Origin of the sequence: Lysinibacillus parviboronicapiens (genome assembly GCF_003049605.2) — a bacterium.
In the GTDB taxonomy this organism is placed as follows: Bacteria; Bacillota; Bacilli; order Bacillales_A; family Planococcaceae; genus Lysinibacillus; species Lysinibacillus parviboronicapiens.
The window spans coordinates 1952811-2414183 of record NZ_CP073713.1 but is presented as its reverse complement, the minus strand read 5'-3'; the positions used below and the strand labels follow the sequence as shown (position 1 = coordinate 2414183).

The 461373-nt window shown below is 37.2% G+C and carries 457 protein-coding genes, 24 pseudogenes, 3 riboswitches and 2 other annotated features (1 of these 486 cut by a window edge); of the genes and pseudogenes, 112 read left to right on the top strand and 369 right to left on the bottom strand.

Annotated features, from left to right (window positions below; translation table 11 throughout):
- Positions 1-214: 214 nt before the first annotated feature.
- The gene (locus C9J31_RS11545; protein ID WP_107951576.1) at positions 215-946 is read right to left on the bottom strand and encodes a polysaccharide deacetylase family protein; all 732 of its coding nucleotides are present in this window, start codon (positions 944-946) and stop codon (positions 215-217) included.
- 262 nt (positions 947-1208) lie between these two features.
- Between C9J31_RS11545 and C9J31_RS11540 the strand changes: the two genes are divergently transcribed.
- From C9J31_RS11540 to C9J31_RS11525, 4 genes are all read left to right on the top strand, one after another.
- Complete coding sequence (locus C9J31_RS11540; protein ID WP_238602223.1) at positions 1209-1502, top strand: hypothetical protein; 294 nt, start codon at positions 1209-1211, stop codon at positions 1500-1502.
- Between the two features lie 622 nt (positions 1503-2124).
- Positions 2125-2277, top strand: a complete 153-nt coding sequence (locus C9J31_RS11535; RefSeq protein WP_107951575.1) for a YjcZ family sporulation protein — start codon at positions 2125-2127, stop codon at positions 2275-2277.
- Between the two features lie 291 nt (positions 2278-2568).
- On the top strand, positions 2569-2883 hold the full coding sequence (locus tag C9J31_RS11530; RefSeq protein WP_107951574.1) for a DUF3784 domain-containing protein: 315 nt from the start codon (positions 2569-2571) through the stop codon (positions 2881-2883).
- Between the two features lie 16 nt (positions 2884-2899).
- A complete protein-coding gene (locus C9J31_RS11525; RefSeq protein WP_054768124.1) occupies positions 2900-3079 on the top strand; it encodes a hypothetical protein in 180 nt (59 codons plus the stop codon).
- Between the two features lie 121 nt (positions 3080-3200).
- Here the strand turns inward: C9J31_RS11525 and C9J31_RS11520 are convergent, their stop codons facing one another.
- The 9 genes and pseudogenes from C9J31_RS11520 to C9J31_RS11480 form a co-directional block, all read right to left on the bottom strand.
- A complete protein-coding gene (locus C9J31_RS11520) occupies positions 3201-4406 on the bottom strand; it encodes an EAL domain-containing protein (protein WP_107951573.1) in 1206 nt (401 codons plus the stop codon).
- Between the two features lie 160 nt (positions 4407-4566).
- Positions 4567-5463 (bottom strand): DegV family protein, encoded by an 897-nt coding sequence (locus C9J31_RS11515; RefSeq protein ID WP_107951572.1) that lies wholly within the window; start codon positions 5461-5463, stop codon positions 4567-4569.
- Between the two features lie 205 nt (positions 5464-5668).
- Complete coding sequence (locus tag C9J31_RS11510) at positions 5669-6772, bottom strand: TFIIB-type zinc ribbon-containing protein (protein ID WP_107951571.1); 1104 nt, start codon at positions 6770-6772, stop codon at positions 5669-5671.
- Positions 6773-6786: 14 nt separating this feature from the next.
- The gene (locus C9J31_RS11505; RefSeq protein WP_107951570.1) at positions 6787-8115 is read right to left on the bottom strand and encodes an SPFH domain-containing protein; all 1329 of its coding nucleotides are present in this window, start codon (positions 8113-8115) and stop codon (positions 6787-6789) included.
- A gap of 187 nt (positions 8116-8302) precedes the next feature.
- Positions 8303-8677, bottom strand: coding sequence for a DUF423 domain-containing protein (locus C9J31_RS11500; RefSeq protein WP_107951569.1), 375 nt, complete (start codon positions 8675-8677; stop codon positions 8303-8305).
- An 11-nt stretch (positions 8678-8688) separates the two neighbouring features.
- Positions 8689-9114, bottom strand: coding sequence for an acyl-CoA thioesterase (locus C9J31_RS11495; RefSeq protein WP_054768127.1), 426 nt, complete (start codon positions 9112-9114; stop codon positions 8689-8691).
- 409 nt (positions 9115-9523) lie between these two features.
- Positions 9524-9855: pseudogene (locus tag C9J31_RS11490) on the bottom strand (hypothetical protein); the annotation flags it as partial.
- A 127-nt stretch (positions 9856-9982) separates the two neighbouring features.
- A pseudogene (locus C9J31_RS11485) lies at positions 9983-11305 on the bottom strand (IS3 family transposase); the annotation flags it as partial.
- Positions 11306-11830: 525 nt separating this feature from the next.
- Positions 11831-12043 (bottom strand): hypothetical protein, encoded by a 213-nt coding sequence (locus tag C9J31_RS11480; RefSeq protein WP_107951568.1) that lies wholly within the window; start codon positions 12041-12043, stop codon positions 11831-11833.
- Positions 12044-12176: 133 nt separating this feature from the next.
- Between C9J31_RS11480 and C9J31_RS11475 the strand changes: the two genes are divergently transcribed.
- Positions 12177-12599, top strand: a complete 423-nt coding sequence (locus tag C9J31_RS11475; RefSeq protein WP_107951567.1) for a hypothetical protein — start codon at positions 12177-12179, stop codon at positions 12597-12599.
- 34 nt (positions 12600-12633) lie between these two features.
- On the opposite strand, the gene C9J31_RS11470 is transcribed toward C9J31_RS11475, so the two are convergent.
- Together C9J31_RS11470 and C9J31_RS11465 are read right to left on the bottom strand one after the other, a co-directional pair.
- On the bottom strand, positions 12634-13077 hold the full coding sequence (locus C9J31_RS11470; RefSeq protein WP_107951566.1) for a hypothetical protein: 444 nt from the start codon (positions 13075-13077) through the stop codon (positions 12634-12636).
- A 102-nt stretch (positions 13078-13179) separates the two neighbouring features.
- Complete coding sequence (locus tag C9J31_RS11465; protein ID WP_107951565.1) at positions 13180-13773, bottom strand: recombinase family protein; 594 nt, start codon at positions 13771-13773, stop codon at positions 13180-13182.
- Between the two features lie 207 nt (positions 13774-13980).
- Between C9J31_RS11465 and C9J31_RS11460 the strand changes: the two genes are divergently transcribed.
- From C9J31_RS11460 to C9J31_RS11445, 4 genes are all read left to right on the top strand, one after another.
- The gene (locus C9J31_RS11460) at positions 13981-14367 is read left to right on the top strand and encodes a lactococcin 972 family bacteriocin (protein WP_107951564.1); all 387 of its coding nucleotides are present in this window, start codon (positions 13981-13983) and stop codon (positions 14365-14367) included.
- Positions 14368-14431: 64 nt separating this feature from the next.
- Positions 14432-16606 (top strand): DUF1430 domain-containing protein, encoded by a 2175-nt coding sequence (locus C9J31_RS11455; protein WP_107951563.1) that lies wholly within the window; start codon positions 14432-14434, stop codon positions 16604-16606.
- 7 nt (positions 16607-16613) lie between these two features.
- A complete protein-coding gene (locus C9J31_RS11450) occupies positions 16614-17243 on the top strand; it encodes an ATP-binding cassette domain-containing protein (protein WP_107951562.1) in 630 nt (209 codons plus the stop codon).
- A 1-nt stretch (position 17244) separates the two neighbouring features.
- Positions 17245-17445, top strand: a complete 201-nt coding sequence (locus tag C9J31_RS11445; RefSeq protein ID WP_338016401.1) for a bacteriocin-like WGxF protein — start codon at positions 17245-17247, stop codon at positions 17443-17445.
- 914 nt (positions 17446-18359) lie between these two features.
- Here the strand turns inward: C9J31_RS11445 and C9J31_RS11440 are convergent.
- The 7 genes from C9J31_RS11440 to C9J31_RS11410 all read right to left on the bottom strand — a co-directional run bounded on the left by C9J31_RS11440 (position 18360) and on the right by C9J31_RS11410 (position 21773).
- Positions 18360-18686 carry a hypothetical protein gene (locus tag C9J31_RS11440; protein WP_107951561.1) on the bottom strand — a complete coding sequence of 109 codons (327 nt, stop codon included), beginning with the start codon at positions 18684-18686 and terminating at the stop codon, positions 18360-18362.
- Between the two features lie 37 nt (positions 18687-18723).
- A complete protein-coding gene (locus tag C9J31_RS11435; protein WP_193767237.1) occupies positions 18724-18864 on the bottom strand; it encodes a hypothetical protein in 141 nt (46 codons plus the stop codon).
- Positions 18865-18941: 77 nt separating this feature from the next.
- Positions 18942-19397: a hypothetical protein gene (locus C9J31_RS11430; protein ID WP_107951559.1), complete on the bottom strand. Its 456-nt coding sequence runs from the start codon at positions 19395-19397 to the stop codon at positions 18942-18944.
- 678 nt (positions 19398-20075) lie between these two features.
- Positions 20076-20243 (bottom strand): hypothetical protein, encoded by a 168-nt coding sequence (locus tag C9J31_RS11425; protein WP_193767196.1) that lies wholly within the window; start codon positions 20241-20243, stop codon positions 20076-20078.
- Positions 20244-20665: 422 nt separating this feature from the next.
- Positions 20666-20806 (bottom strand): YczI family protein, encoded by a 141-nt coding sequence (locus C9J31_RS23650; protein ID WP_274520212.1) that lies wholly within the window; start codon positions 20804-20806, stop codon positions 20666-20668.
- Positions 20807-21227: 421 nt separating this feature from the next.
- Positions 21228-21419, bottom strand: coding sequence for a DUF7167 family protein (locus C9J31_RS11415; protein ID WP_107951557.1), 192 nt, complete (start codon positions 21417-21419; stop codon positions 21228-21230).
- A 36-nt stretch (positions 21420-21455) separates the two neighbouring features.
- Positions 21456-21773 carry a hypothetical protein gene (locus C9J31_RS11410; RefSeq protein ID WP_107951556.1) on the bottom strand — a complete coding sequence of 106 codons (318 nt, stop codon included), beginning with the start codon at positions 21771-21773 and terminating at the stop codon, positions 21456-21458.
- Between the two features lie 178 nt (positions 21774-21951).
- Here C9J31_RS11410 and C9J31_RS23980 point away from each other — a divergent pair, with 178 nt between their 5' ends.
- Positions 21952-22074: a hypothetical protein gene (locus C9J31_RS23980; RefSeq protein WP_274520211.1), complete on the top strand. Its 123-nt coding sequence runs from the start codon at positions 21952-21954 to the stop codon at positions 22072-22074.
- A 241-nt stretch (positions 22075-22315) separates the two neighbouring features.
- On the opposite strand, the pseudogene C9J31_RS11405 reads toward C9J31_RS23980, so the two are convergent.
- From C9J31_RS11405 to C9J31_RS11385, 5 genes and pseudogenes are all read right to left on the bottom strand, one after another.
- Positions 22316-22732 (bottom strand): annotated as a pseudogene (locus tag C9J31_RS11405) (substrate-binding domain-containing protein); the annotation flags it as partial.
- Between the two features lie 937 nt (positions 22733-23669).
- Positions 23670-24419 (bottom strand): MerR family transcriptional regulator, encoded by a 750-nt coding sequence (locus C9J31_RS11400; protein ID WP_238602220.1) that lies wholly within the window; start codon positions 24417-24419, stop codon positions 23670-23672.
- A gap of 52 nt (positions 24420-24471) precedes the next feature.
- A complete protein-coding gene (locus C9J31_RS11395) occupies positions 24472-24804 on the bottom strand; it encodes a DUF4870 domain-containing protein (RefSeq protein ID WP_107951554.1) in 333 nt (110 codons plus the stop codon).
- Positions 24805-25183: 379 nt separating this feature from the next.
- Entirely contained in the window at positions 25184-25969 is a 786-nt protein-coding gene (gdh, locus tag C9J31_RS11390; RefSeq protein ID WP_107951553.1) for a glucose 1-dehydrogenase, read from the bottom strand.
- A gap of 16 nt (positions 25970-25985) precedes the next feature.
- Positions 25986-26843 (bottom strand): RhaT/GlcU family sugar-proton symporter, encoded by an 858-nt coding sequence (locus C9J31_RS11385; RefSeq protein WP_107951552.1) that lies wholly within the window; start codon positions 26841-26843, stop codon positions 25986-25988.
- A gap of 1308 nt (positions 26844-28151) precedes the next feature.
- On the opposite strand from C9J31_RS11385, the gene C9J31_RS11380 reads away from it, so the two are divergent.
- Both C9J31_RS11380 and C9J31_RS11375 read left to right on the top strand, forming a co-directional pair.
- The gene (locus tag C9J31_RS11380; protein WP_054768131.1) at positions 28152-28493 is read left to right on the top strand and encodes a hypothetical protein; all 342 of its coding nucleotides are present in this window, start codon (positions 28152-28154) and stop codon (positions 28491-28493) included.
- Positions 28494-28594: 101 nt separating this feature from the next.
- Positions 28595-28756, top strand: a complete 162-nt coding sequence (locus C9J31_RS11375; protein ID WP_193767236.1) for a hypothetical protein — start codon at positions 28595-28597, stop codon at positions 28754-28756.
- A gap of 90 nt (positions 28757-28846) precedes the next feature.
- Here C9J31_RS11375 and C9J31_RS11370 read toward each other — a convergent pair whose 3' ends face one another.
- The 3 genes from C9J31_RS11370 to C9J31_RS23645 form a co-directional block, all read right to left on the bottom strand.
- The gene (locus C9J31_RS11370; protein ID WP_238602226.1) at positions 28847-30070 is read right to left on the bottom strand and encodes a VanZ family protein; all 1224 of its coding nucleotides are present in this window, start codon (positions 30068-30070) and stop codon (positions 28847-28849) included.
- 619 nt (positions 30071-30689) lie between these two features.
- A protein-coding gene (locus C9J31_RS11365; protein WP_211634924.1) for an IS3 family transposase occupies positions 30690-31840 on the bottom strand; the annotation gives its coding sequence in 2 pieces (ribosomal slippage) (positions 30690-31567 and positions 31567-31840; 1152 coding nt in all).
- A 283-nt stretch (positions 31841-32123) separates the two neighbouring features.
- Positions 32124-32264: a DUF3953 domain-containing protein gene (locus tag C9J31_RS23645; protein ID WP_274520217.1), complete on the bottom strand. Its 141-nt coding sequence runs from the start codon at positions 32262-32264 to the stop codon at positions 32124-32126.
- A gap of 826 nt (positions 32265-33090) precedes the next feature.
- Here C9J31_RS23645 and C9J31_RS11355 point away from each other — a divergent pair.
- The gene (locus tag C9J31_RS11355; protein WP_107924382.1) at positions 33091-33549 is read left to right on the top strand and encodes a hypothetical protein; all 459 of its coding nucleotides are present in this window, start codon (positions 33091-33093) and stop codon (positions 33547-33549) included.
- Between the two features lie 222 nt (positions 33550-33771).
- Here the strand turns inward: C9J31_RS11355 and C9J31_RS11350 are convergent, their stop codons facing one another.
- Together C9J31_RS11350 and C9J31_RS23975 are read right to left on the bottom strand one after the other, a co-directional pair.
- Positions 33772-34572 (bottom strand): alpha/beta fold hydrolase, encoded by an 801-nt coding sequence (locus C9J31_RS11350; protein WP_107951719.1) that lies wholly within the window; start codon positions 34570-34572, stop codon positions 33772-33774.
- 247 nt (positions 34573-34819) lie between these two features.
- A complete protein-coding gene (locus C9J31_RS23975; RefSeq protein ID WP_274520216.1) occupies positions 34820-34942 on the bottom strand; it encodes a hypothetical protein in 123 nt (40 codons plus the stop codon).
- 122 nt (positions 34943-35064) lie between these two features.
- Here C9J31_RS23975 and C9J31_RS11345 point away from each other — a divergent pair, with 122 nt between their 5' ends.
- Both C9J31_RS11345 and C9J31_RS11340 read left to right on the top strand, forming a co-directional pair.
- Positions 35065-35505 carry a hypothetical protein gene (locus tag C9J31_RS11345; RefSeq protein ID WP_107951718.1) on the top strand — a complete coding sequence of 147 codons (441 nt, stop codon included), beginning with the start codon at positions 35065-35067 and terminating at the stop codon, positions 35503-35505.
- 492 nt (positions 35506-35997) lie between these two features.
- A complete protein-coding gene (locus C9J31_RS11340; RefSeq protein WP_107951717.1) occupies positions 35998-37152 on the top strand; it encodes a Ger(x)C family spore germination protein in 1155 nt (384 codons plus the stop codon).
- 78 nt (positions 37153-37230) lie between these two features.
- Here C9J31_RS11340 and C9J31_RS11335 read toward each other — a convergent pair.
- The 6 genes from C9J31_RS11335 to C9J31_RS11310 form a co-directional block, all read right to left on the bottom strand.
- Positions 37231-38561 (bottom strand): IS3 family transposase gene (locus C9J31_RS11335; RefSeq protein WP_211634920.1). Its coding sequence is split into 2 segments (ribosomal slippage): positions 37231-38183 and positions 38183-38561, totalling 1332 coding nucleotides; the frame shifts between segments, so codons are not numbered across the junction.
- A 280-nt stretch (positions 38562-38841) separates the two neighbouring features.
- Complete coding sequence (locus C9J31_RS11330; RefSeq protein ID WP_193767095.1) at positions 38842-38997, bottom strand: hypothetical protein; 156 nt, start codon at positions 38995-38997, stop codon at positions 38842-38844.
- Positions 38998-39195: 198 nt separating this feature from the next.
- Positions 39196-39699 (bottom strand): MepB family protein, encoded by a 504-nt coding sequence (locus tag C9J31_RS11325; protein ID WP_107950317.1) that lies wholly within the window; start codon positions 39697-39699, stop codon positions 39196-39198.
- A 556-nt stretch (positions 39700-40255) separates the two neighbouring features.
- A complete protein-coding gene (locus tag C9J31_RS11320; protein WP_235616269.1) occupies positions 40256-40612 on the bottom strand; it encodes a YhjD family protein in 357 nt (118 codons plus the stop codon).
- Positions 40599-40940, bottom strand: a complete 342-nt coding sequence (locus tag C9J31_RS11315; protein ID WP_107950319.1) for a YolD-like family protein — start codon at positions 40938-40940, stop codon at positions 40599-40601. Before C9J31_RS11315 ends, C9J31_RS11320 begins: the two co-directional genes overlap by 14 nt.
- A 12-nt stretch (positions 40941-40952) precedes the next feature.
- Positions 40953-41729, bottom strand: coding sequence for a DinB/UmuC family translesion DNA polymerase (locus C9J31_RS11310; protein ID WP_244854916.1), 777 nt, complete (start codon positions 41727-41729; stop codon positions 40953-40955).
- Between the two features lie 89 nt (positions 41730-41818).
- Here C9J31_RS11310 and C9J31_RS11305 point away from each other — a divergent pair, with 89 nt between their 5' ends.
- Together C9J31_RS11305 and C9J31_RS11300 are read left to right on the top strand one after the other, a co-directional pair.
- On the top strand, positions 41819-42616 hold the full coding sequence (locus C9J31_RS11305) for a hypothetical protein (RefSeq protein WP_107950320.1): 798 nt from the start codon (positions 41819-41821) through the stop codon (positions 42614-42616).
- Between the two features lie 865 nt (positions 42617-43481).
- Complete coding sequence (locus tag C9J31_RS11300; RefSeq protein WP_107950322.1) at positions 43482-43805, top strand: helix-turn-helix domain-containing protein; 324 nt, start codon at positions 43482-43484, stop codon at positions 43803-43805.
- Between the two features lie 14 nt (positions 43806-43819).
- Here the strand turns inward: C9J31_RS11300 and C9J31_RS24260 are convergent, their stop codons facing one another.
- Positions 43820-44020: a hypothetical protein gene (locus tag C9J31_RS24260; protein ID WP_425312823.1), complete on the bottom strand. Its 201-nt coding sequence runs from the start codon at positions 44018-44020 to the stop codon at positions 43820-43822.
- Between the two features lie 7 nt (positions 44021-44027).
- Between C9J31_RS24260 and C9J31_RS11290 the strand changes: the two are divergent.
- A pseudogene (locus C9J31_RS11290) lies at positions 44028-44324 on the top strand (transposase); the annotation flags it as partial.
- 121 nt (positions 44325-44445) lie between these two features.
- Here C9J31_RS11290 and C9J31_RS11285 read toward each other — a convergent pair.
- From C9J31_RS11285 to C9J31_RS11260, 6 genes and pseudogenes are all read right to left on the bottom strand, one after another.
- Positions 44446-44728 (bottom strand): annotated as a pseudogene (locus tag C9J31_RS11285) (Tn3 family transposase); the annotation flags it as partial.
- 653 nt (positions 44729-45381) lie between these two features.
- Positions 45382-45531 (bottom strand): hypothetical protein, encoded by a 150-nt coding sequence (locus C9J31_RS11280; protein ID WP_193767096.1) that lies wholly within the window; start codon positions 45529-45531, stop codon positions 45382-45384.
- A gap of 87 nt (positions 45532-45618) precedes the next feature.
- Entirely contained in the window at positions 45619-46722 is a 1104-nt protein-coding gene (locus C9J31_RS11275; protein WP_107950324.1) for a response regulator, read from the bottom strand.
- Positions 46719-49781, bottom strand: coding sequence for an ATP-binding protein (locus C9J31_RS11270; RefSeq protein ID WP_107950442.1), 3063 nt, complete (start codon positions 49779-49781; stop codon positions 46719-46721). The genes C9J31_RS11275 and C9J31_RS11270 overlap by 4 nt, the downstream gene beginning before the upstream one ends.
- A gap of 215 nt (positions 49782-49996) precedes the next feature.
- Positions 49997-50155: a hypothetical protein gene (locus C9J31_RS11265; RefSeq protein ID WP_193767097.1), complete on the bottom strand. Its 159-nt coding sequence runs from the start codon at positions 50153-50155 to the stop codon at positions 49997-49999.
- 517 nt (positions 50156-50672) lie between these two features.
- Positions 50673-51149 carry an NUDIX hydrolase gene (locus tag C9J31_RS11260; RefSeq protein WP_107950326.1) on the bottom strand — a complete coding sequence of 159 codons (477 nt, stop codon included), beginning with the start codon at positions 51147-51149 and terminating at the stop codon, positions 50673-50675.
- Positions 51150-52016: 867 nt separating this feature from the next.
- Between C9J31_RS11260 and speD the strand changes: the two genes are divergently transcribed.
- Positions 52017-53522 (top strand): adenosylmethionine decarboxylase, encoded by a 1506-nt coding sequence (gene speD, locus C9J31_RS11255; RefSeq protein ID WP_107950327.1) that lies wholly within the window; start codon positions 52017-52019, stop codon positions 53520-53522.
- Between the two features lie 486 nt (positions 53523-54008).
- Here speD and C9J31_RS11250 read toward each other — a convergent pair whose 3' ends face one another.
- Complete coding sequence (locus C9J31_RS11250; RefSeq protein WP_107950329.1) at positions 54009-54929, bottom strand: LysR family transcriptional regulator; 921 nt, start codon at positions 54927-54929, stop codon at positions 54009-54011.
- Positions 54930-55236: 307 nt separating this feature from the next.
- Between C9J31_RS11250 and C9J31_RS11245 the strand changes: the two genes are divergently transcribed.
- Together C9J31_RS11245 and C9J31_RS11240 are read left to right on the top strand one after the other, a co-directional pair.
- Positions 55237-55785, top strand: coding sequence for a cupin domain-containing protein (locus C9J31_RS11245; protein ID WP_107950331.1), 549 nt, complete (start codon positions 55237-55239; stop codon positions 55783-55785).
- 206 nt (positions 55786-55991) lie between these two features.
- Positions 55992-56789 carry a dihydrodipicolinate synthase family protein gene (locus tag C9J31_RS11240; RefSeq protein WP_107950333.1) on the top strand — a complete coding sequence of 266 codons (798 nt, stop codon included), beginning with the start codon at positions 55992-55994 and terminating at the stop codon, positions 56787-56789.
- A 159-nt stretch (positions 56790-56948) separates the two neighbouring features.
- Here the strand turns inward: C9J31_RS11240 and C9J31_RS11235 are convergent.
- Positions 56949-57050, bottom strand: a pseudogene (locus C9J31_RS11235) (MOSC domain-containing protein); the annotation flags it as partial.
- 505 nt (positions 57051-57555) lie between these two features.
- Complete coding sequence (locus C9J31_RS11230) at positions 57556-60207, bottom strand: tetratricopeptide repeat protein (protein ID WP_107950335.1); 2652 nt, start codon at positions 60205-60207, stop codon at positions 57556-57558.
- A 122-nt stretch (positions 60208-60329) separates the two neighbouring features.
- On the opposite strand from C9J31_RS11230, the pseudogene C9J31_RS11225 reads away from it, so the two are divergent.
- Positions 60330-60586: pseudogene (locus C9J31_RS11225) on the top strand (phage tail protein); the annotation flags it as partial.
- 591 nt (positions 60587-61177) lie between these two features.
- Here the strand turns inward: C9J31_RS11225 and C9J31_RS11220 are convergent.
- Genes C9J31_RS11220 through C9J31_RS11205 form a run of 4 tightly spaced genes read right to left on the bottom strand, consistent with a single transcriptional unit; the run spans position 61178 to position 63338 of the window.
- Complete coding sequence (locus C9J31_RS11220) at positions 61178-61525, bottom strand: YhjD family protein (RefSeq protein WP_107950337.1); 348 nt, start codon at positions 61523-61525, stop codon at positions 61178-61180.
- On the bottom strand, positions 61518-61850 hold the full coding sequence (locus C9J31_RS11215) for a YolD-like family protein (RefSeq protein WP_107950339.1): 333 nt from the start codon (positions 61848-61850) through the stop codon (positions 61518-61520). Before C9J31_RS11215 ends, C9J31_RS11220 begins: the two co-directional genes overlap by 8 nt.
- A 10-nt stretch (positions 61851-61860) precedes the next feature.
- Positions 61861-63120, bottom strand: a complete 1260-nt coding sequence (locus tag C9J31_RS11210; RefSeq protein ID WP_107950341.1) for a Y-family DNA polymerase — start codon at positions 63118-63120, stop codon at positions 61861-61863.
- Positions 63117-63338: a transcriptional regulator gene (locus C9J31_RS11205; protein ID WP_107950343.1), complete on the bottom strand. Its 222-nt coding sequence runs from the start codon at positions 63336-63338 to the stop codon at positions 63117-63119. Before C9J31_RS11205 ends, C9J31_RS11210 begins: the two co-directional genes overlap by 4 nt.
- A 315-nt stretch (positions 63339-63653) precedes the next feature.
- On the opposite strand from C9J31_RS11205, the gene C9J31_RS11200 reads away from it, so the two are divergent.
- Entirely contained in the window at positions 63654-63980 is a 327-nt protein-coding gene (locus tag C9J31_RS11200; protein ID WP_107924387.1) for an antibiotic biosynthesis monooxygenase family protein, read from the top strand.
- Between the two features lie 405 nt (positions 63981-64385).
- Here the strand turns inward: C9J31_RS11200 and C9J31_RS11195 are convergent, their stop codons facing one another.
- From C9J31_RS11195 to C9J31_RS11155, 9 genes are all read right to left on the bottom strand, one after another.
- A complete protein-coding gene (locus C9J31_RS11195; protein ID WP_107924388.1) occupies positions 64386-65606 on the bottom strand; it encodes a CynX/NimT family MFS transporter in 1221 nt (406 codons plus the stop codon).
- 236 nt (positions 65607-65842) lie between these two features.
- Positions 65843-66412 (bottom strand): helix-turn-helix domain-containing protein, encoded by a 570-nt coding sequence (locus tag C9J31_RS11190; protein ID WP_107950344.1) that lies wholly within the window; start codon positions 66410-66412, stop codon positions 65843-65845.
- Positions 66413-67044: 632 nt separating this feature from the next.
- On the bottom strand, positions 67045-67260 hold the full coding sequence (locus C9J31_RS11185; RefSeq protein ID WP_107924436.1) for a DUF3955 domain-containing protein: 216 nt from the start codon (positions 67258-67260) through the stop codon (positions 67045-67047).
- Positions 67261-67276: 16 nt separating this feature from the next.
- Positions 67277-67495 carry a helix-turn-helix domain-containing protein gene (locus C9J31_RS11180; protein WP_107924390.1) on the bottom strand — a complete coding sequence of 73 codons (219 nt, stop codon included), beginning with the start codon at positions 67493-67495 and terminating at the stop codon, positions 67277-67279.
- A gap of 13 nt (positions 67496-67508) precedes the next feature.
- Positions 67509-67988, bottom strand: coding sequence for a DUF2975 domain-containing protein (locus C9J31_RS11175; RefSeq protein WP_107924391.1), 480 nt, complete (start codon positions 67986-67988; stop codon positions 67509-67511).
- A 431-nt stretch (positions 67989-68419) separates the two neighbouring features.
- Positions 68420-69466 carry a phosphotransferase family protein gene (locus C9J31_RS11170; protein WP_107950346.1) on the bottom strand — a complete coding sequence of 349 codons (1047 nt, stop codon included), beginning with the start codon at positions 69464-69466 and terminating at the stop codon, positions 68420-68422.
- A 12-nt stretch (positions 69467-69478) separates the two neighbouring features.
- On the bottom strand, positions 69479-70255 hold the full coding sequence (locus tag C9J31_RS11165; RefSeq protein WP_107950348.1) for an SDR family oxidoreductase: 777 nt from the start codon (positions 70253-70255) through the stop codon (positions 69479-69481).
- The gene (locus tag C9J31_RS11160) at positions 70252-71487 is read right to left on the bottom strand and encodes an acyl-CoA dehydrogenase family protein (RefSeq protein ID WP_107950350.1); all 1236 of its coding nucleotides are present in this window, start codon (positions 71485-71487) and stop codon (positions 70252-70254) included. Before C9J31_RS11160 ends, C9J31_RS11165 begins: the two co-directional genes overlap by 4 nt.
- 227 nt (positions 71488-71714) lie before the next feature.
- Positions 71715-72599, bottom strand: coding sequence for a LysR family transcriptional regulator (locus tag C9J31_RS11155; RefSeq protein WP_107950352.1), 885 nt, complete (start codon positions 72597-72599; stop codon positions 71715-71717).
- A 128-nt stretch (positions 72600-72727) separates the two neighbouring features.
- Between C9J31_RS11155 and hutG the strand changes: the two genes are divergently transcribed.
- A complete protein-coding gene (gene hutG / locus C9J31_RS11150; protein ID WP_107950354.1) occupies positions 72728-73690 on the top strand; it encodes a formimidoylglutamase in 963 nt (320 codons plus the stop codon).
- Positions 73690-74874, top strand: coding sequence for a sodium/glutamate symporter (gltS, locus tag C9J31_RS11145; protein ID WP_107950356.1), 1185 nt, complete (start codon positions 73690-73692; stop codon positions 74872-74874). Before hutG ends, gltS begins: the two co-directional genes overlap by 1 nt.
- Positions 74875-74955: 81 nt before the next feature.
- Here the strand turns inward: gltS and C9J31_RS11140 are convergent, their stop codons facing one another.
- Entirely contained in the window at positions 74956-76224 is a 1269-nt protein-coding gene (locus C9J31_RS11140; RefSeq protein WP_238602134.1) for a polysaccharide deacetylase family protein, read from the bottom strand.
- 489 nt (positions 76225-76713) lie between these two features.
- A complete protein-coding gene (locus C9J31_RS11135; protein ID WP_107924397.1) occupies positions 76714-77547 on the bottom strand; it encodes a D-alanyl-D-alanine carboxypeptidase family protein in 834 nt (277 codons plus the stop codon).
- Positions 77548-77938: 391 nt separating this feature from the next.
- Here C9J31_RS11135 and C9J31_RS23640 point away from each other — a divergent pair, with 391 nt between their 5' ends.
- A complete protein-coding gene (locus C9J31_RS23640; protein WP_238602135.1) occupies positions 77939-78433 on the top strand; it encodes a hypothetical protein in 495 nt (164 codons plus the stop codon).
- 169 nt (positions 78434-78602) lie between these two features.
- Here the strand turns inward: C9J31_RS23640 and C9J31_RS11125 are convergent, their stop codons facing one another.
- The 5 genes from C9J31_RS11125 to C9J31_RS23630 all read right to left on the bottom strand — a co-directional run bounded on the left by C9J31_RS11125 (position 78603) and on the right by C9J31_RS23630 (position 82409).
- Entirely contained in the window at positions 78603-79214 is a 612-nt protein-coding gene (locus C9J31_RS11125) for a histidine phosphatase family protein (protein ID WP_107950358.1), read from the bottom strand.
- 56 nt (positions 79215-79270) lie between these two features.
- Positions 79271-79693 carry a DUF3995 domain-containing protein gene (locus tag C9J31_RS11120; RefSeq protein WP_107950360.1) on the bottom strand — a complete coding sequence of 141 codons (423 nt, stop codon included), beginning with the start codon at positions 79691-79693 and terminating at the stop codon, positions 79271-79273.
- Between the two features lie 103 nt (positions 79694-79796).
- Complete coding sequence (locus tag C9J31_RS11115) at positions 79797-80309, bottom strand: TetR/AcrR family transcriptional regulator (RefSeq protein ID WP_107950362.1); 513 nt, start codon at positions 80307-80309, stop codon at positions 79797-79799.
- Positions 80310-80720: 411 nt separating this feature from the next.
- Positions 80721-81521: an AAA family ATPase gene (locus C9J31_RS23635; protein WP_238602136.1), complete on the bottom strand. Its 801-nt coding sequence runs from the start codon at positions 81519-81521 to the stop codon at positions 80721-80723.
- A 57-nt stretch (positions 81522-81578) separates the two neighbouring features.
- Positions 81579-82409, bottom strand: coding sequence for an MORN repeat-containing protein (locus tag C9J31_RS23630; RefSeq protein ID WP_238602137.1), 831 nt, complete (start codon positions 82407-82409; stop codon positions 81579-81581).
- 93 nt (positions 82410-82502) lie between these two features.
- On the opposite strand from C9J31_RS23630, the gene C9J31_RS11105 reads away from it, so the two are divergent.
- Positions 82503-82931 (top strand): DUF5301 domain-containing protein, encoded by a 429-nt coding sequence (locus tag C9J31_RS11105; RefSeq protein ID WP_107924400.1) that lies wholly within the window; start codon positions 82503-82505, stop codon positions 82929-82931.
- Between the two features lie 44 nt (positions 82932-82975).
- Here C9J31_RS11105 and C9J31_RS11100 read toward each other — a convergent pair whose 3' ends face one another.
- The 7 genes from C9J31_RS11100 to C9J31_RS11070 form a co-directional block, all read right to left on the bottom strand.
- A complete protein-coding gene (locus tag C9J31_RS11100; protein ID WP_054768397.1) occupies positions 82976-83953 on the bottom strand; it encodes a helix-turn-helix transcriptional regulator in 978 nt (325 codons plus the stop codon).
- 224 nt (positions 83954-84177) lie between these two features.
- Complete coding sequence (locus tag C9J31_RS11095; RefSeq protein WP_107950364.1) at positions 84178-84495, bottom strand: YbjQ family protein; 318 nt, start codon at positions 84493-84495, stop codon at positions 84178-84180.
- A 12-nt stretch (positions 84496-84507) separates the two neighbouring features.
- Positions 84508-84987 (bottom strand): nucleoside 2-deoxyribosyltransferase, encoded by a 480-nt coding sequence (locus C9J31_RS11090; protein ID WP_211634936.1) that lies wholly within the window; start codon positions 84985-84987, stop codon positions 84508-84510.
- A 12-nt stretch (positions 84988-84999) separates the two neighbouring features.
- Positions 85000-85434 (bottom strand): GNAT family N-acetyltransferase, encoded by a 435-nt coding sequence (locus tag C9J31_RS11085; RefSeq protein WP_211634935.1) that lies wholly within the window; start codon positions 85432-85434, stop codon positions 85000-85002.
- 886 nt (positions 85435-86320) lie between these two features.
- A complete protein-coding gene (locus tag C9J31_RS11080) occupies positions 86321-86905 on the bottom strand; it encodes a hypothetical protein (protein WP_238602138.1) in 585 nt (194 codons plus the stop codon).
- 367 nt (positions 86906-87272) lie between these two features.
- On the bottom strand, positions 87273-88766 hold the full coding sequence (locus C9J31_RS11075) for a serine hydrolase domain-containing protein (RefSeq protein WP_107950366.1): 1494 nt from the start codon (positions 88764-88766) through the stop codon (positions 87273-87275).
- Between the two features lie 372 nt (positions 88767-89138).
- Complete coding sequence (locus tag C9J31_RS11070; protein WP_107950368.1) at positions 89139-91748, bottom strand: cation-translocating P-type ATPase; 2610 nt, start codon at positions 91746-91748, stop codon at positions 89139-89141.
- An 815-nt stretch (positions 91749-92563) separates the two neighbouring features.
- Between C9J31_RS11070 and C9J31_RS11065 the strand changes: the two genes are divergently transcribed.
- Both C9J31_RS11065 and C9J31_RS11060 read left to right on the top strand, forming a co-directional pair.
- Positions 92564-93214, top strand: coding sequence for a cupin domain-containing protein (locus tag C9J31_RS11065; protein WP_054768392.1), 651 nt, complete (start codon positions 92564-92566; stop codon positions 93212-93214).
- Between the two features lie 328 nt (positions 93215-93542).
- Complete coding sequence (locus tag C9J31_RS11060; RefSeq protein WP_107924403.1) at positions 93543-94037, top strand: DUF3231 family protein; 495 nt, start codon at positions 93543-93545, stop codon at positions 94035-94037.
- Positions 94038-94213: 176 nt separating this feature from the next.
- On the opposite strand, the gene C9J31_RS11055 is transcribed toward C9J31_RS11060, so the two are convergent.
- Together C9J31_RS11055 and C9J31_RS11050 are read right to left on the bottom strand one after the other, a co-directional pair.
- On the bottom strand, positions 94214-94495 hold the full coding sequence (locus tag C9J31_RS11055; RefSeq protein WP_054768391.1) for a hypothetical protein: 282 nt from the start codon (positions 94493-94495) through the stop codon (positions 94214-94216).
- A gap of 223 nt (positions 94496-94718) precedes the next feature.
- Complete coding sequence (locus C9J31_RS11050; RefSeq protein WP_107924440.1) at positions 94719-95888, bottom strand: MFS transporter; 1170 nt, start codon at positions 95886-95888, stop codon at positions 94719-94721.
- A 64-nt stretch (positions 95889-95952) separates the two neighbouring features.
- A riboswitch (purine riboswitch) is annotated at positions 95953-96053 on the bottom strand.
- Positions 96054-96229: 176 nt separating this feature from the next.
- Here C9J31_RS11050 and C9J31_RS11045 point away from each other — a divergent pair.
- Positions 96230-96436: a hypothetical protein gene (locus C9J31_RS11045; RefSeq protein WP_107924404.1), complete on the top strand. Its 207-nt coding sequence runs from the start codon at positions 96230-96232 to the stop codon at positions 96434-96436.
- A gap of 99 nt (positions 96437-96535) precedes the next feature.
- On the opposite strand, the gene lepB is transcribed toward C9J31_RS11045, so the two are convergent.
- From lepB to C9J31_RS10995, 10 genes and pseudogenes are all read right to left on the bottom strand, one after another.
- Positions 96536-97093 carry a signal peptidase I gene (gene lepB / locus C9J31_RS11040; RefSeq protein WP_107950370.1) on the bottom strand — a complete coding sequence of 186 codons (558 nt, stop codon included), beginning with the start codon at positions 97091-97093 and terminating at the stop codon, positions 96536-96538.
- Between the two features lie 150 nt (positions 97094-97243).
- The gene (locus tag C9J31_RS11035; protein ID WP_238602142.1) at positions 97244-97351 is read right to left on the bottom strand and encodes a transcriptional regulator; all 108 of its coding nucleotides are present in this window, start codon (positions 97349-97351) and stop codon (positions 97244-97246) included.
- A 351-nt stretch (positions 97352-97702) separates the two neighbouring features.
- Positions 97703-98632, bottom strand: coding sequence for an LCP family glycopolymer transferase (locus C9J31_RS11030; RefSeq protein ID WP_107950371.1), 930 nt, complete (start codon positions 98630-98632; stop codon positions 97703-97705).
- Positions 98633-99064: 432 nt separating this feature from the next.
- Entirely contained in the window at positions 99065-99499 is a 435-nt protein-coding gene (locus C9J31_RS11025) for a MarR family winged helix-turn-helix transcriptional regulator (protein ID WP_107950373.1), read from the bottom strand.
- 29 nt (positions 99500-99528) lie between these two features.
- Positions 99529-100282, bottom strand: a pseudogene (locus tag C9J31_RS11020) (SDR family NAD(P)-dependent oxidoreductase).
- Between the two features lie 89 nt (positions 100283-100371).
- Positions 100372-101805: a D-alanyl-D-alanine carboxypeptidase/D-alanyl-D-alanine endopeptidase gene (gene dacB / locus C9J31_RS11015; RefSeq protein ID WP_107950375.1), complete on the bottom strand. Its 1434-nt coding sequence runs from the start codon at positions 101803-101805 to the stop codon at positions 100372-100374.
- A 317-nt stretch (positions 101806-102122) separates the two neighbouring features.
- A complete protein-coding gene (locus tag C9J31_RS11010; RefSeq protein ID WP_107950377.1) occupies positions 102123-103859 on the bottom strand; it encodes an ABC transporter ATP-binding protein in 1737 nt (578 codons plus the stop codon).
- On the bottom strand, positions 103856-105598 hold the full coding sequence (locus C9J31_RS11005) for an ABC transporter ATP-binding protein (protein ID WP_107950380.1): 1743 nt from the start codon (positions 105596-105598) through the stop codon (positions 103856-103858). The genes C9J31_RS11010 and C9J31_RS11005 overlap by 4 nt, the downstream gene beginning before the upstream one ends.
- 436 nt (positions 105599-106034) lie before the next feature.
- A complete protein-coding gene (locus C9J31_RS11000) occupies positions 106035-107543 on the bottom strand; it encodes a hypothetical protein (protein WP_107950381.1) in 1509 nt (502 codons plus the stop codon).
- Positions 107544-107558: 15 nt separating this feature from the next.
- The gene (locus C9J31_RS10995; RefSeq protein ID WP_107924411.1) at positions 107559-108356 is read right to left on the bottom strand and encodes a cupredoxin domain-containing protein; all 798 of its coding nucleotides are present in this window, start codon (positions 108354-108356) and stop codon (positions 107559-107561) included.
- A 288-nt stretch (positions 108357-108644) separates the two neighbouring features.
- On the opposite strand from C9J31_RS10995, the gene crcB reads away from it, so the two are divergent.
- The 3 genes from crcB to C9J31_RS10980 are packed head-to-tail and all read left to right on the top strand — an operon-like array spanning position 108645 to position 109722.
- Complete coding sequence (gene crcB, locus C9J31_RS10990) at positions 108645-109007, top strand: fluoride efflux transporter CrcB (RefSeq protein ID WP_107950383.1); 363 nt, start codon at positions 108645-108647, stop codon at positions 109005-109007.
- Positions 109004-109333, top strand: a complete 330-nt coding sequence (locus C9J31_RS10985) for a fluoride efflux transporter FluC (RefSeq protein ID WP_107950385.1) — start codon at positions 109004-109006, stop codon at positions 109331-109333. The genes crcB and C9J31_RS10985 overlap by 4 nt, the downstream gene beginning before the upstream one ends.
- Positions 109334-109374: 41 nt before the next feature.
- On the top strand, positions 109375-109722 hold the full coding sequence (locus tag C9J31_RS10980; protein ID WP_107950386.1) for a hypothetical protein: 348 nt from the start codon (positions 109375-109377) through the stop codon (positions 109720-109722).
- 30 nt (positions 109723-109752) lie between these two features.
- Here C9J31_RS10980 and C9J31_RS10975 read toward each other — a convergent pair whose 3' ends face one another.
- Positions 109753-110454, bottom strand: coding sequence for an SIR2 family NAD-dependent protein deacylase (locus C9J31_RS10975; protein WP_107950388.1), 702 nt, complete (start codon positions 110452-110454; stop codon positions 109753-109755).
- A gap of 781 nt (positions 110455-111235) precedes the next feature.
- Between C9J31_RS10975 and thiD the strand changes: the two genes are divergently transcribed.
- Entirely contained in the window at positions 111236-112054 is an 819-nt protein-coding gene (gene thiD / locus C9J31_RS10970; protein ID WP_107950390.1) for a bifunctional hydroxymethylpyrimidine kinase/phosphomethylpyrimidine kinase, read from the top strand.
- Between the two features lie 55 nt (positions 112055-112109).
- Here the strand turns inward: thiD and C9J31_RS10965 are convergent, their stop codons facing one another.
- Positions 112110-112658, bottom strand: a complete 549-nt coding sequence (locus C9J31_RS10965) for a DUF2812 domain-containing protein (protein WP_235616265.1) — start codon at positions 112656-112658, stop codon at positions 112110-112112.
- Positions 112658-112975 (bottom strand): PadR family transcriptional regulator, encoded by a 318-nt coding sequence (locus C9J31_RS10960; protein ID WP_107950393.1) that lies wholly within the window; start codon positions 112973-112975, stop codon positions 112658-112660. The genes C9J31_RS10965 and C9J31_RS10960 overlap by 1 nt, the downstream gene beginning before the upstream one ends.
- A 202-nt stretch (positions 112976-113177) precedes the next feature.
- Here C9J31_RS10960 and C9J31_RS10955 point away from each other — a divergent pair, with 202 nt between their 5' ends.
- Positions 113178-113864 carry an ArsR/SmtB family transcription factor gene (locus C9J31_RS10955; protein ID WP_107924417.1) on the top strand — a complete coding sequence of 229 codons (687 nt, stop codon included), beginning with the start codon at positions 113178-113180 and terminating at the stop codon, positions 113862-113864.
- 49 nt (positions 113865-113913) lie between these two features.
- Here C9J31_RS10955 and C9J31_RS10950 read toward each other — a convergent pair whose 3' ends face one another.
- The 14 genes from C9J31_RS10950 to C9J31_RS10885 all read right to left on the bottom strand — a co-directional run bounded on the left by C9J31_RS10950 (position 113914) and on the right by C9J31_RS10885 (position 127231).
- The gene (locus C9J31_RS10950; protein ID WP_107950394.1) at positions 113914-114792 is read right to left on the bottom strand and encodes a DMT family transporter; all 879 of its coding nucleotides are present in this window, start codon (positions 114790-114792) and stop codon (positions 113914-113916) included.
- Between the two features lie 314 nt (positions 114793-115106).
- Complete coding sequence (locus C9J31_RS10945) at positions 115107-116585, bottom strand: Lsa family ABC-F type ribosomal protection protein (RefSeq protein WP_107950395.1); 1479 nt, start codon at positions 116583-116585, stop codon at positions 115107-115109.
- A 492-nt stretch (positions 116586-117077) separates the two neighbouring features.
- On the bottom strand, positions 117078-118142 hold the full coding sequence (locus C9J31_RS10940; RefSeq protein WP_107950396.1) for a Cfr family 23S rRNA (adenine(2503)-C(8))-methyltransferase: 1065 nt from the start codon (positions 118140-118142) through the stop codon (positions 117078-117080).
- A 93-nt stretch (positions 118143-118235) separates the two neighbouring features.
- A complete protein-coding gene (locus tag C9J31_RS10935) occupies positions 118236-118397 on the bottom strand; it encodes a hypothetical protein (protein ID WP_167395942.1) in 162 nt (53 codons plus the stop codon).
- A gap of 292 nt (positions 118398-118689) precedes the next feature.
- Entirely contained in the window at positions 118690-119877 is a 1188-nt protein-coding gene (locus C9J31_RS10930; RefSeq protein ID WP_107950397.1) for an MFS transporter, read from the bottom strand.
- Between the two features lie 280 nt (positions 119878-120157).
- Positions 120158-120523 (bottom strand): VOC family protein, encoded by a 366-nt coding sequence (locus C9J31_RS10925; protein WP_238602139.1) that lies wholly within the window; start codon positions 120521-120523, stop codon positions 120158-120160.
- A gap of 369 nt (positions 120524-120892) precedes the next feature.
- Positions 120893-121762, bottom strand: a complete 870-nt coding sequence (locus tag C9J31_RS10920) for a metal ABC transporter permease (protein ID WP_107950398.1) — start codon at positions 121760-121762, stop codon at positions 120893-120895.
- On the bottom strand, positions 121759-122631 hold the full coding sequence (locus C9J31_RS10915; RefSeq protein ID WP_107950399.1) for a metal ABC transporter permease: 873 nt from the start codon (positions 122629-122631) through the stop codon (positions 121759-121761). Before C9J31_RS10915 ends, C9J31_RS10920 begins: the two co-directional genes overlap by 4 nt.
- An 11-nt stretch (positions 122632-122642) precedes the next feature.
- Entirely contained in the window at positions 122643-123371 is a 729-nt protein-coding gene (locus C9J31_RS10910; RefSeq protein WP_107924424.1) for a metal ABC transporter ATP-binding protein, read from the bottom strand.
- 9 nt (positions 123372-123380) lie between these two features.
- Positions 123381-124298, bottom strand: coding sequence for a metal ABC transporter solute-binding protein, Zn/Mn family (locus C9J31_RS10905; protein WP_107950400.1), 918 nt, complete (start codon positions 124296-124298; stop codon positions 123381-123383).
- Between the two features lie 707 nt (positions 124299-125005).
- Positions 125006-125854, bottom strand: a complete 849-nt coding sequence (locus C9J31_RS10900) for a DUF2935 domain-containing protein (protein WP_107924426.1) — start codon at positions 125852-125854, stop codon at positions 125006-125008.
- Positions 125855-126001: 147 nt separating this feature from the next.
- Positions 126002-126151, bottom strand: coding sequence for a DUF3916 domain-containing protein (locus C9J31_RS10895; RefSeq protein ID WP_107950445.1), 150 nt, complete (start codon positions 126149-126151; stop codon positions 126002-126004).
- Between the two features lie 4 nt (positions 126152-126155).
- Positions 126156-126530: a PH domain-containing protein gene (locus tag C9J31_RS10890; RefSeq protein WP_107924428.1), complete on the bottom strand. Its 375-nt coding sequence runs from the start codon at positions 126528-126530 to the stop codon at positions 126156-126158.
- Positions 126531-126637: 107 nt separating this feature from the next.
- Positions 126638-127231 (bottom strand): TetR family transcriptional regulator, encoded by a 594-nt coding sequence (locus C9J31_RS10885; protein ID WP_107950401.1) that lies wholly within the window; start codon positions 127229-127231, stop codon positions 126638-126640.
- Positions 127232-127391: 160 nt separating this feature from the next.
- Here C9J31_RS10885 and C9J31_RS10880 point away from each other — a divergent pair, with 160 nt between their 5' ends.
- Positions 127392-128129, top strand: coding sequence for an SDR family NAD(P)-dependent oxidoreductase (locus tag C9J31_RS10880; protein WP_107950402.1), 738 nt, complete (start codon positions 127392-127394; stop codon positions 128127-128129).
- A 150-nt stretch (positions 128130-128279) separates the two neighbouring features.
- Here the strand turns inward: C9J31_RS10880 and C9J31_RS10875 are convergent, their stop codons facing one another.
- The gene (locus C9J31_RS10875) at positions 128280-129257 is read right to left on the bottom strand and encodes a bile acid:sodium symporter family protein (RefSeq protein ID WP_238602140.1); all 978 of its coding nucleotides are present in this window, start codon (positions 129255-129257) and stop codon (positions 128280-128282) included.
- A 165-nt stretch (positions 129258-129422) separates the two neighbouring features.
- Between C9J31_RS10875 and C9J31_RS10870 the strand changes: the two genes are divergently transcribed.
- Together C9J31_RS10870 and C9J31_RS10865 are read left to right on the top strand one after the other, a co-directional pair.
- Positions 129423-130448, top strand: a complete 1026-nt coding sequence (locus C9J31_RS10870) for an S-layer homology domain-containing protein (RefSeq protein ID WP_107950403.1) — start codon at positions 129423-129425, stop codon at positions 130446-130448.
- A 359-nt stretch (positions 130449-130807) separates the two neighbouring features.
- Complete coding sequence (locus C9J31_RS10865) at positions 130808-131860, top strand: NAD(P)/FAD-dependent oxidoreductase (RefSeq protein WP_107950404.1); 1053 nt, start codon at positions 130808-130810, stop codon at positions 131858-131860.
- 82 nt (positions 131861-131942) lie between these two features.
- On the opposite strand, the gene C9J31_RS10860 is transcribed toward C9J31_RS10865, so the two are convergent.
- Positions 131943-132830, bottom strand: coding sequence for a LysR family transcriptional regulator (locus C9J31_RS10860; protein ID WP_107950405.1), 888 nt, complete (start codon positions 132828-132830; stop codon positions 131943-131945).
- A 114-nt stretch (positions 132831-132944) separates the two neighbouring features.
- Here C9J31_RS10860 and C9J31_RS10855 point away from each other — a divergent pair, with 114 nt between their 5' ends.
- Entirely contained in the window at positions 132945-133502 is a 558-nt protein-coding gene (locus C9J31_RS10855) for a flavodoxin family protein (protein WP_054768448.1), read from the top strand.
- A 412-nt stretch (positions 133503-133914) separates the two neighbouring features.
- Positions 133915-134340 (top strand): HEAT repeat domain-containing protein, encoded by a 426-nt coding sequence (locus tag C9J31_RS10850; RefSeq protein WP_107925855.1) that lies wholly within the window; start codon positions 133915-133917, stop codon positions 134338-134340.
- Positions 134341-134428: 88 nt separating this feature from the next.
- Here the strand turns inward: C9J31_RS10850 and C9J31_RS10845 are convergent, their stop codons facing one another.
- The 3 genes from C9J31_RS10845 to C9J31_RS10835 all read right to left on the bottom strand — a co-directional run bounded on the left by C9J31_RS10845 (position 134429) and on the right by C9J31_RS10835 (position 138102).
- Positions 134429-135337 (bottom strand): hypothetical protein, encoded by a 909-nt coding sequence (locus C9J31_RS10845; protein ID WP_107950406.1) that lies wholly within the window; start codon positions 135335-135337, stop codon positions 134429-134431.
- Positions 135338-135416: 79 nt separating this feature from the next.
- On the bottom strand, positions 135417-137099 hold the full coding sequence (locus tag C9J31_RS10840; RefSeq protein WP_107950407.1) for a methyl-accepting chemotaxis protein: 1683 nt from the start codon (positions 137097-137099) through the stop codon (positions 135417-135419).
- Between the two features lie 565 nt (positions 137100-137664).
- A complete protein-coding gene (locus C9J31_RS10835; RefSeq protein ID WP_107950408.1) occupies positions 137665-138102 on the bottom strand; it encodes a hypothetical protein in 438 nt (145 codons plus the stop codon).
- 124 nt (positions 138103-138226) lie between these two features.
- On the opposite strand from C9J31_RS10835, the gene C9J31_RS10830 reads away from it, so the two are divergent.
- Positions 138227-138583 carry an FtsX-like permease family protein gene (locus tag C9J31_RS10830; RefSeq protein ID WP_107950409.1) on the top strand — a complete coding sequence of 119 codons (357 nt, stop codon included), beginning with the start codon at positions 138227-138229 and terminating at the stop codon, positions 138581-138583.
- 153 nt (positions 138584-138736) lie between these two features.
- Here the strand turns inward: C9J31_RS10830 and C9J31_RS10825 are convergent, their stop codons facing one another.
- The 6 genes from C9J31_RS10825 to C9J31_RS10800 all read right to left on the bottom strand — a co-directional run bounded on the left by C9J31_RS10825 (position 138737) and on the right by C9J31_RS10800 (position 144170).
- On the bottom strand, positions 138737-139261 hold the full coding sequence (locus tag C9J31_RS10825) for a tubby C-terminal domain-like protein (RefSeq protein WP_107950410.1): 525 nt from the start codon (positions 139259-139261) through the stop codon (positions 138737-138739).
- Positions 139262-139393: 132 nt separating this feature from the next.
- Positions 139394-140497, bottom strand: coding sequence for a DUF4179 domain-containing protein (locus C9J31_RS10820; RefSeq protein WP_107950411.1), 1104 nt, complete (start codon positions 140495-140497; stop codon positions 139394-139396).
- Positions 140481-141023, bottom strand: coding sequence for a sigma-70 family RNA polymerase sigma factor (locus C9J31_RS10815; protein WP_107950412.1), 543 nt, complete (start codon positions 141021-141023; stop codon positions 140481-140483). Before C9J31_RS10815 ends, C9J31_RS10820 begins: the two co-directional genes overlap by 17 nt.
- Positions 141024-141338: 315 nt before the next feature.
- A complete protein-coding gene (locus C9J31_RS10810; protein WP_107950413.1) occupies positions 141339-142055 on the bottom strand; it encodes a toast rack family protein in 717 nt (238 codons plus the stop codon).
- A gap of 426 nt (positions 142056-142481) precedes the next feature.
- Positions 142482-142880: an SRPBCC family protein gene (locus C9J31_RS10805; RefSeq protein ID WP_244854913.1), complete on the bottom strand. Its 399-nt coding sequence runs from the start codon at positions 142878-142880 to the stop codon at positions 142482-142484.
- Between the two features lie 90 nt (positions 142881-142970).
- Complete coding sequence (locus C9J31_RS10800) at positions 142971-144170, bottom strand: MFS transporter (RefSeq protein ID WP_107950416.1); 1200 nt, start codon at positions 144168-144170, stop codon at positions 142971-142973.
- 149 nt (positions 144171-144319) lie between these two features.
- On the opposite strand from C9J31_RS10800, the gene C9J31_RS10795 reads away from it, so the two are divergent.
- Positions 144320-145195, top strand: a complete 876-nt coding sequence (locus tag C9J31_RS10795; RefSeq protein ID WP_107950417.1) for a LysR family transcriptional regulator — start codon at positions 144320-144322, stop codon at positions 145193-145195.
- Positions 145196-145318: 123 nt separating this feature from the next.
- Here the strand turns inward: C9J31_RS10795 and C9J31_RS10790 are convergent, their stop codons facing one another.
- The 24 genes and pseudogenes from C9J31_RS10790 to C9J31_RS23620 all read right to left on the bottom strand — a co-directional run.
- Positions 145319-146308 carry a sensor histidine kinase gene (locus C9J31_RS10790; RefSeq protein ID WP_107950418.1) on the bottom strand — a complete coding sequence of 330 codons (990 nt, stop codon included), beginning with the start codon at positions 146306-146308 and terminating at the stop codon, positions 145319-145321.
- A complete protein-coding gene (locus tag C9J31_RS10785; RefSeq protein WP_107950419.1) occupies positions 146305-146976 on the bottom strand; it encodes a response regulator transcription factor in 672 nt (223 codons plus the stop codon). Before C9J31_RS10785 ends, C9J31_RS10790 begins: the two co-directional genes overlap by 4 nt.
- Positions 146976-147974 (bottom strand): alpha/beta fold hydrolase, encoded by a 999-nt coding sequence (locus C9J31_RS10780; RefSeq protein ID WP_107950420.1) that lies wholly within the window; start codon positions 147972-147974, stop codon positions 146976-146978. Before C9J31_RS10780 ends, C9J31_RS10785 begins: the two co-directional genes overlap by 1 nt.
- Before the next feature lie 116 nt (positions 147975-148090).
- Positions 148091-148214: pseudogene (locus tag C9J31_RS10775) on the bottom strand (sigma factor); the annotation flags it as partial.
- A gap of 191 nt (positions 148215-148405) precedes the next feature.
- Positions 148406-149139: pseudogene (locus C9J31_RS10770) on the bottom strand (alpha/beta fold hydrolase).
- A gap of 89 nt (positions 149140-149228) precedes the next feature.
- Positions 149229-151043 carry an ABC transporter ATP-binding protein gene (locus tag C9J31_RS10765; protein ID WP_107950421.1) on the bottom strand — a complete coding sequence of 605 codons (1815 nt, stop codon included), beginning with the start codon at positions 151041-151043 and terminating at the stop codon, positions 149229-149231.
- Positions 151040-152773, bottom strand: a complete 1734-nt coding sequence (locus tag C9J31_RS10760; RefSeq protein WP_107950422.1) for an ABC transporter ATP-binding protein — start codon at positions 152771-152773, stop codon at positions 151040-151042. Before C9J31_RS10760 ends, C9J31_RS10765 begins: the two co-directional genes overlap by 4 nt.
- 283 nt (positions 152774-153056) lie before the next feature.
- Positions 153057-154097: a ribonucleotide-diphosphate reductase subunit beta gene (locus C9J31_RS10755; protein ID WP_107925890.1), complete on the bottom strand. Its 1041-nt coding sequence runs from the start codon at positions 154095-154097 to the stop codon at positions 153057-153059.
- A gap of 12 nt (positions 154098-154109) precedes the next feature.
- Entirely contained in the window at positions 154110-156323 is a 2214-nt protein-coding gene (locus C9J31_RS10750) for a ribonucleoside-diphosphate reductase subunit alpha (RefSeq protein ID WP_107950423.1), read from the bottom strand.
- A gap of 162 nt (positions 156324-156485) precedes the next feature.
- Positions 156486-156673: riboswitch (cobalamin riboswitch) on the bottom strand.
- Between the two features lie 106 nt (positions 156674-156779).
- Positions 156780-157466, bottom strand: a complete 687-nt coding sequence (locus tag C9J31_RS10745) for a hypothetical protein (RefSeq protein WP_107950424.1) — start codon at positions 157464-157466, stop codon at positions 156780-156782.
- Positions 157463-157957, bottom strand: coding sequence for an ECF transporter S component (locus C9J31_RS10740; protein ID WP_107950425.1), 495 nt, complete (start codon positions 157955-157957; stop codon positions 157463-157465). The genes C9J31_RS10745 and C9J31_RS10740 overlap by 4 nt, the downstream gene beginning before the upstream one ends.
- A 95-nt stretch (positions 157958-158052) precedes the next feature.
- Positions 158053-158445 (bottom strand): bifunctional adenosylcobinamide kinase/adenosylcobinamide-phosphate guanylyltransferase, encoded by a 393-nt coding sequence (locus tag C9J31_RS10735; protein WP_054768443.1) that lies wholly within the window; start codon positions 158443-158445, stop codon positions 158053-158055.
- Positions 158397-158993, bottom strand: a complete 597-nt coding sequence (locus tag C9J31_RS10730; protein ID WP_107950426.1) for a histidine phosphatase family protein — start codon at positions 158991-158993, stop codon at positions 158397-158399. The genes C9J31_RS10735 and C9J31_RS10730 overlap by 49 nt, the downstream gene beginning before the upstream one ends.
- Complete coding sequence (gene cobS / locus C9J31_RS10725; RefSeq protein WP_107950427.1) at positions 158966-159742, bottom strand: adenosylcobinamide-GDP ribazoletransferase; 777 nt, start codon at positions 159740-159742, stop codon at positions 158966-158968. Before cobS ends, C9J31_RS10730 begins: the two co-directional genes overlap by 28 nt.
- A 59-nt stretch (positions 159743-159801) precedes the next feature.
- Positions 159802-160377, bottom strand: a complete 576-nt coding sequence (locus C9J31_RS10720) for a bifunctional adenosylcobinamide kinase/adenosylcobinamide-phosphate guanylyltransferase (RefSeq protein ID WP_107950428.1) — start codon at positions 160375-160377, stop codon at positions 159802-159804.
- A gap of 12 nt (positions 160378-160389) precedes the next feature.
- Positions 160390-160998, bottom strand: a complete 609-nt coding sequence (locus C9J31_RS10715) for a histidine phosphatase family protein (RefSeq protein WP_107925900.1) — start codon at positions 160996-160998, stop codon at positions 160390-160392.
- A 5-nt stretch (positions 160999-161003) separates the two neighbouring features.
- A complete protein-coding gene (locus tag C9J31_RS10710; protein WP_107925901.1) occupies positions 161004-162089 on the bottom strand; it encodes a pyridoxal phosphate-dependent aminotransferase in 1086 nt (361 codons plus the stop codon).
- Positions 162076-163032, bottom strand: a complete 957-nt coding sequence (gene cbiB, locus C9J31_RS10705) for an adenosylcobinamide-phosphate synthase CbiB (protein WP_107950429.1) — start codon at positions 163030-163032, stop codon at positions 162076-162078. The genes C9J31_RS10710 and cbiB overlap by 14 nt, the downstream gene beginning before the upstream one ends.
- A complete protein-coding gene (locus C9J31_RS10700; RefSeq protein WP_235616367.1) occupies positions 163029-163715 on the bottom strand; it encodes an adenosylcobinamide amidohydrolase in 687 nt (228 codons plus the stop codon). Before C9J31_RS10700 ends, cbiB begins: the two co-directional genes overlap by 4 nt.
- A gap of 279 nt (positions 163716-163994) precedes the next feature.
- Positions 163995-164177: a hypothetical protein gene (locus C9J31_RS10695; RefSeq protein ID WP_107950430.1), complete on the bottom strand. Its 183-nt coding sequence runs from the start codon at positions 164175-164177 to the stop codon at positions 163995-163997.
- A 101-nt stretch (positions 164178-164278) separates the two neighbouring features.
- On the bottom strand, positions 164279-165637 hold the full coding sequence (locus C9J31_RS10690; RefSeq protein ID WP_107950447.1) for an aspartate kinase: 1359 nt from the start codon (positions 165635-165637) through the stop codon (positions 164279-164281).
- A gap of 741 nt (positions 165638-166378) precedes the next feature.
- Positions 166379-167128, bottom strand: coding sequence for a nuclease-related domain-containing protein (locus tag C9J31_RS10685; RefSeq protein WP_193767101.1), 750 nt, complete (start codon positions 167126-167128; stop codon positions 166379-166381).
- A gap of 481 nt (positions 167129-167609) precedes the next feature.
- Positions 167610-167771, bottom strand: a complete 162-nt coding sequence (locus tag C9J31_RS23625; protein ID WP_238602144.1) for a topoisomerase C-terminal repeat-containing protein — start codon at positions 167769-167771, stop codon at positions 167610-167612.
- Positions 167772-168038: 267 nt separating this feature from the next.
- A pseudogene (locus C9J31_RS23620) lies at positions 168039-168715 on the bottom strand (DNA topoisomerase); the annotation flags it as partial.
- A gap of 242 nt (positions 168716-168957) precedes the next feature.
- On the opposite strand from C9J31_RS23620, the gene C9J31_RS10675 reads away from it, so the two are divergent.
- Complete coding sequence (locus C9J31_RS10675) at positions 168958-171132, top strand: DNA topoisomerase III (RefSeq protein WP_107950432.1); 2175 nt, start codon at positions 168958-168960, stop codon at positions 171130-171132.
- Between the two features lie 344 nt (positions 171133-171476).
- Here the strand turns inward: C9J31_RS10675 and C9J31_RS10670 are convergent, their stop codons facing one another.
- From C9J31_RS10670 to C9J31_RS10625, 10 genes are all read right to left on the bottom strand, one after another.
- The gene (locus C9J31_RS10670) at positions 171477-171599 is read right to left on the bottom strand and encodes an ATP-binding protein (RefSeq protein WP_425312816.1); all 123 of its coding nucleotides are present in this window, start codon (positions 171597-171599) and stop codon (positions 171477-171479) included.
- A gap of 208 nt (positions 171600-171807) precedes the next feature.
- Positions 171808-173169, bottom strand: a complete 1362-nt coding sequence (locus C9J31_RS10665) for an amino acid permease (RefSeq protein WP_107950434.1) — start codon at positions 173167-173169, stop codon at positions 171808-171810.
- An 81-nt stretch (positions 173170-173250) separates the two neighbouring features.
- Positions 173251-173502 (bottom strand) — a binding site (T-box leader).
- An 861-nt stretch (positions 173503-174363) separates the two neighbouring features.
- Positions 174364-175269, bottom strand: coding sequence for a hypothetical protein (locus tag C9J31_RS10660; protein ID WP_193767102.1), 906 nt, complete (start codon positions 175267-175269; stop codon positions 174364-174366).
- A gap of 794 nt (positions 175270-176063) precedes the next feature.
- Complete coding sequence (locus C9J31_RS10655; RefSeq protein ID WP_107950435.1) at positions 176064-176315, bottom strand: hypothetical protein; 252 nt, start codon at positions 176313-176315, stop codon at positions 176064-176066.
- A 78-nt stretch (positions 176316-176393) separates the two neighbouring features.
- Positions 176394-177218 (bottom strand): sugar phosphate isomerase/epimerase family protein, encoded by an 825-nt coding sequence (locus C9J31_RS10650; protein ID WP_107950436.1) that lies wholly within the window; start codon positions 177216-177218, stop codon positions 176394-176396.
- Complete coding sequence (locus C9J31_RS10645) at positions 177215-178189, bottom strand: DUF6005 family protein (RefSeq protein WP_107950437.1); 975 nt, start codon at positions 178187-178189, stop codon at positions 177215-177217. Before C9J31_RS10645 ends, C9J31_RS10650 begins: the two co-directional genes overlap by 4 nt.
- Before the next feature lie 13 nt (positions 178190-178202).
- Positions 178203-178460 carry a petrobactin biosynthesis protein AsbD gene (asbD, locus tag C9J31_RS10640; protein ID WP_054768441.1) on the bottom strand — a complete coding sequence of 86 codons (258 nt, stop codon included), beginning with the start codon at positions 178458-178460 and terminating at the stop codon, positions 178203-178205.
- Positions 178457-179695 carry an AMP-binding protein gene (locus tag C9J31_RS10635; protein WP_244854911.1) on the bottom strand — a complete coding sequence of 413 codons (1239 nt, stop codon included), beginning with the start codon at positions 179693-179695 and terminating at the stop codon, positions 178457-178459. The genes asbD and C9J31_RS10635 overlap by 4 nt, the downstream gene beginning before the upstream one ends.
- Positions 179692-181446 (bottom strand): IucA/IucC family protein, encoded by a 1755-nt coding sequence (locus C9J31_RS10630; protein ID WP_107950439.1) that lies wholly within the window; start codon positions 181444-181446, stop codon positions 179692-179694. The genes C9J31_RS10635 and C9J31_RS10630 overlap by 4 nt, the downstream gene beginning before the upstream one ends.
- Positions 181418-183241, bottom strand: a complete 1824-nt coding sequence (locus tag C9J31_RS10625) for an IucA/IucC family protein (protein WP_107950440.1) — start codon at positions 183239-183241, stop codon at positions 181418-181420. Before C9J31_RS10625 ends, C9J31_RS10630 begins: the two co-directional genes overlap by 29 nt.
- A 369-nt stretch (positions 183242-183610) precedes the next feature.
- On the opposite strand from C9J31_RS10625, the gene C9J31_RS10620 reads away from it, so the two are divergent.
- Entirely contained in the window at positions 183611-184009 is a 399-nt protein-coding gene (locus tag C9J31_RS10620) for a glucosamine 6-phosphate synthetase (protein WP_107950441.1), read from the top strand.
- Positions 184010-184097: 88 nt separating this feature from the next.
- On the opposite strand, the gene C9J31_RS10615 is transcribed toward C9J31_RS10620, so the two are convergent.
- A protein-coding gene (locus C9J31_RS10615) for an IS3 family transposase (protein WP_211634924.1) occupies positions 184098-185248 on the bottom strand; the annotation gives its coding sequence in 2 pieces (ribosomal slippage) (positions 184098-184975 and positions 184975-185248; 1152 coding nt in all).
- A 124-nt stretch (positions 185249-185372) separates the two neighbouring features.
- Positions 185373-185657: a hypothetical protein gene (locus C9J31_RS10610; RefSeq protein ID WP_244854909.1), complete on the bottom strand. Its 285-nt coding sequence runs from the start codon at positions 185655-185657 to the stop codon at positions 185373-185375.
- A gap of 463 nt (positions 185658-186120) precedes the next feature.
- Here C9J31_RS10610 and C9J31_RS10605 point away from each other — a divergent pair, with 463 nt between their 5' ends.
- Positions 186121-187302, top strand: coding sequence for a multidrug effflux MFS transporter (locus C9J31_RS10605; protein ID WP_193767059.1), 1182 nt, complete (start codon positions 186121-186123; stop codon positions 187300-187302).
- A gap of 159 nt (positions 187303-187461) precedes the next feature.
- Here the strand turns inward: C9J31_RS10605 and C9J31_RS10600 are convergent, their stop codons facing one another.
- The 14 genes from C9J31_RS10600 to C9J31_RS10535 all read right to left on the bottom strand — a co-directional run bounded on the left by C9J31_RS10600 (position 187462) and on the right by C9J31_RS10535 (position 199046).
- Positions 187462-187971 (bottom strand): hypothetical protein, encoded by a 510-nt coding sequence (locus C9J31_RS10600; RefSeq protein WP_107925919.1) that lies wholly within the window; start codon positions 187969-187971, stop codon positions 187462-187464.
- A 180-nt stretch (positions 187972-188151) separates the two neighbouring features.
- Positions 188152-188868, bottom strand: a complete 717-nt coding sequence (locus C9J31_RS10595; protein ID WP_107949165.1) for an SDR family NAD(P)-dependent oxidoreductase — start codon at positions 188866-188868, stop codon at positions 188152-188154.
- 161 nt (positions 188869-189029) lie between these two features.
- The gene (locus C9J31_RS10590; RefSeq protein ID WP_107949163.1) at positions 189030-189497 is read right to left on the bottom strand and encodes a GNAT family N-acetyltransferase; all 468 of its coding nucleotides are present in this window, start codon (positions 189495-189497) and stop codon (positions 189030-189032) included.
- A gap of 15 nt (positions 189498-189512) precedes the next feature.
- The gene (locus C9J31_RS10585; protein ID WP_107949179.1) at positions 189513-190397 is read right to left on the bottom strand and encodes a GNAT family N-acetyltransferase; all 885 of its coding nucleotides are present in this window, start codon (positions 190395-190397) and stop codon (positions 189513-189515) included.
- A 447-nt stretch (positions 190398-190844) separates the two neighbouring features.
- Positions 190845-191138: an RNA polymerase alpha subunit C-terminal domain-containing protein gene (locus tag C9J31_RS10580; RefSeq protein ID WP_107949161.1), complete on the bottom strand. Its 294-nt coding sequence runs from the start codon at positions 191136-191138 to the stop codon at positions 190845-190847.
- Between the two features lie 139 nt (positions 191139-191277).
- Positions 191278-191697 carry a GNAT family N-acetyltransferase gene (locus tag C9J31_RS10575; protein WP_193767058.1) on the bottom strand — a complete coding sequence of 140 codons (420 nt, stop codon included), beginning with the start codon at positions 191695-191697 and terminating at the stop codon, positions 191278-191280.
- Positions 191698-191923: 226 nt separating this feature from the next.
- The gene (locus C9J31_RS10570) at positions 191924-192097 is read right to left on the bottom strand and encodes a hypothetical protein (RefSeq protein WP_193767057.1); all 174 of its coding nucleotides are present in this window, start codon (positions 192095-192097) and stop codon (positions 191924-191926) included.
- Between the two features lie 291 nt (positions 192098-192388).
- Positions 192389-192808, bottom strand: coding sequence for a type II toxin-antitoxin system HicB family antitoxin (locus tag C9J31_RS10565; protein WP_107949158.1), 420 nt, complete (start codon positions 192806-192808; stop codon positions 192389-192391).
- 122 nt (positions 192809-192930) lie between these two features.
- Positions 192931-193965 (bottom strand): serine hydrolase domain-containing protein, encoded by a 1035-nt coding sequence (locus C9J31_RS10560; protein WP_107949156.1) that lies wholly within the window; start codon positions 193963-193965, stop codon positions 192931-192933.
- Positions 193966-194480: 515 nt separating this feature from the next.
- On the bottom strand, positions 194481-194954 hold the full coding sequence (locus tag C9J31_RS10555) for a hypothetical protein (RefSeq protein ID WP_107949154.1): 474 nt from the start codon (positions 194952-194954) through the stop codon (positions 194481-194483).
- A 124-nt stretch (positions 194955-195078) separates the two neighbouring features.
- Positions 195079-195786: a DNA alkylation repair protein gene (locus C9J31_RS10550; protein ID WP_107949152.1), complete on the bottom strand. Its 708-nt coding sequence runs from the start codon at positions 195784-195786 to the stop codon at positions 195079-195081.
- A gap of 722 nt (positions 195787-196508) precedes the next feature.
- The gene (locus tag C9J31_RS10545; protein ID WP_107949148.1) at positions 196509-196979 is read right to left on the bottom strand and encodes a DinB family protein; all 471 of its coding nucleotides are present in this window, start codon (positions 196977-196979) and stop codon (positions 196509-196511) included.
- A 385-nt stretch (positions 196980-197364) separates the two neighbouring features.
- A complete protein-coding gene (locus C9J31_RS10540; RefSeq protein WP_107949146.1) occupies positions 197365-198294 on the bottom strand; it encodes a PD-(D/E)XK nuclease family protein in 930 nt (309 codons plus the stop codon).
- An 11-nt stretch (positions 198295-198305) separates the two neighbouring features.
- Positions 198306-199046, bottom strand: a complete 741-nt coding sequence (locus tag C9J31_RS10535; RefSeq protein ID WP_107949144.1) for a sulfite exporter TauE/SafE family protein — start codon at positions 199044-199046, stop codon at positions 198306-198308.
- A 93-nt stretch (positions 199047-199139) separates the two neighbouring features.
- Here C9J31_RS10535 and C9J31_RS10530 point away from each other — a divergent pair, with 93 nt between their 5' ends.
- Positions 199140-199643 carry a hypothetical protein gene (locus C9J31_RS10530; protein ID WP_107926961.1) on the top strand — a complete coding sequence of 168 codons (504 nt, stop codon included), beginning with the start codon at positions 199140-199142 and terminating at the stop codon, positions 199641-199643.
- Positions 199644-199663: 20 nt separating this feature from the next.
- Here the strand turns inward: C9J31_RS10530 and C9J31_RS10525 are convergent, their stop codons facing one another.
- The 6 genes from C9J31_RS10525 to C9J31_RS10500 all read right to left on the bottom strand — a co-directional run bounded on the left by C9J31_RS10525 (position 199664) and on the right by C9J31_RS10500 (position 201947).
- Positions 199664-200296: a hypothetical protein gene (locus C9J31_RS10525; RefSeq protein ID WP_107949142.1), complete on the bottom strand. Its 633-nt coding sequence runs from the start codon at positions 200294-200296 to the stop codon at positions 199664-199666.
- A gap of 9 nt (positions 200297-200305) precedes the next feature.
- Positions 200306-200473 carry a hypothetical protein gene (locus tag C9J31_RS10520; protein ID WP_167396038.1) on the bottom strand — a complete coding sequence of 56 codons (168 nt, stop codon included), beginning with the start codon at positions 200471-200473 and terminating at the stop codon, positions 200306-200308.
- The gene (locus C9J31_RS10515) at positions 200466-200642 is read right to left on the bottom strand and encodes a helix-hairpin-helix domain-containing protein (protein WP_193767056.1); all 177 of its coding nucleotides are present in this window, start codon (positions 200640-200642) and stop codon (positions 200466-200468) included. The genes C9J31_RS10520 and C9J31_RS10515 overlap by 8 nt, the downstream gene beginning before the upstream one ends.
- Positions 200643-200852, bottom strand: a complete 210-nt coding sequence (locus C9J31_RS10510; protein WP_244854907.1) for a hypothetical protein — start codon at positions 200850-200852, stop codon at positions 200643-200645. It abuts the gene before it with no gap.
- A 180-nt stretch (positions 200853-201032) separates the two neighbouring features.
- Positions 201033-201476, bottom strand: coding sequence for a GNAT family N-acetyltransferase (locus C9J31_RS10505; protein WP_107949141.1), 444 nt, complete (start codon positions 201474-201476; stop codon positions 201033-201035).
- A gap of 27 nt (positions 201477-201503) precedes the next feature.
- The gene (locus C9J31_RS10500) at positions 201504-201947 is read right to left on the bottom strand and encodes a GNAT family N-acetyltransferase (protein WP_107949176.1); all 444 of its coding nucleotides are present in this window, start codon (positions 201945-201947) and stop codon (positions 201504-201506) included.
- Between the two features lie 111 nt (positions 201948-202058).
- On the opposite strand from C9J31_RS10500, the gene pdxR (C9J31_RS10495) reads away from it, so the two are divergent.
- A complete protein-coding gene (gene pdxR, locus C9J31_RS10495; protein ID WP_107949139.1) occupies positions 202059-203441 on the top strand; it encodes a MocR-like pyridoxine biosynthesis transcription factor PdxR in 1383 nt (460 codons plus the stop codon).
- 531 nt (positions 203442-203972) lie between these two features.
- Here the strand turns inward: pdxR (C9J31_RS10495) and C9J31_RS10490 are convergent.
- From C9J31_RS10490 to C9J31_RS10470, 6 genes and pseudogenes are all read right to left on the bottom strand, one after another.
- On the bottom strand, positions 203973-204287 hold the full coding sequence (locus C9J31_RS10490; RefSeq protein WP_054768505.1) for a TIGR04104 family putative zinc finger protein: 315 nt from the start codon (positions 204285-204287) through the stop codon (positions 203973-203975).
- A 130-nt stretch (positions 204288-204417) separates the two neighbouring features.
- Entirely contained in the window at positions 204418-205641 is a 1224-nt protein-coding gene (locus C9J31_RS10485) for a GNAT family N-acetyltransferase (RefSeq protein WP_107923718.1), read from the bottom strand.
- Complete coding sequence (locus C9J31_RS10480) at positions 205638-206366, bottom strand: AAA family ATPase (protein WP_107923719.1); 729 nt, start codon at positions 206364-206366, stop codon at positions 205638-205640. The genes C9J31_RS10485 and C9J31_RS10480 overlap by 4 nt, the downstream gene beginning before the upstream one ends.
- Positions 206367-207623: 1257 nt before the next feature.
- Positions 207624-207887 carry a hypothetical protein gene (locus C9J31_RS10475; RefSeq protein WP_054768504.1) on the bottom strand — a complete coding sequence of 88 codons (264 nt, stop codon included), beginning with the start codon at positions 207885-207887 and terminating at the stop codon, positions 207624-207626.
- A 406-nt stretch (positions 207888-208293) separates the two neighbouring features.
- Positions 208294-208416 (bottom strand): annotated as a pseudogene (locus C9J31_RS23615) (DUF4440 domain-containing protein); the annotation flags it as partial.
- 169 nt (positions 208417-208585) lie between these two features.
- Positions 208586-208795, bottom strand: a complete 210-nt coding sequence (locus C9J31_RS10470; RefSeq protein ID WP_054768499.1) for a hypothetical protein — start codon at positions 208793-208795, stop codon at positions 208586-208588.
- A gap of 363 nt (positions 208796-209158) precedes the next feature.
- On the opposite strand from C9J31_RS10470, the gene C9J31_RS10465 reads away from it, so the two are divergent.
- Both C9J31_RS10465 and fumC read left to right on the top strand, forming a co-directional pair.
- A complete protein-coding gene (locus C9J31_RS10465; protein WP_107949137.1) occupies positions 209159-209377 on the top strand; it encodes a hypothetical protein in 219 nt (72 codons plus the stop codon).
- Between the two features lie 465 nt (positions 209378-209842).
- The gene (gene fumC / locus C9J31_RS10460; protein WP_107949134.1) at positions 209843-211234 is read left to right on the top strand and encodes a class II fumarate hydratase; all 1392 of its coding nucleotides are present in this window, start codon (positions 209843-209845) and stop codon (positions 211232-211234) included.
- Between the two features lie 75 nt (positions 211235-211309).
- Here the strand turns inward: fumC and C9J31_RS10455 are convergent, their stop codons facing one another.
- The 8 genes from C9J31_RS10455 to C9J31_RS10420 form a co-directional block, all read right to left on the bottom strand.
- A complete protein-coding gene (locus tag C9J31_RS10455; protein WP_107949132.1) occupies positions 211310-211855 on the bottom strand; it encodes a GNAT family N-acetyltransferase in 546 nt (181 codons plus the stop codon).
- Positions 211856-211881: 26 nt separating this feature from the next.
- Positions 211882-212412: a cysteine hydrolase family protein gene (locus tag C9J31_RS10450; protein ID WP_107949130.1), complete on the bottom strand. Its 531-nt coding sequence runs from the start codon at positions 212410-212412 to the stop codon at positions 211882-211884.
- A gap of 378 nt (positions 212413-212790) precedes the next feature.
- Positions 212791-213723 (bottom strand): stalk domain-containing protein, encoded by a 933-nt coding sequence (locus C9J31_RS10445; RefSeq protein ID WP_107949128.1) that lies wholly within the window; start codon positions 213721-213723, stop codon positions 212791-212793.
- Positions 213724-213845: 122 nt separating this feature from the next.
- Positions 213846-215621, bottom strand: a complete 1776-nt coding sequence (locus C9J31_RS10440; protein WP_107949126.1) for a glycerophosphodiester phosphodiesterase — start codon at positions 215619-215621, stop codon at positions 213846-213848.
- Positions 215622-216150: 529 nt separating this feature from the next.
- Positions 216151-217734 carry an amidohydrolase gene (locus C9J31_RS10435; RefSeq protein ID WP_107949124.1) on the bottom strand — a complete coding sequence of 528 codons (1584 nt, stop codon included), beginning with the start codon at positions 217732-217734 and terminating at the stop codon, positions 216151-216153.
- A gap of 13 nt (positions 217735-217747) precedes the next feature.
- Positions 217748-218299, bottom strand: a complete 552-nt coding sequence (locus tag C9J31_RS10430; RefSeq protein WP_054768496.1) for a biotin transporter BioY — start codon at positions 218297-218299, stop codon at positions 217748-217750.
- Between the two features lie 152 nt (positions 218300-218451).
- Positions 218452-219123 carry a TIGR04104 family putative zinc finger protein gene (locus C9J31_RS10425; RefSeq protein WP_107949122.1) on the bottom strand — a complete coding sequence of 224 codons (672 nt, stop codon included), beginning with the start codon at positions 219121-219123 and terminating at the stop codon, positions 218452-218454.
- The gene (locus tag C9J31_RS10420; RefSeq protein ID WP_107923729.1) at positions 219110-219625 is read right to left on the bottom strand and encodes a sigma-70 family RNA polymerase sigma factor; all 516 of its coding nucleotides are present in this window, start codon (positions 219623-219625) and stop codon (positions 219110-219112) included. Before C9J31_RS10420 ends, C9J31_RS10425 begins: the two co-directional genes overlap by 14 nt.
- Positions 219626-219779: 154 nt before the next feature.
- On the opposite strand from C9J31_RS10420, the gene purU reads away from it, so the two are divergent.
- Entirely contained in the window at positions 219780-220688 is a 909-nt protein-coding gene (purU, locus tag C9J31_RS10415; RefSeq protein ID WP_107949120.1) for a formyltetrahydrofolate deformylase, read from the top strand.
- A gap of 67 nt (positions 220689-220755) precedes the next feature.
- Here the strand turns inward: purU and C9J31_RS10410 are convergent, their stop codons facing one another.
- Positions 220756-222207 (bottom strand): tetratricopeptide repeat-containing diguanylate cyclase, encoded by a 1452-nt coding sequence (locus tag C9J31_RS10410; protein ID WP_107949118.1) that lies wholly within the window; start codon positions 222205-222207, stop codon positions 220756-220758.
- A 298-nt stretch (positions 222208-222505) separates the two neighbouring features.
- Between C9J31_RS10410 and C9J31_RS10405 the strand changes: the two genes are divergently transcribed.
- Complete coding sequence (locus C9J31_RS10405; protein ID WP_107949116.1) at positions 222506-222946, top strand: MerR family transcriptional regulator; 441 nt, start codon at positions 222506-222508, stop codon at positions 222944-222946.
- Positions 222933-223286, top strand: a complete 354-nt coding sequence (locus C9J31_RS10400; protein ID WP_054768494.1) for a DUF4260 domain-containing protein — start codon at positions 222933-222935, stop codon at positions 223284-223286. Before C9J31_RS10405 ends, C9J31_RS10400 begins: the two co-directional genes overlap by 14 nt.
- A gap of 130 nt (positions 223287-223416) precedes the next feature.
- On the opposite strand, the gene C9J31_RS10395 is transcribed toward C9J31_RS10400, so the two are convergent.
- The 7 genes from C9J31_RS10395 to C9J31_RS10365 all read right to left on the bottom strand — a co-directional run bounded on the left by C9J31_RS10395 (position 223417) and on the right by C9J31_RS10365 (position 229870).
- The gene (locus C9J31_RS10395) at positions 223417-224355 is read right to left on the bottom strand and encodes an MBL fold metallo-hydrolase (protein WP_193767055.1); all 939 of its coding nucleotides are present in this window, start codon (positions 224353-224355) and stop codon (positions 223417-223419) included.
- A 107-nt stretch (positions 224356-224462) separates the two neighbouring features.
- Positions 224463-224684, bottom strand: coding sequence for a hypothetical protein (locus C9J31_RS10390; protein ID WP_054768491.1), 222 nt, complete (start codon positions 224682-224684; stop codon positions 224463-224465).
- Positions 224685-224694: 10 nt separating this feature from the next.
- Positions 224695-225768: a LolA family protein gene (locus C9J31_RS10385; RefSeq protein WP_107949112.1), complete on the bottom strand. Its 1074-nt coding sequence runs from the start codon at positions 225766-225768 to the stop codon at positions 224695-224697.
- Positions 225769-225770: 2 nt separating this feature from the next.
- Complete coding sequence (locus C9J31_RS10380; RefSeq protein WP_107949111.1) at positions 225771-227216, bottom strand: HAMP domain-containing sensor histidine kinase; 1446 nt, start codon at positions 227214-227216, stop codon at positions 225771-225773.
- A complete protein-coding gene (locus tag C9J31_RS10375) occupies positions 227213-227911 on the bottom strand; it encodes a response regulator transcription factor (RefSeq protein ID WP_107923735.1) in 699 nt (232 codons plus the stop codon). Before C9J31_RS10375 ends, C9J31_RS10380 begins: the two co-directional genes overlap by 4 nt.
- 306 nt (positions 227912-228217) lie before the next feature.
- Positions 228218-229234: an inorganic phosphate transporter gene (locus tag C9J31_RS10370; protein ID WP_107949107.1), complete on the bottom strand. Its 1017-nt coding sequence runs from the start codon at positions 229232-229234 to the stop codon at positions 228218-228220.
- 15 nt (positions 229235-229249) lie between these two features.
- Entirely contained in the window at positions 229250-229870 is a 621-nt protein-coding gene (locus C9J31_RS10365; protein WP_107923737.1) for a DUF47 domain-containing protein, read from the bottom strand.
- Positions 229871-230296: 426 nt separating this feature from the next.
- Between C9J31_RS10365 and C9J31_RS10360 the strand changes: the two genes are divergently transcribed.
- Together C9J31_RS10360 and nhaC are read left to right on the top strand one after the other, a co-directional pair.
- Positions 230297-231067, top strand: coding sequence for a sulfite exporter TauE/SafE family protein (locus C9J31_RS10360; RefSeq protein ID WP_107949105.1), 771 nt, complete (start codon positions 230297-230299; stop codon positions 231065-231067).
- 200 nt (positions 231068-231267) lie between these two features.
- Positions 231268-232650 (top strand): Na+/H+ antiporter NhaC, encoded by a 1383-nt coding sequence (gene nhaC, locus C9J31_RS10355; protein WP_107949103.1) that lies wholly within the window; start codon positions 231268-231270, stop codon positions 232648-232650.
- A 526-nt stretch (positions 232651-233176) separates the two neighbouring features.
- Here nhaC and C9J31_RS10350 read toward each other — a convergent pair.
- Both C9J31_RS10350 and C9J31_RS10345 read right to left on the bottom strand, forming a co-directional pair.
- Complete coding sequence (locus C9J31_RS10350; protein ID WP_107923740.1) at positions 233177-233500, bottom strand: YnfA family protein; 324 nt, start codon at positions 233498-233500, stop codon at positions 233177-233179.
- A gap of 359 nt (positions 233501-233859) precedes the next feature.
- A pseudogene (locus tag C9J31_RS10345) lies at positions 233860-234511 on the bottom strand (LysR family transcriptional regulator).
- A gap of 111 nt (positions 234512-234622) precedes the next feature.
- Here C9J31_RS10345 and C9J31_RS10340 point away from each other — a divergent pair.
- Together C9J31_RS10340 and C9J31_RS10335 are read left to right on the top strand one after the other, a co-directional pair.
- Positions 234623-235390 carry a sporulation protein gene (locus C9J31_RS10340; RefSeq protein WP_107949102.1) on the top strand — a complete coding sequence of 256 codons (768 nt, stop codon included), beginning with the start codon at positions 234623-234625 and terminating at the stop codon, positions 235388-235390.
- 207 nt (positions 235391-235597) lie between these two features.
- Positions 235598-235801, top strand: a complete 204-nt coding sequence (locus C9J31_RS10335; RefSeq protein WP_107923865.1) for a DUF6366 family protein — start codon at positions 235598-235600, stop codon at positions 235799-235801.
- 140 nt (positions 235802-235941) lie between these two features.
- Here the strand turns inward: C9J31_RS10335 and C9J31_RS10330 are convergent, their stop codons facing one another.
- The 8 genes from C9J31_RS10330 to C9J31_RS10295 form a co-directional block, all read right to left on the bottom strand.
- Positions 235942-236889 carry an ABC transporter permease gene (locus C9J31_RS10330; RefSeq protein ID WP_238602087.1) on the bottom strand — a complete coding sequence of 316 codons (948 nt, stop codon included), beginning with the start codon at positions 236887-236889 and terminating at the stop codon, positions 235942-235944.
- Positions 236858-237778: an ABC transporter ATP-binding protein gene (locus C9J31_RS10325; protein ID WP_107949098.1), complete on the bottom strand. Its 921-nt coding sequence runs from the start codon at positions 237776-237778 to the stop codon at positions 236858-236860. The genes C9J31_RS10330 and C9J31_RS10325 overlap by 32 nt, the downstream gene beginning before the upstream one ends.
- A gap of 5 nt (positions 237779-237783) precedes the next feature.
- Positions 237784-238479 carry an ATP-binding cassette domain-containing protein gene (locus tag C9J31_RS10320; protein ID WP_107949096.1) on the bottom strand — a complete coding sequence of 232 codons (696 nt, stop codon included), beginning with the start codon at positions 238477-238479 and terminating at the stop codon, positions 237784-237786.
- A 10-nt stretch (positions 238480-238489) separates the two neighbouring features.
- The gene (locus C9J31_RS10315) at positions 238490-238846 is read right to left on the bottom strand and encodes a GntR family transcriptional regulator (RefSeq protein ID WP_107949094.1); all 357 of its coding nucleotides are present in this window, start codon (positions 238844-238846) and stop codon (positions 238490-238492) included.
- Complete coding sequence (locus C9J31_RS10310; protein ID WP_238602086.1) at positions 238843-239631, bottom strand: hypothetical protein; 789 nt, start codon at positions 239629-239631, stop codon at positions 238843-238845. The genes C9J31_RS10315 and C9J31_RS10310 overlap by 4 nt, the downstream gene beginning before the upstream one ends.
- A 150-nt stretch (positions 239632-239781) precedes the next feature.
- Complete coding sequence (locus tag C9J31_RS10305; RefSeq protein WP_107949090.1) at positions 239782-240639, bottom strand: patatin-like phospholipase family protein; 858 nt, start codon at positions 240637-240639, stop codon at positions 239782-239784.
- Positions 240640-240669: 30 nt separating this feature from the next.
- Positions 240670-241770, bottom strand: coding sequence for a DUF2812 domain-containing protein (locus tag C9J31_RS10300; protein ID WP_238602092.1), 1101 nt, complete (start codon positions 241768-241770; stop codon positions 240670-240672).
- 5 nt (positions 241771-241775) lie between these two features.
- Positions 241776-242069, bottom strand: a complete 294-nt coding sequence (locus C9J31_RS10295) for a PadR family transcriptional regulator (protein ID WP_054768485.1) — start codon at positions 242067-242069, stop codon at positions 241776-241778.
- Positions 242070-242443: 374 nt separating this feature from the next.
- Here C9J31_RS10295 and C9J31_RS10290 point away from each other — a divergent pair, with 374 nt between their 5' ends.
- Positions 242444-243310: a pentapeptide repeat-containing protein gene (locus tag C9J31_RS10290; RefSeq protein WP_107949085.1), complete on the top strand. Its 867-nt coding sequence runs from the start codon at positions 242444-242446 to the stop codon at positions 243308-243310.
- 362 nt (positions 243311-243672) lie between these two features.
- On the opposite strand, the gene C9J31_RS10285 is transcribed toward C9J31_RS10290, so the two are convergent.
- The 10 genes from C9J31_RS10285 to C9J31_RS10240 form a co-directional block, all read right to left on the bottom strand.
- Positions 243673-244005: a DUF3139 domain-containing protein gene (locus tag C9J31_RS10285; RefSeq protein ID WP_193767054.1), complete on the bottom strand. Its 333-nt coding sequence runs from the start codon at positions 244003-244005 to the stop codon at positions 243673-243675.
- A gap of 261 nt (positions 244006-244266) precedes the next feature.
- Positions 244267-245985, bottom strand: a complete 1719-nt coding sequence (locus C9J31_RS10280) for an FTR1 family iron permease (protein ID WP_107949081.1) — start codon at positions 245983-245985, stop codon at positions 244267-244269.
- On the bottom strand, positions 245960-247219 hold the full coding sequence (efeB, locus tag C9J31_RS10275) for an iron uptake transporter deferrochelatase/peroxidase subunit (RefSeq protein ID WP_107949079.1): 1260 nt from the start codon (positions 247217-247219) through the stop codon (positions 245960-245962). Before efeB ends, C9J31_RS10280 begins: the two co-directional genes overlap by 26 nt.
- Before the next feature lie 6 nt (positions 247220-247225).
- Positions 247226-248092 carry an iron uptake system protein EfeO gene (gene efeO / locus C9J31_RS10270; protein ID WP_107949077.1) on the bottom strand — a complete coding sequence of 289 codons (867 nt, stop codon included), beginning with the start codon at positions 248090-248092 and terminating at the stop codon, positions 247226-247228.
- A gap of 308 nt (positions 248093-248400) precedes the next feature.
- Entirely contained in the window at positions 248401-249600 is a 1200-nt protein-coding gene (locus C9J31_RS10265; protein WP_107923756.1) for an MFS transporter, read from the bottom strand.
- 12 nt (positions 249601-249612) lie between these two features.
- Positions 249613-250032, bottom strand: coding sequence for a MarR family winged helix-turn-helix transcriptional regulator (locus tag C9J31_RS10260; RefSeq protein WP_107949075.1), 420 nt, complete (start codon positions 250030-250032; stop codon positions 249613-249615).
- A 201-nt stretch (positions 250033-250233) separates the two neighbouring features.
- Positions 250234-251241: a FecCD family ABC transporter permease gene (locus C9J31_RS10255; protein ID WP_107923758.1), complete on the bottom strand. Its 1008-nt coding sequence runs from the start codon at positions 251239-251241 to the stop codon at positions 250234-250236.
- A complete protein-coding gene (locus C9J31_RS10250; RefSeq protein WP_107923759.1) occupies positions 251234-252235 on the bottom strand; it encodes a FecCD family ABC transporter permease in 1002 nt (333 codons plus the stop codon). Before C9J31_RS10250 ends, C9J31_RS10255 begins: the two co-directional genes overlap by 8 nt.
- A 23-nt stretch (positions 252236-252258) precedes the next feature.
- A complete protein-coding gene (locus C9J31_RS10245; protein WP_107949074.1) occupies positions 252259-253185 on the bottom strand; it encodes an iron-hydroxamate ABC transporter substrate-binding protein in 927 nt (308 codons plus the stop codon).
- Between the two features lie 13 nt (positions 253186-253198).
- A complete protein-coding gene (locus tag C9J31_RS10240) occupies positions 253199-253987 on the bottom strand; it encodes an ABC transporter ATP-binding protein (RefSeq protein WP_107923761.1) in 789 nt (262 codons plus the stop codon).
- Between the two features lie 148 nt (positions 253988-254135).
- Between C9J31_RS10240 and C9J31_RS10235 the strand changes: the two genes are divergently transcribed.
- Positions 254136-255185 (top strand): NAD(P)/FAD-dependent oxidoreductase, encoded by a 1050-nt coding sequence (locus tag C9J31_RS10235; protein WP_107949072.1) that lies wholly within the window; start codon positions 254136-254138, stop codon positions 255183-255185.
- Between the two features lie 444 nt (positions 255186-255629).
- Here C9J31_RS10235 and C9J31_RS10230 read toward each other — a convergent pair whose 3' ends face one another.
- Positions 255630-255872, bottom strand: coding sequence for a hypothetical protein (locus C9J31_RS10230; protein ID WP_107949070.1), 243 nt, complete (start codon positions 255870-255872; stop codon positions 255630-255632).
- 295 nt (positions 255873-256167) lie between these two features.
- Here C9J31_RS10230 and C9J31_RS10225 point away from each other — a divergent pair, with 295 nt between their 5' ends.
- Positions 256168-256875 (top strand): class I SAM-dependent methyltransferase, encoded by a 708-nt coding sequence (locus C9J31_RS10225; protein ID WP_244854904.1) that lies wholly within the window; start codon positions 256168-256170, stop codon positions 256873-256875.
- Between the two features lie 259 nt (positions 256876-257134).
- Here the strand turns inward: C9J31_RS10225 and C9J31_RS10220 are convergent, their stop codons facing one another.
- From C9J31_RS10220 to C9J31_RS10210, 3 genes are all read right to left on the bottom strand, one after another.
- Positions 257135-257743 carry a hypothetical protein gene (locus C9J31_RS10220; protein ID WP_107949066.1) on the bottom strand — a complete coding sequence of 203 codons (609 nt, stop codon included), beginning with the start codon at positions 257741-257743 and terminating at the stop codon, positions 257135-257137.
- A gap of 75 nt (positions 257744-257818) precedes the next feature.
- On the bottom strand, positions 257819-258136 hold the full coding sequence (locus C9J31_RS10215) for a DUF5713 family protein (RefSeq protein WP_107949064.1): 318 nt from the start codon (positions 258134-258136) through the stop codon (positions 257819-257821).
- 104 nt (positions 258137-258240) lie between these two features.
- Positions 258241-258858, bottom strand: coding sequence for an NUDIX hydrolase (locus tag C9J31_RS10210; RefSeq protein ID WP_107949062.1), 618 nt, complete (start codon positions 258856-258858; stop codon positions 258241-258243).
- Positions 258859-259304: 446 nt separating this feature from the next.
- Between C9J31_RS10210 and C9J31_RS10205 the strand changes: the two genes are divergently transcribed.
- Both C9J31_RS10205 and C9J31_RS10200 read left to right on the top strand, forming a co-directional pair.
- On the top strand, positions 259305-259988 hold the full coding sequence (locus C9J31_RS10205) for a hypothetical protein (RefSeq protein ID WP_238602084.1): 684 nt from the start codon (positions 259305-259307) through the stop codon (positions 259986-259988).
- 222 nt (positions 259989-260210) lie between these two features.
- A complete protein-coding gene (locus C9J31_RS10200; RefSeq protein ID WP_193767053.1) occupies positions 260211-261815 on the top strand; it encodes a glycosyl hydrolase family 18 protein in 1605 nt (534 codons plus the stop codon).
- Positions 261816-262129: 314 nt separating this feature from the next.
- Here C9J31_RS10200 and C9J31_RS10195 read toward each other — a convergent pair whose 3' ends face one another.
- The 5 genes from C9J31_RS10195 to queF form a co-directional block, all read right to left on the bottom strand.
- On the bottom strand, positions 262130-262648 hold the full coding sequence (locus C9J31_RS10195; protein ID WP_107949058.1) for a VUT family protein: 519 nt from the start codon (positions 262646-262648) through the stop codon (positions 262130-262132).
- Between the two features lie 47 nt (positions 262649-262695).
- A complete protein-coding gene (queE, locus tag C9J31_RS10190) occupies positions 262696-263424 on the bottom strand; it encodes a 7-carboxy-7-deazaguanine synthase QueE (RefSeq protein ID WP_107949056.1) in 729 nt (242 codons plus the stop codon).
- Positions 263417-263890, bottom strand: coding sequence for a 6-carboxytetrahydropterin synthase QueD (gene queD, locus C9J31_RS10185; RefSeq protein WP_107949054.1), 474 nt, complete (start codon positions 263888-263890; stop codon positions 263417-263419). The genes queE and queD overlap by 8 nt, the downstream gene beginning before the upstream one ends.
- Positions 263891-263893: 3 nt before the next feature.
- Positions 263894-264553, bottom strand: a complete 660-nt coding sequence (queC, locus tag C9J31_RS10180; protein ID WP_107949052.1) for a 7-cyano-7-deazaguanine synthase QueC — start codon at positions 264551-264553, stop codon at positions 263894-263896.
- Between the two features lie 208 nt (positions 264554-264761).
- The gene (gene queF, locus C9J31_RS10175) at positions 264762-265262 is read right to left on the bottom strand and encodes a preQ(1) synthase (RefSeq protein ID WP_107949050.1); all 501 of its coding nucleotides are present in this window, start codon (positions 265260-265262) and stop codon (positions 264762-264764) included.
- A 123-nt stretch (positions 265263-265385) separates the two neighbouring features.
- Positions 265386-265432: riboswitch (PreQ1 riboswitch) on the bottom strand.
- A 759-nt stretch (positions 265433-266191) separates the two neighbouring features.
- On the opposite strand from queF, the gene C9J31_RS10170 reads away from it, so the two are divergent.
- The 3 genes from C9J31_RS10170 to C9J31_RS10160 are packed head-to-tail and all read left to right on the top strand — an operon-like array spanning position 266192 to position 269056.
- On the top strand, positions 266192-267325 hold the full coding sequence (locus tag C9J31_RS10170) for a DUF418 domain-containing protein (RefSeq protein WP_420798416.1): 1134 nt from the start codon (positions 266192-266194) through the stop codon (positions 267323-267325).
- Between the two features lie 13 nt (positions 267326-267338).
- A complete protein-coding gene (locus C9J31_RS10165) occupies positions 267339-268454 on the top strand; it encodes a sensor histidine kinase (protein ID WP_342345587.1) in 1116 nt (371 codons plus the stop codon).
- Entirely contained in the window at positions 268451-269056 is a 606-nt protein-coding gene (locus C9J31_RS10160; protein WP_107949048.1) for a response regulator transcription factor, read from the top strand. The genes C9J31_RS10165 and C9J31_RS10160 overlap by 4 nt, the downstream gene beginning before the upstream one ends.
- A gap of 137 nt (positions 269057-269193) precedes the next feature.
- Here the strand turns inward: C9J31_RS10160 and C9J31_RS10155 are convergent, their stop codons facing one another.
- Together C9J31_RS10155 and C9J31_RS10150 are read right to left on the bottom strand one after the other, a co-directional pair.
- Entirely contained in the window at positions 269194-269337 is a 144-nt protein-coding gene (locus C9J31_RS10155; RefSeq protein WP_107923775.1) for a YrzO family protein, read from the bottom strand.
- Positions 269338-269363: 26 nt separating this feature from the next.
- The gene (locus C9J31_RS10150; RefSeq protein ID WP_420798417.1) at positions 269364-270317 is read right to left on the bottom strand and encodes a DMT family transporter; all 954 of its coding nucleotides are present in this window, start codon (positions 270315-270317) and stop codon (positions 269364-269366) included.
- A gap of 150 nt (positions 270318-270467) precedes the next feature.
- On the opposite strand from C9J31_RS10150, the gene C9J31_RS10145 reads away from it, so the two are divergent.
- Positions 270468-271334, top strand: coding sequence for a LysR family transcriptional regulator (locus tag C9J31_RS10145; protein ID WP_107949047.1), 867 nt, complete (start codon positions 270468-270470; stop codon positions 271332-271334).
- A 216-nt stretch (positions 271335-271550) separates the two neighbouring features.
- Here C9J31_RS10145 and C9J31_RS10140 read toward each other — a convergent pair whose 3' ends face one another.
- The 9 genes and pseudogenes from C9J31_RS10140 to C9J31_RS10100 all read right to left on the bottom strand — a co-directional run bounded on the left by C9J31_RS10140 (position 271551) and on the right by C9J31_RS10100 (position 278419).
- Positions 271551-272636, bottom strand: coding sequence for a hypothetical protein (locus C9J31_RS10140; protein ID WP_107949045.1), 1086 nt, complete (start codon positions 272634-272636; stop codon positions 271551-271553).
- A gap of 28 nt (positions 272637-272664) precedes the next feature.
- A pseudogene (locus C9J31_RS10135) lies at positions 272665-273377 on the bottom strand (ankyrin repeat domain-containing protein).
- A 620-nt stretch (positions 273378-273997) separates the two neighbouring features.
- Entirely contained in the window at positions 273998-274138 is a 141-nt protein-coding gene (locus C9J31_RS10130; protein ID WP_193767227.1) for a hypothetical protein, read from the bottom strand.
- 148 nt (positions 274139-274286) lie between these two features.
- On the bottom strand, positions 274287-275654 hold the full coding sequence (locus C9J31_RS10125) for a PepSY-associated TM helix domain-containing protein (protein ID WP_107949043.1): 1368 nt from the start codon (positions 275652-275654) through the stop codon (positions 274287-274289).
- Positions 275655-275883: 229 nt separating this feature from the next.
- On the bottom strand, positions 275884-276066 hold the full coding sequence (locus C9J31_RS10120) for a hypothetical protein (protein ID WP_054768457.1): 183 nt from the start codon (positions 276064-276066) through the stop codon (positions 275884-275886).
- A 695-nt stretch (positions 276067-276761) separates the two neighbouring features.
- Positions 276762-277019, bottom strand: coding sequence for a hypothetical protein (locus tag C9J31_RS10115; RefSeq protein WP_054768455.1), 258 nt, complete (start codon positions 277017-277019; stop codon positions 276762-276764).
- Positions 277020-277152: 133 nt separating this feature from the next.
- The gene (locus C9J31_RS10110) at positions 277153-277812 is read right to left on the bottom strand and encodes a hypothetical protein (protein ID WP_054768454.1); all 660 of its coding nucleotides are present in this window, start codon (positions 277810-277812) and stop codon (positions 277153-277155) included.
- 97 nt (positions 277813-277909) lie between these two features.
- Positions 277910-278065 (bottom strand): hypothetical protein, encoded by a 156-nt coding sequence (locus tag C9J31_RS10105; protein ID WP_193767050.1) that lies wholly within the window; start codon positions 278063-278065, stop codon positions 277910-277912.
- A gap of 114 nt (positions 278066-278179) precedes the next feature.
- Positions 278180-278419 carry a M23 family metallopeptidase gene (locus tag C9J31_RS10100; RefSeq protein WP_425312815.1) on the bottom strand — a complete coding sequence of 80 codons (240 nt, stop codon included), beginning with the start codon at positions 278417-278419 and terminating at the stop codon, positions 278180-278182.
- Between the two features lie 751 nt (positions 278420-279170).
- Between C9J31_RS10100 and C9J31_RS10095 the strand changes: the two genes are divergently transcribed.
- The 4 genes from C9J31_RS10095 (at position 279171) to C9J31_RS10080 (ending at position 281709) form a co-directional block, all read left to right on the top strand.
- Complete coding sequence (locus tag C9J31_RS10095; protein WP_238602082.1) at positions 279171-279323, top strand: YesK-like family protein; 153 nt, start codon at positions 279171-279173, stop codon at positions 279321-279323.
- A 675-nt stretch (positions 279324-279998) separates the two neighbouring features.
- Positions 279999-280370 carry a hypothetical protein gene (locus tag C9J31_RS10090; RefSeq protein WP_107949041.1) on the top strand — a complete coding sequence of 124 codons (372 nt, stop codon included), beginning with the start codon at positions 279999-280001 and terminating at the stop codon, positions 280368-280370.
- Positions 280371-280485: 115 nt separating this feature from the next.
- Positions 280486-281040, top strand: coding sequence for a TFIIB-type zinc ribbon-containing protein (locus C9J31_RS10085; RefSeq protein ID WP_107923782.1), 555 nt, complete (start codon positions 280486-280488; stop codon positions 281038-281040).
- A 303-nt stretch (positions 281041-281343) separates the two neighbouring features.
- The gene (locus C9J31_RS10080; protein ID WP_107949039.1) at positions 281344-281709 is read left to right on the top strand and encodes a VOC family protein; all 366 of its coding nucleotides are present in this window, start codon (positions 281344-281346) and stop codon (positions 281707-281709) included.
- A 77-nt stretch (positions 281710-281786) separates the two neighbouring features.
- Here C9J31_RS10080 and C9J31_RS10075 read toward each other — a convergent pair whose 3' ends face one another.
- On the bottom strand, positions 281787-283481 hold the full coding sequence (locus C9J31_RS10075) for a methyl-accepting chemotaxis protein (protein ID WP_107949037.1): 1695 nt from the start codon (positions 283479-283481) through the stop codon (positions 281787-281789).
- Between the two features lie 802 nt (positions 283482-284283).
- On the opposite strand from C9J31_RS10075, the gene C9J31_RS10070 reads away from it, so the two are divergent.
- Positions 284284-285627 carry a C40 family peptidase gene (locus C9J31_RS10070; protein WP_107949035.1) on the top strand — a complete coding sequence of 448 codons (1344 nt, stop codon included), beginning with the start codon at positions 284284-284286 and terminating at the stop codon, positions 285625-285627.
- 152 nt (positions 285628-285779) lie between these two features.
- Here the strand turns inward: C9J31_RS10070 and C9J31_RS10065 are convergent, their stop codons facing one another.
- Together C9J31_RS10065 and C9J31_RS10060 are read right to left on the bottom strand one after the other, a co-directional pair.
- Positions 285780-287165 carry a UDP-N-acetylmuramoyl-tripeptide--D-alanyl-D-alanine ligase gene (locus tag C9J31_RS10065; RefSeq protein WP_107949033.1) on the bottom strand — a complete coding sequence of 462 codons (1386 nt, stop codon included), beginning with the start codon at positions 287163-287165 and terminating at the stop codon, positions 285780-285782.
- Between the two features lie 218 nt (positions 287166-287383).
- The gene (locus tag C9J31_RS10060; RefSeq protein ID WP_244854902.1) at positions 287384-288784 is read right to left on the bottom strand and encodes a Mur ligase family protein; all 1401 of its coding nucleotides are present in this window, start codon (positions 288782-288784) and stop codon (positions 287384-287386) included.
- A 145-nt stretch (positions 288785-288929) separates the two neighbouring features.
- On the opposite strand from C9J31_RS10060, the gene C9J31_RS10055 reads away from it, so the two are divergent.
- Entirely contained in the window at positions 288930-290135 is a 1206-nt protein-coding gene (locus C9J31_RS10055; RefSeq protein ID WP_193767060.1) for an ATP-grasp domain-containing protein, read from the top strand.
- Positions 290136-290284: 149 nt separating this feature from the next.
- Here the strand turns inward: C9J31_RS10055 and C9J31_RS10050 are convergent, their stop codons facing one another.
- The 6 genes from C9J31_RS10050 to C9J31_RS10025 form a co-directional block, all read right to left on the bottom strand.
- The gene (locus C9J31_RS10050; RefSeq protein ID WP_107949031.1) at positions 290285-292453 is read right to left on the bottom strand and encodes a YheC/YheD family protein; all 2169 of its coding nucleotides are present in this window, start codon (positions 292451-292453) and stop codon (positions 290285-290287) included.
- Positions 292454-292566: 113 nt separating this feature from the next.
- Complete coding sequence (locus C9J31_RS10045; RefSeq protein ID WP_107949029.1) at positions 292567-292998, bottom strand: CotY/CotZ family spore coat protein; 432 nt, start codon at positions 292996-292998, stop codon at positions 292567-292569.
- Between the two features lie 260 nt (positions 292999-293258).
- Positions 293259-293603: a DMT family transporter gene (locus C9J31_RS10040; protein ID WP_107949027.1), complete on the bottom strand. Its 345-nt coding sequence runs from the start codon at positions 293601-293603 to the stop codon at positions 293259-293261.
- A gap of 13 nt (positions 293604-293616) precedes the next feature.
- A complete protein-coding gene (locus C9J31_RS10035) occupies positions 293617-293943 on the bottom strand; it encodes a DMT family transporter (RefSeq protein WP_107923789.1) in 327 nt (108 codons plus the stop codon).
- Between the two features lie 224 nt (positions 293944-294167).
- Entirely contained in the window at positions 294168-294866 is a 699-nt protein-coding gene (locus C9J31_RS10030; protein ID WP_107949025.1) for a class I SAM-dependent methyltransferase, read from the bottom strand.
- A gap of 125 nt (positions 294867-294991) precedes the next feature.
- Positions 294992-295414 carry an Rrf2 family transcriptional regulator gene (locus tag C9J31_RS10025; protein ID WP_107949024.1) on the bottom strand — a complete coding sequence of 141 codons (423 nt, stop codon included), beginning with the start codon at positions 295412-295414 and terminating at the stop codon, positions 294992-294994.
- Between the two features lie 552 nt (positions 295415-295966).
- Between C9J31_RS10025 and C9J31_RS10020 the strand changes: the two genes are divergently transcribed.
- A complete protein-coding gene (locus tag C9J31_RS10020) occupies positions 295967-296146 on the top strand; it encodes a histone protein (RefSeq protein WP_153062523.1) in 180 nt (59 codons plus the stop codon).
- A gap of 318 nt (positions 296147-296464) precedes the next feature.
- On the opposite strand, the gene C9J31_RS23605 is transcribed toward C9J31_RS10020, so the two are convergent.
- From C9J31_RS23605 to C9J31_RS10005, 3 genes are all read right to left on the bottom strand, one after another.
- The gene (locus tag C9J31_RS23605) at positions 296465-296911 is read right to left on the bottom strand and encodes an ABC transporter permease subunit (RefSeq protein ID WP_244854898.1); all 447 of its coding nucleotides are present in this window, start codon (positions 296909-296911) and stop codon (positions 296465-296467) included.
- Between the two features lie 461 nt (positions 296912-297372).
- On the bottom strand, positions 297373-298890 hold the full coding sequence (locus C9J31_RS10010; RefSeq protein WP_107949022.1) for an ABC transporter permease/substrate-binding protein: 1518 nt from the start codon (positions 298888-298890) through the stop codon (positions 297373-297375).
- The gene (locus tag C9J31_RS10005; protein WP_107949020.1) at positions 298883-299836 is read right to left on the bottom strand and encodes an ABC transporter ATP-binding protein; all 954 of its coding nucleotides are present in this window, start codon (positions 299834-299836) and stop codon (positions 298883-298885) included. Before C9J31_RS10005 ends, C9J31_RS10010 begins: the two co-directional genes overlap by 8 nt.
- A 510-nt stretch (positions 299837-300346) precedes the next feature.
- Between C9J31_RS10005 and C9J31_RS10000 the strand changes: the two genes are divergently transcribed.
- Together C9J31_RS10000 and C9J31_RS09995 are read left to right on the top strand one after the other, a co-directional pair.
- The gene (locus C9J31_RS10000; protein ID WP_238602077.1) at positions 300347-300877 is read left to right on the top strand and encodes a MerR family transcriptional regulator; all 531 of its coding nucleotides are present in this window, start codon (positions 300347-300349) and stop codon (positions 300875-300877) included.
- A 255-nt stretch (positions 300878-301132) separates the two neighbouring features.
- Positions 301133-301777, top strand: a complete 645-nt coding sequence (locus C9J31_RS09995) for a methyltransferase family protein (protein ID WP_107949019.1) — start codon at positions 301133-301135, stop codon at positions 301775-301777.
- 300 nt (positions 301778-302077) lie between these two features.
- On the opposite strand, the gene C9J31_RS09990 is transcribed toward C9J31_RS09995, so the two are convergent.
- From C9J31_RS09990 to C9J31_RS09970, 5 genes are all read right to left on the bottom strand, one after another.
- Positions 302078-302692 carry an ABC-2 transporter permease gene (locus tag C9J31_RS09990; protein ID WP_107949017.1) on the bottom strand — a complete coding sequence of 205 codons (615 nt, stop codon included), beginning with the start codon at positions 302690-302692 and terminating at the stop codon, positions 302078-302080.
- Complete coding sequence (locus C9J31_RS09985; RefSeq protein ID WP_107949015.1) at positions 302685-303554, bottom strand: ABC transporter ATP-binding protein; 870 nt, start codon at positions 303552-303554, stop codon at positions 302685-302687. The genes C9J31_RS09990 and C9J31_RS09985 overlap by 8 nt, the downstream gene beginning before the upstream one ends.
- A complete protein-coding gene (locus C9J31_RS09980) occupies positions 303554-303931 on the bottom strand; it encodes a GntR family transcriptional regulator (RefSeq protein WP_107923800.1) in 378 nt (125 codons plus the stop codon). The genes C9J31_RS09985 and C9J31_RS09980 overlap by 1 nt, the downstream gene beginning before the upstream one ends.
- Before the next feature lie 732 nt (positions 303932-304663).
- A complete protein-coding gene (locus tag C9J31_RS09975) occupies positions 304664-304879 on the bottom strand; it encodes a hypothetical protein (protein WP_107949013.1) in 216 nt (71 codons plus the stop codon).
- Between the two features lie 309 nt (positions 304880-305188).
- A complete protein-coding gene (locus C9J31_RS09970; protein WP_107949011.1) occupies positions 305189-305491 on the bottom strand; it encodes a hypothetical protein in 303 nt (100 codons plus the stop codon).
- Positions 305492-305902: 411 nt separating this feature from the next.
- On the opposite strand from C9J31_RS09970, the gene C9J31_RS09965 reads away from it, so the two are divergent.
- Positions 305903-306043 (top strand): hypothetical protein, encoded by a 141-nt coding sequence (locus C9J31_RS09965; RefSeq protein ID WP_193767048.1) that lies wholly within the window; start codon positions 305903-305905, stop codon positions 306041-306043.
- A gap of 269 nt (positions 306044-306312) precedes the next feature.
- Complete coding sequence (locus tag C9J31_RS09960; protein ID WP_107949009.1) at positions 306313-307080, top strand: glucosaminidase domain-containing protein; 768 nt, start codon at positions 306313-306315, stop codon at positions 307078-307080.
- A 204-nt stretch (positions 307081-307284) separates the two neighbouring features.
- Here the strand turns inward: C9J31_RS09960 and C9J31_RS09955 are convergent, their stop codons facing one another.
- The 16 genes and pseudogenes from C9J31_RS09955 to C9J31_RS09885 all read right to left on the bottom strand — a co-directional run bounded on the left by C9J31_RS09955 (position 307285) and on the right by C9J31_RS09885 (position 321588).
- Positions 307285-307686: a hypothetical protein gene (locus tag C9J31_RS09955; RefSeq protein ID WP_107949007.1), complete on the bottom strand. Its 402-nt coding sequence runs from the start codon at positions 307684-307686 to the stop codon at positions 307285-307287.
- A 733-nt stretch (positions 307687-308419) separates the two neighbouring features.
- On the bottom strand, positions 308420-309238 hold the full coding sequence (locus tag C9J31_RS09950) for a C40 family peptidase (protein ID WP_107949005.1): 819 nt from the start codon (positions 309236-309238) through the stop codon (positions 308420-308422).
- Positions 309235-310020 (bottom strand): serine hydrolase, encoded by a 786-nt coding sequence (locus C9J31_RS09945; protein ID WP_107949003.1) that lies wholly within the window; start codon positions 310018-310020, stop codon positions 309235-309237. Before C9J31_RS09945 ends, C9J31_RS09950 begins: the two co-directional genes overlap by 4 nt.
- A 7-nt stretch (positions 310021-310027) precedes the next feature.
- On the bottom strand, positions 310028-310960 hold the full coding sequence (locus C9J31_RS09940; protein WP_107949001.1) for a S66 peptidase family protein: 933 nt from the start codon (positions 310958-310960) through the stop codon (positions 310028-310030).
- A gap of 3 nt (positions 310961-310963) precedes the next feature.
- The gene (locus tag C9J31_RS09935; RefSeq protein WP_107949000.1) at positions 310964-311905 is read right to left on the bottom strand and encodes an ATP-binding cassette domain-containing protein; all 942 of its coding nucleotides are present in this window, start codon (positions 311903-311905) and stop codon (positions 310964-310966) included.
- Entirely contained in the window at positions 311895-312956 is a 1062-nt protein-coding gene (locus C9J31_RS09930) for an ABC transporter ATP-binding protein (protein WP_107948998.1), read from the bottom strand. Before C9J31_RS09930 ends, C9J31_RS09935 begins: the two co-directional genes overlap by 11 nt.
- Positions 312957-312969: 13 nt before the next feature.
- A complete protein-coding gene (locus C9J31_RS09925; protein WP_107948996.1) occupies positions 312970-313944 on the bottom strand; it encodes an ABC transporter permease in 975 nt (324 codons plus the stop codon).
- A complete protein-coding gene (locus C9J31_RS09920) occupies positions 313944-314888 on the bottom strand; it encodes an ABC transporter permease (RefSeq protein WP_107948993.1) in 945 nt (314 codons plus the stop codon). The genes C9J31_RS09925 and C9J31_RS09920 overlap by 1 nt, the downstream gene beginning before the upstream one ends.
- A gap of 111 nt (positions 314889-314999) precedes the next feature.
- Positions 315000-316823 carry a peptide ABC transporter substrate-binding protein gene (locus C9J31_RS09915; protein ID WP_107948991.1) on the bottom strand — a complete coding sequence of 608 codons (1824 nt, stop codon included), beginning with the start codon at positions 316821-316823 and terminating at the stop codon, positions 315000-315002.
- 25 nt (positions 316824-316848) lie between these two features.
- Positions 316849-317916 (bottom strand): dipeptide epimerase, encoded by a 1068-nt coding sequence (locus C9J31_RS09910; RefSeq protein ID WP_107948989.1) that lies wholly within the window; start codon positions 317914-317916, stop codon positions 316849-316851.
- A 23-nt stretch (positions 317917-317939) separates the two neighbouring features.
- Positions 317940-318734, bottom strand: a complete 795-nt coding sequence (locus C9J31_RS09905; protein WP_107923810.1) for a M55 family metallopeptidase — start codon at positions 318732-318734, stop codon at positions 317940-317942.
- Positions 318731-318988 (bottom strand): annotated as a pseudogene (locus tag C9J31_RS23600) (M15 family metallopeptidase); the annotation flags it as partial. The gene C9J31_RS09905 and the pseudogene C9J31_RS23600, both read right to left, overlap by 4 nt.
- Before the next feature lie 15 nt (positions 318989-319003).
- Positions 319004-319246 carry a M15 family metallopeptidase domain-containing protein gene (locus C9J31_RS23595; protein ID WP_238602075.1) on the bottom strand — a complete coding sequence of 81 codons (243 nt, stop codon included), beginning with the start codon at positions 319244-319246 and terminating at the stop codon, positions 319004-319006.
- A gap of 17 nt (positions 319247-319263) precedes the next feature.
- Positions 319264-319476 (bottom strand): hypothetical protein, encoded by a 213-nt coding sequence (locus tag C9J31_RS09895; protein ID WP_153062791.1) that lies wholly within the window; start codon positions 319474-319476, stop codon positions 319264-319266.
- Between the two features lie 282 nt (positions 319477-319758).
- A complete protein-coding gene (locus C9J31_RS09890; RefSeq protein ID WP_107948985.1) occupies positions 319759-320814 on the bottom strand; it encodes a DmpA family aminopeptidase in 1056 nt (351 codons plus the stop codon).
- A gap of 54 nt (positions 320815-320868) precedes the next feature.
- Entirely contained in the window at positions 320869-321588 is a 720-nt protein-coding gene (locus C9J31_RS09885) for an aspartate/glutamate racemase family protein (protein WP_107948983.1), read from the bottom strand.
- A gap of 744 nt (positions 321589-322332) precedes the next feature.
- Here C9J31_RS09885 and C9J31_RS09880 point away from each other — a divergent pair.
- Entirely contained in the window at positions 322333-323730 is a 1398-nt protein-coding gene (locus C9J31_RS09880; RefSeq protein WP_107948981.1) for an alanine/glycine:cation symporter family protein, read from the top strand.
- Between the two features lie 33 nt (positions 323731-323763).
- On the opposite strand, the pseudogene C9J31_RS09875 reads toward C9J31_RS09880, so the two are convergent.
- The 3 genes and pseudogenes from C9J31_RS09875 to C9J31_RS09865 form a co-directional block, all read right to left on the bottom strand.
- Positions 323764-323905, bottom strand: a pseudogene (locus tag C9J31_RS09875) (IS5/IS1182 family transposase); the annotation flags it as partial.
- A gap of 294 nt (positions 323906-324199) precedes the next feature.
- Complete coding sequence (locus C9J31_RS09870) at positions 324200-326161, bottom strand: methyl-accepting chemotaxis protein (protein WP_107948979.1); 1962 nt, start codon at positions 326159-326161, stop codon at positions 324200-324202.
- A 370-nt stretch (positions 326162-326531) separates the two neighbouring features.
- Complete coding sequence (locus C9J31_RS09865) at positions 326532-328211, bottom strand: methyl-accepting chemotaxis protein (RefSeq protein WP_107948977.1); 1680 nt, start codon at positions 328209-328211, stop codon at positions 326532-326534.
- A 346-nt stretch (positions 328212-328557) separates the two neighbouring features.
- On the opposite strand from C9J31_RS09865, the gene C9J31_RS09860 reads away from it, so the two are divergent.
- Positions 328558-329112 carry a delta-aminolevulinic acid dehydratase gene (locus tag C9J31_RS09860; protein ID WP_107948975.1) on the top strand — a complete coding sequence of 185 codons (555 nt, stop codon included), beginning with the start codon at positions 328558-328560 and terminating at the stop codon, positions 329110-329112.
- A gap of 268 nt (positions 329113-329380) precedes the next feature.
- Here C9J31_RS09860 and C9J31_RS09855 read toward each other — a convergent pair whose 3' ends face one another.
- From C9J31_RS09855 to C9J31_RS09835, 5 genes are all read right to left on the bottom strand, one after another.
- A complete protein-coding gene (locus C9J31_RS09855) occupies positions 329381-329917 on the bottom strand; it encodes a DUF1572 family protein (protein ID WP_107949167.1) in 537 nt (178 codons plus the stop codon).
- 426 nt (positions 329918-330343) lie between these two features.
- Positions 330344-330949: an SCO family protein gene (locus C9J31_RS09850; protein ID WP_054768154.1), complete on the bottom strand. Its 606-nt coding sequence runs from the start codon at positions 330947-330949 to the stop codon at positions 330344-330346.
- A gap of 102 nt (positions 330950-331051) precedes the next feature.
- Positions 331052-331174 (bottom strand): YvrJ family protein, encoded by a 123-nt coding sequence (locus C9J31_RS09845; protein ID WP_107948973.1) that lies wholly within the window; start codon positions 331172-331174, stop codon positions 331052-331054.
- A gap of 188 nt (positions 331175-331362) precedes the next feature.
- Positions 331363-331587 (bottom strand): DUF2922 domain-containing protein, encoded by a 225-nt coding sequence (locus C9J31_RS09840; protein ID WP_107948971.1) that lies wholly within the window; start codon positions 331585-331587, stop codon positions 331363-331365.
- A 32-nt stretch (positions 331588-331619) separates the two neighbouring features.
- The gene (locus C9J31_RS09835; RefSeq protein ID WP_107948969.1) at positions 331620-331835 is read right to left on the bottom strand and encodes a DUF1659 domain-containing protein; all 216 of its coding nucleotides are present in this window, start codon (positions 331833-331835) and stop codon (positions 331620-331622) included.
- Positions 331836-331946: 111 nt separating this feature from the next.
- On the opposite strand from C9J31_RS09835, the gene C9J31_RS09830 reads away from it, so the two are divergent.
- Positions 331947-332387 (top strand): DUF2621 domain-containing protein, encoded by a 441-nt coding sequence (locus C9J31_RS09830; protein WP_193767047.1) that lies wholly within the window; start codon positions 331947-331949, stop codon positions 332385-332387.
- A 76-nt stretch (positions 332388-332463) separates the two neighbouring features.
- On the opposite strand, the gene C9J31_RS09825 is transcribed toward C9J31_RS09830, so the two are convergent.
- The 5 genes and pseudogenes from C9J31_RS09825 to C9J31_RS09805 form a co-directional block, all read right to left on the bottom strand.
- Entirely contained in the window at positions 332464-332655 is a 192-nt protein-coding gene (locus C9J31_RS09825) for a hypothetical protein (RefSeq protein ID WP_054768152.1), read from the bottom strand.
- Positions 332656-332833: 178 nt separating this feature from the next.
- A complete protein-coding gene (locus C9J31_RS09820; RefSeq protein WP_107948967.1) occupies positions 332834-333331 on the bottom strand; it encodes a CcdC family protein in 498 nt (165 codons plus the stop codon).
- 25 nt (positions 333332-333356) lie between these two features.
- Positions 333357-333743, bottom strand: a complete 387-nt coding sequence (locus tag C9J31_RS09815; protein ID WP_054768150.1) for a response regulator — start codon at positions 333741-333743, stop codon at positions 333357-333359.
- Positions 333744-333777: 34 nt separating this feature from the next.
- A complete protein-coding gene (locus C9J31_RS09810) occupies positions 333778-334488 on the bottom strand; it encodes a cytochrome c biogenesis CcdA family protein (RefSeq protein WP_054768149.1) in 711 nt (236 codons plus the stop codon).
- A 276-nt stretch (positions 334489-334764) separates the two neighbouring features.
- Positions 334765-334914 (bottom strand): annotated as a pseudogene (locus tag C9J31_RS09805) (biotin/lipoyl-containing protein); the annotation flags it as partial.
- A 583-nt stretch (positions 334915-335497) separates the two neighbouring features.
- On the opposite strand from C9J31_RS09805, the gene C9J31_RS09800 reads away from it, so the two are divergent.
- The 4 genes from C9J31_RS09800 to C9J31_RS09785 all read left to right on the top strand — a co-directional run bounded on the left by C9J31_RS09800 (position 335498) and on the right by C9J31_RS09785 (position 339800).
- Entirely contained in the window at positions 335498-336226 is a 729-nt protein-coding gene (locus tag C9J31_RS09800) for a FadR/GntR family transcriptional regulator (RefSeq protein ID WP_107948963.1), read from the top strand.
- 597 nt (positions 336227-336823) lie between these two features.
- Positions 336824-337540 carry a (Fe-S)-binding protein gene (locus tag C9J31_RS09795; RefSeq protein WP_107948961.1) on the top strand — a complete coding sequence of 239 codons (717 nt, stop codon included), beginning with the start codon at positions 336824-336826 and terminating at the stop codon, positions 337538-337540.
- A gap of 116 nt (positions 337541-337656) precedes the next feature.
- Entirely contained in the window at positions 337657-339084 is a 1428-nt protein-coding gene (locus tag C9J31_RS09790) for a LutB/LldF family L-lactate oxidation iron-sulfur protein (protein ID WP_107948959.1), read from the top strand.
- Positions 339084-339800, top strand: a complete 717-nt coding sequence (locus C9J31_RS09785; protein WP_107948957.1) for a LutC/YkgG family protein — start codon at positions 339084-339086, stop codon at positions 339798-339800. Before C9J31_RS09790 ends, C9J31_RS09785 begins: the two co-directional genes overlap by 1 nt.
- Positions 339801-340206: 406 nt before the next feature.
- On the opposite strand, the gene C9J31_RS09780 is transcribed toward C9J31_RS09785, so the two are convergent.
- A complete protein-coding gene (locus tag C9J31_RS09780) occupies positions 340207-341487 on the bottom strand; it encodes an MFS transporter (RefSeq protein WP_107948955.1) in 1281 nt (426 codons plus the stop codon).
- Positions 341488-341614: 127 nt separating this feature from the next.
- Here C9J31_RS09780 and C9J31_RS09775 point away from each other — a divergent pair, with 127 nt between their 5' ends.
- On the top strand, positions 341615-342862 hold the full coding sequence (locus C9J31_RS09775) for a helix-turn-helix domain-containing protein (protein WP_107948953.1): 1248 nt from the start codon (positions 341615-341617) through the stop codon (positions 342860-342862).
- An 85-nt stretch (positions 342863-342947) separates the two neighbouring features.
- Here the strand turns inward: C9J31_RS09775 and C9J31_RS09770 are convergent, their stop codons facing one another.
- Entirely contained in the window at positions 342948-344849 is a 1902-nt protein-coding gene (locus C9J31_RS09770) for an endonuclease MutS2 (RefSeq protein WP_107948951.1), read from the bottom strand.
- A gap of 694 nt (positions 344850-345543) precedes the next feature.
- On the opposite strand from C9J31_RS09770, the gene C9J31_RS09765 reads away from it, so the two are divergent.
- Together C9J31_RS09765 and tyrS are read left to right on the top strand one after the other, a co-directional pair.
- Positions 345544-345885 (top strand): hypothetical protein, encoded by a 342-nt coding sequence (locus C9J31_RS09765; RefSeq protein ID WP_107923826.1) that lies wholly within the window; start codon positions 345544-345546, stop codon positions 345883-345885.
- A gap of 156 nt (positions 345886-346041) precedes the next feature.
- Positions 346042-346283, top strand: a binding site (T-box leader).
- 75 nt (positions 346284-346358) lie between these two features.
- On the top strand, positions 346359-347573 hold the full coding sequence (tyrS, locus tag C9J31_RS09760; RefSeq protein WP_107948949.1) for a tyrosine--tRNA ligase: 1215 nt from the start codon (positions 346359-346361) through the stop codon (positions 347571-347573).
- Between the two features lie 80 nt (positions 347574-347653).
- On the opposite strand, the pseudogene C9J31_RS09755 reads toward tyrS, so the two are convergent.
- The 13 genes and pseudogenes from C9J31_RS09755 to C9J31_RS09695 form a co-directional block, all read right to left on the bottom strand.
- Positions 347654-348090 (bottom strand): annotated as a pseudogene (locus C9J31_RS09755) (GNAT family N-acetyltransferase).
- Between the two features lie 93 nt (positions 348091-348183).
- A complete protein-coding gene (gene rarD / locus C9J31_RS09750) occupies positions 348184-349089 on the bottom strand; it encodes an EamA family transporter RarD (protein ID WP_107923828.1) in 906 nt (301 codons plus the stop codon).
- Between the two features lie 463 nt (positions 349090-349552).
- On the bottom strand, positions 349553-350089 hold the full coding sequence (locus tag C9J31_RS09745; protein WP_107948947.1) for a hypothetical protein: 537 nt from the start codon (positions 350087-350089) through the stop codon (positions 349553-349555).
- A 168-nt stretch (positions 350090-350257) separates the two neighbouring features.
- A complete protein-coding gene (locus tag C9J31_RS09740; protein ID WP_107948945.1) occupies positions 350258-351427 on the bottom strand; it encodes a toxic anion resistance protein in 1170 nt (389 codons plus the stop codon).
- A 372-nt stretch (positions 351428-351799) separates the two neighbouring features.
- Positions 351800-353005 carry an ABC transporter permease gene (locus C9J31_RS09735; RefSeq protein ID WP_238602074.1) on the bottom strand — a complete coding sequence of 402 codons (1206 nt, stop codon included), beginning with the start codon at positions 353003-353005 and terminating at the stop codon, positions 351800-351802.
- Between the two features lie 22 nt (positions 353006-353027).
- Positions 353028-353933 carry an ABC transporter ATP-binding protein gene (locus C9J31_RS09730; protein WP_107923832.1) on the bottom strand — a complete coding sequence of 302 codons (906 nt, stop codon included), beginning with the start codon at positions 353931-353933 and terminating at the stop codon, positions 353028-353030.
- A gap of 12 nt (positions 353934-353945) precedes the next feature.
- Entirely contained in the window at positions 353946-354476 is a 531-nt protein-coding gene (locus tag C9J31_RS09725) for a DUF2812 domain-containing protein (RefSeq protein ID WP_107948941.1), read from the bottom strand.
- A 12-nt stretch (positions 354477-354488) separates the two neighbouring features.
- Positions 354489-355019, bottom strand: a complete 531-nt coding sequence (locus tag C9J31_RS09720) for a DUF2812 domain-containing protein (RefSeq protein ID WP_107948939.1) — start codon at positions 355017-355019, stop codon at positions 354489-354491.
- Positions 355020-355034: 15 nt separating this feature from the next.
- Positions 355035-355571, bottom strand: coding sequence for a DUF2812 domain-containing protein (locus C9J31_RS09715; protein ID WP_107948938.1), 537 nt, complete (start codon positions 355569-355571; stop codon positions 355035-355037).
- 1 nt (position 355572) lies between these two features.
- Positions 355573-355887: a PadR family transcriptional regulator gene (locus C9J31_RS09710; protein WP_107948936.1), complete on the bottom strand. Its 315-nt coding sequence runs from the start codon at positions 355885-355887 to the stop codon at positions 355573-355575.
- Between the two features lie 78 nt (positions 355888-355965).
- On the bottom strand, positions 355966-356124 hold the full coding sequence (locus C9J31_RS09705) for a hypothetical protein (RefSeq protein ID WP_193767044.1): 159 nt from the start codon (positions 356122-356124) through the stop codon (positions 355966-355968).
- A gap of 65 nt (positions 356125-356189) precedes the next feature.
- The gene (locus C9J31_RS09700) at positions 356190-356597 is read right to left on the bottom strand and encodes a DUF4275 family protein (protein ID WP_238602073.1); all 408 of its coding nucleotides are present in this window, start codon (positions 356595-356597) and stop codon (positions 356190-356192) included.
- A gap of 226 nt (positions 356598-356823) precedes the next feature.
- The gene (locus tag C9J31_RS09695) at positions 356824-357384 is read right to left on the bottom strand and encodes a TetR/AcrR family transcriptional regulator (RefSeq protein ID WP_107948934.1); all 561 of its coding nucleotides are present in this window, start codon (positions 357382-357384) and stop codon (positions 356824-356826) included.
- Between the two features lie 230 nt (positions 357385-357614).
- Between C9J31_RS09695 and C9J31_RS09690 the strand changes: the two genes are divergently transcribed.
- The gene (locus tag C9J31_RS09690; RefSeq protein WP_107923839.1) at positions 357615-358373 is read left to right on the top strand and encodes an SDR family oxidoreductase; all 759 of its coding nucleotides are present in this window, start codon (positions 357615-357617) and stop codon (positions 358371-358373) included.
- A 50-nt stretch (positions 358374-358423) separates the two neighbouring features.
- Here the strand turns inward: C9J31_RS09690 and brnQ are convergent, their stop codons facing one another.
- On the bottom strand, positions 358424-359770 hold the full coding sequence (gene brnQ / locus C9J31_RS09685) for a branched-chain amino acid transport system II carrier protein (RefSeq protein ID WP_107948932.1): 1347 nt from the start codon (positions 359768-359770) through the stop codon (positions 358424-358426).
- 458 nt (positions 359771-360228) lie between these two features.
- Positions 360229-360981, bottom strand: coding sequence for an alpha/beta hydrolase (locus tag C9J31_RS09680; protein ID WP_107923841.1), 753 nt, complete (start codon positions 360979-360981; stop codon positions 360229-360231).
- Between the two features lie 301 nt (positions 360982-361282).
- Here C9J31_RS09680 and C9J31_RS09675 point away from each other — a divergent pair, with 301 nt between their 5' ends.
- Positions 361283-362164 (top strand): LysR family transcriptional regulator, encoded by an 882-nt coding sequence (locus C9J31_RS09675; RefSeq protein WP_107948930.1) that lies wholly within the window; start codon positions 361283-361285, stop codon positions 362162-362164.
- 36 nt (positions 362165-362200) lie between these two features.
- On the opposite strand, the gene C9J31_RS09670 is transcribed toward C9J31_RS09675, so the two are convergent.
- Positions 362201-363001, bottom strand: coding sequence for a DUF1835 domain-containing protein (locus tag C9J31_RS09670; RefSeq protein ID WP_107923843.1), 801 nt, complete (start codon positions 362999-363001; stop codon positions 362201-362203).
- Between the two features lie 15 nt (positions 363002-363016).
- Entirely contained in the window at positions 363017-363640 is a 624-nt protein-coding gene (locus tag C9J31_RS09665) for a LysE family translocator (protein ID WP_107948928.1), read from the bottom strand.
- 379 nt (positions 363641-364019) lie between these two features.
- Here C9J31_RS09665 and C9J31_RS09660 point away from each other — a divergent pair, with 379 nt between their 5' ends.
- From C9J31_RS09660 to C9J31_RS09635, 7 genes are all read left to right on the top strand, one after another.
- Positions 364020-364403 carry a sodium:proton antiporter gene (locus C9J31_RS09660; protein WP_107923844.1) on the top strand — a complete coding sequence of 128 codons (384 nt, stop codon included), beginning with the start codon at positions 364020-364022 and terminating at the stop codon, positions 364401-364403.
- Positions 364404-364770: 367 nt separating this feature from the next.
- Positions 364771-365856 (top strand): glutamate 5-kinase, encoded by a 1086-nt coding sequence (gene proB / locus C9J31_RS09655; RefSeq protein ID WP_107948926.1) that lies wholly within the window; start codon positions 364771-364773, stop codon positions 365854-365856.
- 21 nt (positions 365857-365877) lie between these two features.
- Entirely contained in the window at positions 365878-367128 is a 1251-nt protein-coding gene (locus C9J31_RS09650; RefSeq protein ID WP_107948924.1) for a glutamate-5-semialdehyde dehydrogenase, read from the top strand.
- A 175-nt stretch (positions 367129-367303) separates the two neighbouring features.
- Complete coding sequence (locus C9J31_RS09645; RefSeq protein ID WP_107948923.1) at positions 367304-368182, top strand: DMT family transporter; 879 nt, start codon at positions 367304-367306, stop codon at positions 368180-368182.
- 11 nt (positions 368183-368193) lie between these two features.
- Positions 368194-368334: a PfkB family carbohydrate kinase gene (locus C9J31_RS23970; RefSeq protein WP_274520170.1), complete on the top strand. Its 141-nt coding sequence runs from the start codon at positions 368194-368196 to the stop codon at positions 368332-368334.
- Positions 368335-368348: 14 nt separating this feature from the next.
- On the top strand, positions 368349-369155 hold the full coding sequence (locus C9J31_RS09640; protein ID WP_274520174.1) for a carbohydrate kinase family protein: 807 nt from the start codon (positions 368349-368351) through the stop codon (positions 369153-369155).
- 339 nt (positions 369156-369494) lie between these two features.
- Complete coding sequence (locus C9J31_RS09635; RefSeq protein ID WP_107948921.1) at positions 369495-369884, top strand: RDD family protein; 390 nt, start codon at positions 369495-369497, stop codon at positions 369882-369884.
- Positions 369885-370002: 118 nt separating this feature from the next.
- Here the strand turns inward: C9J31_RS09635 and C9J31_RS09630 are convergent, their stop codons facing one another.
- From C9J31_RS09630 to C9J31_RS09615, 4 genes are all read right to left on the bottom strand, one after another.
- Entirely contained in the window at positions 370003-370305 is a 303-nt protein-coding gene (locus tag C9J31_RS09630) for a hypothetical protein (RefSeq protein WP_107948919.1), read from the bottom strand.
- Positions 370281-370484 (bottom strand): hypothetical protein, encoded by a 204-nt coding sequence (locus tag C9J31_RS09625; RefSeq protein ID WP_107948917.1) that lies wholly within the window; start codon positions 370482-370484, stop codon positions 370281-370283. The genes C9J31_RS09630 and C9J31_RS09625 overlap by 25 nt, the downstream gene beginning before the upstream one ends.
- A 132-nt stretch (positions 370485-370616) precedes the next feature.
- Positions 370617-371246, bottom strand: coding sequence for a YczE/YyaS/YitT family protein (locus tag C9J31_RS09620; RefSeq protein ID WP_238602072.1), 630 nt, complete (start codon positions 371244-371246; stop codon positions 370617-370619).
- Between the two features lie 7 nt (positions 371247-371253).
- The gene (locus tag C9J31_RS09615) at positions 371254-371694 is read right to left on the bottom strand and encodes a GNAT family N-acetyltransferase (protein ID WP_107948914.1); all 441 of its coding nucleotides are present in this window, start codon (positions 371692-371694) and stop codon (positions 371254-371256) included.
- 330 nt (positions 371695-372024) lie between these two features.
- Here C9J31_RS09615 and C9J31_RS09610 point away from each other — a divergent pair, with 330 nt between their 5' ends.
- Entirely contained in the window at positions 372025-372477 is a 453-nt protein-coding gene (locus C9J31_RS09610; RefSeq protein ID WP_107923851.1) for a MarR family winged helix-turn-helix transcriptional regulator, read from the top strand.
- A 44-nt stretch (positions 372478-372521) separates the two neighbouring features.
- On the opposite strand, the gene C9J31_RS09605 is transcribed toward C9J31_RS09610, so the two are convergent.
- Positions 372522-373880, bottom strand: coding sequence for an aspartate aminotransferase family protein (locus tag C9J31_RS09605; protein WP_107948912.1), 1359 nt, complete (start codon positions 373878-373880; stop codon positions 372522-372524).
- A gap of 126 nt (positions 373881-374006) precedes the next feature.
- On the opposite strand from C9J31_RS09605, the gene C9J31_RS09600 reads away from it, so the two are divergent.
- Positions 374007-375644 (top strand): PucR family transcriptional regulator, encoded by a 1638-nt coding sequence (locus C9J31_RS09600; RefSeq protein WP_107948910.1) that lies wholly within the window; start codon positions 374007-374009, stop codon positions 375642-375644.
- Here C9J31_RS09600 and C9J31_RS09595 read toward each other — a convergent pair.
- From C9J31_RS09595 to C9J31_RS09470, 26 genes are all read right to left on the bottom strand, one after another.
- A complete protein-coding gene (locus C9J31_RS09595) occupies positions 375633-376460 on the bottom strand; it encodes an ABC transporter permease (protein ID WP_107948908.1) in 828 nt (275 codons plus the stop codon). The two genes, C9J31_RS09600 and C9J31_RS09595, sit on opposite strands and share 12 nt — an antisense overlap.
- Positions 376461-376472: 12 nt before the next feature.
- A complete protein-coding gene (locus tag C9J31_RS09590) occupies positions 376473-377414 on the bottom strand; it encodes an ABC transporter permease (RefSeq protein WP_107948907.1) in 942 nt (313 codons plus the stop codon).
- Between the two features lie 16 nt (positions 377415-377430).
- A complete protein-coding gene (locus C9J31_RS09585) occupies positions 377431-378984 on the bottom strand; it encodes an ABC transporter substrate-binding protein (RefSeq protein WP_107948905.1) in 1554 nt (517 codons plus the stop codon).
- A gap of 20 nt (positions 378985-379004) precedes the next feature.
- Positions 379005-379970, bottom strand: a complete 966-nt coding sequence (locus C9J31_RS09580; protein WP_107948903.1) for a P1 family peptidase — start codon at positions 379968-379970, stop codon at positions 379005-379007.
- Positions 379971-380068: 98 nt separating this feature from the next.
- Entirely contained in the window at positions 380069-381046 is a 978-nt protein-coding gene (locus C9J31_RS09575; RefSeq protein WP_107948902.1) for an ABC transporter ATP-binding protein, read from the bottom strand.
- On the bottom strand, positions 381021-382049 hold the full coding sequence (locus tag C9J31_RS09570; RefSeq protein WP_107948901.1) for an ABC transporter ATP-binding protein: 1029 nt from the start codon (positions 382047-382049) through the stop codon (positions 381021-381023). The genes C9J31_RS09575 and C9J31_RS09570 overlap by 26 nt, the downstream gene beginning before the upstream one ends.
- Before the next feature lie 15 nt (positions 382050-382064).
- Entirely contained in the window at positions 382065-383519 is a 1455-nt protein-coding gene (locus C9J31_RS09565) for an aldehyde dehydrogenase family protein (RefSeq protein WP_054768139.1), read from the bottom strand.
- Between the two features lie 10 nt (positions 383520-383529).
- Positions 383530-384276: an SDR family NAD(P)-dependent oxidoreductase gene (locus tag C9J31_RS09560; protein ID WP_107948900.1), complete on the bottom strand. Its 747-nt coding sequence runs from the start codon at positions 384274-384276 to the stop codon at positions 383530-383532.
- A gap of 1 nt (position 384277) precedes the next feature.
- On the bottom strand, positions 384278-385372 hold the full coding sequence (locus C9J31_RS09555) for a tartrate dehydrogenase (protein ID WP_425312814.1): 1095 nt from the start codon (positions 385370-385372) through the stop codon (positions 384278-384280).
- Positions 385369-386598 (bottom strand): M20 family metallopeptidase, encoded by a 1230-nt coding sequence (locus C9J31_RS09550; protein ID WP_107948893.1) that lies wholly within the window; start codon positions 386596-386598, stop codon positions 385369-385371. The genes C9J31_RS09555 and C9J31_RS09550 overlap by 4 nt, the downstream gene beginning before the upstream one ends.
- 451 nt (positions 386599-387049) lie before the next feature.
- The gene (tsaA, locus tag C9J31_RS09545) at positions 387050-387511 is read right to left on the bottom strand and encodes a tRNA (N6-threonylcarbamoyladenosine(37)-N6)-methyltransferase TrmO (RefSeq protein ID WP_107948891.1); all 462 of its coding nucleotides are present in this window, start codon (positions 387509-387511) and stop codon (positions 387050-387052) included.
- Positions 387512-387590: 79 nt separating this feature from the next.
- Entirely contained in the window at positions 387591-387758 is a 168-nt protein-coding gene (locus tag C9J31_RS23590; RefSeq protein ID WP_238602071.1) for a hypothetical protein, read from the bottom strand.
- A 50-nt stretch (positions 387759-387808) separates the two neighbouring features.
- Positions 387809-388735 carry an ABC transporter ATP-binding protein gene (locus C9J31_RS09535; RefSeq protein WP_107948888.1) on the bottom strand — a complete coding sequence of 309 codons (927 nt, stop codon included), beginning with the start codon at positions 388733-388735 and terminating at the stop codon, positions 387809-387811.
- A gap of 11 nt (positions 388736-388746) precedes the next feature.
- Complete coding sequence (locus C9J31_RS09530; protein WP_107948886.1) at positions 388747-389958, bottom strand: ABC transporter permease; 1212 nt, start codon at positions 389956-389958, stop codon at positions 388747-388749.
- Positions 389959-389974: 16 nt separating this feature from the next.
- Entirely contained in the window at positions 389975-391099 is a 1125-nt protein-coding gene (locus tag C9J31_RS09525; RefSeq protein ID WP_193767043.1) for an ABC transporter, read from the bottom strand.
- A 533-nt stretch (positions 391100-391632) separates the two neighbouring features.
- Positions 391633-391800, bottom strand: coding sequence for a hypothetical protein (locus C9J31_RS09520; protein ID WP_193767041.1), 168 nt, complete (start codon positions 391798-391800; stop codon positions 391633-391635).
- 196 nt (positions 391801-391996) lie between these two features.
- The gene (locus tag C9J31_RS09515; RefSeq protein WP_107948882.1) at positions 391997-392269 is read right to left on the bottom strand and encodes a hypothetical protein; all 273 of its coding nucleotides are present in this window, start codon (positions 392267-392269) and stop codon (positions 391997-391999) included.
- Positions 392270-392480: 211 nt separating this feature from the next.
- Positions 392481-392762, bottom strand: coding sequence for a hypothetical protein (locus C9J31_RS09510; protein WP_107948880.1), 282 nt, complete (start codon positions 392760-392762; stop codon positions 392481-392483).
- An 800-nt stretch (positions 392763-393562) separates the two neighbouring features.
- The gene (locus tag C9J31_RS09505) at positions 393563-394687 is read right to left on the bottom strand and encodes a conserved virulence factor C family protein (protein WP_107948878.1); all 1125 of its coding nucleotides are present in this window, start codon (positions 394685-394687) and stop codon (positions 393563-393565) included.
- Between the two features lie 12 nt (positions 394688-394699).
- Positions 394700-396586 (bottom strand): ABC-F family ATP-binding cassette domain-containing protein, encoded by a 1887-nt coding sequence (locus C9J31_RS09500; protein WP_107948876.1) that lies wholly within the window; start codon positions 396584-396586, stop codon positions 394700-394702.
- A gap of 700 nt (positions 396587-397286) precedes the next feature.
- Positions 397287-398437 (bottom strand): IS3 family transposase gene (locus tag C9J31_RS09495; protein ID WP_211634924.1). Its coding sequence is split into 2 segments (ribosomal slippage): positions 397287-398164 and positions 398164-398437, totalling 1152 coding nucleotides; the frame shifts between segments, so codons are not numbered across the junction.
- 451 nt (positions 398438-398888) lie between these two features.
- Entirely contained in the window at positions 398889-399749 is an 861-nt protein-coding gene (locus tag C9J31_RS23965) for an excalibur calcium-binding domain-containing protein (RefSeq protein ID WP_193767004.1), read from the bottom strand.
- 145 nt (positions 399750-399894) lie between these two features.
- Entirely contained in the window at positions 399895-400920 is a 1026-nt protein-coding gene (locus C9J31_RS09485; protein ID WP_107947930.1) for a trypsin-like serine peptidase, read from the bottom strand.
- Between the two features lie 533 nt (positions 400921-401453).
- On the bottom strand, positions 401454-402080 hold the full coding sequence (locus tag C9J31_RS09480; protein WP_107947932.1) for a DUF3885 domain-containing protein: 627 nt from the start codon (positions 402078-402080) through the stop codon (positions 401454-401456).
- Positions 402081-402549: 469 nt separating this feature from the next.
- Complete coding sequence (locus tag C9J31_RS09475) at positions 402550-403311, bottom strand: DUF817 domain-containing protein (protein WP_107948257.1); 762 nt, start codon at positions 403309-403311, stop codon at positions 402550-402552.
- A gap of 598 nt (positions 403312-403909) precedes the next feature.
- Positions 403910-404524 (bottom strand): HD domain-containing protein, encoded by a 615-nt coding sequence (locus tag C9J31_RS09470; RefSeq protein WP_107925745.1) that lies wholly within the window; start codon positions 404522-404524, stop codon positions 403910-403912.
- Between the two features lie 347 nt (positions 404525-404871).
- On the opposite strand from C9J31_RS09470, the pseudogene C9J31_RS24255 reads away from it, so the two are divergent.
- The 4 genes and pseudogenes from C9J31_RS24255 to C9J31_RS09455 all read left to right on the top strand — a co-directional run.
- Positions 404872-405074: pseudogene (locus C9J31_RS24255) on the top strand (hypothetical protein); the annotation flags it as partial.
- Positions 405075-405111: 37 nt separating this feature from the next.
- Complete coding sequence (locus C9J31_RS09465) at positions 405112-405975, top strand: YwqG family protein (protein ID WP_107947933.1); 864 nt, start codon at positions 405112-405114, stop codon at positions 405973-405975.
- A 92-nt stretch (positions 405976-406067) separates the two neighbouring features.
- Positions 406068-407303: a DUF6138 family protein gene (locus C9J31_RS09460; protein WP_107947935.1), complete on the top strand. Its 1236-nt coding sequence runs from the start codon at positions 406068-406070 to the stop codon at positions 407301-407303.
- Between the two features lie 11 nt (positions 407304-407314).
- On the top strand, positions 407315-407863 hold the full coding sequence (locus tag C9J31_RS09455; protein ID WP_107947937.1) for a hypothetical protein: 549 nt from the start codon (positions 407315-407317) through the stop codon (positions 407861-407863).
- 401 nt (positions 407864-408264) lie between these two features.
- On the opposite strand, the gene C9J31_RS09450 is transcribed toward C9J31_RS09455, so the two are convergent.
- From C9J31_RS09450 to C9J31_RS09430, 5 genes are all read right to left on the bottom strand, one after another.
- The gene (locus C9J31_RS09450; RefSeq protein WP_054768703.1) at positions 408265-408708 is read right to left on the bottom strand and encodes a carboxymuconolactone decarboxylase family protein; all 444 of its coding nucleotides are present in this window, start codon (positions 408706-408708) and stop codon (positions 408265-408267) included.
- Between the two features lie 447 nt (positions 408709-409155).
- A complete protein-coding gene (locus C9J31_RS09445) occupies positions 409156-409533 on the bottom strand; it encodes a peptidylprolyl isomerase (RefSeq protein ID WP_107947938.1) in 378 nt (125 codons plus the stop codon).
- Between the two features lie 321 nt (positions 409534-409854).
- Positions 409855-411774, bottom strand: coding sequence for an N-acetylmuramoyl-L-alanine amidase (locus C9J31_RS09440; protein WP_107947940.1), 1920 nt, complete (start codon positions 411772-411774; stop codon positions 409855-409857).
- Between the two features lie 506 nt (positions 411775-412280).
- A complete protein-coding gene (locus C9J31_RS09435) occupies positions 412281-413000 on the bottom strand; it encodes a YrpD family protein (protein WP_107925754.1) in 720 nt (239 codons plus the stop codon).
- Between the two features lie 286 nt (positions 413001-413286).
- Complete coding sequence (locus C9J31_RS09430; protein ID WP_107948259.1) at positions 413287-414816, bottom strand: lipase family protein; 1530 nt, start codon at positions 414814-414816, stop codon at positions 413287-413289.
- A gap of 476 nt (positions 414817-415292) precedes the next feature.
- Here C9J31_RS09430 and C9J31_RS09425 point away from each other — a divergent pair.
- A pseudogene (locus C9J31_RS09425) lies at positions 415293-415643 on the top strand (ABC transporter permease); the annotation flags it as partial.
- Between the two features lie 494 nt (positions 415644-416137).
- Positions 416138-417163, top strand: coding sequence for an ETX/MTX2 family pore-forming toxin (locus C9J31_RS09420; protein ID WP_193767003.1), 1026 nt, complete (start codon positions 416138-416140; stop codon positions 417161-417163).
- A gap of 108 nt (positions 417164-417271) precedes the next feature.
- Here C9J31_RS09420 and C9J31_RS09415 read toward each other — a convergent pair whose 3' ends face one another.
- Positions 417272-417520, bottom strand: coding sequence for a hypothetical protein (locus tag C9J31_RS09415; protein WP_153062517.1), 249 nt, complete (start codon positions 417518-417520; stop codon positions 417272-417274).
- 363 nt (positions 417521-417883) lie between these two features.
- On the opposite strand from C9J31_RS09415, the gene C9J31_RS09410 reads away from it, so the two are divergent.
- The 3 genes from C9J31_RS09410 to C9J31_RS09400 all read left to right on the top strand — a co-directional run bounded on the left by C9J31_RS09410 (position 417884) and on the right by C9J31_RS09400 (position 420275).
- Positions 417884-418063 (top strand): response regulator, encoded by a 180-nt coding sequence (locus C9J31_RS09410; protein WP_238602023.1) that lies wholly within the window; start codon positions 417884-417886, stop codon positions 418061-418063.
- Between the two features lie 306 nt (positions 418064-418369).
- A complete protein-coding gene (locus C9J31_RS09405) occupies positions 418370-419047 on the top strand; it encodes a response regulator transcription factor (RefSeq protein ID WP_107947943.1) in 678 nt (225 codons plus the stop codon).
- On the top strand, positions 419040-420275 hold the full coding sequence (locus C9J31_RS09400; protein WP_107947945.1) for a sensor histidine kinase: 1236 nt from the start codon (positions 419040-419042) through the stop codon (positions 420273-420275). Before C9J31_RS09405 ends, C9J31_RS09400 begins: the two co-directional genes overlap by 8 nt.
- Positions 420276-420331: 56 nt before the next feature.
- Here the strand turns inward: C9J31_RS09400 and C9J31_RS09395 are convergent, their stop codons facing one another.
- From C9J31_RS09395 to C9J31_RS09300, 20 genes and pseudogenes are all read right to left on the bottom strand, one after another.
- A complete protein-coding gene (locus C9J31_RS09395) occupies positions 420332-420892 on the bottom strand; it encodes a ferric reductase-like transmembrane domain-containing protein (RefSeq protein WP_107947947.1) in 561 nt (186 codons plus the stop codon).
- Positions 420882-421790, bottom strand: a complete 909-nt coding sequence (locus C9J31_RS09390) for an FAD:protein FMN transferase (protein WP_238602021.1) — start codon at positions 421788-421790, stop codon at positions 420882-420884. The genes C9J31_RS09395 and C9J31_RS09390 overlap by 11 nt, the downstream gene beginning before the upstream one ends.
- Positions 421791-421804: 14 nt before the next feature.
- Positions 421805-422056: a hypothetical protein gene (locus C9J31_RS09385; protein WP_107947951.1), complete on the bottom strand. Its 252-nt coding sequence runs from the start codon at positions 422054-422056 to the stop codon at positions 421805-421807.
- Between the two features lie 16 nt (positions 422057-422072).
- Positions 422073-422708, bottom strand: coding sequence for a copper amine oxidase N-terminal domain-containing protein (locus tag C9J31_RS09380; RefSeq protein ID WP_193767002.1), 636 nt, complete (start codon positions 422706-422708; stop codon positions 422073-422075).
- Positions 422709-423576: 868 nt separating this feature from the next.
- A complete protein-coding gene (locus C9J31_RS09375; protein ID WP_107947957.1) occupies positions 423577-425538 on the bottom strand; it encodes a methyl-accepting chemotaxis protein in 1962 nt (653 codons plus the stop codon).
- Positions 425539-426722: 1184 nt separating this feature from the next.
- Positions 426723-427766 carry an S-methyl thiohydantoin desulfurase domain-containing protein gene (locus C9J31_RS09370; RefSeq protein ID WP_107947959.1) on the bottom strand — a complete coding sequence of 348 codons (1044 nt, stop codon included), beginning with the start codon at positions 427764-427766 and terminating at the stop codon, positions 426723-426725.
- 15 nt (positions 427767-427781) lie between these two features.
- Positions 427782-429356: an OPT/YSL family transporter gene (locus C9J31_RS09365; RefSeq protein WP_107925758.1), complete on the bottom strand. Its 1575-nt coding sequence runs from the start codon at positions 429354-429356 to the stop codon at positions 427782-427784.
- A 21-nt stretch (positions 429357-429377) separates the two neighbouring features.
- Positions 429378-430130, bottom strand: coding sequence for an IclR family transcriptional regulator (locus C9J31_RS09360; RefSeq protein WP_107925760.1), 753 nt, complete (start codon positions 430128-430130; stop codon positions 429378-429380).
- A 14-nt stretch (positions 430131-430144) separates the two neighbouring features.
- Positions 430145-431824, bottom strand: a complete 1680-nt coding sequence (locus C9J31_RS09355; RefSeq protein WP_107947961.1) for a hydantoinase B/oxoprolinase family protein — start codon at positions 431822-431824, stop codon at positions 430145-430147.
- 3 nt (positions 431825-431827) lie between these two features.
- Positions 431828-433864, bottom strand: a complete 2037-nt coding sequence (locus C9J31_RS09350; RefSeq protein ID WP_107947963.1) for a hydantoinase/oxoprolinase family protein — start codon at positions 433862-433864, stop codon at positions 431828-431830.
- A 358-nt stretch (positions 433865-434222) separates the two neighbouring features.
- Positions 434223-434657: a GNAT family N-acetyltransferase gene (locus C9J31_RS09345; protein ID WP_238602019.1), complete on the bottom strand. Its 435-nt coding sequence runs from the start codon at positions 434655-434657 to the stop codon at positions 434223-434225.
- Between the two features lie 3 nt (positions 434658-434660).
- Entirely contained in the window at positions 434661-435050 is a 390-nt protein-coding gene (locus C9J31_RS09340) for a GNAT family N-acetyltransferase (protein ID WP_107947965.1), read from the bottom strand.
- A 27-nt stretch (positions 435051-435077) separates the two neighbouring features.
- The gene (locus C9J31_RS09335; RefSeq protein ID WP_107947967.1) at positions 435078-435509 is read right to left on the bottom strand and encodes a GNAT family N-acetyltransferase; all 432 of its coding nucleotides are present in this window, start codon (positions 435507-435509) and stop codon (positions 435078-435080) included.
- A gap of 115 nt (positions 435510-435624) precedes the next feature.
- Entirely contained in the window at positions 435625-435933 is a 309-nt protein-coding gene (locus C9J31_RS09330) for a hypothetical protein (RefSeq protein WP_054768692.1), read from the bottom strand.
- A 512-nt stretch (positions 435934-436445) separates the two neighbouring features.
- Entirely contained in the window at positions 436446-437114 is a 669-nt protein-coding gene (locus tag C9J31_RS09325) for a DNA alkylation repair protein (RefSeq protein ID WP_107947969.1), read from the bottom strand.
- A gap of 509 nt (positions 437115-437623) precedes the next feature.
- The gene (locus tag C9J31_RS09320) at positions 437624-438529 is read right to left on the bottom strand and encodes an NAD(P)/FAD-dependent oxidoreductase (protein WP_107947971.1); all 906 of its coding nucleotides are present in this window, start codon (positions 438527-438529) and stop codon (positions 437624-437626) included.
- A gap of 108 nt (positions 438530-438637) precedes the next feature.
- Positions 438638-438796, bottom strand: a pseudogene (locus tag C9J31_RS09315) (cytidine/deoxycytidylate deaminase family protein); the annotation flags it as partial.
- 122 nt (positions 438797-438918) lie between these two features.
- Positions 438919-439185, bottom strand: coding sequence for a hypothetical protein (locus tag C9J31_RS09310; RefSeq protein WP_107947973.1), 267 nt, complete (start codon positions 439183-439185; stop codon positions 438919-438921).
- Positions 439164-439616, bottom strand: a complete 453-nt coding sequence (locus C9J31_RS09305; protein ID WP_107947975.1) for a sigma-70 family RNA polymerase sigma factor — start codon at positions 439614-439616, stop codon at positions 439164-439166. Before C9J31_RS09305 ends, C9J31_RS09310 begins: the two co-directional genes overlap by 22 nt.
- A gap of 369 nt (positions 439617-439985) precedes the next feature.
- Entirely contained in the window at positions 439986-440615 is a 630-nt protein-coding gene (locus tag C9J31_RS09300) for a CPBP family intramembrane glutamic endopeptidase (protein ID WP_107947976.1), read from the bottom strand.
- 179 nt (positions 440616-440794) lie between these two features.
- Here C9J31_RS09300 and C9J31_RS09295 point away from each other — a divergent pair, with 179 nt between their 5' ends.
- Together C9J31_RS09295 and C9J31_RS09290 are read left to right on the top strand one after the other, a co-directional pair.
- Positions 440795-441244, top strand: a complete 450-nt coding sequence (locus tag C9J31_RS09295) for a LytTR family DNA-binding domain-containing protein (RefSeq protein ID WP_235616407.1) — start codon at positions 440795-440797, stop codon at positions 441242-441244.
- 4 nt (positions 441245-441248) lie between these two features.
- Positions 441249-441686, top strand: a complete 438-nt coding sequence (locus C9J31_RS09290; RefSeq protein ID WP_107927033.1) for a DUF3021 domain-containing protein — start codon at positions 441249-441251, stop codon at positions 441684-441686.
- An 87-nt stretch (positions 441687-441773) separates the two neighbouring features.
- Here the strand turns inward: C9J31_RS09290 and C9J31_RS23960 are convergent, their stop codons facing one another.
- From C9J31_RS23960 to C9J31_RS09270, 5 genes are all read right to left on the bottom strand, one after another.
- Entirely contained in the window at positions 441774-441896 is a 123-nt protein-coding gene (locus C9J31_RS23960; RefSeq protein ID WP_274520148.1) for a hypothetical protein, read from the bottom strand.
- A gap of 24 nt (positions 441897-441920) precedes the next feature.
- Positions 441921-442196 (bottom strand): hypothetical protein, encoded by a 276-nt coding sequence (locus C9J31_RS09285; protein ID WP_107947978.1) that lies wholly within the window; start codon positions 442194-442196, stop codon positions 441921-441923.
- A 57-nt stretch (positions 442197-442253) separates the two neighbouring features.
- Entirely contained in the window at positions 442254-442649 is a 396-nt protein-coding gene (locus tag C9J31_RS09280) for a GNAT family N-acetyltransferase (RefSeq protein ID WP_107947980.1), read from the bottom strand.
- 149 nt (positions 442650-442798) lie between these two features.
- Positions 442799-442981, bottom strand: a complete 183-nt coding sequence (locus C9J31_RS09275; protein ID WP_107947982.1) for a hypothetical protein — start codon at positions 442979-442981, stop codon at positions 442799-442801.
- Positions 442982-443227: 246 nt separating this feature from the next.
- Positions 443228-443686, bottom strand: coding sequence for a VOC family protein (locus C9J31_RS09270; RefSeq protein ID WP_107947984.1), 459 nt, complete (start codon positions 443684-443686; stop codon positions 443228-443230).
- A 451-nt stretch (positions 443687-444137) separates the two neighbouring features.
- Between C9J31_RS09270 and C9J31_RS09265 the strand changes: the two genes are divergently transcribed.
- Together C9J31_RS09265 and C9J31_RS09260 are read left to right on the top strand one after the other, a co-directional pair.
- A complete protein-coding gene (locus C9J31_RS09265) occupies positions 444138-445382 on the top strand; it encodes an MFS transporter (RefSeq protein ID WP_107947986.1) in 1245 nt (414 codons plus the stop codon).
- Between the two features lie 14 nt (positions 445383-445396).
- Positions 445397-446656, top strand: a complete 1260-nt coding sequence (locus C9J31_RS09260) for an ATP-grasp domain-containing protein (RefSeq protein WP_107947988.1) — start codon at positions 445397-445399, stop codon at positions 446654-446656.
- 526 nt (positions 446657-447182) lie between these two features.
- Here C9J31_RS09260 and C9J31_RS09255 read toward each other — a convergent pair.
- Both C9J31_RS09255 and C9J31_RS09250 read right to left on the bottom strand, forming a co-directional pair.
- Positions 447183-447704, bottom strand: coding sequence for a GNAT family N-acetyltransferase (locus tag C9J31_RS09255; protein ID WP_107947990.1), 522 nt, complete (start codon positions 447702-447704; stop codon positions 447183-447185).
- Positions 447705-448176: 472 nt separating this feature from the next.
- Positions 448177-449358 (bottom strand): MFS transporter, encoded by a 1182-nt coding sequence (locus tag C9J31_RS09250; RefSeq protein WP_107947991.1) that lies wholly within the window; start codon positions 449356-449358, stop codon positions 448177-448179.
- A 91-nt stretch (positions 449359-449449) separates the two neighbouring features.
- Here C9J31_RS09250 and C9J31_RS09245 point away from each other — a divergent pair, with 91 nt between their 5' ends.
- Positions 449450-450319 carry a LysR family transcriptional regulator gene (locus C9J31_RS09245; protein WP_107927016.1) on the top strand — a complete coding sequence of 290 codons (870 nt, stop codon included), beginning with the start codon at positions 449450-449452 and terminating at the stop codon, positions 450317-450319.
- Between the two features lie 649 nt (positions 450320-450968).
- Here C9J31_RS09245 and C9J31_RS09240 read toward each other — a convergent pair.
- The gene (locus C9J31_RS09240) at positions 450969-451928 is read right to left on the bottom strand and encodes a proline dehydrogenase family protein (protein ID WP_107948265.1); all 960 of its coding nucleotides are present in this window, start codon (positions 451926-451928) and stop codon (positions 450969-450971) included.
- 125 nt (positions 451929-452053) lie between these two features.
- Between C9J31_RS09240 and pdxR (C9J31_RS09235) the strand changes: the two genes are divergently transcribed.
- Positions 452054-453460 carry a MocR-like pyridoxine biosynthesis transcription factor PdxR gene (pdxR, locus tag C9J31_RS09235; RefSeq protein ID WP_107947993.1) on the top strand — a complete coding sequence of 469 codons (1407 nt, stop codon included), beginning with the start codon at positions 452054-452056 and terminating at the stop codon, positions 453458-453460.
- 128 nt (positions 453461-453588) lie between these two features.
- On the opposite strand, the gene C9J31_RS09230 is transcribed toward pdxR (C9J31_RS09235), so the two are convergent.
- The 9 genes and pseudogenes from C9J31_RS09230 to C9J31_RS09195 all read right to left on the bottom strand — a co-directional run.
- Complete coding sequence (locus C9J31_RS09230; RefSeq protein WP_107947995.1) at positions 453589-453999, bottom strand: hypothetical protein; 411 nt, start codon at positions 453997-453999, stop codon at positions 453589-453591.
- A gap of 203 nt (positions 454000-454202) precedes the next feature.
- Positions 454203-455174, bottom strand: a complete 972-nt coding sequence (locus tag C9J31_RS09225; RefSeq protein ID WP_193767001.1) for an anti sigma factor C-terminal domain-containing protein — start codon at positions 455172-455174, stop codon at positions 454203-454205.
- Positions 455158-455670, bottom strand: a complete 513-nt coding sequence (locus C9J31_RS09220; RefSeq protein WP_107947998.1) for an RNA polymerase sigma factor — start codon at positions 455668-455670, stop codon at positions 455158-455160. Before C9J31_RS09220 ends, C9J31_RS09225 begins: the two co-directional genes overlap by 17 nt.
- 476 nt (positions 455671-456146) lie before the next feature.
- Positions 456147-456575, bottom strand: a complete 429-nt coding sequence (locus tag C9J31_RS09215; RefSeq protein WP_342345583.1) for a hypothetical protein — start codon at positions 456573-456575, stop codon at positions 456147-456149.
- A 9-nt stretch (positions 456576-456584) separates the two neighbouring features.
- Positions 456585-456704 (bottom strand): annotated as a pseudogene (locus C9J31_RS24250) (nucleotidyltransferase domain-containing protein); the annotation flags it as partial.
- Positions 456705-456741: 37 nt separating this feature from the next.
- A pseudogene (locus tag C9J31_RS09210) lies at positions 456742-457226 on the bottom strand (IS110 family transposase); the annotation flags it as partial.
- Positions 457227-458037: 811 nt separating this feature from the next.
- Complete coding sequence (locus tag C9J31_RS09205) at positions 458038-459183, bottom strand: DUF418 domain-containing protein (protein ID WP_107948002.1); 1146 nt, start codon at positions 459181-459183, stop codon at positions 458038-458040.
- Between the two features lie 369 nt (positions 459184-459552).
- A pseudogene (locus C9J31_RS09200) lies at positions 459553-460772 on the bottom strand (TolB family protein).
- Between the two features lie 368 nt (positions 460773-461140).
- Positions 461141-461373: the 3' portion of a hypothetical protein gene (locus C9J31_RS09195; RefSeq protein ID WP_054768552.1), read on the bottom strand. 178 nt of this gene lie beyond the right edge of the window; the window shows 233 of its 411 coding nt (coding positions 179-411); its start codon lies off the right edge, out of view; it ends in the stop codon at positions 461141-461143.

The window sequence follows — 461373 nt, the reverse complement described above, 5'->3', positions numbered from 1 at the left end:
CATTTAGCTAAGCTGAATTGAATCGATAGCGCGCAGTGGCTTTGGCTATTCAATGATAATTCTCAATTCACCTGTTAAAATTTTCTTTAATGATTTTTTGGGGCCTTATTAACAGGTTTTGTTCTTCATATGTTATAATGCTTTTACTGACTAACCTTAAAAGGGTTTAAAACAATTTTGCTGTAGCGAGTGACGACGCTACAGCATTTTCATTTCATTTACTATTTTCCTTTTGTGCCTCAAGTAATTCAGGAATTGTAACAAATTTATATCCTTGCTTTTCAAGTGCTGGCAGGATTTTTTTCAAAGCTTTTACCGTTTGTTCGCGATTTCCCCCACCGTCATGAAAAAGCACGACATTGCCTTCCTTCACACCCTCTAACACAGTATCTACAATTTGATTAACTCCAGGACTTTTCCAATCCAGAGTATCTAGATGCCAAGACCACATAACTACTTTATAGCCTTCCTTTACAATTGCATCAATCATGGCATCGGTATATTGTCCTTCTACTGGTCTGAATAAAATCGGCGAATACCCGCTAATACTATAAATGGTATCATGTGTCTGTTTTATTTCCTTTATTAAGTTAGGAACGTTCGTTTTTAATGGATGTGTATAAGTGTGATTAGCTATTTCGTGGCCTTCTTCATACATTCGTAAAACTACTTCAGGGTTTTTTTCAGCATTTTGGCCCACAACAAAAAATGTTGCTTTTGCATCGTATTTGGCTAATAAATCTAAAATCTCAGGCGTGTACTTTTTATGCGGACCATCATCGAAGGTTAAGGCAATAATTTTTTCTTGTGTTTTTACTTCCCACACAATTTGCCCTGCTTCTTCATAATACTTTCTTCCTTTATCTGCGGATGAGCTTTCACTTGCATAAAATATGGAGATAACCAAAATACATAGGGGTATTAAAAATAGATAAAATCTTTTCAAGTTATCACTTCCCACACAATTTATTTAGTTCTTATTATTTGTTCATTCATCTTAAAAATGCTTTAATTTTTGCATTAATAAATGTTTATATTTTAAATAGTTGTATTCCTAATCACTGGAGATTTACGAATCCTTCTATTTTATATGTTCCCTCTCAGTCTATAGAGTCATCATTGACTTGTGCGCAAGCATTTAATGTTTTGCAGCATCCGTTTAGTCATTAAAAAATACTTATAGCATAAAATAAATTGGATATGTCATTATGACTGAGGTAATTAGTTTGCATGAAAATAACAAAAGATTTGGTCAAAGTGATCGTAACTTAACACTTCAGGCAGCTGAGCTAGCCGTTGTCGGTGAAGTATTATCCACACTCGGAGATACAATATCGACTATTTCAACAGTACTTGCATTAGAAGCAGAACTTCAGCAACAAAATGAAAAAGAAAATGATAAGAAAGATAATAAAGACATGCAAAAACAAATTGACTATTTAACCACTGAATTAGAAAATCTTAAGAACCAAGTCAATAGACATTACCCTCGTGGAAGATAGTGTAAATCATTTCTCTGCATGAATGCCTTCACCCTTCAAGTGTTATTTCCACACTCGCTTGCTACGAGCGCTCACTTTTAGCAAGTAGTGGAACCACTCCAACTTGGCATTGATTTCATTCGATTGATCCGCAATTTGATTTTTGTGAAGCTGTATTCCACAGACTTGTCCTGTTTTTTTACCAATGCTGTTAGGCTCGATGGGTACTGTCGACAACAAATACAACTATTTTAAGAAATAGTGGCGATTCGATAAAAAAACGGACATTAGCATAAACCTTCAAACAAAACCCAATACATTACCATTACATAAAATTCGAGGCTGTAGCGTTTTCTCACGACTATAGCTTTTTAATTTATTTAATCTATTTCACAGGCAAATGGCTAGACAAAACAGCTATCACATCATATTACTAATAGTGTAAAGCTAATTAAACCATATACCTCCAAACCTTGGGGTCACTTTCGTCCGAGTGATCCTTTTGTGTTTTATTCCCCACCCTACATCAATCACATTAATTTTTTCATTAAATTTCAAAACAAAAGGGACTTTTGATTAGATGAATCCCCCCCTCTTTTCAGCAGCAATACATACTATAGGTTGTAGAAAAGAGGGGATTTTTATGGGATACTCCGGAAATGTAGGTAATTACAACAACAATTGTTATGACGGAGGCTATGACAAAGGCTATAGTGGTTCAACATTTGCTCTAATCGTTGTATTATTCATTCTACTAATTATTGTCGGCGCTACTTTCATGCGTGGTCAGTATTAACTCGTCCAGTTTTTTGTTTTAAAAATTGACCATTCACTTGTACTTTTCGGTGACAGGTTGCGCCTTCATTTGGTTAAATCAATAGTCACCTCCCCTTTTACATGTTGTAATAATAGTCGTGTAATGCTAATCTGCTGGCCTTATACACTCCTGTTATGACCAAAGGGTCACTATCCAGCTTAGTGACCCTTCGACTAGTTTTATTTCCTCACATAGTTCAGTAATGAATGATGAAACCTTTTTAATAGCATCCGTAAACTTATTAGAACCCAAAACATGAGGTGACGTAAAATGATTGTTGGATTTATTACTTGTATAGTTCTTGCTGCAATTATTAGTTTTATGGGTTATCAAATCCATATAAAAAAGAAACTGTGGCTTATTGCAGGTTATCAAGAAGAAAGTTTTACTGGCGATAAAGATCAACTTGCTAAACTATTTGGTATTTTCTCTTACATAGTAGGTATTGCTACTTTCCTATTACCTTTCGGGCTTGAGTACTGGGGATTCATTAGCAATATTATATATGCCGTATGTATATGTGTAGGTTCAGTAGTCATTTTGGTATGGAAACAAATTATTAATAAACAAATTAAAGAGTCTTGAGAAGGCTCTTTTTATTATGCTTGACTCTTCCATTGTTGGTTCTGAACTAGAAGAAATCGATTATGTATTTATCACCGCTAATTTAAAATCAATCAGTAGTGGTTATATTGTGAAAATGTTTCATACATTAAAAACGAAGCATCAAATTGAACGATTTTCAGCTCATATTCTAAGACAATCTTATGTGAGTATTTAAATTGCTGAGGGTACTGCAGTAACAACAGTAGCAAAAATTATTGGGGACAAAATTGGGGTACAATGAGGGATACAAAGTACATTTGCACCCCTCAAACTTTGGTATATCAGTATTTATAAGTCTATCTAAATATATTATGTTCATAGAGAAAATCATAGGAAAGATCGACAAACAAGTATTCATGTTCATTAATGGCAATCGAAAAGGTACGTGTAATTTCGCCTGTCTCAATATCTCGATAAAGTTCCGAAATTTCCCCACTTTGATCATTTCTCATTTTAATAATCGTTTGTAGGAAATATGGACGCCAACTCCAGTTTTTATTGATTGCACTTGGTTGTAATTCCCACTGTCCCTCTACACGCATCACGTTTGGCGTTAGCTGAAATCCGTCCTCATTACAAATATATAATCGGAAAGAATAGCTATCTAACAGCTGTGCTAAATGTTCTAAATGGGCAATGTTATCACTAGAAGGTTTGACACGATGGACAATTGCCTCTAGCTCCTCCTGCAACTTCTTTAGTTCAAAATACTGCGCCTCAAGCATTTTCTTTTCTGAGGTAATGAATCGCTGACATTCTTGTTTAAATCTTTCCTTCAGCACATCCTTTTCCACAAAAGTTATAGCTGCATTTGCCAAGTAAGATCCTTGGTAGAAACGTCCGCCATTTTTCCAGGCAAATTGCAGTTGATATACAGTCTCGATACCTTCAAATAATAAGTTCGCGCCAATTTTATAAGCTAAACTTCCAATTGCTGAAATCATGTCTGATTGGGCTGACCATGAATCATAATTTAAGTCACGAATATTCACTTTTAAAATCTGTGGAGAAAGGAGTGCAATGTGCTCTAAATGACTTTCAGCTCCTACCTCCTGTACAGCAATTTTTACACCGTACGTTGTAAAATAGCGCAGTGCATGATGTAATTTATTGATATCCCCTAAAAAGCGATGTTCAGACACAACTAACACAATGCGATGTAAATCTTCTTCTTGTAAATATTGTTGAATAATATTGAAATGACTTTCACCGAAATCTTGCATCAACAAATTGGGGTTACTTGGAATATAGATATCAATTTCATTTGGTACTTCCGCTATTTTTGCTAAAGCAGCGTGCAAAATTTTATGTTCCATATCAATTCTATATTCTTCTGGAATATCTTCATTATTCACAAAATCATTTAAGTTAATTTGTTGACCTTCAATTTGTAAATGTCCGGAAATTTCGTAGGCAATCACCGTATGCGCATCTGCGCTAAATATAGGTTGAAAATACCCATGTATTTGATCTAAATTTGTTAACACTTCAATTGCATCCATTGTCGAAACCTCCATACTTGAATAACCAAGCTACTGTTATTCAAAAATAACATCACATTCACAGTTCATTAAATGAAAAAGCTCTCTGACTGTATAATAATTTGTTTATAGGAAATTCGCAACTTCACATGCCGTTATTTAGAAAATATATGCTTTATATTTATTGTGTCACTAATACTTTTTCCTGTTGCTTATACGGGGCAAGCTCGGGTTGACATACCCAGCTCAAGCCAAGTGTTCCTTCCCCTGCATGAACGCCAACACATGCACTCAGTGGCAGAATATGAAAAGTGATAAGTGGGTAGGCTTTTTCAAGTGAAGCTTGCCAACATTTAGCACCTTCTGCATTGTTACAGTGAATAACAGCCACCTCGGGAATAATACTTGACTCTACATCTATATTTAACAGGTTTTCTACATATGCTTTCGCTTTAGTTGCTGTCCGTATTTTTTCTTTCACCACAACTTTTCCATTATCAAAGGAAATAACGACTTTAATGTTTAAAAGGTTGCTTAAAAAGGCCTGTGTTCCTGTTACCCGTCCACTTTTATGCAATTGCGATAAACTCGATGGGATAAAAGATAATTTACTGTGGTCTGCAAGCTCATTAATTCTTTCTACGATAGCGGCAGGTTCAAAGCCCTCTTTTTCTAATTGCTGCCCCAGTTCAATCATTTTCATCATTGGAAAAGAGCCAATTTTTGAATCGACTGGGTACACTTCAAATTGTGCTTGCTCTGCAGCTGTGAAAGCGCTTAAATAAGTGCCCGATAAATGCTGTGATGTATGAATAGCGATTGCACAAGCATAGCCTTGTTGCTTTAATGATTGATATAATTCCACCACTTCACCAATGGCAGGTTGCGACGTCTTTGGATGTGTTTTAGCAGTGCGTAATTTGTCGTAAAACTCATCATGTGTCATATCAACAGTTTCACGTAATGCCCCTTCTTTAAATACAATGTTTAGTGGTAATACGTGAACTTGATTGTCCTGTATGAATTTTTCGTCTAACAATGCTGCTGTATCTGTAACCCATGCAATTTTCTTTTTCATTAAATGCTGTGCTCCTCGTCTATCGTAAAATATTATTATCTATATAACTTATGCAACTATACATAGAGAGTACCATGATGAATAGTGACATTTATCATACTCGCTTAATTTATTTACATCATTCGACATTATTCCGACAATTTTCTTAATAAAAAAAGCAATATGCCCGCAGTATGTTAACGATACTACGGGCATATTACCTTGACTATTCAGACATAAAGAAATACCAGATACATGCAATAACGATGAATGATAAGAGAACTGTAATCGTTACGCGTAACGGTGAAATCGGGGCATCGCCACCTACACGGCCTGTTTGTCCATTCACCATAAAGCGGTAAATTTTCTCTTTATAGCGGAAGGACGATAGCCAGATTGGTAACATTAAATATTTATATGTAATGTCATCATGGGTCGTAGAGAAACGTAAATTTGACACAACGTCGGCGTTTTTTTCTCGACGGATTTTCATTGTTATTTGCGCATTTAGCTGATCTTGGATTTCCCTCTTCGCCTGATGCCAGCCATCCTGTAAACCTATGCTATAACGTTCCGATAGAAAACCTGTCACATACTCAGGCTTATAGGATTTATTATTGAGCAAATTAAAGGGTTCGATTTTACGCATCATCTCTCGATCATATCGAGTCGTAGCACTTACTAAATGATCATCGATAAATTCCTGATAGAAGCCACTTGTCGAATACCAATCTGTCTCCGTACGCGTATTGCCATCTTTATCTGTCACGGTTCGATGTTTACCATAGCTAGCCGAATATCGTGAACTAGTTTTTGTATCGAACGTCCAATACGGTAAATAAACACCTTTAAAGGAATCTGGCTTTGCACTAATTTTCGCAGCTTTTGGTGTAAACCATCTTCCTTTAATCCATTTTTGAAAATGAACCCCTGCTTGCTTGTCTGTCACCTCAAATGTACAAACCCCATTTGGCGCAAGTGTATTATCTGCACTAGCCTCCATTACTTGGTTGGAACCACAGTAGGGGCAACTGTCGGCGACTTGTAATGCATCGTAAATCGTCTCTGCTGCACAGGCTTTACAAATAACAGTTTTTTTCTCAACACCCCAATTAAAATTTCCACGTTCCTCAGCTTGTGCAAAATCCATTTCCTGTGCAACTTTGTCTTCTTCTTTTTCTGGGATGGCAATCGCTGTTTCAAAGCCACAATAAGGGCAAGTTAACTTCCCTGTTGCTGGGTTAAATTCAATGGATGCACTACATGATGGACATTCAGCGTCGAATTCAAGCTTAGCCTCTTTGACGTTTTCTGCTTCTTGTGTCGTCATCATTAGTCATCCCCTTACTTACTATCATTTTCATCGAATACATCGCCACACTCTGGACAGAATTTAGGTGGGTTGGCCGCATTTTCTGGCTCCCAACCACATTTATCGCAAGCATATTGTAATGCGCCAACTGGTTTTTTTGCCCCGCATTCGCTACAGAATTTTCCTTTGTTGGTTGTCCCACATGTACATGTCCAGCCTTCTGCCATCGGTTTTGATGCCCCGCAGTTTGAACAGAACTTGCCAGTATTTTCATGCCCACAAGCACATGTCCATGCACCGGGCGCCGCCGTTGATTGTGCCTGCATTGATTGTGGCATTTGCGCTTGTTTATGTTGCTCGTTCAGTTGGAATAGCTGTCCTGCATTGACGCCGCCAGCTTGCGTCGCCATGTTCAAGCCCATAAAGCCCGCCATTGCGCCACCTTCATTTTTAGCAGCTGCAATCATTGCCTCAGCCTGTGCTCCTGTTAAATGAGCGGCTGCCATACCAGGATCACGCATCACTGCGTTCCGTTGTAATTGTTTTAGCATTGTTTCATCTTCTTCAGATGCTTTTAAAGAACTTATTCCGAATGATACAACTGCCAGCCCTCGTGTTGCTAACCATTTTTCTGATAACACCTTATTTAATGCATCTGCTAAGGCAATTGTATGTGCTGGTATTTCACTGTAACGTACACCACTTGCTGAGATTTGCGCGAAGGCCGGTTGTAATGCCGTCATAAGTTCTGTTTTTAATTGGCTGTCAATGGCATCACGTGTGAATTCACGTTCCACATTCCCACATACATTTGTATAGAATAATAATGGGTCAACAATTTTATACGAATATTCCCCATGACATCGTATAGCGATATCAATATCTAAACCAATGTTTCTATCTATGACACGGAATGGAATAGGAGCGGGTGTACCATACTTATTGCCGATAATTTCCTTTTTATTAAAGTAATACACGCGTTGATCCTTTGCTGTTTCACCGCCAAATGTAAATCGTTTTCCGATTTGTTTAAACGTTTCCATAATGCTCGTAGAAAGGTCATTACCATACATAATTGATGGCTCTGTTGATGTATCATATAGATATTCCCCAGACTCGGAAGAGAACTCCACCACTTTTCCTTGCTCGACAATCATCATGCATTGACCTTCATTAATCGCAATAATGGAGCCATTACTAATAATGTTATCATTCCCTTTGTTTGAACCACGTTTAGAAGAACGCTTTACACCCTTCGTTACGAGAACGTCTGCTGTTAGCGACTCACAGTAGAAATATTCACGCCATTGATCCTCTAATACGCCTGCTAATGCACCAATGCCTGCCTTTAATAAACCCATATTTATTCCCACCTTCAAAAATTTACTTAAGCTCATTTTATCATTAAAAATAATTTGCTCACTATTGTATTACGCAGGAAAGGACATTTTGTTTCATTAATTTCAATCAATCGAAACCCCTTCTTGTTTATTTCTAGCCTCCGATGAAATAAAAAAAGATGCTGCACAAAGTGTACAGCATCACTGATTAAGCAAAAGCTTCGATGGCTACAAGAATCCAAGCGACAATAAATAACATACCACCAATTGGAGTTATAGCTCCTAATTTCTTAACGCCCGTAACTGCAAGCATATATAAACTGCCTGAGAAGAAAATAATGCCCGCAAACATTAAATAGCCCGCCCAAGAAAGCATACTAGATGTCCCTAAAAGAACATCACTCGATAACATACCAAGTACAAGTAGACCTAATGAATGGTACATATGATATTGCACGGCTGTTTCCCAAATCGCCGCATAGCGTGGCGTCGAAAATTTATCTTTTAATGCATGAGCGCCGAAAGCACCGAGTGCCACCCCAAGACAAGCCATAATAGCGCTTAAACCTAGTAAAATTTCCATGTGCTGTTCACCTATTTTTGCTCAAGAGCAATTTCTTTATATTTTGCATCCCAAACAGCATCAATTTTACTCAGAGAGACAGGTCTTAGCGTTTCTTTATGAGCTAAAATATGTACTGACTGGGCAGTAGCAGCAACTGTGCCATCCTCATGTAAAATCTCATAGCCGTATGTTGTCCGTAAACGGTCGTGTTTTTCCACCCATGTGCGCACTGTTGCTACCTGGCCGTAGTGCATAGCTGCCTTATATGAAATGGATAAATCCATCACTGGCGATACATAGCCTTCTTTCTCCAACGCGGCATACTCAAATCCCGCATCGCTCACTAGTTGTGTTCGTCCAATCTCCATCCAAATGATGTAGTTTGCGTGGTACACAACGCCCATCTGATCCGTTTCGGCATATCGAATCTCAATCTGTTTTTCACTTACAAACATTTTCTTCACCTCGCATATCATTATAGCGTAAAAATATTGATTTGGCGGGGTTTTTGCTCTATTGATTAGAAAAGATAAAAATTCTACTTTTACAAAAATTTGAAATTTCGTTTTAAAAAATATTTGGTAATAAATATTAGTTTCCGTTTTCACCCGTTGTACCCCACTTAATTGGGGTACAAACTGGGGTACACCAAAAATAAAAATTATATAACACCGGGCAGGTGCAAATGATTAATTAAAAGAAAAAATCACTCAATTATCTTCAAGTTTTAATCCAAACTCGACATTAGCGAGTGCCTTGTATTTATCATTGCTTAAATGCTTACCCACTAGCATTGTAAAAGGATTTTCTTTATATCCCAAAATAACAACATCAGCTATTTTAAAATGCTTATATTTTAACTAATTTTGACGCATCATAAATCGTTTTTAATAGGACGTAGTCCTGAAAATCTGCTTCTTCACGTATCGCTTGTTTCTCACTATTTTGGAGCAATTTATAATAACCACTGGGGCTTACATTTGCCAAATAACATAAATAACGTGTCATATTTTTCAACTGATACAGTCGAATGGTATCATTAATTGCTTGACTGGTCCCTTTCCAGCTAGATTTTCTTTGACCGCATAGACTTTAAATTCCGGTGTATATTGAATAGAACGATCTGATACAGATGCTACAAATCGATTTGCTTCTATTTGTCGTATTTGATATTCGTTAAAAATGATTTTACTCATGATAATTTCTCCCGTTCTTAATTTCGTATATTTTAGTATAATGAGATTTTTTTGTGAAATGAACAAAAAACCCCGTATAGGGTCACTTTTTTGAAGTGACCCCTAAAAGTTAGACACGGTTATTTCATTAGGCAGCGGGTTGGGCATGAGTCCGATATTGTATTGGACTCATGCCTTTTAATTTTGCCTTAATACGTTTTGTGTTGTAATACGTTATATACTTATCTAATTCTTTTTTAAAATGTTCCACACTCACAAATTCTTTAAGATATAGAAACTCTGATTTCAGATGCCAAAGAAATTCTCCATGATGGAATTATCATAACAGTTGCCCTTACGGGACATACTTTGCGCAATTCCTCTTTTTTGTAAGGCATGCCGGTACTGCTTCATTTGATAATGCTAGCCTTGATCTGAATGCATAAGTAGCTGGTGGTCTTCAGGCAAACGTTTTAAAGCTTTCTCCAACATTTCTGATAAAAGAGAATATTGTTAGACGAGAGCCAATCGTATATGTAATGATTTCGCCATTAAACAATTCTAAAACAGGCGATAAATAAAGCTTCTCACCAAATAATTTAAACTCTGTAATATCTGTCACCCATTTTTGATTTGGCCTATCTGCTGTAAATTTGCGGTCTAAAATATTTGGCGCAATTTTACCCACTGTCCCTTTATACGATCGATATTTTTTCATACGCACAATACACTTTAAACCAAGCTCTTTCATAATGCGTTGAACCTTCTTATGATTCACTTTTTTGCCACGATTGGTCAGCTCATCACGAATGCGACGATAGCCGTAACGACCTTCATGTTCCTCATAAATCGCTTTTATCTCCGTTTTTAAATTGACATCTGGATCTGGACGATTCATCTTCTTTATTAAATCGTAATACGTGCTACGTGGAATTTGGACGAATGCCACAAGCGCCTTCACCGAATATTTGTGCCTTAATTCAAAGATGACCTTCACTTTGTCTTCTTTGGTGATTTTTCCTTGCTTCGAACTAAGGCATTCAACTTTTTTAAATACTCATTTTCCATACGTAAACGTTCGATTTCTGCTTGAAGTACTTCTGTAGAACCTGCTACGGGTGTTTGTTTTGGTTGTTTATTTGATTCTTTTTTCATGGAAGGTCGCCCCTTTTTCTTTGATTGAAGAACGTCCATTCCTTGAGTTTCAAATTGTTTTTTCCAAACTCTTATCGAGGTAGGAGCAGTTATTTTAAAAGTCGCTGCAGTTTCAATTAAGGACGTACCATGTTCAATCATAAAATTTAGTACGTTTAGTTTAAACTGTTGTGTGTAATTTGTATATGATTTCGAAAAAGCTTCTACGCCGTTATGCTCGTATTGTTTAACCCATTTAACGATTGATTTATGATCTACACAGATTGATTTCCCGATTTTCTCTATAACTTTCTTTGCCGTTTAAATAGCGTAAAACAGTTACGGAATAAAGACTTCAGTTATTATTTTCCATAATACCTAAATAGCCTTCAATTAAAGCATGCTCCTTATGTATGTTATCCAATAATACTCTTACTTTGCAGTCATATATGCCTTTGTTATTTCCTAACTTTAATTTCGTAAAAATTAATAGCATGTGTTGTGACATTATTATCGTAAAAATGTGTGGCAAGTAATCTCGCATTGTCATTCATATTTATATTATCGAGTTTTGTTGGTTGCTGCTGGAGATTGGCTTTATTGATAATAGTGCGGATAATAGGCTTTTTGAATCGAAGTTTGAGGCTATTGTTGATGGGATTTCGAAAGCGATTCTTGAAGGAATTGGCATGAAAAAGGTTAGTAAGTGTTCGACTTGTGGGCAAATGATTGTATAAGAATACAATAGCAGCTCTTTAATAGGGCTGCTTTCACAGAGATCTCCTTCTAACTATTCAAAATAAGATTTAACTACATAACAAAAAATAATTGTTTCATTTAAAACAAAATATTTTCTTGCTTTTTAAAATAGCGCATACAATTTTAACTTACATATGAAATAATTTCTTTGGCGTATATACATTCTTTGCAACTCAAATGAAATGACCCGAAATAAAAAAAGAAGTTGCTCTTTCAAGCCTAGTGATTTATCAAACTTCCAAAAGATTAATAAAAAAGCGACAATCGGAAATCCTGTGTTGCTAATCAAGCCAATTAAAAATTCATATTCTCCCATCAAACCCCCTCCTTTATTTAGTAAAGGGAAATTCATAGATAGTTTAACAACCATTTTTCAAAAACCCTTTAAAAAGTACCTTAATTCCTAAAATTTGTTATAATTTCTGTAAATAGAAAAAGAGGGGGTCTATATGAAGAAAATCATAATTATATTGTCTTTACTTATAATCGTCGTCGCTATTGGTTTTTTAATCGCAAAGAAAGACCAAAGCTACTCTGCAACAGATGTATTAGAGAACGCTGATTTTAACGTTAAAAATCCAACTATAACCATTCATACCGTCGATACAGACAAAGAAGATATATATACGAAAATTGAAATTCCAGAAGAAACGCAAAAAAAGCTTATACAAGCTTTTCAGAATGCAAAATTTGATAAAACAACAATAAATCCAGTTGATTACGATTACCGAATCACCATTTCATTAAATACAGGTTATACAATGTACCTTGTTTCAGATAAAAAGTCATTGAATCTTCTTAGTAACCATGAAAATTATGCCATTGTAAACGATAACGATTTTTTTAGCATTTTAGAAAAGGCAACAAAATAAGAGGCACTTACTCAATTGTAAGTGCCTTTTTTTATTAAGCTGGATATGTTACTTGTCCACCAGGTGTTGTGAAGCTATTTACTTTTCGAGATTTGATAAAGGCAAAGTCGTAATTAGGACGTTCAACGTTAACAGTAAGTGTCATATTACATTTAGCCCAACCACCATTCACCATCGTAAAGTGAGATTCTAAAAGCTGTGTGTATCCAGTATTTACATCGTTCTGCAACCATGATTTTTCAGCAGCGTTCAAAGTTGTTAAAAGACTCATAAACCCTGCTGCTACAGAAGCCGCTGTGCTTGCAACAAATACAAGTCCTAAAACAGCTCCCCCATATGAAGCATATGTGTTGGATACGATAGATTTACTTACATTCTTGTCTGCAAGCAGCTCTACTACTTTCTTTTGTGCACGAACCATTTCTGCGATTTGTGCTGTAGTTACATCAACCGTTCTTGTATCTGAATAAAGACCCATTTTGATTCCCCCTATTGTTTTGTGTTTTTTGTTAGCTAACACTCTATAAAGGAAATTTTGATTTAATTTAACAACCTTTTTTCAAAAAAAGTTTTAAAAAAATTATTCACGTGCATACATTTCGACTTTACATAACATTATCTTTTCTTTTCGCTTTTTACTTTCTCTTTTTAACGTACTAATCGAAATACCTGTGATTTCAGCAATTTGTTTAAATGAATGAGTATCTTGTAAACTCATCGCATGGTCTAACTGTCTTTTCGTGTATTTATTGGGCCTGCCTTCCCGGAATCCTGGTTGCTGTTTAGCAATCGCTTTTCCTTCTTGGGTACGTTCAACAATAAGATTCCTCTCCATTTCAGCTACAGCGAGTAACGTCTGTAAAAAGAAACGCCCCATTGTCGTATCTTCAAGCAATCCAATGTTAAGCACATGTACTTTTACGCCTTTTGCAAATAACTGTTCAATAATCTCGATGCCTTCTTTAGTATTACGAGCCAATCGATCCAATTTGGTTACAACAAGCTTGTCACCTTCTTTTAATTTAGACAGTAGCTCATTTAATTGTGGTCGGTCTGTTTTCGTTCCTGTGAATTTCTCTTTATAAATAACAGTTGCCCCTTCATTCTCTAATGCTTGCAGCTGAACATCTAATTCTTGTGACACAGTTGATACCCTCGCATAACCATAAATCATAAAAAACCTCTCATTTCTATACTATCATTAAGAACCTAAGTTATGACACCGCACAATACCTTGATAATACTACACCGACCAAACGGTATCAATACTATTAAATTATGACACCAAACATAATTTGCATTTACAAAAATTGACTTTAAAAGCAAAATATGTTAATATTTCACTTGTTCCAAAAAATAGTATAAAAAGGTGGAATTTGTAATGAAAAAGTTTTTAGCAGGATTAGCAGTTTGTGCATGTTTAAGTGCATCAGCAGGAGGAGCTTCTGCAGCAGAATTATCTACAGATGAGGGCGGTATTGATTTAGATGCATTAATAGCCCAAGAAGAAACAGGTTCTTTCTTAATTGATGATACTAATGGCATCGCTTTAAGAGCAGCTGTATCAGCTGGAGGCGGTACATTTAATGTGATTTGGGGATTGGATCGTCATACTTCAGAGTATAACCATCCCTCAAAAGTACATAGATCAAGCGCAGGTAATAGCAATACCAATCTTCGTAGTGAATGGCAACAACCAGGTAACTTAGCATCTGTATGGATTAAATCTTCACTTTGGGGTAATACAGCAAATTGGGATGTTAAATAAATATTAAACAAAACAAAGTGTAGGGATTCCCCCTATACTTTGTATTTATTGAAAGGATATATTCATGAGAAAAATAATATATCTACTTTTAACTATTGTGATAATCACATCTAATTTATTTATTTTTTCTATATATTCAAATAATAAAGTAATGGATTTTTTATATCAAAGAAATCAAATTGTTACGATTGACTATAGTTATGCCAAAATAAACTTCAATATTAATGATCTTACTGAACATTTAGTTCAATTCTCAAAGAAAAATAATATTAATATTTCTCAATATAATTTCACAAGCGAAAATTCTTTAAATATTTACTCTACGAACGTTTTAAAAGATCCTTATATAAAATTAAAATCTGGAGAATTTCCGATTGAGAAGCGTTTTATCTCTAATCGCTTAAAAGAAAATGAAAAAAACCAATCAGGTATTTTTTACTTTCCTCTATCTAATTGGGAATTTAATATATATGATTTTAAACAGATAAAAAATATAGGATTCAAAAATGATTTCTATTTGAGTAGTGTAGATAAAGAAATTCTCCATTCTTTTACTCAAGAATTCTCTCCATACGGTAACATACAAACCAAAAAAGAAAACATAAATAGCTTAGTATTAACAAATATCTCTTTATTAATGGTGGTTATTCTTTCTTTTGTCATGTATATAATAGGGATGTTTTATTTTTTAATCCAAAAAAGAAAAACTTTACTATTATATTATATGTGGGGGCATTCAAAAACGAAAATTGTATATTCTTTTTTAAAACCCTTTTTATGGTACTTAACTATTATATTAACATTAATATTAGTAGGAACAACTGTAAATTCAGTAATTTTTAAACAAATTTATTTTTTAGAATATTTTTACCCACTACTAGTGAATATTTCAATTTTTATGATTCTTATATTTTTCGCAGTACTAGGTATTTTATTAATTTTCAAATTTAATAAGTATAATCATAGTGTTAAAGGTGCTTTACCATTTGGAAAGATCCAGTGGATGTCGATCATTTTAAAGACATTGGTATCTATCGTCCTTTTTAGTATGATTAGTTTTACTTTTATAAAGTATAATAATTTAACCTACAAATTAAATAGTTTAAGTTACTGGGACGATACTCAAAATGTATTTCGTATTCAAGTAGGCGTTCTAAATAATAATATTTCGGATGACTTAAAACTCGATAGAGATTTAAATGATAGATTAAGTCTCTTTTATGAAAAAATCAAAAAAAATAACCAGGCCTTTCTTATAGAAGCCGAAAAATTTAGTGTTATAGATTATAAAGATGGAAAACCTATATATAGCTATATGTCAGGGATTAAAAATACAAATGAAATTTATACTCCCCAAGGAAGGCGTATTCTCATTGATGAAAATTATCTAATAGTGAACCCTATTCAAAGTAGTAATGGTGTGCCAATTATTAAACAGTTGAAGAAGGATAAAAACACCTTGAATGTGTTAGTACCGGAACAATTGAAGGTTGTTGAAAGGGATATTGAGAGTTCATATAAAGAATGGTTTTATTTCCAAAGCGTTGAAATTGTCAATATGTATAATAAAGAACTTAGTCAACCATTAGTGGAAAAGGAAATAAATGATTTAAAAATTAATATAATCTATACTAAAAAAGGACAAGAATATTTTACATATAGTAATTATAGAGGAAACCAAAAAAATAGAGTGATAGATCCTATCGCTATTTTATATTCAGAAAGCCTGGATACCTCTACAATAGGAGCATATGCGACACATTCATTATTTTTCTTAGATAATTCGAATGGAAGTGCCTATGAAAATATTGCTTCATCATTAGAAGAAGCAAACGTTAAAGAAATAAATAACGTAGTGTCTGTTTATAGCGAAGCAAACGATCAATTAATTGAACTAAAGTGGGAATTATTCCAACAACTAGTTGCTTTAATTATTGTTATTATATTTTCATTTCTACTTTTTATTGCATATATTTGGTCTTACTATAATGCACATCTTTATCAATTAACCCTGAAATATTTGTTCGGTTATTCTTATTGGAAACGAAATAAAACTATTATTTTTATAGCTAGTTTCTCTAATATTTTAGCAGCTATATTGGCGCTTTATTTCTTCAAAAGTACTAATGTTATACTATTACTACTTTTAGGAACTTTATTTTTGGAACTTCTATTTTTTAATATATTTATAAATTTTTTGAATAAGAAAAATATAAACAAAGTAGTAAAAGGGGATTGAGTATCTAATGATTGAACTCAAAAATATAAGTAAAAGTTTTTTTGGAAAAACGATACTTACAAATTTTTCATTGAACATTAGTAAAGGAGAATTTGTTTCTATTATTGGTGAAAGTGGTGCAGGTAAAACGACAGTTTTAAATATGATTGGGCTATTAGATAAGCCTGAAAAAGGTACTGTATCTATAGATGGTCATCTAAATCCAAATAGTAAAGTTACTATGTATTTACGAAGGAATAAATTTGGATATATATTTCAAAATTATGTGTTAATGAATAATGAAACAGTTAAAGATAATTTACTAATTTCGCAGGCATATAGTAACAATTTTAATAGTGAAACAATGATAAATAATTTAGAACTAGTCGGCTTGGATGCTACATATTTAGAAAAGAAAGTTTACCAGCTAAGTGGTGGTGAACAACAGAGGATTGCTATAGCAAGAGTAATGCTAAAACCTTGCGAAATAATATTAGCAGATGAGCCAACAGGAAATCTTGATGATTTAAATAAAGAAGTTATCTTAAATTTATTTACACATTTAAAAGATACCGGAAAAACTATTATTTGTGTAACTCACGATAAGGAAGTAGCTGAACGTTCAGATAGAATAATCAATATAGAGAGGAGAGAATGAGATGATGAAAATCATAGCATTATCTATAATTAATTGTATATTAATTTTACTAACTGTAGTTATACATAAAATTATTTATAGAGTAATGTTGTTGGGGTATGATAATCTAGTTACATATTGGGGACTATTTATAGCAATTTTTTTAGTATTAAATTTGCTTGTAAATATAATGTTTTATAAAGAAAATAATAAGATACGGTAATACTCCATATAAAAAGAGTAAGTAATTTATCAACTGCCATAAGTTATGACCGTTTTTTGAAACTGAAAAAAAGTGCATTAATTTTAAAGATAATTTAATATATAAAACTAAAAGGACAAGAATAGTTAACTAACTATTCTTGTCCTTTTTTGTTATTTTCTTTTTCTTTGGATACCTAGGGAAACCATAGTGTTCAGATTGCTTTTTTACACCCTCAATGATTTTACGTTTTTTTCATCAACTGCACTCATTTTCTCATCACCTCGGTTTTATTTAAGCGTTATTCATATCCATACAAAACAACTTTACATAACATTAGAAAAAGGCAGTAACGACAAAAGATAAACCCTTGTCATTACTGCCTTTTCATCTTTGGCATCTATTATTGTCTATGCATAATTTTATACATCGTTGAGTTTACAGCATTTTTCCACTGTTATACAGGCTGCAGCCTGTATAAAATATTGCATATTTCACCTGCTACTTCACCCATTAAATCAGCTCCAGCAGCCTCCTCGTCCCTTAAACATAATTAACTGAATTGCTGGCATATCATTGTGATTGTTGTCAATAAACCACCAACTGCTACTACAAAACGTGCTGATAACTTCAATTTCAATTCTTTATAGTATAATTCCATATACTCTACCTCCTAAATTGCAATATTCTTTCGTACCACAAAAGTGTCTTTGTGGTGCGAAAATCAATAAATATTTCGTACAGTACCATTGAAAAAATACTTATATAATAAATATCAAGAGAAACATCAAACACTTTTATCCAGAATGAAATTTATTTTTCTCCCATCCCATATATGTACAAAGCCCAGATAGAACATCATCTCTACAAAACCACCCTCTTACGCTATGCTCAGTCCGGTACCACTACGGTATATGGACTTGACCTCATATGCGTTAATTACCCATATACCGCATAGCCAATGCCCATCGATTCTTGCCATGTCCTAGTTCTGAATGGATTTGATCCATCGCTTCCCTTGCAGCTGCATATAGTTGCTTATCATGTTCGCTCAGAATACCATAGTCTGCCGCACGTCCTATTTTTCTATTTTCCAACACACGATTCATGATCTGTTTCTGCTCACTAGGCATTAACTGATGCATACGCTCACGGGCATATGCATGCCTAAAACCATGACACTCTCGGCCAGCTTGTGTCACTCCAGCTCGTTTGCACGCTACATTTACACCTTCTCGTACCGTTGAATAAGATACATTCACTATTCGCTCTCCTGGAGATTTTTTTACCATCCAACCTTCAAGTCGTTGTTCTTAAGCGCTGTGGTACATCTACCTGTCTAAAACGACCGCCTTTTGTAATCCCTGTACCTTTTTCGATGGTCAAACACCAACCAATACCCCTTTCATTAGGAACAAAATGTTCTACTCGCTCGTTCACAGCCCCTTTGATCCGCAATCCCATTTCTCGCATCAAATCAATAGCTTTGGTTACCTCATCTGAACAATTATCGCGAATTAATTGCACTTCATTTTCAATGTAAGATCGATTTTGGGCATCAGAGCCCATTGCATTAGAGGATTCTCTAGACGTTTCTCAGGGCAAAACCTTACTAAAGCAGACGGACTATCTTCAAAGCGCTTAGAACGCTCTTTAAATCCCTTTTCGAGCAAACGAAGAGATGTTTCAACATTCACACGGTGCCCTTGTGAAACTTCCTTCTCCCTCAAATAAACAAGGTAGGACACATAATGCCCTTCATTCAACTCATTGATTGACTTCACTCCAAGCTCACTACGGCACCATTTTACAAAGTTTTGAGCATCAGACATTGTATTGGCCATCTGCTTTTTAGAGTGAATACCACTAGTTCCAGTTTTTTTCGCCTCACATTTTGATTCGCCAATTTTATCTATCGCCTGCAGTGACTCTTTTACCTCACGAACAATGGATGTGCGTCCTCGTCTCGCCATTGTACTCCCCCTTTTCTTCTAACTACAGCGTCATTTTTGCCCTCGCTTTGCTCGGGCGCTCCACCTTAGGAGATCGTTGTCTACGCCAACAGACCTCCTAAGGTGTCGGATGCATTTGTGTTCCGTTATGTATTCGATTATCAATGTGCATGCTTCAACTTTACGCGCTTTGTTATCGGAGTGCGCCATATAATCTCCGCCCATTGACACGACAACCACTATTCGTTTTCCCTGATTTGTTTCTGGAAAGGATAAATAGCTTGGATTGCTCCAAACACTTAAAAGCTGTAGAGATTGTATTTAATCCAACCTCTAATTTGTTACTCAAATGCTCTCGGCTTACTTTGATAATGCCGTTGTATGTAAGATCATAAATCAATTTTTCTAGCACTTTTTCTTCTAGTTGCTCCTTTTTTGAAGCAAAAAAGCGTTTCACATAGTAGACCAAGTCTCTCTGTAAAAGCCAGTAATAGTACGTTTGGCTTCCACAAGGGGGCTGGGCTAAAGTCCTTCACGCCCCTAAAACATAATAAAAATAGCTCTCTATATAAATCCTTAAAGAAAACAAAAGAACAGGAAATATGAAATATGTAAATTCCATGCAACTAATTATCAGTCTAGCATTTATTATTTCTCTCTCTTCATAATGTTCCTTTTCTTTATCCATTTGATGCTTCGCTACAATGTATGCACCAAAAGCTCCTCCAAACATACTAAGGACTCACCAAAAATAGTTGCTACAATTGTGCCGTCGATGATAAACAAATGGCTTATTAATGAATATAAACCACCTAAAAATATTGCTATGAGCACTAATAATATACTAATAAAAACTTTATTCACCATTAAATCCCTCCTCCTAAATAATAAATCAGGAAGGGGTGGTTTATCATTGACTTTCTATCTTCAGCAGCAAGTACTATCGTTTGAACTAAGGAACTAAGGGTAGACTCGATAATGCCCACTGTTCAAAATAAATTACACTCTCAAAACCACACCAAACTCGGCCCTCTCAACTCATAGTGTTTTGGCTGTTTGATGCAGTTTTCAAAGCATAATAAAAACCCTCATCCCTGCTCAGGATGAAGGCTCGTCTATTGTGGTAAACCTATTTAGTTGTCGATAGCTCACTTTTGAAACTGCGGTGGTGCGTCACCGCGTTATTACTGGAAAGCAAATTGTGTTAGTGCATTTCCGTGCACTTAGAAAGTTTGACTGAAAAATATTTGGAAAGTGGACGAAGTTCACATATTAATCAGCTCCTTTATTTACATCCATACGAAACTTTGAATTGACACATATACTGAAAATAAAAATAGCCCAATCAGTAACCAACCATAAACTTTGTTCTCTCTCTGAAATTCTTCAATCCCTCGAGTTAACATGACTAAACCCGAAAAGAATACCATTAAAAAAATCAGATCGTAATCACGTGTTATAAGTAGATAAGCTGAGAGAGAGACTACTATGATTACAAAAACAATTTGTAAAATATTCAGCATAATATTCCACTCCTCTTTAAATTTCATTTTTATTTATCATACAATAAAAAAGAGGTAGTGGAAATCATTGTAAAGTTTCAGCCCTTTATATTATTTAGATACCTAATCTCTTTAAAAAATATGGGCCGGCCATGTTTGTCACGCTCGGAACTAGTCTGCCAAGCACAGGTCGGTCGTCGGTCTGTCTTTCCCTAATATTTAGGATTTTATAAATACCAAGAAAAGAAACATTTACCTGTCCGACCTCCCCTTTAGTTTACCCCTCTTGTTTCTTTATCACCTAATGTTGAAAGTATGGCAACTTTGGAAAGTGTGAAAACTTTGTTCTTTATTCGTTAAAACTCCATCTGCCATCAATGTAACTTGCAGCCCATTCTCTCCATTCTTGCTCCAAAAACGCTTCTAAATCCTTATCGTGTTCTGGATTATAAGCTAATTCTTCAAGAGTAAATTCCTCTTCCCAGTTAGCTCCTACATATCCGATACCTAAATTAAAATGTACTTTTTTATTTAAATCCATTTCGATCACCCCATCATTTGTTTAACAATGTTTTCTTTAATATTTCGTACATGCGTATGTTGCTATCCAACGTTGAGATTTGCCGTCCAACATCCAGTTAAGGACTTGTAACTCTCTATCTCCTGTTACTCTATCGAGAAGCATTTGAACCTCTAATAACTTTTTCTCGTACTCTCCAACACGTTTGTTGTTCTTTGAACGTCTAATAGCCTCCTGCATAATTGGATATCCTACACCGCCTACTGCTTTAGGTAAAGTAGCTTCGATGCCGTATTGTGCTGTTTTTGCCCCGACAACCATTTCTGCTCGCATTTCTTTGATTGCATTAACCATCCAGTGGTAGTCCGTAATCATTGCGTCTAACTATCCTGTGTAAATGTTAATACTTGCCCATGTTTGCCCATATCGGTAGCCTCCTGTTATAATACTAGTAATCAAAGGGCATGAACCAATTCTGGACTGTAGCGTGTGAAGACGCTGCGGCTTTTTTGTGTGTTATAATTACATTAACAAATATTAGGGGGGTATACCAATGCTTGGTATCACGTACGTAGTCTTCACCTTTGCCATGGCAGCGACAGTCATTGCCGTACTTAATGACATGAAGATCAAGAAATTAGAAAAACGCATCGAAGTACTTGAAAGAAATAAGTGATTTTAATATATAATTGAATATAGAGCTATGTTTTAATTGCTCTTTTTTCTTTTAATCCTCATATTATTGTTCATTAAGGTTCTTTGTTGTTATGACACTCTCCAATGAAAAACAGAATATGTTAACTAAAATAAAAATTTATTTTAACCTATAACCATACCATTATTTGGAGGTGTTTTTTTGTCTGAAAAGATCAATTTCATTGTCTGGCTGCTTAAAGTCATTCATTGGTCATAATGGGAGCAATTTTCGACAATGCCTCATTTTGCTCTGCATCCGCATTGTAATAACTATTTATAATCAGATCCGGTTTTAAAGTTAGAATCATCTCTAAATCACCTGGATGTCCAACATCAACTATTCCTGCCGTTTTACCTTCATAGTAACTATGATTAGCATGGATAAGATTACTACCAACGATTGGAATATCCATCACCAAGAAATCACCAAGCGTCGGACCAATATAAACGACCCGTTTGGGATGTGCAGGTATTTCAACTTGTTCACCTTTAATCGTTGTATATTGTATTGTTTTCTCGCTTTCCTCTACCTGCACATCAGATGCATTGCCTCCAGAATTACTACATGCCGATAATATTAGCAACAGGAGGAACACCCCCGCCCATATTATAATTCGCTTTCCACGATGCTTCTTCACACTTTGTTGCCCCTTTCCTTCTTACACTTAATTGAAAATGATTATCATTTACGGCATTATTATAGCTTGTGGGAAATGGGGAAACAATGGAAAAAACGCAATGATTTATTTGGATAAATGTCAATAGCATGAATAGAAAAAGCTTCAATTTGTCCCGTATAAAAAAATATTTAACAGCTTCGATGTCATTCTCAGTGTCCAACCATCTTTAATGTTCTAGAAACGCTCACATGAAAAGTGAATAATTCACAAATTAGATGCATTATGCATCTGGGAAAAAAACCAAACTAAAAATAATCAAAGCCCAAGCTCAACATGAATTGAGACCTGGGCTTTTGAGGGTTGGTTACCCTATGACAAGATTACCTTATTAGATTACTACATCGTTCTGAACAAATAATGAACAAAAAGGTTGATTATTTACAAGTAACAGTCCAAGAAAGTGACATAAAACCTCTTGCTACGATGGCAAAGCCATTGTTTTCATAGCTTAGATGCATATATATTTCGTCATGAACAAAGTAGGAGTTAATGAATATACCAATAACTATAGCCCAATAAATATTAAAGAAACTATAATAAAAAAAGCTATTATTAAACTTTTTACTTATTTTAAAGATATCTTTCTTCTCTAACTCCTCAAATACTTGATTTAGTATCTATTTCTTCTCCTCCTTTATATTGTGTGGATTTGGATAACAAAGAGTGTTAGGATTTTATTCACTTTTTCGTTGTCTTTAATTATGGATTTTATTCTCTTGAGCATGCGAAGTTATATCCACAATATTAACCGCAGCAGTATCATTAGTTGTACCATATTGGCCAGAGAAATCACGGTTGTCTATTACTGGGTAACCACCTGCTCTCGAACGTGTTTATGGTCAGTCGTGGTCTGTCTATTCTTAATTTTTATCGCCTGTTCCTATACATAATTAAATTAGTATGAATTATTTCTATAAAACTCCATAGCCTCTTTTAAAAATTTTTGCTCCTTTGCTGTAAAAGGATTTGGAAATGACAATGATTCTGTGGATGGCAGCTTTTCTTCAACCAAATCCAAATTTCCTTTCAAAGTTTCATCCATAAGCAATAGCAGTGTTTCAATAGTTTCTTGTGTTTCTTTCGAAGACGGTATAGCATCAGTAGACGTTAAATGTTTGATTTCAGATAAAACTTTCGTCCATTTTTTATCTAAATCAATTTCTTCGGATTTTTTTATATTAAATAATTCATCAGTTATATCTTTAGAAAAGTGCTCTTTAAACCATTTTTCTGTATCTGCTACAAACATTAATTTTTGAAGCATCGCACAAAATATTTCAATATTGATGATTTCCTCATCTTCTATTGTTTCCATAAGATGGTTTAAATCGGATAATATATTAGTAATCTCAAGCTTTTTTGCTTCAAATAAGTGCTTTTGGTGTTTTAAAGATTTTAATATAACCTCGCCTTCAACAGTGTTTTTTTGAAGCATGATTTTAATATCCTTTAAAGATAATCCGAGAAACTGCAAGGATTTAATGTTTTGTAGAATAGTTAAATCCTCTTTTGAATATCGTCGATGTCCACCCTCTGTATAATCTCGCGGTTTAAGTAGGTCTATACTGTCATAATATCTAAGCGTTCTAATGCTAACACCAGACTTTTGCACAAGTTCCCCAATTGTAAATACACCTTTTCCCAACAAATAACCTCTCCTTTTGTTCCTAAATTGAACCTAAAAATCCTTTGTTTTTTCAGACTTTAAAGTAACGTATAACGGGGTAAGAAAACTTTTTCCCTTTTAACGTATAAATTGCTGCAATTATAATTAATATTGTTTCAAGTATAATAAGTGCAAATGAAAGAACAGAAGCCGCACTCCATTTTGTAGAAATAAGAGTTAACAACAAAAAGACTGGGAAGAAAGTAAAATGAAGGTTCATCCCTTCTTTTGCATGATCGGCAAAATATTTATTTCTATCCTTTGATACCAAGTATACTAATATAGGTAACACAAAAGTTAATAATAGCGAGAACAGATGCATTAAACTTGCCAATCCTCTATTTAATAGACTCTCTTTTTTCATAAAACTGCGCCTCCAATAGCGTAAATTATTTAGTTGTTACCTTTTAATTTAGTAACTTCATTCATCATAAAAGGTGACGCTACTGGAGATTCAAGTACAAAATTAATTTTAATCTAATCAATCTTTATTTAACCACTTCTTTGTTGGTCAGATGTGCTAATAAAAAACGCCGAACATGACTTCAACATCATGTCTATGTCTAATTGAACACTAAGAAAAGAATTGGATGCCTATATTCATTCCTATAATCACAACGTATATAGGCAAAATTAAAAAATCTAAGTCCTTAGTTCAATACCGGACTCAGATTTAGAAGTTGCTTAAATTATTTGTCTAACTTTTTTTGGGGTAGATCAGTTTTGCTCACAGTCTTTTTTACTTATCCACGACCAGCTTGGAATGAAGGATATAAAGTCATTCCACCATCAGCGAATAAAGTAATGCCGGTTACATAACTAGCTTGTGATGAAGCAAGCCATGCTGCTACTGCGGCAATTTCTTCTGGTTTTCCAATATAGCCCATCGGTATCATACTTTCAACATCCGCTCGTTTTTCTGGATCAGCAAATTTTTCAGCATTTATGGGCGTATTGATCGCCCCAGGACCGATATTATTTACACGAATTCCCTTTGGAGCATACTCTAACGCTAATGTTTCTGTCATTAACTTAATGCCTCCTTTACTGGCGGCATAGTGAACAAACAACGGCCAAGGAATTTTCTCATGAACACTAGACATATTGATAACTGTTCCTTTAATATCATTCTCAACAAAATATTTAATTGCTTCTCGACTTCCTAAAAATGCGCCTGTTAAATTTGTATTTATCACTTTATTCCAATCATTTAGTGGCATTTCATGTGAAGCTACTGGGTTTTCTATCCCAGCATTATTTATCATCACATCAAGCGTACCAAACTCATCCACAGCTGTACGAATCAGGTTTATCACGTCCATTTCCACTGTAACATCACCTTTAACAGCAATGGCTTCACCACCAGCTTTTATAACTTCTTCAACCACTTCATTTACTTCTGCTTCATTGGAACGATAATTAATGACAACTTTTGCTTTTTCTGTTCCAAAGCGTATTCCCATCGCTTTTCCTAATCCCGTTGCAGCTCCAGTAATAACAACTACTTTTCCCTCTAAATCTGGATACATAATTTAGTCCTCCTTTTTATCCTTTAGCAATTCCTAACATGATGCCAGCAGCGACTATAAAAACAATACCAATAATGATTGCTATGAATTGCCGTTTTGTTTTTTTCTCCCCTAATATAAAAATCCCGCCCAAAGTCGAGATTACTATGCCCATTTGAGAAAGGGAAAAGCTAGTTGCTACTCCTACACGTGGCTGAGAAATAAATAAAAACATATTTCCAGCCGCCCAAATTAAACCAGGAATTATATTGCGAATGGCATATTTATTAAATGGTTTATGCTTAAATGTTAATAAAATTCCGCCAAGAACCATTCCGATTGCTTGCGGCAATAAAGCAGACCATCCACTTACATTAAATAGACGTATAATTACTACATATACTAAATAGCCAAAGGTTGAAACTAATAAAATCATAATTCCTTTTTTCAAATTATTGACTTGTTCTTTTTCTTTCTCTTCAGGATTTTGAAGCGTTGTGAGAATGATACCAACAATGATACTAAAAAGTGCAAGAATACCTAACACAACTGATATTGTTGTAGACCATTCATGAAATACAATCACTCCGAATAAAGTTGTTGATACCAATTGAAGCCCAGTCGAAATAGGCATTGTTTTGGAAACACCCATTAAATCAATACTTTTCAATTGATTTGCTTGTCCTAATGCCCAAAATAAACCTGATACAATTCCTACACCGATAACTAAAGGTGTTAAAACAGGTTTTACAAAAATATAAATGGCTATAGAGAAAATAAGGGCGCCCAAAGTTGTACCTAAAACTTGACTATATGGTCCTCCGCCAAGTTTAACATTAAATAACACAATGCTTCCCCAAAATAGAGCAGGTAAAATTGCTAGGAAGATATCCATTTATATAGACCTTTCTATATTTAAATTTCATATTTCTAAGAAGGATTGAACAATATTTTTCACTTCTCCCCTTTAATAAATTTCTCACCTCATTCCACATTCCTATTCTTTCACTGTTTTTGATTTCTAAACAAAAAATCTTTTTATCTTATTAAACCCTAAATGGTAAATTTTTTAGATTTTAAATTGATTAAGTACAGCTTAAGCTCTCCTACTTCAAAGTATCGCATCTTCTATTTATTTGGCTGTTGTTCGGTTTTGTTACTACCCTGTCCTAAAATATGGACAGGGTTATTTTTTTTACTTCATCATCATATCAATTACTCTTTCACGCACTCACTGTACGCTGTCACTATAAACCTGTTAACGAATCTAGTTATCTTTCATTCTCATGTACTTACACAATTTAAATCTGTTTGCCCTTCTAAGTTGTGGTATAATACTGTAGTATGCAACATCAAAGGGCATAATCAATTCTAGGCTGTAGCGTTTGATCACGCTACGGTTTTTTTATGTTAAAATTTACATAAATTACATATTAAGGTGATTTAAATGATATTTATCAGAAAATACTTATATATTTTTTACTTCGTACTATTGTTTTTACTTTTATCAGTTGGAGATTATTTCAAAAAAGGTAATTGGGATTTGCGAGAAAATTTTTTTTATTCCTTATTTGCGACAATTGTTTATGCATTTATAACATGGGCATGGGATAGTAAAAAATATGAAAAGAAATAGCATGTTGTTCAGTTAATCTCTAGGCTGGAGCGTTTGATCACACTGCGGTTTTTTTCGTGCTTTCAAACTATGCTCTCCCTTCCCCAATTTATTTCTTCTGCTACACAATATCTTTCGATTAATCTTCAACACGCTCCCAAACAACTTCTTCATCAATAACTCTAAAGCCACGATACGCCATGTACTTCTTGTCCTTCAACCGTCACCCCTGCACGCATCAAATTATGACGAAGGCTTTATGTCCTTTTCGCTCTCGAAATCAATGTCCACCATCACCTTAAATGCTTATCGCCCTTTCTCCTGTACAATTTATTCCATCCTAATATTGGTAGTTATCTAATAGATCTCTCGCTGTATTAGGTGTTTCTACTACGGAATTATGTCTTGGTATATAAATTCACCTTCGTTAACAATTTTTCTTTTGAAAAAATTTCTACTAATTAAACCATTTATTTCTTTAATATATAAAATTGTGATTAATAAGACTAGAGAGTGTAACAGTGTACTACATATTATGAAAATGTAATCTGCAGATTATAATTTTTTATTTGCAAGGAGGTGAATTAAATGCCTTTAACTACTGGTCCAATTGAAAATACAGGAAATCAACCAGCTAATGCAACTAGTGTTCGTGTCAAAATTCTCAATCTTAGTGGAGGTTTATTAACTGGAGTAGTAAGAGTTTTTAGACTAAACGGCTCAAGACGATTATTGTCAACAACTCCTTTTGCCGCAATTGCTAATGGTTCTACTTTTGTAACTCCTGGTGTAGGAGGTGCTGCTCAATATGAAGTTGAAATTGTCCCAAATCAAAATGGCGGAATATATAGCGTTTATGGACGAACAGCTTCAGGTGTTATCATTACTGCCCAACGGTTTGTAAACTCAGAATTAACGCAGATTCTTTAATGTTAAAGTTAATATCGAAAAGCCTTATACTGTTATAAGGCTTTTCATTTATAGTCATCTATAGTCATCTTCTTTCTCTTGTTTTACGTCGAGATACGCAATTGAAAAAATATTGTAGAAATGCTGTTGTGGATGAACAAGTTGACTTAGAAACACCAGTTACATTAGTTGTAAATCAAGAATTTGGTGGTAAAGCATTAGGTCGACAAGATTATGAAGTAAGCAATAGAAATAAAAAAAGTCACTCATTCCTTTTCAAATGAGTGACGACTTTTTAATGCTCCGTTATTTTACTTTTTACTAGTTGTCTTAAAACGATGTTCGAATAGAATAACTCTTGAGATGCTTTAAGCCTAGTTTCGGCGTGCCTGAATTAATGTAAACCAATCTGAATCCCCATTAAATATTCCACTCACTCTATATACAGGCTGATAGAATTCCTTTGTGTCATACATGAATGTAAGCTCCATCCCGGTTATTTCTAGTTTATCGCCCTTTTTTATAACCATCATATTATGGGTTAAAATTGCATTCCTTTTTATGAGAGGAAATTCCCCTTTCTTTATACGTTCATACACATCTTTAGGGGTTAAGATATCCACTTCCCGTATAAAGTGATGTTCTTGAAGCCCATATGACACTGCGTAAATACTGCCATCTTTTTTTAACCCAAGTGATAGATCCCCAGACCAATAATCTTTATTTATATGGGGTGTATCTGAGAGTGACCACTGAAACTGGTCTCCCTCTTCTGTTATAAGATCAGCTTTTTGAGGAAGTATATCTAGATTATCCATTATAGCCATTGCCTCTTGACGCATTGGTCCTTGTTTCGTCCATGTAGCTTGCTGAGGTGTATAATTGCTGTCGGTTAATGTCCAATTTCCTTGTGTCGATTGAAATAAAGTATATTGAGACCCTGATTTATCTTCTAATAGAATCCCACGGTCCCTTTCCTTAGCTGCTGTCTTCACTTCAGTTAACCCTAACTTCCGATACAATATATCCCCCACTTCATCCGAATGGTTTACTTTCTTATATACGGATGCCATTGTGGGTACTGAATTTAGTTGCATGGATGTTGTCAAATGTACGTCTGTCATATCCCATTTAGAATATGAATTAATCGGCAGATTTCCGAACTCCTGCTTAGCATAAGCAATAGTTATACCCGCAAAAATGAAAACCATGAGCAGAGGTATGGCTAAACTTCCTAACAGACTTTTCATGCGAACTTTTTTGTGCTGAATAATAGACGTGTATAGTCTATAGAACTGGTATCCAATTACTCCTCCCAGCGTATTGTTAAATAAATCATCCAGCTCAAAAATCCCTGCGCCAGTAACTAACTGGTAGATTTCTATGAATAGTGTAAAACATACGACAACAACTATGAGCCATTTAAATGTTGTAAGCTTTCGACTAAGAAGAGGAAGCAACATTCCCATTGGGATAAACATGAGTATATTATAAATACTGGGCTGAAGTTTTTTATAAGAATAGCTATTCCATGCTTCCACATAGCCACTAAACAGATGAAGATTCATCTCCTTATAATGCGAGCTTCCCCGACTGATAATTGTTAGATTAAGGACTAAAGCAATATATCCGATGAATAGAGCGATCCAAATAAGCTTCTTTATATGAATTTAGAGGTTTTCCCTCTAATTGTTGCTTTCTATAATAGCAAAAATAATATAGAGCAATGCATATGCATTCAAAAGCAACAAATGCCATTATTGGCAAGATGGAGAATTCTAGTAGATAATAAAATATGTGCATAATTCTTAAGTTTAAATCCTCCTCACAAATAGTTAATGAAAGGTACCCTCTATTTTATTGAGCTACAATCATTCATTGAACATGGTATTAAGATAATGATATTCATTTTTCAAGATATTCTTTTTAATTTTGTAAAAATTGCCCATCATGAATGAATTAAAAGTTGAGTTATTTCATCTCCCTTTTTACTTGCTACTTTCTAAGTTACTTCAGTATAAATGACAAATCTTAATAAATAATGTATAAAATTCTTAATTTTTCTTAATAAAGTAGCATTAGGTAAAAAAACAAACATTTTTTAATAATTAATTTTATCAACATAAAATAATGTTGAGATTGTCTCTGTGGAAATAAAAAAACAGGCTCAACATTCGGGACTGACCCCTGTATATAAGACAGAGATCAAAAAAGCATTTACCCAACCAGTTGTCGATATTGTACCGGCGACTGGTTGTTTAGTTTCGCTTGTATTCGGATATAGTTATAATACTTTACATAGTCTTTGACAGTTTGTTCTACGATTGCCGTCGTAGTACGCCTTAAATTGTCTAAGTAAAATGTTTCAGACTTTAATGCAGAATGAAATGATTCAATTGGGGCATTGTCAGCGGGCGTACCTTTACGGGACATGCTCATGATAATGCCTTTCCCTTTTACGGCCTGTTGATATCGATAAGACGTGTACACCGAACCTTGGTCACTGTGTAGTGTACACCCATCGGGTAAAGTACCTAGTTGGGATAAGGTATTCAACACAAAATCAGTATCTTGGCAATCACCAATCGAGTAGGCGATAATCTCGCCATTATATAAATCTTGAATACTTGAAAGATACAATTGTTTCTGACCAAATGGCAAGTAAGTAATATCGGTAACGAGCTTTTGTAAAGGTGCAGTTGCCTCAAAATTACGGTTCAATAAATTATCTGCGATATAGTAGGGTTGTCCAGTTTGTTTCCGTTTTTTTACTTTTACTCGACACTGCCAACCATATTTTTGCATGATACGTTGCACGACTTTATGATTCACGCGTATTTCTTGGCGTAAGAGTGCAGTAATTTTCCGATAACCATATCGGAATTTATGCGCACGACAGAGTTCTCCAATATGTCGTTCAATCGCCTGACGAGACCTTGCATCCGCAGATGCCTGTTTCCAACGATAGTAGGTAGATCGTGCAATTCCTAAATGTGCACATATATCCTTCACGCACAACGTTTCTTTTAGCGTCTCTACTAACTGTACAGCTACTTCTCCAACCACTTCCTCTCCAACTCTGCGTACTTTTTTAAAACCTCAATTTGTTGCTTTAAATAACGGTTCTCCATTACTAATTTTGTTTGTTCATTCTCATATTCAGGACCTTTACCAAAGGTATATTGTTTACCTACAGGTTGTTCAAATCGGTGTATTTCTCCGTTTCTATACCAACGCATCCATGTTTCCACTTGTGTTTTATGCCTTATATTTAATTCAATTAAAACCTGCTTCGTTGGTATACCAGCCAATCGCATCTCAATAGCCTTCATTTTTACTTCGTATGGATAACTCACTCTTGTTCCCATAGAAAAAACACCTCCTAATTGAAGTTTAGGTATCTAAACCCGAATTCAATCGAAGATGCTTTTTTTATTTGTCTATACTTTTGGGGTCAGTTCCTTCATTGAGTACCTGAACTTTTTTGGGTTGGTTTCCCTATAACAAGATTGCAATGTTAGATTACTACTCACTTTCATAGATTACTTAGTCCACCAAAATTGTGTTAACACATTTCCGTGCACTTAGTAAGTTTGACTGAAAAATATTGGGACAGTGGCTAAAGCTCACATATTAATCAGCCCTTCTATGTTAGAGATAAATGAAATTTTGAATGGATACAAATAGTGTAAATAAGCAAACAGCGATTAGTAGCCAACCATAAATACTTCTCTCTCTCTGAAATTCTTTAATTCCTAAAATTAACATAAATAACCCTAAAAAGAATATCATTAAAAAATTCAGCTGATAATCCCGTGTGATTAAGCCATAAGCTGAGAGTGATATGACTATGATTGAAGAAACAAGTTGTAAAATTTTCAGCAACACTTTCCGCTCCTCTTTTAAATTACACTTTTATGATAAGAATTTTGAAATTTTGTTATTTTTATTATACAATAAAATAAATCACATGGATATAAATACCAATTTATTTTCTTAATCGTCTATCTATCAGTCTAAACGTAAATATTACAGACATAATGTCTAATATTGATACAGTATAATTAGACTGGTTGGAATTAGAAAAACGTACCGAAGAGCTTGAAAATAGAATTAGATTATCACAAGGGGGTTGTTATTTGAAAACTATAGCGGGAACAATCTCTCTATCTGTTTCTTTTACTTTATTTATTTGTTTGGATTAAAAATGGAACATTCCATTAAATATGATGCAGGGTTCTTCTTTTTTCCTATAATTTTATTGATTCTTTCTTTCATTTTTTTCAGAATAGATTACAAGCATAATACAAAAAAATAACTACAAATTTACTGCACAATAATTTTCAAATAGGCTTTACATCAATTATCAGAATAGTTGTACTATTGATACAACCTTCCATAAAACCTCGAGTATAACTTTGTCCTCGAGGTTTTTTATTGTTTAACTTCCTCTACTAATCTCTTTCTCTTTACCTGACAACCCCGTTATGATTAAAGCATAAAATACAGAAAAGCACCTGAGCGGGGTCAATACAAAAAAACTCTACTGACAGCAACTGGTATTAATGATATAATTCAAATAATACAAATATATACAATAAAGGGAGTCAGTCACACATTGAAAAAACTATTTTTAAGCACTGCTCTTGTGCTATCACTTGGTCTTGCTGGGTGCGGTGATGATTTGAGTAAAGAGGCGCCCGTAGAAAAGAAAACAGAACAAAAGACTGGCAAAAAAGAAATGACTTCTGTACCTAACTACACAATAGAAGAAGAGCATATAGACGGAAGCATTTGGTATGTAACATTGTTAACACCTTCAACTTCCGAAGAAGAATTAAATGCCTTGGTGGAACACACTGCTGAGTTAGCAAAAAAGGAATCCCTAATAATAGATTCCATTTTTGTTAAAGTGAAAACGAAGGATAGCGTCGCTAAATCATATGCTGCTACTGGTAAAGTTGCATTGAGTAATAGGGGTAAAGCCCAAACCGGATTGGCGGACACTAATAAATTTGAGTTTGAGTATTATGTAGATAAACGCTTGCATGTATTAAACAACGTTGTAAATAATTAAAATAGCAAAAAGTCACTCATCTGTAGTGACCTCAAAAATTAGCTACTTTATTTTGTAAGGATTGAGTTCGGTATTGTACCGGACTTAATCCTTTTAACGTTACGTTAATTCGTTAGCATTCCATATTTTGTTTCAAGCTCTTGTTAAGCATTCCATGTCTTCTATGCTTAAATTCAACTGCGTCAAACGGTTGTTACTTGAGCTATAGCGCTTAGAGAACTTCTATAAGCGCTTGTTTTGCAACGCATTTATAACAGAATGTTTCTGGATAAAGGTATCAATCTTTTCGTTTAATTTAACGACTGCTTTTGTCGGAATTTGATGCTTTTCGTTTTCTAAAAACACGAATTCATTATGAGGTAACTTTTCATGTAGTAGATGGGCATATTGATGAAATGCTTTGTCTTTCGTACCAAAAACAAGCAGAACGGGCGAATTTATATCTTGAAGTCGACTTGTACAATTATAGCGTAGACTATAATTGTAGTACTGCTGGATATTTCGTGCATCTCCGTAGGATGCATCTTTATATAGTTTCCTAAAAACTTGTCGTGTGTTAGAATTTCCCCATGCAACCGCAAGTGTCAGAACAGAAATAGCCTTTTTATTTGCTAGTTTAACTGCTAAAGCAATTCGTTGTTTTAAATAGAAATCCTTCACTTCAGACATTCCGCTAATTATGATACCACCCAATCCCCTACTCGGATTCATCAATAAAAACTCTAATAAAATCGAGCCACCAGTTGAATATCCACAAATAAACGCTTTCTCTATCTTTAAATAATCCAATAAATTAACAATATCATTAACAATGAGTGGATACGTGATCGCTTGTTTGGAATACACACTTTTTCCATGACCTCTAATATCAAAGGTAATCACTTTAAATGTTTTTGATAATTGTTCTAATTGATAAACAAAATTTGTGCTTGTTAATAATGGAGGATGAATGAAGACGATTGGCGTCCCCTCGCCCTTTACTTGATAGTATATGTTACTACCTTCTACATCTAACATTGGCAATTCTAATCACCCCGAATTAACAAATTCTTTTTGAGCATGCTGATTGGTTAGTAGTATGTATCGTCAAGAATTATAATATTCTTTTACATGTTGAATACTTGCTCTTATTTATTTCAAAGGGTGGGTAATGTTGCCTTAGTTAGTCAAAAGAGATACTACTATGAGAAACAAAAAAACCAAAATCGCTATTTGCAATCTGGATCCATAAACATGCCTTGGAATACACTTTAAAAATGCAAAATCTACATTAATGGTCATCGTTTTGATGATCATTTTGGTTATCATCTTGATTTTCTTGCTGTTCAGATGGTTCTTCTGTTGAATCTGGCTCTTGTTCATCATCAGCTCTTCCACATCCGAACCCGAACAATAATCCTGAAGATATTCACCTCATTTAGGGAATTTTTATTCCTCGAGATACTTATTTCAATACATTTTGGTTAAGCTAGTGAATGTTACAAATATATACTACTTAAGGAGATGAAAAAGTTTATGGGTAAAGCTATTGAAGTTGGACTCCACGCAATTGTGGTCCTAAATACTGGTGATGATGAAGAGAATGATGAATTAGAAATTCGTGGCACCCTTATTGCACAGGCAGGACTTTCACCAACCAACATTCGAGAAACACGTGAATTGTGGCACATAGGAGATCATGACATTATTGGTATCGAACAAGGTGACAATCATGTAAGCCTCATTGGTAATTTCCAAACTATGGTTCTTGAAGATTATGAAATATTGGTCATTGGTGGTCACATAGAAGAGGATGATACTTTCAGTGAGGATGATTATATGAGCCACAATTTCCAAGTCATAACTCAGGCGGAAATTGACACTTTTCACCCTAACGGAAAACATTTCCCTATATTCTTTTCCCAATCTAATCAGCAAGTTCGAGTTGATTATACGATAAGAAAAATAAATATTTAAGCTCTATGTATGTCTGCTCAATCTTTGGATTGTTTTATCCAGATTTAATCTACCTACAAAGATTTTTTAAAGTTTTTAATCCGTTACTAATAGAAAATCATTCACCAGGCACTCATTATAAAAGTGAGTCCTGGTTTTTATCTTTTCAACCCGCCCAGCTACAAATGGATGCTTTAAAGGTACTCATTTATGGCTTTTTCCTTATTAACATTGAATTAAGTTAGAAATCGTTGATTTATTAATTTTCGGATTTCCTCAGTAATGGAAGGCCTTCTTCTGTCTATTTGGCAATGTACGCATTGATGTCTTGTAGTTTTGATATATTCATATGTCCGCTCTTTCATTCCGTAATTCTTTACAAGGCATTATTCTTTTCCCTTTTCTAGAGAAATTTTTATTTACACATAATCCTCTCATTTTTTGTCTAAGCTTAAAATGTACCAATTAAGCAATCGCTCCTCATACAACGAACTTCTAAAAGTAGGGAAAAAAATGAAGAAAAAAATTTTATTAATTATAAGTTTATCAGCAACACTTCTTCTTTCTGGATGTTGGGATGTATCAGAACCACAAAGAATGTATTACATTCTTGGAGTCGGTATTGATTTCAAGGATGATGAATATGAAATATTCATGCAAATTATCGACTTTTCAAACGTTGCTAAATCTGAGCAACCAAATCCAAATCCAACACAGGCTGAGATAGGACGTGCGAAAGGTAAAACGATGGAGGAAGCTTTTTTTAAATTATATCGTTCCATCGATCAAAAAGTATTTTGGGGACATATGACCTACCTTATTTTATCGGAAGAGGCCATGAAAAGTGAGCATGCTATACCAATTATCGATAGCTTTTTACGTCATCGGGAAACAAGATATCAAATTTGGGCTTATTGCACACAGGAATCCATTGAAGAAATTCTCTTAGTAACACCCATTATAAATAAGTCACTAACTGCATCCAAACTGAGTAATCCACTCACTTCAGGTGCACAAGAGTCATTTATTGAACCCATCAATTTACGAAAATCTATCATTGGTTTGAATGAACCAAGCCATGAAATTAGTATTCCTTTAGTGACGATTAATAAAAATTGGCAGACTACAGACCAGTCGGCCGAAGAAACTGCCTTGACAGGTGTCGGCATACTTTCAAAAGATGGTTTTAAAGGCTTTATTAAAGGGGAAGCTGCGAAAGGTTTGCAATGGATGCAGGAGAAAAAGAGCCGAGGGGCAGTAACCTTTAAATTAGAAGATGGTGAAGATCACTTAACAGTAGATTTAGTAGAAATAAACCTAGACGTTGAACCAATTGTAAAAAATAATCAGGTTAAGTTTGAAATAGATATTACTTTTGATGCCACAATTAATGGCTTTAAAGGAAAAGTTACTTCAGATGAAATAAGAAAAAATATTATAGCAGAGGTTAAAAAAAACATAAAAACAGCCTATGAAGAGGGTTTAAAATTAGATGTCGACATTTATCGTTTTTCAGAATATTTATATCGAAAAGACATAAAAGCGTGGAAGAAATTGGAGAATAACGGCAAAATACCATTAGACGAAGATTCAATTAGTAAACTAGACATTCAGGTAAATAAAGTTAATCCTGGACGAAAAACATTTGCTGAAACAATTGAAGAGTAACTATAAAAAGACCGAGTACTTGTGGAAATGAACTGAACCCTATAAAGTAGACAGTTTAATAAAAGACCATTCTCTACATTAAACAGCGATTAGATGACTTCGGTATGCTGCCGGAGTCATTTTTTTTAATGTCCATTGCTTTCTTGTATTGTTGTAGTGCTCCATATAATTATCTACCATATATTCTAATTCTGCTAAGCTTTCAGCTTCTTTATAGTCTATTTCATCTTTAAAATGCCCAAAGAATGATTCCATTGGCGAATTATCTAGGCAGTTTCCTCGGCGAGACATTGACTGAAGTAATCCCATTTCTTTGACGCATTTTTGAAATGCTGGGTGTGTATAATGAAAACCTTGATCTGAATGAATCATCGCTTCTGGATGTAAATTGTCATTGATATGCTCTTCTAATTTCTTTAGCGTACGATAAACAAACTCCATGCGTAAACTTGTCGATACGTCATATGCAACGATTTCTCGTGTTGCAACATCCTTTATACACGATAAATACGCTGTTTGTCCGCCACGGTATTGTAAATACGTAATATCTGTTAAAAACACTTTGCCTGGCTCTGTTTGATGAAAATCACGATTTAGATGATTAGGTACTTGACGATGGATTTCTGTAGCTTTGGCAAGATTTCGATAAGGGTTTGCACGTCTTACTTTCGAATATAGATTGAATTTACGCATTAATCGTAGAATTTTTTTATGATTCATCGGGACTTCAAGTAGTTCTTCTAGTGCCATGTAAAGTCCTCGATAACCCACTTTTCCTTTTGACGCATCATAAATCTTTTTTAATAGGACGTAGTCCTGAAAATCTGCTTCTTCACGTATCGCTTGTTTCTCACTATTTTGGAGCCATTTATAATAACCACTGGGGCTTACATTTGCCAAATAACATAAATAACGTGTCATATTTTTCAACTGATACAGTCGAATGGTATCATTAATTGCTTGATACTTTTCCCTTGGCATTAAAATTGCCGTTTCTTTGCCTGCCTTTCCATCTCGTCTAGCTTTTTTAACAGTGTTAATTCAGCTTCAAGTAAACGAATACGTACCTCTGCTTTTTCTAATTTCTTTTCAGCCGATAGGTTTTCTTTCTTTGGTCGACCAGAACCTCCTTTTCCGCGTCTTTCCTCCGAAAATGCTTGTTCTCCATGAGTTTTAAAAGATGCTCTCCATCGTTTAATCGATGATCTTGCTTTTTCCACACCAATCACTTCTAAATCAAATCCGTTTTCTTTAAAGATTTGTACTGGTCCCTTTCCAGCTAGATTTTCTTTGACCGCAAAAATTTTAAATTCCGGTGTATATTGAATAGAACGATCTGATACAGATGCTACAAATCGATTTGCTTCTATTTGTCGTATTTGATATACGTTAAAAATGATTTTACTCATGCTAATTTCTCCCGTTCTTAATTTCGTATAGTTCAGTATAACGGGTTTTTTAGTGAAATGAACAAAAAAACCCGAATAGGGTCACTTTTTAAAGTGTCCACTATTCGGGGTTCAGTTCAAAATCTCAAGTATCCGGTCTTTTGATTTATTTCACAATAGACCTTTGTAGCTCTAATGATAAGTAATCGTCAATGCTGCTGAGTTGCTATGACATCTGCATGGCTATATCTTACCGTTATTCTATCCCTCATTCGTTTGATGTGACATACAAAAAAAGACATCACTTAGACGTCTTTAATGTTTTATCAATATCCTCAATTAAACGGTCTACTTGTTCCTTCGTAATTTTAATGACATATAATCCTTTATGCTCTTCGTTATGACGTCGCTTCTGGTGTTTGGGATATTGATAATCGAATGACGTATCTTTTTCCATAAAATCACCTCTTAAAGCTATATTCAATATAAAGTATAACAAACTTTCAATAAAAAGGAAATTAACTATACATATTTTCACCCGGACGAACAGCTCATTACGTGTCGTTAATGCTAGATTTTTTCTACCCTTCGGTGATAACAAACTAATACTATCATTTCGGCTTATAACCGTTTTTTAACTGTATGTGTTATTTTTTTACGAATATAGTTCCACTACTCGTTGATGATTCACTTTAGTCTTATCAGTTATATCTATAAAGTATGGTATTTGCCATTTTTGAGTAGTTATTGCTTGCTTATTTGTTGGTTTATCCCAGCTAGGATAGACTCTGATAGCCATCTTACCTTTCTTTTCATCCGTTTGTAGAATACCTTTTTTCAACAGAAGTTCTTTTGGAAAAACAAACTGACCGACCCTATTACCATTAAAGGTTGTGATAACTAATAAGTCTGGGAAGTCTCTATATTGATAGGGCTGATTTTTATGACTGCGATCTTTCTCCCAAAAAGCTACGAATTGGCCAATTTTAGTGGGCGTTATTTTGGCAACCCTAAAGCGAATCGATTTCAAATTTAACTGGAACTTTCCTGCTCCATATTGTGAGTTTTGCTGTTCTTCTTGAATATTTTCAATTATTAGGTTATTTGGTTCGTATATTTTATTATTAATAAAAGTTACAGCATTATAAAATGTGTTCATGATTTCTTTCTTCCTTGTTAACTGTAATTTGTATTTTCTTTGTCTAGTATTAGCTAGCCTTGTTATTAAATTGTTGTTACGGTGTTCTTAAAGATGGTGAGGTTTTTGCTAACTGTTGAGCCTCCTTTGGGCGAGATGGAGGAAATCACCTAAATTTGAAGCAACCTTTGTCAGTTGTCTTTTTAACATTGTACTACTAAGGACAATTTCTTTATATAAACAACAATTAAAAAGGTCACTTCCATTTAGAAAGTGACCCAAAACAGGAGAGTTTTTTGTAAGGCTAGATTAGCTTTACACTACTATTATTATGCGCTGAAAGCTATTTTTGACTAGTCATTTGTCTGTAAAGTAGATTTAAAAATAAAAAAACTAACATTTTGTTATATACAATTAGAAGTGAGTTCATAAAAATGAATTTACTTTCAGGCATTTTATCTATACTACCCGCCTTACTTCTATTGTTGCTCATGTTCACATACAATGCAATACTATATGTCTTTTATTGTTTATTCTTTTGCGTCATATTACTACTATTTTCGTAGCGGAAGACCACTCATGTGAGTGGCTTTTTTATATGACTAAAAAGTAGTTGTTCCACTTCTGTTTTTAAAGCTTGGTTGGCATAGCGTAACCATTCATCATTACCTGCCGTGGCAACTTGAATATCGCTAAAATATTCATTTATTCGATGCCAACCGACTACACGTATTTGTTGACTTGCAAGCTGTCGTTTCAGGCTAAATGAGTCTTTCCGTAAATCCTTTAGTAAGGAATCCAGTAAAGGTAAATAGACGGTTTTCATTTTTAAGTGCTCTATCGTTTTATAATCTTGTTGAAGTGATCTTACAGCTAAATCCAGTAGCAGAAACTGATGCAGTAATTGTCTTTGTTCACTGTTAATCACAACCATCATCCTCTAAACGTGCAGCGTGGATATATGCTAAGGGGATATGTTTCATTTTTGTGTTTGTTTCGAGTATTAGCTCTTGAGCATCCTGGTTTAAAGATGCAATTGTTCCAGTCCACTGCAAATACCTAGAGCCTTCCCACACCGTTAAAGTAATGATCTTATGTTGACATACAGCACAATCTATTGTTTGTTGTAATTCTTCTAGTTCCCATTCTGTAAGTTCACGCGATGCCTCAGCAAAATCCTCTTGTTTCCATTCTCTAATGAGCTGCACATGCTCAGGTAACATCATTGCTGTCCATTTCATCGTACCTCTATCACGTATCATTCAAACACTCCCCTATGCCAAATGGCCACCTACTAAACGATTTCTTTTAATAGCTGTACCTACATTTGTGTAAGATACAGCACGTAATAAGGCATTAGCACCAAACTTATTGCGTATAGCATCCATTGTGTGCCCTATTACTTGTCGTTGCGCTTTTCGTTCATCAAATAAATCCAATTGAATGCTCTTTTCTGGTTCTAGATTGGTTAGGCGAACTGATAATTGACGGGCTGGCTCACCAGCAAAGTACTGATCTAATAAATCCAAACACACGTTATACATGACAAGTGTCTCACCAGTCGGTACATGAATGGTTTTTGAACGGTGAAAACCTTTCGTCATCGCATTACGACTGTAGGATAACCCTAAAGTGATCGTGCGGCCAACATAACCAGCTTCACGCGTTCGTTTCATAATATCTTCACACATTTCAAGTAGCACTACGGCTATATCCTTTCGAGTGTGATAATCCTTCATCAACATCTGCCCTTTGCCAAAGCTTAAAGCTGAATTTGTCACTAAAGGCTCTCCAAATGTAGACAGGTCTATCCCCCATGCATGGTGATATAATTGATTTCCCATAATACCAAAACGTTTTTCTAACTCTTTTAAATTGGCTTGCGCTAAGCCACCCACTGTTAAAATACCCATCGCATTTAAATTTGCCTCCATTTGTTTACCAATCCCCCACATTTCAGACAATGGTCGAACAGACCAGAGTTTTTGAGGAATATCCTCATAAGCCCATTTAGCAAAACCAGATTTTTTAGCATCGAGATCTAATGCCAAGAGTACCAAATACTGTACATAAATATGTGTACATAACCCGCTCTTAATGATAGAATATTCAAAAAATAACTTCATTAGGGGCATTGATAATGGAACATGTACCTTTTAAACCAAAAGAATTTGATAATAGTATTTATCGATTTTGTTTAGGCAGCGCACTTGTTAAAAATAATAACAGGGCTACTCCTACTCACAGAAAACACGCTTTAATTTTACTTAAAAATACATCTTCAGATATATCAATAGTGCACCCATTAACTGCCTTCATTTTTTGGAAATGGAAGTATAAAAGTTACAACACACAGCGACTACAAGCTACTCATCTTTGTCAATTCTTAAACTATATCCTCATAACTCATCAAAGTAATTTTAAATTGAAATCATTACAAGATCTAAAGTTTAAGCATGCAACATATTTCCTAAATGATTTATTAAAGGACAAACGAACAAATGCTACTGTAAAAAATATTGAAAGGACTCTATTACAGTTTTATAAATTCTTAGCAGTGAAAAAATGCTCAAGACCATTTTCAATTGACGACTTTACCAAAACTAATAATCCTAATGAGAATAAAAATCATACAGTTTCTCCATTTAAAGTTAGATATTCAAATAGGTCTTCAAATGCTAGATACACTGATATGAAAGTCATTGAGCATACTCTTCCTATAAAATATATCCTTCCATTTCTTAGGACGAGCATTCATACAGCCCCTCCCATTGCACTGGCCATATACTTTTCAATATTTGGGGGGCTTAGGATTGGGGAGGTTGTTAATATAACGCTAAAAGATATTACACCTTATGGAGATATATATGGAAAAGGAGGAATCAAATTATCACTAAATTCACGCTCTCTTAGAAATCTATCGTTGAATATCCTCTAGGAACTTTTGCAGAGTTGATAATGAATCTTAAACATAGTGTTCAGGATACGAGTCCCGCCGATTCAAGTTATTTTTGAGTGTTCATGTAAATGTTCAATGTATTTTTTCAATGTGGGTTCGTTTTAAATGCTTTAAGTACGTTCATGTTGGTTCCATTGAAAATATAAATGTAATAAATTTTTGCAAGCATCTTCGATAATGTTGTGCTGAACTCCAGGAAAAATTATTTTTACAATGAAAGCGTTGTTTTACATACTTTTTTATATACCCTCGTATTTTATTATCTATCTTTGAAAATGGAGGAAATACTGAATTGTGCTTTTGTTGTAATCAACCCCATATCTATTATGTAATATTCGAACGTCCCAACTGTCTTTCTCCCATTCTTCTCGTTCATCAGTGTATAGGAATAAAAGATTATAAACTCTTCTTAAAAAACTTGCTACTGATGTCTTAGCTTATCTTTCATAATCAGCCCAATTCTTTGTATTAATATGAGTTTTATTTCCTTTCTCATTCAACCAAAACCAATACTCTCGTTCAACTTCTTCAATATTCAAATCCAACAAAGATATACAATTCATCAAACAAATGTAAACATATTTCACCTCTAATTGATAGAAGGAGTGTTCAATGTAAAATTAAAATTCTTACTTGTGGCTTTAATCGTCGAGGAAGCAAACGTTCCATTTAGGTAGAACCAATAAAACGTGAATTCCGTACGCTAAGCAAATTTCCACATTGAAAAAGCCGATTTCCAGCACGCTAAGGGCGCACTGACCTAAAAATATGAGACAAATAAAAACACCTTTCGTTGAAAAACGGGTATTGAATACCAAACAATCAACGTGGAGGTGTTTTTTCTATGGGTACAAGAGTAAGTTATCCAATTGAGATAAAAATGAAAGCGATTGAAATGAGGTTAGCTGGTGTACCAGTGAAGGAAGTGCTTGAGCAATTAAATATTAAAAATCACACGCAACTAAAAGTGTGGATGAAATGGTATCGTGAAGGAGAGCATCAACGATTACAACAACCGGTTGGGAAACAATATTCATTTGGTAAAGGTCCTGAATACGATACAGAAGAGGCACGTTTACAAGCTGAAATTCGTTTCTTAAAACAACAAATTGAAGTACTAAAAAAGTACAAAGCACTGGAGAGGAAGTGGTTGGACAAGCATTCGTAGACCTCGTAGAAGAATTAAAAGGAACAATGTCTATTCAAACCATTTGTGCACATATGGGCGTGGCGAGAGCGACCTATTACCGTTGGCGAAACCTCAGGTAGCTGTTTCAATTGAGCGAGCGTATCTAAGATAAACGATGTATCTTGTGTACCACCGACTGTATAGGCAATGATTTCACCGTTGTATAAATCCATGATGCTTGAAAGATATAACATCAATATCATTCTGCATAGCGATCAGGGCTCTGTGTATACGTCATATGACTATCAAGCAGCAGTAAAAGAAAAAGGAATTACCATGAGCATGTCCCGCAAAGGCACGCCCGCTGATAATTCCCCAATCGAAACGTTTCACTCCTCGCTAAAGTCCGAAACGTTCTACCTCGACGGAATACACAGCACGTCTAATGCTTGTGTGATTCGAATCGTCGAAGAATATATACACTATTATAACAATATCCGTATCCAAACGAAACTAAACAACCAGTCACCGGTAAAATACCGTCAACTGGCAGTTTAAAAGGTGTTTTCTTACTGTCTCAAAAAAGGTAGTCAGTGCCGGAATAATCGGCTTTTTACTGTTAATTTGTTTGTTGTGATCGAAGGGATGCTATAGGTGCAATTTCTTTCTTATTAAATCGTTATTCTCCTAGGAAATAAATATGTTCCCACCCTAATGGAGAAATATGTTTTAATAGATCTTCATCAATTTTTTTCTTTTTTCTTCAAAACTTTTATTGCTTCGCTTAAATAAACCGTATTCCATACACTAATCGCATTAATTAAAAGGTTTAGTGCCCTACTTCTTTGAAACTGATCCTGTAGCGCTCGTTCTCGTAATTCACCAAAGAAAATTGCTCGAGCTAGTGCATTCGTATCCTCTCCTTTATTTAATCCTCGTTGGATATGCCTACGCATTGTTTTTTTGAAAGATAACACTCGCGTCGCATTATAATAACTTAAATAAAACCCTACTAATATCTTTTTACTTAAAGCTACTTTTAAAATGACTTATATTATGATTAAAGAGGTGACTAATGAATCAAGAAAAACGGTTGATTATGTGAACTAAAGATTTAAATAACAGATACTTTTTCGCCATCCACAAAAATTACTTGATTATCAGTAATTGGCAACAATTCAATCTTATTGTGGTATTTTTTATTAATTGTTCTATTCCTCATCCCAGATAGTCATTTTGTAAGTGTGGCACGGGATAAAAATTAATTTCCTTTAAGTGTTAAACCCTTTAAACGATACTGTTCTTAGTGAGCCTTTGTTAGTTTTCTCTAGATACTGAACCTTACAATTCAAACTTGCTACTAACCACGTCATATTGCAGTCTACCTTTGTTGTAATTTGTTTAGCTATTTGCGAAAAGCTTCCTTTTCTTCGGGTTTGAATCCAAATTCAACGTTAGCAAGTGGCTTGTATTTTCCATCGCTAATTGTTTTCCTACCAGTATTGTAAAAGGTTTTTCTTTATAACCTTATTTTAACCAATCATGTGATCGGTGATTTATTCAAACCTCCGTTTAGTTCAATAGTAAAGTTCTTCAAACAATGGAACTTTTGGGTCTATTCCATAACAATGAATAAGCATAGAGTGTAATCGCCCTCTGTGATATAAATATGAGCTGCAATCTCTAACAACCATTCATATCGTGAGTATGTAACACCCCAAAAAGAAGTAACTTCCTCTTGAAGTTCAACTTCTGTGAAATTCATAAAATTTACCTTCTAAAAACTGATGATTTTTTATCAATGCTTCTTTAATCTCATTTATATTGAGGAATGCAAAGATTTAAGTTCGGCCTAAACACGAATCATATAGTCATTATAGATGCTAACAATTCTCTCCGGTACAGAAATACCAATTTCTGATAATTTATTTTGTATCCCTTCATAGCATTTTACACAATCTTGTTTTTTGTTTTGTTCAATTAAAAACTTCAGTAGTAAAAACATATAGTTTTCATTAAATTCATCTAGCGCTAGCATTTTTTGTAAGCAATTTAATTTTAACAATGAGTTAATGGAGGTAGTATTTGTAATATACATTTCAAGTACATGCAATACACTTTGCTTTAAGCGAAGTTGTGTTTGAATTACCCAGGGATACTCGACTTCTTCTAAAAAATCACCCTCGTAGTAATTTAATAGTTGTTGTATAGATGGTTCATCAAGTCTTTGATAATCTAGCAAATGAAGAAGTTCATCAAAATCACTATCAATTTTTATATTTAATTGATAATGATTATTGATCAATTGTATTGGAACTTTAAAGCCTTTTTCCTTTAGAAGCTTCCTTAATTGATAAATAGACGTATGTAAATTACTTGCTGCCTTCTCAAATTCTAAGTCTGGCCATAGCTCCTCTATTATGACAACATTTAAAATAGGTTTTTTTTGGTGAAACCATAAATATAAAAAAAGCTCACGTACTTTTCTTGTCCGCCATTTTATCACCGTTTGCTGAGCATCAAGTAAATAAAAGCTACCTAATGTATGTGCATATAAGAGATGTTCTTTTTCTTTTGTTACATTTTCTTGTAATTGCAACTTCTGCTGTGCTTTTATCAACGCCTTAATAAGTCGTTTCTCATGAACAGGTTTTAACAAATAGTCAGTTGCCTCTATGTCAAATGCATCCACTGCAAATTGTGCATGTGCTGTTACAAATATTATTTGAATAGAAGGATTCCTTTTTAATTGTTTCGCAACCTGTATACCATGCACATCACTCATTTCTATATCTAAAAAAACAACATCAATCGATTCCTTTTTAAGAAATTTCAGCGCATCATTTACATTTGTAAATGTTTCCCTTATAGAAATCTGAAACTGTGTAAGTCGATTTAATTTAAATCGTAAAACCTCAATAGCCATTTTTTCATCATCTATGATGATAATATTCATGCTCCATCACCCTCCGGCAATAGTATTAGAATAGTTGTTCCCTTTCCTTCTTCGCTATATAAACGAAGGCTTGCATTTTTCATTAATTTAAATTTCTTTAGTGGATTTGTAAAACCAATGCGCGAGCTTTCTTCATTCATTAATTGTTGTAACTGTGTAGCAGGTATACCAACTCCATCATCATATATTTTAATCCGAACAAATTGTCCCTCCCGCTGGACACTTACCTCAATTGTACCACCCTCTGGCTTTTTGGAAACACCATGAAAAACGGCATTTTCCACTAGAGGCTGCAGCGATAATGCTGGAATCATAAGTTGTATAGATTCATCAATATCATATTTGATAGTTAAACGATCACCAAAGCGTATCTTTTCAATATAAAGATATGCCTTTACAAGCTCTATTTCTTCTTCAATCAATATCATGTTGTTACGATAGTGCACATTGAGCTTTGCGCGGAAATATGTTGCTAAGGAGTATAATGCTTCCCTTGTATTATCCATATCCGTATAGCTCAAACCAATAATTGTATTGAGTGTATTATAGACAAAATGAGGTGTCACTTGTGAATATAAATGATTCATCTCAGCCTCAATTGCATCTATTGAGGCTTGTCGTACAGATGATAATGATTCGATTCGTAAAAGCAATTCATCTATATCTACAGGCTTTTGTAAATAATCATTAGCTCCTACCTGCAAGGTTAGTAGTAAATCAGAATGCTTCATAATAGCAGTTAAAACAATGATTGGTAATTCTAACATATCATAATGCTTGCGCACCTGCTTACATAATTCATAGCCCGACATCCCGTCCATCATTAAGTCGACAAGCATACAATTCACTTGGTTCGTTTTGATGTAGTCAACAGCGGCAAAACCATTATCAACACCAATCACTGTATATCCCTTTAAAGCCAACACATCTGCTAACACCTTTATATTGATATGATCATCATCTACAACAAGAATTTTTTTATCGTTACCTTTATGAATCAGAGGTAGCTCAAGCTGTAGTATTTCTGATGGAGTTTGTGTAATGATGGCAAGTGAATTATCTTTATCAGCTTGATCCTCTGCTGCAAGCGGCATTGTGAAGGTAAAGGTAGTTCCTTCCCCAAAAGTACTTTTTACATAAATTTCACCATTTAATTTATCTACAATATTTTTTGCAATGCTCAATCCTAACCCAAGACCATCCTTATGGTGAATATTTTTTACCTGATAAAATGCATTAAAGATACGCTCTAAATCCTGAGCAGGAATGCCTTTTCCAGTATCGCTTACTTCAATAACCATATGTTTCTGCTGTTGATAGGCAGTTACAGTAATTTCTCCAATTTCGGTATGTTGGATAGCGTTATGTAACAGATTGTACAATATCTGTTTAAAACGCAATTCATCTGTTAGCATGGGCGGCAATGTCAAATCTACTTCAACGAGTATTCGTACGTAACTATTAGCAGACATCACACTACGTATTTCTGTAACTACATCATTTATAATACTTATCGGTACAGTACGAGGTGAAACACGTAGTTCGCCTGACATATGATTGGATGAAAATAATAAATCTTCCACTAAATGTCCCAGGCGCTGTGTTATATTATGAATTAATATCACTTGCTCTTGTTGAATTCGCTTTAATGGCCCTTGTCCACCTTCCATTAATAATTTTGATAGATTTAAAATGCCATTTAAGGGTGTACGTAATTCATGGGATGTTTTCAATAAAAATTCATCCTTCATATGATTATGTGTTCGCAATTCTTCTGTTATCGCTTCTAGTTTCATAAAAGTAGCATTTGCACGGTAGTTTAATAATGAGGAAAAGCCTACTAATATACAAAAGAAAAGCACTGACTGACTATAATCAACCGGTATTTCTGTTAAAAAATTAACGATAATTAAGAACGCATAGCAACAAATCGCTACAAAGATAATTAATAGATAAGAAGCTCCCTCTAAATTCCGTAAAATAATACGAATTAAAATTAATGCGATATAGATAATTCCTGGTGTTACAAAAACTATATATGTAATCTGTAGAATAACCAAAGCTTGTTCAGTCACTTCACTATTATCGAGATAAAAAGGATTAGAAATACCATAGATCAAAAAAGTAAAAACTAGAAAAATAACAAATGTATAAACCACTTTCTTCTTTACCACTTGTGGATACATAGTATAAAGAAAAAGTATCAAACACATATTTACAAGTGGAACGATGCCGAGTTGTAAACGTATCTGATTATTAATCAATTCTATAGGAACAATCTGAAAGAAAATTTTCATATTAATAAAGGACAAATCAAAACCCATTAGTATCATAAACAACCCAAGAAACAATTCTTCTTTCCGTTTGCGATTTTGTCCATAGCTAATTAGATAGACAATACCAAAGACGATATGACCCATACTCGCAACTATATCATTCAATCTTTTTTGATCATAAAATTTCTGTACCTTTTCAGTTGTTCCAAATTCAATAGGATACACAATTCCTGAAGTTGGATACTGATTATAGCTAGCAACCTGTATTAAAATATCAAGTACTTGCTCCTTACTTTGCCCAATGACAATAAATTTATCATCATTCTCTGATTGAAACTCTGTAAAAGATGTACTTGGATTTCCTTTTCCCCCAACCTCTATACCATTAATAAACACTCGACTAGCTTTGTGTATATACCTAAAAAATAAACCATATTGTCTTTCTATTGGAACTTTTATGGAAACATGATATGTACCCACAATAGGGCCATCTTCATTAAACTCAAAATTCCCCTCCCATTTATCAGGAACTTTTAAAAATATCCGTTGATTTGTATAGTCATTTAATGACTGTTGAGGCGATAGCAGTAAATTTGGATAAAAGGACCACTCTCCATTAAGCTTAATAGTTCTATTATTTTCAAGTTGTTCACTAGACACAATCGCCATCCCTTGTTTTACAATCGGGGCATCATCTTTAAAAAAGTAATGTACATTCTCGATTATAAAAACAATGGCAAATAACATAATAATACTTATCATTATAAAAAAATTCTTTTTCATACTCATACTCATGCACCTGCCATTTGTTTATCTTAAGTAATATGTATTTTTCAATAAATCGCACTAAGTTATTATAATATTATTAATACTCTAAAGAAAATGGGGAAAGGTCAAAAGAAGCAACCTCCAAGAAAATCTCACAAGGTTGCCATATATATCACTTGCTAGAAAGAACGAAAAAAATACATCTCTTAAACAGTTCGAGCGCTACGGAATTACTTTAACCCTTCCTTTAATGAAGAGTTAGCATCAGTATTTACATTTACTAAATGCCCTGCAAGAAGATTTAATGCAACACCAGCAGTACTAGCACCATTTGCGGTAATTGGTGAATTATTAAGTGAGCGTTCCTGTAAGTCCTGTTGAAATACCAAAAGCCGTTTGCCCTGCAGTTTTAGTTCTACATAAATGACTCCTCTGTTTGTGGTGTTACATTCTGATGGTCGTCAGTTAGAATAGACAATCACTGTATCTCCTAAAATAATTTCCTATAAATGTACCAATTCATTTTGTAAGAGTTGGATTCCAAGTTCCTTCCGTAATGTTTTGCCTATTAATGATTATTCCATTAAATGAGGTTCGCTAAATATTGGCTCAATCGTGTCTTCTATCGTAATAAAGCCGTCATTATTTTCATTGTGAAGTGCTTTTTCATTTTATGTTATCCCCTTCACTAAATATCGGTTTCATAACTTTATATTTAGTTTATCAAGGGTGCCTGAACAAAATCTGAGCAGATCTTTTAAAATATCCATTTATTAAAAAAATCATTTTGTATTTACTGTATAAATCCTGTCTTAGCTTTCCGCTTAGCTGAGCGTATATTTTTGTAGTCTTACTCTTTTCATGACCCAGTAAATTTTGAATGACATTAATTAAAGCACCGTTAGATTAAGTATTTTCTTTCACAAACTTTTGCTTGGTTTTAATCCAATTTAATAACCTTTTGTTTAATTCCCATAACGCCGTTTTATTGCTATCCCATTTCAAAAGCGTTACTGCCTCTTCAAAACATAACCATTTGTAGTTGAGGTGCTCTTTTGATAAAGACATATCTTTTGTAGGAACTTTAACACCAAAAGAATATTCTTTTAATACATAAACATCTTCTCCCCAAAGAAAGTTCCCAACTACATTTACTACTGGTAGTGAAGACATAGAATCTAATTCAATATATGGATAATCTCTTGTAATACCAGCCTCTTCAAATGCTTCTCGTTTAGCTGATTCAATAGGAGTCTCACCCTCTTCTCCACCACCAGCTATTCCCTGCCAATATCCATAATCACTTCTCTTAAAAATTGCATATTCAATAGAATTGTCAGTGATTATATAAGGAAATACCAAAACTTGATAAGGTGCCCTCATTGCTTATCTCCTCCCAAAAATAATAAATTTGACCTTTCTTCAACCAACCTGCACCGTTAGTTAAGAGCAACAATAATTACGAAAACAGCCATTGAATAAGAACATCGATTATTTATATTTTAATCCATTACTTTTTCTAATATCTTATTTATAAATTCTGTTTTACCTAAAGTATAGGATTTTCAGTCTTTTACTGTATCTGCTAAATGCCTTTTTATAATAATATCTCTAGATTCTTTTGAAGGTGTTGCTTAACAATATGGCCCGTTTGTTGAACAAAATCTCATTATTAATAGCAGCTACTATTGTATCTGCTACATTTTCTACATAGCCTCTAGTTCGCCTCCATATAGCTCTTTCTTCATTTATACCTAAATAGACACTTATCCAGTACAAAAGGACCTTTCCATAAAGTTGGAAGGTATTGGTTATAAATATTATACTCGTTTATATAAATATAATACATAAAAGCATTTTTCTTTTATTTCAAATGCATAATAAAAGCCACACCTTGTTAGATATGACTTTGTAGTGTTGACGTCTCCGCTATTGTTAATGCCGGTTTTTTTACCTGTAAATATAACTTGTGAAATTACTATATCTATAATATAGTAATAATACTATTTTATTAAAGGGTGAACTTTTTGTTACTGTAGAATTCTAATCTAAATCAACGTTATAGCTTAATAATTTTGTTTAACAAAACCACCTTATATGGGTGTTATTTGTTGTGCAAAAAAAGTAAGATTAGAATTAGTTCGCTTCGTATAAACATTTAGCGCGACTAATTTTAGTCGCGCTATTTCTATTCGTTGGTTTAGACAATTTTAATTTTTTACTTATTAAAATTGAGAGGACGAATCTACAATGCAAAAACAATTACAACAAATTACAGCTGATATGCAGCTAGAAGAACATTATCATACATTAGAAAAAGCTCTACTTGCTTTATATTTCCATAAAAATTCCACAACTAAATCTTTAGCTCATACGACAGGCTTACCAATACCTATCGTTTCAGCAATGAAGAAAGAATTTGCTAAGAAAGGCTGGGGTAAACATAGCTTAACTAAAAAAGGCCAGCTCGCTATCTCGCAATATTTTCAACTCTCAGGTGCTGATGCTAAACTCTATCTTCAATTAACGACAGATGATGCATTTCGTACAGAATGGATTACACAAAATATAAGCGTATTAAGCACTATTTATGACGCTAGACCCACAGCTGACGTGGCAATTGATCAAGCAAAATGTACAGTTGAGACAGCCTTAAAACGTGCATTTCTCGCATTAGACTATACGATGCTACTCAATAAGCGCATTTTATGTTTAGGTGATGATGATTTTATCAGTATAGCATTAGCGTTTTTACTAAAGAAAATCGCTCCATATTCTAATACTAAAATTGTTGTGTTAGATATTGATAGACGAGTTTTAGGTACGATTAGCAAAATAGCTAAAGACTATGAGCTTCCGATTAAAACAGATTATTATAACGTTCAGGAGCCTTTGCCTAAAACATACGCCCATCAGTTTGATTGCGTATACACAGATACACCGTATACCTTGATTGGCGCACAGCTCTTTTTATCACGTGCAATTAACGCACTAAAACCAGAAGCAATGCGGCATGTGTTTTTTTCCTACGCTAAACGTAGCTATCAAAAGCAGTGGGAGCTACAGCAAAACTTACATGATATGGGCTTCGTCATTGACAGTATTCAATACGACATAAACACCTATGAAGGTGCACAGATTTTAGGTGCTACAAGCCAATTATTCGTATTACAAACAACAGAGCAAATGACTTCCTATATTCCTAATCAGCGTAAATTTACCCGACCAATTTACACAGGAGAAATTGAGCGAAAATCCGTTAATTATCAGTGTATCCATTGTCAGCACGTACTTACAGTCGGCGCTGGCTATCAATACAGAACGATTGCTCAACTTCAAGCTAGTGGTTGCCCGAAATGCAAAAGTAAAAAGTTTTCACAAATGAAGAGAACAGTACAAAAGATACAACCCCAGCATGCATTAGGACATCATATTTTATTAGAGTTGCACGATTGCAATGATGCATTGCTCAATGACGTACAACAAATTAAAAAGATTATGTGTCAAGCCGCTCATAAAGCAAAGGCAACGATTGTGACCGAACATTTCCATCATTTTTCACCTTACGGGGTTAGCGGTGTAGTCATTATTCAAGAATCACATTTAACGATTCATACTTGGCCAGAGTACGGTTATGCGGCAATAGATGTTTTCACTTGTAACAGTAAATTAGCTCTACAAGAAGCTGTTCAGTATATTACTGAGCAATTTAATGCAGGAAATGCCACACAGCATTACGTACATCGAGGTAAATAGATAATGGGTAATATAAACCCATAAAATGCAAAAAGAAAAAGAAGTTGTTTCTCTTTTTCTTATTTGCATTTTAAATAATTTACGTGTAACAACTCATTTGAGGAGTGGTAGTTTAAAACTTTCTATAATAACTACGGCATACGTGACTTTTACTCTAATACTGTTATATCAAGGTTTATATAGCATCTTAGCCAAATTGGTTAAGATGCTTTTTTCATCCTCAAAAAGTCGATTGGGTTAAATTTGGGTTAAAATTCTTTGCAATGAAAATAAATAAACACAAACGTCGACTGCTCTAATTGAACAATCGTGCCACTTAGTTTAAGAAGAACAGCGACGCTTATTAAACAATTGCGCCCGATTGTTGAAAAAGAAAATTAAACATTAACAAGGCACTGATAAGTAAGCGTTGTTTATTTCATGTGTTTCTTTTTCCGATCTACCAACGTCATCATTTTTTCGTCTAATATAATGAACTGGTAACCTTTAATCAGTATCAGTATCTTTATTGGTTCTATAATTCAAATTAATCGTGGTGGCCTTTAGCTGATCAATAAACATACGTGTAGCAGCACCCATATATTTATCTTTCCTATAGACGATTCCTACTTCTCGGGAAAGATTAGAATTTAGAATTGGAATGACTCTTATTTTATTATTGTTAAGGCACTCTAAATAAGGTTTAGGCAATATAGTCACTCCTACTCCTTTTTCAACCATGTCAATTAAAGATTCCATCGTTGTTATTTCAAAAGTCGGTTGAGGGAGAAATCCCAAGTCATTACAAGATTTATTGATAAGTTGTCTTAAAAAGTAGTTTTCAGGAAATAAAACGGAAGATGTTGTCCGCAATACATCCAAATGTACCATATCTTGTTCCTCTAATGGATGCCCGTTGGGTACCGCAAGGGCCAGTTCCTCCTTGTACAAAGAAATCGATTCTAATTCTCTATCTTTCATAGGTAAAAAAACAATACCTATATCCAATTTATTTTCTAACAAGCTTTTCCTAATGTCTTCCGTGCGTAGTCCAAACACAGAAATTTTAATAGCAGGGTATAAACGATGAAAATTAAGTAATGTCGGTGGAATTAGGTAGTTTTCAACTGTTAACAATGTTCCGATAGAAATATTTCCTCTTTGGAGTCCGTTTAATTCCTTTATAGCAGTCTGTGCTTGTTCTAATTCATGGAAAATATTCTGAGTATACTTCAGAAGTAGTCTTCCTGATTCTGTAAGTGCCGTCTTTTTACCAATTCGATCAAATAAAGGTGCTCCAATCTCATGCTCTAATAAACGAATTTGTTGGCTTAAAGAAGGTTGGGAAATTCCAATCTTTTCTGCGGCTCTTGTGAAGTGAAGTTCCTGGCATACTGAACGAAAATATTCAAGTTGTCTTAATTCCATTCTAGGGTCCCCCTCAAAAATCAATTTATGGCAATATGTATTATATCATAGTTTCAACCTATTATTACTATATAAATAATTGAATTGAACTATGGTTTAAGATACCCTAAACTGTTAATTAACAAGCCCAGTTTATAACAGTATTTAATAAAGTGGGTTTATCTTTCCATCGCTGTATTGCTAGGTATCATATTGGAAATTTTAAAATCACTTAGTCCTGAAAGGGGGTGCCTTTAAGATTTGATAGGGGCGATGTAAGCACAGGAAGGTTAACAAAGGTTCTCAAAAAATTTAGGAGGTTATTAGAATGAGCGATCAAAGAACAGATATTATTAGTTACAAAGATTTTTTACAAAAAAGTACCAAGCCGACTGTTCGTCCTTGTATTTGGAAAGGAACAGATATAAAGGCACAATTAGATGATTCATTGTCTAGTGATTTTATGGGTGATGGCAGAGGTGCAGTATCGCTGGTAAATAAAGATACTGGTGATAAATACGGTGTGACCCCTACTATAAACGTAGTGGTACAAGTATTGGCGCCAGGTGAACATAATAACCCACATAAACACAGTAATTTGGCTATCTTCATTGTATTTGAAGGAGAAGGCTATAGTATAATTAATGGCGAGAAAATTGAGTGGGAAAAAGGCGATGTATTTGTATCTCCTGCTTGGCTTTCACACGAACATTGCAATACGTCTGATCATGAAAATGCTGTTCTTTATACTATCCAGGATGTACCTACTGTCTCCGGTATGGGGACATGGTTTTTAGAAGAACCTGTTGGGTCAGGAGCAAAACATGTTGTTAAAGAAAATATAACTAATAAGAACGATATTTTACCAGAAAAGTAAAATAAAAAGCTCCTGCCAGCAATGAATATTTACTCATACTTCGGACAATAAGTTTGTACGGATTTGTGTGCACGCGTGGAGAGATAGTTCCCCCTCTCATCCGTACAAAGTGAATACACCCGACAAGTATAAAAGTGTATTCAAATTGCGGTATTACGTTGGTTCAATATTAATATTATTGGGTAAATAATTGGAGGATATAATTGATGAAAAATCTAAATGTTGCTATTCCAACTCCCTTTCATGATGATGAAAGCTTATATTTAGAAGGTTTCAACCCCATTGTTGAACATTTGAAGAATAACGGAATTGAGTCACTACTTGTATCTGGTTCTACCGGTGAGCAAAATTCAATGAGTATTGATGAACGATTGCAAATCATTGATTACTTTAATAAGCAAAACTTTCAAAATATTGAACTTATGTTTGGTGTTTCAGGTGCGAGAACGAGAAATGCGATAAAACTTATTCAAGCACTTGAGAAATCTGTTTTTGACGCAATTCTTGTCCAGTTTCCACTTTATATTCAACCATCACAAAAACAAGCCATTGCTTATGTTAATGAATTGCTAAACCATACAACCAAAAAAGTTGTGCTTTATAATAATCCTGCCCGAACTGGTTTTAACCTAAGTGCTGAAGCCCTTAATGAACTTGTCTCTCAACAACACTCGAACCTTATCGGACTTAAAGAAGAGTACAATGTGAAGCGTCATAAAAATACACAGTTACCAGATGATTTCATTATGTTTGCTGGAGGAGATGTTGACCTCATAGAAAAAATACTCGGTGGCTGCAATGGACTTTCCAGTATGGTAGGAAATGTTTACCCTAAAGAAATCAAGCAAATTTTAAATGAGCTATTAATGAAAAAACCAGTTGACGTTCATAAAATAAATCAACTAATTGACGAAGTGACACATTATCAAGCCGTTATAAACATAAAAGAACATTACAATTCCCTTGGTATAAAAGTAGGTCCTTGTCGATCGCCCATTAATTAGTAACTAGTGTCCAAAACGACTTTTTTGAAACAGCCGCATTTTTCAACAGGAGAATGCGGCTTCATGCTGTTCAAAACAGAAATGGACTGCGAAACGCTTAGTCACTCAAGAATCCTACTGACGTTAGTCAGCTTGCCCATTTATGGGTGGGAGTCTCAATTATTCATTAGGACCGATTACGCGGTTACGAATATCTAATTTTCCCTCGCCCTGTGCTCGTTTGTTTAACGTATTACGCCAGTTCGGAGCAAGGAGTTCACAAGCAGCAAGTCTAGCTGCTTGTTCTAGATCTTGTTTTTTTGGTTATGCATAATATCGTTACATTTAGCAACGGTCCATTCGGGAAATGGTCTCTCTTGAATTTGGGTTGCGCTTTTTAGTATAGCATGAAGTGTTTTTTAATTTAAAAGATTTTTATTGACAATCTATTAGCTGGTTTAGTTTATGTGTATTCATTCACAAATTGTTATTTCAACTTATATCTTTTTCTAAAGAGACTAAAAACTAGATTATTGTAGTTAATATACAAACTTAAAATGGGTCACAGTTCACTGACAGTAATTACAATATATTTTCGAAATTGGTTCTAAAATAAAATTAAAGAGCTTCATTCTTTATATGAATGATACTTTCCTAAAAACCGAACTTGCTTATGTTACGGTTCACCGCACTATTTGTAATGGCAAGTTTTTCATCATAAAATAATGGATCATGAGAAAGTTCTCATGACCCAAATACTTACAGACTCGCACAAGTTTTTTTATTTCTAATTCTCATCTATACCATCTGCTTTATCCGCCGCAACTTCATCCTGTTTGTTCACCTCGGCTTTCGCAATGTGCACAGAAAAAAATTCCATCAATTGAGGAGATCCTTTTTTCTTTCCGACCAGTTTTTCGTAAAACTCGAACGATTCGCTAACTAGACCAAGATGTTTCTTAAACAACTGAGTCAATTTATTAATGTACTTATCGTCATGCTTAATGTATTCGGCCTGGATCAAGTCCTCAATGGAAGATTTTGGTTGACCTAATCGACTATAGGTCAGGGATCTGTTCCAGTAATAAACATTATCTTCGGGCTCTATCGTAATAGCCCGGCTATAGTCCTCAATGGAAGCTTCTAAAAACTGGGTCTTCTTTTCCTGACTTTTCTCTAGGGTGCTTAATTGCCAATAACATCTGCCTCTAGTATTATAGTCTATTGCTAAATTTTTGAGAGAATGAGTTCTCGCCAATTCAAAGCTTTGTGATAACCAGTCTATTACTTCTTTAAATTTCTCCGCATTATCATTCAATTGTAAAGCAAGAAGGAAACAGCTACGTCCGGCATTTCTTAAATAAACTATTTTGGACCGCTCATTATCCGAACCTTTAATAGCCAATTCATACATTTCGATAGCAACAATATAGCTCTTTTGATAATGATAGCAATTCCCTAACAGATTATAATATTTAGTGGGGATGTAACTTTTTTCCGCCCGTTCGAAACCATATTCGTAAAAGTCGATAGCCCTTTCTACATTGTCATTGTCATTGTATACTTCGGCAATATTAAACAACCAATCGCAGTCAACAATTTTCGATTGTAAGAGTATATCTTCCTTTTCCTTCAGTTTGTCGGCATCAGGATTTTCTTCATTGATCATGTCGATGATTTCTTCCGCTACAGCTAATAGCATGTCCTCGTGTTCTAATTCCGGAATCAAGTCTACCATACCGTCCTCGGATATGATAACGATGACACATTTTTTCTGTTCATCGTCTCTCAATTTGTGCAAATAGCGATGTGCGGAATTGTATCTTGCTCCGCGGCTGGAGTCTCCGATATCTTCTTTGGCTATGCCGTCCAAAATAACCCCGATGGCATGGCAATTTCCGTCAGAATCGAAATAGATGGCACCATCGATCGCGGTTAAAAATTTAATGTATTCCGGATTTATGATTCCTGGCTCAATGAGTGTCGACTGTTTACTGAGTTGTCTCATCTCTTGCTTGGCCGTCAACGGTTCGGTTATAACCACCATCGTCCCCTGTTTTTGCTCCCTTGCTTTACGGACAATCTGATCGAGCCTCTGCATTTTGTGCATAATTTGAGCGTGGTCTTCTTGATTTTCCCAGAATGTGTTTTTCAATAAGTTTGTGAATTTCTCGGAACTGTATCCTTCCTCTCCAAATCTTGGGTTTTTAAAGGTAACTGAAACTAGATTCGTTTCGATTAAGCTGAGATCTGAGCGATAAAATTTTCTTTCGTCTTCAACCAACAGCTCGCCTCCACTACTAGACTCAGTTTCTGTTCGTACGAGAACTAAATTATATTTTGACAGCCCGGTGAAATCGAGTCTCAGAGCCAGTGCACCTTTTTGAACATTCCAATTCACCTCGCCTAAACCATATATTTCTTTTTCATCCGAAATAAGGCAAAGGTCCTTATCCACATTTGTAAGCTCTAATAGCTTCCGTATCCGCTTAGCATCCTCTAATCGAATACGATCCTCTAGTGTGAATTTAACTGTGAAACGAATGATCGATTGCTGAGCTATGACATCTTTATTCATGAATAAGATTGAACCGAAAGGGCTGGCATTCTCATAGGTTAAAGCTGAAATATCGTCCATTTTCTCTAGCAAACTATTGACGTAATATTGGTTGTGCAACTCGTGCTCAAAATCAGCTCCAAATATATCGAACGTAGTATTATTCAGGAGATAATTTTGCATTTTTCCGAAAAATAGTCTTGTTAATCTTCTATTAAACTGGATGCCATCTTCGTTATATTTTCGAGTGATGGTATCGTCGGTGTTCATCTTAACATGATTGTCGGTGAGAGCAAAAAAATCACTAAAGAAGTAGTCCAACAGCATTCTAAGGAAAGAAATTTCTGGTTTAGTATAAAAAAGCTGCCGGGTCTCATGCTCAACATTTCGAATCTCTATTATGTATACTACCGAAAAGGTGCTATTATCGGCTTGAAAAGGGATTTGATTCGCGTACAGTATACGGGTTTCATTAATATGACTTTTCTCATTTACTGTGTGGACTTCTTCGATGCCGGGTAATGGCATTGTTGACTTTTCGTCGTTACTTATGTCTGTTTGAGGAGGGTACTGGTTGTACCAAGTCCGATTCACATATTCTTTGATATCGTCATAGGTATTTCTCTCGTGAGTAGGCTCTATCTTAAGCTCGGCATAAACGTTCGTTATCTTTTGCAGTACATCCTGAGAAATGGATAACGGATTTTCTAGCTTAACCACAGTTTTCTTCACACGGATAGCCTCAACAAGATTTTGTTCTTTGTCGTAAACAAGCGCGTACAGCTTAACGTGAATCCGTTTGTTCAACTTCTTTAAGATTCCCGCCAAATTGTCGTAAATGATCTCATTTAATAAATCTAATTGATTTACTTTGGTTTGCAAAATATCACCTCTATAGTAAAAATATCCAACTACCTACATAATACTATAAGTAAGTGCACATATCACCAGTGTATTTCATTTAATTTTTATGATTGAATTGGCTTCTCCTTCTATTTATATCAATGAACAAATGCAAGCATGAATTTACGGTTGTACCGGCCAGTGAAAGCCGGGAGACGTTTGGTTATGTGAACCGAATTTTGAAAGAAAAACTGGATATTGAGTTGGTGGCAAAACCTTTAGAAACGTCGCGTTTTCAAATGGAGATATCAAATTTACCTACGTCTTTTATGAGGGAATGGAGGTACCAAAGTAGTTAAAAGGGAAGTTTAAGTTTGCTAGACAGAAGTCTAAACTAGCCGGAACAATTCGAGGCTAGTTTTTTGTAATTAAAGGAGAATATTAAAGTTCAATTACAAACAGTATCTCTCCATCGAAATGATATACTCCCCATTAGGTAGACAGATGAAAAAACATCAATTCTAAAAACTCTATCATGAAGGAAAATATTCATTTGTCTATTTAACTGGGAGCAGTTCAAAATTAGAGGGTGCTGTTGTTTTTTCGCAAAACCTCACTTACTTATGGTACGGTTCACCGAAACTAATAATTAAATTCTTTATAAAAATAGATTTCCTTATTGATACGAATAGGTAAGGGTTTGAAGTTATTACCTTTTAACACGGAAGGAAATGTATATAGATTTAGGCAAAGACTACTTTGATAAACAAAAAGAACAATCCATTATTCGATATTCTGTTCGAAGACTTGAAAATTTGGGTTACAATGTGACCATCACTGAATTGGGTGCTTCCTAATATAATCTAAACCAGATCTCTATTTTAGACGCTACCATTTTTTTGAATATAAAGGTCGCGTTTGTTTTAGCATGGACTTTTTTAGCGCCAGAGATTTTATTTTCATGGAAATTGAATAGCAACAACCTATGAGAAAACAGGCCTAATACCTGTCATTTGTTGTTTCTAATATGATTAATCAACAACTTTTCCACCTGTGATTTAAGAGCTTGATTTGCATAACGGAGTACTACATCATTCCCTGCTGTTGCGACTTGCACGTCACTAAAGTATTCATCTACCGGTTGCCAACCTACTACTCGTATACGTTTTTGTGCAAGTTCTCGTTTGAGGCTAAAATATTCTTGTCGTAGATCCTTTAGTAATGAATCCATAATAGGAATAAATACCATCTTCATTTTAAACTGCTCTAATTTATGATAGTCAACCTGCAATGATTTAACTGCTAGTTCCAACAAAAGATACTTATGAAGCAACTGTCTTTCATCGGCTTTAATCATAATAATCAGCATCCAATTGGGCTGATTGAATACTTTGGATTGGAATATTTTTTGTTTTAAGCAGTGTTTCAAGTATGAGTTCATTAGTACTAATTAATTTAATTGTTCCAGTCCATTGTGTGATTTTGTAGTCCTTCCACACTTCTAATTTAATGGCCAATTGCTGATTAAAAGCTTGTTCAATTGTTTTTTGTAGTTCTTCCAGTTCCCACTCACTCAATTCTCTTGGCTGTTCCGTACGCTCTTGTTTGTATTCTCTGAGAAGCTCTAAATGTTCTGGCAACATCATTGATGCCCATTTAATATTCCCTCTATCCTTTATCATCCAATCACTCCTATGCCAAATGACCACCAACTAAGCGATCTCGTTTAATAGCTGTACCAGCTTTTGTATAAGAAACTGCTCTTAATATTGAAGTAGCTCCAAACCGATTGCGTATGGCATCCATTGTAGGACCGATGATTTGACGTTGTGGTTTGCGTTCATCAAATAAATCCAATTGGATACTATGCTCTCTTTCAAGATTGGATATTCTAACGGATAACTGTCGAGCTGGTTCTCCCGCAAAGTGTTCATCCAGTAATTCAACACAAGTTTTATACATCACAAGTGTTTCGCTTGTTGGTACTGCAATCGTTTTAGACCGATGGAACCCTTTGGTCATGGCATTATGACTGTATGAAAGACCTATGCTGATTGTACGACCAACAAACCCTGCATCACGCGTGCGTTTCATTACGTCTTCGCACATTTCTAGGAGCACTACAGAAATTTCTTTTCGTGTGTGATAATCCCTCATTAACATTTGGCCCTTCCCAAAACTTAAAGTCCCATTTGTTATTAACGGCTCTCCTAATTTGGATAGGTCGATTCCCCAGGCATGGTAATAGAGCTGATTGCCCATTACACCGAAACGCTTTACTAATTCTTCTAAATTTGCATTAGCCAATCCACCAACAGTTTGTATTCCCATAGCATTTAGATTTATTTCCATCTGTTTACCGATTCCCCACATTTCAGAAAGGGGTCGAACTGGCCATAATTTCTTTGGAATATCTTCATACGTCCATTTAGAAAAGCCTGTTTTCTTTGCATCAAGGTCTAAAGCTAATTTGGCTATTAACATGTTTGGCCCCATACCTACTGCACTAGGTATATTAAATTGGTCAAGAATAGCTCTTTGTATTTCCTTAGCCGTTTCTTCAGGCGAACCCCAAAGCTTTTCAGTGCCGGTTAAATCTACAAAACTTTCGTCCACACTATACACATGTATAGCATCAACTGGTACGTAATTAGAGATCAATTTTGTAATCGTCATCGACATTTGAATAAAGAAGCTCATTTTTGGCTCAAACAATCTAATATCAGGATGCTTTGGTATCTCATAGCGTCTACTTCCAGTTTTGATTTTAAATTTCTCTTTCATTAATGGTGATGCAGCAAGCACTACGCTACCTGGTTGGTCAAAATTTGCTACTACTGCAACTGGAGTTTTTAAAACATCTAGCCCATGTAACATCGCTACGATACTGGCGTAAAAGCACTTCATGTCGATACACATAATACTTTTGTTTGGCATATTTTCGTAATTCATACCACACCACGCTCTTTACGTACTACTGGAACAATAGCGAGAACATTATTTATAATAAAAGTACGCTTTGCCTGCCTTGTAAAACAAAATGCTGTAAAAGAATCACCAACCACTTTAATGATTTTCACTCGCCTTTTTGTAATTTCACCCGACTTAGATACATACATCATGTTCATTAACTGTCCCCGTTGCATTGCTTTTACCAGTTGCTCTTTCATGCTAGCTTCTCCTTCTCTACATAAAATAAGAACCTTCGTTCTTGTATTATACGCACGTACGTTCGTTTTTAGAAGCGGTAATTTTTACTAAATAGCTGTTATGCATTCATCTACAGAAAACAATACAGATTGCGGGCTTTTATATAAGTGCAAATTGCTAGAGCGTATCTGAATTATCTTTCACTAGCGTTTCCTATGTACCCAATCAAAAGAAATGCTTGGTTCGGTTTCAAAAGCAATAATGGCTTTTTTTGATTAAAATATTATAATAAATATTAGATTGACCGAATATCGGATAGTAAGGAGCTGGTTGAATTGAGTAACTTAGCACATACATATAAACTACCCTATTATGCAGTTGTCTTTGCTTCAGAGCGAACAGTAGGCGACAATGGTTATGGAGTAATGGCAACCAAAATGGATGAATTAGCAAGTAAACAAAAAGGATTTCTAGGTGTGGAAAGTGCAAGAGATACAAATTTAGGTATCACCGTTTCTTATTGGGAAACACTTGAAGATATTGCTGCATGGAAAGAGCATGCCGCGCATCAAGTTGCTCAAGAACGTGGCAAAAAAGAGTGGTATAGTCGATTTGCATTACGCGTTTGTAAAGTAGAACGTGATTATCTATTTGAAATGTAGGTATCAACAAATATAAGCTAGTTATGTAACTACTAAGGATTGTGTCCACTACAATCCTTATCTTGATTCTGTTGAAAATTACCTATTTCAACGCTTGAATGGCATAACGGTCAATAGGTAAAAAACATGCCGTTTGGGTTCCTAAAAACGATGAGATCTTTCGTTTGATTATTTTAAAAGACTAAGAAGCCAAAGCCTCTTAGTCTTTTTTGGTCCTCATTAACTTGTTGGTGCAATAAATAGTATGTGTAATACGAATGATTCCATCAATATTTATTAAGTTAATCTACCCGTTAAATTTGTTTACTAACATTCATCAAGGTGACATGAGCGTTTTTATTTAAGGCACTGTTTAGTTCAGATTCATCAATTGTGACAAGGATTTTATGCTCCAACTCAAATTGACTATTTTATAGAATCAATATGACGGTCTTTAGCTGCGCCTAGACCAACTATAAAGAGCAAAACTGACGCACAAACCAATAGTAACAGTGGAAAAGTCCAGCTAGTAGTTACATCATGCAGGTACCCGAAGAGTGTTGGGCCCGTAGCAGCAAGCAGGTAGCCGAATGATTGAGCCATCCCAGATAATTCTGCCGCTTGATGTGCATTTTTTGTACGTAAGCCAAAAAACATCATGGCTAATCCAAACGCAAAACCTCCTCCAATGCCTAATAACACAATCCACAACACAATAAAATTCAAGCTTCCATAAAGTAATCCTAGCGTGCCACTTAACAATAGCGTTGAAGCAATGGTCACTAATGAGCGTTGACTGGACATACGTCCTGCGATGATGGGCACTATAAATGTAAATGGTAGCAAAGATAACTGCATAATAGAAAGCAACCAGCCAGATTGATCTGCACTTATTCCCTGTTGTTTTAAAATCTCTGGTAACCATGCAATCAGTACATAAAACACCATGGATTGTAACCCCATAAACAAAGTCACTTGCCATGCTAAAGATGAACGCCATAAATTTACACCACTGCCAGCCTTTTGGGCTGATTCAGCTGTTGTACGTCCCTTCCTATGTTTCATTTGAGGTAACCACAATAAAATTGCTATAAAGCTTAGAATGCCCCAAATTCCCAGTGCACCTTGCCAGCCAAAGCCTAAGCGAATTGCAATAGGAATACTAATCCCAGAAGCCATTGCTCCAAATAAATTCATAGCAATGGAATATACACCTGTCATTAAGCCCAATTGTGTCGGAAATTCTCGTTTAATAAGACTAGGCAATAAAACGTTACAGATGGCAATAGCTAGTCCAAGAATAGCAGTACCGACATATAAAGTAGCCACCCCTGATAGGGAACGTAAAATAATACCAATCGTAAGAAAGATGGCTGAAATGAGAATAAGTAGTTCCATTCCATATCTTCGTCCTAATCTAGGTACGAAAGGTGAAAAAAGTGCAAAAGCCAGTAAAGGTAACGTAGTAATCATGCCTGCAAGTGTATTTGAAATATGTAGATTGTCTCTAATCACACCCACTAAAGGCCCTACTGAGGTTAAGGGAGCCCGTAAATTGGTTGCAATAAATATAATACCTACAACAATCACCCAGACTGATGATTTATGAATATTTATAGTTGATTTTGTTGCTTGATTTTCACTCATTTGACTGATGTTCCTCCTACTATTTTTACATCTTGAGTTGTCGATATTGCTAGAGCGAATACTTTGAACTCACATTAAGTATACTAAACTATATATCAAAATAAATAAAGTATAATAAAATATATTTATTAATCCAACTTGTCTTTTGTATTCATCCTTTATATAGAAATCAAAAAATAATCTCTATTCTTTATTGAATAGAGATTATACTGGTCACAGCATAGCTGATGAATGATTTAATTGTTGGGCGGATATTTTAATATGATATGGAGGACAACAACATCATTAGAATCATTTATATATGAATGCGTGCCATCTGCGCGAAAACTAATAGAATCATATTGATTCAAGATGTAGGACTCATTATTAACATTAATTTGAACTTTTCCTGACATGACTGTAGCAAGTTCAGTTGTATTAGGATGATGTTTTTCAGGATAGTAGGAGCTATTCGGCTGTAAATAGGCTCTAAACATCTCATTTTCATTGCTTACATTTTGAAATATCGGCTCAATTACCCAATTATCCCCATCTTCAGCAATACTTAATCCTTGTCCAGCTCTAGATAAACTCACACGGTTTTCAGTAGCGAATAATTCCATAAGGGGAACGGATAAGCTCTTCGAAATTTTCCACAGCATGCCTAATGTTGGATTCGTTTCTCCACGTTCAATATTTCCAAGTGTGAGTTTGCTCACACCAGAAATTTTTGATAAATCTTCAAGACTCCATTGCTGTTCTTTACGAAGCTTTTTTAGTACTGCCCCGACTTGTAAAACAACTTGTTTGTGATCATCAGTTCCCATGCTCTTTTCATCCTCCTTTTTGGAATATATGGCGAAAAATAAAAGTATAATTTGATCGACGAATACTGGCAAAATAATCCCTAATAAATCTTATTATACATTATGATAGATAAAACAAAAAAAGCTTATTATAATATATTTTAAATCAAACTAACCAAACAGCCCATATCAAGTATTTGCATGAACCTGGCCCTTCACCTGCCATGAAAAATCTCTTACTGTACTGTAACTTACATAATCAGAGGATGCCTTTATGGAAAATATAAAATAGCCTGTCGGAGTGATTCCTTTAAAAAGGTACTGTGTTGTCGAATGGCGGAGAAATAGCTACAATTTAAAATTGCAAAACCACCCCGACAAATTTTAAACACGCAATGAAATAATTCCGTAAGCTGAACACATGAAGGTCTTCCATGCCATGACACTTTATAATCTTGGCGAATTTTCCAAGGCGATGGAAATATTGTTAAACAGTTTGATAGTCACAACCAAGGATGAGGGCATACAAAAATACAGCAAAGCTATAAAATTTTATAGTGATAAGCTAGATCAAACTTGGTTGTCATAATGGCCATAAGCTTTTCATCATCAAAAAATCAGGCTCACCAACGAGAACCTGATTTTTTGTTTTGCTATTTAGCAACGTTTATTTTTTTAATCGTTGAAAAGATGGCAACAAATAATATTGAAATAATTCCGGTAAAGAAAAATAGGTAGCCCACTGGAATTAAGAAGAACGGTTCAATCAACGTGCCGTCTGGTGCTAAACTATCCCCAATCATCCCTCTCAAAATAAAACAGATAACCCCTAGAAAAATTGGTGTAGCAGCAATTACATATTTTTTCATAACATTTTTTCCTCCATTAATCATTGATTTCATTTTTTTGATATGCCAAAATGTCACCTGGTTGACAGTCTAAAACTTCGCATATTTTTTCTAAAGTTGAGAATTTGACGGCTTTTGCTTTGCCATTTTTTAAAATAGAAACGTTAGCCATTGTAATGCCTAGTTTTTCCGATAATTCTGTCACGCTCATTTTTCTTTTAGCCAGCATGACATCGAGATTAACAATAATCACCATAGTTTACTACACCTCAAATCGTTAGATCATTATCCTGCTTTATATCACTAGCTTTTCTCACTAAGTAGGAAAGCAAGGAAGTAAAAACAGCAATAACGACTGCGAAAAATAAAATGAGTAGCAAAATAGCTAAGACATTCGTGTGAAAGCTGCCACTTACAAAGAGGAAGAGTAAAGCAACTACATATAAAACACCTTCAAGCATGGCTAAAACGCTTATTATTTTTAACCTATCAGCATTTATAATCGTAAAATCTCGATTCCAACCTACATCCGAACAAATTTTCCACCCAAAAACTAATGCTATAAAAAATGGAATACCTGTTACCCAGATGAAAATAGTAAAAGGTTTGTACATTCCCTTCAAATTTTCAGCATCGAGTAATAATTCTCTCCCCGTTTCTGGACCAACATAGATACAGAACAGTAAACCGAAAAATCCGCAAAACACAATTATCAATTTTAACCACCTTGATAATTCTCTCTGTTTCATGAAGCACCTCCTTCTTCCCTTACTATTGTCATAATAAACAAGAATAAATCTTAAGTCAACAATTATTTATTGTTTTACGATAAATAATTGTTGTATTTTACTTTATCTAACGTCTTATTTCTTTCACGAACTTGTAAGAAGAAGCCTGTTATGGCGTTTTCAAAGTCCCCTCTTTCAAACTTAGGTCATTTACCCAAAAATGCTTGTAAAATGGCGAACTCATGATAAAATAAGAACATGCATTCGCGCCTTCTTAGTACTTTTTCGTGATAGGATTTGTTTATAAGAAGGAATTTGGTGCGAATAATTAATGATAACTAATAAACTTAATGTCGGATAATCTGTATTTACTGTATAGAAAAACGGCTGCTCCGTAACGAGCAACCGTACTTTTTTATGGCTATTTTATGAGAATCGTTATTCAATCGTCTTTAATTAATAGCTTTCAATGCTTGTGTAATAAGTGCAGCGACCATTTTGTCCATTTGTGCAAAACGATCATCCTGCGTCTGCCCTTTCACATATCGATAATAGATTTGTTGGCAAATCACTGCTAATTTGAAGTAGGCAAAAGTAATATAATAATTAATTGATGAGACATCCCGCCCACTCTTCTGGCCATAACGAGCAATGAATTCTTCTCGTGAATAGAATCCAGGTAAAACTGTAATTGGAGGCTCTCCCAGTGCATACAACAACATCTTCGGATCATCTGCGTGCATCCAGTAGCTCATTGCCACACCAAGATCTGCTAATGGGTCCCCTACAGTGGTCATTTCCCAATCAAAAAGCCCAATCATTTCACTATAGTCCTCAGAAAACATCGCATTATTCAACTTATAGTCATAGTGAATAATTGTCGCTTCAGCATTCGTCGGAACATTTTCTTTTAGCCAAGTCGTTAGCGCTTCTACTTCTGCAAACTGTGACGTTTTAGCCTTATCATAGCGCTCTATCCAACCGTGCACCTGTCTTTCCATAAATCCTTGTGGCTTCACCATGTCCTTCATTGCCGTTTTCTCATAAGGTATTGCATGCAGTGCAACAAGCGAGTCGACCATCTGTTCAGACAATTGGCGTGCTAATTTTTCTTTATTTTCGGTTCCTTCAGGAAAATGGGTGTCAAGGACGATGCCCTTCTTGCGTTCCATTAAGAAGAAATCACTACCGATTATAGCTTCATCATTGACATAGACATAAGGTGTTGGCACCGTGGCTAAAAACGGGTGCAGTGCCGATAGAATGGTAAATTCACGCTGCATATCATGTGCCTTTTTCGCAACAACACCAAGAGGCGGCCGACGTAGAACAGCTTCAAAATCCCCGACTTTCAGACAATAGGTTAAATTTGAATGACCTGCACTAAATTGCGTAATTTCAAGCTTGCCCTCTGGTAAGTCTGCAAACTGTGTCTTTAAAAATGCATGAAGTCTTTGTGCATCAATGCGTTCACTTGCCCTTACTTGCATCGTATCCATAATAGCCCCCCTTTAAATGATTGCACTCATGCCACCGTCCACGACAATAACATCCCCTGTGACATAATCTGAAGCTGCCGCTGCTAAAAAAAGCGCAACCCCTTTTAAATCATTTTCCGAACCTAAGCGTTTTAACGGTGTGACTCCCATTAAATAATCTTGTCCACGCTCAATTAAAATGCTCGACATTTTCGTTGGGAAAAATCCAGGTGCAATGGCATTAACATTTACACCGTAAGGTCCCCATTTCACTGCTAAATCTTTCGTTAAGGTGATAACTGCCCCTTTACTGGCGTTATAGCCAATTGTATCCATGAAATCAGGTAGTGTACCGCCAAGCCCTGCAATGGAGGCGATGTTTATAATCTTTCCAAATCGCTGTTCAAGCATTACTCTACCAACTGCTTGGCTCATTAAAAACGTACCATTGACGTTGACGTCGAATACCTTTTGCCAAGCTTCATATGGCATGTCTACAGCAGTTGTGCCCCAAGATGCACCACTGTTATTTACCAAAATATCAATACTACCGAACGTTTCTTTTGTTTTTGTCACTACATGCTCAATATCTTCTGGTTTAGTTATATCACATGCAAGGGCTAATGTTTGTACGCCTAATGCAGCTAGTGTTATTGCTACTTCTTGACATGCCTCAACCTTACGAGAGCACAGCACGACATTAGCTCCTGCCTCTGCAAAACCTTGGGCAATTTGTGCCCCAAGTCCACGTCCGCCACCTGTCACAATAGCTGTTTTACCCTTTAAGCTAAATAAGTCAAGTACGCTCATTTCACCAGCTCCTCTTGTTTTTTAGCATGTTTTTTCAGTTCAAGCTTTGCAATCGTATTTCGATGGACTTCATCCGGGCCATCTGCTAAGCGCAATGTTCGGGAATTTGCCCATTGTGCAGCAAGGGTTGTATCTGGACCCACTCCAGCAGCACCAAATGCTTGAATTGCACGGTCAATCACACGTAAAGCCATATTTGGCGCTACTACTTTAATCATAGCAATTTCTGCCTTTGCTTCTTTATTACCAACCGTGTCCATCATATAGGCAGCCTTTAGCGTTAATAGTCTTGCTTGTTCAATATCAATGCGTGATTCTGCAATACGTTCACGCATGACCCCTTGATCTGCCAGTGGTCGATGGAAAGCTTTTCGCTCCTTTACACGTATACACATTTCTTCTAAAGCGCGTTCAGCAGCTCCTATTAGACGCATACAATGGTGAATACGGCCTGGTCCCAATCGACCTTGCGCAATGGCAAAGCCCTTGCCCTCACCCCATAATATATTTTCTACTGGTACACGAACATTCGTAAATGTTACTTCACCATGGCCTTCTGGCGCATGGTCGTAACCAAAAGCTGTTAACATACGCTCAATTTGAACGCCTGGTGTATCCATCGGCACTAAAATCATCGACTGTTGCTCATGGATTGGCTTCGTAGAATCTTTATGTTTGCCCATAAAAATGGCGATTTTACAACGCGGATCCCCAGCTCCTGTTGTCCACCACTTATGACCATTTAATAGATAATAATCGCCATCACGTTCGATACTTGCCTCAATATTTGTTGCATCACTAGACGCTACTGCTGGCTCTGTCATGGCAAAGCAGGAACGAATATCCCCTCGAAGTAACGGTTCTAGCCATTGCTTCTTCTGTTGTTCGGAACCGTAACGAACGAGCACTTCCATATTCCCTGTATCAGGTGCATTGCAATTAAATACTTCAGGTGCGAGAAGTGAACGCCCCATAATTTCACACAGTGGTGCATATTCTAAATTGTTTAGACCTGCACCGTACTCGCTATCGGGCAAAAATAAATTCCATAAGCCCGCTTCCTTAGCCTTCGCCTTCAATTGCTCCATAATCGGTGGAATTGCCCCCCAGCGATTGTCCATTGCTTCCACTTGTGCAGCATACACCGATTCATTTGGATAAATATACTGCTCCATAAAATTTGTCAGCTTCTCTTGTAGTGCTACCACTTTTTCGCTATAAGAAAAATTCATAGGAAAGCCCCCTTTGATTGAACATCGAATTTTAAAATGAATGAGTATTCATTTTTATTCTTACCTTAAATGTTACCGCTATATTTCTCGTAAATCAATCATCTATTACACAAAATTCCAATTAAAGAGAAAATTCTTACTCCAATTAGCGTAAACACATGCAGAGACTTGTCGCCAATTTACAAAGCGCAAAGTAAATTTTTTTCGAAATAACAGTAAACGATTTTTTACTTATTGAAAAAATGATCGATATCATCAATTAATTGACTTATCGCAAAAGGAAGATGTCGATTTTTCAAATACACTAAGTAAACATTTCGTCGGAAAGTTGGGCAATCAATTTCTTTTTGTACAATAGTTTTAGCAGTAGGCCCTTGTAAATAATTTTCAGGTAGAATTGTGATACCTAAACTTTCTCGAACAAGTGACACAGCCGTTTCAAAACGTTCAATTTCAAATTGAATATTTAAGTCTTTGCCTGCATTTTCAAAGGTCTTCAAAATATCTTGTCTCGTTTGAAATCCTTCTGTACTTATAATAAAAGGCTCGTTACATAAATCAGCAATTGTCAGTTTATCTTTTGCGGCTAATGGATGATGTAATGGTAAAACTGCGACTAGTCGTTCCTCATACAAGCACCTTACTTCGAACTCCTCGTCGTCAATTAACTGATTCGTAATAATTAAATGTGTTTTATAACTTCTAAGCGATTTTTTAACCCGTTTACTGCCCAAGATATCCACTAAATGAATCTTCATCTGCGGATATATCTGCTTATAGACAGTAATAACTTTTGGTAACCAATGTTTGATTGATTCCATTACCCCAATAGTTATTTCACTAGTGCCATGGACAATCACTTCATCCATTTCAATTTTTAATATTTCCATATTTTTCAAAATCATTTTTGCTCGCTCATAAAGAAGCTGTCCCGCTTCTGTTAAATGAAGATTTCTCGTATTTCTTTCAAGTAATTGCGAACCAATTTCTTGTTCTAATTTCTTTATAGCGTTACTTAGAGAGGGCTGAGATATATGTAGTTTTTCAGCCGCCTTTGAGTAATTCATGTGTTCAACTACTGCTATAAAATATTGCAATTGTTTCAAATCCATAACAACACTCCTCTACATTTATAGTTAATAACTATATATTAATAACAATTATATATTAGTAATTATAATTGTGTGAATATATAATGAATTTACACTACATGAATATTGCAAATGGAGTTGATAAAGTTATGTATACGATGACAGATCAAAAACAATGGAAAGGCCGAATAGACTCAACAACCAATACGAGCAGTTTCCGCTTACATCAAAAAGTAAAGCGAATTCCTATCAATGATGTAAGCGCTTCAGATAGTCCCCAAGCAGGGATTGTAGGCTTTATATGTGATGAGGGTGTGCGTCGCAATCAAGGGCGTGTTGGTGCCGCTAATGGGCCAAAAGCTCTTCGTGAATCATTAGCAAGCTTACCTTGGACTTTTGACGATGAACTGCAAATTGCCGATGTCGGAAACATCCTCTGCCTCAATCACGCTTTGGAAGAAGCACAGCGTGAACTTGGCGAAATTGTCGAAGTATTACGAAAGAAAAAAATGAAGTGTATCGTACTGGGCGGTGGTCACGAAACGCTATATGGACATTATTTAGGTGTTCGTGCTGCATTACAAAGTGATGCCAAAATCGGCATCATAAATATCGATGCACATTTCGATTTACGTTCATACGATGAACAAACATCCTCTGGCACAATGTTCCGCCAGATTTTAGAGCAGGATTCAAACGTAGATTATTTTGTACTAGGCATCCAACGTTACGGTAACACCAAGGAGTTATTTGACAAGGCTCACGAGCTAAACGTGAAATATGTGTTAGAAGAAAATCTAACAGTAGACAATAAACCTCAATTAATCAATGACTTGCAACAATTTATGGATGGTCATGATTACATTTTGTTAACTTTATGTATGGATGTACTAAACGCGGCAGTTGCACCAGGCGTAAGTGCCCCATCACCATTTGGACTCGAACCAACATTTGTACGTACAATAATTCAACAAGTAACTTCGCATCCAAATACACATTCCTTTGATATTTGTGAGGTAAATCCTTTACTTGATGAGAATGGACGAACAGTCAAATTAGGTGCCTACTTTGTCTATGAAGCACTTAATAACTTACTTAGGGGGAATGGTTAATGATCGAATTTAATCAAATAACAACAATATTTTTAGCAGTAGCACTATTGGCTTTTGGTAGTTTACTCATCAATAAAATAAATTTTTTAAAGCGTTTTTGTATTCCAGCTCCAGTTGTTGGCGGCTTGCTTTTTGCCGCTTTAACAACAATTTTAAAGACAACTGGCGTTTTAGAAATTTCGCTTGATACTTCCCTACAAAGTCTATTTATGATTACGTTTTTCACGACAATTGGTTTAGGGGCAAGCTTTAAGCTCGTAAAACTAGGCGGCAAACTATTAGTCATTTATTGGTTGGCATGTGGCTTTTTAGCACTCATGCAAAATGTTATTGGTGTATCACTTGCTTCTCTAATGGGTATTCATCCGTTAATCGGTATGATGGCTGGAGCTGTTTCAATGGAAGGTGGACACGGTGCAGCAGCAGCATTTGGACAAACATTAGAAGATTTAGGTATTTCATCGGCTATGACAATCGGCGCTGCAGCGGCAACATGTGGTTTAGTAGCTGGAGGCCTAATCGGTGGACCGATTGTTAAATATTTAGTGAGTAAATATAATTTAACACCTGATGAGCAAGAAACTGAGGAAGTTGAATATGAAAACAAGAAAGAACAAATTACATCTGATTCATTCTTTACACAGGTATTATTAATTACGTTCTGTATGGCTGTGGGTACGTATGTGGGGACATTATTCTCAGAAGCTACAGGCTTTGTTCTACCAGGCTATGTAGGTGCGATGTTTGTAGCGGTATTCGTCCGTAATATATTGGACAAAGTAAAACCTGACGCTATTAATATGAAAAGCATTTCTTTAATCGGGGACGTAACATTAGGTATTTTCTTATCGATGGCGTTAATGAGCATTAGACTTTGGGAAATTGCAGATTTAGCACTACCACTATTCGTTATTGTTTTTGTACAAGTACTATTTATCGTGATATTTAGTACATTTGTTTTATTCAAATTACTCGGTAAGAATTACGATGCTGCGGTAATGGTTGCAGGTTTTGCCGGACATGGCTTAGGTGCAACACCGAATGCGATGGCCAATATGTCCGCAGTTGTTCAACGTTTTGGACCTTCGAAAAAAGCTTTTATCGTGGTACCTATTGTAGGAGCATTTTTAATCGATGTCTTTGGTATCCCCATTATTATTACAACTATCAATTTATTTAAATAACAACAAAGCCGTGCAATCGTCTTTTCAGACAGTTGCACGGCTTTTTAACGTTTCATTTAGCCTAGACTTAATAGTATTTGATTATTGTAATATTTCACTAACAGTTACAAGTTCATAGCCTTGCTGTTGTAAATAAAGAATGACATTCTCAAGACCATTTGCTGTTGATTGGTGGATATCATGCATTAAAATGATACTTCCATCTTTCACAGAAGCTTTGACGTAGGCTAATATTTTGTCTGCGTTACGGTGCTTCCAGTCTAGTGTATCCACTGACCATAAAATAGAAGGCATTGTCATAACAGTACGCACCTGTTCGCTCGTCGCCCCATATGGTGGTCGGAAAACTGTTGGATACTGCCCAATGGCAGCATAAATGGCATTGCTCGTACGGTCAACCTCTTGTTTAACATTTACTTTCGTTAAAGTCGTTAGCTTTGGATGATTCCAAGTATGGTTGCCGATTTCATGTCCTGACTCATAGACTTTTTCTACGGTTGCAGGATTTCTCGAAACATTTTTACCAACCATAAAGAAAGTTGCTTTAACATCATATTTCTTTAAAATCGCTAAAATTTGAGGAGTTACTTTTACATCAGGTCCATCATCAAATGTTAATGCCACCCGTTTTTTTGCACCTTTTGCTACGGTAACGCCTTTATTATATACTTTGTTATCAAGAATCTTCAGATCTGCCATCTCAGATGCTTTTATGTAGCCTTGTTGTTCGTCCGCTTCCACATATGCCCAACCGGCAAATGTAGCATAGTGCTGTACAATTGTTTGATTAGCAATCGTACCTATAACCTCACCACTTGGACTAGCCGTCACATGTAACACTGCACCGTTAACAGCATTTACCCGTTTCTTAGTTATAGTGGCTTTCTTTAAGGTGTTTGTGGCGACATACCCTGTTTCATGTCCATATTGGACAAAAGACCAACCACCGGGTGCTGTTCCATATACATTAATGGTACTGTTTTCATATAGTTGACCTGTCTTTTGTGCACTAGGACTTGGATATGTAAATAAAGTCGTGCCACCCTTTTTTGCCACTATTAACTTGTCGGGCCTAACAGTTGTTAATGTAGTCGTTGCCACATATCCTTCCAGCTGTTGCGTTTGAATATGTGTCCATTGCTCATTAAATGGTGTAGCTTTTACAAAACTTCCTTGTGTAACATGCCCCATTGTGGCGCTTTCCATAGAAGCTTCTCCATAAACCGTCGCATCCTTTGTAACCTGCTGGATAACGGATGGACGTTCAGCGTTTGCAGAGGCATGACCTACAACCACGACACTTAACAAAAATGTCATAAATATAGCAAATGGCAAAAATCTTTTCATCATTCTACACCGCCTTTTTACAATCATTGCTGTCATTTTCCTGTGTAAAATATTGTGAAAACATACAACCCGATTCTTATTATAGAAGAATAGATTGTTCCAGAAAATAGTATAAATCAACTAGATTTAGTGTTGAAAATTGTATAATTAATATTTTTTGATAGTTCGTATTAGCGACATACTGCTTGACGTAATATAGGAAAAACGGACATCTGCTCCCCACTGAATACCTCTTTAGCCATCTCTACCCTTTTATCATTAATACGAAACTATATATACCACCAGCTCCTCCCCACGCACAAATTAGTCGAATGTATCCTAGTAAGAAACAGTGCTAGCACTCTTAGTGGCATCCAGATAAGCGCCAATATCAATACCGACATAAGGCTCTCCCAAGTTGTGGCCAAGGCTATATCAGATGCTTTTACTATGCACTTGTTAATAAGACGATGCAAAGCATAAAAAAAGTTTACTATTTTTTTTATTTTTTTCCTAAAGCGCAGCATATGCAGCAAGTGCATCTGCAACATGAAGTGGTGTTGTCTGCACATGACCAGTAGCATTCGTAGTGACAAATATAAATAATTCACCATTTTTTTCAATAACAGAGGCTAAGCAAAGCCCTGCTTCAGGCGTATACCCTGTTTTGCCACCTACAATGGCATCTGCAACACCTGTCATCTTACTATAAAGTGTATTGGCTATTGTAAGCTTATTTGGTGCGTAGGTTGTATAACTTTTTGTAGTCAACACTTCATAAAAATATGGATTTTTAATAGCATAACGAAATAGCTTACTAAGATCACGAACACTTGATACATGTGCAGCATCATGTAGCCCACTCGCATTCACAAAATGGGTATCATCTAAGCCTAGTTCACGAGCTTTATCATTCATTCGTGTAACAAACGCCTCCTCGCTTCCTGCGATCGCATTCGCAAGCGTAGCTGTGGCATCAGCTCCAGAGGCCAGCAATGTTCCGTATAATAAATCTTCTATCGTCACTAAATCTCCTGCCTTAAAGCCAGCCATAGAAGCATTTTGTGCGGTAAACTTCGTTATTGTTTGAGGTGTAACCATAGTTTGCATGTGTACATTATCACTTGCCTCAATAGCTACGATTGCCGTCATTATCTTCGTTAGCGAAGCTGGATAAATAATGGCATCTGCATTTTTTTCGTATAACACTTCAGCTTTTTCGTTCAGTAATAAAGCATTTTTACTATGTAACGAAGGTAGCTCAATGACAGCTTGCTCCGCTGGCTTATTGGCATAAAAATAGAATACTGCAGCACATATACAACAAAGTAAAATGAATTTCTTCATAAAAAACGCCCCCTATTCTAATTATAATAGGGGACAAATCTGAATATTCCTGTAGGCAAATTATAAAGAAATACTTCAGGGCTTGCATTATGTAGACATAATTCTTTGTTTCAATGAAGGACACAACTAAAGGGCGTTCGTTGCTCCTTTCCTCGTTTATCCTCAAATTATTTAGTCAATAGGTGAAAGTCTAGCTCCCCATACCCTTTATATTTCCAATGCAATAGCATTTATGACTTTAAATATCCAAAACGATTTTTATGTTCTAACAGGGTATTTATAAACTTCTGGTTAATGGACGTATTACCAATCATACAGCAATTTCAAAACATAGATTACAGATGTAAGGCACTTGCAGCTTTACATTTTTAATCAAGAAGGGAAGTTGGAAATGGAAGAGAAACGATACGTAATGAGTTGGAATAATGGACGATGTTATAAAGCCTACAAATACAATATAATTGATGACCCATCGGATTATGTAGAAGACCAATGGGATTATAAAATTGATACCCACAAATGCAAGGTGGACAAAAATCACGATTATAAAAAAGATAAATTCTATCATGAAGATCACAAATGTCGCAGTCGCGAAATTGAAATAGAACGATATAAAGACGACGTATGCTTCAACCATGAGGATGACAAAGGCGATCATCAATTTTACAACAATTGTAAAAATTGCATTTGTGATCAATTAAGAAAATTAGAGCCCGGAACTTTAGTAGATATATTCTTATCAAGTGGTGTTAGTTTCTGTGCAATTACTTTTATAAGCTTAGATCCGAAAAATTGCTGTGCACACTTTCTTGAAACAGATGAAACTTATAAATCACTGATTGTAGACTGTCAAAAAATTGACGCTATTCGTAGAAATCTTTGCTAAATTTTAAGGGGGCTCTTCCTTTATGGAAGTACCCTTTTAATACTGTCTATCTACAAAAACATACCTATGTATAAGTTGTAACGAAATAACTTCCATCAAAGGTAGGCATCTGAAACCCTCATCTACTACACAGCGCATACGCTAATTTTATAAAAGAATTCATCCTAACTTAATAAAAATCATCGAAGTCTATAGAAATCCTATGGATCGTTTTATTGGATAATTTGAAGAACACATCTTGAGCTACTTCTAACTTAAGTGCATTTTCCTTTTCTAGCCCAGCGTAAATGCCACGTAAAATCCGCCCTGTCAGACCATGAGAAACAGCAATTATTTTTTGTTCCTGTTGAATGCTTTCGAGCCAATGAGTTAGTCTGTTCACAACAGCGTCATAACTTTCGCCATTTGGCGCATTAAAATACCAATTATAGACGTCTGAATTTTTAAAAAGGCTAGGCCAAGATTTTTCAATTTCTCTAGTTGTTAAGCCTGCCCAATGACCTACATCCACTTCAGTTAATCGATTATCCTGTTCTACCTTGTTCACATCATACCCAATGACATCACAAATAATTTCTGTGCTTTTTAGCGCTCTCCCTAGTGGACTTGAAACAACTTTCCATTCATGCGGATTTCCGATGAGACTTTTCAATACATTTGCATTTTGTCGAACTTGATCTATTCCAACATCTGTTAAAGAAGAATCAAGTACACCTTGATATCGCCCTTGTGTATTAAATTCAGTTTCTCCATGGCGAAGTAAGTAAATAATTTGATTCATGCAAAATTCCTCCTGTGTAAGTCGCCTATTCGTATAATCGAATTGTACAGTAAAAATCACAACAGTACGAACATATAGACTACGCCAAAGCACAAACACAATGGGCTATAAAACCATGTATCGTTTCTAGCAAACTGAGAATGTGTTATTTTTTTAAAAAACCCTACGTATTTAAAATCACCAATCGCTCGAATAAAGAAAACAAAAGTACATACTATGCAGCCAATTTTAGAAATGATGTTTGCTTGAAAACTTTGTAAATAACCTCCCTGCATAAGTATTAGCATAGCGGCTATTACAATAAGTACTGCCACCAATAATGTCCCCGTTTTGCTTGGAACAAAAGTAGGGCCATCCCCCCCTTCCTTTACGGGTACAGCAACTTTAGAGCCCCAACGCCCCCCACAAGCCCAATATACATGTAACATACTAATAAGACATAGCACACTTACAGCTGATAACGTCAAAATCATTTTCATTAGTCTGCCTCCAATACCATTTGGTTTTAACAACATACGCTACCGTATGTCGAGATATTTATTTTGTCCCTACAGCATTTAGAACTGTTAGGGACATTCTTTATTAACTATTTACTAATAGCTCAAGCATTATTTCTATATCAAAATTAGGATTAGCTTCAAACCTCGTCATCCACCCTACATATGTTAAATAAGCAAGTCTCGCTCGAACGATAGCTTGTGGCGCGGCTATGCCCTTTTTTTGATATAATTTTGCCACACAATGTATTCTTTGCTCCTCAATATCTACTAAACGAGCTGCCACAAGTGTGTCGTACTTTGCCCAGTCATAAATTCCAATTTCAACTTTTTTATCACTACTAAAACTTATTCGTAAAAGCTGTTCTAATGAAGCATCCTCTTGCTCCATACTATAAATGATGCGCATCGTTGCATGCATTTCCCAATAATCTATCATCGATTCTAATAGTTCTTGATGATCACGAAAATAGTGATAAAAGCTCCCTTTGCTTATTTTCAGTGAACGCGCAAGGGTTTCAATGCGAACTTTATGTATACCTGCTTCAGCTAATTGCTGTAAACCTGCCTTTACCCAGTCTTCTCTCGTTAATTGCATAACTCATCTCCCTATTAAGATACGGCATCGTATGTTTTCATCAGATTACGCCTTATTGTAAATTTTGTCAATACAACTTTATCATTGTTGCAACAAACATTGATTTAAAAGTAAAGCCCCTGCTCCGTATACTGACTAAACGGCAAGGGGCTAATAGTTGCTTGATATTATTGGGCATTCTTAAGCTTTGTTTCCTTTATTAATATGAATATTGTTGCTCACAGAAATATTTATGTGCAAAAATGTTGGTAAAATACAAGCAAGTAGCAAAAGTAAAGTGGTTTGTTTAATCATCTATATACTATACGAAAAGTAACTTGCTTATATGATGATGACAAAGATCAACCTAGTGCCTTGAGGTCTTTGTCTTTAGCTTAACTAGATTTTAAAAAGTAGTCAGCTTCATCTTCTTTAAAATGTACGATCGAAAAGTTTTTCTGCTATAGCTTGAATCATATCTATTTCAGTAAACTCCATCAGCTCTTGTCTTGTAATATGCTGCTGCAAGATTAAACGATTGGATTGGATGGTCACCAACTTCTCGAATAAGTTTCTTATATAACGGCCGTTTGAGAAATTTGTAATGGTTGCAACTGGGATTTGATGTAACTGTGTTCTCATATGATCAGCAAAAGGTTCTCCATATCGGTAATCATTTTGCTGACATAGCATAGCAAAAATGTCATATAACTCGTCTGTACTAAAATTATCAAATTGTACAAAATGATTAAAGCGCGATTTAAAGCCTGGATTGGCTTGTAAAAACTGCTCCATTAGCTCTGTATACCCTGCCACAATGATGACTAAATCATCGCGTAAATCCTCCATTGCCTTTAACAAGCTATCAATAGCCTCTTTGCCAAATGCATCTTGTTTATCATTAATCAGCGAATAGGCCTCGTCTATAAAAAGTACGCCACCAGTCGCTTTTTTCACGACTTCTTGTACTTTCAACGCAGTTTGGCCAACATACCCTGCTACTAGGCCAGCTCGGTCTGTTTCTACAAAATGTCCACTTGAAAGTACGCCCAGATGCTTATAGATTTGGCCAATTATACGAGCTACTGTCGTTTTCCCTGTCCCTGGGTTACCTGAAAATACAAGATGGTAGGTAATAGGGAAACTTGTTAAACCATGGTCCACACGTAAACTTTGAATTTTAATAAAATTGATGAGATTATGTAATTCTTTTTTAGCATTCGGGAGTCCCACTAACCCATCTAACTGCGCCTGTAGCTTTTCAATCTCCCGTTCGACTTCAGGCGTAATTCACAAACGTTCACCGTCAATAAATTCACCGCTGTAAATAATCTTACCTTCTTCATTGTAAAAATCGCCGCGTCCATGCTTGTCTCCATTTACCAACTCACCAATATACTTAGCCTGCCCATTTGCATAATAGAGTGTACCTTTACCTGTCATCGCATCCTCTTTAAATTGCCCTTCTGCTTCAAGCACACCTTGCCGTGAATAGACTTTTCCTTTACCGTGTTTTAGGTCCTCAAAAAAATACCCTTCATACTGTAATTTAGTAATACCCGTTGCCAGCTCCTCCGCAGTTGGCTTTTCCGGGGCATAATAAAGCCTTCCAGCTCCTTGCATATGGTTCCACATAAAATCCCCTTTGTACTGCAGAAAACCGCTTGGGTAATATTGTGTGCCCTTGCCCTTTTTCATGCCATGCACAAAATCGCCTTCATATTGTGGTTGATGTAGCTGTAAATTTTGCATACGTAGCTCTTTAAATGGGGCAATGACGTCTTCTTCATAATATAAAGTGCCATAACCATCCATTAAATCATTACGAAATTGACCCTCGTAAAATATCTTGCCATCCTTATATAAAATGCCATTACCTTGTTTTTTATTTTGAATAAATTCACCCTGATAGATCATTTGACCCTTTAAATACATAATGCCGTTACCCTGCTTCATATGATTGACGAATTCACCCTCAAATAATAAGTCACCCTCTTGATCAAAAATTGTCCCCTTGCCATCATAAATGTCATGGCCGAAATCATTTTTCTTGACGCCACCGCGATACATGACGATTCCATTTGCATAAAAAAATTCTTTTTCTTCATAATTATGTGTCATTTAATTGCCTTCCTTTATCATTTCAGTATATGCTCAATTATAGCGTGGAACAGCATACATAAGAGCGAATTTTTAGAATTTAAGGAGATCAACATGAAAAAAAGATACAAAATACTTTTCGTCACCCTACTAACCCTTATTATTCTCTATGTAGCAACAATGCTACTAACGAGAGATTCAACTTTTGATAAGGAAGTATTGGAACAACTCGATATAAAACAAATTGAAGAAATTGAAATCATTCGAGCCTCCGACGAAAAAACGATTAATATAACTGATACAGCTATGATTAATCAAATTATGCAACATTTTAATGACCAACCACTTAGAAAAGTACGTTTTTCCAACTCTGACTTTGAAGAGGCTTATTGGCTAACATTACATGTTAATGACGAACGAGCAATTGGCATGCGCCTTGATGATGCAAAGCATTTATATATTTTTTTATATGAAGAAAACTATATGAAGGATTACAAGCTATTAGAAGACATTGATTTGACATTTATCGAAGCATTGTTTTAACAAAAGACAGTGAAACCCGTGTACCAAATACACGGGTTCATCTTTTATATATAACGATAGTTTTGTTGCATAGATTGAATGATGCCAATCATTTCTTCTCTTAATTCAAGTGGCTCTAACACCTCTATATTCGCACCTTGGCTCAGTAACCACATTTTAATACCACGTCCAAAAACTTCTGCTTCAAATAAGCATTGTCCTTCTTTATGTGACAACATTTTAGCCGTAGGTAATCGATCTAATACTGCTTGTGGTGATACACCTTTAAATATAAATTTCATATGCATAAGCTCACCAGCATGCATGAACTGAATGCGTTTGCGAAACTCGCCTTCCTGGAAACGCTCAGAATAGGGTATTTGGAATTTCTTGTCAAGTTCGAGGAAATGTTGAATACAATCAATGCGGTATACAATCGGCAAATCCTTCTCATGCTTACTATCATAAGCAATTAGATAAAAATAATATTCCGAGAAAATAACGCCAAGGGGCTTCAAAATTTTTTCAGCAGGAATTGACTCGCCTTCTCGCAAATAGTCAATTTTAATCAACTTCTTCTTTTGAATCGCCTCTGAAATAGCCCAAATTAAATGTAATAAGGACTTTTTATGATTTAAATCCACGTACAAGTGTTTTTCATTTAAAATAATATTATGAATAAACTCCTGTTTATCTGCAGCTACAATCGAAATAAGTTTATCTATAATGTCACTCATTTCCGTTTTTAGTAATGCTCTTGATTCGATTAATATTTTAACAATCGCTAACACTTGCTCTTTCGACAATATTTTCTTTCCAGTATTCGTTAACTTGTATACATTTTCTGTCCGCACATATGCTAAATGGCAATCTAATTTAGCTTGTTCAATATACGCTCTGATTTGATCTAAATCACGTTGTATGGTTTTTTCACCAACATTATGTGTAAATGCTTCTTGCTTTTTGTTTATTCCTTGACCATCCATCAGTCTGTCAAACATTGAAATGACACGATAGCCCTTATTTTGTTGTGAATCCACCATATATCCCACTCTTTCTCCATAGTTACTCTTATTATACAAAACGAGATGGACATCATTAGTCCTTTTAACTATGAAATTCCTATATTTTTGGTATAATTGGTACTATACTAATTTCACAACAATACATCATGAAACAGACTGAACATACCACTTTTTTGTCATAAATAACAATATTACTACAAAAAAAGACTTCAATCAATTTGACTGAAGCCTAAAAGAATAAGTTAGCTCTTTAATTTTACAGCTGTACCGTATGCTAATACTTCGGAAGTACCATCCATGACAGACGATGTGGAAAATCTTACACCGACAATGGCATTGGCTCCTAATCGTTTGGCTTCTTCTACCATTGCCGCGCTAGCAATTTCTCGGGAGCGAGCGAGCATTTCTGCATACTCCTTTACCTCTCCACCTACAATATTACGGAGCCCTGCCATCATATCACGACCCAAGTTTCTAGATTGCACTGAGTTGCCCTTCACTAAACCTAGTGTTTCATCAATGTCTTTGCCAATAATTACATCCGTTGTAGACATTATCATACGCGATTCCCCCTATAAGTTCAATTTACGAATTGCTTTAACAGCATCTTCAATAGAAGAAGCAATCGTACCATTGCGCTTAATCAAGCCTATTACAAATAAATTACGGTAGACAAACTGATTTTCGGTGCCATCTCGAACTAGTGCTTCAATTTTCATCATATTTTCTCGCCCTTGCTGACGAACATCCGTAAATACACCAATAATTGGACGATTAAGCATAGAAAAAGCCCCAATTTCAGCTGCTACCCCTGAATCTATTTCTACACCGTCTAGTACTGCAACTAATACATCACTACTTTGCAGCATCGCTAAATCCGCCTCTGCAATCGCCAAACTATCTGCATATGCTGTTTTATCATTTATGGCATCATTCTCCTGTGGTACGTATAACTCAATGCCTGCTACAGCCTGTCTTATCGCTGCCGCTAGCTGTTCGTTGACTAAACGATCTCCTAAAGAAAATAAGCCATTTGCTAAATAAGCCTTCATGTTATTAACTCCTTACACCAATGTTTTTTCGAAAATTATTTTATGTCGACCCTTGTCGTCGACAAATGTAGAAACGATGTCAAAACCATGCTTAATATTTGTCATAAGCATAGCTTTTCGCTCATTTCTACCATATGTACGTACTTTGTTAAAGCCAAGTGCCTGTATATGTTCATGCTGCTGTTTCATTAACTGACTTGCAATTCCTTGCCCCCGTTTTTTTTCATGAACACCACCTAACCAGCTATAAAAAACACCATCAGGATGTGTATACCCTATTTTAAAACCTAATACTTCCTCGTTCTCTATAGCAAATATACAAATGAGACCATCTTTACTTTCAAGTTTTTCCAATGGCAGATTTGCATCATCAAATACTAGTGCATGAATTTTTTGCAATTGGTTCAGCCAAGTATATGGTACACCCTCGATTGTCACGAAATGCATTTTTATCCTCCCCCATCTATATAATTCTTCATTATAACAAAAAGGGTGAGTTTCGTGGTGGGTGAGCTATGGCTATATTGCGCAACACGACTCCCAAAGAAAAGTGGCACATTATTAGCACGTAAGTGATGCGGTAAGGGGTGAAAGTCCCGAGGATTATCATAGTGAATATAGCCATCATTGACTGGGAGTACTTTCCTCGCACTAACAATTTTAGACGATGGTCAATGATTCAAGTCTAACTGTATTGGATCTAGTCCCAAAAAAACGACCACGTCGAAAGCTTCATCCCTTTCCAATGTTTTCTATCTCCAGGCACCCATGTCATTAACCCTCTGGAATAATTTTTAAAGGTCATGTCCAAAGTTCTTACCCAATAGAAAGCGAGATAATCTATAGCCAGTTTGTAATAGTAGGACCAGGAAAGAGGAATCTATCAACAGAGCTACACTTTCTCCAATAGCTTCTCTGCGGAGGCCTGTTCGTTAATTTACTTTTGCTCTTAAATCGGAGTGCTTGGTCCCAAACGTCATTTAGAAAAGTCCGCGATTCAAATGCAATGTCTTCCTTCTATTAATGAAACAAGCATACCGCTTTATTATGTAAATAATCGCTTTAAGTAACACTAAAAGTTTATCTTCATTCATCTGCGCTAAACAGCATGCGTAAGTCAGAGCAACATAGGCTAAATACAGCACACTACTAGGGTATGCTGTGCACAGAAAACAAAGTGCTACATTGCCAACCACGTCAGTGGCACACACTTGAGAAATCAAAGAGTGTTAAATTAATGACTCTCTTGATGTCCAAGATTTTGATAATTGCGCTGAGGCGCTATTGTTAGCAATAGAAGAAAATAGACCGTATAAGTTTTGGAAGGTTTTCATTAACCATACAACATAGCTGGTTCACGTACACCTTGCAAATAGTCTGCAAGCTTGCCAACAAATACTTGCTCTAAATAAGGCAATTGTGCGATGCAGTGAGGGGTCATTAACGCTGGATTTTGATACACCTTTAAGCCCCCAGCTTTTAAAAGCATTGCCACAAATTGCGAGCAAAAATAGGCACGTTCTCTTCGTACTTCCTTTTGCACCATAACACCAAATAACCCGATAAAATTGTATTTATATCGATCTCGATTCCAATACATATATTGGACGATTTTCATCATTTCTAAATACTGATAATGCGATACCTTACAGCGATAAATAACACAGTCAGCAGCTTCGAATAGCCCTGATTCTGCATCCTCGCGTAAAAATCCACCGCTTAATGGGTTATTTAGTTGTCTTCGCCCAAAGCTATACATTTCAAAAAGGCCATCATCAAATGCAACAGATGCATGATTCATCTCTTTTCCCGTATACATGCCAATAGCTTTAGACAATAATGTGCCTGTTTTTGTTAACACTATGTAAATGGTATATGCCATATTTTCACCTACTTCAATATTCTCAGCTATTACCAATACGTATTAGCTCTTCATTTGGTTTCGTATTTTCTATTATTTCTAGCATACAATTTAATTCTTAATTTTTCCCTTTCTAGTACCTTAAGATTTCCTTAAGAATTTACTTCATTTAATTGTCTTTAGTAAATGATAGATTTAGAAGTTGGTAATGTTTAACAACGCCTATATTTTCACTACCTTTATTTATATGTCTTTAATTGTATTGTTATGTGGTGATTTTGAGGGTACTCACACCTTTTTTTCTAGGATGCTTGAAAACTTGATAACAATTTATAAAAATTATCGTGCAATAGAAAAAGGCAAGTCACTCATTATTTTCGAATGAGTGACTTATAAACATATGCTACGCTGTTCTATTTCATCTTTAAATCTTTTTTTTAGTAACAATAAGCAATAAGCCAAACAGATAATACATAACACTTGTCACTATGACACTATAAAATAATACAGAGATGGAAGATGGTCCCCATACTTTAATAAATCCCCAAGGTAATCCCTCAAGTAAAATTTTGGGGAACAGTATCATCAGTGTCAAAATGGCAGCTACTATCACCGAATGTATGAAGAGTAGCAATATCCTCTTTTTGTTGAAAGATACTCTCATGCGTTGTTTTCGATATAACTTCCTCACAATTAGTAGCGAAAAAATGCTGAAAAATGCACCCAGAACGAATAGTGTCATACAGACGATGGTCACAATTTTATCTAACTTTTGATAGTTATCGGCATGATTATTGTTAACATTTTTTCCTTCCCATAAATCCATTACGCCCTGTCCTATAGCTGTTGTATAGCTCGTGTTCATATTGGACAAGATGGCTACTCCTAATTGTTCATCAGGTTGCATGATGAAATACGAGGTAAATGTCGGATTTTCCCCTGCATGGAGTATATATTGTTTTTCGTCTTTTTCCATAACTCCCCAACCACTTGCATAGTATGTATCTTTATCGAATGGCTCTACGGATTGATCGGGAATATGTGATGCTTGAATGATTTTTTTTCCGATAGGGTAAATCTGGCTGATTCCTAACTGTAAGTTCAACCATTTTGCGATATCATTCGTATTGCTGACAATATACCCAGCCGGGACATTTCCCCGATAAATGGGTGGGCTGTACTTTTGTTCTCGCATCAATCCTATTTTATAACCAGTTGCTAGCTCAGCTGAATGAACTTGTTGAAGCCCAACAAATGTATCATTCATATTGACTGGCTCAAGAATCTGCTGTTTTATATACATTTCATAGGGCTGTTTTGTTATTTTCTCGATAACAAGACCCAATACATCGTAATTAATTGTTGCGTATTCAAATGAACTGCCAGGTATACGATTTAAGTGTTGATTTAGTAATGTTTTCACAGTCAATTCTATGGCGTTATCCGCTTCACTTTCAGGGATATGAGCTATGGTGTTAGATGCTATCCCACTCGTATGATAAAGTAACTGATTTATAGTAACCGTCTGCACTTGTCCATTATAAGTTAGCTCTAACCAGGGGATATACTTTCGGACATCGTCAGTTCGTTCTAACAAGCCTTCCTTTTCCAATTGCAGAATTGCTAGCCCTGTAAATGCTTTCGTCGTGGAGCCTATTTCAAATAATGTTTGAGCAGTTACAGGTATTTTATCCTCAACATTAGCATATCCGAAGCCTTTTTGATAGACCGTCTCTCCCTTCTCTACAATAACTAACGATAACCCTGGAATTTTACTTATTGCTCTTTGCGCTTCAACGAATTGTTCAATCTTTTGAATTTTTTCTGTAGCGTCTGCTTTTGCTATTTGTGGCATTAATCCATTAAGTGCAAAAATCATAGCAATCATACATATGTACATTTTTAATGATGGTTTCATTTTTAGTATCTCCTTTGGTTTTACATATTTCGCCTAAGTCCTGCTAGTGACATAACTCATAACATCGTTAAATATAACAAGCAAATCTTGCTGAAACCATCGTTTTACATGACCAAAAACGATACAATATGACATTTTTGTAACATAACATTGATCAGTATTCAATGGGTATCAACAATTGAATTTAAAATCATGTTTAAAAGGATAAAAGCCATTTTCAAACAGCCTCGGAGCTTTTTTACAGTAAAACACAAACAGACAAGAACTCACTCGCATTTTACTAACGAAACCCATACATAGTGTCCTAAACGGCAAAAAGCCGCTCATTCATGAGCGACTTGTTATAAAAATGCTTGAAACGTTATTCACTTCTTAGTTCTTACTTCTTACGAACAACAGCTTATACCACTGATTAACTAAAAACGGCATACAAGACAAGCTATAAATTAAGCCTAATTGTGCACCACTTAAGGAAGCCACCTCGAACATACCTGTAAGCGATGGCACAAATAATACTAAATGTAGACATAAAAAACCAATTAAAAACGCTAGCCACGTATATTTATTAGAAAATAAGCCGATTGTAAACAGCGATTCTTTCGATCGAGAGTTAAAGCCATGGACTAGTCGTGACAAACATAAGGTTGTAAAGGCCATGGTAGTTGCCGTTAGTGTATCTCCAGTTGACAATCCTATACGAAAAGCAATGATAGTAGAGATAGCAATTAATAGTCCTTCAAGCACCACTTGTGTAGTAAATGTTTTATTTAATAATGGTGTGCGAATATTCCGAGGCTTGTCCTTCATGGTCTTTTTATTATGTGGCTCTAAACCGATTGCAATCGCCGGCAAACTATCAGTAAGTAAGTTAATAAATAATAAATGTACGGGTGCAAAAGGAACTGGTAAGCCTAATACGGTTGCATATAATACAACAAAAATCGCACCGGCATTACCTGATAATAAGAATAGAATAGCATTTTTAATGTTTGTATAGAGACTTCTTCCATTCGCAATAGCTTTGACAATTGTTGAAAAATTATCATCCATTAAGATCATCGAAGAAGCATCTTTTGCTACCTCAGTGCCGGTAATGCCCATTGCCACACCGATATCAGCTTGTTTTAAGGCAGGGCCGTCATTAACTCCATCTCCGGTCATAGCAACTACATTGCCTTTTTCCTGCCAAGCTTTAACGATACGAATTTTTTGCTCTGGTGTTACTCGTGCGTAGACAGAGAGCTGTGGAACGATTTCTTGTAGTTGTTGATCTGTTAACCCTTCAATTTCATATCCTTCAATCGCTTCTGATGGCTCTTTTAAAATACCAATTTGTTTAGCAATCGCGGTTGCAGTGATTTTATGATCGCCAGTAATCATAACGGGTTTAATACCAGCTTTTATGCAGTTTTCAACCGCTTCTTTCGATTCTTTCCTCGGAGGATCCATCATGGCCATTAATCCGATGAAAATTAAATTTCTTTCAGCTTCTACATTCATCGTTTGTTTGGGCATGATCTCTTTGTAAGCAATTGCTAGTACTCTCAAACCATTCATAGAAAAATTACGATTCACTTCTTCAATTTTTTTACGATGTTCTGCCGTAATATCAAGTATCCCGCTAGAAGTTTGGATTTTTACAATTTTAGATAGCAGAACATCTAATGCACCTTTAGTAATCATAATATTTTTTTGATTGATGAGATTTACTGTACTCATTAGCTTTCTGTCTGAATCAAATGGAAGCTCTGCCACTCTTGGATAGTGCTTTCTGACGATTAATTCCTCAAAACCATACTGCTTCCCTAATTTCACGAGTGCTATTTCAGTTGCATCACCTATTTCTTTTTGATCGCTTTCCAAGGCATTATTACATAATAGTGCCTTTAAAATAAGATCTTTTTCAATTGCATTTTCTGTATGTAGTTGATCATGCGGAATAACTTTTTGATCAACATATACTTGTTGAACAATCATTTTATTTTCGGTTAATGTCCCTGTTTTATCTGAACAAATAACAGATACACTGCCCAAACTTTCAACAGCATAAAGCTTTCGTATGATGGCATTTTCTTTTGCCATTTTTTGAGTCCCAAAGGCCAGCACAATGGTAACAATGGAACTTAAAGCTTCCGGAATTGCTGCAACGGCAAGCGAAACCGCAAACATAAAAGATTCTACTAATTCGCGTCCTCGAATAAGGTCAATCGTAAAAATGACGACACAAATCATCGTAATACCTAATGCTAATTTTTCCCCAAATTGATCTAGACTTATTTGTAGAGGTGTTTTTTTCTCTTTCGCCGTATCCAACAGGTTTGCAATTTTCCCTATTTCTGTTTCCATACCTATTGCAGTAACTACTACAGTCCCACGTCCATTGGTAACAAAACAGCCCGTGAATACCATATTTTTTTTATCAGCTATCGTTACTTGCTGTACTTTAATGGGCGTTGTACTTTTTGCTACAGCCAATGATTCACCAGTCAATGAACTTTCATTTATATGCAAATTATAGCTTTCTAACAATCGCCCATCCGCATTGATATAATCGCCAGCCTCTAAAAAGAGAATATCTCCCACCACTATGTCCTTTGAAGGAATCTCTATTAGCTGATTATTTCGCATCACTTTGGCAACGGAGGAAGTCAAAGCTTTTAGATTATCCAAAGACTGTTCCGCTTTGACATGTTGTACTGTGCCTAGGATTGCATTTAAAAAAACAACAATCATAATCACAATAGTACTCTCTACTTCACCTAATAGTAATGAAATAACGGCGGCAACCATTAATATAATGACTAATAAATCTTTAAACTGCCCAAAGAAAACAGCGAATGTACTTGTTTTTTTCCCTTCCACCAATTTATTATATCCGTATACTTCTTGTCTCTTTTTGACGTCATCATCGCTCAATCCTTGATTTGTTACATTCAACCGTTCCATGACTTCGTCTGATAATTGTTGATGATATTCTGCCATTCGATTCCCCTTCCCGTGTGTAATTACTAGACTAGCATGCTACTTCAAAAGAAACTGTCACTCTATAGCTTATTTCTATAGAGACTCATCCTGCTGCAATCAAAATTTAAATCAAAATAAAGGAAGAGATTAGTAAGGGCTTAGACATGTTCCAATAGTTAGCGGATCGGACCCATTACGATCACATGCTATTTGATAGCTATACTTCCTTACGTCGTAGCTCTCAAATATTGTGTTCTATCTACTCCGTAATACTTTATCTAACTCAATATTATTCCTTGTTCTATTCCAGTATGATAATAATCGATATAGAAATTTAAATATTTGTTATAGTGGTGATATTTTTTAATATAGACGCACGACATCTAGCGAAAATATCAAGCTTTGTTTGTGCTTAACGAGAAGTAGTTATACAAATTACAATGCGTCTGTTTATGAAAAGACAAAAAAGACCAGCTTTACTAATGTCGCTGGCCCTGTTTCTAACACATTGAATAGTTACACCAATATCTCCATGATTGGTTCTATCTATGTTCAGTATCCTATTCAATTTTGACCGTTCTTTCGTTACATCCATTAATGCACTTTATCCTTTATAGCCACTTTTCCAGTCTTCACTAATCCCTTCACCACCGTGTTACTCTCTAAGGGCTTCTTCACAATCAGACATTCTGAAAGATTACAAGTTTTCAATATAGGCAGAAGGTATTTTAACAGCTCTTCGTGAAATGGGCATTCGTTTAATGCTACAACAGCACTAATCATATCCTGTACTAGTGACAAACATCTAAATTCATTCAGGAAAGGATGTAAATATTAGTTCCAATATTGATTACACTTCACCTTCAGCGCAGTTCACATTTGATGTAAATAAAAGCCCACTTTTTAAAAAGGATAGTCAAAATTTCATCAATATTCTAGGTGTTGAACAGTTAAACACTCTTGAAAATGTATCATTGCTAGATATTTTTCTTAGTACAAACAATGTAGTTGAGCCACATTACCATCAAAATGCTGGCGAACTTGTCTATTGTATTTCTGGGGCTGCAACAGTGTCTTTACTTAACCCTTTGACAAAACAAATTCAAAACTATCCAATTAGACCAGGGCAAGTTGCAAATGTGCCACAGGGCTGGTGGCATTATGAAATTGCTACAGCCGATAATACGCACTTACTTGCCATTTTTGATGCTCCCACACCTGAAGTCATTTTAGGTTCAGATATATTGAAATTTACGCCAGCTAATGTGATGGCACACACATATTGTTTAGATGAAAATCAGTGGAAGAAAACAATAGCTCCGATTGTACCAACAACTTATATTGGTCCTGCCAATCATTGCAAAGGTGCCAATCAACATCAGACTTCTCCTAATCACATCAATCCTTATGGAAACGGCTATCACCAGCCGATGAACCCTTATCACTACCAATATCCCTATAGTTATCCATATGGATCACAATAATGTACTGGCTGTAGCGCCTATTGCTACAGCTTTTTTATGAGCAACTACATAAATAAATGATATTGTTTTCGCTCGTCAGACAATCTTTTACATCCTATTGAAGCACACTTGAAATGTAATACTTATTTAATGACACCTCTACAATGCTTTTACCCAATCCACAAAAATACTAAGGTGATAACTAAAAATAAAAAGAAGCTTCATTCGTGCATTCTTTTATACACCACCCAAAAAAACCCTTTTTTTCGAAAAGTTGAATAAAATATATATTTATAGCCCATCCTATTCTCATATAAAAAAACTATAATAGGAATTAGGAAGTGTAACTATGGCATATTTCAATGGAAATTTAACATCTCTATCATTACGTTTTAATGAGTTATTTACGATTTGGACACATCTCACTTTAAATAACGGCTATATCACTGCGAATCACTCGTTTTACAAGCATGCTTTGGATAAAGATTTGAGGGCTATCATTGTGGAGTTTATTGAAGTCTTGAAAGATGGAAATAAGCAATTAGAACAGTTACTAACAGAAAATCACATAGCTATTCCTCCTATGCCTCGTGAAAATCTCACGATGCAACTCCGTGATATTCGGGGTGTTAAAAAAGTTAACGATACAGATATCAGTGCAGTCTTATCCATGAATATCGCTTCTGCTTTAATTGCTTCTACCCAAGCAATGGAAGCGTCTACTCAGACTAACTTAACTAAATTGTTTGGTCAATTTCATATGAAGAATGCCATACTTGGAGCAAAGTTAATACAACTTAGTAAAGATAAAGGTTGGTTGCCCGTCCCTACTACTATATCTTAAGCGTTTGTGCTAACTCACATAGATACAGAACTGTCAGTCGTCTCATTTTTCGAGACGGCTTGTTGTTGTTCGCGTCTCCTCCTAGGGTAATTGCATTAAGCAAACCTGATATTTCTATAAAGAAAAAGACTACCTAAAGGCAGCCCTATGACATTTTCTAGTTATATTATTTTTCATTATTTATCTCTGTTTGTTACTAATAAATAATCGAGCGCGCTCATTCTAGTGAGCTTGTGTGTAAATTTAATGGCATCCGCTTTTGAATCGAATGTAAAGTTTTGGAGTTCGTCTGTTGGTATATATTGATCAGCGATTTTTCGTTTCAGTTTTCGTACAGATAAAATGTGTGAGTCCTCCTCATATAAGATAATAGCACCAACGTTTCGATAAAGCGTTTGGTCAATCGTCGCAACAATTTTCACATTCAATCCTTCAAATTCTGTTAAATCTACCTGCATTTATTTACCAGCCTCCCTCTACACTACATTCGATTCACAGCCAAACTAATCCTTCTTTTCTACTTAAAATCGACGATAAATCTGCTCTGTTCCTAGCAATTTTATAGCTGGGGGTACTTAAACTATATCTAGGTTAATGGCAATCTCTGTTCATTACCAAAAGACTCTTTTACCGCTAGTCCGCAATGAGGAACCAAAAAAACAATAAGCACAATGGTTTTATTTAATTAGAAGTCGGGTTTTCTTGAGATAATGGTGCTCGTTTCAGTGAAAAAACAGCACATGCTAATGCACATAAAACTAATACAGCACCAAAACTTGCTAAATCCATGACAGAACCTGTCATTGCAAACAATGCTCCACCAACTGCTGATCCTATGGATATACCGATTTGTAAAGCCGCAGTATTTAAACTTTGTTGAATATCCGATGTTTGAGGGTCCGTTTGTATTAAATAGTTTTGTAAAGGCGGTGTAAGGGCCCAACTAAGTGCTCCCCACAATACTGTGACAATTAAAAAGAGCGGGAAAGCTATGATTGTATAAGGAATCGAAAATAGTACAATTGCGAATGTCGAAATAACAATTACAATAGCTTTGCCAGAACCTAATTTGTCGCTTAACCAACCACCAATGGCATTGCCACTTACAGACGCGATACCAAATATAAGATAACAAATGCTTATCCAGGATGAATTCAAATCAAATGCCTCTACTAAAAATGGTGTGAAATAAGCATAAAGCATATAATGACCAGCTAGCATAAATAACGTAGTCAAATGGGCACTCGATATTTTTAAGTTTGCTAATGATTTAATTTGAACTTTTAAAGGTGTAACCTCTACCACTGGCATTTTTTCTAACAGTAAATAAATTAGTATCATTGAAACTGTTGATAGTAGTCCTATCCCTAAGAAAACAGTACGCCAACCAAAGGCTTCTGTTATAAATATCCCCATTGGAACACCTATTACAAGGGAAGAACTGACCCCAATAAAAATAAGCCCCAGTGCTTTTGCGCGATGTCTTGGCTCTACAATTTTTGTTGTAATTGTGAGTGACAGAACAATCACCAATGCCGTACTCATTGCAGTTATGATTCTAGCAATCATCACTGTGAGGAATGTAGCACTGAAGAATGTCATAATATTGCCTAAAGTGAAAACCAATAAAGCAAGAAGATACAAGCGTTTCCTTTCCACTTTTGCCGTTATTGATAAAAGTACAGGAGCAGAAATGGCGTACACTAACGCAAAAATAGTAATGAGCTGCCCGGCTGTCGCTAACGATACATTTAAATCATCTGCAATATTAGGTAGTATCCCACCTACAATTAACTCTACTAATCCGACTGCAAAAGTAGTAGCAGCCAGTATAAAAACTCTCCAATTCATGAAAATCAACCCTTCTATTGCCTCCATCTTGTACGGGTTAATGATAAAAAAATCCTGACTACAAAAATGAAAGCATAATTTTTGTAGTCAGGATTTTTATGGTTCCTGGTAGAGACCCTCAATCCATATTATTGAGGTTATACATATCAAATTATTTTACTTTAGCTATATTAGCATATTGTATTTTTTCTTACAACATTTTTTATACGCAAGGCTCATTATGATTCCGCTCCCTCTCCTAGAATTTCCCCCCGCAATGTCCTTTTTGCTAATATTGCTTATAATTTTCACCATTTGACCATACATAAGTATATAAGAAGTTTTCATAGGGAGGTGATTGTTTGCGTATAGTCGGTTTAGTTTGTTATTTTTTAGGACTGTTTTACGGCGTGGAGCCAGTGTTAGAAGAATTTACGGCACAAGAACCAACTATTCATTTTCCCGTTGTGGACAAACAGCAAACCCCGATAAAAGAAACAGTCGAAAATGCCCATGTCTGTGTTCATTACCCCACTTATAAAGTGTGTACAGCATTATCTAAAAAATAAATACTAAAAAGAGGTCAACTCAAGTTAAAATCTGAGTCGACCTCTTTTATTAAAAGTGTAGGTAATGAAGACTGTTAAAAAGTGTTGTTATCACTAAGATTATTCTCGTCCAATATGAAAATGCTTGAACGGGTAAAGCGTTATTTTCGATTCTCCATATACTGCATCTTTAGATATTAAACCGTAATGACGGCTATCATAGCTTTTCAAACGATTATCACCAAGCACAAAGTACATACCTTCCGGCACTTTTTTCTGATCAACTAGTTCCTCTAAAGTAAAATTTTCTGTAGTACGTAATTGATTCGGATCATCTGTTGGGCGATTCACATAATCTTCTTGATAAGCTTTGCCATTTACATATAAAACATCGTCTTTCATTTCCACAGTATCCCCAGGTAGTCCAATTACACGTTTAATGTATAATTCATCCTCAGTTGGTGATTGGAAAACAATTTGGTCAAATCGTTCAATTTTACTTATTTTACTGACAATGATAATGTCCTTATCCTCATAAGTGGGATACATTGAAGCACCTTGTACTTTAATGGGGGCAAATAAAAATTGTTTACACCCCAATACGACAAGAACTGTAATGACAATAATTTTAATGTAGGATAGTACTTCTTTTTTTAAATTCGTTTTTTCTTCTTGCATGCTCATTCCCCGATACTGTTTTCTTATAGTATAGCATTTTCTATAAGAATAGTGACGCTTATCAGCCCAAAATGTTTCTAATTCATGAAAAATAGACAAAGCCATAAAAAGCTTTGTCTACAGAGCATTCTATATTATTATTTTAGGATATTAAGAATGGTTACTTTGTGTAGCAGAGTGATGCTGTTCGTTAAACAAATCTACTGCTAATACTATACCGATAGGCAATGCGATTGCCAATAAAATGGTACCTATCATCAATACTATCACTCCCTTAACCATCTGATATTTATAGTATACACTAAATTTTCTGATATTTCAAACGAAACAAAAAAATCATTCAACTAGGCATGCATCCTACCTGAATGATTTTTTTAGACTTACATGAAAAGTTTTAGACAAAGTAGTTGTAAGTTTCGCATAGCTGATTTGATTGGACTTTTTCGTACCTTACGTGTAGGTATATAGCTTTGCATGCAGTTATTTAGAGCTGTATACCTAAGCACCTGGGTCCTCCCATTCATGAAATTCCCTCCCCCCATTAACAAAATTTACAGCATACTTTAATTGTCAGATCACACTATTGTTATTTACAATTTTCAGTTTATTTTATTGCAGATGCGTTTTTAATTCCGTTTGGATTTGTTGCAATTCCGCTTCTTCTGGAATATAATACCATATATTATTGATTTTCGTGCCTGATCCCTCTTCGAATGAAAGCTGGTCAATATCACTATTCATTTTTTTATAAATACCTTGCAGTTGAATTAGGTCCTTCACACTAAAATTCATGCGCACATTTTCGCCTACTACATCAAGCATATCAGTAGCCTTTAAAAGTACAGAAGGAGTAGACGCTTTCTTCATAACCGCTTCGATAATTTGTCGTTGGCGAATTTGTCGTCCAAAATCACCGCGGGGGTCTTCATACCGTATACGTGAAAAAATAAGTGCCTCATCACCATTTAAATTTACTTCACCCTTTGGATAATGATAGGAGTTATATGTTAAATCCATATCATTTTGTATCGTTACACCTCCAAGTGTGTCGATAATTTGTAAGAAGCCCTCCATATTGATGAATACATAATAATCGAGTGGAATATCTAAAAAATTCTCAACTGTATCCATTGCCATCGGAACACCACCAAATGCATAGGCATGATTAATTTTATCGACGGAGTCATGACCGATAATCTCTGTACGTGTATCACGAGGAATACTTAGCATTTTTATTGTTTGCTTTTCAGGATTTACTGTAATAACTATCATCGTATCTGAACGTCCACTATCATTTTCACGTTCATCCACTCCAAGCATTAACACAGAAAATGGTTCTTTTTTCGTAATTGTTTTTTGTTCTTTTTCTGCAGCATTCGTTTCAAGAAGTGGTGTATTAATTTTATTCATTGTTTTCTGGACGGTATAATAAGCAGTACCTAGAAAACCTAAAAAAATTGCCAGTAAACTACCTAGAATCCATATCATAATTTTCTTCTTGCTTTTCTTTTCCTTTGAACGTTTCATTTTCTTTTCCATACTTTAGTCCTCTCTTGCTTTAAAAAAATTTCCCTCTTCTTTTTGACGTATTAGGTTGGAAAAAAGTTCATTTAGTCTATTTATATGCATATTGGACGAAAAAAAGACGTACACTAGTATTTACTAAATGTACGTAAATATATTCATTCATATTCAAATTTGGTAATACTGTTGGACGGTTCCAATTTCTCAGTCAGGTTTAAGATTTGCTATACTCTCCCCTCACTACTACCACCAGCTAATTTAACAGATGGAATTCTTTGAGAAAACTGTCCTCTTGTGGAATCTGCCCATCTGCGCTTGCCATTATTTTTAATAGATCATACCCTCTAAAAATCGACACAACTTTACATATGTTTATATCGTTTGCTTCACTTTCGGAAAATAAGAAACCGTCTCAAAAATGATTTGAAACGGTTTACTTGTTTATAACTATAGTTGTTTGTCTTGTATTCCTTGCACTAACTTTTCTTGAATCAGCAAATATTGTGCAATCTCTTCCTCATTCAATACTTCAAAAAGCTGAATAAAGACTTCTTTACCAATTGATTGAGCTTTTACTAAAGCTTTTTCACCTTCGTTAGTAATCATTAAACGTATCGTGCGACGATCGGCTTGATCATACAGTCTTTCTGCTAACCCAAGTTTTACTAATTTTTCTGCTATGCTTGTCATAGCGCCTTTCGTATAGCCAATTGTTTCCGCTAATTCTGCTTGTTTTTGCGGCCCATTAGAATGCAACTCGTTTAGTACTAAAATCGGCGAAATACCTAACGGATACGGAAAAGCTTTCGTAAACCGTATAATATTTGCATTATTCATCTGTTCAATCATATGAATGAGTTTAAAAATACTTGTCTGTTCCAAAAAAGATCCTCCTTGAACATCCGAGAATATTAATGAAGCATAATAGAACCACCGTCAACCATAAGTGTTTGACCAGTGATATATTGAGAGTCTTCTGATGCTAAAAATACGGCTACACGACCAATATCTTGTTCCACATCGCCAAAGCGTCCCATTGGAATTTTATTTTTACTGCTTCATAGTATTCTGGTTGTGCTTTTGCCCATGCTTGTACTCCTGGAGAGTTTGCAATTGGACTGATTAAGTTTACATTAATACCGAAACGTCCTCATTCATTTGCCGCTACATGCGAAAGGCCACGGATTGCTTCTTTTGCAGCTGCGTATGCGCCTTGTGTGTCATGACCAGCAAGTCCCGCACCAGATGCAAAATTAATCATATTCCCTTTCGTTTCCTTCAAATGAGGTAATGCCGCTTGCATTAAATAAAATGTTGGATAAAAACCAGTATTAAATGATAAGTCCAAATCAGCCTGTGTTGTGTCTTCGATTGTTGCTTGTTTCGATGCATGAGCATTATTAACCAATACATCTAGTTTACCGTATTTTGCTACAACTGTATCAATAATTTTTGGTAAATCCTCACGTTCCATTAAATTTGCTTGTAAAAACATTGATTTAGGAGAAATCTGTTGAAGCTCTTGTTCCATTGCTTTCCCTGTTTCTTCATTCAAATCTACAATAGTAACGATTGCTCCTTCTTTCACATCGCTTTTGCCATACCACTACCAATCCCACCTGCACCACCAGTGATAATAACAATTTTATCTTGTAATTTGCCCATAGATAAGCATCTCCTTTTAGTTGATTCGTAATTAGTTTAACAATAAACTAATTACTCTTAAACTAAATTGCTCATCATCTTGCATGCCTTTACATTTCATTGGCTATTTGTTTAACAATTTCATCAATGGTTACAATCGCTGATGTTTTATTGGCTTGTGTCAAAATACTAAATATATACCATTTGCCACTCTTTCCCTGGACATATCCACTTAAAGCATAGGTACCTGATATATAGCCTGTTTTAGCAGATACACTATAACCTTTTAAACGGTTTTCTAGTGTAGCGCCAACAAGCTGTCCTTTTCTTCCTGCGTGAGGTAACCCATCTAAATACGAAAAGTACCATGATTTACTACGAACTTTATATAATAGTAAGCTTTCTTGCATACTACTTACACGGTTTTGGCTGTTTAAACCAGAGCCATCTTCAAAATACCATTGATCCATATTGAGACCACTGTCAATGCCATATGCTCGAATAGCCTGTATCCCCGCACCCCAGCTACCTTCGCTAAGTACTTCTCTGCCAATTTGCTTCGTAAACATTTCTCCCATACCGTTAATACTAAGTTTTAAAAATCGAAAGTTAATATCTTGTAATGGTATTGAATAGGAAACACCCACGCGTTGCGCACTATCTGGCACCTGTCCAACCTCGAGCAGCATCTTTTGTATGCCTTTTGCCATTAACTTTTCTCGAAATACATCGAGGGTATACAACGTAGGATTATAAACTGTTACATATGTACTTTTTTCTGAACCCGCTGGTAAATTCCCTGTTACCACAATGCGGTCTGTCCCATATTCACGTGTAATTTTTAGCGTATTTTTAGAACCCTTTTGTACAATTTTTGTTTGGTTAACAACAGGCAGCGTACTTGCATACGGAGCAAGCTGAACACTCGCCGCCTTCCCAACCTTTGTGCCTGTAACTTTTACTTGCACTGTGGCAATGTCATATTGACTGTTTGGCGAAATCGTTAATGCGGAAATACGAGATGCGTAGGACAAAGGTTCGTCCTGTGGCACGATGCCCTTAGATAAACGATCATCATCAAACCATGTATCATCTGCAATTAGCTTCCCTGTAATCTTTGTGATACCCATTTTTTTTAACCCATTGGCAAAGGATTCTAGATGGACAGGCAATAGCGTAGGATCGCCTCCACCTTGCAAGTAAATATTCCCATGTAATACGTCGCCTTCTATCGGTCCGTCTATATAGGCCCTTGTTGTAAAGCGGTAGTCAGGGCCAAGTAAATCTAATGCCGCGGCACTCACTAATAATTTATGTGTGGATGCGGGACGAATCATTTTTTCACCGTTGTTACTGTATAATACATGCCCACTATCCATTTCTCGTACTGTAATACTGTATTCATTTGTTTTCCAATTTTTTGAGATGACTTGATTAATCTTTGTGGTCATTGTTTGCTCACTTGCCCATGCTTTTTCAAGAAACGTTATCTGGTAGCAGCATAGTATAACAAGTATGCTAAAAATAATTGTTCTCTTCCTCATAAACCCTCCTAAATTAAAAGTTTAAAGTATTTGCCTGTCCCTTTGCGTTCGTCTATTTATAGCAGCATGCAGGTAAACGGCGATTTCTAGTTTTTACGCTTTAATTCTACGGAAAAAATTAGCATTTTACAATGTTTTGTCACATAGTTTGGTTGGAACTTTTCTTGTCCCAAAGCGATGGTTGCTTGTCCCCGAGCGGTACCTCGATGGACCCGAGCGGTTCTCCTGTGAACCCGAAAGAAAAAGACTGAAGGCAAACCCGATTAAAGTTCCGAGTTTGTCTTCAGTCTGGAAGCCTCACAATTTGGGGCTTTTTTCTATGAATTCAATGAGTTTGCTTGCATTTGATACATTTTTTCGTAAATACCGCCATGTGCTAATAGTTCATCATGTGTGCCACGTTCAACAATTTCTCCACGCTTAAGCACAAGAATGCGGTCTGCATTTTTAATCGTTGAAAGGCGATGCGCAATGATGAACGTGGTACGCCCTTTTTTCAAAACATCCATGGCATGCTGAATGATTTCTTCTGTTTCCGTATCAATATTTGAAGTAGCTTCATCTAATATTAAAATGGCAGGATCAAAGGCTAGTGCACGCGCAAAGGAAATTAACTGTCGTTGCCCTGAAGATAATGTACTACCCTTTTCAATCACCGGTTCATCGTAGCCTTTTGGTAAGTTTGCTAATACGCGTTCTCCACCAACTGCATTTAACGAAGCTTCAATTTTTTGTTGTGAAATTTTGGGATTGTTTAAACTCACGTTAGAAGCAATTGTACCGGTGAATAAATACGGATCCTGTAGCACGATTCCCATATGCTCACGCATCGTTTGACGAGGTACTGCAGTGATATCAACACCATCAATGGTGATCTTGCCTTTAGACGGATTATAGAAACGGAATAATAGGTTCATAATGGAGCTTTTACCTGATCCCGTATGTCCAACTAAGGCAATTGTTTCCCCTTGATGTGCCTCAAACGATAAATTTTTCAACACATATTCATCATTTTTATAGGCAAAGGAAACATCTTCAAAAACCACATTCCCTTTATATCTAGGTAAACGCTCTTCTGAAACGGGCTCGCCGTTAATATCCAACACCTCAAACACACGCTTCCCTGCAACTAGCGAGCGCTCAAGCTGTGAAAATTGATTGACGATATTCGTAATCGGATTAAATAATTTTGTTAAATAATCGACAAAGGCATACAATGTACCCGCAGAAATAACTTCCATTGTCGTAATCGATTGCGTGCCAAAGTAGAAGATGAAAATAGTGAACATGATAAGCCTTAACGTATTAACAAGATTAAAGGAAGTCGCCGAGTCAAGGAATAACAGTTTTCGCTCGTAGGCATAATGCTCATTATTCATATCGTCAAATTCCTTCGTCATCTGCTGTTCACGGCGGAATGCTTGAATAATCGTCATTCCCTGAATCGATTCATTGATCATGGCATTAATGTCTGCAATTTTTGTTCGAATAACATCATTGTATTTGGCAGCAAACTTTCGATATAAAATCATCCATACATAAATAATTGGCACCATAATAAGTGCGATTAATGCCATTTTCCAATTCAAAATGAAAAGTGCAATATACACACCAATAATTGATATTAAGCTTGTCACGAAATTTGACAGCACCTGTACATATAAATTACGCACGGCCTCCGTATCATTCGTAACACGGGCAACAATTTTCCCTGCTGGCAAATTATCAAAATATTGAATTGGTAATGTTTGAATATGTTCAAATACGTCCTTACGTAATTTTTGCACGACACGGTTGGCACCCATCTGCAAGTAAATATACATAAAATAACGTAAAATAGCTGTTGCTACTGCCAATGTAAAATAAAGTATTAACAACCAAGTAATAGGTTTTATCTCAAGTTGGCCGATTGTCATATAATTATCAATTATATGCTTTGCTATAAATGGCCCAACAAGTTCAGTAAAAACGGCAATGGTTAAGAAAAATAGCCCAAGCAGTATTGGTTTTTTAAAATACATAGCATAGTTGGTTAAACGTTTACTCGTACTCATGAGGCACCTCCTTCAAGCTGCTGACGATCGAATTGTTCTCTATACCAGCCTTGTTGTGAAAGGAGTTGATCATGTGTACCTTGCTCTACAACTTGCCCTTCATCAAGCACAATGATAAGATCCGCGTGCTGAATTCCTGACAATCGATGTGTTGTAATAATCGTCGTTTTATTTTGTCGTTCTCGTTGAATGTTTTCAATAATCTTCGCCTCTGTTTTGGCGTCTACAGCAGAAAGCGAATCATCTAGTATTAAAATTTCAGGGTCCTTAATCAATGCACGAGCGATGGACACCCGTTGCTTTTGACCACCAGAAAGAGATACGCCCTTTTCACCAACAAGCGTTTCCAGACCCATCGATAAGTTCGCTAAATCTTTTTCAAAATAAGCCGCATAGATTGCTTTTTGTAATTCCGCTTCTGTTGCGTCTTCTTTACCAAATAATATATTTTCACGAATCGTACGTGAGAATAACACATGATCCTGTGGTACATAGCCGATCCAATCGAGTAATTGTTCCTTTGTTTGTGCCGTAATATCAACACCGTCAATGGACAATTGTCCCTCTCCAATTGGATACTCTCTCAGCAATTGTCGTAGGAAAGTCGTCTTCCCTGCGCCAGTTTTACCAACAATGCCAAGTGTTTCGCCCTTTTTCAATGACAGCGAAATTTGCTGAAGATTTTTCACCTGACTCATTGGGTACTGGAATGATAAATCAGCAAAGCCAATTGAATGTGGTGTTGTCACTGCTTGTGGATTCACTGTATTTTGCACATCCGCTTCATAGCTTAATGTGCCTTGTACTCGATCAAGTGAAGCATTACCTTGCTGCATGACGTTAATGAGTTCGCCAATAGCGAAAATTGGCCAAACTGCTAGCCCAAGATAAACATTGAACGTCACTAACTGCCCAACTGTCATAGCCTCTGTTGCCACTAAGTGCGCACCATAGCCAAGTGCAACAACATAACTAATACCAGTTCCTATCTTTGTAATTGGACCGAATAAAGCATTTATTTTTGCTGTATGCATATTTTTTTCATAAACGATTTCACTCATCGCGCCAAAAGCCGCTTCATCCTTTTTCTCTTGCACATATGCACGGACTACACGAACACCTGCCACCGATTCCAATACACTATCGTTTAACTCTCCAAAGGCATCCTGTGCTTTCATATAACGCTCATGGACAATCTTCCCTAAATATTGAATAAGAATAGCCATAATGGGTACAGGCAACATGGCAAAAAACGTTAGTTTCCACGAAATCATATAGCCCATCGCAAAAATAATAAAGCCCATATAAATCGTCGAGTCGATTAGCGTCATAATACCAAAGCCCGCCGTAAGCGACACTGCATTTAAATCATTTGTTGCACGTGCCATTAAATCACCCGTGCGATTTTTTTCATAAAAGGTTGGCGTCATACGCAAAAAGTGTTGCATAAGATTGCGTCTCAAAATTTTCTCTAAGTTAATGGCACCTTCAAATAGTCGGAATTGCCACACAAAATTCAGCACATACCCCCCGACAATAATGCCAATGAAAATCAATATATATTTTGTTAAAATAGCAGTCGTCATTTCACCGGCTGTTAAAATATCAATAATTGAGCCTAGTAAATACGGCGGAATAACTTCTAATCCACTGGCAACCATCAATAGCACAATTGCCACAGTGTATTGTTTCCAGTATTGCTTAAAAAACCAACTTAATTTACTTAAAACATCGAACATACGTTATTACCTTCTTTCTTCCGTTGCTGTTGAGCCTTGCTACCCACTATCTAGCAAATCCTTTTTGAAAATCTTTTTCCGTGTTGAGTTTCTCATACTACATACACTCCTTTTGTTTTTTTCACTACAACTTTTTTGCAATAAAAAAAGACACATACCCCTAAAAAGAGTATGTGTCTCTAGTAAAAGGTGAGGTGTAACCCATACCTTTCATTGCAATTTAAATTTACAATGTTAGACATGGACAATGTATGCAGTTGTGCTTTGGTATGGTACTGTTAAAATCATCATTGTCATGTCCTCCTTTGTTCGTTTTGTTATAGTATTCTTGAAGATTATCATATTATTGAAATAATTGTCAACAATCTGACTGTTATTTTTTGTGTTTTCTAGGAAATAATTAACGCTTTAAAGTGGTAAGTTACTAAATCTATTATTAGTTTGTCACTTCAAATGCTAAGCGAATAGCCGGCATAGCTGAACCCGGATGATCTGTTGAATATGTTAATTGTGGAATTAACGTCATATCAGTATCCTTTTCCTGCTGTTTATAAATTCCAGGGTATAAGTCGATTAAATGGTGCCCAACTTCCCCTGTTGCGATGACATCAAACGTTAAATTACCTTGACTGTTAAAAGCACATAAATAGCCCGTATAAGCATTGTCATATGTTAAGTAGTACGCGTTATCGTACTCAGTCCAACCGCCACCTTTTATTGTAATGGCAATTTTCGTGCCTACTGGACCTGCTTTCGGTGTAAAATCGACGATGGACGGTAGAATGCGTAGATAGGTTTGGCCATACACCTCTCCATCGTCCACTAAATCAATTCGATGAGGAATGCCTCCTAAATCATCCGGTACTTTGAAAGTATAATTTATATTACCCTCTTTGTCTGTTTTGACTTTAGCAAGCGTGGATATGTCCTCTCCAAAGCCTTTACCGCTAACACGACTGCCTTTCATCGTGTTCCACACAAGCTCAATTTCTGTATCTTTTGGTAGCCCAGATGAAGTTAATGAAACTGGTGCATCTACGACTCCCTCTTTTACACTTAGTTCAACTTTTACGCCCTGCTTTTGCTTTAGCTCTGGCATCACAACACCTCCAGAGGCAGCTACAGGAGCCTTCTCCACATGATTGGCAATTGTAGGCGCGATACCTTCTGTTATCGTAAACATAAAATCTGGTGCCGGCTTATCTGGATAAGGTGACTGTAAATAGTTAATATATTGCATACCCAAGTAGCCTGTACGTAAACGAATCGCATGGTCACCGACAGTACCTGCAGCACGAATTTTTGCCTCAGCTGTTCCATTCGTAGATATACCCGTGACAAGTCCAGTATATTTATTGTCATAAGTTAATTGCCAATTACGCATATATGTACTCCAACCGAGACCTTCCATTTTAATCGTGATTTCCGTACCAACGGGACCAGATTTTGGCTCCATATTAAATGATGGATCTACAGTATAGCCGACCTGTCCAATTTTTTTACCGCCTTGTTTTACCCATAATGTAAAATCACCGCCAAACCCTTCTGGTACATTGAACTTACCAGACCATTGTCCATCCACACCTGCTTTTCCCTCAAGTAAAATCATCTCTTTTTCTGTAAATTTCGGACCAATTACGGCATATAAATCTTCGACAATATATTCGCCATCAATAGCGTTCCACACTAATTCTACGGGCTCATTTCCTTTTAAATCCGTCACATTAAATGTTACTTCATCGCGTACAAAACCACGTTGCGCTGATAATGTGATATTGTTCAGTAGTTTTTCTTCTACAGTTTCTTTTTTCTCACTAGCTGCTTTAGATGTAGTATGCTGTTTCTCCGTTGCAGCTTGTTCCTCTTGCTCAGAACAAGCTGCTAAACTAAGACTAGCACTTAAAGCGAGGATAGCAAGGCATGGCTTTATAATCGTCCATTTCATGAAAATGTGCCCCCTTTATTGAACAACAACCAATTTAGCTGTCATATCTCCATGACCAGCACCACAGAAAACACTACATACTATATTAAATTCTCCTGATTTTTCAGGTGTGAATTTAACTGAACCATCCTTGTCTAAATTTACATTTAAGCCTTCCACATTTACCCCATGCATACCTTCTTCGGATTTTAAAGATAGTGTTACTTCCTCACTCGCTTTTACATAAAATGTTTTCTCCCCGTTAGGGCCATGAAAATCAAAATTTTTACTAATAATTTCCACATGTTGATTCGTTTCTACAGTCGATAAATCTGCTTCTGCTGAGACGGGCTCTTCTTTTGGTACTTGCGCCACTTCATCTGACACAATCGTTAATAGTGACGGTGCAACGTTAAATGGTTTAAATTCCCCTTTTTGATCGTTATATTCGGCTGTTACTGTATAGCCAAGCGTTCCTGTTGGTGTATCTTCAGTAACAGGATAAGCTACTACCCAGAAATTATCATCACCGTGCTTGCCATATGTCATATCAAGTTTTTCGCCAGTAGATAAATGTACCTGAACTTTTGCATCTGCTACTTGCTCATTCGTAATTCCATCTAGCACATTATTACGAAAAACAATTTTGTCACCCGGTGAAAATCTACTAGCTAATACACAACCGCCTTGCTCCGTTACTGTATCGCCTGTTATAACGAGTGCACCTACTGTTTTCTCTTCCGCTTCTTTTTTTCCACTCTCATCATTGTTACAAGCATTTAATATCATCGTTGCAGCAAATAATGATATTATTATTGACTTTGTTCTTTTCATACTAAAATCCCTCCTTTAATTTTTGTCATTAGTATATATACATCTTACTCCTTCCTATTTATACTAATCAATATAATTAATAGAAAAATCTGAAAATTAAATATTTAATGTAATATTTTAATAATTTTTTCGCATTATTATTATAATTATGTTGTTATTAGAATATAATTAATGATTAGAGTAGCAGTTACATTTCTTCATTCATGAAAAAATATACATCTAGAACAATATTCATAAATTTCGTAGCATGATACACTTATTTATAAATCTTGTAAGGAGACTTTGACTTTGAAAACAATTATCGCAGTTGGCATTGGCGGATTTTGCGGAGCTATTGCTCGTTATGGTATGAGCCTTTTAATACCGAATACAGGGAATTTCCCAATAGCAACCCTCACTATAAATCTAATTGGATGTCTATGTTTAGCTTGGCTTTTTACTACTTTTGCACATCGCACACCACTTGTATTGGGCATCGGTACGGGCTTTTTAGGGGCATTTACAACCTTTTCAACATTTTCTGTTGAAACACTTTTACTGTTAGAAAATAATGACTGGATGACAGCCATTAGCTATAGTTTAATAAGTGTTCTAGGTGGCTTACTTTGTGTCGTGACTGGAGCCTGGCTTGCAAGGGGGCGTATGAAATGATTCTTGTTGGAATTGGCGGATTTTTCGGTGCACTCACAAGATTTTACTTAGGAAAATGGATTGGTAGCCCCTATCCTTGGGCAACTTTTTTCATTAATATAACCGGCGCTTTTACACTTGGTCTGTTATTTGCACTGCATCCCAGTGATTGGCTTTGGCAACTATGTGGTATCGGTTTTTTAGGTGCTTACACAACTTTTTCAACATTTGGCTTTGAAGCCCTACAGCTCATAGAAAAGAAAAAAAGTTTGCAAGCAATTGGCTACATTTGTAGTACCTTCTTATTTGGATTGCTCTTCGCAACACTTGGTTTTTTAGTTGCATAAGAGCATCCCAACTATACAGATATTAATTATGAGGTGATTTTTTGACACAGCCAACGATTGAACAACTGCAAGCACTAGAAGCCGAAATTGAACATACTTTATACACATTAATTGAACTTGAGTTGGAAGAAGCTTATTCAGAAATGAGTACACGCTTTGCGCAACTCCTAGCAGAAGTCCAAGCCGCTCATTTAATAGATTATAAGCTCGATGTTCTTGTTAACCCTGCATCATTTGACACAGAAACTCGCATTCTCCTTGAAAGTTTGATTGCAGCAAAGACTAGACCGCAAAAAAGGCATCGACTTTTAACACATCGTATGATTTTGAAAGTTTGGTTGCGTAAAAATCAGCGTTTTATGAATGAGTTTTTGCCACAAATGTTTTAGGCGCCTTTGCCCTGTCAAAGGCGCCCTCATTTATAATTGTAACTGTTGCAACACTTCTGTTATTTTCCCTTGAATGGTTACATCAAATTGCGTTGTTGTTTGCGTCACTTCCAGGTTAATATACACGGTTTTTCCATGTGTCATCGTTGGCAATTGGTTTACCGGATAAACTTCAAGGCTTGTGCCAATAACAAGCACAAGCTCTGCGTTTTCAATTTCCAGCATTGCGGTTTGCCAGCTCGTTTGTGGCAGACTTTCCCCGAAAAGCACGACATTTGGTCGTAACTTGCCCCCGCAATGGACACAGTGTTCTTTGTCTAAAAAGCTTTGCATAGTGGAAGCTCGTTGACAATCATGGCACCGAATCGTTCGTATCGAACCGTGGAGCTCCTCCACTTTATTACTACCAGCCAACTGATGAAAGCCATCCACATTTTGCGTGGCAATAAGGGATACCATTCCTTGTTTCTCCCATTTCGCTAACTTCTTATGTCCCGCATGTGGTGCGACCTTTGCTAAATTTTCAATGCGCATTTTATAAAACGCATGAAATAAAGGATAATTTTGCTCAAGTGCTTCCACTGTTGCCACTGTTCGCGGATCGATGTTTTGCCACCAGCCTGATGTCGAGCGAAAATCAGGAATACCACTTTCAGTTGACATACCAGCACCAGTTAAAATTACAGTCTTTTTTGATGATTGTAGCCACGTTCTTAGCGTTTTTATGTTCATTTCTTTGCCCCCCTGGCATCATATGGTGTGTATTTTCAGTAGTTACCTTCTTCTTTACAAAAAATGCGAAACATCGTACACATCGCAATACCCCAAAAAAGCTGACATATGATCTTACTGTTCACTATCCTTTGTGTCTCTAAATCCAAGTGATTTATGCTCCACTAAATCAGGGTTTTGACAACAATTGTTGATGGTAAAGTAGTGATTAAGCCAGCTAGAAAAACCACTACAACAACAATACTTCACACAAAAATAATCTTTTTCTGTATCATTCCCTTTCTTTTCATAACTGACCTTATAAAATCATCACATTCTGACTATTTCAAAACAACCAGAATTATTATTAGAATTATAAAATATTCAATTACATCAGGAGGTATATTTTGCAATCTACATACTAATACTTCGACAGTCGGCCAGTTTTTCCTGTGGTTTGGTGCTTCCATTTCTTTAGCAGAAATCGTAACTGGCTCACTAATCGCAACACCTAGCATGACAAAGGACTTGCAAGCCCTTTTGATTAGGCATGTTATTGGGGCTATGATTTTATGACTGGCAGCTAGGATAAGTGCGTATCGTCGTTTAACTCACTCTATGCAACAAAGATTTCCTTTGGTGCTTAGCTTTTAGGGGGCATCCCTGATCATGTTTCACTAGGGTTTACGGTGCCACTCGGTCATACATTATAGGTGTTAGTTGTTTCATTAATTATTCGTTATTTAGCTGTTGTCACTAGCCGTGCTTTTAAGAGCACAAAAAGAAGGGAAGTATATTTAACATGAAGAAAGCATGTACTATTGCTGGTTCTGCTGCTCGAGGTGGCGCCGGTATTCAAGCAGATATAAAAACATTTCAGGAGCTAGGTGTTTACGGTACATCGACTATTACCGCATTTGTTGCGACTCATCCTGAAACAAAACAAGGCATTTATACACAAGCATTAGAAGTCATTGAAGCACAGCTTCATACAATCCACTCACAAATTGGTATTGATGCCTTAAAAACAGGTATGCTATTCACAAAAGAGATTATAGAACTAATAGCAGATTGGCTACCTACAGCTAATGTCCAAAACATCGTCATAGACCCTGTCATGTTTGGTAAGGTTGGAACGGCACTTATGGAGGAAGGGGCTATGTCTTCCTTAAAAGACTATCTGTTACCACAAGCCACTATCATTACACCGAATATGCCTGAGGCAGAGTATTTACTTGGTGGCAGACAGTTGAAGTCTGTGACAGATTTACAGGATGCTGCACATGACTTACACAAACTTGGCTCTCAACATGTACTGGTTAAAGGTGGCCGTTTAAATGGTCCCGCACTTGATGTCTTGTACGATGGTGTGCGCATGCTGACACTTGAAGCACCAAGAATTGATACTATACATACAAACGGTGCAGGATGCTCCTATTCAGCTGCCATTACAGCTGGTTTAGCGCAAGGTTTATCTGTAGAACAAGCAGTAATTCAAGCTAAAAAATTTGTCACTGCGGGCATTCGTCGTGCTATTCCATTTGAAGCTGTAGCCGGTGCGATTGATCACCGTGCCTTTAAAGAAGTCGGAGAAGATAGTGTTATCATAGCCACTAAGTAGTAATAACAAAAGAACAGCTGATGAGTCGGCTGTTCTTTAAATTTGTCAATAACTATTATGAGCTATGATTTGATTTTAAGCGCATGTTTTTCCACATGTGATAGTAAACAGCACCAGAAGTCATCATTGCAGGCACAGAAATGATAAGTGAATACACGATGCATGCTTGTGCTATTTTTTGTATTGATCCGGTAGTAAATATCATGACCATCCACAGTACTAGTGTTACAGCGAGTGCTATTGACGAAACCATATTCACTGACTTAGCTAGACGCGCTAATTTATCGATAGAAGAATCTATATCACTATAAATAGGTGTAGTGCCAGGTTTAGCTTTAAAAATATGCATATCTGTACTTGAACAAACATGTGTCCAACCTCCGTATGCAAATAACTCAAAATATTCATGTTCTTCATCAGGTTGTAACTTACGATAATCAATATTATAAATGACATCGTCACTACTGCCCTTCTCTAATTCATAGCCAGCGAAGCGAAATTTTTTAAGATGCCAACCTTGAGACGCTTTTTTACTTAGTTTTTTCATATCACGATCTTCGAAAAAGGCTAATCCATATGAACTCATATATTTCTTTCGCAACATTACTTATTCCTCCTTTGTAATCCATGCTCGGCCATACTAATCATTACTTTCCTTCTTTGTATATCTGCGCGTAAAACTTCTCGCCCTTTATCAGTTATGACGTAGACCTTTCGCCGAGAATCAGATTCAGCATGTAGCTCGATAAGCTTTTCAGCTACTAGTTTTTTAATAATTGTGTAAAGTGATGCGGGTCCAATAACAAAAGTGCTGTTTGTCGTCTCCTCTATTAAACTCATCACTGCATAGCCATGCCTAGGTTCTGTTAATGCAGCCAGTATATAAAAAACAGAATCTGTTAACTGTTCTAATGATTTCATAATTACACCTCCAATATATCACAAAATGATATATCATCAAGTAATATATCATTTTGTGATATAATTAGGCAACTACAATGTGTTGTTTTGAAATGAAAAAATAAGTCTTCCTCAAACTCTCCATTGCTCATGCCGAACCTATTGTAAACAATACATACTTTTACTATAATCGAAATATGGAATGCAGAAAGGGCTGGTACACATGAGTATTAATCCAAATATGGCAGAAGTCGCTTCTCTTCTTAGTGAGGCTTCAAGAGCCACCATTTTAGCCAGTTTAATGGATGGGCGCTTTCATACAGCTAGCGAACTAGCCTTTATGGCTGCCATTAAACCACAAACAGCAAGTTTTCATCTCGCAAAGTTAGTAGAAGGTAATCTCGTTAAAGTGGAAAAACAAGGACGTCATCGCTACTTTCAGCTAGCCAATGTAGAAATCGCACAGTTTTTAGAAGCCTTTCTAACAATCTCTCCTCCGCCAGAAGTACGTTCATTAAAACAATCGAGCCAAATAAAATTGCTACAAGATGCTAGAACTTGCTACGATCATTTAGCTGGAAAATTAGGCGTACAGTTAACTGAATCGATGGTCAGCAGCGGCTATTTAAAAAAAGAAGAACAGCAATATACAATAACACCTACTGGTCAACTATTCTTTACGGAATTTGGGATTGATTTAACGGCACTCACAAGAAAGCGCCGCTCATTTTCTCATGCATGTCTAGACTGGAGCGAGCGTCGTCATCATTTGGCTGGTGCACTTGGGCAGGGACTACTGACACGTTTTTTTGATTTGGCATGGATTACACGTGTACCGTCAATTCGAGCGATTAAAGTGACTGAAAAAGGAAGACAAGGCTTTAAACAAATTTTTCATATAGATGTATAAAGAAATACCCCCGAATAGACATCATAGTGACTATTCGAGGGTATTTTGTTTAGAGTTTAGTAATAATTTTGTGTGTTGTCAAATTACGATTGACGAGATAAATCCCAACAATAATAAAGAGGCCACCAACTAATAATGAGAACTTCAATGGTTCATCTAATAATAACCAACCTGTTAATACACCGAAAAAAGGCGCTAAAAACAAAAAAGCACTCGTTTTTCCTGGGTCGCTTTTTTGCAAAAGATAATACCAACCAGCAAATTGAACGATAGACGATAAGATGGACAACCATAATAAAATCATTATAGAATGTCTATTAACAATAAAAAATGGGTCTTCAAGTAGCAAACTACCAACTAATAGTAGCAACCCGCCAAAAAGCATTTGATAGGCGGATAACACCCATGTATCAAACAGCACACCCCATTTTTTCGCTAATAGCGTAGCAATTGCCCAAAAAACTGCGGACAGAATACCAAAAATGATGCCAATTTTAAATTCAATTTGGGCACCCAAAGTAATGACCACTCCTACTAAACCTAAGATCACACCACCCCATTGATAAAAGCGATAATGAGCTTGTGAAAACACTGTTGCCAATACAACTACGAGCAATGGGTTAGTAAAAGTCAGTATAGAAGATTCACTTGCTGTAATTGTTCGTAAACTCAAGAAAATACAACCCATTACCCCTGCAGTTTGAAATGTGCCAATCGTGAAAATTTTAAACCAATTTTCTTTAGTCGTGGGGTGTGGCCTTTTTAATAGTATAACGATGATAGACATGATAACCCCTGCAAGTATAAAGCGCAGTGCTGCTAATAACAAAGGGGACGAATAAGGTAATCCTAATTTTACAATGGCAAAAGAAGAACCCATTAAAAAGGTTGTTAACAATAATAATGCAATAAACTTAAAAATATTCATGTTGTACGCTCCTATCTATAACATTGACAATCTATGACAATTATTATTATAAAAGACATACAATACAGCTTCTATCGAAGTATGGAATACATAAAATAAAAGATATGTATCCGTTGACTCCCTCATAAACCAGTATTTTACGATAAATAAAAGAATCCATTTTGAAAAAAATTTTAATCAAAATGGATTCTTTGCTAATAGATTATGGTTAGTCTTTATAAAAAAGTTTGATGATTTTAGCGATGTTCCTCAACTAAAGCACCATATAGTTTAATATCTGATTTACTGCTTGTATTTCAGTTCTTCATATAGAACTACATAGATATAGTTTTTGTTGCAACCGTTTGTTGAAATGCCTGATCATGCTCAACAATAACCATAGTAGGATTAAACCTTTGAATAAGCTCTTCAATCTGCATGCGCGAATAAATATCAATAAAATTTAATGGTTCATCCCAAATATATAAATGAGCTTTTTCACATAAACTTTTGGCTATAAGTAGCTTTTTCTTTTGGCCACCAGAATAATGCGATATATCTTTCTCAAATTGAATTCGGTCAAAATCCAACTTACGTAAGATGGATTTAAATAGCGTTTCATCAATCTCATGCTCTTCAATAAAGTCTGATAATAGTCCATTCAAATGAGAAGTATCTTGTTGGACATAGGAAATAATGAGGCCAGAACCTAAATTCATTGTGCCTGTATGCTGAATCGGACTTCCTAGAATTAGTTTAAGGATACTACTTTTTCCGCTGCCATTCTTTCCATCCAATACAATTCGGTCACCTTGTTCAACTTTAAAGCTTATTGGTTTATTCACTATTTGGTCATCGTACTTAACAGATACATCAGCCAAAACAATCAATTCATTTGACTGAAAATCCAATGGTTCTAATTTTAATGAATCCGTTTTTTCCACATTTTTTAGCAGTTTTGATTTTTCCTCAATAGCTTTTTGTTGCCTTGATTCAAGGTTCTTTGCTCTCTTCATCATCTTTGCCGCTTTATGGCCTACAAATCCTTTGTCTAACTTAGAGCCCGAATTCGTTGTCCCATTTTTAGAAGCTTCCACTTGATTAGACCAACTTGCTGAACGCTTTGAAGACTGTTTTAATCTCCCTATGTCTTTTTGTAGACGTTGATTTGTTGCCTCTTCGTGTTCCTGCTGTCTATCAAAATTTAACTTCCAAGAAGAATAGTTTCCACTTTGAACTTCGATATTTGCCCTATTTATAGATAAGATATGGTCAACACATCCATCTAAAAAGATTCTGTCATGTGAAATTAAAATAAACCCTTTTTTCTTTCTTAGATACTCAGAGACCATCTTTCGTGCATCAGTGTCTAGATGGTTGGTTGGCTCATCTATTAAAAGAAATTGACCTTCAGTCAAAAAAAGTGCAGCAAGCAACACCTTTGTTTGTTCTCCATTTGATAATGTTTTAAATGGTCGGTACATGACCTCGGCATCAACATCTAGATAGGATATTTCACGAAGAAATTCCCAATCTTCTGCTTGGGGACAAATTTCTTCAAGGATTTCATGAGTATACTTATTTTTATCCGAAACTGGACAAGGGAAATAATTAAATTCTACCGACGAATTGATTTTCCCACTATACTCATAATTCCCTAATAATAAATTAAAAAATGTTGTTTTACCTCGGCCATTTCTACCGATAAATCCAAGTTTCCAATCCGTATCTATTTGAAAGTCTACATCTTCAAAAATATTATCAAAGCTACCTGGATAAGAAAAAGTTAAGTTTTGAACTTGTATCATTGACATGATAATTCCTCCTTTGTATATCAACGCTTTTTACTTTTTATACAAAGTCGGCATATCCATCTATTGTAAATTTCTCCGTATAAGTTTGATGGATATTAACGACTTATACGGAGTGTTACATGCGTAACAATAGTGTCTGAATCGCTCATTTCTCTCTCTCCTTTATTTATTAGATTACAGTTACAAATGAAAAATATGGGTCTTAACCATGAGAGAATAAAAAATCCTCCCAATTTCTCGTAATTGGAAGGATTAGTCTTTCACTTATATTAAATAAGTTCTTTTTTTGCCAGTGGAATCATGACAAATAAAGTTTAAACTGATTTATAAAAATGGACAGACTAATCCTATATTTTGACGTTTGAAGTTATTTATTTCAAATAAAAATATAGTTTAGTTAATCATTGTCCATCCATCAGTCCTCTCATAATTGTAATTTTATATTACCAAATTTTATTCTCGAATACAATTCAGCATCCTCTTCACCTTAAATTACTGCTTGTTGCTCTTTTGATAATTTCCATACAATTGACCACAGGCAGCATCTATATCGATGCCAAATTGACTTCTAATGGTCACATTAATACCTGATGATTTTAGTTTTTTGTAAAAATTAGCAACATGACCTTCATCAACTTCACCAAATCTTAAAGGAGAACTGACAGTGGGGTTATATCTAATTAAATTTACATGATATAAACGTCCTTCTTTATATCGACCTTTTAATAGACTTACGACTTCTTTTGCATGGTCAATAGAATCATTCACACCAGGTAGTATAATATAAGCAATATATACTTTTCTGGATGTTATTCGAATATGATTATCTAATGTGTCCATAACATCTAATAATGGATACCTATCATTAATCGGCATCAACTTACTTCGTTGTTCATTAAAAGGAGAATGTAACGAAAATGTCAAATTGACTTGCGGATAATTCACAGTCATTTTTTTTATACTTGGAATAATACCAATAGTTGAAATAGATATCCTACGGGGACTTAAAGCAAACAGCGTAGGATCAGTGAGGACATCTAAGGCATCAAAAACTTGTACATTAGCTAACGCTTCACCCATCCCCATAAAGGAAATACTATCAATTGAGTGACCTTGTAAGTAAAAATGGAGGATTTGGTCAGTTATTTCATCTGATGTCAAATTTCTTTTTAATCCAATGTCCCCTGTTGCACAAAATTTACACCCAAAATTACATCCGCACTGAGAAGATATACAAAATGATTCCCATCCAGCTTTATATTTCATATTTACCGTTTCTATTTTTTCGTTTCCTGAAATTTCAAATAAAACTTTAGTGACTTGCTCAGAATGTTGTTCCTTTAAAAGGGCCACCTCTAAAATAGACTCGCCAAATTCCTTAACTAAAATTTCTCTTAACGAATTTGGAAGTACATTCATTTCGTTGAATTTATTTATTCTCTCTTTAAAAATGGCGTTCAATATTTGTTTCATTCTAAAATTAGGGTAATGATGTTCCCTTAAGAATTCTTTTATTCTTCTATACTTATTGTTTAGGTTTAAATGCACCTTTCTCATCCTTTCATATGACTCTCTAGTTTGATAGGAGTAAATAGAAAGGAGTTGTCTATCCCTTAAGTTAAAAATAAACGCAAAAAAGCATCGACAGAATTATCGGTGCAAAACTTCAATGAAACGATGTAGAGGTAAAGCGCCGATAACTGTTTTTATACGGTTGTTTAGCATAAAAAAGGACAGACTACTCCCTTTGTCAGCTAAAACATTTCCAATTTTTACGTTTTTACCAAACAGAATTCTAAAAACGGTTAACATTGCTTGCACCTCCCTTTGCCAAATTTATTATCGAGTAATTTAACATAAAAGTTATTATATGTAAAGTTCAAGTCAGGGATTATTGTAACACAAACCTGCGTGTATAGAAAAAAATCTGTTAAAAAGTTTTTTTAAAATCGTAGTCTCTTCTAGCACAATAGCGTGTATTAAAATATTCTACAACTCCCTATAAATTTCCACGAAATGGCCTGATAGTAGCATAAGAAAAAAACCCTGCATCGCAACACAGGATTTTTAATCAAACATTATTATAATCTTATGGACACATCACTTACTGTACTTGCATAATCACATTCTTTTTCTTTGAAAATAGTAAAAAAGAAATGGTTAAACTTAAACTAATAATCCCGAAAACAAGGCCCATTCCACTTAAGCCAATTAAATCGAGCATCATCCCTGTTGATAATAGAACTACTTGAAAGATTACTGAATCAATCATATTGCGGAATGAAAAGAACCGTCCATGATACTCTTTGGGTACTTGATTTTGAAAAATCACCATTGTCGTTGGGAAAAAACAGCCTACAGAAAAACCAAATACGGCAAAAGTCAGCAAAGCTAGGAAGGCCACATCAGCAAATAAAAACATGAGCTCCATTGCCCCAATCACAAAAGCAAGCGAAAATAATAATGTCGCAATTTTTACTCGATCTGATATAAATCTCAGTCCTGCCGCACCTAACATAAAGCCGATGCCTTCTACTGTATACAATAACCCAGAAATAGTCGTGGACTGATGAATTTCCGATATTTTCATAATGACTAAATTAAAGGACCCTAAAAATAGAGTGGGTATTAACATTAATACAAGTGTCATTAACACAACTGGGTGCTCTTTTAGCATCGGCAACACTTCCTTAAAGCCACCTTGTTCCTTATCCTTGATAGACTGATTGGCTGTTTCATGTAATTGCAAGCCATTGGTAATGAAAAACATGATGATATAGACAATCAGTGAAATGATATAGAGCCATTTCAATTCAAAGTAACTTAACATTAATCCTGCTGCCGCCGTTCCGACAATTCTAGAAACTGTCCGAGCATTCATTTGCCATGCATTCAATGTCAGTAAATCTTTGTTGTTGACAACCATTGGAATAATCGATTGTAAGGCAGGCATATAAAATGCCGCCGCTATTTGCAGGGTGATTAGAAAAATTACCATCCACATGACCGAATTCGTATAAAGTGCTGCAAACATAAAGAGTACACTGACAATTCGTCCCATACTCGCCCACTGTATCACTGTTTTTTTCTTTGTTTGGTCAATAATACGTCCTGCAAGTGGACCTACGATAAAGCCTGCTAACACACCGATAGAAATGATTAATGACTTATGAAAGTCAGATGGCACAACTTCCTGCATAAAAGCAAGATTCCCTATAATCCCAGCCCACAAGCCAAGACCTACTACAAATTCCCCTAATAAAATGATCCATACATTGCGATTTCGCCACATGCTATTTCTCCTTGTTGTCTACAGTCGATTTTAATAACACCCATCGTATCAAAATTCTAATTATACGTACATACTTAATACTTGTATATTTTTCATCTAGTGACAGGCATAATGTTAAACATTAGCCATTCAAGATGTCTCTTTTAATTTTACTATGTATAAATTTTGAAGATTCATATGACGAGCGTTATGAGCAAGATATATTTAGTTCTTATACCAATTTTTTAAGGACATCATCGTAAACACTTCATCCTCATCTAGTCTTAAAGGCGCTATTAATTCAGTGGATTACCATCGAAATCAGCAAAATAAATTGCTGCGTGTGCATGTGGATGATTTGGCAATACCAGTGGTTGTTGCTCTGGTGAAAAAAAATGCTGTTCAAAATTTCAATATCAATAGATTGTAACCAGTCTTTCACATGCTCAAAATCATCCTTATCCATTTTAAAAGCAATATGGCGATTAGACGGATGGTACGCTAGGTGTGCATTGTCACTTTCCCATAGACCTAGCCAGCTTTCCTCTTTGTCTATCCACAAAAATGCCAGCTTTTCTTGGACATAAGCAAGCTCAAGTCCTAATTTTTTGTAGAACTCGATAGATTTTTGTAAATCACTTACCGGCCAATGTGCTTCATATATCATCCGATATACAGTATACTATTCATGGTGGAAATAGTAATCATGCAAAAGTTTGAATATGCAACATGTTACTGTTTATGATTTTTAATCATTAAAAAGAAGCTGAGACAAAAGAGAGAAAGTGTTAGATTGACTGATGTCGATCTAACACTTTTTTGCTGTGAACGTTGATGTCCACTACGGCGGACGCTTTCCGGGGGCGTGTCCTGAGCCTGTAGTCTCAGGCGTCACGCTAATCCCCAATGAGTCGCCGCCTTCGCTACCATCAACTAGTGCTCTCCTAAATTTTTCTTCATTTTAGATAACAAAAATTTAATAATACATTTGCTGCTCTTTCTATATAAAGTTTTGTCTCATCCTCTTTTCGTGTTTTTACATACTTTCTAATTTACTTACAAGCGTCTTTCTTCTATGTTCGATGATTTTTTGACTGCATAACGTGACGACAAATAGTAGACCGACCGTCGCCGCCATCATGCCCGCTATTGATGTATCCCAATACTTTGCTAAATAATAACCAACAATGGACGCCGCAGCACCAAAAAGCATACTAAAAATGAACATTTGTTTAATCGTTTTACTAAATAAATAGGCGGTTGCCGAAGGTCCAATTAACATCGCAACAACTAATATCGCTCCAACGCTATCAAAGGCGGCAACTGTTGTAAACGAAATAGAAGTCATAAAACCATAATGTAGGAATACGACCGGAATCCCTATAGATGCAGCATATACCGGATCAAAGGTGGCGAGTTTCATTTCCTTAAAGAATAATAACAAGAATGCGATATTTATCAGTAACACGAGCAACAACATCCAAACAGCTTTTGGCATTGTTACAGCAAACAATGTCCATCGATCCCAAGGAACAAATGCAATTTCACCCATTAGCACATGCTCCACATCTAAATGAACATTTCCTGCAAACAAGGTGATCAGTAGTACTCCAGCAGCAAACAATGACGTGAACACCACACCAATCGCTGCGTCTTCCTGGATACCAGATGAATGTAGTAATTGAACGAGATACGCTGTTAATATCCCTGCTATTGCAGCGCCAACAAGCATCCAAAAGCCATTTAATGTTTGTGTAATGATAAATGCCATGACAATACCGAATAATACGGTATGACTAATCGCATCTGCTATCATCGACATTTTACGCAATATTAGAAATACGCCAGCTATGCCGCATGTAATGCCGACTAAAAGCCCTGTTACTACAACCCAAAATTCAATCATCTTACATCACCTTGCTTTCGGAACTGCATTTTTCTACGAAATTTATTGATTTGACCCGCTGGACTGATGAAATAAGATACAAAGAAGATGGTGGATGCTACTAATACTATAATCGGCCCTGTAGATAAACCCGTCCGAATGGCACTTATAAAAGTTCCTGTAATCCCAGAAATACCACCAATAGCAGCACTAAGTATAAGCATTGAACTCAATTTATTGGTCCACAGCTTCGCGCTAGCAGCCGGAATGATTAATAACGCTGACATTAAAATAACGCCCACAGCCTGAATGCCTGTTACAATTGTCATGACAATTAGCACAGTTAATGTTGCTTTTAGCGCTTCAATCGGTAGTCCGATTCCTTTTGCATAGACGGGATCAAAGATTAGAAGCTTCCATTCTTTATAGAGCAATAGGCTAACCAGTATAATAATTGTGGCACTTAAAAATAACCACAGTAAATCAGATTTTGTCATTGTCGCTGCTTTACCAAATATAAAATTATTTAGACCACTTTGATTTCCTATCGGGCTACGATTGACAATTGTTAAAAATACGACACCTATCCCAAAAAATACAGTTAACACTAAACCAATGGCTGCATCTGCTTTCATTTTGGAAAATGACACAATCCACTGTATACAATAAACAGATAATGCAGAAGTAATTGCTGCACCGATCATCAAAATCGGTAGCTCTTTTTGTCCTGTTAGTAAAAAGGCGAGCGCAATACCAGGCAATGCAGCATGTGCTGCTGCATCGCCCACTAAACTTTGTTTTTGAAGAAAGGAGAAGGTGCCTGTAATCCCTGCTGCAATTCCAAGTAACATTGTACCTACTAGTACCCAAAGCAAGTTACCACTTAACATAACTCTCCCCCTCACATGCCTTGCATCATGAATAGCCTACCACCATACGTTTTTTGTAGTTGTTGTGGTGTGAAAACCTCTTCAGTTGCACCTGATGCTAAAATTGTTTTATTTAGTAGTATTGTATAATCAAAATACTCTTTCACAGTTTGTAAATCGTGATGTACAACGAAAATGCTTTTACCCTGTGCTTTTAAATTTTTCAAAATATCTATAATCGTTTTCTCTGTTGCCGCATCCACTCCCGCAAAGGGCTCATCTAAAAAATAGACATCAGCATTTTGAGCAAGTGCTCTTGCTAAGAAGACTCGTTGTTGCTGGCCACCGGATAGTTGACCGATGGAACGCTCAGCAAAATCTTGCATACCTACACTGGCAAGTGCTTGCTGTGCGAGTAACTTATCTTGTTTAGATGGTCTTTTAAACAAGCCCGTATGTCCGTAACGTCCCATCAACACAATATCTAGTGCATTCGTTGGGAAATCCCAATCGACTGCATTACGTTGAGGCACATACCCTACCACTAAATTTTTCGGCTCAAATATCTCCCCAAGAATTTCCACTTTACCAACCTTATTTGGTAATTGGTTGAGTATGGCCTTTAAAAAGGTTGATTTCCCCGCTCCATTCGGGCCAATGATGGCTGAAAGGCGACCTATTGGTACCGTAACATTTGCGTTATCTAGAACTGTTTTCTTATCATAAGCGACCGATAAATTTTCAACTGTTAATGCATTCATGATTATCACCTACTTCAGTGCATCGACAATTGTGTCGATGTTATGTTGGTACATGCCAATGTATGTACCTTCTGTTGTACCTTCAGCGCCCATTGCATCAGAGAATAACTCCCCGCCAATCACAATGTTGTGACCTTTTTGTTTGGCCCCCTCAATAACAGCGTTCATCGCTTTGTCAGATACACTTGACTCTACAAAAATAGCCTTAATATTGTTCTCTACTAAAAAATCTACCATTTCTTGCACATCTTTCACCCCATATTCAGAATCTGTACTAAGTCCTTGCAAGCCACGCACGTCAAATCCCTGACTAGCACCGAAATAATTGAACGCATCATGGGCTGTTACTAAAATTCGTTGATCCTCTGGAATTTCACTGCCACGATCTTTGGCGTAAGTTTGTAATTCCTCTAATTTTTTTAAGTAAGCTGCTTCGTTGGTTTCGAAGTCTGCTTTGTATGCTGGATATTCTTCTGCCAGTGTATCGCTTATCGCAGCGACAACTTGCTTCCATAACTCAATGTTAAACCAAATATGTGGATCATGAAGCATGGCATCATTGTCACTGGCAAGTAGGTGCTGCTCATCTAATTTCTCACCAACGGCAAGCACCGTTTTGTCTTTTGCCATTTGCTCAAAAATATCGAGCATTTGCCCCTCTAAATGGAGACCATTATAAAAAATGACTTCGGCCTTATCTAATTTTGTTAAGTCACTTTGTGTTGCCTTGTATAAATGTGGATCTACTCCAGGCCCCATCAGTGCTGAAACTGTTAAATGGTCACCGCTTATTTCTTTAATGGCATCCGCAATTTGCCCTGTTGTGGCAACAACAACTCCTTCTTTTTCTTCTTCAGTAGCAGCACTTTGTGCGTTGCATCCGAAAAGTAATAATGATAAACCAAGTACACCTAAAAAACGTTTCATGCTTTACCTCTTTCTATCTCTATTTATTTAATAATGCCTTTCTTCAGAAGCTGGCGCCAGCTCATCCAAAAGACCATTATAGAAATCCCAGCCCCGACTGAATGAGTCGTTTTCCACAATATCGTTAAAATCACTAGTATCCCTAGCGGAAGGAACGTTGATTTGACATCATCTAAGTCTTTCATTCACTCACTCTTCTTTCTCGAACGATATTTTGTTTCCTTTAGGAAAAATATATGCTTAATCGAAAGAATAATCAACCTTTTTCTAAAATTAATTTTTTATGTTCATCGTGATATACATACAAACCGTATTGTATAAACGTATATAACATTAGCTCATATACATTTTTATTCACGTGTTGTCCAGATGACGTCGCGCTCAAAAGGAAGGGCTTGTCCCATATCGGGCAAGTCTGGATAATAAAAGGGGGCGTAAGTGATACATGAAAAAATAATCTTATGAAGTAAGAAAGAGCATTCGAGAGTACGGTTGGGGAATGTTGCATGTTAGGGCAAGCAAAGAAATGGCGACATAAAAAAGCCTAACTTCTCGTAAATATTTCGAGAAATCAGACTAGAGAATTTCCTTTTATAATTGTTCATTCAGTTAAAAACAAAACGCATAATTATACAACCCTATCATTACTTATGTCTCAATAAAAACTTAGCAGTCCCATCTCTTTAACATTATTAAATGCTAAAACTTTAACTCGGAAATTCCTTTTTCCCAGTAAGATGAGCCTCAAACAGGTCGATAATTTCAAGAAAATGTTCCGCCTCACGGAAAACATGGTCTGCTAATAACGGATGAATAATGCTTTTTATCTTGCATTCTTCGATCAGGTCTCGCGCGGTTTTCTTAAAATCACGGAGAGATACTACAGAAACACGATTTTGATCAAGGAACTGGTCCAATAGTGGCACTGTCTGCGATTGTGGTTTCATGCTTTCTAAATCTCTTGCTTGAAACAATAATTCATCAAAATCATTGCTAAATTCTCTTGCCATATCAACAAGTTTTCTTTCAGAAGGATCAAGAAGGTGGCCTATAAATTTTGCATGATCGGCCATGATTCTTAGATAAAAAACGTTCTCTTTGATGATTTCATCAGCAAGGGGTTTCAGTTTTCCTTCATTTAATTCAATTAATCTTTTTCTAAAATAATTGGCCTCACGACTAGTATGATCCACTAATAAGGGGAAATTATTTGCCCCTGGCAACTGACAAGTGAGTATTAACCCTAACACTTTCCGTTTAAAAGCAAATATATTTGTCGCAGCTATTTGAACTTCTGTATTAAATCTTCTCATTTGTTCTGGATCTGTCTGGTTGGTCAAATTATAAGATTGCTGTTCAATCTTTTCGAACAAATAATAATATTGATTTGCTTCATTTATTAATTGTGTATCTTCACATCTAAACCCTAATCGAAGGAATAGCGAATGTTCCTTCATAATCCTTGACCAAAATCGAATTTCTTCTAAAGAACGAGCAACAAACATGGATGGTGTAATACGATTATGAGCGTCCGGTAACTCTTCATTCCATTGCATCCGTTAGTCTCCCCCTAAAATAAGCTCTTACTCCAACATATTCTCAATGCAGTTGTCTTTATGTCTTAACAATAGGCACTGTTAAACAATAATGTTAGTTTCTCGCATAGAAAAGGGACATACAAATATTGTGTTGTCCCCTAGCGCTTATTTTAATTCCCCTATAAACCAAATTTCCCCTTCATAGTGGTAGCCATCTTCATCAGCAATCACTTCTTTAAATCCTGATATTTGCCCATCACTAGTAACAGTTAATCCCCATTCACTTTGAATGTCTCTATCATCAGTTAAACACAGTTTTCTATTTCAGCACATATTCAGCTAAAACGCTTTGGACTTTATAAATATTGAGTGATTTATTAAATTTTTTTTCTATTAGGCCACCAGCCGAAAGCCAAATTTTCAGTTCTGCATCTAAATCAAAATTGCCGGCTGTCTCAACTGAGAAATGTACAATATTCCTATATGGTATCGAATGATATTCAACTTTCTTGCCCGTAACGCCCTGTTTATCTATTAGAATTAGCCGTTTATTGGTGAAAACAAATAAGTCACGAATTAATTTATAGGCGTGTTCCACATGTTCTGCATTCGTTAACAAATCTTTAATTTCATTTTCAACCTCACCTACATTTGTTTCAGAAGCATTCCCCATCAATCCATCTAAAAAGCCCATGTACCCACCGTCCTTTTTTCATACAATTATACCATTTATTCGGTGAACACAAAGTATATAGGGCAAATTTTTATTCACTATCCAGATGAGGTAGCGAGCCAGTTATACTAGGGCTTCCCTATGTATTCAAATGCATAAATATGTGTTTTAGTCAGCTCAATAATGTCACAAATTAGTTGCTCTTCTGATTTTTCAAAGTTACTGGCAATCCATTGAATCATTAGCCCATAAAAACCAAAGGAAGTATAGCGTTTAAACATCTCCATATTGACGGGCTGATTGTTAATTGTTTCAAATTTAAATTGCTCCATATAAATTTTCGTGATAGTCAAAGGCATCCGCGTATGAAAGCCAGGAATGGTATCCTCGAAGTTTAACAGCTCAAAAAACAGTCGATTTTCATAAATATAATGAATTATATTAAACGATGGTGGATGGAGCTTCGTTGTATAGACCTTTTCCCCATATAGATACGGCTCTCCGACTGCCGCTTCCAGCCCAGATAGCATAGTCTCTAGCAATGTATTTGCTAGTTCAATTTTATCTTGAAAATGAACATAAAACGTACTTCGATTGTAACCAGCACGCTCCACAATATCTTTTACTGTAATCGATTGAAAACCTTGCTTTTTTACTAATTCAATAAATGCTTCAAAAAAATGTCTACGCGTTCGTTCCTGTCTTTGTGTCCATTTTGTCAAAAAATCTCCCCCTTTTTAGACATATACTATTGAAGTGTCTAAGAGTTCGACACTTACTGTTACATTAATGATTGTTTCCTTATTGTATCGTCTTACAATAAAAGTACACAGTGATTCGCACGTTGTGTAAGTGAAATTTAATGCTAAGGGGGTAATTTCCGTGGGAAAATTACAAAATAAAGTCGCTATTATTACAGGTGGGGCATCTGGTATTGGTGCGGCAACAGCTAAATTATTCGTCGAAGAAGGTGCTAAAGTTGTGCTTGTCGACTTAAACGAAGAAAAAGGAAGCGCTTTCGAAGCTGAATTAAAAGCAGTCGGTGCTGAAGCTTTATTCATCAAAGCGAATATTACGAGCGAAGAAGAAGTCGCAAATATTTATAAAACCACTTTGGAAGCATTCGGCAAAGTGGATGTGCTCTTTAATAATGCAGGTATCGGCCGTGTAACACCAACAGAAGAACTTGCTTATACAGAATGGCGTAACACAGTAAACGTAGATTTAGACGGTGTCTTTTTAATGGCACAAGCTGCTATTAAAGAAATGTTAAAAGCTAACGGTGGGACAATCGTCAATACCGCTTCTATGTATGGCTGGGTTGGTTCACCAGGTTCAGCAGCTTACAATGCTGCTAAAGGCGGTGTGATTAACTTAACACGTTCACTGGCACTTGAATATGCAACACGCGGTATTCGTGTCAATGCACTGTGTCCAGGCTTTATCGATACACCGATTATTCCTGAAGAAAGTAAAGAACCATTACGTCAAATGACACCGATGCAACGTTTAGGTCAAGCCGACGAAATGGCACAAGCAGTTCTATTCATGGCTAGTGACGACTCAACTTTCATGACTGGTAATACGTTAACTGTTGATGGTGGTTACACCGCACAATAATGTTCGAATTCTACTAACACATCCTATATGCTAAAATCCGCTACACTTCTACGTGCGCAAGCCTTGAACACGCAGAAGTCTATGCGGATTTTTCATGTTCACTTGTAAGCCAGCCCCCTATTTTCTTTCTATGAAGAGGCAATTTAAAATTCACATCCATGTTACACTTCCTTTTAGAGTAGAAGCCACCTCATACCGTGAGCGATATTTTTCCATGACACGATTAAAGAAAGAAGCTAATACTTGTTGAAATAACCTACCGAATACTACTGGCATAACCGTCTTTGGTGGAAAATAAGTTGTGGCAATTACGACCCCAACAGCAATGTTCCGCATCCCCCCAGTAAATAAAAACGTTGTAATAATACGCGTGTCTTTCCAAAGAAAATGCCCCAGTACTAAACATAACGCATAGCCCAAAACAGCAAGCACAAAGACGACTATAATGACACTTACAAGCTTCCAGTTAATATTTTTTATATACGGTGCAATAACACTACTATTAATCATCACAATAAAAAACAAACTTAGTTTTGAAAAAGGAGCCAATTTCCTGCCCACTGTCACTTCAATTTTCCCTTTTGTAAACTCGTTCATGAACACACCCGTAAGAGATGGTACAACAATCATCCAAAGTAAATCTAGCATTAGTGAAAGTGAATCTACTTCGATAGACTGCCCTACAACTACATGCAGTACAGTTGGAATGACAATTGGTGATAATAACGTATCCATTAAAATGATGGCAAGACATAATGCAAGATGCCCCTGACAAATACTTACCCAAATAAAGCTTGTAACCCCTGTTGGAATAGCTACAGCCAAAACAAAACCAATGGTTAGCAAGTGATCATGAAAGATTGCTGTTGACACAAAGTACGCCACAATTGGCATCAATATATGTAAAAATGCAATGGTGATCACAATAGCCCATGGATACCTTTTAAGACTTTTGAAACCGTCAAAGCTCATACTTAAACTGCCAGCAAACGTCATAAAGGCAAATAGCCACGGCACTAAAAATAGCAATTGCCTCCCAAAATCTACTAGTAATACACCCACTACTAAACTTAGCGGCGTTAAAATAGGCATCCATTTTTGGAGCTGTGTATTAAAACTATGCAACACGCTTAATCCCTTCTTTCAATATGGAAAAGCCCAATTTCATGATCCCCCTTGTATAAATCTTTTGACGCAAAAATTTTTAGCCATAAAACGAGAGAATATTTATTTGCAGTTTCTACCCACATCCTGCAAACTAAGGATAATACTAGCTAGAAAGGAAGTATGATAATGAAACAAATAGTTTGCCTGTTAATGCTGTCAGTCCTTGTTATAGGAGGCGGTTATGCAGTAGATGCAGCTGGTTTCAATGATGTGCCAGAAGAGCATTTTGCTTATGAAGCGGTTATCTGGGCACAGGAGTATGACATTATCGATGGTTATGCGGATGGAACATTCAAGCCTAATTTAACAATTACCGAGCAGCAATTTGCAAAGCTTCTTGCCAATTATTATGAATTGGAAACACCATATGATGAGTTAAAAAAACAGACGCCATCTGCAAACTGGTCTGATGAATATTACGATCGGCTTGCCAGCTATGGTGTGCCACTTAATGGTTATTTTGATAATACTATGCGAGCAGCCGCTATAAAGCGTGGCGTTGTCGCACAAGCAATCACTCATTTAGCAGATGGTAAACGTAGTTTAGATGCATCCATTCAATTTTTAATCGATTCTTACATTTCAACTGGGCAAAATCCTCAGTATGAAAATCGTAACTTGCAGAAATTTTTCGGTGTATCCAACAATATGACCCGTGCACAAGTCGTGACACTATTACACCGTATGGCTTCGAGAAATTATTATGAAATCTCTGAGGATGCGCAAGAAATTCATTTAAATGCAGGCAATGCTTCTTTAAATACACTTGCGAGCAATGGACAAAAACAGCTCGATAAAACAATGCAACAAACAACACCTGCCAAAAGTTCTTGGGAAGGCATATATACTTATTACTATAAATGGGGCAAGGGGGCAACTGATTACAACCGCCGTGATGCCATCATCTCCAATGCAACAAGTAAAAGTTTCTACATCTCACTGACGGCCAATGATGGACAAGAATCAGGGACTGTAGATGGCACCGCGACAATTACCTCTAGTTCGAAGGCCGTTATGAACAAATCCGCTAATGGCAATCGCTGCGTACTGGAATTCGAGCGACTCAATAATGCCCTTAAAATTACAGAAGTAGATTGTATAGCTGAGCATGACGAAGGCACAAACTTTTCAGGGACATTGAAAAAGCAATGACACATAATCTTGTGCAGCTCGATCCTAATGAAAACATCATAACGCCAATTTTAAAAACTAGGGTGTGTTACTGTATAGTAAAAAGTGCGAAATGGATTTAATTATCCATTCGCACTTTTTTTCAAGACGACTAGCTCATTGATTATATCATCAAATTTTCTGTGTAAAGATCGCCTTTCTTCTCTTAACATTTCAATTTAAATACCTCAATAAACATACAATTCCCCCCTATTCCATGGTCAATTTCATTTATATTTACGTTAACACTTGAAATGTTCTTCAAATTACTATATTTTAGTATTAATCATTGCTAATTGAAAATGATAATCAATGAGAATAAACAAATTAGGAGATATGCTATGACAAACATATATGATGTAACAATAATTGGTGGCGGCCCGAGTGGACTATATAGTGCTTTTTATGCAGGACTTCGTGATTTAAAAACTAAAATAATTGAATATAAGTCAGTACTTGGCGGAAAAATTCACGTCTATCCTGAAAAGTTAATTTGGGATATTGGTGCTTTACCAGCAACACCAGCCCAACAGGTAATTGATAATTTAGTTGAACAAGGTCTGACATTTGACCCTACTGTGTGTTTAAATACAAAAGTTGATATCGTTTCGAAAGAAAATGATGTTTTTATCATTACAACGAGTACAGGCGAAAAACATTATTCAAAAAATGTCATTGTCGCTGTCGGTGGAGGAATTATTAGTCCTATCAAGCTAGACTTAGAAGGTGCAGAAAAATTCGAAGTTTCCAACCTTCATTACACAATTCGTGGTATTGAGCGCTTCAAAGATAAATCTTTATTAATTTCAGGCGGTGGTAACTCTGCCGTTGACTGGGCATGTGATTTACTTGATATTGCAAAAGACATTACGATTATTTACCGCGGAGAGGAAATTTCCGCCCATGAAGCACAAGTGAAAAAGTTACAAGCCTATGGCATTCCAATCATTACACAAACATCTATTAAAACACTGGTGGCCAACGAAGAAAAAACAAAAATTAAAAAAGTCATTATCGAAAACAAGGTGACAAACGAGACAGCGACTCTTGTTATAGATGAAGTGTTAATTAATCATGGTTATGATCGTGATCAATCCTTCTCATTCGATAATGCTATTGAGCCTAAACGTGATGAAATTCGCAATTACTTTTTACAAACGAATACGGGATGTCAAACAACGATTGAGGGTTTATATGCAGTGGGCGATATCGCACAATATGATGGAAAAATCCATTTAATTGCTGGTGCTTTCCAAGATGCAGTTAATGCCGTAAATAGCATTAAACTAACGATAGAGCCAGATGCTGATAAAATGGCAACCGTTTCTTCGCATAACAACGTATTTGAGTCTAGAAACCGGGCAATTATTAATAATACATTATTGAATGTTTAATTTTCGAACTAACAAAATGGCAGCTTGAGCTATAACTAAAGCTGCCATTTTTATTTGGTTCATTTACTATTACCCGTAAACTTTAAAATTCCTGATACCTGTCAATGGCAATGTCTATAAAATCAGCAAGATATGGGGGTATATGTTTATCCTTATGCCAAGCAATATCGGTATAAATCGCAGCTAACTTTAATGTTGAGGGCACTTCCTTTAAGCGCTCATTCGCTAATTCCTTCGCCACCACCATTCTCGGTAAAAAAGTGAGTCCTAAGCCTGCCATCACACATTGCTTGATGGCCTCAATACTAGCAAATTCAATCATTTGTGCTGGATAGACGCCTTCTTGTTGTAAGTGCATTTCCAATTGATTTCGGTAAGAACAGCCATTTTCCGTTAACAGCAACGTTTCATTTGAACATTGCTGTACTGATAATGGACCTTGCTGTAAAATTGCCGACGGGGCACTAACAAATACTAATTGCTCTTGTGTGAGACGTTCTCGGTGTAGCATAGGTGTTTCTTTAAACGTATCGGTAATAAAAGCCACATCTAGGTTCCCTGACTGCAATAAATCTTTGGCAATTTCTGTTGTATGCACAGGTTTAAAAATGATTTTCACTTGTGGATGACATTGCTGAAATAATTGTAAAATGCTTGGTAGGCGATATACACATTGACTTTCCTGTGCGCCAATCGTTAATACGGCATGTGCCTGTTCGCTGGACAATACTCTTTTCATTTCGGTATCTAGCTCCAACATTTTTTGGGCATACTGTTGTAGCCTGCTCCCCTCTTCTGTCAGTGTAATCCGTTTACCAAGACGCTCAAATAACACTGTAGCAAGCTCTTCTTCTAAAGATTTAATCTGAGCAGTAATACTTGACTGCGCGTAACCTAATTGCTGAGCTGTTTGGGTAAAGCTTAAAGTTTTGGAAGCTGTTAGGAAGGTTTGTAACTGTTTAAGATCCATCACTTTCACCTCTTAATCGTTTTTTTCGATCCATTCCATCGAAACATTCAGCTTTCTCGATAGCAAAAGGGAGTATACACTATTTGTAATGTGAAATATAGAGGAGGAAAAAATATGAACATCACTGCTTTTATCGGTAGCTCAAGACAACACAGCAATAGTGAGTTACTTGCCGACTATGTATTAGAGGGCGTCCCTCATCAAAAGTTAATAATAAAGGATTTAAACATTCAACCAATACATGATTTACGTCATGATGCACAAGGTTTTCAATTTGTGGATGATGATTACGATCAAATCATTCATGCCCTTTTGACAAGTGACATCGTGGTCTTTGCGACACCGATTTATTGGTATAGCATGTCTGGTATCATGAAAAATATGGTAGATCGCCTGAGTCACGCAATCCGAGATGAACGCTTTCCGCAGTTAAAAGAAAAATTATTGACAACAGAAGCGATAGTACTCGCAGTTGGGGGCGATGAGCCAAAAATTAAGGGATTGCCTCTGATTCAACAATTTCAATACATTTTCAACTTTTTAAACATGCCCTTCTCTTCTTATATACTTGGAGAGGCAAACAAGCCTGGTGACATTGCTAATGATGAGCAGGCTGTTGCACAAGCAGCACTTTTAAATAAGCAACTAAAAACCATGATAAGCACGCTTTGAATGAAACTAGTCAAATAAGAACTTCTATAGAAATATTATCTGCCGGATTTTATCTCTGCATCATCGAATCATTGCTTTCTCGGTCAGTTTCTATATAATTATTCTAGTGAGTAAATTTTGATATAGATTTTTCCATATTAATTTATAAGAATGATGTTTTATCATGAATCATCGTATAGGATAGATTATCTCCGCCGGTAGCAGTGGGAGAGCATTATTGACGTGCTATTTCATCAATTGAACCGTCAAGAACCGGCGGCATCTACAGTTGCGCCGATAGAATACCAATTGTCACTTATATTTCTTTAATATCGGTTCTATTTTGAAGTGAATTGGCTCATTATAAATAAAGAACGAAATAAAGGCGCATTCTGTTACAAGGCATTATGTCCGTTACAACAAAGGAGCACATATGAAAATGCAAACTGAGTTACCCGAAAACTACCAAGATTTAAAAAAGGCTGCCAACTATACTTCGAGCTGGCGTGAGCGCTTGGCTGCTGTACAGACACTAAGTAGCTTCAAACATGAAAGTGTCATTGACTTACTACACAATCGTGTAAAGGCAGATACAGTGTTCGCTGTACAGCAAGCGGCCTATGAAGCATTAACGAACTTTGGTGAGGATGTACCAACACCTACCCGCCGTAAATTCGAGCTGATCAAAGGTGCCGAAAAAGTATTTGTACGTGTCAAGAAAAGCTTACCTGCAGACCATTCGTTCTCAGACTTCGCGGATAAGTTAAAGCGTACACGCCTTGATGTCTACGATGCCTATGAAGGTGATCAAGGTGAAAACTTCCTACCATGGCTAGAAGCGAAATGGCAAACTATCTAAGTAAGGAAATATAGTACACATAAGGTATAAAAAAACCAGCAATTAGTACGATTTACTCGTATATTGCTGGTTTTTTATATGCTTACAATTATTTTTTTCGTTTCCACAACACAATGCCAATAATAACGGCTAATAAAGCAACAATGGCAACTATCCATACTGTGCTTGAGTTTGAGGCAGTTGTGTCAGCCGTTTCACTTGCTTGCTGTTGATCTCTTGGTGTTGCGTTTGTAACTTGTTCTTGCTTTTCATCTGTCGCTGCCTGTGCAGTTGTGGCAAGTTGAATGTATTGTAACGTAGGCGCAGACGTATTCTTTGACTGTGTTTCATGACCATCATGATGATGACCAGCACTCGTCGTCAAAATGGATTTTTCTAATTCTTGACCCACCCAGCTTTTTGCCTCGGTAGCATCTGCAAAAATCCGGGGATGACCAGAAAGCATATATGTTTTACCATCAATTACTAGTCCTGTTTCATCACCTGTTACAACATCGTCAATCGTACCTGTTGGGCCGTATGTAAATCCACCCATCTGAAGCAGTGTGTGCCCTCCCATATCAACATCTATGTTGTCAGTTAAAAAGCCAATATACTGTTCTTTCGTTAACGTTGCATCTGGTTTTTCAATGTCTAGTTTATTATGAAATAATGCCGTGTTGATTTCCTTGTAGGTAATATCTCCTTCTAGTGAAGATACATATTCCTCATTTTTGGCGGCTTGAGCCAATTCATCAACTGTTGCTCCTTCTAGTCCGAAGAAAGCGCCTACCCAGCCAGCAAAATCCTTGCGTGATAAATTTTCACTTGGGTTTAATGCCATATCTGTCCCATTATAGCCAATAAGTCCAGTACTATGGAGAACCATAATTTCCTGTAAATCTGGCGTTGTTGCAGGTACATCCGTATAAAGCATACTTTTATCCATAGTATGCGCATAGGCCGTTGGCGCAAGAAGTAGCGTACTCATCAGCATCATTAATATATATTTTCTCAAAATTATCCCACCTTCCAATGCAATAGTATACATTCTAAATGTGTTGGAAGTATGAAATACGGTACGTTAATGTCACTGGCTATAATTTAAATTTACTGATTTGATCGTTTAAATTTTCTGCCATTTCTGCCAAATTGACAGAACTATTTTTAATTTCATCCATCGAGCTTGCTGCTTGTTCAATCGTTGCAGATGTTTCTTGTATGCCTGCAGCAGATTGTTCGGAAACGGCAGCGATTTCATCGACAGATTTATTGATATTGAGCGTATTTTGGGCGACTTCTTCTAATTTTGAGGACATCGTGACAATGCTCGTTGACATGGCATAAACTGCTTCTGCTATATGATTAAATGTTTCATTTGTAGAAGCGATTTGAGTGGTACCCTTTTCCACCTCACCGTATCCAGTTTCGAGTGATGCTGTAACAATCACCGAATCGTGTTGAATTTTCTGAACGATGCTGGTAATGTCATCAACAGATACAGATACTTGTTCTGCCAGTTTACGTACTTCATCTGCAACAACAGCGAAGCCTTTACCATGCTCACCAGCACGTGCTACTTCAATGGCCGCGTTGAGTGCCAATAAGTTCGTTTGATCTGCAATAGCATGAATGACTGCCACTATTTTAGAGATTTCTTGGGTTTGTTTACTCAAATTATCTACTTTATGAACCGCTTCTTTAACAATATGATCTATCGTTTTCATTTGTTGTGTGGAAGCTGCCATTAACCCCTTGCCCTCTTCGGTTAAGTGCATCACTTCTTGTGAATATTGATTGACATCCTTACTACTCATATTTACATCAGTGACCTGAGTAGTGAATTCTGTCATGGTTGTAGCCACATCCGAAGCATTACTTGCCTGAATTTCAGTACCACTCGCAATTTCTGCTATTGTGTCGACAATTTGCTCCGTCCCCACCTTTACTTCTGTAGCAGATTGCATCAATTCCTCACTATGTGTTGCTACATGGTTTGACACTGTTTGAATATGCTTTAACAAGCGGTTCAAAATTTCTGACATCTTATTTGTCGCTGTTGTTAGCTGGCCAAGCTCATCATTCGCTTTTGCATCAAGGGCTGGCTCACTTAAGTCGCCTTCAGTTATGCGCTGCATACGCTCTGTCAGGATGATAATTGGTTTAGAAATCCTTCTCGCACTGATTAAGGCCGTAAATATCGCAATGACAACAATAGCGATACCAACAATAACGCTTGTGATTTGCTTACTTTCGCCAGCCGCAATCATATCGGAGCCAACAGCATTAATAGATTGTTTACGTTGTTCTGCCAAGCCTTCATAGCCCTCACGAATTTCAGTCGCTTTCGCATCCATCGCAGCTAAATTTTTCGTTGCCAGCTCGACATTGCCCTGATCATATGTATCGAAAACATCTTTTTGTACATAGCTACTCCATTCTTTCGCCATATCCGAAAACTTCTGAAATTCAGTTGAATGGGAAATCGCTAAACGTTTCTTCTCATTGTCAAGTGCGCGTTCCACGTTATGTGTATAAATATCTTTATATTTTTCTTCTCCAGATAATACATAACCCCTAGCAGCTGCAATTCTTACTGCAATTGTGGAGGCTAGTTCATAATCTGTAATTAATAATTGTAATTCTTCATCAACAATTTGTTCTGTTGCGGTGTTATTTTGAGTAATTGCTAAGACATTGTAAGCAATATATACAACAATGACTGCCACTACAATAGTGAATGCAAAAATGATTCTCGTGCTAATAGACTTAAAATTCATTATTAAATTTCCCCTTATTTTTCCTTATATAGTTGAATTACTGCTTTTAAATCTACCTAAAATTTTGTATCAGACCAATCATGAAAAAACATTATTTAACGATATCATTCGACTCTCTTAATACTAAATAAAGCGTAATTAATAAAAATTTTAACTATATTGTACAATATTAGTAATTTACCATTTATAAATCTATTTAGGATGATTTAAAAATTTAATCTATATTTAGATTAATAATTAAGTGATTTTTGTGTGTTTATAAGCTTTTTTTGATTTTAGTGCGATCGATTTATGGAGCATCGTGCAAAGTATCTGTCACAGGTGTCAAAAGAAACTTTTAAACAACGGAAAATAGGCAGGGTAATACCAAATAAAAAGTTTTAGTACCATACTTTTAGAACTACTGTGCTTTTTGCAAAAGTCTTAAATTATTTACTAGAATACGATTGCGAAAGAAAAAAAACTTACCAAGCCTTCCATGTTTACACCATAAAAAATCTCCAATTCCGTCTTTATAACGGAATTGGAGATTTTTAGCTTAAATAGTGGAAACTGCTATGTGAAATTAATCCCAATAATTAAACATAACATCCCCTAATGTCTCACTTTTAAAATAGGCTGCGTAGTGCCATTCCACATCCGATAAGCTATGAAGCTCCTTATCTTGTGTAAGCAAACTGTTTAACACTTCAGCCTCTAGGCATTTGCGCATTGGAAAGTATTTGTGTAAGTTAGGTTTTGTTAAAAATCGAAAAGTCAGTTCTTTATCACTCATAGCAAACGCCACATACGGCATAAGTCGATGATGAAGAATTGTCAATTGCTCATTGTCTAACTGAATGTCTGCCTGCATATACACAGCACGGGAATCATCCATAAATTGTAAAAGTTTAGAACGTGGTTCACTCGTTACAAGATGATAGACCATAGATTGAAATGACCGCATTTCCTGTTCAATCAAATGCTCTGCATCAAAGCCTGTTATCCCTTTTGTTAAACGCAACTAACCACCCCTTTATTTCTTTCTTTATATGTCTTTCGCTGTCATGCTGGCATAGTCCTGCAATTTCCTCGACATCTATCGTTGTATAGTTGTCTAGTAGAGACTAGTCGTTGGTGTTTTTGTTATCCTAATAGCCGCTAGTTGTTTAGGGGTATTACAAACTCTGCTTCACTCTGTCTATGCAAAACGAGGAGATTATGCGATTCAGCGATTAATCGGTCTTTCACCAAATGGATTAATGAAGTTGATTTTAACGCAAGTACTGTCCTTTGTGCTTTATGGTCTGACTGTTGGTATATTCCTCGGTCTGCTCTTAACAAGGATGATGGCCTTTATTGACGTTGACGCACCAATGGTTTATGATTTCTTCACATTAGGGATTACTAGTGTGGTCTTTTTACTAGCGACCTTCGTAGTCTTTACATTACAAGGTTACTGGATCAGTCGACAAAAATTAGCAAACGAAATTGTAGATATGTAAGTAGAAAGATTCATTTAGGCCCTCAAAGACGAGGGCTTTTTTTAGTTATCGAACATGTTTTTGAATTTATCGCTACAATTTCGAAATATATCACCCAACTTTTTTTATTTATCACCCAACTTCAATAATTTATCGCCCAAAATCTACAATTTATCATGCACCTACAAATAACACAGCCTGTCCAATGGCAATAAAAAAGGCTTCATGCTGGATTGGGCTAGTTTCTTCAATTTGAAGGGTAATATCAAAATACGTATCCCGAAAAACTGCTTGCCAGCGAGCAATTGGCTGTTCATTCAGTAAAAATACTGACCAGTCCTCCATCTCTTTATTAAGTGTTATTTTTTGCTCGCCGTCTGTAATGATTAAATCTGGAATCATTATTTGCCAGCCATCATAGGCAATCATATAGTCCTTTCCCGTCACAAAGTCCTTTCCTCGAAAATGTACACGACCACGACGCGACATTTTTTTACATGTGAAAAGTGGCTGTCCGTCAACATCGCTTGCATCAAAACGTACGAAATATCGGTAATCCATTGTACGATCAAAAGCTTTTTTTAGTCCATTTGTGTAAATCCGTTGAACAGTAGATGATACTTTCCCCGCTCCATTTAAAACATGAATAACCTCTGTTGATTCAATTGCCACAGGTTGTGTGTATGTAAAAGTTTTCAATACTTTCGCTCCTTCAAAAACACTCGCTTCGAGTTAAATTTTCTTCTTTTAAGCTAACACAAATTAAGCGTCAAATACAATTCGCCATACTTAGGAATGGCGATGTTGTATTTAACGCTTTCTTATTTCGATTTAATGATTATTCTGCGATGGTACTTCGACAGTAAATGGTTGGAATTTAACCTCTTTCAGAGTTGATTTATCAAACGGCAATTTCGTTTCTTCCCCATTCGGTTGTATTTGTACACCTGATCCACCTGTAGGGAGCATTAAATATGGCGTAATGATTAATGTTGACACATTATCTGAAATTGGATCAAACGTTTTATTGCCACTGAAGACCCAAACACCGTCATTAAATTGTCCTGTTGTGCCTCCTGAATGTGAGGGTATTTCCTTACCAGATTGATCCGTTATGCGGAATTCAATATATGAAGCCCCTAGTTGAGAATTATCAATATTTCCAGTTTCAGATGCCTCAAATGAAAGGCCTACACCAGAAGGACTGAATGATACTCTTGAAACATCAAGCTGAATACCCTCCGCTTGCTGCTGATGATTCACTGGTAGATGTGTGATATCGACAATCTTTTTAATAGGTGTTGAAAATTCCCATTTCTCGCCCTCTTTGCCTTCTAAAATTAAGCCCAATTCAAAAGAACTTGGCATATTGTCTGTGACATTATAAGTGGTAATACCTGTACGAATGGTTGGGCTTAAATTCTCTTCGCCATAGCTTCCCGATCCGCTAAGAAATTTCCCATTCATCTTCAAATCCATACCTGCACCGAAGTACTCATTGCTTAATTCTTTTTCCGATTCAATTTTAATGCCAACAGTAATATTTGTGTCATCATACAGTACTTCATCGACAGTAACAGCAATACCATTGATTATTTGCTTTTCTCCAACCGTTTTTGTTAATCCTTGTTCGCTAGCCTGTTTTAGCCCAAGCAAGCCAGAGTCACCAAACACGGACCCCACGATCGGCAGTTGAGCCAAAGTGCTAGCAAATGTTGGTGATATATATGCTGAGCCTATCATAATACCAAATGCTGCTGCCGCACTAGCCACATATAACAATGGTTTTCTTTTACTTTTTCGTGTTTTTTGTAATGGTGCATTGTTCATATTTGCTTGCTCCTCTGCTCGTTGAATACCTTTTGTAATCGCTGTTCGTACCTCGTCTCTCGGGAATTCTGGAAGGCTACTATTGTGATTAAATGACTCTTTCATTGTACGTTGCGCTCCTTTCTAATTCTCGTTTTAAGTGTTTTTTTCCACGATGTAAATACGTTTTGATTGTGCTTGAAGGCTTATCCATCATTTGTGAAATTTGTTTAATCGGTAAATCATGATAATAATATAAAATAAGTGCCATTTGATGGGCGTGACTCAAGTGCTGTAATGCCTCTGATAAATCAATGGGATTACTGATTTCAGTCGGTTGATGATTTAAACGTTTTAATAGCTCACCTTCTTCATAAGGAATGATTCTTTGCCCTTTTTTCAACAAACGATAACACTCATGAATTAAAATACGAAACAGCCAAGTAGAAAAAAATTCTGGGTGCTTGAGCTGTTTAATTGTTAAATAAGCCTTACACGCTGTTTCTTGAATAGCATCCAGTGCATCCTCTTTTTGTCCTACATAAGAAAGTGCTGTATAGTACAGCTTTTCTTCCTCTAAACGTAGAAGTTGTTCAAACGCTTCCTTGTTTCCTGCAATTGCTTGTTTCACGATAGATAAATCATGTTCCATGCTGTTTCCCTCCGTTCAATACTTAGAGTCTTTATATCCGATAAAAGGTTTCACTTTTATGCTTTTCTTTTTTTACTTCAAATCATAGAACATGAAATGGTAGGTAACCTCAATACTTTTCGCGTGGAAGAGCGTAGTTGCATCGGAACAATTTGTTGTGGTCTCACATTGTCACAAGACATCTTAGACTTCGTCCCACCTAATGATCTCCACTGTCTCTTGTGCGCAGAATACATACCAAATCTAAAACTTAGGATTGAAGATGAAACACAAAAAAGTAGCCTACTCTTTGAAAAGTAGCCTACTAAAACTAATCTATTTATCTAACTTGAACGTAACATCGCCAACGCCCATTTCCGAATTTACCTCGAGTACGACATCTGCATGTTCATATGCTTCATTTACATAAATACCTTTACCTTTTGCAATAAACCCTTCCACACTCGAAGACCCTATCCCTTTTTCAGTTGTAAGCTTTACGCCGACTTTCGATGGTAAAATGACCGTTGTTTGACCAACACCAGTTTCAATGTTCGTTTCAAAGCTTTTTTTCCAATCACCGCCTAAATTTACAGCAAGATCACCTACGCCTGTTTCAATATCTAATTTTTCAAGCTTCAAGCCCTGTAAATCAAGATTTGCCATAGACGCACCTGTTTCAACGGAAAGATTCATTGGAATATCCTCATTAAGTGTTATATTCCATTCATTTTTCACATTCGAAATACCAAATTTTGTGGAGCCTTTATGTTCAATAACCACTTCTCCCGTTTGCCCATGAAGATCGTAGCTAACCTTTGGTGCTAGTTTATTTATGTTATATTGAGCAGTCCCTTCAACCCAGTCCTTCGCTCCTTTTGTAACCGTCATTTCCCCTACTCCAAGATTTAATTCTACATCTAACTTCTCAGCCTTATCCTTTTCAACTAAGATGGATTCTTCGTTGTTTTTCCCAGGAATAATTGAATTACACCCCGATAGAACAAGTATTGAAGCACTCATAACTAAACCGATTCCCACAAATTTCTTCAAATTAATTACCTCCTGATATATAATCTTCCAATAAATCCATTTTATCGAAATATCGATTTTTAAATAACGACCCTCCGCTTTAACTTCATCTAAGACCTAAGACGTAGAAAGTAATCATTAAACGATTTTCTCCCTATGCATCACTTCATTGATATGCAACCTAACAAAGAAGTTGAACCTCAAATCACATCACTTTTGACATGTTCACGCTGTAGGGATACTATTTCAATTAGCTGGATAGATGAAAATGCTAGAAGGTTCATAAAATTTGTAGACATTTCCTTCGTCATCAATAGCGTTAACAGTAACTTCAGAACAATTAGCATTTGTCGTTAGACCGACGAACAATGAAAAAGTTTCATGAAAAAATTCATTTTCCATGAAACTTAAATTGTTGAACGATTCTTTTAGCATTTTTCTTTTTTATTATACAAAAGGGATTTCCTTTCCCTCTAATAAAGCCTTTAAATTGGCGAGTGATGCCTCATAACCGCTCGTGTTGAATGTTACAGTTGTTTTTCCCATGTCATCTGCCAATGAGATGGCTATTAACGTTTCAGGTAAATCTAAGTAAAATGAAAACTGCTGATGCATAGTTACATTTTTTATCGTTAAGGTCATCGGTAACTTCTCAGTCAATTGATTATGGCTATTCGGTATTAATGTAAAAATAATCTGTTCACCTGCTGCTAAATGAGGAATTTCCCATATTGAACCAGGCGCATACCATTTTGTTAGCAGCTCGGCATCCGTAATGGCATGCCAAACTTTTTCTAGACTTGCATCAATCGAAATTGAACTTTTATTTTCTTTGTACGCCATCATAGACTCCTCCGTTAGCAGCATTATGCTTTTTCGTATGAATAATCATTTTAACATATTTTAAGCGTTTTATCACAAAATTCCAGCTCTATTCTAGACAGCATCCCTATTTGTACTTATTGTCGCTCGGTATAAATTCACCGCCCCTAACGCTACAGCGATTGCTACCAAATCCAATGCTAGCTGATAACTATGTAATACAATGACCATGAAACCATAAAAAGTTGGTGCTATGACGATAAAAATTTGATTTAATGTTAAAGCTGCACTCACTGTTAAGCCAATGTAATTTGGATTGGATTGCTCTGTAATACAAGCTATAAACAAGGAATACCAGCCAATTGCTACAAAGCCTAGGAGGAAGCAGAAGAAGTGCATCAGCATCTCCCATTGCATCACAAATGGTAACATTATAGTAAAAATAACGGTGCAAACCATTACAATGAATAATAATTTTTCTCTATTGTGCTCAAAGAATTGATCACTCACCCATGCAATGACTACTCTTCCTATCATACCGCCTAGTAATATTAAGCTTAAATACATCCCTGCATCGATTAATGAATAACTGCCTTCTTGATGCAAATAACTCATAAAATGAGCAATGAGTATCATCTGTAATGACATCATCGTGATGCCTACGATATATATGGGGTAAAGCACTTTATTATTTTTAATAGTTATCATTTTTTCTTTAAAAGATACGGATTTAGATACTGACACTACGGTTTCTTTTGGTTCTTTATACGCTAATAAGAAAAGAATACCTCCAGCAATGGCTACAAAGCCTTGCACGATATGTACCGCAGACAACTCAAAATGATTATACGTATAAGTGAGGATGACAGATGCCAAGGCCCCACCTATTGGAATTCCAGTTTGTCGGATACCCATAGCTAGCCCTCGATGTTTGTCGGGAAACCATTTGACGATGGCCGTACTGCCCCCAGTTTGCGCACTTCCGTACCAGATCCCTACGACTAGTAATAGAAGTAGCAACAGCAAATAATTATTTACCATCACAAGTGTTAATGTCGACAATCCTAATAGAATAGACCCCCAACCAATGATTTGTTTCTCTCCTTTTTTATCCATTAAGTGACCAAATACGAGCATGGAAAACATTGGTCCTATATTGACTGCTGAAACAATAAATCCAGCTTGTAATGAAGTTAAGTTCCATTCAACCTGATAAAACGTAGCGATTGGCCCCATCCCATATGTCACAAAAGTTGCTGCTGTTTGACAAAGTGTAGCCACCAATACGATGAACCATTTATAATACGTATTCATCCAAGCTCCTCCAATTTCTATTCCTACACCAATTTATTAGTTCGGTATAATGTAAGTTACCTAGAGTTTACGTTGGATACGACAACGCGTAAAATAGAGGAAAATGATAGAACCTATCAAAAATTTTAATAGGGTGTGTGACATACTAAATGAACATCGAAGAAATTACATTAAAAATTGAATTATTACAACGTCAAAATTTAAGTAAATCCGCCGAAATCACTAACTATACACAATCTGCGCTTACATCTAAAGTAAAAAAAATGGAGGCAGAGATTGGGCAAGCTGTTTTTAAACGTACACCCCATGGTTTAAAAATTACCGATGTCGGCATTCAGTATAGAAACTTTTTACAGCTAATCACCCAAGAATATGAAGAATTTTTACAAGCCATTGGTTCACAGCAAATGACAACAAAAGTGAACTGTGGCGCATCCCATACAACGATCAAAATTTACGGTGCAACTATCGTCAATACCTTGCATACAAATAACATTCCACTAGATGTTGATTTCACTGTCGAATCTAGTAATTCCTTAAATGAAAAAGTACACAATGCTGAACTGAATTGTGCACTCACTAGTAAACCGATTAAAATCTATCCAGACGTTCACTATGACTTCATAACGACTGAAACATTCGAAGTGATATCTCATAATAGGCATATTATTAATTTTCAAGAGCGTCCAACACTCACCCTGCTTGTCTTAAGTAAAGGCTGTATGTATACGCGTGCTGTCGTCGAATGGCTAAAGAATCATGATATTCCATATCATATGAAAGAAATAAAGTCCGTTAGTAGTATTCTAGATTTTTTGCAAATGGATAATAGCATCGCCGTGTTAAATTCAAAGCTCATTGACCTCTATCATTATTCAGAAATACATTATTACAAATTACCACAATTAGAAAATGTGATAAATACCGTGTTTATTTACAGAAAAAATGAAAGTAATGACCCTACAATTATTCAACTAAAACAGGTTATTGAATCTATTCTGGAGCGTGCTAAAGAAGGTCTATAATTTATAGGAAGCCCATTTGACTAACGCTAGGTCAAATGGGCCTTTTTTACAAAATCATCGCTAACTTGGACAATTTTGGGGTTAATCGGACACTCTCTCAAATTATCGACATTACACTTACCTTTATATAAACCTAAAGCAAAATGTTGTGCCTTCCTCATTCGACTGTAGAGTATAGTTGATTTGGAGTATGTTAGCGATATCTTCAATAATGTTTAAGCCTAATCCAGTTGTTGTACGATTGCCATCAAAGCCGATACCATTATCTTTTAGGCAGACTATACCATTTTCAATGCTGACCTCAAATTTTGTAGCTTTTGAGTGCTTCAATGTATTTTGAAAAATATTATCAAACATCCTTTGCAACCATAAATCATTACTATTCCATAGTAAATCTTTATCGAATGATTGAAAGACTAATTCGATGTCATGAATACTGTATAAGTAACTCCACTTTTTTAACATGGTTGTCAATAATTCAGACACATGGACGTCGTCGTTTACAATATAAGAATTTTCGATTGTCTCCATTGTTTGCACATTAAAATCATTGGTTAAATCGGCGATATATTGAATTTGCTTATTTAATGACTCTACTATTAGAGGTTGTTCCTGATAGTATTCTTCTAAATAGAATAATTGCAGCCGGATAGCCGTTAAAGGTGTATTAATATCGTGTCGTAATTTATTGAATACTTCCTTTTGTAGCTCATGTTGTTGTTTAAGTTGTAGTTCGCGATAGGTTGTTCTTTCAATTAATAGATTTACCGATTTAATGAGTTCTCCGATTTCATCTTCACTAGGAACATCTAAAATATCGGGGATTTTCTCATCGCTCGCTAGATGGCGAATAGTTTTATTTAACATGTTTATTTTAGAGAGTAGCGCGTTAATTGACTTCGAAAATAAAATGGCTAATAATACGAGCGATAAGAAAAAGACAATTAACATTGTTGGATAAGCAAAAGACTGATGAAAAGGTATACCCTGATTCTTGGTCTTAAAGGCGATATCATAGATGATTGACATCGCTATACTAATTACTAACAAAACTAACGGTACACTAATAATTGCTGAAAATAATATTAACTGGTATTTTGTTTTTAGTTTCATTTTTTACGATAGGTATTTAATCTATACCCTTCCCCATATATATTTTGAAGAATATCACCGGATGTATCATTAATTTTTGTCCGTATTTTTTTTATGTGAACGTTGACGATATTGTGATTGCGATCTTCAAGTGGCCATAAATAATCAAAAAAATGGTCTTTTGTTAAAACTCGATCCCTGTTGTCGTATAAATAAAAGAAAATTTTACGTTCAATTGCCGTCAATGCTATCTCATCATGGAGGCTATGATTAAAAACCTTTTTATGTTCTGCATCAATATATAGATGTTTAATTTGTGAAAAGGTACCATAGTGATGTTCTAACATTTTCTGCATTCTCAGTAGCAGCTCTCTCGGATCAAAAGGCTTTGTCATATAGTCCTCACCAATTGTTAAACCTTGAAGCTTGCTATCCATATCATTACGAGCAGATAGAAAAATAATCGGGATGTTTAATCCTAGCTGTTTAATTTTCTTTGTTAGTTGATAGCCGTCTTCACCGGGTAGCATCACATCCATAATGACTAAATCCATCTGAGGTATGAGGGTCAGTAACTCTTTCCCATCTGTTAGCCAACATACTTGATAGTCTTCCCGTTGCAAAATTTTTTGCAACAAATCACCAATCATTAAATCATCTTCAATCAGTAAAATATTATATCCCTTCATCACTTCGGCCTTTCCTTTTTGTCGACTTTTGACTTGATAAATGCCTGGCTAAGATCATATATCTCATCAGGCTTATACAAATAAATACTATGTGTGCCACTAACTTCTACGACTTCCGACGTATTCAATTGTTTGGCAAAGTCTCGATAATCTTTGCTTTGTTGTTTGGTATATTTTGAATTTTTATTTTGTTCGGCAATGGCATCAATAAATAAAATAGGTGTCTCTTTTGGCTTTGGTAGATTAATTGATTTCTGACTATTTTCGTAAGCATGCAATAACTCTTCCTTCATATCATTATTAAAAAATTGTTTAAAAGAAATAGCTTTATATATTTCTTTTTCCTCTTTTGTTAAAAAAGATTGCTTCATTACTTCAGGATTATATGTCATCTCAGGCACTAATCGATGCAAGCCCAATTCCGTTAACAAATTGACGCCTCTTACGGTCCATCTATTAGCTAGACTCATCTTATGTGTTACGTATTGCTGGGGTAAGCCAATATCAAGAGCAATAATGGCTTTGATCTCTTGTGGATATTTTTGCGCCCAATATATCGCTTCTATACCTGATAATGAATGTGGCATTAAAATGTACGGTGGCTTATTTCCACTTTGTAAGAGCGCTTCCCTCGTTTGTTCTAACATGGTATCGATATCCCTAGCATCGTTAAATACATCACTGTAACCATAACCAGCTCTTTCCATAACTGCAATCTTATTTTCCACTAAAAACTTGCTATACAGACCTTTCATTTCATAGATAGGTGCGGCAATTCCAGAGCCCGCCATCAATACATAAGTGTCTTTGCCATCTCCCTCGTTATAAACATTTATTTTTTTATCATTTACCTTAACGAGCGACCCCTCATCTGTAAGAAGGGCAGATTCCTTCATTAATTGATAGTGATGATAACTAAATATGGATACTAATCCAAGTAAAATAACAGCTATTAGCCATATCATCAGCTTCTTTACGACTTTGCATATTGTTTTCATCGAATTCTCCTCTCATCTTATAACGAAAGAATAAACGATAAAAATAAATTTCTAATTAATTTTTCTGTATTTCATGATTGTAGTTTAGAAACGCAACTACCTGTCCCTTATTTTGGAAGTGCCTGAAAACACTTCACAAAGATTTCCTGTGTTAAATCTTCAGAAATCGCCTGGTTTTTCACATAAGCATAGACAAGTTGTAGAAGTTTCTTGCCCATACTCTTGCATAATATCATCCATGATATGTCCTGAGTTCTCTCAAGTGGCTAAAGTTAGTTCATCCACGTATGCTCCTCCTTTTCAATCATTAGACGAGTGCCAAATGTAAGAAGTTTGCAAATAAAAACAACCATTCATCAAATGTTGATAAATGATTGTTCTTATTCCTAGATTCACGTTTTTTCTAATTTTTTTAGGAGTATCCAATAAATCTATAATTTTACATAACGTCTACTTTCATCCACTCTACTTAGCCATTCGATGATATGGCCATTAAGCAAGACCGCTTGCTCAATTTGCAAGTTATGCCCGGCTCTATCTAACACAGCAAATGTCGCTCTTGGAAAATTATCTAGAGTATCAAATGCGTCTTTATATCCAACCATTGAATCTTGTCTTCCTAGCAAAAAAACACAAGGTTTCTCGAACACCAACTCATCTACACTAAATGAAAATCCATAGTTTTTCTGGAAGCGAAATCATCACGTTCCGCTTTTGATAGTTTAGTCAAAAATTCAGAATCAGAAAAAATATTTGTATGCATCGGAAGTGTCCTATGTTGTTTTTCAGGAATAATCATCGGGCAAATAAATGCAGCACCCATAATTTTTTCAGACTGTTGCCTAATAACGCCTCTTGTTAAGTAACCGCCATAGGATTCCCCCACCAACAAATAGGGCTGATTTGGTATGACTGCGTCTATGAAATCGATGACTGCTTGGAGCATTCCATCTGAATGACGAATGGCTTTATAGTCCTTTGTTCGACCCATTCCTGGAAGATCAATGTAGATTCTTCTCCATCCAGTCCGTTCATCAAAAATTGGCTCCATACAACCTTTCATTAATCGATGATCTGGCGAAAATCCATGTATCATGATTATCGGTATCCCTGTACCAATATCTTCATAGTAAAGATTCGCATTCTTAACTTTACAATATGGCATATTCGTTGCCTCCAGTTGAAATAGTCTAATGACGACACGCTTTATTGAAAAAAGTGCAGTCTAAGTAACTGTTATTTTTTTATTGTAAATCATAACTCAGCACTCTCTAGCAGTAATTTTTGTTGTAAGTTACTGTATATCCCTTGTTTTTGCATCAGCTGTTGATGGTTGCCCTGCTCAACAATTTCGCCCTGCTGGATGACCAGAATTTGGTCAGCATTTTCGATTGTTTTCAAACGGTGAGCGATGACAAAGCTAGTGCGTCCTTGCATTAAATGCTGGAGCCCTTTTTGAATATCGACTTCTGTTTGTGTATCAACACTAGATGTCGCCTCATCTAAAATTAAAATATCGGCATTTTCTAATATTGCGCGTGCAATGGCCAGTAATTGACGTTGGCCCTGACTTAAATTTGCTCCAGCTGCTTGTACAGCTGTATCGTATTGCGCTGGTAAATACTTAATAAAATTGTGGGCATTGGCAATTTTCGCGGCTTCCTCTACCTCTGCATCTGTAGCATCTAGCTTGCCAAAACGAATATTTTCCCGAATTGTCCCTGAAAATAAGTACGTATCCTGCAACACAACGCCAACTCTTTTACGGATTGTCGCCATTTTGTAATCCTCAATATGATGTCCATCGATTAAAATCTCACCTGCATCGACATCATAAAAACGAGTGAGTAAGTTAATAATCGTTGTTTTTCCTGAACCCGTCGGACCAACCAGTGCAATTGTGTCGCCAGCCTTAGCATCGAAGCTAATGTTTTTCAACACTGGCTTTTCTGGTATGTAGCTAAACGATACCTGATTGAATGTGACATCACCCGTTAATCGCTCACATTCAAGTGCATTCTTTTTGTCAGCCACTTCTGACGGTTCATCTAATATTTCAAAAACACGTTCCGCTCCTGCAATCGCTGACTGAAATGTATTCAGTAAATTCGAAAGCTGGTTCAGCGGACGGAAAAATTGACGTGTGTACGTCACAAATGCTGCGATAATGCCGACTGAAACAAGTCCTTTTACCGCTAAAAATGCACCTGTTCCTATGACAACAGCCAACCCCAAGTTATTCATAAAGTTATTGATAGGACCAAGCAAGCCAGAAGTAATTTCCGCGCGCTGTGCTGAATGGCGCAGATGCTCATTTTGTTGATGGAAAGATTCAATTGTCTGTTGTTCTTTGCCAAAAAGTGTGACAACCTCTGCTCCAGTAATCATCTCCTCAATATAGCCGTTGAGTTTTCCTAAATCACGTTGACGTGCCGCATAATTTTTCCCACTGCGTTTAACAATTTGCTTTGTTGTAAAGACGATAAGTGGAATAATGATTAGGGTCACAATTGCTAATTGCCAACTAAGTGAGAACATGGCAATACTAACGCCAATCACAGTTAAGATCGACGAGACGATTTGCGTGACACTTTGTGCCAGCGCTGTGTTTAAATTATCGATATCATTGGTCACACGGCTCATTAAATCACCGAGGGCACGTTGGTCGAAAAATTTCAGTGTTAAAGATTGAAGCTTTTTAAAGAGCTCTAGACGTAATGTACGAATCGTTTTCATGGCCACATGAATCATGACATATGTCTGTAACCACGTAAAAATAGATGCTACTGTAAAAATAACTGCAAGCACTATACCAAGACGAATTGTGCCTGCTATGTCCTTTTGCATGATATATTCATCAACAATATGACCGATAAGATAAGGACCAGCTAAGCTTAATATCGTTGAGGCGATGACAAAAAATATCGAGAAAAACAGCCCTATTTTTTGCTGTTTCACATATTGCCATACCCGTAAAATTGTTGCTTGTTGATCGGCTGCTTTTTCAACTGGTCCACCCATACGAGGCCCTCGACCAAAATTCATTTGCTTCGGTTGACTTTGACTCATTGTTGTTCACCAGCCTTTTGTTGCGAAGCGTAAATCGCTTGGTAAGGTTCATTTTCCTGCAATAATTGTTGATGTGTACCTTGACCAACAATTTCGCCGTCCTCCAACACTAAAATGAGGTCTGCCTGTTGAATAGAGGCAATTTTAGAGGCCACTATAAATGTTGTTGTATCTCGGAAATTGTCGTTAATTGCCTGTTGAATATGTTTTTCTGAGGCACTATCTAGCGCGGAAGTTGTATCATCTAATACTAAAATGGATGGTTGTCTTACAAATGCACGCGTCAAGGCTAAACGTTGTTTTTGCCCACCGGATAGGTTGGTCGCTCCTTGTGAAAGTTCATGTGCCATACCTTTTTCAAGTTGGTCCACAAACTCAGATGCACAAGCTGCATCGAGTGCTAGCTGTAATTCATTCAGGGTTGCCTTCTCTTTACCAAGACGTATATTTTTTTCAATGGCCCCTGAAAAAAGCATAGCCTTTTGTGAGGTAAAACCAATATGTTCTCGTAAAGTTGTCAAAGCGTAATTTTTTAATGGTTTACCATCTACAAGTATGCGCCCCTCTGTAGGATCAAAAAGACGCGGCAGTAATTTTACTAATGTTGATTTACCACTTCCCGTTTTACCGATGATACCTACCGTTTGCCCAGCTTTCACAGAAAACGTGATATTTTTTAGTACATCTTCTGCTGTTTCATAATAACGATAGCTCACATTTTCAAAAGTAACTTCCCCATGAATGTCTGTATGCAGTGCTTGTTCCGCTTCCTTCACCGCTACTTCTTTATTCAACACATCCACAATGCGCTCGCCGGATGGCAATGCGCGTGCGATTTGCATAAGCACCATACTGGATGACATGAGTCCATTTAAGATGATTGTCAAATAGTTAATAAAAGCAAGAATAACACCGACTTGCAATGTGCCAGCTTCTACTTTTATAGCCCCCAGCCAAAGTGCGACAACTATCCCCATGTTGACAATGAACATCGTAAAAGGTACAAGGACGCCAACAATTTGCTCTGCGGTAATAAAGCGCTTTGTGAGTGTGTCATTTTGCACGCCAAACTGCTCAACCTGTTGTTGCTCTCGACGAAACGCCTTTACCACGCGTATCCCCGCCAAATTCTCTTGAAGCTTGGTATTAACACCATCAATGGCCTCTTGCACTTTGCGATATAGCACGCCCGAATATTTTGTAAAAAAATACATCGCCACAATCAAAATCGGCACAATCACAAGTAAAATTGAAAAAAGCTCACGAGCTGTCACAAAAACAATAACAACTGCGCCAATAAACAATAGTGGTCCGCGCACAAAAATACGCAACGTCATCATGAATGCGCGCTGCACACTTTCCACATCACTCGTTAAGATGGTAATAAGTTTACCAGTCGCAAACGCATCCCGTTCTTTTGCGGAATAGGTCATCATCTTTTCATATAGCTTCTCTCGCACATCTGAGGCAAAGTTAATGGCTGCCTTTGAGCTATAGATGGAACAACCAAGGCCCCCAACAAGCCCTAGGACAGCACTCATAATCATCCAAACGAACATCTTTAGCACGTATGCATTGTCGCCATTGGCAATACCTGTATCAATCATATGTTGCATGATTGTCGGCTGAATTAAATCCATTGTCACCTCAAGCACCATTAATAACGGTGCAATAAGTGTAAAAAATTTATAGGGCGCCAAAAACTGCCCTAATTGTTTAACTGCTTGCATGTATTCGTCCCCGTTCCTTATGTATCCATTCGTTGTTCATTATAACTGAAAATCATTCCCATTTGCGAAAGTTTTTTCGTGACATGTAATATAAGTAGTACCAATAAATTTTTGAAGCAGCGCAGTTATATGCTTGCGGGCGACTGAGGTGGAGCTGTGCGTTTCCTTGCGTGACCTGAGCGTTTCTTGTGCGACCCGAGCGCTTCTACGACTGATCCGAACTTTTCTTTCTAGGCACAAGACATGAAAAAGCCACGCAAGCTTTCGCCTGCGTGGTCCTCTGTTACAAATCATCAAAGCCGTTATCTTCTACATTCACTTTCACATATTGACGTGAACGTTGCTCAAAGAAATCGGTTTTCCCTAAATCAACATCTTCGTAGGCTTTAATCCATTTCAATGGATTTTTGCGATAGCCCTCGAATGGACGCTCCACTCCTAGTTGATTGCAACGAACATTGGCATAGAAATGGACATAATCATGGACATCATCAACATCTAGACCATCTATCTTGTCACCAATTACTTCGTTCGCCCAGTCGATTTCCAGCTGTACCGCCTCGCGGAAGATATCTTGCACACGTGCTGCTCTTTCTGGTGTATCGTATTCAGGATATTCCTCTAATAATTCTTGATAAATTTTCACAAAAAGATCGACGTGGAGTTGTTCATCGCGATTAATATAATTAATCATCGTCGAGGATGCGACCATTTTTTGATTGCGTGCTAAATGATAGAAGAAGGCAAAGCCTGAATAGAAAAATAGCCCTTCTAAAATGACATCGTAAACAATCGCTTCAAGCATATTTTCAACGGTTGGTTCCTCAGAGAAGGCTTGATAACCTGTAATGACAAAGTCATTGCGGCGCTCTAGTACTGGCTCTGTGCGCCAAAAGTCGAATGTGCGGTCCTGTTCATCTTTGTTCACAATACTTGAAAGCACATATGAATAAGAGTGGTTATGAATAACCTCCTGCTGCGCTAAAATAATCATCAGGGCATTGAGACTAGAGTCGGTTAAATAATCTGCCACTTTACCAGCAAAATCCGTTTGCACGCTGTCTAATAGAGCAAGTAAACCAATAATTTTTAGGAATGATTCCTGTTCATCCGCCGATAACTCAGGAAATTGCTTCACATCGTTGCTCATATTGATTTCGAATGGTGTCCAAAAGTTACCTAGCATTTTTTTATATTTTGGGTACGCCCAATTAAAGCGCACATCATCCCAGTTTAAAATATTTGAAGAACGCCCGTTCACAATCGCAGTCGAACGGTTTGGCGCTTCCTTATCCATAATTTGTCGTTTTGTAATTGTCGTCATTTGTTATTCCTCCTAGCTTGCACAAGACTCACATTCTAGCAACTCTACGGATGTCGAACGCACATAATAAGTCGTTTTTACACCACTTGCCCAAGCATTTAAATGCAATGCGAGTAAATCCTTCGCTTTAATGGTATTTTGAACGTATAAATTAAGTGATATACCTTGGTCAATATGACGCGCACGCGCTGCATTTTGCTTAATCGTCCAATTTTGGTCAATGAAATAAGCAGATTTATAATACCAAGTCGTCACAGGCGATAAATCTGGTACTGTTACTGGGATTTTATAGTCCTTTTTCTCCTCGGAGTAACTCTTTTGGAAAATAGGATCAATCGTTGCAGTACTTCCCGCTAAAATAGATGTCGATGAATTAGGTGCAACTGCCATCACATAGCCATTACGCATACCAGTTGTTGCCACATCCGCACGTAATGCCTGCCACTTGTCACTGCTATAGCCACGTTTCTCAAAGTACGTCCCCGTTTGCCAATCCGAGCCTTCAAACAATGGATATGCTCCTTTTTCACGTGCTAGTGCATTGGATGCACGAATCGTTAAATAGGCAATTTCTTCATAAAGCTTGTCCGCATAGTCTACTGCCTCATCTGATTCCCATTGTATTTCCTTCAAAGCCAGTAAATGATGCCAGCCAAATGTACCGAGCCCAATGCCACGGTATCGAGCGTTCGTCCGCTCTGCCTGTTTAACTGGAATTGTATTTAAGGCAATGACATTATCAAGCATACGAACTTGAATTGGTATCAAACGTTCTAAGACATCAGCTGGTACAGCCTTCCCTAAATTCACAGAAGATAAATTACATACCACGAAATCTCCTGGCTTACGGCGAGTAACGATGACATCATCCTCTAAAGTAATCGACTCAAATTCAGTAGCCGACATGTTTTGGAAGATCTCTGTACATAGATTCGAACTATAAATCATGCCCTCATGCTTATTTGGGTTCATACGATTTACTTCATCACGGTAAAACATAAACGGCACACCCGTCTCCAACTGAGAACGCATAATACGCTTCATAATATCAATAGCCGGTACAACTTCACGGCTTAGTAACGGATTAGCAATACATGCCGCATATTTTTCTCGGAACGAGCCATCACCCTTTTGTTCATCATAGAAATCTTCAAGGGAAAAGCCCATTACCTCACGTACTTCATGTGGATCAAATAAATGCCAATCCTCTCGTGCCTCAACTGCCTCCATAAATAAATCTGGTAAGCAAAGCCCCGTGAAAATATCATGTGCACGCAGTCGCTCATCTCCGTTATTCAAGCGTAAATCTAAAAACGTAAAGACATCCTTATGCCAAACATCCAAATACACCGCTATTGCACCTTGTCGCTGTCCTAACTGATCTACCGATACAGCTGTATTATTAAGCTGTTTTATCCAAGGTAACACGCCACTTGATGCACCTTTAAAGCCTTTAATGGATGAGCCACGACTACGGATTTTGCCCATATAGACGCCAATGCCACCGCCATATTTCGATAATGTTGCGACATCTGTATTCGTGTCATAAATACTTTGCAAGCTATCATCTACTGTATCGATAAAGCAACTAGAAAGTTGGCCATGTGTTTTCCCTGCATTGGATAAAGTCGGCGTTGCAACGGTCATATATAAATTACTCATGGCCCAGTAAGATTCACGAACTTTAGCTAAGCGATTTTCAGTCTCATCTTGCATGAGCGTCATCGCGATGACCATCCATCGCTCCTGCGGTAGCTCCACTGGCGTTTTTGTATAATCACGTACCACATAACGATCCATTAATGTTTTTAACCCAATATACGTAAACAGCTCATCTCGGCTTTGTTCTAAATATGATGCTAGTTCCATTAGCTCCTGCTTACTATACTTTGTTGTTAAACATTGGTGATAAAGTCCAGCCTCTGTATATTTTGCGAGCTGAGCTGGAAATACGTTATAGACATCTTCCACAGCTACACCTCTACGCATAGCAAATTGATCGTATAACTTCTCTAAATAAATTTGTGCCGCAACAAAGGTCCAGAAGGGTTCATCTTCGTCAATTAGACTAAGTGTTTGTAAAATCATCGCATCCGCCCATGCTTCAAACGTGGCATTGTCGTTTTTTCGTAGCCATCGATCCGATAACCTTACAAAACTTTCAAGTTCATCCTCCGTATAACTTATCTTTAACTTAGCAATTTGTTGTTCAATTTGAATTGTCATTTACACATTCTCTCCCTTTCTACCTTCAGACAACACAAAAAGCGATCACACAACATGTATCTGTTGCGGGATCGCTATAAATCGGAAATGGAAATGAAGGACATGTACACATCAAAGTGGACAAATCTCTCGCCTCCACTTCTCAATCCCCGAAGAATGTGTTGCTGTCTTGAACAAATCGGCAGGTCTCCTGGCTCATGCTTCCTCCAAACGATTGCCTTCCCGTTAATCACAGTGGCATTGTCATCATTTGTCAGCACTTACAGTTGCGGGGACAGCTTCGGCTTAAGATTGCTCTATTTCCGAATTCCCTTTTAAACCAATATGGTACCGCTCGTCCAAATACTATATATTGTGTTTTAACTCCTAAACAAATCTAACATATTGTGTTTCTTGTTGCAATAGGCGTTTCGAACCTTGCATTTGCTAAATCATATTTATTGCTCGATGCAAGCCCTATAACCGTGCAGTTCTACGTATTTTCTCAAAATTTCTAGCAAAAATTTTTTCGGCGAGATGCTCTTTTTCTGGATGTACACCTAGTAAAATAACCGCACATGGACCTGCTGTTTTCTTAGTATCCAAAGAACTTTTTACCTGCTGGTCGCCAAAAAGTCGGGTGAATTCTACTTGTAGACCTTTTGACCCTACAGGCCATACCTGCTGTACAATTTCTTCGCGCCATGCAAAAAAAATAGGTTGGAGTTGTGCAACATCGTCTGGCTGCGCAAGGACTTCATTTCCAACAAGTGGAAGGCCGTAAGTGTACCAAATCAGCTTGTCACGCTCATAAATTGTACGATTTTGCTGCGCACCAAGCATAGTTAAGGATAGACCTGATTGTAACGTTGGCATATTGGATTCTGAGCTACCATCAATCTGTGGACAGTCAACACCAATTTCATCAAATACCTGCTCAATACCAGAGACATAGCGCGCCCAAGCAGCATCCCCTGAGAAATTGGCAAGTAGTATATGCAGAGGCATCGCATTCGCCGCAAGCTGTTCTAAAAAAGTCACACGAGCTGTTAAGTAGGCCGTTAGTGTATCAGACGTAGCTACAACATCTTGAGGCTTCTCGCCAATAGCCGCGGCATTATCCGTTGTGGCAATCAGTGCACCAACTTTTACGGCATTTCTCAATGCGCTCGCCCTGCTTTACGTACGAACACTTTGGCAAGTATCGGCATTACTACAGCGACGATTACTAAGTTAATGACTGTTGCCATGAAAATGCTTGCTAATGATCCCCAATAAAATGCTGGGCTAATGATGAAGTAAAACGGTAGTGGTGAAACGACACCATTTAATAAAAGTGCAACTGGCCATTTCCAGAAATGTAAGCCTCTTTTATGCATCATACCGAATACCCAAACTACAATAAACATTTCGACTGCAATAATAATATGCAGAGGGCCTAGCTGAAAGCCAGATGTTAATGCTGAAATAATATGTCCAATTGAGCCAGCAATACCTGCTAAGACAGGCGATAAAAACACAACACTTAAAAATGCAGGTGCTGAGTCGAGTGCCGCCGTTGATACAAACGACGGAATTTTAATGACTGCCCCGACTGCACAAATAGCCGCAACCATCGCAGTTAACGACAAGTTCATTAATTTTTGTCGATCCATTCCATATCCTCTTTTCTTGTTATAGGTTGACATATTTTCAGGAAAGTTCCTTGAGGCAAAGTCTATAACTAGTAAGTGACACACCACATCCTAAATCATTTGAGATGTTCACCGATGCCATACCAAATACGAACAACTTGTTCGGCTTCAGTAAATAATGCTTGGTACAGACGTCCACAAGTGTCACGTAATAATCGTGCCTGTTTTTCCATCGGCACAACACCACGCCCCATATCGGTCACAATTATAAACAATGTACAATTTTCTTCAAGGGTCTTTAGTTGTGTCAAAAGGTGCGCGACAATCATTTCATCTGCCTCAAGATTTTGTGTAACAAGCCATTTTTCTAAATTTTTTATCACAACTACATCACAAGCAGGTGCATAATCCGGGAGTGCGCCATCCACAACCGCAACCTTCTGTCCTGCAAGCAAACGCATTACATAGTCGGTTTTGCCGTTATAGGCGCCTCCGATAAAGACATGCATCTGGCCCCCTCCTTCCAAGCATCGTACGAAAACCGTAAAGTAAACATGTTATCGTGTGGCACCTGATACGACCAAAAGGATTTTTCTATTGGTGCAAATGCCACTAGTAAAGCTCGAATGACCCCACCGTGCACGACAAGAACCGTATCATGCGCCTCTTTTGGCAACGCTGTGAAGCCTTCTATTACACGGGCACAAAATACATCAAAGCCTTCCCCGTTAGGTGGAGTCGTTTTAATAGGTTCATCTAGCCATGCACAATAACGACTGTCTGACTTTAATTCATCATACGTTTTCCCTTCAAAATGTCCAAAATTAGACTCTCGAAATCTTGCATCCGCTATATAGCGAGCTTGAGGAAAATAACGTGCAGCAGTTTCTCTACAACGCAGTAAATCACTGCCATACACTGTGGATACAGCTGTATCCACAGTAGAGAGCATGGAAGGATCGGCCAAGGGCGTATCTGTCCAGCCAATATAACGCTTCTCCAAATTCTCCTTTGTAGGCGCATGTCGCATTAAACGCACAGTAATAACGTCATCCATAGCACAACCTCCATTCCTTCAATTGATGCACCAAGCAAATCTCCGGATACGCCGCCAAAATTGCGCCTTGTAAACTGGCGAAAAACCATAAAGGCAATTGCTAATACGGCTACAAGGATAACCGGCACTATTGAAAAACCTGTCACAAAGAACATTCCACTAAGCGCAATGACTAGTGTTATGAACATGAAGCTTGTTAACAATCCTTGCTGAAGATGCGTTTTGAAAAAGTACGCAAGCCCTTTTTCCTTCGAACAGTTGAGAGACATGAAGTAAAAGCTCATACCGACCCGTGTCAGAAATGGAATAAAAACGAGCATCCACAGCGATAATTTTTCCTGAGCAAATAGTTCATGAAGCACAATCATTTTCCCGAGAATTAAAAACAGTACCGCTAGTACACCAAACGCTCCGACGCGCGGATCATCCAATATTTCAAGTCGCTTCTCACGGTCACGATACGAAAAATAAGCATCTCCCATATCAATAAATCCATCTAAATGTAATCCTCCTGTAAATAACGCGAATGATGCGACAATGGCAAAGGCGAGCAACATATCACTACTTGCCGTCCACTGTGTTAAACTAAAAATAATTGCCGCCACCACTGTACCCATGAGGGCACCTATCCATGGTAAACAGGCAAACATGCCTGTAATTGTCACTTTTGATAACGGAATTTCTTTATGTACAGGCAAAACTGTAAAAAATTGAAATGCGAGCAGTATGCTATGCCATATATTTTTCATCGCCTTGCCTTCCTTCTTTTTTATTTAAAAAACCTCTATTTAAGTTAAAGACAACTTTATCATTTCCATTTCTTAACGATACCATAATTTATTTCGTATGCTTCATGTGCGACAGAAACGAACCATTGATGTAATTGCCCGAGCATTTGTCGATACAATTCGACCTCCTCGCTTGTATACGGAGGTTCATCGAATAGTTCATTGGAAACGACAAAAAGCGTCACCCTTTTGTCAAGTAACGTCAGCACTGCCTCCTTCAAGGCTTGCAGCTTTTTGTCTAAACAACCTGGCCGTTCCACACAAGGTGTACCCGACTCAAAGCCTTCATAAAATGCATTTGTCAGCCATGTCGTTACACAGTCCCAAAGTACCACATCTCCATCACTTAGCCCGTTGAAAGCCAGCTCTATCTGATAAGGTGCTTCTATTGTATGCCATGTTATATCTTGTGCTTGACGATCTAGCTGATGCCGCAAAATACGTTGTGCCATTTCACTATCCATCGCTACCCCTGAAGCAATATAAATGAGCCGTTTGGCCACCAATGACTCGTTTTGAAAATAACGAGTAGCAGCTTTTTCTGCAAAATGTGATTTGCCACTGCGTACACCACCAGTTATGAATAGAAGTGGCATTGGAATCGCCTCCTATATTAAATGCTTCGTATTGCCAATATCCTTTACCACCCATTGTCGATTAAGTCGTTCAATAATGGTCACACTTGTCCCCTCTATCATAGGCGCCGCCCAAAGCTGATTAATGCCACGCTCTAAAATCGCATTAATAATGCACTTAATGGTTACAGCATGAGATACAATTAGCACATTTTCATGTGGATACTTTTCCGCAATATTTTTAAGCGTGTACATCGCACGTTCCGTTACCGCGCCAAAACTTTCGGTATGGGTTGCGATAAATTGTGCAGGGTAATCCGTATATAATTCATAGTCAAAACGATATGTACCTATGATATCTTCTATCGTCTTTCCTTGCCAATTCCCTAAGAAAATCTCGCGTAAATTATCCTCATAGAAACAAGGGAGTTCTCTATCTGCTATTAACAAAGCTAATGTTTCTTTCGCACGACCACTTGAGCTACTATAAGCGGCAGCAAATTGAATCGCTTGAAGTTGCTGGGCTAGCTGTTCAGCATGCAAAATGCCTTTTTCTGATAAAGGAGAATCAAGCCACCCCTGTAGCCGACGTTCCTTATTCCATACTGTTTCACCGTGTCTAACTAGAAAAAAAGTCGTCACTTTTCTCACCCCTTATACATTTTAAACCACGCTTGCAAACAGTTTTGTAAATAGCTCATGGCCGTGATATCCTTGATGCCAATTCGGAACCATTCGCCATTTAAACCCATGAAATTTTTCGTATGGCGTAGTACGACACCTTGTGCTAAACAATAGGTAAAAAATGTATCTGCCTGTTGACCGTGGGGTAATGCAAAACATACATAATTGGTCACGCTATTTGTCACCTGACAACCATTTTTTCGTAAGAAGCGATGGAGCCACTCCCGCTGTGTTTGTGCATAAGCTATTGCCTGTTGACAGTACTGCTGTTCATCTAAACAACCTGCACCTATGACAAGCGCAAAAGCATTGAGATTCCAATGGGCAAGCATAGCCTTTAACTCTGTGACGATGGTATTACTAGCAACTAAATACCCTAGTCGCAGTCCTGGGATGGCGTACATTTTCGTCATCGAGCGAACGACAATGACATGTGAATGACTCGAGACATAGTCAATCAATGAGTAGTCTTCGCTTACCCAGTCAATAAACGCTTCGTCTAATACCAGTTCACAGTTCACTTGCGCCCCATATGTCATTAATTGCACAAGCTCCTCTTTCTTTGGTAACACGCCCGTTGGATTGTTGGGTGTACAAATATATAAGGCATCTGCATCAATCATTTCTCGTTGCAAACGTTCCATTGGCAATATGTACTGTATAATATCTTCCACCATAACTGGCACAATAATTGCACCTGCTGCTTGCAATGTTCGTTCGTATTCAGAAAATGTTGGATGAACGATAATTACACGTTTATTTGCATAGCGTCGTGCGAGGACACTAAATAACTCAGATGCTCCATTTCCTAGAAGCAATGAATGCTTGTCAACATGGTGGAACTTCGCCACCTTTGATAAAAAAGGCTCTCCGTCCGGATCAGGATAGCGTTGAATTAACGGATAAAATGTCCGCCAGCGTGCCTCCACAAACATAGGAGGTCCAGCAGCATTGACATTTTCACTAAAATCATATACCTCAGTAGGCATAGTAAGGCCCAATTGTTGATAGACAGTGTGCGGATTTGCTCCGTGACTAGGCAATTGCAAAAATCAACACCTCCATTGCTAACATGACAAGTGTAAAGAGCAACGTGGCAATACGCATATGCATAACCGATGTTGCGATATGTTCCTTCGTTAATGGTACTAACTTCTCACCCATTGTCGCTCGATACGAAGGTACACCTTGATAGGTATTTTTTCCACCAAGCTGAACACCAAGTTGAACGGCCGTTGCCGCTTCCAAATAGCCACTATTAGGACTTGGATGCTTTTTAGCATCCTGTGCCCAAAGTTTTAAACGCTTCCCAAGGGACATAGTCGTTTCATTTTTCGTGCCAAGTACCATCAGTAATCCTGTTAAACGACTTGGCACAAAATTTGCCACATCATCAAGTTTAGCCGCAAACATGCCAAAGTCTTGATACTTTTCGTTTTTATAGCCTATCATCGAGTCAAGCGTATTAATCGCCTTATAACCCCATAAACCGACAGCTCCAAATAAAAAGGCATAAAATAACGGCGCTGTTACCCCATCGCTCGTATTTTCAGACACCGTTTCTACGACTCCACGAACAATGCCATCTTCGTCTAGTTTTTCTGTATCACGTCCAACTATCCATGATAGCTTTACACGCGCCTCCGCAAAATCGCCTTTTACCAGTGGGTCATAGACGGCCATCGCGGCTTCTTTCAAGCTGCGTTGGGCAAGCCCAATGCCAATCAATATACCTTCTACAAGTATGCCGAAAACTAAACTAACGTGATAGCTAACTACTAGAATTGCTGAAACCACAAACATAGTAGTGCCCACAACCGCAAGTGCCATCACCATGCCACGAGTTTTGCGCATTGTCCCTTTATTCCATAATTGGGTTTGCGATTGTATAAGCTTCCCTATCCAGCGAACAGGATGTGGCATTTTCGGAGGATCGCCGATAGCTAAATCAAATACAAGCCCGATGATACAGGCAATTACCAGTACAATCATAGCTGATTCTCCTCTTTATCTTTTTTATATTTTTGAATGGCCTCTCGCATCGTTTCGTAGACACCATGTCCAATCACTTTACCAAGCATTGTAATTGGCCCTGCATATTGATGGTAGTCGCCTTCTTCTGTTGAAGCAATCAACAAACTATCCGTAGAAGTACCTGTTGCTTGCGTGCCTGTAGTAGGATCTGTAATATTTTCATCTATGAGTGCTTTAACCTTTGCTTCTGTAGTAGAAATCATTGCCTGAAACAATGCCTCGTCCGACAACTTACCGTTTATCAGCACCCAGGTATTAATCGTTCCAGCGTGATATTGCTCCTGACGATGAAAAGCACGCGTAATATCGACGGCATTGCCAAGCCCTGCAGTTATCATAATAACAAGGTGTATACCTTCATATGTAAACTCACGAATAGTCGCATAACGTGCATAGACAGCGGTCATCATAGCAACTGTATCTTCAGCAGGAAAACCTGCAGACTGTAAAAAGTGCTGTAACTCCTGATGTGGTTGTCGTTCATCGTAGGTATAGGGTACCGAGCGATTCACTACATGTTTATAATAGCCAAAACCAGGATTATGCATAGCTGAAGAAACAACCTTCATAGGTGATGCTGTCTGAATGGCAACATAATGATCGAATATTTGAATATCTTCTTTGTGTAACACTACCATCATCACGCCTCCATTAAATAGACCCTGACTTTTGTAGTGAACTTGCTTTTTTGTTGAGTTAGAAGCATTGTCACCCATTAGATCAAGGTAAATAAAAAAACAAATTCTTACAAAGAAGAATTTGTACTGTTCATGTTAAATTATGAGCACACTGCAAATTTGAGCCTTCTGAATTTTTTTATAGAACAGAGCAACACTTCGCAATACTCTAATAATTTATTTTCTTTGAAATTGTATCATAATTTCGTGTTTTACAACACTTCAATTTCAGAGATATTTTCTTTATTGTTTCTGTTTAAGATTTTTAAAGCGAACGATAGAACCTGCGATAATAAATACCCAACCGATGCCAATATAGACAAACTTTGAAGTTTTTGTTGATGACGGTAAAATATCCATAATCGTTAAGCATACAAATAATATCCCAATAACTGAAAGTAACATGCCTATTGATAGATTTTTCAAGATTAAGCCCTCCTAACTATGTACGCCCTCGATTTTACCTTATTCTAACTAAAAAGAAAACACTAATTCAAGCAGCAATCGCTTGAATTAGTGTACATCACTTACGCTTGCACATGGGCAAAGAATTCTCCATAGAGGGCTTGTAAAATTTGGTTTTCAAATTCTTGTAACACGCCGAATACTAGACTTACCTCAGAGGAACCTTGGTTAATCATTTCAATGTTAGCACCTGTTTTAGAAATCGCAGTTGCTGCACGAGCCGCAAGACCCGTGTTATTACGCATTCCTTCCCCTACAATCACAATCATAGAGAAACCATGACGCATTTGCACATCGTCTGCAGATAATTCGTTTTTCACACGAGCTAAAATACGCGCTTCATTTTCTACTGTTAGTTGATTTGAACGCATGATAACCGAAATATCATCTAATCCAGATGGTGTGTGTTCATATGAAATATTTTCATCTTCTAAAATCTGTAGAAGTTTACGACCAAAGCCTACTTCACGATTCATTAAATATTTAGAGACATATAAAGTTGAAAAGCCACTGTCTGCCGAGATACCTGTTACCGGACGACCAGTTGCAGGTCGATTCGGTACAATACGAGTACCTGGGGCTGATGGATTATTTGTATTTTTTATGTTAACGGGCACCCCAATCTTATAAACAGGCATTAACGCTTCATCGTGGAACACTGAAAAGCCTGCATAGGATAATTCGCGCATTTCGCGATACGTAATTTCTTTAATTTCGACAGGATCATTCACGACTTTCGGATTCGCGGAGAACACACAATCCACATCCGTAAAGTTTTCATAAAGCTCGGCTTCAACAGCAGCTGCTAAAATAGAGCCTGTAATATCAGAGCCACCGCGGTCAAAGGTACGCAGTATGCCCGCTTTAGTGTAACCGAAGAAACCTGGGAACACAATAATTTCTTTAGTGTCTTTTAGTGGTGCTAAATTTGAATATGCTTCGGGTAAAGCAAATGTACGTTCCGGTAAATCATTGACCACCAAGCCTTCTTTTGGACTAACATAACGTGCTGGCATATCGATTGAATTGAAATAAGCTGCAATTAGTTTTGCGTTATTGTCCTCTCCCGATGCTTTTAAGTTATCGATAAATAATTCTTCATTGGATTTATCGCCTTGTAGACGTTCACGCAAGTCTTCAGAAATTACATCACAAATCGCATAATCTAGCGCTAAACCATCTGCAATTGCCTGATAACGAGTCACGACTTTTTGTAATTTTTGTTCTATGTCATCATTATTTAATGCTGCATTCGATAAATCAATTAGTAAATCAGTTACTTTAATATCATCACTAGAGCGTTTCCCTGGAGCTGATACGGCTACGATTTTACGTGCCGGATTAGATTTAACAATGTTTGCCACTTTTTGAATTTGTTCAGCGCTTGCTACAGATGTTCCACCAAATTTACATACGATCATATCCATCAAATCCTAACTTTTTAAATTAATTGTATTCCTCCACAAAACAATTGAATGTACACAGTGTACAAATTATCATTCCCTACGTCAATACAATTTAAAAAATTCACGCAATTATCGATGGAAAATGGACAATTTTCGCACTGTTTGATTTATTATACGGATTTCGAAGCAAATAGTTAAGGTTTTTGCAAATTTTTTTCATCTAACTCACAAATTCGGGCGAAACTTCGCCTGAACTAGCTTTAATGAATAGGGCTAGCTACGCTAATTTCTATATGACCCCATAAAAAAACGAGCCTGCTGAGCCCGCTTTCTGCGCTAAATGGCTTAGCATCAACCATTTCATTCATTGTTACTGACATGTAGAAACCCCATGTTCTAGATTTCCTTCTATATAATATAGAAAACGCTTACTTTCATTCATTATAATATGCAAAAAAAGTCGGTGTGTTTGTACTATAGGATGAATCACACTTGTCATATCGTGCACAAACACAAACACAAACACAAACACAAACACAAACACAAACACAAACACAAACACAAACACAAACACAATGAATTATACAATAATGATGATTTTACTAAAAGCACAATTTTACGCGCTGATGAAAATGACTTGCGATTATTGCTTGAACCTGAGCGTTCCGACGGTTGACCTGAGCGCTTATTGCTTAAAGACGAGCGTTCCGGCGGTTGACCTGAGCAAAGCAGAGAAGCAACAATTTGAAGCGAGCCTCAATTGCTCGCTTGTTTTTTTACAATGTGTTTTATCAACTTTTCAACTGTTCTTTGTTCACTTTTTGCTAGTGTTCGGCTCTGTCTTTCTTCTATATAATAAAGCAAGCGCTTACTTCCGTTTTCGTTGACCGAAAAAATTGGTGTCGATGAATGGTTAGCAACATCAATCTTTGCTGCTCCATTGGCAAAATAAACAGTTCCTTGTATCCAAAAATCTACGCCATGTTGGTACAAATAACGATGCAAGCGATATGTATGTGTGGCCACTTGCTTCACAGGATTATAAATAGTTTTCTTGTATCCGTCATGCTTAATTTGCAGTAGTTGTTGCTCATTCGTGTGACCCGTAATTACACCAGCATGATTCTTCACCTCTACCACAAAAATACCAGTCGGGCCAACTACAATTGTGTCTAACTGACTTGTCCGTCCATCAACTACAATCTGTATATCAGGAAAAATCGAATACGTTGCGGGGAGATTTCTTAGCACTTCAAGCGCCCTATCTTCTCCTTCGAGGCCAGCTGTCACCTTCCCAAGCTGCTTGCTTAAAGAGCATTGACTTATGATATATAGCCCTACAATTGCCACCGCAACAAGTATCAGTACTAACAGTTGATACTGCCAAACTATAAGAATAGTAACACATAGACCAACTGTACTTAACAGTCGGTATAAAACTTTTCTTTGCTTTAAATGTTGTAAATCTCTTTCTAGTTGTCGTTCATGATGATAAATTTTAGCCATTTTAGCCCTTTCCATTCGGCACTGTCTTAGCAAAGACAAATGTTAACTTGCCATTTTCTAATTTTAGTTTGGCCTTGCCCTTCTTCCCACTTTCCATGTAAAGCGAATATTGCGTTTATCCTTATCTATCTTGCAGCCATTTTTTCGTATCTGTCGACGGGATGTTGCCTATCATTTTAGACTTTGCAAAAAAAATTCCAATGCCTTATGTAGGCAACTAAAGCCTTTAAAACCTTCTACAACATCCTGACCACATTCCACACTACGACCAACCTTGATAATTTCCTTATCTCTACTACTATCATCTCTTCAAGCTGGTGGTCGTGTCATTAATGACACGACCATGTCTTGATAAAACGAAGCACAAGATATTGTGTCATCACAATATCCTTTAGTTTCTTACTCCACATAGCCGTTAACAGACGACACCACAAAGGGCTTTTTCTCTCGAACCAGCATGTGCATTTTTTCTTTTCTGCTTTTATTTATTATTGAAATCAAATTCAATGTTGCCATCAACTAAACGCAAGGCTGCACTGAATTGTTTCCCACTCTTAGCTTTAAATCCTTTAATGTCTGTCGTTTTACCGCTACTACATAGGTCTTTAATATTCTTTTCCGTTAGTTTCTTCCCTAATAACATTTCAGGGAATGTTTGTTTACAACCATTTTTATAATTTGAACAACCGTAAAACCTTTTACGCAAAGCTATTTTTCCTACTTTACATGTCGGACATGTCACAATATCTTTCACAACGGCAGGTTTAAACTGCTCAGCTTCAATTGTGAGAGACTCTAACTGTTTAGGTACCTCCGCTATTAATTGATTTACAAACTTGCCTATGCTTTCAATAAAATATTTTGCAGAGCCTTCTCCACGACCAATTTTATTTAAGTATATTTCCCATTTTGCAGTCATAGATGGACTTGAAAGTAATGTCCCTTCAATCGCTCGACATAAAAGCTCTCCTTTAGGCATAATGCTCACTATGTTTTTGCGTACTTCAATAAATCCATGCTTTTTAATTGTCTCTATAATGCCGCTTCGAGTTGCTTCTGTACCAATACCTTCAATCGATTTTAATACCTCGATTTCTTCTTCATCCTCAACTGATTTACCACATGTTTTCATCATCGTAATGAGTTGCCCTTCTGTATAAGGCTTAGGAGGCGTTGTCGTACCTTCTAGAATAGAAACCTTACTTTTACCATCTCATCTTGGAAAACGACAGGTAACGATTCCTCACGCTCCTGCAACTCTTTTGCACTTGAAAACAATTCTCTCCAACCTTTTACTAGTTCTGTTTTCCTTACCGTTTTAAACTCTAAATTTTTGACAGTCGTTATGATCGTTTTTTCATCGTATTCATAATCTTGGTGAAACATGGCGAGTGTCGTATTGATTATTTCGAAATAAATATTTCGTTCATCAGCATTCATTGCTTGTAACGCTTTTTCTGTCGGCATTTTTTTCGTTGGAATTATAGCATAGTGCTCCCCAACGTTGGCACTGTCGACGTAGCGTTTGTTATTCCGTCGATTTATCGCATTAAATGACTTTCCCACGAGCTGCTGATATTTTGCCAATGATTCATTTAAATAGGCAAACTCATTATGTGTAATGAGCTGTGAATCGGTACGTTATCTATATAAAAATGGACTTAATTATTTTGGACTTAATTACAATGTATAGTAGCCTAGATTATTAGTTATCAAAATTAGATTCCTAATAATAGATGGACTTAATTATTTGTATAACCATTATACAGAAATTTAATTTATAATTATTATACAAGAAGTCGTAATTATTATTAATAGGAGAAGGATATATGAAAATAGTAATTGCAGAAAAACCAGACCAAGCTGCAAAATTAGCTGCCCCCTTTTCTTTTACAAAAAAATCTGGCTATTATGAAGTTAAGCCAAACACATACTTTCCAGGTGGAGCATTTATCACATGGGCGGTAGGACATCTATGCGAATTGAAAGCACCTGAGGAATATAATCCAACATGGAAGAAATGGACTTTAGAAACATTACCAATTATACCGGAACGATTCGAATATAAAGTGACAAAATCAAAATATAAACAATTCAATGTAATCAAAGGTTTAGTAAAAAGACCTGATATTCGAGAAATCATTATTGGTGGGGATGCGGGGCGTGAAGGCGAATTAATTATACGTACCATTTTAAAAGTATGCGGAGTTAATAAACCGATGAAACGTTTATGGATATCTTCTTTAACTGAAAACGCTGTAAAAAACGGGTTTTCAAATTTATTACCAGAAGAGAAAACAAGAGATATTTATTTTGAAGCATTAAGCCGTTCATGTGCCGATTGGTTAATTGGAATAAATACATCAAGATTATATACTGTACTACTCAAAAAAAATGGTGTTAAGGATGTTTTTTCAATAGGAAGAGTACAAACACCCACACTCGCACTAATCGTTAAAAGAGAATATGAGATAGCTAATTTTAAGCCTGAGCTTTTTTGGGAAGTTGAAGCAGAGTTTAATTTTGAAGGGAAAATGTTAAAAGCAAAATGGCATAAGGATAACAATTCAAGGCTTCAAGAAGAACGACAAGCTATTGCTATTGCAAATTTCTGTATCAATAAAAATGTAGAAATTACTAGTATTAAAAGAGAAACAAAAGAATACGCTCCTCCATTGTTATTCAACTTATCTACATTACAAGCAACAGCAAACAAGGCTTATAAATTATCTCCACAAAATACGCTGGATATTTTGCAAAAACTTTATTTAAAGGGTGTAGTTTCCTATCCAAGATCTGATTCTCAATTTTTAACGAATGAAGAAGCAAAAACACTGCCTATTATATTAGAAGGTTTGAGTAAAATTAATAAATATAAAAGCCTTCTTCCAGCGCCAACAAAATCAATTTCAAATAATAAAAGATTCGTTAATGAAAAAAAAGTGACAGATCACCATGCAATAATTATTACAGAACAGTTACCTGATTTTTCAAAGCTTCGTCCAGAAGAAGAAAAAATTTATGATTTAGTCGTCCGACAAGTTATTGCAGCTCATTACAATAATGCAATTTTTTCTTACACCACAATCCATTCACTGGTAGATAAACGGGCAGAGTTCATTTCAAAGGGCAAAGTGCAAATTGAAGAAGGTTGGCGTAAAGTAATTTATCAGTCTAAAGACAACTCAACTACAGACGAAGATGAATTGCTTCCCCTACTTTCAGAAAATGAACTTGGTATAGTTGCTAAAACTAAAGTAAAAAAAGGCGAAACTCAACCACCAAATAGGTACTCTGAAGGAAATTTAATTACAGTAATGAAAACAGCTGGTAAACATTTAGAAGATGTTGAATTAGAAAAGGTTTTATCTAAAACTGAAGGTTTAGGTACTGAAGCCACTCGCGCAGGAATTATTGGTACACTTAAAGATCGTAACTATATCGAAGTTAAGAAAAACCAAGTCTTTGCAACGACTAAAGGCTTACTATTAATTGAAGCACTAGGTGAAAGCATCTTAACATCTCCTTCAATGACTGCAAAATGGGAGCAACGACTATCTGAAATCGGTGAAGGCAATGCTTCACCTAAAGTATTTATAGAACAAGTAAAAAAGCTTGCATACAAATTGATAACAGATGCTAATGAGCGTGAAAAAGAATGGGCATTTAATCAGAGCCAGGTTGACAAAATTACCGCAAATAATCCTTATAATAAAAAATACAAAAAAGAAAAAACCGTTATTGGAAAATGCATACTTTGCGATGGATCTATTATAGATCATGGTACTTTTTACGGTTGCTCCAATTATAAAACTGCTAACTGTAAGTTCTCAGTTTCAAAGAAAATTCTAAGTAAAACCATTATACAAGCAAATATGAAAAAACTCTTGATTGCTGGTGAAACAGACTTGATAAAAGGTTTTAAAAAAGGCGAGAAAACTTTTAATGCTCACCTTATATGGGATGAAAAAGAGCGTAAAATTAATTTTAAATTCCCGCAATAATCATTAACATTCAAAGTAATGTTTCCATTTAAGTTCACTTCTTATAATATTAAATTTTCCCTACATTGGATGGTTATCCAACTAAAGCATTTGCATAAAGAAAAACGGATTTGGAAGATAAACAGTTCCAAATCCGTTTCATTGTTTATAAAAGGTTCTTTTGATGGCGATCGGTATACCGAAAGCTCTTTATTACATACGTAAGTACTAATAATATCTGTGCATGTATTGGACGCAATGAATAATCCATATTTCCACTCATTTTCGACCCTAAAAATATACCGGTTATTCCAAAAATAGCTGCAAAACGAATTAATCGGATTGATCATTTCTTTTCCATAATGTTAGCTCCTTCTAATTGGTAATTTAATTTCAAATGTACTTCCTTTCCCGATTTTACTTGTTACATTTACTTGTCCACCATGTAACTCCACAACTTTCTTGACAATAAAAAGCTGTGTAGACAATATTCAAAGGAAAATCCAAGAAATGTTGGTTTAACAGCATTTCTTGGATTTCGGTTTCATTCCAAACTTTCATTTGGGAACGTTATTAACGTTTACTAGTGTATAAAAATAATTAATCTTGAGATAGGTGTAACCAATTGAGTTAACCAAAGGGTCTTTTTAACATATGTCTTCGTTGAAGAAGTATCAGTTAAATGAAATGATTTAACTACTTTTTAACATTTATCACTTTGTATCCAACAAATAAGATTAAAAACCAAACTGGTGCGACATATAGGGCAACACGCATATCTGGAATAAACGCCATTAACACAATAACCATTAATAAGAATGCAATGGCAATGTACGTAGAAAGTGGATAAAGCGGAATTTTGAATTTCAGTTCGGCTACTTCCTCTTTCGTTTTTGACTTTCTAAATTTCAATTGTGCTAATAAAATAATCATCCAGCTTGTAATGACTGCAACAGTCGCAACAGCAGAAATATAGATGAACACTTTTTCAGGTACTACATAATTTAAGACAACCGCAATTAATAACACCGCTGAAGAAAATAAAATCCCTCTACGCGGACTACCGTTTTTACTTACTGTTTTAAAATATTTTGGAGCATTTTTTTGTACCGATAAGTTGTGTAGCATACGTCCTGAACCGTATAAACCACTATTAAACGCAGACATAGCTGCTGTAATTACAACAAAGTTAATAATGTGAGCCGCAGCAGGGATGCCGACGTAATCGAAAATTTGAACGAACGGGCTACCTTCTGAACCAACTTCGTTCCAAGGATAAATAACCATCATAACGCCTAATGCACCAATGTAGAAAATTAAAATACGCCAAACGATGTTGTTAATAGCTGAAGGAATTGACTTGCTAGGATTTTTTGCTTCTCCTGCAGAAATACCAACTAATTCAACCCCACCGAATGAGAACATAACTAATACTAGTGACATTAAAATACCATGGAAACCGTTTGGCATGAAGCCACCGTGTGCCCATAAATTATCTAAGCCAATTGCTTCACCGTGGTTGCCAACACCGAAGAAAATAATGGCTAATCCTAGAACGATCATACCGATAATCGCAACAACTTTAATCATCGCAAACCAGAATTCGAATTCTCCGTAAGCTTTTACATTTGCTAAGTTTACAAGCATCATAATAACAAGTACTACAAGAGCAGTTACCCATTGTGGAATATCAGGGAACCAGTAGTTAATATATACACCGACTACTGTTAATTCTGCCATGCCAACGACAATCCACATGAACCAATACGTCCAACCAGATAAGAACCCAGCAAAGCGTCCTAAATATTTATTCGCGTACGTACTGAACGAGCCTGATACAGGTTCCTCTACTGCCATTTCGCCTAATGCACGCATAATTGTGAAAATAACTAATCCGCCAATTAAATAAGCTAGTAAAATAGATGGCCCAGCCATTTGAATTGTTGAACTAGAGCCATAAAATAAACCGACTCCAATGGATCCGCCAAGTGCAATTAGCTGCATGTGACGAGTACTTAATCCGCGCTTTAGCTGTGAATCTTGATGATTGTCTTTCATAATGTCTTACTCCTAATACGTTTAGATTTTCAAATACTTTGCTCAAAAAAGGAATAAAAAAAAACGCCCTTTTGGATTAACCAAAAGGACGATTCAACTCGTGTTACCACCTTTAATTTATAAGCAATTCACATTACTTACCTTAAGAAGTACGGTCATTTGACGATACTCTCGCACATGATTACGGGTGCTTACCGGCGTAGCCTACTTAGAATGATCTTTTCGGTACACGGCTCCAAGATGAATTCTCAATCGTTTTACATGCACCTCTCATCAACCGGTAACTTTCTGTTCGTAAAAATAATTGATACTATTTCTTTTCATAGCCTTTGTTCTATACAAATATTTTTGAATTATTTTTCATTTTACAGAAAAAAATTATTTTGTCAATATAATTTTCAAAATTTCTTCATAACCCACTTAATTTATATATGACAATTTACTATATAGATACAACTCACCACTTAAATATAAAAGCCAAAGGAAATATTTCAACAAATGTTAGTAAAGTTCTTGTTAAGAATGTTATACAACAATCTGGCCCGTTTGTTGTATAACTCAATACAGGTCCTTTAATTCAATAAGAAAAAAAGAGCTGCATATGCAACTCAATGATCTTCAAGTTTGGTCTTGCACAATTTCATCTGTCTGACCCCCTCCAATCACTCCTTTTACTGCCCTCCTAATTTTCTATAAGCAACTACACCACCGACTGTATCTACAACTGCTGCCTTTATAGGATTAATTGAAAAAATTAATGAATTACTGTAAGTCGTTTTTCGTTCGAAAGTTCTACTTTTTTATTCAATTACTAGGAATATAGATTTAATCTATATTTCATAAATTGATACTAATTATCAATATTTCAGAATATTTAAATATTACGATTCTCGAATTAGTTTCATTGTGATAAATTGGAAATATCACACTAGACTGAAAAAGTGTGACAATTAAAGAAAGAGGAGGAAATGAGATTTGAAAAATTTTAAGTTTATGAAGTTCTTAAGTAGTATTTTAGTTTTCGTTATGGTGCTTTCTCTATTGGTTCCATTGTCGAGTGCTAGTGCTGAAGAATCGAAACCATTCAAGCAGGATAGTCAGAGCAAAAGTATAATTCAACTAAAGGCGGATATTGCTGAACAGCTAAGTTTGTCTAAAGATGGTCCAACTCTCCACGAAAGCTTACAAAATGTATCAGGCAATCAAGAGAATGGCAACGGCAACGGTAATGGCAACGGTAATGGCAACGGTAATGGCAATGGTAACGGCAATGGTAACGATAATGGCAACGGTAACGGTAACGGTAACGGTAACGGTAACGGTAACGGTAACGGTAACGGTAATGGTAATGGTAATGGCAATGGTAATGGTAACGGCAACGGCAACGGCAACGGTAATGGTAACGGCAATGGCAATGGCAATGGCAATGGCAATGGCAACGGCAATGGCAACGGCAATGGCAACGGCAATGGCAATGGTAATGGCAACGGTAATGGCAACGGTAATGGCAACGGTAATGGCAACGGCAACGATAATGGCAACGATAATGGCAATGGCAACGGTAATGGCAACGGTAACGGCAATGGCAATGGCAATGGCAATGGCAATGGCAATGGCAATGGCAATGGTAATGGTAATGGTAACGGCAACGGCAACGGCAACGGCAACGGCAACGGTAATGGTAATGGTAATGGTAATGGCAATGGCAATGGTAACGGTAACGGTAACGGTAACGGTAATGGCAATGGTAATGGCAATGGCAACGATAATGGTAACGGTAACGGTAATGGCAACGGCAACGATAATGGCAACGGTAATGGCAATGGCAATGGCAACGGTAATGGCAACGGTAACGGTAATGGCAATGGCAATGGCAATGGTAATGGTAATGGTAATGGCAATGGTAACGGTAATGGTAACGGCAATGGTAATGGCAATGGCAATGGCAATGGCAATGGCAATGGTAACGGTAATGGTAATGGTAATGGCAATGGTAATGGCAATGGTAATGGTAATGGTAATGGTAACGGTAATGGTAATGGTAATGGCAACGGTAACGGTAACGGTAATGGCAACGGGCAATGGCAATGGCAATGGCAATGAAATAATAATGAAGTTACCGAGGATGATTTATAATTAATTTCAGTTCAAGCAAAAAGAGAAATTGCGCTGTGCAATTTCTCTTTTTGCTATTTATTATAAAGCAATCCCTTTAAAAAGATTATCTCCTACTTAACTAACTGTGAAATATACTTACTGATTTTCTAGCCATATTTGATACAAATCAGTTCCTCTCTATCTCTCCCAAATCGACGTCATTTGGTGTAATGTCACATGAATTATAAAATCCTAGAATACCTTCTGTTATTAATAATTCAAATTCTTTATTCAAGATTTTTCAAACTCCTCTCAGGTTCCTAATAATTATACAATTAATTATATCAACTATCTTCTATCATTCCAGTAATAACAAATTTATACATATTTTAAACTCCGTAGTTTCAATAATACCCCTACCGTTTATAACTTAATTCTTCAAAATAAAAACACGCAGTATCTCTAGATACCACGTGCTTCTAATAACCAAATTTAACTACGGTTAATCATACTAAACAAATTTCTATCACCTCTAGGTTATACACAATCTTTTGACTTTTATCATAATAAAAGTCAAACAAACCTATACCTCTTAAACCTTTGTATATCATATATTATTAAAGATTCCAGAACTACATTTATTATTGTTTGTCCATCCCTATCCATATAACAATATAGCAATTTTCCCCATTAATCATCACATCTTCTTTAAAATATTTTAGTAGCTTTTTATATAAAAACATAAAACTCAACTAATCAAATTAGTTGAGTTTATCGTGAAATACCTTACTACTATTTTACTTTAAACATTTTAAAATATCACTTACTAAAATCTCTGTACCAGAAATACCCTTCAAATATGGTAAATCTTCAGTCGCAAGTCCATCGATTTCATCTAGCTTCATTAAAATTAGAGCGATATTGACGGAATCAGGTTGTTGAGATTTAACTAAGTAATTATTTTTTATTATCTTGTTAGCAGTAATCGCTAATGCCTGTAAACATATAAATTGAGTGCTGTTGGTTAAGCCAAAAGCCCTTTCTACCATTCATTGAGCCTTCTACTAGTTAAGTTTTAATTTAGATTGAATCAAACGATTCTCATAGATGTTTTAAACAACCGTTCATTATATTTGCACCCACTGCAGAGCCTGTTTAACATCCTGAACATCTTTTGTTAATACGCTCTTCACATTCGATCCAAACCATTCCAATGACGCATCTACCTCCATGATTGAACATACTTCTGCAAGGAATTCATTATAATCAATTGCACCTTCAAACAATGGAACCATCCCCTCTCTAGACCCTGATGCAGCATAAACATTGTTTGGAGAAAAAACACCAAGTTGTGCACGTGAGGCAATATTTTTAAAGTGAAAATGTGAGATATAAGGACGAAGTTGCTTCATGGCCACAAGAGGATTTATCCCTGATTCCCATATATGCAAAACGTCAAAGTTCACTCGTAGGCTTGCGTGATTCGTTTCTTCGAGTAACTGCATCGTTGAAGGTAGATTATCTGTCAATGTGTTCGGATGAGTTTCAACAAGCAAATATTGTCCTTTTGACGCAAGATAATCACAGAGCATTCTAAGCCTAGAAATAAGTTCTTCCCTTTCTTTCTTACTCGTGTCTGCACTGCCCTGTTTTCCTACAAATGTACGAATCTTATTCGTTCCCCAGCGCTTTGCCAGTGAAGATAACTGCTCTGTTTCAGCCATCATCTCAGAAATTGGTGCTTCTAAAGGCAAATAATCACTAAGCATGCTCGTTTCCAAACCGTAGGTGCTCAGCCAATCTGCTCCATAATGAAGGTCCCCTGCCAAGTTCTTTGCATGAACACCCCAGAGCTCGATTCCTTGAAAACCTTGCGTTTTTGCAAAGTGAACTAATTGATCAATCGAGTGGAGATGGTGGCGGAACGAGATCGTACAGATAGATAATTTCATAATAAAACCTCTTTCGTGTGCTGTAATGTTAACCATGCTTGAAAACACTCTTGTAATCCTTGCTTAATCTTGAACTCAAGGAGATTTTGTTCTTCTAACTTCACATAAATTTCTTCAACTAATAACAAATCTTGTGTCATCGCAAGCTTCATCGCTCGATACTGAATCGTTGTATAACCATTCACTAGACGCTCAATTTCATGACACCATGTGTCAAATCCTTCCTCATCGCGGCCAAGAGCTTCCCAAAAAAATGCAAAGGCATGTTCATAGGCATACTTTCGAATCGCTATAACCGGCAATTGTTTTAAGGCTGTCGGAAGTTTTGACATACGTTCTTGTTCTTGTCCTTCCATATACTCTTTCATAATTTCGATAATGGCATCTGTCAACGGATTACAATGAAGCTTTATACATGTATTAAAATAGGCTTCAACCGTCTCTGTAGTTGGCGCAATAATCGTCTCAGCATCAAAGTAATAGCCACCTCCGACAGTTGGCTCTTGGATGGCAACTAAAATCCTCTCCTTCGGCAAAAGCCCTTCCCAGCGAAAATCAGGGTCATACATAAACCACTCTGCTTCATTTTCTGTCGATTCAAGCATCACATAATGAGGGAATGGACGTTGATGAAATTTATTCTCTCGCTCTGGAAGCATCGATAAATCCAGCATCACCATCACATGTTGATGTGGAGATTTATTTGCTAATAACCTTTGCAGCTTGTTTATATTATGTTGTTTTGATTGTTCTGCATCATACCATTTGTAAAGCTTGATTCCATAGAGCATTTCATACCATGTTTGAAAGAAATGGTGATCAATTCGATCTGAATGGTATGATAGCACGCCATTATCGAGCACATCAAAATCTGCGTCCCATACCCCAAAATAGTACGGCCTATGATCGACGCCTTTCGTTTTCTTAATAACTTCACAAACACAGCTTACAAAACAATGAACTTTTATCATTTTTCCCCTCCGATTATCCTACTCTTTGCTGTTTTTCTAAAAAGCTTGCTAGTGTTCCTACTGTTTTGAAATCTTTCGGAACGAGAACCTCATCGGGAATGGCAATGCCAAGATCCAACTCTATATGAAGAATCAGTTGAAGGACCATAATTGAATCCATATACAAATCCTCATTTAATCGGGCATCTTCATTAAAAGAAGACAGTGTCTGCAACTCTAATGAATTTTCCATAATATCATAGATGCTCTTCATCAATTGTTGTCGCGTCATACTGGTATGCCTCCAAGTTTCTTTCTACTTACTTTTCCATTAGGCAGCTTTTCAATTTCATGAACAAACACAAACTCCATCGGAACTTGATATGGCGCGAGAAATTTCCGGCACCATTCTCTAAGTTCCATAAGATCGATCGGTTCACTAGACACATATTGTGCGCATACTCGCTCTCCTGATAAATTGTCTTGTTTCTTATATACAACTGCTTCAACTATTCTTGGGTCATCCATTAAAACGTTTTCAACTTCTTGCGGATACACATTCAAACCTGCTACATTAATCGTGTCATCCATTCTGGCAAGAAAAGAAAGAACATTATCTTCTATATAGCCAAGATCTTTTGTATAAATCGTTTGTGTAGACATTTCAATGATAATTTCGCTCGGTGTTTGTTTATCACCAGCTGTTACCTTGACATGAGGAAGGGGGTAGCCCATTTCTTTTGGATCTTCTACATTAGGATGAATCGCAACACACCCGGATTCAGAGCATCCATACTGCTGTAACACTTGGCGAGATTTCTCTCTTAATGATGTTAACCAGCTATGCGGCATCATAGTTCCTGACGTCATCACACGATCAAATTGTTGATCAATAGGCAATAATTGACTTAGTATATAAAGTAACGCTGGCGCCGCATAAAGTATGTGCTTCGGGTATTCTTTTAGCTTTTTCAAAATATATTTAGGATTACTATTCGTAATAATCACCGGCTTTGCTCCCCTTCTTATGCAGGCCAAGACGCCACAAATGAATCCATAAGAATGAGTAACCGGACAAGCGACAACAGAATTTGTCAAGGAATCGACAGGTAACGTCTTCACATAGCTGTCAAGCTCTTCTTCTACTGAACTCCACGTTCGTTCAATACATTTCGGAGCTCCTGTTGTACCTGAGCTCATTTGAACTAATACGCCTTCTTGGTTATTGGGATGATTTGATAGTTCAATGCAAGAATCGATCGATTGGAACAGCAACAGATGGCTACCTGCTGAAGAAGCAAGCCGCATAGTTCCCTCTTGTGGCGTCGCCGGATGGATGGGGACGACTGATCCACCTTTTTGGCGAATATATAAACAAAGAGCTATATATTGAAAAATATCATCCGTACAAATAGCTAGTCTGCGATTGTTACACTCTCTTAGATGAGATAAGCTTTCATATAGTTCATATTGCTTCTCGATATCTTCTACTGTGTAAAATTGATCATTGACATAAAACATCATCATTTCCCCTTTTTATCCGCTTGCGCCAACGTATTGCTGACGATATGCCGAAAATTACCTTCTTCTTGATTTTGAAGTTTCTTTGTAAGCAAAGATTCAACATAAATATGTGTGCGAGTATGCTGAAGCTGTTCATTTCTTGAGCATAATGATGGAAAACGTTCAAAGTGTTTCTGTATTCCGTCCCTAACTTGACACCAAAAACGTGTTTCTGTATATCCATACTGCTCTTCTAGCAAATAAGACAGTTCACTCAAATGAAACACGAATAATGTATCCATAACTAACTCTCGTAGAGCTTCTATAGAAGACATCCAATAATATTGATCGACAGGCGCATCTTTAAAACGTTCGTGTATCGTTGCAAAGTCTGGAACGAGGCTTCTGTCTGCCAAAAATTCCTCAATATATTCGATACTGTCATGGAAATCCCTCAGCACAACCCGCGTCGGCCACCCATTTTGATGTAATAAAATCATATTTTGCGCATGTGCCTCTACAGCAATGCCGTGAGCGACAAGCAGGTGCCACACAGGAATAACACTCACATCGATCAAGCGCTTTACCCACTCCTCCGTTCCATATCGGACAAGCCAATCATCGATAAACGGACGCCCATCTTTCTCCATCATCATTAGCACCGTAAACGGTACTGCTTCCTCTTCATCTTTCATATACAAGCGCACACTTTCTCGCCATATGGACCCAAGCTGACCTTCTAGTTTTGTGCTATGTTTTTTTGCATTCGGTTCAAAAATAATCCCTGCATATTCTTGCAGTACAATAAGTGACGCTTCCTTTTGTAAATAGGCGTCTAATTGAATCACCTGTTTAAGCCATGCTGAAATATGAGGAGCGGCACAAACAGCATGACCATGTAACTTTCGTAATGAAGAGCTATTCACCATATTCATCGAGCATTTTAATTGCGCCTTTTTAGGATTTGAAAAATTCCATAATGTTCGCACCGATTGGGTTGCCCGATAGTATTCTCCTTCCACATCTAGAGCAATCAAATCTTTTTGCTCCATTAATCCCGCTAGTTCATGTTTCATGTTATGCCACTGCCAAGGATGAACCGGCAAAAACGTATATTCTTCATAGGATCCATCGAATACTGCAAGCTTTGCAAGAAGCTCTCCCCACAGCAAATGCCCTAATTCCCTTTTCCAAAAGTTCTCTTCCTCTTCAAGAACAGTGATTCGTACGTAGCTTCTTCTCACTGCAATCCATTGAAGGGTAAATGATTGTTTTGCCTCAGGGCCATAGTCTTTATGGTCGTCGATGGTAAAACCGGTTCTTGATTTAAAACAAGGGTGATATGGATGTCCTTCAATGATTTCTGATTCTAATTCTTCATAGCTCGAATTTCTTCTTGACATTGGCATTTGGAGATGACGTTCATTCCATTGACAAAGCTTACTCGTTAAATAGAGCTCTTTCAGTAATCGAGCTTTGTCTCCACATGTTGAAAGTAATTCATCTACTAGATCCTCAAGCGTTGCCTCTCGTAACGTTTCATCTTTTCCTACTAGAAAAATGCTCTCTCCATTTATTCGGATGCGATCAAATGCCATTCTTTTTCCTTCACAACGATAGGTGCACTTCTTTCCAGCAAGAGTAAAGATTGAAGTCCCTTTATTCAGACGAGTTTCTTCATATTTAATTAGTCCTTCAAAAATCATTGCTTCTACAAGTTGCCGCCTTACACGTAGCTCTCCTTGTTTAGAAGCTAAAGGATGCAGCTGCTGCATACTCTGCCTCCTCATACTGAAGAGCAAACGGATTGGGAATTTTCGTATACACCGCTTGTTCAAATTCAGCTTCTAGTTCATCTACATCATGAAACCTTGTTAATAAATTTGCTTTGTATGCAAGCTGATCTTGTTTTAGAATATTACAAACAAATGCCTTCCCGAGACCTGTAAATTCTTTTTCTAATACGTGCAGTTGATCAATCGACCACTTCAAAAGAATTTTTTCATCAATTAGCTGATCTGCTCCAAATCGGGCAATAATGGGAAACAATTGATTCAAAAACAAATAATATGTAAATCTATCATGAATCAGACCATCTTCGTAAAATAGCTCTTCTGTTTCGTGTAAAGAAGGCTCTATTGAAAGAAGTTCATCTTTATTTGTTTTTGATAAGTAATAGCCTTGGTTATCACGATAATAATAAGTGGTTGGATAACCTGAAGAAATGTTTAACACACTATTTTGCTGATGTGCTTCGAGAGCTATCCCATACTCATCGTATAACCTTAATAGTGGGTCAATCGCACATTGCCAATAGACTTTAAACCAATCTAAACTTACGCTTTCTAATGAGCGACATTCTGATTGAGAGATTTTCGTGATAAGCTGACACAGTCTCGATTTTTCATTTGGCAGAGGCTCTTGAACAAGAGCGGCGATCATGCAGATTCCTTCATTATGTTCTTTAGGAAAGACGTTTGAGCGAAAAATAACCTCGAAGCCTGATTCCGTCAGATTTGGAAACTCTACGGTGATATAGGCTGGGTCATCAATCATCTGAAAAGATGAATGATTCTGTAAGAAATCAATCTTATTCATTAACCGAGCCATAACAATTCCAGCTTTTAGTTCATGAGTTCGATTTACCCTCAAAGAATTTGTTATTTTGACAGGAATTGAAAACTTATACATCATTTCTTCATTTGAGCTATATACCGTTCTTATCGAAGAGGTTGCTGTATAAAATGCCCCAAGCGCACCTTCGTATTTTATCAATCCTTCAGCAAGCGCTTTTTTAACATACTGTTGCTGTAAAAGCCACTGTGCTTGAAGCGGATGCATCGGAATGAGGCAATCCCTCTCTGACATAACAAAATCACATTGTGATTTTGTTAGAGACTGAGAGATGAGTTCACTCGCACTTTTTTCTAATACAGAAGACTCTTTGACAATTTTACGGTCGACACGAAAATAGTGAAGCTGGAAAGAACCTTGTAGCTCTGGAGCAAAACTCGTTTGTAGCCAATTTGCCATCCCTTGTCTGCTTTTAGGTGTCGGATGAAGCCAATGTCCAAATAACAGAGACTGCTCAGCTTCAATAAATGTAGCGTTAGCTCCATCTTGTTTCTTATTTTTCAAGCTCTTTTCAATATAATTTGCCATCGTTTGATAGCTCTCCATTATGCGAAGTATGAGTTCATCAAAATGGGAAGAAAGCCCAGGACATCCATCCACCTTAGCCATTAAATGTAGTTCTTGAATGAGCGTGATGAGTATCGTTAGTTTATCTTCGGGAAGCCATTGTTTTTGATTTGTACAATACTTCAACGAGACACCAAATAAATGTCTGCCAACAAGAGATTTGTACCCCACACCAAATGCAAAACGAGTGTTTTGTATTGGCAACTCAAGCTCTAACATATGTGCCTCTGTAATCAGGATAGAGAGACGCTGTTCTTTTACCCACTCCTCCTTTTTGACCCAATGTCCGCTACTCACTTCTCGTATATAACAATTCATAAACGCCTGAAACGTTGCATTTTCTGCAATCTGTTTAGCAATCTGTTGCATGTAATTAACCATCCTTTCACAGAGCCTTTTCCCTAGTAAATGATAATGATTATCATTAGATGTTAAAAAAATTAGTCTTCCTCATTAGAAAGACTGATAAAAAAAAATGGAACAAATGTGTTGCTAACAAATGATACACGTAGGTTAATAGCTATGCACCTTTGTTGATAATGATTATCAATATCAACCATAATTACATATTACAGGAAAGACACAAACGGCTCAACTGGTCTAAAGGCCTATATAACGATACAAGTCTCTTAAAAGGAATTCCGAACAGAATAAAAGCCCAACATAGAAAATATTATATTAAGCTAGCAAAAATTAGTATAAAGGTGATAATATGTTGTTATAAAGGGGGATGAAAGCATGGGGAAACTAAGCAAACGTAATATTCTATGGATTATACCGATTGGCATTTTAGGGGTGTTTTGGTATTTTTACGGTCCACAAAAGGATATTACGGATAATGAATATATTACATATGTTAAAAACTATTCGATAGAAAATAGTAACGAAACATTCGACACAGCATTTTCCTCAACATGTAAAAATCCATATTGGGTCTATTTCGAAACCCAAAAGGGACAAGATGTTGTGGAATTCGAGGGAGATTGTCCAATCAATAATAAAGAAGCTAAAGTAAATGTCCAATTTTTAGTGGATCGTGATAGAACAAATGTGAAGTATGGTGCCATGCTTGTGGATAGTAAAATGCAAGAGGAAGCTGATCGAGATAAGTTTCTTCTAGCATTAGCTAACGACTAAATATTGGTCTTCAGCAATCGGTTGAACAAAAAAACCATGCACTAAACGGGACTGACCCCTGTATATAAGACAGAGATCAAAAAAGCATTTACCCAACCAGTTGTCGATATTGTACCGGCGACTGGTTGTTTAGTTTCGCTTGTATTCGGATATAGTTATAATACTTTACATAGTCTTTGACAGTTTGTTCTACGATTGCCGTCGTAGTACGCCTTAAATTGTCTAAGTAAAATGTTTCAGACTTTAATGCAGAATGAAATGATTCAATTGGGGCATTGTCAGCGGGCGTACCTTTACGGGACATGCTCATGATAATGCCTTTCCCTTTTACGGCCTGTTGATATCGATAAGACGTGTACACCGAACCTTGGTCACTGTGTAGTGTACACCCATCGGGTAAAGTACCTAGTTGGGATAAGGTATTCAACACAAAATCAGTATCTTGGCAATCACCAATCGAGTAGGCGATAATCTCGCCATTATATAAATCTTGAATACTTGAAAGATACAATTGTTTCTGACCAAATGGCAAGTAAGTAATATCGGTAACGAGCTTTTGTAAAGGTGCAGTTGCCTCAAAATTACGGTTCAATAAATTATCTGCGATATAGTAGGGTTGTCCAGTTTGTTTCCGTTTTTTTACTTTTACTCGACACTGCCAACCATATTTTTGCATGATACGTTGCACGACTTTATGATTCACGCGTATTTCTTGGCGTAAGAGTGCAGTAATTTTCCGATAACCATATCGGAATTTATGCGCACGACAGAGTTCTCCAATATGTCGTTCAATCGCCTGACGAGACCTTGCATCCGCAGATGCCTGTTTCCAACGATAGTAGGTAGATCGTGCAATTCCTAAATGTGCACATATATCCTTCACGCACAACGTTTCTTTTAGCGTCTCTACTAACTGTACAGCTACTTCTCCAACCACTTCCTCTCCAACTCTGCGTACTTTTTTAAAACCTCAATTTGTTGCTTTAAATAACGGTTCTCCATTACTAATTTTGTTTGTTCATTCTCATATTCAGGACCTTTACCAAAGGTATATTGTTTACCTACAGGTTGTTCAAATCGGTGTATTTCTCCGTTTCTATACCAACGCATCCATGTTTCCACTTGTGTTTTATGCCTTATATTTAATTCAATTAAAACCTGCTTCGTTGGTATACCAGCCAATCGCATCTCAATAGCCTTCATTTTTACTTCGTATGGATAACTCACTCTTGTTCCCATAGAAAAAACACCTCCTAATTGAAGTTTAGGTATCTAAACCCGAATTCAATCGAAGATGCTTTTTTTATTTGTCTATACTTTTGGGGTCAGTTCCCAAAGCTATTTTGTTTAATGCATGGTTTTTTTAGATGATGTTGTGTTGGACACTATTCGAAGGATGTATATTCATGATAAAATGTCGTTCAAACACCCGAATTTCCTTATTTAATTTACTAATAGCTAGTTCCAGTTGTTCATAGTTAGCCAGTTGGCTTGTGCTACTCTGATGACTTGGTATTGTTTTTTTTAGCGCAGCCTGCCCAGCGTATAGACTCGCTAGTAAATCCAACTTCCAAAAATATACCGTCCTCTTTTGATTTCCAATTTTTGATGCCTCCAAACCCATTACTTTATCATTATCAAACACCATCAATCATTTCCGGCTAGCACTATAACCAGGATACACCATGTTCAAACCATAGCTAAATCTTTTATTACCATATTTTAGGTTAAATTAGCAATTAGCATAATTATCCAATTTAGCAGTGATTGTTAGCCAACGAGTAAATAAAAATTGGCTTGTCCAAGCATATGACGCCCTATACGGTGGGGCCTTTTTTATTTCTTGTTATCTGACAAGTTGAATGGGTGCCATATATGGTTTTGTGCGTTATTTATAAAAAATTGAGTATTTTAAAAGTAATTACCATTTTTGTCTTTTAAAAAATAGTAAAAAGTCTTACAATTAGATTATCTATGCACTCCTACTGAAAGTTAAAAGGTAAATTATCATGTCATCCTATCAACGTATACTTATAATGGTCCCGCCGTTTCCCTAGCTAGGGTCTAATTACTTTTCGTCATTAGACCATGCTTGTAGGAGGGCAAAGAAATTGAATAAATATACTGCACCATCTTTACTTTTAATGATTGTTCTTGTGGCTTTTCCACAAATTAGTGAGACAATCTATACACCATCATTACCAGATATAGCGGTTGCACTCGGCGCTTCCAATAGTTCCGTACAGTTAACCTTAAGCATCTATTTTATTGGGTTTGCGCTTGGCGTTTTTTGCTGGGGCTGGCTTTCTGATTTCATTGGCAGAAGGCCCGCAATGTTGGGCGGTTTAATAGTTTACGGCATTGGCAGTTTAATGTGTTTTTACGCTGAGTCTATTACTTTCTTGCTAGTTAGCCGATTCATTCAAGCTTTTGGAGCAGCTACTGGTTCAGTCATTACACAAACCATTTTGCGTGAAAGTCTCTCAGGCAGTAAACGACATGCCATGTTTGCACAAATATCAGCAGTGATTGCCTTTACCCCTGCTATAGGACCACTTATTGGCGGCTGGGTCGATGAAGCCCTTGGTTTCAAAGCTGTTTTTTGTGTACTGATAATCATGAGTATTTTGTTGTTTATATATGCTTATTGCAAGTTACCTGAAACGACAAATGTTTCAACTAGAAAACGAATTGCTATTTACCCCGTAGTGAAGCGAATCATTTCATCACCGCAAGTGGTCGTTTTTGGACTAGTCATTGGCGGAATAAATGGGATTTTATTCAGTTACTACGCTGAGGCACCTTTTATATTTATAGAACACTTTCATATTTCTCCTGGGCTCTATGGTTTCTTAGGAATCGTCGTGGCATTGGCATCTATTTTTGGTGCTATGATTTCTAAAAAGCTCGTATCTATTTGGCAACCAGAAAAAATTATTCACCTTGGCTGTTGCGTAATGACTATTGGCTCTTTATTACTAACACTCGTCACTACAGTTGCTATTCTACCAAATATCGTGTTAATGATAAGTATATTAACGTTTATATTTATCCTGTTATTGGGAGCTGGCATTGCGTTACCGAACTGTTTAAGTCTGGCGCTCGTAAATTTCCAAGATGTAGTGGGAACAGCTGGAGCTATTTTCAGTTTAGGTTATTACTTGTTAGTAAGTCTCGTCACATTCGGAATGAGTTTTCTTCATAATGGTTCATTGTATACAATGCCACTATATTTCTTGATAATGTCCATCATCATGTGGGCACTTGGGAAAAAATATATTTTAACAAGCTAAACTCCAAACGCCACCCTATTTAATAATGGGGTGGCTTTCTATTGCATCGAGTTTACTGATGAAGATATCCATTCAAGGATTCACCACGTTATTTGTCCAATTTAACAGGTAATTTTTCTAAATAAAAAACCTCCCATCGATGATATGGGAGGCTATGGATTATTTAAAATAATAATTCACTACTTCTTCGGCTGAATAGAACGTCACATTATTTTGGGTCCTATAAATAACATTTGCAACACGACACGCATCTTGGAGATTTTTAGCGTAATTCAATTTATCACTCATTTGCTCCAAAAATTCAGAAAAACCATCCATATAATTCGAATTGGTCTGTGCATTCTTGTTGTGTTTAATATCTAAAATAATGGAAAGCCTATCTTCGGCAAAATTATTAAAATTTATAAAAAAACATTCTTCCAAGTCTTTTGAATGTTTATCGACATTAACAGTAGCCTCTTTATATTTTGCAATTAAACCAGTCTGCGTTAATGTAACAGTAAAGCCACTCTCAACTAAACGCTTGTTTACAGCATCCAAGAATTTATCCACCTCGGAAGTCATTTTAGGCGAAACAGTCGTTTTTTTTAAATCTTCGCAGTTTTTGTAAATCGCATCAATTTCCTCTTGTTTATCAATCAGTAGTTTTAAATTCGAAACTGTATACACAGTAAATCTCCCCTTTTTAATAAGTTCGACAAAAGGAAAGATTTTTAATCAGATACTGTAGTTTTTCATCGGGCATCTACGCAATAACCGGTACGATTTTCCTATTGAGGTGACACCATAAATTGGTCACTATTTCTTGAAGTCAAATGTCTTGATACCCCGAATACGTCGATACTCACTTTATGCATTTAAATCTGTGATTGCTGGAACGTGAATTTCTTTGACGCATGACACTTTGGACAAACTGACAACACATTTGACAATCGCCACAATATCTTGAACGGGAATGCGAGTACCATTATATGCAGTAATAGCTTTTTCAGCACCATCCTCATAAGGAATTTCTGCCGCTAGTTCACCTGGGTTAACACAAGTTACGGCGATATTATCTTTTCTAACATGTTCGCGTAAAGCGTTTGTAATCCCGCGAATGCCAAATTTCGATGCCACAAAAGATACTTGATTGTTATTTGTATGATCCAATCCTGCGGTTGACCCTATCAAGATTATTTTACCATTTTGCGACTTTCTTAAATGGGGTAGTAATGACTGAATATATGTGATTGTAGATGTAATATTGATATTAATGATATTTGCGATATCTGCAGGATCGTCCTGTTCAAAATCATAATCATCTTCAAAGCCATTTTTCTCCCACACACCAACGTTATAAATCAAGACATCCACGCATTCATTCTTTAGCTGTTCACTAATTTTGATATTTTGTTGCGTTAAATCTGCTTCTAGCCAAACTCTTTGAACACCATCATTGATATCTAAGCTTTTTGGCCTACTTCTGGAGACAATCCACACTTTGTCCCCTGGTTCAGGTAACCCTTTAACAAATGCATCTCCCAACCCTTTACTAGCACCAAAGATTATATAATTTTTAACCATATGTATGTGACCTCCCGTTTCATTTCTCTAACCAAATGTTACCATTGCTTGCGCAGCAATTACAATTTATCTGTTTCAACACAAAGAGATAGAAAATGACCAGATTCTCAATGAGCACCTGGTCATCTCTATTTCGTTTCACACAACAATTGTAGTGTGCATTATTCTTTCAACATTGTTATAAATCGTATTGCTTGGTGTTTAAATTCTAGTTTTTTCTCAAAACCTAATTTTTCATATAAATGAATTGCTCTCGTGTTAAATTTTGCTACTGTTAGGCGGAGAGGTGCATGCGTCGTTTGTTGCACATGGCTTACAATAAATGAAAAAAACTCTATACCGAAACCTTTTCCAGTTAGGTCCGGTTTCAGGCCAATGCCTATATCGATTCCGTTTTCTAAATATGCATCAACTTCATGACCACTAGGTACTTGAGCAGATATTCCGGTACAGAAATAACCGACCAACTGCTCGTTGTCATTGACAATGGCCTGATACGAATTGTCGAGTATTTCTTTTAAGGTTTCACTAGAAAGCTCATTATTATAAAAATCATATGGTGCACTATACGTCCAATGTAACAGCTCAGTTGCCCATCTGTCATCCATCTCTCTAACAAATAATTGCAATTTTAGCCCCCCTTATTATGAATGTGATGTTAGTGGCCATAAAAAATGTTTCGTTTCCATATTTACTACTGGACGAACGAACAATGTGTCTTCACTATTCGTGATAAATGCTGTCTCAATGTTTGGACAATCAAAATCTGCAGTAAAATAGAAATGTATGATTTCTATATCAGGACATACAATACAATTTAAAATCTCTAAGTCAACTCTTTTTTTGCTAATAATATCAAAAATATGAAGTTCATGCTCTTGCTGTTCAAATATAATAATCACGTCTTCCTCTTCCACGTAGTAAATGGCGTCATGGAATACGAGGATTAAGTAAAACATTAGCAGATGTTCATTGTTTTTCACCCCTAAAATTGAAGATACAGGAGTTCTTGTGACTGCAAATTCCTTCATTAATGCAAAATCACCTTGATTGTTTATATCCAGATTACGAACAGTAGCCTTTTCCGTCAGCTTTTTTAAATGACAGGTCTTCAGGCTAAAACTACTTTCTTGTACCTTTTCAAAACCAAACTTAGGATAAAAATCTAACACCGTGTCATTTGCGAATAGATAAATAAAGTCACAATCCTTTTCATATTTTTTAATAATATGATTCATTAGCTTAGCTGCCAACCCTTGATGACGGTAGTCAGGATGTGTCATCACGGTTCCCACTTGAATGGCTCTGTATTCTTTACCATTAGACACTATATCCATCTTATTGACTGACGCATTTGCGATGACTTGATTACCATCTAGATAGGAATAGCAAATATAATTGTCACTCCAAAACCCTCTGTCATACCATTGCTGAAAATCGAGCGCAAATACTTTCTTAGCAAGTTCATTAATTCTTTCCTTGTACTTTAGATTGTCCCTGTAATCACTGACCAATTGATACTCCTTCATGCTTACCCCTCCAGTTATCATTTTAAAATCGTCAACAATTTTTACATCACCCTCCTGTAATGGCTTACTGCGCAAATTAAAATAACCAAAAAAGACCATAAGAAGAATCTCTTCTCATGGTCAAATTTTGGCTACTATAAATATACCTATCACGAAAAATAGATATACAAAGAAATAGCATGAAATTCGCTTTGATAAGATATAATGTCTTCTAATCGCTGTCAGTAAAAGAGTATAGAAAATAGAACTAAGAGCAAGCCCTTAATTTCACCTTTTACCATATAAAATTCATGAGAATTTTTATTGAGCGATTATAAGTTTCATCATATACAATCAAAACCTCTTTTCATAATTATTTCATCTATAACCATATATTATTTATGATAGATTGTACAATCTTAACGACTTTTTAGGCATGTTTGTGCATTTCATTTTGTCACCATAGGTTTACTTTTTAAACGATAATCCTTTTTCTTCTAAAGAAGCCCTAAGATTCGGCAATGAAGCTGGTCCGATTCCGTGCCATTGCAAAATTTCCTTTTCACTATACTTTGACAGCTGTTCCACAGTATTTATTCCATTGTGTTCTAATGCTCTTCTGGCAGGTGCAGAAAGTTGTGAAAGAAATCCATTTTCAGGTTTACGCTCTTGCTCACACTTAGGGCAACTTGGACAATCACTACTCTTATAGTACTTATGTCCGTTGTCACATATTCTTAAATTTCGTTTTGAAGTTGGCATTTATAGTGATTCCCCTCTTTCGGATACAAATTGTACCCTTCATTTTACTACCTTTAGATTATCTAAGAAATCAATTTGTTTAAGTGGAATTATTATATATTTTATATATAAATCTACAAGAATTTATATATTATACATACTAATATGCGAACTCTATAGCATACTCGTTTGCGAATCGATTGTTTTCATGTAATACCTTCTTGTCATATTCAAAAGAATATCTGTTCACCTTTTTTAAATTCTCTTTAAATAGCTCATGAATGACACAATCCCAGTGTTCATTTGTAGAAAATAAAGTGAATCGTAGCTCCTCACTTTTTCTTTGTCTATACAATTCCAAAAGGAAATTATTGAACTTTTGATTATCTTCTTTACCAGCTACAAAATAAATACCCGATTGTGTGCCAATAAGGATCGTCTCAGGATTTTTAGAATCTGCATAAACAATTCCACTAATAAAATTATTCAACACGGAATAGGTAAAAGTAGGAACTGTTTTCACGTTATTTTCTAGTATCGTTATAGCTTTTTCAACATCATTTTCACTAAGTATTAGCATTATATTTACCTCTCCCCCTAAACTGAATACATTGTTGATCATATGGTTGTCACTGTAAATTCATCTGACATTTACATGCACATTCTAAAGTTCTTTGTGAAATTCCATAAAGTATCATAAAGCGGCCTTTCCATATTCTTTCATTAACTTAAAAACCGTTAAATGACAGCCTTTCTGAATGACTAAGAATAACAGTGATGCAAAACCCCGATTAATAAAAATGTCATTAATGCATGAAAATACGGTACTGCAGAAGTGTATAAATAATGTAGGAAAAGGAGGCTGTATCTGCTGTTTCTTGTGCATTAGGTGTATAACCAAAATAAAGACTTAAAATCCATGCCAAAATAATTGTGGAAATAATTGCAATTGAAATTTTCTGAATTAACAATTTTAACATCTAAAACGCCCCCGCTAAAGACGGCATCTCCTTAAGTCACATAATACCTCACATTCGATGGCAGAGGAACATGTCGCAAGGCACCATATAAACGAGGATAACGCCTCCTACTCACCTGTTTTTTTTGAACATTCACTTTGATTTTTACATTTTACATAACCCGGCTTCAATTTATGTCTCTACTACTTTGCGTACAAAACGATCAAATGCTTCCTCCGCCTCTGTACGTAGCCGAACCGTACAAATTATCGGATAAGTCGGACAAATTTCTAACAACTGCTCTTGCTCGACCTATGTATGTAAATAATCAACTTTCACATCCCAAAGCCCATGCTTGTTCTTATAAGCAACAGCTTGAAAATCGCCATCATCTCGATTAAAATAAATATGCCAATGGCGCCAAGGCAAATGCTCCTCAATTTCATCTGCATAATCGCTAAAAGACGTTGTGATGAAAACAAGCTCCATCTCTTCTGTAACAAAGTCAGCAGGGATCGGTGCATCACTTGGCAAATCTTCATTATCATATAAGACACCTGCTAACAAATAAGCTAAATCCTTCTTCGCCTTGACAAGCGCTTCCTCTTTCGTGCAACCCACGCTTAAAGAATATTCCCATCCAAATTCCGGAAGTAACGTCGGGAAATAAACGCCGTATTCCTCGTTCTCTCTTTTAATAAACGCTGGATAAACAACATTTTCAAATTTCAAATCAACTGCACCTGCCCTTTATCTACCTTTACGAATCTCAAAATATTGTTTTTTTATAACGTAGGAGTGAAACTCTCACCATCGTTTAACAATTTAAATCAGCATCGAACAATTCTGTGCATTCACAAGGTTTTAGTTTTTATCAATTGTTCTTCTATACCACTCATGATAGCAAATGCTCCTTTTGACTTATTAGAGCAAACAACAACATTGATGAATACATCAGGATAATAGGCAGAGTGAAAGCTAACACCTGGATCATAACCCATAATATGATATTTAAGCACTGCATCATTTCTTTTTTTAATCCACAATCCATAACCATAGTAGTCTTCCTGATTTTCCTGAACGTGTGGGGTCAGTAACAGCTTTGTTACTTTTTCACTTAGTAATGAATAACTCAACAGAGCATCCCATAGCCTCTCCATGTCATGTACAGTAACAAATGCGCCGCCATCGGAACCACCTTTTGCTGGTAAGGAATAAATATTTGTTTTCCATGTACCATCGTCAAAATCGATATAACCTTGTGCTGTATTAGCTGGTAGCGCATCTAATTCAAAAAAACCTGCATGCGTCATAGCCGCTTGTTGAAAAATATTTTTTTGGATGTAATCATCAAAATTGCTTTGACTTGCCTGTTCTACAACTAAGCCCAGTAAAATGTAGCCAGCATTATTATAGTGAAATCTTTCTCCAACTTTCGATTTCATCGGTAGGTCTTGGAATAAAGGTAGGAAATCTTTTAAAGTTCTCATTCGATACATAGGTGTTTGAATCCACAGTTCTTCAAAATCATCCATCAGTTCCTCATCAAAATAATCAGGTATTCCAGAGGTATGTGTTAGAAGATGATGGATTGTTACCTCATCATCAAAGTGTTTAAAATTATGGTTAATGCACGCACTCAATTTAGAATCAAAAGAAATTTCCCCTCTTTCAACAAGTTGGCAAATTGCTATAGCAGTAAAAAGCTTACAGCCAGATGCAATGCCAAAACGAGTGGATGAACGATTTTCTATTTGTTCTGACCGATTTGCATAACCAAAGTTTTGATTTAGTAACAATTCTTTATCCTTCCCTTTTACAAATACTGCACCTGAAAAATCAATCCTATCTTTCATATCCTTTACTATCTCTTGTAAGTTTACGCTCATAGCTAATTCCCCTTGATCGCATATTATGATTGCCAAAAAAACTAATTTTTCCCTATTTTAATAATAAAGAATTTTTAGAATTGATACAAGTTCGTTCACCTCGTTCTTTTTAGTGATGGCTCCACGTGATGAATTATTAACACCTTTATCCAATTAGACTTCATAAGTAAAACCAATGTTCTGAATGTCAAACTACATTCTTTTAAGTCCATCACCCGAGTAGCTTTGTTACGATAGACGCCGTCACTGCTGAAATGGATAATGGATTACGTGGAGGTATATGGGGTGCCTTAAGGATGGATTATCATCCTTTAGGCTTTCTCATGGAGTATATGTATTGTAGGAATTTTACTAATTATTGAGCCATAAAAATAAAGAACTTATGAGGCTCTGTTACCTTTTTCGCCCCACTAAAAAAGTTCATGTTCAAAATTATTTGAGTACCTAATTTTTGTCATTTATTCATTGCTCTAATACCCTATTATTGAATGGATGTTCAATGCTAGACTATGCATTTAAAAATTATTTACTTCTAATTTCAAACAAGCAACAAAATCATTTATTTGTTCCATTTTTACCTTTAGACATAATGCAGGACCAGTTTCTGTTGCTCTATAATTATTTTTCTCACCTGCATCTAACACAAAAATTAATCTATAATAAGGCACCCATTCATCCCTTTCGTGTTCGGGTACTTGCAGAAAACCATAGCCCGGGTAATAATAACTACCAAATAGCGGAATATGATAAATACACAACCCGGGATCATGAGCCTCTAGCATGCTTAGATGTTTAATATCGATTTGTTTTAAATCATCTAATAACCTTAAGAAGTCTCTTTTTAAGCAAACGATTTCCGTATGCACCTCTGGAAAAGCAGGACCGGAGCGGAAATGAATATGGAATTTTACACTCTCATCATTCACTAATTGTAAATTTATTTCAACTTCACAATCAGGTTTACTAGCGTAATCTGTTAATATAGCCATAATTAGATCTCCTTTTTACTAGTTAGCTTCTAAAGCTAACTATATAAATACCAACAAAATAGCGATAAAAAAATAAATCCATGTCCGGATAATGGAACATTGATTACGATTCGAGGCGCTGCTGTTAACATCTGACATGCTTGCGTTTAAAACCAAGCTTTCCTTTATCGACTTCTTTTTGAATACTTTCGTAGGCATTTAGGAAACTGCTTTTTTTCTTGTCCCGTTTGACTTCTACTGTTCCTATTGCCTTTGCGGTCTCGACTGCCTTTTCATGGAGTGGCAAATATGAAATCCCCACGGTGTATAGAAAATTATTCATAGCTGATTTCGTCCGTTCTGGCGAATCATGTATCGTATTTTTCACACTATCAAGCATATCAGAAATTTTACTTTCAGAAAATTCGATATCTTGTCGATTTCCTAAAAGCCAACAGTAGCAACTCCAGCCCGCTGACATTCTCAGCTCTTTACCGCTTGCTATCCATTTATCAGCAACTTCTTGTGCAATATCTGACTCTGATAAAGTTACGGCCACCACATAATCGGACAGCATGTAAAAATACGCCGCATCCATCCAGCGATCATAATCCGACTCAGTCATGCCTTGTGGGTCTGCAATAATGCCTGCAAAATACATTGCATCGTAATTCCCTGTAGCATATAGCTCTTCAGCTAAACTCTGACTTATTTTTATTTTCTTTGCAATTGGTTTCATAGCACCTGTAGCCACGCCGAAAAGCGGCTCATGCGCACCATTGGATATGTACGTTTTTTTAGTTCGTTCCTTGCCAAGTGTTTCAAGCTCCTGCATAACCATTTCTAAATTCATCTTTGGCACTTCCTTCTGTTTGGAGTCTTCTCCTTAATATAAAATCTTGCAAATCCAACACCATTATCCTATAACAAACTATCATTGTCAGTAAAATTACCGTCTAAGCACAAGGATTGTTCTACTAGCATCCATTGACGCGTAGAGGCACCTTGATGTCAAACTGCTAGTAAGAAATTAATGATTTACAATACCTTCTATGACAATTACATAAAATGCTTAAAATCAAGCTCTATTAAATGGCGTAATAAACACTTCTGTTATTATATATTACATTCGCAGTATCCATGCATCCAAACGTACAGTCTAATTGGATTAATACTGGGATTTCTTTAATTTTCGTATTTTGTTGACTCCGTATAGTAAAAACTTTTATTTTACAAAAAATAATGCGTATGAAAAATAATAAATTGAACTATACTATTAAAGATTTCACTTCGAATCCAAGTGACTAGGAGGGTTAACCCGATGAGTGCGATTGATCGATAGCTCTGAAGGACCATCAATACTGATGAAAGCTAAAGTACTGTGTCTTAGGATACCATGCGGAAGCGAGGCAGTGTGTCATGGAGGAGTAAATGTAAGTGCTAATCAAAAACCCGGAATGTTATTTCCGGGTTTTTTTATATTGCAATTACTCATCATTCGTTGGTCACTTTTTAGTTATCAATTTTATATAAAAGAGCCCAGGTTCGTTCTCTAACTATAAAGACCTCTTTGCTCTAATTCCAGCTCTTTTGTATCTTCCGAATATATACAATTTGACCGATATGATATGCATTATGTGTCGTTACATTCCCCAAGACTTGCCACCATTTAGCATTAAAGTACCCTTGAACATCGCTTTCTAGTTGTTCTTCTGTTAATATTTCTTGCCAATGTAAAAGAACTTCTAATAGTTCTTTTTGAAGTTCATAGAATGTTTTATTTTTCGAAATGGTAAACGTACTGTCATTACTCTCTATAGTTGCAACTGCATGAACATTATGTTCTTTAAACCTTGTTTGCCACGTTTCGTTCCAATAAAGCAAATGCTGGACAATCTCGGCAATACTATTACTTTCTTCACTCACCTTCCAATAGGCTTCTTCTTCTGTTAAATTTTTCACACATTGTGAAAATGGAACGTACCAACTTGGATCGTTTGCATTAGCTAACAACTGATCAGACAAAACATCTTTTGGGTGAAACATACCTGCTACACTCCTTCTTAAGGTTTATGATTTAAATACCTTTATTTAATGTTACTCATACTCTTTGATATGGTTATTTCCATCTTTTTTGACTCTATCTTCTATTAACCCTGCACCATTTGTTTAATAATACCTCATATAATGTTCATTTGACTCAATTTTCCCACTTGTCTTACGATGGTTCGCCTGGCACTATTGATTTAGGGACACAATCGCGTTCATTCAGCCAGTTGTAAAACAGCACTAAACTCTATCATTACGTTTTGTCCTCCATGCTGATGAATTTATACATACAAAAAACCACTCGTCAAGGAGTGGTTGCCCATCAATAACAATTTGATAGATTGGCTTTTACTGACACTTTTTGCTCATCTGTATAAATTTATCACTTACAAAGCTCTTTAAAATTGCAACGGATACATTTCCATTCATCAGAGGTTTTCTCAAAGTCCTCAAAATCTACAGGTTCGTTGGTGAAAATATCAGCTTGGTACTTTTTCATTTCCAAGACACTTCGTTGAAAAGTGTGCAAGATATTATCCATATCCAATGATGAAAAGGTATACTTTTTTCGTTGACCTGTTACTAAATATTCATTGTACACATCAATTTGTTCCAGAGCTACACCATATTTTTGCTGGATATAGTAAGCATAGAACGCTAATTGTTGGCGGTCGTCCTCAGACGCCCCACCTGTCTTCCAGTCAATAATGATCCACTTATCATTCATCTCGTCATAAAAGTGAAAGTCCATCACCACAAAAACTTGTATATCCTCAATCTTCATGGAGCGAAATTGTTCAGGCTCCCCAATACGCAAAGAGCCTGTTTGTGCGGTAATTTGCTGAAATGTCTCACTTTGTAGAAAGTTTTCAAATACCGCTTCCAAGCGTTCCTTATAGTCATGTACTAGCTCAGGGTTAAGCCGCCCATCATAATAGATTTCCTGCATCATATAAAATTTATTGGGCTTTTGTCTCCATAAATCCACATGCCTCGTAGAATCGATAAATGCTACATTGAGCTGACCACGTGCTCGGTTGACAAGCTCAGCCACAGACGTGACTTGACCCGTTTGAATATAATTGGTTATTGCTTGTTCAATCAAATGATGGACAATCTGACCAAATAAGATGGGCATCGACTGTAGTTTTTTTAAGCGGTAGGCATGTTGATGGAAAGGCTCCACATTATAGCTTAGCCAGCCATTATGGGCAAAATAATATTCATAGCCATATTTTCTCGTACAGCTTGTTAACGTTTTATGGCGTGAAAATGACCACGAAAAAGCTGGATATGGTGTAATTTCAAACATACTACCCCTCCTTATAACTGACTGAAGAAATCATAAACAAGCTGTAGCATAAGCACAATTGTCACAACACGCAGTAAGATTTTTACTTGGTTTGCTTTAACCTTCCTTGCAATGACAATGCCAATTTGCGCACCAATAATTGATCCGACCATTAACACAAGTGTTAGTGACCATTGTATTTTGCCTGTCGCAATATAGGTAATCGCAGCTCCTGAACACATGGCAAAAACACCAACACGTGATAGGCCGACTGCTTTCATGTACGTTATTTTTTGATGTGCATATGTATACAGCGCCAATGTACTACTACCAGGGCCAAATAAGCCATCATAGAATCCGACACCGAGCAGGATGGGCCCATTTATGCGATTCATCGTAAAGCTTTCCTTATCCCCAAAATCTGCCCCACCAATAAAGGACATTACTAGCGCAAAGCCAAGCAAAATAATCGCTATCAGTGTCAAAGTTTGACCGCTCAGAACTGAGGCAAATAGACCTCCAAGCGTGCCACCAACTAAGGACACTAATAATACGGAACGCATCTCCGCCCAGGTTAATTCCTTTCTTCTAAAAATCGTATAAAAGCTTGAAAAGGCACTGACCATATTGGACACCTTATTCGCTCCAATCGCCGAGTGTACCGGTACCCCCATCAACATCATTGTGGGTAATGTAATTAATCCACCCCCTCCGACTAACGTGCCAATCACGTTACCCGCAATCCCAATAAATAAAAATAACAAGTATTCCATGAAATCCTTCTTCCTGCTACGCACATGATGTAAATCTTATGTTACAGTATAACAGAATGCTATTTTAAAAGACGAAATTTACGAGGTGACATCATGCACGAACAACAAAAAACACCGACACCACGTTTCTGTAACCAGCTGACCTTGATTGTTGCAACCATTTTTATAGCGGGACTTACAGCAACAGTTATTCAATATCGGAAACTGCCCACTTCCATTCCAATTTTACAAAGCTTTACGAGTGACCACGCACAGTTTGGACCGAAAATTGCTATCTTTTACTTACCATTTGTAGCTTTGCTATTGTTTTTACTTTTGCATTATTTAGAAGTAAAAGCTGCTTATCCTGTGCAACGTAAAAATAAGCCTGTGCTATCTCATGTACAGAGACAAAATGGCATTCTTACGTTCTGCCTCATTAAAAATAGTATACTGCTATATTTTACGTATTCACTCTTGAATGACTTAATGATTGCTTTTGGACACAACCGTATTTTGCAACAATGGCAAGCCTACATTTTCCTTGCTCTGTTATTTATTATTCTTAGTTTTGGCATCATTCGTGGACTTTTTCTCGATAAAAAAGTAAAAAGCTAGTGGCACAGTGATTAGATGCCCTAGCTTTTTGTTATGTCCGTTTTCATTTGCTCAAAGGTATGTATTAAGGCATATTTTTGTACACCACGCGCGACGTCGATACTGTAGCCTGCAAATCGTTCGAATTCACCCTTATCTTTTAGCTGATGAGCATACGCTGCTTCAATCGCTGGTTGCATCCACGGCTGCGTTAGCTTATCACTATGCATATCAGAAGTCCTGCCCTCAAGTGCTGCAATATAGCAGGCCGTATAACTTTTAATAGGCTCCTTATCAATATGCTGTGCCGCTTCCTTTGCCGCTCCCAAATTCTCCTCTAGCAGCGCTTTATTAAACAAATAATTATATTTTATCGTTGGTTGTTTATTTTTGCTCGCAACATGTGCCAGTATCGCAATTTGATCTGTTCGGGAGCCATAAGCTATCGCATAAATATGAGCAAAAAATGGCTGCTTTTGACGAGCTCTTACAAATTTATCAACCAGCTGCATATTATTCGTTCGATATAAAATATGTATATGTCTATAAATCATAGCCACTACAATCAGTGCAAAAAAACCGAGTGCCACTGACATGCGTACTCCTGCTAGGGATAACACCATCGCTAAAACGATAATGGCCATATAAAATAAAGTTAACTTTACGATCCTCATAAAGACCTCCTACTGTAGTTTCTTTCGCATTTTACGCGAGAAAATAAAGCCTGCCCCAAGAAAGAATATGAGTGCCATAAATTTCATTAAGGGAATGATAAATAACTTACTTATCACAAAAACAACAATGATATAATAGACCACCATTGCGAGTAAAAACAATGTTAGCTTATTCACTAGAATTCCTTCTTTCTTTCAGTGGCGTCCCAATCGCTGCTAACGCTTTTGGCCCCATGCCATGTAAATCTTTTAAAGCAATCCGTTCCAATTGCTTCAACTCTGTATAACCCGCCGCATTTAAGGCCCGTATTGCTGGCTTTGCTACACCCTTCGGCCAGACCGTCATTTACGCTCGTCCTTTCTTTTTTCGGACATTTATTATCTCACTACCGATAATACCTATTGCTAGTATAACTAGTGAGACGACATGGTAATCTGTAAAAAATGTCGGAAACTCAAGTTCATAGTACATGCAGATTGCTGTTACTAGACGTCCTGCCAACATGACAAAACCAACAATCAAGCATACTTTGATCATTTTCTCGATGAAATTCACTGCTAAACACCTCTCGCTTTATTATGCAAGGGTGAACGTTGAAATGCAAATCGAGTCATGACAGCTGGTAAAAATGTACCGATGCTAGTAATTGACTAACTAATAAAAAAATGAAAGCTAGAACGCTAAAAAGCGACTAGCTTTCATCTAGTCGCGTACATTTTTCATTTTCGATGTAGTTTAGTTTTTATCTGTTAACAAAGATTTTCGAAAAAAGTAGCTCCATTTTTCATACCCTAGTCTTTCTTCATAAAACCGATGTGCATCGTTTCTGTTGACGCCAGATTCTAAGGCAATATAATGAGCTCCATTTTCTTTGCCCCACTGATGAATAGCGCGTAATAATTTTTCACCGTAGCCACATGAACGATAGGCTGCATCGGTTACTAAATCATAAACAAAAATATGACGTTCGCTATAAAAATTTACCCGCCAACTTATACCTGCTAGTGCAACGATTTGCTTGTTGTCGTAGAGGGCATACAATGTATAACCATCTTTTCGCATATCCTCGAGTAATAGAAGGTAACTTTCAAGTGTTAGTTCTGTTCGTAGTTGATTCATGATAGGAAACGCTTGAATCCATTCCTCATAAGTGGTTAATACTTGAATCTTTTGTGCCATCACATTCACCATCATTCCCTATCTATGTCATTGCCAATACTTGGTGTAATGAAACACCTCGTTATCTATTTTCATCCCAAGCTTGTCATACAATTTTTGTGCCTGTACGTTGCTCGTTGCTGTTTCTAGAGCGATATAGCGCGCATCATTGTCTTCACAATAATCATAACACCGCTCGATTAAACGCTGTGCTACACCTAGCTTTCGTGCATGTTCGGCCACATATAAATCATTTAAAATATAAGCTTTTTTCATCGCAACTGATGAAAATGTAGGGTATAGCTGTACAAAGCCAACTGCTTGCTCATCCATATAAGCTAAAAATAAGATAGATTCCCTTTTTGTATAGCGATCTGTTAAAAATTGCTCGGACGCCTCATCGTTTGTTTGCTGTCCGTAAAAATGCCGATATGCACTAAATAATGGCACAGCTTCTTTAATTGTTTCCGGTGTTAATAGACAAATTTTCATTAACATTTCCTCATTTCCTTTCATCTGTTATTCCTGTACTATAATAGTGAAGATTCTGACATATAAAAAGAAACAATTTCAATCTTTTTAACATGTCAAGGAGGAGTTTTAATGAAAGATTTTATCTTCCTATTTACCACTGGGGAAGCGAAATATAAACAAATTTATCAGCAGATCAAGACGTTAATTGAGCAGAGAAATTTGAAGTCCAATGATTGTCTACCTTCTATTCGAAAACTTGCCGATACTCTTCAAGTCAGTCGCAACACCACATTAACTGCTTATGAACAGCTAGTTGCTGAGGGCTATATCCGTGGCGAAGGACGAAAAGGCTATTTTGTAAATACCCTCGAAATGATCTTTTCGCAGGAAGAAATGATGCCCTATCAACCAGCACAAAAAGTGCGACAAGCTAGCATCGTAGATTTTCGAGCAGGCTCTGTCGATCAACAATATTTCCCTTTGAAAACATGGCGACAAATGGCTAATCAAATATTACAGCTAAAGGACAGTTATGTTTATGGAGATTCTTTTGGTGAACAACGCTTAAAAGAACAGTTGGTGCATTACTTACTACAAGCACGTGGGGTAAAAATTAACGAGGAAGACATAATCATTGGTAGCAGTACACAGCAACTACTCGTGTATCTTGGTTTTCTACTAAAAGAGGATTTTGATAGCATTATTGTGGAGAATCCAGGGTATATCGGGGCAAGAGAAGCCTTTCAACTTCACAATTTCACCATGGAGCCATTGGCCGTTAATGAAAACGGCACACAGCTTCAGCAATTAGCTCACTTACAATCTCGCTTAATCTATGTCACACCCTCCCATCATTTCCCCTATGGTGTATCTATGTCGATTCAACAACGACAAGCGTTAATCCATTGGGCAAAAGAGGTAGATGGCTTTATTATCGAGGATGATTACGATAGCGAATTTCGTTATGCACAACAGCCGTTTCCTGCCCTCGCTTCTCTTGACAAATCACACGTCATTTATGTGGGGACATTTTCAAAATCCTTTTTACCAGGCATTCGCTTAAGCTATATGGTGTTGCCGAAATCGCTTATTGGTCGTTATAAGCGTTATTTTGCTCATTTTGAACAGAATGCTTCGTCCCTTCACCAATTAACAATGGCGTCATTTATGGAAAAAGGTGAATGGACACGTCATATCAAAAGAATGCGCCTCATTTATAAACACAAAATGAGCTTTTTGGTAGAAACTCTAAAAAAGCAATTCGGTGACCACATGACAATCGTAGGAGAGCATTCTGGACTTTATGTATTGATAAAGTTTCATACACATCATACAGAACAGCAACTTATTCAGTCTGCCTTGGAGTATGGCGTAAAAGTATATCCTACTAGCCCATACTTTCTACAACAACCAAGTCATGAACCGATTATACAATTGGGTTTTAGTAATTTAAAGTTGGATGAGATTCAACTTGGGATGCAGCTTTTAAAAAAGGCTTGGTGTACCAACTAATCGCAGGCGAAGCGATATGGACCGGTTATCCAAGACATTATGTAAACGGTTTGGTTATGTTCCTAGCTACCTCTTTGTTGAGACCAGCCAATAGAAGTAAAAGCATGTGAAAATTGATAGGATGTAAGTTAACGCCGTAAGGAGACGGATTGAGGAATATCCTTGTTTATAAGCCTTCTTTGTACCAGAATATTGACTAAAAAAAGCCTGATTTAATTTTGTGAAATCCATTTTGGTAGCACCAATTCGAACACTTTCAAATCAATATCGCCTACCATGCGGTTTTCAAATCCTAAAAAATCCCTAAAATCTTGGCTGTTCGAAAATCTCTAGGCATAAAACTAGGGCCATCAAGAGTCGGAAGCGATGAATAATACTTCTCAAAATAATGTAAAGCTTCCTCAAATAAATGTGGTTCTATCACTTTTTTACATCTGGCGCGAAGATTTGCATATAGACATAAACGTTTCGGTTGAAGTGATCGTATAAGAAAAGCCTTCACACAGAAGATGGTGAAAGCCTGAATATGTATTATTTTTGTGCGTATTTTTGTAAATGCTTCGGTACTTCTCGCACATCCATTAAAAACGGCATCATGATGAGTAAAGACAATAAATACATAGCCACCCCTATTGCTACTGCCGAACCTTTCACTTCGTCATCAATAACATATGGCATTGTAATATACGGCACAAACACCAACAGTAAAATTGAAATACGTGTCATGGATGTCAGCATCTGCTTTTTCCCGCAATATGGGCATCCAATAAAGCGCGAAAACGTTACAATCGAACGCATCGACTGCTTCCAAGTCCACTTTTCCTTACATTCAATACATTTTGGCATACTATAAATCCCCTCCATTCACTAATTATGCCACAAGTAAGAGCACTGAAACACTTATTTTATGGCAATTAAAAAAAGGAATCTACACAAAAATATCGTCGTGCAAATTCCTTCTATGATGAGCCATCTCTTAAAAGTAATCGATAAACGTTGGAATCCCAATAGGTAGCACAGCCTCTAACAATGCAATATCAAGCGCGTTGCCATGTAAACGTTCGATCTTCTCTAAATAGTATGGTCGTTTATATCCCAGTAACATCGTCGCAAGGGTTTGCACCGTTAGCTGCACTGCATTTTCGGATAATAGTTCACTCAGCTTTTCGACCAATACTTCGCCATCCTGTACGGTTACAATAAACGTACCATTGTTCCAAGCGACAATGCGATCACTTACGGCTAAGCGCAGCTGAAAGTTATTACCTATAAATGGATATCGTAGTAAAAACTCCTTCACATCCACAATACGTGCCATAAAGTACGGTGATACTTTTTGAATAATCTCGCTATCCTCTAGTAAAAAAGCTACGGCTTCGTTCCCCGTTGTTTTGCCATACACATTGTAAACCATCGAGCTATGAGCAGATACGAAATTCCATAAACCTTTCCGCGCCTCTTCCTGCAAATAAACGATTTCATCGATATAATAATTTTCTTCCATGATGCGGTAAAACAAATACCCTTGGGGATTATCGTCTTCATCGTAATAGACTGCTGCCTGTAGTTTGACATCACTATCAATGAATTTTTCCTCCCAGAAATCCTCTTGGAATTTCTCATTCCAAGCAATACTATTACGTACCATTACACCATGTGTTTTTTTCGCATAGCGGGCATAAATCGTTACGACATCCTCATGTTTTGGGTCAACACGACGTATTTTACCGTTTAAACCTGGATAATGTGGTAGCTGCGTATCCTTGACTTGAAATTCCACAATATCACTCATAATTTCCCAACCCTTTTTGCGATAATACGGTATAGAATATGGAAATAAATAGGATACATATCGTTGTTCATTGCGCATTTGTTGTAGGCATTCCATAATGAGACTTTCCATTAAACCATGCCCCGAATACTCCGGATACGTACCTACGGCCGTAATTCCGCCCATTTCATAAAGCTTGCCATGAATATTTACTTGAAATGGTAGATTTAATATTTGTGACACTAATTGAGTGCCATCAAACCAACCAATGGCATGCCCCACATTAAACTGCTTACTTTTCGCATTTACAAAACGACGATCCTTATGGATAGACATTGACATTTGAAACACATAATTAAGTAAATCAATCGACTGTGCCATTTCATCTAGACGAATTTCTCTCATGACTAAGCCCTTACGTTGATTCATGATTCCCTCTCCTCATCAAATAACTCAGCAAAAATTGTTTCGGGGGCATTTAAAAATCGCTTCGTTACAACATAATGAATGGTGTCTTCATAGCGAATCGATTCAATTCCCCCATCATCAAAACTATATATGGTTGCATTTGGATAACCTAATAAAATCGGTGAATGTGTAGCAATAATAAATTGTGCTTCCTGCTCTAAATCCTTCATAATTTTAAGTAGACTTAACTGTCGTGTTGGTGATAATGCAGCTTCCGGCTCATCGAGTAAATAAATCGACTTATCTTTGAAGCGGTTCATAAACAGCGATAAAAACGACTCGCCATGGGATTGATGGTGTAAAGACTTGCCACCATATGCCGCATACTTATTCGGATGTTCTAACAAGTCAATGTGACTTGCAAATTGATAAAACGTCTCTGCTCTTAGAAAAAAACCGTTTGACACTTTTGGCCACCAAGATAAACGAATATATTCCCCAAGTGCAGATTCTGCCTTATGTACTTCATACATATTCTGTCGTCCGCCACCAGCTGTATTAAAATCGCAACGATCCGCTATAGCTTCCAGTAAAGTCGATTTGCCGGAACCATTTTCCCCAACAAAGAACGTCACATTGGTTGGAAACTCTAGCTCTTGGAGATCCTGCAAACTCGCTATATTAAACGGATAACCATGTTTCCCACACATCTCATCTTTTAATACTTTACATGATTTCAAATACATCCAGTTTCACTCCCCTTAATCCTATTATAACGCTCGCGCGCTCTCTGAAACCTTCCTTTTCTCCAAAACAAACGAAATTGCACTGAAAATATAGAACAGGCTACTGCCAATAGGTGACATATGCGTCTAGATCGGATTGGCAACAAGCATCCAGGCAAAAAAAGTTAGAATATTAGGACAACGCATAAAATCATCATCTTTGTAATTTTAGAGCGATACCGAATACCTAATCGCCAAAAACCTTTAAAAGCACGTAGAATACCGATATTACAGCCATTATACATCCTATATTTCCCGAGAAATAATTCGAAAACAAAATATATCATGCGAAAATCAATCATAAAATTATGCTGTGATAACAATGCACCCAAATCATAGATGCCATCCCTGTGGCTTCACTTTTTTTGACTGCCTTATGTAAATTACTGCCTCCATTCCGCACCACCACTTACAACTAGCACTCATATACTGTAAATAACAATTCCATTTTAATCGCGAAGTTCTCGCTATAAACCATACACATGCCAATTATTCATGCAAATAATGCACCAATTACCATCTCTTCAACCATGATCTTGGCCTCTATTTCTTGGCAATAACTACGATAAGCAACTCAAAAAACATACTAAATGCCATATCGAAAAGCTTCCAATCCGCAACGCTGCAATTTTATGCGGAAAATAACAGCTCATTAATGCTAGAAAAACGACAGATAGATTCCATTTCACAACCAACACAACATTCTTTGCCCCAGTTCGCTCTGTTATTGTTACGTGTAAAACAAGAAAAATAGACAGTCTTTACAATTATGACTGACCAAACCTTTTAGCTAACATAGTTTTGTATCACTGTTAGTAAGTAGTGATTCCTTTCCATCAAGCAATATAGGTCACCTTGTCATCCTCGCTAAAAAACAGAGCTGACTCTGCAGATGCGTAGAATCAACTCTTTCACTTTTAATATAATCAGTTAAGCCCTAGCGATTAATTTGATAAACTCCACATCCATGTCAAAATTACGACAATATAAGTGAATGTGATTGTTAACCATGTGGCAATGCTATTCTAAATCAACTTCAATTCCTACTAGAATTCTCTTCGCTTTATCCACTAACATGATACATGTTGTATCCCTCATTGTCTGGCTTCGCTAGTTGAATCATTGCTCCGTAGCAACATTGTATTCGTCGGAAACAAATAAAATCAACTGAAAACAAAATAGATATTTGTTTTTAGTTGATTTTATTATGGCTCATGTTTAATTATTCACTATATTTAGGCACCAACAGAAATTATCCCAAGCAGAATACCAGCCGTTGAAAATTTCAGATGAATCATCCCAACGTACTTCAAATTTCTTTTGACCGTCTACATCCACTAAATACAAAGTTAGCGTCTCATCCGCCTTAGAGACAGCTAGCTTCATACCGCTTTGAAGTTCTTCTTCAGTGAATGGTACGTCTGAAACCGAACGCAACTGTGCCTGTTCAAATACTTGTTTGTTAATGATTTTGTAATTCATAATAAACCTCCAATAAAACTTTCTATTAATTTTAAATTCCTACTTTATCTACAAATATGAAAATATAGGACTATAAAAGTATATACTATATTCTTTCTGCATTGAAACAATAAAAAATGTACTTAGCTTTTTTTAATTGATGCCGACCTAAAAACGTAGCTATATTTAAAAAATATCACAAAAATTACAGTCTTTTTTGAACAGTCTTTACGCGTTAACTTCCTATTAAAAGTCACCTATTAACCTCACTAACCTGGCTTGTCCCATTAATAGGTAAGTCCAATACCAAGCGCGCTAATTCTTTAAATAGTAACGCCCTATGACCGTATAGCTACAAGACGCTTAAACCTTTACTTTCTAGTTATTTGATTAACTCTGTACCATATGAGTTGTCAATGGCACAAAGTCATGTACCGTATGAATTTCTCTTAAATACATATGTTGCCTTTCTATCCATAGCATAGTCATTTTCCTCTTTTTCTGCCTCAAGGAATGTTTGAGAAATTACTAACGCAGTATCTCCTTCGTCACAAGTTCCTGCTAATTTTCATTAATATAGTCTGATTACTGAACGAAATAAATCCAGTTCACGAATTAATAAATAAACTAATAACTGAATTTGTTCAACGTTGAACAACACATAAAAAAATGCCAATTTCCCATTAATAGAAATCGGCACTTGTTTATAAGTTATGCATTTAGCGTGACGCTTTTGGCGGTTGGCAGACGTCACATTTACGTTGGTTTTTATTTTTAAATTTCGTAAATGTTTTTTCAAAGTTGCTGCCACATGCACATTTAAATAGTAACTTTTGAGAATAACCGTGATATTCCGTCGTTAGCAACTTACTTTCTGAATTGTTCTCAACAAATTCTTTAATTTTATCAATCGACCATTGTTTATTCATTGTTTTACACCTCCATATATTATCACTTTGCGGAGGCTATTCTTGGCATCCGTTCATTTATAATTAAAAGTCTTAATTATCTTAAGCGCTTTATTATAACATGCGCTAGCACACAATTAAACACATGGCGCGGATAAAAAGAGCTCACATTGATGCCCAGCCCAACGTGAATGACGGATAGAGTTCCCAAACCCTCCTTCTACCCGGATTTATTATATCTCATTGGTTGCTAACTTTTTTCCTGATTAAAACTGATTAACCGTAAAACGATGTACTGACGCTAAATGAACTTACTTCAAATGTTCTACATCCAAGGTACTCCTCATAAATTGACTAAAATAAGCAATAAGGAGACCGTAAAAAATGAATGTTGTACATTATTATGAAAATAAGACTGCCGTTTTAAATCAATTGTTAGTGCGTATTCCCGCTATTGATGAGCAAATCCACATTAAAGGTCGTAAAGCAAAAGTTGTCGAGATTATTAAAATGGATGATCACAAATATCGTGTACATGTGATGTTTGAAAAAATTACGAAAAAACAACCATTAACCAAAGATTTGGGTAAGAAAAAAAGATAACTACTTCCCTTTCCACTTTAAATCACTAGAATTCCCATTCAAACTACATGCCCAAGCTATCATTTCATCATTAAATGAAATGATAGCGCTTTGATAATTTACATGCTTAATCCTAATGTTTGCAGCGTTCCAATGTGGGGTATTACATAAACTAAAGCAAGTCATAATACATTGTCTTGTACGGATAATTCATGTGGCAAAACAACTTAGACGTTCATCTAGCATTCGAGTTTATCGGCGATTGCAAACTATTCTCAATTAATTTGTAAATCTTCAACCAAAGTGATTGACTTTTTAATTGATAACAATTATCATTATCAATAGATTATTTCTTTTCTCCAAATGCTTAATTCAGAATCCCCCTCTTTTTTGAATAAGCATGTATCAAACGGATATTCTTACATCAGACTAAGAATATCCGTTTTTAAATTTATAAACTTACATAACTTGAAGGAGCTGTTATTAATGGATTTTCGTATTGAAAGAGATACTATGGGTGAAGTTAAAGTACCGGCAGATAAAATTTGGGGCGCACAAACACAGCGCAGTAAAGAGAACTTCCAAATCGGTACAGAACACATGCCGATTGAGCTCGTGCAAGCCATGGCTATTTTAAAGAAAAGTGCAGCTATTGCCAATAACAAGCTTGGTAAGCTTTCAGATATCAAAGCGCATGCGATTGTGCAGGCGGCTGACGAAGTGTTAAACGGTCAATGGGACGATCAATTTCCGCTTGTCGTGTGGCAAACAGGCAGTGGTACACAATCAAATATGAATGTCAACGAAGTCATTGCGCACCGTGCGAACCAGATTTTACAGGATGCAGGTCAAGCTGATCGCATTCATCCAAACGATGATGTTAACAAATCACAAAGCTCAAACGATACGTTCCCAACAGCCTTGCATATTGCCGCTGTGTTGAAAGTAGAAGATTACTTACTGCCCCGCCTTCGTTTACTGAAAGCGACATTTGATGACAAAGCTGCAAACTTTAAAGATATTATTAAAATTGGCCGTACCCATCTACAAGATGCGACCCCACTGACTCTAGGGCAAGAAATAAGCGGTTGGTCGGCAATGTTAGAAAAATCTGAGCGTATGATTAAACACAATGTTGAATATATGAAAGAACTCGCTATTGGTGGTACTGCAGTTGGTACGGGTATTAATGCACACCCTGAATTCGGTGACCGTGTAGCAGCAGAAATTAGTCTGTTAACTGGAAAAAGTTTCACATCAGCGGCTAACAAATTCCATGCACTAACAAGCCATGATGAGGCTGTTGTCGCACATGGTGCATTAAAAGCACTTGCTGCAGACTTAATGAAAATTGCCAATGACGTTCGTTGGTTAGCCAGCGGTCCTCGTTCTGGTATTGGTGAAATCACAATTCCAGAAAATGAACCCGGCTCATCCATCATGCCAGGTAAAGTGAACCCAACACAGAGTGAAGCCATGACAATGGTTGTAACACAAGTTGTTGGGAATGATGCAACCATCGCCTTTGCCGCTTCACAAGGAAACTTTGAGCTAAATGTCTTTAAACCAGTCATCATTTATAACTTCTTACAATCCACTCGACTACTAGCTGATACCATGAAATCATTCAATGATCACTGTGCAGTTGGCATCGAGCCAAATAAAGAGGTTCTTGACCATAACCTGCAAAACTCATTAATGTTGGTTACAGCATTAAATCCATATATCGGTTATGAAAATGCAGCAAAAATTGCGAAGAAAGCCCATAACGAAGGCACAACATTAAAAGAAGCAGCTATTGCTACAGGCTTACTAACGGAGAAACAATTCGATGAATATGTTGATCCAGCTACAATGATTTATCCAAACGCAAAATAATTCCACAAAAAAACCCAGCCAAGTTTCCTCTCTTCGCTGGGTTTATTTAATTTTGACATTGTGGTACTTCCACGATTAATCCTTAAATCTACCCATTACAACTGTATGATAGTAATGGCCATCTGAAAGTATTTTATCATTTTTCAATAGTCCTTCTACTTCAAAGCCTAGCTTTTCATAGAGCCTAATCGCTTTGTCATTCGTTTCTAAGACATGCAATGCCATTTTTTTAATATCGTTGGCATCTGCCCAATCAATGGATAGCTGTAAGAAGTTTTTTCCGATGCCGTAGCCCCAAAATTCCTTTAAAACCCCTACCCCAAATTCAACTTTATGAGAAAATCTTTTTAACGCAAAGCCTTCACATCTGGAAAACCCCACAATTCGATGATGAGCAACTGCCACTAAAAATATGTTTCGAGGGTGGTCAGTGTCCGCTTTAATCAATTGTTGAAAATCTTTCGTATCGATAATAGCCTCACCTTTTTCTCGGTCAAGGTTTTCAGTCTCCCCATCAATTTGCATCCTTAATGCTGATAATTCAAACGCATCTGTTTCAAATGCAGACCTGATTGTATAATGCAGCCCGTTTTGATAAAATTCTTGTTGGTTTATAAGCATAGTATCTCCTATCTTTGCTACGCCAGTTACAACTGAAAGCTAGTGCTTGGCTGAATTTTTACAAATCGATTATTCCATATAAATTCATGATACTTAATGATCTGTTCAGCATCCAACACAGGATTATTTATTGTGCTATGTGCACCTTCTATTAAAATATTACGGTGGTATCCATGGCTATAAGCACTGCGAATCGTAGTATCTAAACAAAATTCTGTTTGCGCACCGACAAAAATAAGCTGATCAATCTTAGAATCCTGCAAAAATTGCGCTAATTCCGTTTTATAAAAAGCATCCCAAGTTGTTTTGGTAATCACTTTGTCTTGCTGCTGTTTATGTAGTTCATGATGTAGTTCCCATCCTGGCTTTCCAAAGGCCATTTCATCATCTTGCCCTAAATCTGTATGCTGTATAAAAATTACCTGAATGTCTTTCGCTCTAGCCCATTGAATTAAGTGATTAATATTTGCTACAACTTGCTTAGATTCAAATAATTGATACTTCTTTTTTATAAAGAATACTTCTTGCATATCTACTACGACTAATGCCTGTTTCATATTATCCCCCTACAAGTTTCTGCATTGTTTCTATATTATTGTATACGAAAGGATTTTGAATTAAAAGAACCCCAAAGCACCGCTACCTATGAGATTGTATTAAAGGCTCGGTCGCTAGACGACATAGATGGCCCCATGACTTAAATTCTCGTGAAGCCGGTGTTTCAAAGTTTACAAAGGTCATGGTATCGACTGGGTAACTCCACTACAATGACACATAGCGCTTTACATTTTCACTCACCGTACGAACAATGACCACATTAGTAAGAATGGGATTATCTCGGCTCATGCCTTTCTTGCGCGTAATGCTGTCATTCGCTCATAAAAAAATCCAAAAACACCCTCCATTACATAATGCAAGGAGGGTGTTTCGGCTTTTTATTTCATTAATTCTTCAACGAATTCTACAGGTACATAAGTTTTTGTTGGTTCTAATAAAGCTGGTGCCACTTCAAAGTGACGAAGAGCTTTATTGTAGCCGTATTCTTTTTGACCGCGTGTTATCGTATACGATAATGCGCCTTTTGATACGATTGCACCTTTTCCTGTTGATTCTACTTTATAGCCCAGTTCTTCAGCAATTAAACGTAAAGGCACCATCGTCGCACCCTCTACTTCATAGAAATCATTTTTGATAATTTCTTCTACAGCAGTTTGCGATGGGTCCACTTCACCTGGCTCTTCCACTATCGTATCTAAAACTACTACTTTTGATGGTGGCGTTTGTGCTGGGATGCTCATTGTTGTAATTGCATAGAACACAAGTAAATGTTGCTCTGCTAAATCTTCAACTGTCACATCTTTGCCAGATAAACTTTGTAGTTCCGTTTCTTTGCCAACATTTAATTTTAACGTATTATCAACGTTCACTAAATCTTTATTGAAAAAGTCAACTGTGGCACTGCCCATTTCCTCTGTTTCAACAATAAGTACTTCTGGGTTGTATTGTGGAGGATAAATCATTATCATCGGTTTATTTGCATACGTGTAAGCTGTTACTTTATCACCCTTTTGAAGTTTTACTTCTTTACCAGTATTATCGAAAACAAGCGTGTCCTCATTGACAACAAATACGTTAATGTTTTCGCCTTCTTTAACCGTATAATATGTAGCATTGTCACGTACTTCCACATTATCAACTGTGCCTGCTACTTGCATAAAGATTGGCTGTACTTGAGGTTTTTGTGCTTCATCATTTTGTGCGTTCGTCACGACTGCCTCTCCTCCGTTTGCTGATACAGTTGGTGCGACTACTGCGCCTCCGATTAATAATGCTGACATTGCAAATGGTACGACTTTCGTCATTTTCATAAAAAGCATCTCCTTTATTTCACGAATTCATAGTAGTAGTCGATTTATAAAGCAAAAGGTTACAACATTACCAGTTTATTTTTCAATTTTATGATTACGAGAATAAACATTAGTAAATGCAGCTAAAAAATGAATTGAAGCCGATTTAATACTCGTTGTAAAAAATATTGATGTTCACTTTGCTTAGTCCTTATATCCAACGCTGTATCTGGATGATCCGTAATAACCCCTGCAACATTTTTTCCGATAAATTCTTGTAAAGAGCGATCTTTGTTTAAAGTCCACACAAATAAATCCATATCGCTTTGCTGTAATTCTGCAATTAAATTATCAGAAACCCAAGATTCCTCTAATGCTATAAAATCTACTGGCGTCTCAGTCATGGAGCCAACAGTAAGCGCATAGACAATGCCAACACGTAAGTTAGGGGCTAATTTTTTTAACTGTGTCATCAATTGGGAACTAGCAGACTGAACATAATAAGTATCAAGTACTTGATAGGCATTTAACTTCTCTACTAAGCTTGGTAACAGATTTTCGGTTTCATTGCCCTGCACCTTTAACTCGATTAGTAAGGCCACATCAAGAGCTTTTGCCATCTCAATGAAATCATCCAGTGACGAAATTTTATCGCTATAACCATCTGAATGAACTGTAATGGTCTCTAATTCACTTAGGGTCATATTCGTTACTACGCCATTTTTACCCGCTAATCTCCTTAATGTCCGATCATGGAACACGACAAAATCTCCATCAACTGTTTGCTGAATATCTATTTCTACCAAGTCTGCGCCTGCAGCTGCCGCTCTCACAAGTCCACCAATGGTGTTTTCCACAGCTTCTGCCGTGTATCCTCGGTGGGCGATAATTTTTGTATCAGGTGCATAAACACTTTTCTCTAAAGACTTCACATTCAGTACACTCAATACGATAAATACAATGCAAACCACTATCGATAATCGTTTGTAGCGCTTTTTCACAAAGTTTGGTGAAATTTTTGCTTTCGATAAGAGCAGTGTATTATAGGTAATTGCTACCATTACCTGTGAAAACATTGCCTGTAACAAACTGAATAACACTACAATGGTGATTTCCAAAAATGCCAATGTCATACCGGCTGTTAAAAGAGCACTACTCGGCAACACACGTTCTAAGATATATAGTGGTAATGTACCGACAACGGTAATACCTAGTAATAATAGCAAGTGACCCGTTAAAACCATCGCCAATAATACGAGTAATTCAAACAAGCCTCTTTTTGAAAAGCGCCAACTTTGTACGAGCGATTGACGAATGGAAATCTTTGGTTGAATCGTAAATATTGGCAATGTCAGGATACTTCGTACGCCAACAATTACTAGTACACTTGCTACAGCAGCATAAAGTAGCTTTCCTGACCGACTAAGCATTAATTCATCTGTTATAAAATGAGGAATGGAAATGGCTTGAGTTAACGTCAGAGGTAGCATAAATGAAGCTAGTGGTAGCAACAGGGCAATATAGACAATCAAATAAATTACCTGAACGCTATAAAAATAAACGACTTTCCGATTAAGCTGTTGCCAAATTGTAAAAAATTGATAACGAATCCCACGTTGCTGATTAAATGCCATTAAAAATAGAAAACCCATTTCATAATAAATAAATAGTAGGACTACCATCATCCAAATAACAATCATACCCATAACCAATGGATGCGCTAAAAAGCTTTGGATATTTTCCTCTGTAATATGTGTGTAGCCGGTTACTCGCAGCATTAGCTTAAAAATAAGCGTTGTGACTGGCACAATCAATAAAAATTGAAATAGCCGTATCAGTGCAAAAACTTGTATATAATCAATGCGATACTTATATATATTGTAGATGGCTAGTCTCATAATTTGAACTGCCTTGTGCACTCACTCACCCCCAGTCGCATACTAATGTATTTCCCCAATAACGTACTTACTACACTTTTTCTCACTATCTATCTATAAGATATGAATGGCAATATACTTTCAATTCCTTTCAAGGGAAAAGTCTTATCCATAAAACAATTTGTCCATTATAGTATGTCATTACATATCATGAGATTTATGCATTTAGCACAAACATATAAATTTTTTGAAACTTATACCCATCTGATTCGGTAAATAGATATGAAAACTTATAAATGGAGGTATACATATGAAAAACTTTTACATTGGCGACATTATAAGTACAATCATGATACTACTTGTTTTCGTAGTTATTTTTTACGTTATGATAAAAATGATAAAAAAATTAAAGCCTTTGTCTTCAGTGGCTTCTTCGCCCCCCGAAGACACACTCCTCCGACAAGTTGATAATCTCACTTCGCGTGTTAATAGCTTGGAACTACAAGTAAAAGAGTTGTCCGAAAGTCATCATGCAAATCAAGTCGTTAAGACAAAAAAATCGCCGTGAAGATTACTCTTCACAGCGTTTTTTTGTTTTTGCATAGACAATTTGCCCCTCTATTACTGTATATGCGACGTCTATATGTGGCACTTTTTCGATGTCTACCTTAAAAATATCTTCCTCAAATACAGTAAAATCCGCCGTATAGCCCGCTTCAATCTTACCTCGCACATGGTGCTGTCCGATGATTTCTGCAGCCCCTACTGTATACAAGCGTACAGCTTCAAAGCGTGAAATTTTTTCCTTCGAACCATAGCCATCATGCAATTCGCCAAAATTTCGTCTTGTCACAGCAGCGTAAATTCCGTGTAACGGGTTGGGCTCTTCAATCGGTGCATCACTACCTCCTGCTACAATAAGCCCATGAGCCAGCAGCGATTTTAGTGGATGTAAACCTTCCGCCCGCTGTTTTCCTAACCTTGCGAGCTCCGCTTTATATTCGCCTTGAACAAACTGTGGTTGCATATCCACTGCTACAGGTAACGCTGCTAGCTTTTGTAAAATGTCCTTATCAACCAAGCTACAATGAATAACGCGGTCTAATTGCCCCTCTTGCGGCGGATATTTCGCAAACACCTCTACAATTGTCGTAATCGCTAAATCACCAATCGCATGCACAGCAACCGTTTGTCCATACTTTCTTGCAAGCTGCATATACGCCTCTAATTGCTCTGTTGAATGCACAAGCATTCCACTATTGTCAGGCTCATCACAGTATGGTTTACGGAGAGCCGCTGTTCGTCCACCAAATGCACCATCGATGAAGATTTTCATCGCTCCAAACTCGACAAATAATGATGATTGTTCATGCAGTTGCACAACTTCCTCAAAAACAGCGTGATGTTGTAGTAAATGCACTTTAAAAGATCTCTGTTCCTCCACGATTTTTCGAAAAGCAGCAATAGGCTGAATCGGCGGTCCATAGTAGCTTAAATCCTCAGAATGCCCGCCGACAAGACCGTACGATTGTAGTGAGGTTACAGCTTTTCCAAGGGCATCTTCAAGATAAGCAGGCGTAATATGTGGCATCTGATTGACGATCATATATAACGCCGCATCCTTTAAAACACCCGTGACTTGTCCATTGACCTTGTCAATAATACCGCCCTCAGGTGAAGGTGTATCGTTGGTAATCCCTGCAAAAGCAAGTGCCTTTGAATTAGCTAGTATTAAATGATGGCAGCTACGTTTGATAATAAGATGGGCTTTACCCAGTGCATCAAGCTCAGCTAATGTCGGAAAAACTGGTGCTAAAAATTGTGTTTCATTGAGCCCGATAGCTATGATCCATTCTTCTGGCGTCGCAGTAACCATACGTTGACGAATAATGGCGAGTAGCTGATCCTTACTTTTCACGTTTGATACATCAATATGCTTTAACTTTTCACCATAACCGATAATATGTAAATGACTATCGACAAATCCTGGGTACATCACACAACCATGTAATTGTTGGATAGAAGCAGCTTGTGGCAACAAGCCTTTTACTGAGCCTGTTGCCACAATTTTTCCGTCTTGTTCAAGCACAGCTTCAACTGTTTCGCCAACTTTTGCCATCGTGTAAATCGTTCCACCTGTCCATAACGTTGCCAAAACTATTCTCCTCCTATGCTATTGCTTCAATTAAATGCGCTCTTTCTAAGCGTTTACGTACAATAACACCAAGCCATGCAGCTACTACCGCCTTCACAATCCCTACAACGATAAATGGAGCTACGCCGCCCATAAATGCAGCCGTCCATGATAAATCCGCTAAAATTTTTAACCATACTGTACCGAATGTCAATGTCACAGCCATTCCAATAATGTTTGCAATGATTGCTTGTACCAGCGTAATTCCGAATTTATCTAAGTATAACCCCATAATAATAGCCGTTACGAGGAAACCTACAATATACCCGCCTGTTGGCCCTACTAAAATAGCAAATCCTCCTGACATCCCACTAAATACTGGCATACCCGCTGCACCTAGTAAAATATATAACAATACCGATATTGTACCAAGCTTTGTGCCCAAGATTGTAACGATTAAGCCAACTGCTAATGTTTGCCCTGTAATTGGTATAAGTGGTAGTGGAATCGTTACTTGCGCAAGTACGGCAATAATTGCTGCACCAAATGCCGCTAACACATAATTATATGTATGACTCTTCTTCAAATGAAACTGCCTCCCTTTGTACGTTAACTAAATAATTAAATAAGTTAACACAAAGATAAAGCAAATGAAAACTGTTGTCAATCCATTTTGAAAAATTGCTATATAAAAAGAAACTGCTATAGTGAACTAGCAATTTCCTTCAGTGAACTTTCTTACCAAAGAGGCTCATTCATAGGATCATCTTCTTGTAAACCAAAGATATATGGTGCTAATTGATAATAATAAATAAAGACACCTGCGCCAAAAAAGCCAATTCCGAGGAAAAAGTTATCAAAAAGTTGATTCATGAAAATCATCATAGGAAAAGGGATATTAAGTATTCCAGCTAATTGGACAGATTTTTTCGTCCGATATTGTTTTTTCCCGCAGTACGGGCACTCTATTTGCCCATTTTTACGATAAAATTTTCGTGCTTGTTTGGGGGTCCAAGTTTCTGCGCACTCGATACATACAGGTAAACCATACCCCTTTTTTCGCAACAAGCGTTTTATAATAGACGTGACAACAAGAAATAAAAGAAAGAGTAATATACCTCTCACTAGGTCATAATCTAAAAATGTCCAAAAGCTCGCTGTTTCCGTTTCTTGCTGTAAGACAGCGGCCTGTTGGCTGCCAGCTGTACGCTCATCTTTGCCCTGCGATAATAAATATGTAAACGTAAGGGCAAACACAGTGAAAGTCGCAAGTACAATTCGATACTGCCACTGGCCGCTACTTCTCGGCTTGCTTTTCCCGTGCACTTTTTGCACGATTGCTTGCTTTTTTTCGGCTGAAAGCTTTATATCCTGAAGCTCCGTTAACACATCTTCCTTAAATTGATTCATGGCGTAACACCTCCCAGTCATAGTCACCAATTGCTGTAGCTAACTGTTTTCTAGCACGCTGTAATCTCGTTCGTACCGTTGCTTCTGGACAACGAACAAGCTGTGCAATTTCTACTGTGTTCATATCCTCGAAATAATAAAGAATGAGTACTTCTCTATATTGCACAGATAATGTAAACAAGGCATCCACTAACTCTCGCTTTGTAGACTTAGCCAGTAATTCTTTTTCTGGCGTGATTGTCGTTGGGCGCCCCGTTATTTTTTCAAATAGTGACAGTCGTTTACTTTTCCAGCTGCGTAAATAATCGTGACTGCGGTTAACTGTCATTTTCACCAAATATGTACGTAATGATGATTCTTGCCGAAACTGCTGTTGTTTCTGATAAAAGGCGATAAACACATCCTGCACGATGTCCTCAGCGGTCGCTTCATTTTTCACATATAAATAAGCAACCTTTAGTAAATAATCACCGTGCTCTGTTATAACTTGTTCAATCTCCATCGCTGTCCTCACCTTCTTTCTAAACTACTGACGGATGCTAGTCGATTTACGATTCATTTTTTTATCAAATTATTTTTCCTGATTTTTTTGTAAATAAAGCTTTATTCTGATAAAGTAAAAAAGTGACGAATTTTGTACGAGGAGTTGTAAAAAAATGACCGTGAAACACCAAGTAAAGGCTATCTTGAGGGAGCCGGACATGCACTTGGAAAATCGTGCACGTTTACTAGTCAAGTGCCCCGATCAACCAGGAATTGTGGCTGTACTATCTTCATTTTTATTTAATTATAATGCAAATATTATAGAGTCGAGCCAATATTCTAGCGATCCTGAGAATGGTACTTTCTTTATTCGGATTGAATTCCATTGTGACAACCTACAAGAAAAATCAACGAAAATGGAAGAAGTATTTACATATATTGCAAATGACTATGGTATGGAAGCTAAATTTTGTTATTTAACTAAACGGGAACGTACAGCCATTTTCGTATCAAAAGAGCTACACTGTCTGCAAGAGTTATTATGGGAATGGCAGAATGGTGATATAGAGACGGATATTGCAGTGGTCATTAGCAATCATGAGGACGCTCGCGCAATTGTTGAGTCGTTTAATATTCCATTCCATTATATCCCTGCACATAAAGAGATTCGTCAACAGGTGGAGCAAGAACAAATACGTTTAATTGAAGCGTATGATGTGGACCTACTGATTCTCGCACGCTATATGCAAATATTAACACCTGAATTTGTGAATCATTTCAAAAATCGTATCATCAATATTCATCATTCTTTCTTACCAGCATTCATCGGTGCAAACCCATACGAGCGTGCACATACGAGAGGCGTCAAACTGATTGGGGCAACTTCACATTATGTCACAAATGACTTAGATGAAGGACCGATTATTGAGCAAGATGTAGAACGAGTGGATCACCGTGATACGGTAGCACATTTGAAAAAAATTGGCCGTCAAATTGAACGTCGCGTCCTGACGAAAGCCGTAAAATGGCACCTGGAAAACCGTATTATTGTTGAGAACAACAAGACGATCGTTTTCCATTAATTCATCAATTGTAATTTTTTGAAAACAAAAAAAGAGGGGTTTCAAAGCCCCTTCTTTTAATTTTATTTTATTTTTTACCATTTACCACATCGCTATATTGGTTATAGAGTGTAATTTGATTACGTCCATTGCGTTTTGACATGTAAAGCGCACTGTCGGCATGCTGTATTAATGGTTCAACTTGATTGATTTGTCCACAGTCATTCGTACTCACACCTATACTAAATTCTAAATGTACAACCTCGTCATTGATCGTTAATGCTAATGACGTTAAAGTATGATAGAGCTTTTGTGCAATAGTTTGAACAGACTCACCTTCTTTTAAATGAGTAAGGATAATAAACTCATCCCCACCAAAGCGAGCAACGATTGCTTCATATGGTTGAAAATAATTTTGGAGAGTAGTAGCTGTTATGGTCAATGCATCATCCCCAAATAAATGACCATTGGAATCATTAATCGATTTAAAATGGTCCAAATCAACCATCATTAAAGCCAGTTGGTATTTTTCCTGAGCAGCAGTTTTCACCATCTTCTCCGCATGTTCATCAAAATAGCGTCGATTATAAATATTTGTTAGCGGATCAATGTACGAATTTCGTTCAAATTGTTTTTTCTGCGCATTATACTCCATTTCAAATAAAACTTGTGTATAATTCTCCCTTTGAATTTCTAATAAAATGTTTATATATTCCTTTTGAATAGCGCACAAAATGATTTTATTCCCTTGGTCTTCGATTAACTTTACTAAGGAATTATAAATAATCTGAAGTAACGATAAGTCATTATTTTGCATGGCAAAATGCTTCGACTTTTGATACATATCAATCGCTTCACCTATTCGTCCCTGTTTTTCACAAAGTAAGGCATAGGCATTAAAAACTTCTAATTGCGCCTTACTATAAGGCGGTGTTTGAATGGTCTCAAGTAAATGCTGTAATAGCGCATGAGCTTCATCAAATTCTTCCAACCAAATATGGGCTATGGCTAAATTTGTCTTCGAATGGATAATACCTTTATAGGGCTGCACATGTTGCGTGTCAAATTCGTTGCCATAATAGAGACTCTTTATAGCAAGTTCCTTTGCCTTATCATATTTTCCCAGCTCAATTTCTAAACCACTCAAATTATTATAGATTTTACCCATGCTCTCCACATGTTGAATACGCTCCGCAATTTCCAGTCCCTTCATCATAAACTCCTCTGATTTTTTCAGATGACCAAATGTTCCCCAATAGATGGAGGCAAGTGAATAATACTGAATGACGTCGATATCATTGCCATACAAGAAGGTAAGTTCGCGATATTGCTCAAGTAAATTAATGGATATTTGTAAATCTCCCACTTGAAAATAGCTCATACAACGGTACCTTAACAGATGCATTGCTTTATCGTATAAGGCTAGCGCATAGGCATTATCAATTGCGGCACTACTTAATTCTATATATTCTAAATAGCGATTCGCACTATATAATTCGTCTAGAGTAATCATTAATTCTTCAAATTCTTGTGTGTCCATACCGCCCCTCCTTATAATATCTCTTATTTCTTTAATACTACCTCCCCCCTCAAAATATTACAATTCTTTGTACTCATTTATTTAATGACAACTGAGTAATTTAACCTAAAACACTATTATAAATGGAAAACAAGCCCCTGTAACAGTGACTTGTTAGGAGTTCTGCCATTTTTCATGATGCTTGACGCCAAACTCTAATCGTTTCACCTGTACGTTTATTTTTTCAAAAAAGTATGACTAAATATCATTGACCTTTGAGCATACTCCAATGTTATGATGCATACAGGAGGTGCTTATTGTGCAGATAAAACATTTTGCTAACAAATATAAATTAACAACTGATACAGTTCGCTACTATGAAAAGGAGGGTTTATTGACACCGACGAGACAAGATAACGGCTACAGAAAATATGACGTGACGTGCGAAAAAAAAATAAAATTCATTCTAGTACTAAGAAAATTAGGTTTTTCACTGCAAGAAATTAAACAGTTACTACTATTGGAGGATAAACCAGTCTCTCCTACTTGCAATCAACAAACTGTTCAGTTGTTCACAGCAAAAATTACGAACATAGAACAGCAAATTCATTTTTATCAGCAAGCGGTTCTGTCTCTACAACTCGTCCAAACATTGATGTATGACGGTAAGTACGAAGAAAACAAAGAAAAGATCGCATTACAGATAGAGAATATGTATAAAAATTTACAAGAAGGTCGTGACAATCATGAAACTCCGTAAAGTTATTTATCTCGAATATTTTATTGCATTTTTATTATGTATTTATTTTTATTGGCATTTCGATTTTTCCATGTTACTGTTTATCCTGCTTTTATTAGTCCCTGATTTTAGTATGTTAGGTTATCTGTTCAATACAAAAATTGGTGCTTTATTTTATAATATCGGACATAGTCTTGTGCTTCCAGCCATCTTGTTAATGATTGCTTTTGCGTTAAACGCCTCACTACTACTAATGCTATCTATTATTTGGCTATCACATATCTTTTTAGATCGCACGCTAGGATATGGCTTGAAATATAATGAAGCATTCAACAAAACACACCTACAACAAATCACCTAACTATCGAAAGTAGTTGATGGTTCTAGCGTCTGTTGTTGCTATTCTAGCGGTGATTTTGGTCATGCTATCGGCGATGATTGCAATTTTACCAACTTTAGTAACGTTAAAAGGGCCCCTTTTACAGGGCCTTTTAACGTGTAGGCTGTAGGTCAGTGTATACCTTTGACAGGTTTGCTTTTATGCCATTTACACCTTGCCATTGTTGATATTGAATAGGTATTTCAAAGTCAGCGATAAAGTCTTCACGTGTTATTTTACTATGATGAGCTTCTGTTGCTCTTTGAATTAATAGAGATAAATAATCTAATATTGTATCACACATGGCCATTCTCCCAATGCCCCCGTGACCGGGAACCATCATTTCGATATCCATTTGTTTGACTACCTGCAAAATAGACAAAAATTCCGTAGAGTCGTATATCGGGACGTGTAAATCTTCTGTTATTAAATCACCCATAAATGCTATCTTTTCAGTGGGTAAATACATAAAGGTATCACTCGGTGAATGACCTCCACCTAAACAATACAATTCTACACTTCGGCTTGCACCTTTTATTATCAATTTTTCCTCAAAGAGGACTGATGGTAGCAAAATGTTCATATTATGTAGGTCCCTTAATACTTTTGACATTTCATTAAATTGGTTTATTAAGCTCTTTTTTAAAATGGCATCATCTGTTGCATCAATTTGATTGTTCAATTTTAGAAGGTAATGTTCCATACCCCTCTCTTCCTTTTCTACATCATCGATCTTATTTTTTTCTTCACACCATTTATGGGTTAATGAAGTAGCTATGATCGTTGTGTCCATAAACACTTGATTGCCAAAGACATGATCTCCATGGTAATGACTGTTGATAAGGTACTTTACTTTCTTGCCAGTTATGTTTTCAGCTTGACACCGTAATTCCTTCCCCGCTGAAGGTGTGCCAAGCGCGTCAAAAACAAGTAATTCATCCCCCAAATCAACAATCCCCGCATTGCTCCAAGCACCTTGACCTGGCTTTGCGATAGCCGCATATACGCCTTCACATAAAGAATGTAGCGTAAAATATTCTGTGTCTATCACACATCCACCATCCCCTATTCTGGCAACTATATTTTTACATATTATAGCATTTGTTGCTTGGCGGTGAAGCAAAAAAACCCACTCTTATTGAGTGGATTTTCTCTTGATTATATAAATCGTTTAAACATCTTCTCGTATAGTGCCACAATAAGTATCCCACCTAGCAATGGAATCAGTGAGCTGAAGCTGAAATAAAAGCCTCCCTCATGAAATTCACCGACAAGTTGAAATTGTAGCCATGTAACGTTGTATGTTTCCCCTACTCCATATAAAAAACCTGTGCTAAATAAAAACAATGCCAGACATTTTATAAATTCAGCCTTCCGCATATATGCCACCTCACTGAACAACAGTCATTTGTTGTGCATAAGCTAAAATATCCTCAGTTGTTAATTCTGGGTTTTCAATGATAATTCCATATTGATAGCCCTTTTCCTGCCAGCTAATATAACGGAAATTTTCTGTATCCATTATTGTACCTTTTTGGCCACGCACTTCGATTTCTTTCTCACCTGGAATATTATCGAGTTCCGCATGGCTTGCGTCAACTTTAAAAACTGAAACTGAAAATTGCTGTACCTCTTCCTTTACATATTCAAATGTAAACTCAGGGCGCTCCTCTAATCCTTTATCCAACGAAATTGTATGCACTGTTAATCCCTCTGCTTCAGGTAACATTAAAAATTGACCTAGTTGCACTATCGCTTCATCCAGTGTTACCGTCTCCGAGGCATAATCTTCCTCGCTCATTTCCTCCACTGTTGCATCTTCTGGAATATCTACAGTAAATTGTGCGTCATCAATTTTTTTATCAACATCCAATTTTGTGTACTCGGTCGTCATTTTATTTCCAGCACTATTAGTTGTTGTTTTTAACGTCAGCCACGTTTTTTTATCAATCCATACTTCCATATCGCCAAGTAATGTATCTGTTTTTTTAGCCTTTGCCACGATTCGATACGTATCTCTTCCTGCAATTTTTTCTTCACCTGCAATCGAAATATCATGAGAATCCTTCATCATTTTGAACAAAATTTCTGCCTGATCTTTTGGTGATTGGAGCCCATCGAATGCACCCTCAGCATAATTCATTTTATGCACAGTATTGCCTACTACATCATACGTAATTAGCTGTGAGCCATTATTGACCGAAATAATATGCTCTCCATTTTCACTAGTCATCTCAATACGTCGTTTTCCATCCTTAGTCCACTCTTTAACTTGTGCTTTCCCACTAAGCTCGCCCATATCCATTGTATATTCCCCGTAATACGTATCTGCTTCTTTTGTTTCCTGTAATGCTTGATCTATAATCTCCTGAGGTGAATAGGATCCTTGCGTATTACAACCAACTAAGCTAAATGTCAGTGCAGTAACTAAGCCCACTGCACGTAATGATTTTTTCCAATTCATTGTTAATTCTCTCCTATATATGGTGGTAACCAGCACAGTACTGCTGTACCGTAACCTTTTTGTGATACCAGTTCTACAGTCCCACCATGTTTTTCTATTATTTGTTTGGCAATATTTAAGCCCAAACCCGTACCACGTTGCCCTACTACAGTACGAGCATTATCTACTTGGTACAGCGGTTCGAATAATTTTTTTACATCTTCTTCCTTCACGCCTTGTCCGCAGTTTTGCACAATCATATACATGCCGTCGTGCTTCGTAAGAGCAGGTTTTACAAAATCAAAGCACCATGCAGGATACGTTCCAGCATTTACTGCAGCTAAACCAATTGTGCTACCAATTTCACCGTAGCGCCAAGCATTGCTCATTAAATTATCTAACACACGCTGTAATTGCTTCGGATGCACGGCAACTATTCCATCTACCTCACAAATCACATCGAGCGTATAGCCTTTATCCTTACAAAGTGTTTCATAATCTGAGAGCGCCATGTCAAAAAACTCTGTCCCATCGACCTCAACAAGTTCTAAATTATAGCTTGTCGACTGCAATAATGTATACATGAGTAAATCCTCTAGCATATGCTTCATTGTTTCAGCCTTTGTAAAAATAACTTGTTGATATTCGTCCTGCTGTTGTGCTGTCAATGCCTTGTTTTGCAAAGCTTCTGCATATGCTTGAATAGACGTTAGTGGCGTTTTCAAATCATGTGAAATACTTGCAATCATCAGTTCCTTTTGCTGCTGCTCCTCTTTTAAATGAGCACGGGCAATTTCAATCTCATTTTGCATAGCAAGGAATGTATTTGCTAGTTCACCGATTTCATCTTTCCTTATCGCTAAATTATGCTCTACTGCTTCTCCCTTGGCAAAGGCACGCATTTGCTGCATTAATTTATGCAAAGGTCGATTTAACTTCCGGTTTAGCAGCAAAATAACAGCTGTATAGATGGCAAGAAAAAGTGTAACAATGCTTGCTATTACTAGCCATAGGCGTTTTTCTACGCCTTGTACCCAGTCCGCCCTCACTAAGTGGATTTCGTAAATGCCCACTAAATCCCCTTTTAGATACACAGGTTCTTTATACGTAAAGGCATTGTATTTTTGCTGTAATTCGTATAAGTCCTTTAAAACGATATCCTTTGAGATAAATGCGGAGGTCAATGGATTAGAGGAATAGAAAACAAAACCTGATTTAGAGTACAACGTAATTGCAAGTTGGTCATTTACAAGCGCTTCAACCTCCTGCAAATCCGCTTTTTTTTCGTACAGCGTTGGCTCTGCTAATACCGACTTTACTTGATTGAGGGCAGTCCACTTTTCAATGTATTCCGCAACATATTTATCGTGATAATAAGCATTGATCCACACATATAAGCCATATGCTCCACCAATCGGTACAATCATGACGATGAAAAAAGTAATCAATAACCAAGTTTTAATTTTCATAATGGTTCACCAATAAAGCGGTAGCCCTTGCCCCATACCGTTTGAATATAATGTGGCGTTTTGACTGGGTCTTTTAACTTTTCTCGTAGCGCCTTAATATGTACCGTGACTGTATGTGTTTCATCTACACTTGCCTGTTGCCAAATGTGCTGATAGAGCTCTTCCTTAGTAAATGTTTGACTTGGATTTTTCGCAAGTAACTTCAACAGGGCAAATTCCTTTTGTGTTAAAGCAATCTCCGTATTTTCAAGGTTCGCTGTTTCTCTTTGCCAATCAATCGCCAAGCCATATGCAAATGCTGTGATGTCCTCGCTATCTTCTTTTTTGTTATAACGTTTCCAACGACGTAAATGGGAGGCCACACGTGCCTTTAACTCCTCTAAGCTAAAAGGTTTTGCGATATAATCATCAGCGCCCTGCAAGCCCTCCACCTTATCTGCCTCTTCCTTACGTGCGCTCATCATTAAAATTGGTACATCGCTGTCCCAACGAATATTTTGGCAAACAGTCAGACCATCCATCTCAGGTAGCATCCAATCCACCAATACTAAGTCAAAAGTATCTGCATGAAAATCAGCTAGCCCCTCAAGCCCTGTTGTCGCCCAAGTGACCAGGTAGCCCTCTTGGACCAATGTATCCTTCACAATACGGCCTATGGCGGTATCATCCTCGATCAGTAATAGCTTTTCTGTCATCTGTTTTCCTCCTGTACTAACCTTACTATGCGAAAAAGGTTTTTCTCCGAACTTTACACTTTCTTTATATTTACCATAGATGGACTTTCTTGCATGTACAATCTGCTGGGCCCATGGACTTTGACGTGGCTATCCGTCATTTCAGTTGTTTTATCCGTCACTTCAGCGGGGCTATCCGCCATTTCAGCGATTCTATCCGTCATTTCAGCGGGGCTATCCATCATTTGAGCAGCTCTATCCGCCACTCTCTCATTTTCTCAAATAAAAAAAGGAATGCACACAAATTGTGCATTCCTTTATTATATATTAAAAAAACAAGCTTAATATAAAGTAAATCGAAGCAGCCATTACTGCTGAGATTGGCATTGTAATGACCCAAGTTGTCACAATTTTACGTGCCATGCCCCATTTGACACCCTTTACACGATGTGCAGTACCCACACCCATAATAGAAGAAGAAATTACATGTGTTGTGGATACAGGTAAATGGATTAACGTTGCCCCAAAGATGATGGAAGCAGATGCTAGGTCCGCTGCCACACCATTCACTGGACGGATTTTCATAATCTTGCCACCGACTGTTTTGATGATTTTGTAACCACCCACCGATGTTCCAAGACCCATCGCAGTAGCCGCTGCAAAACGTACCCAGAATGGAATGTCATCCCCTTGATGCAAGCCACCTGCGATTAAAGCCAATGTAATAATCCCCATCGCTTTTTGCGCATCATTCGTACCATGTGTAAAAGATTGCAAAGCCGCTGTCCCAATTTGCATTGTGCGGAAGCCCTTATTAGTACGGTATAAATTCATATCTTTGAATAACACTTTAAAGAGTGACATCATTAAGAAACCAGCTGCAAACGCAAGTAATGGCGAGAAAATAAGTGCTTGAAGAATTTTAATAAAACCTGTGTAATTTAATACACTAAAGCCAGCCGCCGCAATCGCCGCACCTGCTACTGAACCGATTAATGTATGAGAAGAACTTGAAGGTATCCCAAAGTACCATGTTAATAAGTTCCATGTTATAGCTGAAAGTAAAGCCGCTAAAATAACGACTGACCCTGTAATATCGCCATCATAGGCATTTAATGTAAACGGGTCAACAATGTCCTTCGTTAAAGCTTTTGCCACACCAACAAACGTAATCGCACCAACGAAGTTCATAACAGCAGCCATATAGACAGCCGTACGTGGCTTTAGCGCACGTGTTGATACAGAGGTTGCAATCGCATTGGCAGTATCATGGAAACCGTTAATAAAGTCAAAAATAAGCGCAAAAATAACGACTAATATTGTTATCAGTAATATCGTATCCATTTAGTACACTCCATCTTACGCATTACGCATAATTATTGTTTCAATTGTATTTGCTACGGTTTGGCAGCTGTCTGCAATATCTTCAAATTGTTCGTAAATATCTTTGAACACGATGAGGCGCATTGGATCTTTTTCTTGGATAAATAATTGCTTCATAGAAGAACGGAAAATTTCATCACATTCACGCTCATAATCTTTAATTTGAATTGCGTGTTTACGCATTTCCACAAGTTTTTTACTGTTTAATAATTCCATTGCTTGGACCATTTCATCCGTACTTTTCGCAATATATGTTAAGAACTGGCGCATTGGCTCTGTCACTTCTGTTAAGTTATACATATTAAAGTGTGCAATACAGCCTTCCATACCATCGATTACATCATCTAATTTATTGGCTAAAGCTAAAATATCTTCACGTTCAATAGGCGTCATAAATGATTTATTTAGCATAACGATAAGCTCATGGATTAGTTTATCTCCACTTGTTTCATATTGTTTCATCGTATCTGCTATTTCTTTTAAGGCATCTATATCTTGAATGCGCGCATTATGTGCATAGTAGATTCCTTCTTTTACATTTTGAGAGATTTTTAATAACGCTTGAAAAAATGGATCTTGCTTATTTGAGTTGAACATAAAGTTCCTCCTGTTGAAAATAGATTGTCGATTTCTGCATCATCATAACAAAACCTTTACACAATTCTACAGAACTTTAAACATAAAAGAATTGAATTTACAAAATTGTAATATAAAAATCGCCACATTTACATTCGAAGGACTTCACTTTACTTAAAAAGCGTTAAATCCTCTAGCAAAAACACTGTTTTCGCTTTAAATATTACCGTTTTTTCTTTTATTTTTATAAAAATACTTGAAAAAATTTTTTTCATACTATTTTTGAATTATACGAAATGTTAAGGAATTGTAAACGTCTTTTATTAGCGAAATATGTCGAAGCACCATTGTTATTTTTTACAAATCACAGTACGCTTAGTAGAAAGATGGTATTTTCCTGCCATCATGTAAATGAGCTCCACTATTTATAAAAGGATGTGAATACATATGGACATCAATTTACTGTCTCTTGCTACACTTCTATTCTTTGGATTTATCGCATCCTTTTTGAATGCAATCGTCGGTGGCGGTGGTCTTATTTCATTACCAGCCTTAATGGCGGTTGGTTTACCACCGAGCACAGCAATTGCCACAAACAAACTAGCGAATACAATTAGCAATGGGACAAGTATGCTTACCTTTTTACGTGCTGGCAAAGTTGATGTTAAAAAAATCGGTAAAATTCTTCCGTTTATTTTTATCGGTTCTTTGATTGGTGCATACACGGTGCATCTTGTCTCACCAGCAATCTTAAAGCCACTCATGCTTGTTATGCTCGTCCTTGTAGCTACTTATACCATTTTAAAAAAAGATTGGGGACATCATGCTGAGCAAAAGCTTTTAACTACAACGAAAAAAATCGCCTTTATTGCGGCCTTTGCTGTAGTCGGCTTTTATGATGGTTTTTTTGGCCCGGGCACAGGCTCATTTTTCATTTTCATACTATTAATGATGGGCAATGATTTCTTGCAGGCGGCGGGCAACGCAAAAGCTTTTAACTTTACATCTAATTTAGCAGCTCTTGCGATGTTTTTAGCGTTAGGTGAAGTTAATTTTCTATACGGCTTGCCAATGGGCTTCGTGATGATTTTCGGTGCAATTTTAGGCTCAAAATTTGCGTTAAAACGTGATACTAAAATTATGCGCATTATTTTCATCGCTATGACATGTCTATTAATTGTGAAGAATGCTTGGGATTATTTTGGTCCAAATGAATGATTCAGTATTAGAAAACGGTGGCGTGCAGACCATTCGCTACCGTTTTCTTTATCCCACATTAACGAACAATCAGCGGAGGATGAAGAAAACCATCACTTTATGACGGAATTTTCAATCAATTGACAATATTTATTAGCGTGCTATAATACTTTTGGGCTTCACCGCATTGAAGCGCAGAAGTATTTATTAGGAGGATTAGCATGTTTCGAATTGAAGCAAAAAATAACCCTCGATTTTTGGAGGCAGGCTTCATTATACTATTAATTATTGCCGCTATGGCTATTAGCATTGGGGTTTTTCAAGCAACACCTCATATTCCAATTGTCCTTGTCATTTCAATTTTAATCGCATATGGACTAATGAAAAAAGTGCCGTTTCGTGAGCTCGAAGCTGGGATGATAGCTGGTGCAAGTGCCGGACTAGGCGCAGTGTTTATTTTCTTCTTCATTGGCATTTTAATTTCGAGTTGGATTATGGGTGGCACAATTCCAACGCTCATCTACTACGGCTTTCTAACAGTTTCACCAAGCTTTTTCTTTGCCATCGTTTTTCTTATTTGTAGCATCGTCGGCATTTCCGTTGGTAGCTCGTTAACAACAGTCGCAACTGTCGGAGTGGCTTTTATGGGCATTGCAGGTGCAATGGATATTTCACTAGCAATTACGGCAGGTGCCATTGTTTCAGGTGCTTTTTTCGGTGATAAAATGTCTCCCCTATCTGATACAACAAATCTAGCATCAGGTACGGTTGGTGTAGACCTTTTCGAGCATATAAAAAATATGGGCTGGACGACGATTCCTGCCTTCATCATTTCATTCGTGCTGTACGCCATTTTATCGCCATCTGGAGCAGATACTTCCTTTGAAACAGTTGAACATTTTAAAAATGGCTTGCTGTCAACGGGGCATATTCATTGGTATACGTTATTACCTATTGTTGTTCTTGTTATCATGACATTTTATAAAGCGCCTGCGCTCATTACACTTGCTGTCGTATCGATGGTTGGTGTTGGACTTGCCTACATACAAGAACCACTTGCCCTTACGAATGTCTTCAACATGCTTTTTGAAGGCTATGTATCTGAAACAGGCAATAAAGAAGTAGATGCATTACTTACTCGTGGCGGTATGAATAGTATGTTATTTACCATCGCGTTAGTATTACTAGCCTTAACTATGGGTGGATTACTGTTCACACTCGGCATTATTCAAAGCATTTTAGGAAAAGTTGAAAGCTTATTTAAAAGTGCTGGCTCCGTCATTACAGGTGCTGCAATTACAGGAATAGGTATCAATACATTAATTGGGGAACAGTATTTGTCCATTTTACTTACTGGTGAGGCCTTTAAATCGCAGTTTGCGAAGGTTGGCCTTGCACCAAAAAACCTCTCCCGTGTGATGGAGGATGCTGGTACTGTTGTCAATCCGCTCGTACCATGGAGTGTGTGTGGGATTTTCATCGCCAGCGTGCTAGATATACCAACGACAAGTTACTTACCTTTCACCTTCTTCTGTTTACTCGGTCCGATTCTAACAGTGGCATTCGGTTGGAGTGGCAAAACATTAACAAAACTAGAAAAATAACAGTGGTAGCTGAGGAATACTTCAGCTACCTATTTTCTTGTCTATCCCGTTTCCCTAGTGATCTCCCATCCATTTTATAAAATATCTTGTCAATATATTCCACTGACTAACATTTGATTTGGTGTTATCGGGTGCAACGCTAATTCTTCATAATTTCAGGCTCATTAAGTCATCACATTATATGAGCGTCCAACGCCACTTCAAGGCGAAGATGACTTACGCAATTGGTTAGTCATGTTTAGCAATAATATACTGCAGCATTTATCGGCCAATGACAAAGAACGAGTCTATACAAAATGTCAGGAAATATTAAAGCAATGGATGATTGATTACTGGCGTTTACGATTTATAGCATATAAACAACAGTAGAATTATCCATTCCCAAGGATTTTTCCGCCAGTAACAAGCAACCCCCACGGCTATTTGTGCCTGGGGGTCTTGGTTGGCTTTCGCACAGTAATTTATGTCATTAGAAACAAGGGAGGTTACTTGCTGAACTGGTCTTGTAAGCCCGTAATCTCTGGATTTATGCACGTGGAAATAATATGACCATCACGCCAACTAAGCATATCCCTGCGCCAACCCAATCCAAGACATCAGGTTTTTTCCCATCAATGCCCCATCCCCATAAAATAGAAAGTACAATGAAAACGCCACCATAGGCTGCATAAACTCTTCCAAAGGTTGGGAAAGACTGAAATGTAGCCACCACGCCATATAATGCTAAAGCCACACCGCCTAATACTCCCCAGTAAAAAGGTTTACCTTCTCTTAACCACAGCCAAATTAAATAGCCCCCTCCTATTTCTCCAATGCCTGCTACTATAAATAAGATGATTGCATAAGTCATTTTTTGACACTTCCTATATAAAATTTTGTGTTGTTCATTACAAACAAATTGTAGCATTTTTAAACCAGTTGTAGTCCTGAGCATTGCAATCAAGATGGCGTTTTGCAAAAAAGCGGCGATTGCCATAAGATTTGACGCAAAAAAATCCCGCCCTTTCCTGTAGGTGAACCACAGAAATAACGCGAAATTCTTTTGTTAATATTTTTTCAACCTTTATAAGGCAGTTTCAATCAAAGACAACAGGAAAGCACTAAATCAACCATCCCTTGCACATAGCATACGTTAGTTGACATGAATACAAACGATCTACTTTTGTGACCACGTGCCAAAACTAATATTTCGTCCACTATTCCCCTAAATTAAAAACCTGAAAATCCATTAAAGAAAGGGCTTAGCCACATAATAATATAGGTCAAACCATCGAAAAAGAGCAGGAGCAAAAGCGCGATCATTATATAGCCACCGATTTTTGTTATCTTATGGCTGTATTTTCGAAGCCATGCACCTTTCGTAACAACTTGTGATAACAGGAAAAATGGAATGGCAAACCCTAAAACGAACGCAAGCATATAGAGCCTTCCTACATTTGGATTTTGTGATGCCATCATAAACACGGCACCTGTGATGGGGCCAGTACACGGCGTCCACCCTGCCGCAAATGCAAGTCCAATGAAGAAAGAACCAATATAGCCTGTTGGTCGATTGTTAAACTGTATTCTTCCTGGCATTCATCAAGAATTTTGGTGAGATTACAGCAATAATCATCAAACCGAAAATGACAATTAATATTGCACCCACTTGGCGTAGTAAATCTTGATACGAGCTGTAGCCTAAAAAAATAAATATAATTGAAAATCCTAAAAGGAAAAATATTGTATGTAGCATCCCGATTCTTAGATGCTGTATATGCTTCGTAACTATTGATTGCATGACAAAGCATTTTTCTGCTGCCTCGCGAAAATTCTCTGTTTTTGCTGCTACAATGAAAGTCCGTAACCACTCTGTTTCCATAGTATGCCTCTTTTGTTTTTTCCCCATTATAACGAAATTTTTGAGCGGCTTGAAACCTTTTCTAAAATCGTGCGTATAAATAGCTATCTAAATGCTATAGGAGGAATTCACATGTCTTTATTCAACAAAGCACTTGTAAGTATCGGTATTGGAGCAGCAACGGTTGATACGAAATTAGAGAAGGCTACATACAGAGCGGGCGAAGTCATGCACGGGGAAATCATGGTACGTGGTGGGCATGTCGAACAGCAAATTGATGCCATCTATGTCTCAGTTCATACTACTTATTTACGAGAAGCGAACGATAAGAAGTATACAGACATGGCCGCTATTCAAAAAATAAAAGTAACAGAACCATTTACAATAGCTGCTGGCGAACATAAGGTGATGCCCATTTCATTGACACTCCCCATTGATACGCCTATTACAGCTGGCAAAACACAAGTATGGGTTCAGACTGGGCTCGATATTAAAAATGCTGTTGACCCGAATGACAAAGACTATATTCGTGTTCAGCCGACCAAGCTTGCTGAAAGTGTGCTCGATGCCGTAAGTGGCCTTGGCTTCCGTTTACGTGAAGCAGAATGTGAACAGGCTTCGACTCGCTTGCGTGGAAAGTTCCCATTCGTACAGGAGTTTGAATTTGTACCGACTGGTAGCTACCGACGCCATCTTGATGAACTTGAGCTTGTATTTCTTGCACAATCTGATTATTCAGTCGAGCTATTATTGCAAATTGACCGAAAAGCTAAAGGGCTAGGTAGTTTATTTGCTGAAGCATTGGATATGGATGAAAGCTATGTAAGAACGACCATTACAACACAGGACTTACCAAATATACAAGCAAATCTACAACAAATCATTATGAAACATCTATAAACTTACAGCTGTTTTTATCCGTAGTGAGCCTATGATTTAACAAGTTAATTCATATCAATATTTTATTTATACGACAGAAGAAAGATTTACATTATATATATCTTTCTTTTTTTCTTACGGTTGTTGAGAAACGATGTACGTAATATGGGGCTAGAATGAAGTAGAATATAATTAAGGCAAGCATAAATGCAAACTGGAGGTGATGACATGGATTCAAAAGAAACACCAGCAGAAAAAAGAGAACGGTTAAAACAAAAGGAGTTAAAAAATAATCCTAGTGGTTCACTAAACGATGCCTTTAATAGTGGAAATAGTGGTAATTTAACAGGTATGAATGTGAAAGATATAGGGATATTAATTTTAGTGTTATTTTTTGGATACCTAATATACAAAATTATTTTTAATGAATAGCAGTTTAAATTTACAGAATTTTCATTTTTAATAAACAAAAAATGCACGTTGTGTCGAAGATGCTAGTTTTGTTAGCGCGTTGGTTTTTTTATGATTAAAAAACGCGGTATGAAAATCACCATTTTCATACCGCGTCTTTTTTATGCTGTTACATCACGTTTCATAAAGGACAAGTAGCTAATCACAAGGAAAATCACTGCGTAGATAGCGAGTATAGTAAGAGAGAATGGCATTGTGATACCTTCAATCATTAAACCACCCGTTTCATACTGCGTTAAATTCGAATGTGTTAACCACACGTATTTCACAATTTCATATTTACTTAAGAACATGACAATCATTGTCCCCGTAAATGATAAAAACATTGTTAAGCCGATTGCTAATGAGCTTGAACGGAAGACAGAGCCAATTAAGAAGGCAAACAAGGTAGACATGACAAAGTCACCCGCAGACAGTAAATAATGATAAGCTAAATCGCCCCATACTGCCTTTTCAACAATTTGACCATTCACCATTTCTAACTCCGTGCCCGTTGCTACACCAAATAGTACGAATCCTACAATTGCACTGACAATGACATTCACTACGAATAAAAATAGTCCAAATAGGAAAGTAGTAACTAATTTAGAGGTTAATATTTTTGCGCGAGTCATCGGACGTGTTAACAACATTTTAATCGTACCTGTTGAGAACTCATTCGATACGATACTCGCTGCCGTAATCACTGTAAATAATGTCACTAAAGTCAGCATACTGCTAGTAAATGACATAAAACTTTCGAGGCTTCCTTCCGTTTGATTTGGTACATCATTTGCTAAACGATATTCAGCAAGGGCAATTTGCTCTTCGAAATATTTTTTATCTTCTACAGTAAGTTCTTCATTTGTTAGTGACTCTTTATAATTTGTAATCGTTTGTTGTTCATTTTCTTGCCATGACAAGTCTTCGGCAGTCTTTGATTCATAATACTTCATCATGATACCTGGTCCAATAATCACAACGATTAACAGCGCGACCATCGCCCAAGTTCCTTTTTTATGCCATAATTTCATCCATTCATTTTGAATTAGCTTCAACAATTTGCCCACCTCCTGTCATTTCCAAGAATTGATCTTCTAATGTTTTTTGATGTGGTTGAACAGCAAATAGCTGAATACCTTCAGTTACGAACTGTGTCATAAGGGTAGGAATGTCTTCTTTCTTTATCTCCACTACGACACCATTATTTTCTACCGTAAAGCTGTGGTCCAGTTTTTGTAACTGTGCTGTAACCTGTTCACTCGGTGTTGCCTCAATATAATAAAATGAAGCTGTATCATTTTTTATTTCACGTATGTCAATTAATTGCCCATTTTGAATAACGGCTACGCGATCACACATGAGCTCAATTTCTGACAGTAAATGGCTCGATACAAAAACAGACACGCCATCTTCCGTTGCAATTTTACGTAAATACATCCGAAACTCTCGAATCCCTGCAGGATCAAGGCCATTTGTCGGCTCATCTAATATTAAGAATTTTGGTCGGTGTAAAAGTGCCTGAGCTAAGCCCAGACGTTGACGCATCCCAAGTGAATACGTCGATACTTTTTCATGAATGCGGTTTTCTAATCCGACTTGTGTTACGACTTCATCAATACGCGCTTTTGACACGTTTTTATGCATTCGTGCAAAATGCAGTAAGTTTTTATAACCCGTCATATATTTATACATTTCGGGATTTTCTACAATGACGCCAACCTTACTAATAGCTTCTTCATAATGCTCTTGTAAAGATTGGCCGTCGATAATGACTTTTCCTTCTGATGGATGCATGAGTCCGGTCATCATCCGAATCGTTGTCGTCTTCCCTGCTCCGTTTGGTCCTAAAAATCCAGTAATCTGCCCTGGATATAAATCGATATTTAAATTGTGAATCAATTGCTTACCTTTTATGGTTTTTGATAAGTTTTGTAGTTGGACAATTGGTTGTTGCATGGATTTCACCCTTTCCTATAGTACGTTTTCATCCATTGAAGCGCATCCTTATTCGTGACATCTCGAATAGTCTCCACTTCATCATGCGCAAGTATAGCGCCATTTTGCAAAAGGATGATTTGATCTAAAATTGGTTCAACTTCGTATACCTCATGAGTCGATAAAATAATGGTTTGGTGTTCAATATCTGTAAATTGGATCAGCCCTTTGATTAACTCTTCACGAACAATTGGGTCAAGACCCGCGAATGGTTCATCCATCACATAATACGGCACCTCTCGGCCAAGCGTTGCCGCCATTTTCATTCGTCCTCGGTTACCTTTTGATAAATTCCTTAACTTGGTATCCATATCAACATGCAAAAATTGTGCAACGATACAGGCCTTATCGTAGGAAAAATCTTCAAACTGCGAGGCGTAGTGCTGAAATAGCTGCTCGCCCGTATAAAAATCAAAAAACAAATCGGTGTCTGGCAAATACGCAATCTGACTAGCACTTCTACGCGTAACAGATTGCCCATTCAACAGTACTTCCCCACTCGATGGCAGCAACAAGCCTGTCAAAACTTTTAATAACGTCGATTTTCCACTGCCATTTTCACCAACAAGTCCGATGATTTGCCCCGTAGGAAAAGAAAAAGTCACGTCTTGAATAATAGGCTTTTTTAAATAACGGAAAGAAACATTGGATAACTGTAACATTTATTTCACCTCACGATTTCTTTTGTAAAACAACGAGCATTTCTTCCCTTGAAAACCCAAGTGCTTCAATGGAAGTCAAAAAATTTTGTGCTAATAAATTTTTCATATCTTCTCGTAGTTCTACTATTCGCTCTTCATTGGTTGTAATAAATGTCCCCTGACCGCGTTTAGTTTCCGTTAAATCCATCGCTTCCAACTCCTTATACACACGTTGTACGGTATTGACATTCACGCCCGTTTCCACAGCATATTCTCGAACAGAAGGCAGTCGGTCCCCAAGTAATAGCTTCCCTTTCAGAATATCGCCACATATGCGATCTACGAGCTGACTATAAATTGGTTTGTCACGCGAAAAATCTAATGTCATCGCAATACCACCTTCTCAAGCCACTTTGTTGCGACGATAAAAAGGAGTGCAAGTACGATGATAAAAAAGAATTCTTCCACAAAGTACAACGAGCCAAGTTCAATTTGCATGGTTGGCACTTCAGCTTTTGGTAAATATTGTTCCAATCGACTAATTCGAATTTCACCGAACCGGAAAATTTTATCATAAAATGAACTCTCTGTAAAACAGAACCATACATCCATACTCAAGAAAAACGCAGGAATGGCAATAACGATGGCAAAACGACCTATAAAATGCTTCATTTGTAGATAAAATGCTAAGAACAGTAGGAGTATCACAAACAAGACAAATTGGAACATCACAATCATTCCTACAATGAGGAACAGTAACAATAGGACTTCCCCAAAAGTTGCCACATAATTTTCTCTTACAAAATAAAGCGCGAGCGACGTAAAGAGTAGATTGAATATTGCATACCCGATTAATGTGAAAATAATTTTCACACCAACCAGTTGCGCTATGGAACTCGTTGAATGGAGCCACATTTCTTTCGCCTTTAAATCAAAACGCATACTCGTGAAAAACTGTAATACGGCATAAAAGTTACCCAGCATTAATACAAGTATTGTGAAGAGAAAGAATAATTGTTGATGCGCCGTTGTAAAACCGTCTCCAAAACGTAGCAATAAATAGGGAACTACGAGCGAAAGCGCAAGTCCTCCAATGATTGTGAAAAAAAGCCTTCCTCTATAAAGCACCCATTCCTTCTTTATTAGACCTGAAAATTTTTTCAATAAAAACACCCCGTGTCATAGTGTACTAGACACATATTACACTATGACGAAATAATTTGCAATAGACAAAGAAAGGAAGAAGGAAGAGCCTGTCAAGAACAGTGCTCTTCCTTCTTCCTTTTACTATAATAATCACTTGCTGTTAGTTCATGGCAACTGTTATTTTAAAAATTGCTTGAGTGCTGCCATTTGCTGCAAAGCTTGTTCATAACCCATTTCATAATTGGAACGCATTTGTGTAGTATCTTTCTCAAAGCTATTTAATGCTTCAGTAGGACGGAATATAAATGCCCTACCTTCCTCCTCTAGCTGCTCACAATACGCCAACGATGCATTATAATGATCGGCCCGTTTTTCCATACTTTTCACTAAACTCGGGTAACGCTTCGCAAGTAATCGCATTGCCCACTTGCTTTGCCTATCTTGCTTTTTTCGATAACCCTTTGGTCGCGTTAACACAAGCACATGTTTGTCAAAGCCTCTCTCAATGCCATGCTGAATCGGTATAGGTTCAGCTAACCCACCATCATAATAGGCAGTATCATTTAGTTTTATTTCCGGAAATAGGATAGGAATGGCACATGTAGCACGTAACATCATACATTGTCGATCCATTTCTCGAGCATCCATATACTCTACTTGCCCCGTCGTTGCATTCGTTACACCAAAAAGTAATTTCCCCTTATATTGCTGGTACGTATCCCAATCAAAAATATCTAACTGATTCGGAATCACATTATAAGCAAAATCTAAGCCGAATAGGCTCTTCTCTTTAAGAAAATTTTTCAAGCCCATATAACGCTTATCATGTCGATAATCCATCAATACACGTAAGGAACGTTCCTTTTGCTGTGATACATAAGAGCATGCATTGATGGCACCTGCCGAAATTGCCACGACATAAGGCATCATAATATCATGTTCTAAAAAGGCATCTAGAACGCCCGATGTAAACAACGTGCGAAACGTACCACCCTCTAATATTAAACTCGCATTTTCCACATTGACCTGTAGCATCCCATCACTCTTTCACTCTATATTCCCTATTTACAGTCCTGCTTTGATCATTTTCAATTCTTTGAAATAGCCAATTATTGCTCTGGAAAGTATTGTTACCCACAATGCCACACATAAAATCAACAGCACACGTAATACACCGTCAATCGACCATTCAAAAAAGGACTCTGTCATTCTATAAAAATTCGTATATAAAGAAAAACCAAGAACTAGGAGCAAATATCCCCCAATGCCTGCACTCATATATAATGCTTTTTTCATACCACGAATCTTCTCTTTAGGATCATAGGTCAATGCCGGTGTATTCTCTCCATTTTCATATGGCATTGCCCAAATCGAATAATGGAGCCACGTGATGTTGGATGTAAACTTTAACTGCCAGCCCATTTCCTTATGGATGGTAAAGAAGCTACTATCAACCTTTGGCTCAAAGCTAACTTCATAAGCAATACACTTGCTTCCCGTTTCACGAAATGTAAAAATAGCTACCGCAGTCACACGTTCTAATTCCAATCCAAGTCGCGCTTGTTCCTCGAGCCATGCCTTCGTTTGCTGCGGTAAATACATCCAGCCAAGTTTCAATTTCCGCACCTTTCGCCCGCTGCCTATCTTAGGAACAATCATATCCATTTCTTGTTTTTCAAACTTTCGGTATGCCCTGTACACATAAATAGATAAGCTAATGAAAAGTGTAATAATAGCAAGAGGTATAGCAATCGACCACCAGCTTATACCGCCAATCACGTTCGACATGATTGCCGTTATTATAATTATATTCAACTGTGCTGTTACAAAAAATATGCCTATTAGGATAAATAAATACGTATGCAGTCTAGCTCGTTTTACAATGGTTTCCCGAGATGGATAGACAGGAGCCTCTGTCATTTGCTCATTTTCCATAAATTGCCATCGACTCGAAGACGTCACTACCTGCCATCCCGCCTGTCTCAAAGCATTGGGCAACATATTTTTATCCAAACGAATCGCATATGCTACTGCACTTGGTTCCCCCTCTTCAAAGGTAAACATACGTGTCACCGCATTAAAATCACATAAATGATAGCCCTTACTCGCCATATCTGTTAGCCATTTTTCAGTTTTATCGATTTGATAGCTCCACAGCCATTTCATCCTCTTCACCTAAAATCCTCCTCAAAGCGTAATACATGCGCATGTACTTCCTTTAAACGATTCATTTCAGCCTGCATCACTTGCTTGCCAATTGTCGTTACTTCATAGATGGTTTTTCTGCGTTCATCCGCAAAGACTGAAATCATTGCGTCCTGTTGCATTTTAGTTAGCGTACCGTATATGGTGCCCGAGCCAAGCTTTATACGACCGTTCGTTAATTCTTCTACGCGTTTGATAATGCCATACCCATGATGAGGCTCAGTAAGCGATAATAATATATAAAATGCGGTTTCAGTCATCGGTACATATTTTTTTAATAACTTTTCCAATTGTTTACCTCCACATGTCGCACTGTGACTATGTCGTAACTCGACTATATCACACCGTGACATATTGTTTCAAATTAATTATTGGCATAAAGTGAAACTTCAATCAGTGGGGGTTTTCTTCATCCCCACTGATTGTTAGTTGAACCAATCGGGCTTTTACGGTCAGTTGATCGACCACCTAGTTGATTCGTTCTCATCTTTCCACTTGAGATGGACGTCTTACTGACCGTTATTGCGGGATAAATTTCATTTTTGACAGCATTAAGTTAAGTTATTTTAATAAAAATCATGTAAAATAAAAATAGAATTCTATTTTCAGTTATTTGTTAAGAGGGGAAACAATTATGTTTGGCGGAAAAATTAAAGGTAACACAGCGAAAAAAATGAGAGTGAGCTTACAAGCAGAATGTCAGAACTGCTTTGGCCTTTGTTGCACGGCGCTTAATATTGTGGCTTCTAGTGATTTTGCAATGAATAAGGCAGCGGGCACACCCTGCCTTCACTTGCAGGCAGATTATAGCTGTCATATTCACAGTAGCCTGAGAGAAAAAGGCTTTAAGGGCTGTACCGTCTTTGATTGCTTAGGAGCAGGTCAGATGGTTTCTCAAACTACGTTTAAGGGACAAGACTGGCGAAAACATCCACAAATTGCTGAGAACATGTTTCGTGTCTTTCCAATTATGGAACAGTTATATGAAATGATGGCGTATTTGGCAGAGGCATTGTCTTATGAGGTGTCAAGTTCCTTGGCTGAAAAACTACACAACCAATTCGAGCAATTACAGCACTTAACAAGACAAGATGCAGATACATTGTTAGCCATCGATATTATGACATATCGAATGCCTATTAATGCATTACTTTTAGAAACTAGCGAACACATTCGCCATCACTTAATTTCTAAGGTTTCTGACGCTAAAACTAAGCGTAAATACAACTATCGTGGAGTCGATTGGGTTGGGAAAAACTTCAAAGGCAAAGATTTGACAGCGACTGACCTACGAGGAGCCTATCTAATTGCCGCTAATTTGCAAAACGCAGATTTACGAGGCGTCGATTTTATTGGTGCGGATTTACGAGATGCCGACTTAAGCGGTGCAAATCTATCTACTAGTATGTTTCTTACACAAATGCAAATTAATTCAGCGAAGGGCAATCATAAAACAATATTGCCAGCTCATTTGAAGCGACCTTCTCATTGGAACGACTAGTGAAAATGAAACTTTAATCAATGGGGATTTTCTTCTCCTCCCTGTTTGATAGTTGAATCAATCGGGCTTTTACGGTCAGTTGATTGACTATCTAGAGGACTCGTTGTCATCTTTCTACTTAAGGTGGGCGCCTTACTGACCGTTCATGCAGGGTAAAGTGGACCTTTAGTCAGTGGGGATTTCCTTCATCCCCACGGATTGCTAGTCACCCACTTGAGGTGCAAGTCTTAATGACCTTCGCTTTAACCACAATACATATTTTCCATAGGTGCTGTTAAACTTGAATAAGCGTAATCCAGACTTTATGCCAAATTCGCTTAACTTTCGAGTAGCGGATACTCCATAATCGGGCCCTGTTAAATTTAAACGAATGACTTAAAGTGCTTTAATTGTTCTGTCGGAAGTGTCGTCCCATCAAGTGTCTGATGCTCAAATTGCCCTACACGGTCTTTATTATGAGCAAAATAAAGATAGACGACATTTGGTTCATCCGCAAAAACAACGTTTAGCCAATAACTTGGAAGACCTGCAAAGTGCCATTTACATTCAATAGATTGTATTGCTTCCTTCCGATAAGTCATATCCTCTATCAAATAGTTTTCGATTCGTTTAGCATACAGTTGCTTGTTGATTTGTACCGTACAAAATGGAGCTAGTAACGCAATGACTAACGTAACAGTCAAAAACTTTTTCATTTTACATTCCCTCATCAAGTCCTGCTCAATGATTGATAAAAAATTTTTTCCATTTTCTCATTATAGCTTTCATTTTGACAATTATCCCCAAAATATTTATTACGCTATTAATTGCCTTAATAGTATCGTAAAGTTCGTTTCATACAGTCTGTACCTTCTTTTCGCTCAAGCTTGAAAAATAGGAAAGTCGTGAAGTGGCAGTTTCATAAAAACAAAGCCTTTCATAATAAAAAGCTGTGGTTTTGAGGCCACAGCTTTTCGTTATTTCCTTGGTTTCTTCTTATATAGAATCGTCACAATAACTAAAACAAGTAAAATCGTTTGTCCAATCATTGTTTCCACCGTTGGATAGAAGCCTATGAAGCTAACCACTGGCAGACCATCCACGATTGTTGTAGAAATTTTATTTGTCAATTGTAAGGTATGCAAACTAACACCAATAATTTTAAATGCCAAGACATAAATTAACACCGTTGCCACGGCAAAAAGCTTATGAATTGGAATTTTGCCACTCGCTTTAAATAACACAATAGCTATGACAGCTAAGATGACGAGTGCCACTACAATGCCTAACACAAATTGAGATGCTTCCATTTTAGGGGCAATTCCTGCATAAAATACCAATGTTTCTGCTCCTTCACGGAACACCGATAAGAAGCTGACAGAAGCCATTGCGAATACTGAGCCACTTGAAATGGCATTGCCCATCTGTTTTGAAATATATCGATTCCAGCTCGTTACGCTTGATTTACTATGAAGCCAAATACCAACGCCAATCATCATTGCAGCAGCAAGTAGACCAACATAGCCTTCCATCATTTCACGATTCGCATCAACAGTAGCAGAGTTAAAAATCGTTGACATTAAAATAGCTGCTACAGCCGACAATAATACCCCAACAAACGCCCCAACATAAATCCACTTACCCATGGCTGTTTGACCGGATTTATTTAAAAACGAAACCAACGCTAAAATGATGAGCAGTGCCTCTAAGCCCTCTCGTAGCAAGATTAATGCAGAGTCCCACAACGTATAGTCAGTATCACCTTGTATCAGTTCTATTTCAGTACGGAAAGTATCCAACTTACTTTTAACGATTTCTTCATCGACTTGGCTTTTTAATAAGTCACTCACAAGTATTGGCATATCACTCTCGATTTTCGTATAGAGGCTACTATTGCGAGTTGAAATTTCGATTTCTACGCTTGGCCAAATTGTAATGAATTCACGAATTTTATCGGATGCAGGCTTATAGTCGCCTGCATCAATGAAATCATTTGCCTCATCAATATAGGCAATCAAAGTTGTGAGCGAATACTCGCCTTCTACAACTTGTGCTGTTTCTTCTCCCGCCACAAAATCCTCAATCGTTTGTTTTAGCTCAGCGTATTGTGACTGCATTAATGCGATATCCGGCTCTTCAGCGGAAATTGTAATGCGTAAGAAGGCCATCTGTGTTTCGATTTGTCCGTACATAGCAATACTTTGCTCACGAACAGGCCGTTCGTTTTTATTCCATCTAACATTGAATTCCTTGTACGCAGCATCGATTGCAGTGATGTCGCCACTAGCTAGAGCTTTCTCAAACTCTGACATAATGGGTTTAAATTTCGTGCCAAATTCTGCGCGCTGTGCCGCTTCATCCACTGGATTTTCTATCTTTTCTAGTGAACGTAAGGCATTCGATAAGGCCGATAAGGCCGATAAACGCTCTTCTTTAGATGTTGCTTCTATTGCTTGTGCTAGTATGCTATCAACCTTTTCTTGCGCTTCGGTTTGTTTAGATGTAACGGCAGCCCAGTCGATTGTAAATTGTTTAAGTGCCTGCTTTGCTTCTGCTTCCTTGTCCTGCTTTGTATTCATAAGGGCATCACTAATAGAAATGTATAAGTGACTGTAAGACTGCGCTGCTTGCACTGGCACTGCAAGTACCACTAACAAACAAAGGATGATGCTACAGCGCGTTAAAAAGTGCTTCACCTAAATAACTCCCCTTTTGTACACCAGGGAAGCACGCAAACACGGCACTGCCTCGATGGGTAATATATTCATTCATTTTATCCATGCGCCCTAAACTATTTTGCACCGTAGTAAACTGAGCGGGATCTTTTTGGAATGATACAAACAATAGCCCAGCATCATGGGCACCTGTATTGGACATGACACCTGAAGCATAAGAATACGAACGGCGTAGTATCCGCGCACCTGATTTCCTTGCTAAATGGACATGGGATGTATCTGGCATTACATACTCGCCTTTGTCGTCCTTCGCTTCTACATCGAAATCTTCAAATTCCTTTGTTTTACCGAATGCGGCACCGCTATCACGATAACGACCAAATGTTGCTTCCTGGTCCTTTAAAGAAGTACGATCCCACGTTTCAAGATGCATTTGGATTTTACGTGCTACTAAATATGAGCCGCCCTTCAACCAGCCTTTATCCACCCACACAACTTTATTTAAATCTTTGTCATCTGTAATGGCAGGGTTTACCGTGCCATCCTTAAAGGCAAATAGATTACGAGGTGTCCCTCCACCTGCCGGGAATGAGTTAAAACCTGCCTGCGACCATTTAATCTCCACTTTGCCAGACGCAGCACGCACTAAATTACGCACAGCATGGAAGGCAACTTGCGGATCATCTGCACACGCTTGAATACACAGATCGCCACCCGTAAATTCTTTTTGTAACTGGTCTTTTGGGAAGTGCGGTAAATCTACTAGTTCTGCTGGTTTCAAGTGAGAGATGCCCAGTTTGTCAAAAAGTGACGGACCAACGCCAAATGTAATAGATAAATTGGCAGCATCTAACCCTTCTGCCTCACCTGTATCCCCTGTCGGTATTCTTGTATTTGTCGTTAAATCCACGATTAATTCGCCATTCATTAAACGCACAACAAGAGGTGTCCATTTTTGGAACAACTCTTGTAACTCTTTCTTGGATGTAACTAAGACATTTAAAGAAGCAAAATAAATATGCGTTTGTACAGGTGTAATAATGCCCGATTGATGCGCACCATAGAAATCTACTTTGTTACGTGCTGTTATACTATCTGCTACAGGCTCGAAGACACCATAACCCATAGCTTTCATAACACCGCCAAAGCCAGAAGCACCAATAGCAACCCCTGCCACTCCGATACCAGATAGCTTTAACATGTCACGACGAGATATTTTTTTATCGATCCATTTTTCATCGTTTGACGCTGTCATTATTCATCACTCCAAAATAATTCCCATTTGGCTTAATGGTTCACCAAGTTGGTTAACTGCTGCTGCGAGAGCTTTTGTATGTTCTTCAGTTAATTCTTCATAAGAGATGTAGCCACCATCAGCTGTTGCATGCTGTGCTAGTAAATCATCGACTGCTTTGAATTTTTCATCTAATGTTGCTACTAACTCTTTATCTTTTGCTTCTAATTTAGGACGAAGAATTTCAAAGATTTTTTCTGCACCCTCAATATTTGCTTTAAAGTCATATAGGTCCGTGTGTGAGTAGATTTCTTCTTCACCCGTGATTTTAGAAGTCGATACTTCATTCAATAAGTCAACTGCACCCGTCATCATTAAATCTGGTGTTACTTCTACCGTTTGTACAAGTGCGTGTAATTCTTTGGCGTCTGCAAGTAATTGATCTGCTACTGTTTCGTAACTAGCTGTTGTATTTTCTTCCCACAGCGCATATTCAAGCTTGTGGTAGCCAGTCCATTCTTCTTCACCTTTACCCTCTTCTTGGATATCAGCTAATCGACCATCAATGCGTGGGTCAAGGTCACCAAAGCTCTCAGCGATTGGCTCAGAACGTTCGAAATACATACGCGCAGGAGCATATGCAGCTTTTGCTCCTTCTATATCACCTGCTTTGAATAATTTCACAAAGTTCTCTGTTTCCATGAGAAATTGATCCATTTGTTCTAAAGCAAACTGTTGATAAGCTGTTAGCTCAGTAGTTAAATCAACCTCTGCTGTTGGTTGTGCCTGCTCTGTCGCTGGTTTTTCTTCATTTTTGGCTTCTTCTGTATTACCACAACCCGCCATAATAATGCCACCTACCACTAATACTGACAGTAATGATTTGTTTTTCATGCTAAGTACCTACTTCCGAATTAGTTTATCCCGTACAAACGGTTGCTACGTCTACCACATCAAGCTGAAGTCCAGCTCGTTTCAGTGACAGAGTAAGCACCCGGCAGTACCTGATTCGTTCGACTACTAATCGATAGGGTATAAAGACCCCCACAGCGATTTAAGTTTCACTTTATATGTGAATGATAATGATTATCATAATTGATTGCAAGAAGTATTTTTATTTAAAGAAAAAAACGTCATTTCGCAGTTGAATTTTATAAACAACTAGCAAAAAGACGTTTTTTCCACAATATAATGATTCTAATCTATGAAATATTTGCTTGTTTCAAATTTTCATATTTTCCATATAAGAAATAATACAGCACAATTGACAGTAAAATAACAAATACCATAGTTAAGAAAATGGCGCTATAGCCGATTGTCGGCGCAAAAAACCCTAAGAAATAAGGCCCTACGCCTAATCCTAAATCATACAAAATGAAGTATGTCGATGTCGCAAGTCCTAGTCGTTCATTTGGTGTAACTTTAATAGCGATTGCTTGTGCTACTGAGTTGAAGTTCCCATAACCGACTCCAATACAAGCAGCAGCTATTAAAAATACAACAGTACTCGTTGCGGCACTAAAGGCGTACATGCCAATGGCAAATAGCACAAGGCACGGATAAATAACAATATTTGCGCCTCTTGCATCGAGTAGTTTCCCTGTAAATGGACGAGTCGCTAAAATGACAATTGCATAAACGATAAAGAAGTAACTCCCCGCCGTTACTAAATCCAATTCTTTGGCATAGAACGTCATAAACGACATAACGCCTGAATATGCAAAACCAATAACGAGCGCTACAAATGCAATTGGCACAGCACGCATTTCAATAAAGTTGGACACTTTGAAGCCTGTCTTCGCCGCAAGATCTTTCGCCTTGTTCGGTGCATCTGGCACTGTCACTATAAAATACATCATAAAGCAAATAATGGCTAAAACTGAATCGACCGCAAAAATCATGCGATAATCTGCAAATAACTGTGTTAAAAGAATTCCGACAAATGGCCCGATAGCCGTCGCTAAAATGGCACTTAAACTATAATAGCCAATCCCTTCACCACGTCGATCCGCTGGTAAAATTTGAGCAATAATTGTACCTGTAGCCGTACTTGCTACCCCTAGCGCAATGCCTTGCACTAAACGATTCAGCATTAATAATGGTAAATTCCCTGCAAGAAAATAGGACATTGTTGATAACATAAATAATAAGAGTCCGCAAAATAATGTCTTTTTACTCCCCCAATCGCCAATAATCCGTCCTGTACCAAGTCGCCCAAATAGCGTCCCTATGATAAAAATACTTGACACAAGTCCCGCGGTACTCGTTGAAGCCCCAAATTGTTCCACAGCGTAGCCCGCAATCGTCACCATTAATAAATAAAAAATTAACGTAATGGTAAAATTGATAAGTGAAACGATTAAAAAATCTTTTGTCCAAAGTTTATGTCTAGTTGCTTCCACTTGTTTCCTCTCCTACTGATGAATGTTTGCACAAATTCTTGCTAAAACTTGTGTAGCAATTTCAATATCTTGCGTTGGCACTCCAGCCAATGCCTTTTCTAAAAAAGGTTTTAAATGTTCCTGAATTTCCTGCACGATAGTTTCACCATGAGCGGTTAATTGTACAAGCTTTTCTCGCTTATCCTTGCCTGCCACTGTTTCAACATACCCAAGCTCCACAAGCTTTTGTACAAGTCTCGTCACACTCGGCTTCTCAATGAACATAAAGTTCGCAATTTCCACAAGCGAATGTGGCCCTTTATCGATCAACAATCGCAGGACAGCCCACTGAGAACTATACAGCTGATATTTCTCCAACTGCACATTAAGCTGATTTGTAAACGGTCGGTACATCAATCGGTACTCATTAAAAAAATTCTGTTCAATCGTCAAAGTATCACTCCTTTACTTTTCTTAGCACTACAAATTAAATTAGTTAGCCTAGGTAACTATATACCCAACTTCGCCTTTTGTCTAGCCTAAAGTTAGGATACGGGTCGCTATCCGCTAGTTTTAGGGGTCTATCCGTCACTTCAACCGTTCTATCGGCCTCCTTCTTGCCCGAACAGAAAAAAACTGAACAGCGCGAGCCGTTCAGTCGTTTTTGCGTAATAAATATAAAAAATAAGGGGCACCGATGCATGCTACCACAATTCCTGCTGGCACAGTTGCCGTTGAAATCGCCACGCGTCCGATTGTATCGGCAAGCATTAATAAGCTAGCCCCAATACATAGTGTTAACGGTAAAAAGAATTGATAGCGTGGTCCTACGAGCTGTTTCGCGATGTGGGGTGCCATTAAACCGATAAAGGCAATTCCACCAGTCACTGATACAGCCGCTGCAGCTAATGCTACAGCCACCACTAATAATTGTAGTCGCTCACGGCCAATATTCATGCCTAAGCCGATTGCTGTTTGCTCGGTCATGGCCAGTACATTTAACACATTCGCTTTATAGAAAATGAATGGGATGCCTAGCACGAGCCACGGCACTAATGCCCAAAAGAACGGCCAATCGGTACCCCATACACTGCCTGCCAACCATTGTGCGATAAACTGCACATCACTGCGCTCCGCAGAGGAGATTAAAATAATCATCACACCCGATAACGCAGAAGCCACACCTACCCCGACTAAAATGAACTGTATCGGTTGAACGCCTATATTCCGTTTATACGAGAAAAAGTAAATACATAGTGCTGTGAACATTGCACTTAGAAACCCAACGACTGGTAGTACATAGGCAAAGTTAGGTAAATTCCCGTTGACAATTAAGTAGAACAATGTAATCCCAACACCAGCCCCCGCATTAATACCAATAATACCAGGGTCTGCCAAATCATTACGTGTTACCCCCTGCAATACGGCACCTGCAAGTGCTAGCGCCATCCCTGCCGCTGCCAAGACAAACATTCTTGGCAATCGCACAGAAAACAAGACGAATGATTCTTTAAAACTACCGTCTCCAAGTAAAATCGGTAGTATGCGATCAATGGAAACCGAGGCAGCCCCCAGTGAAATGCCTAATACAAAAATAGCTAGCGTTAATATCAGCCACACAAATAGCCAAATTCGTTGCTTTTTTCGACCTGCATTAAGCAAATTGACGACCTCCCTTACGAACAAGTAAAAGGAAGAACGGCAGTCCGATAATAGAAACGATGGCTACAACAGGCGTTTCGAATGGTGCATTAATCATCCGGCCAAGGAAATCTGCCGTTAACATAAACCAACCGCCAACAAGTGCACTCATCGGTAACACCAAACGATAGTCTGTGCCAACAAAGGCACGTACAATATGTGGCACCATTAAGCCGACAAACGCCAAATTTCCTACAAGCGCCACGGCAGCACCGGCTAGAACGACAACAACCACCATCAGAACACCTTTAATGACAGTAGTATTTTGTCCTAAGCCAACTGCTACATCTTCATTTAAGCTTAAAATCGTTAACTGACGGCTATAAGCAAACGCAACAACTAGCCCTACTACAATAAACGGTACAATGATGAGTGCTGTCCATGTCGTACCAATAAAACCGCCGCTCGTCCACATGGATACATCTTTAGCGATATTAAATAAAATCCCCGTGCCATCTGCAACGGCCTGTAATAGCGCAGAAACAGCCGCCCCTGCTAGCACCAGCTTCAACGGCGAAAAACCGCTCTTCGTCGATGTGCCAATCCCATATACAATCATCATCCCTATGCCCGCTCCGATGAAGCATGCAAAAATTAGGATATAGTATGAGATATTTGGCACAAAAGCCATGGTTACAGCAAGTGCAGCATTCGCCCCTGCTGTAAGACCAAGAAGCCCTGGGTCTGCTAAAGGATTCCTGGTAACCCCTTGCATAATGGCCCCAGCCACTGCTAGTGCACTGCCGACAAAAATTGCTGCAATGATACGTGGAAATCGAATTTCCCGTAACACTGCATAATGCTTGCCACCACTTTGTCCAACAATGGCTTGATAGACATCTTGAATGCTCGTATTTGCCGCACCAACGCACAATGAAATACTAGCCGTTGCTAGTAATAAAATCAGTGCAAGCAACATCTGAAGCCAAAATGGTAATTGTCGAAACTTTGTCATTGCCTTCGCTACTCTCTACTGATTTATTGTAAAAACTTCTCTTCAAAGAAATCGAGTTGATAATCTAATGTTATCGGATCATTAAAGTAAAATGCATTGGCATTGACCTCAAATAAACGACCATTTTTCACTGCTTCTAAATCTTTAAACCATGTAGCTTCTGTAAACGAAGTATCTTGGTCCATAAACATACTGAAAATAACATAATCACCAGCGTAGTCACCTAATACCTCTTGAGAAATCGCAAAATAACCTGGTTCCAACGCCACTTCTTTCACTTTTTCAGGCATCTTTAAGCCCATTGCTTGATATAAAATTTCTGTTCCACGACCCCAGTTATCTCCATAAAGATACAATTGTTTATTGAAGTTTTCTGCGACAGTAACGGTTGCGTCCTCACCGATTTTCTCTTTAATTTTAGTACCTACCTCTGTAGCACGTACTTTAAAATCTTCTACCCATGCTGTTGCTTCTTTTTCTTTATTTACTACCTTACCAATTTCAATAAATTGCTGTAAATAATCCACTTTGCCGTAAGTAAATAACACTGTAGGAGCGATTTCAGCTAATTTATCAGCATTTTCAATACCACTTAAACCAAGAATTAAATCGGGTTCTAGCTCAAGAATTTTTTCAATATCTGTATTTTCAACAACCATTGCATCTTTAATGTCATCTTGGAAGTTTGGGTTTTTTGTCGCCCATGAATCAACACCAACGACATTAACATCAAGTTTTAATAAATCTCCAACAAATGAAGATAACACAACTACTCGTTTTGGATTAGCTGGTACTTCCACAGGACCTGTTTCAGATTCATACGTAATCGTCTCTGCTGAAGAAGCCTCTTTAGAACCCTCACCCGATTTTTCAGCACTTTCTTCTTTGTTGCCGCATGCTGCTAGCACGAGTACAACCATCATAAACATTGGTAAAAGCCACTTTTTCATGTGTAAATCCCCTTTAAATTGTTTGTAATAAGTTATATGTAATGCACATTGGTTTGTCCGTTCTAGGATCCTTGCCAATGACCGCATCAATATTAAACACTTTCTGTAAAACTTCTGGTACAACCACTTCTTCTGCCGTACCGAACTTCACAAGCTCTCCGTTTGACAGCGCCACAATATAATCAGAAAAACGTGCTGCTTGGTTTAAATCATGTAGCACCATGACAATCGTGCGTCCTTCATCCTCATTTAACTTGCTTAGTAATTCTAATACTTCTAGTTGATGTGCCATATCCAAATAAGTAGTTGGTTCATCTAAAAATATAATATCCGTTTCTTGTGCTAATGCCATCGCAATCCACACACGCTGACGTTGTCCACCGGATAGTGCATCAACCGTTTGCTGGCGAAATGCATCCGTTTTAGTTACCTGCAAGGCCCATTCAATCATGTCTTTGTCCTTTTGCGATAAATTGCCAAAGCCTTTTTGATAAGGGAACCGACCGTAAGAGACAAGCTCTTCCACCGTTAACCCATGCGCACTTTCAGGACTTTGTGGTAAAATGGCCAACTGTTTGGCCAATTCTTTTGTTTTCATCTTTGAAATATCTTGGCCGTCCAAAACGACATGTCCCTGATCATGCTTCAATATTCTCGTAATAGCCTTTAATAGTGTGGATTTACCACAGCCATTTGAGCCAATAATAGTTGTAATTTTTCCATCTGGAATTTGTAATGATAGATCGTGCACAATCGTCTTGTTATCATAACCAACACGAATCGATTCAATTTGTAAACGCAAATCGTAACCTCTCTTTCTTTTTACTTCTCGACATGCTATGATAATCAAAGTTTGTTAATGATAATCATTATCACTAAAATTAGTCTAGTTATCAGATAAGGTTTTGTCAAATACTTTTTTATTATTTTTTAAGGATGTGGCGATAAAAATGCAAGATGTATACGATGTAACAATTATCGGCGGTGGGCCTGCAGGTCTATATAGTGCCTTTTATAGTGGTTTAAGGGGATTAAAAACGAAGCTTATTGAAAGTCAGGATCAACTCGGTGGTAAAGTCTTGCTTTACCCAGAAAAGCTTATTTGGGATATTGGTGGTCATCCGCCAATTTTAGGTGAACAATTTGTCAAACAATTAATTGCGCAAGCAAAAACTTTTGACCCTACCATTCTAACTGGAACAAAGGTTGACTACATTGAGCGTCAAGAAGATAATTTTGTCATACATACAGCTCTAGGTGACAAGCATTACTCGAAAACAATTCTTTTAGCGGTTGGTGGTGGCATTATTAACCCTCAAAAACTTACGCTCGAAGGCGCTGAAAAATATGAGATGACAAACTTACACTATACGGTACAGTCCTATCAGCGCTTTGTAGACAAGGAAATTATTATTTCTGGTGGTGGTAATGCAGCACTTGACTGGGCAGTTGAACTTAGCCCTATTGCCAAAAACGTAACCATTGTATACCGTAAAGAAACACTTTCTGCGCATGAAGCAACTATCAAAGAGGCGCTGGCAGCCGGTGTCCAAATTGAATGTAATACAACCATTACAAAATTATCCGCCAATACCGATAAAACAGCTATTCAATTAGTCACATGTGAAAATTCAAAAACTAAACAAAGTTATACACGTCAAATAGATGAAGTTATTGTCAGTCATGGCTATAATCGTGAGGCATCGTTAACTTTTGAAGAATCTATGACGATACCGAAGAAAGATAATTATTATTACGAGGGAAAAGCGACTGGTGAAACTACACAACCAGGTATTTTCGCAGCAGGCGACATTCTTTCATTCGAAGGGAAAATACATCTCCTATTAGGTACTTTCCAAGATGCCGCAAATGCGGTCAACTCGGTGAAAACTTACCTAGAACCAACAGCCTATCGTAATGCGGTCGTATCTTCTCATAATGAGATGTTTAAAGAAAAAAATCGTTCAATTATTGAAAAACAACTTGTACATTCAAATTAATGACACTGAGCACTGTAACTCAACAAGCCCCAACTCCTACTTGTTTGATGGTTGCAACTTATTTCAAGCAAAGGAAACCCTCCTAAGATTATTTCTTAAGAGGGTTTTCTTACACTGCTGTTTTTTCTATCCTCAGTATAGAAGAGTTTTATACGTTCGTTAGCTCGTATCCGTAAAAGCCCGTTCATATTTTTAGACACATAAAATGCCACAGATGACTCCACCGGTTCATCTAGATACTATTGAGTTTATCGACAGTCTGGCTATTAGCAAGACTTTACAGCTCTGAATGTTGACAAATTTATAGCAATCGTCGCATGCATTTTTTACGCAAATCACTTACTCGTTAGCTGCTTGCTCCCTATTATTTTGGTTCATAAAAAAGGCACATCAACTATATTTCCATTGATATGCCTAATGATATTCGTTTTCCAGCAAGCTAAACTATTTAAATAAACTTAACAATGACCCCATTTGCCTTAACATATTAACCCCGTTTGTTATTGTTCCCGCATGGCCCATTATTGCATTTAGACTATCTGGTAAATTTCCAAATTTAAAAGCCTGCGGTTGTTGCATAGGGTAAAAGAAATGTTGCTCCTGTCTACCTTGATAAGAAGAGCCAAAACCTTGTCTATATCTTTGTGGGAGTGGTCTCCTTCTAGGATTGGGCGGATAAAATGGCATTGATTCACCCCCTATCAAATTGCGTTAAGATAGTATATGTTTGTATTTTTTTATGGATTAGACATTCGGAGAAGTACTGATAAAGAATATCGTTATGTATGGCCTAAAAAATATTAAATTCTAGTGATTTATGTCACTTGTATGTTGCCCTAGAGAGCATATAATGGCTCCATGATAGGCAATATTTGAAGCGACGCTTAGGCCTACAAAGGTTCTTTTTTCATGTCAACTTTATCGTTTGCAGGAACCATACTATTTTTCATTTCATATGATAGAAATAAGAAAAATAAAGAAGGTGGTTGTAATTGCAAAATCCAAATATCTAGACTTTTTGTCCAAATTTGGTGTTGGGGGTGCACATCCTGGTGGTATTAATTTAACAAAGGAAATTTTTAAATCTGAGAACATTCGCACAACGTCTCATATTTTAGATGTAGGGTGTGGTACAGGCCAAACTGCTGCCTATATAGCGCACAAATATGGAGCAAAAGTAACGGGCATCGATATCAATTCAATTATGGTAGCTAAGGCGACAGAGAGAGTGAAAAAAAAACGTCTGCCAGTAACAATCATGCAAGGTTCCATCGAACAAACTTTGTTACCGGCAAATACATTTGATTTTGTTATTTCTGAATCCGTGCTTTCTTTTGTCCATAAAGCTAGTGCCATTAAAGAAATCTTTCGTATATTAAAGCAAGGTGGTCGCTTCATTGCCATTGAATTTACCATTAACCAACAGCTCGGCGCAAAGATTGAAGAGGAAATCAAACAATTTTATGGATTTGATTCCTGCTTTATGAAAAAGGATTGGATTGCTATATTTGAACAAGCTGGTTTTACAAATATTCGTATACAAAAAAACAAATCCATCTCTTCGATACCTGAATATCACTACTCCAAGGATATAGAACCTGAACTTTACGAGCTAATGGAAACGCATTATGACATGAACTTGAAATATAAAGAGGTTTTGGACTATAGAATTTATACATGTACTAAATAATGAGTAGACATGAAATGAAGTGACTATTTAATGCAGACCTCGTTAGCATTGTTAAAAATCTACGAGGTTATCTTTGGTTTATCGGAGCATTTTGCTCTTGTTCAGCGATTCAAGAAACCTGCTCAGGGTTTTTTCCGTAATCATCAGGCAACGCTTCTCCAAACATTACATTCTTCATTTATGTCCGTTCTAATAGTATGCCCGGCGTCCACTGTTTTGCTGTTTTTTTGACAAGTTGTCTACGTTATTTACACCTTCCCTATAATTTCTTTTCTAATTGTTTTAATTTACGTAGGACAGCCTCTCTATTTTTTGCTAATTTTATATAGCCAGGTAATGCATGTGATGCTGTTTTACCTGTAAAGTTTTTAGTTCGGAGTTTATCTGTCACATAGTCTATTAAATACTCTAGATGACTAGCGTTTAACGCCCAGATAGGTTGATTTGGCCCTAAGCTTGTTAAAAGGTAGTAGTCTAGTAAAAATACTGGATCTGTCCCTTGTGCATTTGACACCTTCGGATAGTAAACTTGTGTTGGATTAATTTTGATATGACATTGGACAAGTTTTGTACAATAAGGGCATTCCTTATTGAGCTTACGATATTGACGTTCTTTTTCTTCCAGTGGAATATTGACATGTCGTTGACAGGCGTTGCATTGACCTTGCGCAAAGGTTTTTACTAAATAGTGCATATCTTTCGTGTTACGGAAAGTACAACTTTCGCATTGTACAATATAGGTATTGTCCATTCTTTTCATGTGCGCACATTTCGTACATTTAGGACATTGCACTAATACGGCATTTCCTCTTGACGTAAAGCTATAAAAATCAAAAGAAAAGAATGGTGGATCTATAAATTTCGCCATAAAGGAACCTCCCTATGAATATAAATAATCGCTAAAGTATAGGATAAATACTTTAGCGATTTTATATTATCTATTTTACCAATCTCTATTTCTAATTGCTTCTTCTATATCAATATCTATGTTATAAGCCTTTAAAACTAAAAAAACCGTATCTGCAATGGATTCTCTGGCAACTGTTTCAATTTGGCTACCGTTTTCTTCAAATTCTTCCGCAAGCTCATTCAGTTTATCGGTCATCTCATCTAATTTTTGTTGAACTGTTTCTTCCGTATATGCACCATGTTCAAGATAATTAGCAAATACCTCGATTGTTGCTTTCATCTTATCTACTAAAAAATCAGGGAAATACGAATCTCTATACATGTCCACTAAGTAATTCATTTCTTTCGTCATAGAAAACCCTCCTAAATTAGGTTTTTTCACCAAAATTTATGGCTCAATTAATAGAGTAACATATTACATTATGTGTTATTCAAAGAATCTTGTGAATCCTGTAGTTATTTTATTTTTTCTATAAAATGCTTTAATATCCTAGCTGTTAAACCCCAAATTGTATACTTGTCATAATCAAAAAACCATTCCTCCATGGTACGCGTTCTCCATTGATATTGTGTACCGTTGACGATTTTATCAAACGGAAAGTCTAGTGAAGGCACTGGTTCCACAGATACTAAGTGCATATAAGGCTCATACTTCAATAGCCATTGAAGTGGTACCGTAAATACCTCCTCAACTTCTTCTTTGTTGTAAGAATGCATAATTTGGTTAGTATCAATAGTTGCTACAAATGGGTAGATAACAAATGAGGAAGAAGCAATATAAGAGCTTAATTGCCCTACAATAGTAATCGTTTTTGGATCAACACCTAATTCTTCAGTTGTTTCTCGTACAGCTGCTGCCATTGGGGATGCATCTGTTGCGTCGATTCGACCACCAGGAAAACTAATATCACCTGGCTGTTTTCTCATGGTGAATGACCGTACTTCGAAAAGGATATGCCATTCTTCATTCACCAGCACTAATGGAATCAAAATGGCTGAACGATAAGCTGTTTCCTCTCCTATAAATAGGGATTGATTTTGATTTAACTCTTTCTTCAGTTTATCTAGGAACATAAAATTCCCCTCACTTCAATATTTATATTCGTTTTTATCGTATCACTATTAGTTTGATGGATAAAGAATGCTTTCATAATTTTTTAAGCTTATGTACGCCAGGAAATGGATAGCCCAAACAGACAACTCACTAGCTCCTAATGTCTATAACGAAAAGACATCCACAGTAGAATTGTAATGCTTTACTTCATTACCTGAGCTTTTTAAAAAAATACTCCAACTATCGCTTTAAACTCTGGCCCCTTTTCTAGAATAACTGTACTTGCTTCTCCATTAACATAATTTGGTTTACTAACAGTAACGTCTTTCATTCATTTCGATCCTCAATATTTCCACTGACAATACCAAATAATAGTTCTTACTTTGATTTCTCGGGTCTTTTAACCATGCCTCGTTAGATGCGTTATCATAACCTACTTTATATTTAAAAAAGAAGGAGCGATAAAATGGTTAATTTCCCAGGAGGATTTCCGGGCGGTATACCAGGAATGCCAGGCGGAATGCCAGGTAGGTTGCCGGGAGGAATGCCAGGCGGATTCCCAGGAGGGATGCCAGGCGGAATGCCGGGTGGATTCCCAGGCGGGATGCCAGGCGGGTTCCCAGGCGGAATGCCGGGTGGATTCCCAGGCGGGATGCCAGGCGGGTTCCCAGGCGGAATGCCGGGTGGGTTCCCAGGCGGAATGCCGGGTGGATTCCCAGGCGGGATGCCGGGTGGATTCCCAGGAGGAATGCCAGGCGGATTCCCAGGTGGATTCCCAGGCGGAATGCCAGGTGGATTCCCAGGCGGAATGCCAGGTGGGTTCCCAGGCGGGATGCCAGGTGGAACACCTAGACCTGGCCAAGGGGGGCAAATGAACCCACCAGCACCGTCTCAACAAATGATTAGTAGATTTCAATTTCTAAGTCAAAATCCTTCACAGGCGCAAAGTATGTTACAATCACAAGGCCCAACAGCATTTGCAGCTGGCTGTGATGGTAGATGGACCATTGTGCTCTTACGGAATGGTCAGCTCTTTTTAATGTATGTTTTCTCAGCAAGTGTAACTGGGAATACTACAGGAATTATATGGCCAAACTTCACGTTTGCTTCATTCCCATCTTCCGCTATATTAGCGTATTCTTGTAATTAATTTAAAAAATACTCATTTACTATGAATCTGTGATGACTCACATATGACAATTATAAATGATCCCTCTGAATAATTCAGAGGGATTATTTTATGATTATTACATTTCTGATGAACCTAAATAACTCAATTAACCCATATTTTTATAATTGATATAGTTGATCCAAATAATAGATAATTAAGTACATAAAATCATTTTTATAGGAAGGTATGAATAGAAATAGTATGAATAATAAATTAAAAAAATATTTACTAATCCCCGCTCTGTTAACATTATTAGCCTCTCCATTTAGTGCTGATGCCTCAGTAAATGACATACATATGTCTTATTTATATGGTGGAACTTCTAGCTCCTATTTAGAAAATATAGATATGACTTTAGGTGCGTTAAATACAGCTACGCCAGGATTCTATGAGTTAAACGCTGACGGTAGTTTAAAATCTTCAATTGATAAAAATTTAATAGCAGAGTTACACAAAAGAAAATTAAAAGTCGTTCCATATATTACGAACAACTGGGATAGAAATTTAGCTCAAATGGCTATGAAAAATAGAGAAGTTTTATCTACTCAATTAGTAGATTCTGTAGTAAAAAATAACTTGGATGGTATAGATATTGATATTGAGAATTTAAACTATACCGATAAGGAAGTATTTACAGATTTCATTAGACTATTACATGAAAAAATGCCGAATGATAAAACAATATCTATAGCAGTTGCTGCAAATCCACATGGATGGACGGTAGGATGGCATGGTTCTTATGATTATTTAAAACTAAGTGAATATAGTGATTACCTAATGTTAATGGCCTATGATGAAAGTTGGAATGGTGGTCCAGTAGGTCCTGTCGCTAGTTTATCATTTGTTGAAAATTCTATTATATCTTTATTAAATCAAGGTGTTGATTCAAAGAAAGTAGTTTTAGGCTTACCATTTTACGGGCGAATTTGGAATGATGACGAGGAATTAGGTGGATATGGTGTAGCGAATAAATCTGTAAAAAGCATAGTTAATAATCATAACGGAACACTATATTTTGATGATACCTCAAAATCAGCTTATGCTAAATTCACTGTGAGAGAAAACGATTTGCCAACTTATATTGGTGGTAAAAAACTTTCAACGGGCAATTATACTATTTGGTATGAAAATGATTTATCTTTAAAATATAAATTAAGATTAGTAGAGAAATACAATTTAAGAGGAACTGGTAGTTGGGATTTAACGCAAGCTGATAACGGGATATGGAAATTTTATATGTCTTGGGCGAATGGACAACATAATTTTATAGATGCAGAAAATCATTGGGCTGAAAATGATATTATGTCTCTTTATAGAAAGGGATGGATAAGTGGGAAAAATGAGTACATTTTTGACCCTAATGGTGATCTAACAAGGGCACAAGCTGTTACTATCCTTACAAACGCGATTGGTTTAAAAGACAAAAACGAAACAGTACCTAATTACTTTACAGATGTTCCAACTGACCATTGGGCAAAACAGGCTATTGAACTAGCACATAAGTATAATATTGTTAATGGACCGCAACCAAACGTCTTTGAACCGAATTCTCGAATTACAAGAGCTCAATTATCAGCAATATTATCGAGAATACTAGATTACCCATTAGATAATACGAATGACTTACCTTTTTATGATGTACAGAAGGGACATTGGGCGTACTCAGAAATTTTAAAACTAAGTAGTCATGGAATTATCAACGGTAAAGAAGACGGCGGATTTTATCCGAATGATTTTGTTAAAAGAGCACAAATGGCAGCGATGGTTAATCGTGCGAGTGGAGATTTAGAAAAATATTCAAAATAACATAATTAACATCCCCCTCCTCCAAGAAAGTATTGATAAATAAGGTATAGTCAGAACAGGGCTTGATCTACAAAACGTGTAGAATCAGCCCTGTTTTTAACTACCCTTCCCCTTTGTCGTAATCCCTCATCTTGTTCGTCCTAAACGCGACGGTATTTCCTTCGTACTCTACAAATTTTTATTTTGATACTAAGCACAGGCAAGCCGACTGCATTAACACAGCTTATGCCCGCAAAAAAGCTACTGCTCTTAGTGACATATACGGTCAAGTACATATTTTAAAGAGCCAAATATCATTCTAAGGTAAGGCGTTTTTACTGAATTACATGAACTTGATTTAAAATCAGTGCACCGAACATTTGAATCGTCGTCTTTACAATAATTTGTCCCAAAATGGCGGCTGGTACTGCTTCCCAAGGCAGGATATCGGCTCCAAGCGGACTCAAGCCAATGACTACGAAAATCGCGGAATCCAGAAATCCACCAACAATGCCGCTGTAGAACACACGCCAAGCCATTGGTAGTTTCAATCGGGTATAGATTTCTGTATCGGCTGTTTCAGCGACAACAAATGAAAGGGCCGATGCCACCACAATCAGTAGTGTATCCCCGAGTATGAATGAAATCACTGCGGATAAAATAAGAGCTGTCATAATAAACAAATACGTCTTTGCTCTACCATATTTATTTTGCACAAGATCCCGGAAAATGAAGGTCGCCCCAATCAACAGCGTCCCCATTGGAACGATAAACATGCCAAACTGTAATGGCGCAAATGCTGCCGTTACTACATTAGCAATGACAATAGATAATAAATAAAATAATATTCTCATGATGGTACTCCTCAAGTAAATTTAAAGAAAATTTTGCAGTTGCAAAACTATACACCTCTTTTATTTCCCCAAACAAGGGCATGCAACTGTGGTAGTACTTTGACATCTCTTACTTTCTCATCTGCAATCACCCTGTCAATTAGCGCTTGGTACTTCTCCAATAAATGGCTAATCAGCAGCGCATTATCAGTCGTCGTAATATCGTCATTACCGACTTGTAAATAAAAGGGAATCGTCGGATGTCGAAGGTGAATTTGCTTCGCATAAGCATAATCCTCTTCATTAAAAACGACTATTTTGAGGGATATATGCTGATTGCTGTTTCGATTTTGAAGTTTTCCGAGGATATCAGATAGTACTGTATAGTCTGACGTCATTCCGGAACTAGGAGGCTTGGGTGAAATCGTCAGTTCATCGATATCATATAGCCATTGTTGCCATCTGCTTCCCTGTGTCTCTACTCCAACCTTTATGTCGTTTTCTTTTAAAATAGCAATGAGCGCTTCCAAATTTCGAAAGAGTGCAGGATTGCCACCCGAAATCGTGACAAAAGAAAAACCACTGCCCCCGAGTCGTTTCAACTCAGACCAAATCTCATCTGCTGTCATTTGGACAATCAAATGCTTTCCGCTGCCATCCCATGTAAACGATGAATCACACCATGAACAGGAATAGTCACAGCCAGCAGTCCGCACAAACATCGTCTTCTGTCCAACTACCATACCCTCGCCTTGAATGGTCGGTCCGAAAATCTCGATAACAGGTACCTTACTCAACTTCCATCCACTCCCGTCGCACTTCAGCATAGCTTGTCGGCGTCTCATACAGCTTGATAAATTCTACACGCGCTCCGTTAGATTGTTGTTCATCAAGCAGGGCTTTTGCTAACTTTTCGTAAATCCAGACTACAATGTTCTCTGCGGTTGTATTCATCGGTGGAAGCGTTTCATTTAAATAACGATGATCCAAAAAAATGTCTATTTTTTGTTGCCAAATTTCTTTTATATCACCAAAGTCAATCATCAAACCGCGTTCATCTGTATACCCACTTAACCCTAGTACAGCACGATACGTATGACCATGCAGATTTTTGCATTTCCCCTCATAATCATGTAAATGATGGGCTGCATCGAAGGTAAATTCCTTGCTCACGAGAACACGTTTTGAATGATAGTTCAATTGGTTCCTTTGAATATCTTCATCTATTTTTTGGAGCTTCTCGACAATTTTAAAATGAAACATGCCTTAAGACTCCTTTCTGAAGCTTAAATACTCATCTAGCCCTTTTTTTCGCAGTTTACACGCCGGGCATTCACCACAACCATCTGCTATTACACCGTTATAACAAGTTAACGTTCTTTGCCGAACGAACTCAAGTGCCCCAAGCTGATCAGCAAGCGCCCATGTCTGTGCCTTATTCAGCCACATTAACGGTGTATCAATCACAAAGGAATTGTCCATAGATAAATTTAACGTTACATTCAAAGATTTAATAAAAATATCCCGGCAATCCGGATATCCGCTAAAATCCGTTTCACAAACACCAGTTACGATATGCTTGGCTCCAACTTGGCTCGCCAAAACGCCCGCAAATGAAAGAAAGAGCAAATTCCGGCCAGGCACAAAAGTAGATGGAAGCCCGCCATCTTCTCCGTCTTCTACTTCGATGTCTTGTCGTGTCAATGCATTAGGAGCAAGCTGATTCAGGAGTGACATATCAAGAATGTGATGCGTGACACCAAGTTCCGCTGCTATCTCCTTTGCACATTCAATTTCCAGAAGATGCCTTTGACCGTAATCAAAAGTCACCGCCTCAACCTCTTCAAAACGTTCTTGTGCCCAGAACAAACAAGTGGTACTGTCCTGACCTCCACTAAACACAACAATTGCTTTTTCCTGCTTCATCTATAAAAACTCCCTTTTAACGAAAAAAACAGCACCCTAAGAAAAATGCTGTTTCTTCTTAGTTTTTTTTAAGAGGGTAGCTAAAACCTCTTCCTTCATTGATAAGATTTTCAAAATTTATCCCGCATTAACGGTCAGTAAAAGCCCGATTGGTTCAACTAACAATCAGTGGGGGATGAAGAAAACCCCCACTGATTGAAGTTTCACTTTATCGATTATCAATTTTTTCTGGATTTAGATCGTGATTCATTAAACGATAATTCGCTATTTCTTCGTATTTAGTTTCTGGTTTCCCATAGTTACACCATGGATCAATCGAAATCCCTCCACGTGGTGTAAATTTCCCCCACACTTCGATATATCTTGGATCAAGTAATTTAATTAAATCGTTCATAATGATATTGACGCAATCTTCATGGAAATCGCCATGATTTCTAAAACTAAATAAATATAATTTCAGTGATTTACTTTCCACAATTTTTTTATCCGGGATATATGAGATGTACATCGTCGCAAAATCAGGCTGATTTGTAAGTGGACATAAACTAGTGAACTCTGGACAATTAAACTTGACGAAATAATCTCGATTGGCATGAAGATTGTCTATTGCCTCCAATACTTCGGGTGCATATTCGTATGCATATTGCGTACCTTGATTACCTAATAATGTTAAATCCTTCAGTCCTTCTTCATGGCTTCGGCCAGACATAAAAAAACCTCCTCGTAAAATGTTTCCCAACACTTTTCAAGAGAGGCATCACCAATCATTCTATTAAAACATAAGTAAAAACATAAAAAAGCCACGTCCGATATGGACATGGCATATTGTCATGTTTCCATAGTTTTTTATAGAGGGTATCAGCTATGAACCTCTCCCGTTCTAGTCCGGGCATTCTTTTCTTTAATCATAATATAGAATATGGTGGAAAACGTCAAATGAAAATTTTTAAATAAAGTCTTCCGATAAATGCTTTTTCGAAAAAACCACTGTTATACGCGGGCACTGAAAAAGTATTTACCTTTTTGGATTTAGCGCTCTGGCTTTCGCTTTCCACGGGCGACGGCGAGCCTCCTCCTATGCTTCGCTTTGTGCAGGGTCTCGTCTGTCTCGCTTATCCCGCAAGTGTCTCATGCCGCCTATACCGTCCTATATTTTAGCGTACAGAGCTTTAAACGATTAATATTTTTTTAAAAAGAAAAACCTCACTTACATATGATACGTTCTCCATATCCTATCCCAATCGTTTATCACTGAGCAGGTTACAAAGTGTACTTTGTTTTTCCTTTCACCAGGTAAGAACGTACTCTTTCTCTTCATCTGCTTCTTTTACTCGATATGGCCGTCGACAGAAAGATTTTATGTTGCTATCCATTCATAACTCCCCTTCTAGTTCCTCAGACAGGAGATTTACCGTCCATTTCCAACAGATTCCACATCAACACGGACACCCTTGTACTTGGCTAACCAGCCATTCTGTCTTCGCAGTTCGGGACTTACACCCTATAGATTACGTCCGTGCTGGGCGCACAAAAGTTCTTATGACACCTGTCATAAAGAACTTTTGACTGCTGTGAATAGTTTTTTTCTCTGTTGCACTTTATCATTTTTCTTAAGAAAACATAGAAAGAGTGATAAGAATGATGCAAGCTCATCAAAGGTTACCGCTAATCGACATTTTACGAGGCTTTGCGGTATTGGGTACATTGGGTACAAATATTTGGATTTTTGCTTATCTCGGAGACTTAACTTACATTACAACAAGTAACTATTCAGGTTGGTGGTCATTCGATGATTTTCTACGAATGCTCGTATTATTTTTCGTAAATGGAAAGCTTTTAGGACTGTTAACCATTATGTTCGGAGTTGGTCTAGAATTGAAATACCAGCAATTCATTCGAAAAGGATATGCATGGCCAGGTGTCTATATTTGGACTATTTTGTTCTTGTTTGTAGAAGGTTTTATCCATTTCACATTGGTCATGGAATATGATATTTTGATGAGTTACGCTGTGACAGCCATCATCGTTGCCTTTATTGTAAAGGCTGGCGATAAAGCCATTCATCGGGCTTTATATCTAGTTGGTGGATTTCATGCACTTATCATTCTGCTAATTTTAGTAAGTGTCTTACTAGGCGCAAATATGTCTTTACCTGGCAACGATTTGATCGTCAGTATATATCAACATGGTACTTGGTTTGAACAAATCCACAATCGTTTAACGAATTTTTGGTTTTTTAGAACGGAGGCCATTTTTATTATTCCCATGAATATTTTCTTATTTTTAATGGGCGTAAAGTTAATGCGAACTGGCGTATTTTCTCAAAATGAACATGGACGTCACATGCGTAAAAAGTTATTTGCTATTGGGGTTTATATCGGTGTACCGTTGAATCTTCTTATTTTCATTCCTGGAGGAGCATTTGATTTCCCTGTTCGCTATTTATTTGCACCGCTGCTATCAATTGGATATATTGGCATGTTAGGTAAAATGTTAGAGTATAAGAAAGCAGATTGGCTATGGCAACGATTTGGAGAAGTTGGTAAAATGTCTTTAAGTTGCTATGTTTTACAAAATGTACTGTCGTCTATTATTTTCTATGGTTGGGGCTTTGGTTTAGGTGGAAAGCTTTCTAGCTTCGAAATTATTGTCGTTTGGATGACTCTGTCCCTTTTCCAACTCTTCATTGCGCATATTTGTCTAAAACATTTTCATTATGGACCTTTGGAATGGCTTCGAAAACATGCTGTGCAAGCCGTTGCACATAAATAATCAACAAGGGTTGGTGTCATGTATAAAAATTTATCCTAAAGAGCAAGCAAAACAATATTTAATTATCGATGTAGTATCCATTATTATTTTGATATTCATAGTATTAAGCTCGAACTCGAATTTACCAGTCATAGCAAAAATAATTGTCCTCATAACATTCTTAACAGCATTTTATGTTGCCTTATGGTATAGAGATTGGCGCCTTCATCTGGCAACATTAACAGGACTCTTTAGCGTTGCAATAATTGGAATTTACGAAGGTTCTATCATGCTATTTTTCGGATTTACGTTCGCAGATTTAATCGGGAGAGCACAAGTCAAATGGCATATTGCTTCGGCAATGCTAGCCATTGCCTTGATGTTTATCGTTGTTTTATGGGTTGAAACAGGCGAGCTATTCAAAATAGACGACCCGATTATTCTTCCTATTATGCTAATTCAACTTGTCTTCCCCGTGCTGATTTACTATATAGAGAAAGCAAAAAACTTAAAAGTTGAGTTAGCAACGGTCAATACGCAACTGGTAAAACAGCACGAACGACAACGTATCGCGAGAGATCTCCACGATACGATTGGCCACACCCTCACAATGATTAAATTAAAAACGGAGCTGACAACTAAATTAGTCGATAAAGATCCATCCCGAGTAAAAGGCGAATTGCAAGATATTTTAGCCACAACGCGGACAGCACTTAAACAAGTAAGAGAGTTAGTGTCTGATATGAACTTCGTTTCATTAGAAAGTGAACTTTTACACTGTGAAAAACTGCTGCTATCAGCTGATATCGCCATTAACATATCGAACAATTGTCCCAAAATACTATTATCAAGTGTAGAAGAAACCATGCTTGCCTTATGTGTTCGAGAAGCTACAACAAATATCCTCAAACATAGTCAAGCAAAGTCCTGTATTGTAGAAATCGACTATTTCGACCCTATCTATACGCTAAACATAATCGATGACGGTATAGGTTTAGAAAATCAAGGCCTTGGCAATGGCCTATCATCTATACAGGAACGAATGACAATCCTGCAAGGCACTGCAACGATTGATAATTTTACTAATGGCGGAACCATTGTGTCGTTAAAATTACCTTTCCAACACTATCGAAAGGAGCCCCTTAAATGATACGCATATTATTAGCCGAAGACCAACAAATGTTGCGTGGCGCTTTAACTTCATTGCTGTCATTCGAGAATGACATTGAAGTAATTGCAGAAGTTTCTGATGGTCAAAAAGCATGGCAATGCATACAGAGCGATGTGCCTGATGTTTGTATTTTGGACATCGAAATGCCGAATTTGACAGGGCTAGAACTTGCCGAAAAAATTAAAAATGCAAAACTACCTTGCAAAGTGATGATCGTCACAACTTTCGCTCGTCCAGGGTATTTACAGAAGGCAATGGATTGTGAGGTCCATGGTTATTTATTAAAGGATGAACCGATTGATTATTTAATCGAAACAATACGCAAAGTAATGAATGGCGAAAAGGTCGTGAGTAGAGATTTAGCCGCTACGTTATTTATGAAAGAGCAAAATCCTCTAAATGAACGAGAAATGGCTGTGCTCCAGCTTGTTAAAGAAGGATTCACAACCAGTGAGATCAGCAAAAAATTATTTTTAACAAAAGGAACGATTCGCAATTATTTATCGACCTCTATTCAGAAACTACATGTAGAATCCAGACAGCAAGCCGTTCAAATTGCCAATGACAAAGGCTGGCTTTAAAGATCAAATGCGCTACATAATGTATTGAAAAGTAAGCAACTAAAAAAATGAACTACCCCATTGTTGAGTGTAGTTCATTTTTATTGTGCACCTATTTTGTTGCCGTCTACAGATTTCTTGAAATTCCTATTTTAATTTCATTTCTCTTTTTGCTGTAGTAAATCTCTTAAAAGTAGAATCATCTCTTCTTGTTGTTTGATCTTTCTACGGCCATTCCGATTGATGGCTACAAGCTCGCAGGCAATGCCAGCAGCAAAGAAAAACGATAAACTAGTTAACATTAAAAGCTCCTCCAAAACATGTACTATCAGCCAGCACTGCGCAATTGTCTCTCTTGTATAAATTGTATATCCTTATTTACTTCTTGACGCTGGCATATATTATTTCGGATAAGGGCTGTAATAACGAGCAATGTTCCTACAATATCAAAAATGGTTATAGCATACCCCTGTACCATCATAATGACTAATGTAGTAATCGGCACGAAGTTGATAAATAAGATGCCATTAATGGAGGACAAAATTTTCACACCATAGTTCCAACAAAGTAGCGCGACAATTCCCGGTAAAACCATCATAAACAATAAATCGTATTTAACAACTGCGATTGTTCCCATACTTGGTACTGACACATATCCTAGCATTGTCCCTATCATCGTTAATATTGCTGTTACGGCTGTACCAAATACACAAGTCAATGTTGAATAACGGAGTGTCGACCATTCAGGAAATGAGTGCCCGCCCATCGTATAGATAACCCATCCCACAACTCCCATTAATATAAATGCGAGCGGCATTATATTATTTTTCAATGTCAGAAAGAAAGCCATATCGCCTTTTGTAATTACAAACATAGCGCCAACAAATGCAATGACCATGCTTATCATCATATACTTTTTGGGCTTGACGTTTTTATATCCCCATAGAATAGCAATCGAAATCATTGGCATTAGTGCCTCCATAATAGACGCTACCATAACACCAGATTTGCCCATTAGCATCTGCCCTAAGAAAACAAGCACATTGTAGACAGTAAATGCCATCACCCCGAAAAAGATTAGCAGTTTCCCTTTCCCTTCTAATTGAAATGCTTTCTTACCTTCTTTTATCCATAATAAAATAATCAATGCAATCGATACCGCTCCATATCGAATGGTTGAAAAATAAAATGGATCGATATATTCTAGCGCATGATCTGCAACTGGGAACATTGCGCCCCATGAAATACTTGCAATTAAACAGGCAATCGCACCTAGTATCATTTTACTCTTGTTCACTACTATTCCTCGCTTCTATGTATTCTCTATCTATTTCACAATGAGAATTATAAAAAAGAAATAGCATCACGTAAAATGATTGAAAGTGATATAAACTATCATTTATAATGATAGCTTATCAAGGAGGATTACACAGTGGAACTACGAGACTTACAAATTTTCAAATGCGTTGCCACGCTAGGAAGCGTCAGCAGTGCAGCAAAGGAATTAAACTATGTCCAATCCAACGTCACAGCACGTATTAAGCATTTAGAAAACGAACTCAACACACAGCTTTTTTATCGTCATAAAAAAGGCATGCTATTGAATGAAGATGGTAGAAAAATGCTTACTTACGTTAACAAAATTCTATTGGATGTTGAAGAATTACAACAAGTATTTCTAGATAGTCATACGCCTGTTGGTACATTAAAAATTGGTACAGTTGAAATCGTAAGTATCTTACCAACCATACTAGCGGCTTACTATAAGGACTACCCCAATGTCGATTTATCATTACAAGCGGGTTTGACTGAAGAACTCATAAAAGAAGTAACCGATCACCAATTAGATGGTGCTTTTATATCAGGTCCTATCAAACATCCACATTTAGAACAATACGATGTCTGTATGGAAAAACTCGTTCTTGTGACGCAAAACAAAACTTTTCATAAAGATGATTTTTTAACAACACCCATCCTTGTTTCTAATAAAGGTTGTGGTTATCGTTCTAAGCTAGAACACTGGCTTAAAGATGAAGGTTTACTGCCAAAAAGGATTATGGAATTTAACATACTCGAGACTATCATAAACAGTGTTGCCCTTGGCCTCGGCATTACACTCGTACCGCAATCTGCTGTCAATCAACTTGCCACAACTAGTAAGGTATTTTGTCATCCGATTCCAAAAAAATATGGCAGCAATTCAACTGTATTTATACGGCGAAAAGATGCCTATATGACCAATTCAATGCGTTACTTTTTACAAACCATTGCAGAGCATCGAGATATCACTGTACTGTAAGAAAAACACTTCCATGTAACTGGATTTTGGCTGAACCTATTTATAGGTCATTTATCAATAAACTTTTAAAATTTTCTGCACTAAGACTTATTTCAAAAATTCAACAGACAAAAACCAGCTCAACATGTTGAACTGTTCCCAGTTATTCTAACGTGTCTAACAAGGAGGGACAGTCCATATGTCGATGCTGGTTTTTCAATATTTTAGGTCATCGTTTTACTTTGCTTTTAACGTTATATTAGCTGCAGTAGCCCAGTTGTTGAGTGGCGCTACTTGATAAGTGCCGCCAGACTTTAAAGTGCCTTCTTTTACATCAAAGATACCGACAGCGCCTTTTCGTGAAGAATAGCGATATTGCGCTTGGATTTTTTCTCCATCATCCCCTTGTAATTCTACACTGCGTCCAGCAAATAATTCCATACCTGGGTCTCTATCTAACGTAACTTGCAATGATTTATCATCAATTGGTTCCACCGCTTTGATTGTCAATGGCGCGATTTCTGTTGCTGTAAAAGTTGGGTTATTCACGGTTGCCCAATCAGACGTCACAGTATATTGCATACCTGGCCTTAATGTCCGTCCTTCGGGTAAGCGGAATTTTGGTGCTTGTCTGCGATCAGCAGCTTGTGTAAACAAAACGTAACTCGCTTGCATTTCTTCACCATCCTCTGCAGTCAATGTCACCACACGGTCTCTTAAAGAGGAGATGACTTGATATTGCTTGCCACTTTCATCTTTATTTTCATCATTTACTAGGAAAGATTGATCGCCTCTCGCATCTTTATAGGCTTCAATAATGTTGGAATAATCGGTTACACCTTGTTCTTTAAATGATTCGATTTCAAAGGTATCATTTGCGACCTGTTTTGTTTGACTGACATTAATTTTTTCATCGCTGCCCTCAAAAATCTGTGCTTCTCCACCTTTATAGCTTAACGTATATGTCGTGTCAGGTTGTTGGACTGTCACTGGGAAAATATACGTGCTTTTTGAACCGATTTTTAAGCGAGGTACATTGACAATACCTAAATTATGATTGAATGTATAATCTTTTTGGATAGCATCTAAGTTTTCTACTTTAACAGCTTCTTCTGGTAGTGGTTCAGAAAATGTTACTTGTAATGTTATAGCATTTAGCGCTTGTATTTCCATAATTTGCGCAACCTCTTTTGCTTGTTGTGATGCTTCCTGTTGCGCTTGCTCTTGCTTTGGTTCTGCTTGCTTATTTAGAAAGTTACATCCTGTTAATGTTAGCGTTGCGCCTAAAAGTAGTGGTGTAATAAATTTCATCTTGTTGTTCATTCTACGACTCCTTTTTGTCATCAATTTTTTATTTTGCCCCAGCTTGCTTTAATAGTTGCAGGATTTCATGGAAATCCTTCGCTTGCGCATGCTGTAATGGTGAAATGTTTTTGTTATCAGGTATATTGACATCTGCTCCATAATCTATCAACAACTGAACTACTTGTTGCTGTATTTGACGGCCATCATTTAAAATAATTGCTTCCATTAAAGCTGTCCATCCAAGGTTATTCACATGGTTTACATCTACTTCTGTAGTTGTTAGTAATTCTTGAATAACGTCTATATAACCATGTTCAGAGGCGAGTATTAAAGCCGTACACCCTAGCGATTTGTGATGGAAGGATCTGCACCAGCTGTTATTGTTAGCTTCAAAATTTCAAGATAGCCCTCGGCACCTGCATAGAGAAAAGGATTATTTTGCCTATCATCCTGAATATTAACATCTGCACCGGCTTCAATAAGCATTGTTGCCATCTCAACGTCATTGTTATACGTTGCAAGCATAACTGCCGTTCGTTTGTTAGCATCTTGCACATTAATATCTATATCTTTGCTAAGTAAATCTTGTATTATACTGACTTCACCTTGTGCCGCTGCTTGAAGCAACTGTTCATTTAATTCAACGCTCATTATTTCACTGTCCTTTTGTAGTTTTAGTAATTCTGCTTCATGATAGGAGGAACATCCTTGAAGCAAGAATGTCATTCCTATGATACTTCCCCTCATCCACTTCCCCATTGCATAGTCTCCTTTTTTTACGTCTCGTCCTAGTCGTTCATTTTATCTACACACCTAAATAGACTTTACTTGATTTAGTTCTAGATGATGATGTTGTGCTAATCACGCCTCTATCATTAAAACTTTTGTAGCTCTCCTATTATTTTAGTCCGTAATGCTAAATTCCCTATAAACGAATTCTAAAAAAGTTTAAAATTTTAGCAAAAAATTTTTAAGGTATAAGCGCTTCGACAGATTAGAATAGAGGCTGGGATAAAACTTTAAATTTTAAGAAAGAGCAGCAAAGGTATTATTAAATAATTTTTGTTATCTAAAATGAAGAAAAATTTAGAAGAGAGCACTAGTTGATGGTAACAAAGGCGGCGACTCCTGGGGGATTAGCGTGACGCCTGAGACTACAGGCTCAGGACACGCCCCCGGAAAGCGTCCGCCGTAGTGGACATCAACGTTCACAGCAAAAAAAGTGTTAGATCGACATCAGTCAATCTAACACTTTTTCTCTTTTGTCCAGCCTTTACAGTGCCTTTATTATTTTGCTAGAAAAAATACATTTGTGGAAGTTGCCCAATTATTTACCGGTACTACCTTATATGTTACGCCTGATTCCAAAGAAACATCCTTTACATCAAAGATACCGATAGCTCCTTTACGAGCAGCATAACGATATTGAGCTTGGAGACTTTCCCATCTTCAGCTTGTAACGCAACATTGCGTCCTGCAAATAACTCCATACCTGGGTCTTTATCTAACGTAACTTGCAATGATTTATCATCAATAGCAGCCACTGTTTGAATAGTAAGTGGTGCGATGTGCTGTGCTACAAAAATTTTGTTCTCAATTTCTGCCCAACTGGAAAGAAAGCGACACTGTCATTATCCCTCTTCAAGGATGACAGTATCGCTCATTTTTTTAGTTTAATTCTTTACTCGATAAGCGTTTATTGGTAATAATTCTGACAATCCATTCTATCAAGACTACTGCGATTAAAGAAAGACCAAATAACGGCATCAATAGACCTAATACAATCATGAACACGATAAAAGGTATGGAAACCTTCTGCGATATTTGAGGCGGTGCAGACAGGACGCCATTTTTCTTTCGAAGCAACCACGTACGGAACCCCCAGAAAATAACGGCCAAAAATGCAACACAGACGATTAAATTTAACAATTTATTTGGCCAACCAAATAAGTGTCCTTCATGTAAGGGGATTCCCCATGTAAACCATTTTGCTAAAATCCCATAATCCTCATAACCAACCTTGGCCATAAATTCACCGTTATATTGATCGAAATACATGGTAGCTTCTTCATTAGGACTCACATCAAGTCCAGTTACACCTGTGTTGCTCGATTTGGCAACTGTAAATACACCGGTTTCACTTGTAGGGTAAATAATCGAGTAGGGTTTTGCAATGTCCATGGCATCTATTTGTTGTTGAAGACTTTCTACAGCTAATTGATTCGGATTGGTCACGTTATTCATTGTCGCTCCCATTCCATGATGTCCAGCATGTCCATTGTCAGACACAGGGGGCTCTTGTTGACGTGTCGCCCAAGGTATTTCACTCATATCCGAAGTAGGCGGTTGCTGTTGTAATAACGGCGTGCCGAATGAAGGATGTTCTTGTGACGCATTATAAATGAGATTACCCATCAACGCAGACCATGGTAGACCTGTGAAAATAATGACAATCATCGGGATGGTCACGATTGTCCCAACAAGAGCATGCCATCTTTTATTTTGTTGTCGTTTGTTTGGCTGTTTCGCTTTCTTAAAAACTTTTCCTTTAAAGGTCATATATAAACCTGACAGTAGTAGAAAAATGGCCCAACACGCCGCTAATTCTACGAGATAATTCACAACGGTTCCCCCGATGAACAAGGAACTGTGCAAGTTTCTAAGGATATTACCAAATGTGTATTGCGCATCTTGATGACCCACAATTTGATTATTGTGATCTAAAAACAAATAGCGCTGTGCACCTTCTTCATTTGTCATTGTTAAACGCGTATTATAAGGTTCTTCTAATACTATAATTTTATCAGTTTTGAAGCCTGCAAATGCCGCTTCTGCTTCTTTAATCCCTTCATCAATCGATAATACTTCTGTTTTTTTACTATCTCCAAAGAAATAATCATCATATAACTGATTTTCCACATCTGTATAGAATAAATACCCGATGCCACTTAGTGTCAATGTTAAAAGAAGTGGTGTCATAAATAATGCTGCATAAAAGTGCATTCGCCAAAAGCTGGAATAAAGCGTATTTTTCATTCAAATTCTCCAATCTATTATAATAAGAGCAGATTTATTATATATTGAAAAAGTGAAATATGAATGAAGTCCTAGAAAATTTTTAATGAAGTATTATTTTTACAGTAAACGCTCTTTCATAATCTACGTTGGAAAACAGTTCTAAGTGTAGTAACAACAGATTTCATTTTTTATCTTAAAAAGCTACTTAATGCTCCACCAAAGGAAAGCTTTAAGTAGCTTACTTATTTTATCCGATTACTTCTTTTCTGACATTGCTGTAGGCTGCATGAATATCTGTATGATGTGCTTCATCTTGCCTTACAAACTGTTCAGCCAATTCCTTTAAAGTTTTTCTTGCACCATCAAACTGCTTTTGCATAATTTCATTTTTAAAGAGACTTTCATAATACTCAATTACTTGTGGATTCATGTGTAACCCTCCTTCATTTTTAGCATAAAAAAAACATCTTTCCCTCTTTAGAAAGATGTTTACTATGACAAATACACGACATAATACGCCGACTGCCATGCTGGAAAAAGCTTTCTATTAGTCATAGAAGCTACCCTTTTGACGATCGTCGTACTATCCGCATGCAGAAGAATTTCTCTAGTCACACTCAACACCCCCTATCCTCGTAGGTTTCTTAAGGTTTTTGAGTATTATCATATGACTATAAGAATACTATTATATCAATGTTTTAGCCGTATATAAGAAGGTACAGAAACCTAACTTCTTTAATTGTTAATATTTATTGTAAAGGGTTCTGTACTTAATGTCAAAACTAAGATGTTAAACAATGTGGATGCTGAGGAAAAGTTGATGGGAACATTATTCCTATCAGGCCAAAATCGTGAAAAGGTTCGAAGCAATGTTTCGACCTCTGAGGGAAACAATCCTTACCTCAGGTCAAAAATGATAAGGATATCGTAAAACGCGACACCCTTGGAGAGAACTTTGCGAGTATGAGAGGTAACTAATGGTTACACCACATTAGAAAATATAGATAATGACGAAAAGGTTCTAAACAATGTTGATACCCTTGGAGGTCAACAGTCTCTGTGGTTCCTCACTGAAGATGAACTATACACAAAAAAGGGCTACTCAATTAAGAGTAACCCTAGTTATTAATGTTTGATGATATTGATTAGGTTGTTCATTTCCTTGTCGCTGAATACTAACGTGTAACGAGCACCTTTTTCAAATAATGCATCTTCATTAAAGCGACCTACTTCGATGAAGTCTAAAAATACTGGAATCTCCTGTCCGCCTACCTCTGTGAATACTTCAACGCCATTTGAAGTCAGAGCTTGATAAGTGACCTCAACGCGAGTTTGTCTTTGATTGTGTTGTCCGATAGATTGCTTGCCTCTGCTGTAGCTCATTTGAAACCTAACCTAATGCTAATGCACCTGCTAATAATAATTTTTTCATAGTAAATTCTCCTGTTCTGATTTTAGTTTTTTGTTTGATATTGTTAAAGCTTATTTACTTGCGGTAATTTTTGGTTCTGTAGGTTTAGTATACTAATACAGCACTTTTTAAACTCTCTTGATTGGCATATCTAAATTCAAGTTTGAATGTATCACCATTTTTAGGAATTTCCCATAAACTAGCATTTTGGAAAACGCTTGTATAAAAACTATATTCTTTTCCTGTTTCTACGCTTGCAAACTTATACATACCATTAACTGTGCCTACAAATTTAGCTGTGTCGAAGTTGATGTTTAATTCAGGTGAAAATGGGTCTTTAATAATTGCTACAATCCTTTTATTTGTTGGCTTACTGTAATCCTCTACAATCACATATTGTTCACCGTCTACTAATTCTGGCAAAGAAAAATCATTAGTGTATACATCTCTGGCTTGTACTACATCTTCCCTAACTAATTCGCTAAATTCTAGCAAGTTGTTATCACCTGTTGCTTGTTGAACTGCTAAAGTTCTTTCATGGTTATAAAACATCGTTGAAGCTACTATAGTAGAACTCGCATCATAATATGGTTTCAGCATATCACTATAAACTGAGTGTTGTGGAAATGATGGATGGGATGGATTGAATGGGTATAACGCTTCTGCGTCTGCTGATTCACTATTCATACTTCCAAACATAAAACCACCTGTTGTTGCAACTCCTAAAGCTAATACACTTGCTAAAACTTTCTTTTTGATGCTCATAAAAATTCTTCCTCTTTTCTGTTTTTATTTGTTTTATTCGTCTTGCTAATTCATATACTACACTGACCACGCAATAGAATCACACAATCTTTTTAAATTAATTTTTACTTCCTATAATAGAGCAATAATTAGTACGCTTAGATTCAAGTAATTTAATCGCTACTGCTTCTGCTTCTTTCTGTGTACTGTACTTTCCAGATTGGATTCTGTAACCATCTTTATCGTTGCCAAAGACCTCTGCATATCGTAGCATTCTCTCTGCAACGAGTTTCTTACTTTCTGATACAGCAAAACTGCCTTAGATGAATAAGCGCTTGTATGAATACGGTACGCTTTAGGATTTGACTCTACGCTATATCCTAATTTCTTAGAGGTAATCTACAGTACCAAGTGGAACACAAGTATTTAATTGAATCCATTTCATAGGGTCTACAGTATATTTCTGACCGCTAACCCAAGAGTCATTGTGTATTTCGAAATGTAAGTGTGTCCCCGTACTACGACCAGTACTCCCCATCATACCAATCTTTTGACCTTGTTTAACTCGTTGACCAACCTTTTTTGACTTAATATGTTCTTCTAATATGTCTTCTAGTAGCCAATACATGGCGCTACGTTCGGTATGGTTCATAAAGAAACTGGATATCGAATGATACGTGAGCTTCTATTAATTATCCCACGTAAAGCAGGTAAATCTACACTAGGTTCAGCAATCGCTTTAATACGCAATTCGCAATTCTTACCTTGACACTCATTATCATTCATTACTAATCAGAAATACACAGGATGGTGTCTAATGAATACGAATGCAAAGATAGATGATAACGAAAACATTCGTCCAATTAAAGGTAGCAACCAACGTAAATTCAGATGGTTCTATAAAAGTTAATCCAGAGGTTTATATGAGGATGCTATTAGAAGAACCTAACTGTCTCCACCATTCATAATATATCTGTTTGCATAAGTATGTATAAATGTATGTGCTGATAATCGTACATCTGTAAATTGCAAGTCAAATTGAAATAAGTAAGAATCAATAGTATATTTTTGAATAGCTAGGACTTAATCGTTAGAAAACACCTTTTATAACAGATGGGATTAAATTGTTTCACACTGCTGTAACAATCAATATCGCACCAAAATTGTAATTATGTTACACTTTAACAAATTACTGATTGTTCATTTGTTCAACTAACAACCAGATAATAAGACAAAGTGATTAAGGAGTTGAAAAAAATGAATGCATTTATGCTAGAAGGATGGACACCCATATTACTTCTGGGGGCTATATTTATTGTTGGGGTTTACTTCTTATCTCGTAAGGTATCACGAAAACTTTATATACAGTTTCGTTAGTATTGAGCTTAATTTGTTTCGCCTTTGTCTTATACAGCATATTTGTTGTTGGTGGATGGGAAGGTATGGGACTAGGATTCGTTGCGATTAGCGTTCTATTAGGAACATGGCTAGGCACTATAATTGGCATTTCTAGTAAAAATATAAGTGTGTAATTTATACCACAATTGGGTTATTCAGTTCAATAAGATTAGGACTTGTGTTTATGATTAAACTTCATATATGCAAGTCCTTTTGTTATTCACCCTCAATCGCCTCTTTAGCTCACATAGCTTTAAGTCCAATCAAGCAGCCTGTGGAAATAATTCCTCTGTGCCTGTTTATCTACGCACAATATACCCAACTATGCGTGGACCTTTAAGCGGCTTCTTCTTTTTATCAACAGGCTTATTAACATTTGTTGAAAGCTTTTATATTCCTTGTCCTCCTCAGATATAATATACAACAAAACCCCATCGTCTATAAAAGAAACTCAAAATTTAGAGCGTCCTATGCCTTTCTATAATTGGTTGACTGGACGTGGCCCTCCACAATGCATTAATAGGCCTACCTTAGATAACTGGATTGAATACTACAACACCGACAAGAAAACCCAGATTCCATTCATAGCGGTTATCGTCTCTACCAATTAGTTAACATGATGTATGTATCAGAATAAAAACACTAGTTCATATAAATGCAAACAAACGTTCTTGTTGAGGGAATGTGGAATGATGAAAGAACAACTGATTAAAGCTATGCAAAGTATTGATTTAGTTATGTACTTCTTCCACATATACACTTAAAATGGTAAATAGTGAAAAATAATTTAGTTTGTAGGAGAGATTGAAGTGAAAAAAATAGTAGCAATAGTTGCAATTGTATTAGTAGCGATTGTAGGAATATCTTACTTTATTATTGATTCAAGATATGAAAAAGAAGAAATATTAAATGAGTTTTTAGTACCTAAAGATGCGATAATAAAATATGAGGATGAAGGTGAAGCCTTTAATAATATCAGTTACGAATGGTCTAAAGCTTCTAATAAAGGAATTCCATTTGATTATAAAATGATCTTAATGATTAATGGATGGGAAAAAGAAAAAGATGAAAAAGATATAGGTCGCTGGTCGGGTCGTTTTAAGAAAGATGACATTTTAGTTTCAATCGGCACTTCAGAACCTGATATTTTAGCTATTGCATCTAAGAAAGAACCTAAGTAAAAATAATAAAAGCCCAGGCTCATTAATTGAGTACTTGGGCATTTTTGTTATGTACATACATAATTAAATTTCTTAAAATGGAAAATAGTTCATCAAAAGTTAAGGAGGGGAAATTATGAAAAATTGCCCTAACTGTTTGGCCACAAATTCATATAAAAAAGTTTATAAGGAAGACAAGAATATATACGTATGTGAATATTGTGGGTCAGTATCGGAAGATTACACAAAAAATGAAGAAGATTATGAAGAAAAATATAGTAAAGGCAAAAAAATTATCGAGGAATATAATTATTCAGAAAATAGAACCTATTATTATAGAGAGGTTGCCCCATCAAAATGGCCAAAAAAATTAGCATTAATTTTGATTAGTATATTAGGAGTATGGATATTTGGACAATCTATGGTATTGATTTTTTCAGAAGAAGAGAAGCCGACAAAACAGATCTCAACCATTACGCCAGAAGAATTTCAAAAGCTTGAAATAGGAATGAATGAAGAAACCGTAATAAATATCGTAGGAGGTGCTCCATTGAACTCGGATAGAGACAAACGTAATTATAAAGGAGAAAACGGTGTAGAAGAAAATTCCAGGGTACTTTTAGAGTTTTATTATGGAGAGTTAATTGCTATATATGAATTCGGATTGATTACAAAAAAGAAGTATGAATAGCGTTATCCATAAATCATTTTTTACAATACAATACTCTAGAAAAAAACTTTTTTAAAATTTGGACCAAGACAGCAATTTGATATGCTAGCTTGGTCTATTTACTGCTACAATATTCCGTTATCTAAGCCAACTTAGCTGACTGGCTTTTGTTGCTAGGGATTGCTGTACAATTAGCAACCGTAACCGTCACTTTGCCGGTTCTATCCGTCAGTTCCTAAAATCAGCTTCAAAAAGAGGAGTCTTTGGACATTAGTAGAAGTGGATAAGGAAAAGAAACTGTTCCAAGATAAAGGAGAGATATACATGATTATTGGCTTACATCACGCACAAATTACGATTCCAAAAGGCGCAGAGGAGGAAGCTAAACATTTTTATAGCACTGTATTAGGGTTAAAAGAAATTGAAAAACCAGATTCGCTCAAAGGTCGTGGCGGATTCTGGTTACAAGTTAATGGTATAGAGGTGCATGTCGGAACAGAGGATGGTTTTGATAGACTCACAACAAAAGCCCATATCGCATATCAAGTAGACGATGTGTGCTATAAAAAAAAAAGATTGACGGAACAACAACACATCGTCATACTAGATTCGGTGCCCATTCCTCATTTTGAACGTTTTGAGTTTAGAGATCCTTTTGGCAATCGAGTAGAAATCATTCAAGCACTTTAAATGCCAGTACTGTAGTTTTTGTAGCGCAAGGAAGCGATCGCCAAAAGCAGCCATCAATCATTGACGGCTGCTTCCAATTATAATTTAAATTGCTGTACCTCTTTATTTAAACTTTCTGCTAATATTGCTAATTGCTCAGTGCTTTTCGCGATTTCGTCCATTGTTCCAACTGTTTGATCGATGGTTGCTGTCGTTTCTTCAACACCCGCTGCTGACTCTTGCGAAATGGCCGCAATATCATCAATGGATCGGTTGATATGGTCAGTAGTTGTTGAAATATCTTGCAGATTTTCGGTAATGCCTTGAATACTTGTAAACATATTATCCATGGCAGAAGCTATATTTTCAAAGGTTGTACTCGTATTCGTAATTTGCTCTGTACCATTTTTTACCTCTTGATATCCCTTTTGAAGCGATGCTGTTACACCTACTGTTTCACTTTGAATACGTGTCACTATCGACGAAATATCCGTTACTGAGAAGGACACTTGTTCTGCAAGTTTACGGACTTCATCGGCCACAACGGCAAAGCCTTTGCCCTGTTCCCCTGCTCTAGCCGCTTCGATAGCAGCATTCAACGCCAATAAATTGGTTTGATTGGCAATATCGTCAATCACTGATATTAATGTTGAAATTTCTTGCGATTGGCGATTTAAATCCTCCACATTTGTCACAGCCTCATAGATAATTCGATCGATGGCAAACATTTGCTGAGTAGATGCATCCATCAATTGTTGACCATTTGCAGTAAGCTCTAATACTTCCTTTGAATGTCCTTGTAAATTTACACCTTGTGTATTTGCCTGTTGCACATTCACTTTAAAAATGTCAATCATTTGCGCTAAGTCACTCGCATTTTGAGCTTGAGATTCAGAACCACCCGCTAACTCTTGCATCGTCAGTGCGATTTGCTGTGCACCCGTTTTTACTTCAAGAGAGGACTGCGCTAGTTCCTCACTACTGGAAGCCACGTTTTCTGACACTACGTGTATCGATCCTAGTATTTCATGAAGCTTACTATTCATGGTATTTGTAGATTGTACAAGTAAGCCAATTTCATCCTGCATCCTTACTGGTAATGCCGGCTGACTAATATCACCCTCGGCCATCCTCGATATTTTTTCAATTACGACTTTTATCGGATTGGCAATCATGCGCGCCGAAAAGTAAGCGGTTACAATTGCAAGTATCGTTGTCAATAAACCTATGAATACACCTAAGCGCATCGTGAATTTGGATTGAGCAATCATTTCTTCACCCAGTTTATTAATGGCATCTTCCCTTGCCAAGGCAAGTCCTTCATAGCTTTGTCGTATTTCGGCTGCTAGAGTATCAATTGAATTTAGGTTTTCAATGGCCATTTCGATATTCCCTTTATCGTACTCATCAAATACTTTCGTTTGCACATAATTCCGCCACTCTCTTGCCTTCTCCACAGTAGTGGCTAAGCTTGCATCTGTCGAGTATTCGGTTAAAATGGCATTATTTTCTTCTGCAATTTTTATATAATCGTCAAATTCTTTTTTATACTGTTGATTACCGGTTAGGACATAGCTCTTAGCAGCAGTTGTTCTGACACTTATTGTTGAGGCAAGCTTTTCATTTGCTGTTAGTAGCTGTAATTCTTTATGCACAATGTTTTCACTCGCAGTAATGACTCGTTTGTTTGCAAAATAGCTATAGGTGTTAAAACATGCAATAAAAAATACGATAATAAAAAATCCACTTAAAATTTTTGCTCTGATCGTTTTGAACCTTAGTTTCTGCAACATACTACTAGCCCCCTCTTATAGTGAAAAAATACAAATTATAAGCAATTGTTCGTATATATCACCTACTTTTTTAGTGATTATGTTGTTATATTATCTGTTAAATCAACCTAAATATATCATATATTACCTATTTAACCCATGACTCGAATTATGTATTTAATTGGTGATTCTTATCACAATAATTCACGAAAAATATGCATTTATTAGTAAACATTAAATTAGAAAGTTATTTTTATGTCATGACTTAAAATTATTTTGATAATTTTGTGTTTGTGTGGAAGCAATGATTGATGAGCATAATGTCACGACTTTGTCATATGTAAAGTAGCTATGGCAACTATTCTGCTATTTTTTGAATATCAAGAATAAAGTAACCTTCACCAGCTGTTGATTCATCTCAATCGTCTGAAAATCAATCACATGTAGCCTCAAAACAAATCCTGACATAAGGGGCGACTGCTTCAAAAAACATCTGTCGCTTTAATCGAGGTGGAAATGATAGACTCGTGCCACATCTTATACACGAAGCTTCGGTATTTGAGTGCATAAAAAATTGGCACAAATGCTAGTCGTGGTGCACAAATTGACGCCCATTTCTGCAAGTTTTACAGTAACTGAAACAATTGTAATGAAACTGTAAACTCCAAGGACAAAGCCTTTTATATCAAGCTTTAAAGCCTTATCGAGACGATGCGTGGAAACATTTACCTAGAAGAACCTATACTTTTTCATGCTACGATTATGCCAATCACTAGCCAGCAGAATTATTCCAATCGCTAGTATTCAGGAGGTAACATACAGCATGAAAAAACATTTTTTAACAACTACATTGGCACTCACATTAGGTTTTAGTTCATTAGGCATGATTCCAGCAGCCATGCACCCAATAGAAGTAGAGGCCGCAACTACAAATGCACAAAATAACGCTCAAGCCGTTGCAACGAAAGCGGACCAACTCATTCAAACAGGGAAAGGCTTAATTGGTAAGGCTACTTACAGCAATACAGAATACAAGTCTACATATCCTTACAAATTTTCGTGTGCTTCATTTTTAATGTATATTTTCGAGAAGAATGGTGTGGATCTTGGGACATATAATGAAAATTATATGATTCAGCAAGGGACATATGTTGCACGAAATCAATTACAAAAAGGTGATTTACTTTTCTTTAAGAGTAAAAAAACCGGAACAGATCCGGATCATGTAGGCATGTATATTGGCGACAATAAAATGATTCACATGGCTGATACTAAGCAAAATATCGTTATTTCTGATTTAAATAGCAAGCCGTATTATACAGAAAATTATGTATCAGCACGAAGAGTCTTACCTACTCTACTGTCAGCTAATCCTGCAACGCAGGGCGATAAAATTGTTGAAAACGCCTTAAATTATAAAAATAAAGTGACAATGAGCTCAACAAATAATGAATCAAATCTACGCTTTACAGCTCCAGGGTTTGTAGACTTTGTCTATCGTAAAAGTGGCGTGAATCTTGGTACAACAACCTTAAAGGAACAAATGAAAGTAGGAACAACAGTTTCTCGTGCCAATTTAAAGAAAGGTGATTTAGTATTCTTTAATAGTGTAAAGGGCTCTCAAACGCCTTCACTTGTAGCTATCTACGCTGGGGATCACCGTATCATCATTCCAAATTCAGACGGTGTTATGACAAGAGTGTTATTTGTTGACTATTATGCTGAGCACTATATTACTGCAAAACGCGTTTTTTCTGGAAACTCAACGCCGATTGCCAACGCACCATCAGCTTCTGCTGATAAAATCATCGCTACTGCTTCTAGTATGACGGGTAAAGCAAAATTTGGTTATTCGTATAATGAAAACTCACTGACATTTACAAGTGCAGGGTTTACCTATTATGTCTTTAAAAAGCATGGTATTGATTTAAAAGATAAACTAGCAAGTAAACAAGCGTTAGCTGGGAAAAGCGTGCAAAAAGCTCAGCTACAAAAAGGTGATCTACTGTTCTTCTCCACAAATAATGGTGGTCAGCAAATTACACAAACAGGGATTTATCTTGGCGGCAATCAATATATTAGCATGACTTCTAATAATATAGTGAAACAAAGTCTGAATTCTACATGGGCAAAACAAAACTATGTTTCTGCTCGCCGTGTATTATAGTGTAAATTACTTTAGCTATGTCCCATAAATGGATTGAGTCAGCTAGGTAGTAGTATACGCTGAAAACATCACACATTGTTATCCTTTGCTTAACTTCCATACAGAAAGGGGGTGTCTCAAATGACTTTGAGGCACCCCCTTTCCCTACTTTATTATATATCTTTTAAGTTATTGGCAAATTCAATCATAGCTCTACTAGACATCGGCCCCTTTATCAGCACAATCGTATCACGATCAAGTTTTGGCTTGAGTACATCTAAAACCCCTGTAACATCTTTAAAAATATGCACGTCTGCATTTGTTCCATCTTTTATCGCTTGCTTCGCTATATCTTCCGCTCTTTTGCCAATGGTCATGAGGGTATGAATATTTCTTTGAGCCACCATTGAGCCGATCTCACGATGATACTTTTCTTCGAAATTACCTAATCGTTTAATATCCCCGAGTACTAGGATTACTTTTTTCTCTTTTCCAATCGTATCTAAAACCTTCAAGGCTGCCTCAACAGATGTTGGGTTATTTGTCCATGTATCATCTACAATGGTACATTCACCAATCCCTGTTGAAAACTCTAGGTGTCTTGCCATCGGCTTAAACGTTCGTAACCGAGAAATGGCATTATTGATAGTTATACCCATTTCTTTTACAGCCGCTATGGCCGCTAGTGCATTGTATACTTGGTGTTCGCCATATCCAGGAACAAAAATACTATACTTTTTATCGAACATTTGCAGTTCAAATCTCATGCCTGTTTTCGTAAATTGAATTTTAGATGCTCTGTAATCTGCCTGATGCTGTATCCCTATCGTAATAATCTTGCCTTTAAAAGTCTGCAAAGGGACCTTTTTGGTATTTTCATCATCACCATTGATGATTAACGTACCCCCTTCTGTTAATCCTTCTACGATTTCGGATTTCGCCTTGATATAACCTTCAAGGTTTTTACAGCCATCTAAATGATGCACACCAATATTTGTGATAATGCCTATCGTAGGTTGGTAAATCATGCATTGATGTTTAATATTACCTGTATTCCCCAAACCTAGCTCGAAAACAGCTGCTTGTGTTGAGTCATCAATGCCAGTCAGATATGGTAAGGATTGACGTGGCTCATTTTTACTGCTCACAGATGCCTGCACATTCCAGTCCTTACTTGCGATATGCTTAATCATTTCTTTTGTTGTTGTTTTCCCACATGTTCCTGTTAAAGCTACAATAGGAATTTGAAAAAGATTTCTGTAATATTCGATAAACTTCCAATAGGCCTGCACAATACTTTTCACCTGTAGTACAGTCGTATTCTCAAGTGCGTTTTTTAACTCAGATGAAGACTTATCTGAAATGACAAGAGATGGCCCCTTTTTGTCGATTTCCTTCCAGTTGATTGCATCGCTTTTATTCACAAACATAAGTGTATTGCTTTGTGTTAAATCATGCCGATTATAATAAATTGCATGTTGAACAAACCATTTTTCCGAACCATTCAATAGTTCTGCTTGCAGTAAGTTCCTTATATCTTTCACACTTATATTTTGCAAGTTAACTCCGCCCCCTCTCATTATAGTATGAAATATAATTTCTGGAAGATTGGGTAGTGCACGACCAATCCTTCCAAATTGCTAGCATTTTCTATCATTCTTTATCTTCTATTGGAGCGCTCCTTTCTAGTAGAGTAATATACTATATTATCGATTACTCACGTGTGGCACAGTTTTTATCACGTTAAACGGCATAGGTCACTCACCTTGAGAACCACCTATTCAGACCGAAATGATGACTTTACCTTTAATTCTGTTGCCAATTTAGAAATTTGCTTACTATACATGTCTCCTTTAATGAGCAAAATAGTATTTTCGTCCACGATGTCATGCAATAGATCATAGACGAGCGTAGTATTTTTAAACGCATAAACAGGTGCTCTAAACCCTAACCTCACTGCCTGATCTGCCATTATACGTGCATGCTCCCCTATGGTTATGAGTACATCTACGCCAATGCGATATATGAGCTCTCCTGCTTGCTCGTGAATGATATAACCCCATGATCCTAAATCCGTAATCGTGCCGATTACTGCTATCTTTTTCTTACCTTCCCCTAACGAATTTAATACATTTAATGCGGCTTCTAAGGATGTAGTCGTAATACTCCATGTATCATCCAATAATATGGAATGATTAATGCCTTCAAATTTTTGTAGTTGCTTATTCAATTGTCGGAATGTATACAAATGTCTGGCGGCTACTGGAATTGGTACACCTAGGTCACTAACAGCTGCTAGTGCAGCAAGTGCATTATATACTTGATGCTCACCAAATCCAGGGACGAATATTTCATAGGCCAACCAGTTATGATGAACCGTAAAGTGCATGCCATTTTGACCGTAGCGAATATTACTCGCTCTAAAATCACAGGATGCATCCTTGCCAATCTTAATAATGCGTCCTTGGAATTTCGAAAAATCAATTTTTTGTGTGTTGACATCCTCAGCATTCAAAATTAATGAACCAGTAGGGTCGATGATATCCACCATTTCACCTTTTGCCTGAATATAACCTTCTAGAGTTTTACAGTAGTTTAAATGATGGGCTCCTATATTCGTAATAATGCCAATTGTCGGCTTGAAGTATTTCCCTGCGTTCGTTACATCCCCCGGTGAACCAACAGCTGTTTCAAAAACCGCTGCCTCGGTTTCATCGTCAATGCGAAGTAAATACTGCAAAGAGGCTGTTCTGGAATTACTACTTAGCGTAGTCGCCGTCACTTTTTTTCCGGCAGAAAGTATATGTTTAATCATTTCCTTTGTCGTTGTTTTACCAGAAGTACCTGTAATGGCTATAATCGGGATATCAAATTGGCTACGGTAAAAATGTACAAATTTCCAATAGGCCTCATCAGTATTCATTACTTTAATGATGATTACATGCCTAGGAATTTCATCTTGACTATATGACCGATTCGTTACAATCACTAGAGGCACAAGTGGCTCAAGTGTTTTCCAATTAACAATACGTTTATTTGTAAAAAGGGCAGTATTCGGTTTTTTTACTTGTTTTAGTCGATATGCGCCGTACTGGATAAGTACTTCATCTGACCCTTGCACCAATTCCCCTGTAGTAATCGCTGTTAAATTCTTCACCGAAAGAGGCTTCATATCCATTCACACTCCTTTCTTCTCTAGTATATGTACGTCGATAAAAGTTGCTTGGATGTAGACATGATACATAACTAGAAGAAAACTATTTATGCGCATATATATAAAATGTAGATTAAGAATCCAAGTACCAATTAAGGGAGTGATATAACTGAAAGCCATTATATTTATCGGTACAAACAAATCCGGGTCAAGTCGTGAAGCCATAAGAGCAGCAGAGAAATTGGGTTACTTGACTGTACTTTTCACAAATAATGAAAAGCAATTACAGCAGAGAAAAGCCTATCCAGATATTCATAAAATGATTTTTATTGATACGTCAGATATAGAAGAAATGAAAGATAAAATTTACGATTTATCTAAAATTGGCTTAGAAATAAAAACGATTGTTAGCTTTGTAGACCCGTATGTCCATATTGCTTCTATTTTATGTGATGAATTTTGTGACAATTATACGTCGTCTGAAGCCATCGAAATGATGGAAGATAAAGAGAAAACCAGGAATTTCTTAAAGGATCAACCTTATTCGCCAGAGTTTTTCCTAATAAAACCACATGAATCACTTACTAAAAAAATGCTGTATCCACTGATTGTAAAATCTCCAAAATCAACAGGCTCTAAAGATGTACTGTTGGCAGCAGATGAAAGCCAACTAGATAAGCATCTGCGTTTTCTCCAAAGTAAAAATCCCGGTGAAACAATGATGATTGAAGAATATATAGAAGGTCCTCAATATTTAGTAGAGGCATTCGTATATAAGCGGCAAGCGCATATTATCGGCATTATCGAACAAGAGATTACGCAAGGTAAACGTTTTATTATTACCGGTTATGGTGTGCTCGCAGAAGTTCCGAATGATATTCAAACAGGGATTGAAGAGGTGCTCCATTCCATCGTCAAAGCATTTAACATTGAAAATGGCACACTGCATTTAGAGCTTCGTTTAACTAAAAATGGCTGGAAGCTCATTGAAATAAACCCCCGAATTTCAGGTGGAGCTATGAATAATATGCTCCTCGCTGCATTTGGATTTAGCTTAGTGGAAGAAACACTCAAACTATTTTTGGGTGAACATCCTAATGTCAAACCAAGGTATAAAAAATTCATCTTTACAAAATACGTTATAATCGACAGTAGAGGCATTTTGGAGAGAGTCATCGGAAAAACTAGAGCAACTAACGCCACAAATGTAGTGGAAGTATATGTGAAGCCTAAAAAAGGCACAATCCTAACCCCACCTTTATCGATGGGTCATCGCTATGCCTATGTCATTGCAGAGGGTGCCACATTAGCGGAAGCTCAAAACAACGCGACTACCGCTGCAAAGGAAATTAAGTTTCTTCTAAAAGCACTATAAATACCAAGCCTTTTCCTAGTCCCTCTGGAAAATCTACTAATCACCAGTACTCTATTAGCTAATTTTTCAAAAAACAATGAACTTTGTGAAACAAAACAAATATCCCGAATAATTGCCACTCACGTGGGCAGTTACTCGGGTTTTTAAAGTTATGCTTGATATGTTTGATCTAAAAATTTAACCGTTTCAAACATATTTGTTTTACTAGCACCCTTTACTAAAATAGTATCATGCGGTTTCACGATTTTTTCTAATAGTTTATGCAACTCTTCTTTATTCGTAAAATGATAAATATTTGCTTTATTCATCCCTTTTGCCAGCGCCGCTGCACCCATTTCTTCTGTCCGAAACCCATAGGTTATTAATATCTCAATTTCTTGCTCACAAATGTACTCGCCCACTTTACGATATTCTTGCTCGCGTAAATCCCCTAGTTCTCGCATCTGTCCAATGATAGCGATTTTTCGATTTTTAGCAATGTTGGAAAGTACATCAATCGCAGCTCGTACGCCTTGTGGATGTGAGTGAACAGTATCATCAATAACTGTAATTTGATCACGGCAATTATACAGGGTTAGCCTTCTCGGTGGTTTTTTAAAGTTTAGACCCGCTTTAATTTCCAGTGGACTAACTCCTAAATAATCGGCAACAGCAATGGCATTAAGTGCATTATATACATGGTGTTCCCCTAAGATTGGAATATATAAGGCTATTTCTTGCCCTTGGAGATTCATCTTAAAGCTCATGCCACTTTCCTTATATTGAATATCATATGCCTGATAGGTAGCATCCGTATGGATACCAACAGTCAGTATTTCACCTTGGAATTGCTGTGTTGATAAATACTTGGAATTATCGTCATCCTTATTTAAAATAAGCAAGCCCTTTTGGTTCATGCCATGGATTAATTCTGATTTTGCCATTGCCACTTTACGAACATCCCCATCAAAGTTCCCAACATGCGCCAGACCGATATTTGTGACGATACTTATATTCGGTTGGATGATGCTACAGTGATTTGTGATAATACCTGGATAGGCCATGCCATATTCAAGTACAACTGCTTCATGCGATGAATCTATCTCTTGCGCATGTTTTTTTGTATGCTCAGTGGTGTTCCAATAATCTTTTGACTCAAATACTTTCCATTTTGTTGAGAGAATAGAGGCAAGAAATGCCTTCGATGTTGTCTTGCCAGCACTTCCGGTAATCGCGATAATCGGTAAGCCTAGTGCTGTGTCTAAACTTTTGTATTTTCGTTCCATTATTTCTTGTTTAATGACATTGTGGTTTTGTGCAAGATACATGGCATAGCGAATCGAATGTACTACAACGTCTAATTCTAAATAAAATGCAGGCGGGCATCCTGGACGCCAGTTTACTTCATACATCCAAATCTTTTGTTGTTCATCTAATCCGACATCTATGCCTATTTCGTCAATGACCTCTCCAAATTTCTCCATTTGTATGTCATCTAAATGATGTGCCAAGGACATGGCAAAATGTTCCAATGTGCGCCGAATATTATAAGCTTCATTTTTAAATTCCTGCTCCAAAAAAGGGTCTAAATAGTTCGTAAAACCACCGCTGTTTATATTGGGTATAATGGAGCCGTTTGGGGCTATTCGTGGATAGACGGTCGTTACCACCCACTTACCCTCCCCGTTTTTTTGCACATGGAGACGGAAATCATAAACTTGCCCCGATTTTGTCATAGATTTAATGTAGGGCTGCATAATAAACGTCCCTGAAGCAAGCTGCTCCTTTAATAATTCATTTAATTGAGCCAACGTATAATTTCTTTTTTCACTATTTACCCTCACCTCAAAGGCATTACCGATTTTCGTAATAAAATAGATTCCTTTTCCTTTTCGTCCGTCAATCGGTTTAAACACTGCCCTTTTATAATGGGCAATAAAGTTATGGAATTTATCCACATTTCCCACCATTTCGGACGGAATTAAATAGTGCGCAAATTCTTTTGCCGCTTTTAGTCGCTCCATCACATTCCATTTATTTCCTATTGAATGTGTTGTAAACGGGATTTCCTTTTTCAATTTTTCTATGATACCTTTTGATACTGAGAGTTTTTCAGGACTCCCCGCATTATAAATAACATCCGGAAAGGGCATTACACGCTCGTGCCACTGCCCCTCTTCATATACTTTTCCCTTAATGGTACGGTTGTCAAAGTTTACACTTTTAGGGGTAAAGTAAAAAAATTGAGCCCCTTCGGCTCTTGCAACTGCTGCATATGCATACGACTTGATAACGGTTTTAGGATCTAGTCGGTGATGCAACATTCCAATAATTGTCATGCATTAACCTTCCTTCCTTTAGAATCTCTCCTTATTAAATTCAGCCAATGCACTAGCATGTAGACAGATGCTCTAGTTTTCAAATTATTTTAGTAGTTTTAACGAGACCTTCATTACCATTTAGGCTCAACAATAATCTTTCTTTTTAATAAGTCTGGGTTTAATAGCTGAATGGCAGATATACTACTTAAATCAATGGATTTTTCAGTAGATGTTCTCTCTAATCTCACAACATCTGCATTTGAAGCCGTCTCATTCCCTTCATAATCATAGGCGCGTAACAACGAAATAGTGCCACGACAGCGCTCTTTATCGATAGATTCTATACGAAAATACTCTGTTTCAAATTGCTTCCCCGTATCTAATAATCTTAAGTGAGCACCGTTGTTTGTTATTAAAAATAATGGAATGGTATCACTACCAACTATTTTCATCAGTAATTGACCATAATATTTAGAATGAAAATTCGTTATCACATCCTGGAGTGCTTTTATATCGTATAACGCTTCACATACAAAATGCTTTCTTCCTTTTTCAATGCTCAACCCTTTCCAGCTCCTCCCTAGTCCATTTCAGCAATTTGTAAACACTTGACCGAAGACAGAATTATTTATTTAACCTTTCTCGTTATAATATGTAGGGCGAAGGAATATGACGACATGTTTTGCAAAAGGAACGACAAAAAAATGCCTCTTAACGTACAGGCATCCACTGTTGCTAGGTTGTAGGAAACATTAGATTTCCACACATTCAATAAAAAAACGTCCAAAATAATGGACGTTTTATCTTGCTGTATAAATTTATTTCATGATGAACTTGGGGTTGTCTCATGTTGATTGCCATGATTCAAAAGGACGACACCGCCTATAATCAGCGAAATACCAATCGCAGAGTATAGATTAAAAATATCGCCCCATATCACAATGCCCACTACCACTGTTAACGCCGTACCGATGCCCGACCAAATAGCATAAGCCAAGCTTAAAGGCAAGGTTTTTAAACAGAGCGACAAGCAATAAAATGAAATACCGTAACCCACAGCAACTGCCAGGCTTGGACCGATTATTGTAAAGCCATCCGAAAGCTTGAGCATCATTGTCGCGAATACTTCACTAACAATGGATATTGCTAAAAATACATAACCTTTCAAGCTAAAATCCTCCTTAATGTCCACCACCAGCAAGATTAAGTACTACGACGCCTGCAATGATCATAGCGATTCCTGCAAGCTTTTTAACACTGAAATACTCTTTATAAAACAGCACACCTACAATCGCAGTTAGGGCTGTACCTAATCCAGCCCAAATAGCGTAGGCAGTGCCAATTGCTAATGATTGGAGTGTTAAGGATAAGAAATAAAAAGCGGTACCGTAACCAACAACTACTCCGATTGTCGGCAGTAATCGTTTAAAGCCATTTGTCAGTTTCAACATTGAACTCGCAAAAACTTCAGAAACAATTGAAATTAATAGATAACCAAAGGCACTCATGAGAATTCGTCGTCCTTTCTTGTCATTTGCACGAATCGTGCACAGCTTTTTCTGTTACCTTTTTGAAAAAGCTGCAAAATTTTATCACTCTCAATAATTCAAGTCATCCATCATGAATCGTAGTAGCTACACAATGGATGGCTCAAAATCTGTGATGCAGACATATCGCTTCATGAAAACAGCCAATTACGTGTGATTTGCGTGCTATTCTTGCTTGCCAGTTGTTATTCTTGCGCATGGCAAATCCAGCCCGCAAAAAAGCCAGTAGTATAAAATCGAGTGACATTGGTAAATCCAGCTTCCGTTAACAGTTGTTCGATTTGATTTTCAGAAATGAAAGAAATATTCATAATGACTTTAGCCATATCTTCCGTTTTAGATTTTTCGTAGCCGGCATCAAGAAAAAAGCTTTGCCATACTTTTATGTTGTTGTGAAGTTCGTCACTATCGCGGTCTCCGTAAGCACTAACGACAACAAACGGTTTTCCCGGCTTCAAATGGTTTTTAATCTTCTTAAGTAATGTCAGCTTTTCTTGAATATCATCAATAAAATGAAGTACCAAAATACAACTTACAGCGTCGAATTTGAAGTCTTGGGGTGGAAGATTGTCAATTGTTCCATGAATAAGTCTAACACGATTTTCCAACCCTAATTGAACTGATTTTTTGTTAGCAATCTGAAGCATCTCCTCAGAAGGGTCCACCCCTGTAAATGTCCAGTTCGGGTTAGAAGGTCCCCATGCAGAAAGTTCATTTCCGCCACCAGCGCCAATCACAAGCAGTGATGCTTCTTTATCGTCCAATTGAGCCCGAAAGTATGATTTAATCATGGCAAATAAAGCATCATACGTAGGAATTGAAATGCGCGTGTTTTTCTCGTATGCAAGTGCCTTTTCGGAATTGTATGTCAGTGCATGATCCATTGTTAATCTCCTCTATTCATCGATATTGTCGAATACCTGTTAGCGTCTACATACTAACTTGCAATTAAATCCTTTATAGACTGTTAATATCTATAATTGCCTTAAAAAAATTTTAATCACTACTTTTATGATTGATTTGATGCTTCTATCTGTCTTGCAATATCAATAATAAATGTGTTGTTTAATTCGTCTTTCATCCTTTCTTCTGATTGAATCATCACTTTTTCAATTAAGCATTCGCCCTGTGAAGTATCATCTTCATGCTCCAATGAACAATTGAAGAATGTTGATTTGCCTTCAATAGCTTGAATAACATCTAAAAAAGAAATATCACTAGCCTGTCTGACTATACTATATCCTCCGTTCACACCAGGTGTTGATTGAATGAGACCTGCTTTAACAAGTTTTGTTAAAATCTTTGAAAGATAGGTGGGCGAGAGCGATTGGATTTTCGCTAATTGATCTACGCCAACAGTTTTTCCCTTTGGCGTTAAAGTTAAATAAACCATTGTGTGTAAAGCATAATTTGTGGCTTTGGAATATTTCATTCGCGTTCTCCTCATAAATATATTAAAGACCTTTAATATCCATAATTAATAGAAAAAACTCACACTACATACAACCTCTTGCTATTGTCGCCATCATGCAGCTCGTTATGAGAAACTATTAATTTAATTGGCTGAACAGTTTTCTTATTATATATTTTACACTATAAAAAGTCAATTATTGCATTCAAAAAATGGACTTCATAAATTCGTCACACAATGACTATCCCTCTAAAATAAAATCCGCTATGCTTTCCGCCGGTAGAGGGCAAGTCCTCTAGAGCCAACAGGATGGGTCAATGAGGCCCAGACATTGCCTTATTAACCCACTACTTTCTCGCTAGTTGTTATAGGACTATGTTCAATCTTCGTCCTCTACATATTCTAAAATATCTTCGGACTGCAATTAAAGTTGGAAAACGCACAGCCTTCACCTTAAATAAATGTAAATAAATTACATTGAATATATTTGCATTCCATTTATGTTTAATATAACCTTGTATATAGACATCCTTTTACAAGGAACGTCAATATGGTTAAGGAGTGCATTTAAACATGGCCAAGAACATTAAGAAAAACAAAATTGAGGAAGCGCTACTAGAAAAGAAAGCGAAGAAAAAAGCTGAGAAAAAGAAACTCGAGAAAAAGTTAGCAAAGAAAAAAGCCGAGAAGAAGATCGAAAAGAAAGCCGCTAACAAGAAAGCAAAAAAGAAAAACAGTAAGAAAGCAGCCTAATAACAATAATAAAGTAGCTGGAGTAGACCGCATGGTTTTTCTCTAGCTACCTTTTGTATGGATGAATAAGGTTTCGTTATACCTGCAAGCTTTCTTTCTATAAAATACAAACGTTATCAGTGAAAATATGATTACTATAGTATGATAAATTTACGCTCTAACCCGTTGCCATTCATGACAATTTTAGCTTCAAAATATTTAAATGGGGTGAGATATTTTAACAATGTCAGCTTTTCGATCAAATCAATGGCAATCGATAATATATACGTCATCAAAAGGAGGCCAGTCGATATTGCCACGGCTAATTTGGTCTTTTTACTAATCGCTGCGATTGCAGAACCAATGGTCAAAAATAGTAATTGTAAAATCAGCATTGCTGACATCGCTATGATGATATCGGTCTTTACTGATTCGCCTTCGTTGTATGTTCCTGACCAAATACAAGGACGAAATCCCTGCTACAATATTTAACATCACTATATTAACTACAGCGACAGACAATTTAGCACAAATAATGCGAGTTCTTGAAACAGGCTTCACAAATAAGAACTCAGCTGTTTTATCTCGTTCTTCTTTTGCAATAATCGTAGCCCCTAACATGGTCGCCATTAATAATAAATAGATATACAGTACACCAAAATAACCGCTTACCTTAGAAATATCGAGCGCACCCGTTCCCATGATGGCCTGTAGGGACTTTGGCATTGCAGTCCATATTTCATTCATCGATTGTCCTGACGTGGATAACCCTGCGTATTTAGCCATACCCGCACAAACTAAAAATAGTATCCAACACTCCAAATGAGTAAGGATTTCCGATACGCTTTCATTTCCCGCATAAAAATGTTCAAAACATATCCCCCCATTCCATTTAACCGTTTATATATCCTTTTTCATATAGATGATATAACTAGTACCCAAAGAAATAATGACAATCCCCATTGCTACGAGTACAAAGCAGGGTTTATAGTTAGCGTTTTCGACGATATAAGCTGGATCAAAATATTTGAATGGCGATAAATAACGTTTTAGGCCATCGCCAGTAGTTGAGACGAGTAACCCTATGAGGAAAAAACTAAAGACTGTGCCAAGAGAGACAGTTAGTACGGACTTAATCGTCGGAAAAATGATGGAAGGTTATGCAAAAAAACGTTAAAGTATAGTCAAGCCACACTTTAACGATTTTTTGATATATCATTATTTATTTTCAAAAATCCTTCGACATTCTATTTCAACAAACCAGCTTTCTCTAAATACGTTTGTGCTACATCTGCTATATTTTTGCCTTCTACGTTTACTTGATAATTCATTTCACGCATTTCATCATCCGTGATTTGATTGGCAAGTTTACTTAAAGCTCCTTCAATTTCAGGGTATTTTTCTAATGTCTCTTTTCTCAACAATGGTGCCCCTTGGTAGGGGGGAAATAGCTGTTGATCATCTGCTAACACCGTTAAGTCATATTGACGTATTTCACTATCTGTTGAATATGCATCTAGTAAATCGATATCACCTGTTTTTATAGCTTGATATCTAAGCTTAGGTTCCATCGTCGTAATATTAGAAATCGTGATGCCATAGCGCTCCTGAATGCCTAAATAACCATCTTCTCGATCATTAAATTCTAGTGTAAACCCAGCTTTAATGGACGTTTGCAGTGCCTTGATGTCCGAAATAGTTTGTAAATCATAAGTTTCAGCCAGTTTTTTTGAAACGGCCAGTGCATACGTGTTGTTGTATTGCATGGGATTTAGTAGGACCATATCGAATTTTTCCATCATGCCTTCTTGCGCTTGGTTATATACATCCTCTTGGTTGTTATTGACCGCTTCTTCTTTTAAAAATTCAGAAATAGCCGTCCCCGTAAATTCAGGGTAAATATCGATACTCCCCGCTTTGAGTGCATTGAAGACAAAAGAAGTCTTACCGAGACCAGGCTTCAATTGCACATGTAAGTCGGTTTCATTTTCAATCAGTAATTTATACATGTTGATCAGAATTTCAGGCTCTGAGCCCAGTTTGCCTGCAATCACGATTTCTTCCTTGTCATTAAAGTTTGCTAATGGTAAAAGCATCATCAGCAAGGCCGCAACACTTATAGCACTTAATGCCGTGAGTGTTTTTTTAAAGGACAGTGCTTGCAGTTTTTTGAGGAGCACATCAAATACTAAGGCTAAAACTGCGGCAGGGACCGCCCCTAAGATGATGAGTGCTGTATTATTACGGTCAATACCAAGTAAAATAATATCGCCTAATCCCCCAGCCCCAATTAATGCCGCAAGGGTTGCTGTTCCTACTATTAATACCATGGCTGTCCTTATACCCGCCATTATCACTGGCATGGCGAGAGGAAGTTCTACCTTTACTAATCTTTGTCGCGTATTCATGCCCATCGCCATCGCTGCTTCTTTTAAAGATGCATCCACCTCGTTTATGCCCGTAAATGTATTTCTTAAAATTGGCAACAGGGCGTACACAACAAGAGCCATGATGGCAGGAAGTTTACCAATACCAAATAACGGAATTAATAAACCTAATAGTGCTAGTGAAGGAATCGTTTGCAAAACAGCACTGATTCCGATAATACTTTCTGCAATTTTCTTTTTATTCGTTAAATAAATCCCTAAAGGAATAGCAATGACTACGGCCAAAAAAAGTGCAATAAATGAAATTTGAATATGCTCGAATAATGATGCCACGAGCTGTCCTTTTCGTTCGCTAAAAACCCCTAAAAAATTAGCCATTTACCTCACCTCTTTGTGAAGCATCTTTAGCTAAAAATTGAAGCATTGCTTGTCTTGTTATACCACCTATTATGTCACCTTCTTCTTCAACCGCTAACCATTCATGTTGAGCTAACTGATGAAGTAAGCTTTGTAACGAATCTTTAGATGAAACTGTATGGGCAACATCATCATTAGCAATTGGTTCGATGATTTGATGGATATCAAAAACATTGAACGCGTGCTCTTTCACCCCAATAAATTCTTTAACAAAATCATTGCTTGGCTGTTGTAAAATTTCTTGCGGGGAACCGATTTGCACAATCTGTCCATCCTTCATCACACAAATTCTATCCCCTAATTTCAAGGCTTCTTGCATATCATGTGACACAAAAACAATGGTTTTTTGAATAGCACGTTGAAGCTCAAGGAGGTCATCTTGTAATTTTGTACGACTAATAGGGTCAAGCGCACTGAATGGCTCATCCATTAAAATAATTTCGGGGTCGGCTGCTAATGCACGCACAACACCCACTCTTTGCTGTTCTCCACCGGAGAGTTCATTAGGTTTTCGTTGGCTATACTTGTCTGGTTCAAGTCCAACCATTTCCAATAACGCTCGCACCCGTTTTTGAATCTGTGGATGACTCCATTTCTTTAATTCTGGCACAACGGCTATATTATCTTCAATTGTCATATGGGGAAAAAGTGCGATTTGTTGTAACACATAGCCGATATTCCATCGTAGCTCATGGATGTTATAGTCACTTATTCTTTTTCCATTTATACGTATAGTCCCTTCAGTTAAATGGATTAGACGATTAATCATTTTGAGTAAGGTCGTTTTTCCACATCCACTAGGTCCTATAATGACAAAAAATTCCCCCTTCTTGATCTCTAGATTAATCGCATTTACCGCAACTTGGTCGTTATCATATTTTTTCGAGACATTATCAAATGTTATCACTAGCTTTGCTCCTTATTTTTGACGTTCCTATTAGAGAAATATTGTTTTTCATAATTCAGAATCGTCATTTTTGATGCCTGCTCTGCTACAGTTATTAAGTAGTTCATAACTATCCTCCCATTTTACCAACACTATAATGTCATATACGTCTAGTGTTCCAGCTCTAGAACAAGAAATAGCATATTTTATGCATGGATGTACAATTCTTAAAAAACGCTACTCCCCCTTCTATTAATTCACAAACGACATGAAGTTGAAACATTTATGACGGATATAGGTCATGATGACAAATAAAAATCCATCCTGACAGCATTAATTGTCAGAGTGGATTTTACAGTCATCATTCGTCTTAACTCGTAGGTGTATGCGAGCTTCGTTACATTTTACAATTCAATTTAATAGCTATGACGTATTTAGAAATAATTAAAGAAAATCTTTATCTGTAATGATTGACCTTTCCCTTACAGGAGACATTATATTGAAAGTACTTCACAACAGGAGGTGATTGTTATGCTTTCAATTGGTGAGTTCTCAAAAATATGTCATCTCACTTTGAAAACAATTCGCTACCATGATGAAATAGGCCTTCTAAAGCCTGCTTACACAGATGCTAAAAGCGGATATCGTTACTATAATATTTCACAACTGGAAACAGCTTTATTGATAACACGCTTAAAAACTTATTTATTTTCTCTCGAAGAAATCAAGATGATGTTAACTAATGGGCAGGATGTCAGTCTTTTTCTGGCTAAAATGAAAGCCAAACAAAAAAATCTTTCACAACAGATAATTTTTTATTCTTCTCTATTAAAGAAATTAGAGCTTGATATTCAACTACTAGAAGAAGAGAAAAATATCATGAGTTATTTACAGCAGATTGACATCAAACTCGTCGATCATTTACCATTCAATATTTTAGCTCAGAGAAAACAACTTAATATCGCTAACTTCTTAATACACTTTAATGAATTGTTGAGTAAAGTAGTTTTTGAAAAATTAACACCTGCGGCTAAACCGCTTGCTATTTTTCATAGTGCATAATATGTACCAGAAAATTATGACGTCGAAATGGCTATTCCTATTGTAGCAAACACAAAGGCAACAAAAGTGTTTAACCCTGGTCTTTGTGCAATGGCTACGCTAATTGGTTCTTATGATGAATTACCTTCTGTTCATACAAAATTACATGCATGGATTAAAGAAAAAATCAAACGGACCCTCATACAACACCAAAGGATACTAATATCATAGAAATTTTTTTCCCAATAAAATAAATACACGAAGGAGCATACCAATATGTACGGTTTACACAAACCAACTATACAAGAAAAAATCATGATTTTTCTTGCCGAAATTATATATTTAATCATTGCCTATTATCTACTATCCATTGCTAATCAAAAATCAGCCATTTCAATCGGACTTTTTATCGCTTTACTTATTACAACTTTAAGATTAACAGCTATGATGTTTATCTGGCTACCTAGAGGTATTAGCTGGCAAGAGGCCATCATGAACAGTGTAGCTTTTGGCATTTATTATTTAGGTTTCCCTATTTTAATGATTATTGGTAACCCCAAGGCAAACTTGACTTTACTTTTTATAGGCTGGGTATTATTTTTAGGAGGCAGTATATTAAATACTGTTTCAGAATTGCTTAGAAAACCTTTTAAAGACAATCCTGCAAATAAAGGAAAGTTGTATACAGGTGGCTTATTTAAACATGCGATTCATATTAATTATCTTGGAGATTGCATTTGGGTGCTAGGTTTAGCGCTCATATCTAATAATATGTATAGTTTTCTTATTCCATTAGGTTTAATCTTTGTATTTATTTTTGGCTATATTCCAAAATCCGATGACTATTTACAAAACAAATATGGAGAGCAGTTTACAGCATACAAAAAGAAAACCAAAAAATTAATTCCGTTTATCTGGTGAATGTTTCTCCATATAAGATCTTTTTTGCAACGACAAAAAGCATTCAGATTAATTATAATGTGAATGCTCCATCATTTGAAAACGTACAGGTATTGATTGGAATGAGGCGCTGCGAAAACAGCGTGCCCAGGTGGAGACCCCGCAGGAGCTTGCGACGAGGAGTCAGGCTACCCGAGGGAAGCGTCCACCGAGGTGGACATCAATGGCTGCCCAGTTAAAATGAACTGGGCAATTATTTTTCACTCTAGGAAGATTGTTTATTTCGGCATGCTAATACCCAAGATCATGCGCCTATATTTTTTAAAACACTTTTCTCTCATAAATACGAATGGATAGTAACCACGAGCCAATATAGAAAATAACAATTATCAGCATTGCAAAGAAATATAGCTGTATCTCTTGTAAAGACAGGATTTTTAGTGTCAATGCTCTGATTACATCATGTAAATTATTAATGAAAAAACTTATTGTTAGCAAATAGATGACCACTACTCCAACCATCGCCATATGTAAGTATTGCATTTTAAATTTATATAAAAATGGCAGTAGGAAAGATGTAGTAATCATTACAAGACCTAGAATAAGCATCATTTCTTTCAATAACAATAACCCATTGCTTCCATTTACAAGAAAATCCCCAACATACATAACGATAACAAATAACGATGTAAATAGTAATGCTCCGATATATTTTGAAGTAACAATTTCCTTGCGCGTGTACGGGAGCGAATTGAGCAAAATGTTGATATTATCTTTTTCATCCAAAGAACAGGCACTCACGATAAATGATAGGCTAAAAATAAATCCTACATACACAGATGCCTCCACAAACAATGAAAACAGTAGTAATATCGCTATGTACAGTAAAACTATATGCTTTTGTAATAAAAAATCCTTTCGTATAAGGCTAAACATACAGTTCCCCTCCTTTTTTCGAATAATACATAATATCTTCAAGCGTTGGCTTTTCCAAAATAACAGTATCTCCAAATAAGTTTGCCACACGATTTTTATGAGCTGTTAATGCTTCAAAACCACTGTTCGTTTTTCGGATAGCAATAAACTCTTGTTCCGTTTCACTATCCAATAAATCCAGTGTTCCTTTTACAATGGCATACTCCTCTTCAATTTTATAAAATTCCTTCGTAAACATATGTTTGCCATTTTGAATAAAGGTAATGTAATCGGCGATGCGATCTAAATCCGTTGTAATATGCGTCGAAAAGAAAATGGTTTTATCCCCGTTTTGCATTAAATCATGTAAAATATTTAGTAATTCTCGTCTAAATATCGGGTCCAGACCAGATGTTGGCTCATCCATAATGATTAACTCTGCATGATGTGCTAGTGCAATAGTGAGCGAGGCTTTCATTTTCATGCCTTTTGACAATGTCTTCATTTTTTTATTCAGCGGCAGTTCAAACTGGTCCACATAATGCTGAAATGCCTTATCATCCCAATTTTTATAAGCGGGTTGAATAATCTTTTTCATTTCCTTTAAAGTTAAATTTTCATAAAAAATGTTTTCATCATAGACAAAACCAATACGTTGCTTTATTTCTTTTTCATGTTGATTATAATTCAAGCCAAAAATCGAAATAGAGCCACTATCTTGCTGTAATAAATTCATAATTAATTTGATTGTTGTCGATTTACCAGCACCATTTCCCCCGATAAATCCAGTCACATAACCTTTTTTAACGGCAATAGAGAGATCCTTCACCTGAAATCCGTTAAATGATTTATTAATATGCTGTAATTCAATAACATTTTCCATCATTCATCCTCCATATATAATAATGTAAGCATTTCCTTTAGTTCAGCCAAGCTAATGCCCATTTCTTTACTATTTTGAATGGCCGCTACTAGCTTTTCTTCGATTGCTTTCATTTTTCTTTCCTTCACCATCTCCATATTTTGTTCTGAGATGAACGAACCTTTTCCAACAATGGAATAAATAAAGCCGTTTTTCTCAAGTTCTTCATAGGCACGTTTTGTTGTAATCACGCTAATTTCTAGGTCTTTTGCAAGTTGGCGCATAGAAGGCAGTGATTGACCTTCTTGTAATTCACCCGTGATGATTAACTTTTTAATTTGAGCATAAATTTGTTCATAAATTGGCTCTTTTGAACTGTTGGAAATAATAATTTGCATGCAAATACCTCTTCTTAAATATTGTGTATATACTTTATATACAATATATACACAATCTAATTATTTTGCAACCTTTAAATTTTACCGAAGACAGCGTCATAATAAGCACATACTGAAAAAAGCCACTCGCTTTCTGCGGACGAACTAGCAAGTAAGCAGGGCAAGCTCGTTTTCCCATAGCAGTCTAACTTTACTCTTTATATGGCATCAAAAATTGTTGTGTGATGATGTAGAAAAACTTACAAAATAAACGCGAACATTTTGACATGATGACGTTTTAGCAAGCAGTCCACAAGATTACTTAGTGGCTCGTTTTGAACAAAAAACAACAGAAAAAATCAAAAGGTTTCAGGAATACTGAGCAATCCCGAAACCTTTTGAATGTATTTTTTTATTACACTCTATATATCTTACTTTTTGACACAGGAGGCATGTACATCTGCGGTTACCAGCCGAAGAACACAACAACATGACTTTCATTTTTTCTCCGACATTAAATTACCTATATTAGACAATACGATGAAGACACCACCAATAACACTCCATTTGAACCCGCCGATAAAACCGAAAATAAAAACTATAATTCCTAACACTGTGCCGAGTGTTGAACCTATTCATATTGTCTTTTGACTAGGATCGGGGCGCTGAATGGATACACCAAAAAATTTATTTACTTTATCAATTGATTTATCTATTTTTTTAACAAAGTGGCGCATGTCATTCTCTCCTCTTTTAAAGTAATTTTGCAACGATTTGGATTATATGTGTAATTATCGTTAACGAGCCTAAAACCATACAACATGTTGCTAATGTACTTTTTTTATGCTTTTTTTGCTTTATAAGTCCATAAACAATCAGGCAAAATCCAAACGTAATAGATACCATGTTAATAATAATAAAAAACGTTTCATTTAATGATGGGAAGTAAAAAATACTTTCTAATTGCATGCTCAATTTGTCTCCTTATGCTTGATATTTTAAGTTAAACGACTCAATCATACTTTGTGATTTTTGAGTTATAGTTCTGCACAAAGTTGGAATTTCTACAGGTTTCTCACCATCCTCGCTCTCAAGAGTGCCAATGGCTAAGTACGCAATTGCCACGCCTACTACTCTGATGTGGGATGCAGGTCACCAATGCAATTTCTGGGTTATAAGAACAGGCAATTGCCACCACGATAAGAGGTGAACAAATTGTCATCGGACATAATGATTACGCATCCCTAGCGTTTATCTGTCCTCTTCCCTATTCACAATTTACTGCACGGTCATAAAAGCCATACTCAGTATGTTAAGTATTGGCAGTCTGTATGGATTGTTGTAGTCCTCCATTATTAAACGAAATAAACTGACAGCTATAAAAATAATAAGTATGAGTTTAATAAAAATATGCATTAATGACATGAACCCTAAATAATCTGTAAACATCAGAACGCTGTCAACTTTAAAACGCCCCTCTATAAGACCAACAAAGCAAATTGCTACGATCCCAATGAATCCTCCGATAAAATATTTAGGTACAGGATGTTTTTTCCGTCTTAACTTCAGCAGCCTTAGCATGAATTCTGTCTCCGTTCATTAAATTTAAGTAATAAGCGCTCTAAAGGGCAGTGCTTTTATAAACATTTAATTCCCCTTTTAGCGACGTAAGTTAATTGTACGAATCGATCATCTCTTTTTTCTTACTCATTTCTTACAAAATTATTAATTGTTGTCTGTTCATTCACGGGTAAACATTACCATAAGCAAAGCCCAAAAATGTTGATGTAACAACGTTTCTGGGCTTTACTAGTAGTGCAAAGAATCTATGAGACTCCTGCTCATGTTATTTACGAGGAAAATGGAGCGAAAGGTGTAACTATTTTTTGGAGCGAAAGTGCAACGTCAATCTATGAAAACGCCAAGCAAAGCGGCGCAGACACTAAGCGTTGAGGCAGTTTATCGTAACTGCGGAAAACGAGGAGGCTTTTTGTGATTTATCTAATTATTTTTACTAGACTGTCCCATTTTACAATTGGTCTTCTACTTCATTTTTTCATCCTAAATACCTCACCTTTTGGTACAAATGGTGGCTTTGCGCCTTGTGGCATCACAAAGGATGCTCTCTTTTAATTCGACAAGCGATCGCATTCGCCGACCGTGATAATCAGAATAGGTCCATCCCTATTTCTAGCAAAATCGGCGGAAATAATATATACAAGTATGCAAATTCAGGAACTATTTGGTTGTAAATTCGTTCTATTAATTACGGACTCTATCGAAAAATATACTTGGCTTTATTTTATGTTGTGGCTCTGCCATAATTAGAAATATAGCACCTTAGTATGTACTCATTTGTAAAGGAAGGAGGGAGATGTTGTCTTCTACCAACATCATCAACAATGAAATTATTAAAAAACTTGATGAAAGGTATACTTATATTTCTAGCTGTTATCGGTATATCGATTTTCATGATTATACAATTATTTGATTCTATGTATAATAAACAGACAAATGAGCCCGAATATGTTGAAGAAGGGCCAAGTACAGAGGAATTCATCGGCTCTATTGCAGAAACTGCCCGTAAGCTTGGTGCAGAAAATGATTTATACGCCTCTGTTATGATTGCGCAGGCTATTTTAGAGAGCCAAAATGGACAAAGTGGTCTAGGTTCAGCTCCTAATAATAATTTATTTGGTATGAAGGGCCAGTTTCAAAACGACTCTGTCACACTTGAAACCTCTGAAGATGATGGTTCTGGTAAGATGTCCACCGTGATGGCAGAGTTCCGTAAGTACCCTTCCTATGAAGACTCTATGAAAGATTATGTAAAATTACTGCGTAATGGTGTGTCATGGAACAAGGATTTTTATACAGGTGTCTTTAAGAGCCAGACCAAGTCCTATACAGACGCAACAAAATTTTTAACAGGCTCTTATGCGACAGATTCAAAATACAATGAAAAGCTTAACTTGCTTATTGCCAAATACGACTTACAACAATATGATAGTCCTGTCAAAAACAAAAAAACGATTACGGTTGATGATGGCGACTCACTCATGCATATCGCAGAGGCCCACAACGTTAAGGTGACATCCCTCAAGCAATGGAATCAGCTTAGATCTGATCGATTAGAAGCAGGTCAACAACTCAATATCTATCAATATTAAAAAAATCTCCATGCACACTTGGGACTGTGAAGACCCCTTTGTAGCTTGGAGATTTTTTATTTTTTTAAAAGGCTCTGAGAAGAAAATAGCTAAGCCATACATCGAATAATGTCATTTAAGGGAGCCCTGTTAAGAAACACACTAGTGTACATAAAAAAGGCTTTAAAGAGATTCTTCCTCCATAAAGCTAGTAAAAGATTGCTATTATTGACTCGTCAATCGTTGAATCACTGTCTCTACTTCAAAAACACGCTTGTTTAAAGCACCCGTTCTATCTTCTACTTGGTTTGCAATTTTTTCTGTGAATTGCCCTAAATTTTCAACAATATTTTTTTGTAGCTTATCTAGTCCAAGTTTCACCTCTTGAACCTCATCCTCAATTTTGTCTAATCGTTGATCGATTCCATCCAAACGATGTTCCATGCCATCAAATCGCTTGTCCATTCCATCCAAACGTTGTTCCATGCCATCAAATCGCTTGTCCATTCCATCCAAACGTTGTTCCATACCATCAAATCGCTTGTCCATTCCATCCAAACGCTGATTTACTGGCCCTAATTCTTCTTTTAAAACTGAACGTAATAATTCTTTTAAGTCTTGATCCAAATACATTACCCCCAATTTTTTATTAATAATTATAGCATAAACAAATCAGAAGTTGATTCTCTATTATTTACCTATTTTTTGAATCTATTGAGATGACATCTTGCTTCTTTGTATGTTCCTAAAATTCGGTGGTAAAAATTAACACCTTTGCTGCGGCTATCCGCAAAACTCACGATGCTATCTTACCTCGTTCTCTCGGTTTGTGATTATGTTTATTTAATAAACTTTTTCAAATTTACAATGTTTTGAAAATGGGTTCCTTCATGAAAAATTGTTCGAATTAATACTTGTTTAATCGTATTCATCCCCATATCGGTAGGAGCATATTCCACTTCTAATATGTTTCCAAACTGCTCTCGGATGTTTTCAATTTGATTGGTTATTTTCAACTCTTCATAAGATGGTGTGTCAGTAGTGAAGTCCTTAGGAGCTGTGCCGAAACCAAACCAATCATTAAATTCCTAACTTCAGTGAAAAGGACAACCATCCCTTTGTTAGATGAGGTTGCCCTTTTTATTTGTTTAGTAAAAATGGCTGCCTTTTATATTGTCCTTGGATGAACCCTCGGCTTATAGCTACTATCTTTTTATGGTTGATCACACAATCATCTCTAGGTACTGCCTACTTAGTCTGCTATGGAAACTCAAAGGTCTTAATCTATCGATTAAAAATCGGGACAGTTGTCGTCTTGTACAACGCTTCGAAAAATTGGTAGATGCACGGTGTTTGCCTTTTAATCTGCAAAATAACTCCCTACTGCTGTGATGGTCGTTGCTAAGTCTTCTCGATAAAGCAGATGTTGTGCGTTTAGGCTATTTATATTGACTTCATTACCGTCCAGGGAAGCGTGCACATATAGACTGTCTCCAATATACAGTGCGACATGGCCTGGGAAGTACAATAAATCACCTTTTTGCATTTGCGCAAGTGCGATCTCCTTGATTGGAAAACCCTCAACAATTTTGGCGTCTCGGAAAATCAATACCCCATTTAGCATATATGCCATCGAACATAGCCCCGAGCAATCAATACCCAGCGGCGATTTCCCACCCCAACGATAGGGTGTAGTTATATAGCTAAGTGCTGTTTGTACTACGTTTTCCCGAAACTCTTGCTCTGGTAGACTATTGTCCGCAATCTTTTCAGTCAGCCATTTTTTGCGTAAATAGCCCCGTTCTCCTGTTGCTAATTGAATGCTAGCCCATTGTGAGTCTAGTGCTTCGTCTTGTAAATCACGCACGATTGAACCTTTCACAAGTGTTATTAATTTCGAGCTTTGAATGCGAGGATGTTGTAATATATCTGCAAAGCTTTGGCTAATGACATGTGTTGCTTCAAGACGCCAAGCACTCGTTTTCACATTATCTCGCAGTAAATTCACTTTTCTGCAGTAGCCCTGATACTGATAGGTTGTTTGTACATGTAGCCAGTAATCATCTAACTCTTCAATGATTTGCACAGGCATTCCATATAACAACTCATCAATCAGCTCAGACGTTCCATTCGGTTCAGCATACAGATTAGCTATCATCGATGTGACAATGGCATTCATTTTAGCGCCCCTTTCTGTTGTATCAGGTACTCATAAACAACCTTTGAAATGCGACCAATTAGTTGCCTTGCATCCTGATTATTCGTGACCTCTGTGATAAAAACGCCTATCAGATAATCTTTTGCGTCACTGTAAACAATGCCTACATCATGGTCGACTGTCTCAAGCCCCCCTGTTTTATGGGCGATTGTCACATCATCTATTAGATAACGACGGAGTGATTCGTGTACACGCTGGCGACTCAAGATATCAATTGCCAGTGCACTGTACGACGGCATTAATAAATCTTGGTGATACATATGCGTAAAAATATGGGTCATATCCCGAGCAGTCGTCACATTATCCACGCCATTTGCCAAGCGTTCAAAGTCCATCATCTTGCGCTGTAAGATGGTGTGCGTAAGCCCGATTTCACGAAAATAACGATTGAGCACATTCATTCCCATAAAATCAATCAGTACATTGGTTGCTGTATTATCGCTCGTAATAATCATCCACACCAATAACTCATAGATGCTAGCCGCTTGCAATTGTTGTTCACTGATACCACTAAAATCGACCCAGTCTTTAGGAGATATCGTCAACACTTGATGCAACGCTACTTTATTGGTTTGTACATGATGTAACACCGCCAATAGGATGGGCACTTTAATGAGACTTGCACTAGAAAACACATCATCGTATCGCTCACTGATGATAATTTCATCTGTGCTTAAATCTTTGACAATCATATGCATTTTGTAGGGACTTTTCTGTAGTAACTGTGGTAGCATTTGCTCCATCCTTTGCTTACCCTACGATTTTCATCATGTGTGTCTCTGTGTTAACGGTTATTGTTCGCCCTAATGGTAGAGTCATTGTTGGTAAGCAATGACCACAAGTCATATCCATTAAGATCGGTTTTTTAAGTGGCACTAAAATTTCATTAAAAATGGTGTGCAGTGATAAGCTATTTTCTGGTTGCTCTGGGTTTTCAGGACCACAATTTGTCCAAGCACCTAATACTATTCCTGCCACTGCCTCAAGCTTACCAGCTAATTTTAACTGTGTGAGCATGCGATCTATACGTTGTTCGTTTTCATCTATATCCTCTAGAAATAGAATCTTTCCCTTCGTATCAATTTCATAAGGGGTTCCAAGGGATGCCGTGACTAATGTTAAATTTCCACCGACTAGCCGTCCAGTTGCTTGTCCTGTGACTAGTGTTGTCATTGACTGTCCTGGTGGATTTTCAAAAGGTAGCCCATTACTTTCATTGACCATTACGTGGTAGATAAAAGAATCCCATGTATAATCATCCATACCCGATTGAATAAACTCCGTAGACGGCATCGGCGAATGATATGTGACGAAGTCACATTTTTGATTAAAGACAATATGGAGTGCTGTCACATCGCTATAACCTGCAAATACCTTAGGATTCGCTTGTATCATATCGTAATCAAGGTAGGGGAGAATCTTTGTCGCTCCATAGCCACCACGAATACAAAAAATGCCATCAATATTAGGATCGCGGAACATTTGATTGACTTCAGCGGCACGAAGTTCATCTGCCCCTGCTAAGTAGCCATGTCTTGCCCGACATGTTTCTCCTACGACTACTTTAAAACCGAGCTTCTCCACACTGTCAATTGCCGGATATAATTTACCAGGCGGTGTTGCACCTGAGGCACTAATTAAGCCAATTGTATCGCCTTTTTTTAATGCTTTTGGTATTTTCATCGGTCAAACCCCCATTTTTCGTGTCGTACGGTAATTTTCAATTTCTTGTTCGTTGGCCAGTATGAAATGACCCTTCTCTATTTCCACAAACGCTGGTGGCTGTTGGTCATAGCGGTGCTGTGTTGGGTCATAGATTTCAACGATTTTTTCACGCTCCTTATACGGATTTGGCTCTGGCACAGCCAATAATAATGCGCGTGTATACGGATGGATGGGATTGGAAAATAGCGTTTCCGTCTCCGCTAACTCCACAATATTGCCTTTATAAATAACTGCTGTACGGTCTGTAATAAAACGTACGATGGATAAATCATGTGCAATGAATAAATACGTTAAGTGATTTTGCTGTTGTAAATTGGCTAATAAGTTTAACACTTGTGCCCGTATCGACACGTCTAACGCTGAAATTGGTTCGTCCGCAATGATAAACTCTGGCTCCATCACTAATGCACGTGCAATGCCGATACGCTGGCGCTGACCGCCTGAAAATTCATGTGGAAAGCGATTGGCAAATTCGGGTAGTAACCCAACATTCAACAGTGCCTTTCGCACTTTTTGCTGACGGTCTTCCTCGCTTGTAAATTTTTTTGTATTTACGAGACCTTCTGAAATAATATAGTCAACCTTCGCTCGTTCATTGAGTGATGCCATAGGGTCTTGGAAAATCATTTGGATTTTCTGTGTAATTTCACGATCCCAGTCCTTTGAGATTTTGCCGTTAATGTTCTTTCCATGGTACAAAATCTGTCCGTCGGTAACTTCATTGATGCGCATGATGGCACGACCAATCGTTGTTTTCCCTGAGCCTGATTCGCCTACTAATCCAAATGTTTCGCCTTTAAAAATGTCAAAGCTTACATCGTCAATCGCAACGAATTTGTTTTTCCCTTTTCCAAAGACAATTTTTAAGTTTTTTACGGCCACTAGTACTTCTTTATGCGTCATTGGCGTGTTGCCTCCCCTCCTCAAAAAATGCTAGTAATGTTTCAGGAAGCTCTACTTTTGGTGCGCGAGGATCTAGTAGCCACGTTCGTGCATAATGTGTGTTACTCACCTGAAAGAAAGGTGGTCGCTCCTCATAGTCAATTTTTAATGCGAATGGATTGCGTGGTGCGAACGCATCGCCCTTTATTGCTTTGAACAGATTTGGTGGGGTACCTTTAATGGAATAGAGCTGTTGCCCTTTTAAACCGAGCTGTGGTAATGATGAAATCAGTGCCCAAGTGTAAGGGTGTTGGCCATTGAAGAAAACTTCATGTGTAGCACCCACTTCGATGACATCACCTGCGTACATAACCGCAATACGATCGGCCACTTTTGCCACAACGCCTAAATCATGTGTAATATAAACGGTGGTTAGCCCATATTTCTGTTGCAGATTTTTTAATAGCTGCAAAATTTGTGCTTGAATCGTTACATCGAGTGCCGTCGTGGGTTCGTCGCAAATTAATATTTTCGGATGACAAGCAAGGGCAATCGCTATCACAATTCGTTGTCGCATCCCTCCGGAAAATTCGTGAGGGTATTGCTTATAGCGTTTTTCCACATCATAAATACCCACATCAGTTAGGTATTTAAGTGTTTCTTCATAAGCGGATTTGCCCTTTAAGCCTTGGTGTAAAACCACACATTCCTCAATTTGTTTACCAATCGTTTTCAGTGGATTTAATGATGTCATCGGATCTTGTGTAACCATCGCAATTTCTTTCCCTCGTATTTGCAACCATTCTCGCTCTGTTGTAAACTGCGCTAAATCCCTATCATTATAAAGAATTTGACCTTGCTCGATGGAACCATTTTTATCGAGCAGACCCATAATGGATTTCACAAGAACCGATTTTCCTGAGCCCGATTCGCCAACAATCGCTAAGCTTTCACCTTGATATAATTCAAGGGAGATGTCACGAATGGCTGTCAGTACCTGACCTCGAAGTGTAAATTTAATGACTAAGCTTTGAATCGATAAAATGCTGGATTTTGTACGTGTTGCTTCCATCCTCTTCCCCCCTCTAAACATGATTTTTTGGATCTGCTGCATCCGCAAAGGAATTGCCAATTATATAAAAGGCAATTGTAATCACACTTAACACGATACTCGGGAAAATCAGTTGATATCGTAAATCCGGAGACATCATCAAAACACGACCTTCATTGATTAAATTCCCTAATGACGGTTCACTGATTGGTAGCCCTAGCCCAATATAGGTTAAAAACACTTCTGCACCAATTGCAAAAGGAATTGCGAGGCTCATCCGAAGCATAATGACAGATATTAAATAGGGTAATAGATTCTTGACGATAATGCGGTAGTCAGGCGTTCCTAAACATTTAGAGGCTAAGTTATACTCGCGGTCACGTAAAATCACAATTTGGTTACGTATGAAGCGGGCCATTTCCACCCAGCCAGTGATACACATAGCAATGATGATGGTCGAAATACTTGGACGTAAAATATAAGACATTAAAATAAGAACAATCGTTGTCGGAATATTATCCACCACATTATAGAGCTGCGTAATCGGCACTTCTAGCTTACGAGAGAAGCCCCACAGTGTGCCAATTGTAATGCCAACAATGGCCTCCACCAATGCAACAACACAGCCAATTAGTAATGAGGTACGAGTCCCTGCCCAAATGCGCGACCATAAATCCTGCCCAATTGAGTTAGTCCCAAACCAAAATTCAGCGTTCGGGGCAATATTGCGCGCTTGTAAGCCTGTTTGGTCATCAAGATAAATTTCAGTTGGTGATTTTTGCTGTGGTAGGTACGGTTGCAGGATGGTAAATGCGACGATTAGACAAACCATGACTAATAACAAGACCGCCAAGCGATTTTTCAAAAAGGATTGCCATGTCGAACGCCAGTAAGAATAATTGGAGTAGGCTGTTTCTTCTGCTTTGCTATCATTTACTTTAGCAAACTGAAACAGCGCTTCACGTGACTTGTCTGAGATATTATTAATTTCTTCTGTATATATGCTCATTAGCGTACACTCTCCCCTTTTCCTAATTTGATACGTGGATCAACAAGTGCCATGGCGATATCCCCTAAAATCAGACCGATGATTCCTAGTGATGAGAAAACGAGAACAAGTCCTTGGACTATGGTATTATCCTGTCGTTGGATAGCATCAACGAGTAAGCCCCCCATCCCTGGTATGGAATATAAGGATTCAATATAAATAGAGCCTGTAATGGTAAATAGAATGGTTGCAGGTAAGTACTGCGCCATCGGTATGAAGGCATTTCTTAAGACATGACTAAACATTAATGTACGCTCTTTCACGCCTTTTGCCCGTGCTAGCTTAATATAGTCCTTATTTAGTTCATCGACCATATAACGACGCATCCACATTGCATAGGAGGCAGTCGGTGCGAGAGCCATTGACACCAGTGGTAATATCCAAGTAATTGGCCTATATTCATCAAATAGCATTGGCAAACGGAAAATTTCTGTCACATACATTTGAATCACTAAATAGTACACTGCCGCTGGAACAGCAACGACGAAGACAATGTATCCGGTTCCTAAACGATCAAGCCAGCGTCCTTTCATGTGTGCCATTAAAATCCCAAGTGGTACACCGATAATTAGGGATAGGGCAACGGCACCTAGCCCAAACAGTAACGAATAGATGATTTTATCTGCAATGATCGTGACAACCGGTACATCTGTACGATAGGTAACTGATTTGCCCAGATCTCCTTGCAATAAGTTTGTATAAAAATTCCCTAATTGAACAAGCAATGGTTCCCTTAGACCTAAATTACTTAAATACACCTCCTGTTGAGCAGGGGACATTTTATCTGCCGCAGCGCCTAAATAACCTTCTTCAGGCATTAAACGTAGTAATGAAAAAACAATCGTGATAATGATAAAAAGAGTGATGATTGATTGTAACAACCGTTTTCCGATATACCACAACATCGTTTATTCCTCCCTACAGACTAGATTCGAGAAAGAATGAAGGAGATGCCGACTAATCTCTTTCGGTCATCTCCTTCATCATGAAAGCTTTGCAATGATTATCTCAAGCGCTTATTTTGTTGCATTGACTAAAGCCTCAGCACGTTCTTGCTCCCACTTTGCTAAAGCTTCCTTGAACTCATCATTACTCATGGGCTTGTCTAGAACTTGTTGGCCTTTGAATTTTTCAGATGTTACACCAAATGGTGAGTACTGTGCTTCAAATGGGTTTAATTTGGAAGCGACATACCCACTACCACCTACTGCATAAGGAATGACGAATGCTTCTTCAATTAAGAAACTTTCTGCTCTTGCAAATAGATCATAACGTTCAGCTGTATCAATAGTTGCTTTCGCTTCATCAATTAAATTTTGATAGGTCGTTTTTCCATTGGCTTCTTTATAGCCCTCTGCTAATTCTGGTTTATTATACGTACCATCTACACTGAAAGGTTCTGTGTATGTCGATGGATCGGCATAGTCTGGACCCCAGTTCGCTTCCAGTAATGCAAATTTACCTGGGCGACGTACTTCTGATAAGAAGCCTGTTGAAGGGCCTGCCTCAACGATAATATCGACATAATCAGCACCTAATAATTTTTCGATTTGCTGTTCAATTACTTGCGTACGGTTTGCCCAATCAGGACTGCCAGAATTATATGGCATTAATACTTTCACTGGGAATGTCGCTTTCCCTTCAAGAGTTGCTTTTGCCTTTTCCTTAAATTCTAGTGCTAAATCTTTGTTAAAGGAATCGCTACTTGTAATAGGCTCTAATGGCGCTAAAAGTGTATAATCGACCCCTGCAACATCCACAAAATTTCGCGGTGTAACCGTATTACTTAGCATGTCTTGTGGGTTGTATGGCTCCACTGTTAGCATGGCTGAGACACGGTCAAGCGCATGATAAAGTGATTTACGGAAGTCCTTATTATTAACTGCGATTTTCCAGTTTTCTGGCTCATATTCGGCATCGAATTGTGGGTCAAAGTTTAACGCATAGAAATACGTATAGAAATTATTTTGAGTTTGACGAACCTGCGATTTTTTCTTGTCATCATTAAACCATTCATCAATGATAGAGGTCGGAATGCTGGCCGAATCTACTTCACCACGCAAGAATAGTTCAGGCGCTACAGTGGCTGCTTCTTTGTTATATTTATAGCGTATACGGTCAATCAGTACATTTTCTTGATCCCAATACGTATCGTTTTTCACAAGCACACGCTCATTTTGAGGCTCGAACTTGTCCAATATATACGCACCGTTATAAAGGAAATCTTCACGTGTTGTCCCGAACTTTTCGCCTTTTTCAACTAAAAACTCACCATTAACTGGGAAGAAGCATACGTAGTTCAGCATAGAGAGGAAATAGGGTGTAGGTGCTTCTAAAGTATACTCTACTGTATGTTTATCTGTTGCCTTTATACCAACTTTTGAGAAATCTGTTATATCACCGTTATAGAACGCTTCACCATTTTTCACAACGGTCGCACTCCAGACAGTTGACGATTCATTTTTTGCATCAAGTACATAGTTTAAGCCATCCACAAAATCTTGCGCTACTAAATCTGCATATTCTTTACCGTCATGTGTAACCCATTTCACGTCATCTCGAAGCTTAAATGTCCACACAGTTGCATCTTCATTTGAAGTCCATTCTTTTGCTAAGCCTGGTTGTACGACACCATACTTATCATATTCAATCAATCCGTCGACTAAGTTAGCCGCAACAGCAAACTCATTGGTTTCAGAAGTTTTTAAATAGTTTAAGGTTTTAATTTCTCCTGAATAAACAACTCGGTATTCTGATTTTTTTTCATCAGAGGAATCATTACTGCAAGCTGTACAAAGTAATGCGATAAGACACACTAAAAGAAACCAATACTTTTTCATAAAAAGCCTCCCCCTAGCAATCTTTTTATATGGAAAATCCTAGTCCAACTGCATCCGTCATTGTAATGCGAGCGTTGTCAAAATCTGGACCACCTGTAATAGGATCTTTCAAACATAAACTTGGTCCGTCTAGATCAACCATTGTTATATTTTTTTGTGATGCCGCAAAATGAGCTGCCGCACTTACGCTAATTTTTGTTTCCAACATGCAACCAATCATACAGGGAATGTCATTTGCCTCTGCTAAGTGGCAAATCTTCTGTGCTTGATGGATACCACCTGTTTTCATGAGTTTGATATTAATGAGATCAGCTGCTCGCTTTTCGATAATCGTCAACGCATCTTTGGCAGAGAAAACACTTTCATCTGCCAAAATATTCGTGAATGTATTGGCTGTCACATACTGCATACCAGCCAAATCATGATAATGCACAGGCAGCTCCACTAATTCTATATTTGTGCCTGCATCCTCAAGTGCACCAATAATTCGCACCGCTTGCTTTGGCGTCCAACCTTGATTGACGTCCACACGTAATGTAATGTGTTGTCCTACTGCTTGTCGTATGGCCACAACGCGCTCGACATCGCCAATCGGATCTTTACCAACTTTCACCTTAAGAATTTGAAATCCACGGGCTACGGCAGCTACACTATCCTTCACCATTTGTTCTGTATTATTGACACTGATTGTAATGTCAGTCACTAGCTCCTTGCGGTAACCACCTAATAATTTATACAATGGCGCTCGATAGTGCTGTGCAAATAAATCATAAATCGCCATATCCACCGCAGCTTTAGCACTGATATTTTGATAAATGCTTGTCTCTAATCGTTGCATCATGTGCGCAAGTTCCTCTATATCCAGCCCGGTTATGGCAGGCTTAATATAGTGTTCGATGGCATGTGTCATCGAGCCTAGTGTTTCACCCGTAATGACTGCTGTTGGTGCCGCTTCGCCAATGCCGACTTGTCCATTATCGCTTGACACATAGACAGCAATATTATGAATACTGTGCACTGTGCGAAGCGCTGTTTTAAATGGCGTGATGAGTGGTGCTTCCACTTTCGCAACCCTGATATCTTTAATTTTCATCCATGCACCTACTATCTTTTGGCTTATGTTAGGAACTGTAAAAGGCGTAGCACTTCAAAAAAATCATCCGTCACGAATTCCACTGTATTATGCGCTTTAAATGTTGCATTCGGATAAAATGAATTACGATAGGCACGTGTATGGTCCCGGTAAATAATTTCTACCACAAAGCGCTCAGGCAATGTCACTTGTAAAGCCTCTCGCTCCACTTTCATCGATGTTGCAACAAGGCGTTTTGTTTCTTTAAGTGTTAGCTGTGGGCTCACGCTAATCGTTGCATTGCCAACCCCCTCTTTCGTGGCAAATGTAACAATGTTAGCATTGAGCGTTTGAATCTCTTCAGTTAGCCCCATATCCCCACTAACAAACGAAACTGGCACGCCATGAAGAGCAGCCGCATACGTATTAATTAAAAATTCACTAGCATACTCACCATTTATCTTCACATCAGCAAAGACACAAAGCGTATGTGCTAATGGGTTTCGCGCACTTCCTCCTTTGCTGTGATACCCGATGAAAATGGCACGGTTAAAGCTGTTATCAAGCCCTGCTACCATACACATTGGTTCATATGTCCAGCCTCGAATGACCTTGCAATTCACAGGTAGATTGGAAATATCCAGATTACGTGCTGAGTCGTGCGCATCCTTGAGTAAAATCTCTGTCGCTCCACCAAGTATAGCGCCCTCTATGGCTGCCTCTACTTCCTTTGTCATTTGCTTGCGAAAAAATTCATTATCCGGCGCATTGAGCTCCGTTTCACTCCATGATGTTGTACCCGTAATTCCTTCAATATCTGCACTTATATATACCTTCATAGATATCGATACTCCTTTACTTGATTGTCTTGAATCTGTGCTTCGATAGCACCATAACTGGCTTTTGGGGCATTCACTCGTGTTGCCCAGGCGATATTGTGCAAGTCATAGTGCCACCATTCCTCTGCATAATTTGTAAACCCGACCATGGTCATACAGTTATACAGCAGACGACGATGCAGACAGGCTTCGTAATTTTCTGCTGTATGTTGTTCGAAATAACGCGTTGCTGATTTTGCACTTAGTTCATCAAACGCCGTACCAAGATTTCACGCCTTGTCATTTATATCCCCCAGTGTTACATCAATGGCTCCCCCTGTTAGATGAGGAGCCAAATGTTCATTTCCTAAGCGTGGAAACGCTACATACTTTCGCGTTTCTTTGACAACCTCTTCTTGCGTAAAATCAGGATATTGCCTCTTTATTTGTTGCGAAAACTGCGTAAACAAAAATTGTTGCACCTGTAATGGACGATAGCCATCATACACAATAACACGATAATTTTCAGGCAAAAGCCGGACTGCTTGTTTCAAACACTCATACGCACCATCACGCAAATAAAGCGACTTAAGGCTGTGCGGAATGTGCTGTAAATTATAAATGGGCTTGACAAAAATTCGAACCACTCATCCTCGCCAACTCGTATGAGTGGTTCGCTATTTTCTTGCATAGATGGAGGCTGTTGTTTATTGGTAGCCTTTAATACATCAATTGGCTGAAATAATTTCCCTTGCATCATCATGCACCCCTACTCTCGAAAGCATAGCAAGCAAAGTATATGTTTCTTTTTTGATAATTCTGTATTTTTAAAGTAAATGTTAGCACACCAAATATTCGTTGGCTAGATAAAAAAAGCATTATTACAAATAAATGGTTATTTTCTTATTTTCATACAAAATGCGCTATTTCCTTGTTGGAAATCTACGTAGCAAGTCGAAATGTCCTATTTTTCAGAAATTTTTAGACAAAGAAAAAAGCTATTGAAACACGTAAGTGTCACAATAACTTTTTACAATTTACTATATTACTTACCATCAAACTGATAGGCTTCCACTACATGACCACCTCGACCTTTTGTTGTCTGTGCCTGTGATAGCGAGTTTAAAATGGCTTCTTCTGTCGCTTCTGCCGTCGCAGTAAATAATTGATTCATAATTGCATGATCCTCACGCAACTGCGTACGTGTTTCTACATGTTGGTTCGACGTATGTGGAATGTGGTGGGCCGTTGTAAAGCCTATGACAATATCTCCACTACCATGTGAAAAATGACTACCCGTACGTCCAAGACCAATACCACAGCGCTTAATCACACGAGACAGCTGGCGACTACTAAGCGGGGCATCCGTTGCCAACACAATTATTATCGAACCATCTGTTGGCGATAAAGTCGAGTCACTCTGATTGCTCTTGAGCTGGTAACGGTCGGCTAAAAACTCAGTGCTATGCCCAAAATTGCTTAACACCAAACAGCCAACTGTATAAGTTATTTCTTGTTCCACTGTGACAATACGCGAAGCAGTGCCGATGCCGCCCTTATAGCCAAAACATATCATGCCTTTTCCTGCTCCAATTGCCCCTTCTCTTGCTACATCTTCTGATGCACTGTGAATTGCTTCAATCGCATGTGCAGGCGAAACCGGACAGGCACGAATAGAATTTAAATAACTATCATTGCATTCCCCTACGACAATATTTATCGTCCCTGTCGAATTGCCAATCTCTGTATTGGCATCTAACATATATTGTAAAGTGCCTTGTGTGACAGCAGGTACCCCAAATGTATTCGTTAGCATAATCGGTGATTCAAGGACCCCTAGCTCATTAACTTGTACAAGTCCTGTCGTCTTGCCAAAGCCGTTTAGTACATAGCTTGCAGCGGTGACCTTGTGCTGAAATAGATTTCCTCCGTGCGGTAAAATCGCTGTTACCCCTGTACATGCATAGGCACCGTCTTGATTCAACTTTTCATCAAGCGTCACATGCCCTACACGCACGCCTGCTACATCTGTTATACAGTTTTTCGGTCCTATCGGTAACGAACCAATGACTATACCCATGTCTCGTACTTTTTTCTGCATGCCATCACCTCACCATTAAATTAGTGACAATATGAAGCCCCCAAAGACTGTGGATTAAGCGTCCCTGCCAATCAATCCGTTTTTGGATGGGATTGCCGTTGCCGCTGCGGCATGGGCATGAATTACCGTTGTATCAAATACAGGCACAGCTACATCTTCCTGCTTAATCAATAAGCCTATCTCGGTACAACCAAGAATAATGCCCTGTGCACCTTCCTCTATTAACTTTTCAATCACCTGTAAATAATAGGATTTTGAAACAGAGTCAATTTTACCTAAACATAATTCCTCATAAATGATTCGATTGACGCTGTTACGCTCTAGCTCATTTGGAATCACTACCTCGATGCCAAAACCTTCAACTCTAGCTTTATAAAAGTCTTGCTCCATCGTATATTTTGTTCCAAGCAGTGCAATCTTTTGTAAACCCGCCTGTTGAATTTGTGCGGCTGTTGCGTCAGCAATATGTAGAATAGGTATTGTAATGTTGGCCTCAATCACGTTAATGACCTTATGCATCGTATTCGTACAAATCACAATGAAATCGGCACCTGCTCTCTCTAAAGATTGTGCCGCTTCTCCAAGCACTTGCCCAGCTTGTTCCCATTCACCTGCCGCTTGATAATGTTCGATTTCTTGAAAATCAACACTGTACAAAATACATTTTGCCGAATGCAAACCGCCTAGTTGTTGCTTGACGTTTTCATTGATCAGTCGATAATATTCCGCTGAAGACTCCCAGCTCATGCCCCCGATTAATCCAATTGTTTTCATTGCATCACCCTCCGTATAAATATCTAATATTATACTAGAAATTCATCCCAATAAAACACGAATTTTACTTTTCCATCTCTACTTCAGCTTTTTTCAAATAGGATAAAGTGAAACTCAATCAGTAAGTCCCCACTAAATGATAGTTGAACCAATCGGGCTTTTACGGTCAGTTAATCGACCATCCACTTGAAGTGCGTCTTACTGACCGTTTATGCGGGATAAAGTGAAACTCAATCAGTGGTCCCCACTAAATGATAGTTGAACCAATCGGGCCTCTACGGTCAGTTGATCGACCATCCACTTGAAGTGCATCTTACTGACCGTTTATGCGGGATAAAGTGAAACTCAATCAGTGGGTGTCTCTTTTTCCCCACTGATTGGTAGTTGAACCAATCGGGCTTTTACGGTCAGTTGATCGCCTACACTGGAAATGCGTCTTACTGACCGTTTATGCGGGATAAAGGGGAAACTTCAATCAGTGGGATTAAAAACGAATTATTTATATTGGTATGAAAGAAAAAATAACATTTATACTAATAAAAAAATACTAAATGCTCTGATTCAAAAATTTAACATTGAGTAATTCTATCAAGGTTTCCCTCTTCATTTTATTTCCTATATGAAATCATTATAAAATGGGAGGCTGATTTATCTGATTATTAACATTTTTCAGTATTTTCAATAAGTTGATTTTTCACAAAAAAACAGTGTAGACTAAAACGTACTGAAAAAGGGGGAAGATAGATGCAATGGATTTCAGATATTGTTAACTCAACGAATGATATTTTATGGACGTATATACTCATCGTATTGTTAATAGCAGCAGGTTTGTATTTTTCATTCGGCACTAAGTTTGTGCAAATACGTCTCTTTGGCGAAATGTTTCGTTTAATAGTGGAAAAAAGAGAGGGAGAGTCTGGCGTTTCTCCATTCCAGGCCTTTACGATTAGCGCAGCCTCTCGCGTTGGTACTGGTAATATCACAGGGGTGGCACTCGCTATTGGTGTAGGTGGACCAGGTGCGGTATTTTGGATGTGGATTATTGCCATTGTAGGTATGGCTACAGCATTTATAGAAAGTACGCTTGCACAGGTTTACAAGGTAAAAGACGGCAACACTTTCCGTGGTGGCCCTGCCTATTATATGGAAAAAGCTTTAGGTCAACGCAAATTAGGCATTATTTTTAGTATTCTTTTAACGCTAAGCTTTGGTTTTATCTTTAATGCAGTGCAGTCTAATACGATTGCAACGTCTGTCGGAGAAGCTTTTCAGATTAAACCTTCTTACATCGGAATCTGTTTGGTTTTGCTAACTGCCGTGATTATTTTTGGTGGCGTACATAGAATTGTAAAATTTACCCAAGTAATTGTCCCAGTGATGGCTGTTTTTTATTTACTTGTTGCATTTTACGTTGTCGTGACCAACTTCTCTGAAATACCACATGTCTTTCAGCTAATTTTATCGCAGGCCTTTGGCCTTCAAGAGGCAGCTGGCGGAGCAATTGGCGTTGCGATCATGCAAGGTGTACGTCGCGGTTTATTTTCGAATGAAGCTGGTATGGGTAGTGTGCCGAATGCAGCTGCGACTGCCAATACTTCACATCCTGCCAAACAAGGTCTCGTACAAAGTTTAGGTGTATTCTTTGATACAATCCTTATTTGTTCGGCTACAGCATTTATTATTATTTTAGCTGGTCTTTATGACACAGGTGAAAGTAACGGCATCATCCTCACTCAAAATTCTTTAGCAGAACATGTTGGTGGATGGGCGCCTTATTTTATAGCCATTTCAATTATTTTCTTCGCCTTTAGTTCTATCATTGGCAATTACTATTACGGAGAATCGAATATTGAGTTTCTCAATGCTCATAAAGGTTGGATGACTGGTTACCGTGTTTTAGTACTTGTCATGGTGATGTTCGGCTCTGTAGCACAGGTACAACTTGTTTGGAACTTAGCGGATCTCTTTATGGGTCTGATGGCGATGATCAATATTGTGGTTATTATGTTACTCGGTAAAATTGCTTTCCTTGTGTTAGATGACTTTACACAGCAACGCAAATTGGGTAAAAACCCTGTATTTTTCGCAAAATCAATCCCAGGATTAAAAAATACAGATTGTTGGGAAGACGATCGTAAGTAAACAAAACAAAAGCCATCGAGAATTCCCTCTCGATGGCTTTTGAACGTTTTGAATAACCCTTTCAACAAGTGGCTGCAACATATGAAGTCACAATGGCACCTAATACAAGGCCCTTTTCATTCTGTCGCTGCATGGAAAGTATACGCCACTGCTTTGTGCGTTCATCCTTTACATAATTGTTCACGTTCATTGATTTGATTCTTCGTTATCATTGATCATCACCTCAAAAGTTTACTTTTAATCAACATAGTATGAAGTTAGAAGTTGATTGGAACGAAGAGCGGTGACTCCGGAAAAGTCGAGATCCTGGACTGAGTGAAGCGAAGGAAGCAGCTCGATCCCGCCCGTAGTGAAAATCAACAGCTTTACTTAATTTAATTGTAAAAGAAAAAAGACTGTCAACAAACACAATTTTTACGTTTGTTGACAGTCTGAGCCACTCCTCATCATTACAATGAAGAGCGGTTTTTTAGTATTTAAACTGGCTGATGAGCCCTTTTAATTCATCTGCCATATGAGATAGTGCTTGTGCAGATGCATTGATTTCTTCCATGGAAGCTAATTGCTCTTCAGTTGAAGCAGCAACATCTTCTGATGCAGCCGCATTCCCTTTAGCAGAGAAAGCCAAATCTTCCGTAATTGCGGTTACCTCTTGCACACTCGCCGACATCTGTTCAGATGCAGAAGAAACTTCTTCCATTTTAGGAGTAATGTCATTCATCCTTGACATAATAACTTGGAATTTGGCGATTGCTTCATCGGATACACGTAAGCCGTTAAGTACGTCCTCTGACACTCTTGCCATGATGTGAACAGACTGTGCTGTTTCTTCTTGAATACCATGAATGAGCTCAAAAATCTGACTAGCCGATTGCTGGGATTGCTCGGCCAGCTTGCGTACTTCATCAGCTACTACTGCAAAACCTTTACCATGCTCCCCTGCTCTTGCCGCTTCGATAGCTGCATTGAGAGCCAGTAGATTAGTTTGATCGGCTATGCTTGTAATGACATCTAAAATGGACGAAATTTGTTGAGACCGTTCGTGTAAGGATTGAATTTTATTGTTTGAATCAGTGACAGATAAATGAATAGAATTCATTTGATCCTTAGTATCTTGCACTGCTTGTCCGCCCTCGTCAGCCTGTTTAGTCGCATATTGAGACAGATCCGTCACTGTGGACGATATTTCTGCCACATGAAGGATGGCTTTTGAAAGTTCATTTAACGATTCTGCATTCCTTGTTGCATTCGTTGTTTGTGTGTCTGCGCTTAACGCCACTTCTTGTATAGAGATGGCCACTTTTTCCGTTGCCTCACTCGTCTGATCGGCATTTGCCGTTAACTCTTCTGCTGAAGATGCAACTTCTTCTGCGTTTAATTCTATTTTTTTAATAAGTGTACGAAGACTATCTTGCATGTCATTGAAGGCTTGTCCCAATTGCCCAATCTCATCTCTAGAGGTAATTGTCACTTTCTCCGTTAAATCACCTTTACTAATGGTTACGGCGCTATCTTTTAGGGCTCTAATTGGTTTAATGATTGCTTTAATCACAATATAAACGACAATGGTACTTAAAATAATCGCAATGACTAAGACAAGAATCGTATTAGATAGAATCGAAGCTGCTGATTCATCTATTTCTTTAGCAAAAATGGTTCCTGTAATTTTCCAGCCAGTTAATTTATTCGTAGTAAAAGACATAATGCGATCATCATCATTATAGACATAATCGTACGTACCTGTTTCACTTTCGTACATTTTATCTAAGAACTTCTCTTGCAATTCCCCTCCTGGTTCTAATGTAGGATGAGAAATAACCATATTATTGTCACCAAAAATAGAGGAATAACCATTTTTTCCAATATTAATAGAGTCAGCTACTTTTTGAAGTTCTGTCAGTGTAATATCTACTGCCACAACGCCTGATTGATCTTTTACCTGGCGAGCAACTGTAACGACCATGTCTCCTGTTCCCGCATCTACATAAGGCTTTGTCACAAAAGATTTGCCCTTGAGCGCGACAGCTTCTTTATACCACTCTCTTTCCAAGGGGTTATCTGTAGATTCATACTTTTTTGGTTCTACTATAAATCTACCGTCCTCTGTTCCAACATAGATGCTTAATGTATCAGGATTTAATGCAATAAATTGATTGAACATTGTTCGTAGCGACGCTTCACTCTCTTCATACATAGAGGCATTTATTGCTTCGCTAAAAACACCGACTTCGTGTATTTTTTCACTGATCGTTTTATCTATCTGTTTATTTAACATCTCAACACTTTCATTTGCGCTAAATAAAATTTCATCTTTGATAGAATTTTTTGCTGAGAGATACGATAAAATCCCCACTGAAAGTACTGGGATGAGTAATACAAGGGCAAATAATCCATAGAGCTTGCCTTTAAAGCTTCCAAATATTTTTTTCATGCAACCATTCTCCTTTTGTCTTCATAGCTTGTAACACTTGTGCTTATGATTATTTGGCGTATGCCTTTTTTGTGCATACCCGTTTATTGATGTATTGATTAGACTTGAAAAGATTGTCGCTGTCATCTACATATGATTTTTACTTCTCGCTCCTCAATCAATAATTTTGATCCTTAGATTTTATCGGTCAAAACGCTCAAATTCAAACACTTTTTTTTCATTTTCTGCAGCTTTTTACATAAGTAAAATAATTTAATGTATTTGCAATCTTTGCATTTTTTAGCGATGACACTATTTTCGTAATTTAGCACATACCAATAAAACCCCAATGCATCTTCTATGTCTGTAATGCATCGGGGCCTAAAATGAATCAGTATTTAAATGTTTGAATAGATTCTTGTAAATCAATGGCCATTTTTGCAAGATGCGTGGAAGCTGCGGCCACTTCTTCCATCGCCGCATTTTGCTCCTGTGATGAGGCCGCAACGCTTTGGACATTGCCACTTGATTGCAAAGAGACTTCGCTAATATAATCGATTTCTTTGACTAGTTTTTCAATGTCCAAATAGATAGCACGAATGGCCGCTGTAACGGCTTCTGACTGTGTTTGTACATCATCAATGGCCTGATCAATTTGAAGAAAGTTGTCACGCGCAACATTTACTTTTTCACGCCCTGCAGTTACAGAGTCATTGCTATTAACCATATCTTCTTCAATAATTCTTGTGCTATCTGTAATTTGTGCCACAACCTTTTCAATATCGATAGCCGCTAAATTCGATTCATCTGCTAGTTTACGAACTTCCTCTGCCACAACTGCAAAGCCTTTGCCATGCTCACCACTTCGTGCCGCTTCAATGGAAGCATTAATCGCCAGTAGATTTGTTTGGGTCGCAATGTTTTTGATGACATTAACTGCAGAAACAATGGCCGCTGTATTTTCATCTAAGTCATTCACACGTGTGCTAAGCTCTGCGCTATTATCTGATATTTCATTCATCTGTTCAATGACACTCCGTACAGAGGCACGGCCCGTACTCGCCATATTCTTTGTTTCAACCGTTGCATCATTGACATTATCAATGCTTGTTGAAATTTCATTCATTTTTTTCAAGATATGCGAAGATAAACGCCTTACATCCCCTGTCAATGTATCTTGTTTTTCAATCCCTTGTGCAATATCTTGGATGGATTCTGTCACAACCTCTGTTGCTTGCGTCACTTCCAAGCTGCTGGCTGTCAGTTGCTCCGATGTTGCTGCCACCTGTTCAGACGAGTCGCCGACTTGCTTCATAGTATGTCGAAGCTTTTCAGACATCGTATTAAAGGAGCTTGCAAGCTGTGCAAATTCATCCTTCGTTGTAAATTGTAAATGAGTTTGTAAATTGCCATTTGAGAACTTGTCCATTTCGACAACAGTTTGTTGAATATTTTTTGCGACACGTCGACCAAATACAGTGGCAATGATGATACTTATTAGTAACGAAATTATTGCTAATCCAGCGATTTCCTTGGCACTTCTTGCGCCACTTTGCTTTGTAGCTTCGATATGTGCCAACATTTCATCCTGTTGCGCTGTCGCCATCGTTTTCCCAAAAACAACTAGTTTTTGAGAGCCTTCTCCAAGCACTGGTAACGCTAGCTGCTGTGCTTGTGCCTGTTCACCATGTTGATATAACGGCACGATTTGCTCGTCTATGGGTTTCTCCCACTCACTTAACTGTTGTAAAAATAATGCAAACTCTGCATTATCTTGTCCTAATGATGCAATGCGATCAATGGACTTATGTAAGGTATTACGAATTTCATGATGGTTATCTAACATTTCTGCTTTGCCATATAACATGTATCCCCGGATAGCTGCATTCGCTCGCACTGTTTGAAAAGAAATATCATTATATAAATTAATTAATTCGGTATTTTCTTCAATTTCAGCAAGTGTATGTTTATTTTCATTCAAATAATACATCGCAATCCCTGCAATAAATAATAGAAATATTAAAACAATACCAAAAGCAAACTGCAGTTTTCGTTCTACTGTAAATCTCATAGGACCCCTCTATTCCGCTATTGTATTTAGCATATTGAGTATAGCGCAAGTTGGCGAATCCTCCTACACACTCATTACTTTTCTAACAAATAAAATCTAATATTTGACAAAAATAAAAACTCCTATCAAAATATATTGACTTTTCTAAGGAGTATTTTACTAGTTATTAAAAGTTAGATCGCTTAGCTTCTTCAATTGCTCGCTAAAACCCGACCGCCTTTGCTACCGGTTCTCTCCTTATCGCAAACCAAGTATTCATTATATTTCCAAATTAGGATAACTCATCTTATAATGACTTTATAGCAGTAAACTAAATCTATCTTGCAATAAAGGAAGGGGTAAACACATGAGTAAACCAGAGTTATATGTGAGCTTAGTGGTTGGGCCAGATTGTGATATGGAATCGTACGCGCTACGCTCTATGCTTGAGTATTTCGGCGCAAGGGTTACGGTTCATTGGATAGGACGACCAAGTGACTTGGTTGATGTTCTGTCTGGTGAAGATCGAGAGGACAAAATGGATTATTTGATCTTAAATTTTCATGGAGATGAAGGAAGATTTTGTCTACCCGAACTTGGAGAGGACGTCTATGAGGATGGTGAGCCGAGAGGTGAATTCTTCGGTCATCAAGAGGTCTTACATTATTCGAAACTACAAGATGTAAAGGTCATTGCATGTGGTTGTACATTAGGCGATAAACAACTAGCGGACGCATTTCTTACAAGTGGTTGCGCGTCATATTTAGGTCCTGCTGATTACATAGATGGCAATGCCAATGTCATGTTTCTAACAAGGTATATGTACGAAATCATCAATCATCATAAAACACAGCAACAAGCATTTGACATCGCCCAATCGATTGATGAAGAGACTGCTATGTATCAGCTGTATTTACCTTAATGCTGCTATAATTATTCCATCACGATAATAGTAGATTCAAGCAAGCACATTGTACAGACTATAGCAAAAAATCGTGGCCCCCTTAACAGGCTACGATTTTTTGCGTTTCCATTCCGCTTCTGCAACTTCACCCCAGTTGACCCGAGCGCTTGGTGCTCGCCAGACGAGCGGTTGCTGTAAAAGAGAAAAGCCTGTAGACAAACTCGCTTTCTTTGTTGAGTTTGTCTATAGGCTGAAGCCGCCAACACTTTAGGGAGGCGGCTCTTTGTTATTTTTGATGCGCTTTCAACATCGTTTCTGTAAACGCTCGGGATTGTCCTCGGGGAATACTTAACGTCTTCCATTCATCGCCCTTGATTTGCTTGCCAATGTAGACAATTTGACCAACATGTGAAGCATAATGGGCCATTTGTCTTTCAATGGCATCTATGACCGTATGTTGCTGTCCTCTAATCATCACTGACCTTAATAAGTCCTGTTCGGTTAACCCCTGAAGTACATCCAGAAACACTTGCCAGCCTTTTTCCCATGTCGCTAGTATCGCTTCTTTCGAGTCAATACTATCATTAAATTCATCATCCCGATTCCTTGTAGCTTTCTCGCCATCCGTCGTTAAAAAATCCGTCCATCTAGAAATCATATTACCACTAACATGTTTGACAATAACGGCAATGCTATTCGAATCTTCATTAAAGGCCCAATGCAATTGCTCATTGTTTAATTGAGCGATGGTTTTATCGCCATCAGCTTTGACCCTCGTAAATCTTTCTAGTACAACTTTTAAATAAGTTTCACCTATGCTCATACAACCACATCTCTCCTTCTCCTTAAGCTGTAACATTACGCTTACCTCTACAATTATAAACGAAGGACGAATGTAGCAGAATTCATTGACAGAAAAATTTTCCACCCCCCAAAAATACTTCTATCTTTTATAGCAACAACCTTTCCAGTTATTCATTGTTAGTTCGGTCACTTACGAGCATAAATCTCCGTACGTGCAAACATTTTGTCCTACTATAAACGATGCTTAACAAAAAAACACCCCGTAAAGGTAAGTTTGTGGCAGTTCACTTGTACTCCAACTTTCTTATTAATGACGTGTCCCGAATGCTTTTTTTGATATAACCATTGATGATAAAGCCTATGTCGATGCCAGCGAGAAGGTTTAGAATAATGGGTGGAGCAACAAAAAAAGCGAGTGCTACGTAACAATAGCACTCGCATTCTGTTATAAATTTTCTTCAATATATGTTTCTATATCCCCAGCGATTGTATCAATTGGTACATCTTCATCCTCAGAATAACCATTATACATTTTCACGAGGACACCATCTTTATCGACTAAGAAAAATTGAGATCCATGGATGACTTGGTCACTGTTCGGATCATCTTTCACCCATATTTTCGTTGATTTTTGTGCATATTGCTCAATATATGACTGCGCATAACCTGTAAGAAGATTCCATTTCGAATCATCTGGCACATTATAACGTGCTAAATAATCTGCTAATACTTCGGGTGTATCCACTTCTGGGTCAATTGAAAAGGCCACAATATTATAATCTTCTATTCCTTTATCTTTTAACTTTTCTTGTACTTGTGTCATATTAAATGACATTGGTGGGCAAATTGAAGTGCAATTTGTGAAAACATACATACCCAACCATGGTTTCCCTTTCAAGCTGTCTAAAGAGACTTTTTCTCCACGTTGATTGACATGCTCAAAATCTTGCATTTCCATACTATAATCTGCCTTAAACTTCACATTGCCACATGCACTAAGTACTGTTGCTAACACAAGTAGTAGCACAAGCCCCGTTACTTTATTTTTCATATTAACACACTCCCTACTTACATTACCTTCATCTTATCGAATGGTGTAAGCGTTGACAACCACTCGACGTGACAGCTTTCGTACATCTTTGTGAAATCAATTTCACTTTAATGAGACAAGCACATCATGAATCGCATCCAGTTTTACTTCCACGCGGTGTAATAAATAAAACGACACTACAATTGGAAAGCCAATATCTGATATCATATTCAACCATTGTTCCATCTATACTTCCCCCCACTATAGAAAGTGCATGTACGCTTTTTAGCAAACTCGTGCTATAGCATAGGCTACTGACCTCTCGTCTCTCCGCTTTTTAGCAGAAGAGCTTCACAATGTTCACTGAAGGAAGCGCAATGCCTTGCGATTTAAAAATGGCCCTTGCAGTTAATTCCGCAAAGACCATTTTTGAATTACACAGTAGTTAAGTCGAATGTTGAAACTTGACGATCAATGATGCGGGCTCCCTTTATCGCAACAAAAGCACCTGTTCTTACTTCAAAAACGTTTCCCGCAATAATCGTTGCCATGACCTGTTGAATGTCCGATGCTGTAATATTTGGCTTCGGTGCATCAATCGTAATTGTCGCTGTTTTCCCCATGGTTGTTTCGAATTGCAGTTCTAGTACTTGGGTCATGATGTTCACCTCCTTGTTTTTCGTGTGTTCGGTTACGATAAATCTGTTGTTTCTTGCTTTACGACACTGTCTAATGGCTGGGATGAGAGACTTGCCATTGCCTTTGCTACATTCAGTAAGTCCACATTGGAATGCGAACCGTTAAGATTTTGGTACGTTTTTGTAGAAAACTTCGGCTCGTTGTGCTCATCGTGACCAACAATATACTTTAAGCGCAGTGTGGCACCTAAAAATATTGTATTTGCCATATACCCCACCCCCTTTCTACAGAATATATACTGACAAATTGTAAAAAGAGGGACAATAAGGATGAATTTTTTGGGCCAAGCTTTTATAATAGAGTCAGAGAAGGTAAAGAGGTGAACGGTTTGCAGTTAGAAGGTTGGTTTTTATGGTTTATCTTGTTTTGGGTAGTCGTCCTTATATCCTTAATGGGCATTGGTGGATTTTTCATGTTCCGTAAGTTTTTGAAGGCATTGCCAAAGCAGGATGGCAAATCAGATTTAGATTGGCAAGAATTTTATTTAGATAAAACGATTCATTTATGGGGACAACCTGAAAAGGAGTTCTTATATGAACTTGTAAGCCCTGTACCCGAGTTATTCAGACAAGTAGCCAAAGAGAAAATTGCGGGGAAAATTGGGGAACTTGCTTTAGAGGAAAAAGCGAAAGCTATAGACAACGACTTAATTATTCGCGGCTATATTCAAGCAACTCCGAAGCGTGACCATAAATTTTTACGTAAAAAATTAGATCAGATGCAAATCGACGTATCCCCGTACGAGCACTTATTTGATTAATACGAAAACCCGCACTTTTTGGCAAGTGCGGGTTTTTTGTATTGGTCATGCCTCTGCTAATCGGCAACAGGTATTACTACTTAAAAAGATGATCCAGTGCCTGATAATCTTGCTGATAACGCCCACCGTCGGCTACCTCAGCATGATACAGCGCTTTTAATGCATAATTCTTTTGTAAATCCATTTCAGCCATAAGCTTCTTTAATTGGTCATGCAGTTCACGATGTTCTTTCACGAGCTGTTGCATCTGTGGTTTAAAATATTTCATCTTGTCGTACTCCTCACTTTTTAACGTGCTTCCTAGTATAGCATAAGTAAATCTTGAAAGCAGGTCTATTCGGCGGTTGTGCTGATCTATCCGCCGGATCAACGACTCTATCCGTCAGTTCTGCTAGTCTATCCATAAAAAAACACACTAGCGTATACGCTAGTGCACTTTCTTTGCATTACATAACCTTTAACGGTACTGTTTTCTTTATTTTTTTATATTGCATGAGCATGGCAATTCGCCAAGGTACTAGCATAGCAAATGCCAAAATCCAGAACATGCCCGCTAACTCACCGACATCTATGGAGCTACTTAAAATTATTTTCGCCATAACGCGGAAAACTAAAAGTCCGATTAAAATAAAAACGAAGGCTTTTGAACGTTTTAAATATATATCCTGACCTTTTACTTCAAATTTAGAAGTAGCTATTAAAATGGTTGAGAACACCATCCCGACAGCAGTAGCCTCTAATATTTGCATTGGCGGTACTCTAAATTGTTCAAATAAAAACATTAACGCACCTGAAGACATCGCGATAGGTGGAATGATAATTTTCTTCTCATTTGTTGGCTTTTTGGAAGCTCTCATACGTATGACCATTACAAAACTACCCATCAAAATGGCCATTATGGTCGAACCGATTACATAATATTGAGAAGGTATATTGCTTAACATGTAAAAATCCTCCTCTAATGTCAAATTAACAACTTTGACCAACTAATTGATCTGCTACAGCCTTTAATTTTTCTGGCTCGAAAGGTTTTGTGATAAAATCTTTCGCACCACTTTCAATTGCTTCAACGATTAATTTTTGTTGACCTAGAGCTGTAACCATAATAATTTTTGCATTCGGAAATTCGGGGATGATTTTCTTTACAGCTGCAATACCTGTCATAACGGGCATTGTTACATCCATTGTTACAAGGTCTGGTTGTAACTCACGATACATTGCTACAGCTTCCTTACCATTGACCGCCTTGCCGACGACCTCATAACCCCATTCACTAAACATATTACTTATTGCAACACGCATAAATAGCGTATCATCCACTACTAAAACTGTAGGCACGTGTTCATCTCCTTCCACGTTAAAGTACAGTATGCCACTTTAGTTTAGCAGATTAGAAGCCTGTAAATCCACCAAAAATAGGCTCTAACATACGCGTGATATACGTTAAACCGTCAAAGAATAATAAAATCCCCACGGCAATCATAATATAACCGCCAACTTTCACGATTTTCTGACTGTGTGTTCGAATCCAAGTCATGCGTGAAATAAAGAAAGACAGCACGAAAAATGGTATCGCAAAGCCTAAATAATAGGCAAACATATAGCTAAAGCCTGAACTTGGGTTTGCGCCAGCCAGTGAAATAATCGACATTAATATTGGACCTGTACACGGTGTCCATCCTGCCGCAAAGGCTAAACCAATTAATACCGATCCAAAATAGCCAGATGGTCGGTTTTGAAATTGGAATTTACGATCCTTCATGAGGAAATCAATTTGTAGTAATCCGACAATCATTAAGCCAAAAACGACGATTAAAATAGCGCCCACTTGACGCAATAATGTTTGATAATTGAGGAAAAACTCTTTAGCTAATGACGCACCAAGCCCGATCATGATGAAAATAATCGAGAAGCCTAGTAAAAAGAATAGTGTGTGCAAAATAGCACGCTTTTGCATCATGCCTCGCTCGGATTTTAGCTCATCTAATGTCATGCCCGTTATGTATGATAAAAATGCAGGATACAGTGGGAGTGTACATGGTGAGATAAAACTTAAAAATCCAGCACCAAAGGCTAAAAATACGTTAATATCAGTTTCCATATTTTATTATTCGCTCCTTACAGTTACTGCCTCCATCGTACCAAAAAACTAGGTAAAATGCGCCCTTCCTGTTTGTGAACGTTTCATGGCGAAATCATGTTGAAACCGTGAAGTGTTATAACACGTTGAAAGGTCCTTTTGCATTATGCACCGCTAGCCCCTTTTCTGTCAACGTTCACAGCATCATGACAAAAGACGTGAGCGCCTCGAAAAATCCCGAGACGATCCCGTCATAACCCTGCAAGGTGTAGCGCATCGTTAACAGTGCTTTTGGCATCACATTAAAATCTGCTTCGTTCCTTCTATTATAATGCAAGTCGATACAATCAATAAATCTCTCCTTAAAATCGCATCACATACAGTGGCGTATACCTCTTTGACCACCCCATCCTTTGATGCTTGTACCGTTGTTTCCATTTTCATGCTTGGTTCGCAGACATAATCACAGTGCCACCCAGCAATTTCAAAAGCGATTACAGTTAACACTAACGATACAAGCTATGTCGTTACTCCATAGCCTTTCATTTTTTATTTGCAAACGCCCAAAAAAGTAAAGAATTAGAATGATTGTGACGATAGCTGACCAAGCTAAACCGCCACCGACCGCCTGTAAAATCTTGTGTGAACGTCAAATTTCATACTCCAAAATTTAATTTATCTCCACATTAAATTCGTCTTTATGTAGTTTCATCAATGGTTAACGCTCTGTTGTCATCATATCTAGCAGCGATTGTGACGTTACATCCACGCAAAAAATACCTATGGCTGACACTTCCCCCCTTTCGGTAAAAAATAGGTGGATAAACAAAGAGACAATCCTTTCATTTCATCCACATATTTCACAACAGGAGATTAGGTCATCTGATGAATATATGTTACGATATAGTTACTAATTTTTATATTTCTTTAATTCACACGCATGACATTTATCAGTGAGTAATTTACAAACCATCATGTATAATAAAGCTACCATTACTGCAATTGACAGAAACAAATGAGGTGTAGTTCCTTGGAATTAAAGAAAATTAAACCAAAAAAAATATATGAAGAAGTCGCAGAAATCCTCTATGAAAAAATTCGAGCTGGCGAATTAAAGCCCGGAGATCGACTAGATTCGGTAGAACAATTAGCCGAACAGTTACAAGTAAGCAGGTCTGCTATCAGAGAGGCACTATCTGCTTTAAAAGCGATGGGCTTAATCGAAATTAAACAGGGTTCGGGCACCTTTGTCAAAAGTATTCGGGCCAACCAACTTGATTTCCCCTTATCGACAGCTATGTTAACTAATAAACAAGATGTCTCCCACCTGCTAGAAATCCGCAAAATTATTGAAGTTGGCGCTGCTGCAAGTGCTGCGATGCATCGAACAGAAGAAGATTTGCAAGCCATGATGCAAATTTTGGACGAAATGAAACGTGTACAAGGTGATGGCGAACTTGGAGAAAAAGTAGATTTTCAGTTCCATTCAGCAATTTCTACAGCCTCTCAAAATCCCCTTCTAGCAACTTTATTAGATCAAGTTTCTGGTTTAATGATTGAAACTATGAGAGAAACAAGACGTCTATGGTTGTTCTCTAAAAAAACGACGAGTGAAAAATTATATGATGAACATATGCAAATTTTCCTTGCTATTAAACATCAAAATGAAGAATTAGCGAAACAAACCATGGCTTCGCATCTAAGTAATGTGGAGAAAGTACTCATGCAATACTTTGAACGGACAGAGTCTATCAACTAATAAGGGCTTGCCTCTTCTATGATGGGAAGCTCGGACTGTAGGCAAACTCAAATTCCTTTTAGGTCTGCCAACAGTCTTTTTTCTTTGTAAAATACATAGTAAGAAACCGTTGATTTCGGGTTCCAGTTGCTCCCTTTCCACAGAACGGATTGTCAAAAAAATTGATTTTCCATACGTGCTGTTCCTGCAGGAAGCTTTGCTCTGTAGCGAAAGGCGAATACCGTCAGCAACACTCGGCCGCCTGCGCGCCAAAAACAAGAGAAAATTTTCCCCCAAGTACGAATATTTATGATGAATACGTCCATGTAAAATAGGCCACGCAGACGGTAGACAAAATCCCCCGAGCGTATCACCTCTCAGGGGATTTTGTCGTTTTTGAAGGTAGTGAAATTCAAGTTTTCACCAGATTTTATGTATGAGTCGTCTCTGTAAACCTTTTTTTTAAAGCTTTTATTTTTAGAAAATTTAATATAAACACTTTCTTTCGTCTGAAAAGTTGTAGTATTATAAAAACAATATATTCACCACCTAAGTCATCTGATGACCAGTTGATTTGATAGTGATGAGGGGAAAAGCTGTATTAAAGGAGCGATGAACATGAAAGTAACACTTTTTGCGACTTGTTTAGTCGATATGTTTCAAGGAGATGTAGGAAAAGCAGTCGTAGAAGTATTAGAAAGACTAGGCTGTACGATAGACTTTCCAGAAAATCAAATTTGCTGTGGACAGCCAGCTTACAATAGTGGTTATGTGCAAGAGTCAAAAAATGCAATGAAAAAAATGATACTGGCTTTCGAACATGCAGAATATGTAGTCTCCCCTTCTGGTTCATGTGCCTATATGTTTAAGGAGTATCCAGAAGTGTTTAAAGGCGATGCTGTTTGGGAACCAAAAGCCAAAGCATTAGCTACGAAGACATATGAATTCACTGAGTTTATTGTAGATGTATTAAAAATAGAAGATGTTGGTGCTCATTTAGAAGGTACAGCAACTTATCATACTTCTTGCCATATGACGAGATTGCTAGGTGTGCAAGAAGCACCCATGACATTGTTAAGCCATGTGAAAGGCTTACAGTATATAGAGCTACCAGGAAAAGAGCGTTGCTGTGGATTTGGCGGCACCTTTTCAGTAAAAATGGGCAATATTTCAGGGCAAATGGTAAGTGAAAAAGTACAAAATGTAGAAGAAACAGGTGCTGATATTTTAATTGGTGCTGATGCTGGTTGTTTAATCAATATCGGTGGTCGAATTGATCGACAAGGCAAACCAATAAAAGTGATGCATATTGCAGAAGTTCTAAACTGTCGATAAACAACTACTATGCAAAAGCCACTTATTATAGCTCCACGACGCATTGGGCTGAGTACTAAGCTAGGCACTAATAACCCATTCACATACACACTAATCATCTCCAAGGAGGGTATCAGATGTCAATGAAAACTAGTGATGATCCGTTTAAAAATCGGGTTTCTAAAGAATTAACAAATACGTTTATGCGAGGGGCCGTATCAAGCGCACAAGAACGGTTCCAAACCCGCCGCCTCAAACAAGCGGACGAACTGGGCCATTGGGAGGAATGGCGCTCACATGGTGAAGAAATTCGCCAACATGTGCTAGCAAACTTAGATTATTACTTATATGAATTAAGCGAAAACGTGTCAAAAAGAGGTGGTCATGTCTTCTTCGCGCAAACAGCACAAGAAGCGACAGCCTATATCCAACAAATCGCGAAGGAAAAACAGGCCAAAAAAATCGTAAAATCAAAATCCATGGTCACAGAAGAAATTCATTTAAACGCAGCACTAGAGCAACTTGGCTGTGAAGTGATTGAGACTGACCTTGGTGAATACATTTTACAGGTAGATGACCATGAACCTCCCTCCCATATTGTTGTACCTGCCCTGCATAAAAACAAAGAGCAAATTCGTGATGTTTTTAAAGACAAGCAAGGCTACGATAAGACAGAAAAACCAGAAGAGCTCGCACTTTATGTTCGTGAAAAATTGCGTAATGAGTACTTAACCGCAGATATTGGCATTACAGGCTGTAACTTCGCCATCGCAGAAAGTGGCTCCATTACACTTGTCACAAACGAAGGAAATGCTGATTTAGTGACAGCCTTACCAAAAACACAAATTACTGTTATGGGGATGGAAAGAATTGTCCCTACCTTTGAAGAGATGGAAGTACTCGTCAGTCTGTTAACAAGAAGTGCGGTTGGACAAAAGCTAACTAGCTATATTACAACATTAACAGGCATAAAAGATGAAGGTGATACGGACGGACCAGAGGAGTTCCATTTAGTCATTGTCGATAACGGACGTTCAGACATTTTAGGCGGAGAATTCCAACCAATCCTACAATGTATTCGTTGTGCGGCCTGTGTCAATGCTTGCCCGGTTTACCGTCATGTCGGTGGGCATACCTATGGCTCTATTTACTCTGGCCCAGTCGGCGTCGTGCTATCGCCATTACTAGGAGGCTATGAAGATTTCAAAGAATTACCGTACGCTTCCACATTATGCGGTGCTTGTACGGACGCTTGTCCAGTGAAAATCCCGTTGCATCAACTTATTCATAAGCATCGTCAAGTCATAGTGGAAAACGAGGGAAAAGCACCTGTTTCTGAAAAGCTATTAATGAAAGCATTTGGTTTTGGCGCTGCCTCCCCATCCTTATTTAAAATGGCGACAAAAATGGCCTCGCCAGTGATGTCTCCATTTACCAAAGATAATAAGATTTCAAACGGTCCAGGCCCATTGAAAGCGTGGACAGCAGACAGAGATTTTCCAGCACCAAACAAAGAAAATTTCCGTGATTGGTTCAAAAAACGTCCAATAGGAGGCGAAGAATAATGAAGGGTATCATTGAAAACCGCGATCCATTTTTAAATAAAATTGCCCATCAGCTAGGGCGAACACCTACAAAAAATATAGAACAACCAATTTGGCAATATCAACCCCAAGATCGTGTCCTAAAAGATGCAACTCAGGACGAATTAGTAGCAGTATTACAAGAGCAATGCCTAAATATCAATACCAATGTAGTCATCACAAATACCGCAAATCTTGCGGATGCCCTCCAAACAGTCGTCGACAGTTTTGGTGGCCGCTCCGTAATCACGTGGAAAGATGACCGCTTCCAAAAATATGGATTGTCTCAGTTAATGAACGAACAATGGCCACAAGCAAACATCGATCTTTACGTTTGGAACTCTGCACAACCTGAAGAAAACATTATACAAGCCGAAAAAGCCAACATCGGTATGACCATTAGTGAAATGACACTAGCCGAATCAGGCACGGCGGTGCTATTTAGCGACAAAGATAAAGGCAGGTCTGTAAGTTTTTTACCTGAAAAATCTATCTTTCTGATTCCTAAAAGTACTATCGTCCCACGAATGACACAAGCGGCACGCTGGATACGAGAAAAAATGCACAGCGGGGAAAAAGTTGCTTCGTGCGTCAATTTCATCACAGGGCCTAGTAACTCTGCGGATATTGAAATGATACTCGTCGTTGGCGTACACGGCCCTATTAAAGCCACTTATATTGTAATTGAAGATCAATAAGTGAAACTTTAGTCAGCGGGGGCTTGCCTTTCCCCCACTGATTGATAGTCGCAGCAATCGGGCTTTTTTGGTCTGCTAATCGAAAAGATGTAAGGTTCAAGTGAAAAACTCCTATCCTCGTATTGTCATACAACCTTACACCTTTTTAAAAATGCCATATAGTATATGATTGCGCGCCTATTAGAGCAAAAATCTATTAGGCTATCTTTGCTACACTAAAAACTGAAGACTCTATACCATCATGATAAAATATCGTTAAAAAGCCTGATACTTTTAAAGTACCAGACTTTTAAGCATCTATATTCCGTTACCATCTGATGTACGACCAGACAAGTACTCATTCCAAGTTTATTGAAAAATCACGTCAGGTTCCCCTTCCCCGACCCGCTTTTTATCGTTGATGTTTCTAAGATTGAACGCTTTCCATCACTGGCTCCACCAATTCAGGATGGGCCTCTTTTAGCACAGCTGGTCTTAACAGCACAAGCGTAATGGTAACGATAATGACACTCGTAACAAGCAGAATCCCTGTCGCTGGAAGCGTATCGTATAATACGCCGTAAACTAACATACCAATCGGCATCATTGACATGGCCATAGTTTCCATCAGTCCGAACACGCGCCCACGATATTCCTCAGAAATGAGCTTTTGCATAAAGACCCCAAGCGGCATATTAATGCCCATTTCAAAAATAGCGAAAATAAAATAGAGACCGATGTAAAAGATAAAAATCGTGATATACGAAAGATTTGTCACTAATGGTATTACCGCAAGCCCTAAACTACCAGATAGAAGCAATAAACTAATCTTTGAGAATCGCAACGGCATTTTAACTTCTGCCTGTGTTGCAAAATAGAGTGAAGCTACTAACATACCAATTGCGCCTGACGCTTGAATAAAGCCAAAATGTGTTGACTCCACTTTCAGTATTTCAATAATAATATAGGTTCCCCCAACAACGATGGCTGAGAAAAATAAATTAATCCATAAAGACAGCCACATCACCACTTTAATGACTTTCTGTTGCTTGATATAACGAAAGCCACTCGCCAGTCCTGCCCATATTTTTTCCTTCTCCACATTCTCTTGTCGTTTACTATATAATTTGAAATCCATTGTTGCCTCTAAACAAAAAGCAATGATATAGGCAACCATATGCACGATTAAAAATACTTCCATCGAGAAAAAGCCATACATCATTCCACCGATAACAGGTCCACCAATAGCAGCTACCGACATCGACATTTGATTGAACGACATCGCACGCTGTAAACGCTCTGGATTCACTAAAGTAGCGATTGCCGAGCTAAACGTTACACCCGAAAACGCTGAGCACAGCGTATAGAATACGGTCGTCACATAGATCGCGTTGACTGACATACCTACTGTCTCCGTATAAAGTAGTAAACCACCCATTGTCAAAACTGTTCCCGCCTGTGCCAATAAAATAGTTCGTTTTTTTGAATAATTATCTGCGACATAGCCTGCAATTGGCGCCACCAGTGCGCGCGGTAATATGGAACAAATCATATTCGTCGCAAAGCTCATGGCAGAACCTGTCATTGCTAAAATATACAAACTAATACCAAATGACAGGACATGCGACCCTAACATCGCAATCATTTTACTGGCGGTAAAAGTCCATAAATGATAGGTCGCCTTCTTATATTTTTCCGCTTCATTCATCAAAAACCCCTCCATATTTTTAACTAAATTTAAAAGTTTAATTTTATTAAACAAAATATAGCATAGTTCCCTCTTTTCAGGCAAGCAAAAGTTTAATATAATTAAACAATAAAAAGGAGGCGAGGCAGTGGACTCTTTAGGCACTCGAATTCGCAAATTACGAAAAGAACGAAAATTAACATTAGAAGCACTTGCCGCCGACCGTCTAACCAAGGGTATGTTAAGTCAAATTGAAAATGATAAGGCCAAGCCGTCTATGGAAAGCCTAAATTATATTGCAGAACGTCTTGGGGTAAAAGCAAGTGAGCTACTTGAACAAGTAACGCCCACTACAATACGTCCTCTTTTAGAGCAAGTGGAAATCTTGTTTGCACAAGTAAAGCGTGGAGATAAGGACAATCATCAACAACTGGTTGCTATGATTGAGCCCTATGTAGAAGAACTCCCATTTAGCTATGAGGCTGGGCGTTTGCTATATATATATGCAGATGCGCAGTACGAAGCAGGTTTATCGACATGGGAACGGCCATTGCAACAAGCACGACAAATATTTAAAGAAATAAATTTGCTCAGTCATTGGTTTAAAACATATATGTTACAGCTTGCCGTATTAGCTGAAAATCGCCAATATGATGCGGCATACGCCTGTATTTTACAAGTACAAGAGGAAATTAAACAAGAAAATTATCAGTTAGATTCACGTGATATGGGGAAATTGGCTTATTTTATTAGCATCCTTCAGTTGGCTGTTGGAGAGCATGAGGAAGGGAAACAACTCATAAATGAAACCATTACAAATGCTCACCAAAACCAGCTGTATTACCATATTGATGATATGTATCGTATCGCTGCTTATTGTGCAATGATTGATGGGGACTTCGAACAGGCTGAACATCTGATGATGAAGCTGGAGCAATATCGAGTTTTTGTCGAACAAGTCGATGTGGACGCATTTATCTTCGTATTACGAGCACATTATTATAATAATTATACAGGCGATTATCAGCAAGCATTAATGGAAATAGAACGCTTTAAAGCTCTCCACCATGGCGATGTCCAAAAACTGGATGAAAATTTTTATTATGCAGAAAAAGGGAAATCCCTCTATTTTCTTGGTCAGTATTTAGAGGCAAAAGAAGCATTTGAGCACTATAAAGCAATCCCAATGTACATCTCCCATCCATATGATTTGTTAAGTATGAATGAGTGCTTCTCCTATAAAGCCCTTAACTATGCACAACTTGGTGAGTTAACAACAGCTTACGAAATCGCCAAAAAAGCCTATATGGATTCCAAGGATTTAGTCGACCTTCCCTATAAAGATAAGATTAAGGAAACATATTTAACGATTAAAGCACAGATTAATTCCGTCTAGTAATATGCACTAAACATAAAGGGATTGCACGCAATATGTAAAAGTGCAATCCCTTTAAATAAATCATTTTCTAGTTATGAGAATGTCATCCCCTATCCTTTCTTATTTCTTTTTGTATTTTACGCAGTGCTTTTTTCGAACCGCGCTCGATATCATGCTGTAACTTTCGGTCTTGATAATCCACAAATAATGTATCTAAATCATAGCCTTCTGGATATAATTCGTTGGCCTGCACCTCTAAAGCCAATCGCTTCACATTGACTTCCATGAAATTGCCTTGATAGAACACGGCGATATTATTGTAAGGGTCCATTTCTTGATAGACAATGCCATAGTCATTGTAATCTAATAATTTCACACGGTCCCCTTTTTGAAATGCATAATTGTCTTGCTTTTGTACTTTGACAATCTTCGGCTTTCTTATTTTATCTTCATGCACACGTTGTAAGTGATAATCCTTATTTTCCATGTATGCTTGTGCTCTTTGTAGCACAGTTTCACGCATATTCATTTTTCTCGAAATCCACAGGGCGTTACTGTCACCGGATGTACCGATCATCAGCTTATACATCGGCTCTAATGTGTCGCTATTAAAGCGCATGGCGGCATTCATAAAATCACGATGCATTTCTGAAAAACGTTTAATTTCGCCATAGTGCGTAGTTGCCACTGTGATACAACCCATTTGATAAAATTCCTCTAAAATGGCGATTGCAAGTGCCGCCCCTTCGTTCGGTTCCGTTCCACTTCCAATTTCATCAAACAGTAAAAGCGTATTATTATTGGATGCGCGCATAATTTCCGAAAGGTTTTTCATATGCGATGAAAACGTACTAAGTGCATTTTCGATGCTTTGATTGTCACCAATATCTACAAAAATATGGTCGAACACTGCCAATTCGGTCGTCTTATCTGCGCTAATATGAAAACCGGACATGGCCGCCAACGTTAATAAACCGATTGTTTTCAAAACTACCGTTTTTCCGCCGGCATTTGGCCCTGTTATAATTAGGCTACGATAATCTTTGCCTATACCAAAATTAAGTGGTACAGCCTCTCCAGTTAGAAGTGGATGTTTACAATTCACTAATTTTATATAGCCATGGTCATTTAATGTGGGTGCTAGGCCATTAATGTGTTTACTAAATTTTGCTTTGGCAAACACCATATCGTATTGGCTAATCAGTTCCATATTGATGTTGATTGCTTGAATATTCTCCAACAACAATCCCGAAAGTGTCGCTAAAATTTGATATTCTTCTATCGCTTCTTCCGCTTTTAGACTTGCAAGCTCCCCATTTAATTTTGTCACGGTATTAGGTTCTATAAAGACCGTCGACCCTGTAGAGGAAATTTCAATAACTGTACCGGGTACATGATTTTTAAAGGATGCTTTAATGGGAATGGTATAACGATCATCTTTTTTACTAATAAAGAATTCTTGAATATACGTTTTATTGGCACTATTATTTAAAAATTTAGCTAAGCGTTCTTTAATTTTTTCTTCCGTTGTTTCGATATGGTTGCGAATTCGCTTTAAGTCTCTGCTTGCTGCTGCATCCACCCGATTTGCCTTAATGGAAAAATTAATTTCTTCTTCCACACTTTTAAATTCGGACATCGAAATTGCGTAAGAAGCTAACAAAGGTGCAAAAAATTCTTTATCCTGCATAAATTTTTTAATCTTCCTACATCCTCTTAAAAAATCTGATACGTTTATGAGCTCACTTGGATCAAGAATAATGCCTTTTTCAAGGTTTTTAAGTGTATGGTCAATATTGGTGACGCCTAAAAATGGGACATGCCCTTCTGCATCCAAGATTGCGCGCGCTTCTGTTGTTTCGTGTAAACGGTTGTGTACGACTGTCAAATTCGAGCTCGGTGTCAACTTATCCAATAATTGCTTCCCTAACCCACTGACACAAAAAGATTTTACTAGCTGTTTTAATTCGTTATATTGTAACTTTTCAAAAGTTGTTTGATTCATGTTCAATTCTCCTCACGATGATTTTTCCTATCACAATGAAGATACCTACCCATTAGATGTCAATTATCTGTCAACTATAGCATTGGGTTATTTTCTTATTCAGTTTACTTATAAACACAAAAAAGCTGTGGGGATACCACAGCTTCCTTTACAGTTACAAGGCATGTGCAAATAGAATCAAGCGAACATTCAGTATTCGCTCATTCAAGATTACACGCTTTATAAAGTATTGTAGGTATCTTCATAGGTTTTGAAATAAATCCATGACAAAATTAGGGGTGGTTTTGATACATATCCCCCGTCGTCATCTCTTTACTTCATTTAGTTTTGCCTATTTAGAACCTACCGCACTCACAAAAAGCACCTCGCATTTATTTATAGTTCGTTTCATTATCATCTAATTGATTGCATTCATAATACTATATGCCAATCAAAAAGTAAAGTTGCTTCGTTTTGGCGTTTTTTGACGATGAAAGTAAATGACATCGTTTAGTCATTAAAATTAAGGAAGTCATGTGGAGAAATCCTCATTTATAATCCTCCATAAAACGGTTGAGCTTATGAAGCTAGAGCCAAGACTTTTACTGACCCTTCCTGCATAACATTTATATAGAATAGGAAAGGATGATGCCTTATCCGTAAAAAAGGAATCTTTTTTGTGGTAACGGTCATATTCATATGTGGGTCATTCTTAATGCTAGATATTTTTTTCAACACATCAGATGATAGTGGTCGTGTTAATTTTGCCAATCACCAAAAATTGTTGGCGGAAGTTGCGAAGATTGATGCACAAATAACCGAAACTGAACTTTCAAATAAAATTGTTAGTAGGTTAAACGAGCATGGCTATACGTTGGCTGGAGGCGTAGGATACACTATTTACCCAGATAAACAAATAATTGCACTGTTAATGTATGATGGTGATGCAATGAATACAGAAAGAGAAAGAGAAATTCACAATATCGTAAACATTGTAGCAGAAGAAAACGGTTTTCATTCCTTTGACATCGAAATACAAAATGCCGCTAATAAATAAATAACCCTGCCACTAAACCTGCTAGACCAAGATAAATCAGCGACTGCACTTAAACAATGAATACTCGAAATTGGTTGACAATTAGAGATGTAAAGTTATAATAAGTATCAATATCTGCATAACGAAGATTTGTTTCATGCATTTCGGAGTATAAGAGTAAAAGCGTTGAAGAGAACGAGTAGCTTTAATGGAACTTACAGAAAGTAGCCGGTTGTTGAGAGGCGCAAGGAAAGTTAAGGTGAATACATCTTGGAGCTGCGTACCGAACTTATAGTAGGCTACGACGGGGTTGCACCCGTAATCAATGCATGGGTATCGCATATAGCCGTACCTATTGAGGAGAGTTATGTGAATAGCTCTCAAATAAAGGTGGTAACACGTTCATACACGTCCTTTAGGTTTATTCCTAAAGGGCGTTTTTTGTTTTTCTCTTATAGAATCTGTCAGATTAACATTTGAAGGAGTTGTTAGAGATGTTGTTAGAACCACAAGAGCAATTAGCAATCATTAAGAAAGGGACAGACACAATTGTTCATGAAGAAGAATTACTGGCAAAATTAACGCGTTCATTCGAGAAGAAAGAACCGTTGACAATTAAATTAGGCCTTGATCCTTCAGCACCGGATATTCATTTAGGTCATGCCGTTGTTCTACGCAAAATTAAGCAAATGCAAGATTTAGGACATCAGGTAGTCATTTTGATTGGGGACTTTACTGGTCGCATTGGTGACCCAACAGGAAAAGCAAAAGGTCGTGTGGCACTGAGTGATGCAGTAGTTAAGGAAAACGCCCACACCTATTGCGCGCAAATCTTTAAAGTATTAGATAAGGATAAAACAACGGTCCGTTTTAATAGTGAGTGGTTATCAAAATTAACGTTTGAAGAAGTTATTCAATTAGCAGCAACGACTTCGGTAGCGCGCATTTTAGAACGAGATGATTTTCAAAAACGTTACAAAAATCAAGTGCCTATCGGAGTTCACGAATTTTTCTATCCGTTAATGCAAGCGTATGATTCCGTCGAAATTTCCGCAGACATTGAGTTAGGCGGCACAGACCAAACTTTTAATATTTTAATGGGTCGAACATTACAAAAGCATTTAGGGTTAGAAAAACAAATTGCCATTTTCATGCCTCTACTAGAAGGTTTAGATGGGGTTGAAAAAATGAGTAAAAGTCTAGGGAACTATATCGGTGTCAACGAGGCACCCGAAACAATGTTTAAAAAAGTGATGGAAGTGCCCGATCATTTGATCATTAAATATTTTGAATTGGCAACAGATGAGCATCCTCAGTTCATCAACATGATTCAGGAACGTTTAGAAAACGGGGAAAACCCCCGTGATGTGAAATTACAATTAGCCGAAATAATTACCTCGTTATATCATGGTAAAAATGCGATGAAGGAAGCTAAAGTCTATTTTGAAACCGCCTTTCAAAAACGGGAAATCCCAGAAAATATTCCTAGTCTGATAATTGAAATCGGACATGAAAAGATTGCCGACATCATTCCTGAACTGATTACCATGGATTTTGTTCAAAGTAAAAGCGAATTTGTAAGGTTAATCAAACAAAATGGCGTATCATTAAACGGGGAAAAAATTCTAGCGGACGATTTAGATCATATATTAATGAACAATGACGTGTTACAAATTGGCAAGAAACGATTTCTAAAATTTATTAAATAACGAGCGACTAAAAAAATCAAAAACATGCACTAAACGAAAATTGTTTCATGCATGTTTTTTCGCCATAATCGTGCCCTGTTCTAGTTACTATTCTTGATGACTTTAAACATTCCGGTCATATTAGGAGAGTGGTTATAAAAATCATATTTTTCATAAAATTCACCTTTACCTGCTGATGCAAATAACCCGACAAATGCCTTATCAGGTGCATTTTTTTCTAGATAACTTACTAATGAATTCATAATGTCTTTCCCAATTCCTTGTCCTTGATATTCTGGATGAACAACGACGTCTTGGATATAAAAATAGTTTACACCGTCTCCAACAATTCTCCCCATTCCAAGAATATTGTTATTATCTTTAACGATAACGAAAAGATCGAATGTTGAATTGATGTCTCTGCCACATCAAAATTCATATAATCTCCCCACCCTACACTCGAACATAAATAGATGTATTCATCTAGTGTTGGCTTTGTATGATGTAGATCATAATAGACAGCGTGGCATTTTTTCATCCTTAGCAAGGGATGAATCGGGGTAAGGTATCCTATGTGCAATCTGTTTTACACATAAAAAGGACCTGTAGAAAATTTCTACAAGTCCTTTTATTACGCGGATTTATGATGGGCTCTTCTCGTTTCGATGATTTTTGAGCCAGAGAATAATAATAACGCTATCCAAATAATACTAAACGCCATTAATTCTACTTGGCTAAATGGCTCCTTATACAGCACAACACCTAAAATTAAGACAATTGTTGGCGCTACGTATTGTATAAAGCCCAATAAATAGAGCGGAATATTTTGTGCGCCTTTGGCAAATAAAATTAAAGGCACCGCTGTGACAATACCACTTACAATCATCAAAATATCTGTTTGTACATTCACATGTAAGAAAGAAGCTTGGCTTGTTGTAAATAGATAGATGTAATACCCTAGTGCAAAAGGTAGGATAAACAATGTTTCAATCGCAAGACCTCTAGTTGCATCAATGGTAATTTTCTTTTTCAGCACACCATAAATGGCGAAGGTTAATGCAATCAGTAATGCGACCCATGGAATAGAGCCGTAGTTCAATGTCAAAATAATGACAGCGATAAAGGCAATACCTGTAGCAGCCCACTGTGCACGGCTAAGTGTCTCTTTGAAGAAAACTACGCCAAAAATAACTGATAACAATGGGTTAATGTAGTAACCTAGGCTTGTCTCAATCAAGTGTTCATGCGTTACAGCCCAAATATATAAATACCAATTCATTGAAATGACAAAAGAAGCTCCCGCTAGTAGCCAAAAAAGCTTCTGATGCGTCCATAAATATTTTAAATCTGCCAGTAGCTCTTTACGCATACCGATAAGTACTACTGCTATCACCGTAAACACAAAGGACCAAATCACGCGTCCTAACAGAATTTCCATGCTTGGCACATGCTCAAGCATTTTCCAATAAAGCGGGAAGGCACCCCAAATGACATAAGCAAAAAATGCTGCCAATATCCCTTTTTTCTCGTTCGACATTGTCTATAATTCTCCTACTCTAGTTGTATAAATCATTTACGCCTGCGCGTAAATATATGCAAGCATAACTTTGTTCAATAGACCAAAAGCAACCACTGGCAAGATTGACGTTCACTGAGCGAAATTTCAAATAGTGAGGTTTTTGTATCCTCGACTGATGGTTAGTTGCAGCACTCGGGCTTTTACGCTTAGGTGATCGTTCACTTGTTTGCATCTTGCAACTTAAGTGTTGGTTTCTTACTGGCCGTTCTTGTTGAATAAAGTTAAAGAATAGACTCATTATAGGACTTTGTTGGAAAACTGTAAATGCACATTTTCACTATAAGCGTATTGGTTATTGCTAAAATAGCAAAAGCAGACCAAAAACTCTAATAACTATTGATAAATCGCAAAATATTATCAACAAAACTGGGAATGTGTCATAAATTAATTGGTTCCGCCTATCCAGTTTTATCTAACTAAGCTAGTCTCTATTTTCGCTTTCAATCTCAGAAATATATTTTCGTACCATACTATAGCTGATTTCTGGATTGATTTGACGTTTAATGCGAATGTGAATTTCTTTTATACCCACACCTTGCTCACGTAAATCTCGAATCATCGATTTCAGTGGGCCAGAAAGTGTTTCTCTGGACAATGCAGTATATTTACTCAATTCAATTAGGAGTTCTGTATTTTGGCGACGTAGCTCTTTGAATTCCTCCACGATGCAATTATATTCCGTTAGCTTTTTTTGCAACACTGCGTTTTGCTGTGCAATCTTTTGCACCTCTTCTGTCAGTAATGCATTTTGCTTTTTTAACGTTTTCCGATCCTGCTCCAATATATGATGCTTTTTATCTGAATCTACATCCATGGTATTGAATAATTGTTCGATATGCGCTAATTCCTTGTAGCGATTTTGTGATAACAGCATCAAGGACTCTGATGCTTTGACGGCAAGTGTGCCATCCTGCAATGTTTCACAAGACAATGCAAAAGGATCTATTTTGTTCATCATTTATTCACTCCATTACTAAATTGTCCATGTAATGGTATTACTTTAATTAACATCTTTCCGCTTCCTTTGGTTTTGATAATCATTCTCATTTATATCATCATAATAAGTTATGGTCATTTTGTCAAAATAAAAAAACTCCTTGCATTGATTATGCAAGAAGCTTCCCTGTTACATTTTTTTCAATTTTTCATATTCGAGCTGTAATTTTTCGATACGTTTACGGCCTTCTTCACGGTTTTTCGTTGTTTCTGCTTGAATCTGCTTCGTTTCTTGAATACCCGCCATAATCGTTTGCCATGTTGTTTCAATCGTTTCAATTTTAATGCTTGGGCTACCCGCAGCTCGTGCGATATTCACACTATTTTTACTGATATTTCCAGCATTTCGTACTAGCATTTCATTCGTACGACGGTCAAGCTCACTCATTGAATCTGAAATCAATTTTTGACGCTTCAATGTCACTGCATGAATGAGACCTTGTTTAAAAATTGGGATTGTTGTGACAAACGCAGAGTTAATTTTACCAATTAAATGATTATTCCCCTGCTGCATTAAACGAATTTGTGGTGCAGATTGGAAGGATACTTGCTGCGCCATTTCTAAATCATAGCGTCGTTGCTCAAGCAAATCTACCGCACGGAGCATCGTTTCATATTCCATTGCTGCCAACTGGTCACCTGTTTGCGCTTTTTGCTCCAGCATCGGTAATGTTGCGCGTACCTCGTCTGCCTTCACTTCAATGGCCGCTACAAATTTACTTAATGATTGAAAGTAGTTTAAGTTTTGGTCATATAACGTTTCAAGGTCTACAGTATTGCGTTTCATCTCGACCTCATATTTTTGAATTTCACGGTAAATGACGTCAATTTCCTTATTCATACTGTCATATTTAGAGAGAATGCGCTCTAATTGTTCTTTGCCTTTATTGAACAGCTTTGTCAGGAAGCCACCCTTTTTTTCGTCTGTAAAATCTTGTGGATCAAATTTATCCATAATTTTATTTAAATTGTTGAGCAACACACTCGATTCCTCAAGCTTACTTGCTTTCATCGTTGCGAGCATTTTATCTGAGAATGTAGAAATATCAGTTGCCGTTTCTTTTCCTAGTTCCAACATAGCAATTTGGTCTTTCACATCTATTTTCTGTGCTAATGTATGCACTTCTGGATCTTGTTTTAATGCGAGCTGATTTTGCGCAATTTGTGAAAGCTCTTGTTCTGAAACAAGCGTCGGTGCTTGTGCTGGCGCAGCCTGCAATAATGGATTGGGCTGTAATAATGGATTCTCTGTAGCAAATGGATCTTTAGATTTTAACAAATCGTTGTTGAATTCAGACATAAGTAATACCCCCTGCGATTAATCTCTACTTTTTAATACGAATAAAAAATAAAAAAGTTTCATTTATTCAAGTCTTACAAAATATGTGACATTTACTGGATGGGAATTATCAATATACCTCAATTGCCAGCTGTCATGCTTAACGAATGCATATCTTGAAAAATCTGTTGATGTTCATTCTGTAAAGCCGCAATATGCTACCAAAAGAGCAACCGATTATCTCCTTTCCTTAAATTATAGCTTGTTTGAAAATGAAATACGACTGAATTGTCGAAAAACCTCACATAGACTTCGATTTTTTGTTTAGCGGTTGATGCAAATGCCTAGATATAACGCCAAAGAGCAGCCAGCTAAAGTGGCTGCTCTACTACATCATGTTGTCACTTTTAACACGGTTTTAATTTTTTGAATAACGCCACCTGTACTATATGTCAGCACACTGCGCTTGTAGAAGGATAAGCTAAATAAGTATGCCACAATAATAGTTAGCACAAGAATCCCAAGCGATAATAGTGGTTGCATAACACCAATATCAGTGGCACCAATACGCATTGGCATGACCATACCAGAGGTAAATGGAATATAAGAGAAAATCTTAATAACAATTGTATCTGGATTGCCAATTCCAGATAACATGACGTAGAAGCCAATTAACGTAATCATCATTGCCGGCATAAGTACTTGGCCTGCTTCCTCTACCTTAGAAACTAAAGAACCAAATAATGCGCCAACAATTAAATAAAGAATAATCGTTAATAGTAAGAACAGGATTGCATATAACACATAGCTTACAGATAATTCCTTGACAATGTCTCCTGCCATATCCCAAATAACGCCACCCTTGACGAATTTCGCATAGAGTAGGAAAACACCCGCAATAATGGCCATCTGTGTGAATGCTAGTAGCAGTACACCAGCAATTTTAGCTTTAAAGTGGGTAGCAGGTTTCACACTTACTAAAAGCATTTCCATGGCACGTGAACCCTTTTCCGAGGCAATTTCAGTTGTAATCATTGATAAGAATGTGGAAATAAAGAAATAAATTAAAATACCAACAGCATAGGAAACCCATAGCCCTGATTGTTTTTCTTCCTCACTTTTACCACCAGATGTTTCTTCATTTAAGTTTTTATTGGTAATAGTCGTGTTTGCTGCCATGATTTGCGCTGCCTGCTCTGGAGATAGCGATAATTGCTGTACGGCATAATGTTGACCCGCATACTGTAGTAACGAAGAAATCGTTGATTGATCGTTTAGTTTTAACGGTGTAAAGGTTGAAATTTCAGCATGTAATTGTCCATCATTATCACTTATTTCAACAATTGCAGCTATTTCTTCGTCCTTCACTTTCTGCTCTAATACCTGTAAATTCGTTTCATCCTGAATAAACGCCATATCAGCATTTGAAATAAAGATGCCGCTTAAATCGGCTGATGTTTCATTGACAATGGCAATTTGCTGCGCTTCATCATTTCCTGTAAAGAGTTCTTTTATATCTGACCAAAAAATGGCTACTGACATACCTGCAACATATATGAGCGTCATCAAAATAAAAGATTTAGATTTTAATTTTGACATGTATAACTGTTTCATCAATAAATTAAACTTCGACAACATTACCACCTACCTTATCTTTGAAGATTTCATCCAATGTTAAATAATCTAAGCTGAATTTTTCAATATATTTACCGTTTGATAGCTCGTCGAATATGCTTTGCGCGAAATGCTCTTCCTCTAGTGTAAGCACTGTTTGCTCTTTTTCCACACGCACGTCTTTGACACCTTCTAGTGCCAGTAACTGTGTAGTAGACCAATTTGTGCGCACTGACAGCTTTGTTTTACCATATTGTTTCTTTAAATCTAATAAGCTACCTGTAAATAGCGAGACCCCTCGTTTCAATAGACAAAGATGATCACATAGTTCCTCTACATTATCCATTTGATGACTGGAGAATAAAATCGTCGTCCCTTGGTCCTTTAGCAGTAAAATCGCGTCTTTCAGCAAGTCTTTATTGACTGGATCAAGACCACTAAATGGTTCATCCAAAATTAAAAATTGTGGCTTATGGATAAAGCTTGCGATGAGCTGTACTTTTTGTTGGTTCCCTTTAGACAGTGTCTCCGCTTTATCTTTGCGTTTTTCTTCCAGTTCAAATCGACTAATCCAAAAATCGATATCCTTTTTTAGCTCTGCCTTGTTCATACCGCGAAGTTCACCGAAAAAGTATAATTGCTCTTCGACCTTCATCGTAGGGAAAATTCCGCGTTCCTCTGGTAAATAACCTAGTACGTCACGGTTGATGCTATTAACAGGTTGACCATTCCATGAAATCGTACCAGAAGTTGTTTCCTGCAAATCTAGTATCATTCGAAATGTCGTTGTTTTACCTGCACCATTTTGTCCAATCAGTCCAAAAATCTCACCTTTTTCAATGGTGAAATTCAAATTATCGACTGCTGTAAAATCCTTATATTTCTTCGTGACATGTTGTAATTGTAATGTCATCTTATTTCCTCCCTACCCTTCAAATATATGTAATGCTTGCTCTAATCGTTTTTTACGTTTAACAATTTTAAAAATGGGTACCCACAATAACATTGAAGCGATAATGTTGAACAATCCCAGACACGTGTTCAATAAACTTTGTGATGATCCCGTGATGCCAAGAGTAATATTTAAAATGCCCATGACAACATTTAAGAGTGCTAATGGTATAAAAAGACGGTTCATCGACTTTAAAGAATTAATTTTAGAGGGAGCATCTGAAAATAATTCAAATGGACCATCTACAGCTTTCTTTCGATAATAAGCCCAGCCTGCAAATTTTGAGACACATTCAATATTCATCGACTGTAAAAAATCAAAATAATCCTGCGTTCTGCCGTTGATCCATTCATTGCGGTAGATGTATTGACCTGATTCGCCTTGTTCAAATACAAAATAGCCCAAATATGTTTTCTGTAGATGCCAGCCCTGTGCCGCCATGTCATTGACCCACGCTTCTTCCTTTTCATAGTCCATAAAAAAGCGGTATGTTCTCCTTTTCATATAATCCCTCTCTTAATCTTCAAAAATATGAGCATGCATTTGCAATTTCTTTTTTCGTTTAGTATTTCTTTGAATTTCTACATAAAGTAAAGCGATTATCAACACATTTAACGAGCTAGCCCATAGGATTTCTTGGTGAATTTCATGGTGAAGAAGTGGTAGGACAATATTATTTAACAGCACAAGTATGTTCACTACAGCCGCGAACAGAAACAGTGTATTTAAACGTGCCAAATATTTGATTTTTTCTAATTTCCCGGAAAATATTTCAAATGGTCCATCCTCACGTCTTTTCCGAAAGTACGCCCATACGCCAAATGAATGAATACATTCTACCCCCATGGACGCTAAAAACTCATAATAATCTTTCTTCCGTTTTATCACCATTTCGTTACGATAAATGAATTCACTTGGATTTCCCTGTTCAAATATATAAATAAATGGCCAGAACTTCTTTAAATGCCAACCTGTTTCAGCCATTGTGTTGACCCATTTTTCCTCATGTTCATGATCGATATAAAAGCGAAATTTAACTCGTTTCAAAAGAATCACCTCACTCTAGTCTGTAAACACATCAAGATCCCTCTTTAATTGTTTGCGCAATCGAACTAGCCTGAAAAAAGGTATGATAAGTAACAACACGATCAGGACATTAGCTATATTTACTGTGAGTCCAAGCCAATCTGTAGCCGGCCCTGAAAAGTCTCCGCTTAGCCCTGTGATGCCAAATACCAAATTAAGTAGCAGCAGCGACAAGAGCAGTGTCATTTTTTTAGACAGGTTACTGATTTTGGTTTTCTTGTCCGTATAAAGTTCAAACGGTCCTTCACTTGCAGATTTTCTGAAAAATACGATATTGCCTGAGCGATCGACCAACTCTATGCCAGCGGCTTGCAGAAATTCTAGGTAATCGTCCTCGTACGGTGTAGCAAGTCTCTCTATTTCATCATGCCGATAAATATAGCTTCCTTTTTCGCCACGCTCAAATGTAAAACGTGCCCATGTGAATTTTTGCAGATGCCATCCTTGAAGAGCCATATCATTAATCCATTTCTCTATATCATATGGGTTAACGCCCCACCGATATTTATGCATCTTACTCATCTCCTTTCGTTATACGGATGCCATTGTCAAAAAGTTCCCTTAATCTTAAAATTTCGTATTCCACAATTTTTTTTCCATTTGTAGTTATGATGTACTCCTTTTTACGTCCATCCCCGTCTAACGCCTCAATCCACTCTCGTTCCAGCAAAGTTTTAATAGCGCCATAAATTGTGCCAGCTCCAAGCCGCACACGCCCCTTACTCATCTCCTCGACCAGTTGCATAATGCCGTAGCCATGACGCGCCTCAAATAATGCCAATAAAATATAATAAACGCCCTCTGTTAACGGCGGATGATCTTGTGTCATAAAAAAACCCCCTCTATATCGTCATTCAATATATCGACTGACGATATATTTAAAATATATCAGCAGCCGATATAGTTGTCAACGACAAATCACATTCCACAGAAGACCATCAAACGTAACGCCGGCCGTCACTTCAGCCGTTCTATCCGCCAGTTTAGCCTTTCTATCTGTCACTTCAGCCTTTCTATCTGTCACTTCAGCCTTTCTATCTGTCACTTCAGCCTTTCTATTCGCCACTTCAGTGTCACCGCAATAAAAAAAAGCCATCCATTTACTTTAATGGACAGCTAGTGACGTAGCTATTATTCATTTATGTTGTAAAAATAAGGACCACATTGCTCCTCATGCGTATGTACATATGTCCAAGTAAAATCTCGATTAACAATATAAATATCTTGCTGTGAATCGAAATCTGCTGCAACGACATGTTGCGCAGCACTAAATTGAAGCACATTCGGCATACATTGATACAGCACAAATAATTCGTCCTTCGCTACATCATCAAACGCTTTACGTGCCTCGTCTCTTTTGAGGCAAGCTTGTTGTTCATAGCTAAAAATATGCCACTTAAACTGCTCGTAAAAAATACTTTGCCTTGTTTCCTCATTTATATTTTTGGCGAAAATACTGTCCCATGCCGTATGGATTGCTTGAGGTTCTTCACATGCTGAAATGATGACACCTTTGTCGGTGAGATGCTTGCGAAACAAATAATCCTCCTCAATATCTTATAATAAATAATGAATTTTCTCCAATTCCTCTTGCGGTAAGCTATCTAAAATATGATTAATTATTTCTCGTACCATTGTTTACCTCCTCTGTGATATACACAATTATAGCAAAATTAAAGCCTCGAACTAATGTTACCTCGGGAACAATCCCATAAATAATCTTCATGCTGTCGGTTATCGTTAAAGCCTCGTAAGGCGTCATGCTTTATGGTTTGAATTTTAAAATGGTGACGAGCTGCTCGTTTAAAGTGCTAACACTTTCCGTAAAATCATGACGATACCACTCAAGAATTATGCCGATAATGGCATTTGCCTGATAAGCACTATAAAAATCTAAGGAAAGTTCAGTGTTTTTGTTTTGAGCTAAATCTCTTTTTAACAGCGCTTGGATTTCTTCAAATAACATGTAATAGTATGTGAGTGGCACATTTTTCGAAAAAACAATGCGATAAAACATTTTAAAGCGCTCGATATGGTGGAAAATCCGCACTGTATTTGGATCGAGTTCGTCTTTATTAAAATTTGTAACTGCACGGTATGGCTCCTCATAGGAATTATTTAAATCCGCCATAATTTCCTGAAAGTATTCCTCAAACAGCTTTTCTTTCTGTTCGTAATGTAAGTAAAATGTACCTCTATTCACCTTCGCTTCACGGCAAATTTCAGCGATTGAAATACTTTCTAAAGGTTTTTCACTTAACAATGTTAGCAATGCATTATGGAGAGCTTGCTTCGTTTTTACTACACGTAAATCGTTCCTGTTCAAATTTTTCACCTCCTACTAAACAGATTTGCTAGATGTGTTGATTATTGAACAGTTCTCTGATTTCTGCATATTGAAATCGCTTACAATTCTATTATATTATTTTAATGAACACATGTTCAATACATAATCTGATAATTGCGTGCTAACGCATCCATTGAGTCAGGTTATGCATCTCGTGTATAGCATGATAGCGCAAGGGTTAAATTGATAATAATAGGAGGTCTTTCGAAATGAGATTAGAAGGTAAAGTAGCAATCGTTACAGGTGCAGCTTCAGGTATGGGGAAAGCAATTGCAGAAGGTTATGCAAAAGAAGGCGCAAAAGTCGTTGTATCAGATTTGAATTTAGACGGTGCGCAGGCAGTTGTTGATGGCATTCAAGCAGCTGGCGGCACTGCTACTGCAATACAAACAAACGTTGCTTCAACAGAAGACCTACAACGTTTATTTGATGAAACGAAAAATACTTATGGGCAATTAGATATTTTAGTAAATAATGCCGGCATTATGGATGGAATGGAACCTGTAGGTGAAATTTCAGACGAACGTTGGGACAAAGTGTTTGCTGTAAACACAACAGCGGTTATGCGTTCTATGCGATTAGCAACAGATATTTTCCTAGCACAAGGCCATGGTGTCTTTGTCAATAATATTTCTGCTGGTGGTCTTTATGGGGCACGTGCAGGAGCTGCCTACACAGCTTCCAAACATGCCGTTGTGGGTTTAACAAAAAACACAGCATTTATGTATGCAGATAAAAACATTCGTTGTAATGGCATTGCACCAGGTGCTGTTATCACAAACATTGCCTCAACAATGACAAATATGAGTGAAGTCGGCGCGGCTCGTCAATCACTTGGTTTAGGGATTAATCCACGTGCTGGACAGCCAGAGGAAATTGCACAGCTTGCTATTTTCTTAGGATCCGATGAAGCAAGCTTTGTGAACGGCCAAGTAATTGCCGTTGATGGTGGTTGGACAGCTTACTAATCATGGAAAAAGCACGCCCCTAGTTATGTTTCCTAGGCGCGTGCCTTTTTTCATATTTTTTCCAGGTGCCTGGCACCCATTACAGACCCAATTAGCGCACCGACTAGCGCCGGTAAAATCCACCCTAAACCGATATCATAAAAAGGTAAAAAATCAGCGTACAACTGCGTGACAGCATCCAACACACCGATTTTCGCTGCAGGAACACTATCAGCTAACGCTTTGTAGCCATCAATGATACTAATGAAAAATGTAAAGAACATGGCAGTTGCATAAACCGATTGCTTATTTTTAAATAATGAAGAACTTAATGCAAGTAAGATGAGTACAATCGCAAGTGGATATAAGAACATCAGCACTGGAATCGCGAATTTAATAATATTGTTTAAACCAAAATTGGCGATTGCAAATGACACAAGACACAAAATGAAGACAAACCATTTGTAGCTGACTTTCGGAAACACTTCGTGGAAAAACTCACTACAAGAAGTGATGAGGCCAATACTCGTTTTTAAACACGCCAGCACAATAATAATCGCCAACAATATAGCACCGAATGAACCGAAATAATGCTTAGCGACCGCTGCAAATATTAAGCCACCATTATCAAGGGTGCCGATTGCTTCAATACTCGATGCACCCATATACGTAATTAATCCATATATCAGCATCATTAACGCCATCGCAAAAATACCAGATTTCCAAGTAGCCTTCGCAATTTCCTTTCGATCCGTAATACCTGATCTTTTAATGGCATTGATCACAACTATCCCGAATGCCAACGACGCCAGCGCATCCATTGTGTTATAGCCCTCTTTAAAGCCGGTCATAAAGGCTGAATCAATATAGTCGCCCATTGGCTCTTTGAAATGACCCATTGGTGAGAAAATACTTGTCATGATTAACAGGAATAAGAAGATTAAAAAGGCAGGTGTTAAATACTTTCCGATGTAATCCATAATTTTCGCAGGATTTAATGAGAAGTAATAGACAATTGCAAAAAATACAAAGCTAAATAAGCCTAGTAACAGCGTTGTATGTGCTGGTTGAATAAATGGTTCAAAGCCTACAACAAATGGCACTGTTGCTGTACGTGGAATGGCGAAAAAAGGACCAATTGTTAAATACAGTGCCAATGAAAAAATAACGCCAAATAATGGGTGGATACGGCTCGCTAAATCACGCAGTCCGTTACTTCCCGATAAACCAATCGCTAAAATCCCCAAAAATGGTAAACCGATGGCGGTAACTAGGAAGCCAATGAGCGCAAACCAAAAGTTTGTCCCCGCTAACTGCCCAAGCTGGATTGGAAAAATGAGATTCCCCGCTCCGAAATACAGCCCAAATAGCATCGTGCCAATGACTGCATACGTAGAAAAAGGTATTTTATTTTGCATAATTGATGCGCTCCTTCAATGTGTTGACTATAGCAAATGATTTACATGAGGATGATTCTTCACTACAATTCCACAATGGTATCAGGCATTTATTATAAAAACAATAGTTTTTTCTTAGATTATTGCTAATTGTACAAATACGAACGGATAAACGATTCAATTAGTTAAATATCGGAAAAATCAGGCAAAATAATGAAGCAACTCCTTGTTGGATGCGGTATACAACTTGCATACGCAGCATCCTAAATCGCTATCCAACTGTTCAATATATATCCATTAACACCAAAAATAGATTGGTCAAATAATATATCGATAAAACAATAGCACTTACAAAGATAGGGCTTTATTAAATTTGATGTCATACAAAACTATCTCCATTTGTCCTTGTCATTAAATATAGCCTTACAAATAAAAAAGATGGATTATGAAAAAATTCATAATCCATCTACAGATTGATTTTAGTTTGCAACAGACCACTCGATGTGATCTAAGAAATTATAGACGTCCTCATATACTTTATCACGTTCTTTGTCTAATGTAATAATGTGTCCTGAATTTTCATACCAAATGATTTCTTTATCATCTGTTTCAACTGTATTCAGAATAAAAGGCGCGCTTTCTTGATATAATTCGTCATCCAATGAACCTTGTAATACTAATGTCGGTGCTTTAATTGTTTGTAATTCTTCGCGTGTTTCAGTTGTTAAACGAGTTACCCCATCTAATGAATCTTTTGGCGTAATACGTAGTTCATGTAATTCAGAAATGATTTGATCTTTTGATTTGTTTTCAAAATGTTTATATAAACGAGCGTAATGGTATAAACGTGTAAATAGGCCTTTTGAGTTATCGCGTGTTATGGGTGCACACATAGCAACACATGCTTTTACTGGGAACGTTTCTGCTACTTTTAATGAGAATACGCCGCCAAGTGAAATCCCTACTACTGCGATTTCTTCATAGCCTTTATTTTTTAAGAAGTTGTAGCCTTCCACTACATCGTTCCACCAATCCTCTGGTTTTGTTTCAAGTAACGCTTCCGGTTCTACCCCGTGCCCACTATAAATTGGTGCATGAACGGTATAACCACGTTTGGATAAAAATTCTCCTAGCTTTTTCACATCTTTTGTGCTACCAGTGAATCCATGCAGTAATAGTACGGCTTTTTTGCCCCCCTCAATAGTTAGAGGTTCTGGCTTTGATAACTTCATTTTATAATATCCCCTTCACGGAAATTTGTATTTGTGTAATTTCTGTGTCTATCTTAACACCCTTTATTCATAATGTACAATTTATAGTTTTTATCGTTTCAATGCGTTTTGTGCATGATTGATGTTAGGTTGAACCCTTCTAAAACAACCACTTGAACCTGTTTAAAAAGTACATAAATCGATATCACTAAAATTTACTTTGTACACCTGCTAAATTTTTTTGACGTTACCTATACTTCCTTCTCTTTTACCGTTATAATGCAGTTAACTCACAGCAATACTATAGATGGAGGTGAAAAATATGGAGTGGCAACAATTAGAATATTTTGCAACAGTAGCAAAGCTTGAGCATATGACACGTGCTGCTGATGTATTAGCCATTTCTCAACCTGCACTTAGTCGTTCCATCTCTAAATTGGAAGAGGAATTAGGCGTACCTTTATTTGACCGTCAAGGACGTTCCATTATGTTAAATCGTTATGGTGAATTATTTTTATATCGTGTTCAACGCATGCGTAAAGAATATGAAAAAGCAGTACTAGAATTACAAGAGCTTAATAATCCTGAACTTGGGGATGTGTCGCTCGGCTTTTTACATACACTGGGGACAAGTATCGTGCCTGATTTAATCCGTGCTTTTCGCCAACAGCATCCACATATCCGTTTTCACTTGACGCAAAACTACTCGCACTCACAGTTAAAACAACTACTCGCCGGCGAGTTAGACCTATGCTTACTTGCAGCGATTGACACAGAACCTCCCGTTTGCTGGAAGGAGCTGTGGCGTGATGAACTGTATATCATGGTGCCGATTGACCATCACCTCGCCAATCGGAAAAGCATTAAAATGAAGGAACTTGAGCATGAAACGTTTGTGCTGTTGAAAAAAGGCTATGCACTGCGCCGGACCGCTGATCGATTATTAAATGCGGCAGGCATCAAACCAAAAATCACTTTTGAGGGCGATGAAGTATCAACGGTTGCCGGTTTTGTAGGCGCCGGACTTGGTGTTTCTTTACTGCCTGATGACGAAGACTTAAATCCTAACAAAGTGGTCAAAATTCATGTGGAGGACATGGTTTGTGAACGGATAATTGGGATGGCATGGATTGACAATCGTTACATTTCCCCTTCTGCACGACAATTCCAGAAATTTGTATTCGATTTTTATGAAAAAAAATAAGCGGTAGGCTGCTTGCTGGCACCTTACCGCTTTTTATTATTTTCCGCTATATTTGATTTGATATGAATATATATCTGTCGTGTCACCGTCAATCTCAAAAAGACCTTGTTTGGCCAGTGAGAAAATTCGATGTTCCACAAACGCATCACTAATATAATTATCTATTTTGCCCAAGGTTTCGCCAATGACACGTACCGGCGAAAGCCATTCATCTTGTTGGCTAGCCCGCACATCTTTTGCAGCTTCAATGACCATCGAATCATAGGCATCTTCCGCAATATGGACAATGCCTTCTTCCAAACTTCGCAGTGTGCTAGAATTGTCCTTCTTTAAATCTTGCCATTCCTTTGCGAGACGCTGGCATTCCTCAATAGAAAAACGCTTTGCATCTGCACGGAGTTTCATTAACATATGGGAAGGAAGCTGTCCGGTGTCACGTATTGACCTGTTCGGCTGCATGCGCTTTAAACCTTCTGTTACATCAATGCCATACAGCATACTACATTTATTAACAAACTCACTCATGACATAACGGAGCCCAATTTCTTCGTGGGTATTTTGACTATACCAAATCCATACATCGACATCACAAGGTAAACCTGCTATTTTTTTCGCCCACCCTTTTTGAATGTCCTCGTACAATTCACGTTCTGCTTCATCTTTTAAAATAAAAGTTTCTAACCATTTTTTTCGCTCTTCAAAATCCGTTAGTGGTCCAATCGAGAAAACATCATTGACACAAATCACCGACTCATCTCGTTGTAAATGGTTTTGACGGATTGCATGTTTAATTGAACCTTGTGTCGATAAGCTAAAGGTAATATGTAAGATTGCCATGAAAATTTCCTCCTTTTATTGTTTGCTGAGTGCAATTTGTATGCCGATAAAGGTGAAAAGTACACCTTGGATAACGTTTAAACGTTTTGCAATAGCGGGTTTACCGATAATAATTTTCCGTACTTTTGCGGCAAAAATACTAAATAACAAAAATAGTAGAAGCGCCTGTACTAAAAATACAATACCCAAAATCAGCATTTGTAAAGCCACATGACCTTGAGATGGATTTACAAATTGCGGCAATAGCGCTAAAAAAAATAATGATACCTTCGGGTTTAAAATATTCATCAAAATCCCTTTTCTATATAACGTCACATAGGCTTGGGCATTTTGTTGCTCTAACGTAAAGGGATCGCCTTTGGCACGGAAGGATTGCCAAGCTAAATACAATAAATACGCCGCTCCTGCAAATTTAACGATAGAGAAAATAACCGTCGATTGATAAATAATAGCGGAAATTCCAAGAACTGCTGCACTTATATGAACAAGTAAACCCGTACATAAGCCCAGCGAAGTCGCAATTCCTGCCTTTTTATCTTGCGCAATACTTTGCGCAAGGACAAATAAATTATCAGGTCCTGGCATCAATGTTAAAATGATTGCTGCTCCTAAAAACGCAAATAACGTTGAAAACTCCAAAATTTCCCCTTCTCTCAATTTCTTTTAAATAGAACCATTATCAGAATGGTTTAATTCTCATTATACTACATGAGCTTGTCTCCTTTAGATGTAAGTTTATGACTTTATAAAGAATTTTTTCGCCCTATTTAGCAAATCTTTTATGTTCCGAGAGTACAGCGACAGGAACATATCTTTTGTGCTCCGAAAGTACAGCGACAGGTGTGGCTTTGTGTTTCGTGATTGTAGCACTGACTTAATCACATCGAAATAACGAATCAAAAGCAACAGGCAGGTACACAAATATGCTCGTTAGCGCAATACTTTTCTCTTTTGATACATTATAATGAATACTAACGACATGTATAGTTCTGTATTGTTTAGAAAGAGGTGTATGACAGTGGCAGTCAGTGATATTGTAAAAGAATTTGAAAACGAGCTTGGTGAAGTCTGTTATAAAATGAAGTCACATGATATCGACGTACAGGCTGTTCAAACTTCAGGTTTAGCGCCTGTTATTACGTATTGGATGGGCAACAAAGAAATTACCGAGGATATTCGGAAATTACGTTTCAGCCCAAGACCCCCATCTACCTACATCCAAGATTATGACGAATTTCAATCCATGTTATATGCAAAAGAACAACGTGCAATCAACGAATTATATGAACGTCTAAGCATTAAACCGAAAAATATGTCGGCAGGCAAGCAAATTCTATGGAGCTTCTTCGTGATGATTTTGGCAATGCTTCCCTTGATCATCGCCATTTGGTGGTATAAATAGACTTGAACCTTGTTATTTATTCACAACTTTCTATCAACTTTCCTTTTCAACTTGACAGACACCCAGAAGTAGTGCATTCTTTATTCAATTACTATAAAAAAGCGTGCGAAGACTAGTAACTAGACACTGCTTGACAAGAGAACGATGCCCATCGGCTGCAAGGCATTGTACAAGAAAGACTAAAGAACCTCCTTCGTAAAACGTCCTAGCCAAACTAGGCGCAGTCTCCAGCGTTATGAGGAAAGTGGAATGTCTATGGGCATTCAATGTAGGTGGTACCACGGAAAGCAAACCTTTTCGTCCTAAGTTCTAGGACAGAAAGGTTTTTTTATGTTATTCAAGTAAATGGCAAACAGGAGGAATTGTGATGGAAAGAAAGAGAATCGTCGTAAAAATCGGCAGCAGCTCCTTAACAAATGCAAAAGGTGAGATTGATAAGGTGCGTTTAATGGATCATGTCCAGGCCATAGCAGAATTAAAAAAATGCGGACATGAAGTACTGCTAGTGTCCTCAGGTGCCGTGGCAGCGGGCTTTAAACAGCTTGGCTACCCTTCTCGTCCCGTGACGGTAAAGGGCAAACAAGCCGCTGCCGCTGTAGGTCAAAGCCATCTTATTCAAACATATCATGCACTATTTAGCATTTATGATATCGTCCCCGCTCAAATTTTATTGACACGAACGGATTTCTCTAAAAAGGAGCGCTATAAAAATGCTTACGCCACTTTTGAGGAACTATTAGAGCGCTCTGTGCTCCCAATCATTAATGAGAATGATACCGTGTCAGTCAGTGAATTAACGTTCGGAGATAATGATATGCTGTCAGCACTTGTTAGTGGACTGGTTCATGCGGACCAACTCATTATATTGACTGATATTAATGGTTTGTATAATGCAAATCCCAATAAAAACCCACATGCGCAGCGCATTGATCGTTTGACAGAGGTAACAGATGAAATGCTAGGCTTTGCAGATGGTGCGGGTTCAAAGGTTGGTACTGGCGGTATGGAATCTAAATTATTAGCGGCTCGTGCAGCCTTAACTGCAGGCGTCAAAGTATTTATAGGTTCAGGGCATGGAGCAAGCAAACTTGTCGAAATTTTAGATGGTCGTGGAGATGGTACGTATGTAGAGCATGAGGCACTGGCGGTTTTAACGAATAATAAACAGTGGATTGCACTTACGGAAGTTTCTGGTAAAATTTTTATAGATGGCGGTGCCGAACATGCACTGTTAGCGAATGGCAAAAGCTTGTTACCAGCAGGTGTTTTTCGTGTCGAAGGTGATTTCGAACATGGAGACGTGGTTGAGGTATACAGTGAAAATGGTTTACTTGGTCGTGGCGAGGTCTTGTATTCATCCCTTGAACTAGCACATGCGATGGGTAAACGTACAGATGAGTTAACAAAATACCCAATTGAAGTGATTCACCGAGATAAATGGCTAAAAATATAAAGCAATTAGGGAGGAATTTTGATGACAAGTGAAGTACAACAAAAAGGAAAGCTGGCAAAAGCCGCAAGCTATATATTAAATATTAAAACAACGTGTGAAAAAAATGAGGCACTAACAAAAATTGCTGAGCAATTAATTCTTGATCAAGAACATTTAATCGCTGAAAATGCAAAAGACTTAGCAATAGGCAAAGAAAACGGCATGCCCTCTTCTACACTGGACCGCATTATGCTGAACAAAGAACGTGTGGAGGCTATGGCAAGTGCAATCGACTTGCTCGTAAAATTAGATGATCCCGTTGGTAAACTTCTTGAGCGTATTGATAAAGAAAATGGGCTTGTTATTGAAAAGCGCATGGTGCCACTTGGTGTTATCGGGATGATTTATGAGGCACGTCCAAATGTTACCATTGATGCGGCAACATTATCACTGAAGACTGGTAATGCAGTGATTTTACGTGGCAGTTCCTCTGCTAAATTTTCGAATGTGGCACTTGTCGCAAGTATTCATCGGGCCCTTGAAAAAACAGCAATCCCTGTTGATGCAGTACAACTAATCGAAGATACAAACCGGGAAACCGTCAAGGAATTGTTCCATTTAAAACAATACTTAGATGTGTTAATCCCGCGCGGCGGAAAGGCACTCATTGATTTAGTCGTAAATGAGGCTTCCGTGCCGGTGCTTGAAACAGGTGCTGGTAATTGCCATATTTACGTCGATCATACTGCAGATTACATAAAGACAGAAAAAATTTGTATTAACGCGAAAACGCAACGCCCTTCTGTTTGCAATGCCGCAGAAAGTCTGCTGATTCATCACGATTGGTTTAGCGAGCACGGTGTGCAGTTACTAAATGCTATACATCATGCAGGAGTAACCATCATTGGCGATGCAACCGTTTGTCAAGCCGTTGATTACGCACAGCAAGCGACCGAAGACGATTATGCAACTGAATATTTAGATTTAAAAATAAGCGTTAAACTCGTTGAAAACGTTTATGAGGCAATCGAGCATATTAATAAATACGGAACCAATCACTCGGAAGCCATCATCACAGAAGATCAATTAGTAGCCGATACGTTTTTAAATAGTGTGGATGCTGCAGCTGTGTACCATAATGCCTCTACTCGCTTCACAGACGGTTTTGAATTTGGCTATGGCGCTGAAATCGGCATTAGTACTCAAAAATTACATGCACGTGGACCAATGGGATTGCCTGCCTTAACCTCTACCAAATATTTCGTTCACGGCAACGGACAAATTCGAGAATAGTAGAACTTTATTTTGTGTGAAGCCGGCAGATGGCATACGCTGCCGGCTGTCTCTCTTTTTTGGCCAGTGCCAAACAGGTGGCTCTGCCTGAGCGATCATTTGCCCAAACCAAATGTGGTACAAATAGCTAATCAATAGTAAGAATTTTTACTTTTTTATAGAAAGAAGGTTGACAATGAACGTTTCAGCAATCATCAAATTGACAGTATCGATGGCCATTTTCGGCTCCATTGGTTTTTTCACAATCCATACGGGGGTTCCTGCATTGGAGCTCGTCTTTATCCGTTGTATTTGCGCGACCCTCTTTATCGGAGGGGTGTGGCTCGCAACCGGTGGCCATAGGACTGAGAAATGGGCGAAAAAAGAGGTATTGCGTACGTTTATTTGTGGCGTCTTTATCGTCTTGAACTGGGTATTTTTATTTAAGGCATTTGAAGAGATGTCCATTTCGATTGCCATTTCCATCTATAATATAGCGCCGATTTTTGTATTAATCTTCGGGGCCTTGTTCTTAAAAGAAAAGATGACTGTACGGGCACTTCTCGCAACATTAACATGTTTTATTGGCAGTATTTTCATCATTGGTTTAAATAATTTTATCTCGCTGTCTGAGTTTATGCAGTCTGGTTTTGTTTGGGCACTACTAGCTGCATTGTTTTATGCGTTTACTATGCTGACAAGCAGAACGATTACAAATCTTAGTTCTTATGCATTAACATATGTACAAACCGCGGTTGGTATCGTTATGCTTTTACCATTTGTGGATTTCTCGTTATTTGAAGGTTTAACAACTACAAACTGGCTCTATATTTTAGGGACAGGCTTTATTCACACAGGTTTTGTCTATTATTTATTTTTTGATAGTATTCGAAGCCTCTCCACAATTTTGGTTTCGGTCTTAGTTTTTGTAGATCCAGTAGTCGCTATTTTACTAGATATGCTATTTCTTGATTTCATGCCGAGCCTGCTACAAACGGTTGGTATTTTACTAGTTTTTGGTGGTATTATTTACACCGTCTATATACCAAAGCCGAGAGTGACAAGTCGTGAGTGAGGAGGTATTCCATGAATCAGCTCTATACCATAGGTGAATTATTAATAGATTTTACACCGACTGCACAGAATGGTGCCCTTGCTTCAGTTGAGCGTTTTACGAAACATGCAGGGGGCGCCCCTGCCAATGTGGCAGCTTTTGTGCCAAACTAGGCCAACAAGCTGCCCTGCTCTCTCAAGTTGGGCAGGATGCATTTGGTGATTTTTTAATCGAAACTATGAAGCATGCAGGTGTCGATACGACGTATATTAGGCAAACGACTGAAGGTGACACAAGCCTTGCCTTTGTTTCTTTGACAGACAATGGGGACCGTGACTTTTTATTTTATCGCCGAAATGCTGCGGATTTGCTGTATCAGCCACAGCAATTGCCTACTAATTTGTTGCGCGCGCATGATATCCTGCACTTTTGCTCCGTCAATTTAGTGGAAAGTCCCATGAAGCAGACTCATCAGGCACTGATTGCACAAGCACATCTGACGGATTGTCTGGTGTCTTTTGATCCAAACATTCGCCTACCCCTTTGGAACGATGCCAAATCCTGTCGAAAAACGATTATAGAGTTTTTACCGTCAGCCCATATCGTTAAAGTTTCTGCTGAAGAGCTATTGTTCTTAACACAACTAGAAAATGAACAACAGGCGGTTCAGGCATTATTTCAAGGTAGGATACAAGTAATATTTGTTACACATGGTGCGGAGGGCGCTACCCTTTATACGAAACAGCAACATATCAAAGTACCGGCTGACTATGTGCAAGCCACTGATACAACTGGTGCGGGAGATGCCTTTATCGGCGCAGTTTTAGCAACCCTGCTTGAGCACAACGTAACTGTAGCGACACTCGAAGCCTTTTGCACACAATTTGCCAGCCCGCTTCTCACATTCGCCAATCGCTATGCCGGAATCTCAACTACCACACACGGTGCCATTGCGTCCTACCCTGCCAGCCATGAACTGCCATTTACATTTTAATAAAAGGCAAAAGAGGGTGGGACAAAACTTTTAAGAAAGAGGAGCAAAGGTATTATCAAATTTTCGCTATCTAAAATGAAGAAAAATTTAGACGTTCTTCCTTTTGGCATCAATAAAATTTAGAAGAGAGCACTAAGGAGCTTACGGCATTGTTCAAGACCCTTATGGTGTTCAAATTCAACTGAGGTATGATAGCCGTTTAAAATAAACGTAGGATGTCGATGATTAACGGTCAAGCCAACAATACACCTCGTACCAACATTTTAATTCGATAAATTGGAACTTCTTGCATGGTTATCCGTATTAATATAGATGACTATCATTAGAGGAGGACTTCAAATGCAATCCATTACAAAAAAACGTACGAAAGCATTTTTGATAGACCTGGCCATTTCCAGTGTTGTTACAGTCGGTGTTGAATATGTTCTGCGCAAAAAGGTGAAAACCGAAGTCGTTCATGCTTTGGTCACCCCAACAGTCGTGATGTGGGCACTTGAATACGCTCAACTGCGTCAAAATGGACAAACGATAGGTTACAAAAAAATGGGACTAGCACTAGAAAGTGAAGATGGCACAAAATTAACGTCCGCTCAACTTATCAAGCGGATAGCTTATCGAGATACTGTGAGCACTTTCGATTATGTGAAAAACCCTAAATCATTTGAAAAACAACAAGGTGAAATCCTTCCACACGACCATTTTTCACATACAAACGTAAAAGAAATATAATGTCACAAGGGGTTGGCTTATGAAGTCAGCCCCTATTTCTTGAGGGTATAAAGTTTGCGAAAGTTTTCTTCATCCCTCACTGATTGTTAGTTGTTTTACGGGATATCCAGCACGTACTTTATGCTAAAAAATAGCCGATTACAAGATGAATTGCTAGAAAAAGTGATAATCCTGCTGTAAGAAGTATTGTCGTTATACTCCGTAACATCCCTTTCCAATCTTTCACTCCGGATAAACCAATTAAACCAACGAAGAATGTTATTACAGTTATACATAAAACAATAGGCTGCCACCCTAAAATTGCATAATCAGCCTTCCGAAAAACAACATACAAGAGAAGACAAATGATCGACGAGTAACATGACCATCTATTCATTTCGGCACATCTTCTGTCTTTTAGCACTTCTTGCTGATTATCCACTGCACATCCCCCTTCTCCAAGTCCGGTCCTTCTATCAACAGGTTTACATTAAATAATCCTTTTCCATCCCATTTAATAAAATCGACCCAATCAATAATGGTCTTACTCCCACCAAATATCGAGGATTGACAACCGGCTGACAAAACAACTAGAAAACTAAGCATTATCCATTTCTTCATCACCCTCACCCCTTTTAACTGAGTAGACTATTCAGTCTGTAAAAAGTTACAGTATTTGTGAAATGTGAATTTCTTTGCTGTATTTTTCGAACCGCAAATTATAAAAAGCCTGTGCGGATACACAGACTGTTTTTATAAAGAAGGAGGATAATGTGGTTGCTGCGCATGTACGAGCTTGTTCTCAATCAGCGCCATAAAGTAATTTAAAATGGGTCCACCTAAAATGACTGTCAGCACCGTACCGACACCTATTGGACCGCTAAAAATAAAGGCTAACGCTAAGAATACGAGATAGATAAGTGTTTTAGAAAACATGATACTTTTCCCTGTGACATCTCGAATAATCAGCATCGAAAAATCGATGGGATTAGGCGCAAATTTGGCTTGCAAATAAACGGCCGAACCAAGACCGATAATCAGTAATCCCATCGCCAAACAAATCACTTTGCTTACGAAATGTGTCGGATGCACAATATCGCCAAGTAAAAATAGCCAGACATCAATACAAACCCCTGTCACGAAAGCGGTTAATAATCCTAAAAATGCGGGCCGTTTGCGGGCCATAAAGGCATTACAAAAAATAATGATAAATGACGTAATAATTTCCCAGCTACCTACTGTTAAACCGATGTTTTTCGCCAAGCCCACTAATAAAGCATCAAACGGCGATGTACCGAGCTGTGATTGTATTGTGAAACAAACCCCGAGCGTTAGAATGGCAATGCCGCTCCCATATAACGTATACTTCCATTTCTTTGACAACAACATACTATGCCATGTTGAATTGCTTTTTCATTAAAATATGTGGAATGCCACCATCCATAAATTCCTCACCTGTGCGCTTATAGCCCAATTTTTCATAGAAGCCCTCCGCATAAACTTGCGCATTTAGTTTGGATTTTTCTAAGCCTTTTGCAAGTGTCATTTCCTCTAATTTTTGAATGATGACTTTACCGAGCCCGTATTTGCGGAATTCTTGCACAATACATATGCGCTCAAGCTTGCCGTAGCCTTCCACAACCCGTAAACGACCTGTGCCAACAGGCTGGTCATTAACGTATACAAGAATATGCTCACAGGCAGCACCGAGTGTGTCAAATTCATCATATTCTTCAGGTTCTGGGATTTGTTGTTCCTCTATAAATACTTTTCTACGAATGGCAAATGCCGTTTGTAAATCCAATTCTGTGGTAATTATTTTTGCATTCATAATGCTATTCCTCCTAGCTTTCTTTGCTACAAATAACCCTTAAATTTTGTCAAAATCAATTGGCTACTTGGCTGATTAAATGGCGAACACGTCGATAAAACTCATCACTTCGCTAATAAACCTACAATAGCGCCGATAGAACACGTCTCTTTGCTGATAAAATTAATTACATCGCCGATAGCCTCGTTACTACATTCATAGAATCGACTCCATCGTAGAAATAGAAGGCCCACCCTTTTGCTAGGCAGTGAAATATTTCTTCATCGATGATACTATATAGTATAGAACGTTTTTTGTTGCAAATACAACAAAAAATTCAGGAGGCTAATGATGAAAGAGATTTTACGGGATATTGGGGCGATTGCACGGGCACTTGATTCCATCAGTAATATTGAGTTTAAAGAACTGGATTTAACAAAAGGACAGTATTTATATGTCATTCGTATTTGTGAAAACCCTGGCATCATTCAAGAAAAGGTGGCAGAACTCTTAAAAGTGGATCGTACCACTGCTTCGCGTGCTATTCAAAAGCTTGTCATCAAGGGTTTTGTTGACAAGCGCTTTGATGCACATAATAAGAAAAACAAGCATCTCTTTCCAACTGAGAAAAGTTTAGCGTTATATCCATTGTTAAAACGTGAGGGCGATTATTCGAATGAACGGGCATTGGATGGTTTTTCGGATGAGGAAATAGATTGTATTCATCATTTATTAGAACGCGTCCGCCACAACATTGAAATTGATTGGGATTATGTAAAAAAAGGGCAGCAACGCCACTATTAAAAAGGCGACTCCTTGTGTAGTTAACACTGGGAATCGCCTATTGCTTATGCATTTGCGGCAAATACCTTTTCCAGTACTGCGCTAATAAATTCCAAGTCCTCATCTGTACAGCACAGTGGTGGACTTAATGTCAGTATATTGTTGTAACCCTCTACCGTGTCGCCGTTTTTGCCAATAATCAATCCGTTGGCTTTACAATCTGCGATAATTTTTGCTACCCGTTCAGGTTTTGCTGGCTCTAAAGTTAGTTTATCTTCTACGAGCTCAATGCCCACGAGGAAACCTAAGCCACGAATATCCCCTACAAATGGCAACTCCAATAAGTCTTGTAAGTCATGTAAAAGCTGTTCGCCTAAATCCTTAGAACGTTGCACTAGCTTTTCTTCTTCTAGAATTTTAATATTTTCGAGGGCGACAGCACATGCTGCCGGGTTTCCACCGAATGTATTGACATGTCGGAAATGACTATAGCCATCTGTATCCTTAAATTTTTCATAAATATCTTTTCGTACAGCGGTAATGGATAATGGTAAATAAGCACTTGTTAACCCTTTAGCCATCGTGATGATATCAGGTTTAATAGCAAAATGCTGATGGCCAAATAGTCTCCCTGTTCGACCAAAGCCACAGATTACCTCATCAATAATGAGCAGCACGCCATACTTCTGACAAATGCGTTCTACCTCCTTGACATAAGTAGCATGGGGAATCAGTACGCCACCACCTGTAATAATCGGCTCCATGATGACAGCCGCAATCGTTTCTTTTTGCTCCCAAATAATTTTTTCTTCGATTTCTCGGGCACGTTCTAGATTATAGAGCTCAATGGATTGCCCCTTCGGTCGTCGATAATTATCTGGAGGTGCCACATGCAAAAAGCCTGGTGCTAAGGGCTCATACTTGTACTTTCGCAGTGCCTGCCCTGTCGCGGCCAATGCACCAAGTGAACTCCCATGATATGCACGATAGCGTGAAATAATTTTAAAGCGTGCGCCTTCACCGTTTTGAGCATGGTATTGACGTGCCATTTTGAAGGCAACCTCATTGGCGTCAGAACCACTATTGGAGTAAAAAATCATATAGTCCTCTTCTAACAAACGATTCAATTTTTCCGCTAACGCAATCGCAGGCTGATGGCTTTGTGTCATCGGTACATAGCTCAGTTTTTTCATTTGCTCATATGCTACTTGTGCAAGTCGCTCTCGCCCGTAGCCAACATTGACAGCCCATAAGCCGGACATACCATCTAAAAAACGATTGCCCCCACTATCCGTTATCCATGCACCATCACCGTGTTCTACTATCATTGGTGGTGCTTTTTCGTTATACATCGAAATGTGATGCCAAACGTTTTCACGGTCTTTTTGCTGTAAGGTATTGGTGAAATTTTCGTTTCGCTCCATCTAAATGACCTCCGTTCGTTGATAACTATGCCTTGCCCTATGTTAATAGTTTTAATGTATTGTAATTTTCTGATTTCTCTCACATAATAAAGTATTATTGTATATTCGAAGGGCAGGTGCTGATTTATGACGAAATATCCTTTACTCGTGCGAGATGTATTAAAGCGCAAGCATTTTGAATCGGCCAAACTCATCGCAGGACACCAAGGTGTGAATCGCCAAGTGCTATGGACACATATTTTAGAAATTAAAGATTTCGATTCGTTAATAAATGGTGGCGAACTGATTTTAACGACTGGTGTCGGTTTACAATTAGAGCGCGCAACGCAAATCGCCTATTTACAAAATTTGATTCGCAATAATGCGGCCGCCCTGTGTATTGAAATTGGTGACTATTTTGACCATGTGCCAGCGGAACTTGTTGCCATGGCAGATGAACATCATTTTCCTATCATTATTTTTGACAAGATTGTACGCTTTATTGATATTACGCAGGATTTACATACGTACATCATTAATCAACATCAGCAAGCATTAACACAGCTAGATACCATATCTAAAACATTTATGGAACTGTCGTTAATGCCTAATGGTATTTTGAAAATTTTACAGGTGCTCCATCAAGATATGGATGCTCATTTTTTATTTATCTCCGAAGACACGAAAAGCTTCTATTATCCCGTGGAAGCAAAAAAATATTTGCGGCTGATTGAAGAGCATTGCCAACAGCATGATGTTCAGGAGCCAATCCATTTATTATCCATTCACAGTGACCATTTCGTTATGATTCCTGTCAATGGACTTGGACAAGTTTGGGGCTATTTATGCATGCATACAAAGCTACCAAAGCCAAGTAATTATACGCTTTTAAACCTTGAGCGAGCGACAATGTCCATTGCTCATATATTAATGCGCAATCGAATGCTCCAGGAACGTCAACAAAGTCGTGAGGATGAATTTATCTTAGCCCTCATTCAAGGACAACCTGTTGATATTCAGCATTATCAAAGTTACCTACCAATTGAAAGTCGCAACTTATTTCATCGTGTAGTCGTGCTAAATATTCATTATCAAGCCCAAATTGTTTCGGAGGAAGACTGGCAGGAAGTTCAACTACATAATGCCATGTATGTCCGCTCCATTTTAAAAAAACTAGGTTTTTTCCCGACCGTTTCGGTGCGTCAGCATGAAATCATCATCCTTGCTTTTTATATTGCGGCTGATTACGTGAAGGAAAATCAAGATAGCTTTGATCAAGCGATACACCAAATTGTTTCCCGAAAGGCACCACAGCCCTTCGACCAACTAGCCATCACTTTTGGTATTAGCAATGTCTATCAGTCGATTGAGTCAGTGCCTCAAGGCTATAAAGAAGCAAAATCTGTTATTCAAATGCAGCATAATCAGCTTGCTTCCTCTATTTACTTTAAGGATTTAGGCGTGTATCGACTATTTTTACAGCAAGATAACGCCACCCTGTTACAATATGTGAAAGATTATTTACAGGAAATATTGCTCATTGATCAAAAAAATGGCCTTGACCTTTATCAAACGCTTGGTGTCTATTTAGCCTGTAATGGTGCTAAAAATGATACAGCGGAACAATTATTTATCGTTCGCCAAACCTTATATAAACGCATTGAGCGGCTCGAAAGTATTTTAGGTGCTGATTTCTTACAAGCCCCGTATCGTCTCAATTTAGAAATGGCCATGAAAGCATACGAGTTATTAAAGAAAACAGCCCCCGATTTGCTACGATTTTGAACGAGGGTCCATATAATCGCGTAAGGCATTACTTAACATATACAATCCTAGTACTAATATAGTGATAGCCCCCCCTGGCGCAAACGTGTACCACGGTGCATTCACTAAATACGCTTGTGAATCTTTTAGCATACGTCCCCAGCTAGGGTTTGGTGGTTGAACACCAAGCCCTAAATAACTAAGGGCCGCCTCCGCTAGCATGGCCGTCGCAAAGGTAACGGTAGCAGCGACAATAATTTGCGATGAAATATTCGGTAAAATATGGCGGAACATAATTTTATACGGCTTCACGCCAATCAACTTGGCGGCTAGCACATATTCAGCATCGCGATGCTGGACAAAGCCACTACGTGAAATCCTAGCAATAGCCGGTATCGCAATAATCCCTAATGCAATAGCTGTATTGACAATACCTGGACCAAAAATTGCTACAAGCATTAGCGCTAAAATAATGCCAGGGAAGGCCATTAATGCATCTATAAGACGCATAAAGATTTCATCAATCCAGCCTCCTACATAGCCTGCTATGCCACCAATTAAAATACCGAATGACGTACCAATTAGCACCGTTAGTATCCCAACCGCAAAGGCCGTTTGTGTACCTTGCATAATACGACTAAAAATATCTCGACCAAATTCATCCGTCCCAAAGAAATACGACCTACTTGGGCCAAGCAGTTTATCAGGGATATTCATTGCATTCACATCATGTGGTGTATAAAAGAAACTAATCAACATCACCAAGAAGAATCCAACGATAACAAGCAGACCAATGATTAAGTTTATGTGTTTCGTGTATCTCTGACTATTTTTCATCGTATCCACCTCTCATCGCAATCGAATTCTTGGATCTAATACGGAATATAAAATATCAACAATAAAATTAATAACGACGACGGCAACCGTAATATACATGACAATTCCCTGCACTAATGGGAAGTCACGATTACTGATAGCTGTGATCAGCAACTGACCAATGCCAGGCAATGAAAATACTTGTTCTACGATGATTGTCCCTGCAACAACCTCTGCCATAATCAGTCCAAATACCGTCAAAATGGGAATCATGGAATTTTTCAAGACGTGCTTATACATGACATTGCGCTCTGACATCCCTTTACTGCGTATCGTACGCACGTAATCGAGCTGAATTTGCTCTAAAATTGCTGTTCGTACATAGCGGAAATTGACTGCTATTTGTGGGATGGCAATCGTTAGCGCTGGCAAAATGAGCGTACTAAGCGCTCCAGATACACTTTGCGACCATGGAATATAGCCACTGATTTTAAAAAAGCTAAATTGCATCCCCACATATAAAATCAGCATCATTCCTAACCAAAACGAAGGAACAGCCATGCCAATTTGTGTCACAGTCGATAACGACACATCACTTAGCTTATTTTGTCTGCGTGCCGCAAACATTCCTAATGGCAACGACACCGTTAATACTATAATGAGGGTGAGCCCCGCCAGCGACATCGTTACAGGAAGTCGATCAAACAATAAATCTTTTACAGGCATCGAGAAACGAATTGAATTACCTAATTCCCCTGTCAATAATCTCTTCATCCAATCACTATATTGTTCATAAAGGGGGCGGTCCAAGCCAAGTTCAGACCGCAAATTTTCAATTTGTGTGGGATCCGCCTCTGTCCCTAACATCGTTCGAACGGGATCACCAGGTAAAATTTGAAAAACACCAAATGTAATCATCGACACTAGAAGGATGGTTGTTATTAACAGCATGAATCGACGTATTATATACATCATGTGCGCTCATCCCTTTCTAGTTAGAAAACTTGACCTCAGACATATCATGGAACCAGAATGGATAGCTTTTCAGACCTGTTACTTGCTTGTCAGAACCCCACACGATTTGATAATCTGCAATATACACTGCCGCCGATTGCTCAGCTAGGATTTCTTGTGCACGTTGGTAATAGGCAATCTGTTTCGCCTGATCCGTTTCTTTCAGGACATCTGTCATAATTTGATCATACTCATCATTTTTAAACAGGAAGAAGTTTTCGCCATCATTCGTTGAAATGTAATCATTTAAAATTTCATAGGCTGACGCACGACCCGTTAAATCAATAGTCGTCATTTGATAATCGCGACCAAAATACACGCGATCTAGCCAAATACCCCACTCCACGACTTCAATTTCCACATCCACACCGATTTCCTTTAAATTAGCCACGACGATTTGTGCAATATTTGAATACATATCATTGTGCGAAGACACGGTAATTTTTGTTTTGAAGCCGTCAGGGTAGCCAGCCTCTGCTAGTAATGCTTTCGCTTTTTCTACATTCTGTGCATACATTTTTTCTAAGCCCGTTTTTTGGTAGTCACCCATCGCTGGGCTCATATTAGAGCCTAGCGGTACTGCGTATCCTGCAAACACGGAGTCAATAATATCTGATTTACTAATAGCATAGTTCATGGCTTGACGTACTTTCACATTATCAAAAGGTGCTTTTGTTTCGTTAAATGTCACGATTAACGATGAGTTGTTATTTTGATGTGATAAAGTATGGCTACCTTCCACTTCACTTACGCGTTGCCAAGGGACACTTGTTAAGTCAACTTCATTGGCCATAAGGCTCATGATTGCTGCTTGATCGTCTGATTGGAATGCAAACGTTACTTTATCTAAATAAGGGAGACCTTCTTTCCAGTAGTTTTCATTCTTCGTTAACGCCAAATTAGTCCCTGGAGAATACTTCACGTAAGCGAATGGCCCTGTACCAATGGGATTTTCATTATGCTCGCCATCATTACTTTTTGGAACGATAGCCGATTGCCGTGCAGTTAATGAATATAAGAAGTTTGAATTTGGTTCTTTTAATGTGATGACAAAAGTGCTAGCATCAGGTGCTTCAGTAGACGCCACATTGTCGAAGTTATTCGACATTTTCTCGCCACCATTCTTGCCCATTAAACGATCAAACGAATATTGAATATCTTCCACCGTTACATCCTCACCATTGTGGAATTTGACACCTGAACGAATTTTAAATGTATAGGTTAATCCATCTTCGGAAATTTCATAGCTTTCAGCTAAGCCTTCTTTTAACGAACCATCCGTTTCTGGCGCCATCAACCCTTCGAAAATATTAAGAATCATTTGGTAAGAAATTGATGCTGTTGCTTTATGTGGATCTAGAAAGTCTGGGTCATCATTCACACGGACCACGATTGCTTGCGGTACATCTGTTGTCGATCCATCTGTAGTCCCTTGGCTTGAATCCTTCCCGCCATCACTCGAACAGGCACTAATGACTAGAACTACAATCAATGTCAACATTAATAAAATCCAATTCTTTCGCTGCTTCATCACGTTTCTCCCCCTTTGCCTTATGTGCTTTGTATACTTACATAGCTTTCAACATTCCCCAATTTGTCAGCGGATTTAACCCCAGTTACAATTGCCTCTTCCATAACCTTTGTTGCTAAATGCCCAATATAGTCAACCGGATACGTTTTATCGCCTGTGCCTAGCACGAAAATCGTATCGCCATCCAGCATTGTGTGGACAGGATAAATCGTACGTGCCAGTGCATTTTGTGTAAGCTGTGCGATTTTTTTGGCCTCCGCTTTTGTTAATTTTGCATTTACGGCAATTACACCAATTGTCGTATTCGTGCCAGCTAAAGCTTGGGATTGGCCGTGCTTTTCTAAATAAGCGCAACTATCAATCCATTGTGCAGTTTCAGCATTGCGTGCCCCGACAAGTATCTCTCTCGTATCTGGGTCCTTTATGTCCCCGACGGCATTGACCGCGACAATAGCCCCGACAACAAGACCATCTTGTCCAGTCATTGAGGTACTGCCTAACCCGCCTTTCATGCAAAATTGTGGGCCTGCTAGTTTACCAACCGTTGCACCATAGCCAGCGCCCGTATTGCCATTCGCAAAATCACCTACGACCGCATTTTTTGCCGCCTCATAGCCCATTTCGGCTGTCGGTCTTGTACGTGGATCACCGATAAATAAATCGAACAGCACCGCACTTGGTACTAATGGAATTTTCACAATTCCCGCGTCAACGCCAACACCCTGCTCTTCCAAAAAGTGCATCACTCCTGTTGCCGCATCTAAGCCAAATGCACTGCCGCCCGATAAGCAAATACCATGTACACGCTCAATTTCATTAATCGGGTCGAGCGCATCTGTTTCGCGTGTGCCCGGTGCAGAGCCTCGCACATCGACACCACAGACAGCACCATTTTCCACAAGAATGGCAGTGCAGCCTGTGATACCTTCCTTATTTTCTGCATGTCCTACTTTCACACCAGGCACATCGGTAATATTGCCAAACATCGTCAACACCTCGTTTTCCATCAATTTATGCCTCGGTTTCATCGCTCTCATTAGAAAAAAAATGCGTAATTCCCATTTGAAAATATCGAAAATTCAGTTTATTTGTCATATAAAAAGCAAGCTACACGCTGTTGTTCATTTATTTTTTGCAGTGTAGGCCGCTCCTGATGACATTTTTCCATCACACATGGACACCGTGTATGGAATACACAACCAATTGGTGGATTCATAGGACTTGGCAGCTCGCCCTGCAATGGCATGACCTGTTTTGGCTCATCAAATTTAACAACTGGAATCGCAGATAATAATGCCTTTGTATACGGATGGAGAGGCTGTGCATATAATTCCTTTTTCGTGCCAATTTCCACCACTCGCCCTAAATACAAGACGGCTACACGATCACTAATATGCTTGACCACACTTAAATCATGCGAAATAAATAAATACGTTAACTGAAATTCCTCTTGCAAATCCATCATTAGGTTCAAGACCTGTGATTGCACGGATACATCGAGTGCTGAGACAGGTTCGTCTGCTATAATAAACGCTGGATTAATGGCCAGTGCACGTGCAATACCAATACGTTGCCGTTGTCCACCAGAGAATTCGTGCGGGAATTTTTGCATCGCGTCTTCTGGTAAACCAACCTTTTGCAAAAGCTCCTTCACCCGTTCTTTCCGTTGCTCTTTTGTGAACGTCAATTGTAACGCCATCGGTTCTTCAATAATGGCGCCAATACGCATTCGTGGATTCAGGGAGGCGAATGGGTCCTGAAAAATCATTTGCATTTGATTGCGATATTTTTGCAATTTACTCCCCTTCAAATGTTGAATTGGATGCCCTTTATACAAAATTTCACCTGCTGTCGGTTCCACAAGCTGCAAAATTGTACGCCCAAATGTTGATTTCCCTGAGCCGGATTCCCCGACAATACCGAGCGTCTCACCACGGAAAATTTCAATGGAAATATCGTCAACGGCTTTCACGACCCTTTTTTCTTCCTTCATCGACTTTCGCTTCACAGGAAAGTAGGCTTTTAAATGATTGATTTCAAGTAAGACTTCTTTCTCCGCCATGTACAAGCTCCCCTTCCTCTGTGAATAAATGACAACGTACCTTATGCTCATCTTGAATATGAAAAACCGCTGGCTGCACATGCTGACATTGCTCCATCACAAACGGACAGCGCGGTGCAAAACGACAGCCATCTGGCAATGCATAAGCTGGTGGCACAGTGCCTGGAATAGTAGGTAATCTTGTGGCCTCTGTGTCAAGGCTTGGCATTGTTTTTAATAAGGCGCTTGTATAAGGATGCTTCGGATTTAGAAATAACTCACGAACCGGCGCTTCTTCAACGATTTGCCCTGCATACATCACCATCACTCGATCGGCGGTTTCGGCCACAACACTCATATCATGTGTGATAAACAATATGGCGGAATGATGTTCTTCCTTCATTTTCATCATCAGCTTCAGAATTTGTGCTTGCACGGTTACATCCAGTGCCGTCGTCGGCTCATCGGCTATCAATAGCTGAGGATTATTGGACATCGCCATCGCAATCATGACACGTTGCCGCATGCCACCTGAAAGCTGATGCGGATACTCTGCCATAATCTTTTCTGCATTGGCAATGCCTACTTCTTGTAAGAGCTTTAGTGATTGTATCCATGCTTCTTTTTTGGATACCTTTTGATGCCGACGAATGGCTTCGATCATTTGATTGCCAATCGTAAAAACGGGATCCAACGATGTCATCGGTTCTTGAAAGATCATGCCGATTTCATTGCCTCTTATATGACTCATCTCTTTACTTTTATAGTCTAATAGATTTTTACCATTCAGTTTAATGGTGCCGGCTGTGATTTCTCCAGGAGGTATCGGCAATAAGCGCATAATCGACAAGGATGTAATACTCTTTCCACTGCCAGACTCACCTACAAGTGCCACGGTTTCGCCTTTACGGATAGAAAAACTAACATCATCGACTACTTTTGCCTGCTTACCATTTTTTAAATGAAATTGTATTTTTAAATGCTTTACTTCTAACAGCACTTGCTGCTCTTCTGCTCGTTCCACACGCTTCCCTCCTTCTCACGTAAGATTGGGTGGTGCATAGCGTATCGCAATATTTTTCATTTGCGTGTAATTTCTTAATGCGACAAAGCCTTTTTCACGACCTATGCCACTCTTTTTATAGCCACCAAATGGCATTTGAATCCCACCGGCCGCCCCATAATTATTGACGAACACTTGTCCAGCCTTGACGCGACTTGCCACATAATGTGCCGTATCCAAATCCTTTGACCACACACCTGCCACTAAGCCATAGTCGGTACTGTTTGCTAAAGTAATCGCTTCTTCGACTGTTGTAAAAGTCAAAACGGTTAATACCGGTCCGAAAATTTCCTCCTGTGCAAGCGCATGGTTGGCATCCACACCATCTAGGATTGTCGGCTCTATATAATAGCCGTTCTCATAACCCGCAATGGTCAATGTTTTGCCGCCTGTGATGACATAGCCATCGTCTTTCGCCTGTTGTAATAGGGCTGAAATCTTGCTATATTGACGCTCATTTAAAAGTGGCCCCATATCAACATCCGCTTCACCCGGTCCGACTGTTAATGCTTGAAATTTCTCCACTAACTGAGCGATAAACGACTCTTTTGCGCGCTCTTCAATGAGTAAGCGCGCGCCCGCTGAGCAAGTTTGCCCTGCATTTTGAATGATGGCGCGTAGTACCCCCTCCACAGCCTGTTCCATCGACGCATCTGCAAAGACAATGTTTGGCGATTTGCCGCCCAACTCTAATGTCACAGGTACAACATTTTCGGCTGCCGCTTTCATGACAGCAATACCTGTAGGAACTGACCCTGTAAAGGTAATATGATTAATATCAGGATGAGCTGTTAAATATGGACCTACATCACGCCCTAATCCCGTAATATGTTGAAAAATACCTTTTGGCAATTTATCTGCAAACCATTCGGTCATAGCATGTGTCGTCAATGGCGTATCTTCTGCACTCTTGACAATCACCGCATTGCCCGTTGCAATCGCAGCAGCCACACTTCTTGCTGTAATTTGAATCGGATAGTTCCACGGCACGATATGTACAGTAATTCCTACCGGTTCTAGCACGACCGCATTTAAAAGTCCATCTTCAATCGGAATCGTATCACCCATAATCTTATCGGCAGCACCACCATAAAACTCAAAATAACGCGCTGCCGCTTCTATATCTGCACGAGCTTGTGTCAATGGTTTCCCCACATCGCGACATTCCAGCAAACTCCATTCCTCGGCATGCAAGCGAATATAGCGCGCGCACGCTACGAGAAGTTGACCACGTTCAAACGCCTTGACCTGACGCCACTCTTCACTTTCAAACGCCGAACGCGCAGCTCGTACCGCCTCATTTACCTGTGCTTCACTGGCGTTAATGATTTGTGCAAGTACCTCACCTGTAGACGGATTCGTGACATGTAATATCTCTTCACCGTCTGCGTGAACCCACTCACCATTGATAAACATTGGAATCTTTTGCATGTTACCCCTCCTATAAGCCTCGGCCTCCGTCGACATGTAAAGTCGTCCCGGTCACCATGCTGGCCGCATCTGATAATAAGTAACTAACTGCACCGGCAATATCATTTGGATCGATTAAGCGCCCAAGAGGTACCGATTGGACAAAGACATCCTGCTTCGTTTGTTCCACATCTGCGCCATGTGCTGTAAACTGTGATAGCATCTGTGTATCAGCTGGCCCTGGATGAATCGTATTAACACGAATTTGGTAGGCGGCAAGCTCGATAGCTATCCCTCTTGTAAAGCTTTCAGCCGCTCCTTTCGAAGCAATATATGCTTGTAAACCTGGCCGTGGGCGCACCGCGGAAATCGACGCAATCGTTACAATTGAGCCTTTTTTTCGCTCCTTCATATAGGGCACAATCGCTTTCGTCGTAATAAATAAACTTTTGACATTGACGTCCATTAAACGATTCCACTCATCCATTGAAACTTCCTCAATCGGTGTTGCGGCCTGTGCAATGCCCAGCGCATTGACGAGTCCGTCTATCCGTCCATAGGTGTCATACACTTCCTTAAAAACCGCCTGAATGCGGTCCTCCTGCAAGACGTTTGCTTCATATGTTTGCAAATTTTCATGCGCGAGCTCGGCAAGTGAGGCCACCGATAAATCTAGCCCCACAACAATATTGCCCTGTGCGAGTTGGTGTTGCAGAATAGCCTTCCCCATGCCACCCCCAGCACCTGTCACAATCATAATTTGTTGCACTACTGCCATATTACACACCCCTTGCTACTAATTTCATGTTGGCAATTTCCTGACAAATCGCATCACCCATTTGAACGGTTGACGCCTGTCCGCCTATATCCGCTGTTTTCACAATGCCTTCTGTTAATACCGTTTCAATCGCCGTCACAATAAGCTCCTCCGCGTCTGGTCTACCAATATGACCTAGCAATAAAGCCAGAGACCAAATTTGCGCAATTGGATTGGCGATTCCTTTTCCGGCAATATCAGGTGCGGAGCCATGTACAGGCTCAAACATTGATGGGAATTCTTTTTCTGGATTTAAGTTGGCAGATGGTGACAGCCCAAGTCCACCGACTATTGCAGACCCTAAATCCGATAAAATATCGCCAAATAAATTCGACGCAACGACCACTTCAAAATCTTGTGGCCGTTCAACGAAGTACGCCACTAGCGCATCAATATAAATAGACTCCAAAGTTAATGCTGGTGAAGTTTGCGCAAGGATGTTTTGCGTATGCTCATCCCAAAACTTCATCGAATGGATAATGGCATTTGATTTTGTGGCACTCGTAATTTTTGACTTGCCGTATTTATGGGCATAATCGCAGGCTGCTTGTACAATTTTTTCAATGCCAATGCGGGTCATAATTGTATTCTGAATAGTCATTTCCTGTGGTTGGTTATGATAAATACGACCACCACTATTAGAATATTCACCTTCCGCATTCTCTCGGAAAATAACAAAATCTATATCCTTGCCGTTCGCAAGAGGTGAGGCAATACCCGGTAACGCCTTAATCGGCCGAAAATTCACGTATTGTTGGAATTGTTTGCGAATCGGCATGATTAATTCCCATACTGTGACATCATCAGGTACACGCGCATCACCAATGGCCCCAAACAATATTGCATCATAGCCCTTTAATGTAGCGAGGGCATCTTGTGGCATCATGCAACCATGCTGCATGTAATAATCTGAGCTCCATGGGAAAACCGTTGTTTCTATTTGTAGCGATGAATCTCGCTGCTGAAGTTGACTAAGGACTTTCAATGCTTCTGCCATCACTTCCTTGCCAATGCCATCACCTGGAATAACCGCGATTTTTATTGGTTTGCCCATCATGCATCACCTGCTAAAAATTTTAATGCCGCTAAGCGATAAATCGCCGTTGTTTCGGCTAGTTCTTCAATATCGACATACTCATCAATTTGGTGTGGGATTTCACGATCACCCGCCCCAATTGTCACGATTGGTACGCCATGCACATGGAGAAATGTACCATCTGTTGCTCCAGGCACACCGTTGTAAATCGGCTCTTTTTCCGTCACTTGTGCAACGGCCTCGTAAATGGCCTGGACAACAGGCTCTTCTTTCGCGGTTGCTGTCGCTGGACGATTATCTAGCACTGTAAGCTCCGCCTTAAAGTCAGCATCATCTGCTTGCAATCGTTTAATAATGGCCTCAATCTTCCCCAGCAACTCATCATGATCCTGCGCTGGCACGGTCCGAATATCCAGCGTTGTCATACAGTGATCAGGAATGACATTAATTTGCGCATCCCCTTTCACGGGTGCGCGTAAAATTGTCGGCGTAATCGACGGCCAGTTTAACATCGGATCACGCCCTAGACGTGCCTGTTCTTCTTTTTCTAATTTTTCAAGCTCAACAATAAAGCGAGCCATTCGCCAGTTAGGATTAATGCCACTCCAAGAAATCGCTCCATGCGCCATTTTGCCAAAAATATCAACCTTTAAGCGAATAGCTCCCCGTTGTGCGATACAGACATTGTTTTCTTGCGGCTCACAAATAATCGCTCCGTCTACCCCATCTGCCCAGCCCTTTTTAATAAAGTCTTTAATCCCGAGCATAAGCCCTTCTTCATCACACGGTATACATAAAATAATCTTGCCTGTAAATTCCTCCTGATCCAGTAACAATGACTGACAAGCTGTAATCATACATGCAAGATTTCCTTTTGTATCATTCGTGCCACGCCCATACATCCGACCATCAACCATTTCCGCACCGAATGGATCATATGTCCATGCTTCACGATTCCCTTCTGTTACAACATCTGTATGTCCTTCGAACAATAAGGTCTTACCGGGCTTACCCGAATCGATAATACCAATCACATTCGGTCTTCCCGGTACAACTTCCTCCACATGGGTTTCAATGCCAATATCTCGTAAATACTGTGCTACCGTATTGGCCATTTCTTGTTCATTGCCAGTGGAATCATTTTCACGAAATACACTATCAATTTTTACGAGTCTTTGTGTTAACGCAATCACCGTTTCTCGATCACGTACATAGGATTCCGTTGTCTTCAAGCTTGTTACTGTCATTCATAAGCCCCCTTATTTTAAAGAATATTCAGAATTCATTTTATTTTAACATTGTCTATTTACCAATATATTAGACAATATGTTAATAAATCATAGAATCCTATTAACTTTTTGTTTAATCAAAAATCGCTACTTTACGACGAAATATTCTATAAATAACAGATTTTCTTTTAGACCCCAAGGAGTTGTCGGGTCTACCCGAGCGTTTCTTCCCTCCACCCGAGCGTTCGTCGGGACTACCTGAGCGGTTCTGCTCCTGACCTTAGCTGTAATGATGATAGGCACATAAATAAAAAACAAATATAATAAGGAAATAAAGAAGACCACCCATCGTGAACTGCACCCCAATTATTAGACACAATCTAACAATTGGGTGCAGTTCATCACACGTAGTGGTCTTTTTCCAATGCTAATCATTAGTTAAATTACGTTAGAAGTAATTGTAATTAATTTAATCCCAATATTTATCCATTAAAGATATTGACCAATTTGGCTGTTTGACATCTCCTTTTGGTAAGAACTCTTTCATTACAGGTTTTATATCAATAATAGGAGTTCCGTCTATCGCATCTAATCCTTTAACAATTAATGATCTTTGTTTTATATCTATTAGTTCCACAATAGTTACCCCCAATTTATTGGGTCTATTTTTTCCTCTTTGTGCAAAAATGCCAACCTCGGGATAATTTTTATTGTTTCTAGGATGTCTTGCTTCGTACTGAATTTTTTCATCATCAACCTTATCGAAATAAAAAATGATTTCCAAGTGGGAAAATTCATCAATACCCTTTAAAGATGATTCATTAATATTTTCCGTAAGTTCAATTGTTGATATGATTGTACCCCAATTATCATCCTCGATTTCTTTTCTATTATTATTTACAATCGCTACTGGCTGTATAGAATACTGCATAATCAACTCTCCTCAAATTAGGACTTTATTTTTAAAATTCCCACAAAAAAAGTCATTCTCCTTGAATTTGTTCACCTACTCATATTAAGAAGGTGCAAAACAAACCACTTCCAGCTATTATCATCTGAAGATAAAACATCTTATACCTGTGGGACAATCTTCCGGAAAAGTTAAAAGTAATCCTAATACACTTGGTGCCACAGCCCCAATTCATATCTTGAATCCATTCGAGGAGATTAGGCAGCAAAGGTAATATTTTATCTCTATTTAAAGGCTTTGCAAGAGTGGTTGTTCTTTTTAATTAACTGTCTCATTTCTATCTTCATGATAATATATGGAATACAAATCATTTAATGTAACTTTACCAAATGCAAAATCCACCACATTTCTCTCAACTAAAAAAGATGTAAGCGTACTTAATAAACTTGCTTCAGAACTTGGTAAATGTATTAGGGACATTCCGTTTGTAAGTGTTTGAAGTTTTATATTTGGAAATAGCTCGCAAAGTTGTTTTTGAGTATTATCTTCCATGTTTTTTACTCGAATAGTTTTAATATGCGCTTGACTAAAACCTTGGATTACTTGATTGGTATCAACTAGCTTTCCTTTATTAAATAAGAAAATTCGGTCTGCATATTTCTCAAAATTATCAAGTAAATGGGAGGCAATAATAATAATCTTACCTTCCGCCTTTTTCTTTAATAATATTTTCGAAATAATTTCTACATTATTTGGATCAAGTCCGTTCATTACTTCGTCCATCATCATAATTTCCGTATTTGTGACAATTTGCATTGCAAAGCATAGACGTTGGCGCATACCAAGTGAATACGTGCCGGTTTTTTTATTCACATAATGCCCCATATTTAATGCTTCGATTGTTTCATCAATCAGTTTTAAATCGGTTTGCCACATTGTTGCAAACATTTTTAAATGCTCTCGCCCACTTAAGTGATTATACAAGTCACTTTGGTCTGGCATCATCGACACGATTTTATGAATTTTTACTTCATTTGATTTATTCGAGTAACATAGGCCATCCTTAAATACTACCTTTCCTTTCATAGGTTTCACATAATTCATTAACACATTCATAAATGTTGATTTTCCCGTTCCATTTGGTGCAACAAGCCCGATCATTTGACCTTGCTCAAATGTCATTGAAATATCATTTAACACTTTATTTCCCCCAAATTGCACCGTAATATTTTGCAGCTCAATCACCGTTACCCCCCCTATTTAATTAGCTTATATCGCCTATTCAATGAAATAAGTATCATTAATAAAATGACAACCCCTGCTAGTCCAAGTAACAGCTGGAGTCCTAAAGTAAAATTTAAATGTTCGTTCATATAATAAAAATTTCGCCTTTTTGAAATAATTTGACCTACTTGAATGTAAGATGTCGGATAGTATTGAACGTCCCAAAAATAGCCGACGTAACGGCTGGAATAAAAATTCTCGCCAAAAATAAGGAGCAAGCCAACAACGAAATTTACCATCTCACTGCGGAATATAATACTGCATAACAGCACAACGTTGATAATGACGATAAACCAGGTGAAAAGCAAAATTAAGGATTGTTCTAAAAACGTACCTAATATCATCATTTCAAATTTACCTTCCACACGCCAATCGAGATGAGCTGCATACACAGGAGATGGTAAATTAAAATTCCCAAAACCGGATTGTAAGCCTATGATAAAGATGCCAACTATAAGCGGTACAAATAATCCCACGCTACCTAGTAGTGCAACTAACATTTTCACAAGTAGCTTTTTCCAATCACTAATTGGAAATCCCTTTAAAATAGATCGATGACGTTGATCTTTTTTAACAATATCAATTGATAAAAGAAGTACACAGACAATTAAAATAATTGGAAGTACTCCCTTTAATAAGCGTTCGAACGTTTGAAGAGCTGTTCGTTGTTCAAAAATTTCCAATGATAACTCATAATCTGCTTTCGAATAAGTATCATAACGGACAACCTGCTCTAAATAGGCGTAGAAAGCATCATCTTCTGCATACTTGTTATTTTTTATAAAATACTTTGAATTATATGAAAATGCTTCATTTCTATATGTAATCGAATTCGTAAAGTAGTACCAATCGCGAGTTACATCTGCATATTTTTTTAAATCCCCCTCATCTAATGCATCTAATCTTTTTTTATCTATAGGGTTAACTTCCTTAAATATTTCAATAGCATAAACAACGGAAGGATGAACATCATTTAAATCTTGTCCCTCCATATGGTCTAAAAATTCCTGACGTGTTAAATAGCGCGCCTCAATTTCTTCATATTCAACACTTTCAATCGGATTGTAAGTTGGCGCTATTTTAAATACATAAAAAAAGGTTGCAAAAGCAAGCAAAAAATATATTGCTAAGTTTTTTTTATTCGTAAAAAACTGCTTGAATTCAAATTTAAAATAACTCCACATGCTTATAATACCTCCCCTATGCCCTACTGATTTTTCCTGTTGTGAAAAATGTTTTAATCACGAATAACATTAAAATAATACTTATACATATCATGATTAAGCCTAAACTCATAGTAATATCAACAGGCTTCGCTAAATCTAACGGGAAGCCTCGTAAAATATCATTGAAGTTCATGAAATTAAAAGGATTATAGGGGATTAAACTAATAAGAGATGGAAAAATCATCGGTAAAAAGAATAAAATAAAGTGTACAAATAATGTTAAATACATATTTTTCAGTAACACATTTAAAATAATCGACAACAGCATTACAAAAATTGAAATTACCATCATATAACCAACGCTCATAGCAATATATTGACTCGTAGATATTAATGTGGCCTTTCCTACATATATCCCTACAGGCTCTAATGGGTTTCCAAGTCCATTTATAATCCACAATGGAATTGCACAAATAAAAATGAGCAAAATGCTTGTAACTATGGATAAAAAAGCAATAATGCATTTAGATAAAATATAGTGATCAAATCGGACAGGAAAGCCCTGAATTATACTGGCATGCTCAAAGTCATCAAGTAAAATAGAACTTGTATGGAAGCTAATAAATATGTACCAGCCTGCTCCAACGTGTACAAAGAAAAATAATAAAAACGGCATGTACTGAAATAAATCGGAAATTGTATCCTTTCCCTCATCAATCATCCTCTTAAAATACAGATAGTCCATAGAATTTTGCAATTTAGAAGGTAATAATTCTGCAACATTTTCATAACCTTCTAATTCGAATGCCTCTTGCCTTAGTTCTGCGAGTTGAAGTGAAGTCTCATAATACATAGATTGTTTGTCCATCGTTAATGCTGCTATTTGTAAAGCAATATGGCTTTTTTGTTTTACTAAATTTTTATATAAGTCGCTTCCGTCTCCTGTTTCTAAAGCATCTTTAACTTGAAACTTGGAAAGTATAGCTTGTGCTGAATAATAATCACCCTTTTTCTCGACAATTTGATTACCAATGGCTTGTGCATTTATATAAAACATAAAGCCAAAAACGATAATAACAACAGCGACTAGTACGACTAAGTTTTTCCGATTGGCTCGCTCAATAACTAGACCCACTTTTAAAGCTCTTAGCACCTTCATCCTCCTCACTTTTCAATCAAAGCATTTACAGTACTATAATAAGATATTATGAATATTTTTACAATTCTTACATTTCAAAGATTTCAATATAAAGTTTGTATATTTCGAAGAAAAAGATATTCATTTGGAGGGGTTTCAATTAACTTCTTTTTGAAAGCAATAATCGCTGGCGATGATGTGCCTATGGTAGCCATCTTACGATTTGTACCTTCACCAGCTCCCCAATAAGAACTGTTGTCTTTAAATCATTGTCAGCATCCTCATAATTAGTGTCAGCGCATAGCATTACTAATTCTTCAAGGAGTACATCACCTTCAGGTGCACCCACTTTTCAGTTAGCTTGCGTTGAAATTCACGTTGTTTCTTCTGTAGTTTCCTAACTTTTTCATCTGTATAAAAACTGACATACTCATGTCCACAGTCAGTTGAAGTATGTCTTCTCGATAGTGTTATGAAGTTTGTCTTTTTTTAGGTGTTTCACATAGAAAATTTGCCCACATGACTTGTTACACTTGGCATAGATTGGTTCCATGTTATTCACTACCTTCCAATCGTGTCGGTACTTCTTCATCATTCATTGAGTCAATCCTATCCAGTTCATCAGCCAATGCTCCTGCATGCTTTGAGACTGCTCGTAACTTCTGTTGAACTTTATCTGTGTTCATCCCTACTTCAACGGTAATGCCTTTTACTTCTGTCATTGTTTATCCCTCCACAATTCATAGTTAATTGCATAATAAAAAGCCCACACTCAAATGAATGCAGACTTTTATTGCAAGATGTAAGGTGAGACATACAAGGATTTGTACCTTGTATGGTAAATTTCGTGGTATCTCATTTCTGCCCAATATTGCTGAAGCTTCAGCACCCTTTTACCGAGAGCCATTAGCTACACCGCTACATTGCATCAGGCGTTGATGTTTCGATGGTTTCACCGTTGTTACAAATAAGAAGTTTAGCTTTAAACTCTATACTTGTTGAGAGTTTCTGCAACATACTTAATTCATTAGCCAACTTTTCTATTTCAACCAATCCCTCACTTTGTAATTTAGTAGTGACCAGCTCAAGTTGTTTTAATGACTGTTGAATTAATTCTATATTCTCCTTATATTTTCCTAAAACATTTTCAGTATCCAATATCTCACCTTGATTTTTTGTGTTGTTAATCATTTGATCGACTCTCCCTTTCTCTCTATAAAGTCATCATTACGCTGTGGTCTTTGACACGAGATATTAATAAACATCTTAGGATATGGCATGAAACCATCTCATAAACCTTATTTAATTAGCACTATTATAAAGTTGTTAAACTTATTTAACAATATTTTTTTCTTTCTACGAAATAAAAGAGCCACACCCTATTTGGATGTGACTTGATTATTTATAATAAATTTTGAGACTTAACATTTTTACCAGATACAGCAAACTTGTGGTTTTCTTCGTCAAAGCTTAAAGTGAACCTAAATTCATTCATTAAGCTTCCTGTGTAATCACTAAGTCTCAGCGTCGGACTAACCCAAAACACGACTTCATTTCCTTCCATCTTCCAACCGTTCTCAAAGCCTTTGTGCTTTTCTTCAAGACGTGTTTCGATAGATTGACCGTTATTACTGATTGTGTTCTTTACTAAATCAATAAAATTAATTTGTGCTTTTATTTTCATCTACCTCACCTCCGCTTACACTAATCAAAGTGTTTATGGTATTATATGGTTATAAATATAAAAATAAAACATAAAAGAGGCCACCAATTTAGTAGTCTCCAATGCTTTTTTTCAGAATATACATACAAGTGACCCGAGCTTATTATTGTAAGGAAATTAATTCTTCTGGGCTAATTTCCATGCCTACTTCTTCTTGTTCTAATTCATTCTTTTGCTTTTCTTTTGTCAAAATACTCACCATCAATAAATATTAAATAGTCCATTTTTGGTTATGACTCTTTTAGATGTATAAAGAAAGAAAAAGCATACAAAATAAGATTATAGTGTCCCTACACTATTTAGGGGCTGCAGTGATTTCACTCGCTGTAGCTTTTTAAATAATAAAATGGTTTAATGCCTAACATAATTCTCTATTTTAATACATAAAATGAAAGTGTTCTGTCAAGATGTTTTAGATGTTACACCTATTAATCCTTGAGAACCTGATACTTCCTCTTAAAGTTCCTTAAGGGTATTTTATTTTGCAATGAACTATACAAACCTAGTAATGCAATTATAAATAGTAGTGTTAAGCTAATTTTGCTTAGCTTGGCATCTCCCGATTTGTTTGTTTAGGGTCATTTCTAGCCTAGTGTAATTAATATTTGTTTTAGTGATCCCATAAAGGTTAAAGGTATTTTCAATATTAGATAAAACGACAAAAGGTATTCGGAACGTGGTCACTCCGAATACCTTTTAAAATACTTCACAGTATTATCGAAACTTGGAGCATCAATGCTTTCGTTCGATGCTTAATAAAATTATTGTTGACGCGATTCTGTCATTTGCTTCCACACAGAGCCTTTTGCTTCTTCACCCTGTTCAATACGAGCAATTGCCATCTTCACTTGGAGTTTTACTTCAAACTCTTTATCGTCTTGTGCTGCCTTTAATGCTTGTAACGATTTCTCTGTGCCCACTTCATATAAGTACATCGCTGCGCGCCAACGAACAAGCTTATTTTTGTCCTGTAACGCTTGTTGCATGGCCTCTTCAAATTCGACTAAACCTAGGTCACTCATACAATCCCCTGCAGTACGACGCACCGCGGCACTTTTATCCTGCAAAGCTTTTTCCAAATACGGTACAACCGAAACATCTTCAATCATGCCTAAATAGACCGTAGCTAGGCGTCGAATGGACATTTGTTCATCTTGCAACGCTAAATCTAAAAGTGGTAAATCGTCTAGTTCAGGATCAGCCATTTGGTCGAGTAATTGGAATCGTTTTTCCCACTCAGGTTGTTGGAACTGCTCCACAGAAATTTTTAACTTAGCAGGCTTTTGATTAATTTTCTCAGAATCATTTATCGTTGCCACAATTTCAGCTAAGCGCTCCGCTGAATAGGTCACATCGATTTCCTGCTTCACCGCTTCGGCAATTTCCTCAAGCTCCCCATAACGTACGCCATAGTCAATCCACTTACGCTGGAAAATATAATTTTCATCTACATCCGTTTCGATAATTTTGTTAAAGGTTTCGACAAAACGCTCTCCACAGCTCACACGGTGTTCTCGCTGATTATCAAACACCTTTACTTGTAGAGGCACTTGTTTGTAAAACTGTACATGGACGTACACTTCACCATAAAATTCATTCGCCATCTGTATGTCATTAGCTTCCTGTACATCTTCACCCAACACTTGTCGAATACTCGATAAAATACCTTCCCAGGCGTACTTCGCATTACGTTCGACCGCAAAGAAATCAGCTACATGATAAACACCTTTAACGCCTTCAATTGCTAAAATAGCTGCCGCCTCGCCAGTAGCTTGGTCTTTATTGTCCTTTGTAAAGTTATAGCTTTTACCAAACGGTAACTCCGTATCCACGATAATTTTCATAGAGTTAGGACTTGGTGTCGGTTCAATTGTTATAATCTTCATGTAGTACGCTCCTTATCCGTTTACGATTTCATCTAAGTACGACCATCTTTCAATGAGATGCTCATAGTGTGCATTTAGCTCCTCTAGTTTAGCCGTTAAGTCCTGCAGCTTCGTAAAATCAGCACCCGCGTTTGCGATGCCTTCCTCTGCTTCCATAATTGCTGTCTCTGTTTTTTCAATATCCACGGCAATGGTTTCCCATTCTTTTTGCTCTTTAAATGATAATTTTTTCTTCTCTGCCTTTGGCTTATCCGCCTTCGGTTTCTCTATTTTTGGTGCATCCACCTTGACAGCTGCCTGCTGCTCACGCTTCTGTAAGTATTCACTATAAATATCGAGTGACTCTTCTACATGACCTTGACCATCCAAAATCCATAACTTCTTGGCAATCCGATCGAGGAAGAAGCGATCATGGGAAATGGTGATAACCACGCCTGGGAAATGCTCAATGAAATCCTCTAATACCCCTAGTGTTTCAATATCTAAATCATTTGTAGGTTCATCCAGTAACAACACGTTAGGTTGTTCCATTAGTAACTTTAATAAATGCAGGCGTTTACGTTCCCCACCAGATAGCTTGCCGATTGGCGTACCATGCGCATGCAGTGGGAATAAGAAGCGCTCAAGCATTTGGGCAGCCGAATAGCGTACCCCCTCTGCATCTGTTATATCATTGGAAGCTTCACGAATATATTCAATCATGCGCTCGTTTTCATTCATTTTCGGTAAAGTTTGCTTGAAATGTGCTAGTTTCACTGTTGAGCCGACGTGAATCTCGCCAGCATCTGGTGTAATCTCACCCGCCAGCATATTTAGTAATGTTGATTTACCAACACCGTTGGCCCCAATAAAACCGATACGATCACCCTGTTGCAGTAAAAAGGCGAAGTTCTCTAGAATTTTTTGTGCGCCATACGCTTTTGAAATGTTTTCAGCCTCTAATACTTTACGGCCAAGACGAGTCGTTGCTAAGCCCATTTCAAGGGACACGTCATCTGTCTTACGTTCTAGATTATCCTCTAACTGTTCGAATCGTTGAATACGGGCCTTTTGCTTTGTTGAGCGCGCCTTAGCCCCACGACGAATCCATTTTAATTCCGAACGGTAGCGGTTGCGATCCTTTTGAGCAGATGCCGCAGCCATTTCTTCACGAATAGCACGGGCCTCTAAAAAGTCACCGTAATTCCCCGTATGACGATACAAGGTCTGATTGGCTAACTCATAAATATGTGTCGACAGTTCATCTAAGAAATAACGATCATGGGTAATGAAAATGACAGCACCCTTTAAACGTAAAACCATTTCCTGTAGCCATTCCGTAGACTGTACATCTAAATGGTTGGTCGGCTCGTCCAGTAAATAAAGGTCAGCCGGTTCTATTAATACTTTCGCTAACGCGACACGTTTTTGTTGACCCCCTGATAGTGTCAATACATCTTTATCAAACATTTCAATGCCAAGCTTTGTTAGTGCTGTTTTGGCAAGCGCATTGACATCCCACGCCTGCTCCTCATCCATACGATGCTGTAAGCTAAATAACGTTTTTTGTAGACTTTCAGATGTTGGATTTAAAGCGAGTGCTGCAACGGTCTCTTCATATTCACGATTAAGTTTTAAAATCGGTGAATCACCTGAAAACACGGCCTGTAATACAGTTTCGCCGCCATTAAAAGTCGGCTCCTGTGGTAAATAGGCTACGCGGTATTTATTTGGTCGGTCAATGTCCATCGCATCCGCTTCGATTTGACCAGCTAGAATAGAAAGCAATGTTGATTTACCAGTACCATTAATGCCGATTAAACCTGCACGCTCTCCTTCATAAAGGGTAAATTCGATATTTTGAAAGAGCGTTTTATCGCCCACCGTTTTCGTTAAATTTTGTACGATTAAATGACTCATTACGTTTTCCATCTCTTTCGTTTTAGGTGTTGTTAGTGCCCACACTATTTTTACATGTAAACATCTCTATCTATACTTTTTATTGATATCCTTGTTTATCATAACATCAAACAAAAGGTAAACAAAGGACAACAAACTTTTCCTCATGTGTAAAGTAGATGGACTTCAGGCATATACGCATATACGCTCTTCGTTACGCTATTTTTATTAAATAGAGAACCCTTTGACCTCAAAGGTTGAGGATTCATAGAAAGCCACAATCCCTGTTTCGCCTCGTTCCTACGTTGACATACTTTGTCACTTTAAAGCACTAATTTTTGATTATCCCTATTCACGGGGATGACTTCAGTCACCGCCGTTGGAAACAGGGCAACAATTTTGACTTCTCACGATGGTGTAAATTAGAAAATAGTGGAATGAATACGATGACTCATGATTTTGAGGAAATCATCTATGATCGTAATAAATTCATTGCTCTACTAGAAATCTTCTTGCTATAGTAACCTCAACGATGACACTAAAAATAATATTCTATTACAAACTACTCAATCAATGCTTGCTCAAGCTAAAACAGCCAGAAGGAATCTTGCAACTTCTCAATGAAATATTTCAATTCAAAGAGGCTTTGAACAAAAGAGAAAAAGTGTTAGATCGACATCGGGACTGACCCCTGTATATAAGACAGAGATCAAAAAAGCATTTACCCAACCAGTTGTCGATATTGTACCGGCGACTGGTTGTTTAGTTTCGCTTGTATTCGGATATAGTTATAATACTTTACATAGTCTTTGACAGTTTGTTCTACGATTGCCGTCGTAGTACGCCTTAAATTGTCTAAGTAAAATGTTTCAGACTTTAATGCAGAATGAAATGATTCAATTGGGGCATTGTCAGCGGGCGTACCTTTACGGGACATGCTCATGATAATGCCTTTCCCTTTTACGGCCTGTTGATATCGATAAGACGTGTACACCGAACCTTGGTCACTGTGTAGTGTACACCCATCGGGTAAAGTACCTAGTTGGGATAAGGTATTCAACACAAAATCAGTATCTTGGCAATCACCAATCGAGTAGGCGATAATCTCGCCATTATATAAATCTTGAATACTTGAAAGATACAATTGTTTCTGACCAAATGGCAAGTAAGTAATATCGGTAACGAGCTTTTGTAAAGGTGCAGTTGCCTCAAAATTACGGTTCAATAAATTATCTGCGATATAGTAGGGTTGTCCAGTTTGTTTCCGTTTTTTTACTTTTACTCGACACTGCCAACCATATTTTTGCATGATACGTTGCACGACTTTATGATTCACGCGTATTTCTTGGCGTAAGAGTGCAGTAATTTTCCGATAACCATATCGGAATTTATGCGCACGACAGAGTTCTCCAATATGTCGTTCAATCGCCTGACGAGACCTTGCATCCGCAGATGCCTGTTTCCAACGATAGTAGGTAGATCGTGCAATTCCTAAATGTGCACATATATCCTTCACGCACAACGTTTCTTTTAGCGTCTCTACTAACTGTACAGCTACTTCTCCAACCACTTCCTCTCCAACTCTGCGTACTTTTTTAAAACCTCAATTTGTTGCTTTAAATAACGGTTCTCCATTACTAATTTTGTTTGTTCATTCTCATATTCAGGACCTTTACCAAAGGTATATTGTTTACCTACAGGTTGTTCAAATCGGTGTATTTCTCCGTTTCTATACCAACGCATCCATGTTTCCACTTGTGTTTTATGCCTTATATTTAATTCAATTAAAACCTGCTTCGTTGGTATACCAGCCAATCGCATCTCAATAGCCTTCATTTTTACTTCGTATGGATAACTCACTCTTGTTCCCATAGAAAAAACACCTCCTAATTGAAGTTTAGGTATCTAAACCCGAATTCAATCGAAGATGCTTTTTTTATTTGTCTATACTTTTGGGGTCAGTTCCATCAGTCAATCTAACACTTTTTTTGCTGTGAACGTTGATGTCCGCTACGGCGGACGCTTTCCGGGGGGCGTGGCCTGAGCCTGTTAGTCTCAGGCGTCACGCTAATCCCCCAGGAGTCGCCGCCTTCGCTACCATCAACTAGTGCTCTCTTCTAAATTTTATTGATGCCAAAAGGAAGAACGTCTAAATTTTTCTTCATTTTAGATAGCAACAATTTAATAATACCTTTGCTCCTCTTTCTTAAAATTTAAAGTTTTGTCCCAGCCTCTTTCTGTACAATTTTTATATGCTGATTTACTTCAAATCCATTTTAAATAGCAATCCTATAAAAAAATTTTTCACAATAAGCAGACACATTTATCTTTCACATGCCCAACCATCACCATCACGGTCATGTTTTTTAGCATAAGCTGGGTGAGAAGAATCTACTCCATTTGGATAATCCTTACGAAGTTCTGTGCAATTTTTATATGTTGATTTACTTCCATTTGAAGTATTAGTATTTGACGAGCTGCTTGGTTTACTACTTGTTGTCGCATTCGGATTTTTTGAACTTAAATTAGAATCTACGACATAGCCCTCAGAAGAAGAAGTTGTAACGTATGACCACCCAGCGATTGTAGAATGAACTGATACTTCTTCATTTTTATAAAGTTCTCCAACATTCATTCCCGAAGGACTAGCAATATTCCTCACAACAAGGTTACTCGATACAACGTATTTAGTTGTTGGTTTCGTATTACTCATAAAGTTAGTAGCTGCATACCCAATCACATTTCCATACTGTACTAATGACAATCCGTCTCTTACTGATCCAAAGTCTTTTACGACCATCTTATGTTGCAATGTGGCAACCGTCTTCCCTTTTAATGAAGGAGTTTCTTTTACAACTAAACCACTTTTAGAGCTAGCTATTTTAATAGTATATTGAGCATCTTCAAGTGCAGAACCATTAATATAACCATCTATGATTTTATCGTCGCTAGTTAGATATGTTATACGAGAAAATGAAACGTTATGATTCTCGCTAATTAAAGTAACAAAAGTGCCTTTCTCTACATTACCTAGCACTTTGGAATTAGAATCTGGTTTTTCATATACCTTAGTTGAAGAATTTATAATTTTTACTTCTTTAAAAGTATTTGCGTCAGCTACATCAAATTTGAATGTAAATGCTAACAATAATGTCATGAATATTACTAGTGTTTTAATTTTCATGTGTAAGTCTCCCTTAAAAAAATGTGCTAACAACAAGTCCATTTGTTGCAATAATTATAGTAGGTATTTTCAACAAAACTTTATAGACAAACCGAAAGTTTCAGTTTGTCTATAAGATAAGTTTAGATAAAATTAATGCTACCTTTTACTCCAAAGCTTTGGAAACAAAATTAAACATATAAGTGTTCATCTTAGGACCACCATTCATAGGGTTACCATTAATAACGAATGAACCTCTATGAACACCTACAATTTGATTGTCCCTGTTTATCAATGCTGAACCAGATTGTCCTGGTGCAGTATCAATTGTATAAAAGGCTACAGATGCATCCTCTCGCGTAATATAACCCCCCATACCGAATTGGGAAATTTCACCACCCGCCTGCATTAAATCTCCCGGATAACCAAAAATATCGATATTTTGATTAAGAAGAGTATTTACTTGTCTGATGCCAAGAGTACCTGCAACATCTCCCGCCTGTTTATTGTCTTTTGAGACGTCTAAAACAAGAACAGCGAAGTCTTCGGAACTCGAACCAGTAGTAGCCCAATTCGCAGCTACAGCATAATCATTGACATTATAAGAACCAAACAATCCAACACTATTATTTACGCCAGGGTAAACCTTTGCACTAGTTATACTGTCTTTTGTTTTTGGATCTATTACACAATGTCCATTTGTTAGAACCTTATTTTTGCCAATTAAAGTACCCGTACAAGAACCACTTGTCCCATCAGGCCACTCTAATTCAATATACGTAATTGCACTATACGGAAATTCTTTCGTATTCTCTACTTTTTCTCTACTATCGTCACCAATGACAATACGCGGTGTGATTAATATTGGGGCACTCGCAATAGAGTCGTCATTAATAATAACTGGTGGCGGTGTAATATCGATATAGGAATGATTTTCTATGAGGGAATCAATCTGAACGGGTGAAATTTCTCCTGTACCTTCAACACTTGGTATTTCATTGTTAAATTGTGCATTATCGTTACTGTATTCTTCGTACTTAATTACCTCACCTTTTGAGTTTATCATGTCATACGGATGGGACACTTGACTAGCATCAAAAGAAAAATTCCCTAAAGACCCTTCCGCAAAAACATGCATTGGAACTAATAAAAAGATAAGCATAAAGAAAAACTTAAAAGTATTTTTTTTCATTCTATTCCTCCTTTTGGTTTACTTCTTACAGTTTACTGGAAACACAAGGGAAAATAAAGATAATTTTGAAAATTTGTAATTTAATATCTATTTCAATTATTCGAAATACATTTTATATTTTTTTGATTTTTTGATGATGAATAATATGAGCATATCTCTTATGAAAAAAGCTGAGTAAAAGTGAAATTAGTGTAAAAATGAGAGGAATTGATTTTTAGTAGGATTTTGTTGTCGCCAATCTTCACCAGACCGACTAACTGAATTGTACCGATTAAAATCATTACTAATAGGAATGTATTACTATCTTTCGTTACCATCCACTATATCCACCGGCACAACCCACTGGTGGTGAATGTACTCAACAAAGAATTACCTAAGTAATAAAAAAAGACCACCTCTTATGAAATGGATATGTCTTTCTTGCTATTAAACTAACTATATTGTTTGGGATCCTTTCCCCTGTGAGAATGTAATACTTGAAGAAGCAATTGCTCTAATTGAACAATCGCACTTCGTTTGTTGAATAAATAAGATTATACCTTTTTGAAAATGCCATCAAAGTAATCACGCCAATAATCAACTAGCCAATTATTGTAGCTATGATACAAAGGCAGCAATTTCTCAACATCCTTAGCATGTATTAAACAACCTCTATCATCATACATTTGAAATATTATGTCCTTATCCGTACTAATAAAGTACACAGATTGTCCAATGGCAGGTTCTCTTCCTTGTTCATAATTCCCTATACCTTCAAGTATTTTCTGGTAGGGAACAGACATTAATTGTGAGTATACTAATTTCACTTTGTATTCATTCTTAACTTCTATTGTTTGACCCGTTATCTTATCATCATCTTCATGTATATCGAATAAAGTTTCCTCTTCTATATTTTGATCACTTAATAAATCATACAGATATTGTGGAGTAGTATTGCCAAACATAATATCTTCTGTAACTTCCCAATCTTTTAGATAAATATAAATAGAATCATCGGGTTTGAATACTTCTTCAAACAATGCAGTAACTCTTGTAACAACTTGATTTATTCTATCTTCAGTTCCATTTTCATATGGCTCACCTAGTTCAAACCTTAGATGCAATTCACTAGTTAGGTTCGGGAAATTGCTATCTATATATTTCAATATTTTTTCCTTCATTGGATTTACTCCCTTATATAAATTCTGTAAAATCCCCATCATTAAGCCTATCTTATTTAAGTTATCAGACCTTTTCTATTGTAACCCAAGAATGGCAGTATTCTAAGATAGAGAAAAGTCGGTTATCTCTCAAGAAGACTAGCCAAACGAATTAAGGCAAAATAAAAAAAGTCCGGTAGAATACCGAACTTCCCCTTATCGGCTGATTACCCCTTATTCACTGCCATTAATCCCCTTTCCCCTTTGCTGTCCATGTGCCTTCTGCCCTGTAGTTTGAACATGTTCAGCCAATTCAGTCTGCGCTTTTTTATTTGTTTCTTTGTTTGACGTTTATTCATCCTATATCCTTCCTTTATGTTTTACTCCCATGTTGTTTTATCATGTTAAATCCCTGTTCCTGACATTTTCTACATCGCTCAAAATGAAAAAAATAGAAGATTGGTAGCCATTGTAATAGTTCTAAAAAACCTTACGTGTTGCGATATATTTGTTTGAGTTGTGCAACAATCATGATGCTGATGACGACAAGTAAAAACCAAGAACTGATTTTACTAACATGCACAAGTTGCCAAGTCACAGCTTGATTTGGATACTGCCATGCGCCAAAGAATGTCGCAATATTTTCGGCAATCCATATAAAAAAGCCAATCAAGAAAAATGAGAAAATAATTGGCATCTTATATGTCGTTTTGCGCACTGTAAATTTTACATATGTGCGAGCAAATACAATGAAAAGTAATATCGTTAACACCCAGCGAAAGTCATAAATAAAATGATGGGTGAAAAAATTGCCATAAATCATTAACCCTAGTGGGATGGTAAAATAACTTGTTGGCCAACAATACATCTTTAAGTTAAAACGTCGCCATGCTTGACATATATAACTAGCAACACTGGCATACATAAAACCGCTATATAATGGCACGCCAAAAACTTTAGTCATGGCTTCTTCTGGATAGGACCATGAATTAAAATTAACTTTATATATTTCTAACACAAGTCCAATAATATGAAATAATAATATAACCTTCATCTCATCTTTTGTTTCAAATTTGAATTTATACATTAAAAATTGAGCGATTAGACAAATAACTAGAATAAAGTCGTAACGTGCTAATCCAGGTATATTAATAGTTTTTGACAGCGCCAGTGTTATAAAAATCACCACTGGAAAAATGCACGATAGAGATTGATGGTAAGCAAAATAAAATAAATCTTTGATTTTTTTCATTTTCATATCTGCCTCAGCATGCTTAATTTTGTCCCTCGACAAACCCCTGCTTCGTTTTGTAACCATGTAAACTTCCTCCGAAATGACAATGTGTCTACTAAAAATTGTATGCTAGCTAATGCACGCTTGAAGAAAATTGGTATCTGCGTATGAGCGGGTCACCATCGGACAGCTACTCCTTCCTTGTGCAAATCCTATTTCTTTTTAGCATGTACTATTTTTATAATATAGATAATAACTACAAGTCAATACTTTTTTATCGCAAAACAATAAAAAAGTATTGTTTTAGATACATTAACCCCTTGGTTTTTCACAAAAAAAAGCCAGGTGCTCATTACTTATAAGTCCTGGTTATCTGTTGTTGTTAAGCTTGGTTTCATCGACAAATACATCATCATTGCCTAGACTTCTGACAGCCAATACGACAAGCTCTTGCAAAACCGCATTACTCGAAAGGACGATTATGAATTTACGTCAACGGTGCGGGTATTAAAAAGAGAGGTAGTCTTCAAAAAGACCACCTCTCTGCTTACTGCGATTAGACTGTAGGAGTACCTCCCCCCTGCTACTCACAGCATCTTTTTAGGAATGTTTGTTTTTATTTCCCTATTTCATTTTGTAATTGCTGTAAAAAGCTTTCCATAAATTGATGGCGTTCTTTAGCCATTTGCTTACCTTTATCCGTTGTCATTAAATCCTTTAACGATAAAAGCTTCTCGTAGAAATGTGTCACGGATGAGGTATTTTTACTGCGATATTCTTCCTCAGACATTGCTGTGCGCGCTTCTTCTGCCTTATCGTACAGCTTCCGCCCCTTCGCGCCACCGTAGGCAAATGTACGGGCAATCCCTATTGCACCAATTGCATCTAGTCGATCCGCATCACGCACAATTTTCGCTTCAATCGAAGTGGCCTCCAATTCATTGCCACCATTAAACGATACTTGTGCAATGCAATCACGAATATGTTGCTTTTTTTCCTCACTCATTGGCAGTTCGGTAATGAGTTGTTCTTCCTGTTCTTTACTATCGGTATACTTTTTATCGCTAACATCATGCAAAAGCACTGCAATTTTTACAACCTCTGCATCTGCCTCAGGTTCTGTATGTAATATCGCTAACGCATTGTGATAAACGCGCTCAATATGTTGAAAATCGTGGCTCGCATCAAATTGCTCATAAATGCTACGCACCTTGTCCATTAAATTATTCATCAAGTCTACTCAATCCTTTCTCTTTGCAAATCCCACATAAATGGATACCAAAACTATCTCCACAGCCGCTATGTGACTTACTCAATAATACAAGATTTTTATTCATTTATCACACTTAAATAAAGATTCAACGAATCCTTTACTTTGCTTTGTCCTTCCAATTTTTGTCTTACTTATTTATACTTTATTATACCGAGTGATGATAGATAGATATTACATGCTAACTATTTCACTGTAGGTCATGACAAAAGCTTACCCTCTGACATCCTAGAAACCTGAGTGATGATTTGATGTTTATGAGCGAGAGTTGACGCGAGCATTGATTCAACAAAACCGCTCGAGTAAAGTCGCATTATCCTGAATTAAAAGCGTACGGCTAAAATCGCCCTGGGGCTGCCAATGCAAGTGTAGAGTTCGATATTGAAACACTGAGCCCGACTTATCGCTTGCTTATAGGGGCCCGGGTCGCTCGAATGCCTTCGAAATTTCAAGCAGACTTGGTCTACCTGAATCCATTATTAATCGTGCGAAAAGTTTCACAGGTACTGACATAAATTAAAATTTGACAAAAACGAGGAGGAATACACATGGAAAACCTACGTGCTGCATTGCATGCTGTTAAGCTTGGACAGGTAGCAGAGCAAATTTTGCAGTTCGCAAAAAATTCAATTCGTGCTACGACAACACCAACAGCAGATGATGCCATTCAAATCGGACAATCTAAAATTGGCGGTATGCCCGATGTACCGACAGATTTTGTATGGCCCACTACCAATAATGACCAACCATTATACTTCCTATGTCAGCTCAATTTAACGGAAGTACAGCCATATGATTCAGACAATTTATTGCCACATGAGGGGTTGTTATCCTTTTTCTATGATGCTGTGGGACAACCCTGGGGCTATGATCCAAATGATGGTGATGGCTTTCACATTTTCCATTTTACACAAACACCTGACCGTTTCCATCGAATGCGGCAACCCGCAGCATTGGATGACCATATTGATAGCGCGGTGTTACACTTTAGAAATGAATGGACACTCCCCTCATGGGAGTCTCCCTATGCAGAAAATTTAGAAGACATTTTAACAGCGGAGCAACAGGATACCTACAATGACTTTTTATATGATTGGGGCGATAAAGAGACAACAGAACAAACGACACATCGTATAGATGGACATCCTGATATGATTCAAGGGGATATGTATTTACAATGTCAGCTTGTCACAAATGGTTTATATTGCGGCGATGCAACTGCCTATAATCACCCATTACGCAAGGAGCTTGAAGCACACGGAAAAGATTGGCATCTCCTATTACAGCTTGATTCGGAAGAAGGTCTCGGCTATATGTTGGGCGATAGCGGTAAACTATACTTCTGGATTCGCAAAGAAGACTGCAAAAATAAAAAATTCGATAAAGTATGGACGATTTTACAGTGCTATTGACTATTTGTACGTGACGATTTCAATGGCTTTCATCCATTCGTGATGTTTCATCAGGCATTAATATATTCACATTTACAGTGGGAGGTACTACCATGAAAACTGAGCAATTTACCAAAAATGAAACATTATGGCTACAACTTGAGCAAGAACTATTTTCTAAACAATATAAAATCGAAACAGACGACTATCCGGCTAAAATCATCACCCCTTCGTTTTCACTAGACGACATCACGCTACATGAAGTACTCTGTCACTATCAACAGCTTGCATTGTTAGATGCATTTCGACAAGAACTTAACTTTGAGACACAGCGCTACTGTCTTTCTCGTTTCACTAACAAGCACCAATCATTAGCCTACTTACCCTTGCTGAGCTACTATGCAATAAATTTAAGGAAGTATGGTGCAAGTTTTGAATATTTAACAGTGCAAGAATTATTAGCAACCATTAAAAAATTAGATATAGAAACTTACAACTCATTGCTTACAATAGGCTCTGGCACATTGCCAGCACATAAACAACAACTGGAATCCGACCTAATTTTTTGCCAAGCAAATGATGTACTGGCAAAGATTACGATTCAAATTAAAGAGGAAAGCGAAGAGGCTTATCGCCAAGCATTAGCCTACTTAAATGCTTTATTAGAAGAAGATTTTCCTAAAAGCTATAGCATTCATTATGAAGGCAAGAGTAACTTAGTGCTACCAATCGAGCATTTACCTGTTACATCATCACATCACTTCTTCGCGACAGCTGTCAGCTACCCTAATCTACATGCTGCACTAGTCGAGTATAGCTATAAAGCAATGGCACAATATCATTTTTATCAAGATGTCGATGACGAACAGGCTGCGATGCCAAGTACATTCGCCGTTTTTGGTCTTGGTCTATACGATAAAAGCTACGGCAAGCTTGTCATCGACTATATGTATGAATGCGATGGTGACCATTCACCAATGCCTGAATACTTTGCGAAAGCTTATGTTGAAACATTTGGGCTAACACCGAAAACATTGCCCGTCTTTGTATGTACGGTACTATCTGTACAAGAAGTTCCGTATGATGCTTTCTTTGAACAAGCTATGAGCACCGATGACAACTTGCAATGGTTTGAAAAATTTATGACGACACCACTACTAGAGCTTTGTCCATATATTCCTCTGGAACAACACGAAGAAATGGAGCAATATAAGGATATGGCTGTAGCGCAGCTTTTATATACATGCTTTGGCATCATCCATTTAAATGACTTTACTAGTTCAGCATTTATGCGCATTCCAGAACCATATCGTACACGCTTTGAGCCAATTATTAACGAACTTATATAAGGAGTATTTGCATGCAAATTGCCTATCAAGAAATGTTAACGATACCTTGGCATCGTTTAACAACCGCCTATGGAAGAGGTACAAAAATTCCAGCATTAATCGAAATGGAGCAATATGATAAGCTTGCACAATTAATTGAACATCAAGGCACGCTATGGCAAGTTACACCATGGGCTATTCAACAGCTTTTACAGACATTGCCGAATCGACCTGTAACAAGTGTAAAGAAGGAAGAAATACAAGTATATCTTGTGGTTGCTTGTGCTTTTACATGGGATGGATTGACATCTAGCCCCGTGCAACATATGGATGAACTGCTGCAGGAAAAATGGCTTTGGCCAGAAGTTGAAGAGGAAGATGAGGAGGAATGGGAAGAAGAGGAACCACGTGGCTATGAAGAATGTGCTTTTATGAGCTACTATGTTTACAGTGAATATCAAATGCGTGAGGCGATTCCCTTATTCCAAAATATCGCCACTATGCGAAAAGATTTAGCTCCGATTTTGACTGAACTACTTGAGCTATTGGAAAACCGCCAAAAGCTATGGGAAGCAATGTGATTAGAAGGCCCGTGCTATGTGCGCAATGAGCCAAAGAAAAAGATTACTATGATTGTGGAGCAGTCTGATAACTTTCTATATCGTAGGATAACATAAAAAAAGAGCGACCTTTACGATACGCACGACGAATAGCCAGCTATATTTTTGTCAGATAGCTGGCTTTTTTGCTCACAATTACTATAGAATATTGACATCTGAAGCCTCTGGATCCACTTCTCCAGCATGAGCAGCGCTCACAACTAGGTCTAAGTCGCGCATAACCTCACTAAAATGCACAGTCGGCACATCGGCAAGTTTAAGCTGTTTACTTGTCAGTCTTCCAACAAATGTTACCTCACCTCTTGTAGTGTCGAGGCTTCCACTTCCGCAGCTGTAAAATAATCATAAACAAAGTCCTGTTATTATTTTTCACTTGCTGTATTCCCCATTGCAATCGAAATTCTATTCCAACTGTTGATTTGATTGATAATTAGAACAAGATCAACATATTGTTGCTCGTCATAGTATGCACGTACTCGCTTATAGAGGTCATCTGGCACTCTTTTTGTAGGAATGAAAGTAATATGCTCAGCTAGTTCTAGCGCCACTTTCTCTTCAAGAGTATAAAAAGTACATTCATGCCAAGCATTTAAACAATAAATACGCTGTTCAGTTTCCCCCATCTTACGAGCATCAGATGTGTGCATGTCTATGCAGAACGCACACCCATTCATTTGAGAGACTCTAATTTTAATAAGCTCCCTAGTTGCTCGATTAATCGTAGATTTCTTCGTGTATGCTTCCATATCCATCATGATTTTCATAGCGTCAGGTGCAACATCGTAGTAGGCAACTCTTTGACTCATCAGGCAAGACTCCTTTTATTTTAAGATAAAACAATTATAACCAAACGAGAACATTTGTGCTAGTTTTTAGCTGCATAACATTTGAATGAAAGGAAATTTGTGCTGTCTAAGAAAAGTGGCTCATCTCTGCCAATCAATATAAAACATCCTCAATATTGTGTCCCAATACCTGCAGGGGCAAAACTGTTGACTCTGAGTATTCCTTACATTCTACATTACTTCCAATTTTCCCTTCCTCCGCTATACCGCTCCCAATCTACTCTCCATTCCTAATTTCCATTAATATCAGCTTGTCGTTCTAATATTCAGTACCAGTACCCTTAACTAATCGTAGCTACAAAGAATTTATAAAACTACAGGAGCTTTCTATGAGCATAAAAAAGGACTTGTGTGGAATTTTTACACAAGCCTTATGGTTATTGTTTCTGAAAAGAGGCTAATTACTCCTCATATACCTGTTACACTATCAATAACTGTAGATTTGCCATTAATACGAATATCAATCGTATCAAGGTTAGGGTCTAACGTTAATTTATAGACATGCTGTTTTACTGCATTATCGTGTTGATTGGTAACATCTAACTTGATTATTAATGTGTCACCTTGCGTTTCAAGGTCTGTTGTAACTATTCCTTTTGACCGAAAAACGATATAAGAAATATTCTTCCCTTCATTGATTATTTGAAGTGTATTGTTGTCATCAATTACCCCTTGTACTTTATTTGGAACAATCTCAATTTCACTAATACTTAACGCTGATGAATTACATGCAGTTAAAAAAATACTAACAAAAACACTAAAAGTGATTTCTTCAATCCATTTCACTCCTTAACTTCTTTCTTCATTAACTGGATATCCATTCTATGCGATTAAAGCATATCGGCGTTTGTGTACAGCTAAATGAATCCTCCGGCCATTTTTAAACGAAGAGTTGAACCAATACGAAGATCAGCTTCATGTCATTCAGTATACGTAAATAACTAAAATGTTGTCCTGTAATAAGCGCGTGATGACTAATGTAAAATTAAAAATTGAGTATAACGGGATTTAATGTAATTGAGTATAGAAAAACCCCGAATAGGTTCACTTTTTTAAAGTATCCACTATGCGGGGTTTAGTTCAATTGACACCAATGTAGTTCTTTTTTTATTGTTTTTCGTAATATTGCAAAATCCCTTTATAGATGGATTCAGCAAATTGCTCAACATATTGATCATCTGTCATTTTAGCACGGTCTTCACTATTTGTTAGGAAGCCTAGCTCAACTAAGATGGCTGGAATATTCGTATTAGCGCTCACAATGTGTTTTTCTTCTTTGACCTTACGATTTTTCATATTTAAGTTATTTACTATTTGATTGTTTACAAATGTCGCAAGATCAATGTCTTCTTCATACATATCACCTGGTGTTTTTGCGTAATATGTTTCGGTACCTTGTGCAGCAGTATTCGCTGCTGAGTTAACATGGATACTTACGAAGATTTCACCGTAATTAGCATGTGTAAAGTCAACACGATCTTGTGGTGTAGGAAATGTATCCCCTGTTCGAGGCATCAATACCTTTGCACCTGCAGCCTCCAATTTATTCTTAACAAGAGTACCAACTTTTAATGTAATGTTTTTTTCGGAAAAAGATTCGAAAGAGGTTCCTGGATCCTTGCCACCATGACCTGGATCAATAATAATAATTCGATCTTTTAACGGATTACCACTTTGATTTAATAGCTTTAAGTAAGACTTATGCACGTAGCCCGTTTGATCTTCAAAAGTAACTTGTGCCCAGTAATCATAAATACTGTTCACTTGAACATATTCACCCTTACTAAGCTTACCTAAAACCGTAGACGTAGAGTTAGCCTCTTTACGGATATTTAAATTGTCAACTGTCACTCGACCAAGTAAGTCACCTGTAACTGGTGGCGTGATTGGATCTGGGTCTGGCTTTTGGGCTGGATCTGGAGCAGCAGGCTGTTCTACTGCAACATCCTCTGTACTATTCGCTACGATATAGCCTGGTACATCGTCCACTTCTGTTAAATAGTAGCCATTAACCGTCTTATAAACGGGTAATTTCACTTTACTATTCACAGTCGAAATAATCTTTGAAGAGGAGCTTGCTTTAACGTAAACATTAATAGTTTGTGTTGTTGTTACTTGCTTTTGAACATTCCCTAAAGTATTACCATCTGCATCTAAAAACTGAGCATACGTTTTGTAAATATAAGTATAGGCATCTTTTGACGAGACTTTTAACCAGTCTCCTTCGACTGCATAGACTGATAGTCTATCACCTTTATTCACTGTACCCACAATGTTAGCTTTAGATGAAGAATCTTTAGTATTACGAATATTTAATCCGTCAGTCGTTACTTGAACTGACCCAATAATCTGTGATGCATCAGGTACATCCACATCTTTTACAGGTAACTCTAAACGATACTTTTCACTTTTTGCACGCGCTACAAATAACGCGAACTGCGCACGTGTCACTTGGCCATTTGGTTTATAAGTTTGACCGCTTCCCCTTGTAATACCGTTGAAGTAAATCGTATTGACATATTGCATATAAGGATGTGTCACATCTACATCAACAAAAGGTGAATCTACTTTTTCATATGCACTTGAATCAAGCTTAAATGCTTTTGTTAATACATAACTCATTTCATCACGAGTTAAAGGCATATTCGGCAAGAACTTCCCCTTAGTATTTGTCGCAAAGTAACCAAGCTGTATGGCACGTTCTACATAGCCCGAAAGCTCAGTACCGACTGTTACATCTGAAAAGCTTGATTTTTTGACGACTAGTGGTTTGTTCTCTGAAGCAACAACGACCATCTTGGCAACTTGCCCACGCGTTACGTTATTATTAGGCTTGTAATATATTTTCCCTTTTTCTGTATATCCTTTAATAACACCTAAATTAACTAAATAATTGATTTGTTCATAAGCTTCATGGTTGGAAGCAATATCTTCAAAACCACCACTTGCACTTGCATTATGTATGGTAAATATAGAAGCTGATATGAGTAAGATGCATAACATAAGACTAATTTTCTTGAGGTACAATGTCCTATTTCCTCCCTTCCTATTCTTGTGTCTATTATAGCAAAATTTCACACATGAAACTATCATAAGAATGTAATCATTTCCTTTTCCAGTTAAAATCAAGCGATACTTCCAATATAAACCTCACACTTTTTAATAACTTTCTTACGTACTAACCTACCGTTAGTTGACTAGTAACAATCTTTTAGAAAATCAAACCCACAAAAAAGTTGTGCGCAAATTCCGAACACCAGAAAGCACTTATCAGAATAGAGGCTTTGGGGTTACGCACTTTCAACGCATAAAACAACGACCAACAAACGAAGTTTAATTCGTTCATTGATCGTTTTGTTCCAACACGTTTAAGCATTGATAAATTGTTCCGGTTCCAACTTTGTAAGTCTTTCGATTGAAACGCCTTAATAGTCTTTAATGATAGCGTTGCGTTGCATTGGAAGTTCTAACGATGTCAATCTACCCTACATGTGATGTGGAATATCAATTTCATTAGCCTGATTAATAATTTTCTAATTTAAATTTATGTTTACAGTTTCTGTACTTTGATTTACATATTGAACTGATACATAAGGTGCTTGATAGCTAGTGAAAGCATTCGTATGTTCTCCAGACCAAACTGCATTTGAAGTAGAACTTGTTCCTATTGTAGCGTCTGACCAATACACATTTTTCAGATAAGATTTAGAAGCAAAATTATCGCCACCAACTTGAGCAATTGACGTTACACGTTTTAATGAATTGCCTGTTCCACTTTTTTTCCATCCATTTGCAGTAGCATTTACCACAACTGTACGCTTGACCCCATCTGTAGCAATCCCACTTACACTAAGCTCCACAGTATTATCAGAGGTTACATAAAACTTCATAAAAACAGTTTGTCCACTTTTAAAACGAGTTGTTGACGTACCACTGGAAGGGCGAGTCCCATTCACAGAAATAAAAGGTGCCCAATTATCTAGTGTTGGACTATGTTGTAATCCCGCATCTACTTCTACCGAACCACTATGTCCACCTAAATAAATATAACCTGTATCCGTTGAATTACCATAACTTACGTCATTCCCACCAGGTATGTAAACATTTGTAGACATCCACGAATAACCTGAATTTGATAATACCTTTCTGTATGGTCCCGTACCAGTTGATGCAGCATCAGCTTGCGTTGGGATTAATAACACAAGTAAAGAAAAAATAGAAAAGATAGATAAAATACTAATTAATTTTTTCAATATACTACCCCCTAAATTTTATTTCACCTTACACTTTATACTAAAATAACAAATTTGTAAATATTTAATATAAATGTAATATTGTACTAGTTCTAAATCTTAAACAAACTGTGAAGGAGCTATTCACTGAAGAGGGCTTTCTTGAGCTTCGAAGGATATAACGTGCCCGTTTATACATTGTGGAAGCTTTAAATTGGTTTGATAAATAGAGAGAATTCGCCCTTACAAGTACAAAAATAGTTTATAAGTGTCATTTACACTTATAAACTATTTTAAAAATTATATTCTATTTTATATACTTAGAACGAACAATGGTCCTTTTATATGGCTCACCTTGTATCGTTTCACCAGCAATATTTAAAGTTATATTATAGACACCAGACTTTTTATTCGCTGGAAAATTTACCATAAAGTTTTGTTCATTAACCTTTTGTATTTGTAGAGAGGAAGCAATATCTTTACCTGTTGGATCTAATACACGTAAATCGAAAGTAAGTTTTTGTAACTGGTGGTTAGCTTGCATTGTGATGATATTATTCGTTTCTAATGCTACTGTTGGAATACTCACCTTAATCAAAGATGGACCCCCGTGTTGAACTGCCAGTAAATACGCATTATCTCCTGCCTGCGTGCTAATATTTAGCTTCCATTCCCCCTTCTCAGAAATAACGTCAGTAAACGTATGGGGTACTACGCCATTAAAGAAGGAGGCTTCTTCCATTGATTTGATTGTCTGGTTGGTATATTTTTTTCCTGAAGGAGATAACAACTCTATCTTATCACTAGTTAATCCTGTCCATAATTTAACATTACCGAGTGTAGCATCCACATAAAAAGAATGTGTCACATCATTTGACGGTTGTAACTTTCCTCCATAAAAATAATGAGAAGCATCCAACTCTTGAAACGTATCAGATTGAGAAAAGTATTCATGGTTTTCAACGATATGAGCAGTAGAAGCAGACTGTAAATACTGTTCCAATCTAGAAAATACTGCAGATCCCATGCGAATACGGTCATGGTCAAGTGAGGTATCGGTAAATAAATGCGTTCCGTAAGATAATTTAGTGCTTGTCTCTTTGACTAATCCATCGTTTGGATCGGAAAGATATAGCCCCCCCATCCAGAGTGCAGATAGAAATGGTCCTGTATTAGTACCAGCAATTGTATAATAGCGGTTCTTGCTTACGTTGGGGTGATTGTCTATTAATGAGCGAAAGTGTTCCATTTCCCCAACTTGAAGTGAATAAGTGCCATCATCTTTTTCACCGAGTAATGTAGCTAGCCAACCTGCCCACCAGCTATAGGCAAGATCAGCTAACTCTGATCCATAATGAGGGGAACCTAAAGTAAAGACCCTACCAACGTACGAATGAGCATCATTAAGAACTAATGCTGCTTGGGTATCGGGCCCACCCTTACTATGGGCAATGATATTTAATTTTTTTCCGTTAAAATGTTGACTGATTTCTTTTAAAATAGAGGCTAATAATTTTCCATTATCGTATTGACTATAAGAACCTTTACCTGCCGCATCGTATAATTGAAGAAATACAGTTTGATACCCTGCTTCATAAGCTTTTGTATACATGTCATTAAGACCGTGATATTCTGTTTGACTATACCAACTTGTAGCGTTACCGTTTTTCCCTTGAACGAAAACAATAGGTGGTTTATTCGGATCAACATTAGATGGAGTTTCTCCTAGAAACCACTCTCCAGGGGTATAGCTTTCACCTGGTGGCTTCAATCCATAAGGTTCAATCAGATTTGAGGCAAAAACATCTGAAGTAGAAAAAAGTATAATTGTGACCATTATTAATAACGAACCCAATTTTTTCACATTGTTTTCCTCCTAATCATTATTGATGAAGTTCGTAAAGCTGTAGAAAAGCAATTCAGCATAATCCCATAAAAACTCTCGATTACAACATTACCGTAACCTGTTTCCTTTGCGAGACATATCTTGTGTAGTCCAAGTTCTTTTAAGGTGTGTCGATATTGACTCATTTGCTAGTCTTTGATGACAATGAGAGATAATCAGCTATATTGTAAAGTCTATAAAAACAAGTGTTGATTATCGGGTATTAATGATCATAAATATGTCTCGAACATGTATGTCAAACAGAGACAAACTAACCCCACCGTCCATCTATCCCAATATTCTATAAAAAGGAAATGATTCCCTTCTAATTTAGACAATAAAAATAGCGTTATGTTATATGTAAAAAATTGAAACGCTGTCATAACTGCTGGGCGTACCTATTTTTATTTCCTTTTACCAATCATCTTAGTGGGACTATATTTATGGGATTCTTCCTAGCAATGATGGCTAGTTGTTTAATGTTTAAAATCCTAACGGGCGCTTCAAAGGAAATTATTTGATATCAAATGCTGTTCAAAATCGGTGTCCGATATGAAGTGTTAACAAAGTCTATTTATAAAGAAATATTCTTAGTTTTTCTATTCCCTGCGATAGTTGGTATTTTACATGTATTGGTTGGCATGAACCTATTTTCAACAATTTTAGCTGAACCTTATTTCCGTGTTTGGCTGCCAATTAGTATATTTGTAGCTATTTACACAATATACTACTATATTACCGTTCAACTTTATAAAAAAATAGTTCTTCCGAAATTTTGAAGAAAAAATCTCTATGCTCTTTATTTAAAAAATGAGAAATCTCTAATCGGGCTCCATACTTGAAGGAGTTACAGTATGGAACAATGACAACTGATCGTGTGATTGGTTTGTATATTACAATTTAGCAACGTAAAAGCAGATAGTATTATTCTGAACGAACACGCTTAATAGAGAAGTCCCGATACACCTCAATTTTTACTAAAACACGAACGAAAGCTCTTATTAAAGGGGTCACTCTTCCTCATTTATCAATATGTTTATATTTCTTTATAACTTTTTTGTGACAAATAATATGTCTCATAATCTCTTAGGTGGAAAAATAATCGTATAATCCCCCATAAATTACCTATATAATTATGTATAAATTTAGATTATACGGTAATAAAATACTCATTCATTACTGAATTATATGTATTTTATACTATATTTGCTTAATTATGTGAAAAAAACTATTCTTTTTGGTGTAACAAAATTTACTCAAAGGGGAATATAGGATGAGAAATAGAGGGAAATTAGTACAAAAAACTCTAACTATAGCTGCTATTGCATCTATGGGGACAACATTTGCTTTAGCATCACCAAGTTTGGCTAGTGCGGATCAAATTAATACTTCTGAAGTACCTAGTGGTATACTAATAGAAGAAAATACTCCAACTAGTATTAATAAAAATGCTGTTGGTATTACAGATGTTCAATCCGAATTGAATAAAATTGGAACATACTATTATACTAACGAAATTGCAGGTACAAAAATCGAGTCATGGCCTACACTGACTTTTAAGGCAAAACCAGATAGTGTTGAGACAAAGCTTGACTTTAGTATTACGGGTACTTTAAATAAATTGAACTATGATACTACAACGGTCGACTACGTAACAATAGGTGAACTTGATAATACAAAAACTCCTACGGAACAGACGCTTACAACATCTAGTTATACCAAGAGTGTACAAGAAACAGTATCGACAGCAACGCAAAATGGTTTTAAATTTGGAGGGGCTGGTGACTTATTATTAAAAGTTCCACTGCTCTTAGATAATATAAAAATAAATGCAGAATTTAATTCTTCTACTACAAAAACACAAACAACGTCCGAGACAAAAACAATAACATTACCTTCACAAAATATAAAAGTGCCACCGGGTAAAAAATATAGAGCAGTCGTTGTATTTGAACAATTAAATTTTTGGGGTGATGTTTCGTTTACCGGTGAAGGAATTAATCCGATGACTACAATAAAGGGAACTGCAACATATTGGGCTCCAAATGGTATGGGTGCTTGGAAAGAATACACTTGGAATAAATATACTGCTCTTTTTTGGAAGGAACTAACTGATGCTCAGAAAAAGGATTTAAATGGAATCGAATTCATTTACAATCCAAATACTGGTGGAGTTAAAATAAAAGCACAAGGAACTGGTAAAGTCGAAGGTATAATGGGTAGTAAAATAGATGTAGATATTTTAGATGTTACAAATCCATCAAAACATGAATTAGTAGAAACAAGAAGTTATCATTAATATTTTGAAGAAGTTCCAAACACTTTGATAGTAAGCAATCGACCAGGCGCTCATTTTTAAGTGAGTACCTGGCCTTTTTTCGTTTAGTATTCTCTTACTTTATTTGAGCTAAGAACGTACTATATAAAACCACTTATTTATGGTTATCTTAAAAGTAGAAGGAATTCTTTTATTCAATATTAATTCCGCATTTGCAGTACCTTCGATTGCGAAATTTAGTGCAGGAGGATTTATTACTGATGAAATATAAAATACCAGTAACAAACGATCACCAGTGGAGACAGGCACTGGCTCGATTTCTGTTGAACCAAAGGTTATTCCTGCAGGAACTCCAGCAACAGGTGGTATTGTTAACATTAAAAAAATCACTACTCCGAAAAAACAATGAATATCCTAAGGAACAAACCAAATTGGATGCCAAACACTCACCATTTCCCCACTCAAAAATATTGTCACACCGGCTATCATAATAAAAGTAGTCACAACTTGCCCCCAATAAGTCCAATCGTGTTAGACACGATCGTTGAAATCGTCATTGATAAAATACCAGTAACAAAGCAACTAGAAAAATGACCTGCAAAAACGTAATGTCATACCAAAGAATACCTTCGTTTAGTTTTGGAATCAGGTCACTAATTTTGTCACCCACGATTTTTGGTTAAGAACCGATTTTACAATTCTATTACATAAAAATGCTATGCTAATGATGAGGTGATTCTGGTGGCAATCATTTTAATTGTTGAAGATGAAATTCCAATCAATGAGCTAATTAAAAGAAATGTCCAATCAGTTGGACATAGATGTATTTCTGCTTTTGATGGAATGAAAGCCATTGATAAACTTGCACAGCAAGAAATAGATCGATCTTGTATTGCTAGATATTATGCTTCCAGAGATTGATGGATATGAGGTATTTCAGCAGATTCATGGGACGCAACTATCTTTTTGACAGCTCCAAGCAGTTTGTCAGATAAGGTAAAGGGGCTGACTCTTTGAGCTAGTGATTACCTTGTTAAGCCATTTGAGATGCTGGAGCTGTTGGCGCTTAGTAGATTGCTCGAATTGGAACAGCTTTACGAAAAAACGGACATTCTCCAGTTGCCTTTATGAAGCATCACAACTTTATTCAAAGCTACAATTTTCAGATTAAATTCATTTTAGGGTTGTATAGTATATTGAATATAATTTAACAGGGGGAAAATAACTTTGAAAATATTACTCGCAGAAGATGATGCCCGTTTAAGAAAAAATATCGTATATATTCTTAGAAAGGAATTTCACCACGTGGTCGAAGTGGATAACGGACTAGACGCGCTCGACAATACCTTTTCCGAAAGGTATGATTTGCTAATTTTAGATTGGATGATGCCTCAACTGAGTGGTATTGAGGTTTGTAAACAACTGCGAAATACAGGTTTTAGTGGTGGTATTTTGATGCTGACTGCAAAAGATGATACCGCTGATATTATTCAAGGTTTAGATAGTGGAGCAGATGATTACTTAGTAAAACCTTTTAAGGTGGAGGAACTTTTAGCAAGAATTCGCGCTGTACTGCGAAGAAAAGAAAAAGTAATCGAACAAGTCATCCAAGTAGAAAATTTACAACTTAATATAGATTCTCGCGTTTTTCTTCGTGATAATACTGAAATTGAATTAACTAAAAATGAGTTTTCACTCTTAGAATTCCTATTCATCAATAAGGGGCGCGTGCTTACAAGAGAACAAATATGTATTTACATATGGGGCTATGATTTTGTCGTTTCAAATAACTCCTTGGATGCACTTGTGAAACTCGTCCGAAAAAAAATTGATGATAGCCAGGAAAAGTCGCATATTCAAAATGTAAGAGGGATTGGCTATAAACTGAGGGATTACTGTGTTTAATAAAACAAGAAAAAAATTATCATTATTATATGCCACCATTTTCTTTTCGTTTTTTTCTCTCTTCATCATTATTCTTTATTTTTCACTCGTAAAGTTGATGGATACTCAACAATTAGAAGAACTAGAATCCATCTATACAAAACAAAAACATGATTTTTATGAATACAAGGATCATGACAAGAAAAATTTGAGCTATGATCCAAACCGTAATTTTTTCTATTATATTTATACAAACAATCATATATTTGTTCACGGTGACGAATCCTATAAAGGCCTGAAAACACAATTAGAGGAGCTCTTTACAAAAAGCAATACAAATGAAAAATCAGTGCGTCATTTCGAATGGCAAAATGAGCATTTCCTTCTCCTGAAAAAACCTATTTACGAACGTAATGCGGTTGTTGGATACATAATTTTAGGGAAATCCATCACTTCACAACAACACTTTTTCGAAAAAACAATTCAGTTACTTATTCTGTTAACTTGTATTTCGACAGTCTTAATTGGACTCCTTAGTTACTATATGGCAGGTAAAGCAATGGTTCCTATTCGATGGTCATATGGTAAACAGAAAAAATTTGTTTCAGATGCCTCTCATGAATTGCGCACACCACTCAGTATTTTTTATAGCTCGCTCGATATATTAGATCTAGAAGAAGCTACAAATATAAGCCCTTTTGGCAAAGAATTAATTCATGAAATGAAAGACGAGGCTCAATTAATGAAAGGATTGTTGGAAAAATTGTTATTTTTAGCTCGTCATGATCAGCAACAATGGAATCCGCATATAGGAGTTATACCTCTTTCCAAAATGCTAGAAAAAGTTAGTGCAAAATTCCAAAAAATAATGCCTCCTGAAATACAGTTTGGTACACAAATTGAAGAAAATATAGAGCTACTTGGAGATGCAACAAAGATACAAGAACTACTCTATATATTATTGGAAAATGCTATTTCGTACTCTAAAGATGGGAAAATAACACTCACCCTTTTAAAATATAGAGATTCTATTGAAATTGCGGTAACCGATCAAGGAATTGGTATTCCAGAGCATGAATTATCCTTAGTCTTTGAACGATTTTATCGTAGCGATGCTGCACGCCAAAGAAACGGAACTGGTTTAGGTCTCTCAATAGCAAAAGCGATTGTTGAACAGCATGATGGGAAAATTTTTGCTACAAGTAAAGTAGGAACAGGCACAACATTTCATATTGTATTTCCAATTTGAATAATAAAAGCATCAATCCTTCCCCTTTTTCTGGGAGGAGTTGATGCTTTTATCACCTAGATGGACGTATTATTTTTCGGGGAGATGTCTTTTTTCAAACTCTCTTGGCTCATTCTTCGCAAAACCAATATAAATAAAGTGAAACCAGCTGTTAACGCATAAAAAATCAGTACAAATAAATTTTCAGTATCAGTACCAATGATTATGCCATGGAAAAGTGAAAGTAACCACGCAGGTAACACAAGCAAATGCATATTCTTCCACATGGATCGATTCATTGTTTTAATCCATAGATCTGAAGTCATTAACACCACCAAAAAACAATAAAAAGCAATTGTGCCAAGACCAGAGGCTACAGACTTATAGTCAGCGGCAAAAGGAATCAAAACTTCCACTAAATTATAAGGCTTATAGCTGTCAATCATTAGTACAAGCATATGGGCTATTAATGTGAACAACCCCATCCAACCTGCATTTTGATGTATTTGATAAAGTAAATTTTTATGTGATCTTACAAATGGTGATTTTCTTAATAACCCAAAAATAATTGAGATTGTAAAATAAAAATAGGCTAAAAATCCAAATAGTCTTATCCATTCCCATGTACTAGTTAACAACTTCTCTCCCCCTTGACGTCATCCAATAACCCGCTTGTCCTTCTTTGACAATAAACCGAGCATTTCGTTGACAATTTGTTTCAAACCACTGTTGTTGCTCACTTTCATCTATTAGGAAACAAAGCTTTGCCCATACTTCGGCATCACACAATGAAGATGTTACGACCGTCGCTTGCAACACATCTGTTTTGGCAACCTCACCTGTTCGTCCATTCAATAGATGATTCTTCGTAATATTATTTTGTGTCCAACTTCTAAAAATGCGATTAGAAGTGGCAATTGCGCCCGTGCTAATATTGACATAGCTAATTTCTTTATCAATCTTTTTAGGATCTGCAACACCAATCTTCCATATCTTCTCCCCTGTAGACCACAGTTTCATATCACCACCACCATCTATAATGCCGTAATCAGGGGCAACCTCATTTTCTAGCCAATTAGCTAGCGTTTCTATGGCATACCCTTTAGCAAATCCACCCAAATCAATTTCCTGATTCGCTAGTTTCATTACCTGCTGATTGTTTAAAAATTGAAATGGCTTTCCTGAGATAGAGTTTACATTTGAGGATTGATGCTTAGCCATTTCAAATGGGAACGACTGATTGTAGCCCTGCTGCTCCAGCTGCAACTTCAAATAAGGTGAGAATAATCCATTGGATTGAAGATAATATTTATTTGCTCGTTGTAAACAATCATAAAGTGACGAATTTAGTCGCAATGTCTCGCCAATTTTTAATTCATTTAATAGTGATAACTCATTATTAGGTAGAAACCTTGACCACTCTTTTGCTACGTACTGCAACCATTTTTCAGCCCGGTCTTTCCAATTAGTATTTTTGCCTTTTGGAATAGCTATAAAAAAATCGGTATTCATTAATTGTAGGGAAAGTGTGTCCATCGTCATCATCTCCACTATGTTCTTTTTGTTTTTCGATCACTCTTTGAATTTTGATTTGCAACTTGAACTTCAAAATTTGCCCAATCGAGTTGGACAAGCTTTTTTTCTTTCTCCGTCATATTTTTCTCTTGTTGTGCAGTAATTTGAAGATCATTTGAATTGTTTGTTTTTGCTTGTATTGAAGTGTTTATTTGCGTTAATAGTACGGCAGATAACATCACTCCTGATGCACCTAATATCCATTTCGCTTTTTTCGGATCTTTCATTGTTCACCACTCCTTCCTATTTGATTAAAAGTTGACATAAAAATACTTGACTGTCTTCTTGCCATTCGACCACGTATCCTAAGCCATTTGTAATGACACATATTGGCACATAGAGTTCCTCATTTAAATAGAATGAAGATGCAGGTAATGGTGTTTTAACATTGTTATCATAGGCAACATTTGTTCCTGAGCGGAAAACTAGTTCATTCTCTTGATATTGTATAACTAAGATTTTGCTTGTTTTGTAAAAGGTAGCTTTTGCGCCTAAAAGCTGTGCCACCGTTTTCCCTGGTACAAAAAACTCCCCGTCTTTTGGGATAACATAAAAATTTAATTCTTTATTCATATCTGCTACTTTCAAATTGACTAATTTGGACGCGCTGAAAGGCAAAACCTCTTTCTCCATAACTAATTCTCTTGACCAAATATTCCAAGTACCTTTTTCATATACTTCACCATTCATTTTATAGGATTCATCAAATTCGTAACGATCATCGTCATCGTCATCATATTCGTAACGATCATCATCGTCGTACTTCTCATGTTTCTTATACTCGTGTTCATTGTCATCATCAGCTCGAACACTTAATCCAAATATGAATGTACAAGTTAATAACAAAGCCACAATCAAACTGATTCTCTTTTTTTTCATGGAAACTACCCCCTTCATTTGACTACATTGTAGCTAAGAAAAATGATAGGAATCTGAAATTTGATTTTTTTTCATAAAAAAACAAGCTATCTTCAAGTCAATTTCACCTGATTCAGGATATATATTGTTATGTTCTATGTTATTAAGCTTTACGACACAAACATTTAAAATACTTTTATCCCCAAATCCTGCTTCGTAGATGCTCTTGCTAAGTAAGAGTGTTAAGAAAATTAATGATTTTATTTTCTCCGATAAACCTATAAATAAAAAAGCCATTATTTCTTTTATCGAAGAAATAATGGCTTTTGCTCTCCTTTGGGACGGACAAAGGTAGAGACAGTTCCCTTTTTAGGTTGTGACACCCTAGTACTGTTATACAACAGTAACTTAGAAAAGTGCTTCATCAATATCTGCTATTTATGACGCCATTTTTTTGAGTGGGCTCAAGTGAAATGTTCTCCATGACTTTCATCATTTAAATTTAAACTAAAAAACTCGACCCAGGAATAATGGATCGATTTTTTTAGTTGGTTTCATTTTTTCTGTTTTCATATATATCGCTGAATGTCAGTACCCGACTTTGTTGCCAATATCTACAGACAGTAACAACTTTTTTTCGATACAACACTTATTACTAACATTCTTTTTATCTCTACAAGTAATGTAATTTTTGTTGTTCGCTGGCGCTATCTTCGTTATCTTAATAAAAAAATTATGTGATTTTTAATTGAGCTACAGAAATTAATAATCCTTCCTTTTGATTAAGAGTACCCCATAAGATAGACACTAAAAAGTTTATCTTATTGGGTACTTTTTTTGATATGCGAAACATTAGAAAATGTAAAAAAGAATGTTATATCTGATTCTGTTAATATTTAAATTGGCTAATGAGCTGTTTTAATACGTCTGCCATATGCGCAAGAGCTTGTGCAGAAGCATTAATCTCTTCCATCGAAGCTAATTGTTCCTCTGTAGACGCTGCAACGTCCTCTGAAGCAGCTGCATTTCCTTTTGCGGAGAATGCCAAATTCTCCGTAATAGCCGTCACCTCTTGTACACTTGCTGACATCTGTTCAGACGCAGATGATACCTCTTCCATTTTAGGAGTTATTTTAACCATGCTTGTTTTAATCACTTGGAATTTCGCGATTGCTTCATCCGATACATGAAGTCCATTTTGAACATCCTCTGTAACTTTTGCCATGATATTTACGGATTGTTCTGTTTCTAACTGAATGCCATGGATTAGCTCGAAAATTTGTTGTGCAGATTCCTGTGATTGCTCCGCCAGCTTTCTTACTTCATCAGCAACAACCGCAAAGCCTTTTCCATGCTCCCCTGCTCTTGCTGCCTCAATTGCTGCATTGAGAGCCAGTAAGTTAGTTTGATCTGCGATGCTTGTAATGACATCTAAAATTGACGTAATTTGTTGAGAGCGTTCATGTAATGTTTGAATTTTCGTGTTAGAATCTGTTACTGATAAATGGATAGAATGCATTTGATCTTTTGTATTTTGGACTGCCTTTCCACCCTCATCAGCCTGTAGCGTTGCATGCTGTGAAAGGTCCGTCACAATAGAAGATATCTCTGCGATATGAAGAATAGCCTTAGAAAGCTCCTGTAACGATTCTGCATTCTTATTGGCACTCGTTGTTTGTGTGTCTGCACTCGAAGCGACATCTTGAATCGATATAGCCACCTTTTCTGTAGCAATGCTTGTTTGATTAGCATTGGCTGTTAGCTCTTCTGCCGACGAGGCTACCTCTTCAGCATTTTGTTCAATTTTTTGAATAAGAGTTCTTAAACTGTCTTGCATATCGTTAAAGGCTTGCCCTAGCTGTCCAATCTCATCCTGAGATTTTACCGCCACTTTCTCAGTTAAATCACCCTTACTTATGGTTACTGCACTATCCTTGAGCGATTTAATCGGTTTTATAATCGCCTTCATGACAAAGAAGAATACAATCGCACTGATTACAATTGCAGCGATTAGTACGAGAAACGTTTTATACAAAATAGAGGATGCTGATTGGTCAATTTCCTCCGCAAAAATTGTTCCAGTAATTTTCCAATTTGTCAGTTCATTCGTTGTAAAGAACAAAATTCGGTCATCGCCGTCAAAGACATAATCATACGTGCCAGATTTGCTGTCGTACATTTGATTAAGGAAGTTCTCGTTTAATTTCTTACCTGCTTCTAAAGTAGGATGTGAAATGACCAAATTATTATCACCAAAAATAGAAGGATATCCATTTTTTCCGATACTAATAGAGTCCGAGACTTTTTGAAGGTCTGTCAATTTTATATCAATTGCCACTACCCCAGATTGATCCTTTACCTGACGAGCAACTGTAACGACCATATCTCCAGTACCTGCATCAATGTAAGGATTTGTAATTAAAGTTTCGCCCTTTAATTCATTGGCCTTTTTATACCAATCCCTTTCCAACGGATTATAATCTGCACTATTTATTTTTGGTTCTTGAATAAATGCTCCCTCATTTGTTCCAACATAAATACTTAAAACATCTGGACTCAGCTTCATATATTGTTGAAAATTTTCTAGTATTGTCGATTCCTTCTGATCGTACTGAGAAGACGTTATTTCATTGCTAAAAATAGTGATTTCGTTTATTTTTTCGCTAATGGTTTTATCAATTAACGAATTTAAAATTTCCACACTTACATCTGCACTAAAAAGTATTTCTTCTTTTATCGAATTTTTTGCTGAAAGATACGATAAGCTTCCTACAGAAATAACTGGGATTAGTAAGATAAGAGCAAATAATGTGTACAGTTTACCCTTAAAGGTTCCAAATAATTTTTTCAAAAACAGCTCTCCTTTTGTCTTCATTTAGTTTTTAAAATGTGTTGTTAGTTTCTTTTTAAAGAATGCCGCCCCCTACTCTTATAATCTTCCCTTATTTTATCGTTTAAATTTCACCCTAAGCTTTTATCGGACGAAATACTTAAATTCAAACCCACTTTTTCATTTTTTTGATTTTCGTAACATAAAACCTTCTATTTTTGCATTTCTTCATCACTCAACTAAAATAAAGCCCCTACCTATCGCTGGATATCACCCTGAATACAATAAGGAATCTGAAGAAGAATGGTATCAAACGAACGACAGGTACATTTATCAACTCGGATCAAGGCTTCAACTATATCAATCCATGTCACATTGAGGAAACTGTTGGGATAAACCACAAGAACAAGAACAGGATTTCAATTGACTAATTTTTCAGAATATAATATGATGATTGTACAGAACAACCTCTATTGTTCTGTATCTCACTATTTGCGTAATGTACAGGCGCTATGTTTTTTACAAACTTAAACGACTTCAGCGGGCTTACAATTGAATATTGATATTGTTTGAACAAAATTTCCGAAAGATTAACGGGCGTATCGCGTCACCGATTATCTTTTGACATAAGCATGTGAGAGAAACGAATAAAAGTGAACACTTTCCCTTAGAAATTAGATTTTGTTAACCCGCATAGTGAACGTACAATACAAAATAAGTGAACCCACAGTTAGTTTTGTTTTCACGGCCAAGTAGGCGTACACCCATTGCTAGCAGCAGTGTGATGGATTTTTTCATTAATTGATGTTACCTTCTTCTATTCAGAGTGTTGGATATGTGTGAACGTAACTCCTCCCTTTAATGGGAAATGAATCACCTCGTAACTGCTTACAATTTGTGAAATGCTGTTCATCTGAGTCGCGTTAACAACAAATAGAATGATCGTTTTAGGCAACGATTTTTCCGAAGTACGGAACATTTAAGCCATCAGTAATAACGAAGCACTAAGCTTGAAGGAAGTAGGAACTAAAGTGATGTTATGTAATACCTTCCCGCTGAAGGAACAATAAAAGCTGCCCATCTTGATAATAGATGTTGGCAGCTTTTATTTTGCCTATCCTTGTTGCCGCAATATCCCCGATTTGCACCCGATCCTAAGCGTTTTGCGCCTGCATACTCAACGACACCAGCGCACTGTCAAATGATTAGCGAACAGCGCCAATGACTTCATCAATTTCCGCAAGTAGTGCCGCATTTTTCATCGTTGTGCTTAATTTCAAGTGGCTTTGATCGACTTGCATAACGGCTACATGCATGCCCTCCTTCAAGCTTGCACTTGGGACAGGCATCATGCTTTCCGTATCGAATGTCATGAGTAAGTCGGGAAATTTAGATTGGATAGTTCCTGCTTTTGCTAATGTCATATACTCGTTCCAGAATGTTAAGGAGAAGTCCTCCACCATTAACTTGCCTACGTCAAAGCCATTTTCCTTTGTTAGAGAATAGTCTGTTACTTTTCCAGAGACAATGTGTACGCCATGCAAGTGACGCAAGACATTTTGCAATTTTTCATCCATTGTTTGTCCCTTAAGGTAGCTATAGCCTAGCGCAATGGCATCAGAAATGGCATATGGTGCGCCATGTTCTTTTAAATAGCCAATGGTTACTGGGTTTCGCGTTACCCCCACCATGCCACCAGCTAACACGGAAGCATGGCGAACGCTTTTGGCCGTATTTTGCAAATCCCCTTCTACAAAACCTTGTAATGCCCATTTATTTTTTCCACCAGCATAAAATTGCACGGATTGATAATGTGGTTGTTCGTGTAAATTCAAGGAACCCATGATGCCTGTTGGATGTGCTCGCCCATTACAAGGGGCATCCACGACTGGTACATGTAATAACACCGATTGCAGCCAGCCATTAATTGTCGTAATGGCCCCGTTTTCGTTCGTAATGATGCCTTTTAGTCGATTAGCCATATAGCTATTCATCTTGCTAAAGCTCCAGCATAGCTGTTCATTTGATATATATTGATTGGCCGCTGACGGAGCACCCACCATGGCCACACAAGCGATTAAATCTTCCTCGCTCAATTCGGATATATCCATTAACTGAGGTGCCCCAACAGCGAAAATTGCCTCCACAAGCCTTAAGCCTTCCTCTAATAGGCCACCCCCACCGCCTCCTAGAATCGTACCGCCATAGACAGCAGCAATACCATCTTCATACGTTAGCACTTTTACCATCAAGATACCCCCTTGCTATTTACCCATTTTGAAAATGGAAGAGAAGAAACTATATAAAGCATCTCCAGCAATGACACCCGCTGCAAACACCGTCATTTCAGACTCTTTCTTTCCTTTCGTGACTTTCGTGAAAATAATACGCAGTAAAATACCGATTAATACTGCCCAGCCGGCAAGGGGATTAACAAGCAATAAACCTGTCGCAAACAAGATACCCATTTGTCTCTTTGACCCACCAAGAAGTTGAATCAAGGCGCCTGGAATGGCCCAAATCATTAACTGTTTCGCCACGTCGCCTGTAACGCCCGATTGAATAGTTGCCGCATAAACATGGTTGACCGGCGCTACTAAATCTTGTGCAAAATAAGATTTGTACGATAGTAAAACTACAATGGCAGAAATAGAAAAGGCTACTATTCCAGCGATCATTTGCTGTTTGCGCCCTTCTTTTTCTAATGCTGGATCACTGCCGTGCCCACGTAAAATATAACCCGTTTTCAAATCATAGCCCATATCCGCAAATGCCACACCTGTTGCTGCACTATAGCCTGCCAATAGCGCAAGGGCTGGCGGCGGAAAACCAATCAAAATGCCGACAATCAGTGTAATAAACGCGACAGCAAATGCTGGGAACCAACCAGCATGCATGGCGGCAATACCCACAATAAGCTCATGTACAAAAGCCGCAATGGTTGCGAACACGATAAAGGCTATTAACATACCAAAAGACATGTGAGAAATGATTCCACCTAATAATGCGATTAATAATGAAATCATTAAATATGCGATAAATCCGGCACCAAAGGCCTGTCTGATTTCTTTTTCATCTTTTGAATATTGCCATTCTTCTGTCTTTTTAGCAGACTTCTTTGTTAATAATGCAAAAGCTACTTGGAACAGCGCCACAATCCCTGCACCAATCATAATGCCATGCGGAATATAGTATTGATTTAAATCTACATTAAATAATTGAACCGAATAGCCTCTAAGTAAAAGACCGATTCCAAACATGGTCAGCGCCCAAATATTGCCGATAAACGCGACACCAAAAGCTGACATTGGAATTTTTAGTACGGAGCCCACAATACCAACTAACACACCACCGATTAAAACTTTTGCATTCTTACCGCCCTTATCTCCAGCTTTAATCGCTTCAGCAGTGGCAATCCCCGGTGGCCAAGTACCAGCCGCCGGGAAAATCTTCGTATCAAAAAATTTATATAATAATAAAGCATCCACAAACATCGCTAAAATCACACCAATAAATAATGGTAGAACTAAAGATTCATAACCTAAAACATAAGGAATTCCAATAGGCAACATTAAACTACTCGCTGCACTAAACGTTGCCGCGGATATCGCCGTTTGAATAATATTTTGTCTATGCACTGATTTGAACGCTATGAATTTTCCAATCGGAATTCTTCCTAAAATCATGGCGAAGATAGCACCGACAATCGACGTATTTGCAGAAATCCCTAAAGAAGTAATCAGTTGCATCCCAATGATGGCACCAACAACAGATGTAAACACGATCATCAGTAGAGTCATAGGTTCTAAGGCTCTAGGATGTAGTACTTTATTATTCATGAAATCAGCTCCTATCTTGTTTTATAGTTTAGTAATGTGAGATTGAATTTGATGAGAAACTTGTAATAGCTGTTCAAGCATATATTTCTCTCTCTGTTCATCCATGTCATATATCAAACCAGAAATCGTAAGAGACGCCATAATCTCTTTCTTGTTATTGAATAATGGAACACTTATACCAAAAGCATGTTCATTGTACTCACCTACTGTCATACACCAATTATGTTGTCGAATGGTTTGCAGCTCATTTTTCAAGTGCGCAAGAAGCTGTTTATGTTCTTCTTCAGACTGTTTTTCATGAAAATATGCTAACAATTCAAGCTGTTGTTCTTCCTCTAAATAGGCAAACATTACTTTACAGGAAGCACCGATATAAAGCGGTGTTTTCGTTCCTAATGACACCGCATATTTTATATTCTTACTACTTTCAGCTATTTTGGTTGTGACACCATATTCATTATCCATATAAGTTAGAAATACGGATTCATTGATTTCACTCGCGAGATTTTGCATCAATTCATAAATGGCCGAATGCGGGTCACTTGAATGCGAAAGGACGTCATAAAATATAAACATTTTGTAGCCCATTTTATATTTTTTAGTACTTTCATCTTGTATTAGGTACCCTGCTTCTGTAAATGTATTGATTGTTCTTTGTACAACGCTTGTATGCATGTTTGTCATGCGTGAAATTTCACGCACTCCTAATGCGTTTTCTGTTGATGCAAAACATTCTAGTATAGCCAATGAGTTTTTTAACGTCTTGACAGTCATTACCTGCTCCTTCTCTATGTGTTTTTATAGCGATAGAACTTGTGTGCCATGTCCAAAGAAATGTATTCATTTAACAAGTCCTTTTCGATTGCGTCTATGCTTCTCTCCTCGGGGCTGCCATAACCGCCCCCTGTTGCCGTAACAAGCTCTAGTTGATCTCCTTTGTGCAGTTCATAATTTGCGAGTACACCAATTGGCCCAACCTTTGTGCCATCTTGTTTATGAATAATCAGATAGTTATGTGAGCCTTCATGTCCGCCATTTAAGCCAAAAGGTGAAAATTGATGTCTACCTAAGTTGACTGAAACCTTTTGCCCATCATTATTTATGCTATAAACTCGACGCACCCCTAAACCACCTCTAAATTTTCCTGCTCCTGCACCATCACAGTTTAAGCTATATTCATCGATATGGATACCATATTTTGTCTCCGCTATCTCTACAGGGAGGTTATACGTTTCCCCATCCCCCATACAATATTGCCCGCTTTGCCCATCAACATCATTGGAGGCACCCCAACCACCAACAGAAGGCTCAACAATTAGGAATGAATCGTCATTGTGTGGGTTTTTGCCCGTTAAAATAAATGTACAAACTGACTGTAAATGGCCTGCTGAAAGTCTGTCTGGCAGGTGCTGCGCAAGTGCTTTCCATATTAAATCGGCTGCGCCAATACGCGCCTCAAAGTTCATAGAAACGGGATGTGGTCGTTTGGCAGAGACGATTGAATTTTCATCTGTTATGATTTTCAAACGATGAAATACCCCTTCATTGATGACATCAATATCACCCAGTAACGCTAAAAACATCACCCTCACACTGGCCATTAATCCAAATTGTGAACAGTTGACAGGTACATGCACCGCCGGATGTGACCCTCTGAAGTCACAAATAAATTGTTGGTCACTAATGGTCACCTTTACTTTTATAGGATATGGTCCACCTTTTAATGGATCACCCTCAATAAAGTCTTCGGCATAAAACTCACCCTTTGGTAAATGTTGCAGTTCGAGTTGTGCTATTTTTTCACCCTTATCCAATAACTTTTGGATGGACAATTTTACAGCATCCGCACCGAATTTCTGACAAAGTTCACGTATGCGTTTTTCGCCTGTTTTCAATGCGGCAACTTGTGCCAACATATCGCCGATGGATAGTTCTGGTAAACGAACATTGGTCGCAATGATTTCATAGACCGCTGCACTCAGTTCACCTTTTTGATAGAGCTTAACCCCTGGTAACTGTAAGCCTTCTTGATAGATTTCATTTGAATTGCTAGTAAATGAACCTGGGTCCATTCCGCCAACTTCTGTCCAGTGCGCTTTATTGGCCGAATAAGCGATTATTTCTCCCTTGTAGAAGATAGGTAGTACTAAGCCAACATCGGATAAATGCGAGCCACCCCCAACATAGGGGTCATTAATAATAATGACATCACCTTCGTGTAAATCCGCACCGCCATTAAACTTGTCAATAACATGCTGGACCATTGGACTTAACATACCGATAAAGCTGGTCACACCGTTTCCTTGGCTAATCAAATTACCTTTTGCATCGGTTAAGCCACATGCATAATCTAAAACCTCATAGATAACAGGACTCATTGAAGAACGGGCTAAAGCGACAAACATTTCATCTCCGATGGCCAGCAACGAATCCTGAATAATTTCTAACGCAAAAACATCTTTATTCATGCTTTACTTCCCCTCCATCTCTACAATTAGGTTGCCGTATTTATCCATTGCAATGGATTGCTTGTCATAGATGACTACCGTAGAGCTAGGACTTTCGACAATGGCTGGGCCTTGAATCACATAGCCGGGCACTAACTTTTGCTGATCATAAACATTTACATCTACCCAACCTGTATGTTTTACATATAATCGACGTGTCGATTTCATGCAAGTGGTACTATCAATGTGCGAGAAATCTAATTCCTTAAATTGAATCGCTTCATCTTTACCATAAATCGTGATATGAAGATTCACGAGCTCAATCGGTGTTTGAGGTAACTCAAAAGAAAATTCTTGTTGATGTTTAATATGGAAGGCTGTTGTTAAGCACTGTAGTTCCGCCTCATCGAGACAATCATTGGATGAGTTTAACTTTACAGTGTGCTCCTGGCCTTTATAACGTAAATCGTAATTCATTTCAACATGATAATGCTCTTGTGCGAATGGCGCTTCAGCATAAGCTTTTTGCATCACTTCTGCCATATTTCGTTGAATTTCCGCTAAATGATTTTTATGGAAGTTCAATAAATTAGTTTGGATATAATCTTGTCGGTATTCGGTCATCATCATACCTAAAGCTGAAAAAACGGATGAACCATATGGAATAATGACTTTTTTCATGCCTAATTCTTGTGCTAAATGAATAGCATGTAGGGGACCACCGCCACCAAAGGCCACCATTGTAAACTCCGCTGGGTCATAACCTTTACGAATAGAGATTAACTTAAGTGCATTTAACATATTCGAATTGGCTATATCTAAAATTCCTTGGGCCGCCTCTTCAGCCGTAACATTAAATGGTTTGGCAATCGATTGCATAAGTGCCTCTTCAATTTTGTTCATAGCTACTGGATGATCAAAGTTCGCTAACGATAATCTTCCTAAATAGACATTCGCATCTGTAATGGTTGGTTGCGTATTGCCTAAGCCATACGCTACAGGGCCCGGATTAGCTCCGGCAGAATCTGGACCTACTTTTAATGAGCCAAATTGGTCGACTCTTGCAATGGAACCCCCACCATTGCCAATCTCCACAATATCGACAACCGGTGTTTTTATAGGATACCCAGCAAACTTATCATTTTTTTCGATATAGTAATCTGTTGTGACATTCACTTTGCCATCGGTAATCAGCGAACATTTCGCCGTTGTTCCACCAACATCAAAAGCGATAATATTGGATTCATTGAGCAGCTGACCTAATTTGGCAGCGCCGAACATGCCTGCAACAGGGCCAGATTCAACGAGGTTGATTGGCAACTCCATTGCTTTATCAAAACTGGTCGTCCCCCCATTGGATTGCATAATTTTTAAATGTTCTGTAATGCCAATTGTCCCTAATTTTTCTTGTAAACTTTTTAAATAAGCATGAGCAATTGGTTTTACATATGAATTTAAGACGGTTGTATTGGTTCTTTCATATTCTCGATATTCTTTAATGGTTTCACTCGAAAGTGTTATATAGACCTCTGGCCAAATCTTTAAAATTTCTTCTTTTAGTTGTCTTTCATGCGTTGGGTTTTTATAGCCGTGAATGAATGAAATGGCAATGGCTTCAACACCCAAGGCTTTAAATTTATTGACTAACGGAGCTACGTCATCAATGTTAAGCGCTTTCATGATATTTCCTTTAAAATCGATTCTTTCATCGATTTCTTGTCTTAAATAGCGCTCTACAAAAGGTGCCGGCTTGTTATATTTAAAATTGTACAAATCTGGTCGATTCCCCCGAGCAATTTCTAAGACATCACGAAAGCCTTTCGTCGTGATTAACCCAACTACTCCCCCTTTTCTTTCCGTTAACGTGTTAATAATAACGGTCGAACCATGAATAAATGACTCGACCAACGATTGTTCCGTTACATGTCGACGTAAGACATGTAAAATCCCATCCTCAAAATGGCCTGGCGTTGTATGCCCCTTATCAAAATGAAGATTCCCCTTTTCATCTGTGAATACTAAATCGGTAAAAGTTCCACCAATATCTGTTGCTATTTTCAAATCCTCATCTCCTTCTGTTCCGATTATAGGAACACTGTTCCATTTAGAATTAGGTAAATTATATTTAAAAAAGAAAGAAAATTCAATATATTTTTACTATAATTTTTTATTCGGCCTCTTTTTATAGTAAAAACCCGCTATTTCAATCGCTTTAACGTAAAAATCATCCTATAATTCACAAGAATTTTTCAGCAAAAGGAACCTCCCATTCCCTTTTGTTTGTCCTTGCAATGAGCGGCATCTACACCAATTTATGTGATTTTGGATTGTCGATTTTCTCCAATAAAAAAAGCCTATTCGGAAATAACTCGAATACGCTTTTTAGCGGAATGGCGCAAATCGCCGACATATTGACAAGTTAAGCCTGTTCTTTGAGAATGCCGTAATACACCAAATCCTCATATTTACCATCTTTCATAACATGGTCTTTTAAAGTCCCTTCCTTTTCCATGCCAATCTTCTCCATTACTTTTCCTGAAGCAGGGTTCGATGCAAAATAGCGTGCAAACACTTTGTGCAGTTTCTTTTCTTCAAAAGCAAATTGTAATATTGACTGCGCTGCCTCGGTCGCATAGCCATTACCCCAATATTGTTCGCCGATCCAATAGGCTAGTTCTCCTTGGTTAAAGCGTGGATGGTTCGATAATGCCATAGCGCCCAATACTTCACCACTGTCTTTGTCTGTTACCGCAAACTCATATGATTTATCTGCCATAAAATTATCATAATGATGCTCCATCCATGATAATGCATCGTTTGCATTAAGGTGTTCTACATCTGTCTGGTCAAACAAATATTACAGCAAGCCTTTTACTGTTTTTGTGGTGTAGCCAAGATTTCTGTAATGTTTTGATATTGCATAGGCAATTTCCCGGTTTGGTTCCCTTAGCTCTTCTTTCATACCTGTGTTGCAAAAGCCTATGAATTCGCCCGTATCCTTTAAGATCATGCCCAACCCCAAATAATTGTGACCACTGATATGAGGGACGGCTGACAAAAACTCTTTATTTTCAGGTATCTCATAATTTGTCACCCAGTCTAATCGTTGTGCTCTCGTGGAACGCCAGTCCGGCAAAAATTCATAAACTTCCGGTTGTGAAGTCAGTTCATAAAGAGCATCAACATCTTCCATACTAAACTCTCTCAGTAATATTTCACCACAGTCTATTGTAAATAAATTGTTCATCTCTCCATCCCCTATAGCTCGATAAAATTAAAAAATCTTCAAATCTTTTTTTAAATAGTAATGCTGAAAAACTCTACCGACATTATCTAAACTGCCAAACACTTTATAGCCATGTTTTTCATAAAAACCTAACGCTTGAAAACTTAACGTATCCACCTTTATGAAATCACAGTCTTTTTCTACAGCGATGTTCTCAAGCTCTACTAATAATGTCGTTCCCAATCCCGATTTTCGTAATTCTTCATCAATCATAAACGTATGAATTTCCAACCAGTTCCAACATACTTCAGCAAGTATGCCACCACGGACAATGCCCTTGTCATCTTTAAGAAATAAATTAATTTCTTCGTATCTGCCGCTTAAATCTTCCGGAAAATGCTTTAAATTAAATTGATAAAGCGCCTCTTCAATTTTCTGTTTATCCTTGTTATTTATTTCTTGCGTAATCGAAAAATTCATCTTTCATCTCTCCTTTTATCTTAAGAGTTGATTTGATTATAGCCGACTGACATTCCTTGAAAAACGTTAGCACAAAAAGCGACTGTTTTTTTATGTTAATAGATGATTTATTACTTCAAGTCTTAGGAAAAATACCTGATGTAACTCTTTTTAATATTTTTCTTAATGGCCATTGGCATAAAGATATTGTGATGATAATTATCAAAATGAAAACAAATGATTGCAGAAAACGACTTGAAAATTGTCCAGCAATCCAATTACCTCCATAATAAATGCAAATAACCCCCAAAAACACCGTGGAAAGATAGGCAAAAGAAGCGAGAATTAATTGTTTAGCCGTTAATTGTTTTATTGATTCTCTGTTTTTGTGTATAAGATTGATTGCCGCAAATATACAATAAGCTATAATCATAATTGTAAACACACAAATACATCTCCTTTTAACGATCTCCCTTTATAAATATCCATATTATAACATTTTTTATTGCACTAAACTGCTTTTTTAGTTCAATAACTAAAAAAGAGCTGCCTATGCAACTCAATGTTCTTCAAGTAAAGCCCCCCGTTAGCTATCCATGTCGCGTACAATCAACACTACACCACAGAAAATGAAAGATTATTACGTTCTTTCATGGGAGTTAAATAATAAAAGGGACGCTTATTCAACAATCGCGCCCGTTGTTGAATGTTCTTTTTCTATTGAAGATTATCGTTGTACTGCGCAGCTGGAAAGTTGTTCTTCTTAAAGTTAAGCGCCCTACAGATCAAAAAGAGATAGTGGGTTAATCCTTTCCATCTTCCTTGCATATTTCACTAACTAGCTGCCATAACGCGTTGTTTTCTTTATTTTTCGGTCCAAGCCTATAACAATTTTCATATTGAGGTTTGACTTCCTTTATTTTTTGCATTAAATCCTAATTAATTTTTCAGAGGTAACTAATTATTATGTCGTTTGTTAACTTCAATCGCAATGAACTCCGGCAAATAATTGGGAGTACAGCCCTTTGATACCATTTCATTTTTATAAAGACCCGTTTTCTCACCAAGTTTAATACAACGTGCACGATTCTTTTCATCATAAACGCCTATCCAGCCTGCGAGGAAATTCATAGCCCATTGAACTTCCGGTTCTTCCTGCGTAATATTAGCTTCTAATGTAGATAGTAAGTCTGCGGTATTATCAGGCGGTGTTTGTCCAGTCCATCTCAATCGCGCTTGATAATACCAGAAAGCCCGCCTTTGAAGAGCACAAGGGCTATTTTCCCATGACTCCATCCATGCAATTGTCTTCTTGTCTTTGGCGAGCTGATTTGCCATTAACCAATCCATTAAGTTATTTCGCTCATCAAAAGTGTGAGTCTGCATATCCTTATCAAGCTTATTTAGCACATCTTGTGAAAGAAGTTTTTTGTCCATAATTAAGATTGCTAATAGTCTGGGCAAAAACTCTTCGGTTGACCAAAGTTCCATAGCTAGTTCGTGATCTTTTTTAATGTCCTTCGCGATTTTTCGTAAGTCGCCTAGCTTAGTTTTACTATTGATCTGAGGTAAAATGTTTTCTGCTTTGGAAGAGCGTTTTATTTCTGTATCTTTTTTTTCATCCATTTTATACAACTCCTTTATTAAAGCACTGTTTCATAATATGCCCTAGACGGGATATATAAAGAACTTAATTTCGTTATAAGTCTTATTGCAGTGGTGTGCCTCAAAAGTTTACCTTTTTTAATATGGTAGGCAGATTCGCATTTATGTTCCCCAATTAATAAGAAGCCATTTATATTTCCAACACAAATACCCAATTTTAAATTTTGGGTTCTTTAATAGATTGGGGATTCGGGAAAAGTAAGGGATTTTATTGAAGAAAAGCGCCCGATTGTTGCATAAGTCTATAAACTAAGCTGTGCTTTTAGTTCAATAACTTCAACAAAAAAACCTTCAATCCTTTTTAAACAACAAGAAAAAACGAATTCTAAAATCAAAATCCGTTCTTCGTAAATTCTTATTCTAACTCTAACACAATGTTTGGCGTATATGTGGCAACACATTGGCGCTGATGTGTTTAATTATATTAGCTAAGTTCCTATTTAGTTGAAGCAGAAGGTGTTATGACGTAATCAAAAGCGTTCCATCGTTAAATCAGTATTTACTGAAACCGCAGCTTTATTACCTTTAGCAGCTGAAATCATTAAAGAGGATGGTTTAGATCTTTCTGTTTCCCCTGCAATATATACGTTTTTTTGGGTTGTTCTACCAACACCATCTGTTATAACTTTTCCATTTTCATGAATTTCACAGCCAAGCTTCTCAGCAAATTGATTTGGGTGATAATAAGATGGGGCAACAAATCCACCCGATCTTATAATTGTTGCTCCTGTTTCAAACTCTATTTTTTGTAAGTAACCGTCCTTACCTATTAAGTCTTTTATCTTTTCCGATATAATTTTGATATTGTGTTTTTGTAACTCAATTTTACCTTCTTTAGATAATTGAACGCCATTCGTTAAGACAACCAAATCCTGCGACCAATTATAAATTAACTTAGTCAAATGCAGTACATGCTCTTCTTTTTCTGCAATAACCACTAATGGCTTATCTCTTTGCTCCCAGCCATCACAATACGGACAACTAAATAGACTTTTCCCATAAAACTTTCTTATACTTGGTATAGTAAATATTTCTTGAATACCGGTGGCGAGTATTATTTTTTCTGAAACAAATTCCTGACTAGTAGATGTTTTGACAGTAAATCGCTCATTACCTATATCCTTAATGATTTCAGTAACTGTTGCAGTAAAATATGATACGGACGGGTAATTCTCCAACTCTTTTAACGCTATTTCTTTAAACGCTTGTGGTTTTATCCCATCTCGAGTAATAAATCCATGTGACGCTTGTGTCACTCTATTCCTATTCGTTCCATCGTCAAATAATGCAATGTTTCTCCTAGCCCTTCCTAAAGTTAAGCTAGCACTTAATCCAGAAGGACCTCCACCTATAATGATACAATCAAGGACATTCATTTTTTTACCTCCGTATTGATCGGTTTTATTTTGATTGTTATTTGCAAAAGAGAACTACATTATTTCCCACATCATGGATTTCCATTCGTTACACACTAATATTAAATATGAAATTAATTCCCTGCACATCCTACATGGACTAACTACTCTTAACTCTCTATTTTTTTCATCAGAATAAGGACGTCTGACAGCAACAATTGTATCAAAGTATCTTTCTCCGTTTAAAATTGCATTTCCAATCGCGATAGCTTCAGCACATACTGTAATCAAGATAACCTAGTAGCATGTAATTCGGTAGGCTTTACCCGGAGCCAATACAGAATATTACCACAAGTATGGAAAAATTAAAAAGATGTTCAAAAAGGAGAGCCTTTTTGAACACCTGTACTTTATTTCAACGGAATATTCAGTTCAATATTTTTTCCAATAGGATTGAAGTAATAGCTTAGATATATTTTTGCTTTGCCATCATAATTTTCAAAGTTTTCCGTCGCAAATAGGTACTGGTCATCATCTGAGAACGAGCCACCTGTATATTTTAACGTCGTGCCATCTGCTTTAACAGCGCTATTTAGAAACGTATGTCGCCTTCTATCATCCCATTTCTTTGCAGCAACTGATACACTTTGCTGTGTTACAGAAATATCCCAATCCAAATAATCGGGCTTCGTGAGTACTTTAGCTCGGCAATTTCTTTGTTTTTTAGTTGCTGAAAATATTTCATATAGACGAGTTGCTGCTCCGACAAGGATAAATGTTCCAATAACCGCTCTATATCAGAGTAGATGACCCTTTCAACTTGGTGATGTTCCTTAATTGAAACGGTTGGTTGGCGTTTTCGTAAATGGTCTTTACAACAATTGATTAAGACGCGCACGAGCCATGTTCTGGCATATTCGTGCTGTTTAACGGTATGCATTTTTTTCAGTGCCTTGTAAACCAGGTCCTGCCTCACGTCTAAAGCGTCTTGCTCATTTTTCAGATATGTAAAAGCCGTGCGATATAAAATATCTTCATCCATTTCAATAAGTGAAAGTATCGCTTGATGATCCCCACGAATAGCACGCTGCACGATTTCAAATTCCATCCTTTTCGCCTCCTTCCACCATTAGACGGAGCGATGCTTCATTTCGTTCAAAAATTTTAAAATTATTTAGGAAATCGTCTATGGATTTAATCTTTGCGTCAAAGATGTTCCTTTGAAGACATAAGTTTTTAATTCCTTCTTCAACTAACCTGCGCCGTTAGTTCAATAAGAAAAAAAGAGCTGCCTATGCGTTAGTTGAAGAACTTAGATTATACAACTGAGCCTTATAGATGAAAGACGATGAACCAACCCTACTCTGGCATAGGTTCTGAAAACCATCAAATTTGCTAACGGTGGTATATTAACTAGCCTTTTTCCTATAAAGTTATTTTATTTCGAGGCGAAATTATTCAACATCTCCCTCAATTATTACTTTAAACTTTTATTTATTTTCCAATTCCCTGAAATAGCAGATAACATTAACCATGGCTCTATGACCATATTGATTAAAACATGAGCTATAATTGGTGCAAAGGTGCTTCTTCCAGTATAAATATAGAGTACAGCAAGAAGACAACCTAAGATCGTAGTTGAAAGAATGGCTGGAAGTGCAATTTTTATCTCTCCTCGCAATAATACCCATGCTCCATGAGCAATCCCAAACGCAATTCCTGAGATTAACACTTGTGGAAGATATGATAATCCAATAGATAATAGATAATCCATGAGCAAATGTCTAAATACAACTTCTTCTACTATTCCACTTACAATAGCAGCCCATATACCAATTAATTTAAGCCAAGAAAATGTTAATAAATTTCTTTTCACATAAGGTATTGCAATCATTGTATAGGAGATATACCCTATAACAATTAATAAAGCGAAAAACCACATAGGTAAATTAAGTAACATTTCCGGTGAATATCCCAATCCATGCTCAATAAACCTCTTAGGATTATTTATATACCAATAAATAACACTTATTGTAAACATACTTGATATGCTTACTAATATCCATGTCGTCTTAATTCGCTCTTTTAGCGTTGTTATCTCGTTCATACTAGCTGCCTCCTTGAGTTATATGTTTAATTTACTTTTGTTAAAGCCAAATATAACGACATAAAAGTTTAGCAACAATACTTTACGAGTAACATGTCTTTATTTTTAGGTGAAATGCTTTTTATTACATATAACCTGCATTATTCGAATCGTAATTTATGCTATATTTTTAGGGAGAGGTGATAGAATTGAAGATAGAAATAAAAATTGATACACAAATCGATGAACCCTATATAACAATCTGCGTGTCCAAATTAACACCAGCTATTCAGGCTGCAATCTCACTCTTACAACAAGAAAATGAACAAATTTTAACAGGGACTGCAAACAATAAAGTACATATTATCGAACCTCATACTGTAATTGTTATTAGAACGGAAGGAAAAGAATTAGTACTATATAGCGACGATGGTAATCGTGTTATTATGAGTAAACCCTTATATGAGTTAGAACAGCAGCTAGGTGATGATTTTATCCGGATTTCTAAATCTGCAATAATTAATCCTAGAAAAATCAGAAATATTGAAGCTTCCTTTAATGGAACAATGGAAATTGAGCTTATTTTAGGAATAAAAGAAGTGATTTCTCGTAATTATAAAAAAACATTTAAAGAGCGTTTGGGGGTATAGTTACATGAACATTTTCAAGAGTTTAGGATTCGGTATAAGTATGGGATGTACAGTTTTTGTTACTGTTAATCTTATTGGATATTGGATTAAAGGAGATTTGTTTTTAGATGCTGTTATGGCTACTTTTCCTCAACAAGTATTAGGATCAATTATTGTTGGAATTGCTTGTATACTCCCTTCATACATCTATAGAATAGAACGTTTAACATTCTTACAACAAAGTGCTTGTCATTTTTTTATAGCTATAGGTACCTTTATAGTTGTTGCCTTTTCTTTAAAATGGATTCCTACATTTTCGATAAAACTAACTATCCTATTGTTGCTATTTAATGTATTAATTTTTACATTTGTTTGGCTGTTATTTTATTTTTATAGTCAAACGGAAGTAAAAAAAATGAAGAAGAAAATTATTGAGCATACAGACAGTAGTAATAATCAATAATATTCTTTGATAGAATTCAATAATTCAAGAGGCTCGTCACTAAGATCAGCCTCTTTTACAATTATCACTGTATGAACCAAAGATTCTTCAACTAAATTGCTCCGTTAGTTTAATAAAGAAAAAAAGAGCTGCATATGCAACTTTATGTTCTTCAAGTAAAGCGCCCGATTGTTGAATATCAAGGCAGTGATCTTGGCTTCTGCTTGTCAAAATAGGCCTCTATATTTGATTAATCTAAATAGCAGTTCTGTTTAAAAGTTTCTTTTTAATAACAAAGTAAGTTAATATACCTAAGCAAATATATATAATTAACATACCACTCCCCATTACTAACGAAAATTTAAATCCAATAGTTAGAGAGTATATATTTAGTAATATATAGATTGTTAAAAATACAAAACCTTGCTTCCTGCTTTTCACAAAAACAGTAGTAAAAATAGCTAATATTAAACTGACGCTAATTAATTGTCCTAAAAAGACCATTGTATACATCAAAATATTAATCCCCATTCAAATCTCACCTCGCAACATGATTCGGAAAAGCGCCCGTTAGTTGAGTAAAGTTTATTACTTATTTGATTGCCATACCCCACCTGAACCTGGTGTAAAGCCACAAGTTTTATAAAAGTTAGTATTGTTTTCCTCGTATGTTACCGTTACAATACCTAATCCATAACGTTCAGACTCTCGCAATAATACTTTTACCAAATTAACCCCGATTCCCTTTCCTTGATACTCTGGATGAACGATAATATCTTCCATATATCCATGTTCTAAGCCCATTCCACAAACATATCCAAAGGCAATCAGTTTATTATTTTCATTTCTAACCCCAGCCCAGAAATTACACCGTTCAAACAATTTCGGGTAATCTTCATCTCGTCTACCCCAGCCAACAAATTCTCTTAATTCAGGTACTTCATTATTAGATATTGGTATGTTGATGATAGCTTGATAGTTCATTTTATTCCACCTCCTAACTTACCTTTAAATGGTAATTTCTATATGGTAAAGCCTTAACCCTTCTTCAACTAAACTGTTCCGTTAGTTTAAGTGCAATCCTTCAGAAATCCATCTATATTCTAACATAAATATCCAATTCCCATTAAAGCTTATTCCACAATATGGCCCGTTTGTTGAACAAAATTTTGATTCATTTTTTCATATCCATTAACACTATAAATAGTACCTTCAGATTCAAAATTTAACTCGGCTACGGGAATTGGATTTTCTAGATTTATTTTTACGTTATCTACTTCATTTTTAATAACCTCAGTAATTTTAAAATCCCCCACTGTATACCCACCATTAACAGATCCATTTACTTTAGATGTATAGACCTCGGTTCGTATTCTCCTTTCTATTCTTAACATAATATCAATATTTAACTTTAATCCCTGCTTTATCATCAGCTAAAGGATATGCTTTACGGTTAAAACCCGTTGCTCTCATAACAGCATCACTATTTTCTTTTCTTGCGTATGACCTAATCCAGCCTCATGGCCAACCTCATGAACAAGGCACTGATAAGTAAGCGTTGCTTATTTCATGTGTTTCTTTTTCCAATCTACCAACGTCATCATTTTTTCGTTATCAGGAAGTTCCATATCTAATGGTGTTATTAGTTCTAATGAATTGCCATCAGGATCGTAAAAATATACAGCTGCATGATGTGGATTATTTTTAAATACTAACGGTTGCATCTCTGGGGAGAAACCAAAAGAAGAGCGTATTTCGATATTTACAGACTCTAGCCACTCCTTCACTTTCTCAATTTCACTTTTGTCTACTTTAAATGCTAAATGACGAATTGATGGGTGATATGGAAGATTTACAGTTTCACTTTCCCAAAGTCCTAACCAACTTTCCCCCTTTACAATCCAAAAGAAAGCCAGCTTTTCTTGTTCGCTTGCTAGTTCTAAACCAAGCTTTTGATAAAATTTAATCGATTCCTGTAAATTACTCACAGGTAAATACGCTTCATATAATCCTCTAATCATATCAAAACTTCTTCGATAGTTATATTTTAAATAGTAAAATAAGTCAGAGAATATTAACATACAACTTTTGATTGAATAAATTATTATAGGTTCCCAAAACAGCATAGATAGTAGTTCCAATAAAAGACGGTTATTCAAACTGAAAAACCCTTAAATCACCTTTAAAATAAAGGCATCCCATCAGTGTTGTTAATATGCTTTGTCATGAAATTTCTCCTGTTTTGCCATACATAACTCTAAAATATTATTATCATAATTTGCTTTTGTTTGATTTTGTAATCTTGCTCTTATACTCCCAAATCCGTACAAATGATGAATTTTGGGTTTATACTAGTTTTCCGTGGAGGTGATTACATGAGAAACAAAATAAGCCAAAGCGATCGAGGAAAAGAGAGGAGTTTTGTCTGCTGAACAAAAGATGAGTGTTGAAATTGATTAATGGAGGTATTTTATGAAAAATAACAAACATTTTAATTTTTACAAGCTTTGGCTAGGACAGTCTATCAGTTTGTTAGGTACCCAGTTTACAGTAGTAGCTTTACCTCTTTTTGCATTAGAGGTGCTAGAAACAAGTGAGGCGAATGCTGCCTTGCTTCGTGGAATAATATTCGTACCTTACCTAATTTTCGGATTAGTAGCCGGTGCTTTGATTGACATCCTTCATAGAAAAAAGGTTTTGCTAATTTGTAGTATATGCCAAGGCGTTTTATTTTTATCAGTATTCATACTGACTGTAACAAATATAATAACGTTCCCTTTATTGGTGTTTCTAATGTTATTAAACGGAATATTTACCACCTTTTATAACATTGCAATTCCTTCTTTTTTACCGGAAATATTAACAGATAAAGACAACTTAAAAAAAGGAAATGCTCAACTAGCCCTTTCGGAGTCACTTTCCATAGTAATCGGTCCTATGCTAGCAGGAATCGTAATTACTCTAGTTGGATTAACAGGCTTATTCACTGTTGACGCGGTAACGTATTTTGTTTGTTTTGTGTGCGTATTATTTATTTCAAGGTTTAAACCGCAAGCAGAAGGCTCTTTAAAAAACGTAAATATAAAATCGATATATAAAAACATATATGAAGGTTTGATTTATTTTAAAAGCCACCCTGTATTAGAACCAATTGTAAGCTGTGGGGCTGTTTACGGCTTCTTTAAATACATACTAAATAGCATTTTAGTAATATTCCTTTATAAGGTAATGGGTCTATCTGAACTTGAAATAGGCTTTGTTGTAGGTTCGGCAGCGTTGGGCTTTTTAATAGGGAATACGATACTCTTCAAAAAAAGTCAACAAATTAATAACACAAAAATACTTGTTTATAGCGCTACTGTATCAGTTATCGGTCTGTCCTTAATACCGATAATGGGATATTTGGGAACCGTATTCGGTATAGTAGCTGCAAGTATCATACATGGTATGGGAGAAGGTGTATTTGGCCCTTACGCTGCAACCATACGACAACTTGCCTCACCAAATCACATGTTGGGCAGAGTAAATGCTGTACAGCGTACGCTTAATTGGGGAGCTTGGGCATTAGGAAGTTTTGCTAGTGCTTTTTTAGTTTCTATATTTGGACTTCAAACAACGTTATTTATAGGAGGTTTCGGAACAACATTGTGTTTAATAGTGTTATTAAGGCGAGGCATATCAAAAGGAACCAACATTGAATATACGACTTCAATTTAGAGGAGATAAATATGATGGATAAGATATTAAAAGAAACTAACATAGAAAATACACCACACGTTTTATTTATAGGGGGATGGACTAAACCTATACAAGATGCTTTAGACAGGGGGTATACTGTTTCGTATATAGGGTCTTACACTAAACACATATATTTCAATGGAACTATCTTAGAAAAGTGTTTCTATAAAAAAGAAATAGACACAACAAACATACCCGTGTGTGTCTACTATGCTGAAGAATTGTACAAAGAGAAACCGTTTGATCTGGTTGTATCTTTCAACGAAGTAGCCTTGGATACGGCAAGCATTATTGGAAAGATTTTTAATGTTAAAGGATTTTCTTACAACGCTAATTTGATAACTCGCAATAAAGACATGATGCGTGAAATTCTAGTAGGCAAGGACTATTCGATAGATTCGATAATTTGCAACAATATAAAAGACATTGATGAATTTTTGCATATAAAAGATAGTATTATAATAAAACCTCCGATTGGCGCAGGTGGTAAAGGGGTGTCAAAGCTAGACATCGGAGATAACGTAGAGCTATTTATTAAAGATAACGGTATTCAACTACCTATTTTAGTGGAAGAGTACGTTGAAGGTGACGTAGTTTATACAGTCGAAGCCGTTTCTTATAACAAAAAACATTCTATACTAGCCATATCAGCTGAAATATTTAAAGAGGATACGTTTTTAATAAACTATACTATTATGCCGGCACCTATAGATGAATCTCAAAAAAAATTAATCATTGAGAAAGTAATGCTATTCTTGGACGACATGCAACTAGAAAATGGCATTACTCATACAGAGGTAAAGTTAGACAAACAACATAAACCAATTATCATAGAGTCTCAAGTTAGGATAGGTGGAGGTAACATTTGGAAAATGGTAGAACTAACAACCGGTATATCTCAATTTGGATACTATTATGATGCATTAGCTGCTAAGACTATAGATGAATTTAGATGCGTACCTTCAAAATGTCAAGCTATGTCTTTAAGCTTAATTCCAAAACCAGGTTGCTTAAAAGAAATCAAGTTTAAAGGGTTAGCTAACATATCCGAGGTCGTATTAATTGATCTTTTAGTAAAAGAGGGTGACACCATACCAACTATTGTAGACAATACTCACCGCAAAGGATATATATTATTTACAGCTAATGATATAAAACATATGTACGAAGTTGCAGATAAAATATGTGACAATATAACGTTTGTTTATCAGGATTTTTCAGAATGGAAACCTTCTTTTAAAAAAATACTTTAAAAAGGAATGTGGCACATGACTGGTCTATGTCAAGAAAAAGGACAATTTGGCCCACGGGTCTTTCCCATATTTATTTTAATTACAATCCTATACACTGGTATTTCTTATTCAACATTCATGTCCTTTTATTATTTCAAATCTGTATCAGAACTACAATATGTTACTCAACAATATGGCCCTTTCCATGAATAAAGAAATACTCTACAAAATAGGTTTTTTATCTTCAATGCTCTATTTTAAGACTGGCTCGGCTGGGGTAAATGCTTCCCATTGATTATATTTCGTTGTTATTGATGAAATAAACCAATACTCTTTAAATGGTTCTCCACGATTATAATCTTCTCCCCCCCACCAAAGTCTCCATATGATGCCCATAAATCGTAATTAACGGTATACCGCATTTTGGATTCGCTGAGCTTTTTTACTTTAAGATCAACTTGATTCACTGTTAAAATGGGTGCGAGTGTCCTTAATTCTTCAAGGGGAATATAAGCTGGCTCTCCCCTTATTTAAAGCACCTTTAGCATCAGAGTTTAGATAATACTCTATTGAGGTTACTCCATTCGTACGTGAGAAGATTCAATTCCTTACCTGCAATTGTTATCTGTTCAGATTGAAGTAAATTGGCACCATAATACTCATAAAAATAACGGGTTCTATTGTCTTCTAATACCTCCACAAAAGCTTTATTGAAGCTAAGTTCTTTAAATTGAAGAAAAATTTGTTTCAATAGTTGTTTTCCAACTCCCTTTCCATGATATTCTTCAAGTAGATAAATAGATGTTAAGTCCCCAGAATTAGGAACATTATTACTTTCTCTTTTTCCGCAATCAGCAAATCCTACAATTTTTCCCTCATTATTTTCTACTACAAAGACATAATTTCCCTCTTTTGTAATATTGCGATTCCATAAATCAGTTCGTTGTTCATATGATAATTTCTTTAAAAATTCTTCTGGTATGATGTTTTTATAAGTAGATCTCCAACTATCAACGTGTACTTTTGCAATACCCTTTGCATCAGTCAACATAGCTTTTCTTGTGTTCATTAAATCCACCTCTTATAAAAGTACTTAAAATACATATTCCATTTAAATACAAATAATCCTTTTTCTTATCAAGCTAAATGACCCTATAGCTTTAGAACATTTCTTTACAATCTCTTCATTTAAGTTACTAAACAATCTGGCCCTATTACTGAAAAAGGCACAATTCTACTCAAGAATTTGGCCCTTTAATGAAAAAAACACTTTCCTTATTCCAGAAAAGCGCCCTTTAATGGAATAACTAAAATATTTATCAAATCCTATACTCATTAGTCATACTCTAATGAAAGTTTCCTTGTTCTCTTCTTCAATACAAAAGGAGTTAAATGCACAGCGAACTTGATATTCGGTACGTTCGTTCTAATATACATTTCCTCTCCCTTCACAACTGCAAAGGTGGGTGATGATTTCCCCTTTCAAAACCTTCAACAAGTTTTTGAAATGCTGGTATTGGAGAGTATTTTTATCCTTAAAATTAGTGATTCTTCATAAAACTTCTATTTAAATAGAAAGAATATCTGATAAAAATAAGTGCAAGTATACCGAATAATCCTCCAATCCAGCTTAAATTCACTATATTTGTATACTGAATAATGATTCCTCCTAATGCAGAACCTAGCATCATTCCAACATTCATTAAGGCGGTATTAAAACTGAGTACTGTTTCAGAGGATTGTGGTTTTAGTGAAATCAGATAAAACTGCTTTGCTGGTGTCGTTGTCCAAGTTGCTACTCCCCAACAAGCTAGTGTGACAAATACACCGACTGCCCTATACTGTGTAAATGTTAGTACAAATAAAGAGATGATATGAACACATAAACTTAATGAAATCGTTCGATTAGGTCCCCATCTGTCTACCGCATATCCTCCAAAGCGTGAGCCAATAAAAGCAAAAGTGCCTAAAACAAATAAAGCGATACTTGTCATTTCTATAGAAAAACCAGCAGTATGACTTAATAATGGAGCAATGTAGGCGAACACCATCGTATATCCTAAAATCCAAAAGATCGTTGTCATTAAACCAGTAAGGACTCGTTTATCTTTTATAATTTGTAGCTGTTGTGTAAATGGCAGCGGTTGGTTTCCTTTTATGGATGGTAATAATTTGTAAAGTCCTATTATTAAAAAAACTGTGCCAAGCGCAATAATTAAGAAAATATAGTGCCAATCAAAATGTCCAGCTAAAAATGTTCCGATAGGTACTCCAAGTACTAATGAAACAGTGAAACCTGTAATGACTGTTGCCATAGCACTACCTCTTTTTTCTGGAACTGCAATTTGCGCAGCATAATTGGTGGCAACAACAATGTATAACCCTCCACTCATCGCCATAATGACTCTAGATAACATAAGAAAGACAAAATTATAGCTAAAAAATGCAACTAGATTCCCTAGAATAAATATAGAGATAGCATATAAAAGTACTTTTTTACGATCCAATTTAGACGTTAGCATGACCAAGATCAAAGCTCCAATAGCATAAGATAAAGAATAAATCGTAATCAACTGACCAGCCATTGAAATTGAAATATCTAATTCAAAAGAAATCAGTTCTAAAATTCCAGAAACAACAAACTCTGCTGTTCCTGTTACAAAAGCCCCTAAAGCTAAAAGTATGATGATTAGTTGATTCATATTATTTTTCAATTTGTACATCTCCTTATATTTGAACTACTGTTTTTATTTTATGTTCCATGTTAACATAAGTAAAATTGATGTTTTTAATAAAGGAGATGAGTAATTACTCATGACTATTGTGCGCTACGAAATCATTGCAAAAGTGGTTGAGCTAGGAAGCTTTACAGAAACTGCTGAAACATTAAATATGACCCAATCTGCCGTGAGTCATGCAGTTGCGAGTTTAGAATCTGAATGGGGAGTTTCTTTATTAATTCGTGATCGAAAAAAAGGAATAACACTTACAGATATAGGACAAAAAATTCTGCCGCATATTAGAGAAATATTGAAAAGAGTGGAAGTCATTAATCAAGAAATTGCGCTTATGACAAGCTTGGAAACAGGTATTATTCGTATCGGCACTTTTGCAAGTGCATCTTCCTGCTTATTGCCTAAATTACTTGCAAAATTCCGGAAAAAGCATCCTAAAATAGAATTTAAATTTTACGAAGGAACCTATGAAGAGATTACGGAATGGTTAGGTTCAGGCATTATTGACATTGGATTTGTAGTAAAAGGAAAATCAAACCCAAATTTCGATTTGGTTCCTTTGATTAAAGACAAGATGGTAGTCGCTTATCACCCTGATCATCAATTTCATTCTAAAGAAATAGTAGAAATGAATGATTTAATGTATGAATCCTTTATTATGCCAACAGGGATGTACCAATCACATGTTGAGGAATTATTTGCAGAAGCGCAAATTAAACCATCTATTCTTTTTGAAGTACAAGACTGTACAACCATCGCTAATATGGTACAGGAAGGACTTGGCGTTACGATAGGTCCAGAATTATTTTTAAAGACACAGCAAAACATAAAAATCAGCAAACTAAATATTGAAAACAGCCGTGAAGTAGCACTTGCCTGTCAATCAATTGCAAATGCTTCTCCTGCGGTTAAGGAATTTCTTCATGTGGCAAAAAATAGAAATTATTAATAAAACACTAAACTACTCCCCATAGTAAGCCAATCCTATTCATGGTTTGCAACACTTTGAACGCCCAAACCATGGCAGGTCTGGCCCTTTAGTTTAATAAGATATCCTACAATTCTTAAAGAATAGAAAACGAGAATACTGAGTACTAAAAAGATTTGAATGATAATTCCCACCACACTACAAATTAAACCGGAAGTAGCTAATCTACTACCACTTTGGTTTTTTTCTACAATTTCTTTTGTCGCTTTTCTAGCAACTACAACTCCTAAACCACAAAAAAAAAACCGATAAATGGGATTAGGATCTAAATAATACCAAGGTTTAAAGAAATTACCGAATTACTGTTTGTTTGAGCATTTTCAACCATTTAGATTTCCCCCTTTACAACCCTTTAGTTTAAGGGAAAATCTTCACAATTTTTTTGCTCCATAATTATTTTCATTAAAGTGTTACTCAAGAAAATGGCTCTTTCCATGAATAAAGACGCTTTCCCTATTACGGAAAAGCGCCCTTTAATGGAATAAGAAAAATTCATTTTAAACATAAAATACATAATGTAACATCTTTATTGTGATTCAACATCATATACCTCTGTTTTTGTGAAAAAAGTGGACTATATATTTTCAAAAATTTAGGGTTAAATGGTTGTTCAATATGATCTACTACTCTCTGGTAAAGATGGATTGATCATATCTGTTACTGCACGATATAGATTTTCCGGATATTCAGCTATTCGATGACATAAATACAAGTACCACTCTTTTCCGTAAGTCAAGTATACTTTACAGTTATACTCTTTGCTTTTTAAATTACTTAACAAATCTGGACGTATTCCGTAGAGCATTTCTATTTCTACATTGGGATGATTAAGATATTGACGGTGTACAATTTCTTGAATAAGAGTTTCATCATGTGTAGCTATAGAAACTGGGTGATTAGCTTCTATTAATTGTTCTACAAGTTTAAGATAACAGTTATTCAATTCCTTCGATCTAGACATAGCAACTTCGGCAGATTCTTGATAAGCCCCTTTGACAACTCGTATTTTCCCAGGATAACGAATGAGTTCCTGGATATCATTGTTAGATCGATATAAGTGTGCCTGTATAGTTATCCCCACATTTGGGTACTGCTCAGATGCTTTTTTATAGATATCGAGAATGTCATTCGTTTTCGATGATTCCTCCATACTTATCATAAGTGTAATTCCGTACATATTTGCTTTCTTGGCTATCTGAAGCAAATGAATATAAGCTGTTTCTGGATTCACAGATAATCCAATATGTGAGAGATCAAGCGAAACAGTTTGCTTAATAGACATAGAACCAATTTCTTCTATGAGATTCAAAAACTCATCTTTGGCTTTTATGCATTTTTTTAAATCTGTTATATTTTCCCCTATGTATTCAAGTGAAATAAAATAACCTTTTGAGATCAGCTCATTTGCTATCTCGATTCCTTCTTGTTTATTTTCTCCTGTAACAAACCGTTTGGCAGCTTTCAATAATATTGGATAGAGTTCATTGGATTGTTGAATATAGGATTTAATATGTTCATTTCGTGCAACCGATTTAAGTGCTTGAGCGACTTGAACTTCAGGGGTTTTCATCATTATTATACATCTCCTTTTTACTATTTGAATCCACTTTATCATGGTAAAATGGTTTATATTAGTACCACTTAACATCTTTTTTGATGGTACCACTTTTATTTATTGAAGGGGAAAATGTAAATATGCTTTGGATACCCATTGACCGGTCGTTAGATATACCTTTATTTAGACAAGTTTATCAGCAAATACGAGAACAAATTTTAAACGGGGACTTACACTCAGAAGAAAAACTACCGTCGACACGTGAACTATCTTCTGAGTTGAATGTGTCCAGGAATGTGATTTTGGAAGCGTATGATCAATTATTGGCTGAAGGGTTTTTAGTTGCAAAAAGGGGTGCTGGAACATTTGTTGCTGAAGGAGCTTTTTTAGAACAACATAAAAAGGCGCCTTTATTTCATTGGAGTGAAGATGAAAACAATGAAGATCACATCATCAACTTTCGTTCAGGGATACCTTCACTGGATTTATTTCCAAGGAAGACATGGGCGAAATTATCTCACAGCACATGGAATGAAGCATCACCTTCTACGTTTGGGTATGACCTCCCTGAAGGACGACAGGAATTAAGGCAGGTTTTGTCGCGCTATTTACTGAAAACTAGGGGTGTTGATTGTCATCCAGAACAAATTGTGATTACTTCTGGTGCAACTCAAGCTCTGACACTTGTCTCTAAATTACTTTTATCGCCGGATGATACAGTGATAATGGAAGATCCAATCACCAATGATATTCAAACTATATTTAAAACTTCAGGCGCTCTTCTTTACCCTATACCTGTTGACGAATATGGAATGAAGACATCTTTGCTGCCATTAAATAATATTCCAAGATTCATCTTTGTTACTCCGTCCCACCAGTTTCCGTTAGGAGGAACGTTGCCAATTCAACGACGGATTCAATTGATTAATTACTCGAGAAAAACAAATTGTTATCTTGTTGAAGATGATTATGACAGTGAGTTTAGATATGAAGGCCCACCTGTAAGTTCATTACAAGGATTGGAACCGGAACGTGTGTTATATATTGGTTCGTTTAGTAAAATCTTATCACCTGCTCTTAGAATGGGATATTTAATTCTTCCTTCACATCTTATTGAAAAATGCCGCAGTCTAAAATGGTTTTCGGATCTTCATACGTCTTCTTTAGATCAGCTTATTCTTGCCCGTTTTATTGATGATGGTTATTTGGAACGACATATTTCGAAGATGAAGAAGATTTATAAAAGTCGAAGAAACTTCCTTATCCATTGTTTAAAAACTACATTTTCGAATAAAGTTAATATAATCGGTTATTCGACTGGATTACACCTAATTGTTGAAATAACTGACTCTCATTTTTCAAAGGAATTAATTGGAGAAATCGAACAAATTGGAGTTAAAGTATATCCTGTAGAAGCCCATACAATTAAAAAGGGAAAACACCTTAATCGAATTATTATTGGGTATGGCCATCTAAAAAATGAAGAAATAAAAGAGGGCGTGAGGAGATTACATCAAGCAATTTATAATACCAAAATCTTTAAGTAAGCCGGTTAATCCTTATTGAAAAGGAAAACCGGCTTTTTTTATCTAGAAATTGGTTTAGTACGTTTTCCGTGTTTTTCTACAGTACCCTACTACAGAATAGCGCCCGTTTGCGGATATATGAAAATTGATTACCCCTCAACAAGCCCATAGTATTTATAAAGTTTACCTTCTGATTCTACGAGTAAAATTGGTCCTCCATTTTCTTCTTTTTCTTTAACCGAAAAGACTTTTGCACCAACAGGCAATTTGTTCGACATTTCGTCTTCAAAGTTTGTATCTGTATCGTTTTTTGTTTTTATTTCTCCTACCTGCTCGTCTTTTGTTAAGGTTAGTGCTTCAACCCAATCAATGCCAGTCTGATAAATCACTCCATTGAACTGAAATATATCGGCTTCAGGATCTAATTTTAAAATCCCTTCCGCATTAGGATTTTCAGTTGTATAAACTTCTACTTTACCTTTATCCGATGAATTAGAACATCCAACAGCAGTTAATAAAACGAAAATAACCAAACCCAAAAATAATCTTGACACTTTCACATTATCCCTCCTTGGATTGTTAGACGGATATAGGTTAATTAAGTTACCTATTTGTTACGTTAATTGGTCCTTTTCATGAAGGAAGACGCTTTCCTTATTTCAGAAAAGCGCCCGATTGTGGAAGAAACATATTTTCAAGTTATTTATGATGCGGTTCACCGTCCCCCTACTCATAAGTCAGTTTCATTGGTATCCACTCTAATTTAATATTGGTCTGTTGTTGCTCCTAATGTAGCACCGCGAATCATCGATTCATCACTAAACTTTATTAAATCACTTGGTTTTCCTGTAACCACTACACCAATAATTTTAAGGTTCTGAGGTTCTAGTTTCATTTTGCCCTGATTAGTTATGTTATTAATAATTTTCTCTGCATCGTCTTGATAATGACCACCATCCTCCTTTACCTTCTCTAAGATTGATATAAAGTTAGAGGCAGAATAGGCTTCTGCACTTCGGTTATACGGAAAGCCATATACTTCAAATCCATCGATCGTATCGTCAGGGAAATTCTTATCTTTGTTAAATTTATTATCATTTTCTATATCATCTTTACTAAACGTATCTACCCAATACCATGCTAATTGTTCTTTAAATACCTCATTTACTTCCTCAATGGAGTATCCATCATCAAATGAAAAAGCCATTTCTACAACTGTGTTATCATCAATCGCATTAAGTAACGTTCTATCATCAAATATTTGCATATAATTTACTTGTGGATGAAAAAATTCAACGACTCTTTCTCCTTCATAATACAAAGGAATTCGCTCATCATCTGAGTATCCTAAGCCAAAAGGACCATTATTTGAAATAAGTCGAGATGCTCCCAAAATAGTAAAAACTTTTTCCTGTTCCCCCCACGGAATTGGTACGCCTCCAACGACTTTTACTAATGTCATTTTTGCTGTTGCAGAAGTTAGAGAATAATTAAATATGGTACCTCGCTCTTCAATGTTGGCGCCCATAATATCGTTCCAAGTCGAATCCAAGTCTGTTTCCTTTTCCATTTTTATTTTCATCATTGTATTCCCAATAAAATAGAGTCCAAATAAAACGATGAGACTAATAACAAATGAAATGAGCACCATTTTTACAATTGAACGTTTCCTTGCTTTTTTTACTAATTTCTCAAACTCAAAATCTTTTGGAAAAAACTCATTTTCCTTGTTCATTTTCATACCTCCTATATTGTTCGATAAACTCTTTTCTTGCCCTATGGAGAGTAGTCTTAACAGATCCTTCTTTCATGCTATACAGCTCCGCTATCTCATTTATTTTTAATCCTGTACTATATTTCAGAAGAAGCAATTGCCTGTATTTCGGATTTAATTTAGTTAAGATTTCCTGTACATCTCTTTCTAGTTCACTTTGCATGAGGACTTTTTCAGGTGTTTCTTCCTCAAATATTTCCTGTACGTTGAATTTCAATAATATATCTCTTCGTCTAGATTTCTTACGGGACAAATCATAATATTGATTTACTGCTACTCTAAATAGCCAACTTTGAATATTATCAATCTGGACTGAGTCTATGTATTGTAAAAACTTATACGCAGTATCTTGGATAATATCTTCTGCATCCTCCTTTGAAGCACCCATTTTTATTAGGTAAGAGTAAACAAATTTTAGTATCTCATTTAATTTTTTCCCCATCATGGAATCATTCATTTCAAACCTCCCACCTTTAAAACGTTTCAATACTAAAAAGGTTAACAAAAAATATAAATTTAGGTTACTTATTTCTCTTTAACGTATATTTCTTTAGTTGAGAAATAAAAAAAGAACTTGGTAAGAAAGTTTTCGCTTCTCGCCAAATTCATTTAAAAATATAAATTAGAAAATATATTGATTACATTTAATCAATCTTCGACAGCCAATGGCTATTTATAGTAGATCAACCTGTTGCTTTGAAATAAAGTTTGATCAAAAAAACTCACAAACTAGCATTTTACAATAAATATAAAGTATCCAGTTTTAAAAAAGATTGATCAAAATGGATTCTTTAACAGCGGATATTAGTTTCGTTTTTAATAAAGTTTGATCATTTCGTAATGGTGTTGCTCACCGATTGCGCCCGATTGTTGAACAACATCCCTAAGTTTTTGGAATTAATGATAACTTATGTTTTAAATCATATTTCACTCTTAGATATAGTCAAGCCACGAATGACCAGTTGGAAATTGCCTTTTCAAAGTCATTTTTAACCAATCCCTTTGTTCAGGCAGTAAATATGGAAGCATAATTTGTAAATCTTTAAAATCTTTTTCTCTAACCTTTGAGCTACCACCTTTATAAAGGAGTTGAATCTCGGGTCTCAGGTAAGGTATCTCATCATTTGTTCTTAAAAATATATCCTCTAATCTTCTTCGAATAGATTTTTCTCTCCTGTAAATCCAGGATTGTTGCTCAGTCTCTACTAACATAATTTGAAAAGCCCAGGGAGAACTACTGCTTTTTGTAACCCAGATATCATTTGAGGTTTTTAAAAACTCACCTTCTTGCCAAGGAACAAGTTTCCCATTCTCTGCTTTGTATAACATCCAATCATCTGACAAATGATTATAGGCAGTCAATTGTTCCTCTCGAAGTATTATTACATCAATATCATCATGTACCCTTGACTGTTTGCCTAAATGTAAATCTAAAGCCCATCCCCCTGCAATACCCCATTTAATCGGAATAATAGAAAAGAGCTTATTAATTTCTGTTATGGTGATTGATTCCCAATTTACTAGCCAAATCCTCCGTCAATTTTGAACGAAGAGTAGAACCAATACGAAGCTCAGCTTCAATATCTTTCAGTATACGTGGATAACTGAAACGTCCATCCTTTAATAAGCGAGCGATGACTAGTGCATCTTTTTTATCGTGCTTTGTTGTAAGTTATCATCTAATTCTTTCGAACGTCTTACGTGCATTGGATTCACCATGACAAGTGGGATACCGTATTGATCTAAGAAATAGGCTAAGTTCATCCAGTAGTGGCCTGTAGGCTCAATCCCTATTATTACTTCAGTTTTCTTAGCTTCCTTCATCGTTTGAAGAATCTTTTCATACAAATTTCCGAAGCCTTCTTTCGATTGATGTACGGCAAAAGCTTTTTCTATTACTCGCCCGCGTTCATCGACAAAGCATGCGTAATGAATATGCTTGGCAATATCCATGCCGACAACGAGTGTATTTTCAGTAACTTGATTAATTTTATTATTCCATTTAAAATGCATAAAGGAGTCCTCCTTGTTTGATGATGGGTCAATGGTCGTTGACACTCATGCATCATACTAGAGGGCTCCTTTTCTTTCAAGACCTCGAACATCCTTCAAACAGGAATGCTGCTGCGTTAGTTTAAGAAGAACAGCGATGCTTATTCAACAATCGTGCCCTATTGTTGAATATCATAAAATATTAATGGTGACGACTGCATACATACGTTGGAATGAAGTAAACTATATTATAAAAAGCACAAATGATTTTGTGCTTGATTAGTTTGACTCTTCAATAAGAGTTGGTTAATTTCAGAATATAAGGTAGGAATTATTACGAAAAGAAGGAGAGATACGATGTTCGATCAAGTTGCGTATTTTATTTTACAGGCCCTGTTAATTCTAACGGTTTTGGTTGTTATGGTTGGAATCGCTCTTGGGGATACACTGATTAAAAAAAAATAAGACTGCATCCAATGGATGCAGTTTTTTGATGTTACATCTCTTCGTTTCTATAATAGACCATTCCAAAAGGTTCAAGAGGCTCAAAACCAAATGCTTCTCTTGGTTCATACCCCATATCTTTAAGCCAACTAACTGATTTTTTGTATCCCTCCAACGAGATTTGAAAAGCTATATGTCTGATGGAAGGATGATATTGAATTTCTATTTATCGGTTTTCCATAATCACAACCACTTTTATCTTTTTCAATCCACAAAAAAGCTAATTTATCCTCAACACAGTGGTCAAACTCTAAACCAAGATTTGTATAAAATTCAATAGATTTTTTCAGGTTACTTTTAGCAACACGGCTTCACCCGATATACAATATTAATCCACTTTCCGAGGATTTTTTAAATAAACGAACCACCTTAAAATTGTTTCTACTGGACCGAGTGAAAAGCGCTTTAAATATAGTTGACTTGCTTTTAACTGAATGCCATAAATGATGACTGATAAAAGGATGCCAACAAATACACCCAATGTTCCAAACAACCCAAAACCGTAACCATAAAAAATAAGCGTACAAATGAACGATTGCATTAAATAGTTTGTGAGCGATAGTTTACCGATTGGGGCAAAATAATCGTTCATTTGCGTTTGATAGCGGCTAAATAACCATGCAAATAAGGCAATATAACCAATCGCTAACACAAATGTCCCTGCCGAATAAATAAATAAGCTGTACGGCGTGTCAAAAATAATAATCCCCTTTAGCAATAGTCCGACTGGTACGAACAGCGCCACTTTTTTATATGTCCGAGTGCTATTTTCTAGCTGTAAAAATGCACCCCTTTTCGCCATGCCCATTCCGAATAGTACAAATGGACCTACTGCAAGAAAGCTTATCGCAACATATAAAAGCCAGCCAATTGGTAGGACGAATAATAGTGTAAATCCACCCTCTACAATAAAGTCACCTAATCGTTGCGTCAATATTTCTGCATATGTACCGTCCTGATAAATCTGGATTTCCGCTGCCGTTAAAGGCTTCACGAGCTGTATAAAACTACTGCCAAAAAGGGTTCCCACTCCAAGGATTGCTGTTAAAATGAAGCCCCACACAAAATACGTTTTCACACGGCGCTTTAAGAAGAATAATAATAAAATGAAAAGAGTCGAGCCATATGTTAATAATACGTCGCCTTCCCACACAAGCGCAATATGCATCGCCCCTAGTACGGACAAGCCGACTGCCCGCCGAAACACAATATTTTTGTACTGTAACCCCGAAGCCTCTCGTGATGCCATCATTTTTATCAAAACATACCCAAATACAAAACCAAAAATCGGATAAAATGACCCTTCTACAACAATTTTCACAAAATAATAACTTACTTTATTAAGCCCGCTCGCCGATTCAATAATCTCTACTCCTGATGCACCAAATTGGAAATGAAGCATATTTGCTATTAAAATTCCGATTAGCGAAAAACCCCTCAATGCGTCCATCAGTTCCACACGTTCTACCTTCAATCACTCACCTACTTTTTCGTATTAATTACTATACGCAAGTAGCAAAGAATAGTTTCATGATATTGTAAAAAATGGTTTTTTAAACAAAACAATTGCCGGGTACCCTAGAATATTCATACACTTAGTCCCTTTCGCAATCCCTACTTCTATCTCCTTGCAGAAGAAAAAAGAGCTGTCTAAACAGCTCAACAATCTTCCACGAAAGCACCGGTTAGCTTCATAAAGGGGAACATACAAATTGGTATAATGTATTCATCATTTGAAACATTAAAGCGCGCTGCTTTCATTTTTGTCTGATCTTTGTTCCAGCTACTACTAAAAGTAAGTTAATATCGTTGTCTGCATTTTTTCTAAGCATAAAATTATAACCTAATTACTTTTTATAAAAAAAGTTGGTGCAGAGTCTACATTTTTTAACCATAGTTGTTCTAGACCATCTATACTATCTTTCATCCAAACATCTCCTTGTTTTTCTTTTTGAGATGTTCGATACCAAGTAATAGTTGAATCAACCACTTGAGGTGTATTATCTATGTTATTGTTCTTTGGAAATGTAAGTTGCTTTTGTTCTGCTGTTTCAAGATTAATTATATAGAGCGCTGTAAACATAGTTGGAACAGGTCCCACTTTCCACTCTTTGTTTTCTTTTGCCCGAGCAACAATTATTTCATCTGGAGAAAGCCATTCCAAATCTAGGTCTACATACCCTTTAGGTGTGTAGTCCTTTTGTTTATTCAATGTAGGGATCTCGGTAACGGCTGTATTTTTGTTTACAACGAAAAATCTTCCTTCACCCGATATGAAGGCTAGTTGATTTTTTGTAGGAGCCCACTTTATCCAATTTTCATATCCAAGCATTTTTCCTATCACCTGAAAGTGATCTCCAGCTGATGAAATGACAGATAGTGTATTGCTATCATTGGACCAAGCCGTAGTAGGTGTTAATAGAAAGCTCACCCAGCTTCCATCTGGCTCCACTTAAAATAATTTGCATCAATGGCAAATAAGTCATTTGTATTTGTTTGAATGGTGTAAAAAAGCTTTATTTTATTCGAATCAAGATTAGCATCTACGGGCACTTTAAAAAGACGAACTGGTTCCCATCCAGTAGGAAGCAAATTAGATTGAGATGAAACGATAAACTCTTTTCCATTAGGGAACCATTCAAAATCACTAACACCTAGAGATACATTTTCAAAACCTTTGGGTCGCCCATTTTTGGTTTTTGTCACATTTAAGACACCGCGTGAAATGTAAGCCAGTTGATTGGATGTTGGCGACCATTTAATGTCACTTGTTTCGATTGCTGGATACGGCTGATAGCTTTCCTTTTTCTGCAAATCATACACATACAAATACGTTTTTTCACCAATCTCGTCGCCTGCTAAATAGGCAATAAACTGACCATCTTTTGACCACTGTGGTGAGGATACAACCCGACCTGTCGTAAGCTGTATTTCTTTATCGCCCTCTTTCATCCAAAGCTGGTGATCTCGTATAAAAGCAGCTTTAAGTGGAACTTCAGCACAAGCACCTGTTGAAAAATGAAGACTAACAAATAGTATTAATAATAAAATCCTTATTGCCATACATCACACCCCTTTATGATAGGGTGTCCTTACGAAAGACATAAATTCGTTCATCAAACATAACAAATGCTGGTACCTTTAATGACAAACAAAATCTTTTGTCCAAGAATGTTTGCAACGCCAATGTTATGCTATTTTGTGTTCCATCATAAATAATCGTTAATTTTTCACTGCGCTCATCTCCATTAACCTGCTCTTGGTTTAATAATTCCTCATATAATATTCATTTGGATAACTTATTTTATGTATCAGTCCAGCCAATTAGATACCTACATAAGTAAAACCACCCTTCATGGGGTGGTCTGCTTTTTTAGGTATTATTCAATAAAGGGTCTTCGTTCTTTCATGTGCCACCCTTTTTTTCTGTGTTAATTTCTGTTTAAAATAATAACTTCAGAATTGCCGTTCCATTCTATTTTTGCTTTTATTTGTTCATCTTCTTCAATCATTGCCTGACAACTTTTATTGTTTGTTGGGGGTCCGGTGCACTCACTATTACCAGAAATAACATTTTTACCTCGATGCTTGAATCTTTCTTGTTTGCTTCCAAATTCAAACCATGAACTCTCTATGTTATAGCCAAGCATTGATGGTGCAGGAT

Coding starts and splice junctions, on each gene's coding strand:
- C9J31_RS11540 (WP_238602223.1), top strand. CDS start 1,209: ATGACTGAGGTAATTAGTTTGCATGAAAATAACAAAAGATTTGGTCAA.
- C9J31_RS11535 (WP_107951575.1), top strand. CDS start 2,125: ATGGGATACTCCGGAAATGTAGGTAATTACAACAACAATTGTTATGAC.
- C9J31_RS11530 (WP_107951574.1), top strand. CDS start 2,569: ATGATTGTTGGATTTATTACTTGTATAGTTCTTGCTGCAATTATTAGT.
- C9J31_RS11525 (WP_054768124.1), top strand. CDS start 2,900: ATGCTTGACTCTTCCATTGTTGGTTCTGAACTAGAAGAAATCGATTAT.
- C9J31_RS11520 (WP_107951573.1), bottom strand. CDS start 4,406: ATGGATGCAATTGAAGTGTTAACAAATTTAGATCAAATACATGGGTAT.
- C9J31_RS11515 (WP_107951572.1), bottom strand. CDS start 5,463: ATGAAAAAGAAAATTGCATGGGTTACAGATACAGCAGCATTGTTAGAC.
- C9J31_RS11510 (WP_107951571.1), bottom strand. CDS start 6,772: ATGACGACACAAGAAGCAGAAAACGTCAAAGAGGCTAAGCTTGAATTC.
- C9J31_RS11505 (WP_107951570.1), bottom strand. CDS start 8,115: ATGGGTTTATTAAAGGCAGGCATTGGTGCATTAGCAGGCGTATTAGAG.
- C9J31_RS11500 (WP_107951569.1), bottom strand. CDS start 8,677: ATGGAAATTTTACTAGGTTTAAGCGCTATTATGGCTTGTCTTGGGGTG.
- C9J31_RS11495 (WP_054768127.1), bottom strand. CDS start 9,114: ATGTTTGTAAGTGAAAAACAGATTGAGATTCGATATGCCGAAACGGAT.
- C9J31_RS11480 (WP_107951568.1), bottom strand. CDS start 12,043: ATGGGAGAATATGAATTTTTAATTGGCTTGATTAGCAACACAGGATTT.
- C9J31_RS11475 (WP_107951567.1), top strand. CDS start 12,177: ATGAAGAAAATCATAATTATATTGTCTTTACTTATAATCGTCGTCGCT.
- C9J31_RS11470 (WP_107951566.1), bottom strand. CDS start 13,077: ATGGGTCTTTATTCAGATACAAGAACGGTTGATGTAACTACAGCACAA.
- C9J31_RS11465 (WP_107951565.1), bottom strand. CDS start 13,773: ATGATTTATGGTTATGCGAGGGTATCAACTGTGTCACAAGAATTAGAT.
- C9J31_RS11460 (WP_107951564.1), top strand. CDS start 13,981: ATGAAAAAGTTTTTAGCAGGATTAGCAGTTTGTGCATGTTTAAGTGCA.
- C9J31_RS11455 (WP_107951563.1), top strand. CDS start 14,432: ATGAGAAAAATAATATATCTACTTTTAACTATTGTGATAATCACATCT.
- C9J31_RS11450 (WP_107951562.1), top strand. CDS start 16,614: ATGATTGAACTCAAAAATATAAGTAAAAGTTTTTTTGGAAAAACGATA.
- C9J31_RS11445 (WP_338016401.1), top strand. CDS start 17,245: ATGATGAAAATCATAGCATTATCTATAATTAATTGTATATTAATTTTA.
- C9J31_RS11430 (WP_107951559.1), bottom strand. CDS start 19,397: ATGGCGAGACGAGGACGCACATCCATTGTTCGTGAGGTAAAAGAGTCA.
- C9J31_RS11425 (WP_193767196.1), bottom strand. CDS start 20,243: ATGGTGAATAAAGTTTTTATTAGTATATTATTAGTGCTCATAGCAATA.
- C9J31_RS23650 (WP_274520212.1), bottom strand. CDS start 20,806: ATGGTATTCTTTTCGGGTTTAGTCATGTTAACTCGAGGGATTGAAGAA.
- C9J31_RS11415 (WP_107951557.1), bottom strand. CDS start 21,419: ATGGATTTAAATAAAAAAGTACATTTTAATTTAGGTATCGGATATGTA.
- C9J31_RS11410 (WP_107951556.1), bottom strand. CDS start 21,773: ATGATTACGGACTACCACTGGATGGTTAATGCAATCAAAGAAATGCGA.
- C9J31_RS23980 (WP_274520211.1), top strand. CDS start 21,952: ATGCTTGGTATCACGTACGTAGTCTTCACCTTTGCCATGGCAGCGACA.
- C9J31_RS11395 (WP_107951554.1), bottom strand. CDS start 24,804: ATGAAAAAAGAGAGTCTATTAAATAGAGGATTGGCAAGTTTAATGCAT.
- gdh (WP_107951553.1), bottom strand. CDS start 25,969: ATGTATCCAGATTTAGAGGGAAAAGTAGTTGTTATTACTGGAGCTGCA.
- C9J31_RS11385 (WP_107951552.1), bottom strand. CDS start 26,843: ATGGATATCTTCCTAGCAATTTTACCTGCTCTATTTTGGGGAAGCATT.
- C9J31_RS11380 (WP_054768131.1), top strand. CDS start 28,152: ATGCCTTTAACTACTGGTCCAATTGAAAATACAGGAAATCAACCAGCT.
- C9J31_RS23645 (WP_274520217.1), bottom strand. CDS start 32,264: ATGATATTCTTTTTAGGGTTATTTATGTTAATTTTAGGAATTAAAGAA.
- C9J31_RS11345 (WP_107951718.1), top strand. CDS start 35,065: ATGGGTAAAGCTATTGAAGTTGGACTCCACGCAATTGTGGTCCTAAAT.
- C9J31_RS11340 (WP_107951717.1), top strand. CDS start 35,998: ATGAAGAAAAAAATTTTATTAATTATAAGTTTATCAGCAACACTTCTT.
- C9J31_RS11330 (WP_193767095.1), bottom strand. CDS start 38,997: ATGGAAAAAGATACGTCATTCGATTATCAATATCCCAAACACCAGAAG.
- C9J31_RS11325 (WP_107950317.1), bottom strand. CDS start 39,699: ATGAACACATTTTATAATGCTGTAACTTTTATTAATAATAAAATATAC.
- C9J31_RS11320 (WP_235616269.1), bottom strand. CDS start 40,612: ATGGTTGTGATTAACAGTGAACAAAGACAATTACTGCATCAGTTTCTG.
- C9J31_RS11315 (WP_107950319.1), bottom strand. CDS start 40,940: ATGATACGTGATAGAGGTACGATGAAATGGACAGCAATGATGTTACCT.
- C9J31_RS11305 (WP_107950320.1), top strand. CDS start 41,819: ATGGAACATGTACCTTTTAAACCAAAAGAATTTGATAATAGTATTTAT.
- C9J31_RS11300 (WP_107950322.1), top strand. CDS start 43,482: ATGGGTACAAGAGTAAGTTATCCAATTGAGATAAAAATGAAAGCGATT.
- C9J31_RS24260 (WP_425312823.1), bottom strand. CDS start 44,020: ATGTTATATCTTTCAAGCATCATGGATTTATACAACGGTGAAATCATT.
- C9J31_RS11280 (WP_193767096.1), bottom strand. CDS start 45,531: ATGAATTTCACAGAAGTTGAACTTCAAGAGGAAGTTACTTCTTTTTGG.
- C9J31_RS11275 (WP_107950324.1), bottom strand. CDS start 46,722: ATGAATATTATCATCATAGATGATGAAAAAATGGCTATTGAGGTTTTA.
- C9J31_RS11270 (WP_107950442.1), bottom strand. CDS start 49,781: ATGAAAAAGAATTTTTTTATAATGATAAGTATTATTATGTTATTTGCC.
- C9J31_RS11260 (WP_107950326.1), bottom strand. CDS start 51,149: ATGAGGGCACCTTATCAAGTTTTGGTATTTCCTTATATAATCACTGAC.
- speD (WP_107950327.1), top strand. CDS start 52,017: ATGCAAAAACAATTACAACAAATTACAGCTGATATGCAGCTAGAAGAA.
- C9J31_RS11250 (WP_107950329.1), bottom strand. CDS start 54,929: ATGGAATTAAGACAACTTGAATATTTTCGTTCAGTATGCCAGGAACTT.
- C9J31_RS11245 (WP_107950331.1), top strand. CDS start 55,237: ATGAGCGATCAAAGAACAGATATTATTAGTTACAAAGATTTTTTACAA.
- C9J31_RS11240 (WP_107950333.1), top strand. CDS start 55,992: ATGAAAAATCTAAATGTTGCTATTCCAACTCCCTTTCATGATGATGAA.
- C9J31_RS11220 (WP_107950337.1), bottom strand. CDS start 61,525: ATGATTAAAGCCGATGAAAGACAGTTGCTTCATAAGTATCTTTTGTTG.
- C9J31_RS11215 (WP_107950339.1), bottom strand. CDS start 61,850: ATGATAAAGGATAGAGGGAATATTAAATGGGCATCAATGATGTTGCCA.
- C9J31_RS11210 (WP_107950341.1), bottom strand. CDS start 63,120: ATGAATTACGAAAATATGCCAAACAAAAGTATTATGTGTATCGACATG.
- C9J31_RS11205 (WP_107950343.1), bottom strand. CDS start 63,338: ATGAAAGAGCAACTGGTAAAAGCAATGCAACGGGGACAGTTAATGAAC.
- C9J31_RS11195 (WP_107924388.1), bottom strand. CDS start 65,606: ATGAGTGAAAATCAAGCAACAAAATCAACTATAAATATTCATAAATCA.
- C9J31_RS11190 (WP_107950344.1), bottom strand. CDS start 66,412: ATGGGAACTGATGATCACAAACAAGTTGTTTTACAAGTCGGGGCAGTA.
- C9J31_RS11185 (WP_107924436.1), bottom strand. CDS start 67,260: ATGAAAAAATATGTAATTGCTGCTACACCAATTTTTCTAGGGGTTATC.
- C9J31_RS11180 (WP_107924390.1), bottom strand. CDS start 67,495: ATGGTGATTATTGTTAATCTCGATGTCATGCTGGCTAAAAGAAAAATG.
- C9J31_RS11175 (WP_107924391.1), bottom strand. CDS start 67,988: ATGAAACAGAGAGAATTATCAAGGTGGTTAAAATTGATAATTGTGTTT.
- C9J31_RS11170 (WP_107950346.1), bottom strand. CDS start 69,466: ATGGATACGATGCAAGTAAGGGCAAGTGAACGCATTGATGCACAAAGA.
- C9J31_RS11165 (WP_107950348.1), bottom strand. CDS start 70,255: ATGAGCGTACTTGACTTATTTAGCTTAAAGGGTAAAACAGCTATTGTG.
- C9J31_RS11160 (WP_107950350.1), bottom strand. CDS start 71,487: ATGAATTTTTCTTATAGCGAAAAAGTGGTAGCACTACAAGAGAAGCTG.
- C9J31_RS11155 (WP_107950352.1), bottom strand. CDS start 72,599: ATGGATTTGAAACAATTGCAATATTTTATAGCAGTAGTTGAACACATG.
- hutG (WP_107950354.1), top strand. CDS start 72,728: ATGTATACGATGACAGATCAAAAACAATGGAAAGGCCGAATAGACTCA.
- gltS (WP_107950356.1), top strand. CDS start 73,690: ATGATCGAATTTAATCAAATAACAACAATATTTTTAGCAGTAGCACTA.
- C9J31_RS11140 (WP_238602134.1), bottom strand. CDS start 76,224: ATGATGAAAAGATTTTTGCCATTTGCTATATTTATGACATTTTTGTTA.
- C9J31_RS11135 (WP_107924397.1), bottom strand. CDS start 77,547: ATGAAGAAATTCATTTTACTTTGTTGTATATGTGCTGCAGTATTCTAT.
- C9J31_RS23640 (WP_238602135.1), top strand. CDS start 77,939: ATGGAAGAGAAACGATACGTAATGAGTTGGAATAATGGACGATGTTAT.
- C9J31_RS11125 (WP_107950358.1), bottom strand. CDS start 79,214: ATGAATCAAATTATTTACTTACTTCGCCATGGAGAAACTGAATTTAAT.
- C9J31_RS11120 (WP_107950360.1), bottom strand. CDS start 79,693: ATGAAAATGATTTTGACGTTATCAGCTGTAAGTGTGCTATGTCTTATT.
- C9J31_RS11115 (WP_107950362.1), bottom strand. CDS start 80,309: ATGCAATTAACGAGAGAAGACTGGGTAAAGGCAGGTTTACAGCAATTA.
- C9J31_RS23630 (WP_238602137.1), bottom strand. CDS start 82,409: ATGACACATAATTATGAAGAAAAAGAATTTTTTTATGCAAATGGAATC.
- C9J31_RS11105 (WP_107924400.1), top strand. CDS start 82,503: ATGAAAAAAAGATACAAAATACTTTTCGTCACCCTACTAACCCTTATT.
- C9J31_RS11100 (WP_054768397.1), bottom strand. CDS start 83,953: ATGGTGGATTCACAACAAAATAAGGGCTATCGTGTCATTTCAATGTTT.
- C9J31_RS11095 (WP_107950364.1), bottom strand. CDS start 84,495: ATGATAATGTCTACAACGGATGTAATTATTGGCAAAGACATTGATGAA.
- C9J31_RS11090 (WP_211634936.1), bottom strand. CDS start 84,987: ATGAAGGCTTATTTAGCAAATGGCTTATTTTCTTTAGGAGATCGTTTA.
- C9J31_RS11085 (WP_211634935.1), bottom strand. CDS start 85,434: ATGCATTTCGTGACAATCGAGGGTGTACCATATACTTGGCTGAACCAA.
- C9J31_RS11075 (WP_107950366.1), bottom strand. CDS start 88,766: ATGAAACCATCATTAAAAATGTACATATGTATGATTGCTATGATTTTT.
- C9J31_RS11070 (WP_107950368.1), bottom strand. CDS start 91,748: ATGGCAGAATATCATCAACAATTATCAGACGAAGTCATGGAACGGTTG.
- C9J31_RS11060 (WP_107924403.1), top strand. CDS start 93,543: ATGGCATATTTCAATGGAAATTTAACATCTCTATCATTACGTTTTAAT.
- C9J31_RS11055 (WP_054768391.1), bottom strand. CDS start 94,495: ATGCAGGTAGATTTAACAGAATTTGAAGGATTGAATGTGAAAATTGTT.
- C9J31_RS11050 (WP_107924440.1), bottom strand. CDS start 95,888: ATGAATTGGAGAGTTTTTATACTGGCTGCTACTACTTTTGCAGTCGGA.
- lepB (WP_107950370.1), bottom strand. CDS start 97,093: ATGCAAGAAGAAAAAACGAATTTAAAAAAAGAAGTACTATCCTACATT.
- C9J31_RS11035 (WP_238602142.1), bottom strand. CDS start 97,351: ATGATAGGTACCATTTTATTGGCAATCGCATTGCCTATCGGTATAGTA.
- C9J31_RS11030 (WP_107950371.1), bottom strand. CDS start 98,632: ATGGAAAAGAAAATGAAACGTTCAAAGGAAAAGAAAAGCAAGAAGAAA.
- dacB (WP_107950375.1), bottom strand. CDS start 101,805: ATGAGGAAGAGAACAATTATTTTTAGCATACTTGTTATACTATGCTGC.
- C9J31_RS11010 (WP_107950377.1), bottom strand. CDS start 103,859: ATGAGTACGAGTAAACGTTTAACCAACTATGCTATGTATTTTAAAAAA.
- C9J31_RS11005 (WP_107950380.1), bottom strand. CDS start 105,598: ATGTTCGATGTTTTAAGTAAATTAAGTTGGTTTTTTAAGCAATACTGG.
- C9J31_RS11000 (WP_107950381.1), bottom strand. CDS start 107,543: ATGAAATGGACGATTATAAAGCCATGCCTTGCTATCCTCGCTTTAAGT.
- C9J31_RS10995 (WP_107924411.1), bottom strand. CDS start 108,356: ATGAAAAGAACAAAGTCAATAATAATATCATTATTTGCTGCAACGATG.
- C9J31_RS10985 (WP_107950385.1), top strand. CDS start 109,004: ATGATTCTTGTTGGAATTGGCGGATTTTTCGGTGCACTCACAAGATTT.
- C9J31_RS10975 (WP_107950388.1), bottom strand. CDS start 110,454: ATGAACATAAAAACGCTAAGAACGTGGCTACAATCATCAAAAAAGACT.
- thiD (WP_107950390.1), top strand. CDS start 111,236: ATGAAGAAAGCATGTACTATTGCTGGTTCTGCTGCTCGAGGTGGCGCC.
- C9J31_RS10965 (WP_235616265.1), bottom strand. CDS start 112,658: ATGTTGCGAAAGAAATATATGAGTTCATATGGATTAGCCTTTTTCGAA.
- C9J31_RS10960 (WP_107950393.1), bottom strand. CDS start 112,975: ATGAAATCATTAGAACAGTTAACAGATTCTGTTTTTTATATACTGGCT.
- C9J31_RS10955 (WP_107924417.1), top strand. CDS start 113,178: ATGAGTATTAATCCAAATATGGCAGAAGTCGCTTCTCTTCTTAGTGAG.
- C9J31_RS10950 (WP_107950394.1), bottom strand. CDS start 114,792: ATGAATATTTTTAAGTTTATTGCATTATTATTGTTAACAACCTTTTTA.
- C9J31_RS10945 (WP_107950395.1), bottom strand. CDS start 116,585: ATGTCAATGATACAAGTTCAAAACTTAACTTTTTCTTATCCAGGTAGC.
- C9J31_RS10940 (WP_107950396.1), bottom strand. CDS start 118,142: ATGAGAAAGGTGCATTTAAACCTAAACAATAAGTATAGAAGAATAAAA.
- C9J31_RS10935 (WP_167395942.1), bottom strand. CDS start 118,397: ATGTTAACCGTTTTTAGAATTCTGTTTGGTAAAAACGTAAAAATTGGA.
- C9J31_RS10930 (WP_107950397.1), bottom strand. CDS start 119,877: ATGTGGCGAAATCGCAATGTATGGATCATTTTATTAGGGGAATTTGTA.
- C9J31_RS10925 (WP_238602139.1), bottom strand. CDS start 120,523: ATGATATATGAAGCACATTGGCCGGTAAGTGATTTACAAAAATCTATC.
- C9J31_RS10920 (WP_107950398.1), bottom strand. CDS start 121,762: ATGATTGAATTTTGGGTTGTAGTAACAGGGCTTTTAGTCGGCATTACA.
- C9J31_RS10915 (WP_107950399.1), bottom strand. CDS start 122,631: ATGTTAAGTGGTAACTTGCTTTGGGTACTAGTAGGTACAATGTTACTT.
- C9J31_RS10910 (WP_107924424.1), bottom strand. CDS start 123,371: ATGAATGCATTAACAGTTGAAAATTTATCGGTCGCTTATGATAAGAAA.
- C9J31_RS10905 (WP_107950400.1), bottom strand. CDS start 124,298: ATGAAACGTTTTTTAGGTGTACTTGGTTTATCATTATTACTTTTCGGA.
- C9J31_RS10900 (WP_107924426.1), bottom strand. CDS start 125,854: ATGCAATGGAATGAAGAGTTACCGGACGCTCATAATCGTATTACACCA.
- C9J31_RS10890 (WP_107924428.1), bottom strand. CDS start 126,530: ATGGGCTTTTTAGATGGATTGATGGGGAATGCTTCTGAAACAAATGTA.
- C9J31_RS10870 (WP_107950403.1), top strand. CDS start 129,423: ATGAAACAAATAGTTTGCCTGTTAATGCTGTCAGTCCTTGTTATAGGA.
- C9J31_RS10865 (WP_107950404.1), top strand. CDS start 130,808: ATGACAAACATATATGATGTAACAATAATTGGTGGCGGCCCGAGTGGA.
- C9J31_RS10860 (WP_107950405.1), bottom strand. CDS start 132,830: ATGGATCTTAAACAGTTACAAACCTTCCTAACAGCTTCCAAAACTTTA.
- C9J31_RS10855 (WP_054768448.1), top strand. CDS start 132,945: ATGAACATCACTGCTTTTATCGGTAGCTCAAGACAACACAGCAATAGT.
- C9J31_RS10850 (WP_107925855.1), top strand. CDS start 133,915: ATGAAAATGCAAACTGAGTTACCCGAAAACTACCAAGATTTAAAAAAG.
- C9J31_RS10840 (WP_107950407.1), bottom strand. CDS start 137,099: ATGAATTTTAAGTCTATTAGCACGAGAATCATTTTTGCATTCACTATT.
- C9J31_RS10820 (WP_107950411.1), bottom strand. CDS start 140,497: ATGAAAGAGTCATTTAATCACAATAGTAGCCTTCCAGAATTCCCGAGA.
- C9J31_RS10815 (WP_107950412.1), bottom strand. CDS start 141,023: ATGGAACATGATTTATCTATCGTGAAACAAGCAATTGCAGGAAACAAG.
- C9J31_RS10805 (WP_244854913.1), bottom strand. CDS start 142,880: ATGATGGCGTACAAAGAAAATAAAAGTTCAATTTCGATTGATGCAAGT.
- C9J31_RS10800 (WP_107950416.1), bottom strand. CDS start 144,170: ATGAATACGTATTATAAATGGTTCATCGTATTGGTGGCTACACTTTGT.
- C9J31_RS10795 (WP_107950417.1), top strand. CDS start 144,320: ATGAACATCGAAGAAATTACATTAAAAATTGAATTATTACAACGTCAA.
- C9J31_RS10790 (WP_107950418.1), bottom strand. CDS start 146,308: ATGAAACTAAAAACAAAATACCAGTTAATATTATTTTCAGCAATTATT.
- C9J31_RS10785 (WP_107950419.1), bottom strand. CDS start 146,976: ATGAAGGGATATAATATTTTACTGATTGAAGATGATTTAATGATTGGT.
- C9J31_RS10780 (WP_107950420.1), bottom strand. CDS start 147,974: ATGAAAACAATATGCAAAGTCGTAAAGAAGCTGATGATATGGCTAATA.
- C9J31_RS10765 (WP_107950421.1), bottom strand. CDS start 151,043: ATGAGTCAAAGTCAACCGAAGCAAATGAATTTTGGTCGAGGGCCTCGT.
- C9J31_RS10760 (WP_107950422.1), bottom strand. CDS start 152,773: ATGCAAGCAGTTAAACAATTAGGGCAGTTTTTGGCGCCCTATAAATTT.
- C9J31_RS10755 (WP_107925890.1), bottom strand. CDS start 154,097: ATGACGACAATTACAAAACGACAAATTATGGATAAGGAAGCGCCAAAC.
- C9J31_RS10750 (WP_107950423.1), bottom strand. CDS start 156,323: ATGACAATTCAAATTGAACAACAAATTGCTAAGTTAAAGATAAGTTAT.
- C9J31_RS10740 (WP_107950425.1), bottom strand. CDS start 157,957: ATGGATCGACAAAAATTAATGAACTTGTCGTTAACTGCGATGGTTGCG.
- C9J31_RS10735 (WP_054768443.1), bottom strand. CDS start 158,445: ATGCATGTCTTTATCGGAGGCGCCTATAACGGCAAAACCGACTATGTA.
- C9J31_RS10730 (WP_107950426.1), bottom strand. CDS start 158,993: ATGGATGACGTTATTACTGTGCGTTTAATGCGACATGCGCCTACAAAG.
- cobS (WP_107950427.1), bottom strand. CDS start 159,742: ATGAAAAATATATGGCATAGCATACTGCTCGCATTTCAATTTTTTACA.
- C9J31_RS10720 (WP_107950428.1), bottom strand. CDS start 160,377: ATGCCACTTCTATTCATAACTGGTGGTGTACGCAGTGGCAAATCACAT.
- cbiB (WP_107950429.1), bottom strand. CDS start 163,032: ATGATTGTACTGGTAATTGCCTGTATCATCGGGCTTGTATTTGATTTA.
- C9J31_RS10700 (WP_235616367.1), bottom strand. CDS start 163,715: ATGATGGTAGTGTTACACAAAGAAGATATTCAAATATTCGATCATTAT.
- C9J31_RS10690 (WP_107950447.1), bottom strand. CDS start 165,637: ATGATCGTATGTAAATTTGGTGGAACATCTGTAGCAAGCGCTGAACAA.
- C9J31_RS10685 (WP_193767101.1), bottom strand. CDS start 167,128: ATGGCTAAAATTTATCATCATGAACGACAACTAGAAAGAGATTTACAA.
- C9J31_RS23625 (WP_238602144.1), bottom strand. CDS start 167,771: ATGTTATTAGGGAAGAAACTAACGGAAAAGAATATTAAAGACCTATGT.
- C9J31_RS10675 (WP_107950432.1), top strand. CDS start 168,958: ATGAAAATAGTAATTGCAGAAAAACCAGACCAAGCTGCAAAATTAGCT.
- C9J31_RS10665 (WP_107950434.1), bottom strand. CDS start 173,169: ATGAAAGACAATCATCAAGATTCACAGCTAAAGCGCGGATTAAGTACT.
- C9J31_RS10655 (WP_107950435.1), bottom strand. CDS start 176,315: ATGGTAGAAAGGGCTTTTGGCTTAACCAACAGCACTCAATTTATATGT.
- C9J31_RS10650 (WP_107950436.1), bottom strand. CDS start 177,218: ATGAAATTATCTATCTGTACGATCTCGTTCCGCCACCATCTCCACTCG.
- C9J31_RS10645 (WP_107950437.1), bottom strand. CDS start 178,189: ATGATAAAAGTTCATTGTTTTGTAAGCTGTGTTTGTGAAGTTATTAAG.
- asbD (WP_054768441.1), bottom strand. CDS start 178,460: ATGACGCGACAACAATTGATGAAGAGCATCTATGATATTATGGAAAAT.
- C9J31_RS10635 (WP_244854911.1), bottom strand. CDS start 179,695: ATGATGATGTTTTATGTCAATGATCAATTTTACACAGTAGAAGATATC.
- C9J31_RS10630 (WP_107950439.1), bottom strand. CDS start 181,446: ATGCAGCAGCTGCATCCTTTAGCTTCTAAACAAGGAGAGCTACGTGTA.
- C9J31_RS10625 (WP_107950440.1), bottom strand. CDS start 183,241: ATGCAACAGATTGCTAAACAGATTGCAGAAAATGCAACGTTTCAGGCG.
- C9J31_RS10620 (WP_107950441.1), top strand. CDS start 183,611: ATGGGGAAACTAAGCAAACGTAATATTCTATGGATTATACCGATTGGC.
- C9J31_RS10610 (WP_244854909.1), bottom strand. CDS start 185,657: ATGGTGTTTGATAATGATAAAGTAATGGGTTTGGAGGCATCAAAAATT.
- C9J31_RS10595 (WP_107949165.1), bottom strand. CDS start 188,868: ATGGTTAAAAATTATATAATCTTTGGTGCTAGTAAAGGGTTGGGAGAT.
- C9J31_RS10585 (WP_107949179.1), bottom strand. CDS start 190,397: ATGAAGGAGTATCAATTGGTCAGTGATTACAGGGACAATCTAAAGTAC.
- C9J31_RS10580 (WP_107949161.1), bottom strand. CDS start 191,138: ATGCCAACTTCAAAACGAAATTTAAGAATATGTGACAACGGACATAAG.
- C9J31_RS10575 (WP_193767058.1), bottom strand. CDS start 191,697: ATGCTAATACTTAGTGAAAATGATGTTGAAAAAGCTATAACGATACTA.
- C9J31_RS10570 (WP_193767057.1), bottom strand. CDS start 192,097: ATGTTAAAATTGTTAATTCAGAAAATTTCAATTGCAATTATTTCCACA.
- C9J31_RS10560 (WP_107949156.1), bottom strand. CDS start 193,965: ATGAGCGTAAACTTACAAGAGATAGTAAAGGATATGAAAGATAGGATT.
- C9J31_RS10555 (WP_107949154.1), bottom strand. CDS start 194,954: ATGGCTATATTAACAGATTACGCTAGTAAACCTGATTGTGAAGTTGAA.
- C9J31_RS10550 (WP_107949152.1), bottom strand. CDS start 195,786: ATGAATTTAGAAATGGTTATGCAGGAGCTTGAAACACTTGGCAAGGAA.
- C9J31_RS10545 (WP_107949148.1), bottom strand. CDS start 196,979: ATGTTTCACCCAAAAGATGTTTTGTCTGATCAGTTGTTAGCTAATGCA.
- C9J31_RS10540 (WP_107949146.1), bottom strand. CDS start 198,294: ATGTTTGAAATTACACCATATCCAGCTTTTTCGTGGTCATTTTCACGC.
- C9J31_RS10535 (WP_107949144.1), bottom strand. CDS start 199,046: ATGGAATACTTGTTATTTTTATTTATTGGGATTGCGGGTAACGTGATT.
- C9J31_RS10530 (WP_107926961.1), top strand. CDS start 199,140: ATGCACGAACAACAAAAAACACCGACACCACGTTTCTGTAACCAGCTG.
- C9J31_RS10525 (WP_107949142.1), bottom strand. CDS start 200,296: ATGAGGATCGTAAAGTTAACTTTATTTTATATGGCCATTATCGTTTTA.
- C9J31_RS10515 (WP_193767056.1), bottom strand. CDS start 200,642: ATGACGGTCTGGCCGAAGGGTGTAGCAAAGCCAGCAATACGGGCCTTA.
- C9J31_RS10505 (WP_107949141.1), bottom strand. CDS start 201,476: ATGGCACAAAAGATTCAAGTATTAACCACTTATGAGGAATGGATTCAA.
- C9J31_RS10500 (WP_107949176.1), bottom strand. CDS start 201,947: ATGAAAATTTGTCTATTAACACCGGAAACAATTAAAGAAGCTGTGCCA.
- pdxR (WP_107949139.1), top strand. CDS start 202,059: ATGAAAGATTTTATCTTCCTATTTACCACTGGGGAAGCGAAATATAAA.
- C9J31_RS10490 (WP_054768505.1), bottom strand. CDS start 204,287: ATGCCAAAATGTATTGAATGTAAGGAAAAGTGGACTTGGAAGCAGTCG.
- C9J31_RS10485 (WP_107923718.1), bottom strand. CDS start 205,641: ATGAATCAACGTAAGGGCTTAGTCATGAGAGAAATTCGTCTAGATGAA.
- C9J31_RS10480 (WP_107923719.1), bottom strand. CDS start 206,366: ATGTATTTGAAATCATGTAAAGTATTAAAAGATGAGATGTGTGGGAAA.
- C9J31_RS10475 (WP_054768504.1), bottom strand. CDS start 207,887: ATGAATTACAAAATCATTAACAAACAAGTATTTGAACAGGCACAGTTG.
- C9J31_RS10470 (WP_054768499.1), bottom strand. CDS start 208,795: ATGAATAAACAATGGTCGATTGATAAAATTAAAGAATTTGTTGAGAAC.
- C9J31_RS10465 (WP_107949137.1), top strand. CDS start 209,159: ATGAATGTTGTACATTATTATGAAAATAAGACTGCCGTTTTAAATCAA.
- fumC (WP_107949134.1), top strand. CDS start 209,843: ATGGATTTTCGTATTGAAAGAGATACTATGGGTGAAGTTAAAGTACCG.
- C9J31_RS10455 (WP_107949132.1), bottom strand. CDS start 211,855: ATGCTTATAAACCAACAAGAATTTTATCAAAACGGGCTGCATTATACA.
- C9J31_RS10450 (WP_107949130.1), bottom strand. CDS start 212,412: ATGAAACAGGCATTAGTCGTAGTAGATATGCAAGAAGTATTCTTTATA.
- C9J31_RS10445 (WP_107949128.1), bottom strand. CDS start 213,723: ATGAAAATGACGAAAGTCGTACCATTTGCAATGTCAGCATTATTAATC.
- C9J31_RS10425 (WP_107949122.1), bottom strand. CDS start 219,123: ATGAATCAATTTAAGGAAGATGTGTTAACGGAGCTTCAGGATATAAAG.
- C9J31_RS10420 (WP_107923729.1), bottom strand. CDS start 219,625: ATGGAGATTGAACAAGTTATAACAGAGCACGGTGATTATTTACTAAAG.
- purU (WP_107949120.1), top strand. CDS start 219,780: ATGACCGTGAAACACCAAGTAAAGGCTATCTTGAGGGAGCCGGACATG.
- C9J31_RS10410 (WP_107949118.1), bottom strand. CDS start 222,207: ATGGACACACAAGAATTTGAAGAATTAATGATTACTCTAGACGAATTA.
- C9J31_RS10400 (WP_054768494.1), top strand. CDS start 222,933: ATGAAACTCCGTAAAGTTATTTATCTCGAATATTTTATTGCATTTTTA.
- C9J31_RS10390 (WP_054768491.1), bottom strand. CDS start 224,684: ATGCGGAAGGCTGAATTTATAAAATGTCTGGCATTGTTTTTATTTAGC.
- C9J31_RS10385 (WP_107949112.1), bottom strand. CDS start 225,768: ATGAATTGGAAAAAATCATTACGTGCAGTGGGCTTAGTTACTGCACTG.
- C9J31_RS10380 (WP_107949111.1), bottom strand. CDS start 227,216: ATGAAAATTAAAACTTGGTTATTGATTACTTTTTTCATCGTCATGATT.
- C9J31_RS10375 (WP_107923735.1), bottom strand. CDS start 227,911: ATGACAGAAAAGCTATTACTGATCGAGGATGATACCGCCATAGGCCGT.
- C9J31_RS10370 (WP_107949107.1), bottom strand. CDS start 229,234: ATGGATACGATATTACTGATAACAATATTAGTCGTTATTTTTGCGCTT.
- C9J31_RS10365 (WP_107923737.1), bottom strand. CDS start 229,870: ATGTTCAACTCAAATAAGCAAGATCCATTTTTTCAAGCGTTATTAAAA.
- C9J31_RS10360 (WP_107949105.1), top strand. CDS start 230,297: ATGGACATCAATTTACTGTCTCTTGCTACACTTCTATTCTTTGGATTT.
- nhaC (WP_107949103.1), top strand. CDS start 231,268: ATGTTTCGAATTGAAGCAAAAAATAACCCTCGATTTTTGGAGGCAGGC.
- C9J31_RS10350 (WP_107923740.1), bottom strand. CDS start 233,500: ATGACTTATGCAATCATCTTATTTATAGTAGCAGGCATTGGAGAAATA.
- C9J31_RS10340 (WP_107949102.1), top strand. CDS start 234,623: ATGTCTTTATTCAACAAAGCACTTGTAAGTATCGGTATTGGAGCAGCA.
- C9J31_RS10335 (WP_107923865.1), top strand. CDS start 235,598: ATGGATTCAAAAGAAACACCAGCAGAAAAAAGAGAACGGTTAAAACAA.
- C9J31_RS10325 (WP_107949098.1), bottom strand. CDS start 237,778: ATGCAACAACCAATTGTCCAACTACAAAACTTATCAAAAACCATAAAA.
- C9J31_RS10320 (WP_107949096.1), bottom strand. CDS start 238,479: ATGTTACAGTTATCCAATGTTTCTTTCCGTTATTTAAAAAAGCCTATT.
- C9J31_RS10315 (WP_107949094.1), bottom strand. CDS start 238,846: ATGACATTAGATTTTTCGCGTGACAAACCAATTTATAGTCAGCTCGTA.
- C9J31_RS10305 (WP_107949090.1), bottom strand. CDS start 240,639: ATGCTACAGGTCAATGTGGAAAATGCGAGTTTAATATTAGAGGGTGGT.
- C9J31_RS10300 (WP_238602092.1), bottom strand. CDS start 241,770: ATGAAATGGCTGTGGAGCTATCAAATCGATAAAACTGAAAAATGGCTA.
- C9J31_RS10295 (WP_054768485.1), bottom strand. CDS start 242,069: ATGACTGAAACCGCATTTTATATATTATTATCGCTTACTGAGCCTCAT.
- C9J31_RS10290 (WP_107949085.1), top strand. CDS start 242,444: ATGTTTGGCGGAAAAATTAAAGGTAACACAGCGAAAAAAATGAGAGTG.
- C9J31_RS10285 (WP_193767054.1), bottom strand. CDS start 244,005: ATGAAAAAGTTTTTGACTGTTACGTTAGTCATTGCGTTACTAGCTCCA.
- efeB (WP_107949079.1), bottom strand. CDS start 247,219: ATGACAGCGTCAAACGATGAAAAATGGATCGATAAAAAAATATCTCGT.
- efeO (WP_107949077.1), bottom strand. CDS start 248,092: ATGAAAAACAAATCATTACTGTCAGTATTAGTGGTAGGTGGCATTATT.
- C9J31_RS10250 (WP_107923759.1), bottom strand. CDS start 252,235: ATGACAAAGTTTCGACAATTACCATTTTGGCTTCAGATGTTGCTTGCA.
- C9J31_RS10245 (WP_107949074.1), bottom strand. CDS start 253,185: ATGAAAAAGTGGCTTTTACCAATGTTTATGATGGTTGTACTCGTGCTA.
- C9J31_RS10235 (WP_107949072.1), top strand. CDS start 254,136: ATGCAAGATGTATACGATGTAACAATTATCGGCGGTGGGCCTGCAGGT.
- C9J31_RS10230 (WP_107949070.1), bottom strand. CDS start 255,872: ATGCCATTTTATCCGCCCAATCCTAGAAGGAGACCACTCCCACAAAGA.
- C9J31_RS10220 (WP_107949066.1), bottom strand. CDS start 257,743: ATGGCGAAATTTATAGATCCACCATTCTTTTCTTTTGATTTTTATAGC.
- C9J31_RS10215 (WP_107949064.1), bottom strand. CDS start 258,136: ATGACGAAAGAAATGAATTACTTAGTGGACATGTATAGAGATTCGTAT.
- C9J31_RS10210 (WP_107949062.1), bottom strand. CDS start 258,858: ATGTTCCTAGATAAACTGAAGAAAGAGTTAAATCAAAATCAATCCCTA.
- C9J31_RS10205 (WP_238602084.1), top strand. CDS start 259,305: ATGGTTAATTTCCCAGGAGGATTTCCGGGCGGTATACCAGGAATGCCA.
- C9J31_RS10200 (WP_193767053.1), top strand. CDS start 260,211: ATGAATAATAAATTAAAAAAATATTTACTAATCCCCGCTCTGTTAACA.
- C9J31_RS10195 (WP_107949058.1), bottom strand. CDS start 262,648: ATGAGAATATTATTTTATTTATTATCTATTGTCATTGCTAATGTAGTA.
- queD (WP_107949054.1), bottom strand. CDS start 263,890: ATGTTTCATTTTAAAATTGTCGAGAAGCTCCAAAAAATAGATGAAGAT.
- queC (WP_107949052.1), bottom strand. CDS start 264,553: ATGAAGCAGGAAAAAGCAATTGTTGTGTTTAGTGGAGGTCAGGACAGT.
- queF (WP_107949050.1), bottom strand. CDS start 265,262: ATGTCTGGCCGAAGCCATGAAGAAGGACTGAAGGATTTAACATTATTA.
- C9J31_RS10170 (WP_420798416.1), top strand. CDS start 266,192: ATGATGCAAGCTCATCAAAGGTTACCGCTAATCGACATTTTACGAGGC.
- C9J31_RS10160 (WP_107949048.1), top strand. CDS start 268,451: ATGATACGCATATTATTAGCCGAAGACCAACAAATGTTGCGTGGCGCT.
- C9J31_RS10155 (WP_107923775.1), bottom strand. CDS start 269,337: ATGTTAACTAGTTTATCGTTTTTCTTTGCTGCTGGCATTGCCTGCGAG.
- C9J31_RS10150 (WP_420798417.1), bottom strand. CDS start 270,317: ATGATACTAGGTGCGATTGCCTGTTTAATTGCAAGTATTTCATGGGGC.
- C9J31_RS10140 (WP_107949045.1), bottom strand. CDS start 272,636: ATGAACAACAAGATGAAATTTATTACACCACTACTTTTAGGCGCAACG.
- C9J31_RS10125 (WP_107949043.1), bottom strand. CDS start 275,654: ATGAAAAATACGCTTTATTCCAGCTTTTGGCGAATGCACTTTTATGCA.
- C9J31_RS10120 (WP_054768457.1), bottom strand. CDS start 276,066: ATGAATCCACAAGTAATTGAGTATTATGAAAGTCTCTTTAAAAATGAA.
- C9J31_RS10115 (WP_054768455.1), bottom strand. CDS start 277,019: ATGAGCTACAGCAGAGGCAAGCAATCTATCGGACAACACAATCAAAGA.
- C9J31_RS10110 (WP_054768454.1), bottom strand. CDS start 277,812: ATGAGCATCAAAAAGAAAGTTTTAGCAAGTGTATTAGCTTTAGGAGTT.
- C9J31_RS10105 (WP_193767050.1), bottom strand. CDS start 278,065: ATGCTACGATATGCAGAGGTCTTTGGCAACGATAAAGATGGTTACAGA.
- C9J31_RS10100 (WP_425312815.1), bottom strand. CDS start 278,419: ATGTATTGGCTACTAGAAGACATATTAGAAGAACATATTAAGTCAAAA.
- C9J31_RS10085 (WP_107923782.1), top strand. CDS start 280,486: ATGAAAAATTGCCCTAACTGTTTGGCCACAAATTCATATAAAAAAGTT.
- C9J31_RS10080 (WP_107949039.1), top strand. CDS start 281,344: ATGATTATTGGCTTACATCACGCACAAATTACGATTCCAAAAGGCGCA.
- C9J31_RS10075 (WP_107949037.1), bottom strand. CDS start 283,481: ATGTTGCAGAAACTAAGGTTCAAAACGATCAGAGCAAAAATTTTAAGT.
- C9J31_RS10070 (WP_107949035.1), top strand. CDS start 284,284: ATGAAAAAACATTTTTTAACAACTACATTGGCACTCACATTAGGTTTT.
- C9J31_RS10060 (WP_244854902.1), bottom strand. CDS start 288,784: ATGGATATGAAGCCTCTTTCGGTGAAGAATTTAACAGCGATTACTACA.
- C9J31_RS10050 (WP_107949031.1), bottom strand. CDS start 292,453: ATGACAATTATTGGAATGTTGCATCACCGACTAGATCCTAAAACCGTT.
- C9J31_RS10035 (WP_107923789.1), bottom strand. CDS start 293,943: ATGAGTGCCTTTGGTTATCTATTAATTTCAATTGTTTCTGAAGTTTTT.
- C9J31_RS10030 (WP_107949025.1), bottom strand. CDS start 294,866: ATGGATCATGCACTGACATACAATTCCGAAAAGGCACTTGCATACGAG.
- C9J31_RS10025 (WP_107949024.1), bottom strand. CDS start 295,414: ATGAAATATTCCAAAGCCACAAATTATGCTTTACACACAATGGTTTAT.
- C9J31_RS10020 (WP_153062523.1), top strand. CDS start 295,967: ATGGCCAAGAACATTAAGAAAAACAAAATTGAGGAAGCGCTACTAGAA.
- C9J31_RS23605 (WP_244854898.1), bottom strand. CDS start 296,911: ATGGCTAAATACGCAGGGTTATCCACGTCAGGACAATCGATGAATGAA.
- C9J31_RS10010 (WP_107949022.1), bottom strand. CDS start 298,890: ATGGCTAATTTTTTAGGGGTTTTTAGCGAACGAAAAGGACAGCTCGTG.
- C9J31_RS10000 (WP_238602077.1), top strand. CDS start 300,347: ATGCTTTCAATTGGTGAGTTCTCAAAAATATGTCATCTCACTTTGAAA.
- C9J31_RS09995 (WP_107949019.1), top strand. CDS start 301,133: ATGTACGGTTTACACAAACCAACTATACAAGAAAAAATCATGATTTTT.
- C9J31_RS09990 (WP_107949017.1), bottom strand. CDS start 302,692: ATGTTTAGCCTTATACGAAAGGATTTTTTATTACAAAAGCATATAGTT.
- C9J31_RS09985 (WP_107949015.1), bottom strand. CDS start 303,554: ATGGAAAATGTTATTGAATTACAGCATATTAATAAATCATTTAACGGA.
- C9J31_RS09980 (WP_107923800.1), bottom strand. CDS start 303,931: ATGCAAATTATTATTTCCAACAGTTCAAAAGAGCCAATTTATGAACAA.
- C9J31_RS09975 (WP_107949013.1), bottom strand. CDS start 304,879: ATGCAATTAGAAAGTATTTTTTACTTCCCATCATTAAATGAAACGTTT.
- C9J31_RS09970 (WP_107949011.1), bottom strand. CDS start 305,491: ATGCTAAGGCTGCTGAAGTTAAGACGGAAAAAACATCCTGTACCTAAA.
- C9J31_RS09960 (WP_107949009.1), top strand. CDS start 306,313: ATGAAATTATTAAAAAACTTGATGAAAGGTATACTTATATTTCTAGCT.
- C9J31_RS09950 (WP_107949005.1), bottom strand. CDS start 309,238: ATGAATGCCATTGTCACATCGATGATAGCTAATCTGTATGCTGAACCG.
- C9J31_RS09945 (WP_107949003.1), bottom strand. CDS start 310,020: ATGGAGCAAATGCTACCACAGTTACTACAGAAAAGTCCCTACAAAATG.
- C9J31_RS09940 (WP_107949001.1), bottom strand. CDS start 310,960: ATGAAAATACCAAAAGCATTAAAAAAAGGCGATACAATTGGCTTAATT.
- C9J31_RS09935 (WP_107949000.1), bottom strand. CDS start 311,905: ATGACGCATAAAGAAGTACTAGTGGCCGTAAAAAACTTAAAAATTGTC.
- C9J31_RS09930 (WP_107948998.1), bottom strand. CDS start 312,956: ATGGAAGCAACACGTACAAAATCCAGCATTTTATCGATTCAAAGCTTA.
- C9J31_RS09925 (WP_107948996.1), bottom strand. CDS start 313,944: ATGAGCATATATACAGAAGAAATTAATAATATCTCAGACAAGTCACGT.
- C9J31_RS09920 (WP_107948993.1), bottom strand. CDS start 314,888: ATGTTGTGGTATATCGGAAAACGGTTGTTACAATCAATCATCACTCTT.
- C9J31_RS09915 (WP_107948991.1), bottom strand. CDS start 316,823: ATGAAAAAGTATTGGTTTCTTTTAGTGTGTCTTATCGCATTACTTTGT.
- C9J31_RS09910 (WP_107948989.1), bottom strand. CDS start 317,916: ATGAAAATTAAAGATATCAGGGTTGCGAAAGTGGAAGCACCACTCATC.
- C9J31_RS09905 (WP_107923810.1), bottom strand. CDS start 318,734: ATGAAGGTATATATAAGTGCAGATATTGAAGGAATTACGGGTACAACA.
- C9J31_RS09895 (WP_153062791.1), bottom strand. CDS start 319,476: ATGATGATGCAAGGGAAATTATTTCAGCCAATTGATGTATTAAAGGCT.
- C9J31_RS09890 (WP_107948985.1), bottom strand. CDS start 320,814: ATGCAGAAAAAAGTACGAGACATGGGTATAGTCATTGGTTCGTTACCG.
- C9J31_RS09885 (WP_107948983.1), bottom strand. CDS start 321,588: ATGAAAACAATTGGATTAATCGGGGGCATGAGCTGGGAGTCTTCAGCG.
- C9J31_RS09880 (WP_107948981.1), top strand. CDS start 322,333: ATGCAATGGATTTCAGATATTGTTAACTCAACGAATGATATTTTATGG.
- C9J31_RS09870 (WP_107948979.1), bottom strand. CDS start 326,161: ATGAAAAAAATATTTGGAAGCTTTAAAGGCAAGCTCTATGGATTATTT.
- C9J31_RS09865 (WP_107948977.1), bottom strand. CDS start 328,211: ATGAGATTTACAGTAGAACGAAAACTGCAGTTTGCTTTTGGTATTGTT.
- C9J31_RS09860 (WP_107948975.1), top strand. CDS start 328,558: ATGAGTAAACCAGAGTTATATGTGAGCTTAGTGGTTGGGCCAGATTGT.
- C9J31_RS09855 (WP_107949167.1), bottom strand. CDS start 329,917: ATGAGCATAGGTGAAACTTATTTAAAAGTTGTACTAGAAAGATTTACG.
- C9J31_RS09850 (WP_054768154.1), bottom strand. CDS start 330,949: ATGAAAAATAAAGTAACGGGGCTTGTGCTACTACTTGTGTTAGCAACA.
- C9J31_RS09845 (WP_107948973.1), bottom strand. CDS start 331,174: ATGGAACAATGGTTGAATATGATATCAGATATTGGCTTTCCAATTGTA.
- C9J31_RS09840 (WP_107948971.1), bottom strand. CDS start 331,587: ATGACCCAAGTACTAGAACTGCAATTCGAAACAACCATGGGGAAAACA.
- C9J31_RS09835 (WP_107948969.1), bottom strand. CDS start 331,835: ATGGCAAATACAATATTTTTAGGTGCCACACTGCGCTTAAAGTATATT.
- C9J31_RS09825 (WP_054768152.1), bottom strand. CDS start 332,655: ATGAAATATTTTAAACCACAGATGCAACAGCTCGTGAAAGAACATCGT.
- C9J31_RS09820 (WP_107948967.1), bottom strand. CDS start 333,331: ATGTTAAGCAATATACCTTCTCAATATTATGTAATCGGTTCGACCATA.
- C9J31_RS09810 (WP_054768149.1), bottom strand. CDS start 334,488: ATGGAAACTGATATTAACGTATTTTTAGCCTTTGGTGCTGGATTTTTA.
- C9J31_RS09795 (WP_107948961.1), top strand. CDS start 336,824: ATGAAAGTAACACTTTTTGCGACTTGTTTAGTCGATATGTTTCAAGGA.
- C9J31_RS09790 (WP_107948959.1), top strand. CDS start 337,657: ATGTCAATGAAAACTAGTGATGATCCGTTTAAAAATCGGGTTTCTAAA.
- C9J31_RS09785 (WP_107948957.1), top strand. CDS start 339,084: ATGAAGGGTATCATTGAAAACCGCGATCCATTTTTAAATAAAATTGCC.
- C9J31_RS09780 (WP_107948955.1), bottom strand. CDS start 341,487: ATGAATGAAGCGGAAAAATATAAGAAGGCGACCTATCATTTATGGACT.
- C9J31_RS09770 (WP_107948951.1), bottom strand. CDS start 344,849: ATGAATCAAACAACTTTTGAAAAGTTACAATATAACGAATTAAAACAG.
- C9J31_RS09765 (WP_107923826.1), top strand. CDS start 345,544: ATGCTAGATATTTTTTTCAACACATCAGATGATAGTGGTCGTGTTAAT.
- tyrS (WP_107948949.1), top strand. CDS start 346,359: ATGTTGTTAGAACCACAAGAGCAATTAGCAATCATTAAGAAAGGGACA.
- rarD (WP_107923828.1), bottom strand. CDS start 349,089: ATGTCGAACGAGAAAAAAGGGATATTGGCAGCATTTTTTGCTTATGTC.
- C9J31_RS09745 (WP_107948947.1), bottom strand. CDS start 350,089: ATGATGAACAAAATAGATCCTTTTGCATTGTCTTGTGAAACATTGCAG.
- C9J31_RS09740 (WP_107948945.1), bottom strand. CDS start 351,427: ATGTCTGAATTCAACAACGATTTGTTAAAATCTAAAGATCCATTTGCT.
- C9J31_RS09735 (WP_238602074.1), bottom strand. CDS start 353,005: ATGTCAAAATTAAAATCTAAATCTTTTATTTTGATGACGCTCATATAT.
- C9J31_RS09730 (WP_107923832.1), bottom strand. CDS start 353,933: ATGACATTACAATTACAACATGTCACGAAGAAATATAAGGATTTTACA.
- C9J31_RS09725 (WP_107948941.1), bottom strand. CDS start 354,476: ATGAAAAGGAGAACATACCGCTTTTTTATGGACTATGAAAAGGAAGAA.
- C9J31_RS09715 (WP_107948938.1), bottom strand. CDS start 355,571: ATGCATAAATATCGGTGGGGCGTTAACCCATATGATATAGAGAAATGG.
- C9J31_RS09710 (WP_107948936.1), bottom strand. CDS start 355,887: ATGACACAAGATCATCCGCCGTTAACAGAGGGCGTTTATTATATTTTA.
- C9J31_RS09690 (WP_107923839.1), top strand. CDS start 357,615: ATGAGATTAGAAGGTAAAGTAGCAATCGTTACAGGTGCAGCTTCAGGT.
- brnQ (WP_107948932.1), bottom strand. CDS start 359,770: ATGCAAAATAAAATACCTTTTTCTACGTATGCAGTCATTGGCACGATG.
- C9J31_RS09680 (WP_107923841.1), bottom strand. CDS start 360,981: ATGAAGTTATCAAAGCCAGAACCTCTAACTATTGAGGGGGGCAAAAAA.
- C9J31_RS09675 (WP_107948930.1), top strand. CDS start 361,283: ATGGAGTGGCAACAATTAGAATATTTTGCAACAGTAGCAAAGCTTGAG.
- C9J31_RS09670 (WP_107923843.1), bottom strand. CDS start 363,001: ATGGCAATCTTACATATTACCTTTAGCTTATCGACACAAGGTTCAATT.
- proB (WP_107948926.1), top strand. CDS start 364,771: ATGGAAAGAAAGAGAATCGTCGTAAAAATCGGCAGCAGCTCCTTAACA.
- C9J31_RS09650 (WP_107948924.1), top strand. CDS start 365,878: ATGACAAGTGAAGTACAACAAAAAGGAAAGCTGGCAAAAGCCGCAAGC.
- C9J31_RS09645 (WP_107948923.1), top strand. CDS start 367,304: ATGAACGTTTCAGCAATCATCAAATTGACAGTATCGATGGCCATTTTC.
- C9J31_RS23970 (WP_274520170.1), top strand. CDS start 368,194: ATGAATCAGCTCTATACCATAGGTGAATTATTAATAGATTTTACACCG.
- C9J31_RS09635 (WP_107948921.1), top strand. CDS start 369,495: ATGCAATCCATTACAAAAAAACGTACGAAAGCATTTTTGATAGACCTG.
- C9J31_RS09625 (WP_107948917.1), bottom strand. CDS start 370,484: ATGAAGAAATGGATAATGCTTAGTTTTCTAGTTGTTTTGTCAGCCGGT.
- C9J31_RS09615 (WP_107948914.1), bottom strand. CDS start 371,694: ATGAATGCAAAAATAATTACCACAGAATTGGATTTACAAACGGCATTT.
- C9J31_RS09610 (WP_107923851.1), top strand. CDS start 372,025: ATGAAAGAGATTTTACGGGATATTGGGGCGATTGCACGGGCACTTGAT.
- C9J31_RS09605 (WP_107948912.1), bottom strand. CDS start 373,880: ATGGAGCGAAACGAAAATTTCACCAATACCTTACAGCAAAAAGACCGT.
- C9J31_RS09600 (WP_107948910.1), top strand. CDS start 374,007: ATGACGAAATATCCTTTACTCGTGCGAGATGTATTAAAGCGCAAGCAT.
- C9J31_RS09595 (WP_107948908.1), bottom strand. CDS start 376,460: ATGAAAAATAGTCAGAGATACACGAAACACATAAACTTAATCATTGGT.
- C9J31_RS09590 (WP_107948907.1), bottom strand. CDS start 377,414: ATGATGTATATAATACGTCGATTCATGCTGTTAATAACAACCATCCTT.
- C9J31_RS09585 (WP_107948905.1), bottom strand. CDS start 378,984: ATGAAGCAGCGAAAGAATTGGATTTTATTAATGTTGACATTGATTGTA.
- C9J31_RS09580 (WP_107948903.1), bottom strand. CDS start 379,970: ATGTTTGGCAATATTACCGATGTGCCTGGTGTGAAAGTAGGACATGCA.
- C9J31_RS09575 (WP_107948902.1), bottom strand. CDS start 381,046: ATGGCGGAGAAAGAAGTCTTACTTGAAATCAATCATTTAAAAGCCTAC.
- C9J31_RS09565 (WP_054768139.1), bottom strand. CDS start 383,519: ATGCAAAAGATTCCAATGTTTATCAATGGTGAGTGGGTTCACGCAGAC.
- C9J31_RS09560 (WP_107948900.1), bottom strand. CDS start 384,276: ATGGCAGTAGTGCAACAAATTATGATTGTGACAGGTGCTGGGGGTGGC.
- C9J31_RS09555 (WP_425312814.1), bottom strand. CDS start 385,372: ATGATGGGCAAACCAATAAAAATCGCGGTTATTCCAGGTGATGGCATT.
- C9J31_RS09550 (WP_107948893.1), bottom strand. CDS start 386,598: ATGACAGTAACAAGCTTGAAGACAACGGAATCCTATGTACGTGATCGA.
- tsaA (WP_107948891.1), bottom strand. CDS start 387,511: ATGCAGTATTCTATACAGCCAGTAGCGATTGTAAATAATAATAGAAAA.
- C9J31_RS09530 (WP_107948886.1), bottom strand. CDS start 389,958: ATGTGGAGTTATTTTAAATTTGAATTCAAGCAGTTTTTTACGAATAAA.
- C9J31_RS09525 (WP_193767043.1), bottom strand. CDS start 391,099: ATGAAGGTGCTAAGAGCTTTAAAAGTGGGTCTAGTTATTGAGCGAGCC.
- C9J31_RS09520 (WP_193767041.1), bottom strand. CDS start 391,800: ATGACAGAAGTAAAAGGCATTACCGTTGAAGTAGGGATGAACACAGAT.
- C9J31_RS09515 (WP_107948882.1), bottom strand. CDS start 392,269: ATGATTAACAACACAAAAAATCAAGGTGAGATATTGGATACTGAAAAT.
- C9J31_RS09510 (WP_107948880.1), bottom strand. CDS start 392,762: ATGAAAATAAAAGCACAAATTAATTTTATTGATTTAGTAAAGAACACA.
- C9J31_RS09505 (WP_107948878.1), bottom strand. CDS start 394,687: ATGAAGATTATAACAATTGAACCGACACCAAGTCCTAACTCTATGAAA.
- C9J31_RS09500 (WP_107948876.1), bottom strand. CDS start 396,586: ATGAGTCATTTAATCGTACAAAATTTAACGAAAACGGTGGGCGATAAA.
- C9J31_RS23965 (WP_193767004.1), bottom strand. CDS start 399,749: ATGAAAATTAAAACACTAGTAATATTCATGACATTATTGTTAGCATTT.
- C9J31_RS09485 (WP_107947930.1), bottom strand. CDS start 400,920: ATGAAAAAAAATACTTTTAAGTTTTTCTTTATGCTTATCTTTTTATTA.
- C9J31_RS09480 (WP_107947932.1), bottom strand. CDS start 402,080: ATGAAGGAAAAAATATTGAAATATATAGATAGCAATTTCCCGAACCTA.
- C9J31_RS09475 (WP_107948257.1), bottom strand. CDS start 403,311: ATGAAAAAAATCAAAGATTTATTTTATTTTGCTTACCATCAATCTCTA.
- C9J31_RS09470 (WP_107925745.1), bottom strand. CDS start 404,524: ATGAATAATTTAATGGACAAGGTGCGTAGCATTTATGAGCAATTTGAT.
- C9J31_RS09465 (WP_107947933.1), top strand. CDS start 405,112: ATGGAAAACCTACGTGCTGCATTGCATGCTGTTAAGCTTGGACAGGTA.
- C9J31_RS09460 (WP_107947935.1), top strand. CDS start 406,068: ATGAAAACTGAGCAATTTACCAAAAATGAAACATTATGGCTACAACTT.
- C9J31_RS09455 (WP_107947937.1), top strand. CDS start 407,315: ATGCAAATTGCCTATCAAGAAATGTTAACGATACCTTGGCATCGTTTA.
- C9J31_RS09450 (WP_054768703.1), bottom strand. CDS start 408,708: ATGAGTCAAAGAGTTGCCTACTACGATGTTGCACCTGACGCTATGAAA.
- C9J31_RS09430 (WP_107948259.1), bottom strand. CDS start 414,816: ATGGTCACAATTATACTTTTTTCTACTTCAGATGTTTTTGCCTCAAAT.
- C9J31_RS09420 (WP_193767003.1), top strand. CDS start 416,138: ATGAGAAATAGAGGGAAATTAGTACAAAAAACTCTAACTATAGCTGCT.
- C9J31_RS09415 (WP_153062517.1), bottom strand. CDS start 417,520: ATGTTAACAATACCACCTGTTGCTGGAGTTCCTGCAGGAATAACCTTT.
- C9J31_RS09390 (WP_238602021.1), bottom strand. CDS start 421,790: ATGGACACACTTTCCCTACAATTAATGAATACCGATTTTTTTATAGCT.
- C9J31_RS09385 (WP_107947951.1), bottom strand. CDS start 422,056: ATGAAAGATCCGAAAAAAGCGAAATGGATATTAGGTGCATCAGGAGTG.
- C9J31_RS09380 (WP_193767002.1), bottom strand. CDS start 422,708: ATGAAAAAAAAGAGAATCAGTTTGATTGTGGCTTTGTTATTAACTTGT.
- C9J31_RS09370 (WP_107947959.1), bottom strand. CDS start 427,766: ATGGTAAAAGTGCTAACGTATGAAGATGGTATTGCTGCTGTCTATGGC.
- C9J31_RS09365 (WP_107925758.1), bottom strand. CDS start 429,356: ATGAATAATAAAGTACTACATCCTAGAGCCTTAGAACCTATGACTCTA.
- C9J31_RS09360 (WP_107925760.1), bottom strand. CDS start 430,130: ATGACTGTCAAGACGTTAAAAAACTCATTGGCTATACTAGAATGTTTT.
- C9J31_RS09355 (WP_107947961.1), bottom strand. CDS start 431,824: ATGAATAAAGATGTTTTTGCGTTAGAAATTATTCAGGATTCGTTGCTG.
- C9J31_RS09340 (WP_107947965.1), bottom strand. CDS start 435,050: ATGAACAATTTATTTACAATAGACTGTGGTGAAATATTACTGAGAGAG.
- C9J31_RS09335 (WP_107947967.1), bottom strand. CDS start 435,509: ATGAATTTTTCGATTACGCAAGAAATAAATAACAAGGATAAACAGAAA.
- C9J31_RS09325 (WP_107947969.1), bottom strand. CDS start 437,114: ATGGATGAAAAAAAAGATACAGAAATAAAACGCTCTTCCAAAGCAGAA.
- C9J31_RS09320 (WP_107947971.1), bottom strand. CDS start 438,529: ATGAATGTCCTTGATTGTATCATTATAGGTGGAGGTCCTTCTGGATTA.
- C9J31_RS09305 (WP_107947975.1), bottom strand. CDS start 439,616: ATGGAATTTGAAATCGTGCAGCGTGCTATTCGTGGGGATCATCAAGCG.
- C9J31_RS09300 (WP_107947976.1), bottom strand. CDS start 440,615: ATGAACGAGATAACAACGCTAAAAGAGCGAATTAAGACGACATGGATA.
- C9J31_RS09290 (WP_107927033.1), top strand. CDS start 441,249: ATGAACATTTTCAAGAGTTTAGGATTCGGTATAAGTATGGGATGTACA.
- C9J31_RS09285 (WP_107947978.1), bottom strand. CDS start 442,196: ATGGGGATTAATATTTTGATGTATACAATGGTCTTTTTAGGACAATTA.
- C9J31_RS09280 (WP_107947980.1), bottom strand. CDS start 442,649: ATGAACTATCAAGCTATCATCAACATACCAATATCTAATAATGAAGTA.
- C9J31_RS09270 (WP_107947984.1), bottom strand. CDS start 443,686: ATGATTAGAGGATTATATGAAGCGTATTTACCTGTGAGTAATTTACAG.
- C9J31_RS09265 (WP_107947986.1), top strand. CDS start 444,138: ATGAAAAATAACAAACATTTTAATTTTTACAAGCTTTGGCTAGGACAG.
- C9J31_RS09260 (WP_107947988.1), top strand. CDS start 445,397: ATGGATAAGATATTAAAAGAAACTAACATAGAAAATACACCACACGTT.
- C9J31_RS09255 (WP_107947990.1), bottom strand. CDS start 447,704: ATGAACACAAGAAAAGCTATGTTGACTGATGCAAAGGGTATTGCAAAA.
- C9J31_RS09250 (WP_107947991.1), bottom strand. CDS start 449,358: ATGTACAAATTGAAAAATAATATGAATCAACTAATCATCATACTTTTA.
- C9J31_RS09245 (WP_107927016.1), top strand. CDS start 449,450: ATGACTATTGTGCGCTACGAAATCATTGCAAAAGTGGTTGAGCTAGGA.
- C9J31_RS09240 (WP_107948265.1), bottom strand. CDS start 451,928: ATGAAAACCCCTGAAGTTCAAGTCGCTCAAGCACTTAAATCGGTTGCA.
- pdxR (WP_107947993.1), top strand. CDS start 452,054: ATGCTTTGGATACCCATTGACCGGTCGTTAGATATACCTTTATTTAGA.
- C9J31_RS09225 (WP_193767001.1), bottom strand. CDS start 455,174: ATGAACAAGGAAAATGAGTTTTTTCCAAAAGATTTTGAGTTTGAGAAA.
- C9J31_RS09220 (WP_107947998.1), bottom strand. CDS start 455,670: ATGAATGATTCCATGATGGGGAAAAAATTAAATGAGATACTAAAATTT.